The organism is Lysinibacillus pakistanensis (genome assembly GCF_030123245.1).
Taxonomy (GTDB): Bacteria; Bacillota; Bacilli; order Bacillales_A; family Planococcaceae; genus Lysinibacillus; species Lysinibacillus pakistanensis.
Window position 1 is genome coordinate 237,843 of the sequence record NZ_CP126101.1, and the last position, 461,373, is coordinate 699,215.

The 461,373-nt window shown below is 37.3% G+C and carries 424 protein-coding genes, 17 tRNA genes, 3 rRNA genes, 1 other RNA gene, 5 pseudogenes, 8 riboswitches and 2 other annotated features (1 of these 460 cut by a window edge); of the genes and pseudogenes, 340 read left to right on the forward strand and 110 right to left on the reverse strand.

The window, feature by feature from the left end; translation table 11 throughout:
• From QNH24_RS01130 to hepT, 3 genes and pseudogenes are all read left to right on the forward strand, one after another.
• Positions 1–636 carry the 3' portion of an EAL and HDOD domain-containing protein gene (locus QNH24_RS01130; RefSeq protein ID WP_283870369.1) on the forward strand. The gene continues 594 nt to the left of window position 1, outside the view, so only the last 636 of its 1,230 coding nucleotides appear in the window; its start codon lies off the left edge, out of view; the stop codon is at positions 634–636.
• Positions 637–751: 115 nt separating this feature from the next.
• Positions 752–1,156, forward strand: a complete 405-nt coding sequence (mntA, locus tag QNH24_RS01135; RefSeq protein ID WP_283870370.1) for a type VII toxin-antitoxin system MntA family adenylyltransferase antitoxin — start codon at positions 752–754, stop codon at positions 1,154–1,156.
• Positions 1,149–1,394 (forward strand): annotated as a pseudogene (hepT, locus tag QNH24_RS01140) (type VII toxin-antitoxin system HepT family RNase toxin); the annotation flags it as partial. The gene mntA and the pseudogene hepT, both read left to right, overlap by 8 nt.
• A 122-nt stretch (positions 1,395–1,516) precedes the next feature.
• Here the strand turns inward: hepT and QNH24_RS01145 are convergent.
• Both QNH24_RS01145 and QNH24_RS01150 read right to left on the reverse strand, forming a co-directional pair.
• Positions 1,517–4,213 carry a hybrid sensor histidine kinase/response regulator gene (locus QNH24_RS01145; RefSeq protein ID WP_283870371.1) on the reverse strand — a complete coding sequence of 899 codons (2,697 nt, stop codon included), beginning with the start codon at positions 4,211–4,213 and terminating at the stop codon, positions 1,517–1,519.
• A gap of 38 nt (positions 4,214–4,251) precedes the next feature.
• Positions 4,252–4,590 (reverse strand): hypothetical protein, encoded by a 339-nt coding sequence (locus QNH24_RS01150; RefSeq protein ID WP_283870372.1) that lies wholly within the window; start codon positions 4,588–4,590, stop codon positions 4,252–4,254.
• A 117-nt stretch (positions 4,591–4,707) separates the two neighbouring features.
• Between QNH24_RS01150 and QNH24_RS01155 the strand changes: the two genes are divergently transcribed.
• The gene (locus QNH24_RS01155; RefSeq protein WP_283870373.1) at positions 4,708–5,868 is read left to right on the forward strand and encodes a response regulator; all 1,161 of its coding nucleotides are present in this window, start codon (positions 4,708–4,710) and stop codon (positions 5,866–5,868) included.
• A 237-nt stretch (positions 5,869–6,105) separates the two neighbouring features.
• On the opposite strand, the gene QNH24_RS01160 is transcribed toward QNH24_RS01155, so the two are convergent.
• Positions 6,106–8,031: an S-layer protein gene (locus tag QNH24_RS01160; RefSeq protein WP_283870374.1), complete on the reverse strand. Its 1,926-nt coding sequence runs from the start codon at positions 8,029–8,031 to the stop codon at positions 6,106–6,108.
• A gap of 252 nt (positions 8,032–8,283) precedes the next feature.
• Between QNH24_RS01160 and QNH24_RS01165 the strand changes: the two genes are divergently transcribed.
• The 7 genes and pseudogenes from QNH24_RS01165 to thiC all read left to right on the forward strand — a co-directional run bounded on the left by QNH24_RS01165 (position 8,284) and on the right by thiC (position 15,050).
• Positions 8,284–10,434: a methyl-accepting chemotaxis protein gene (locus tag QNH24_RS01165; protein WP_283870375.1), complete on the forward strand. Its 2,151-nt coding sequence runs from the start codon at positions 8,284–8,286 to the stop codon at positions 10,432–10,434.
• A 105-nt stretch (positions 10,435–10,539) separates the two neighbouring features.
• Positions 10,540–10,701 (forward strand): hypothetical protein, encoded by a 162-nt coding sequence (locus QNH24_RS01170; RefSeq protein WP_283870376.1) that lies wholly within the window; start codon positions 10,540–10,542, stop codon positions 10,699–10,701.
• Between the two features lie 241 nt (positions 10,702–10,942).
• A complete protein-coding gene (locus QNH24_RS01175) occupies positions 10,943–11,875 on the forward strand; it encodes an AEC family transporter (protein ID WP_283870377.1) in 933 nt (310 codons plus the stop codon).
• A gap of 479 nt (positions 11,876–12,354) precedes the next feature.
• A complete protein-coding gene (locus QNH24_RS01180; protein WP_283870378.1) occupies positions 12,355–12,483 on the forward strand; it encodes a hypothetical protein in 129 nt (42 codons plus the stop codon).
• 11 nt (positions 12,484–12,494) lie between these two features.
• Positions 12,495–12,659, forward strand: a pseudogene (locus QNH24_RS01185) (methyl-accepting chemotaxis protein); the annotation flags it as partial.
• Between the two features lie 3 nt (positions 12,660–12,662).
• Positions 12,663–12,911 (forward strand): hypothetical protein, encoded by a 249-nt coding sequence (locus QNH24_RS01190; RefSeq protein WP_283870379.1) that lies wholly within the window; start codon positions 12,663–12,665, stop codon positions 12,909–12,911.
• A 107-nt stretch (positions 12,912–13,018) separates the two neighbouring features.
• Positions 13,019–13,133, forward strand: a riboswitch (TPP riboswitch).
• A gap of 138 nt (positions 13,134–13,271) precedes the next feature.
• Entirely contained in the window at positions 13,272–15,050 is a 1,779-nt protein-coding gene (gene thiC / locus QNH24_RS01195) for a phosphomethylpyrimidine synthase ThiC (RefSeq protein WP_283870380.1), read from the forward strand.
• A gap of 123 nt (positions 15,051–15,173) precedes the next feature.
• Here the strand turns inward: thiC and QNH24_RS01200 are convergent, their stop codons facing one another.
• On the reverse strand, positions 15,174–16,679 hold the full coding sequence (locus tag QNH24_RS01200) for a catalase (RefSeq protein ID WP_283870381.1): 1,506 nt from the start codon (positions 16,677–16,679) through the stop codon (positions 15,174–15,176).
• Between the two features lie 428 nt (positions 16,680–17,107).
• The gene (locus QNH24_RS01205) at positions 17,108–18,565 is read right to left on the reverse strand and encodes a response regulator transcription factor (protein WP_283870382.1); all 1,458 of its coding nucleotides are present in this window, start codon (positions 18,563–18,565) and stop codon (positions 17,108–17,110) included.
• A gap of 406 nt (positions 18,566–18,971) precedes the next feature.
• Between QNH24_RS01205 and hutH the strand changes: the two genes are divergently transcribed.
• From hutH to QNH24_RS01380, 35 genes are all read left to right on the forward strand, one after another.
• A complete protein-coding gene (gene hutH, locus QNH24_RS01210; RefSeq protein WP_283870383.1) occupies positions 18,972–20,486 on the forward strand; it encodes a histidine ammonia-lyase in 1,515 nt (504 codons plus the stop codon).
• A gap of 21 nt (positions 20,487–20,507) precedes the next feature.
• A complete protein-coding gene (gene hutU, locus QNH24_RS01215; protein ID WP_283870384.1) occupies positions 20,508–22,178 on the forward strand; it encodes a urocanate hydratase in 1,671 nt (556 codons plus the stop codon).
• Positions 22,175–23,446: an imidazolonepropionase gene (hutI, locus tag QNH24_RS01220; RefSeq protein WP_283870385.1), complete on the forward strand. Its 1,272-nt coding sequence runs from the start codon at positions 22,175–22,177 to the stop codon at positions 23,444–23,446. Before hutU ends, hutI begins: the two co-directional genes overlap by 4 nt.
• 195 nt (positions 23,447–23,641) lie before the next feature.
• A complete protein-coding gene (locus QNH24_RS01225; RefSeq protein ID WP_283870386.1) occupies positions 23,642–24,358 on the forward strand; it encodes a GntR family transcriptional regulator in 717 nt (238 codons plus the stop codon).
• Positions 24,359–24,506: 148 nt separating this feature from the next.
• The gene (locus QNH24_RS01230) at positions 24,507–25,286 is read left to right on the forward strand and encodes a transporter substrate-binding domain-containing protein (protein ID WP_283870387.1); all 780 of its coding nucleotides are present in this window, start codon (positions 24,507–24,509) and stop codon (positions 25,284–25,286) included.
• A 29-nt stretch (positions 25,287–25,315) separates the two neighbouring features.
• Positions 25,316–25,972: an amino acid ABC transporter permease gene (locus QNH24_RS01235; protein ID WP_054771898.1), complete on the forward strand. Its 657-nt coding sequence runs from the start codon at positions 25,316–25,318 to the stop codon at positions 25,970–25,972.
• The gene (locus tag QNH24_RS01240; protein ID WP_283870388.1) at positions 25,969–26,691 is read left to right on the forward strand and encodes an amino acid ABC transporter ATP-binding protein; all 723 of its coding nucleotides are present in this window, start codon (positions 25,969–25,971) and stop codon (positions 26,689–26,691) included. Before QNH24_RS01235 ends, QNH24_RS01240 begins: the two co-directional genes overlap by 4 nt.
• 110 nt (positions 26,692–26,801) lie before the next feature.
• On the forward strand, positions 26,802–27,788 hold the full coding sequence (locus tag QNH24_RS01245) for a hydroxyacid dehydrogenase (protein ID WP_283870389.1): 987 nt from the start codon (positions 26,802–26,804) through the stop codon (positions 27,786–27,788).
• 21 nt (positions 27,789–27,809) lie between these two features.
• The gene (gene dapA, locus QNH24_RS01250; protein WP_283870390.1) at positions 27,810–28,697 is read left to right on the forward strand and encodes a 4-hydroxy-tetrahydrodipicolinate synthase; all 888 of its coding nucleotides are present in this window, start codon (positions 27,810–27,812) and stop codon (positions 28,695–28,697) included.
• A gap of 56 nt (positions 28,698–28,753) precedes the next feature.
• Complete coding sequence (gene pruA / locus QNH24_RS01255) at positions 28,754–30,301, forward strand: L-glutamate gamma-semialdehyde dehydrogenase (protein ID WP_283870391.1); 1,548 nt, start codon at positions 28,754–28,756, stop codon at positions 30,299–30,301.
• Positions 30,302–30,482: 181 nt separating this feature from the next.
• Positions 30,483–31,283 carry an NUDIX domain-containing protein gene (locus QNH24_RS01260; RefSeq protein ID WP_283870392.1) on the forward strand — a complete coding sequence of 267 codons (801 nt, stop codon included), beginning with the start codon at positions 30,483–30,485 and terminating at the stop codon, positions 31,281–31,283.
• 81 nt (positions 31,284–31,364) lie between these two features.
• Entirely contained in the window at positions 31,365–31,919 is a 555-nt protein-coding gene (locus QNH24_RS01265) for a cysteine hydrolase family protein (RefSeq protein ID WP_283870393.1), read from the forward strand.
• Between the two features lie 23 nt (positions 31,920–31,942).
• Complete coding sequence (locus QNH24_RS01270) at positions 31,943–33,409, forward strand: nicotinate phosphoribosyltransferase (RefSeq protein WP_283870394.1); 1,467 nt, start codon at positions 31,943–31,945, stop codon at positions 33,407–33,409.
• A 22-nt stretch (positions 33,410–33,431) separates the two neighbouring features.
• On the forward strand, positions 33,432–34,046 hold the full coding sequence (gene nadD, locus QNH24_RS01275) for a nicotinate-nucleotide adenylyltransferase (protein WP_283870395.1): 615 nt from the start codon (positions 33,432–33,434) through the stop codon (positions 34,044–34,046).
• 155 nt (positions 34,047–34,201) lie between these two features.
• Positions 34,202–36,055, forward strand: a complete 1,854-nt coding sequence (locus tag QNH24_RS01280) for an SLC13 family permease (RefSeq protein WP_283870396.1) — start codon at positions 34,202–34,204, stop codon at positions 36,053–36,055.
• A 407-nt stretch (positions 36,056–36,462) separates the two neighbouring features.
• Positions 36,463–38,014 (forward strand): 16S ribosomal RNA (locus QNH24_RS01285).
• 308 nt (positions 38,015–38,322) lie between these two features.
• A 23S ribosomal RNA gene (locus QNH24_RS01290) occupies positions 38,323–41,250 on the forward strand.
• A gap of 67 nt (positions 41,251–41,317) precedes the next feature.
• A 5S ribosomal RNA gene (rrf, locus tag QNH24_RS01295) occupies positions 41,318–41,433 on the forward strand.
• Together the 16S, 23S and 5S rRNA genes with 17 tRNA genes alongside form the textbook arrangement of a ribosomal RNA operon.
• Positions 41,434–41,445: 12 nt before the next feature.
• A tRNA-Val gene (locus QNH24_RS01300) sits at positions 41,446–41,521 on the forward strand.
• Between the two features lie 4 nt (positions 41,522–41,525).
• Positions 41,526–41,601 (forward strand) — tRNA-Asp (locus QNH24_RS01305).
• Positions 41,602–41,608: 7 nt separating this feature from the next.
• A tRNA-Thr gene (locus QNH24_RS01310) sits at positions 41,609–41,684 on the forward strand.
• Positions 41,685–41,690: 6 nt separating this feature from the next.
• A tRNA-Tyr gene (locus QNH24_RS01315) sits at positions 41,691–41,774 on the forward strand.
• Between the two features lie 4 nt (positions 41,775–41,778).
• Positions 41,779–41,852: transfer RNA gene (locus QNH24_RS01320), tRNA-Trp, on the forward strand.
• A 45-nt stretch (positions 41,853–41,897) separates the two neighbouring features.
• Positions 41,898–41,973: transfer RNA gene (locus tag QNH24_RS01325), tRNA-His, on the forward strand.
• Positions 41,974–41,982: 9 nt separating this feature from the next.
• A tRNA-Gln gene (locus QNH24_RS01330) sits at positions 41,983–42,057 on the forward strand.
• Positions 42,058–42,072: 15 nt separating this feature from the next.
• A tRNA-Lys gene (locus QNH24_RS01335) sits at positions 42,073–42,145 on the forward strand.
• Between the two features lie 154 nt (positions 42,146–42,299).
• Positions 42,300–42,376: transfer RNA gene (locus tag QNH24_RS01340), tRNA-Arg, on the forward strand.
• A gap of 11 nt (positions 42,377–42,387) precedes the next feature.
• Positions 42,388–42,464: transfer RNA gene (locus QNH24_RS01345), tRNA-Pro, on the forward strand.
• Between the two features lie 14 nt (positions 42,465–42,478).
• A tRNA-Ala gene (locus QNH24_RS01350) sits at positions 42,479–42,554 on the forward strand.
• A 13-nt stretch (positions 42,555–42,567) separates the two neighbouring features.
• A tRNA-Ser gene (locus QNH24_RS01355) sits at positions 42,568–42,660 on the forward strand.
• 4 nt (positions 42,661–42,664) lie between these two features.
• Positions 42,665–42,740 (forward strand) — tRNA-Phe (locus QNH24_RS01360).
• Between the two features lie 6 nt (positions 42,741–42,746).
• Positions 42,747–42,820 (forward strand) — tRNA-Gly (locus tag QNH24_RS01365).
• 6 nt (positions 42,821–42,826) lie between these two features.
• Positions 42,827–42,900, forward strand: a tRNA-Ile gene (locus QNH24_RS01370).
• A 7-nt stretch (positions 42,901–42,907) separates the two neighbouring features.
• Positions 42,908–42,984, forward strand: a tRNA-Asn gene (locus tag QNH24_RS01375).
• 1 nt (position 42,985) lies between these two features.
• Positions 42,986–43,057: transfer RNA gene (locus QNH24_RS01380), tRNA-Glu, on the forward strand.
• 415 nt (positions 43,058–43,472) lie between these two features.
• On the opposite strand, the gene QNH24_RS01385 is transcribed toward QNH24_RS01380, so the two are convergent.
• On the reverse strand, positions 43,473–44,099 hold the full coding sequence (locus tag QNH24_RS01385) for a nitroreductase family protein (protein ID WP_283870397.1): 627 nt from the start codon (positions 44,097–44,099) through the stop codon (positions 43,473–43,475).
• Between the two features lie 129 nt (positions 44,100–44,228).
• Here QNH24_RS01385 and QNH24_RS01390 point away from each other — a divergent pair, with 129 nt between their 5' ends.
• From QNH24_RS01390 to QNH24_RS01400, 3 genes are all read left to right on the forward strand, one after another.
• The gene (locus QNH24_RS01390; RefSeq protein WP_283870398.1) at positions 44,229–44,606 is read left to right on the forward strand and encodes a winged helix-turn-helix transcriptional regulator; all 378 of its coding nucleotides are present in this window, start codon (positions 44,229–44,231) and stop codon (positions 44,604–44,606) included.
• 442 nt (positions 44,607–45,048) lie between these two features.
• Positions 45,049–46,095, forward strand: a complete 1,047-nt coding sequence (locus tag QNH24_RS01395) for a nitric oxide synthase oxygenase (RefSeq protein WP_283870399.1) — start codon at positions 45,049–45,051, stop codon at positions 46,093–46,095.
• A 248-nt stretch (positions 46,096–46,343) separates the two neighbouring features.
• Complete coding sequence (locus tag QNH24_RS01400) at positions 46,344–46,874, forward strand: hypothetical protein (protein ID WP_283870400.1); 531 nt, start codon at positions 46,344–46,346, stop codon at positions 46,872–46,874.
• Positions 46,875–46,924: 50 nt separating this feature from the next.
• On the opposite strand, the gene QNH24_RS01405 is transcribed toward QNH24_RS01400, so the two are convergent.
• Positions 46,925–48,133 (reverse strand): CynX/NimT family MFS transporter, encoded by a 1,209-nt coding sequence (locus tag QNH24_RS01405; RefSeq protein WP_283870401.1) that lies wholly within the window; start codon positions 48,131–48,133, stop codon positions 46,925–46,927.
• Between the two features lie 178 nt (positions 48,134–48,311).
• Positions 48,312–48,488, forward strand: a riboswitch (Lysine riboswitch).
• An 83-nt stretch (positions 48,489–48,571) separates the two neighbouring features.
• Between QNH24_RS01405 and QNH24_RS01410 the strand changes: the two genes are divergently transcribed.
• From QNH24_RS01410 to QNH24_RS01430, 5 genes are all read left to right on the forward strand, one after another.
• Positions 48,572–50,035 carry an amino acid permease gene (locus QNH24_RS01410; RefSeq protein ID WP_283870402.1) on the forward strand — a complete coding sequence of 488 codons (1,464 nt, stop codon included), beginning with the start codon at positions 48,572–48,574 and terminating at the stop codon, positions 50,033–50,035.
• A 191-nt stretch (positions 50,036–50,226) separates the two neighbouring features.
• Positions 50,227–50,919: a response regulator transcription factor gene (locus QNH24_RS01415; RefSeq protein WP_283870403.1), complete on the forward strand. Its 693-nt coding sequence runs from the start codon at positions 50,227–50,229 to the stop codon at positions 50,917–50,919.
• 4 nt (positions 50,920–50,923) lie between these two features.
• The gene (locus QNH24_RS01420) at positions 50,924–51,859 is read left to right on the forward strand and encodes a sensor histidine kinase (protein ID WP_283870404.1); all 936 of its coding nucleotides are present in this window, start codon (positions 50,924–50,926) and stop codon (positions 51,857–51,859) included.
• Between the two features lie 135 nt (positions 51,860–51,994).
• On the forward strand, positions 51,995–52,918 hold the full coding sequence (locus QNH24_RS01425) for an ABC transporter ATP-binding protein (protein WP_283870405.1): 924 nt from the start codon (positions 51,995–51,997) through the stop codon (positions 52,916–52,918).
• Positions 52,911–53,600, forward strand: coding sequence for an ABC transporter permease (locus QNH24_RS01430; RefSeq protein ID WP_283870406.1), 690 nt, complete (start codon positions 52,911–52,913; stop codon positions 53,598–53,600). Before QNH24_RS01425 ends, QNH24_RS01430 begins: the two co-directional genes overlap by 8 nt.
• Before the next feature lie 72 nt (positions 53,601–53,672).
• On the opposite strand, the gene QNH24_RS01435 is transcribed toward QNH24_RS01430, so the two are convergent.
• Positions 53,673–54,938, reverse strand: coding sequence for an Nramp family divalent metal transporter (locus tag QNH24_RS01435; protein ID WP_054771539.1), 1,266 nt, complete (start codon positions 54,936–54,938; stop codon positions 53,673–53,675).
• Between the two features lie 237 nt (positions 54,939–55,175).
• Here QNH24_RS01435 and QNH24_RS01440 point away from each other — a divergent pair, with 237 nt between their 5' ends.
• From QNH24_RS01440 to QNH24_RS01520, 17 genes are all read left to right on the forward strand, one after another.
• Complete coding sequence (locus QNH24_RS01440; protein WP_283870407.1) at positions 55,176–57,722, forward strand: winged helix-turn-helix domain-containing protein; 2,547 nt, start codon at positions 55,176–55,178, stop codon at positions 57,720–57,722.
• A 27-nt stretch (positions 57,723–57,749) separates the two neighbouring features.
• The gene (locus QNH24_RS01445; RefSeq protein ID WP_283870408.1) at positions 57,750–60,269 is read left to right on the forward strand and encodes a winged helix-turn-helix domain-containing protein; all 2,520 of its coding nucleotides are present in this window, start codon (positions 57,750–57,752) and stop codon (positions 60,267–60,269) included.
• A gap of 177 nt (positions 60,270–60,446) precedes the next feature.
• Positions 60,447–60,641 carry a hypothetical protein gene (locus tag QNH24_RS01450; RefSeq protein WP_283870409.1) on the forward strand — a complete coding sequence of 65 codons (195 nt, stop codon included), beginning with the start codon at positions 60,447–60,449 and terminating at the stop codon, positions 60,639–60,641.
• Positions 60,638–60,991 (forward strand): IS66 family insertion sequence element accessory protein TnpB, encoded by a 354-nt coding sequence (tnpB, locus tag QNH24_RS01455; RefSeq protein WP_283870410.1) that lies wholly within the window; start codon positions 60,638–60,640, stop codon positions 60,989–60,991. The genes QNH24_RS01450 and tnpB overlap by 4 nt, the downstream gene beginning before the upstream one ends.
• A 113-nt stretch (positions 60,992–61,104) precedes the next feature.
• Positions 61,105–62,604 (forward strand): IS66 family transposase, encoded by a 1,500-nt coding sequence (tnpC, locus tag QNH24_RS01460; protein ID WP_430675467.1) that lies wholly within the window; start codon positions 61,105–61,107, stop codon positions 62,602–62,604.
• 330 nt (positions 62,605–62,934) lie between these two features.
• On the forward strand, positions 62,935–63,354 hold the full coding sequence (locus QNH24_RS01465) for an S-layer homology domain-containing protein (protein ID WP_283870412.1): 420 nt from the start codon (positions 62,935–62,937) through the stop codon (positions 63,352–63,354).
• A 77-nt stretch (positions 63,355–63,431) separates the two neighbouring features.
• Complete coding sequence (locus tag QNH24_RS01470) at positions 63,432–66,197, forward strand: InlB B-repeat-containing protein (RefSeq protein ID WP_283870413.1); 2,766 nt, start codon at positions 63,432–63,434, stop codon at positions 66,195–66,197.
• Positions 66,198–66,343: 146 nt separating this feature from the next.
• Positions 66,344–68,683 carry an InlB B-repeat-containing protein gene (locus QNH24_RS01475; RefSeq protein ID WP_283870414.1) on the forward strand — a complete coding sequence of 780 codons (2,340 nt, stop codon included), beginning with the start codon at positions 66,344–66,346 and terminating at the stop codon, positions 68,681–68,683.
• Positions 68,684–68,890: 207 nt separating this feature from the next.
• Positions 68,891–69,214, forward strand: coding sequence for a hypothetical protein (locus QNH24_RS01480; protein ID WP_283870415.1), 324 nt, complete (start codon positions 68,891–68,893; stop codon positions 69,212–69,214).
• A 178-nt stretch (positions 69,215–69,392) separates the two neighbouring features.
• Positions 69,393–70,088, forward strand: coding sequence for a response regulator transcription factor (locus QNH24_RS01485; protein ID WP_283870416.1), 696 nt, complete (start codon positions 69,393–69,395; stop codon positions 70,086–70,088).
• Complete coding sequence (locus tag QNH24_RS01490; protein WP_283870417.1) at positions 70,078–71,373, forward strand: sensor histidine kinase; 1,296 nt, start codon at positions 70,078–70,080, stop codon at positions 71,371–71,373. The genes QNH24_RS01485 and QNH24_RS01490 overlap by 11 nt, the downstream gene beginning before the upstream one ends.
• Positions 71,370–72,041 (forward strand): PepSY domain-containing protein, encoded by a 672-nt coding sequence (locus tag QNH24_RS01495; protein WP_283870418.1) that lies wholly within the window; start codon positions 71,370–71,372, stop codon positions 72,039–72,041. The genes QNH24_RS01490 and QNH24_RS01495 overlap by 4 nt, the downstream gene beginning before the upstream one ends.
• Before the next feature lie 89 nt (positions 72,042–72,130).
• Positions 72,131–72,646, forward strand: a complete 516-nt coding sequence (locus tag QNH24_RS01500; RefSeq protein WP_283870419.1) for a PepSY domain-containing protein — start codon at positions 72,131–72,133, stop codon at positions 72,644–72,646.
• A gap of 186 nt (positions 72,647–72,832) precedes the next feature.
• A riboswitch (cyclic di-AMP (ydaO/yuaA leader) is annotated at positions 72,833–72,983 on the forward strand.
• 404 nt (positions 72,984–73,387) lie between these two features.
• A complete protein-coding gene (locus QNH24_RS01505) occupies positions 73,388–75,211 on the forward strand; it encodes an APC family permease (protein ID WP_283870420.1) in 1,824 nt (607 codons plus the stop codon).
• A 185-nt stretch (positions 75,212–75,396) separates the two neighbouring features.
• A riboswitch (purine riboswitch) is annotated at positions 75,397–75,498 on the forward strand.
• Positions 75,499–75,953: 455 nt separating this feature from the next.
• Positions 75,954–76,538: a xanthine phosphoribosyltransferase gene (locus tag QNH24_RS01510; RefSeq protein ID WP_283870421.1), complete on the forward strand. Its 585-nt coding sequence runs from the start codon at positions 75,954–75,956 to the stop codon at positions 76,536–76,538.
• Positions 76,538–77,836 carry a nucleobase:cation symporter-2 family protein gene (locus QNH24_RS01515; protein WP_283870422.1) on the forward strand — a complete coding sequence of 433 codons (1,299 nt, stop codon included), beginning with the start codon at positions 76,538–76,540 and terminating at the stop codon, positions 77,834–77,836. Before QNH24_RS01510 ends, QNH24_RS01515 begins: the two co-directional genes overlap by 1 nt.
• Positions 77,837–78,307: 471 nt before the next feature.
• On the forward strand, positions 78,308–78,829 hold the full coding sequence (locus QNH24_RS01520) for a DUF2179 domain-containing protein (RefSeq protein WP_283870423.1): 522 nt from the start codon (positions 78,308–78,310) through the stop codon (positions 78,827–78,829).
• 49 nt (positions 78,830–78,878) lie between these two features.
• Here the strand turns inward: QNH24_RS01520 and QNH24_RS01525 are convergent, their stop codons facing one another.
• Entirely contained in the window at positions 78,879–80,174 is a 1,296-nt protein-coding gene (locus tag QNH24_RS01525) for a DUF2252 domain-containing protein (protein WP_283870424.1), read from the reverse strand.
• 229 nt (positions 80,175–80,403) lie between these two features.
• Between QNH24_RS01525 and QNH24_RS01530 the strand changes: the two genes are divergently transcribed.
• Entirely contained in the window at positions 80,404–80,976 is a 573-nt protein-coding gene (locus QNH24_RS01530) for a YitT family protein (protein ID WP_283870425.1), read from the forward strand.
• Between the two features lie 39 nt (positions 80,977–81,015).
• Here the strand turns inward: QNH24_RS01530 and QNH24_RS01535 are convergent, their stop codons facing one another.
• The 4 genes from QNH24_RS01535 to QNH24_RS01550 all read right to left on the reverse strand — a co-directional run bounded on the left by QNH24_RS01535 (position 81,016) and on the right by QNH24_RS01550 (position 84,912).
• Positions 81,016–81,897, reverse strand: a complete 882-nt coding sequence (locus tag QNH24_RS01535; protein ID WP_283870426.1) for a DMT family transporter — start codon at positions 81,895–81,897, stop codon at positions 81,016–81,018.
• A gap of 106 nt (positions 81,898–82,003) precedes the next feature.
• Complete coding sequence (locus QNH24_RS01540) at positions 82,004–83,161, reverse strand: PucR family transcriptional regulator (protein WP_283870427.1); 1,158 nt, start codon at positions 83,159–83,161, stop codon at positions 82,004–82,006.
• Positions 83,162–83,318: 157 nt separating this feature from the next.
• Positions 83,319–84,737, reverse strand: coding sequence for an amidase (locus tag QNH24_RS01545; protein ID WP_283870428.1), 1,419 nt, complete (start codon positions 84,735–84,737; stop codon positions 83,319–83,321).
• Complete coding sequence (locus tag QNH24_RS01550) at positions 84,727–84,912, reverse strand: hypothetical protein (RefSeq protein ID WP_283870429.1); 186 nt, start codon at positions 84,910–84,912, stop codon at positions 84,727–84,729. The genes QNH24_RS01545 and QNH24_RS01550 overlap by 11 nt, the downstream gene beginning before the upstream one ends.
• A gap of 321 nt (positions 84,913–85,233) precedes the next feature.
• On the opposite strand from QNH24_RS01550, the gene QNH24_RS01555 reads away from it, so the two are divergent.
• The 3 genes from QNH24_RS01555 (at position 85,234) to QNH24_RS01565 (ending at position 88,955) form a co-directional block, all read left to right on the forward strand.
• Positions 85,234–86,115: an EAL domain-containing protein gene (locus QNH24_RS01555; protein ID WP_283870430.1), complete on the forward strand. Its 882-nt coding sequence runs from the start codon at positions 85,234–85,236 to the stop codon at positions 86,113–86,115.
• Positions 86,093–87,049 carry a GGDEF domain-containing protein gene (locus QNH24_RS01560; RefSeq protein ID WP_283870431.1) on the forward strand — a complete coding sequence of 319 codons (957 nt, stop codon included), beginning with the start codon at positions 86,093–86,095 and terminating at the stop codon, positions 87,047–87,049. Before QNH24_RS01555 ends, QNH24_RS01560 begins: the two co-directional genes overlap by 23 nt.
• Positions 87,050–87,560: 511 nt before the next feature.
• Positions 87,561–88,955 carry an L-cystine transporter gene (locus QNH24_RS01565; RefSeq protein ID WP_283870432.1) on the forward strand — a complete coding sequence of 465 codons (1,395 nt, stop codon included), beginning with the start codon at positions 87,561–87,563 and terminating at the stop codon, positions 88,953–88,955.
• Between the two features lie 84 nt (positions 88,956–89,039).
• Here the strand turns inward: QNH24_RS01565 and QNH24_RS01570 are convergent, their stop codons facing one another.
• From QNH24_RS01570 to QNH24_RS01580, 3 genes are all read right to left on the reverse strand, one after another.
• Positions 89,040–89,354: a hypothetical protein gene (locus tag QNH24_RS01570; protein ID WP_283870433.1), complete on the reverse strand. Its 315-nt coding sequence runs from the start codon at positions 89,352–89,354 to the stop codon at positions 89,040–89,042.
• A 121-nt stretch (positions 89,355–89,475) separates the two neighbouring features.
• Positions 89,476–90,030: an SLOG family protein gene (locus QNH24_RS01575; RefSeq protein ID WP_283870434.1), complete on the reverse strand. Its 555-nt coding sequence runs from the start codon at positions 90,028–90,030 to the stop codon at positions 89,476–89,478.
• A 178-nt stretch (positions 90,031–90,208) separates the two neighbouring features.
• Complete coding sequence (locus QNH24_RS01580; RefSeq protein WP_283870435.1) at positions 90,209–91,372, reverse strand: DUF418 domain-containing protein; 1,164 nt, start codon at positions 91,370–91,372, stop codon at positions 90,209–90,211.
• Between the two features lie 103 nt (positions 91,373–91,475).
• On the opposite strand from QNH24_RS01580, the gene QNH24_RS01585 reads away from it, so the two are divergent.
• On the forward strand, positions 91,476–92,177 hold the full coding sequence (locus QNH24_RS01585; protein ID WP_283870436.1) for a response regulator transcription factor: 702 nt from the start codon (positions 91,476–91,478) through the stop codon (positions 92,175–92,177).
• Complete coding sequence (locus QNH24_RS01590) at positions 92,174–93,823, forward strand: sensor histidine kinase (RefSeq protein WP_283870437.1); 1,650 nt, start codon at positions 92,174–92,176, stop codon at positions 93,821–93,823. The genes QNH24_RS01585 and QNH24_RS01590 overlap by 4 nt, the downstream gene beginning before the upstream one ends.
• 45 nt (positions 93,824–93,868) lie before the next feature.
• On the opposite strand, the gene QNH24_RS01595 is transcribed toward QNH24_RS01590, so the two are convergent.
• Entirely contained in the window at positions 93,869–94,774 is a 906-nt protein-coding gene (locus tag QNH24_RS01595; protein ID WP_283870438.1) for a TetR/AcrR family transcriptional regulator, read from the reverse strand.
• Between the two features lie 155 nt (positions 94,775–94,929).
• On the opposite strand from QNH24_RS01595, the gene QNH24_RS01600 reads away from it, so the two are divergent.
• Complete coding sequence (locus QNH24_RS01600) at positions 94,930–96,444, forward strand: DHA2 family efflux MFS transporter permease subunit (RefSeq protein ID WP_283870439.1); 1,515 nt, start codon at positions 94,930–94,932, stop codon at positions 96,442–96,444.
• A gap of 124 nt (positions 96,445–96,568) precedes the next feature.
• Here the strand turns inward: QNH24_RS01600 and QNH24_RS01605 are convergent, their stop codons facing one another.
• Positions 96,569–98,755 carry an MMPL family transporter gene (locus QNH24_RS01605; protein ID WP_283870440.1) on the reverse strand — a complete coding sequence of 729 codons (2,187 nt, stop codon included), beginning with the start codon at positions 98,753–98,755 and terminating at the stop codon, positions 96,569–96,571.
• Positions 98,756–98,878: 123 nt separating this feature from the next.
• On the opposite strand from QNH24_RS01605, the gene QNH24_RS01610 reads away from it, so the two are divergent.
• The 4 genes from QNH24_RS01610 to QNH24_RS01625 all read left to right on the forward strand — a co-directional run bounded on the left by QNH24_RS01610 (position 98,879) and on the right by QNH24_RS01625 (position 102,839).
• Positions 98,879–99,502: a TetR/AcrR family transcriptional regulator gene (locus QNH24_RS01610; protein ID WP_283934520.1), complete on the forward strand. Its 624-nt coding sequence runs from the start codon at positions 98,879–98,881 to the stop codon at positions 99,500–99,502.
• Between the two features lie 584 nt (positions 99,503–100,086).
• On the forward strand, positions 100,087–100,515 hold the full coding sequence (locus tag QNH24_RS01615) for a helical membrane plugin domain-containing protein (RefSeq protein ID WP_283870442.1): 429 nt from the start codon (positions 100,087–100,089) through the stop codon (positions 100,513–100,515).
• Positions 100,516–100,560: 45 nt separating this feature from the next.
• On the forward strand, positions 100,561–101,745 hold the full coding sequence (locus tag QNH24_RS01620) for an NAD(P)/FAD-dependent oxidoreductase (RefSeq protein WP_283870443.1): 1,185 nt from the start codon (positions 100,561–100,563) through the stop codon (positions 101,743–101,745).
• A gap of 137 nt (positions 101,746–101,882) precedes the next feature.
• The gene (locus QNH24_RS01625) at positions 101,883–102,839 is read left to right on the forward strand and encodes a methyl-accepting chemotaxis protein (protein ID WP_283870444.1); all 957 of its coding nucleotides are present in this window, start codon (positions 101,883–101,885) and stop codon (positions 102,837–102,839) included.
• Positions 102,840–102,964: 125 nt separating this feature from the next.
• Here QNH24_RS01625 and QNH24_RS01630 read toward each other — a convergent pair whose 3' ends face one another.
• Complete coding sequence (locus QNH24_RS01630) at positions 102,965–104,461, reverse strand: alanine/glycine:cation symporter family protein (protein ID WP_283870445.1); 1,497 nt, start codon at positions 104,459–104,461, stop codon at positions 102,965–102,967.
• An 82-nt stretch (positions 104,462–104,543) separates the two neighbouring features.
• Positions 104,544–106,148, reverse strand: a complete 1,605-nt coding sequence (locus tag QNH24_RS01635; protein WP_283870446.1) for a M20/M25/M40 family metallo-hydrolase — start codon at positions 106,146–106,148, stop codon at positions 104,544–104,546.
• A gap of 404 nt (positions 106,149–106,552) precedes the next feature.
• Between QNH24_RS01635 and QNH24_RS01640 the strand changes: the two genes are divergently transcribed.
• Positions 106,553–107,281 carry an IclR family transcriptional regulator gene (locus tag QNH24_RS01640; protein ID WP_283870447.1) on the forward strand — a complete coding sequence of 243 codons (729 nt, stop codon included), beginning with the start codon at positions 106,553–106,555 and terminating at the stop codon, positions 107,279–107,281.
• A gap of 78 nt (positions 107,282–107,359) precedes the next feature.
• Here QNH24_RS01640 and QNH24_RS01645 read toward each other — a convergent pair whose 3' ends face one another.
• The 3 genes from QNH24_RS01645 to QNH24_RS01655 form a co-directional block, all read right to left on the reverse strand.
• Positions 107,360–108,604 carry an MFS transporter gene (locus QNH24_RS01645; protein ID WP_283870448.1) on the reverse strand — a complete coding sequence of 415 codons (1,245 nt, stop codon included), beginning with the start codon at positions 108,602–108,604 and terminating at the stop codon, positions 107,360–107,362.
• Between the two features lie 68 nt (positions 108,605–108,672).
• Positions 108,673–108,938 (reverse strand) — a binding site (T-box leader).
• 17 nt (positions 108,939–108,955) lie between these two features.
• Positions 108,956–109,597 (reverse strand): hypothetical protein, encoded by a 642-nt coding sequence (locus tag QNH24_RS01650; RefSeq protein WP_283870449.1) that lies wholly within the window; start codon positions 109,595–109,597, stop codon positions 108,956–108,958.
• A complete protein-coding gene (locus QNH24_RS01655) occupies positions 109,594–111,231 on the reverse strand; it encodes an ABC transporter substrate-binding protein (RefSeq protein WP_283870450.1) in 1,638 nt (545 codons plus the stop codon). Before QNH24_RS01655 ends, QNH24_RS01650 begins: the two co-directional genes overlap by 4 nt.
• 75 nt (positions 111,232–111,306) lie before the next feature.
• Between QNH24_RS01655 and QNH24_RS01660 the strand changes: the two genes are divergently transcribed.
• Positions 111,307–112,275 (forward strand): quinone oxidoreductase family protein, encoded by a 969-nt coding sequence (locus tag QNH24_RS01660; RefSeq protein ID WP_283870451.1) that lies wholly within the window; start codon positions 111,307–111,309, stop codon positions 112,273–112,275.
• A gap of 47 nt (positions 112,276–112,322) precedes the next feature.
• Here the strand turns inward: QNH24_RS01660 and QNH24_RS01665 are convergent, their stop codons facing one another.
• From QNH24_RS01665 to pdxR, 4 genes are all read right to left on the reverse strand, one after another.
• Positions 112,323–113,588, reverse strand: coding sequence for a hypothetical protein (locus QNH24_RS01665; protein WP_283870452.1), 1,266 nt, complete (start codon positions 113,586–113,588; stop codon positions 112,323–112,325).
• A 42-nt stretch (positions 113,589–113,630) separates the two neighbouring features.
• Entirely contained in the window at positions 113,631–114,437 is an 807-nt protein-coding gene (locus QNH24_RS01670) for an EcsC family protein (protein WP_283870453.1), read from the reverse strand.
• A 492-nt stretch (positions 114,438–114,929) separates the two neighbouring features.
• Entirely contained in the window at positions 114,930–115,448 is a 519-nt protein-coding gene (locus QNH24_RS01675) for a DUF3221 domain-containing protein (RefSeq protein ID WP_283870454.1), read from the reverse strand.
• A 162-nt stretch (positions 115,449–115,610) separates the two neighbouring features.
• Entirely contained in the window at positions 115,611–116,969 is a 1,359-nt protein-coding gene (pdxR, locus tag QNH24_RS01680; protein WP_283870455.1) for a MocR-like pyridoxine biosynthesis transcription factor PdxR, read from the reverse strand.
• 95 nt (positions 116,970–117,064) lie between these two features.
• On the opposite strand from pdxR, the gene QNH24_RS01685 reads away from it, so the two are divergent.
• Positions 117,065–117,655, forward strand: coding sequence for a GNAT family N-acetyltransferase (locus QNH24_RS01685; protein ID WP_283870456.1), 591 nt, complete (start codon positions 117,065–117,067; stop codon positions 117,653–117,655).
• Between the two features lie 106 nt (positions 117,656–117,761).
• Positions 117,762–118,916 carry an L-aspartate--L-methionine ligase LdmS gene (gene ldmS / locus QNH24_RS01690; protein ID WP_283870457.1) on the forward strand — a complete coding sequence of 385 codons (1,155 nt, stop codon included), beginning with the start codon at positions 117,762–117,764 and terminating at the stop codon, positions 118,914–118,916.
• Between the two features lie 14 nt (positions 118,917–118,930).
• Here the strand turns inward: ldmS and QNH24_RS01695 are convergent, their stop codons facing one another.
• The 4 genes from QNH24_RS01695 to QNH24_RS01710 all read right to left on the reverse strand — a co-directional run bounded on the left by QNH24_RS01695 (position 118,931) and on the right by QNH24_RS01710 (position 122,178).
• Positions 118,931–119,638: an ABC transporter permease gene (locus tag QNH24_RS01695; protein WP_283870458.1), complete on the reverse strand. Its 708-nt coding sequence runs from the start codon at positions 119,636–119,638 to the stop codon at positions 118,931–118,933.
• Positions 119,635–120,483, reverse strand: coding sequence for an ABC transporter ATP-binding protein (locus tag QNH24_RS01700; RefSeq protein WP_283870459.1), 849 nt, complete (start codon positions 120,481–120,483; stop codon positions 119,635–119,637). Before QNH24_RS01700 ends, QNH24_RS01695 begins: the two co-directional genes overlap by 4 nt.
• A 146-nt stretch (positions 120,484–120,629) precedes the next feature.
• Entirely contained in the window at positions 120,630–121,586 is a 957-nt protein-coding gene (locus QNH24_RS01705) for a LytTR family transcriptional regulator DNA-binding domain-containing protein (RefSeq protein ID WP_283870460.1), read from the reverse strand.
• Complete coding sequence (locus QNH24_RS01710; RefSeq protein WP_283870461.1) at positions 121,573–122,178, reverse strand: dienelactone hydrolase family protein; 606 nt, start codon at positions 122,176–122,178, stop codon at positions 121,573–121,575. The genes QNH24_RS01705 and QNH24_RS01710 overlap by 14 nt, the downstream gene beginning before the upstream one ends.
• A 200-nt stretch (positions 122,179–122,378) precedes the next feature.
• Between QNH24_RS01710 and QNH24_RS01715 the strand changes: the two genes are divergently transcribed.
• From QNH24_RS01715 to QNH24_RS01735, 5 genes are all read left to right on the forward strand, one after another.
• The gene (locus tag QNH24_RS01715; RefSeq protein ID WP_430674728.1) at positions 122,379–123,221 is read left to right on the forward strand and encodes an alpha/beta fold hydrolase; all 843 of its coding nucleotides are present in this window, start codon (positions 122,379–122,381) and stop codon (positions 123,219–123,221) included.
• A 199-nt stretch (positions 123,222–123,420) separates the two neighbouring features.
• A complete protein-coding gene (locus QNH24_RS01720) occupies positions 123,421–124,137 on the forward strand; it encodes a carboxymuconolactone decarboxylase family protein (RefSeq protein ID WP_283870463.1) in 717 nt (238 codons plus the stop codon).
• Between the two features lie 13 nt (positions 124,138–124,150).
• Entirely contained in the window at positions 124,151–124,837 is a 687-nt protein-coding gene (locus QNH24_RS01725; RefSeq protein WP_054771586.1) for a CoA transferase subunit A, read from the forward strand.
• Positions 124,830–125,465 (forward strand): 3-oxoacid CoA-transferase subunit B, encoded by a 636-nt coding sequence (locus QNH24_RS01730; RefSeq protein WP_283870464.1) that lies wholly within the window; start codon positions 124,830–124,832, stop codon positions 125,463–125,465. Before QNH24_RS01725 ends, QNH24_RS01730 begins: the two co-directional genes overlap by 8 nt.
• An 11-nt stretch (positions 125,466–125,476) precedes the next feature.
• Positions 125,477–126,670 carry a thiolase family protein gene (locus QNH24_RS01735; protein WP_283870465.1) on the forward strand — a complete coding sequence of 398 codons (1,194 nt, stop codon included), beginning with the start codon at positions 125,477–125,479 and terminating at the stop codon, positions 126,668–126,670.
• 35 nt (positions 126,671–126,705) lie between these two features.
• Here the strand turns inward: QNH24_RS01735 and QNH24_RS01740 are convergent, their stop codons facing one another.
• Positions 126,706–127,032: a DUF3870 domain-containing protein gene (locus QNH24_RS01740; RefSeq protein WP_283870466.1), complete on the reverse strand. Its 327-nt coding sequence runs from the start codon at positions 127,030–127,032 to the stop codon at positions 126,706–126,708.
• 110 nt (positions 127,033–127,142) lie between these two features.
• Here QNH24_RS01740 and QNH24_RS01745 point away from each other — a divergent pair, with 110 nt between their 5' ends.
• The 8 genes from QNH24_RS01745 (at position 127,143) to QNH24_RS01780 (ending at position 136,592) form a co-directional block, all read left to right on the forward strand.
• Entirely contained in the window at positions 127,143–128,474 is a 1,332-nt protein-coding gene (locus QNH24_RS01745; RefSeq protein ID WP_283870467.1) for a short-chain fatty acid transporter, read from the forward strand.
• 119 nt (positions 128,475–128,593) lie between these two features.
• Complete coding sequence (locus QNH24_RS01750; protein ID WP_283870468.1) at positions 128,594–129,226, forward strand: carboxymuconolactone decarboxylase family protein; 633 nt, start codon at positions 128,594–128,596, stop codon at positions 129,224–129,226.
• A 15-nt stretch (positions 129,227–129,241) separates the two neighbouring features.
• The gene (locus tag QNH24_RS01755; RefSeq protein WP_283870469.1) at positions 129,242–130,105 is read left to right on the forward strand and encodes a 3-hydroxyacyl-CoA dehydrogenase NAD-binding domain-containing protein; all 864 of its coding nucleotides are present in this window, start codon (positions 129,242–129,244) and stop codon (positions 130,103–130,105) included.
• Between the two features lie 40 nt (positions 130,106–130,145).
• A complete protein-coding gene (locus tag QNH24_RS01760; protein ID WP_283870470.1) occupies positions 130,146–131,210 on the forward strand; it encodes a zinc-dependent alcohol dehydrogenase in 1,065 nt (354 codons plus the stop codon).
• Complete coding sequence (locus QNH24_RS01765; RefSeq protein WP_283870471.1) at positions 131,211–131,891, forward strand: cyclase family protein; 681 nt, start codon at positions 131,211–131,213, stop codon at positions 131,889–131,891.
• Positions 131,892–133,049: 1,158 nt separating this feature from the next.
• The gene (locus QNH24_RS01770; protein ID WP_283870472.1) at positions 133,050–134,102 is read left to right on the forward strand and encodes an NAD(P)/FAD-dependent oxidoreductase; all 1,053 of its coding nucleotides are present in this window, start codon (positions 133,050–133,052) and stop codon (positions 134,100–134,102) included.
• Positions 134,103–134,281: 179 nt separating this feature from the next.
• Positions 134,282–135,796, forward strand: a complete 1,515-nt coding sequence (locus QNH24_RS01775; protein ID WP_283870473.1) for a DEAD/DEAH box helicase — start codon at positions 134,282–134,284, stop codon at positions 135,794–135,796.
• A 16-nt stretch (positions 135,797–135,812) separates the two neighbouring features.
• The gene (locus tag QNH24_RS01780; RefSeq protein WP_283870474.1) at positions 135,813–136,592 is read left to right on the forward strand and encodes a YqhG family protein; all 780 of its coding nucleotides are present in this window, start codon (positions 135,813–135,815) and stop codon (positions 136,590–136,592) included.
• Positions 136,593–136,631: 39 nt separating this feature from the next.
• On the opposite strand, the gene QNH24_RS01785 is transcribed toward QNH24_RS01780, so the two are convergent.
• Together QNH24_RS01785 and QNH24_RS01790 are read right to left on the reverse strand one after the other, a co-directional pair.
• A complete protein-coding gene (locus QNH24_RS01785; RefSeq protein ID WP_283870475.1) occupies positions 136,632–136,952 on the reverse strand; it encodes an ArsR/SmtB family transcription factor in 321 nt (106 codons plus the stop codon).
• Positions 136,949–137,374 carry an SRPBCC family protein gene (locus QNH24_RS01790; RefSeq protein WP_283870476.1) on the reverse strand — a complete coding sequence of 142 codons (426 nt, stop codon included), beginning with the start codon at positions 137,372–137,374 and terminating at the stop codon, positions 136,949–136,951. The genes QNH24_RS01785 and QNH24_RS01790 overlap by 4 nt, the downstream gene beginning before the upstream one ends.
• A gap of 299 nt (positions 137,375–137,673) precedes the next feature.
• Here QNH24_RS01790 and QNH24_RS01795 point away from each other — a divergent pair, with 299 nt between their 5' ends.
• A complete protein-coding gene (locus QNH24_RS01795; RefSeq protein WP_283870477.1) occupies positions 137,674–138,312 on the forward strand; it encodes a LysE family translocator in 639 nt (212 codons plus the stop codon).
• A gap of 76 nt (positions 138,313–138,388) precedes the next feature.
• On the opposite strand, the gene QNH24_RS01800 is transcribed toward QNH24_RS01795, so the two are convergent.
• The gene (locus tag QNH24_RS01800) at positions 138,389–139,156 is read right to left on the reverse strand and encodes a MerR family transcriptional regulator (protein ID WP_283870478.1); all 768 of its coding nucleotides are present in this window, start codon (positions 139,154–139,156) and stop codon (positions 138,389–138,391) included.
• 244 nt (positions 139,157–139,400) lie between these two features.
• On the opposite strand from QNH24_RS01800, the gene QNH24_RS01805 reads away from it, so the two are divergent.
• The 5 genes from QNH24_RS01805 to ytxJ all read left to right on the forward strand — a co-directional run bounded on the left by QNH24_RS01805 (position 139,401) and on the right by ytxJ (position 143,207).
• Complete coding sequence (locus QNH24_RS01805) at positions 139,401–140,291, forward strand: LysR family transcriptional regulator (protein WP_283870479.1); 891 nt, start codon at positions 139,401–139,403, stop codon at positions 140,289–140,291.
• A gap of 108 nt (positions 140,292–140,399) precedes the next feature.
• Positions 140,400–141,107 carry a CoA transferase subunit A gene (locus QNH24_RS01810; RefSeq protein WP_283870480.1) on the forward strand — a complete coding sequence of 236 codons (708 nt, stop codon included), beginning with the start codon at positions 140,400–140,402 and terminating at the stop codon, positions 141,105–141,107.
• Entirely contained in the window at positions 141,107–141,742 is a 636-nt protein-coding gene (locus QNH24_RS01815; RefSeq protein ID WP_054771581.1) for a 3-oxoacid CoA-transferase subunit B, read from the forward strand. The genes QNH24_RS01810 and QNH24_RS01815 overlap by 1 nt, the downstream gene beginning before the upstream one ends.
• 155 nt (positions 141,743–141,897) lie before the next feature.
• Positions 141,898–142,533, forward strand: coding sequence for a nucleoside/nucleotide kinase family protein (locus QNH24_RS01820; RefSeq protein WP_283870481.1), 636 nt, complete (start codon positions 141,898–141,900; stop codon positions 142,531–142,533).
• Between the two features lie 344 nt (positions 142,534–142,877).
• Positions 142,878–143,207 carry a bacillithiol system redox-active protein YtxJ gene (gene ytxJ / locus QNH24_RS01825; RefSeq protein ID WP_283870482.1) on the forward strand — a complete coding sequence of 110 codons (330 nt, stop codon included), beginning with the start codon at positions 142,878–142,880 and terminating at the stop codon, positions 143,205–143,207.
• Between the two features lie 56 nt (positions 143,208–143,263).
• Here the strand turns inward: ytxJ and QNH24_RS01830 are convergent, their stop codons facing one another.
• The gene (locus tag QNH24_RS01830) at positions 143,264–143,725 is read right to left on the reverse strand and encodes a hypothetical protein (protein ID WP_283870483.1); all 462 of its coding nucleotides are present in this window, start codon (positions 143,723–143,725) and stop codon (positions 143,264–143,266) included.
• A gap of 464 nt (positions 143,726–144,189) precedes the next feature.
• On the opposite strand from QNH24_RS01830, the gene QNH24_RS01835 reads away from it, so the two are divergent.
• On the forward strand, positions 144,190–145,371 hold the full coding sequence (locus QNH24_RS01835) for a NupC/NupG family nucleoside CNT transporter (protein WP_283870484.1): 1,182 nt from the start codon (positions 144,190–144,192) through the stop codon (positions 145,369–145,371).
• 746 nt (positions 145,372–146,117) lie between these two features.
• Positions 146,118–146,570, forward strand: coding sequence for a hypothetical protein (locus QNH24_RS01840; RefSeq protein WP_283870485.1), 453 nt, complete (start codon positions 146,118–146,120; stop codon positions 146,568–146,570).
• 1,031 nt (positions 146,571–147,601) lie between these two features.
• Here the strand turns inward: QNH24_RS01840 and QNH24_RS01845 are convergent.
• The 4 genes and pseudogenes from QNH24_RS01845 to QNH24_RS01860 form a co-directional block, all read right to left on the reverse strand.
• A pseudogene (locus tag QNH24_RS01845) lies at positions 147,602–147,841 on the reverse strand (IS3 family transposase); the annotation flags it as partial.
• A 481-nt stretch (positions 147,842–148,322) separates the two neighbouring features.
• Positions 148,323–149,516, reverse strand: a complete 1,194-nt coding sequence (locus QNH24_RS01850) for a tyrosine-type recombinase/integrase (protein WP_283870487.1) — start codon at positions 149,514–149,516, stop codon at positions 148,323–148,325.
• Positions 149,517–149,714: 198 nt separating this feature from the next.
• Complete coding sequence (locus tag QNH24_RS01855; protein WP_283870488.1) at positions 149,715–149,933, reverse strand: helix-turn-helix transcriptional regulator; 219 nt, start codon at positions 149,931–149,933, stop codon at positions 149,715–149,717.
• Between the two features lie 139 nt (positions 149,934–150,072).
• The gene (locus tag QNH24_RS01860) at positions 150,073–150,471 is read right to left on the reverse strand and encodes a helix-turn-helix domain-containing protein (protein WP_283870489.1); all 399 of its coding nucleotides are present in this window, start codon (positions 150,469–150,471) and stop codon (positions 150,073–150,075) included.
• Positions 150,472–150,659: 188 nt separating this feature from the next.
• Between QNH24_RS01860 and QNH24_RS01865 the strand changes: the two genes are divergently transcribed.
• The 57 genes from QNH24_RS01865 (at position 150,660) to QNH24_RS02145 (ending at position 187,374) form a co-directional block, all read left to right on the forward strand.
• A complete protein-coding gene (locus tag QNH24_RS01865) occupies positions 150,660–150,884 on the forward strand; it encodes a helix-turn-helix transcriptional regulator (RefSeq protein WP_283870490.1) in 225 nt (74 codons plus the stop codon).
• Positions 150,885–150,889: 5 nt separating this feature from the next.
• Positions 150,890–151,075 carry a helix-turn-helix domain-containing protein gene (locus QNH24_RS01870; protein WP_283870491.1) on the forward strand — a complete coding sequence of 62 codons (186 nt, stop codon included), beginning with the start codon at positions 150,890–150,892 and terminating at the stop codon, positions 151,073–151,075.
• A complete protein-coding gene (locus QNH24_RS01875; protein ID WP_283870492.1) occupies positions 151,072–151,680 on the forward strand; it encodes a BRO-N domain-containing protein in 609 nt (202 codons plus the stop codon). The genes QNH24_RS01870 and QNH24_RS01875 overlap by 4 nt, the downstream gene beginning before the upstream one ends.
• A gap of 198 nt (positions 151,681–151,878) precedes the next feature.
• Positions 151,879–152,397, forward strand: coding sequence for a hypothetical protein (locus QNH24_RS01880; protein WP_283870493.1), 519 nt, complete (start codon positions 151,879–151,881; stop codon positions 152,395–152,397).
• 233 nt (positions 152,398–152,630) lie between these two features.
• Positions 152,631–153,110, forward strand: a complete 480-nt coding sequence (locus tag QNH24_RS01885; protein WP_283868976.1) for a hypothetical protein — start codon at positions 152,631–152,633, stop codon at positions 153,108–153,110.
• Positions 153,082–153,231: a hypothetical protein gene (locus QNH24_RS01890; protein ID WP_283868975.1), complete on the forward strand. Its 150-nt coding sequence runs from the start codon at positions 153,082–153,084 to the stop codon at positions 153,229–153,231. The genes QNH24_RS01885 and QNH24_RS01890 overlap by 29 nt, the downstream gene beginning before the upstream one ends.
• A gap of 17 nt (positions 153,232–153,248) precedes the next feature.
• Positions 153,249–153,641, forward strand: a complete 393-nt coding sequence (locus tag QNH24_RS01895; RefSeq protein ID WP_283868974.1) for a hypothetical protein — start codon at positions 153,249–153,251, stop codon at positions 153,639–153,641.
• Positions 153,642–153,821 (forward strand): hypothetical protein, encoded by a 180-nt coding sequence (locus tag QNH24_RS01900; RefSeq protein WP_283870494.1) that lies wholly within the window; start codon positions 153,642–153,644, stop codon positions 153,819–153,821.
• Complete coding sequence (locus QNH24_RS01905) at positions 153,821–154,915, forward strand: hypothetical protein (protein WP_283870495.1); 1,095 nt, start codon at positions 153,821–153,823, stop codon at positions 154,913–154,915. The genes QNH24_RS01900 and QNH24_RS01905 overlap by 1 nt, the downstream gene beginning before the upstream one ends.
• On the forward strand, positions 154,908–155,792 hold the full coding sequence (locus tag QNH24_RS01910) for a hypothetical protein (RefSeq protein ID WP_283870496.1): 885 nt from the start codon (positions 154,908–154,910) through the stop codon (positions 155,790–155,792). The genes QNH24_RS01905 and QNH24_RS01910 overlap by 8 nt, the downstream gene beginning before the upstream one ends.
• Positions 155,749–156,546 carry a PD-(D/E)XK nuclease-like domain-containing protein gene (locus QNH24_RS01915; RefSeq protein ID WP_283870497.1) on the forward strand — a complete coding sequence of 266 codons (798 nt, stop codon included), beginning with the start codon at positions 155,749–155,751 and terminating at the stop codon, positions 156,544–156,546. Before QNH24_RS01910 ends, QNH24_RS01915 begins: the two co-directional genes overlap by 44 nt.
• 10 nt (positions 156,547–156,556) lie before the next feature.
• Positions 156,557–157,402 (forward strand): phage replisome organizer N-terminal domain-containing protein, encoded by an 846-nt coding sequence (locus tag QNH24_RS01920; RefSeq protein ID WP_283870498.1) that lies wholly within the window; start codon positions 156,557–156,559, stop codon positions 157,400–157,402.
• On the forward strand, positions 157,402–158,634 hold the full coding sequence (locus QNH24_RS01925; protein ID WP_283870499.1) for a replicative DNA helicase: 1,233 nt from the start codon (positions 157,402–157,404) through the stop codon (positions 158,632–158,634). The genes QNH24_RS01920 and QNH24_RS01925 overlap by 1 nt, the downstream gene beginning before the upstream one ends.
• Positions 158,624–159,058: a hypothetical protein gene (locus QNH24_RS01930; RefSeq protein ID WP_283870500.1), complete on the forward strand. Its 435-nt coding sequence runs from the start codon at positions 158,624–158,626 to the stop codon at positions 159,056–159,058. The genes QNH24_RS01925 and QNH24_RS01930 overlap by 11 nt, the downstream gene beginning before the upstream one ends.
• Positions 159,059–159,065: 7 nt before the next feature.
• Positions 159,066–159,299, forward strand: a complete 234-nt coding sequence (locus tag QNH24_RS01935; protein ID WP_283870501.1) for a hypothetical protein — start codon at positions 159,066–159,068, stop codon at positions 159,297–159,299.
• Positions 159,292–159,798 (forward strand): single-stranded DNA-binding protein, encoded by a 507-nt coding sequence (ssb, locus tag QNH24_RS01940; RefSeq protein ID WP_283870502.1) that lies wholly within the window; start codon positions 159,292–159,294, stop codon positions 159,796–159,798. The genes QNH24_RS01935 and ssb overlap by 8 nt, the downstream gene beginning before the upstream one ends.
• 17 nt (positions 159,799–159,815) lie before the next feature.
• Complete coding sequence (locus tag QNH24_RS01945) at positions 159,816–160,277, forward strand: RusA family crossover junction endodeoxyribonuclease (protein WP_283870503.1); 462 nt, start codon at positions 159,816–159,818, stop codon at positions 160,275–160,277.
• A gap of 17 nt (positions 160,278–160,294) precedes the next feature.
• The gene (locus QNH24_RS01950; protein ID WP_283870504.1) at positions 160,295–160,711 is read left to right on the forward strand and encodes a hypothetical protein; all 417 of its coding nucleotides are present in this window, start codon (positions 160,295–160,297) and stop codon (positions 160,709–160,711) included.
• A gap of 71 nt (positions 160,712–160,782) precedes the next feature.
• Positions 160,783–160,998: a hypothetical protein gene (locus tag QNH24_RS01955; RefSeq protein WP_283870505.1), complete on the forward strand. Its 216-nt coding sequence runs from the start codon at positions 160,783–160,785 to the stop codon at positions 160,996–160,998.
• Entirely contained in the window at positions 160,979–161,224 is a 246-nt protein-coding gene (locus tag QNH24_RS01960; protein ID WP_283870506.1) for a hypothetical protein, read from the forward strand. Before QNH24_RS01955 ends, QNH24_RS01960 begins: the two co-directional genes overlap by 20 nt.
• Positions 161,205–161,573 carry a hypothetical protein gene (locus tag QNH24_RS01965; RefSeq protein ID WP_283870507.1) on the forward strand — a complete coding sequence of 123 codons (369 nt, stop codon included), beginning with the start codon at positions 161,205–161,207 and terminating at the stop codon, positions 161,571–161,573. The genes QNH24_RS01960 and QNH24_RS01965 overlap by 20 nt, the downstream gene beginning before the upstream one ends.
• Positions 161,570–161,797, forward strand: a complete 228-nt coding sequence (locus QNH24_RS01970; protein ID WP_283870508.1) for a hypothetical protein — start codon at positions 161,570–161,572, stop codon at positions 161,795–161,797. The genes QNH24_RS01965 and QNH24_RS01970 overlap by 4 nt, the downstream gene beginning before the upstream one ends.
• Complete coding sequence (locus QNH24_RS01975) at positions 161,784–162,059, forward strand: hypothetical protein (protein WP_283870509.1); 276 nt, start codon at positions 161,784–161,786, stop codon at positions 162,057–162,059. The genes QNH24_RS01970 and QNH24_RS01975 overlap by 14 nt, the downstream gene beginning before the upstream one ends.
• The gene (locus QNH24_RS01980) at positions 162,056–162,478 is read left to right on the forward strand and encodes a YopX family protein (protein WP_283870510.1); all 423 of its coding nucleotides are present in this window, start codon (positions 162,056–162,058) and stop codon (positions 162,476–162,478) included. The genes QNH24_RS01975 and QNH24_RS01980 overlap by 4 nt, the downstream gene beginning before the upstream one ends.
• The gene (locus QNH24_RS01985; protein ID WP_283870511.1) at positions 162,465–162,998 is read left to right on the forward strand and encodes a nucleoside triphosphate pyrophosphohydrolase family protein; all 534 of its coding nucleotides are present in this window, start codon (positions 162,465–162,467) and stop codon (positions 162,996–162,998) included. The genes QNH24_RS01980 and QNH24_RS01985 overlap by 14 nt, the downstream gene beginning before the upstream one ends.
• Complete coding sequence (locus tag QNH24_RS01990) at positions 162,995–163,189, forward strand: hypothetical protein (RefSeq protein WP_283870512.1); 195 nt, start codon at positions 162,995–162,997, stop codon at positions 163,187–163,189. The genes QNH24_RS01985 and QNH24_RS01990 overlap by 4 nt, the downstream gene beginning before the upstream one ends.
• Positions 163,190–163,225: 36 nt before the next feature.
• Positions 163,226–163,600, forward strand: a complete 375-nt coding sequence (locus tag QNH24_RS01995) for a hypothetical protein (RefSeq protein ID WP_283870513.1) — start codon at positions 163,226–163,228, stop codon at positions 163,598–163,600.
• A gap of 29 nt (positions 163,601–163,629) precedes the next feature.
• Positions 163,630–163,887 carry a hypothetical protein gene (locus tag QNH24_RS02000; RefSeq protein ID WP_283870514.1) on the forward strand — a complete coding sequence of 86 codons (258 nt, stop codon included), beginning with the start codon at positions 163,630–163,632 and terminating at the stop codon, positions 163,885–163,887.
• Positions 163,888–163,919: 32 nt separating this feature from the next.
• On the forward strand, positions 163,920–164,993 hold the full coding sequence (locus QNH24_RS02005) for a hypothetical protein (RefSeq protein ID WP_283870515.1): 1,074 nt from the start codon (positions 163,920–163,922) through the stop codon (positions 164,991–164,993).
• 34 nt (positions 164,994–165,027) lie between these two features.
• The gene (locus QNH24_RS02010) at positions 165,028–165,444 is read left to right on the forward strand and encodes a DUF722 domain-containing protein (RefSeq protein ID WP_283870516.1); all 417 of its coding nucleotides are present in this window, start codon (positions 165,028–165,030) and stop codon (positions 165,442–165,444) included.
• Entirely contained in the window at positions 165,435–165,905 is a 471-nt protein-coding gene (locus tag QNH24_RS02015) for a class I SAM-dependent methyltransferase (protein WP_283870517.1), read from the forward strand. Before QNH24_RS02010 ends, QNH24_RS02015 begins: the two co-directional genes overlap by 10 nt.
• 286 nt (positions 165,906–166,191) lie before the next feature.
• Positions 166,192–166,377 (forward strand): hypothetical protein, encoded by a 186-nt coding sequence (locus QNH24_RS02020; RefSeq protein WP_283870518.1) that lies wholly within the window; start codon positions 166,192–166,194, stop codon positions 166,375–166,377.
• Positions 166,378–166,588: 211 nt separating this feature from the next.
• Positions 166,589–166,744: a hypothetical protein gene (locus tag QNH24_RS02025; RefSeq protein ID WP_283870519.1), complete on the forward strand. Its 156-nt coding sequence runs from the start codon at positions 166,589–166,591 to the stop codon at positions 166,742–166,744.
• Between the two features lie 71 nt (positions 166,745–166,815).
• On the forward strand, positions 166,816–167,067 hold the full coding sequence (locus tag QNH24_RS02030) for a hypothetical protein (protein WP_283870520.1): 252 nt from the start codon (positions 166,816–166,818) through the stop codon (positions 167,065–167,067).
• Positions 167,068–167,084: 17 nt separating this feature from the next.
• Complete coding sequence (locus QNH24_RS02035) at positions 167,085–167,360, forward strand: hypothetical protein (protein WP_283870521.1); 276 nt, start codon at positions 167,085–167,087, stop codon at positions 167,358–167,360.
• A gap of 121 nt (positions 167,361–167,481) precedes the next feature.
• Entirely contained in the window at positions 167,482–168,342 is an 861-nt protein-coding gene (locus QNH24_RS02040; RefSeq protein WP_283870522.1) for an HNH endonuclease, read from the forward strand.
• The gene (locus QNH24_RS02045) at positions 168,339–168,680 is read left to right on the forward strand and encodes an HNH endonuclease (RefSeq protein WP_283870523.1); all 342 of its coding nucleotides are present in this window, start codon (positions 168,339–168,341) and stop codon (positions 168,678–168,680) included. Before QNH24_RS02040 ends, QNH24_RS02045 begins: the two co-directional genes overlap by 4 nt.
• A 100-nt stretch (positions 168,681–168,780) precedes the next feature.
• Positions 168,781–169,104 carry a P27 family phage terminase small subunit gene (locus QNH24_RS02050; RefSeq protein WP_283868950.1) on the forward strand — a complete coding sequence of 108 codons (324 nt, stop codon included), beginning with the start codon at positions 168,781–168,783 and terminating at the stop codon, positions 169,102–169,104.
• On the forward strand, positions 169,085–170,812 hold the full coding sequence (locus QNH24_RS02055) for a terminase large subunit (RefSeq protein ID WP_283934540.1): 1,728 nt from the start codon (positions 169,085–169,087) through the stop codon (positions 170,810–170,812). Before QNH24_RS02050 ends, QNH24_RS02055 begins: the two co-directional genes overlap by 20 nt.
• A gap of 18 nt (positions 170,813–170,830) precedes the next feature.
• Positions 170,831–172,057 (forward strand): phage portal protein, encoded by a 1,227-nt coding sequence (locus QNH24_RS02060; RefSeq protein ID WP_283870525.1) that lies wholly within the window; start codon positions 170,831–170,833, stop codon positions 172,055–172,057.
• Entirely contained in the window at positions 172,050–172,781 is a 732-nt protein-coding gene (locus QNH24_RS02065) for a head maturation protease, ClpP-related (protein ID WP_283934521.1), read from the forward strand. The genes QNH24_RS02060 and QNH24_RS02065 overlap by 8 nt, the downstream gene beginning before the upstream one ends.
• Before the next feature lie 14 nt (positions 172,782–172,795).
• Positions 172,796–173,938, forward strand: a complete 1,143-nt coding sequence (locus QNH24_RS02070; protein WP_283870527.1) for a phage major capsid protein — start codon at positions 172,796–172,798, stop codon at positions 173,936–173,938.
• 43 nt (positions 173,939–173,981) lie between these two features.
• Positions 173,982–174,215, forward strand: a complete 234-nt coding sequence (locus QNH24_RS02075) for a hypothetical protein (RefSeq protein WP_283870528.1) — start codon at positions 173,982–173,984, stop codon at positions 174,213–174,215.
• Complete coding sequence (locus QNH24_RS02080) at positions 174,215–174,541, forward strand: head-tail connector protein (protein ID WP_283870529.1); 327 nt, start codon at positions 174,215–174,217, stop codon at positions 174,539–174,541. The genes QNH24_RS02075 and QNH24_RS02080 overlap by 1 nt, the downstream gene beginning before the upstream one ends.
• Positions 174,542–174,566: 25 nt before the next feature.
• On the forward strand, positions 174,567–174,857 hold the full coding sequence (locus QNH24_RS02085) for a phage head closure protein (RefSeq protein WP_283870530.1): 291 nt from the start codon (positions 174,567–174,569) through the stop codon (positions 174,855–174,857).
• Between the two features lies 1 nt (position 174,858).
• Entirely contained in the window at positions 174,859–175,218 is a 360-nt protein-coding gene (locus QNH24_RS02090; RefSeq protein WP_283870531.1) for an HK97 gp10 family phage protein, read from the forward strand.
• A complete protein-coding gene (locus QNH24_RS02095; RefSeq protein ID WP_283870532.1) occupies positions 175,215–175,532 on the forward strand; it encodes a hypothetical protein in 318 nt (105 codons plus the stop codon). The genes QNH24_RS02090 and QNH24_RS02095 overlap by 4 nt, the downstream gene beginning before the upstream one ends.
• Positions 175,533–175,544: 12 nt before the next feature.
• Positions 175,545–176,117, forward strand: coding sequence for a major tail protein (locus QNH24_RS02100; RefSeq protein ID WP_283870533.1), 573 nt, complete (start codon positions 175,545–175,547; stop codon positions 176,115–176,117).
• A gap of 25 nt (positions 176,118–176,142) precedes the next feature.
• Positions 176,143–176,334, forward strand: a complete 192-nt coding sequence (locus tag QNH24_RS02105; RefSeq protein ID WP_283870534.1) for a hypothetical protein — start codon at positions 176,143–176,145, stop codon at positions 176,332–176,334.
• Positions 176,279–179,497, forward strand: coding sequence for a hypothetical protein (locus tag QNH24_RS02110; protein ID WP_283870535.1), 3,219 nt, complete (start codon positions 176,279–176,281; stop codon positions 179,495–179,497). Before QNH24_RS02105 ends, QNH24_RS02110 begins: the two co-directional genes overlap by 56 nt.
• Positions 179,494–181,524 carry a phage tail protein gene (locus QNH24_RS02115; RefSeq protein WP_283870536.1) on the forward strand — a complete coding sequence of 677 codons (2,031 nt, stop codon included), beginning with the start codon at positions 179,494–179,496 and terminating at the stop codon, positions 181,522–181,524. Before QNH24_RS02110 ends, QNH24_RS02115 begins: the two co-directional genes overlap by 4 nt.
• Positions 181,508–181,717, forward strand: coding sequence for a hypothetical protein (locus tag QNH24_RS02120; protein ID WP_283868935.1), 210 nt, complete (start codon positions 181,508–181,510; stop codon positions 181,715–181,717). The genes QNH24_RS02115 and QNH24_RS02120 overlap by 17 nt, the downstream gene beginning before the upstream one ends.
• The gene (locus tag QNH24_RS02125) at positions 181,714–182,529 is read left to right on the forward strand and encodes a phage tail family protein (RefSeq protein ID WP_283868934.1); all 816 of its coding nucleotides are present in this window, start codon (positions 181,714–181,716) and stop codon (positions 182,527–182,529) included. Before QNH24_RS02120 ends, QNH24_RS02125 begins: the two co-directional genes overlap by 4 nt.
• A gap of 9 nt (positions 182,530–182,538) precedes the next feature.
• Positions 182,539–184,308 (forward strand): hypothetical protein, encoded by a 1,770-nt coding sequence (locus QNH24_RS02130; protein ID WP_283870537.1) that lies wholly within the window; start codon positions 182,539–182,541, stop codon positions 184,306–184,308.
• A 96-nt stretch (positions 184,309–184,404) separates the two neighbouring features.
• The gene (locus QNH24_RS02135; RefSeq protein ID WP_283870538.1) at positions 184,405–186,207 is read left to right on the forward strand and encodes a DUF6077 domain-containing protein; all 1,803 of its coding nucleotides are present in this window, start codon (positions 184,405–184,407) and stop codon (positions 186,205–186,207) included.
• Positions 186,208–186,268: 61 nt separating this feature from the next.
• A complete protein-coding gene (locus QNH24_RS02140; RefSeq protein WP_283870539.1) occupies positions 186,269–186,685 on the forward strand; it encodes a phage holin family protein in 417 nt (138 codons plus the stop codon).
• Positions 186,682–187,374: a M15 family metallopeptidase gene (locus QNH24_RS02145; protein ID WP_283870540.1), complete on the forward strand. Its 693-nt coding sequence runs from the start codon at positions 186,682–186,684 to the stop codon at positions 187,372–187,374. Before QNH24_RS02140 ends, QNH24_RS02145 begins: the two co-directional genes overlap by 4 nt.
• Before the next feature lie 62 nt (positions 187,375–187,436).
• Here QNH24_RS02145 and QNH24_RS02150 read toward each other — a convergent pair whose 3' ends face one another.
• The 3 genes from QNH24_RS02150 to QNH24_RS02160 form a co-directional block, all read right to left on the reverse strand.
• Positions 187,437–188,705 carry an Ig-like domain-containing protein gene (locus tag QNH24_RS02150; protein ID WP_283870541.1) on the reverse strand — a complete coding sequence of 423 codons (1,269 nt, stop codon included), beginning with the start codon at positions 188,703–188,705 and terminating at the stop codon, positions 187,437–187,439.
• A gap of 177 nt (positions 188,706–188,882) precedes the next feature.
• Positions 188,883–189,371: a DUF4352 domain-containing protein gene (locus QNH24_RS02155; RefSeq protein WP_283870542.1), complete on the reverse strand. Its 489-nt coding sequence runs from the start codon at positions 189,369–189,371 to the stop codon at positions 188,883–188,885.
• A 99-nt stretch (positions 189,372–189,470) separates the two neighbouring features.
• Positions 189,471–189,674 carry a helix-turn-helix domain-containing protein gene (locus tag QNH24_RS02160; protein WP_283870543.1) on the reverse strand — a complete coding sequence of 68 codons (204 nt, stop codon included), beginning with the start codon at positions 189,672–189,674 and terminating at the stop codon, positions 189,471–189,473.
• 165 nt (positions 189,675–189,839) lie between these two features.
• Between QNH24_RS02160 and QNH24_RS02165 the strand changes: the two genes are divergently transcribed.
• The 3 genes from QNH24_RS02165 to QNH24_RS02175 all read left to right on the forward strand — a co-directional run bounded on the left by QNH24_RS02165 (position 189,840) and on the right by QNH24_RS02175 (position 191,277).
• Positions 189,840–190,085 (forward strand): hypothetical protein, encoded by a 246-nt coding sequence (locus QNH24_RS02165; protein ID WP_283870544.1) that lies wholly within the window; start codon positions 189,840–189,842, stop codon positions 190,083–190,085.
• Between the two features lie 66 nt (positions 190,086–190,151).
• Entirely contained in the window at positions 190,152–190,328 is a 177-nt protein-coding gene (locus QNH24_RS02170) for a hypothetical protein (RefSeq protein ID WP_283870545.1), read from the forward strand.
• A gap of 64 nt (positions 190,329–190,392) precedes the next feature.
• Entirely contained in the window at positions 190,393–191,277 is an 885-nt protein-coding gene (locus QNH24_RS02175; RefSeq protein WP_283870546.1) for a helix-turn-helix domain-containing protein, read from the forward strand.
• A gap of 151 nt (positions 191,278–191,428) precedes the next feature.
• Here the strand turns inward: QNH24_RS02175 and ssrS are convergent.
• Positions 191,429–191,621: non-coding RNA, 6S RNA (ssrS, locus tag QNH24_RS02180), on the reverse strand.
• Between the two features lie 246 nt (positions 191,622–191,867).
• On the opposite strand from ssrS, the gene QNH24_RS02185 reads away from it, so the two are divergent.
• The 3 genes from QNH24_RS02185 to QNH24_RS02195 all read left to right on the forward strand — a co-directional run bounded on the left by QNH24_RS02185 (position 191,868) and on the right by QNH24_RS02195 (position 193,925).
• A complete protein-coding gene (locus QNH24_RS02185; protein WP_054772394.1) occupies positions 191,868–192,206 on the forward strand; it encodes a zinc ribbon domain-containing protein YjdM in 339 nt (112 codons plus the stop codon).
• Positions 192,207–192,361: 155 nt separating this feature from the next.
• Positions 192,362–192,892 carry a sigma-70 family RNA polymerase sigma factor gene (locus QNH24_RS02190; protein ID WP_283870547.1) on the forward strand — a complete coding sequence of 177 codons (531 nt, stop codon included), beginning with the start codon at positions 192,362–192,364 and terminating at the stop codon, positions 192,890–192,892.
• Complete coding sequence (locus QNH24_RS02195; RefSeq protein ID WP_283870548.1) at positions 192,885–193,925, forward strand: anti-sigma factor; 1,041 nt, start codon at positions 192,885–192,887, stop codon at positions 193,923–193,925. The genes QNH24_RS02190 and QNH24_RS02195 overlap by 8 nt, the downstream gene beginning before the upstream one ends.
• A 46-nt stretch (positions 193,926–193,971) precedes the next feature.
• Here the strand turns inward: QNH24_RS02195 and QNH24_RS02200 are convergent, their stop codons facing one another.
• A complete protein-coding gene (locus QNH24_RS02200) occupies positions 193,972–194,493 on the reverse strand; it encodes a zf-HC2 domain-containing protein (RefSeq protein ID WP_283870549.1) in 522 nt (173 codons plus the stop codon).
• A 102-nt stretch (positions 194,494–194,595) separates the two neighbouring features.
• The gene (locus QNH24_RS02205) at positions 194,596–195,234 is read right to left on the reverse strand and encodes a YfbR-like 5'-deoxynucleotidase (protein ID WP_283870550.1); all 639 of its coding nucleotides are present in this window, start codon (positions 195,232–195,234) and stop codon (positions 194,596–194,598) included.
• Positions 195,235–195,406: 172 nt separating this feature from the next.
• On the opposite strand from QNH24_RS02205, the gene QNH24_RS02210 reads away from it, so the two are divergent.
• Positions 195,407–195,847, forward strand: a complete 441-nt coding sequence (locus QNH24_RS02210) for a hypothetical protein (protein WP_283870551.1) — start codon at positions 195,407–195,409, stop codon at positions 195,845–195,847.
• A gap of 36 nt (positions 195,848–195,883) precedes the next feature.
• Here the strand turns inward: QNH24_RS02210 and QNH24_RS02215 are convergent, their stop codons facing one another.
• The 5 genes from QNH24_RS02215 to QNH24_RS02235 all read right to left on the reverse strand — a co-directional run bounded on the left by QNH24_RS02215 (position 195,884) and on the right by QNH24_RS02235 (position 203,417).
• On the reverse strand, positions 195,884–197,728 hold the full coding sequence (locus QNH24_RS02215) for an FtsX-like permease family protein (protein ID WP_283870552.1): 1,845 nt from the start codon (positions 197,726–197,728) through the stop codon (positions 195,884–195,886).
• A complete protein-coding gene (locus QNH24_RS02220) occupies positions 197,718–198,479 on the reverse strand; it encodes an ABC transporter ATP-binding protein (protein WP_283870553.1) in 762 nt (253 codons plus the stop codon). The genes QNH24_RS02215 and QNH24_RS02220 overlap by 11 nt, the downstream gene beginning before the upstream one ends.
• 94 nt (positions 198,480–198,573) lie before the next feature.
• The gene (locus tag QNH24_RS02225; RefSeq protein WP_283870554.1) at positions 198,574–199,566 is read right to left on the reverse strand and encodes a sensor histidine kinase; all 993 of its coding nucleotides are present in this window, start codon (positions 199,564–199,566) and stop codon (positions 198,574–198,576) included.
• Positions 199,563–200,252, reverse strand: coding sequence for a response regulator transcription factor (locus QNH24_RS02230; RefSeq protein WP_283870555.1), 690 nt, complete (start codon positions 200,250–200,252; stop codon positions 199,563–199,565). Before QNH24_RS02230 ends, QNH24_RS02225 begins: the two co-directional genes overlap by 4 nt.
• Positions 200,253–200,375: 123 nt before the next feature.
• Entirely contained in the window at positions 200,376–203,417 is a 3,042-nt protein-coding gene (locus QNH24_RS02235; protein ID WP_283870556.1) for a hybrid sensor histidine kinase/response regulator, read from the reverse strand.
• Positions 203,418–203,722: 305 nt separating this feature from the next.
• Between QNH24_RS02235 and QNH24_RS02240 the strand changes: the two genes are divergently transcribed.
• A complete protein-coding gene (locus QNH24_RS02240) occupies positions 203,723–204,748 on the forward strand; it encodes a GGDEF domain-containing protein (RefSeq protein WP_283870557.1) in 1,026 nt (341 codons plus the stop codon).
• 69 nt (positions 204,749–204,817) lie between these two features.
• Here the strand turns inward: QNH24_RS02240 and QNH24_RS02245 are convergent, their stop codons facing one another.
• Positions 204,818–205,948, reverse strand: coding sequence for a response regulator (locus QNH24_RS02245; RefSeq protein WP_283870558.1), 1,131 nt, complete (start codon positions 205,946–205,948; stop codon positions 204,818–204,820).
• 52 nt (positions 205,949–206,000) lie between these two features.
• On the reverse strand, positions 206,001–206,189 hold the full coding sequence (locus QNH24_RS02250; RefSeq protein ID WP_054772405.1) for a hypothetical protein: 189 nt from the start codon (positions 206,187–206,189) through the stop codon (positions 206,001–206,003).
• Between the two features lie 293 nt (positions 206,190–206,482).
• Here QNH24_RS02250 and QNH24_RS02255 point away from each other — a divergent pair, with 293 nt between their 5' ends.
• The 8 genes from QNH24_RS02255 to nhaC all read left to right on the forward strand — a co-directional run bounded on the left by QNH24_RS02255 (position 206,483) and on the right by nhaC (position 215,303).
• Positions 206,483–207,232, forward strand: a complete 750-nt coding sequence (locus QNH24_RS02255) for a LysM peptidoglycan-binding and 3D domain-containing protein (RefSeq protein WP_283870559.1) — start codon at positions 206,483–206,485, stop codon at positions 207,230–207,232.
• Positions 207,233–207,340: 108 nt separating this feature from the next.
• The gene (locus QNH24_RS02260; RefSeq protein WP_283870560.1) at positions 207,341–207,892 is read left to right on the forward strand and encodes a superoxide dismutase family protein; all 552 of its coding nucleotides are present in this window, start codon (positions 207,341–207,343) and stop codon (positions 207,890–207,892) included.
• A gap of 307 nt (positions 207,893–208,199) precedes the next feature.
• Entirely contained in the window at positions 208,200–209,195 is a 996-nt protein-coding gene (locus QNH24_RS02265) for a TAXI family TRAP transporter solute-binding subunit (protein WP_283870561.1), read from the forward strand.
• Positions 209,196–209,336: 141 nt separating this feature from the next.
• Positions 209,337–209,852, forward strand: coding sequence for a DUF1850 domain-containing protein (locus QNH24_RS02270; protein WP_283870562.1), 516 nt, complete (start codon positions 209,337–209,339; stop codon positions 209,850–209,852).
• The gene (locus tag QNH24_RS02275) at positions 209,849–211,891 is read left to right on the forward strand and encodes a TRAP transporter permease (RefSeq protein WP_283870563.1); all 2,043 of its coding nucleotides are present in this window, start codon (positions 209,849–209,851) and stop codon (positions 211,889–211,891) included. Before QNH24_RS02270 ends, QNH24_RS02275 begins: the two co-directional genes overlap by 4 nt.
• Positions 211,892–212,149: 258 nt before the next feature.
• Positions 212,150–212,293 carry a hypothetical protein gene (locus tag QNH24_RS02280; RefSeq protein ID WP_283870564.1) on the forward strand — a complete coding sequence of 48 codons (144 nt, stop codon included), beginning with the start codon at positions 212,150–212,152 and terminating at the stop codon, positions 212,291–212,293.
• 175 nt (positions 212,294–212,468) lie between these two features.
• Positions 212,469–213,584: an amidohydrolase gene (locus tag QNH24_RS02285; protein WP_283870565.1), complete on the forward strand. Its 1,116-nt coding sequence runs from the start codon at positions 212,469–212,471 to the stop codon at positions 213,582–213,584.
• Between the two features lie 273 nt (positions 213,585–213,857).
• Positions 213,858–215,303: a Na+/H+ antiporter NhaC gene (nhaC, locus tag QNH24_RS02290; protein WP_283870566.1), complete on the forward strand. Its 1,446-nt coding sequence runs from the start codon at positions 213,858–213,860 to the stop codon at positions 215,301–215,303.
• A gap of 61 nt (positions 215,304–215,364) precedes the next feature.
• On the opposite strand, the gene QNH24_RS02295 is transcribed toward nhaC, so the two are convergent.
• Positions 215,365–216,606, reverse strand: a complete 1,242-nt coding sequence (locus QNH24_RS02295; protein ID WP_283870567.1) for a hypothetical protein — start codon at positions 216,604–216,606, stop codon at positions 215,365–215,367.
• Between the two features lie 80 nt (positions 216,607–216,686).
• Between QNH24_RS02295 and QNH24_RS02300 the strand changes: the two genes are divergently transcribed.
• Complete coding sequence (locus tag QNH24_RS02300; RefSeq protein WP_283870568.1) at positions 216,687–217,799, forward strand: mandelate racemase/muconate lactonizing enzyme family protein; 1,113 nt, start codon at positions 216,687–216,689, stop codon at positions 217,797–217,799.
• Positions 217,800–217,810: 11 nt separating this feature from the next.
• Positions 217,811–218,491, forward strand: a complete 681-nt coding sequence (locus QNH24_RS02305) for a GNAT family N-acetyltransferase (protein WP_283870569.1) — start codon at positions 217,811–217,813, stop codon at positions 218,489–218,491.
• Positions 218,492–218,552: 61 nt separating this feature from the next.
• Here QNH24_RS02305 and QNH24_RS02310 read toward each other — a convergent pair whose 3' ends face one another.
• Positions 218,553–219,263 carry a Fe-S oxidoreductase gene (locus QNH24_RS02310; protein ID WP_283870570.1) on the reverse strand — a complete coding sequence of 237 codons (711 nt, stop codon included), beginning with the start codon at positions 219,261–219,263 and terminating at the stop codon, positions 218,553–218,555.
• Between the two features lie 548 nt (positions 219,264–219,811).
• On the opposite strand from QNH24_RS02310, the gene QNH24_RS02315 reads away from it, so the two are divergent.
• The gene (locus QNH24_RS02315) at positions 219,812–221,134 is read left to right on the forward strand and encodes a hypothetical protein (RefSeq protein ID WP_283870571.1); all 1,323 of its coding nucleotides are present in this window, start codon (positions 219,812–219,814) and stop codon (positions 221,132–221,134) included.
• A 168-nt stretch (positions 221,135–221,302) separates the two neighbouring features.
• Here the strand turns inward: QNH24_RS02315 and QNH24_RS02320 are convergent, their stop codons facing one another.
• The 3 genes from QNH24_RS02320 to QNH24_RS02330 all read right to left on the reverse strand — a co-directional run bounded on the left by QNH24_RS02320 (position 221,303) and on the right by QNH24_RS02330 (position 224,626).
• Complete coding sequence (locus tag QNH24_RS02320; RefSeq protein ID WP_283870572.1) at positions 221,303–222,280, reverse strand: DMT family transporter; 978 nt, start codon at positions 222,278–222,280, stop codon at positions 221,303–221,305.
• Between the two features lie 206 nt (positions 222,281–222,486).
• Complete coding sequence (pepT, locus tag QNH24_RS02325) at positions 222,487–223,716, reverse strand: peptidase T (RefSeq protein ID WP_283870573.1); 1,230 nt, start codon at positions 223,714–223,716, stop codon at positions 222,487–222,489.
• A gap of 265 nt (positions 223,717–223,981) precedes the next feature.
• On the reverse strand, positions 223,982–224,626 hold the full coding sequence (locus QNH24_RS02330; protein WP_283870574.1) for a lysoplasmalogenase: 645 nt from the start codon (positions 224,624–224,626) through the stop codon (positions 223,982–223,984).
• Between the two features lie 175 nt (positions 224,627–224,801).
• Between QNH24_RS02330 and QNH24_RS02335 the strand changes: the two genes are divergently transcribed.
• On the forward strand, positions 224,802–226,481 hold the full coding sequence (locus QNH24_RS02335) for a hypothetical protein (protein WP_283870575.1): 1,680 nt from the start codon (positions 224,802–224,804) through the stop codon (positions 226,479–226,481).
• A gap of 53 nt (positions 226,482–226,534) precedes the next feature.
• Here QNH24_RS02335 and QNH24_RS02340 read toward each other — a convergent pair whose 3' ends face one another.
• Together QNH24_RS02340 and chrR are read right to left on the reverse strand one after the other, a co-directional pair.
• On the reverse strand, positions 226,535–226,960 hold the full coding sequence (locus QNH24_RS02340) for a hypothetical protein (protein WP_283870576.1): 426 nt from the start codon (positions 226,958–226,960) through the stop codon (positions 226,535–226,537).
• 213 nt (positions 226,961–227,173) lie between these two features.
• Positions 227,174–227,905, reverse strand: a complete 732-nt coding sequence (gene chrR, locus QNH24_RS02345; RefSeq protein ID WP_283870577.1) for a class II chromate reductase ChrR — start codon at positions 227,903–227,905, stop codon at positions 227,174–227,176.
• A 280-nt stretch (positions 227,906–228,185) separates the two neighbouring features.
• Between chrR and scpC the strand changes: the two genes are divergently transcribed.
• Positions 228,186–229,706 (forward strand): succinyl-CoA:acetate CoA-transferase ScpC, encoded by a 1,521-nt coding sequence (gene scpC, locus QNH24_RS02350; protein ID WP_283870578.1) that lies wholly within the window; start codon positions 228,186–228,188, stop codon positions 229,704–229,706.
• Between the two features lie 771 nt (positions 229,707–230,477).
• Here scpC and QNH24_RS02355 read toward each other — a convergent pair.
• Both QNH24_RS02355 and QNH24_RS02360 read right to left on the reverse strand, forming a co-directional pair.
• Positions 230,478–231,959 carry a DASS family sodium-coupled anion symporter gene (locus QNH24_RS02355; protein ID WP_283870580.1) on the reverse strand — a complete coding sequence of 494 codons (1,482 nt, stop codon included), beginning with the start codon at positions 231,957–231,959 and terminating at the stop codon, positions 230,478–230,480.
• Between the two features lie 196 nt (positions 231,960–232,155).
• Positions 232,156–232,785, reverse strand: a complete 630-nt coding sequence (locus QNH24_RS02360; protein ID WP_283870581.1) for a glycerol-3-phosphate acyltransferase — start codon at positions 232,783–232,785, stop codon at positions 232,156–232,158.
• 156 nt (positions 232,786–232,941) lie between these two features.
• Positions 232,942–233,055: riboswitch (SAM riboswitch) on the forward strand.
• Positions 233,056–233,171: 116 nt separating this feature from the next.
• Here QNH24_RS02360 and QNH24_RS02365 point away from each other — a divergent pair.
• The 3 genes from QNH24_RS02365 (at position 233,172) to QNH24_RS02375 (ending at position 237,029) form a co-directional block, all read left to right on the forward strand.
• Positions 233,172–234,473 carry an O-acetylhomoserine aminocarboxypropyltransferase/cysteine synthase family protein gene (locus QNH24_RS02365; protein ID WP_283870582.1) on the forward strand — a complete coding sequence of 434 codons (1,302 nt, stop codon included), beginning with the start codon at positions 233,172–233,174 and terminating at the stop codon, positions 234,471–234,473.
• Between the two features lie 380 nt (positions 234,474–234,853).
• Positions 234,854–235,240 carry a hypothetical protein gene (locus tag QNH24_RS02370; protein WP_283870583.1) on the forward strand — a complete coding sequence of 129 codons (387 nt, stop codon included), beginning with the start codon at positions 234,854–234,856 and terminating at the stop codon, positions 235,238–235,240.
• 802 nt (positions 235,241–236,042) lie between these two features.
• A complete protein-coding gene (locus QNH24_RS02375) occupies positions 236,043–237,029 on the forward strand; it encodes a homoserine dehydrogenase (protein WP_054772148.1) in 987 nt (328 codons plus the stop codon).
• 309 nt (positions 237,030–237,338) lie between these two features.
• Here the strand turns inward: QNH24_RS02375 and QNH24_RS02380 are convergent, their stop codons facing one another.
• Entirely contained in the window at positions 237,339–237,569 is a 231-nt protein-coding gene (locus QNH24_RS02380) for a MerR family transcriptional regulator (RefSeq protein WP_283870584.1), read from the reverse strand.
• Between the two features lie 610 nt (positions 237,570–238,179).
• Between QNH24_RS02380 and QNH24_RS02385 the strand changes: the two genes are divergently transcribed.
• The 3 genes from QNH24_RS02385 to QNH24_RS02395 are packed head-to-tail and all read left to right on the forward strand — an operon-like array spanning position 238,180 to position 241,213.
• Positions 238,180–238,872 carry a response regulator transcription factor gene (locus tag QNH24_RS02385; protein ID WP_283870585.1) on the forward strand — a complete coding sequence of 231 codons (693 nt, stop codon included), beginning with the start codon at positions 238,180–238,182 and terminating at the stop codon, positions 238,870–238,872.
• Positions 238,850–239,005, forward strand: a complete 156-nt coding sequence (locus QNH24_RS02390; protein ID WP_283870586.1) for a hypothetical protein — start codon at positions 238,850–238,852, stop codon at positions 239,003–239,005. The genes QNH24_RS02385 and QNH24_RS02390 overlap by 23 nt, the downstream gene beginning before the upstream one ends.
• Before the next feature lie 15 nt (positions 239,006–239,020).
• Positions 239,021–241,213: an MFS domain-containing histidine kinase gene (locus QNH24_RS02395; protein WP_283870587.1), complete on the forward strand. Its 2,193-nt coding sequence runs from the start codon at positions 239,021–239,023 to the stop codon at positions 241,211–241,213.
• Positions 241,214–241,247: 34 nt separating this feature from the next.
• Here QNH24_RS02395 and QNH24_RS02400 read toward each other — a convergent pair whose 3' ends face one another.
• The gene (locus tag QNH24_RS02400; RefSeq protein ID WP_283870588.1) at positions 241,248–242,396 is read right to left on the reverse strand and encodes an acyl-CoA dehydrogenase family protein; all 1,149 of its coding nucleotides are present in this window, start codon (positions 242,394–242,396) and stop codon (positions 241,248–241,250) included.
• A gap of 538 nt (positions 242,397–242,934) precedes the next feature.
• On the opposite strand from QNH24_RS02400, the gene QNH24_RS02405 reads away from it, so the two are divergent.
• From QNH24_RS02405 to QNH24_RS02420, 4 genes are all read left to right on the forward strand, one after another.
• Positions 242,935–244,014: a metallophosphoesterase gene (locus tag QNH24_RS02405; protein ID WP_283870589.1), complete on the forward strand. Its 1,080-nt coding sequence runs from the start codon at positions 242,935–242,937 to the stop codon at positions 244,012–244,014.
• Between the two features lie 72 nt (positions 244,015–244,086).
• Positions 244,087–244,920 (forward strand): undecaprenyl-diphosphate phosphatase, encoded by an 834-nt coding sequence (locus QNH24_RS02410; protein WP_283870590.1) that lies wholly within the window; start codon positions 244,087–244,089, stop codon positions 244,918–244,920.
• Positions 244,921–245,223: 303 nt separating this feature from the next.
• Complete coding sequence (locus QNH24_RS02415) at positions 245,224–246,516, forward strand: globin-coupled sensor protein (RefSeq protein ID WP_283870591.1); 1,293 nt, start codon at positions 245,224–245,226, stop codon at positions 246,514–246,516.
• 222 nt (positions 246,517–246,738) lie between these two features.
• Complete coding sequence (locus QNH24_RS02420) at positions 246,739–247,701, forward strand: 2-hydroxyacid dehydrogenase (RefSeq protein WP_283870592.1); 963 nt, start codon at positions 246,739–246,741, stop codon at positions 247,699–247,701.
• Positions 247,702–247,769: 68 nt separating this feature from the next.
• Here QNH24_RS02420 and QNH24_RS02425 read toward each other — a convergent pair whose 3' ends face one another.
• Positions 247,770–248,570: a TIGR00266 family protein gene (locus QNH24_RS02425; RefSeq protein ID WP_054772144.1), complete on the reverse strand. Its 801-nt coding sequence runs from the start codon at positions 248,568–248,570 to the stop codon at positions 247,770–247,772.
• Positions 248,571–248,997: 427 nt separating this feature from the next.
• On the opposite strand from QNH24_RS02425, the gene QNH24_RS02430 reads away from it, so the two are divergent.
• From QNH24_RS02430 to QNH24_RS02445, 4 genes are all read left to right on the forward strand, one after another.
• A complete protein-coding gene (locus QNH24_RS02430; protein WP_283870593.1) occupies positions 248,998–250,476 on the forward strand; it encodes an aldehyde dehydrogenase family protein in 1,479 nt (492 codons plus the stop codon).
• A 26-nt stretch (positions 250,477–250,502) separates the two neighbouring features.
• Positions 250,503–251,675 (forward strand): saccharopine dehydrogenase family protein, encoded by a 1,173-nt coding sequence (locus tag QNH24_RS02435; protein WP_283870594.1) that lies wholly within the window; start codon positions 250,503–250,505, stop codon positions 251,673–251,675.
• A 9-nt stretch (positions 251,676–251,684) separates the two neighbouring features.
• The gene (locus tag QNH24_RS02440; RefSeq protein ID WP_283870595.1) at positions 251,685–252,878 is read left to right on the forward strand and encodes an acyl-CoA dehydrogenase family protein; all 1,194 of its coding nucleotides are present in this window, start codon (positions 251,685–251,687) and stop codon (positions 252,876–252,878) included.
• 126 nt (positions 252,879–253,004) lie between these two features.
• Positions 253,005–255,107: a beta-propeller domain-containing protein gene (locus tag QNH24_RS02445; protein WP_283870596.1), complete on the forward strand. Its 2,103-nt coding sequence runs from the start codon at positions 253,005–253,007 to the stop codon at positions 255,105–255,107.
• A gap of 77 nt (positions 255,108–255,184) precedes the next feature.
• On the opposite strand, the gene QNH24_RS02450 is transcribed toward QNH24_RS02445, so the two are convergent.
• Entirely contained in the window at positions 255,185–256,558 is a 1,374-nt protein-coding gene (locus tag QNH24_RS02450; protein ID WP_283870597.1) for a polysaccharide deacetylase family protein, read from the reverse strand.
• A gap of 280 nt (positions 256,559–256,838) precedes the next feature.
• Here QNH24_RS02450 and QNH24_RS02455 point away from each other — a divergent pair, with 280 nt between their 5' ends.
• Both QNH24_RS02455 and QNH24_RS02460 read left to right on the forward strand, forming a co-directional pair.
• A complete protein-coding gene (locus tag QNH24_RS02455; protein WP_283870598.1) occupies positions 256,839–257,591 on the forward strand; it encodes a threonine/serine exporter family protein in 753 nt (250 codons plus the stop codon).
• 20 nt (positions 257,592–257,611) lie between these two features.
• Positions 257,612–258,079 (forward strand): threonine/serine exporter family protein, encoded by a 468-nt coding sequence (locus QNH24_RS02460; protein ID WP_283872714.1) that lies wholly within the window; start codon positions 257,612–257,614, stop codon positions 258,077–258,079.
• 46 nt (positions 258,080–258,125) lie between these two features.
• Here the strand turns inward: QNH24_RS02460 and QNH24_RS02465 are convergent, their stop codons facing one another.
• Positions 258,126–260,147, reverse strand: coding sequence for a GGDEF domain-containing phosphodiesterase (locus QNH24_RS02465; RefSeq protein ID WP_283870599.1), 2,022 nt, complete (start codon positions 260,145–260,147; stop codon positions 258,126–258,128).
• A 186-nt stretch (positions 260,148–260,333) separates the two neighbouring features.
• Here QNH24_RS02465 and QNH24_RS02470 point away from each other — a divergent pair, with 186 nt between their 5' ends.
• The 4 genes from QNH24_RS02470 (at position 260,334) to QNH24_RS02485 (ending at position 266,283) form a co-directional block, all read left to right on the forward strand.
• A complete protein-coding gene (locus QNH24_RS02470) occupies positions 260,334–261,227 on the forward strand; it encodes a DMT family transporter (protein ID WP_283870600.1) in 894 nt (297 codons plus the stop codon).
• A gap of 75 nt (positions 261,228–261,302) precedes the next feature.
• Positions 261,303–263,024: an ABC transporter ATP-binding protein gene (locus tag QNH24_RS02475; protein ID WP_283870601.1), complete on the forward strand. Its 1,722-nt coding sequence runs from the start codon at positions 261,303–261,305 to the stop codon at positions 263,022–263,024.
• Positions 263,024–264,856, forward strand: coding sequence for an ABC transporter ATP-binding protein (locus QNH24_RS02480; RefSeq protein WP_283870602.1), 1,833 nt, complete (start codon positions 263,024–263,026; stop codon positions 264,854–264,856). Before QNH24_RS02475 ends, QNH24_RS02480 begins: the two co-directional genes overlap by 1 nt.
• A 560-nt stretch (positions 264,857–265,416) precedes the next feature.
• Complete coding sequence (locus QNH24_RS02485) at positions 265,417–266,283, forward strand: GNAT family N-acetyltransferase (protein ID WP_283870603.1); 867 nt, start codon at positions 265,417–265,419, stop codon at positions 266,281–266,283.
• Between the two features lie 313 nt (positions 266,284–266,596).
• Here QNH24_RS02485 and helD read toward each other — a convergent pair whose 3' ends face one another.
• Positions 266,597–268,825: an RNA polymerase recycling motor HelD gene (helD, locus tag QNH24_RS02490; protein WP_283870604.1), complete on the reverse strand. Its 2,229-nt coding sequence runs from the start codon at positions 268,823–268,825 to the stop codon at positions 266,597–266,599.
• A gap of 186 nt (positions 268,826–269,011) precedes the next feature.
• Here helD and QNH24_RS02495 point away from each other — a divergent pair, with 186 nt between their 5' ends.
• Entirely contained in the window at positions 269,012–269,743 is a 732-nt protein-coding gene (locus QNH24_RS02495) for a glycerophosphodiester phosphodiesterase (protein ID WP_283870605.1), read from the forward strand.
• Positions 269,744–269,797: 54 nt separating this feature from the next.
• On the opposite strand, the gene QNH24_RS02500 is transcribed toward QNH24_RS02495, so the two are convergent.
• On the reverse strand, positions 269,798–270,820 hold the full coding sequence (locus tag QNH24_RS02500) for a DUF2804 domain-containing protein (RefSeq protein WP_283870606.1): 1,023 nt from the start codon (positions 270,818–270,820) through the stop codon (positions 269,798–269,800).
• 182 nt (positions 270,821–271,002) lie between these two features.
• Here QNH24_RS02500 and QNH24_RS02505 point away from each other — a divergent pair, with 182 nt between their 5' ends.
• Together QNH24_RS02505 and QNH24_RS02510 are read left to right on the forward strand one after the other, a co-directional pair.
• Entirely contained in the window at positions 271,003–271,497 is a 495-nt protein-coding gene (locus QNH24_RS02505) for an amidase domain-containing protein (protein WP_283870607.1), read from the forward strand.
• A gap of 99 nt (positions 271,498–271,596) precedes the next feature.
• Complete coding sequence (locus QNH24_RS02510; protein WP_283870608.1) at positions 271,597–272,169, forward strand: nitroreductase family protein; 573 nt, start codon at positions 271,597–271,599, stop codon at positions 272,167–272,169.
• A 53-nt stretch (positions 272,170–272,222) separates the two neighbouring features.
• On the opposite strand, the gene QNH24_RS02515 is transcribed toward QNH24_RS02510, so the two are convergent.
• On the reverse strand, positions 272,223–273,605 hold the full coding sequence (locus QNH24_RS02515) for a dipeptidase (RefSeq protein WP_283870609.1): 1,383 nt from the start codon (positions 273,603–273,605) through the stop codon (positions 272,223–272,225).
• A gap of 95 nt (positions 273,606–273,700) precedes the next feature.
• Positions 273,701–273,967: a tyrosine-type recombinase/integrase gene (locus QNH24_RS02520; protein ID WP_488259942.1), complete on the reverse strand. Its 267-nt coding sequence runs from the start codon at positions 273,965–273,967 to the stop codon at positions 273,701–273,703.
• 243 nt (positions 273,968–274,210) lie between these two features.
• Between QNH24_RS02520 and QNH24_RS02525 the strand changes: the two genes are divergently transcribed.
• Entirely contained in the window at positions 274,211–274,648 is a 438-nt protein-coding gene (locus tag QNH24_RS02525; protein WP_283870610.1) for a GNAT family N-acetyltransferase, read from the forward strand.
• A 71-nt stretch (positions 274,649–274,719) separates the two neighbouring features.
• On the opposite strand, the gene QNH24_RS02530 is transcribed toward QNH24_RS02525, so the two are convergent.
• The 3 genes from QNH24_RS02530 to QNH24_RS02540 form a co-directional block, all read right to left on the reverse strand.
• Complete coding sequence (locus QNH24_RS02530; protein ID WP_054772072.1) at positions 274,720–274,899, reverse strand: hypothetical protein; 180 nt, start codon at positions 274,897–274,899, stop codon at positions 274,720–274,722.
• Positions 274,900–275,035: 136 nt separating this feature from the next.
• Positions 275,036–275,173 (reverse strand): hypothetical protein, encoded by a 138-nt coding sequence (locus QNH24_RS02535; RefSeq protein ID WP_283870611.1) that lies wholly within the window; start codon positions 275,171–275,173, stop codon positions 275,036–275,038.
• A 295-nt stretch (positions 275,174–275,468) separates the two neighbouring features.
• Positions 275,469–276,092, reverse strand: coding sequence for a hypothetical protein (locus tag QNH24_RS02540; protein ID WP_283870612.1), 624 nt, complete (start codon positions 276,090–276,092; stop codon positions 275,469–275,471).
• Between the two features lie 268 nt (positions 276,093–276,360).
• Between QNH24_RS02540 and QNH24_RS02545 the strand changes: the two genes are divergently transcribed.
• On the forward strand, positions 276,361–276,807 hold the full coding sequence (locus QNH24_RS02545; RefSeq protein WP_283870613.1) for a GNAT family N-acetyltransferase: 447 nt from the start codon (positions 276,361–276,363) through the stop codon (positions 276,805–276,807).
• Between the two features lie 72 nt (positions 276,808–276,879).
• Here QNH24_RS02545 and QNH24_RS02550 read toward each other — a convergent pair whose 3' ends face one another.
• Positions 276,880–277,119 (reverse strand): helix-turn-helix domain-containing protein, encoded by a 240-nt coding sequence (locus QNH24_RS02550; protein WP_283870614.1) that lies wholly within the window; start codon positions 277,117–277,119, stop codon positions 276,880–276,882.
• A 413-nt stretch (positions 277,120–277,532) separates the two neighbouring features.
• Between QNH24_RS02550 and QNH24_RS02555 the strand changes: the two genes are divergently transcribed.
• Together QNH24_RS02555 and QNH24_RS02560 are read left to right on the forward strand one after the other, a co-directional pair.
• Positions 277,533–278,507, forward strand: coding sequence for a helix-turn-helix transcriptional regulator (locus tag QNH24_RS02555; protein ID WP_283870615.1), 975 nt, complete (start codon positions 277,533–277,535; stop codon positions 278,505–278,507).
• Between the two features lie 69 nt (positions 278,508–278,576).
• Positions 278,577–279,035: an SRPBCC domain-containing protein gene (locus tag QNH24_RS02560; protein WP_283870616.1), complete on the forward strand. Its 459-nt coding sequence runs from the start codon at positions 278,577–278,579 to the stop codon at positions 279,033–279,035.
• A 284-nt stretch (positions 279,036–279,319) separates the two neighbouring features.
• On the opposite strand, the gene QNH24_RS02565 is transcribed toward QNH24_RS02560, so the two are convergent.
• Together QNH24_RS02565 and QNH24_RS02570 are read right to left on the reverse strand one after the other, a co-directional pair.
• Positions 279,320–279,976 carry a DJ-1/PfpI family protein gene (locus QNH24_RS02565; RefSeq protein ID WP_283872719.1) on the reverse strand — a complete coding sequence of 219 codons (657 nt, stop codon included), beginning with the start codon at positions 279,974–279,976 and terminating at the stop codon, positions 279,320–279,322.
• Positions 279,977–280,112: 136 nt separating this feature from the next.
• Entirely contained in the window at positions 280,113–280,718 is a 606-nt protein-coding gene (locus tag QNH24_RS02570) for a TetR/AcrR family transcriptional regulator (RefSeq protein WP_430675470.1), read from the reverse strand.
• A 549-nt stretch (positions 280,719–281,267) separates the two neighbouring features.
• On the opposite strand from QNH24_RS02570, the gene QNH24_RS02575 reads away from it, so the two are divergent.
• Positions 281,268–281,816 carry an RNA polymerase sigma factor gene (locus QNH24_RS02575; RefSeq protein WP_283870618.1) on the forward strand — a complete coding sequence of 183 codons (549 nt, stop codon included), beginning with the start codon at positions 281,268–281,270 and terminating at the stop codon, positions 281,814–281,816.
• A gap of 127 nt (positions 281,817–281,943) precedes the next feature.
• Here the strand turns inward: QNH24_RS02575 and QNH24_RS02580 are convergent, their stop codons facing one another.
• The 5 genes from QNH24_RS02580 to QNH24_RS02600 form a co-directional block, all read right to left on the reverse strand.
• Positions 281,944–282,390 (reverse strand): MarR family winged helix-turn-helix transcriptional regulator, encoded by a 447-nt coding sequence (locus QNH24_RS02580; RefSeq protein WP_054772073.1) that lies wholly within the window; start codon positions 282,388–282,390, stop codon positions 281,944–281,946.
• Between the two features lie 22 nt (positions 282,391–282,412).
• The gene (gene spx, locus QNH24_RS02585; protein ID WP_004225558.1) at positions 282,413–282,817 is read right to left on the reverse strand and encodes a transcriptional regulator Spx; all 405 of its coding nucleotides are present in this window, start codon (positions 282,815–282,817) and stop codon (positions 282,413–282,415) included.
• Positions 282,818–283,528: 711 nt separating this feature from the next.
• A complete protein-coding gene (locus tag QNH24_RS02590) occupies positions 283,529–285,094 on the reverse strand; it encodes an ABC-F family ATP-binding cassette domain-containing protein (RefSeq protein ID WP_283870619.1) in 1,566 nt (521 codons plus the stop codon).
• A 34-nt stretch (positions 285,095–285,128) separates the two neighbouring features.
• Positions 285,129–285,314, reverse strand: a complete 186-nt coding sequence (locus tag QNH24_RS02595) for an SE1832 family protein (RefSeq protein ID WP_054772075.1) — start codon at positions 285,312–285,314, stop codon at positions 285,129–285,131.
• Positions 285,315–285,513: 199 nt separating this feature from the next.
• Positions 285,514–286,560 carry a PseG/SpsG family protein gene (locus QNH24_RS02600; protein WP_283870620.1) on the reverse strand — a complete coding sequence of 349 codons (1,047 nt, stop codon included), beginning with the start codon at positions 286,558–286,560 and terminating at the stop codon, positions 285,514–285,516.
• A 234-nt stretch (positions 286,561–286,794) separates the two neighbouring features.
• Between QNH24_RS02600 and QNH24_RS02605 the strand changes: the two genes are divergently transcribed.
• From QNH24_RS02605 to QNH24_RS02730, 26 genes and pseudogenes are all read left to right on the forward strand, one after another.
• Positions 286,795–287,640 carry an NAD(P)H-binding protein gene (locus tag QNH24_RS02605; RefSeq protein ID WP_283870621.1) on the forward strand — a complete coding sequence of 282 codons (846 nt, stop codon included), beginning with the start codon at positions 286,795–286,797 and terminating at the stop codon, positions 287,638–287,640.
• 141 nt (positions 287,641–287,781) lie between these two features.
• Positions 287,782–288,336 carry an NADPH-dependent FMN reductase gene (locus tag QNH24_RS02610; RefSeq protein ID WP_283870622.1) on the forward strand — a complete coding sequence of 185 codons (555 nt, stop codon included), beginning with the start codon at positions 287,782–287,784 and terminating at the stop codon, positions 288,334–288,336.
• A 310-nt stretch (positions 288,337–288,646) separates the two neighbouring features.
• Positions 288,647–292,429: a DEAD/DEAH box helicase gene (locus QNH24_RS02615; RefSeq protein ID WP_283870623.1), complete on the forward strand. Its 3,783-nt coding sequence runs from the start codon at positions 288,647–288,649 to the stop codon at positions 292,427–292,429.
• Positions 292,430–292,431: 2 nt separating this feature from the next.
• Positions 292,432–293,184 carry a hypothetical protein gene (locus tag QNH24_RS02620; protein ID WP_283870624.1) on the forward strand — a complete coding sequence of 251 codons (753 nt, stop codon included), beginning with the start codon at positions 292,432–292,434 and terminating at the stop codon, positions 293,182–293,184.
• 141 nt (positions 293,185–293,325) lie between these two features.
• Positions 293,326–294,396: a glycosyltransferase family 2 protein gene (locus QNH24_RS02625; RefSeq protein WP_283870625.1), complete on the forward strand. Its 1,071-nt coding sequence runs from the start codon at positions 293,326–293,328 to the stop codon at positions 294,394–294,396.
• 302 nt (positions 294,397–294,698) lie between these two features.
• Positions 294,699–296,891, forward strand: a complete 2,193-nt coding sequence (locus QNH24_RS02630; protein ID WP_283870626.1) for a DNA topoisomerase III — start codon at positions 294,699–294,701, stop codon at positions 296,889–296,891.
• Positions 296,892–297,082: 191 nt separating this feature from the next.
• A pseudogene (locus QNH24_RS02635) lies at positions 297,083–297,848 on the forward strand (SDR family oxidoreductase).
• Between the two features lie 257 nt (positions 297,849–298,105).
• Entirely contained in the window at positions 298,106–298,975 is an 870-nt protein-coding gene (locus QNH24_RS02640; protein WP_283870627.1) for a MurR/RpiR family transcriptional regulator, read from the forward strand.
• A 5-nt stretch (positions 298,976–298,980) separates the two neighbouring features.
• Positions 298,981–300,096, forward strand: a complete 1,116-nt coding sequence (locus QNH24_RS02645; protein WP_283870628.1) for a M20 peptidase aminoacylase family protein — start codon at positions 298,981–298,983, stop codon at positions 300,094–300,096.
• A 52-nt stretch (positions 300,097–300,148) separates the two neighbouring features.
• Complete coding sequence (locus QNH24_RS02650) at positions 300,149–300,961, forward strand: GNAT family N-acetyltransferase (RefSeq protein ID WP_283870629.1); 813 nt, start codon at positions 300,149–300,151, stop codon at positions 300,959–300,961.
• Between the two features lies 1 nt (position 300,962).
• Positions 300,963–302,069, forward strand: coding sequence for an o-succinylbenzoate synthase (gene menC / locus QNH24_RS02655; protein ID WP_283870630.1), 1,107 nt, complete (start codon positions 300,963–300,965; stop codon positions 302,067–302,069).
• Positions 302,070–302,102: 33 nt separating this feature from the next.
• Positions 302,103–303,155 (forward strand): YkvI family membrane protein, encoded by a 1,053-nt coding sequence (locus QNH24_RS02660; protein WP_283870631.1) that lies wholly within the window; start codon positions 302,103–302,105, stop codon positions 303,153–303,155.
• 396 nt (positions 303,156–303,551) lie between these two features.
• The gene (locus tag QNH24_RS02665; RefSeq protein WP_283872721.1) at positions 303,552–304,169 is read left to right on the forward strand and encodes a TetR/AcrR family transcriptional regulator; all 618 of its coding nucleotides are present in this window, start codon (positions 303,552–303,554) and stop codon (positions 304,167–304,169) included.
• A gap of 294 nt (positions 304,170–304,463) precedes the next feature.
• Positions 304,464–305,606 carry an acyl-CoA dehydrogenase gene (locus tag QNH24_RS02670; RefSeq protein ID WP_283870632.1) on the forward strand — a complete coding sequence of 381 codons (1,143 nt, stop codon included), beginning with the start codon at positions 304,464–304,466 and terminating at the stop codon, positions 305,604–305,606.
• A 48-nt stretch (positions 305,607–305,654) separates the two neighbouring features.
• A complete protein-coding gene (locus QNH24_RS02675; RefSeq protein WP_283870633.1) occupies positions 305,655–307,289 on the forward strand; it encodes an AMP-binding protein in 1,635 nt (544 codons plus the stop codon).
• Between the two features lie 15 nt (positions 307,290–307,304).
• Complete coding sequence (locus QNH24_RS02680) at positions 307,305–308,663, forward strand: acetyl-CoA carboxylase biotin carboxylase subunit (RefSeq protein ID WP_283870634.1); 1,359 nt, start codon at positions 307,305–307,307, stop codon at positions 308,661–308,663.
• A 69-nt stretch (positions 308,664–308,732) separates the two neighbouring features.
• Positions 308,733–308,945, forward strand: coding sequence for an acetyl-CoA carboxylase biotin carboxyl carrier protein subunit (locus tag QNH24_RS02685; protein WP_031418413.1), 213 nt, complete (start codon positions 308,733–308,735; stop codon positions 308,943–308,945).
• 15 nt (positions 308,946–308,960) lie between these two features.
• Positions 308,961–309,875, forward strand: coding sequence for a hydroxymethylglutaryl-CoA lyase (locus QNH24_RS02690; protein ID WP_283870635.1), 915 nt, complete (start codon positions 308,961–308,963; stop codon positions 309,873–309,875).
• Positions 309,875–310,657: an enoyl-CoA hydratase gene (locus QNH24_RS02695; protein WP_283870636.1), complete on the forward strand. Its 783-nt coding sequence runs from the start codon at positions 309,875–309,877 to the stop codon at positions 310,655–310,657. The genes QNH24_RS02690 and QNH24_RS02695 overlap by 1 nt, the downstream gene beginning before the upstream one ends.
• Positions 310,658–310,913: 256 nt before the next feature.
• A complete protein-coding gene (locus QNH24_RS02700) occupies positions 310,914–312,449 on the forward strand; it encodes an acyl-CoA carboxylase subunit beta (RefSeq protein ID WP_283870637.1) in 1,536 nt (511 codons plus the stop codon).
• Positions 312,450–312,654: 205 nt separating this feature from the next.
• Positions 312,655–313,227 (forward strand): VanZ family protein, encoded by a 573-nt coding sequence (locus tag QNH24_RS02705; protein ID WP_283870638.1) that lies wholly within the window; start codon positions 312,655–312,657, stop codon positions 313,225–313,227.
• A gap of 314 nt (positions 313,228–313,541) precedes the next feature.
• Positions 313,542–314,300, forward strand: coding sequence for a hypothetical protein (locus QNH24_RS02710; protein ID WP_283870639.1), 759 nt, complete (start codon positions 313,542–313,544; stop codon positions 314,298–314,300).
• A 22-nt stretch (positions 314,301–314,322) separates the two neighbouring features.
• Entirely contained in the window at positions 314,323–314,817 is a 495-nt protein-coding gene (gene ybaK / locus QNH24_RS02715; RefSeq protein WP_283870640.1) for a Cys-tRNA(Pro) deacylase, read from the forward strand.
• Between the two features lie 163 nt (positions 314,818–314,980).
• Entirely contained in the window at positions 314,981–315,616 is a 636-nt protein-coding gene (locus QNH24_RS02720; protein ID WP_283870641.1) for a YczE/YyaS/YitT family protein, read from the forward strand.
• A 98-nt stretch (positions 315,617–315,714) separates the two neighbouring features.
• Positions 315,715–316,791, forward strand: coding sequence for a nucleotide kinase (locus QNH24_RS02725; protein ID WP_283870642.1), 1,077 nt, complete (start codon positions 315,715–315,717; stop codon positions 316,789–316,791).
• A 58-nt stretch (positions 316,792–316,849) separates the two neighbouring features.
• Positions 316,850–318,049, forward strand: coding sequence for a glycine C-acetyltransferase (locus QNH24_RS02730; protein WP_283870643.1), 1,200 nt, complete (start codon positions 316,850–316,852; stop codon positions 318,047–318,049).
• A gap of 156 nt (positions 318,050–318,205) precedes the next feature.
• On the opposite strand, the gene QNH24_RS02735 is transcribed toward QNH24_RS02730, so the two are convergent.
• The 6 genes from QNH24_RS02735 to QNH24_RS02760 all read right to left on the reverse strand — a co-directional run bounded on the left by QNH24_RS02735 (position 318,206) and on the right by QNH24_RS02760 (position 324,094).
• A complete protein-coding gene (locus QNH24_RS02735) occupies positions 318,206–319,402 on the reverse strand; it encodes a CaiB/BaiF CoA transferase family protein (RefSeq protein WP_283870644.1) in 1,197 nt (398 codons plus the stop codon).
• On the reverse strand, positions 319,399–320,559 hold the full coding sequence (locus QNH24_RS02740) for an alpha-hydroxy acid oxidase (protein WP_283870645.1): 1,161 nt from the start codon (positions 320,557–320,559) through the stop codon (positions 319,399–319,401). The genes QNH24_RS02735 and QNH24_RS02740 overlap by 4 nt, the downstream gene beginning before the upstream one ends.
• Before the next feature lie 14 nt (positions 320,560–320,573).
• Positions 320,574–321,353 (reverse strand): enoyl-CoA hydratase/isomerase family protein, encoded by a 780-nt coding sequence (locus tag QNH24_RS02745; protein ID WP_283870646.1) that lies wholly within the window; start codon positions 321,351–321,353, stop codon positions 320,574–320,576.
• 11 nt (positions 321,354–321,364) lie between these two features.
• Positions 321,365–322,036, reverse strand: a complete 672-nt coding sequence (locus QNH24_RS02750) for a methionine ABC transporter permease (protein ID WP_283870647.1) — start codon at positions 322,034–322,036, stop codon at positions 321,365–321,367.
• Complete coding sequence (locus QNH24_RS02755) at positions 322,029–323,054, reverse strand: methionine ABC transporter ATP-binding protein (RefSeq protein ID WP_283870648.1); 1,026 nt, start codon at positions 323,052–323,054, stop codon at positions 322,029–322,031. The genes QNH24_RS02750 and QNH24_RS02755 overlap by 8 nt, the downstream gene beginning before the upstream one ends.
• A gap of 206 nt (positions 323,055–323,260) precedes the next feature.
• The gene (locus tag QNH24_RS02760) at positions 323,261–324,094 is read right to left on the reverse strand and encodes a MetQ/NlpA family ABC transporter substrate-binding protein (RefSeq protein ID WP_283870649.1); all 834 of its coding nucleotides are present in this window, start codon (positions 324,092–324,094) and stop codon (positions 323,261–323,263) included.
• Between the two features lie 88 nt (positions 324,095–324,182).
• Positions 324,183–324,287, reverse strand: a riboswitch (SAM riboswitch).
• 156 nt (positions 324,288–324,443) lie between these two features.
• Here QNH24_RS02760 and QNH24_RS02765 point away from each other — a divergent pair.
• Entirely contained in the window at positions 324,444–324,947 is a 504-nt protein-coding gene (locus QNH24_RS02765; RefSeq protein WP_283870650.1) for a PPC domain-containing DNA-binding protein, read from the forward strand.
• A gap of 48 nt (positions 324,948–324,995) precedes the next feature.
• On the opposite strand, the gene QNH24_RS02770 is transcribed toward QNH24_RS02765, so the two are convergent.
• Positions 324,996–326,162, reverse strand: coding sequence for a pyridoxal phosphate-dependent aminotransferase (locus QNH24_RS02770; RefSeq protein ID WP_283870651.1), 1,167 nt, complete (start codon positions 326,160–326,162; stop codon positions 324,996–324,998).
• Between the two features lie 400 nt (positions 326,163–326,562).
• Between QNH24_RS02770 and QNH24_RS02775 the strand changes: the two genes are divergently transcribed.
• On the forward strand, positions 326,563–327,357 hold the full coding sequence (locus tag QNH24_RS02775; protein WP_283870652.1) for a carbon-nitrogen family hydrolase: 795 nt from the start codon (positions 326,563–326,565) through the stop codon (positions 327,355–327,357).
• Positions 327,358–328,182: 825 nt separating this feature from the next.
• Here QNH24_RS02775 and QNH24_RS02780 read toward each other — a convergent pair.
• Positions 328,183–329,751, reverse strand: a complete 1,569-nt coding sequence (locus tag QNH24_RS02780) for a PucR family transcriptional regulator (protein ID WP_283870654.1) — start codon at positions 329,749–329,751, stop codon at positions 328,183–328,185.
• 193 nt (positions 329,752–329,944) lie between these two features.
• Here QNH24_RS02780 and QNH24_RS02785 point away from each other — a divergent pair, with 193 nt between their 5' ends.
• Genes QNH24_RS02785 through QNH24_RS02795 form a run of 3 tightly spaced genes read left to right on the forward strand, consistent with a single transcriptional unit; the run spans position 329,945 to position 334,284 of the window.
• Positions 329,945–331,354, forward strand: coding sequence for an amino acid permease (locus QNH24_RS02785; protein WP_283870655.1), 1,410 nt, complete (start codon positions 329,945–329,947; stop codon positions 331,352–331,354).
• 17 nt (positions 331,355–331,371) lie between these two features.
• The gene (locus QNH24_RS02790; protein WP_283870656.1) at positions 331,372–332,901 is read left to right on the forward strand and encodes a CoA-acylating methylmalonate-semialdehyde dehydrogenase; all 1,530 of its coding nucleotides are present in this window, start codon (positions 331,372–331,374) and stop codon (positions 332,899–332,901) included.
• 30 nt (positions 332,902–332,931) lie between these two features.
• A complete protein-coding gene (locus QNH24_RS02795; RefSeq protein WP_283870657.1) occupies positions 332,932–334,284 on the forward strand; it encodes an aspartate aminotransferase family protein in 1,353 nt (450 codons plus the stop codon).
• A 165-nt stretch (positions 334,285–334,449) separates the two neighbouring features.
• Here QNH24_RS02795 and QNH24_RS02800 read toward each other — a convergent pair whose 3' ends face one another.
• On the reverse strand, positions 334,450–335,616 hold the full coding sequence (locus QNH24_RS02800) for an FtsW/RodA/SpoVE family cell cycle protein (protein WP_283870658.1): 1,167 nt from the start codon (positions 335,614–335,616) through the stop codon (positions 334,450–334,452).
• 241 nt (positions 335,617–335,857) lie between these two features.
• On the opposite strand from QNH24_RS02800, the gene QNH24_RS02805 reads away from it, so the two are divergent.
• The 3 genes from QNH24_RS02805 to QNH24_RS02815 all read left to right on the forward strand — a co-directional run bounded on the left by QNH24_RS02805 (position 335,858) and on the right by QNH24_RS02815 (position 340,675).
• Positions 335,858–337,528 (forward strand): methyl-accepting chemotaxis protein, encoded by a 1,671-nt coding sequence (locus QNH24_RS02805; RefSeq protein ID WP_283870659.1) that lies wholly within the window; start codon positions 335,858–335,860, stop codon positions 337,526–337,528.
• 331 nt (positions 337,529–337,859) lie between these two features.
• A complete protein-coding gene (locus QNH24_RS02810; protein ID WP_283870660.1) occupies positions 337,860–338,813 on the forward strand; it encodes an L-threonine 3-dehydrogenase in 954 nt (317 codons plus the stop codon).
• 236 nt (positions 338,814–339,049) lie between these two features.
• Positions 339,050–340,675 (forward strand): long-chain fatty acid--CoA ligase, encoded by a 1,626-nt coding sequence (locus QNH24_RS02815; protein WP_283872722.1) that lies wholly within the window; start codon positions 339,050–339,052, stop codon positions 340,673–340,675.
• Between the two features lie 45 nt (positions 340,676–340,720).
• Here the strand turns inward: QNH24_RS02815 and trpB are convergent, their stop codons facing one another.
• Positions 340,721–341,884, reverse strand: coding sequence for a tryptophan synthase subunit beta (gene trpB, locus QNH24_RS02820; protein WP_283870661.1), 1,164 nt, complete (start codon positions 341,882–341,884; stop codon positions 340,721–340,723).
• A gap of 57 nt (positions 341,885–341,941) precedes the next feature.
• Positions 341,942–342,143: a binding site (T-box leader), on the reverse strand.
• A 76-nt stretch (positions 342,144–342,219) separates the two neighbouring features.
• A complete protein-coding gene (locus QNH24_RS02825) occupies positions 342,220–342,702 on the reverse strand; it encodes a QueT transporter family protein (RefSeq protein ID WP_283870662.1) in 483 nt (160 codons plus the stop codon).
• Between the two features lie 6 nt (positions 342,703–342,708).
• Positions 342,709–342,753: riboswitch (PreQ1 riboswitch) on the reverse strand.
• Between the two features lie 147 nt (positions 342,754–342,900).
• Here QNH24_RS02825 and QNH24_RS02830 point away from each other — a divergent pair.
• The 7 genes from QNH24_RS02830 (at position 342,901) to QNH24_RS02860 (ending at position 350,985) form a co-directional block, all read left to right on the forward strand.
• Entirely contained in the window at positions 342,901–343,593 is a 693-nt protein-coding gene (locus QNH24_RS02830; RefSeq protein WP_283870663.1) for an ABC transporter ATP-binding protein, read from the forward strand.
• A 16-nt stretch (positions 343,594–343,609) separates the two neighbouring features.
• On the forward strand, positions 343,610–345,814 hold the full coding sequence (locus QNH24_RS02835; RefSeq protein WP_283870664.1) for an FtsX-like permease family protein: 2,205 nt from the start codon (positions 343,610–343,612) through the stop codon (positions 345,812–345,814).
• Complete coding sequence (locus QNH24_RS02840; RefSeq protein ID WP_283870665.1) at positions 345,811–346,389, forward strand: TetR/AcrR family transcriptional regulator; 579 nt, start codon at positions 345,811–345,813, stop codon at positions 346,387–346,389. The genes QNH24_RS02835 and QNH24_RS02840 overlap by 4 nt, the downstream gene beginning before the upstream one ends.
• A gap of 363 nt (positions 346,390–346,752) precedes the next feature.
• On the forward strand, positions 346,753–347,775 hold the full coding sequence (locus QNH24_RS02845; RefSeq protein ID WP_283870666.1) for an ABC transporter substrate-binding protein: 1,023 nt from the start codon (positions 346,753–346,755) through the stop codon (positions 347,773–347,775).
• A gap of 348 nt (positions 347,776–348,123) precedes the next feature.
• Positions 348,124–349,152 carry an ABC transporter permease gene (locus tag QNH24_RS02850; RefSeq protein ID WP_283870667.1) on the forward strand — a complete coding sequence of 343 codons (1,029 nt, stop codon included), beginning with the start codon at positions 348,124–348,126 and terminating at the stop codon, positions 349,150–349,152.
• Positions 349,145–349,939, forward strand: coding sequence for an ABC transporter ATP-binding protein (locus QNH24_RS02855; protein ID WP_283870668.1), 795 nt, complete (start codon positions 349,145–349,147; stop codon positions 349,937–349,939). The genes QNH24_RS02850 and QNH24_RS02855 overlap by 8 nt, the downstream gene beginning before the upstream one ends.
• A 92-nt stretch (positions 349,940–350,031) precedes the next feature.
• Positions 350,032–350,985, forward strand: a complete 954-nt coding sequence (locus QNH24_RS02860) for a nuclease-related domain-containing protein (protein WP_283870669.1) — start codon at positions 350,032–350,034, stop codon at positions 350,983–350,985.
• Between the two features lie 176 nt (positions 350,986–351,161).
• Here the strand turns inward: QNH24_RS02860 and ilvA are convergent, their stop codons facing one another.
• Positions 351,162–352,424: a threonine ammonia-lyase IlvA gene (gene ilvA, locus QNH24_RS02865; protein WP_283870670.1), complete on the reverse strand. Its 1,263-nt coding sequence runs from the start codon at positions 352,422–352,424 to the stop codon at positions 351,162–351,164.
• Positions 352,425–352,678: 254 nt separating this feature from the next.
• Between ilvA and QNH24_RS02870 the strand changes: the two genes are divergently transcribed.
• Entirely contained in the window at positions 352,679–353,422 is a 744-nt protein-coding gene (locus QNH24_RS02870; RefSeq protein WP_283870671.1) for a TerC family protein, read from the forward strand.
• 44 nt (positions 353,423–353,466) lie between these two features.
• Here the strand turns inward: QNH24_RS02870 and bshB2 are convergent, their stop codons facing one another.
• From bshB2 to QNH24_RS02885, 3 genes are all read right to left on the reverse strand, one after another.
• The gene (gene bshB2 / locus QNH24_RS02875; protein WP_283870672.1) at positions 353,467–354,156 is read right to left on the reverse strand and encodes a bacillithiol biosynthesis deacetylase BshB2; all 690 of its coding nucleotides are present in this window, start codon (positions 354,154–354,156) and stop codon (positions 353,467–353,469) included.
• Positions 354,157–354,169: 13 nt separating this feature from the next.
• On the reverse strand, positions 354,170–354,520 hold the full coding sequence (locus QNH24_RS02880) for a YojF family protein (protein WP_283870673.1): 351 nt from the start codon (positions 354,518–354,520) through the stop codon (positions 354,170–354,172).
• Between the two features lie 499 nt (positions 354,521–355,019).
• The gene (locus QNH24_RS02885) at positions 355,020–355,301 is read right to left on the reverse strand and encodes a hypothetical protein (protein WP_283870674.1); all 282 of its coding nucleotides are present in this window, start codon (positions 355,299–355,301) and stop codon (positions 355,020–355,022) included.
• A gap of 187 nt (positions 355,302–355,488) precedes the next feature.
• On the opposite strand from QNH24_RS02885, the gene QNH24_RS02890 reads away from it, so the two are divergent.
• A complete protein-coding gene (locus QNH24_RS02890; RefSeq protein ID WP_054770280.1) occupies positions 355,489–356,040 on the forward strand; it encodes an acyl-CoA thioesterase in 552 nt (183 codons plus the stop codon).
• 46 nt (positions 356,041–356,086) lie between these two features.
• Here QNH24_RS02890 and thiD read toward each other — a convergent pair whose 3' ends face one another.
• Positions 356,087–356,917 (reverse strand): bifunctional hydroxymethylpyrimidine kinase/phosphomethylpyrimidine kinase, encoded by an 831-nt coding sequence (gene thiD, locus QNH24_RS02895; protein ID WP_283870675.1) that lies wholly within the window; start codon positions 356,915–356,917, stop codon positions 356,087–356,089.
• A gap of 173 nt (positions 356,918–357,090) precedes the next feature.
• Between thiD and QNH24_RS02900 the strand changes: the two genes are divergently transcribed.
• From QNH24_RS02900 to QNH24_RS02920, 5 genes are all read left to right on the forward strand, one after another.
• A complete protein-coding gene (locus QNH24_RS02900; RefSeq protein ID WP_283870676.1) occupies positions 357,091–357,768 on the forward strand; it encodes a uracil-DNA glycosylase in 678 nt (225 codons plus the stop codon).
• A gap of 254 nt (positions 357,769–358,022) precedes the next feature.
• Positions 358,023–358,202, forward strand: a complete 180-nt coding sequence (locus QNH24_RS02905; RefSeq protein ID WP_054770279.1) for a hypothetical protein — start codon at positions 358,023–358,025, stop codon at positions 358,200–358,202.
• Positions 358,199–358,465: a YwdI family protein gene (locus QNH24_RS02910; RefSeq protein WP_283870677.1), complete on the forward strand. Its 267-nt coding sequence runs from the start codon at positions 358,199–358,201 to the stop codon at positions 358,463–358,465. The genes QNH24_RS02905 and QNH24_RS02910 overlap by 4 nt, the downstream gene beginning before the upstream one ends.
• Before the next feature lie 26 nt (positions 358,466–358,491).
• Entirely contained in the window at positions 358,492–358,872 is a 381-nt protein-coding gene (locus QNH24_RS02915; protein WP_283870678.1) for a DUF423 domain-containing protein, read from the forward strand.
• 221 nt (positions 358,873–359,093) lie between these two features.
• A complete protein-coding gene (locus QNH24_RS02920) occupies positions 359,094–360,272 on the forward strand; it encodes a M20 family metallopeptidase (RefSeq protein WP_283870679.1) in 1,179 nt (392 codons plus the stop codon).
• A 91-nt stretch (positions 360,273–360,363) separates the two neighbouring features.
• On the opposite strand, the gene gerQ is transcribed toward QNH24_RS02920, so the two are convergent.
• Positions 360,364–360,696, reverse strand: coding sequence for a spore coat protein GerQ (gerQ, locus tag QNH24_RS02925; protein WP_054770276.1), 333 nt, complete (start codon positions 360,694–360,696; stop codon positions 360,364–360,366).
• 21 nt (positions 360,697–360,717) lie between these two features.
• Positions 360,718–361,101: a cell wall hydrolase gene (locus QNH24_RS02930; RefSeq protein ID WP_376781208.1), complete on the reverse strand. Its 384-nt coding sequence runs from the start codon at positions 361,099–361,101 to the stop codon at positions 360,718–360,720.
• Positions 361,102–361,514: 413 nt separating this feature from the next.
• Here QNH24_RS02930 and QNH24_RS02935 point away from each other — a divergent pair, with 413 nt between their 5' ends.
• Both QNH24_RS02935 and QNH24_RS02940 read left to right on the forward strand, forming a co-directional pair.
• The gene (locus QNH24_RS02935; RefSeq protein ID WP_283870680.1) at positions 361,515–361,685 is read left to right on the forward strand and encodes a hypothetical protein; all 171 of its coding nucleotides are present in this window, start codon (positions 361,515–361,517) and stop codon (positions 361,683–361,685) included.
• Between the two features lie 169 nt (positions 361,686–361,854).
• Positions 361,855–362,037 carry a hypothetical protein gene (locus tag QNH24_RS02940; RefSeq protein WP_283870681.1) on the forward strand — a complete coding sequence of 61 codons (183 nt, stop codon included), beginning with the start codon at positions 361,855–361,857 and terminating at the stop codon, positions 362,035–362,037.
• Between the two features lie 41 nt (positions 362,038–362,078).
• On the opposite strand, the gene hemQ is transcribed toward QNH24_RS02940, so the two are convergent.
• A complete protein-coding gene (gene hemQ, locus QNH24_RS02945) occupies positions 362,079–362,828 on the reverse strand; it encodes a hydrogen peroxide-dependent heme synthase (RefSeq protein ID WP_283870682.1) in 750 nt (249 codons plus the stop codon).
• A 157-nt stretch (positions 362,829–362,985) separates the two neighbouring features.
• Here hemQ and lipL point away from each other — a divergent pair, with 157 nt between their 5' ends.
• Positions 362,986–363,819 carry an octanoyl-[GcvH]:protein N-octanoyltransferase gene (lipL, locus tag QNH24_RS02950; protein WP_283870683.1) on the forward strand — a complete coding sequence of 278 codons (834 nt, stop codon included), beginning with the start codon at positions 362,986–362,988 and terminating at the stop codon, positions 363,817–363,819.
• Between the two features lie 29 nt (positions 363,820–363,848).
• On the opposite strand, the gene QNH24_RS02955 is transcribed toward lipL, so the two are convergent.
• A complete protein-coding gene (locus tag QNH24_RS02955) occupies positions 363,849–364,499 on the reverse strand; it encodes an RsfA family transcriptional regulator (protein ID WP_283870684.1) in 651 nt (216 codons plus the stop codon).
• 238 nt (positions 364,500–364,737) lie between these two features.
• Between QNH24_RS02955 and QNH24_RS02960 the strand changes: the two genes are divergently transcribed.
• From QNH24_RS02960 to QNH24_RS02970, 3 genes are all read left to right on the forward strand, one after another.
• Positions 364,738–364,962, forward strand: a complete 225-nt coding sequence (locus QNH24_RS02960) for a YuzB family protein (RefSeq protein ID WP_049667962.1) — start codon at positions 364,738–364,740, stop codon at positions 364,960–364,962.
• A 230-nt stretch (positions 364,963–365,192) separates the two neighbouring features.
• Entirely contained in the window at positions 365,193–366,506 is a 1,314-nt protein-coding gene (locus tag QNH24_RS02965) for an HD domain-containing protein (protein ID WP_283870685.1), read from the forward strand.
• A gap of 485 nt (positions 366,507–366,991) precedes the next feature.
• The gene (locus QNH24_RS02970; RefSeq protein ID WP_283870686.1) at positions 366,992–372,859 is read left to right on the forward strand and encodes a collagen binding domain-containing protein; all 5,868 of its coding nucleotides are present in this window, start codon (positions 366,992–366,994) and stop codon (positions 372,857–372,859) included.
• A gap of 50 nt (positions 372,860–372,909) precedes the next feature.
• Here QNH24_RS02970 and QNH24_RS02975 read toward each other — a convergent pair whose 3' ends face one another.
• Both QNH24_RS02975 and thmT read right to left on the reverse strand, forming a co-directional pair.
• Positions 372,910–373,578 carry a class A sortase gene (locus QNH24_RS02975; protein ID WP_283870687.1) on the reverse strand — a complete coding sequence of 223 codons (669 nt, stop codon included), beginning with the start codon at positions 373,576–373,578 and terminating at the stop codon, positions 372,910–372,912.
• A gap of 98 nt (positions 373,579–373,676) precedes the next feature.
• Positions 373,677–373,862, reverse strand: coding sequence for a 2-hydroxymuconate tautomerase (gene thmT / locus QNH24_RS02980; RefSeq protein WP_004231516.1), 186 nt, complete (start codon positions 373,860–373,862; stop codon positions 373,677–373,679).
• A 465-nt stretch (positions 373,863–374,327) separates the two neighbouring features.
• On the opposite strand from thmT, the gene QNH24_RS02985 reads away from it, so the two are divergent.
• Positions 374,328–374,843: a YwhD family protein gene (locus QNH24_RS02985; protein WP_283870688.1), complete on the forward strand. Its 516-nt coding sequence runs from the start codon at positions 374,328–374,330 to the stop codon at positions 374,841–374,843.
• Positions 374,844–375,197: 354 nt separating this feature from the next.
• Here QNH24_RS02985 and QNH24_RS02990 read toward each other — a convergent pair whose 3' ends face one another.
• Positions 375,198–377,252, reverse strand: a complete 2,055-nt coding sequence (locus tag QNH24_RS02990; protein ID WP_283870689.1) for a transglycosylase domain-containing protein — start codon at positions 377,250–377,252, stop codon at positions 375,198–375,200.
• 480 nt (positions 377,253–377,732) lie between these two features.
• Here QNH24_RS02990 and speB point away from each other — a divergent pair, with 480 nt between their 5' ends.
• Positions 377,733–378,605, forward strand: coding sequence for an agmatinase (speB, locus tag QNH24_RS02995; protein ID WP_283870690.1), 873 nt, complete (start codon positions 377,733–377,735; stop codon positions 378,603–378,605).
• 317 nt (positions 378,606–378,922) lie between these two features.
• Here speB and QNH24_RS03000 read toward each other — a convergent pair whose 3' ends face one another.
• Positions 378,923–379,639 carry a 3-ketoacyl-ACP reductase gene (locus QNH24_RS03000; RefSeq protein ID WP_054770265.1) on the reverse strand — a complete coding sequence of 239 codons (717 nt, stop codon included), beginning with the start codon at positions 379,637–379,639 and terminating at the stop codon, positions 378,923–378,925.
• 165 nt (positions 379,640–379,804) lie between these two features.
• On the opposite strand from QNH24_RS03000, the pseudogene QNH24_RS03005 reads away from it, so the two are divergent.
• From QNH24_RS03005 to pyrG, 22 genes and pseudogenes are all read left to right on the forward strand, one after another.
• Positions 379,805–380,189 (forward strand): annotated as a pseudogene (locus QNH24_RS03005) (winged helix-turn-helix transcriptional regulator).
• 139 nt (positions 380,190–380,328) lie between these two features.
• Positions 380,329–380,523, forward strand: coding sequence for a hypothetical protein (locus QNH24_RS03010; protein ID WP_054770263.1), 195 nt, complete (start codon positions 380,329–380,331; stop codon positions 380,521–380,523).
• Positions 380,524–380,780: 257 nt separating this feature from the next.
• Entirely contained in the window at positions 380,781–381,350 is a 570-nt protein-coding gene (locus QNH24_RS03015) for a TetR/AcrR family transcriptional regulator (RefSeq protein ID WP_283870691.1), read from the forward strand.
• Positions 381,351–381,396: 46 nt separating this feature from the next.
• Positions 381,397–381,879 carry a CcdC family protein gene (locus tag QNH24_RS03020; protein ID WP_283870692.1) on the forward strand — a complete coding sequence of 161 codons (483 nt, stop codon included), beginning with the start codon at positions 381,397–381,399 and terminating at the stop codon, positions 381,877–381,879.
• A 559-nt stretch (positions 381,880–382,438) separates the two neighbouring features.
• Complete coding sequence (locus QNH24_RS03025; protein WP_283870693.1) at positions 382,439–382,870, forward strand: YwiB family protein; 432 nt, start codon at positions 382,439–382,441, stop codon at positions 382,868–382,870.
• A complete protein-coding gene (gene argS / locus QNH24_RS03030; RefSeq protein ID WP_283870694.1) occupies positions 382,870–384,537 on the forward strand; it encodes an arginine--tRNA ligase in 1,668 nt (555 codons plus the stop codon). Before QNH24_RS03025 ends, argS begins: the two co-directional genes overlap by 1 nt.
• Positions 384,538–384,782: 245 nt before the next feature.
• Positions 384,783–385,172 (forward strand): MerR family transcriptional regulator, encoded by a 390-nt coding sequence (locus tag QNH24_RS03035; protein ID WP_283870695.1) that lies wholly within the window; start codon positions 384,783–384,785, stop codon positions 385,170–385,172.
• Positions 385,165–386,667, forward strand: coding sequence for a class I adenylate-forming enzyme family protein (locus QNH24_RS03040; RefSeq protein WP_283870696.1), 1,503 nt, complete (start codon positions 385,165–385,167; stop codon positions 386,665–386,667). The genes QNH24_RS03035 and QNH24_RS03040 overlap by 8 nt, the downstream gene beginning before the upstream one ends.
• Positions 386,668–386,669: 2 nt before the next feature.
• Positions 386,670–388,337: an acyl-CoA dehydrogenase family protein gene (locus tag QNH24_RS03045; protein WP_283870697.1), complete on the forward strand. Its 1,668-nt coding sequence runs from the start codon at positions 386,670–386,672 to the stop codon at positions 388,335–388,337.
• A 310-nt stretch (positions 388,338–388,647) separates the two neighbouring features.
• A riboswitch (cobalamin riboswitch) is annotated at positions 388,648–388,832 on the forward strand.
• A 202-nt stretch (positions 388,833–389,034) separates the two neighbouring features.
• On the forward strand, positions 389,035–389,997 hold the full coding sequence (locus QNH24_RS03050) for an ABC transporter substrate-binding protein (RefSeq protein ID WP_283870698.1): 963 nt from the start codon (positions 389,035–389,037) through the stop codon (positions 389,995–389,997).
• Positions 389,994–390,995 carry a FecCD family ABC transporter permease gene (locus QNH24_RS03055; RefSeq protein WP_283870699.1) on the forward strand — a complete coding sequence of 334 codons (1,002 nt, stop codon included), beginning with the start codon at positions 389,994–389,996 and terminating at the stop codon, positions 390,993–390,995. The genes QNH24_RS03050 and QNH24_RS03055 overlap by 4 nt, the downstream gene beginning before the upstream one ends.
• On the forward strand, positions 390,992–392,449 hold the full coding sequence (locus QNH24_RS03060) for an adenosylcobinamide amidohydrolase (protein ID WP_283870700.1): 1,458 nt from the start codon (positions 390,992–390,994) through the stop codon (positions 392,447–392,449). Before QNH24_RS03055 ends, QNH24_RS03060 begins: the two co-directional genes overlap by 4 nt.
• 18 nt (positions 392,450–392,467) lie before the next feature.
• Positions 392,468–393,031, forward strand: a complete 564-nt coding sequence (locus QNH24_RS03065; protein WP_054770258.1) for a cob(I)yrinic acid a,c-diamide adenosyltransferase — start codon at positions 392,468–392,470, stop codon at positions 393,029–393,031.
• 225 nt (positions 393,032–393,256) lie between these two features.
• Positions 393,257–395,491 (forward strand): (Fe-S)-binding protein, encoded by a 2,235-nt coding sequence (locus QNH24_RS03070; RefSeq protein ID WP_283870701.1) that lies wholly within the window; start codon positions 393,257–393,259, stop codon positions 395,489–395,491.
• A 198-nt stretch (positions 395,492–395,689) separates the two neighbouring features.
• Entirely contained in the window at positions 395,690–396,895 is a 1,206-nt protein-coding gene (locus tag QNH24_RS03075; RefSeq protein ID WP_283870702.1) for an acetyl-CoA C-acetyltransferase, read from the forward strand.
• Positions 396,895–397,746 carry a 3-hydroxybutyryl-CoA dehydrogenase gene (locus tag QNH24_RS03080; RefSeq protein WP_283872724.1) on the forward strand — a complete coding sequence of 284 codons (852 nt, stop codon included), beginning with the start codon at positions 396,895–396,897 and terminating at the stop codon, positions 397,744–397,746. The genes QNH24_RS03075 and QNH24_RS03080 overlap by 1 nt, the downstream gene beginning before the upstream one ends.
• 69 nt (positions 397,747–397,815) lie before the next feature.
• Positions 397,816–398,952 (forward strand): acyl-CoA dehydrogenase, encoded by a 1,137-nt coding sequence (locus QNH24_RS03085; protein ID WP_283870703.1) that lies wholly within the window; start codon positions 397,816–397,818, stop codon positions 398,950–398,952.
• A 340-nt stretch (positions 398,953–399,292) separates the two neighbouring features.
• The gene (locus QNH24_RS03090; protein ID WP_283870704.1) at positions 399,293–400,429 is read left to right on the forward strand and encodes an acyl-CoA dehydrogenase; all 1,137 of its coding nucleotides are present in this window, start codon (positions 399,293–399,295) and stop codon (positions 400,427–400,429) included.
• 3 nt (positions 400,430–400,432) lie between these two features.
• A complete protein-coding gene (locus tag QNH24_RS03095) occupies positions 400,433–401,068 on the forward strand; it encodes a TetR/AcrR family transcriptional regulator (RefSeq protein WP_054770255.1) in 636 nt (211 codons plus the stop codon).
• 109 nt (positions 401,069–401,177) lie between these two features.
• Positions 401,178–404,426 (forward strand): fused isobutyryl-CoA mutase/GTPase IcmF, encoded by a 3,249-nt coding sequence (icmF, locus tag QNH24_RS03100; RefSeq protein WP_283870705.1) that lies wholly within the window; start codon positions 401,178–401,180, stop codon positions 404,424–404,426.
• A gap of 447 nt (positions 404,427–404,873) precedes the next feature.
• On the forward strand, positions 404,874–405,413 hold the full coding sequence (rpoE, locus tag QNH24_RS03105; RefSeq protein WP_283870706.1) for a DNA-directed RNA polymerase subunit delta: 540 nt from the start codon (positions 404,874–404,876) through the stop codon (positions 405,411–405,413).
• A gap of 692 nt (positions 405,414–406,105) precedes the next feature.
• A complete protein-coding gene (gene pyrG, locus QNH24_RS03110; RefSeq protein WP_283870707.1) occupies positions 406,106–407,698 on the forward strand; it encodes a CTP synthase in 1,593 nt (530 codons plus the stop codon).
• 66 nt (positions 407,699–407,764) lie between these two features.
• Here the strand turns inward: pyrG and QNH24_RS03115 are convergent, their stop codons facing one another.
• Complete coding sequence (locus tag QNH24_RS03115; protein ID WP_283870708.1) at positions 407,765–408,295, reverse strand: DUF2529 family protein; 531 nt, start codon at positions 408,293–408,295, stop codon at positions 407,765–407,767.
• A gap of 156 nt (positions 408,296–408,451) precedes the next feature.
• Here QNH24_RS03115 and QNH24_RS03120 point away from each other — a divergent pair, with 156 nt between their 5' ends.
• From QNH24_RS03120 to QNH24_RS03355, 48 genes are all read left to right on the forward strand, one after another.
• Entirely contained in the window at positions 408,452–408,808 is a 357-nt protein-coding gene (locus QNH24_RS03120; RefSeq protein ID WP_283870709.1) for a response regulator, read from the forward strand.
• 618 nt (positions 408,809–409,426) lie between these two features.
• The gene (locus tag QNH24_RS03125) at positions 409,427–410,281 is read left to right on the forward strand and encodes a class II fructose-bisphosphate aldolase (protein ID WP_054770253.1); all 855 of its coding nucleotides are present in this window, start codon (positions 409,427–409,429) and stop codon (positions 410,279–410,281) included.
• Between the two features lie 202 nt (positions 410,282–410,483).
• On the forward strand, positions 410,484–411,134 hold the full coding sequence (fsa, locus tag QNH24_RS03130) for a fructose-6-phosphate aldolase (protein ID WP_283870710.1): 651 nt from the start codon (positions 410,484–410,486) through the stop codon (positions 411,132–411,134).
• A 60-nt stretch (positions 411,135–411,194) separates the two neighbouring features.
• Positions 411,195–412,481 (forward strand): UDP-N-acetylglucosamine 1-carboxyvinyltransferase, encoded by a 1,287-nt coding sequence (gene murA / locus QNH24_RS03135; protein ID WP_283870711.1) that lies wholly within the window; start codon positions 411,195–411,197, stop codon positions 412,479–412,481.
• A gap of 95 nt (positions 412,482–412,576) precedes the next feature.
• Positions 412,577–413,536: a class II fructose-bisphosphatase gene (gene glpX / locus QNH24_RS03140; protein ID WP_283870712.1), complete on the forward strand. Its 960-nt coding sequence runs from the start codon at positions 412,577–412,579 to the stop codon at positions 413,534–413,536.
• 257 nt (positions 413,537–413,793) lie between these two features.
• Positions 413,794–415,077 (forward strand): transcription termination factor Rho, encoded by a 1,284-nt coding sequence (gene rho, locus QNH24_RS03145; protein WP_283870713.1) that lies wholly within the window; start codon positions 413,794–413,796, stop codon positions 415,075–415,077.
• A 187-nt stretch (positions 415,078–415,264) separates the two neighbouring features.
• Positions 415,265–417,145: an AraC family transcriptional regulator gene (locus QNH24_RS03150; protein ID WP_283870714.1), complete on the forward strand. Its 1,881-nt coding sequence runs from the start codon at positions 415,265–415,267 to the stop codon at positions 417,143–417,145.
• 200 nt (positions 417,146–417,345) lie between these two features.
• Entirely contained in the window at positions 417,346–419,070 is a 1,725-nt protein-coding gene (locus QNH24_RS03155) for an ABC transporter ATP-binding protein (RefSeq protein ID WP_283870715.1), read from the forward strand.
• Between the two features lie 92 nt (positions 419,071–419,162).
• Complete coding sequence (locus QNH24_RS03160) at positions 419,163–419,957, forward strand: ABC transporter ATP-binding protein (RefSeq protein ID WP_054770251.1); 795 nt, start codon at positions 419,163–419,165, stop codon at positions 419,955–419,957.
• Between the two features lie 238 nt (positions 419,958–420,195).
• A complete protein-coding gene (locus QNH24_RS03165) occupies positions 420,196–421,251 on the forward strand; it encodes a FecCD family ABC transporter permease (protein WP_054770250.1) in 1,056 nt (351 codons plus the stop codon).
• On the forward strand, positions 421,248–422,285 hold the full coding sequence (locus QNH24_RS03170) for a FecCD family ABC transporter permease (protein ID WP_283870716.1): 1,038 nt from the start codon (positions 421,248–421,250) through the stop codon (positions 422,283–422,285). The genes QNH24_RS03165 and QNH24_RS03170 overlap by 4 nt, the downstream gene beginning before the upstream one ends.
• Positions 422,286–422,333: 48 nt before the next feature.
• The gene (locus QNH24_RS03175; RefSeq protein WP_283870717.1) at positions 422,334–423,383 is read left to right on the forward strand and encodes an NAD(P)/FAD-dependent oxidoreductase; all 1,050 of its coding nucleotides are present in this window, start codon (positions 422,334–422,336) and stop codon (positions 423,381–423,383) included.
• A 171-nt stretch (positions 423,384–423,554) separates the two neighbouring features.
• Positions 423,555–423,758: a 50S ribosomal protein L31 gene (gene rpmE / locus QNH24_RS03180; RefSeq protein WP_004269457.1), complete on the forward strand. Its 204-nt coding sequence runs from the start codon at positions 423,555–423,557 to the stop codon at positions 423,756–423,758.
• Positions 423,759–423,878: 120 nt separating this feature from the next.
• Positions 423,879–424,451 carry a thymidine kinase gene (locus QNH24_RS03185; protein ID WP_054770248.1) on the forward strand — a complete coding sequence of 191 codons (573 nt, stop codon included), beginning with the start codon at positions 423,879–423,881 and terminating at the stop codon, positions 424,449–424,451.
• 290 nt (positions 424,452–424,741) lie between these two features.
• Complete coding sequence (gene prfA / locus QNH24_RS03190) at positions 424,742–425,818, forward strand: peptide chain release factor 1 (RefSeq protein WP_283870718.1); 1,077 nt, start codon at positions 424,742–424,744, stop codon at positions 425,816–425,818.
• Complete coding sequence (gene prmC, locus QNH24_RS03195) at positions 425,805–426,665, forward strand: peptide chain release factor N(5)-glutamine methyltransferase (RefSeq protein WP_283870719.1); 861 nt, start codon at positions 425,805–425,807, stop codon at positions 426,663–426,665. Before prfA ends, prmC begins: the two co-directional genes overlap by 14 nt.
• Positions 426,666–426,709: 44 nt before the next feature.
• Entirely contained in the window at positions 426,710–427,291 is a 582-nt protein-coding gene (locus QNH24_RS03200; RefSeq protein WP_283870720.1) for a stage II sporulation protein R, read from the forward strand.
• A 100-nt stretch (positions 427,292–427,391) separates the two neighbouring features.
• Complete coding sequence (locus QNH24_RS03205) at positions 427,392–428,426, forward strand: L-threonylcarbamoyladenylate synthase (RefSeq protein WP_283870721.1); 1,035 nt, start codon at positions 427,392–427,394, stop codon at positions 428,424–428,426.
• Positions 428,427–428,595: 169 nt separating this feature from the next.
• The gene (locus QNH24_RS03210) at positions 428,596–429,093 is read left to right on the forward strand and encodes a manganese efflux pump MntP (RefSeq protein ID WP_054770247.1); all 498 of its coding nucleotides are present in this window, start codon (positions 428,596–428,598) and stop codon (positions 429,091–429,093) included.
• A gap of 26 nt (positions 429,094–429,119) precedes the next feature.
• Positions 429,120–429,560, forward strand: coding sequence for a low molecular weight protein arginine phosphatase (locus tag QNH24_RS03215; RefSeq protein WP_283870722.1), 441 nt, complete (start codon positions 429,120–429,122; stop codon positions 429,558–429,560).
• 8 nt (positions 429,561–429,568) lie between these two features.
• Positions 429,569–430,852 carry a methyl-accepting chemotaxis protein gene (locus QNH24_RS03220; protein WP_283870723.1) on the forward strand — a complete coding sequence of 428 codons (1,284 nt, stop codon included), beginning with the start codon at positions 429,569–429,571 and terminating at the stop codon, positions 430,850–430,852.
• A gap of 462 nt (positions 430,853–431,314) precedes the next feature.
• Positions 431,315–431,752 carry a ribose 5-phosphate isomerase B gene (rpiB, locus tag QNH24_RS03225; protein WP_283870724.1) on the forward strand — a complete coding sequence of 146 codons (438 nt, stop codon included), beginning with the start codon at positions 431,315–431,317 and terminating at the stop codon, positions 431,750–431,752.
• Positions 431,753–431,832: 80 nt separating this feature from the next.
• A complete protein-coding gene (locus tag QNH24_RS03230; RefSeq protein WP_283870725.1) occupies positions 431,833–432,375 on the forward strand; it encodes a TIGR01440 family protein in 543 nt (180 codons plus the stop codon).
• Positions 432,376–432,436: 61 nt separating this feature from the next.
• Complete coding sequence (gene glyA / locus QNH24_RS03235; protein ID WP_283870726.1) at positions 432,437–433,678, forward strand: serine hydroxymethyltransferase; 1,242 nt, start codon at positions 432,437–432,439, stop codon at positions 433,676–433,678.
• Between the two features lie 287 nt (positions 433,679–433,965).
• Positions 433,966–436,125: an EAL domain-containing protein gene (locus QNH24_RS03240; RefSeq protein WP_283870727.1), complete on the forward strand. Its 2,160-nt coding sequence runs from the start codon at positions 433,966–433,968 to the stop codon at positions 436,123–436,125.
• A 126-nt stretch (positions 436,126–436,251) separates the two neighbouring features.
• Positions 436,252–436,881, forward strand: a complete 630-nt coding sequence (gene upp, locus QNH24_RS03245) for a uracil phosphoribosyltransferase (RefSeq protein WP_283870728.1) — start codon at positions 436,252–436,254, stop codon at positions 436,879–436,881.
• Between the two features lie 246 nt (positions 436,882–437,127).
• Positions 437,128–438,249, forward strand: a complete 1,122-nt coding sequence (wecB, locus tag QNH24_RS03250) for a non-hydrolyzing UDP-N-acetylglucosamine 2-epimerase (protein ID WP_283870729.1) — start codon at positions 437,128–437,130, stop codon at positions 438,247–438,249.
• Positions 438,250–438,785: 536 nt separating this feature from the next.
• Positions 438,786–439,157 carry an ATP synthase subunit I gene (locus QNH24_RS03255; RefSeq protein WP_283870730.1) on the forward strand — a complete coding sequence of 124 codons (372 nt, stop codon included), beginning with the start codon at positions 438,786–438,788 and terminating at the stop codon, positions 439,155–439,157.
• A gap of 37 nt (positions 439,158–439,194) precedes the next feature.
• Positions 439,195–439,917: a F0F1 ATP synthase subunit A gene (gene atpB / locus QNH24_RS03260; RefSeq protein WP_283870731.1), complete on the forward strand. Its 723-nt coding sequence runs from the start codon at positions 439,195–439,197 to the stop codon at positions 439,915–439,917.
• A 63-nt stretch (positions 439,918–439,980) separates the two neighbouring features.
• Positions 439,981–440,205 (forward strand): F0F1 ATP synthase subunit C, encoded by a 225-nt coding sequence (gene atpE, locus QNH24_RS03265; RefSeq protein WP_132360362.1) that lies wholly within the window; start codon positions 439,981–439,983, stop codon positions 440,203–440,205.
• Positions 440,206–440,375: 170 nt separating this feature from the next.
• A complete protein-coding gene (atpF, locus tag QNH24_RS03270) occupies positions 440,376–440,900 on the forward strand; it encodes a F0F1 ATP synthase subunit B (protein WP_054770242.1) in 525 nt (174 codons plus the stop codon).
• Positions 440,897–441,433 (forward strand): F0F1 ATP synthase subunit delta, encoded by a 537-nt coding sequence (locus QNH24_RS03275; RefSeq protein ID WP_283870732.1) that lies wholly within the window; start codon positions 440,897–440,899, stop codon positions 441,431–441,433. Before atpF ends, QNH24_RS03275 begins: the two co-directional genes overlap by 4 nt.
• A gap of 28 nt (positions 441,434–441,461) precedes the next feature.
• On the forward strand, positions 441,462–442,970 hold the full coding sequence (gene atpA, locus QNH24_RS03280; protein ID WP_283870733.1) for a F0F1 ATP synthase subunit alpha: 1,509 nt from the start codon (positions 441,462–441,464) through the stop codon (positions 442,968–442,970).
• A 47-nt stretch (positions 442,971–443,017) separates the two neighbouring features.
• On the forward strand, positions 443,018–443,875 hold the full coding sequence (gene atpG / locus QNH24_RS03285) for an ATP synthase F1 subunit gamma (protein WP_283870734.1): 858 nt from the start codon (positions 443,018–443,020) through the stop codon (positions 443,873–443,875).
• Positions 443,876–443,923: 48 nt separating this feature from the next.
• On the forward strand, positions 443,924–445,339 hold the full coding sequence (gene atpD, locus QNH24_RS03290) for a F0F1 ATP synthase subunit beta (protein ID WP_054770241.1): 1,416 nt from the start codon (positions 443,924–443,926) through the stop codon (positions 445,337–445,339).
• 24 nt (positions 445,340–445,363) lie between these two features.
• Complete coding sequence (locus QNH24_RS03295; RefSeq protein WP_283870735.1) at positions 445,364–445,771, forward strand: F0F1 ATP synthase subunit epsilon; 408 nt, start codon at positions 445,364–445,366, stop codon at positions 445,769–445,771.
• A 105-nt stretch (positions 445,772–445,876) separates the two neighbouring features.
• Positions 445,877–446,116 carry a DUF1146 family protein gene (locus QNH24_RS03300; RefSeq protein WP_283870736.1) on the forward strand — a complete coding sequence of 80 codons (240 nt, stop codon included), beginning with the start codon at positions 445,877–445,879 and terminating at the stop codon, positions 446,114–446,116.
• A 615-nt stretch (positions 446,117–446,731) separates the two neighbouring features.
• Complete coding sequence (gene murA / locus QNH24_RS03305; protein WP_054770240.1) at positions 446,732–448,045, forward strand: UDP-N-acetylglucosamine 1-carboxyvinyltransferase; 1,314 nt, start codon at positions 446,732–446,734, stop codon at positions 448,043–448,045.
• 179 nt (positions 448,046–448,224) lie between these two features.
• The gene (spoIID, locus tag QNH24_RS03310; RefSeq protein ID WP_283870737.1) at positions 448,225–449,160 is read left to right on the forward strand and encodes a stage II sporulation protein D; all 936 of its coding nucleotides are present in this window, start codon (positions 448,225–448,227) and stop codon (positions 449,158–449,160) included.
• A 37-nt stretch (positions 449,161–449,197) separates the two neighbouring features.
• The gene (locus QNH24_RS03315; RefSeq protein ID WP_283870738.1) at positions 449,198–449,863 is read left to right on the forward strand and encodes a M23 family metallopeptidase; all 666 of its coding nucleotides are present in this window, start codon (positions 449,198–449,200) and stop codon (positions 449,861–449,863) included.
• Positions 449,864–450,079: 216 nt separating this feature from the next.
• Positions 450,080–450,340, forward strand: coding sequence for a sporulation transcriptional regulator SpoIIID (locus QNH24_RS03320; RefSeq protein ID WP_010858004.1), 261 nt, complete (start codon positions 450,080–450,082; stop codon positions 450,338–450,340).
• 380 nt (positions 450,341–450,720) lie between these two features.
• Positions 450,721–451,716 carry a rod shape-determining protein gene (mreB, locus tag QNH24_RS03325; protein ID WP_283870739.1) on the forward strand — a complete coding sequence of 332 codons (996 nt, stop codon included), beginning with the start codon at positions 450,721–450,723 and terminating at the stop codon, positions 451,714–451,716.
• Between the two features lie 21 nt (positions 451,717–451,737).
• Positions 451,738–452,571 (forward strand): flagellar hook-basal body protein, encoded by an 834-nt coding sequence (locus QNH24_RS03330; RefSeq protein WP_283870740.1) that lies wholly within the window; start codon positions 451,738–451,740, stop codon positions 452,569–452,571.
• Between the two features lie 24 nt (positions 452,572–452,595).
• Positions 452,596–453,435, forward strand: a complete 840-nt coding sequence (locus QNH24_RS03335) for a flagellar hook-basal body protein (RefSeq protein ID WP_054770238.1) — start codon at positions 452,596–452,598, stop codon at positions 453,433–453,435.
• A gap of 46 nt (positions 453,436–453,481) precedes the next feature.
• On the forward strand, positions 453,482–453,766 hold the full coding sequence (locus QNH24_RS03340; RefSeq protein WP_054770237.1) for a DNA-directed RNA polymerase subunit beta: 285 nt from the start codon (positions 453,482–453,484) through the stop codon (positions 453,764–453,766).
• A 60-nt stretch (positions 453,767–453,826) separates the two neighbouring features.
• Complete coding sequence (fabZ, locus tag QNH24_RS03345) at positions 453,827–454,264, forward strand: 3-hydroxyacyl-ACP dehydratase FabZ (RefSeq protein WP_283870741.1); 438 nt, start codon at positions 453,827–453,829, stop codon at positions 454,262–454,264.
• Positions 454,265–454,437: 173 nt separating this feature from the next.
• Entirely contained in the window at positions 454,438–454,821 is a 384-nt protein-coding gene (locus tag QNH24_RS03350; RefSeq protein WP_283870742.1) for a hypothetical protein, read from the forward strand.
• A 108-nt stretch (positions 454,822–454,929) separates the two neighbouring features.
• Positions 454,930–455,301, forward strand: a complete 372-nt coding sequence (locus QNH24_RS03355; RefSeq protein WP_283870743.1) for a hypothetical protein — start codon at positions 454,930–454,932, stop codon at positions 455,299–455,301.
• 105 nt (positions 455,302–455,406) lie between these two features.
• Here QNH24_RS03355 and QNH24_RS03360 read toward each other — a convergent pair whose 3' ends face one another.
• Positions 455,407–455,832: a YwpF family protein gene (locus QNH24_RS03360; RefSeq protein WP_283870744.1), complete on the reverse strand. Its 426-nt coding sequence runs from the start codon at positions 455,830–455,832 to the stop codon at positions 455,407–455,409.
• A 317-nt stretch (positions 455,833–456,149) separates the two neighbouring features.
• Here QNH24_RS03360 and QNH24_RS03365 point away from each other — a divergent pair, with 317 nt between their 5' ends.
• Positions 456,150–456,572, forward strand: a complete 423-nt coding sequence (locus tag QNH24_RS03365) for a single-stranded DNA-binding protein (protein WP_283870745.1) — start codon at positions 456,150–456,152, stop codon at positions 456,570–456,572.
• Between the two features lie 271 nt (positions 456,573–456,843).
• Here QNH24_RS03365 and QNH24_RS03370 read toward each other — a convergent pair whose 3' ends face one another.
• Together QNH24_RS03370 and QNH24_RS03375 are read right to left on the reverse strand one after the other, a co-directional pair.
• The gene (locus tag QNH24_RS03370; RefSeq protein WP_283870746.1) at positions 456,844–459,603 is read right to left on the reverse strand and encodes a DEAD/DEAH box helicase; all 2,760 of its coding nucleotides are present in this window, start codon (positions 459,601–459,603) and stop codon (positions 456,844–456,846) included.
• Positions 459,600–461,174: a hypothetical protein gene (locus QNH24_RS03375; RefSeq protein ID WP_283870747.1), complete on the reverse strand. Its 1,575-nt coding sequence runs from the start codon at positions 461,172–461,174 to the stop codon at positions 459,600–459,602. Before QNH24_RS03375 ends, QNH24_RS03370 begins: the two co-directional genes overlap by 4 nt.
• Between the last annotated feature and the right edge of the window lie 199 nt (positions 461,175–461,373).

Here is a 461,373-nt window from a genome sequence, read left to right on the forward strand (position 1 = left end):
AAAGCTACAGATATACCAGCGAATACCCTTCAATATTTCTACATTATTACTCTATTAAAGGAAGAGGAACCTAATATACAGTTACTTGCCGATAATATTGAACGTGATCTTTCATTAACGTATAAATTATTGCAAATGATTGATAATGCTTCTAGACGTTCTAAATCCAAAGTACGCTCTATAAAACAAGCGATAGTACTGCTTGGGATATCTAATTTACGTAAGTGGATTTACTTATTAGCCATGCGGGAAATTGATATAAATACTGATTCAGATCTTTTTAAAGAGGTAATGCGGACATCATTATTCCGTGCAAAGGTTTGTGAAAAATTGGCTAAACACTCGAATAAGCATAACTTCTCTGAATACTTCTTGGTGGGCATGTTTTCATTAATAGATACTTTACTACAAAGACCAATCAACGTAATTTTACAACAGCTACCATTTTCAGAAGACATAACGGACACAATTTTTGGTCATCAAACTGAGATGACACCATATCTTGAATTCAGTATTGCCTTGGGGAAATTAGATTGGCCAAGCTTAGAGGAATTAGCTCCACAAGTAAATATTGATCTGACAACCATTGATCTTTTATACCATGAAGCAATGGAATGGGCGGAAAAGTCATTTTAATAGTCGTCTTCGATGATGAACCTCATGTGTTTGTGCGCGGCCCATTAATGGCGTAACAATACTCAAACAAAGGGGAGAGTTTGTTATACTAATTCTAACGAATGGAGGTGTTTATTTGCAACAAAACTGGCAGAAAGTAGTTGTGGAAAAGCTAGCATCCGCTGTTAATCCGGCTTTTGTTATTGTTTTTGGTTCGTATGCGCAAGGTTCGGCACGGGAAGATAGTGATTTAGATATTGCGTATTTTGCAGAAAGACAGCTTTCGGCTTATGAACGTTTTCTATTAGCAGGAGAGATTGCGCAGTCTTGTAATGTAGATGTTGATTTAGTTGATATTCTAACAGTTGATACAGTGTTTGCAGCACAAATTTTTTCAAGTGGTATGGTCATTGATTGCAAAGACGAAAACACCTTTGTTAAAGAACGTATGAAGGCATTATCAATGTATGTGACGTTAAATGAACAACGTGCGGAAATTCTAAAGGCAATTGAAGAAAGAGGTAGTGTCTATGGTGAATAATGATGTTGTTTTAAATAAGGTTGCAACAATCGAACGATGTATGAATCGAGTCCGGGAAGTGTATAACGATAATCCTGAAAATTTAATGGATTTTATCAAGCAGGATAGTATTATTTTAAATATTCAACGAGCATGTGAGGCTAGTATTGATTTGGCCATGCATATAGTTAGTGATTTAAAGCTTGGTTTGCCTAAAACAAGTCGAGAAGCATTCAAGTTGCTCGAGGACAATAACTTATATAACGTAAAACGGATAGAATGGTCGAACTGGTGGATAGCACCTTAAAAGTGACGGATAGAACCACTAAACTGAAGGATAGCCCTTCAAAACCGAAGGATAGAGCAGACTTCGCTCTATCCTTATTTTTTAGGAATTGGGAATGAGATGGTGGTGCCTTGTCCAACTACACTTTTTATAGCTAGTTCTGCATTGAATAATTGTTTTAGGCGTTGCTGTGTATTGACTAGACCAACGCTTGTTTTCTTTTGCGGTGTGGTATTATCAAAGCCAACGCCATCATCAGAAATGGCTATAGAAAAATAGTGCTCTGCCTCAGTAATGCGAATGGTCAAGTTTCCACCTTCGCGTTTTGGTAAAATGCCATGCTGGATGGCGTTTTCCACAAGCGTTTGAATGGATAGTGGAGGAACGGACAGCTCCATATTCACTGGGATATCCCAGTGAACTTGAATTCTATCACCAAAGCGAATTTGCTCAATGGCTAGATAGGAGCGCACAAGCTTTAATTCATAGTCGATCGGTACGGCCAAATCGACATTTTGGAAATCGAAGCTCATTTGTAAATAGTCACTAAATGCTAATAATAGCTTCTCCATTTGCTCATTATCCACGCCATGCAAGGATATAATCGAGCTCAGTGTATTAAAGAAAAAGTGGGGCTGAATTTGTGCCTGTAGCCAAGCTGCTTCGATTCTTAGGCGTTCCTCACTTGACTGCTTTACGCGAACAAGTGCATGGACCCTTGACTTAAGCTCCACATATTCCATTGGTTTTTTAACATAGTCATTTGCGCCACTTAAAAAGGCAAGCTGTATATCCACTCTTTGCTGACGTGCTGTTAGGAACAAGATTGGTAATTCAGAAATGGAGAATTGTTCACGAATTTTCTTCGCCAATTCATAGCCGGACATATGTGGCATCATAATATCGGAAATGACCAAATCAAAGCTATTATTTTGTAGCATTACCAGCGCTTCGGACCCGCTTAATGCAGTTTCAATATCATAAGCCTCCGTAGAAAGCGCATTGGCAAGAACTTGCAGGTTTACTGCATCATCATCAACAATTAAAATTCTCGAATGACTAGTCACTAGCGTTTCTTTTTCAGTAACGGCAGCTATTTCGTCTTCAAATTTTGAGAGACTATTTAGTAATGAGACATATTTAGAAAGTGAAGCATCGTTGTCAATGTTTATTTTCGTATCATTGTCCGCTTGTTCATTCGTTATTGGTAATGAAAAAGTAAAGGTAGAGCCTTTGCCAACAGTGGACGCCAATGATATTTTTCCTCCATGAAGGGCAACTAGCTCATGGCAAATACTTAAGCCTAGTCCAAGTCCACCACCAATAGATGTCATACTTGAATCTGCTTGCTCATATGGTTCAAATATTCTTTCCTGTATGTCTTTCTCAATACCGATTCCCGTATCTGTAACGGAAATATACACTTTTTTACCGATCAATTCAGCATCTATAGTAATAGTTCCTTTTTCTGTAAATTTAATAGCATTGTGAATTAAATTAGTGAAAATCTGAATAAGACGAGTTTCGTCCGCTAAGACAGGCGGTAAATCTTTTGGTATTTTAATAATAAGCTCTATAGGCCTTCCTTTTAGCATGAAAAGGAATATATTACTTACGCCACTTGCTAGATTATGCACATTGATGGCCTTTGGATGAAGACGGAGTGTTTTCTCTTTTAATTGCACTAAGTCGAGTAAATCATCCAACATGTAGGTCATATGATTGCCGATTGTTAGCAGTAGCTTTATATCATCATTATTTTTTTCGGGAAGATCAAAATTTTGCTTCGCCAATAGTGTTTGGGCAATACTCATCATGCCATGAAGCGGATTGCGAAGCTCATGTGAAGTATTTGCCAGAAAATCATCCTTTGTATCGATTTCTTTTTGGAGCTTAACAGAAAGCTTTTCGGTTTGCAATGTTGATTGGAAGTAACGTGTAAACCAATATGCTGATAATGCTGTGATAGCAATCAAGAGATCGAAGGGATAATGGCTGTAAGGTAATGTAGAATTCTGCCTTAATGAAAAAAATAGTGAATTACCAGCAACAGCGGTACCTGTTAGTAATAAAAATACAATTCCTTTTTGCCCTTTTATTACTATATAAAGTATGAAAACAGTTATAATAATGGGAGAAACAATAAAGATTGTTGTGAAAATAATTTTTGTTTTAAAGATATACTCGATTGGAGATAGTATGATAAATACTAAATAAGCTATACATAGCATTATAACAACATTTAATATTTTTGGCGGTTTTGAATATTCCTTCACTAATTCTCGTAGAAATAACACGAAAAATAACATATTAATAATATAAGAAAAATAAAATAGTTTATTTGCCCAAACCCAATTAATGGGTAAATACATATAAATAATTTTATTGCTTGAAACGAGTACAGTTATACAAGTGAAAATAATCATCATGGCAAAATATATAAGTGATTTACTTCGAACACCAATTCCAACAAGTAAAACAACAAAGAGAAGATAAAATAAAAAAACTAGACATACAGCTATTTGAGTAGCGATAGAAAAGAACTTTGATTTTTCCATCGAGTGCAAATCACCAAAAATAACTTCTTTTGTAAATCCACCCTGTGAATAACGATTCGTTTGAACGCCCTGTATAATAATCTCACTTTCATTCGAGTCTAGGGTAAAATAATAGGTAATCGGTCTACTAATCGGGGCAGTTCGTTCATTGTCTGATTTCAGATTTCCCAGTCCACCAATTAGTTGCCCATTTACATACAGTTCGTAAGGTGCTAATCCTTCAGGTATTGTCATACCATACATTTGAGGTGCAGTGTGTTGTTTTAGAATTGTTAAGCGATAAGAACCATATTGTCCATTGCTAAGCTCTTTAAAGTATTTATTCCAGGACTCAGGTTGGTTGGAATATACTTTTTTTCATCTTGTACAGATGACTTTTCTGATGCGAGTAAAGTATCTGGATATAACGCCCATTCTCCTTGTAGTTTAGTTTTAAAATCATAGCTTGTATCTACAGCTCTTAAATCAACTGTTCCTTGTTTTGCAGAGATTCCTTCTGGAACATTTGTTAAATCCAACCAAGCAAAACGGAGTAATGTAAGCAAGCAAAAAAATATACCAGCAATTAGAAAAATCGTGATATTTTTTGAGAGTATTTTCTTCTTCATCATAAAGAATTAATTTCGACAATATGTTTAAAACTCCTTCAAAAGTAACGGCTTTTCTATCAATTCTTTCATAAATATAACGATATTAATACTATGACTAGTTTTTAAGGAGGAGATGTTATGAAAATGGTGTTAGTAGATGATGAACATTTACCATTAATGAGACTGAAAACCTTACTTGAAAAGAGTAAAGTCCCGGAAGTTGACATAGTTGGAGAATATACTGAATCCCTAACTGTCATTGCCCAAATACAAGCGCTGCAACCTGATGTTGTATTTTTAGATATTGTCATGCCGGATATGGATGGACTTGCATTAGGAGAAAAGATTCAAGAGCTTTTGCCGAATGTTGAGATTGTTTTTACTACTGGTTATGACAAATATGCTATAGATGCTTTTAATTTGCATGCAATAGATTATCTATTAAAGCCTGTGCAAGAGGTGCGCTTACAAAAAACATTGGAACGGCTCCAGTCAGTAATCGAAAATAATCAGCAAATGGCAGCGAAGCAAACAATGGTTCAACTGCTGGGGGGTATTAAAGTCATAACACCTGAGGGTAAGGTGCAATTAATGAAATGGCGGACCTCGAAAGCGAAAGAGCTATTCGCCTATATGCTAACTAATCGCAATGAAATCATTTATCGTGATACCATATTAGAGTTATTTTGGCCAGAATCAGATATAGAAAAAGCATCCAAGCAGCTTTATACAGCTATCTATACTATCCGTCAAACATTAAAAAATTATGGGTTAGAGGGCATTCAAATCTCTAGTCCATTGTTAAATTCGGGTTATAAATTAATAGTGGAAAATGTATTAATTGATGTAGAACAATGGTTGGATCAATTAAAATCTTTACCCCCTTTACAAGAAGATACAGCAGATAAACATGAGCGGGTGTCCCAAGCCTATACAGGAGATTATTTAGGGGATAGCGATTATCTATGGTCTGAAGGAGAAAGAGAACGGCTCAGACGATTATGGTTGCGCCACGCACAGCAATTAAGTGAATTTTATATAAGAAGCCAACAATACGCTGCTGCTGTGAGAGTACAGGAGAGGATTCAAATAATCTCCCCAGATGAAGAGGATAGCTATTTTTCCTTAATGAAGCTATATGATCTGCTCAATAATGCCGCTGCCGTAGAAGAGCAATATGGGCAACTTAAAAAAATGCTGCAAGAGCAATTAGCAGTAGAGCCAAGTGTAGAAATTGAAGGATGGTATAGAAGTTGGAGAAAAAATAGTACGGTTTCACAGGTTGATGTGTTGAATTGAAGTTGAAAGAGGATGGGGTATAAGTAAAATTTAGATTAAAATTAAAAAGTTTCACATCAGAAAAGTGCGAGAAATCAATGTTATTGATTTCTCGCGCTTTTTAAGATTTTGCTAGTCTTTCAGCTTTTCAATAATATATTTTCCTTTAATGAGTAAAATATGTTATTACACTCATTTAATAATAAATAATATTGGTAACTCCACATAGCAGAATTGATTAGTGCTCATATTGATATTTTACTGCCAATAATTTCCATTATTAATACCGTTTCTTTGAGCATTTTTGTAAGTCGTAATAGCAGTATTTAAATTATAGACGGCATTAGAAATATCGTTTTGAGTAGCGTAATAATTATTTACCACTGCTTGTGCAGATGAAACGGCTGACTCCATTGCAGATCTCTCAGTAGGAGTTGTCCAAAGCGTGTTATATGATAAGTTGTAACCGTCCCAAGAAGTTGTCACATATTGAACAGAATTAATTAGATTTTGTAATGATGTTTTATCTCCATAATATCCATTCGTACTATTTCTTTGAGCATTTTTGTAATTCGTTATAGCGTTATTTAAATTATTAATTGCATTGGAAATATCGTTTTGAGTAGCGTAATAATTATTTACCACTGCTTGTGCAGATGAAACTGCTGACTCCATTGCAGATTTCTCAGTAGGAGTTGTCCAAGGCGTGTTATATGACAAGTTATAACCGTCCCAAGAAGTTGTAACATACTGAACAGAATTGATTAGTGCTTGTAATGATGTTTTATCTGTACCGTATCCAGCAGTCCTATTTCTTTGAGCATTTTTGTAAGTCGTAATAGCATTATTTAAATTATAGATGGCATTAGAAATATCGTTTTGAGTAGCGTAGTAATTATTCACCACTGCTTGTGCAGATGAAACTGCTGACTCCATTGCAGATCTCTCAGTAGGAGTTGTCCAAGGCGTGGTATTTGATAAGTTATAGCCATCCCAAGAAGTTGTCACATATTGAACAGAATTGATTAGATTTTGTAATGATGTTTTATCACCATTTCCATACCCATACTTCGTTCCATTTTTCTGCACAGCTTGATAGTTTGCTAATGCAGTTTTGTATTGTGTAATAGCATTGTTCACTTGCTCCTGTGAAGCACTCGCATTATTAGCTACTGCTTTCGCATTTGTAACGGCTGCTTCAAATGCGTTACGATCCGTTTGTGTTGTCCATTTTTCAGTTGATAAAACGTCATTTCCATAAACAGAGACCGGAACATATGGAGGGGAAGTTAGTAATTTATTTAATTCAGTTTTATTTGCCACAGGTAGTGTTACAGAAGCTTTGCTATCATCTACCTGTACTTTAGTAACAATATGTCCTGAATCTAAAGCTACCTTTGCACCACCACTAACAGTAATTTGCTCAATTTTACCTTCCCCATAAAGGCTAAAATCTTTGTCAACATCGATGATTAGTTTATCAACATTTGATGAAACCTCAAATGCAGCCACTTTATCAACGACTTTGATAGTTGAAATTGTTTGGTTAGAGGATACATCCACTTTTGTACGTTCTACGTTAAGCGTAGCCGATTTTACATCATTTAGAGAAACATTAAGCCAATTAATTTTTCTTGCCGTAAGAGGTTTAAAGGTAATTCCATCCCCAATTGTTACTTTATCAAGTGAGAATGATTTTTTTACACGACTTGTAACAATGAGCTCATCCTCGATAGCTACATTTTCAACTTTTACATAATCTGCATCGACAGTTAGGCTTCCTTCAATCTTCGCGTCTCCGCCATCGAAATACACTGTCTTTTTGTTAGTGCCAGCTTTTTTCAATGTTAGTGATGTGACGCTAGTAATTTCACCCTTTTTAACGACAATTGTAGCTTGCGCATTCGTTAAGGCCGTGCTATTTGCAGTTTTAAAGAGTGATTTAAGAGAATCACTAATATTATATTGTCCGTTAGAAGTACGCACCTTATCCTTTGTAATATTAGTAATAGTAACTGCATCTCCTGCTGGAACCTTCGTTTTTGTAGCAGCCAATCGTTCACCAATTTGAATTGACTGGTTTACAGATGAATCACTAGAAGCAGCGTTTACAGGTGCCACTGGCAATACTAAGGTTGCTGTAAGAGCAGTTGCCATAAAAGTTGATAACGCTTTATTTTTCATTTTGGTCACTCCAATCATCGTATTTAGTAGCTAATATATCATATATTTCAATAATTTAGTATCCAAAGGGCATGTTTTACTAGGTTTGATTAAATAAATAAACCAATAGTCCCTTTTTTATCTTTCTTGTTTTTTGTGATAAAATCCTAATATTTCTCTATAAATATGTAAAATTCTACTTAATTCGCTAAATCTATTGTTGTGATACAATGTTCCATCCATTATTATTATGTATAAAAGAGGGGTGTTGTCATGAAAAAATCTAGAAGTATTGCTTTGAAGCTATCTTCTCTAATAATAGGAATATTTTTACTATTATTTTTTGCTTATACGATAATAACAGGCATTATTTTGAAAAATCAAAGTGTTGATGATGCAGAAAGTGCAACGCTTGAAACTGCTGAATTTTCTGCGGCAAAAATGAGTGAGCGCTTTAAGAAAGCAAATACTACTTTACTAACAACAAAACGTATTGTTGAAACTATGGAGAAGAAAGGTGAGGTTTCCGCGCAAGCTATTTTGGATATCATGGAAACCAATTTAGTGAATAATGATGATTTGCTTGGCGTAGGGGTTATTTTAGAGCAAAATATTGCAAACGTAAAACCGATAGCTCTTACGACTTTATTAGAACAGAATACTATGAAAATAGATTCAGCTACATATGCGGCATTAACTGATTCAAAAAATCGCTTTATACCTTATTTAAGTAAGGATGGTGGTGGTATTACTGCTGCTGCTATTGAAGGCATAGATGATAAAAGTGTGTCCGAATGGTATTGGGTACCTAAGGACGAGGGACGATCAGTTCTAACAGAGCCCTATGATTATAATGTCAATGGAAAGACAGTCCTAATGACAACTATTTCTGTTCCATTAGTAAATGCTTCAGGGTCATTTTTCGGCATATTAACGGCAGATTTATCCATCGATTATCTTAATGGATTGACAGAGTCAGTCAAGCCAGATGGCGGTTATGCTGCGATTATTACAAATAAAGGAATTTTAACAGCGAATAGCCTTGGTGCTACATTAGATGGATTGAATATGCAGGATCATATGGATTGGACAAGCATTAAACAAACGATGGATAGTGGCGAAGTAAAAAGCATGTACATGGACTCTGACGAATTGAAAGAAAATTCATTCAATGTCTTTTCACCAATGGTATTAGAGGGAATTGGTGAAACATGGACTGTCCAAATGGTACTACCTAAATCAAAAATTCTAGAGACTTATAATCAGGTGTTTATTTTTACAATTGTTGCTTCTATTATTATAGTGGTTTTAATGTCTGCTGCTAGTGCCCTATTCATTTATAGACAATTGAAACCATTAAAGTTTTTACGTGCATCTATTGAAATGGCGGCTGATGGTGATTTAACACAAAAAGTGGATGAGAAATATATTAAAGCTGATGAGATTGGGGCTGTTGCATTGGCTTATAATAATATGCTAGATCAAACGAATAGTGCCATAAAAACAGTGCTGAATTCTACGACACTACTGAATCAATCATCCAATCATGTTCATGAGACATTTAATGAAATAGTGGCTTCAAGTCAGGAGGTTTCTGTAGCAATTAATGAAATTGCTCAAGGTGCATCTAAGCAATCTGAGGATACTGAGGAGACAAACTATCGAATGATTGATTTATCCGATCAAATTGATGCTATTACAGCTTTATCGAATGAAATGGATGAGCTGTCAAATAAAACAAAAGCTACTACTGATAAAGGCATGCAAGAGGTTGAAAGCTTACGTGACCGTAATGCGGAGACAAATGCCATGAATCGCCGTATTCAACAGCAAATGGAGTCTCTGGCATCTAATATTGCTAATATTAACCAAATAATCACATCTATTCAAGGCATTACGGAGCAAACGAATTTATTAGCCTTAAATGCAAGTATAGAAGCAGCACGTGCTGGCGAGCATGGCAAAGGCTTTGCAGTTGTTGCAGAGGAAGTGCGAAAGCTAGCAGAGCAATCAAAAAACGAAACAGATATAATTAAGCAAACAGTGGATAGTATACTTGCAAATTCCAAGCAAACCGTTGCTGTTATTACTTCAAATGCGGAGCTTATGCAGTCACAAAATGAGTCTGTACAAAGCACAGAGGTAGCATTTAAAGACAACAGTGAGCTATCAAACTCTATCGCTTCCTCGATAAATGAGCTAATGGCTAAGCTATCGGATATGTTGGAGCATAAAAATCAAGCAATTATGGCAATCCAAAGTATTTCTGCTATTTCAGAGGAGACAGCTGCATCTGCAGAACAGGTAAGTGCCTCTGCTATCGACCAACAAGCAGAGCTACAAAAGGTGGGGGAATCCATCAATACTATGAATGAGATTTCAAAGGAATTACAAGAGGTTGTTAATCGGTTTAAGCTAGCTTAATAATGAAGAACTGTCTAAGAGGTATTGAAGGTTACCTAAGGCAGTTCTTTTTTATCTTCATTCAGCAAATGTTTTTTGTATCGAAAGTAAAGCGGTAGATGTTTTATGCGCGTAAGCAAAGCGGCAGCGGCAGATACAGAAGATTCACACCTCAACAGTTGGAGAGATGAATGGGATTTTGGCTCCTTTTCAGTGGGTGTCCAAACACTTACTGAAATTGGGGAACTCAGGCTAAGAACTTCACTTCCTGTAGAAACGCCTGAGTGACCAACATCATGTTTGCCCAAAGCCCCTGGCGGATGTCACGGATTTTCAAAGGAATGAATTGTGCTGGCACAATTCAAAATCCGGGCGCATTGATTATCTGTGCGAAAGCGAAGCGACAGCAACAATTACGCCAAGGCGAAATTGATTGAAGAAGGCTAGCTCAATACTATTCTCTTTTTTAGACAGATTGACCTAGTGGAAAAACAGCACTACTATAAGAAAGGAGAGGAGGACAAATGCTATGATGTATCTCGGTATGATTTTCTTCCAGATTGTTGCTCCTATTTTAGTGCTTCTTGTGCTTGGCGCGATATTGCAAAAGAAATTTTGCTTCAATTTAAAAGCGCTCTCTCAGCTTATAACCTATTGCTTCATGCCAGCCGCTGTTTTTGTTAATTTATATGAAACAAGCGTGGAGCTCTCTGTGCTTGGAGAAGTTGCGATATTTATTGTACTTTTTATCGGCAGTCAAATGGTGCTAAGTCATTTTTTAGCGAAAGGACTTGGTTTAGTTAAAGCAGAGGCTGCAGTATTTAAAAATAGTGTTGTCCTTATTAATTCAGGAAACTATGGAATTCCTGTTGCACAAATGATATTTGTGACACAGCCAATCGGCGTAGCGATACAGGTTATTCTGGTGATATTCCAAAATATGACTACCTATACATATGGCTTATACAACTTAATTTCCTCAACAAAATCAGGTATATCCATTGTAAAGAATTTTCTTAAGATGCCTATCATTCATGCCCTTATTATAGGGGTGGCAATGAACTATTTTAATCTTGCAGTGCCACAGTTTATTAAAATTCCAATAGATCATGTGGCAGACGGTTTTATTGCTGTGGCATTAATCACGTTAGGTGCCCAATTATCACAGCTTGAAATAAAATCCATGTTTAATAAAACCGTCATTATTAGCTGTTTTACACGACTAATTTTGGGACCAGCAGTTGCTTTACTCATTATTTATTTACTCGGCCTAGATGGGGTAGTGGCACAATCATTATTTATTGCTAGCGCTTTTCCAACATCCCGAAATAGCTCTAGTTTAGCATTAGAGTATGATATCGAATCAGCAACAGCCGCACAAACTGTTTTATTTTCAACAATAGTGAGCTGTATTACAGTAACAATCGTTATTTATCTAGCAGAATTATTATTTCTTTCATAACATATGACGTAAAAAAGGAATAGGCTTATGGCTTATTGCTTTTTTTTATGCTCCAAAAGTAAAAAAAATAAGAAAATAAAAGTGTTTTTTGTTAGTTATTGTAATTTTCAATATATACATAGAGTAAATAGGTACTAAATAATAATATTTAAAGGGGTGTTCATAGCTTTGCGTAAAGGTATGGAGTTATGGAAAAAATTTATCATCTTATTAGTAGCTATTATGATTGTTTTTAGCGTTTCTCTAGGTCTTATTGTCTATAAAAGTGCAAAAAGATAGTGGAGTTGACGTTAAAGGAAAATAGTATGATTCTAGCAGGAAATGTCGTGAACCAGCTTGATTCAGAGAGGTATGAGCAGCCAGTTAAAAACCTGATAACCACTCACTGTATCTTGATTTACAGAAGGAGCTTACGACAATACTGAAAACCAATTATGTAACGTATATCAACGTATTCAAGGGAACATCTGGAACAATCGATGGTACTGGTGGATGCAGGAGATTTAAATAGTAAGGAAACCTATCAAATTGGAGATATTATAGAGGATATACCGTATGAAAGTGTTGTAAAAACAATTTCTAATAATGAGGATGGCTTTAGTGAGTAGGTGAGCATGGCAAAGGCTTTTCAATTGTCGCAGAAGAAGTGAAAAAGCTGGCAGAGATGACAAAGCTGTCGGCAGAAGATATTCGTCAGCATATATATGAATTTAAAATCGTGACAGAAACGGTTTTAAAAGAAATGGACCATAGTACTGTTGAAGTTAAAGTGGGGGTCCATTAGGTAATGGCCATTAGTGAAGAGTTAGATCATTTGTTTGAAGCAGTAAAAGTAGTTGAGGAAGATGTACAAAATGTTTTTGAGGTTACAAACACAATGTCTAAAAACACGAACATTGTCTTAACAGCATTAGAGCAAACGAATGAGGTCACTGAGGCTGTTCTGTTAGAAACAAAGGAAGTAGCCGATGCATCAAAGTTACAAGAATCAACATTGAGCCAGCTAAGTAGTACGATTCATGAATTAACGGAGTAGGTAAAGCGTTTAGAGTTTATGAAGCAAAAATATAAACTCTGAAGGAAAAAATAGTGATGAAGCTTCCATCTCTTAGCAATATCTGTTACACTAGCATCAAACTTAATAGCATTGACTAGGGGAGTCTGATGAGTCAGGCTGAGAGGGAAACGCATAGAGGTTTCTTGACCCTTTGGACCTGATCTGGCTCATACCAGCGTGGGAAAGTTAAGAAATTATTGCGTGCTCTTTACAATGCGATAATTATACCTTTTACAATCATAGCCGGATCCAAAATTTTTTGGATTCGGTTTTTATTTTTATTGGGGTGAGCTAGATTCGGTCCTTGTATGAATTTTCTATAAGGGAGAGAAGTAGGTCATGACAACAGTTAGCGAAAAGAACATTACGATTATGTCGAGCTTTGAGGGTAGTAAAAAGGTTTATGTAGAGGGTTCGAGACCGGATATTTTGGTGCCGATGCGTGAAATTGCATTAAGTCCAACGACTGGAAGCTTTGGAGAAGAGAAAAATGCTCCAGTTCGTGTGTATGATACGAGCGGTCCATATACTGACCCTGCCTATAAGGTAGATATTACTAGGGGCTTACCAGCGTTGCGAAGTGAATGGATTAGAGAGCGAGGGGATGTTGAGGAGTATATAGGGCGAACTATTAAACCGGAGGATAATGGCTTCCGTAATGCTGATGATCCACGTATTCAAGAAAACGTTTTTCCTGAGCTATCTAGGAAACCTATACGTGCGAAAAAGGGGAGAAATATCACACAGCTTCATTATGCACGAAAGGGAATTATAACACCGGAAATGGAGTTTGTAGCGATTCGTGAAAATATGGAACCTGAATTTGTTCGCTCTGAAATTGCAGCGGGGCGTGCGATTATGCCTTCTAATATTAATCATCCTGAGGCTGAGCCAATGATTATAGGACGTAGCTTCCATGTGAAAATTAATGCTAATATTGGGAATTCAGCAGTATCATCTTCTATTGCAGAAGAGGTGGAGAAAATGACTTGGGCAACACGCTGGGGTGCTGATAATATTATGGATTTATCGACTGGTAAGCACATTCATACGACGCGTGAATGGATTATCCGTAATGCTGCGGTGCCAGTTGGAACAGTGCCAATTTACCAAGCACTTGAAAAGGTAAACGGTGTAGCTGAGGATTTAACATGGGAGGTGTATCGTGATACGTTAATCGAGCAGGCAGAGCAAGGCGTTGACTACTTCACGATTCATGCAGGCGTACTGTTGCGTTATGTGCCACTTACAGCAAATCGTGTGACAGGCATTGTGTCACGCGGAGGTTCAATTATGGCGCAATGGTGCTTATATCATCATCAAGAGAACTTTTTATATACACATTTTGAAGAAATCTGTGAAATCATGAAAACATATGATGTTGCCTTCTCGTTAGGGGATGGCTTACGTCCTGGATCGATTGCAGATGCTAATGACGAGGCACAGTTTGCAGAGCTTGAAACGTTAGGAGAATTAACACAGATTGCCTGGAAGCATGATGTACAGGTGATGGTGGAGGGGCCAGGCCACGTGCCGATGCATTTGATTAAAGAAAATATGGACAAGCAATTAGAGGTGTGCAAGGAGGCTCCGTTCTATACTTTAGGACCACTGACAACAGATATTGCCCCTGGCTATGATCATATTACATCTGCTATTGGTGCGGCAATGATAGGTTGGTTTGGTACGGCAATGCTATGCTACGTGACACCAAAAGAGCATCTAGGCTTACCAAATCGAGAGGATGTTCGTGTAGGGGTGATTACGTATAAAATTGCTGCACACGCGGCTGATTTAGCGAAGGGGCATCCGGGAGCACAGCAGCGAGATGATGCACTTTCAAAGGCACGTTTTGAATTCCGTTGGCGCGATCAATTCAACCTGTCTTTAGATCCAGAGCGTGCAGTTGAATACCATGATGAAACATTACCAGCAGAGGGGGCAAAAACTGCGCACTTCTGTTCAATGTGTGGGCCTAAGTTCTGTAGTATGAGAATCTCACAGGATATTCGTAATTATGCAAAAGAAAAGGATTTAAATACGACAGAGGCAATTCATCAAGGGATGCAGGAAAAGGCTGAGGAATTTAAGAAAGCAGGCAGTCAGATTTATCAATAATATTGTAATGAAGGTTTGTGTCTATTTAGGCACAAACCTTTTTCGTTGAATAAAAAACTCCATGTGAAGTGTTGCTCACATGGAGTTAAAGTTGGATTTGGATATCAATAATAGGTGGAAAAATTAAACGTTAGATGGTTGTTTCACGTATGGATTAGAAAGATCCATACCTTCTAAAGAAAGACCCATTGCTTTTGCTACACCCTCACCATATGCTGGATCAGCTAAATAGCAGTGAAGAATATGGCGACGTTTGATGAACTCTTCAACAGGTGCCATATCATTTGCTGTATTTTCGAATAGGCGTTGTTGTTCTTCTGCAGTCATAAGACGGAATAGTTTACCTGGTTGCTCGAAGTAGTTGTTATCATCTTCACGGAAGTCATGGATACCTGCGTTACCATCAATGCGTAATTCAGGCTCTTTATAGTCTAAGTTATGCTCCCATTCGCCGTAGCTATTTGGTTCATAGCCTAAAGTTGAACCAAGGTTGCCGTCAAAACGTATAGCGCCATCACGATGGAAAGTACGGAATGGACATTTTGGAGCGTTTACTGGAAGCATATAATGATTTACACCTAGGCGGTAGCGTTGTGCATCTGCATAAGCAAAGATTCGTCCTTGCAACATTTTATCTGGTGAGAAGCTAATACCAGGAACAATGTTTGATGGAGCGAATGCAGCTTGCTCAACCTCAGCGAAATAGTTGTCTGGGTTTTTATTTAATTCGAATTCACCGACAGGAATTAATGGGAAATCTTTTTTATACCATACTTTCGTTAAATCAAATGGGTTATATGGTAGTTCACGAGCTTGTTCTTCAGTCATTACCTGAATGTACATTTTCCATTTAGGGAAATCACCTTGCTCAATAGCACCGTATAAATCACGTTGTGAAGATTCACGGTCTTTACCGACTACTTCCTCTGCTTCAGCACCTGTTAAATTTTTAATGCCTTGCTCTGTGCGGAAGTGGAATTTTACCCATACACGCTCATTTTCAGCATTGATAAAGCTATACGTGTGAGAACCAAAACCATGCATATTTCGGTAACCAGCTGGAATACCACGGTCAGACATTACTATTGTGACTTGGTGAAGTGCCTCTGGTAGTGAAGTCCAGAAATCCCAGTTCGAGTTTAAGTTTTTCATATTTGTACGTGGGTCACGTTTTACCACGTGATTTAAATCTGTAAAGTGTAATGGATCACGGAAGAAGAATACAGGCGTATTGTTCCCAACTAAATCCCAGTTACCTTCTTCTGTATAAAATTTAAGGGCAAAGCCACGAATATCTCGCTCAGCATCTGCTGCACCACGCTCACCTGCAACTGTAGAGAAGCGTGCAAACATTTCTGTTTTCTTCCCAATCTCTGAGAAAATTTTTGCTTTTGTATATTGAGAAATATCATGCGTTACAGTGAAGGTACCAAATGCACCTGAACCTTTTGCGTGCATACGACGCTCTGGAATAACTTCACGGTTGAAGTTCGCTAATTTTTCAACTAGCCATACATCTTGAAGTAACAGAGGACCTCTTGGACCTGCTGACATGGAGTCGTGGTTGCTTACTACTGGAGCACCACCTGCTGTTGTAAAACGACGGCTACGATCATTTGCGTTTGTCATATTAGTTTACCTCCTGAAAAAATTGTGAGTCAAACTCTTCATCAATAACTATAACAAATATAAAATAGAATTTCTAGTACATTGTAATAATTATCGTTAAAGAATTTTTATTTTGAGATATAAACTATTATTATATGTGTGAAGTAGTAGAATTATGCATATTTTCACTACCCAAAACAAAGCTTTTCAAAACAATATTAGAAGAAAGAGAGGAAGATGAAATGCTTTTTCATTGGTTTTTTTCTCTATTATGCATATTTAAAGTAGCCTGTAATCTAAAATTGCCCCTAACAAACACATTCTATTGATCTATCAATCCTGAAATTTAGTGATGATATTAAAATGCTTATATATTATATATATATATGAAATAAATCACTGTTTTCTTTGTCAGAATTGAAAATAGAGTATGCTAAATGAAAATTCATTTAATAGGATTTCCGATAGCGATTGGGTGTCATGCCTATCTGCTGTTTAAAAATTTTTATAAAATAATTGGAATCTTCAAATCCATTTAAATGTGCAATTTCGCTAATGGAAAAATCTGTTTCCGCAAGCATTTTCATGGCACTATGAATTCGAGCCTGCTGTAGGTAGCGTTTAAAGGGCAAGCCTTGCTTCTTTGAAAAAATCGTACTTAAATAATTGGGGCTAATCCCTAATTTATGGGCTACAAAGGGTAAAGATAACCGACTATCCTGAAATTGTTGATCGATAATTTCTATTGCTAGCTCTACATAATCGGCCCTTTTCTCCAATCTTGCCTCACGAGCCAGTTCAATAAGTCTTTGTGTAAATAAAATGATGCCGTTTAGAATGGTATAAAAAATAGGATGTTCGATAATTAAATGAAAAAGCTGTCGGTAATTTTGCTCAATAGCAGCTTTCTCATGCAATTTATACTTCAGCATGAATCGGCGAATTTGCGCTAGGACACTAGTTAGATGAATACGTAAGTCATCTTGCTCGTAATAAATTCCTTCATTGGATAAACGATATAAAAATGTTTTAACGGCTTCAAGATTGCCTTCTTCTAAACTACTGATTAGTAATTGCTGCTCCTCTGGTGTTAACAAAGGATCAAATGGCTGTGCTTCAAATTGTTTACTTGCATAAAAAATGTGCCCGAATCCTTCGTAAAAGCTTTGATGAAGGGCGCGCTTTGTGAAGATATACATATTCTTAAGAGTTGTAGGTTCCCCATCATATATCCCAATATTTAAAGAGCTATTGCTTGTTAAACGCCATTCCTTTATTAGCGTACGAACATCCTTTTCCACGATCTTTATATCATTTGTTAGGAATAAGCAGACGATACTATCAGATAATGGGTAGACTTGCATATGATAGTGAATTGCTGTTTGCTGTAGCCAATTAAATAGCTTGTTTAATGTTTCTGAATGTTCAGGCTCAATCATTGTAAAATGCCTAGCTGTCTCTATGGAGCTAGGCTTACTATCTATAAATAATCGATAGTAAAAGGATTCGTCTGTCGCCGTCTCAACAGCATTGTTGATCTGGGGTACACGAAGAGAGATAGTCGTAAGCTTTTGCTTTAATACTTCTAAATCAATGGGTTTTACAAAAAGATGCTGTACCTGTAAATCAATGGCCTTTAACGCATTTTTAAATAAGGGCTCTGTTGTCATTGCTAAAATAGCCCCAGAATATTTCTGAAAAACATGATTTAGAGCAGTTAAACGATTATTTGGGAATAAATCAATATTCAATAGGATTGCATCAGGCTCGAATTGCTGAATGCTTTGATGTGCCTCAGACATACTCGTACACATTTCAATCGTTACATCTCCAGGAAAATACGTATGTAAAAACCAGCGAATACCAGAAAGCTCTGCAGGGTCTCGATCCATTAATAATAGCCTCATCACAACCAACCTTTCTTAAAATAATCTTATTTCGTAAAAAAGTACGATTATATTCATAAAAATAACATAAAAATCTGAAAAAAATCATGTTTCTTGCATTAAAATTCTCTATTTTCTGAAAAAAGTAGTTAGTACAATGTAAATAGAGTAATCCATCCTCTCAAGGAAATGGATTTAACTTCTTTCAGCAGAAGTTTTTTGTGCACGTAAGCGTAGCGGCAGGATACAGACGTCTCCCACTTCTATAGATGGTGAGATGAATGAGAATTTAAACTACTTTTCAGAGGGTGTCTAATCACCCGCTGAAAGAAGTTAAAGCTTCCAGCGGATATCACGGCCGCAATTATGCCGAGGCATAATTGATAAATATTTTTACACAGCCATAAAGGGAATAGGGGGATGTCATATGAAGTCAGTCATCGAGCTTGATGGCAATACATTAACTAGAAAGCAAATAGAGAAAATTGTTAAAGGTGACGCAACGGTAACGCTATCTATAGAAAGTGTGGAGCGAATCCGTTTAAGTAGAGAGCGTATTGAAAAACGTTTAGCTGAAGGGCAAACGATTTATGGTGTAAATACAGGATTTGGGAAATTGAGTAATATAAAAATTGAAGAGGAAGATATTGAGCTTTTACAGCTAAATCTATTGCGCTCAGATGCAACAGGTGTTGGTACACCGTTTCCGACAGACGTTGTACGTGCAATGATGGTTTTGCGTGCCAATGCCTTAGCACGTGGTTTTTCGGGTATTCGTCAGGAAACAGTCCAGCTATTAGTAGATTTTATTAATAAGGGTGTGCATCCAATTGTACCGTCTCAGGGTTCTGTGGGAGCTAGTGGAGATTTAGCACCATTATCGCATCTAGCTTTAGTGCTTGTAGGTGAGGGGAAGGCTGAATTTAATGGAGAAGTGTTGAGTGGCAGTAAGGCATTAGAAAAAGCGGGATTAACACCTGTTCTACTACAAGCGAAAGAAGGGCTAGCGCTTGTGAATGGCACTCAAGCAATGACAGGTATTGGTGTGTTAACTGTTAATGAAGCTGAGCGCATAGGGCTAGCAGCTGATATGGCAGCAAGTTTAACACTTGAGGCCTTAAAGGGGATTACATCAGCGTTCGATCCAGCGCTTTTAGCAGTAAGACCACATCCAGAGTTAGAGCTGGTAGGTGGAAGAATACGTAAGTGGTTAGATGGAAGTAAACGGGTAACGAAGCAGGGTGAGATACGTATGCAGGATGCTTATTCACTACGCTGTATCCCACAGGTACACGGTGCATCTTGGCAATCATTCTTCTATGCCCAGGATCGTGTACAAACAGAAATGAATGCAACGACTGATAATCCAATTGTATTAGAGAATGGAGAGGTACTATCAGGGGGGCATTTCCATGGTCAACCAATTGCCTTAGCAATGGATTTCTTAAAAATTGGTGTGTGTGAGTGGGCTAATATTTCTGAACGCCGAACAGAACGTATGGTAAATCCTCAATTGAATGAAGGCCTGCCACCATTTTTAGCGACAAACCCTGGTATTGAGTGTGGTTTAATGATTGCTCAATATACAGCGGCTTCGATTGTATCTGAAAATAAAGTATTGGCACACCCTTCAAGTGTGGATTCTATTCCAACGTCTGGTAACCAAGAGGATCATGTAAGCATGGGAACAACGTCAGCTCGTCAAGTTCGACAAATTGTCCATAATGCTGCTCGAGTAATTGCAATAGAAATGATTTGTGCGTCACAGGCTATTCATTTAGATCAAGCAGAGGAGCAATTATCTCCAACAACCCGAAAGTACTTAGAAAAAGTGCGTGAATTTTGTCCACCGCTACTAGCGGATCAACCAATTGGTGATGAAATTGAGGCGTTAGCGAAATATTTATTAGATAGCGATGATTTAGTGGAATTATCTAAATAAAATCTAAGGGGATGGTTCGTTATGAAAACAACAACAAATATTCGTGCACCGCGGGGAACGACTTTATCGTGTAAAGGCTGGACACAAGAAGCGGCAATGCGCATGCTAATGAATAATCTTGATCCAGAGGTAGCAGAGAATCCGGATGAACTGATTGTTTATGGTGGGATTGGGAAGGCTGCTCGCAATTGGGAAAGCTATGAACAAATTATTGCTTCTTTAAAAGAATTAGAGAATGATGAAACACTTCTGATTCAATCTGGGAAGCCGGTAGCTGTGTTCCGTACACATGAGCATTCTCCACGTGTGTTAATTGCCAATTCGAATCTAGTACCTGCTTGGGCAAATTGGGATCATTTTTATGAATTAGAAGATAGAGATTTAATGATGTATGGTCAAATGACTGCGGGTAGCTGGATTTATATTGGTGCCCAAGGAATTCTGCAAGGCACTTATTTATCATTCGTAGAAGCAGGGAAAAAAGTATTTGGCACTGCGGATTTACGTGGTAAGTTCATCCTTACAGGTGGTATGGGTGGTATGAGTGGTGCACAGCCTTTAGCCGGAAAAATGGCAGGCGCTGTTATTCTAGTTGTAGAAGTAGAACGTGCCCGCATTGAACGTAAAATTAAAGAAGGTTATTGTGATTACATCGTGGAAACTGTGGACGAAGCGATTGCATTAGTCAATAAATTACGTGACCAAAAAGAGCCAGCTTCGATTGGCCTTGTTGGTAACTGTGCAGACATCAATCGTGAACTGTTAGATCGGGGAATTATTCCAGACCTTGTAACAGATCAAACCTCTGCACATGACCCGATTAATGGCTATGTACCGAATGGCATGACATTTGAGGAAGCACTGGAGCTTCGTAAAACAGATGTAAAAACATATGAGAAAAAAGCGAAGGAAACGATGGCAGAGCATGTTCGTACAATGCTAGAGTTTCAGGAGGCTGGTGCAGAAGTATTTGATTATGGCAATAATATTCGAGCATATGCCAAAGAGATGGGTGTAACAAATGCCTTTGATTTCCCGGGCTTTGTACCAGCGTATATTCGTCCGTTATTCTGTGAAGGAAAAGGGCCATTCCGCTGGGCAGCGCTTTCAGGAGACCCAGAGGATATTTATAAAACAGACGCACTGGCAAAAGAGATGTTTGCTGAGGATGAAAGTCTTGTCAATTGGATTAATATGGCTCAAAAAATGGTGAAATGGCAAGGGCTACCGGCACGTATTTGCTGGCTAGGCTATGGAGATCGTCACCGTTTTGCATTAAAAGTAAATGAAATGGTTGCGAATGGTGAATTATCAGCGCCGATTGTCTTTGGTCGCGATCACTTAGATTCAGGATCGGTAGCATCACCAAATCGAGAAACAGAGGGAATGTTGGACGGTTCGGATGCTGTGTCAGATTGGCCGATTTTAAACGCTCTTGTTAATACAGCGAGCGGTGCAAGCTGGGTAAGTGTTCATCATGGTGGTGGAGTAGGAATGGGTTATTCGCAGCATGCAGGTCAAGTGCTAGTAGCAGATGGAACAGAGCTCGCTGCAGAAAAAATTGCGCGAGTGTTAATCTCCGACCCAGGGCTGGGTGTTGCCCGTCATGCGGATGCAGGTTATGACATAGCGATTCGAACAGCGAAAAACAAAGGTGTGCATATACCAGTGTTAAAGGATGATGTGAAGTGACCATTTTAATTAAAAATGCCAATGAAGTCATTACATTAAAAAGTAATGCCCAAGGACCGCGGACGAGGGAACAAATGCGAGAAATTGCGGTTATTGAAAATGGTAGTGTTCTTATTGAGGAAGATCGTATTATAGCTGTTGGGGTTTTTGAACAGCTGGCAGTAGATTTCCCTGATTTAGTCAAGAAAGCAGATACTATTGATGCCTCTGGTAAGATTGTGATGCCAGGCTTGGTGGATTGTCATACACATTTAGTACATGGTGGGACACGCGAGCAAGAGTTTAATATGCGACTCAATGGTTCTACCTACATGGAAATTATGAATGCAGGTGGTGGGATTCACGCAACAACAAAGCGTACACGAGAAACTAGCTTTGAAGATTTATATGCAAAGACGATGCAGCACTTAGATGTATTTTTAAAGCATGGTGTGACAACAGTTGAAGCAAAATCAGGCTACGGCTTGGATTGGGAAACGGAAAAAAAACAGCTAGAGGTAGCAAAAAAATTACAAGCAACTCATGATGTTGATGTCGTTAGTACTTTTATGGGAGCACATGCAGTACCGCGAGACTATAAGGGACGTGAGGATGAATTCGTTGATATTGTGATTCATGACATGCTACCAAAAGTAGCAGAGCTAAACCTGGCTGAATTTAATGATGTATTTTGTGAAAAAGGTGTCTTTACACCAGCGCAATCACAGCGTATTTTAGAGGCTGGAAAAGCACTGGGGTTAACGCCAAAAATTCATGCTGATGAAATTGAGCCGTATAAGGGAGCAGAGCTTGCTGCAAAGGTAGGAGCAATTTCAGCCGAGCATTTGTTGGTTGCCTCTGATGAGGGAATTCAACGAATGGCTGAAGCGGGTACGATTGCTGTATTGTTGCCTGGAACTGCATTCTTCTTACGTGCTCCATTTGCAAGGGGGCGTCTAATGATCGATAAAGGAGTACCTGTAGCGATATCTACTGATTTTAATCCTGGATCATCACCAACATTGAGTCTACCATTTATTATGAATTTAGCTTGTATGCATATGGGAATGACGCTGGAGGAAGTTCTAACAGCGACAACGATTAATGCCGCATATGCACTTAATCGAGGCGAACAAATTGGTTCACTTGAAGCAGAAAAACAAGCTGATGTTGTTATTTTGGATGTTGCTAACTACAAACAACTTCAATATTTCTATGGCATGAACCATACAAATACTGTTATTAAAAATGGGCGAATTGTTGTGCGAGATGGTATTCTTTTAAATTAACTTTTTTACAATAAGATAATATTTTAATCCCTTCAGTTATCTAATGAGGGGATTTTTTTATGATTATAATTAAACTATAATTATTTACTATACCATGTTCAGAATACTAAGTACCTTTTAAATATACTTAGTATTATAAGTATTTGTAAAAATAATGAATTATAGGGTATTATATTCTAAAAAGAAAAGGGGTAGATGACTATTCAAACGAAACCAGCATATCAAAAAATTTATGACACAATTAAGCAAGAAATAGGAGAGGGCAAATATCTTGTTGGTGATATTTTACCTTCAGAGGCAGAGTTAGAAAAGATATTCAAGGTAAGCCGTACGCCAGTAAGAAATGCGCTGAAGCAGCTTGAAAATGACAAAATAATTCATAGAGTACAAGGGAAGGGATCTTTTGTCAGCAACCAACAACCAAAACAAACTTGGACTAGCATGTCAGGCTTTAGAAACCATTATTCAAACGATTGGGAAAAAATATCTGTTCGAACAATTGAGATTAAAGAGGTGGTCAATCCACACTTTGCAAAGCTATTAAAATTAGAAGAGGATACAGAAATCATATATTTAAAAAGAATTCGATATTTAAACAATCAACCAATGTTTTTCTTAGAACACTATATCCGACCTGTAATATCCTCAGAGGTTTACCAAGAAAATACAGCAATTTCTTCTGTCCAGCAACTATTAAAAGAGCAATCAAATATCGATATTGTTGAGGTAGAGGATGAAATAGAAGCGGTTATTGCAACTCCTTATATTGCAGGTGCATTGCAAATACCCGACACAACTGCAGTGTTAAAAGGGACGAGAATATCTTATGCAGAAAATAAGGTTCCTATGGATTTAAATATCTTCTATATAAATACGGATAATTGGAAGTACTATTCTTATTTTAGATACTAATAAGCATCCGGTTTGATATTGATAAAATAAGAATTTTTATAATACTTAGTATCATAAGTTATTGACATCCTTAGTGCTATGATTTAATATTTAATTATTCGCTATTATCAGAATTTACAAAATAAATGCGAGCAAAGGGGATGAAGTAATGTATAAGATGAAAAGGTTGTTATTTTTATTGGGGACTATTGGGTTGTTGTCTTTAATTCTCGTGGGGTGTAGTAATAGCAACTCTGACGCGGGTACCAGTGGTGGAAGAGAAAAAGTAAGCGTAGCTGCTTTAAATAACTATCCACCTCTTATTTTTAAACAGGATGGTAAATTAACTGGCTTTGAATATGATTTATTGCAAGCGATTGCAGAAGAAGAAAATTTAGAGCTAGAATTTAAAGAGATGAAATTTGATGGTTTTATTCCAGGCTTACAATCTAATCAGGTAGATATCGCTTCCTCGCTATTAATACGTGAAGAACGAAAGGAAGTTGTGGATTTCTCAGATATCTTTTTAAACTCTGGATTAGTGCTTGCTGTAGCAAATAATAGCTCCATCCAATCCTTTGAGGATTTAAAAGGAAAAACAATTGTTGCTACACAAGGTTCTACAACATTTGAAAAGGCAAAGGAATTAGCAGATCAATATGGTGGAAAAGCGAAGCCTCTAAAAGAAACAGATGCGCTGTATTTAGATGTAGAAAATGGAAATGCAGATGCGCTTGTGCTTAACTCTCCTACAGTTGAGTATCGTTTAGCGGTAGATGGTGACAATGTGAAGTTCCGAATTGTAGGAGAGCATATGACAGTCGATGAACATGCTTTTGCTGTTAAAAAAGGGAACAAAGAATTAGCAGATAAGATTAATGCTGGTTTAAAAACAGTTAAGGAAAATGGGGAATACAATAAAATCCATGAAAAATGGTTTGGTAAATAAACATAGTTAATGTGAAGTGAGGTGTTTTTATGGAAACAACATTCAAAGTTATGACAGATGCACTGCCTTATCTTCTGCAAGGGTTATATATGACGCTATTAATATCCGTTTTATCAATAATTTTCTCACTTATAATTGGGCTAATTGCGTGTTTTATGAGGATGTCGAAGTATGCAATTTTACGATATCCTGCAGCAATCTATGTTAATCTTATTCGCGGAACACCAATACTAATTCAAATATTATTTATTTACTTTGGTGCACCAACAGCTTTGGATATACATCTTTCGGCTTTTACAGCAGGGCTGATTGCCATAAGCTTTAATATTGGAGCTTATAATACAGAGATTTTCCGTGGAGGAATCGAATCAATTGGTAAGGGGCAAATGGAAGCAGGAAGATCCTTAGGTTTCTCTTATGCTCAAACTATGGCTTTAATCATTTTACCACAGGCAGTACGACGTATGATTCCGTCATTTGTGAACCAATTAACGCACGCAATTAAGGATACATCGATGCTATCAGTTATCGGAATAGCTGAATTAACAATGGTTGGACAATCCATCTATGCGATGAATTTTAGATCCTTTGAAATCTTAACGATGGTAGGATTATTCTACTTTATCACCATTTATACTGTTTCCCTTATTTCTACTAAGATGGAACGGAGGTTTGTTATTACATGATAAAGGTTAATAATCTTTCTAAATCCTTTGGAGATTTACAAGTTTTAAAAGGTATTAGCACAGAGATTGCAGCTAAAGAGGTTGTTTGTATTATAGGCTCATCTGGTTCAGGTAAAAGTACCTTTTTAAGATGCTTGAACCTTTTAGAAGAACCGAGTGGTGGCGAAATTATTATAGAAGGCGAAAATATTTTAGATAAAACCGTTGATATTAATAAGCTTCGCCAAAAAATGGGGATGGTTTTCCAGCAATTTAATCTGTTTCCACAAAAAACAGTTATTGAAAATATTACATTAGCACCAATCAGACTCAAAAAGAAAACAAAAGAAGATGCTGAAAAACAAGCGATGGAGCTGTTAAAAAAAGTAGGCTTAGCAGAGAAAGCAACTGCTTATCCCTCTAATTTATCGGGTGGACAACAGCAGCGAGTTGCTATTGCAAGAGCCTTAGCAATGGAGCCACATGTAATGCTATTTGATGAGCCAACGTCTGCACTGGACCCTGAAATGGTAGGAGAGGTTTTACGGGTTATGAAACAATTAGCACAGGAAGGGATGACAATGGTCATTGTCACACATGAAATGGGATTTGCCCGTGAAGTAGCTGATCGAGTTATTTATATTGATGGTGGTAATATAGTAGAAGAAGGAGATCCAAGAGATATATTCACAAACCCATCCCATGAAAGAACAAAATCATTTTTGTCAAAAGTATTATAAAAAACTAATGGAGTCTTTCTGTTATTCAACAAAGGCTCCCATTAACAAAATTTTTTTACATTAACTTAGTATACTAAGTATTATAACTATATTTTCGAAGGAGAAATTATATGACAAAAACAGTTCTATTAATTGAACCAACGATCCGACCGAATGGTGTTGAGTACTTAACCAATCATTTTAATGTAGTGTTGGCACCAAATGGTTCAGAGGCGAACATTATAGCCTTTATAAACAAACATCAGGCCCGTGCAGTCATTGTAAGAACAGAAAAAATTACAAGAAATATTTTAGAAAGCTGCCCCTCCCTTGAAGTCGTAGGAATGCATGGAGTCGGGCTAGATAATATAGATGTTCCAAGCGCAACAGAAAATGGCGTAGTCGTGTTGAATGCCCCATCTAGTAACTATACTTCTGTAGCAGAGCATGCAATGATGTCCATTTTAGCTTTAAGTAGAAGCTTAAATATTAGTGATTCTAAAGTTAGAAACAATGAATGGCATTATAGAGAATCGTATTTTCCTATGGAAGTGAACGGGAAGACACTTTTAATCGTAGGAATGGGAAGGGTTGGACAGGATTTAGCTAAAAAAGCAAGGGCATTTAATATGAATGTTTTAGGATTTGACCCATTTGTTACAGAATCAGAAATGCAGCTACATGGTGTTGTTAAAATCGATGACTTAAATATGTGTCTTCCAATATGTGATTTTATCTCTTTACATGCCCCATTAACGAAAAACACCTATCATTTATTTTCTGCTAAGCAATTTGAGTTAATGAAAGATTCAGCATTTGTTATTAATTTAGGGAGAGGCTCATTGATAAATGAACAAGCACTATATAGCGCACTAGTTACTAAAAAAATAGCTGGTGCAGCGTTAGATGTATTAGAGCAAGAGCCCCCAAATAGTGATAACCCTCTTTTTACATTGGAGAATGTAATTTTCACACCGCATTTTGGTGGCGATACATTAGAGGCAAAAGATAGATGCTCTGAATCTATAACACACGAAGTTGGTGTTGTGTTAAATGGGAAAATATCGAGAAATGTAGTAAATCCACAAGTATTAGGCAACGCAAAGGCTTATAAATAACATTTAAAGGAGATTATTAAAATGAAATTTAATGGAATTATGACTGCATTAGTCACACCTTTACACCTTGATGGGTCTGTTGATAAACAAAGCTTCGCAAATCTAATCGAGGATCAACTAAATAATCATATTCATTCTTTGCTTGTATTAGGTGGAACAGGAGAATATGCTGCTCTTAATATGGAGCAACGAAAAATTGCTATTGATGTTGCATTAAGTACTGTCAATGGTCGTGTGCCAGTAGTAGTAGGCTTGCTTTCTCCAGGATTAGGCGACAATGTAGAATTAGGTAGCTATGCAAAACAAGCTGGTGCTGACGCTGTTATGATTGTGACACCATATTATGTAAGTCCAACAAAACAAGGATTTATCGAATACTATGAAGCGATTGATAAATGTTTAGAGATGCCAATTATCCTCTATAACATTCCTTATAAAACAGGCATTCATTTGGCTAATGATACAGTAAAAGAGATTGTTGAAAATGTGCCAAATGTAGTTGGAATGAAAGTTTGCTCAGATAATATAGGTGATGTCCTTGAGCTACTTCAAATTGTTGGTGATAAAATTTCCGTTCTTTGTGGAGAGGACTTCCGAGCGGTGTCTTCATTTATTGCAGGGGCGCCAGGGGCCATAACAGCTAGCTCAAATCTTATTCCTGAAGTATGGGTGAAGATTTATGACTTAGTTCAAGAAAAAAACTATGACGAGGCAATAGAACTGCATAAAAAGTATTTCCCATTAATGAAGACGCTATATAAAGAAGGAAACCCAGGACCTTTAAAAGCCGCATTAAACTTTGTCGGTATACCTGTTGGTTCAGTTTCAGTTCCGTTAGTAGATGCTTCATCTACTGTTGAAGCAGAGCTTAAAAATAAATTAACAGAGCTGGTTGTACCTGTAAGATAGGGTAACGATTTTTACTAGCTCAATATGTTGAGTGGATAACAATATTGGAGGTATATATGGTAGTAGCATATAAGCATGAGCCGTTTACTGATTTTAGTGTTGAAGCTAATCGATTAGATTATTTAAATGCTTTACAAGCCGTTGAAGGGTACTTAGGGCAAGATTACGATTTAGTAATTGGTGGAGAGCGAATTACCACAGAGGATAAGATTGTTTCCTACAATCCTTCCAATAAAAGAGAAGTGATAGGACATGTATCGAAGGCAAACAAAGAGCTAGCCGAAAAAGCTATGCAAGCAGCTGTTCAAGCATTTAAAACGTGGAAAAAAGTGAAACCTGAGTCTCGCGCAGATATTTTATTTAAGGCTGCGGCAATTATTCGCCGTCGAAAGCATGAATTTTCAGCATTGTTAACAAAGGAAGCGGGTAAGCCATGGAAGGAGGCAGATGCAGATACAGCAGAAGCCATTGATTTCTTGGAGTATTATGGTCGTCAAATGCTTTTAATTAAAGACGGCTCACCTGTTCAAAGTCGTCCAAATGAATTTAATCGTTATGACTATATTCCATTAGGGGTAGGTATTATTATCTCTCCATGGAACTTTCCATTTGCGATAATGGCTGGAACAACAGTAGCGGCAATTGTGACAGGTAATACAGTATTATTAAAGCCAGCTTCCACTACTCCAGTGATTGCTGCAAAATTTGTTGAAGTAATGGAGGAAGCAGGTCTTCCTAAAGGTGTTCTTAATTTTGTGCCAGGAAATGGCTCAGAAGTGGGAGATTATCTGGTCGATCATAAAGACACACGATTTATCAGCTTTACAGGTTCGCGTGATGTTGGTCTCCGTATTTTTGACCGTGCTTCGAAAGTTCGTAACGGGCAAATTTGGATAAAGCGTGTGATTGCAGAAATGGGAGGAAAGGACACAATTGTTGTTGATAAAGAAGCAGACCTAGAATTAGCAGCGACTTCGATAGTATCCTCCGCGTTTGGCTTCTCTGGTCAAAAATGTTCTGCATGTTCTCGTGCAGTTATTGTAGAAGATGTTTATGATCAAGTTCTTGAACGTGTGGTAGCATTAACCAATGAATTGACTCAAGGTGATCCAACGGACTATACAAACTACATGGCAACTGTAATTGATCAAAATGCCTATAATAAAATCATGGATTATATTGAGATTGGTAAGCAGGAAGGAAGGCTGTTAACAGGTGGAAAAGGGGACGATTCTATCGGTTACTTTATTCAGCCAACTGTATTTGCTGACCTTTCTCCAGAGGCAAGGATTATGAAGGAAGAGATTTTTGGACCAGTAGTCGGCTTTACGAAGGCTAAGGATTTTGATCATGCAATTAAAATCGCTAACAATACAGAATATGGCTTAACGGGTGCAGTGATTACAAATAACCGTGGGCATATAGAAAAGGCTCGTGAAGAATTCCATGTCGGAAACCTTTACTTCAACCGAGGTTGTACAGGCGCTATTGTTGGTTATCAACCGTTTGGTGGATTTAATATGTCTGGAACAGACTCCAAAGCTGGTGGGCCAGATTATTTACTTCTTCATATGCAAGCAAAAACAAGCTCAGAAATGCTTTAAGAGCTAGGCTTTATAATAACATTGCATAAACCAACCAATTGTCGATAATGCTATAGGCAACTGGTTGGTTAATTTTAGTTAAAAAAGAGTTGCATTTATAAGTTTTAACAAGTATTATTTAATTAAATAGTAATTATATAATTACAAATTACTTAAGTTTTTTAATAAAGGAGTTTTTTCAATGACAAAATTCCAGAGCGAAGAAGACGTGCTTGCAAACTATGATTCCTCAAAATATCAAACACCTGATGGCTATACAGCGGATATTGCTATTTTTACAATTGTCTCAGAAAAAAAAGAAGAAAAAGCACCGCCGAACATGACGCTAAAGATTATGCTCATTAAACGTGCAGCAAAGGATGCAGAAGGAAATCCCAATATTGAAGGAGGCAAATGGGCACTTCCGGGAGGATTTATAGATGCCAGTCAAAAGGAAACAGCCTATATCGCTGCGAAAAGGGAGTTAAAAGAAGAAACAAATGTAGAGGGTCTACATATACAACATTTTGGTGTATACGATGGAATTGATCGAGACCCACGCGGTTGGATGATTTCAAATGCTTTTTATGCCATTGTTCCAGAAACATTTATTGAGCAACGACAGGCAAGTGATGATGCCGCTGAGGTGGAGCTATTTGATATAGAAGAGGTATTTACCCTTCAACTAGCATTTGATCATCGTCAAATTATTAACGATGCTTTGGCATTTATTAAAAGAGATATGATACAAACAACAGTTGCTAAAAATTTTCTACCCCCGGAATTTACTTTGTCTGAATTACAGCGAGTGCTACTGACAGTCGGAGAGGATTCCCGAATTTCAAATGATTCCGTATTCTTTACAAAGGCACCCAAACTACCTTTTATCGAAAGGGTATTGGATGAGGAAGGGAAGCCGAAGAAGACAAAACGTAATTCTTTTAGACCTTCACAACTATATACATTTAACGACTTTGAAATTATTGAGTCTATTTACCATTAGGAAAGATTCGTCTTTCCTGTTTATTTTAATGAATGTAATTTGTAATTTGAGTATTAGTAATTAATAAAATGGAGTGATGAAATGATGAAAAAGCGAGCATTAATTAATATTGATTACACAGTGGATTTTGTTGCATCAGATGGAGCTTTAACTTGTGGAGAGCCTGGACAGCTGCTTGAGCAGAAAAATGTAGACTTAACAAAGGAATTTATTAGGAATGGAGAGTTTACTGTATTTGCTATAGATGTTCATGAAGAAGGGGATGTTTATCATCCAGAAACAAAGCTATTCCCACCACATAATATTCGAAATACTAAAGGCAGAGATTTATATGGTGCATTAAAACCATTATATGAAGAAAATAAAGAGCAAGATCACGTCAATTACATGGATAAAACGCGTTACTCTGCTTTTGCAGGAACAGATTTAGAATTGAAATTACGTGAAAGAGGGATTACTGAGCTTCATTTAATCGGCGTTTGTACAGATATCTGCGTTCTCCATACAGCAGTAGATGCTTATAATAAAGGGTTCGATATCGTCATTCATAAAAATGCTGTCGCCTCCTTTAATCAAACAGGACATGAGTGGGCGTTGAGACATTTTGAACACACGCTTGGTGCCACTATTATTTGACAATCAGGGATGGAGGAAAATACATGAAATATGCAGACGATAGCTTCATGTTACACACGGATTTATATCAAATTAATATGGTTCAAACCTATTGGCAAGATGGTGTTCATCAACGTAAAGCTGTGTTTGAGCTATATTTTAGAAAACTTCCATTTGGTAATGGTTATGCGGTATTTGCTGGCTTAAAAAAAATTACCGATTTTATCAATAACTTTGGATTCTCTCAAAGTGACATTCAATATTTACGAGAAGAGGGGAATTATCCCGAAGATTTTCTTCAATATCTTCAGGAGCTTAAGTTTACAGGAAGCATTAAAGGGATGAGAGAAGGAGAACTCGTTTTTGCCAACGAGCCTATCCTAAGAATTGAAGCGCCATTAGCAGAGGCCCAATTAATTGAAACCCCTTTGTTAAATATCGTGAATTACCAAACACTAATTGCAACAAAGGCCTCACGTATCAAACAAGTGACAGGTGAGGATGTCGTAATGGAGTTCGGCACTCGACGTGCACACGAATTTGATGCTGCTATTTGGGGTGCCCGTGCAGCTTATATAGGCGGATTCTCTGCAACAAGTAATGTAAGGGCAGGGAAATTGTTCGGTATTCCCGTGTCAGGAACTCATGCCCATGCGATGATTCAAACCTATCAAGATGAGTATACTGCATTTAAAAAATATGCAGTTGCACATAAAGATTGTGTTTTTTTAGTAGATACCTATGATACGTTACATTCAGGCGTTCCAAATGCAATTCGTGTAGCAAAGGAATTAGGAGATCAGATTAATTTTATTGGTATCCGTTTAGACAGTGGCGATCTAGCCTACCTTTCAAAAAGAGCAAGAAAAATGCTAGATGATGCGGGGTTTACAGACGCAAAAATTATGGCCTCGAATGATTTGGACGAATATACAATTATGCATTTAAAATCGCAAGGAGCGCGAATCGATGCTTGGGGAATTGGAACAAAGCTGATTACAGCCTACGATCAAGCTGCTCTTGGTGGAGTATACAAATTAGTTTCTATTGAAAATGAAAGTGGAGAAATGGTCGATACGATTAAAATTTCAGCAAATCCCGAAAAAGTGACTACTCCTGGGTGTAAGCGTGTTTATCGTATTGTTAATAATGAGAATGGTCATGCTGAAGGTGACTATATTGCCCTTGATGATGAAAACATCCAGCAAATAGAAAGATTAAAAATGTTCCACCCTGTTCATACGTATATAAGTAAATTTGTTACGAATTTTACAGCGATAGAGTTACATGAAAGCATTGTAGAAAAAGGGGAAGTTGTGTTTGAGGAACCTACTATTCAAGAAACACAAGCATATGCGAAGCAAAATTTAAAATTGTTATGGTGTGAGTACAAACGAACAATGAACCCAGAAGAGTATCCAGTCGATTTAAGTCAAACTTGCTGGGATAACAAGATATCCAGCATTCGGGCCATAAAAGAAAAAATTTCGAAAACGATGAATACTAGATAGAAAACGATAGGAGGAAGATACGATGGCGAGGATAGGTATTTATGGTTCATCCTTTGATCCAATTACCAATGTTCATCTTTGGACAGCTAGTACAGTCGCACACCGTTGTAAATTAGATAAGGTTATTTTTTTACCTTGCTCAAACAAACGGAAGGATAAAACAATAAAAACAGAGGATACTCATCGCTGGAATATGCTACAGCTAGCGATTTCCAAAGATGATCGTTTTATTGCAGATTCTTATGAAATGAATCAAGAAGGTTGGAATATTTACACATATGACACCATGAAGTATTTTAGAGAAAAGCACCCAGAGGATGAAGTTCATTTTATTATGGGCGCTGATTTATTAGTGGATATTGGTGCGGGGTTATGGAAAAAAGGTGACGCATTAGTAGCTGAAAATAAATTTATTGTAATGGCAAGGCATGGTATTGATATGCTATCAACAATTAGTCGTTCTCCAATTTTAAGAAATAATGATGATGGGAGATTCCATCTTATAGATAAGGGATTAGCAATGGAAATTAGTTCTACCTATATTCGTGAAGAATTTGCGATGGGTGGTGAGCCAAGGTATCTCTTGCCAAATTCGTGTTACGATTATATTAAAGAGCATCATCTTTATCGTAAATAAACTAATAAGTGTGGTTAAGTGCCACACTTTTTTAAATTTTGAAAAGATGGTGAATTTTATCATATATGTTCTCTCGTAAGCTATAATAAAAATAGCAATGAAATATAATTTTTTTGCTGGCAATCATTATAATGATTAATGTTAGAAAGGAATTCATGGATGTGCAGCTTACATTAACATTTCTTATTTTAGGAGCAACAATTTTCGCATTTGTGACCAATAAAATACGAGCAGATCTTGTAGCGATTGTGTCACTATTGGCTTTTGTCATTACGGATATTTTAACACCCGCGGAGGCATTATCTGGTTTTTCAAACTCTGTAGTTTTAATGATTGCAGGGCTATTTGTCGTGGGTGCAGGAATTTTACGTACGGGTCTTGCAGGGATGGCAGGCCAGTTATTGCTCAAATGGTCTGGCAATAGTGAGCTGAAATTATTTGTATTACTGCTCATTATTGTAGGATCAGTTGGTGCCTTTATGAGTAATACAGGTACTGTAGCATTAATGATGCCAATAGTTGTAAGTATAGCGATCAGTATGAAAGTCAGCCCTTCAAAGTTTCTACTACCACTTTCATACGTAGCAAGTCTTTCTGGTCTTATGACACTAATTGCATCACCGACCAATTTAATTGTTAGTCAGTTATTAGTGGATAGAGGCTATAACAAACTTGGCTTCTTTGAAATAACACCTATTGGTATTGTTGGAATGATTGCAGGTATCACTTATTTAGTGCTTGTACGTAATATCCTATTACCTAAGGAACAAAATCGTACCCAGACAAATGAAGGCTATAAACTTTCGCCGAAGAAAATTATTAAACAGTATGATTTAAATAATCGTCTATTTAAAATATCTGTTCCAGAAGAATCTCCTATAATTGAAACATCATTAGCAGAATTAAAACTACCAGCTAAGTATATGCTCTGCATGATGAAAATTCATCGTAAATCACAGGAGGGCATTAATTTACTGCCGATGACTTATCAAGAAATGGCAGGTCCAACAAGTGTCATTCATGCTAAGGATGAGCTATATGTTCAAGGAGAAGAAGAGGACATCAGCCGTTTCGTTGAAGATTATCATCTTGAGATGCAAGGGTTAGTTGAAGGAGAGGCCGATGAATTGGTATCAAAGCATCTCGGTATTGCAGAGGTATTGCTCACACCAAATTCAAGCTTTATCAATGAAACGGTTAGCTCTCTTGGCTTCCGAGAAAAATACAACCTAAACATTATTGGTATTAACCGAAAAGGTGGATATAAGCTTCAAGATATGATTTCGCACAAGTTAAAATTTGGAGATGCTATTTTAGTACAAGGCGCATGGGATGAAATTCTTTTGTTAGCAAGAGAGACCCAGGATGTCGTAGTTGTTGGCCAACCAAAGGAGCATGCAAGTGTAGCAGCAGCTACAGGTAAAGCTGGTCTTGCGGGTATTATTATGCTATTCATGATTATTTTAATGGCATTCGAAATTTTTCCAGCTGTTATTTCTGTAATGATTGGTGCAGTTCTGATGATATTAACCGGTTGTTTAAGAAATATGGAAGATGCCTATAGCAATATGAATTTTGAAAGCATTGTGTTAGTGGCTGCAATGCTTCCAATGGCGACAGCATTAGAAAAAACAGGTGGTATGGCTATTTTATCTGATGGTATCATCAATGCCCTCGGCGATTTTGGACCCTATGGAGTGCTCATTGGTGTTTATATTTTGACAGCAGTTTTTGGTCAATTTATTAGTAATACGGCAACTGCTGTATTGTTTGCACCTATTGCCATGAGTGCTGCGATTGCAATGGATGTTAGCCCAACAACCTTTATGATTGCAGTAGCAGTAGCAGCAAGCATGGCCTTTGCTACACCGATTGCATCCCCTACCAATGCGCTGGTAATGACAGCGGGAGGCTACAAATTTATGGATTTTGTAAGAATAGGAATTCCATTACAGATTGTTATGTTTATTGTAATGATGATAGCCATCCCGTTCTTTTTCCCATTTTAAAAACTCGGTTTTTATTACCGAGTTTTTTTGTTCGTTCTTCCTAAAAAACTATTAATTTTTTATCAAGAAATATGATAAAATTATATTTTAGTTAGCGGTATTACATTAAGATAATTCGAGTGAAACCAAAAATAATATGTAGTTATTAATATAGGAAGTTTTTCTACTTTAATAAAAAAGCTAAATTTTTTTCTGTAAAAGTGTTGACCTTTTTAAAAAAGGGGTGTAATATTATACAAGTCGCCACGGTGACACGCTGAAATAAAGCAAAACATGAACCTTGAAAACTGAACAAGCAAAACGTAATCAATATAGTTTTTAGTAGCTAGCTTTTGCTAGTGAACAAAACAAAAATTTTGGACATCAAAATTGATGCCAGCAAAACAATTTGAGCTAATCAAATTTCTTTTATGGAGAGTTTGATCCTGGCTCAGGACGAACGCTGGCGGCGTGCCTAATACATGCAAGTCGAGCGAACAGAGAAGGAGCTTGCTCCTTTGACGTTAGCGGCGGACGGGTGAGTAACACGTGGGCAACCTACCCTATAGTTTGGGATAACTCCGGGAAACCGGGGCTAATACCGAATAATCTATGTCACCTCATGGTGACATACTGAAAGACGGTTTCGGCTGTCGCTATAGGATGGGCCCGCGGCGCATTAGCTAGTTGGTGAGGTAATGGCTCACCAAGGCGACGATGCGTAGCCGACCTGAGAGGGTGATCGGCCACACTGGGACTGAGACACGGCCCAGACTCCTACGGGAGGCAGCAGTAGGGAATCTTCCACAATGGGCGAAAGCCTGATGGAGCAACGCCGCGTGAGTGAAGAAGGTTTTCGGATCGTAAAACTCTGTTGTAAGGGAAGAACAAGTACAGTAGTAACTGGCTGTACCTTGACGGTACCTTATTAGAAAGCCACGGCTAACTACGTGCCAGCAGCCGCGGTAATACGTAGGTGGCAAGCGTTGTCCGGAATTATTGGGCGTAAAGCGCGCGCAGGCGGTCCTTTAAGTCTGATGTGAAAGCCCACGGCTCAACCGTGGAGGGTCATTGGAAACTGGGGGACTTGAGTGCAGAAGAGGAAAGTGGAATTCCAAGTGTAGCGGTGAAATGCGTAGAGATTTGGAGGAACACCAGTGGCGAAGGCGACTTTCTGGTCTGTAACTGACGCTGAGGCGCGAAAGCGTGGGGAGCAAACAGGATTAGATACCCTGGTAGTCCACGCCGTAAACGATGAGTGCTAAGTGTTAGGGGGTTTCCGCCCCTTAGTGCTGCAGCTAACGCATTAAGCACTCCGCCTGGGGAGTACGGTCGCAAGACTGAAACTCAAAGGAATTGACGGGGGCCCGCACAAGCGGTGGAGCATGTGGTTTAATTCGAAGCAACGCGAAGAACCTTACCAGGTCTTGACATCCCGTTGACCACTGTAGAGATATAGTTTCCCCTTCGGGGGCAACGGTGACAGGTGGTGCATGGTTGTCGTCAGCTCGTGTCGTGAGATGTTGGGTTAAGTCCCGCAACGAGCGCAACCCTTGATCTTAGTTGCCATCATTTAGTTGGGCACTCTAAGGTGACTGCCGGTGATAAACCGGAGGAAGGTGGGGATGACGTCAAATCATCATGCCCCTTATGACCTGGGCTACACACGTGCTACAATGGACGATACAAACGGTTGCCAACTCGCGAGAGGGAGCTAATCCGATAAAGTCGTTCTCAGTTCGGATTGTAGGCTGCAACTCGCCTACATGAAGCCGGAATCGCTAGTAATCGCGGATCAGCATGCCGCGGTGAATACGTTCCCGGGCCTTGTACACACCGCCCGTCACACCACGAGAGTTTGTAACACCCGAAGTCGGTGAGGTAACCTTTTGGAGCCAGCCGCCGAAGGTGGGATAGATGATTGGGGTGAAGTCGTAACAAGGTAGCCGTATCGGAAGGTGCGGCTGGATCACCTCCTTTCTAAGGATTATTTCGGAATACAAACCTTGGGTTTGTAAGATTACGTTTTGTGTTCAGTTTTGAAGGTTCATTCTTTTTCGAATGAAATACTTCAAAACTTGTTCTTTGAAAACTGGATAAAACGACATTGAAATTGTAACAAACACATTTATTTTTTAAGTTTTTTTATAGGCTTAATAACATAATAAAGGTTTCAAGACACGAGCAGTTCTAGGAAGCAATCGAGTGAGTGAAGGAGCGTACTTAAGTACGTGACTGATTGAACGAGTGAAGCTGACAACGAAATGCGATGTGTATTGAAAGCTGTAGGTTAAGTTATTAAGGGCGCACGGCGAATGCCTTGGCACTAGGAGCCGAAGAAGGACGGCACTAACACCGATATGCTTCGGGGAGCTGTAAGTGAGCTTTGATCCGGAGATTTCCGAATGGGGGAACCCACTACGTTTAATCGCGTAGTATCTTGACGTGAATACATAGCGTCTTGAAGGCAGACCCAGGGAACTGAAACATCTAAGTACCTGGAGGAAGAGAAAGAAAAATCGATTCCCTGAGTAGCGGCGAGCGAAACGGGAAGAGCCCAAACCAAGAGGCTTGCCTCTTGGGGTTGTAGGACACTCTATACGGAGTTACAAAAGAGCGAGTTAGATGAAGCGACTTGGAAAGGTCCGCCAGAGCAGGTAAAAGCCCTGTAGTCGAAAGTTCGTTCTCTCCAGAGTGGATCCTGAGTACGGCGGAACACGTGAAATTCCGTCGGAATCCGGGAGGACCATCTCCCAAGGCTAAATACTACCTAGTGACCGATAGTGAACCAGTACCGTGAGGGAAAGGTGAAAAGCACCCCGGGAGGGGAGTGAAAGAGATCCTGAAACCGTGTGCCTACAAGTAGTTAGAGCCCGTTAATGGGTGATAGCGTGCCTTTTGTAGAATGAACCGGCGAGTTACGATTACGTGCGAGGTTAAGCTTTAGAAGGCGGAGCCGCAGCGAAAGCGAGTCTGAATAGGGCGAAATAGTACGTGGTCGTAGACCCGAAACCAGGTGATCTACCCATGTCCAGGGTGAAGGTAAGGTAACACTTACTGGAGGCCCGAACCCACGCACGTTGAAAAGTGCGGGGATGAGGTGTGGGTAGCGGAGAAATTCCAATCGAACTTGGAGATAGCTGGTTCTCTCCGAAATAGCTTTAGGGCTAGCCTCGTGATGAGAATACTGGAGGTAGAGCACTGTTTGGACTAGGGGGCCATCCCGGTTTACCGAATTCAGACAAACTCCGAATGCCAGATATTTATACACGGGAGTCAGACTGCGAGTGATAAGATCCGTAGTCAAAAGGGAAACAGCCCAGACCACCAGCTAAGGTCCCAAAGTAATCGTTAAGTGGAAAAGGATGTGGCGTTGCACAGACAACCAGGATGTTGGCTTAGAAGCAGCCATCATTTAAAGAGTGCGTAATAGCTCACTGGTCGAGTGACGCTGCGCCGAAAATGTATCGGGGCTAAACGATTCACCGAAGCTGTGGATTGACATCTACGATGTCAGTGGTAGGAGAGCGTTCTAAGTGCGTTGAAGTCAGACCGGAAGGACTGGTGGAGCGCTTAGAAGTGAGAATGCCGGTATGAGTAGCGAAAGACGGGTGAGAATCCCGTCCACCGTATGACTAAGGTTTCCTGAGGAAGGCTCGTCCGCTCAGGGTTAGTCGGGACCTAAGCCGAGGCCGATAGGCGTAGGCGATGGACAACAGGTTGATATTCCTGTACCACCTCCTCACCGTTTGAGAAATGGGGGGACGCAGTAGGATAGGGTAAGCGCGCCGTTGGTTGTGCGCGTCCAAGCAGTAAGGCGTGTGTGTAGGCAAATCCGCACACTGTAACGTTGAGCTGTGATGGCGAGTCCGTATGGACGAAGTTCCTGATTTCACACTGCCAAGAAAAGCCTCTATCGAGGTGAGAGGTGCCCGTACCGCAAACCGACACAGGTAGTCGAGGAGAGAATCCTAAGGTGTGCGAGAGAACTCTCGTTAAGGAACTCGGCAAAATGACCCCGTAACTTCGGGAGAAGGGGTGCTCTTGAGCGTGCAAGCGCATGAGAGCCGCAGTGAATAGGCCCAGGCGACTGTTTAGCAAAAACACAGGTCTCTGCAAAACCGTAAGGTGACGTATAGGGGCTGACGCCTGCCCGGTGCTGGAAGGTTAAGAGGAGTGGTTAGCGCAAGCGAAGCTGCGAATTGAAGCCCCAGTAAACGGCGGCCGTAACTATAACGGTCCTAAGGTAGCGAAATTCCTTGTCGGGTAAGTTCCGACCCGCACGAAAGGCGTAACGATCTGGGCACTGTCTCAACGAGAGACTCGGTGAAATTATAGTACCTGTGAAGATGCAGGTTACCCGCGACAGGACGGAAAGACCCCGTGGAGCTTTACTGTAGCCTGATATTGAATTTTGGTACAACTTGTACAGGATAGGTAGGAGCCAGAGATCTCGGAGCGCCAGCTTCGAAGGAGGCGTCGGTGGGATACTACCCTGGTTGTATTGAAATTCTAACCCATGCCCCTTAGCGGGGCAGGAGACAGTGTCAGGCGGACAGTTTGACTGGGGCGGTCGCCTCCTAAAAGGTAACGGAGGCGCCCAAAGGTTCCCTCAGAATGGTTGGAAATCATTCGTAGAGTGTAAAGGCACAAGGGAGCTTGACTGCGAGACCTACAAGTCGAGCAGGGTCGAAAGACGGGCTTAGTGATCCGGTGGTTCCGCATGGAAGGGCCATCGCTCAACGGATAAAAGCTACCCCGGGGATAACAGGCTTATCTCCCCCAAGAGTCCACATCGACGGGGAGGTTTGGCACCTCGATGTCGGCTCATCGCATCCTGGGGCTGTAGTCGGTCCCAAGGGTTGGGCTGTTCGCCCATTAAAGCGGTACGCGAGCTGGGTTCAGAACGTCGTGAGACAGTTCGGTCCCTATCCGTCGTGGGCGTAGGAAATTTGAGAGGAGCTGTCCTTAGTACGAGAGGACCGGGATGGACACACCGCTGGTGTACCAGTTGTCTTGCCAAAGGCATCGCTGGGTAGCTATGTGTGGACGGGATAAGTGCTGAAAGCATCTAAGCATGAAGCCCCCCTCAAGATGAGATTTCCCATTACGCAAGTAAGTAAGATCCCTCAAAGACGATGAGGTAGATAGGTTCGAGGTGGAAGTGTGGTGACACATGGAGCTGACGAATACTAATCGATCGAGGACTTAACCAAAAAGTTTGAAGCATTCAATGCGCCGTTTATCCAGTTTTGAGAGAATAAATTCTTTCAATTGAATAAGTGAAGTGATGATGGCAAAGAGGTCACACCCGTTCCCATACCGAACACGGAAGTTAAGCTCTTTAGCGCCGATGGTAGTTGGGGGCTTCCCCCTGCGAGAGTAGGACATCGCTTCGCTTATTTTTTCATGGAGGATTAGCTCAGCTGGGAGAGCATCTGCCTTACAAGCAGAGGGTCGGCGGTTCGAGCCCGTCATCCTCCACCATTATGGTCCCGTGGTGTAGCGGTTAACATGCCTGCCTGTCACGCAGGAGATCGCCGGTTCGATCCCGGTCGGGACCGCCATTATTTTGCCGGTGTAGCTCAGTTGGTAGAGCAACTGACTTGTAATCAGTAGGTCGTGGGTTCGACTCCTATCGCCGGCACCATTCCTTGGAGGGGTAGCGAAGTGGCTAAACGCGGCGGACTGTAAATCCGCTCCTTAGGGTTCGGCGGTTCGAATCCGTCCCCCTCCACCATTTTAGGGGCATAGTTCAACGGTAGAATAGAGGTCTCCAAAACCTTTGGTGTGGGTTCGATTCCTACTGCCCCTGCCAGGTATTGAGGTACTCGTTCATATACAGCTGTTATCATATATAGTGGCGATTGTGGCGAAGTGGTTAACGCATCGGATTGTGGTTCCGACATTCGTGGGTTCGATTCCCATCAGTCGCCCCATTTTAAAATTGGGGTATAGCCAAGCGGTAAGGCAACGGATTTTGATTCCGTCATGCCTAGGTTCGAATCCTAGTACCCCAGCCATTCATTTTTTAGTTTGAGCCATTAGCTCAGTTGGTAGAGCATCTGACTTTTAATCAGAGGGTCGAAGGTTCGAGTCCTTCATGGCTCATCATTTTTATCTTCATTCTTTCAGTGGTTGTCCAAACACCTACTGAATGAAGATAAAGCCTCCGGCGGTCACGGATTTTCAAAGGAATGAATTGTGCATGCACAATTCAAAATCCGGACGCAATTACACCAAGGCGAAATTGATAGATACATATGCGCCCGTAGCTCAATTGGATAGAGCGTCTGACTACGGATCAGAAGGTTATGGGTTCGACTCCTGTCGGGCGCGCCATAGTATTTTTTCGGAATGTAGCTCAGCTTGGTAGAGCACTTGGTTTGGGACCAAGGGGTCGTAGGTTCGAATCCTGTCATTCCGACCATCTTTATTTTATTTGGGGCCTTAGCTCAGCTGGGAGAGCGCCTGCCTTGCACGCAGGAGGTCAGCGGTTCGATCCCGCTAGGCTCCACCATTTCAATATTTTTGGAGGTATACCCAAGTCTGGCTGAAGGGATCGGTCTTGAAAACCGACAGGCGGGTAACACCGCGCGGGGGTTCGAATCCCTCTACCTCCTCCATTTCGGGTCAGTAGCTCAGTTGGTAGAGCATTAGATTGAAGCTCTAAGTGTCGGCGGTTCGATTCCGTCCTGACCCACCATTATTTGCGGGTGTAGTTTAATGGTAAAACCTCAGCCTTCCAAGCTGATGTCGTGAGTTCGATTCTCATCACCCGCTCCAAAATGGGGGCCTATAGCTCAGCTGGTTAGAGCGCACGCCTGATAAGCGTGAGGTCGATGGTTCGAGTCCATTTAGGCCCATCATTATTCCGAAGTAGCTCAGTTGGTAGTAGCACCTGACTGTTAATCAGGTTGTCGCAGGTTCGAGTCCTGCCTTCGGAGCCACGGCCCGTTGGTCAAGTGGTTAAGACACCGCCCTTTCACGGCGGTAACACGGGTTCGAATCCCGTACGGGTCATCAAGCATGTAGCACAGTTGTGTGTTACATGCTTTTTTATATGTCAATTGATTACCTTATCAAACAAATTGCTATAGTACCTTTCTAAACGACCATTGCCAATTTTAAAGCAGCTGAGAGGAATAATCATAGTGCATCAAAAAAGTCCTCACTATGACTAAATGGAACAATGTAACAAATATACGGATTTGTAGATAGCTTATAGTCAGAGTAAATTAGTTTTGTAATTCATGGGGGTAGTATAACTAAGTACAACACAGAATGTTAATTAAGCCTTAAAACAGAAGATGAAATTTTACATATAATAAACGACCAGAACCCATTTTGAATGAGTAACTGGTCAATTTAAGATCATTGATTAAAAAAACATATTTCTTTGCCTATCTAATTTACTTAGTCGGTTGCTATTAGAACACTAAATTATTTGATTTCGATACATTACCTTATTTACATTATGCCTTACGGTCTTATGACCTGCTTTAGTACCTTTACCAATAGCTATAAGCATAACATCTAAATACCTTTCAGATATATTTAAGATATCTTTTAACTTTTTAGAATCATATCCTGACATTGTGATTGTCTCAAAACCAGCTTCATTTGCTAACAAAATTAATGACATTGAAGCAAGACTTACATCTCTAGTTAACTCTAGCTTTAGATCTTCCTTAGATTTATTTTCATAATAATTTATTGCAGCATTCGCTAGATAATCTCTTAGTGATTCATCAAAATAACCAGCTTGAAAGCCTTCTTCATGTATCTTAATAATATTTTCTTTATCGAATGCCTGATAATCTCCCAACATAACAATTAATGTTGAAGCCTCTATCACTTGTTGCTGATTAAAAGCTATAGGTAGTAATAAATTTCTTAAGTCTGGCTCATCAATAATTAAGTAACGAGTAGATTGTATATTATTACCATTAGGTGACTTACTTGCACTTTCAACTAATGAGGTTAGAATTTCTGAACTAATTTTATAACTTGGATCATAATGTCTAACTGAACGTCTTTTTTCTAAAATATTTTTTACACTCATTTTATCAACTCCGAAATTTTTATTATGTTGCAGCTTTAATTATAGTAAGCAATAATAAATAAGAAAATAACGCACTTTAAAGTGGTATAGCCACTTTAAAGTGCCTTTTTAGGAGTTAGGAGGAAACAGATGGTTAACTATAATACTGGAATCAACATTTTCATGAACATTGCAGGTGGGAAATGGAAATGCTTAATACTCTTTTTCTTGAGCCAAAAATCAGTAAGGACAAAGGAGTTTTATGAATTAATACCTGGAATTACACAAAAGGTCTTAACAGATCAATTGAAACAGTTAGAAAGAGATGGACTTGTACAAAGAGAAGTATTTAAAGAAGTACCTCCAAAAGTGGAATATAGCTTAACTGATCTAGGAAGATCATTTGTACCAGTATTAAACACAATGTGTGAATTCGGTAATAAGTATGCACGTATAAAAGGTATAGAGAAAGATCAACAAATTTATTGTGATACGTTCCTCAGTTCCCAAAACGAAAAGAAATTGTAATAGTCATTGCCACTTGTTCCTTATTTGACTTGTCTTCTATTGTTTCAAACCATACAGGAATGCTGAGGATAACATATTTTCGGAGATAGTTTTTTTACATATTGTCTCTATTTTTAATGATTATATGTAGTGAATTATTTCAGACTATGAAAAGCTTAAATGGTCCGCTCAATGATTGGAGGTAGTGTTGGGAGGAATGTCACTATTGTTTCTCGTTATATTTTAAATAAAAATGGCTACCATTATTGTTTATAAAAATTGAATTATTCCTTTCGGTATGTTTGATACATATAGTTTTTGATATCCTATAAAATTACATGAAAGCCATCATTAAATTTGAACAAACTATTTCATATATGCAATATGTATGTTTTTTCTAAAGATATTTTCGTGGTGCTTCCTGTTTTGTTCCTCTAATATGAGGGTAGGTGGAGGAATCGACATGAATATACAGGAGATACAACAGTTCTTAAATTTATATCAGGTAGAGCAAAATGAATCTGAACTTTGGTTAGAAAATAGATTACAACAGATTAGAAGTGCAGGAGACTACAGTCCAACAACAGACGAACTAATTTTTGGTGCACGGGTTGCATGGCGTAATAGCAACAAATGTATTGGTCGCCTGTTCTGGCAGTCATTACATGTATTTGATGCACGTGATGTTTTAGAGGAACAGGACATTTTTCAAAAGCTACTAGAGCATATTGATTATGCAACAAATAGTGGGAAAATTCGTCCAACCATAACCGTGTTTGCTTCAGATCGAGTACGTATATGGAATCATCAGTTAATTCGTTATGCAGGCTATGAAACGGAAGCAGGAGTTATTGGTGATTCAAGTTCCATTGCGTTTACAAAAGTATGTGAATCATTAGGCTGGAAAGGTCAGCGAACACCATTTGACGTGTTACCACTTGTCGTACAGGTAGATGGGCGTGCTCCACAGCTGTTTACAATCCCAACAGAATATATTTTAGAGGTACCAATTCGTCATCCCGAGGCAGTGGATGTGGAGAAATTACAGTTGAAATGGTATGCCGTACCCATTATTTCAAGCATGCGTTTTCAAATGGCGGGTATTGATTTTCAAGCAGCTCCGTTTAACGGCTGGTACATGGGGACAGAAATCGGTGCACGTAATTTAGCAGATCATGATCGCTATAATATGCTACCAGCTATTGCAGAGATATTTAATCTTGATACGAGTAAACAAGCCTCTCTTTGGCGAGACCGTGCATTAGTGGAGCTCAATATTGCTGTCCTTCATTCATTTAAAGAAGATGGAGTGAGCATTGTGGATCATCATACAGCAGCACAACAGTTTAAACTGTTTGAAGAAGCAGAGGAATCGGTAGGGCGAAAACTGACAGGCAACTGGACATGGTTAATACCGCCGCTTTCGCCTGCAACGACTCATATATTTCATAAACCTTATATAAATATTTATCATACACCAAATTACTTCTATCAAAAGCCATGCTATTAACTGTAAAGGAGCTGTTAAATATCCCAACAGCTCCTGAAGGGTTTTACGGAGATCTCCATTAATTCCACTATCCACAACTATTGCCTCTTTTAGTTTCCCATATTATTCATGCAGTCAGAAGTATCAGCAATAATGCATATTCATCAACAAAATATTGTTCTAGATTGCCTCTCTTAGTACCTATATACAATCGCAATAATCCCATTTACACTTAAGCTATCTTGTTTTTTAGGAGAGGAGCAATCCAAATGTTGAACCAGCCTATCCCGAATATCCCATGGCAACAATTGACGACACCTTACGGTAGAGGAACAGCTATCCCTCAGCTGCTTGAACAGGAGCATTATCAGCAGCTTGCTGAATTAATTGAGCATCAAGGCACATTATGGCAGGTGACACCATGGGTTTTGCTTATCCTTTTAAAAAAGCTTGCCAACAAAAACATGGAAGACGTTTCATTACAAGAAATAGAGCTTTATTTAGCTGTGGCGCAAGTGATTACAGAGGATTATCTAGACCCAGCACATACGGTTCAAACTATGCAGGAGCTACTAGATGCCAAATATCTATGGATAGAAGATGAGGAGGATGATGAACTGGAATGGGAGGAGGAAACGCCAAAGGGCTATGAGCAGCAGGCTTTTTTGGGCTATTATTATTTTAGTCATTTACTCTTACAAGAGGCTCTTCCAATTTTTACTGCTATAAATGCCCATAACAAAGAAGCAGCAAAAGATCTTGATGAACTGATAACCATATTAAAACAGCATGATAAATAAAAAAGTATAAGCAGATGGAGAACAAGACTGGTTTTCCCATCTGCTTTAATTTAATGGACATATTCATCTTTAGAGGCTCTAAATGAACATAAAAAGAGTATTACAGCTACAACGACAAAGAGCCAGCCAGCAATATTCCAGCCACCAAATAAGTCATGCAGGTAGCCAAAAAGAATAGGACCAATTGCAGCAAACAAATAGCCTAATGATTGCGCAAAGCCTGATAAATCAGCAGCTTCAAAGGCTGTGCGAGTGCGGAGTGTGAAGAACATCATGGCTAAGGCAAAGGAAGCCCCACCTGCTAGGCCTAATAGAATCATCCAAAGTACCCCAAGGCTAGTCCACTCCATGACAACGCCAACAAAGCCTATTAAGTAAAACGCTGTAAACATTAAGACAAGAGGTCGCTGAGACGTCATTTTACTAGCAATGATTGGCACAGCTAAAGCCATTGGAACTTGCGAAAATTGCATGATGGAGAACATCCAACCTGCACGATCAGCAGCTAACCCTTGTGATATGTATATTTCAGGAATCCATGCTGCAGTTGTATAAAATAATAATGATTGTAATCCCATAGCACCTGTTACTGCCCAGGTAACTGGGGATTTCCATAAAGGTGAACGTTCTTTCGTTTTCTTAATAGTGGGCTCAGGCTTATTAAACTTTAATTGTGGAATCCAAATTAAAATGGTTAACACAACTAAAATAAGTGCAATAGCCAGTGCTCCTTGCCAACCTAGAGATGATTGGGCAATAGGGTAGCTAATCCCAGCACCGAGTCCTGCTGTTAAATTCATGGACATTGTAAAAAATGCCATAAGTAAGCCTACATGATAAGGAAATTTTAACTTGAGTAATCCCGGAATAAGTACATTTCCAAATGCAATAGCAACACCTATTAGCATAGTTCCAAACACAAGTAGACTTGTTGTTCCTAATGAGCGTAATACAATACCTAATGCTAAAAGGATAGTGGATAAAAATAATGTTAGCTCAAGTCCCAATTTACGTGCAACAACTGGTGCAAAAGGCGATATAATCGCAAAAGCCAGAAGAGGTATAGTGGTTAGAAATCCAGCTAATACATTTGATATACCTAAATCTTCTCGTATAAAAGAAATAATAGGTCCCACAACTGTTAATGGCATTCGTAATGTCGAGGCAATACAAATAACCCCTATGACTAATAATAAGGTAGCACCCCTCCAGCTAATTTTCCTGCTAGGATAACTAGTTGAATCTTCATTTGTTGTCAAAATAAATCCCCCCTGTTTGCATTCAATTATAATTAAACCACTATACTACTTTATCACATTATTAAAAATAGTAGAATATTCACAAAATACAGAAATTTACTCATTGTATTGAAATGTAAAATGTCTTATGTTAAACTAATACACATCATAAATTTAATATTTATATGCCTCATGTTAGTATTGAGGTAGAGGTCGCGGTATTTATGAGTATGCTAATGGAAATGACAAGCATTGGTGAGATTAGCTGAAAGGAAATACTGCCGAAGTGTGAGGGGACTTGAAAACCTCATGCTGGGGCTGTCTCCGAAAGGAACAGAACTGTCACGTTTGAACAACGTGTTGTGCTATCATTTAGAAAAAACTGAGGATTAACTTAGCCATCACAGTGTTCATGTGATGGTATTTTTTTGCCTCTTATATTAGGAAGGAAGCTATATCGTGAGTGAGATAAAAGTGAATCAGCTCGGTCATAAAGCGCCAAAGCTGAAAAAAGAATTGAAAAGCCGTCATATTACAATGATTTCTTTAGGCGGTACAATTGGTACGGGGCTTTTTTTAGCCAGTGGTGGTGCCATTGCACAGGCAGGTCCTGGCGGTGCATTACTAGCCTATGCCCTAATTGGTATAATGGTGTACTTTTTAATGACAAGCCTAGGTGAGATGGCAGCCTATATGCCATCCTCAGGCTCATTTAGTACGTATGCTACGAAATTTGTAGATCCAGCTTTAGGCTTTGCACTGGGCTGGAACTATTGGTATAACTGGGCAATCACAATTGCGGCAGAAATCGCAGCTGTATCATTAATTATGAAATATTGGTTCCCAGATAGTTCATCTGCAATTTGGACAGTATTATTTATTGCTGTTGTTTTAACCTTTAATTTATTATCTGTAAAAAGCTATGGAGAAAGTGAATATTGGTTTGCTATGATTAAGGTGGCAACTGTGATTGTGTTCATTATTATCAGCATATTAATGATTTTTGGTATTTTAGGTGGACAGGCACCTGTAGGCTTTACAAATTTCTTTATTAGTGACGGACCGTTTCATGGTGGTTTCCTTGCTACATTCGGTATTTTCCTAGCAGCGGGATTTTCATTTCAAGGTACAGAGCTTCTTGGGATTACAGCTGGTGAAACGGATGACCCTGGAAAAAGTATTCCGAAAGCTGTAAAATCTGTATTCTGGCGTATTCTTTTATTTTATATTTTAGCAATTGGTGCGATTGGGATGTTGATTCCATTCACAGATGAACGTTTATTATCAGAAGATATTGCTGTATCGCCATTTACACTAGTGTTTGATCGCTTAGGCATTGCCTTTGCTGCTTCCCTAATGAATGCCATTATTTTAACGGCCATGCTATCAGCTGGAAATTCAGGGCTATATGCATCATCTCGTATGCTATGGCAATTAGCTGTGGATGGACATGCACCAAAATTTTTCACAAAATTAAGCCGTCGCGGTATTCCAATCTATGCATTAATGGTGACATTAGCTGTAGGGTGCCTTGCATTTTTAGCATCATTCTTTGGTGATGGAGTAGTTTATATTTGGCTTTTAAATGCCTCAGGAATGTCTGGCTTCATTGCTTGGCTTGGAATAGCATTTAGTCATTATCGATTCCGCCGAGCTTTCGAAGCGCAAGGCTTAGATCCACAGTTGCTACCATATAAAGCAAAGCTATATCCATTTGGCCCGCTTTTCGCCTTTACGGTTTGTATGATTGTTGTCATTGGACAAAACTATTCAGCTTTTATGGGAGACAAAATTGACTGGTATGGAATTCTCGTTTCTTATATTGGTATCCCACTGTTTTTACTGCTATGGTTTGGATACAAAATCAAACATAAAACAAAAATGCTTCCGCTAAAAGAATGTGATTTAAGAGTGGAGGATTAAATAATAGAGCTGTTCTGTAAGCCATTGAATGATGGCTATAGGACAGCTTTTTTAATTTTTTAAAATGATGAAACGAAAAAATGATATATGGTAAATTATATATAATTGCTTCCATATTGATATCGTGTATTTTTAAGCAGTGACAGTAATATCATAGGATCAAATCAAGTTTATGGGGAGGAACAAGAAAAGTGCAAAAACGTATTTTACTAGTAGAAGATGATGAAACCATTAGGGAAATGGTAGAAAGTTATTTAACGATGGAAGGATTCCTTGTTACTTCAGCAGTGAATGGAGAAGAGGCATTACAAAATTGTTTAAATAAACCCTTTGATTTAGTGATTTTAGACATTATGATACCGAAACTAAATGGATTAGAAGTTTTAAAGATAATACGAGAGCAGGCATCACTGCCGATTATCATTATGTCTGCGAAGGATAGCGATGTAGATAAAGCCTTAGGGCTAGGATTAGGCGCAGATGATTATATTGCAAAGCCATTTTCAATGTTGGAATTTTCAGCACGTGTCAAGGCTGCTATTAGAAGGGCAACCAAATACGCCAATCAAATAGAGGAGAAGAAAGATTTAATAGAGATAGATAACCTATCAATCGACATTATTAATTTTTCAGTAGAGAGGAGCGGACAACAAGTAAAGCTCACTTCAAAGGAGTTTGCCATCTTAAAATTATTCGTGACAAATCGTAATCGCGTTTTCACAAAACAGCAAATTTATCAATTAATTTGGAATGACGCTTACTATGGAGATGAAAATATTATTAATGTACATATAAGAAGACTGCGTGAAAAAATGGAAGATGATCCGTCCAACCCTCAATATATTAAAACGCTTTGGGGAATTGGCTATAAATTTGAAGGATAAACAGATGATTATATTTCTATTATTGATTATTGTGTTACTCGTAGGAATTATTATGTTTCAAGTGAAAGTAAAAAAACAACAAAGCGCTACTATTCGGTACATGCATAGAAAACTGCAAGCAATCATTAACGAAGAAACAAGTGAAAAAATCTTAGTACCGACAGCTAATCAAGAAATACAGCAGCTACTTATTGTGTTGAATGCATTGCTAGATCACAATCAAAAAGTGCTGGCAACACATCGGAAAATGGAAAGCTCTATGAAAAAGATGCTGGCAAATATTTCGCATGATCTTAAAACACCATTAACAGTTGTCCTAGGCTATACTGAAATGCTACAGCTTAATCACTCGATTAGTGCGGAGGAGCGGCAGCGGTTATTAACTGGCATCCATTCGAAAACATTGGAAGTATTAAAAATCATCCATACATTTTTTGACCTAGCGAAGTTGGAAGCTGGAGATACCAATTATCCATTGACAAAAATCAATATAAGTGAAATTTGCCGGAAAAATATTTTATCATTTTACGATATGGTTACATCTATGGGGTTAGAGATAGAGATTGTAATACCAGAGACATCAATATATGCGCTAGGTAATGAAGAGGCATTAGATAGGGCTTTGAACAATTTATTGTCAAATGCAATTGCCTATGGGGCAGGTGGCAATGTAATTGGACTGTCCGTAAGAAATGATGATACAAGCATTTATATTGATGTTTGGGATCGAGGCAAGGGAATAGATGAATATCATATAGATAATGTCTTTGAAAGAATGTATACGCTTGAGGATTCCAGAAATAAATCCTTCCAAGGTAGCGGTCTTGGCTTAACGATCACTAAACGTCTTGTAGAACTAATGGATGGCTCTGTTCAGCTCTCCAGTATTCCCTATGAAAAGACTATTTTTACAATAACGTTAAAAAGAATGGTGTACTAAAACAGAAGGCTTGTAGAGCTTTAAACGCTTTACAGGCCTTTCTTCTGTACTTAAGAAATTTGTAAGAATCCATTAATAAATTAGAGAGCTTCATTTTCTATAATAAATTTAGCTACATTTGAGGGAGAGATTGACATGACATATATTGTGAAAACAAATCAACTTACCAAAGTGTTTGACGGAAAAGAAGTGGTTTCTGCTGTCAATATGCATGTGAAGAAGGGAGAGATTTATGGCTTCTTAGGTCCCAATGGTGCCGGAAAAACGACGGTGATGAAAATGCTAACGAACCTAACAAAGCCAACAAGTGGGGATATTGAAATCTTTGGTCAAAAATTGACAGACCAATCATACGAGGTGCTAAAAAGATTGGGCACGATTATTGAATATCCAATTTTCTATGAAGATTTGACAGCAAAGGAAACTCTAGAATTACACTGCGAATACATGGGCTATTATGATAAGAAAGAAATTAGCCATGTTCTCGATCTAGTGAAATTAACAAATACAGAGGAGAAGCGTGTTAAAGACTTTTCTTTAGGAATGAAACAGCGGTTAGGCATTGCACGAGCTATTATTACGAAGCCAGAATTGCTTATTTTAGACGAGCCGATTAATGGACTAGATCCAGTGGGTATTAAAGAAATACGAGAGTTATTCAAAATGCTTTGTAAAGAGTATGGCATTACACTTATTGTTTCTAGCCACATCTTAGGGGAAATTGAACAACTAGCTGATACAATTGGCGTTATTAAGAATGGAAGATTGATCACGGAAGTTTCAATGGAAGCTGTTAATCGTAGTCAGGTAGATTATATTGAAGTGATTGTGAATGATGGGAAAAAGGCTGCCTTAATTTTAGAAAGTACATTAAATATTACTAATTTTAAACTAATAGATGACAATTGTATTCGTATATATGAATCGACAGCTTCACAAAAGGTACTATCAAAAACATTAATTGAACATGATATTGAAATCGAGGGGATTAGTAAAAAATCAAGCTCATTAGAGGATTATTTCTTAAAGTTAATCAATGGGGGTGTAGTTAATGCTTAACTTAATGCGTCTAGAGATGAAAAAATTTCATATAGGTTCCTATATAAAACGTGCTATCTTCGCAAATTTTGTGATATTAGCTATTATGTTTATGCTTTTATTCATCACAAAAATAGAAGGAGATGCTGTCTTTGAAAATTATCAGACTGTTCTTAGTCTAATAGATTCTACTGTAAGGGCTGTATTTATTATCTTTGCTAGTGCATTAATCGCCAAACTTATTATTAGCGAATTTAAATACAAAACAATCACTTTAGCATTTATGTACCCAATAAATAGAAAGAAATTAATGGCTTCAAAATTGGCTATTATTGTTCTTTTTACCTTTAGTGCAATAATCGTATCAAACGTTTTTGTGTCAGTAGTTTTTTGTACCATTATTAGTAATCTTCATTTGTTTTCAGATACACTAACAATTTCTTTAATCATTCAACGAATCCCTATTGTTATAATGAATGCAATTGCAGCATCCTGCATCGCATTAATACCATTGTATTTTGGAATGAGAAAATACTCCATTCCAGTAACCATTATCTCATCCATTTTCATTGTATCAGTTGTATCATCTAATACAGGGAACTTCTCATTAAATGATATTATTTTTATACCAATTGTTTTAGCTATTATCGGTATAAGCGTGGCCTATGCATCGTTTCGAAAAATTGAGAAGATGGATATTTAAAAATTGCTTTGAAAGTTTAGGAATACCCATAAAGTAAAGCCAGACGCAAAGATAATTGTGTCTGGTATTTTTTTAACCAAATATCGTTTCCCATAATAAATAAATATTTAAAACAACGACAATGACAACTACAAACCAACCTAAAATGGTTGTTATACGATGGTTGACAAGGCTCCCCATGATGTCCCGTTTACTTGTAAACATAACAAGAGGGACAAGAGCGAATGCAATACCAAAGGATAGAACAACCTGACTAAGAACCAGAGCATAGGTTGCATTGACACCAGAGGCTATGATTACTAGCGGAGGTAACATGGTAATTGCCCTACGTAAATAAAGTGGTATCTTTCTTCGAATGAATCCTTGCATGACTACATCACCCGCTAATGTCCCTACAGAGGAACTGGCTAGCCCTGCAATAAGTAATCCAAGACCAAAGGATACAGCTGCCATTGGACCAAGAGCATCCTTTAATCCGTTGTAAGCTACATCTAAATCTTCCACTATCACGCCTTGTGTGTGAAATACTGCTGCGGCAATAATGAGCATACTCATATTGATCGCTCCAGCAATAATCATGGCGATGATAATATCAATAAATTCAAAGCGGAAAATACGTCTTTTTTCATTTTCATTACGACCAATAATACGACTTTGTGTTAATGAAGAATGTAAGTAAATAGCATGAGGCATAACGGTTGCTCCTAAAATACCTGTAGCTAGTATTAAGGAGTCTACCCCATCAAAATGTGGCGTGAACATGCCGAGTGTTACCTCGCCCCAATCTGGCTGTGCTAAAAATGTCTGGAAGGCAAATGCCAATACGACGATTAAAACCATGCCAGAAATACCTGCCTCAAAGGCTCTAAATCCTCTTCTTTGAAGTTCTAAGATTGCAAATGAACCAACTGCTGTAATTAATGCTGCTGGGAGCATAGGAATATTAAATAGCAAATAAAGACCTAATGCTGCACCGATAAATTCGGCAAGGTCAGTCGCAATGATGACTAATTCTGCCTGTATCCATAAAAAAATAGATGTTTTTTTAGAAAAATGCTCACGCGCCACCTCGGGTAGATTTTTCCCAGTTGCAATCCCAAGCTTTGCAGATAAGGATTGAATTAACACAGCCATTAAATTAGAGAAGGCAATAACCCAAAGCAGTAAGTAACCATATTGAGAGCCAGCTGTAATATTAGTGGCAAAATTGCCAGGATCAATATAGGCGACGGCTGCAATAAAAGCAGGTCCAAGAAACGGTAAAAAGCGTCGCCAACCTTTTATATCTCCATCTAAAACCGCCTCGGCAGACGATTTTGTGACTTGTTTGTAAACCATATTGTTCCCTCGTTTCAAAAAATATCATAAGTGAAATAAAGTTTCCTATAGGAAAATAAGATATTAGTATTCTAACGCTAGGCTTAAAAAATGTGAAGTGGTTTGCCTCAACTTTTATAATATAAGTATGCGCTATTTAAAGGAAGTGATAACGAAGTAAATAAATGGAAAAAATAACTGGCAGGAAAATTCAAAAATATATCGAACTAAAGAATAAGAAGAAGGGAGGGTAAAAGGATGGACATGGTATGGGTAAAATCTAAAGTAACAATCCCACGTACAGTACCAAATGCTATCGAGAGAAAGAAATTGTTTACGATTCTCGCTAACAACAGAATGAAGAAATTAACCATTATTCAAGCACCCGCGGGATATGGAAAGACAACCCTCCTATGTCATTGGCTGAGGCATATTGATGAATCTGTGGCATGGTTCACGATTGATCGAAATGATAATGAGCCTAGACGATTTTTTAAATATTTAATACATACTTTATCTGTAAGCACATTAAATGATTTAGAACAAAAATTAAGCAATTTACTTGATGAAATACCCTCCTTAGAGACTATAGTAGATACACTGTTAAATGAACTGGATACATATAAAGAAAAAATTCATATTGTATTTGATAATTTTCAAGTAATCCAACATCCTCAAATTCATCAGATCTTCATCCGATTAATCGAGTATTTACCAGCCAATGTACGAATATATATCACGACTCGAACTAATTTAGAACTACCGCTAGCAAATTGGCGTGTGAAAGGCTGGATGCTAGAAGTAGGAATTGGTCAATTATGTTTTGATTTAGAGGAGCTGCAATATTTGTACTACAATACTTTTTCGAATGATGAGAAAGTTGGAGCATTAAAGCCTTTGTTAAAGATAACTGAAGGCTGGGTAGCTGGCATTCAGCTTATCAAAATATCAACAGGAAATGTAGATAATCTAAACAGCAAAGAAATATTATTGAAAGCTGGTCCATATATCCATGAATTTTTCATACAAGAGATTCTTAGTTCATTGCCCTCATCAATACAGGATTTTCTAATTCGAACGTCCATATTAAATCATTTAGAGCCGGATGTTTGCATAACTATAACAAATAAAGTAGCTAGTTTAGCTACCCTTGTGGATTTAAATCAAAAGGGTTTGTTTATTGAATGTATGCAGATACATCCTCCTGTTTATCGTTACCATACTTTATTTAAGTATGCGTTACAAGCTGAGCTTAAAAGGCAGTATTCATACGAGATGATTAATTCTATTTATTGCGAAGCAGCCACGAATTTATGTGATAGAGGAGATTATGTAGCTGCAATTGAGCTTGCCCTAAATGGGGAACTATATGAACTTGCGCATGAGTGGATTCAAAAGTATTTGGTGGAAATATTTGCTGAAGGACATACATTATCATTTGGACAATGGATACAGATCTTAAGAAATGTACAGTACTCTGTAGACATTAACATGCTTGTGCTATATATCACTACGTTGTTTTCTATGCATGAAATAGAGAAGGCTTATGAAATTATTGAGGAACTGCTTTTTAAACAAGATGCATCTAAATGGATGGATGGATTTAAGTTTATTGCTGTATCAAAAATCTTCGAGATTATTAATGCCTATGTTACCTATATGAAGGATGGAGATCTTGAAAAAGCTAAAGTAGGTCTACAAACGCAAGTAAATGTAAGAAAGGAAAAATCATCCCTATATCATATTTCATTAAAATATAATCAATTTGAGCCAAGAATTTTGCGTACTATTGCAGGCTCAAAGGGTAAATTTTTACCTATTGAAAAGATAGATGCCCTTATTCATGTGCTGTGTGAAAGTGAAATAAAGGATCGAAATATTACTGGGGTTACCTATGGGCTATTGGCAGAGGTATTGTATGAAGTAAATGATTTAGCTCGAGCTAGCAAGGAGTTGGAAACAGCCTTGCAATATGGGTTGCGTTTTCAAGATCCAGGATTATTTATACCCATGTATCTTTTAAAGGCTCGTATTTGTTTAACTAGAAAACAATTTGAAGAGGCACATTTATTGCTGATTAAAGCAATGAAGGAGACGGATAAGCCTTATTGGATTGGTGTACTGCATATTATGAAAGCACAGGCTTATTTATTGGAAGGGAATATTTCATATGCACAGCAAGAGTTTTTTAGGGTCACTGATTTTATCAATTATCGAATTGCATCTAAAAATCCATTTTATTTATTAGTTCAGGGCAGAATACTCTATGCTAAAAATCAAATAGAGGAAGCGTTGCAAATTGCTATTCGGTTGAAAGAGGGGGCAATTCAAGAAAAGCAAGTTGTTACGTTTATTGAAGCAGGTTTACTAGAAGCTACTTGCCATTTTGAGCTAGAAAAAGAGGAGTCTGCTTTAACCGTTTTACATGATACCCTTGAACAGGGGGCTTTGTATGGTTATTGTCGTACATTTTTGGAAGAAAAGTACGTATTACCATTGCTTCATAAATACTGGCGTATACGTCAGCATAATAAACGACATAAATTTAATTCAGTGCCATCAGCTTATGTAAATAAACTATTACAAAAAAACTATTTAGTGGATGAATTTTTAGATAGCTTTACATCTAGAGAAAAGGATGTTTTACAATTACTCGCGGAAGGTGCATCCAATTATGAGATTGCTCAGCAACTACAACTTACAGAGGGAACCATTCGTGTCTATTTGACAGAGATATACGGTAAGATAGGTGTAAAATCACGTATGAAGGCAATTCTTTGGGCTAAACAATGGTTAGGCTATTAAAGCAGTAAAGCGGAGGGAGGTTAAAAGATGCCAAATATTTTATTAGCCTCAAAAACGACTGTACCAAAAATGAACGAGCAAATTATTGCACGAAATCGTTTAACAGCCATTTTTCAACAGACTGCTGCAAAGTTAATCGTAGTACAGGCGCCAGCAGGATATGGAAAAACAACCTTGTTAAGTAGCTGGTTTCATCAACTTGATAAAAAAGTTGCTTGGTATACAGTTGACCAAACTGATAATGATCCGATTCGCTATTGGAAATATTTAATTCATTCTATTGGCCATTCCTTACAGCCAGAAGCAGCAGCTCGGATTAATGCCATACTACATGCTCAGCCACAGCTACCACTTGAATATTTAGTAGACGCCCTATTAAATGAAATATCATTATCTACTGAACAAATTCACATTATGATTGATGATTATCATCATATTTATAATGCAGCTATTCATCAAATGATGACTCGTCTTATTGATTTCTTACCAGAACAGTGCTTTATTTACGTGGCAAGTAGATCGACTATTTCATTACCTTTTGCAAAATGGAGGTTAAATCATTACTTGCTTGAAATTGGTGTAGAGGATTTACTTTTTACGTATGAAGAAGCGAGAGAATTTTATAAAAAGGTAAATATACAATTGGATGCTAAGGAGCTACAAAAAGTTTTTAATGTAACAGAGGGCTGGGCTACAGGTTTGCAATTAACTAATTTAGCAAGATTTCAAAATGTTGGTGACGAACCATTTAGAGAAAGTCATTCTAATGCAGCGCAATATTTAATGAAAGAGGTTGTTACCAAACTTGCTCCATCTCTCCAAACATTTCTTCTGTATACCTCACTTTTGGAACAACTAACTCCTGAGACATGTAATGTTCTAACGAATCAAACTAATGCTCAACAAGTTTTGTTAGAGCTTGAGAAACAAGGATTATTTATTAGTAGAGTTGAAACGGAAGATCAGGTTTATCGATACCATAATTTGTTAAGAGAAACATTACGTCAAGAATTGAATCATCGTTTTTCTCAGAATGATATTTTGGATTTATATAAAAAAGCTGCTGTTGCGTTATATCATAATAGGAATTTTTTATCAGCCATAGAGCTTGCGTTAAGTGGTGGGTTATTTACCTATGCTGAGCAATGGATTCATGAACATATTGTCATGTTTCTTTCCTGTGGGCATTCAACATCCTATATAAATTGGATTAATATTTTATTGACGAATGGTTATGAGGTACATCCAGAATTGATGGTCATGTACGCCTATACACTTGCTGCATTACACAATCTAGATGATGCATCTCATATACTACTTGAGCTAGAACAAAAACATGAGGTAAATCAGTGGATGGATAAAGCCGAATATGCATCTGCTGTAGATGATTTTTTAGGTGTGAAAGCCTATATTTTTGTCATGAAAAACGGAAATCTTGCAAAAGGGGCAGAATACATTCGGCAAAGGTTGGAGAGAAAACCTGTAGGATCAAAGTGGGACGCTATTTTTATTCAATACAATCAAAAAGAGCATATTCTGTTTCGGACGAATATTGGCTCCAAAGGAAAACTGCTTTCAGATGAACAAGCTATGTCCTTTTTTGCAAGGTTTAGAACAGGTGAATTTAAGAATTTAAGCATGACTGGCTATAGCTATGGAATGCGCGCGGAAAAATTATATGAGTGGAATCGCTTTGATGAGCTATCAACAGAATTAGAGGAGGCTTTACGTTCTGGTCATCAATTCCGAGATGCAGGATTATTAGTGCCGATGTACATTCTAAAAAGTAAAGTTGCTGCTTTAGAAAATCAGTATATAGTGGCTCAGGCCTTGTTAGATCATGCAATGGAGAATGTAAGTGAACGTCATTGGATGAATGCAATAAGAGTAATGAAGGTACTATTATTTTTACGTGATCATAATATTGTCCAAGCAGAACAGGAGCTAGCTAAGATCAAAGTAAACGCTGATATGGATTCTCCATTTTATTCACTAGTAAAAGCTCGTTATTTACTTATAAAGGGGCACCTTCAAGAAGCACAGCAACTTATCATACAGGTGCAATTACAGGCAGAACAACAAGGGCAGCTATCCACTCGAATTGAAGCAACAATTTTATTAGCTATATGCTTGGCAGAGCTAGGACAAACAGATGAGGCACTGTTGGCATTCCATCAAGCCTTAAAATTCGCTGAACCTTATAACTATACACGAACCTTTTTGGATGAGTGCAATATTTGTGCTCTATTAGAAAACTACGTTGATGTTCGACAGAAAGCTTCTAAAGGTGAATGGGATGAGGTCTCCATTAACTATGCTTATCAATTGCTAGAGTGTGCTCATGAACATAAACAAGTACCAGCATTAGAGATTCTTACTGCGCGTGAACAAGAAATATTTTCACTACTTACAGCAGGTGCCTCTAATAAGGAAATAGCAGAGCAACTATTTTTATCTGAGGGTACCATACGTGTCTATCTTTCAGCCATCTATAGTAAGCTAGGCGTTAAAAATAGAGCGCAGGCATTATTATTAAAACAGCCTTAATAAAACGATCCGCTATCCTTTTTGATAGCGGATTTTTTCTTGGTTAGCAATCTATTAACATTCCTCAATAATGAAAGTAAATTATTATCTTTAGGTAAGCCCGTATTCAAATAACGCATATAAATAACCAGGCACCTCCGGTACGATAGACGTATCAATTAAAGGGGGTGCTTCTTTATGTCAACTACTAAACTAACAATCGTCCCTGTGACACTGGATCCCATCACGGACAAGTATTCTTTTATCAATTCAACGCAAGTTTCCTCTGAACCAAGCTGTATCATTAAAACAATTGATATTGAAATCTCCTTCTTCAATGGCGTAGATGAGCGCATCATCCAAATGATCATGAAGGAGCTGAATAAACAATGAAGCATGATTTTACGAGTGTGCAAAACATCTATATCATCTGTGGCAAGACGGATATGCGAAAAGGCATTGATGGTCTCGCTACACTTATTCAGGATTCTTTTGAACTGGACCCCTATAGCGATTCCATTTTCTTATTTTCTGGAACGAGCAAAGACCGTTATAAATGTTTGTACTTTGATGGAGATGGCTTCGCTATGCTTTATAAACGATTAGATAATGGGAAACTGCAATGGCCAAAAGATGAAAAGGAAGTGCGTAACCTTTCTCAACAGGAGCTTCGCTGGCTCTTAGAAGGATTATCGCTTCAGCAGCCAAAGGCAATTTCGAAATCTGCAACAGGTGTCTTTTAAATCGATTCACCTAAGTGGTATAATCATCCATAACTTATACTAAACGAAATGTGGTGAATGATTTGACTAATGCTTCTCCTAAGCAAGAAAACCAAAATGAACGATTAATTCGAATGCTTGAGCAACAATTAGCTCAGTCAAATCGACAAATCGAAGCATTGACTGAACAAGTTCGCCAATTAACCAAGGCTTTATATGGTTCAAAATCGGAAAAATCAAAGTATCAAGCACCAGACGGACAAGGCTCTTTATTCGATGACGATCCGTCTTTTAGCGAATCTGAGCAGACAGAAGAACAAAGCACGCCAACTGTTACGTATATCGTTGAGCGTAAACTACATAAGAAAAAACGGAATGATTCTTTTCATGATGGGATTGAAATAGAAAAAATTCACCATCATCCCACCAATACACAATGCGACTGTTGCCTTGGCCAAATGACTGAAGCCGGTACAACTATAGCGCGTGAAGAAGCAAAATTCATTCCAGCAATAATGATGCGCATCCAGCATATTGAACATGCCTACGAGTGCAAGCACTGTAAAATGGATGCCACACAAAAAGCACAAATGAAACGTGGAAAAGCCCCACAAGCTGCCATTCAGCGAAGCATTGCGGGACCTACCGTTCTAGCAAAACTCATCTATGATAAGTTCATCCAATACTTGCCTCTTTACCGTCAGGTAAAGGAGTGGGAACGATACGGCCTGCTTACGAATGATAAGAACTTATCAAACTGGGTGATCCGTTCAGCTGAAGATTGGCTTCTACCGGTTTATGAACAGATGAAGCAGACATTAACAGCAAAATCTGTTCTACATGTGGATGAAACCTATGCGCAAATAATCAAACGTTCAGACGGAAAATCCGGTCAATCGAATGCCTACAATTGGGTGTTCCGCAGCGTGCCAAGCCAAGGACCGATTATCGTTCTTTTTCATAGTGCATTATCGAGAAGTCGTTCTATACTAATAGAATTTACAAAAGGCTTTAAAGGAACGGTGATTTGTGATGGCTACTCGGCATACGGCAATCTTCCTGATGTCACGTTCGCTAACTGTTGGGCGCATGTGCGACGATATTGGCTAAAAGCCGATAGCAAAAACGGGCAAATTGGCGTGGATTTCTGTGACCAACTGTATCGCCTAGAACGTCAATTTAAGCATCTTCCACCAGGTAAACGCCGAAAATCACGGCAAAAATATTCAAAGCCGATTGTAGAGAAATTCTTAAAATGGGTGGATGAATCGCCTTTCTTCGGAAAAAATGCCTTAGCTAAAGCTGCCGAATACACATTAAATCGAATACATGGATTAAAAGCTTTTCTGTTCGATGGCCGAATTGAGATGGATAATAATCCAGCTGAAAATGCGATTCGCCCAAATGTGATTGGTCGCAAGAACTGGCTATTTTCTGTTAGTGAAGCTGGTGCTAAAGCAAATGCCATCTGTTTGAGTTTAGCAGAAACAGCCAAAACAAACGGCATTGATTTTTATCAGTACCTTGTGAAGCTATTAACGGAGCTACCAAATTTACCGATTCAACAACAGCCAGAGATCTTACAAGATTACATGCCTTGGTCAAAAAATATCCAAGCCACATGTTCAAAATAGCCAGCTATCTGAAAAAAACTCAGATAGCTGGCCATTCGTCGTGCGTACCGAGAAGGTGCGCTTATTTTTGTATTTCGGGCTTACATCTTTAGAATAAAAAAGAGTTATGTCATTACAAGAAAGCCTGTTAACATGCTCGTAATATGGCTATGCAAATTCACAATGAGCTGTATACCTCTTACCCTTTAAAATCCGCAAACGACAATAAATTATTTAAAAAGCTATAGGAGGAGTGAGGAATAATGAAAAAAATCTTAAGCATCGTTATCATATTCATACTATTTCTTTTCCAATGGGGACAACTCCCGACCTTTTATGCTAATGAGCTTCATGAAACAGAGGATAGAAGCGGAAGTATTCAACGATATTCCTGGAAATCATCTATACTTTGAGGAAATCGGTAAAGTGCAACAAGCAGGACTGTTTGTGGGAATTGATGGAAACTTCCAACCAAAAGCTTACATGACCCGTGCTCAAATGGCGAAAGTATTAGTATTGGCTTTGAATTTGACTTCAACTTCAACAAAAAAGGCCACATTTTATGATGTACCAATGACACATTGGGCACATGACTATATTTCCATTCTAGCAGCCAATGGTATTACAACAGGAGATAATGGTAGCTTTAGACCGAATAATCCTGTAACACGAGCAGAGTTTGCAGTATTTTTACACCGAGCTTTAAAAAATTTAAAAACTCATCAATGGCTAAAAATCGTTGATGAGTTTCTTCGTATAGCAAACTATTAACATTGCTCAATAGTTTTAAAAAAAGTAACTCTTTATCATGGAGATATATCTTTTGTTATATGAAAAGGAGGATTTAAATGAAAGGACTGCAGGTTGGATTACTTTTCACAGTTATCTATTTTATTTTTATAGTGAATCCCTTATCTGCTCATGCGAATGAAGCAGATTATGTCTGGACAAATAATAAGGATGGGACAGTGAAAATTAAAGATTACATTGGTACGGATACGTCAATAATCATACCTAATGAGCTAGGGGGAAAAGTAGTTACAGAAATAGGTATGGCAGCATTTGGTGAAAAAAATCTTACGCAGGTTGTTATACCAGACAGCGTCATACAGATTGGGGATCTTGCATTTGCAGAGAATCAATTAACGTATGTGGAACTATCCAATAATCTCACAAGTATAGGTGAAGGTGTATTCTTTATGAACAAGCTTACCAATATAGAAATACCGGATAATGTGACACAAATTGGCCTATATGCATTTTTAGACAATGAGCTTTCTACTGTAAAGTTACCAAATGGGCTTAAGATAATGGGTGATTTCGCATTTACAGGAAATCAATTAACAAGCATAGAGCTACCAGAAACTTTGAAGACAATAGGAGAAATGGCGTTTTCGGAAAATCAGCTTACCTCTTTAGAGATTCCTCCTAGTGTCACAAGCATAGGACCATATGCATTTGCCACGAACCAACTTCTAAATGTGACAATTCCATTAAGCATAACAAACTTAGCAGAGGGTGTATTTCATGATAATCAACTCACTAGTATAGAAATACCGAGTAGTGTCACGAATATTGGTAGATGGGCATTTGGTGAAAATAGGCTTAGTAGTTTGGAAATCCCTAAGAATGTCATTACTGTTGAAGATAATGCTTTTAATGATAACCAGCTTATAAAAGTAAGAGTATTATCAGACTCTACCGTTCTTTTAGAAGACACTTTTAAGGCTAATCCAGTAGATTTAACTATATACGGTCATGATGCATCTACGGCTCAAGCATATGCAAATCAATACAATCATTTATTTGAACTGCTTGCCTATAAGGTAATCTATAATGACAATGGCTCAGTACAAGGAAATATTCCAGTGGATGAGAATATGTACCAAAGAAATACAAAAGTAACTGTTCTGGATAATGTAGGTGCATTAGAGAAGACTGGCTATTTATTTAATGGCTGGAACAGCACTGCTAATGGGGATGGTGTAGATTATGCAGTAAATAGCATAATTGATATTGGGGAATCAGATCTTACGTTGTATGCGAAATGGACACCGAATGTATATACCGTGACATTTAATACAGATGGTGGCACAACAATAGACCCGGTTACAGTTATGTATGATAAGGAGCTTACCCAACCAGCAGACCCAACAAAAGTGGGCCATACATTTGTGGGATGGTATGTCGATGATACATTAAATACGCCATGGGATTTTGCAGCAGATCGGATAACAGGGGATCTAACATTATATGCAAAATGGACAGCTATAGGATATACTGTTTTCTTTGAAACAAATGGAGGAACAGCTATTTCTCCTGTTACAGTAATGTATAATGAGCAAATGAGTGAGCCAACAGCCCCGAAGAAAGCAGACCATACATTTGCGGGATGGTATAAGGATGAAACACTGACTAAGCCGTGGAGCTTTGATACAGATATAGTGTCGGAGGATCTAACTTTGTATGCCAAGTGGGAAGTAGCACAGTCAGAATATACGCTAGATTTTGATACAAATGGTGGAAGTGCAGTACAGTCCCAACGTATTGCAGGCAATGCAACAGCAACTAAGCCGATAAATCCGACAAAAGCAGGATATCTATTTGCGGGGTGGTATAAGGATAAAGCACTGACTAAGCCGTGGAGCTTTGATACAGATAAAGTCGTAGAGAATATGACTTTGTATGCAAAATGGCAAGTAGAGCAATCACAATATACAGTGGACTTTTATACAAATGGTGGAAGTGCAGTTCCATCCCAACGTATTGCAGGCAATGCAACAGCAACTGAACCGATGGACCCGATAAAAGCAGGGTTTACATTTGCAGGTTGGTATAAGGATGCTAATTTTACTTTACCGTGGAATTTTAACAAAGATAAAGTAACTACCAATATCACTTTGTACGCTAAATGGCTAGTAAACGGTTCATCAGGTGATGGAGGAAGTGTAATTCCAATACCAATACCAATACCAACACCAGAAGAACCAACACAAAAACCAACTCCAGAGCAACCCAAGCCTGAGAAACCAGATTCTGTGCCAGTAGAGCCGGTTGAGCCACAACCACCTAAGCCAACACCTCAACCTGAAGAAGACATTACTTTCTCAGATGTTCCTAAGGATCACTGGGCATGGACAATGATTCAGGCAATGGCTAAACAAGGCGTAATTACAGGGTATCCAGATGGCACATTTAAGCCTAATGCTCCTGTTCAGCGTCAGCACGTTGCCCTGATGCTAGCAAGGGCAATGGAGCTAGAGCCGAAAAAAGAAGCGTTGGCATTTAATGATATCTCTGCGACTCATCCATACGCTGAGGTAATCCAGCGAGTACAGCAGGCAGGGCTATTTGACGGAGTGAATGGAAACTTTAATCCTACAGCCAATATGACACGCGCTCAAATGGCAAAAGTATTGGTGCTAGCGTTTCATTTAACGTCAACGGAAAAAGAGACATTTCATGATGTTCCAGCAACACATTGGGCATATGATTATATTGCAATTCTTGCAGCGAACGGTATTGCGCTAGGAGATAATGGCTATTTTAGACCAGAAGATTCTGTGACACGTGCACAGTTTGCAGCATTTTTATATAGAGCTCTCTATGAATAAAGAAAACTTCCATTGATGGTAATTAAACTATCGATGGAAGTTTTTTGTATTTGAAAAAAATATTAACATTCCTCAATGGTAGAAGTAAATTATTATCTTTAAGATGAGGAAGAGTTAGTCCATTGCTTATAGAAAGGAGAGTTTATATGAAAACTAAAAGTATAAAATATGGGATACTTTTTACGTTATTTTTCATCATGATGATAATAAAAATACCCTTTACTTATGCTAATGAAGGGGAATATGATTTTGATGATAATCCTGATGGATCAGTAACAATAAAGGCTTATACTGGTACTGGCGGAACTGTCGTGATTCCTGATCAATTGAGTGGTAAAGTGGTAACAGGAATAGATTCTTGGGTGTTTAATAATAAGAAATTGACAAGTATAACAATACCAGAAACAATAACAACTATTGGAGCTTACGCCTTTTATCAAAATCAACTAACAAGTGTAACACTCCCAAGTAGTATAACAAGTATTAGTGATGGGGCATTCTCTTTAAATCAACTAACAAATGTGACGCTCCCTAATAATCTAATAAGTATAGGTTCCTATGCATTTTCTGGAAATTTACTAGAACACATAGGTATCCCTAATAGTGTTATCAATATAGGAAATCATGCTTTTTCTAATAATGATATTGTGAGCGTGAAAATCCCAAATGGTATGGAAATAATAGGGGAAAGTGCATTTGCAGGGAACGATATAGAAAGTATAGATATACCAGAAAGTATGAAAATAATAGGAGCTGCAGCATTTTCTAATAACTATTTAAAAGTTATTCGTATACATTCTAAAGATATAGATATAGGAGATGATGTTTTTATAGGACATCATCCTGATATGATTATTTATGCTCCAAATTCTTCTACTGCAAAAGAGTATGCAGAAAAGTCGAATATAAAGTTCCAAGTGCTCAAATATACTGTACTGTTTGAAACAAATGGTGGGACAAGTATTGATTCTCAGGACATTGAATTAAATAAAAAGGTGAATCAACCAAATAATTCTATAAAACTGGGTTATGCGTTTGAAGGCTGGTACAAAGACACATCATTTATTGAACTTTGGCAATTTCATTCTGACTTTGTTACTGCCGATACAACGCTATATGCCAAATGGACGAGTAAACCAGATGTTGAGGTATTATTTGAGTCAAACGATGGATCAGTTGTGGCACCAGAACATATGAGATATAACGACAAGTTACCTGAACCAAGCAATCCGACAAAGGCGAATTTTATTTTTGAAGGCTGGTATAAGGATGCTGACCTTACAGAGAAATGGAATTTTGCCACGGATAGAGTTCAAGCTAACATCATTTTATATGCTAAATGGGCGATAAATGAACACACGTTGTCCTTTGTATCCAATGGTGGAACAGCAGTCCCCCCACAGACAATCGCATATAATGAAAAAGCTATAAAACCTCAAAATCCTATTAGAATTGGTTATGTATTTGAAGGCTGGTATAAGGATTCCGACCATACAGAGAAATGGGATTTCGCCATGGATAGGGTTCAAGCAAACATCATTTTATACGCTAAATGGGCGATAAAAGAACACACGTTGTCCTTTGAATCTAATGATGGAACAGCAGTCTCCCCACAGACAATCGCATATAATGAAAAAGCTATAAAACCTCAAAATCCTATTAGAATTGGTTATGTATTTGAAGGCTGGTATAAAGACCAAAATTTTACAACGCAATGGTATTTTGATACTAATGTAGTAACAGAGGATACAAAGCTTTATGCAAAGTGGAGAGCAGATAGCTCAACAGGTGGCGGAGGGTATAGTCCAAATCCTACACCTAACCCAACTCCAATCCCTAAAGAGCCAACACCAGTACCAGAATATCCAAAACCGACTCCAGAGCAGCCCAAGCCTGAGAAACCAGATTCTGTGCCAGTAGAGCCGGTTGAGCCACAATCACCTAAGCCAACACCTCAACCTGAAGAAGACATCACTTTCTCAGATGTTCCTAAGGATCACTGGGCATGGACAATGATTCAGGCAATGGCTAAACAAGGCGTAATTACAGGGTATCCAGATGGCACATTTAAGCCTAATGCTCCTGTTCAGCGTCAGCACGTTGCCCTGATGCTAGCAAGGGCAATGGAGCTAGAGCCGAAAAAAGAAGCGTTGGCATTTAATGATATCTCTGCGACTCATCCATACGCTGAGGTTATCCAGCAAGTACAACAGGCAGGGCTATTTGACGGAGTGAATGGAAACTTTAATCCTACAGCCAATATGACACGCGCTCAAATGGCAAAAGTATTGGTGCTAGCGTTTCATTTAACGTCAACGGAAAAAGAGACATTTCATGATGTTCCAGCAACACATTGGGCATATGATTATATTGCAATTCTTGCAGCGAACGGTATTGCGCTAGGAGATAATGGTAACTTTAAACCAGAAGATTATATTACACGTGCACAGTTTGCAGCATTTTTACACAGAGCCCTTCAACAATAACTAAAAATCCCATCAATAACTTTTTCAAATTGTTATTGATGGGATTTTTATTTTTAGCAAACGATTAACATTGCTCAATAGTGCTTGAAATTTAAAGTCCCTATCATAAGAGTTATAACCGGAATTTCATCAGTCTCGCTTTGACCAATTGGGGCTTTAAGCGTAGATTTTTGCTACATAAACATCCTGAAATGGAAGTCTTATTACTTGTTTAGGTGGCGAATTTTCCCTGATCAAAAAGGAGTGATTCAAATAAAGCTTATTCAATTTATATTTTTTGTTTTGTTTGTTGTTTTTGCCGTAGTGTCTATTAATCTTTCCATAAAGGAAGCTGAAAGAAATTATGATTGGAGAAATAACCCTGATGGTACTGTTACCGTAATTCATTATAATGGGGAAACCAATGCATTTTCTATACCAGATGAGCTGAATGGTAGAAAGGTAGCTAAAATAAGTGCTGATATATTTACAAAACGTTACATGGATCGTTTTTCGCTGATAACGAATGTTGAAGGTGAAAGAAGTAAGTAAATCAAAAGAGAGATTCTATTCATGGTATAACATTTAAAGATCAATAAGAAATTACTTAAGGAAATTATTTAATAAATTTCCTGTTATAAAAGATTAAAAAAGTTCTCATCATTTTCTAATTAGACTTTTACATCCTGCTTAGTTTACGATGAAAAGAAAAGATGAGGACTGATTCGACATGACCAATCGAATTTTAATAATAGAGGATGAGGAAAAGATTGCAAGGGTGCTACAACTGGAGTTGCAATTTGAAGGCTATGAGGCTGAGATGGCACATACAGGAACAGAAGGCTTACTGAAATACCGTGAGCAGCAATGGGATTTAATTTTATTGGATATTATGTTACCTGAAATGAGTGGCATGGATGTACTAAAGCGTATACGTGCTACTGAATCAAAGACACCTGTTATCATGCTGACAGCTAAGAATGAGGTGGAGGATAAGGTAAAGGGTTTAGACCTGGGGGCAAATGACTATGTGACAAAACCATTTGAAATTGAGGAATTACTTGCACGGATTCGAAGTTCTTTAAGATTTTCACAAAAAAGTTCCACCCAGCAAGAACAAGTTACATTTGGTCTGTTATCCATTAATGAGCAAACACGAGAGGTAATCTATTATGGAACAAGTATTGACTTAACACCTCGTGAATATGATCTTCTCCTATATTTACTTAAGCATTCAAAGCAGGTATTAACACGAGAGCAAATATTACAGGCTGTTTGGGGCTATGATTATTATGGAGATACCAATGTTGTGGATGTTTATATTCGTTATGTTCGACAAAAATTGGAGGCAGCTAACGATACACCTATAATTCATACAGTACGTGGTATTGGCTATGTGCTGAAGGAGCACAAGCATGCGACTTAAAACAAAAATTCATTTACTGACAACACTGTTAATGCTCGTAATTTTAGTGGCAACGAACAGTGGGATTTATTTTTTGTATGAGCAGCTTGCCTATAACACTGAATATAAGCAGCTTCAAGCACGTGCTAACGAGCTTAGTTCAGCACTAAGTCAATTGAATGAGCAGACCAATTTGCAGCAAGTATTAAGAGCGTATATGCCAACGGATGGAGCTGTTTATATTTATGAAGGAGAGCAGTTAAAAACAAAGGTTCAGGCTACTTTTGAAATGTCAAAGACTCCTTCTATTAGCTACTCAATGCCTGCCATCTGGATAGATGGTACAGTTATACAAATTCAATTAAAGCAATCAATGGAAGAGGTAGCGGCAACTTTGAGTTTACTTAAGGTCATTTTAATCATCGTCTCTATTGTTGCATCTATTCCTATCTTCTTAGCAAGTTTAGCACTAGGTCGTTTAATTTTACAGCCGTTGGAACGTTTAAATCAAACCATGCTCAAAAGTGCAGCTACTGGAAGCTATGAAAAAATTGTTCTCACTGATAAAGGTGGAGATGAGTTAGCAAAAATTAATCATACCTTTAATATGATGATGGAAAAACTTGAACAGCATTACCAAAAGCAACAGCAATTTGTATCCAATGCTTCACATGAGTTAAAGACACCCATTACTGTTATTGAAAGCTATGCAAAATTATTATTACGCAGAGGCTTTGATAATAAAGAGGTGGCTCAAGAATCATTACAGGCAATTGTCAATGAATCCTCTCGTATGCATGAAATGGTCTTGCAGTTACTTGAATTAGCAAAAAATAAGGAGCACCTTGCTATACAATTCACACAGCTTGAGCTTTCTCCTTTGTTAAGGAAGGTTTCTTCCCAAATGCAGCAGGCCTATCATCGATCCTTCATAGTTGATGCTGAAGTACCTCGTTATATGTATAGTGATGAAAAATTGGTAAAGCAGCTGCTCTTCATCCTACTTGATAACGCACGTAAATATAGTGAGGGCGATGTCTATATACATGCAACAGAATCTGCGGACTGTGTGATAATTACAATACAGGATAAAGGAATAGGAATACCTGCTGAGCATATTCCTCATTTATTTGAACGCTTTTACCGTGTTACTGAGGATCGTAATCGAAAAACTGGCGGCTCGGGATTAGGTCTTGCTATCGCACAAGAACTTGCGTTGCAATTAGGAATTATAATAGAGGTTGAAAGCAAACTTGGTCAGGGTTCAAGCTTTATTTTACGTGTGCCAAAGGAGGGACTGCAATGAAAAGATGGCTTATCATTGGTATCGTTTCCCTCATAATGGCAAGTATCATTTTACTGTTTATTCAAAATCGTTTTTTTCAAGCAGAGCCCTTTAATGAAGCAGAAGCCATTCAGCATATCGAAACTATCTATAATGGCCAAGTAAAGGAAACTGAAAAGCGAGGAAATGATTATAGAATGGTATTTGTCCGTGACAGAGCCATTTATACAGTACTACTTGATGCTGCTTCAGGACAGGTCAGAGAATTAAGACTAAAGGAAGCTGAAAGGAAATTGTTATTATCAGAAAAACAAATTAAGCAGCTTATGGAGAGTACTTATGGGGAAGTCGAAAAAATCAAACTAAATCAAACTATTTATACAGTACAGGTAGAAAATAAAGATACTCAAAAGGAGCTAACCATAGACGCTTATACTGGTAAGGTTTTAACAGAAAAAGATATGCAGCCTGTCAACCAACCAGAAGGTGGAGGAATGCTTTCAGAGCAACAGGCAATTAAGATTGCCTTACAGCAATTAAATGGTGAGGTAGATTCCGTTGATTATGAGGAGGCAGAGGATGGTGGCTACTATTTAGTAGAAATTGAAACGAAGGATGAGGAAGCCGTTTTTCAAATACATGCAATTTCAGGACAAGTGATGTCTGTTACATGGGATAAAGATCATTAAATGTTCTCATGAAATTCTAATGTTTCTCTTATTGTCCTATCATCTTAACTTGTTATGCTAAGGTCAGTTAAGACAAAGGAGAGAGGATTATGAAGAAAATAATTTTAATTCCAGCATTTGTAGGTGTACTTGGTGTCGGAGCGGTGATTGGTTCTACAACATTACTAACAGGTGATGCAGAAGAAAAAAAGGTATTAACAATGCAGGAGATTGAGAAAAAGGCATTAGCAGTTGTAAACGGTACAGTTGCGGATATTGAGTTCGATCAAAACCGTAATCGTTCTATCTATGAGGTTGAGGTGCAAACAGAGACGGAAGAATATGATTTAAAATTTGATGCTTTCACAGGGAAACTGTTAAAGCAAAAGAAAGAGCTTCGTGATATGGATGATCACTATGTAACTTCTACTAACAAAACAACGAAAATTACCAAAGAGCAGGCTATTGAAAAGGCACTAACAAAAGTAAAGGGAACAGTTACAAAAATAAAACTTGATGATGGCTTGTATGAAATAGAAATTAAAAACGGACAATATGAATACGAAATTGATGTTGATTCCTCAACTGGGGACATAATTAGCTTTGAGCAGGATATTGAAGATTAATGTGCTTTAGCTATCTTAAAAGTGGGAATATACTTTTAAGATAGCTTTTTTCGTATAATTCCATAATCAATTTTTGTTATTTACATGGCTAAAGAAGCTTATGTTTTTCACACGTTTTAATGAAAAATTTTCTTCTTTACTTTTTTAATCGACAGGCGTAATATGACATCATTATAAAAGTTTCAAATTTCTAAATCGCTGAAGCAACTAAACGCGGGGGACCCGATTTTTACGGATGACTTAGGTAATCCTTGGGGTGAATCTCTTCAATTATGGAGGGTAGGGCTACTCAGGCCCGAATCCGACAGCTAACCTCGTAAGCGTTAAGAGCAGAAAAGTGGAGCTTGGCAGACGAATGAACGTCTACAAGTCTTATTTCGTGATGACTTGTGGACTTTTTTTATCCCATGTATCTTCATTCAGTAGAAGACTCCCCTCTACAGGTGGAGAGATGAATGCAGTTTTGGTTCCTTTTCAGTGGATGTCCCAACACCTACTGAATGAAGATAATGCCTCCGGCGGATGTCACGGATTTTAAAAGGAACGAATTGTGCGGGCACAATTCAAAATCCGGACGCAATGTTTATCTGTAGCGAAAGCAAAGCGGCAGCTACAATTACGCCAAGGCGAAATTGATCGTTCTAGGGATAAAAAGAAAGCCCCAGTGTATAACCGATTATGCGAAGGCGTAATCGATTTAGAAATGCGAAACACACTCTATGAAACTAGAAGGTGTTTATTATGAAATCTTCCTTAAAACGTTATGTTATTGGTAAACCATTAAGATCCGACGCGTTAGGGGAACAAAAGCTAAGTAAAACAAAGGCACTTGCCATTTTATCATCTGATGCTTTGTCATCGGTGGCATATGGGCCTGAGCAAATATTAATTGTACTTATGACTATAAGTACAGTTGCCTTTTGGTATTCACTACCGATTGCTGCTGGAGTAATTGTGCTACTAACAGCACTCATTTTTTCGTATCGTCAGGTGATTTTTGCTTATCCGCATGGTGGAGGGGCATATGTTGTGTCTCGGGAAAATTTAGGCGTCAATGCTGGTCTTGTTGCAGGAGGGTCATTACTTGTTGATTACATTTTAACAGTTGCTGTTAGTGTATCAGCGGGGACCGATGCGATTACTTCAGCATTCCCAAGTCTGCATTCGTATAATGTTATAATTGCTGTGTTTTTTGTTATTTGTCTAACGATTTTAAACTTACGCGGTGTAACGGAATCAGCATCTGTTCTAGCATATCCGGTTTATTTGTTTGTAGTAGTGATGCTGGTGCTGATTGGAGTAGGGATTTACAACGTCATTACTGGTCAGGTTCCTGCAGAACTGCATCCAAAGGTTGGGACACCAGTAGCTGGAATTAGTTTATTTATATTATTAAAGGCATTTGCATCAGGAAGCTCTGCTTTGACTGGTGTTGAGGCTATTTCAAATGCCATACCTAATTTTAGAGATCCGGCACCAAGAAATGCCTCAAAAACTTTATTAGCAATGGGGGCAATTTTAGCTGTACTATTTATAGGTATTGTCAGCCTAGCTTATTTTTATGGAGTTGCCCCAAATGCAAAAGCAACAGTAGTTTCACAAATTGCAGAGGCAAGCGTTGGTAGAAATATTTTTTACTATATTGTTCAGGGAACGACGGCAATGATACTAGTACTTGCTGCGAATACAGGATATTCGGCCTTTCCTTTACTTGCTGTTAATTTATCAAAGGATGGTTTTATTCCTCGAATCTTTCAAATTCGTGGAGATCGCCTCGGCTATTCGAATGGTATTATGATGCTGGGCCTAGCAGCCATTGTATTAATCATTTTATTTGATGGGATGACAGAACATTTAATTCCGCTCTATGCGGTTGGGGTGTTTATTCCGTTTACTTTAGCACAGTCAGGGATGATGCGAAAATGGTGGCGTGAAAAACCTAAAGGCTGGATACCTAAATTTACAATTAACACAATCGGAGCAATTATCTCATTTGTTGTTGCTATGATGTTTTTTGTGACGAAATTACCTCAGGTATGGCCGGTGTTTATCTTTTTACCAATCATAATTCTAATGTTCCATCGCATCAAGCATCATTATCAGGCAGTAGGTGAACAGCTTAGATTAGTGGATCAGGAGCTTCCAATTATTGAGGGAAATGTTTTCATTGTACCTGTGGCTGGGGTTACAAAGGTAGTGGAAAACACTTTACATTATGCACAGTCATTAAACGTAGATAAAATTATTGCCTTTTATGTAGCTTTTGATCAGGCTGATGCGAAGGCTTTTGAGGAGAAATGGAAAGCCTGGCAGCCAACTATACGGCTTGTAACATACTACTCTCCATATAGAAGTATTACACAGCCGTTAATGAAGTTTATAGATAAGGTAGAACATCAATGTCTGAAAACAGGGCATCAAGTAACTGTTGTGATTCCACAGTTTTTACCGAAAAAAGGATGGCATCATATATTGCACAATCAATCGAGTCTATTAATTCGTGCTTCTCTGTTATTTCACAAAAATGTCGTCATTATGACAGTACCTTTTCATTTATCAAAATAATGACTAGCAAGGTTGAAAATTGTCTGATATAATCAGTACGTTGATTGTAAAACACGAACGTTTACAATTAAAAATTAATAGAATACCAGTAAATTCCGAAAAATCAAACTTTATTCAAGGTGCCATATAAGCGCATACCGAATGAAGTGTGGATTGAAAAACGGAATAGCCATAAGGAAGTTTTTACAGTTTCATACCGTTTCACTCATATAATAGCGAGAATAGGGCTCGCGAGTTTCTACCGATTTACCGTAAATAAATCGACTATGGGTAGCAATGCTTTAGGAAACCTCATACAAGGTAATGATGTTTTCTATTCGTTTCGACGTTTTACGCTGAATGCTTTGCTCCACTCGTAGATGAATGGAATCAAGGTATTCAGCGTTTTTTTATCTTCATTCAGCAAATGTTTTTTGTATCGAAAGCATAGCGGCAGATGTTTTTTGCTCGTAAGTGTAGCGGCAGCGGCAGATATAGAAGACTCCCACCTCACAGGTGAAAAGATTAATGCGGTTTTGGTTCCTTTCAGTGGTTGTCCAAACACATACTGAATGAAGATAAAGCCTCCGGCGGATGTCACGGATTTTCAAAGGAATGAATTGTGTAGGCACAATTCAAAATCCGGACGCAATTACGCCAAGGCGAAATTGATCACTTGGAATGAGCGTTTTTAGATTTTCCTATAATGGGTGTTATCAGCTCATAATAAGTTATTACTATAAGAAAGAAGGATATAAAGGAAATGAAGTTACTACACGACAAAATTACGCAAGAGGGAAAAGTTTTATCTTCATCAGTATTAAAGGTAGATTCTTTTTTAAATCACCAAATCGACCCAATGCTAATGAAAGAAATTGGCCATGAATTTGCCAACCGCTTTTCGGACCAAGTTATTACAAAAATATTAACGATTGAATCTTCAGGAATTGCACCATCCGTTATGTTAGGGCTTGAAATCGGTGCTCCTGTAGTGTTTGCACGTAAACGTAAATCATTAACATTATCAGATAATCTTTTTTCTTCAAAAGTACATTCATTCACAAAAAATGAAACAAATGATATTTCTGTATCACGTAATTTCTTAAATGCAGAGGATAATGTACTAATCGTCGACGATTTCCTAGCGAATGGGGAAGCAGTAAAGGGATTACTTGACATTGCAGCTCAAGCAGGTGCCAATGTGGTTGGTGTTGGTATCGTTATCGAAAAAGGCTTCCAAGATGGAGGGAAATTATTACGTCAACAAGGAGTTCGTGTAGAATCATTAGCCATTATCGACTCCCTAGAGGATGGCAACGTAACATTTGCTGCGGAGGCTCGCGCGTAATGAGTACCTTCAAGTCGACAACGCTAGCGATTCAACATTTACTTGCGATGTATGCTGGAGCCATCTTAGTACCACTCATTATCGGTGGGGCTATTGGCTTTAATTCAGCACAAATGACATATTTAGTGGCGATTGACATTATGATGTGTGGGATCGCAACGCTATTACAAGTGTATTCAGGTAAGTTTATCGGTATTGGCTTACCAGTAGTGCTAGGCTGTACGTTTACTGCGGTTAGTCCAATTATTGCGATTGGGACAAATCCTGAGCAGGGGATTACAGATATTTACGGTTCTATTATTGCTTCAGGAGTCATTGTTGTTATTATTGCTGGCTTTTTCGGAAAGCTAGTAAAGTTCTTCCCACCGGTTGTGACAGGTTCTGTAGTATCAATTATTGGTATTTCTTTATTACCAGTAGCATTGAACAATATGGCTGGGGGACAAGGGGCAGAGGATTTTGCATCAGGCGCTAATGTCGCTTTAGCATTCATTACATTAGTTATTATTCTAGTGGTTTATCGTTTTTCTACAGGCTTTGTGCGTGCGATTTCTATTTTAATCGGTCTAGTTGCTGGGACAATCCTAGGAGCGATTATGGGAATGGTCGACTTTAGTCCAGTTTCAGACGCAGATGTGTTACACATGGTTCAACCTTTCTACTTCGGTATGCCAACATTTAATGCATCTGCAATTGTCACTATGACACTTGTTGCGATGGTTTCTCTAGTAGAATCATCAGGTGTTTATTTTGCACTAAGCGATATTTGTAATAAAAAATTAGATTCAAAGGATTTAGCACGCGGCTATCGCTCAGAAGGTCTTGCCTCTGTGATCGGAGGTATTTTCAATGCCTTCCCTTATACGACTTTTTCACAAAACGTGGGACTAACGCGTATGTCTGGTGTAAAAGACCGTAAAGTCATTTATATCACAGGTGGCCTCCTTGTAGCACTTGGCTTCCTACCAAAAATCGCAGCATTAACAACGATTATTCCAACACCAGTACTTGGTGCGGCAATGCTTGCAATGTTCGGTATGGTGATTACGCAAGGTATGGGTATGCTTGTACCAGTTATGAACGAGTCAGCAGAAAATGCGATGATTGCTGCGATTGCAGTAAGCCTTGGTGTCGGTGTATCAGTTGTTCCAGGAATTTTTGATGCACTACCAGCAAAAGTCTCAATCTTAACTTCAAATGGTATCGTTTGTGGTTCCGTAACAGCGATTATCCTTAATATTTTATTCAACATGATTGGGCCAAAGCATAAGAAAGACCCAATGCATGGAGAGATATGACCTTAATATAAAATACCGCCTGCTTCTAGATATTACTAATAAGCAGGCGGTATTTTTATATTATTTATTCAGAAACATTACTAGCATCACTTAAAGACAATGCTTTAGTTTCTTGAGCCCAAGCAATCGACGCTAGAGTACCAAGAGCATTGTATTTTGTAGCCATACTCATTGGAAACAGGAACGTACTAGCAAAAGCCTCATCTGAGGGAACGAATATCTGTTGGGAAATTTTCCGCTGGGAATATACCTAACAGCAGATAAAATTAATGTAACAACGATCATAAGAACCATTAGATGACTTGGTAATACGGAAAAGGGAATCCAATGAACTTTTAGTCCATGTAGATGTTTGAAATAAAATGAATGGGGAATTGCTAAGTAAACGATATGCTAGTTTTTTATAGAATGTAACTACTTATTTAAACATATATAGAGTATATCCATTACTTTTTGAAAGGTCTCTGACAAATGCAAAGTATAGTTCTGATTTTAATACTTCAATTGGTTTATGTGCCTTTTCTAACATTACGAACAATATTTTTGGTAAAAAATATTACTTTTCTTGCTGCTTTATTCGGTATGATGGAGATGTTAGTGTATGTATTTGGCCTTTCACTAGTTTTTAGTGGAAAACAAAGTATGTTAGCCATGGTCGTTTATGCCATTGGTTTCGGTCTAGGTATTTTTTTAGGTGCAAAAATCGAACGAAAACTAGCGATTGGCTACGTTTATACGACTATCAATACTCAGAATAAAAACGATGAGCTCATAAATTACCTGCGGAATGAAGGCTTTGCTGTAACCATCTATGTTGGTGAAGGACGAGATAGTAATCGCTATAAATATGAAATATTAACAAAGAGAAATCGCGAGGTGGAGCTTTTTCAAATCGTGGAGCAATTTGAACCAAATGCGTTTATTATTTCATATGAGCCTAAGTCATTTAAAGGTGGATTTTTGCTAAATCGAATGAAGGTAAAGCAAAAATGATGGAATTTACAACAAAATAGACCTCTGCTTTTCAGGCAGAGGACTATTTTTAACTTTTATGATACTTCCTGTTAACCCATTCTTTAAATAATTCAAAATCAGTATAAACGACTTCCTTGTAACGCATTGCTTGTAAAATACTACTTTCCACAAATACACGGCGCTCTTGTCCAATGGCATTTAAAATTTCCTCTTCACTATGGTAGGTGAAAACCTGTGAGTAATCAACATCGGCACGAGCATGAATTTTAGCGGCAATTTGGCCCATAGTTGCAGCAGTTGTAAAATAATCCTCTAAATCCCGATAGTTTTTCGGCTTTACCTTTTTCTTATAAGGAGAGCGCTCTCGAATGTAGTATTCTTGACCATCCATTGTAACATAATCAAGATGTGGGTCCTCTAGATGATGCATTGCTTTTTGAGTGCTGACTACACGGGCCCCTTGATGCTTATAATTCTCCCAAAAAATCTCATTATATGGCAAAAAGTAAGCTGGAATGGCTATGCGAATCTCCTTCATTTCAAGCACTAAATCATCTACTCCTAACGCATCTGTTTGACCCTCAACTAAAATATAATAACGTTTCAGGCCTATAGATGCTGTTCCCGAGCCGTATTTGATGGCAATATCTTTAATTTTATAGCTCGGTAATACAGTGGTAATAGCAGCATATTCCTCAGCAGAGACGGGCTGTACTTCATCATTCCATTGGAAAACACGCTGACCAGCATCGTTAATATATGTTATATCCTGTAAAAAATGTGAACGTTGCCGTTTTTCCAGCTTTTTCAGCACTCGTTTAATCGGCCCCTTTGTATTATGTTTAGTGAATGTTAGTGTCAGTGGATCGTCCTGCTTACGTTGGAATCGTTTTAATTGATGAATATAACTATGTAAAAAATGATGAATAGCTGTTTCCTGGGCAGCCTGATGTAAGCCCTGCTCCTCAAGATATAGTGCAATACTAACACTCATGCGAATAATATCATAGAGGTAAGAGCCAACATAGCCTTCATCGAAATCATTAACATCAAACACAATGTCGCCTGTTTCATTTTGAAAGGCGCCAAAGTTGTCCATATGCATATCACCCTGTATCCATGCAGGTTTAACATCAGAGGTATGGAAGATAGAGGGGGATTTTGTCACATCAAAATAAAATAAGTAGGCACTTCCGCGGAAGAAGCGGAAGGGACTTTCTAGCATCGTATCATACTTTTCTTTTCGTTGCTTTTCGCTTAATTTCATTCTCTGTACATCAAACTCTTCAAAAATAGTAGTTAGCAAAGATTTTCTTAAATGTAAGCGTGTATTCTTTACACGCTCTAATAGTGCATGTTCCATATTTATACCCCTTTTCATTTATTTACAACTATATACTGAGAATAAAGGAATAAGTTTCGATTGTTAAGTAGAAGAATGAAGTTTTTTAAGTGTACCTATTATTAAGAATTTTATCGAGCGGACTCGATAAAAAAATTGAGAGTATTCTTGTACAAAGACGTATTTGATAACATGTTCATTTTAAAATTTTCATACTATATTTACATGCTAAGTCCCGGAGGGGGGTTGTATGTATTTTTTTACGAAAGGCCTGGTTATCCTTATAGGAAGTACTGCTGTATCGTTAGGAATTAATTTATTCTTAACGCCCTATCAAATTTTAGATGGGGGCGTTGTAGGAATAGCACTTATTTTATACTATTTGTACAAGTTAAAAATCGGATTAATGATTATCATCATTAGTATTCCGATTTTTATAATAGCTTGGTATAAATATAGAGCGTATTTTTACAATAGTATACATGGATTAATTGCCTCTTCACTTATTATTGATTTATTGAAGCCTGTTCGCAATCTAATTCAAATAGAAGCCATCTATAGTGCCATATTAGGTGGGATTCTTATGGGGTTTGGGATAGGTTTAATGCTTAGATTTCAGACAAGCACTGGCGGTACAGATTTAATTGCGCAGTTCATATGCGATAAAACTGGCATTAATGTAGGGATTCTTATATTTATGATTGATTCCATTGTTATCGTTGTAGGAGGGTTCCTTTTATCATCTAGTACACTGATGCTGTCCATTATCACAGTATTTGTTGTCGGCATTACTACCAGCTTAATGACTAGTCAGCCAAAATAAAAAAATAGCTTCAGTAAGACTGAAACTATTTTAAAGTTCTCAGCGAGAGCTTTTCATCATTCTTTTTTTTGGATGAGCGGGTTTGACCTCCGCAATTAATATAGCAAGCAAAATTAGTATCGCACCTACAACCATGCGACCTGTTAATACCTCATGTAAAAATATGACTGACAATACCATACCGAAAAAGGATTCTGTCGACAAGATAATTGCAGCCTTTGTAGCAGAAGTATATTGATTTGCCACATTTTGAAATAGATAGGCAAGGGTAGTTGAAAAAATAGCTAAGTATATAATGGAATAAATAGCTTCTTTTTCAAGTGTAGTAGGGATGTCACCTTGACTGGCTACAACCAGAATACCTAATAATGATGCTGTGATAAATTGAATAATTGTCAGGGCAATGGCATCTTCCTTTTGGACAAAGAGGTTTGTACAGAAAATATCAAAGGCAAATGCAACAGCACATGCTAAGGAAAGTGCGTCTCCTATATTCATTGTCAATGAGCCCTGTAGTGATAAAAAACCGATTCCGACAATAGCCATAATTGAACCAATAATTTCATAGCCATCTATACGACGTTTGTAAACGGCATATGCGATTAATGGAACAACAATAACATTGACTGCTGTTAAAAAGGCATTTTTAGATGGGGTTGTATATTGTAAACCAACAGTCTGAAGTGCAAAGGCAATGTACAATATGGTGCCTAATATAATCCCTTTCCAAATTACTGATTTTGAAGCTTTTTTTAATCTGTAGCCAAATATTGTTGTTAGTATAATGGCAGCTAATATAAATCTCCCTGCCATTACTTGATAAGCTGTTAAATATTCTAAAGCGATAGCTGTTATAACAAATCCGCTACCCCAAACGATAGCTGTAACTAAAAGCATACCGTCAGCCATATATTGTTTCATCTTTCTTCCTCCTAACTTTACTAGAATAGCATGAGAGGGAGAAAATTATTTTGATTTTAATTCTAAATTTTCAGGCGTTTCTTTGTACTTATTCCAAAGCTGCTAATTAATCATTCATTTTGCTATGTAATAAGTACAATTTAACGGCTGCTGCCAGACGTTCATAGAAAACATACTCATTCTCCATAGGTGCTAATAGCTGACGAATTTTTGCCATTCGATAGCGAATAGTGTTTGGGTGGCAAAAATGAGCAACCGCCACTTCTTTGATATTCCCTTTTTTTCTAATATAGGTAATGGCGGTTTTAATTAAATCTGGATCAGCCTTTTCCTCAAGTATGGGGCCAAGATAGCTATTCACATAGTCCATAGCAAATTTAGCGTCCTTACGGTGTAATTCAATTAACAAACAGTCTGATGCAAGGGTTTGGTACTGACGATGAGGAATTGCTTCGATTTCAGCCATGATGCGTGCGTAGTAAGCCTCACGAACAGCAATGGCTAGTTCCTGTTGAGCTACATGACAACTGCTATAGCCAAAGGTCAATGGTTTAGTTGAAATGGCATACATCCCTAACCATTCATTTAGAAATTTTTCAAATTGAAACTGCTCAGATGAATGAGTAAATAAAATAAAGAGACTCTGTTTATAAGAGCAAATCATTCCAGATTTCATTAGGGGCTCTAATTGAAATAGGGGTTGCATCCATTGATTATCAACATAATCTTTTACTTGAATATTGGCGACAAATACATATTTATCAAAGGGTTTATTGATTTGCTGTAAGAAGGATTTGATTTGTTCATCGGGGACATCCTCCTCGATAAGACGTCTCATCATCGTCTCTAAAAAAAATGAATAATCCTGTGTTTTTGCATAGGCCATCGTCTCTAAAATGATTTTTTCGAAAAATTCATCTCCCCCAAATCGTAATATTGGGAAATTGTTTTTATCTGCATACATTAAAACTTCCTCTGGTAAATCTTCATAGATTACAGGCTTATAAGCTAAAGCACTTGCCCCGAGCTCAATAAGATTTTTCACTGCATTCAATAAATATTCCGGCTGTTGCTTAGCAAATAATAAGCTGCTTAACACAACACTATTTGGTGTAAAAATCGTGTCACGCACAGTTTGAATATCAGGTGAAAATTCAAAGTCTAGAATTTCAACATTTTGAACTGATTTATGTAATCCATTGCGACCAGCAACGACTGTAAAATCTTTTGTAATAGGTAGTTGTAAAAAGTTCTCCACGTTCATAAGGATATCAAGCAACCTTTCTTGAGATTGAGCTTCTACTACTTATTATAAAAGTAATTGTCAATAAAATTCTATTAGTATTGATGAATCACAGATTTCAACGAAAAAAATCTGCTGACGATTACAATCAGCAGATTTCTATTAAAATATTTAATGCTTAAAGGTTTGCAAAAATATTAGGCTTTCTATTTTTCAGTGGATTTGTTTGCTCAATTGCATAGCCAACATTCAGAATAAGACCTTCTTTAAAGGCAGGTCCTATGATTTGTAGGCCTACTGGTAAATTGTCTTTAAAGCCACAAGGGACGGAAAGGGCAGGTAATCCTGTTAAGTTACTTGGGCCTGTAAAACGAATGATATTGTCAATTAAATCAACCTTTTCACCATTTAAAGTGGCAAAATTATCACCGATAGTACTAGCCACTACAGGCAATGTAGGTGATATTAATACATCTACCTGATTAAATATTTGTGAAAACTCTTGTTTAATTTGTCGACGCACTTGCTGAGCCTGCAAGTAATCCACTGCAGATGGTAATTCACCTAGCTCAAATAACAGACGGATATCATCACCAAAATCCTGTGGTCTGCTTTGTAAATCTGAATGATGGATGGCTGCAGCCTCTGAAAGGGAAGTAACCAGCTCAGCCCATTCAGCATATTGCAGGGAAGGGATACGAACAGTTTCAACTTTTGCACCCTGATCCACTAAGCTTTGAATACTTGCTCGCACAGCCTTTTCTACATCTGAATCAACGCGATTAAAGAAATAATCTTCGTTGATTCCAATAACTAAACCTTTTACATCGCCTGTGATTTGCTGGCTGTAATTCTCAGTTTTGACATCTACACAAGTAGGGTCTCTATGGTCAAAACCGGCGATAATTTCTAGCATACCTGCCGCATCTTTGACTGTCTTAGTCATAGGTCCAATATGATCTAAGCTCCAGGCAAGCGGGTAGCAGCCATACTTACTTACACGTCCATGGGTAGGCTTTAAGCCAACAATTCCACAGGCTGATGAAGGAATTCGAATAGAGCCAGCAGTATCAGTACCTAATGAGGCAACACTAGCTCCTGCTGCTACTGCTGCACCAGAGCCACCACTAGAGCCTCCTGGAATCTTCTCTAAGTTCCAAGGGTTGCGAACAGGTCCATAATGGGGGTTATTATTAGTAATCCCCCAAGCATATTCATGCATGCTTAATTTTCCTGTAAAAATCACACCAGCATCACGAAGCTTTTCTACGACAGTCGCGTCATAGCCAGATACGAAATCTTTATGAATCTTGGAAGACATCGTTGTAATTTTATCTTTAAAATACAGATTATCTTTTAAAGCCATTGGAATCCCGTGGTACATTCCACGGTACTGTCCGTTTAAAATCTCTTTTTCTACAATTTGTGCCTGTGCTAAGGCCTCTTCACGGTAAAATGCCATATATGCGTTAATCTTTGGCTGACTTTCTTCTGCAAAATCTAAGATTGATTTCGTCAATTCCACGGGAGAAAGTTTTTTAGCCTCCAGTAAAGGTGCCAGCTCTTCAACAGACTTTAAATGTAAATCAGTTGTCAATATGATCACCTCCAGGGAGATTACGGATAGCAATATCAGCGTCATCGATAGCGATTCCCTCTAAATTACCTCGAAGCGACTGCATGCCTTCCCACCGTATTTTTAATTGTTCAAGGTGTTCAGATTTTGGTGTAATTCCTTTGTTCTCCAATATTTGTTGAATAGACAAGCTCATTAACAGGATCCTCCCTTGGAAAAAAGTTTTTATCTAAATAGGTTTCCCTACTAAGAACAAATTTTTATAAAAGTTAATAAAATACTATTATTACAAGCATACACTAATTATGAAATATATCAAAATTATATTTGAATAGTTTGTATATTGCGAAAAATGTACTATGGTTAAAAATAATTAAAAAAGCTTACTTTTAAGAGAGCAATGAGTTTGTTTGATAGAAATCTAGTGCTTGGGCTACCTCTTTTTACATCCTGTTCACAGTACATTTACAATAAAGGGGTACAATAGATCATAATAACCAATTTAAGAGGTGCAAGAATGGAGTCTGTTGTGAGACAAAGCATAAAAACTAGTAATGTATTTTCTTATTTGAAGCATCTATACGAGCAGCATCAAAACAATACATTGTTTATAAAACGTTTAAAGGCATTAAAGCAAATTATTCAAGAAAATGCTTTACATACTTATTTTCAACCAATTGTTGATATTCAGACTATGCAGACATTGGGGTTTGAAGCGCTAAATCGTCCAGAGCCTTCTCAACTGTTTTCAAATGTCGATCAGTTTTATGAATTCGTTGGACAGACTGACTGTGTTTTTTTATTTGAATGCTTTTGTCGTAACCTTTCATTGCAACGTTTTAAAGAGAGATTACCCGAAGATTTGATAAATAGAGATTTTTTAGTTTTTCTAAATATACACCCGAATGTACTACTAGATAAGAAATATCATAGTGGTGAAACCTTGCAATTGTTAAAGGAGTTGGGAATTAAACCGCAGCAGGTTGTATTTGAGCTTACAGAGCGTAGTGCAGTGGTAGATTTTGTAGAGTTTGAACGTGTGTTATCACATTATCGATCACAGGGCTATAGAATTGCAGTGGATGATATGGGTTCAGGCTATAACAGCCTAAAAACACTTATTTATTTAAAGCCCGAATTTATTAAGCTAGACCGCTCATTAATTCAATTTATCGATCAAAATAGTGAACAGCAGCAGCTTGTGACATTGTTGATGGGATATGCAGAGCAGGTAGAAACAAAAATTATTGCAGAGGGTATAGAGCGGCAAGAGGAGCTTGAATATTTGCATAAAATAGGTATTCATTATGCCCAAGGATATGCGATAGGAAAGCCCGCAAAGGAAATACATTTGGGGGAAATAAGGATGGGTGACCATGAAGATAGGGGAAGTCATTGAAACTGTTCCTTGTATTGATGAATTTGTGAAAAACAGAGAGGTGGATTTACTGTTTACAAGTAATCTATCGTTGCGAAGTGTTGTTGTTGTCAGAGATGAGAGACCAATTGGGCATATTACACGCACACATTTCTATCAAAAAATTGGTACACGTTATGGCTATAATTTATTTATGGGACGTCAAAACCAACTTGTTATTAAGGACAATCCTTTAATGGTAGAACATCATGCACCTATTACTGAAGTTAGCACAGTCGCAATGAGTAGACCTCCAGAAGATTTATATGATGATGTTATAGTTACACGAAATGGTATATATGTTGGGGTAGTTAGCATTCGCGAACTATTACTAAAGCTTGTAGATACCCAAGTAGCTATTGCAAGCTTCTTAAATCCATTAAGTAGCCTTCCAGGTAATAAATTAATTGATGAAAAACTAGAAGAAGCGTTGTTATTACCACAATATAGCTTAATCTATTTCGATTTAGACCATTTTAAAACCTATAATGACACGTACGGTTTTAATAAAGGAGATAAAATTCTACTATATTTAACAGATATTTTGAAAAGAAATATCGTTGGTGTAGAAGATTTTTTAGGGCATATTGGAGGAGATGATTTTGTCGCAATTCTCCCTCATTTTGATACTCTTCCTATTTGCGAAAAAATTATAAATGAGTTTGATGCTAAAATTTTAAACTTCTATAACCCAGAGGATTTAGCTACATTACAGTTTCATAATAGAATGGGGAAGCTAGAGCCCTTTAGATGTACATCTCTATCAATCGCGGTGATTACCAATCAAAATCAACAATTCACCTCTGTCGAGCAATTGTCAGATGCTGTGACACGTGTAAAAAAACAATGCAAAAAGATTTCTGGAAGCTGTTATTTAATTAATGAATACAAAAAAGAAACCTACCTCATTCATTAATTGGTCCGCACCCAAAAGTTAGAGCTAACAAACTAACTTTTGGAGTGTTTTTGTATGGCAAAATATAGCGAAGAAATTAAAGATGATAAAAGAGTATCTTGAGGTTAATCTAGGATACCACTTACTTACTCAAAAATATCCTCTGTCCGTGCGAAGCTGGGTTCGTAACTATAAAGAATTAGGCATGAAGGACTTTCTGTAAAAACGACATTTATTCTGTTCAATTCAATTTGAATGTATTACATTTTATATTTCTTTCCTATTATTACTCCACTACCAGTCATAACCACTACTTTATCTTGTATTCTCTATATAAAGAACTTTTTCCCAAAGCAAAAAGATTTAACGTTAAACTAAATTTATTATATTTCGTGTTTGGGGCATAATCAAAGACAAGGAATCGCTTTCATTTTAGGAAATTATTAATCTGAATAAAACATACTTGAATTATAGGGATTATGGGTATATAATTCGATTTACATCATAATTAAGCATCTTAGGAGGATTTCCATTGTCTACATTACAAATAATTCTTAACGTAGCCGTTTTGCTCGTGTTCGTTGGAATTTTATATTTTATGAACAAAAAACACGTTAAGTTTTCAAATCGTGTTTTTACAGGTTTAGGTCTAGGAATTGCACTTGGTCTTGGACTTCACTTAATTTATGGTATCGATTCTGAGATATTGGCTAAAACGACTTCTTGGTACAATATTATCGGTACGGGTTATGTGAAATTACTACAAATGGTTGCTATGCCATTAGTATTTATTTCAATTTTAATCGCCTTTACAAAAATGAAGGTGGGTAAAAATTTTGGTAAAATGGCTGCACTCATTTTAGCCATTTTAATTGGTACGACGGCTGTATCAGCAGCAGTAGGTATTTTATCAGCAACTGTATTTGATTTAGATGCATCACAAATTATGCAAGGTGATGCTGAAACTGAGCGTGGCGCATATATCGAAGAAAAAACTTCCGGATTAGCTGCACCAGATTTACCAACGCAAATTATTGAGCTGTTCCCAGCAAACCCATTCCTTGATTTAACAGGAGCTCGTTCAACATCTACGATTGCCGTCGTAATTTTTTCAGCTTTCTTAGGCTTTGCCTATTTACGTGTAGCACGTAAGGATGAAGCGATGGGTGCAACGATTAAGAAGGGTCTAGATGCCATCTATGCATTAGTAATGGGTGTTGTAACAATCGTTTTACGTTTAACACCATACGGTATCCTTGCCATTATGGCACGTACAGTAGCAACATCTGATTTTGGGGCAATTTATAATTTGGGTAAATTTGTCATTGCATCCTATGCAGCACTATTTATTGTGTTAATAGTACACTTATTAATCTTAACATTAAGTGGTTTAAATCCCTTTACGTATTTAAAAAAATCTGCGGAAACACTATTATTTGCCTTTACATCGCGTTCAAGTGCTGGTACTTTGCCAATGAACATTAAAACGCAAACTGGCCGTCTAGGTGTACCAGAGGGAATTGCGAACTTCTCAGGTTCATTTGGTTTATCGATTGGTCAAAATGGCTGTGCTGGTGTCTATCCTGCGATGCTAGCCATCATGATTGCGCCTACTGTTGGCATTAATCCACTTGATCCAGTGTTCATCATTACTGTGATTGCAGTAGTGGCAATTAGTTCATTTGGTGTAGCTGGTGTTGGTGGAGGTGCAACATTTGCAGCAATTCTAGTCTTATCAGCACTTGATTTACCAGTTGCGCTTGCAGGTATTTTAATCTCTGTTGAGCCATTAATCGACATGGGTCGTACTGCGCTAAATGTAAGTGGTTCTATGACAGCGGGTGTAACAACTGCACGTGTAACCAAAGAATTGGACACAGACATGTACAATAATAAAGAATTAGGTGCCCAAGTATCAGACCTATAAAAAATTAAGAAGGAGCTATTCTCTATTGAGAGTAGCTCCTTTTTAACTGCTTTTGAATAGCCATTGTTTTTAATAATTGGGCATTTAAATTATTTTGACATAAAAATCCTTACCATTAATTAGTTCGCTAAGTTCAATGGCATAATTGGTTTTATAGTAATCGTATATATTGCGTGCTAACCCGGAGTGACCATTTAAATATGTTCCCTTTATAATTTCCTTACGTGGATTATGAAAATCAAAATACAAGCGTGAATCGTGGCACATTGTATCCAAAATAGCTTTAAATTCTTGCTCTTCAATATGAATTCCACGCGTATATTTGCATTCTCTGCGGTACGTATCATGAGAAACATTGACTGGGGAAGGCTCAAGAATCATTTCGATTTTTTTATTCAAATGTCAACAGCTCCTTTTAGGATATTAGCAACATGACTAGATGAAATTCAAAGATGGTTATTTTAATGAGTTAACCTTATAATTAAGTATATAATTGTCAGAAAATTATATCAATATTTTTCTACCAATCTTGTTGCGCTATTTCCTCAGCTATTACTTGTAAGTCGTAGGCATTAATTGTTAAAAGTGTGTAGTCGTGAGTGTCCATATATTTTTCTGCTAGACGCTTCATATATTTTGGGGAGCCCTCGTTTTCTTCATCATAAATAAGTAGCAGACCATCTGTGTTTTGAATGATAAATTTATCCTTCTCGATAAATTGCCAGGGAGCCTCATATGGCTTTTTCGTAACACTCGTCACAAAATCTGCTTGAGCTAATAAGGCTTGATATTTTTCCTTTTTATGGTCCTGCCAATTTTTCTCCTGCTCAAGGAAGGGAGTAATAACTGCATATTTTAAATGAGGGAATTCTTTTTTTAATAGCAAGACAATTTCAGCTCCCCAAGTTTCTACACCGGGCTGTCCACTAATGATAATCCACTCTAAGCCTTCATCCATTAGTATACGTAGATGGGTTTCAAGCGCTTTTTTGATAATGGCTATACCTGGATGCTTGTCATTGAAAATTCCGAGTTCATGAGGCTTATAGCCAGTGATAATGAGTCGTTGTAACAATAAAATGCCCCCTAATCTGTATAGTAGTAATAGTATACAGTAGGAGGCAATAGAAAACGAATTCCTTTATGCTTTACAGTCGTTAAAAAGTTAAAATGCAAATAGTGTTAGGACTACAGCTACAGCAGCACAGATGCCTAAAAACCACCATGTGTCTGTAAAGTCCTCTTTGGTGTCACTATTCATGTGTTATCTGTCCTTTCTTTTTAATCTGTCCATTCCATGACCAATTTGTCCATGCTCGTAGTACAGCTTCGAATGGTCCGCGCTTAAATTTCTTTAAATAGGCAATGCTAAACGCGCATTGCAAGCTATAAACTATAATACCGAATACAATGCCGCCAAGAACTCCCAGCTTGCTATATAATCCTAGGCCATATCCGTAAAAGATTGTTGTACAAATAATGGTTTGCATTAGATAATTAGTAAGTGATAATTTACCAACACTTTCAAAGGCAGGGGAGAGCAATTGAACAGGACGTGATTTAAATAATAGTGCTGCTAGGCAGACATAGCCAATTGCTAAAAGCTGTGAGCCTCCCATTACTAAAAGATTCGAAAAATTATTTTCTATAAAACTAAAACTTTTACAAGCTAGCCCAATCGGAACAAGTAATGCACCTAGTTTATACCATTTTTTCTCGTCCTCCATATTCACAAATGCTTGCTTTTTAGCGAATCCCATACCAAGTAGGAACAAAGGAGCGTAGAAGATAGGTGCAAATATAAGGATGATGAAAATATAGGAAGGATCATCCATTCCAGGAGGTAAAGTATTTGCTCGAAAATCATAAATATCTAAATAACTTCCATTTGCATACAAATTATCAGCTTGCTCGATGTAAGTCTCTAATTCTTTTTGTTCCTTTTTAGTTGGATCCATGTGACCGAATGTTAAAGCGGTTGTCAGTACAAAAAGAATCCCAGCCCAAATAAAAAGTGTTTTTGGCTTACGGTTAATAAAAGGGAGTAAAAATAGAGTCATGCAGCCATAGGATAGAAGTATATCTCCCTCCCATAACAGTGTTGAATGAAGCCAGCCAAGTGCAATAAGCCCAGTGGCACGACGTAAAATGGACCAGCGACTTTTATTTTTTCTTTTACGAATGGATTCAATCATTTTAATAAGAGAGAAGCCAAATAAAATTGTAAAAATAGGCATGAATGATCCTTCGATGAAGATTTTAACGAAATATAAAGCACCATTATCGATGGTTGAAAGATGTTGAAGCTCATCTTTACCATACATGCCAAATTGGAAAATCAGTAAATTCGCCATTAAGATGCCAAATAAACTAAAGCCACGCATTGTATCAATGAAGGTTACACGGTTTGTTGTCATTGCGTTTTATCTCCTTAATTGGTTATCTTATACATAGTGTACTTAGTAAAGCTTATGGCTAAATAATGACAGCCTTAAAGTAATCTTAAAAGTAGGTGGTAGAATGCAAGATGCATCAATTTTAGTGTTAGAGGATGAACGTGCTATTGCGGAAATGATTGAAATTATATTGGGGAAAGATGGATTTTCAAACATTACATTATGTAGCACTGTAGAAGAAGCGAAAAAGAACTTAGAGATGAAAGCCTTTGATTTTTATTTATTAGATATAATGCTACCAGATGGAAATGGGATAGAAATGGCGAATCTAATTCGTGAGCGTAGCGATGCGCCTGTATTCTTTTTAACTGCCAAGGGTAGTGATGCTGATAAGCTTCGGGGGTTTATGAATGGAGCAGATGATTATATTACAAAACCATTTAATCCACTTGAGCTGGTAGCGAGGGTGAAGGTACAGCTTGGACGCTATCTTAAAAAGAAGGATGTATCACAAAACCATCTTTTTGTATGTAGTCGATTTACATTTAATATCGATGCAGCAGAGATAATCGTAGATGGGACAAAGGAAATTATTAGTGGGCGTTTATTTCATTTATTAAAATATTTATGTGAAAATACTGGGCAGGTATTATCAAAGGAGCAAATTTATGAGCGTGTATGGGGCGATTGCTTATTTGATGATAATACTGTAATGGTGCATATTCGAAAACTGCGAGAAAAAATAGAAAAGAATCCAGGTAAACCAACTTGCATTATAACTGTAAGAGGCATTGGTTATAAACTTGTCGGAGATGCTCTTTCATGAAGCCAGCCAGAAAATTAACACTTCGTTTTGTATCTTATTTCATTGTTTTTTATTTGTTAATTATCTCAGGCTTTGTCATTAGTTTGGTGTCCTTCGGGATCTTTATCAATAAACGAGTGGGCGATAATATTCATGTAATGACCTCCTACGAAATTAAAGATGATGCTGTTGTAGAAAAGGGAGCCTCTATTAAAATTGCTGATTATTTAGTGAAGAGAGCGAATGAGAATGCAGGACAATTATACTTATTTGATCAATCCATGAACATTGTTGATTACACAGGAGACATATGTGAGCTATGTGGAATGACGGATAGTGAGGTATTGAATCTTAAGAGACTAGGTATGCATACATGGGAGATTCCTGGCTATTATTTATTATTTCTGCCAATATCACCTGTTCAGTCAATTATTGAGGATTCACTTCAAAGTTGGGAAGAAAAGGGAGAGATACCGTCAGAGCTACTTCAACGTATTCAGGATAAAAAGGCATCTATTGAAATCTATAATGAGCAATGGGACCGTGTAGAAGTCATTGGAGAGCGTTATAAAAAACTCCATAAGCCACAGTTGCTAGAAGAAAAATACGATATTTTTGAGCATGAAGAGTTAATACAGAGTGCAGCTTTAGAAAATGGTTCAACACTGGTTGTGCGCATGCCAAATCCATCGTATAAGCCATTTGAGGAGCCATTTAATAAAGCAATGCTGTTATTTATCTCCACCTTTTTTGGAGGGCACATTATCTTGTTAATTGGTGTAATATTTTTATCTATAAGCATTTCTCGTCAATTTGTACGACCACTTGTTTATGTATTATCTCGAATCGACCGACTTACTCAGTTTGATTATAGTGAGGTAAGTGACAAGAATATTCATCATCAGAAGACAGGGAAGCTAAAAAAGAAATTTAAATTATTTCAACCTGTGGATGAATCTCTCAACCATTTATCAGAACGACTTTCTTTTAATGAACGGCAAATTAAACAAGCAGAGCAATTACGCGAAGAGTGGATTACAGGGCTATCACATGATTTAAAAACACCTCTTAGCTCAATTTATGGTTACTCCACTATGCTTGCTTCAGAAGACTATAATTGGTCAATGGAGGAAATGCGTATTTTTGCAAGTACAATGCAGGAAAAAGCAACGTATATGGATGCACTTATTCAGGATTTAACCTATACGTATCAATTAAAAAATAAAGCCATTCAACTTGAAAAAGTATTGATACCACTTGCTTCGTGGCTACCAAAGTTCGTGGATGAGCAAGTATCTGTAAATGTATATGGAGATGTTATGTTGGAAGCTGATGAGCTTTTGTTAAAACGAATTTTAGATAATTTGATTACCAATGCGAAAAAATATACACCTAAAGGCACCAAAGTAATGGTAGATGCACAGCAAATCAATAAATCTGTAGTAATGACAATCACTGATCAAGGACCTGGCATACCACAGGAAGAGTTAGATAATTTATTTGAACGATATTATAGAGGTACTAATACTACGGATGATACTACTGGTACAGGATTGGGACTAGCTATTACGAAACAATTAATTGATCTGCATAATGGATCGATCAGCGTTCGAACAGACTCGGATGGCACAGTTTTTGTTTTAACATTTCAATGTCAATCATTATAAAGAAGGGTAGTACAGGTGATGAATCACTTTGTACTACCCTTTGCTTTATTTTTTGCATCTCTCAGATGGCTGTTCAACTTTTACGTATCGCCAAAGGCTATTGGCAATATCCCGTGCTTCTGCTACGTGCTCCGTTCCAACGAAAGCCTTACGGAAAGGTGTAAGAAGTGATTCAATGATAAAAAGCTTTGGTTTTTCACGCTGTAGTTCCTCTAATAAAAATTCCACGTATTCTAGGCCTTCCACTGTTTCATTCTTAGATAAACCCTTTTTAAAGCCTCTTAATTGCTCAATAACTGTGTCTTTATTAACTGCTTTATAATTCACAACATTTTGGATGGTGTTAATCATTTCAATACTGACAATGATTTCTTTTGATTCAAGCATAGCAGGTATAATTACGCTAATATTGCGTAATGCTACACGTACAATTGCTTCGCGATTTATATATTTATAATCAGCAATTAAAACAGCTCGCAATGTCAGATTAATCATACCAAGTGTTTGCACGGCACATTCATAGCTAATTGGACTAATTTCTTCTCCAAATACTTGAACAAGTCGATTTGCAAGCCACTCCAGCTCTTGTAAGTGATAGTTTATAATGATTTTTTTAAGTTCATTATCCCGAGAATGGAATATAGACTCAAAAATTTGGATTAAATTATGCTCACGATTGACATACATAAGTACTGCTACTTGCTGAGTTAAGACTTCCAGGTCGGTAGGATCTTTGCCGTATAGAAGCTCGTGACGACGATTACTAGCTTCCTCACGCCCCTCATCTAATATGGCGATTAGGCATTCATTTTTAGAAGAAAAATGATTATAAAATGTTCCCTTTGAAATTTTAGCTGCACCAATGATGTCGTTAATGGATGTATCAACGAATCCTTTTTCAATAAATAAGTCTCTTGCAGCAGAAATAATTTGCCTTTTTCTTTTATTCATAACCTCACCTTTTTATCAATATTATACTCTTATTCTATAGCTAAAATGCTTATTTATCAACGTTTAAAATTTTTATAGACTTAATTCTTGAAAAAAGTAGACTGCGAGTATAAAATAAGTTTTATCGAAAAACAAGAAAGAATTGAGGGATTTATATGGAAAGTGAGCAAACAATGAAAAAGCCCCCGTATGGAATGATTTCGATTTTATTTGTGGGGGCATTTGTTGCTTTTCTAAATAACACATTGTTAAATGTTGCTTTACCAACAATCATGAAAGATTTTGGTATAACATATTCAAAGGTACAATGGCTTGCAACAGGTTATATGCTAGTAAGTGGTATTCTAGTGCCAGCTTCAGCGTTCTTCGTTACACGCTTTAAAAATAGACATTTGTTTATTGCAGCGATGTCAGTCTTTACAATTGGTACAATTATGGCCGGCTTTGCACCTAACTTCGAAGTATTATTAGCAGGTCGTATGGTGCAAGCAGCTGGTGCTTCAAGTATGTCCCCGCTTTTAATGAATGTAATGCTGATTAGTTTCCCGAAAGAAAAACGCGGTGCAGCAATGGGAATCTTCGGTCTAGTAATGATTTCTGCCCCAGCAATAGGTCCTACATTATCAGGATATATTGTTGAGCACCATGATTGGCGCATGCTATTCCAAATGATTATTCCGTTTGCTGTTATTAGTTTGTTGTTTGGTATTTGGAAATTAGAGAACGTGATGGAGACACGTAAGGTTCATTTAGATCTACTTTCAGTCCTATTATCAACAATCGCATTCGGTGGTATTCTATATGGTTTCAGTACTGCAGGGGATAAGGGCTGGTCAAGTCCTTGGGTATATGGCCCAATTTCAATTGGATCTATTGCTTTACTGATATTTATCTTTAAACAGCTACGCATGGATCAACCTTTGCTAAATTTACGTATTTATAAATATCCAATGTTTGCATTGGGTTCAGCTATCTCAATTATCGTGTCAATGGCTATGTTCTCTGGTATGATTTTAACTCCTGCTTATGTACAATCCATTCGTGGAATTGATCCATTTAAAGCAGGCCTAATGATGCTTCCAGGAGCACTTGTAATGGGGATTATGTCGCCGATTACAGGGAAACTTTTTGATAAATTTGGGCCGCGTATTCTAGCAATTATCGGGTTAGCTATTACAACAGCTGCAACATTCGGGTTAACAAAATTAGAATTAGATTCAAGCTATACATTTATCGTGTCTATGTACACAATTCGTATGTTCGGTATGTCAATGGTTATGATGCCAATTATGACAAATGGTTTAAATCAATTACCACAAATGATGAACCCGCATGGTACAGCCATTAATAATACTGTACAGCAAGTGGCAGGAGCAATTGGTAGTGCTGTAATGGTTACATTTATGAATAACCGTAAAAAAGCTACAGCCCAGGATTTAATTGCAGAAGCTAAAGCGAATGCAGCGCAATCAGGAGCTGCTCCAACACCTGAACAAATGCAGCAAATGCAGGACCAAATTATGCAAACTGCCTTATTGGATGGAATTACACACTCATTCTTTATAGCAGCTTGCGTTACAGTAATTGCCTTTGTACTTGCATTCTTCTTAAAACGTGTGAAAATTGAAAGTGTAGCTGCACATATGGATTTGAAAAAACCAACTAAATAATTTATAACCTGCCAGAAGCAACTCTCAACTGGCAGGTTTTTTCTTTGTAGTAGGAATAAAAATAAACCCGTTTTTGTAGACACAATAGTGAATACAAAACGGGTTCTTGCTTTGTATGATGATATTAAATATCTTTTTTAAATAATGCCCCTGGCCAAAAAGCATATTTACCCAAAATGGTAGTGATCGCTGGAACTAGTAAAGGACGCACAATGAATGTATCTAGAAGTACGCCAATAGCTGTAACGACACCAAACTGCACTAATACTTGAATTGGTAATGTCGCAAGTACTGCAAATGTTCCAGCCAAGATTAGCCCAGCAGATGTAATGACACTGCCTGTTCTAACAACACCTTCTTCTACTGCAGTTAAATGATCTGAAGTCTTACGTTTTTTCCATATCTCTGAAATCATAAAGATATTATAATCTTCTCCAAGTGCTACTAAAAAGACAAAGGCATATAGTGGAATAGCTCCTGAAATGGCTTCAGCTCCCATAACATGATGTAAAATAAGCCAGCCAGCCCCAAGTGCACCGAAATAGGAAATAATAACAGTGGCTAATAAATAAACTGTGGCTGTAAGGGAACGAAGATAGATAAATAATAATAGAGCAATCAAGGCAATCATCGTTGGCATAATAACTGTTTCATCCCTTACAGTAATTTGCTGCGTATTATATTGACTAGCTGTCTCGCCGCCAATCCATAGATGCTGATCTGCCTCCTTAATGCCTTCAGTTTCAAGCATTTTTCCAACTTCTGCTTTCAGCTCTGGAATATGTGCTAATGCCTCCTTAGCATAAGGGTTAATATTTAAGGTTAGTTCATACAATTGTATATGATTATTCTTTTCTCCAATTTGAACATCTGTAACACTATCAATATAAGAGATAGATGCTAATTGCTGTTGTAAGTTAATATCGTTTCCCTTAGTGTCAATGACGAGCTGTATAGGTGCTAATTCACCAGGGGAGAAATTTTCTTCTATTAAAGTAAAGCCTTCACGTGACGGCATATCCTCTGGGAAGGAAGATAATAAATCAAATGTATATTGAATGCGTGGCACAAATACGGTTAAACCACCTAACAATAATAAAGTTGCTACAATCACAATCCATGGTTTATGTGTCACGAAATGCCCGATTTTATGACTTGTTTTATGGGAAGGCTTGTTTTGTTTTTTACCTTTCCTTTGAGCCATGCCCTCTGTTCTTGGTACGAATGGGAAAAAGGCTACACGGCCGATTAAGACAAGAATTGCTGGAAGGACAACAAGTGCCGCAATTCCCATTACAAATACACCAAAGCTAAATGGAACTGCAAAGCGTTGAAATGCACCGTAATGGGCAAGACTAAGAGTAGCTAGACCAATCACAACAGTTAAGGCACTCATCAAGATTGCGCCGCCAGATTCTCTTACAGCAAGCTTCATAGCGGTTGTTTTATCCTCAACCTCAAAAAGAATTTCTCGGTACTTTGAGATTAAAAATAGACAATAGTCTGTACCTGCACCAAAGAGTAATACGGTCATAATAGAAACAGCCTGTGAATCCTTAGCAATCCATCCTTTATCAGCAAAGAAGCCAAGCGTTGGACTGATAATACCATAAGCAAGACCCACAACGATTAAAGGGATGACAGCTAATAGTGGTGAACGATAGATAATAATTAATAGCACTAAAACAAGGAGTACAGTTGCCATTAATAATTTTGTATCAGCTTTTGAGAAAAGGCTGACTGCATCTGTTGCAATGCCAACTGGTCCAGAATAACGGACATGAAGTGCATCACTGGCCAAGTCCTTTTTCGTTTGGACATTATATTCATCCATTGTTTTCGTTAATGCATTTAAACTCTCTTGTAAAACATCAGTTGCTAGCCCTTTTTCAAAGAAAACAGGAGTAACAATGGTTGTACTGTTTTCAGATGCGGATGCAGCAATGGCTTGTGTAGGCATTTGATCATAAGGTGGAATCAGTGTTTGATGAGCTAAAGGTTTATCTGTTAGCTCTCCATAAATCTTTTGGATAACACCAAAATCATCAGTAGTTAGACCATTTTCTCGGTGCCAAACAAGTAATAAAGGTGTGCCTGCTTCATTAGGAAATTGTTCTGCAATAATAGTAGCGGCTTGTTCTGACATTTCTGTACTAGGTAGATTTTTACCTGATTCACTTTCAATGCTATTGATTTGTGGCCAAGCAAAGGATAGTGCAGTAACAAGTAAAACCCAAAAGACAAGAGTTAAAATGCGTCCCTTTTTACTTGCTACCATCGAGCCCCATTGCTCGAGTGGATGTTTTTTCACGAGAAGACCTCCATTCCATATGAGTATTATTAATTATATATACTAGTAGGTTAATTAATCAATTACGAAATACTAATATGTTATACTATGTTTAAAAATAATGCTTTAAAAGGAGGCGATATGATGAAACAATCGCCGCGTGTTCTCGGAAGACCTCGCCATAATGAAAATGCAAAACCAACAAAAGATATTGTCCTTGAAACGGCCACAAGACTTTTTATAAAAGAGGGCTACAAAAATATTTCGATGGATGATGTAGCAAAAGCTTGTAACGTGACAAAGGCAACAGTCTATTATTACTTCCCAACTAAAGGCGATCTATATACATCTGCATTAATTGCAATGATGGATAGGATTAGACTAGCTATTCTACATATTTTAGAGCAGCCAAGCCCCTTTAAAGAACGACTAGAACAACTTGTTGAAGTTCACTTATCTGCTACTGTAGATATTGATATGAAAAACTTTATGAGAGAGGCATCCATTAATTTATCAGAATCTCAATTAAAGGAAGTACATATCTCGGAAAATAAAATATATCAAACAATTGAACAAGCCATGCAGCTAGAGATGGAGAAGGGGACAATACGTAAAGGAAATGCTACCTTCTTTGCACATACGTTTATGGCGATGATGTCCATTGGATATTTCAAAGACGGGGAAGGAAAGCGGTTGTTTAACACAGTACAAGAAACAGCCAAAGAAGTGACCACTTTCTTTTGGCAATCTGTTCATAACAATGAATAAGCCCCTTTAAACTCCTTTCAAAAGGTATTATCTGGTAATGGCCTAAATAATCAAAAGTCAAAATGAAGGAGATTTCCGTTCCAGACTGTCGCTTTGTCGCTAACGCTTCGCTTTCACGCAGAGCAAGACTCCAATAGGCGAATGACGACCTTAATAAGGAACATCAAGTCGCTGTTTATTTGCTTCCAAAAAGAGGGGGGCAAAAGGATGAACGACAAAAAACGACGATTCTTAATTTTGCTGCTTTGGAAAATTTATTATAGTCAAACAGTTAATAGTTGACTAAAACAATGAATTTTGAAAAGATTGTCGAAATTGTGATTTAGCTCATTGAAATAATGGACAAACAGTCTTATAATGAAGGTTGTAATGTCACCAAGATAAGATAAGGATGGAATTATGATGCGCTTTTTGCGGATTGAAGTTAACACTGTAATAACAAGTCATACGAATTGCTATCCAGCCCTTGTGACTGGTGAATGTGGAAGATATATGCTGTAACGACTGTTAAGTTTTACCTTAATGGTCTTTTTTACATGTAAGTAATAAAAAATAGTATTAGTGATGGCAAAGGAGAGTTCAACATGTCAGAAACGAATAACCAAACACAGGCTGAGCAAGTAACTGTGAGTAAAGAACAATTAGATGTCCTAGATCAATTATTAAAGCCTGAAGTTCAAGAATCTCTTACAACTTTAGTTGAGCAATTACCAAAGTTAACTGAAATGATGACATTATTAACGAAATCATACGAGTTTGCTCAAGCTGTTGCAACAGACGAAGTGCTTAAAAACGATACAGTTGGAGCAGTAACAGAAATGGCTGGTCCTGTAGTAGGCTCTGCAAAAAACCTTGCAGCAACTGCAATTGAAGCAAAAGACCGTGCATCTGAAAGCCATGAAGTAATTGGTTTATTCGGTCTTGTGAAAATGTTAAAAGACCCTCAAGTTCAAAATGTTTTCCGTTTTGTTAATGCTTTCTTACAAGTAAGCGCAGAACGCAAAGCTAAATAAGACTCAAGGTAAATTCAATTCGTAAGGACGGAGGATTAATTAATCATGTCAAAAGAAATCGTCATCTTAGGTGCTGGTTACGCTGGCGTTCTAACTGCATTAACAGCACGTAAGTATCTATCAGCTGATGAAGCTAAAATTACTGTAGTAAACCAATTCCCAACACACCAAATTATCACTGAACTTCACCGTTTAGCTGGTGGTACAATTGCTGAAGGTGCTGTTGCATTACCACTGAAAAAAATCTTTAAAGGGTTAGACATTGATCTACAAATTGCGAAAGTAACAAAATTCAATGTAGACACTAAAAAAGTAGACCTAGATACGGGTTATACATTAACTTACGATACACTTGTGGTATCTTTAGGTAGCCAAACTGGATTCTTCGGTATCCCTGGATTAGAAGAAAATTCAATGGTCCTTAAATCAGTAAATGATGCCAATAAAATTAACAGACATATTGAAGACCGCATTAAAGCATATGCACAATCTAAAGATGAAGCAGATGCAACAATCGTTATCGGTGGAGGTGGTTTAACAGGTGTTGAGCTTGTTGGTGAAATCGTGGACAACTTCCCGAAAATCGCTGCAAAACACGGTGTTAACTTTGCTGATCTTAAAATTAAACTTGTTGAAGCTGGTCCAAAAATCTTACCAGTACTTCCAGATACACTTATCCAACGCGCTACTGAAAGCTTAACAAAACGCGGAGTAGAATTTATTACGGGTACGCCTGTAACAGGTGTAGATGGTAATGTTATTTCTCTTAAAGACCGTGAACCAATCGTTGCAAACACGCTTGTTTGGACTGGTGGGGTAGCACCACTTCCAATCGTAGGAGAATCAGGTCTTGCAGCAGATCGCGGTAAAGCAACAATCAATGAATTCTTACAATCTACATCTCACGAAGATGTATTTGTTATTGGGGATGCATCTGTTGCATTACCAGCTGATGGTGGTCGTCCACTGTATGCTCCAACTGCTCAAGTTGCATGGCAAATGGGTGAATGCGCTGGCTACAACGTATTCGCACAATACAAAAACCAAGAAATGAAATCATTCTCAGCTGTAAACTCTGGTACACTTGCAAGCTTAGGTCGTAAAGATGCTGTTGCTACGATTGGTGCTAGCAATACAGAACTTAAAGGCCTTCCAGCAACATTAATGAAAGAAGCTTCTAACATTCGTTATTTAACTCATATTAAAGCTTTATTCGGTTTAGCATATTAAAATAGGGAATCTCCTTAAATGCAATTTTGTGTTTAAGGGGATTTTTTTGTGTGTAAAATACTGGTACATCATTGATTAATCATAAGAAAATGGATAAAATCAAGGAGATAGGAAATTTTGCATGGGGTGATAGGACGATGTTCACGATATTTCGATCAAAAGTAGAGGATGTTGAGCAATTTAAAAAGAAAATTGATGAATTGAATGCGACGCTGGATAAAAAAGATAATGAATTTCAACTATTTTTAAATCTATTACATAAAGATATCATTGAAACCATTGAACAACATAATAAGGTAAATAATCAGCATACCATTTTAGGAGAAATGGTTACTGATATTGTTGGAGAGTTTAATAAAGTTGAGGTTAGCACAATTCAATCAAATAAAATTTCTGAAAACGCGCTAGATAAGGGTAATTTGTTAATTTCCTCCTCCAACCAAATGATGACATTATCAGTAGAAAGTAAGCAGGCTGTCCATGAAGTAGAACAGCTTATTGATGCATTAGGAGAGCAATCTCAAAAAACATCTTTAAGCATGACTAATTTAAGTGAGCGATCAAAACAAATTGCAGAAATTGTAAATGTTATTGGGGAAATTTCAAATCAAACAAATTTACTAGCTCTGAATGCATCTATTGAGGCAGCAAGAGCAGGAGAGCATGGTAAAGGCTTTTCAGTTGTTGCTGAGGAAGTTCGCAAATTAGCTGAAAGCACGAAAACTAGCACAGAGGATATTGCAAATTTAACAAAGAAAATTGAGGAGCAAATTGGACTTGCTTACGAGGATAATAAAAATAATATGCAGCTAGTAACGGAAGGAATTGATAAAAGCACTAAAACCTCAGTAAAAATTGATCAATTACTACAAATTATGACCAATGTTCAAACTGGGATTAATGAGCTGCTAGGCTCCATTAAAGATCAAAAACTATCAAACGAAGATGTTATGCATAAATTTAAGACGACAACTGCCTTATTCGATGAAACAAATCGTGTTCTAATAAGCCATATTGATGAGTCCGAAATCGTGACGAAAAAATTATTAGAGGCAGTAGAGCAAGTGAAACATTTCCCAACCGAAAGTAAATAATAAAACTTCGTAAATGAAGATATGTTTAACTCTTGAAATCACTCTAAAATTTTTAAGGAGATTTAAAAAAGAAAGTACCCTGCAGAGCTCCTTCTAAAGTGTCTACTACAGGGTTCATTATTTAATTATTTAAAATCGCCAACTTTTTCTTTTAATGCTGCTAATTGATCTGGATAGTTCTTTTCAGTAATTTCAGTCCATAATTCTGCATCTTTAATGCCGCATCTTTCTGGAATAAAGACTGGATCAAGGCCCATCTTCTTTTGTTCTTCATAATCTCTTAACGTAGCAATACCTGGCTTTGTTAAGAGGATAATAGCAATTAGGTTTAACCAAGCAAGAGTACCTACACCAATATCCGCAAGATTCCAAGCAGTTGAGGATGAACGAATAGTTCCAAAAAAGATGGAAATAACCAATAATACTTTTACAACAATTGCAATAGTCGGAAAGTTTTTATTGTTTTTAAATAAGTAAGCAACATTACTTTCTGTATATACCCCAAAAGCAAGCATAGTAGTAATCGCAAAGAAAAATACAGCGATAGCTACAAACGGGCTTCCTAAGCCAGGGATAAATGAGTTGATTGCCTCTTGAGCGAAAGCAGTACCAGCTTCAACTCCTGGAAGATTCTCGATTATAAATCCACCATTAGGATGGGCAATATTGTAACTACCTGTGGAGATAATCATAATGGCTGTTGCTGTACAAACAAGTAATGTATCTACATAGACAGAGAATGCTTGAACAAGCCCTTGTTTGGCAGGATGAGATACCTCTGCGGTGCCGGCTGCTTGTGCTCCTGTACCTTGACCCGCCTCATTTGAATAAGCACCTCTTTTTACTCCCCACATAATTGCATTCCCAAACACAGCCCCGAATGCAGCATTTAAATTAAAGGCCGAGCTAAAAATTAAAGCAAATATAGCAGGTACTTCTTTGATATTGATAAATAAAATGACGAATGCAAGAAGGATGTAAGCCGTTGCCATAAACGGTACAGCATACTCAGCAACTTTACCAACTCTTTTAATACCGCCAAAAATAGCAAATCCAAATATTGCAGAAACAATAATACCTGTGATTATTGGTGAAATACCGAATGCATTTTTTGTAGAATCTGCAATGTTAAAGGCTTGGACACCAGAGCCAGTGAAACCAGTTGCTAAAATAGTAGCGATGGCAAAAAGTATAGCAAATGGCTTGTTTTTTAGCCCCTTTTCGATATAGTAGGCTGGTCCTCCACGATATTCTCCCGCAATTTCTTGTTTCCAAACTTGTGCTAAAGCTGATTCAATATAGGCAGCACCAGCTCCTAAAAAGGCAATGACCCACATCCAAAATATAGCTCCAGGTCCTCCGAAATAAATAGCTGTAGCTACCCCTGCGATATTCCCAATACCAACACGTCCACCTAATGCCATAGCAAAGCTTTGAAAAGATGAAACGCCATTAGCTGAATTTTTTCTATCAAACAATTGTGTAATCATATCTTTAAAAAGACGTAGCTGGGGAAACTTCATAAGAAGCGAGAAGTAAACGCCAGCTCCTAAACAAAGATAAACTAAAGCATTACTCCATAAGATCCCTGCTATTTTCCCTGTTAAAGTGGCAAAATCCATATAATAACCTCATTTCTACTCAGATAAATAGGTAACAATTCAAATTGGAGAAAGTGGAAACCATTTTTGTATGAAATTCCTCTTAAAATAAACTTTTAATTAACGTATCAATCATTATAGGCATTTCTTTAAAAGCACTATCTACATGCAATCTTTCTGTTTTTTGGTGTGCATCCTTGCCAAATGGACCGACATTTAACACAGGACCTTGTAGGGCTGTCATTTCTTTAAATGGAATACTATACGTATCGCCCCATACTGGTGTGTTCCGTTCAAATGCTAGCCACTCATTGGAATCATCTGTATAGTTCACATAGCTTAAATCACAAATACCATTAAAATAGTGAATTTGCTCCACTTCAACGTCGAAAGTTTGTGCCGTCTTTTTCATCAATTCAATCGACTGTATCACTAATGGATGATTGGATGAATTAATGGCAGGGTAGTAGGGTGGTGCATATAACAGTACCGTCGCTGGTGCTAATTCCTGACAGCGAATCATGAGCTGATCTACGATGCGAATCGATTTTTCACGATCATCCCATTCACTATGCTGCAGAACTTGCTGTTTAATGGTATGAACTTCTTCAGCCCCTAATTTATGAGTAGCGTGCTCCAATAGTGCCTCGTAACGTAATACCTTTACGTCGCCCACACCCTGGACTTTTTCTCGTGTACAAATTTCCTGATAGTGCTCATTACAAGCAGCCATAGCCTGTAACGCCACTTGCTCAAAAATAGCCATGACTTCCGCAGCTGTCCGCTTTAACAAAAAGACATTGTAAAGTGCTGCCGCACGGTATGGTGTTTGTGTAGAATACTCCATTTTCAAATCTTTTAATTGTAAAGAGACTGGTAATGGTGTGCTTTCACCCAAATCTGTTTCACGAAAAAGTGGATTCCACTCCATATGCTGTGTCATATAGGAAGCAATAAAGTTAGCTGTCATCCCTTTTAATGGTTCACCTACATGGGTTTCCTTACCATAAAACAGTGCAGCAGGCATGATCTTACCAATTGTCCCTGAATAGATATATTCATTTGTATCGGATGGCCCTTGTGAAAAGGACGGTTCACTATTTAAAAATAATTTATAAGTTAAACCATGTTGTTCTCGTAGTCTCACAAGCTCTACAACTGCTGCTCTCATTCCAGCAGAGTTGACTTCCTCATCGGGAACAGCTGTTAAAATCAGATTAATGGGCCATTGCTCAAAGCTTGCTTTTTCAATCAACTGCATGTGTAATGCCAGTCCCATTTTCATATCCATTGTGCCACGTCCAAACAAATAATTGCCTGACTCCAAATCAATTCTAGCTGCCTCTGGCAAATCTTTTTTATATTTAGGTTCCATCAACTTTTTAGTTAATTCTTCTGGATAAAAAGCTAATGGCTCTAGCTCTCCATATTCCTCCGTATGCACTGTATCAAAGTGACTTATTAACACAACTGTTTCTGTTGCCGTTGGATGCTTATATAAGGCCGTAACAGCATTTCTTCCAAGTCCTGCATCGTGTAGCTCAATGAACTCAGGATGTTTTTTATAGTATGGAAGCGTTAACAATTTATCTTTTAATTTATAGGCGAATTCATTTTCTCCCTTTGTTAAAGTTCTGCTTTCCCAGCTAACAATTTCACAAAGTAGGGCACGTAGTTTTTCAGGTGTATTCCACATATAAGTATTCATTATATTGCTCCTTTTATAGTAGACTGTGAGTTTTTTAGATATTAATCATTAAGCAAGATTTTTGATTACTAAATATTCCACTATACGAAATTTAATCTGTATAATGGAATATAAATTATCGTAAAGGGAAAATATAAAATTGTCAATTTTAATTTTTATGAATACTTGTAATTTTCCGTACTAATTAGGTGGATTCCTATATACATATTTCATCTAGTATCTATTTAAATATTTAAAAATTAGTTAAAATTAAATGAAACTACATTCAAAAGCAGGGGCTTTATTTTTAAAGTACATCAAAGGCATGTATTGTAATTTCTTAATTATTCCCCTAACAGCTATTTTGGATCTGTAAAAGCATTAGAATAGAGGTCAATACAGGATAATGGAAGGGAGAAAATGTAATGATTCAATCAATAGAAAGAGCAATGTTAGTCATAAATATGCTGGCAAGACATCCAAAACGTTTTTTTTCTGTGCAGGAAATTTTTAACGAAACAGAATTACCAACTAGCACAATTTACAGAATATTATATACATTAGAAAGCTTTGATTTAGTTGAGAGGAATGACAATAAAAAGGAATTTAGATTAGGCTATACTTGGTTGCAGCTTGGCATGAAAATGTATCACGAAACAGATCTCAGGGAAAAAGCGCATCCTCTCTTAGAAAACCTTGCCTATAATGTTCGTGAAACTATCTACTTAAGTATTGCGAAACAGTTTGCATCCATTATTATTGATCGAATTGATAGTCCTAAAAATGTTCGTATTATTGATATGATTGGCGAGAAAATCCCATATCCTATTGGAGCTCCTAATAAAGTGTTGCTTGCATTCTCTAGAAGTGATCTACAGCAGCAATTTTTGAAACAGCTTGAGGAGCAAGAGAAAGAAGAATTGATTGAGAATCTTAAAGGTGTGAAGGATAAAGGCTTTGCCATAAGCTTTGGGGAAAAAACAAAGGGGACAGTATCAATAGCAGCACCTATTTTTGATTCAAATAAACAACCCATTGCAGCAATTAGTGCAGAGTGTTTTGAATACGATACAGATGCTGAAAAATTAGAGAGTATAACACAGGAGGTCATGAAAACGGCACAGCAGCTATCACATGAATTAGGATATATATAAAAACCTTTTAATAACCATCTAGTGTCAATATTAAGCCGACATTAGATGGTTAATATTTTTATCTACTTCCTTTTTGAATTACTGTTTCCTACTACTCACAATACCTTGATAATAGCTTCTTTTTGAACGTTGTATTGTTAACAATAGTAGTATAACAGCGATAAACAACATCATATAGGAAGCACTAATGACAACTACACGGATTGTCATCCATTCAGCAACTAAACCAAATATAGCAGTAAATACAATAATAAAAAGAGCTTCAAAGAATCCATAAATACTTCCAATTCGGCCCATGATCTTAGAAGGAATGTTATTTTGATAAAATGTATAAAACCCTGTATTCGCAAAAGCCGTTGCAAATGACAATAGAAAGCATCCCAAAGCTGCAATAAGAAAAGTAAAGGATGAAGTAAACACTAAATAGCCTAATGCTGTTATAAGAGACCCCATACCGATTAGCCATGGAGTAGGAATTTTTTCAACAAAAGCTGAATTGGTTAAAGAGCCAATTAAAACACCTACTCCTGCGAGACTGACTAACATTCCATATTGCCCCTCTGATAAAGCTAGTACTTGTGTTGCAAAAGCTGCCTCTAAAGAATCAGTTGCTGTCATCAAGACGACGGTAGCACTAAACAACATATAGATTAGCATTACGTAGCGATTTTTTAAGCTAAAGCGTATGACCATTTGCCAATCATGCAGTAATACACGATAAAGTGATGCTTTTTCTGTAACACTATCAAATTTTTCATGGGCTTCAACATTTGGCATTTTAAAGGTTATACAGGCTGATAGAGATAAAGCAATTGCATTTAAGTATATTGCCATATTGGGTGTCCCAAGTGTAAAAAGCAAACCAGCAATAGCAGGCCCAGTTAGAAATGCCCCAGAATCGAGAAGGCTACGCAATGAATTAAAACGTTTTCGTTGTGCTATAGGTATCAATTTAGTGATATAAGTCATAGAAGTTGGATGATACATAGAGCTAGCTGCTGTAATGATAAACACTAAGGCATAAATCGATACTAAGCTAGAAAAGAAAGGGAGTAAAACGATTAGTATAGATTGAAAAAGGTTTAAAATAATCATTAAATTTTTCTTATTAAAACGATCTATTAGGCTTCCTGACCAAAAGTTTGTGAGCAAGGATGAGCATGCTCTTACAATATACAAGCCAGAGACAGCAAGAGCTGATTCTGTAAGCTTTAAAACAATGAGATTTAAGGCGATAAAATAGATCCATCCACCAATACTAGAGATACCAATACTACACAATAGGATGACAGGATAGCGCCATGTCTCTAAAGATTTTTTCATATAAATTCCTCCTTAAGCAAAGTCATAATTTGCAAAATAAAAAAAATCCCACCCCCAAGACGATTTGTCTTAGGGACGAGATTGTGGAATTTATATTCACGTGGTGCCACCCTAGTTCGCCATTATGTCACCATAATAGCCTTTTCAGTACGGCATAACGACTTATGCTTATACTGTTCCTCTGTAACGGGAGCTCCCGTCGCACCATCATTCTATGCAGAAATCCAATGCGCTACTCCGAGACTTGTTTCAATAATTCGTTCTTACTCGTTTTCAGCATTCCGAGCTCTCTGGGAAGAACAACCTTATTTACTCTTCTCTTCATTGTATTTTGCATATTGTAGCATAAATCTATAATTTTGGTAAAGCACTAGTTTTCTTTAGGTATTTTTTTAGCTCTGCTAATAATGTCTGACATATAATTATGGATTCTACGGTGTTATTTGTTATTTCAAGAGAATGATCCGCACTTTCGATAATAGAAAGATGATGGGAAGAAAGTTGCTCGACTATTTCCTTCGAATAATGAGGATCAGCCGTTCCAATTGCTAGAAATGTATTTTTGTCTATAAGGTTTTGTCCAATATGCTCAAATAACAGCAGTGGGGTGAGAATAACATATCGGGAAAATATAGCTGGACACTGCTGCATATAAAAATCAATAATCGGTAATGTTCCAAGTGATTTGCCTATGTATACAGCTTCCTGATAAGGTTTTGTGCGTAAAATATATTCTACGATAGTGTTTGCTTTTTGATAAACCATATCTGATATAGCTTTTGGATCCTGTTCAAACTGCTGTTGCTCAAATGCATAGCACACCTGTACAACATCATAGCCCAGCTCTAGCATTAACTGAGTAGAGTAATAAAGAAGCGGTCTGTCATAGGTATAGCCTGTGCCAGAGAACATAAAGCAAACTTTGTTACTCGTATTATCAAAAAAATTGTATGGGATATTATTGTATTGAGCTTTTCTTTGTTTAACTTTCATAAAGATTCCTCCTTATCATACCAAATGGTTGAAAAATCAATATACCCTAAGTAATTAAAGTTTAATTCTAAAATATCATGAGCAAAAGGTATTTCATCAATATTTGTAAATAATGGTATCAAAATTGCTTCTTCCATTAAATAGTCGTTTAGAGCATCATACAGTAATGGCCATTCTGTTTTTGAAGCACATTTGAATTGGTTAAGTATATTGCTAAAATATAAATCATCTTTGCAGACTTTATAAATAGGAGAGTCTGGGCTGAACATAGCCTGTAATTTATGAAAGGCTGTTGGAATAGATACAACATTCGTATACACAAATACATCATGATTAAGCTGTTGTAGACTATATTTAATATATTGAGATAGGGTTAATGTATCCACTTGTGGTTGAAAACCATATCGTTTAAAAGATGAAACTAATAGTTGGTTCAATTTGCTCTTTTTTTTAGAAACAGCAATTTTTAAATTTTCATTTCTACATAGTGGTGGAATACTACTACTAAAATAGCTTAAATGATTTTTTAAGGATGAATCCTTTTGAAGCAATGTAAATAAATGCTTATGTATGATGTTTTTTAAGTGCTGTCTTTGAGCTTTAGTTGAACAAACCTCTGTATTTTTATTTAATATAATGGCACAAATCCCATTTTGGATATTCATCTTTTTATGATGAATAGAAGTAGAGAAATTTGTTTGAAAAAATGAATTTAAGGTTTTGGGTAGTAAGTTTAATTCCACTGTTTGCAATAAAGCCTTCATACCAAAATAATTATCATAAGCTTTTAATATAATTTGATCGTCTGTATATGTAGAAATTGCAAATGAACCTGTTCCGTAAACGACATTATCTTCAATTTTATAAATACTTGATTGAATATCGGTCAGTAAGTCTAGCACGTATGTGCAAGATTCCGAAAGAATAATATCTATTGTCCACGTATCCACGATTGTGATTTCTTGAATAGGCTTCCATAGAGGAAGGTGAAGTAATTGGCATAAACACCATGCGACGTCTTTTGCTGTTAGTAAATCACCATTGTGGAAAGTAACATTTTTTCGCAGATAAAGACGCAATTTTTGACCATTCATTTTCCAGTGATGAGCGAGAGACGGAATAATAGCACCATTAGTATCTGCTTCGACCAGACGATTTGTAATATTGGATAAAAGTGCGGCACTATAAGCATCATTCACTTGATTGGGTTGAAGATTATAAATAGGGTGATAGATTGGCACTATCAATCGTTCATTATATAGGATGTTATTTGTAATATTTTGTTGATATAGTTGCTTTAAGCTTATAGCTAGAGAATCTGTTAAATGGGGAAATGCAAATAACTCTTCCCAATCCATCATCGTCATTACTGAAATATGAGGTTTCATAGCATCTACAATCATTTTTTCAATATCCTGGTGCCATTGAATTTTGGATAAGTGTCCGCGTCCATTTCCTGCTTGATAAGTTAGCCAATTGTGTTGCTGAAATAATTTAAGATAACGATTTAATTGCTTCGTACTAATATGTAGTAAAGCTGCTAATTGCTGTTGATTGAAAGTGCTACCTTTTTGATGGCAATAAAGTGAAAGTAAATAGAAAAGTGTTTTATTTTTTGAAAGAAAGGTGGACATTTACTATCTCCTTTTGTCTCTTTTTATAAAAAATATTCTCTTTTATAATGTTACCATAACAAGGAGGGGACATTTATGAAGGCTGTGATTTTGAATGAGTTTGGCTCTGCTGATGTTTTGCAATATGTAGAATGCCCAATACCTAGTATAAGTTCTGGGGAGGTATTAATACGTACAACCTACACAAGTGTAAATTTTGCTGATATTAAAAACAGAACAGGGAATAAGGCTAAAGCCAATTTTCCAATGATTTTAGGCTTAGATGTAGCAGGGGTAGTTGAAAAGGTTTTTGATGAGAGAAGTATGTTTAAAAAAGGAGATCTTGTTATTGCATTTCCGAAAAATGGAACCTATGCAGAATTTGTAGTGGCAAAGGAGCGGCTAGTATTTCGTATTCCTAATGGTGTGCCAGTGGAGAAGGCAGCCGCAGCTCCAACAGTTTTATTTTTATCCTATCTGTTGACACATCAAATTGCGCCAATTCAAAAAAGTGATGCTGTTTTAATTCATGCAGCTTCTGGCGGAGTAGGGACAATGCTTATTCAAATGGCCAAAAATCTAGGGGCAAGAAAGATTATTGGAACGGTTAGTAAAATGGATAAAGCAAGTATTGTTTATGAGCTTGGTGCACATCAGGTGTTAACCTATGAGAATTTTAGTGAGCAAGTCAATGACTATACAGATGGACTTGGTGTAAATATCATTTTTGATTCTATTGCGGGCAATATAACGGAAGAAAGCTTAAGCTGTTTAGCTCCATATGGTACCCTTGTGCAATTTGGGAATAGCGGTGGTAGAGCTGGGCAAGTCATGACCTCAGATTTACATAATAGCTGCCGGAATATCAAGGGCTTTAGTCTAGGAACTACCCGAAAGCTTAAGCCTGAGTTATTGCAGCAGGTTGCCCAAAATATTTTTACTATATTAAAGAATGAGGACTTCCAAGTACCAGTTGCTAAAGTTTTCGCATTAGAGGATATGCAGGAAGCGCATAAGTTAATGGAAAGTCGTCAGCATCAAGGAAAGATTTTAATAAAAATATAAAATATGTCAGCCCTCTGTAGGATGATTGTACAGAGGGCTGGTTGTTTTTATTTTCCATCAGTGACGGTCAAGATGCCACGTTGAAGCATACCGGCAAATCCAGCCATAGCCCTATGTGCAGCAGCTTCGCCTACGCGTGCATACGCGACAATTACGGATGAGCCGTCATTGACCTCATTTGCTAAAAACACAGTTTCGCCTGAAGTTCTAACAGCCTTGTCCAAAGCTATTAAAAAAGCCACATCGCCATTCCAAGAGAGGGTATATAAATAACCGGTAGAGCTATCAAGATGAGCAGAGCGCAATTGATCAATCTCTGTTCTAGTGTACCCTTGCTCTACAACTGCAAGAATAGTTTCCTCTTTTAATTGCTCACCTGTAAAATCTGCCGGCTCACTTATTTCATAAGCCTTCATGTCAGGCTGAGAATCAAAAGTATTTCTATAAAAATTATTTATTTTTTGTGAATCATTGATTAAGCGACAATCGGGTATGACTCCAGTAGAGCCAGTATAAGCAATCCCATGAGCTAACCAAGCTAAGCCCATTCCAACATATGCATTATATCCTGATGAAGGGAAAAACTTGCGACCTGAATTTATAGTTACTAAGCCACCTATAGCTAGAGAGGCCATTGTTTCTGAAGGGTCCAGGGTAGACCATCTGTCCATCACATATGTTCCATATTTATATAAAACATCATATTTTGGATAATCGGTAGCGGAAGCATGACTTGACAAAACATCTAAATATAAACCAAGACCTCCAACATGCAAAATAGGGCCATTGATGGCGAAATTGGCAAATTTTTGATTCCTCCAGCAATCAACAGTGTCCTCTAAAGCATTGAAACTTGGATTTGCTGTGCTATCCATCCAAGAGGCGATTTGATTGGCCAAAGATTCTGTTGCATGTAGTAGACGGTTTTGATCGATAGTATCCAAATCATTGTAAACATGCTCGTAAGCTATTACTAAGCCTGCTAACACTATACCACCAGATGGAGAGCCTCCTAAAGTAGCATTGCTAAATAAAAGTGATTCACCGGAGGCATTCTGTAATTCTTCCATAGCAGTTAAGGTAGCTAAAATGGCTATTTTCACCTGTTCCTGTATGGCAGGGGCTTTATCGTATAAGCTTGCTAAAAATTGTAATTGATTGCCCAAACGCTGAAAGCGAAGATTAACTTCTTGACCATTACTTCCAGAACGAATGGCGGCTACTTGTGAATAATTTTCATTATAGGAACAGCCCTCAGGGAAATGCTCATTAAAAAATCGGATAGCTTCATCTGATGTCAATTTTGTTGTCATGATTTCACTCCTCGATAGTATTTTGAAGGAAAAAGAGTCTTTCTATTGATTCAACGTATTAAGTTTTTCAACGATTCTTCGTTTTCGATAGAGCATAATTCCTGTTTCAGATACATCTTGCATCATCCCCTTATTTGCATAGGAACCGAAAATCATTCCAGCAATAGGAATCATCTGAAATAGCTTCTTCCAGCCTAGCTGATCTCGATACGTAAAGAATACTTCCTGCCAGCCCTGAAGCTGTGAAACCATGTTTTCCGATGCATGATTTGTATCATGCATAGAAGAAAGCTCCTTTAATATAGCCTCCTTGCCCACGATATCAGCAGAAGTAAATTGTAGGCATTTAACAATAAAAATACGCTCCATTTTATCATTTGGATCATAGCCATGAATAATGGCGATTTCTTGTAAGGTTTTTAAAGCCATTCCTAAAATAAACGGGATATCAATGGCTAATGTAAAGATACCACCAATGCCAGTAGAAGCACCTTGCACAGTTGCTAATTTCACACGTTCTTCCTGTAGTTTGTCACTAAGAGCAATCATATCCTCTAAAGGCATTTGTCCAATATCGGAAATATCAAAAATATGCTGCAACGAAGAAGTGCTACGAATTTTTTGCATCATGGCCTGTTCATTAATTAAATATTTACCGCCAGATTGAACGTAGCTCCCTAATTCATCGACAAGTAAGGCTATCTTATTTTGAAGAAAAGAAGGAGTCATCTTGTCTAAAATTTTAAATGGAATACGTCCAAGTTTCTCCCAAAACCATAGATCCTTATGATCCTTTTCCCAAGCTTGAATTTCTTGCAAATGCTTTTCTAATTGCTCTTGATTCTCCATTTTGTTGATTCCCCTTTGTTATGCATTATCCTGCATAAAACGGACAGTATGACCACCACTACAAAAAATTAAGAGATGAACTGCCAGTGATAGCTCGATTTGTTTAACTACCATTCAGTAGAGATGAGGAAAATCTTTACTGAATGAAGTCTTCTTTATTTACAATACGAGGAAATCTGGTAAAAGGTTTCGATAGTTTAGTGAAATTTTAACTAGCTTTACGTTTGATGTGTTGTGCCAAATTAAACAGTTACGTTTAAGTTTTGCTTAATCCAACGAAAAAAAGATTAAATGCTTCGTAACTAACATTATACAAGAGAATATCTCTTTTTTAGCATTACTGGTAGAAATTAGATAATAAACACACGTGGTTATCTTATAATTGAAGAAAGGAAGAAGTTATCTTGTCTAAAATTTTAAATGGAATACGTCCTAGTTTTTCCTAAAATCATAAATCCTTTTGACGCTTTTCCCAAGCTTGAATTTCTTATTCTACTTAGAATCTTTAATATGTATAGTTAGATGAGGTTTGTTTAGATTAATATTTTCAAAGCTAATATTCCAACTATCTTTTTGTTTTTCATACTGTATTTTTGTTAAAATTGGGGAGAAATAATGTTCTTCAGTAAGTTTGTCAAGCTCAATAATAGCTTTTTGAATAACTTCTTTTTTTGTTAAATTTGTTCTTTGTCTTTCTTGCTCTTCTATAACAAACTTTGTGGCAGTAGCCTGTTCTGGATACGATAAAAAGGAAGCACCACTCCAAACATGCAAATAATCTCCGATTTCAACATCTTCACTTTCCTCTGATGAAAACCAAATGGCATCAAAGATTTCATTGTTGTGTCCATCCTTAGATTTTGGGGATTCACTCACTACTAAAAACTTTCCTTCTTGTAGAGCTGTTACATAGCCAGAAATGGAGGAAGAGGAGTAATCCTCAATTGTTGCTTTTGGATTGGAGCATCCGCTTATGACAAGTAGTATTATCAATACAAAGTATTTTTTCATACAGACACCTCTTTTGTTTTTGGTAAAATTGTATTGAATTGGAATTTAGATAAAAGGTCATTTTCTAATACTTTCATTGGATATAATAATATTTTAAAGATTGTCTAGTTCAATAAATAATCAATTTCTATAAAGCATAACGCTTCATGAACTATGAATCGCTTACCAGACAGACGCAAGTAAAGCGATACCTTCTTGAATCTGTTCAAGTGTTAACCCACCATAGCCTATAATGACCATTGCCTCGTGAGAACCTTGTTGATAAGAGGTTGAGCATGGATAGACAGCAATTCCTACTTGCATGGCTAGCTGTATGGCATTTTGCTCGGAAAGCCTTGATGGTAATCTCACAACAATATGAAGCCCTGACTTTTCACCAATCACCTTAAACTCTTCTGAAAAATGAGCATGAATAGCTGCAAGTAAGACCTGTTGCTTTTTACGATAAATCGTACGCATTTTAGCTAAATGCTTATCGTATAAACCCTGTGCCATAAACTCGGCTAAAACAAGCTGATCGATTTTTGACACAACCGATTTTTGATCTTGATGAAAAAGCTGATAATCTTCTACTAATGAATGAGGTAAAATCATATAGCTTATACGCAGAGATGGGATTAGCGTTTTAGAAAACGTGCCAAAATAAATTACACGCTGAAGCTGATCCATTTTCGCTAATGAGGGAATGGGAAGCCCCTTAAAGCGAAATTCCGAATCATAATCATCCTCAATAATAAAGGCCTCTTTAGATGTAGCCCATTGCAAAATAGCAGCGCGGCGCTCAATAGGCATGACCATTCCAAGTGGGAACTGATGTGCAGGCGTAGTGTATAACAAGTGTAGAGTTTCATTCGGGATTGTAATACCTGATTGATCAACAGGAATAGCGTGGGTGAGCAATCCACATTGCTGGACTGTTGAACATACCCGTTTAAAGCCAGGGTTCTCTATGCCCACATGTGATTTTGAGCCAAAGAAATGGCATAATGCTTGAAGCTGATTTTGCGTACCACTATAAACAAACACCTGTGATGCCTCACATTGCACACCTCTTGAACGTGCCACATAGCGTGCAATCTCTTCACGCAATGTCCATTCACCTTGCCACGGACTAATCGTTAAATTTTCTATATTCAAGTGTTTTTTCAACAACTTATGCCAGCTTGCAATAGGGAAAGCAGTTTTATCCACATGCCCGTTGTGAAAGTCATATTTGATCGTATGAGAGATAGCTGTTGATGCTGAGGGGAAGTGATCTTGTAAATGCTGATTCCATTCAAATTCAAAGGGAGCTATAAAATAGCCTAAGCGTTCCTTACTATAGATATAGCCTTCAGCTAGTAATTGTTCATAGGCCTCCTGTACTGTATGGATACTAACATTCAATGTTTTAGCAAGAGCTCGTTTGGAAGGAAGCTTATCCTGGGCACAAAGTTTTTTGTTGATGATAGCTACTTTGATTTCTTCATAAATTTGAACATATTTTGCTGTATCTTTAGTAAATGAAATGGAAAGTTCCATTATGCACCTCGCCTGGTATGGTGTGTTTTTTTACTTTTGGTTCTATCTATCATATCAAAATTACCGTTTAATAGTTAAAAAAGGAGTGAAGTCACATGAATTTTATTGCATTAGAAAATGAAACAGTATTATTAAGACCACTGGATAAAGGGGATGTACAGGGTATTTTAGAGGCTGTCAATTTTCCAGAAATATGGCTGCACATGTCTACTACTATGGAAAATATAGAGGATGTCAATGGCTTTGTGGATAATGCCTTAGCAACGAAAGAGAAGAAAACAGAATTTCCATTCGTCATTATAGATAAGGTATCTGGACAAATTATCGGTTCAACTAGATTTATGGATATAGATGATAAACATAAACGGCTCGAAATAGGGACAACATGGCTGATACCAGCTTATTGGAGGACCGCTATCAATACAAATTGTAAATATTTATTATTACAATATTGTTTTGAAATCTTAAAATTGCAACGTGTACAAATTAAAACCGACCATGAAAATTACCGTTCTCAAAAGGCAATTGAACGTATTGGAGCAATAAAAGAGGGTGTTTTACGTAATCATATGATTCGTAAAGACGGTACGATTCGCCATACAGTTATGTACAGTATCACAAATGAGGATTGGCCAGAGATTAAAACGCATTTACAGAAATTATTGGTTTATTCTCCTGTTAATTAGGAAGAATATAGTATTTAATTACGCTATATATCTATTTTTATCTGAAAAAGTGTTGAAAATAAAGTAGAAGGGTAGAATACCTAAAACTTGAAAGAGGGTAATCTACTTGAAACCAAAATTGACACTAAGGCAAGTTTACGGTAATCATGCTGTGTATACACCAAGAACGCCATACAGTGATAATCCCTGGATGATGGATGATCCACATAAACTAGACGCCTTAACATCTAGGGAAGTGGCAATAGCAGATATACCTGTGTTAGTACATCGTGCTACGCAAACAGCAAAAGCACAAGAGCTTCATCAATTGGCAGGGATACCCTGGGTGGAACAGCCTTATAGTTATGAAACACAAGAAGAGTATATTGCACAAGTTCAAGCTTGGTGTGAGGAGGGGAAAACCATTGTCTGCCAATATATTCATGATATAGAACATATGAGTCGGGATTGTTATTGGATGGACGCAGAGAAGTTTAATGAGCTAAATACAAAAGCATATATTGACCATTTAATTGATAGTAAATTTGTTCCTAGTCGTTTAAATGTGGAAACATATAGACTGTCAGATGCTATTAAAAATTGGCAGCCACCCGTCGTATTGAAGCCTGGTGATGATTCCCCCACTTCTGGAGGGTATGGGGTCATTATTTGCCAAAACAAAAATGAGCTAACAGATGGGTTACGACAGTTTCGTATGACTGGTACGGAGAGCGTTATTATTGAGGAGCTATTACAGACAAAGGATAACTATAGCTGTCAGTTTGTATATTCGGAAGAGCTAGGTATTCAATTTTTAGGAGCCTCTCAGCAAATAACGGATGATAATGGTATCTATGAAGGAAATATCATCATTGATAAAGTACCGAAAAAGGTTATCGAGGTGGGGCGACATATTATGGAAAGAGGAGTAGCGGAAGGCTTTGTAGGAGTAGCAGGCTTTGATTTAATTGTTACCGAGGCTGGAGACGTTCAGGCAATAGATTTGAATTTCAGACAGAATGGCTCAACCTCTATGCTAATGTTTCATGATGCACTGGGTAAGCCCATAAATAAATTCGCCTCCTATGTAGCTCAAAGTCCTCAGCAAAATGAATCCTTTTATCAAACAATCAAAAAATTCATAACACAGGGAGTCCTATTTCCATTATCCTTTTATGATGGTGACTATTTTCCTGAGTCTGTTGAATCGAGATTTGTGGGAATTTGGTATGCTGATACTTTAGAGAAAATTGAAACATATGAACGTGAATTGTTATATTAGAAAAAGAATGGTCATTAGTCGACCATTCTTTTTTTATAGATAAATGCTGTGATTATCCAAGCAAAAATTGACCATACAATGATTGTAACAATCGGGATGATCACATCTGTTGCTGAATAGCTTCCCTCTAAAGCCTCTGCTAATAGGACCAACTGGGAGCTTGGTAACCACTCCATAAATTTCAAAGCTGGGTAAACTGTTGATAATGGTGAAGCATAAGAGCCTAATGGGAAAATTAGAATAACGGGTAGGATGATTATAGATCCTTCCATAATAGACTTCGCAAATAATCCACACAATGTTCCAAGTGCAATATAGAACACAGATGAAAGCATTAAAGCAATGGCTATGATGAATATGTTGGCAGGATTATAGCCCACAAGAAAAATAGTGATTCCCACTACAATCATTGTCATAATAAAGACAAACAAGCTTTTACCAATTAAAATATCTCCAAGTGAAGCAGGGGAAAGCATTAAATTACGAAGCGTATTTTTTTCTTTCTCCTCAGCAATTAAACAGCATTGTACATAGGCAGTTACCATAGAAAAACCTATATTAATTGGTAGAAAATACTCGCTGATAGAAGAGATTCCAGTTTTATTGTAAAAAAACGCTAAAACAAATGGTACAAATATCATAAGAGATACTGCATAGTTCCGTGAAAACTCCTTATAATCCTTCATAAAAATAGCCTGAATACGTGTCATTGAAATGTTCATACTAAATCACTCCCTGTTATTTGCATAAAAATATCACCCAGTGTAGGTTCGTTTGTATAAATACGAGAAACTTCGTTAGATTGCATCCATTCATACAATTTTGATGCATCTTCTGAGCCATTTTGAATAACGGCAACCTCACCATTTTTTAATTCGACTGTGATGGATTCATCGCCAAATTTCTTTTTCAATTCTTTTGGTGAGCCCATTGCCCGAATTTTTCCTTTGTGTAAGAAGGCTACACGATCACAAAGTATTTCTGCTTCACTCATATCATGAGTTGTTAAAAAGATGGTAGTTCCCATTTCATTTAATTTACGTAAACCATTATAAATATGCTGTGTATTAACAGGGTCGAGTGCGGAAGTTGGTTCATCTAAAAATAATAAATCGGGTTTATGCATGATTGCTCGTGCAAGTGTTACTCGTTGAATCATGCCCTTAGAAAGCTGACTAACCTTCTTTTTACGCTCAGTATATAAGTTAACAAAATCCAAAGCCTCTTTTACGGCTGTTTTAGATAATTGGTATAAATCACTATATAGAAGTAAGTTTTCCTCGATTGATAATCTAGTATACAAACCGCTATTATCTGTTAAAATGCCAAATCGTTTACGATTTTGGCTTTTTTTCATTTCATTTGCTGGACGACCAAATAATAATACATCCCCATCTGTTTTGTCTGTTTGTGCAGTTAGTATTTTAATAGTGGTTGTTTTTCCAGAGCCACTCGGTCCTAAGAATCCGAATATTTCCCCTTTTTGAATTTTAAAGGAAACATCCTGTAAAGCTGTTTCCTTTTGAAAGATCTTTTTTAAATGTTGAACTTCAATCACTGTGTTCATGTGTTAACCTCCTGTGTGTTGTTGATATCTAAACTATAAACAACAATCAAAAACACAACAGTAAATTAAAGGTGAAAGGCAGAAAAATGATCTTTAGTGGAGAGATACTTCATCTGACAGGAGTCGTTTATTTCCTGGGAAATCTTCTAAATTCCGAGTATTTCCTTTAAATCTGCTAGTTTATTTTTCGACAAAGGTACTACTGTTTTTTCAGTGCTGTGAAGGGAAAGACTGTAGCTATTACGCGTCCATGTAATGATTTCACGCACCTTTTGTAAATTGACAATATATGAACGATGACTTCTGAAGAAGCCGAATGGTGTCAATTTTTGCTCAAGCTCATTTAAGGATAATGTACATGGATAGGCTTCACCTGCAACATATACAGAAACAGACCCTTCAACACTTTCTATGTAATCAATTTCTGGAGGATTAAATAAAATGATCTTATCATTCTTTTTTGTTGGAATTTTATCAAGTCGAATTGGTGTATTTTCAATTGAAGGAACAATCGTTTCAGATTCATCATCTTTTACATCTAATGCATGTAATCCATTTGTATCTAATCTATATATTTCTGTACTCGAAGTAATTAAATTTTCCATGTTATTTGATAGCAAAATAATTTTTTTCTGCTGTTTTTGAAGAACTTCCAATAATTGCTGAACATTTTGCTTAGAAAATTCATCAAGATTTTGAAATGGCTCTTCTAACACTTGTATTCGTGCTGGATGGAGATATGTATGAATAAGCTTTAAACGCTGCTTTTCTCCATTTGAAAGCTTGTCAATTCTTTTGTTTTTTTGCTCCACTAAAGCAAACAACCCTAATAAATCCTCTGTTTTTTCAGAAGGAGCATTAAAAAGCTTTATGCAAAATCGGATGTATTCTTGAACTGTAAGTCGCTCATACAAAGCACATTCACGAAAATGTGTAAAAGCTTCATTGTGTTTCATAAACCAATTCATTAAAGTATGTATTTTAGAAACATCTGTATAAATACCTATAATACTATCTGATTGTAGGGAGAGCTGGAAACTTGGATAGATGACATTGCCTCCTTCAATATAAGGGTCAATCATTATTTCCTCATTTTGCTTCATTTTGTTGTCCCCCTTGATATTGTTGGTTTTCTAAAAATTGGATGATATCGAAATGCGCTTGCAAATAGCTTTCATGACAATAGTTCGGATTATGACAGTCCATAAAACCGTGTAGACCAATAAATTGCTTCGTTTCAACTGTTGAATATTGATCAAGGGCTTCCTTTATTTCGTGTATATTAAAGCCGATCTCAGTACTAGGAAAAATAACGAGTGTTGGACAAGCAGGAATGACATCAAGATATTGACGAATACGTGATCCATACACACAAACGACTCTATGTATTGGGAGAGAGGATAGCCTCCAAGCTAATGTTGCTCCGACGCTATATCCTACTAACATAACCTCATCATATTGCTTCTTTGCTTCTAGCAATTTGTGAGTAAGTAGTTTAAGTGGGGCATCAAACCCAACATTATTGATGAAATGCAAATATGCCTCTTGTTCTTGTTCATAGGTAAATATTTTATTTTCTGGATATAAGGAAATACATTCAACCTTAGTGTTAGTATTTTCATATGCTGTAGCTTGCATTTTTATAAAATTATTAATGCCATATATTTCATGTAGAATAAATACTTTTCTCTTCATTTTGACCTCATTTTGACTTTTTATAATAGTGTACCAAAAAGAAATTATAGTGTATATTTTAGAAAATTTTAGGCTTGTATTTATTATTGTAGAAAAACTATTTAGGGGTAAAAATTCTATATACAAGTTCTTAAAAAATAAAAATTTTTTGACTTTTTTTATTTTGGGTGGTAAAACTAGCTTTATCTTTTACAAGGAGGATGAGTGGAGTGAAATATCAAGCAATAAATGTGAATGGTAGTGAGTTACACTTTGCTGATTACCCAGGAGAGAAAGGTACAATTATCGCAGTACATGGCCTCACAGGTAATCACATGCAAATGCATTATTATGCAGAACTGCTAAAAGGTGAATATCGTTTTATATCCGTTGATTTAAAGGGACGTGGCAAAAGTGCTCCTGCCGGGATAAATACAGGAATAGAGTTACATACACAGGATATTTTGGCTTTAATAGACGCATTGAAAATTAAGCAACCCATTCTAATGGGCTATTCAATGGGAGCATTTATCATGGCGAATGTTGCTAGTAAACGTACCGATGTCAAAGGGGTAGTTTTACTTGATGGGGCAGCAACCTGTACGGATCACCAGCGTAAAATTGTTGAACCTTCACTTGGTCGTATTAGTAAGCATTATGAAAATGCCAATGCCTATATTCAAGAAATTAAAGAAATCTATGGTCGACTTGGTGTTGAGTGGACTGATCATTTAGAAAATGTAGGTCGTTATGAGATTGCAGAAAAAGATGGTCATTGGGAAAATAAATCTGATGAAGAGAAAATACGTCAAGATTTTCAAAGTTTTTATGCCTATAAACCAGAGGAAGTTTTCAAAAATATAATGTGCCCAGTTCTTTTAATACATTCTACAGGTGAAATTGGCACTATGCCGGCATTATTTTTAGCAGAATCCTATACTGAAACATTGAAAAATGCAAAAAATATTTGGAAATACACATCTAGCAGCAATCATTACACATTAGTCTTTGAAGAAAGAAAAGATGTTAATCCAGTTATTCAATGTTTTTTAGAGAATTTATAAAAAACTATTGCAGATTTTTAAATTTTGTGCAAATAATTAAATAACTAAAATAAATGCCTATCGAGCAGCTATAGAAAAATGACCTTTTTTTATTTTCCCTGCTTGACTGTTGGCTACACTTTTTCTAAATGTCCGGGTAAGTCCGTGCTTTAGGTAAGTGTGGCCTTTTTTTATTCAACCTTAAAAGGAGAGTTACTAGATGACAACAGGCTTAGCGTATTTTAAAAAAGTTTATGGTGCTGTACCAGGATGGGTACAAAAAATGCACGATTATAATCCAGCAATGCTTGATCATTATACTGCGCTTCGAGGTGCAGCGATGGCACCAGGAGCTCTTTCAGTGAAAGAGAAGGATATTCTGCTAGTTGGTATAAATGCCGCAAGATATTATGCACGGAGCATGGTATATCACACAAAGGGGGCTGTAGATGGTGGAGCTACATTAGAAGAGCTAATTGAGTATTTACTTGTAGCCTTTAACTATGGTGGAGAAAGAGCATTACAACTTGGCTTGCAATCCTTTGAATATGCCTTAGAGCTAACAAATACGGATGCAGACAAAATTTCCCATGAAGCATCAGCTATTGATATTGTACGTTACTACAGTACATTCGCTTCAACAGAGAAAAGTGAAGCATATTTTGAAAAATTACTGTCTTTCTTGACAGCAAATGATGAAAACGCTTTAAAGCAAGAGCTTCTTAACAGTAATGTGGTATCAACTCAAATGAAATTCATCCTAATGACAGGGATTTATACAGCTACACTACAAAATAAAGAAACAGATGATTGGGCTAAAAAATCGAGGGATGTAGGTGTAGTGGAAGCTGAATTAGCAGAGCTAGGCTATATTTGCCTACTGACAGCGGGCATACCTTCTTGGTTTGAGCTAAGTGATGCCCTTATTCAAAAATAACGGAGTGAGTACAATGAAAATTTATGATTCTGTAGAGCAAGCATTAACATGCGTAAAGAGTGGGCAAACGATTATGGTTGGTGGATTTGGTCTAGTTGGAGGTCCCCTAACGTTAATTGATGCTCTTGTGGAACTGGATGTAAACAATTTAACTATTATCAGCAATAATCTAGGAGAAAAAGGAAAGGGTCTAGGTAAATTATTAGAGCAAAAGAAGGTTAAAAAGGCTATTGGCTCTTATTTTACTGGGAATCGTGATGTCGGTGAGGCATTCCAACGAGGTGAAATTGAAATTGATTTACTACCTCAAGGCACTTTAGCTGAATCAATCCGAGCTGGTGGTGCAGGGATTGGTGGTTACTATACCAAAACTTCCGTAGGGACTGACTTAGCAAAGGGCAAAGAAACAAAAATCATTGATGGTGAGGAATATGTGTTGGAAAAAGCACTGAAGGCTGATGTAGCTATTATTCGTGCTCATAAGGCAGATAAGTTAGGAAACTTAGTATACTACAAAACTGCACGAAACTTTAATCCTTTAATGGCGACGGCAGCTAGCACTGTAATTGTTGAAGTGGATGAGTTAGTAGAGCCTGGTGAATTAAATAGCGATGAAATTATCACTCCACATTTATTTGTAGATCGCATTATTTTAGCGAAAAAGATTTTAACGAGGGAGGGTGTAGTAGAAAATGATTAACCCAATTCAAGAGCAAATAGCAAAAAGAGCAGCAGAAGAAGTGCAGGATGGACAAATTATAAATCTAGGAATTGGTATTCCTACATTGGTAGCTAAGTACGTTGACAATAACAATGTCTTCTTCCATACGGAAAATGGAATGCTTGGCGTAGTAGGGGTCGATGAGGAGGATGTTGATCCCAATGTTGTGAATGCAGGAAAAATGCCAGTTGGAGAGGCAATTGGCTCTTCCTTTTTCAATAGTGCAGAATCATTTGGCATGATCCGTGGAGGTCATGTTGATGTCGCGATATTAGGAGTGCTTCAGGTAGATGAACAGGCACGTATCGCTAACTGGGCAGTCCCGGGCAAAAATATTATCGGTGTTGGTGGTGCAATGGATTTATTAATCGGAGCTAAAAAGGTCATTGTCACGATGTCTCATACTTCAAAGGATGGGAAAAGTAAAATCTTAAAGAATTGCACATTCCCAATCACATCAACAAGAAGCGTAGATACGATTATTACTGAGCTAGCTGTCTTTAAGTCTGTTAAAGGGCAATTACATTTAGTCGAATTAATGCCAGGAGTTACATTAGAACAAGTGCAAAAAAGTACAGAAGCAAGTTTTGTGAATGCTTTGAAATAGGGGGAGGAAACATGAGAGAAGTTGTTATTGTAGATGGCGTTCGTACAGCTATTGGTAAATTAGGTGGTTCATTAGTCAATGAAACAGCAGATCATCTTGCTGAAAAAGTGATTCGTGGTCTACTAGAACGAACAAAATTAGATTCAGCCATTATTGATGAGGTAATTTTGGGACAAGCCAAGCAAAGTGCCGATCAATCGAATGTGGCACGTGTGGCTTCATTAAGAGCAGATTTACCAATCTCTGTACCAGGGTATACAGTACATCGTCAATGTGGATCTGGGTTACAGTCCATTAATAATGCAGCCCAACAGATTGCTCTTGGCTACAGCGACATCATTATTGCTGGAGGGACAGAATCAATGAGTACGGCGCCATATTATTTGCGTAATGCTCGCTATGGATATGGTGTAGGAAATGCTTCGATTCTAGATCCGAATACAGAAAGTCAGCCAGGGTCTCAGCCCTTTGAAGTATATGGTATTACTACAATGGGCGAAACAGCAGAAAATTTAGCCGAGAAATATGCTATTACTCGTAATGAACAGGATGCATTTGCTCATCGAAGTCAGGAGCGAACAGCTAATGCTCAGCAAGAAGGGTATTTTATAGAACAAATTGTTTCATATGAAGTGAAAAAGAGAAAAACAGTTGAGATTTTTAACAAAGATGAGCATCCATTTTTATCAAGTGAAGAGAAGTTGAGTACACTAAAACCTGTTTTCCGTAAAGGTGGATCTGTTACTGCTGGAAATAGTAGTGGACGGAATGATGGTGCGTCTGCATTGTTACTAATGTCCAAAGAAAAAGCATTAGAGCTAGGATATCGACCAAAAGTAAAAATTCTTGCTCAAGCATCTGCTGGCGTAGACCCTACAATCATGGGAATTGGTCCAGTACCATCAACAATCAAAGCTTTAAAGCAAGCGAACCTAACGATACAGGATATAGATGTCATTGAATTAAATGAAGCCTTTGCTGCCCAATCAATCGCAGTAATCAGAGAGCTTGGATTAGATATCAATCGTGTTAACCCCAATGGAGGGGCTATTGCAATGGGACACCCAATTGGTGCAACAGGTGCTATTCTAATGACAAAGCTCATTCATGAGCTAGAACGAACTGGTAAGCGATATGGGCTAGTCACTTTATGTATAGCTGGAGGTCTAGGTATAACAACTATCGTTGAAAATTGCCAGCTATAAATAAACACCGAGTATTTTGACTCGGTGCTAGATATTTAGTAATCCTTTTGAATTTTTTCTAGGTATCGCTTTTGCGCAGATTTTAGTGCCACTACAACAGAGCCGCTTGATGGAGCATAATAGTGGTCATCTACACGAGCAATTAACTCGTCAATATTGGCTGTAAGATCAAAGCCAATCAGCATACGTTTAAAGAAATCTTGGGCAAGTCCAGTGATAAATGTAAATTCTGCATTAATAATTTGATGAGTTTCTTTATCAATTTCTAACACAATGCCAGCATGCTTGTACATTTCATACATGGATGTGCCTTGGGGAGCTTTTGCATAAGCAGTCACTAAAATACTAGTAAGTTTTTGCAAGGAAATGACCTCCAAAATGGGTAGATTGTGATTATAGTTTATCATTTTTTATCGTTGAAGAGCCACTTCCCAAAAATTACTTGGTCATACACAACAAGGGGGAGAATAGTATGGAAAAGTTAACGAATTTTTTCACAAATATTATGAAGAAATATTTGCCAGATCCTTTTGTATTTGCAATTGGGTTAACATTAGTAACATTTGTTTTAGCATTAGTTGTTGAGGATATTAGCTTTGTAGATTTAACGACAGCCTGGGGTGGCGGATTTTGGGATTTACTAGCATTCACAACACAAATGGCCGTTATTCTTGCTATGGGTTATGTACTAGCTACAGCTCCTATCACTGATAAATTTTTAAATAAAATTGCCAGTATGGTTCATACACCTAAGACTGCAATTATAGTGGCAACACTTGTAGGCGGTATTGGTAGTTATTTAAACTGGGGTTTTGGTTTAGTAATTGGTGGGATTATTGCGAAAAAATTAGCATTACAAGTTAAGGGAGTTCATTATCCATTAATTATTGCTGCAGCATACTCTGGCTTTACTTTTTATGGATTAGGTTTATCAGCCTCTATCCCAATCCTCATTTCAACACCTGGGCATTTTTTAGAGGAGTCAATGGGCCTAGTTACACTTTCTGAGACAATTTTCAGTGTACCAATGATTTTAACAACAATCGTCCTTTTAATTACATTACCTTTATTTAATGCGATGCTACATCCTAAAGATCCAAGTAATGTGATTGAAATTGATCCTGCATTATATGCGGATCAGCCTAAGGCAAAGTTAAATCTATTAGAAGAGAATACACTGGCTAATAAATTAAATAATAGCCGTATTTTAGCATATGCAATAGGTATTCTTGGACTAATTTACATTGTTATTTATTTTACAAATGGCAGTTCGCTAAATTTAAATATATTAAACTTCATTATTTTATTCGTGGGAATTATTTTACTAGGTACACCTGCAAAATATGCTGAGCATTTAGCAGATGGTATTAAAACAATTTCAGGGATTGTACTACAATTCCCGTTTTACGCAGGTATCATGGCTATTATGGCTGCATCTGGTTTAGTAGATACGATTGCCAAAGTATTCGTTGATTTATCAAATGAACAAACATTACCGTTTTGGGGCTTAATTAGTTCCTTCTTTATAAATTTCTTTGCACCATCTGCGGGTGGTCACTGGGCGGTTCAAGGACCATTTATGATTGATGCAGCAAAAGAATTAGGGACATCTTTAGCGGAAACATCTATGTCTGTTATGTTAGGGAATGCTTGGAACGATCTAGTACAGCCATTCTGGATATTACCAGCATTAGCACTTTCACGTTTAAAGCTAAAAGATATTATGGGCTTCCTTGTTATGATTATGTTCTTTGTTGGGATTATCTATATTATTGCTACTTTAGCTTGGTCATACTTATTTTAGTAGACAGAGAGCCTTTATCTTCATTTAGCAAATGTTTTCTGAAGCGAAAGCAAAGCGGCAGCTACAATTACGCCAACGCGAAATTGATTTGAAGGCTCTCCAAACAAGGGGGAGTATGAATGTCTATCATGTATCAAGCCCTCTTAGTAGAAGGGGCTTTAACAAAAAAGAATAAAGCATTACTAATGGTTGGGTTATTCGCGGCTAGACGTGAAGAAAAGGAAATGATGTATTGTGTAGAGTTAGCAGTTGAAGCAGGCAATAGCGTTGTTGAAATTGCGGAGCTTATTGCATCAGCAATTATTTCAAGGGGTATTCCAACTTGGTTGTCTGGTATAGAGGCAATTGCATATGCAATTAGTCTTTCAGGTGAAAGCACAATCCCTCTAGTAAGTAAAGATGATGTAGCTACATTTTCTTCACAGAAGGAATGTATTAACTACTATCAAACAGAGTTCGAGGTTGTGCCGAACTGGATTCAATATTTAATTGAATATGCGCCAGATATATTGTTGAAGTATAGCAATCTTCGTACGACTTCTCTACGTGATGGGGCAGTATCACGTTTGCTAAAGGAATTATTATTATATGCCATTAATGTTTGTGATGCATATGACAAGGGGATTTCAATCCATAAATCAAATGCCTTAGCACTTGGAGCAAATGTTGCTATGTTTGACGAGATCAAAGCACTATGTATTTATGCAGTTGGTTTAAAAGCCATTTGGAATGATACCGATAGAAAAGCTTAAAAAGGGGATTTAACCATGAAACGAGTTCTAATCATTGGTGGTGGCTTTATGGGCTCTGCAGTAGCAAAATATTTAGAACAAAATAATGTAAGCGTATTCCTATATGAGCCAGATGTAGAAAGACTGCAACAGTTAAAGGAACAGCCTGAATTACAAAACATTACTTTTCTGCATCAACTTGAAAAAATAGATGGCTTAAATTATGTCATAGAAGCCATTATTGAAAATTTACAGGTCAAACAAAGTTTATTTGAACAATTAGATTTATTCTTTTCAAAAGATATAACGTTTTGTACCAATACATCGAGCTTTCTTATTAGTGATGTGGCTGAAAAAATGGTGCATAAAGAGCGCTTGATAGGAACACATTTTTTTTCGCCAGCTCATATCACACCTTTAGTAGAGGTCATTCCAAGCCCTTATACAGCAAAGGAAATAGCAAACGATATAATGCTGTTTTTACAAGATACTAAGAAAAAACCTGTACTACTAAAACGAGAAATTGAAGGTTTTGTAGCAAACCGCTTACAAAGTGCACTTGCACGTGAGGCAATGTCATTAGTTGAGAGGGGAATCGTTTCTGCGCAGGAGTTAGATTTTATCGCTAAAATGAGCTTAGGTGTTCGCCTAGCAGACACAGGACCACTCGAACAACGAGACATTAACGGATTAGATACACATTATGCTATTGCCAATTACGTTTACCCAACATTGGAGAATGGGACTAAACCTTTGACAATCCATCAAGATAAAATCAATACGAAGCAATTAGGTATGAAAACAGAGCAAGGCTTTTATAATTGGTCATCCATTGATAAACAACAGTACTTAGCAACAAAGGAAAAGACATTGAGGGATATAATTAAGCTAATTCAATAGCAGTAGCTGTTAAAAGTTGAATAGGAGTTGTCCTAAAAGTATGGAATATCAAGCATTAGTAAAATGTACATCAAAGAAAAAAGATGTTCAATTTAAAACATATAAAGTCCCTGAATTAAAGCACAATGAGTGTTTATTAAAGGTAAATGCAGTTGGAGTATGCGGTAGTGACCTTCATATGTATGATGGCCATGGTGGATATGACTGGGTCAATTATCCATTAGTATTAGGACATGAAGTCACAGGGGTGGTTATGAAACTAGGTGATGATGTTCATCCTTCTTTCTTAAATAAAAGAGTAGTTGTTAATCCTTATAAAAGCTGTGGTATTTGTGATTTTTGTAGGAACGGTGACACGAATTGTTGTGATTTTAATGACTATAAATTTGTAAAAACACCCTCCGAGGCATTGCGCTACGGATTCCGTGAAGATGGCGGTATGGCAGAATATATGGTAGTAGATAGCCGTAACATTATTGTTATAGATGATGCAGTATCCGATCAGGTGGCGGCAATCTCAGAAGCATTAGCAGTAAGTTATACCGCAGTGCTAAAGATTCCAGAGTTTGAGAAGAAATCCATACTGGTAGTTGGACCAGGACCGATAGGATTAGGTGTAGCAGCTATATTAGTGGGGTCAGGAAATAAAGAAGTTCATATGCTAGGCGTATTAAAGGATCAAAGTCGCCTACAATTAGCGAAAAATATAGGCGTACAAGCAACATTCACCTCTTCAAATGAATTAGTTGATGATATGTTTTTTGGTTACGATGCGATTATTGATTGTTCAGGTCACCCAACTATCCCTACTGAGGCAATCCGTTTACTCAAGCGAGGTGGGCAACTTGTACTTGTAGGTATTAATTCAGTTGAGTTTTCTGTGCCCATGGATCAAATTGTACGTGGTGAGATTATGATTAAAGGAAGCTATGGCATTACACAGGAGAATTACGAAGCTATATTGCAGATGGCAGCAAATCCGAACTTCCCTTTCCGACAATTGATCGCTTGTACAGTACCATTTAAAGACAGCATACAGGGCTTTGAAAGTGCGTTAAATAAAGTAAGTGGCAAGGTCGTTATTGAGTTTAAGGAGGAGATATAGATGAAGATTGTTGATTTAACTTTAGAAATTTATGATGGCTTAGTTTCATACACATCTCACCCACCAATTGCTATTCAAGAGGAATCTACCTTTGAAAACTCTGGTCACCGTTATATTGAACCATGTGAGGGCTTTGAATCACGCTTTTTACGTATGTCAGACCATAGTGGAACACATATTGATGCACCAATCCACTTTATTAGAAACGGTGAATCGACTGCTGAAATGGACTTAACTAAGACATTCGGTGAAGCAGTCCTATTAGATGTATCTCCTATTAAAAATCCATATGAGCCAGTAACAGCAGAGTTGTTGAAACATGCAGAAGAGACACAGGGGGTTTCTGTGAATCCTGGTGATATTGTTATTGTGCGTACTCGAACTGAAAAATGGGGAGAGGGAGACTTTTTTGCAGAGCATGCATTCGCAACCTGTGCTGGTGATTGGTTGTTGGAGAAGCAGGTAAAATGTATTGGTCTAGATTTAGCCAATATTGATGTACATGACAATATGAAACGTGAGGTACATTTAAAGCTGTTAAGTGCACCTATATATATAGTAGAAAACCTAGTAAATCTTGAACAACTACCTTTGCATGAACATTTTACTTTTATGGCATTACCACTGAAATTAAAAAATGCAACAGCCTCACCAGTTAGAGCTGTTGCCTTTCTTAAATAATTAGCATTGCGATGTTTAATGATTTACAAAAAAAGATAAATAAAACAAAGTAGTATGCTGATTATTAGCATACTATTTTCATAGTGTTGAAAAACTAAATGGTCAAGGATACCTTTGTGAATATTTAGTCAAAATGAAGATGATTTCCGTTCCAGGCTACTCGCTTTGTTGCTGACGCTTCGCTTTCGCACAGAGCAAAGCTTCCTGTGGGCGAGCGACGAGCCGCTTCCTGCGCTGGAGGAACGAAGGCTAAGTGCGTCACTTCCTGTGACAACGCCTTCGTGACTAACATCGTGTTGGCCTCAGTTTCTCGTCTGTCTCGCTATCCCACGGGAGTCGAGTAGCCTTGCACTCCAATCAGCAATAGTGTAGAACTTTAAATATTTTCTTCCCTCAAAAGTAAAATAAAAACATGTTACTCACCATCATTAAATGGATAGAATAGTGGTACAATTCTATAGCTGTCAACCTACATTCTATGCATAAAACTACTTTTTCACATTACATAAAAAGCCACTTATTACTGTCGCTCTGCATTCACATAGAAAAATGTTATCAAAGCTCCATTTTTGCACAATATAGTGATGGCTAAGACTTCAAATTTATCACTATTAATTTGTGTGAAATGCCAGAAGAAAATACTATGAGCAGTGGTTGATTGGAGTGTAGACTGAATGATTCCTCAGGGATTCAGCGTCACAGATGAGACCCTGGAGCGCGAGTGAAGCGGCTCATCGGACGCCCCCAGGAAAGCACTCAGTCGGAACGGAGATCAACCCCTCGTTTTGAAAAAGGACTATACTTTTAATTTGTCACCTTGATTTCATTGACATAATAGTATTTCAACAACATGAAAGTAGTATGCTGATTATTAGCATACTATTTTTTTATTTAATTATGGATGTTTTATGACTGATGAACAAAAATATAAAAAGATTAGCAAAAATACATGTACTCTAACATAAAGATTTGTTATCATTTTATTTGATAATGATTATCATTATCGTATAATGTGTAATATAGAGGATATATAGCATCTTTAGAGAATTTGGCAAGGGGATGCTTGTGTTCCCTTTAAGAAATTGAAAAAAGAAAGTAAGGATAAATTTATTTTATTTAAAGAAATATGTTGTGACACAGAGGAAAGGGTGTATGTAATTGTTAGAACAAGAATTATTTGATGTAACTATAATTGGCGGTGGTCCAGCAGGTTTATATTCAGCATTTTACAGTGGCTTACGTGAGATGAAAACTAAGCTTATCGAATCACAGCCTCAGCTTGGTGGAAAAATTCATGTCTATCCGGAAAAAATGATTTGGGACGTTGGTGGTGTAACACCAATTACAGGAGGACAGTTAATTGAACAATTAATCGAACAGGGAATGACCTTCAATCCTTCTGTGTACACAAATGAGAAAGTAACTACTATTTCAAAAAATGAAGAAGGAATTTTCATTATTACTGCTGAATCTGGAAATATTCATTATTCAAAGACAGTAATAGTTGCTATCGGTGGTGGGATTTTAAATCCTCAACGAATAGAGATTGAGGGTGCAGAGCGATTTGAGGTATCCAATTTAAATTATACGATTAAATCCTATGAAAAATTTAAGGATAAGGCTGTTATTATTTCAGGTGGTGGCAATACGGCAGTAGATTGGGCACTGGAATTAATGGAAGTTGCCTCTAAAGTATATTTAACGTATCGTAAGGACACTCTTTCTGCTCATGAGGCTCAAATTACTGAGCTATTAAATAGTACAATTGAATGTCATTTTAATTCTGAAATTACAAAGCTTATTGCAGACGATGAAGAAGGTGTGATTAAAGCTGTTTCCCTAACAAATTATGAAACAGGGCAAGTAAATGAAATTCCAATTGATGAAGTTGTTATTAGTCATGGCTATGTTAGAGATAAGGAGCTATTAGATAATAGTCCATTAGACATTGAGCGAAAAAATGATTATTTTATTGCTGGAACGATTCATAGTGAATCCTCTATTCCTGGTCTTTATGGGGCTGGAGATATTTTACAGCATAACGGGAAAATTCATTTAATTGCAGCAACTTTTCATGACGCCCTTCATGCGGTAAATAGTGCGAAAAAATTCATTCAACCAGATGCATCAGAGGGTGGTATTGTTTCCTCGCATAATGATATTTTCAAACAACGCAATCGTTTGCTCTTAAAGGAAAGCTTAAAACGATAACTGTTTTAAATTAGTCATGTTTTTAAAAAGGTTATGGGTTTATCACCTACTGAATTTCGTATGCATAAGAAATAACAAACATCTGACGAAAAATAATTTTCGTCAGATGTTTTTTGCATAAAAAAACATAGCTTTCACTTTTTTGGACAACCTAAGTTAGAAAAAATGGTATAGAGGTGATGGTTATGAATATCGAGAGGTCATCTGAATGGGAAGAGGGCTTCATCAATCGATTAAATCATCTTGAGAAATGGGATAGCTGGACATTATATAAGATGAATTATGACATTGTAAAAATGAAATTGATTCCTGAATTTACGGGATTACAGGCAACAAAATATTTACCCAATTTAAAGCCACTGACACATCAACTAGAGGCGGCTAAAACAGTGATTGAACGCATGAATGGAAAAGCAATTTTAGGTGATGAGGTGGGACTTGGTAAAACAATCGAAGCAGGTTTGATTTTAAAGGAATATCTTATTCGGGGACTTGTCAAAAGAGCACTTATACTAGCGCCAGCCTCTCTTATTAATCAATGGGTGGAAGAATTAAATAGTAAGTTTCATATTCCAGCCATCGCTTATAAAAAAAATTGTCCAATAGAGCGCTACGATGTACTTATTATGAGTATGGATACGGCGAAAAAAAGCCCACACAGAGAGCGTATATATGAGCAGGATTATGACATGATTATTATTGACGAGGCACATAAATTAAAAAATCATAAAACGAAAATATATGAATTTGTACAAAGCTTAAAGAAAAAGTTTTGTCTATTATTAACGGCTACACCTATTCAAAATGATGTTTTTGAATTATATTATCTTATTTCGTTATTAAAGCCTGGTCATCTAGGTAGCTATGAAACATTCCAATCTGCCTTCTCAGCTAGTAAGCATGATTTAGAGCATGATGATTATTTAAAAGAATTAGTGAATCAGGTGATGGTGAGAAATAGGAGGGAAGATACTGGCATCGAATGGACGCAACGTCAAGTTCAAATTGTGCCCATCCAATTTACGAAAGAAGAGAAGGAAGTTTATGATTTACTCGGAACGCTTCAAAATACGGGTTCGTTCACTTTAATTACATTGCAGAAAGAAATGTGTAGTAGCAAAGAGGCAACAGCTTTAACATTATCGAAAATGCTTGAAGAGCACTCGGAGTCATCAAAAATTAAAGATATTCTGGCAAAATTAATGGCTTTAGAAGTAAATACTAAGGCAGAAAAAACGCTAGAAATTATTGAAAAAGCACAGGGGAAAGTGATTATCTTTACAGAATATAGAGCATCTCAATTGTATTTGCAGTGGTATTTACATTCTAAGGGAATCACAAGCGTACTATTTAACGGGAAATTTAATAAAAGTAAACGTGATTATATGAAGCATTTATTTAAAGAGAGAGCGCAGGTTCTTATAGCGACAGAGGCAGGTGGCGAGGGAATAAACCTACAATTTTGTCATCATGTCATTAACTATGATTTGCCATGGAATCCTATGAAATTAGAGCAACGGATAGGCCGGGTCCATCGTTTGGGTCAGGAGCATGATGTGCATATTTATAATCTTGCTATCGAAAATACGATTGAAGAAAATATCTTAGCATTATTGCATACGAAAATTGATGTTTTTGAAAAGGTAGTGGGGGACTTAGATGCCATTTTAACAAACTTTAAAGAATCTGTCTGATGTAGGAGGAAAAGTTATGTATCCACAGCAAGTTCATAGTTACTTACGAGAGTTTTTTTCCGAAAATGATTGCACTATTTTGAGTGAAGATCGTCATTATCTTACTGTCCAATTAACAGTAGATATTGATAAAAAAATTATGAACAGACCTTTCTATTGGCAATATATAGAGGCGACAAATAGTGAGCCAAACCCTGCGCAAATTACATTTATTACAAATCAAACAACATCTTCTGCAAACTTATACGGTGAGGCCATTCATTTCGGTTCTCCAAGACTCAATCAGGTTTTTCAAGCGACAAGAGAGCTAGGAGCCTACGTGGAGATGTATGAGGTGGTAGATCCGACAATCGGGCAGGCTATCTTAACACCTTGGTTAGGAATAAATTATAAAGTATCTTATTGCTGTGATCGTACAAAGGAAATGCTCTACTCCTTTGGCATAAATCTCTTAACAGGGGTTATTAAAAAGAATTTCCAAGAAACCTTATGTAAAACGTCACTAGAAACAGCCCCGGGAGAAAATGTATTTCATGTTCAACATATTATTAAGCCAATTCGAGCATTGCAAAGACTAGAGGCAGCTATTAATGCCATCATTGAACAAGATGACCATTCATGGGCCTTAGAAGCAAAAAAAAGATGGCAGCGTGATCAACGTGTTCTAGATTACTTTTACGAGGATATAGATGACAAGCCAGAATGCTATGATATTGAAAAAAAAGCGTTAGAGGAACAATATGAGACAAAGATTAAAATAGACATTATTAATGGTGGGTTGTTTTATCTATACTAAGCAGGAGCTGTTCAAATAGAAAAGACAGCTCCTTGCTTTTTATTGTTCTTCCACCATGTTTTGTAGCTGTGCTAATTTATTATCCCAGAATAAATCAAAGTATTGTAACCAATCCTCAAGTTCCTTCAGCTTTTCAACATGCAATGTATAAATTTTTTCCCTGCCCTTTTTCTGTGCAGATACTAGCTCAGCTTGCTCTAAAATAGTTAAATGCTTAACAACAGCAGTACGACTGATCGCAAAATTTTCAGCAATTAATGAGATCGGTTTATTACGTAAGGCTAGCAGTTGTAGGATATGACGTCTTGTTGGATCAGCAATTGCTTGAAATACATCATATTTTACTGCAGGCTGCGTCATTGTGATTCCACAGTTTCCTTTAATTTTTGAGTAACAATCATTGTCCAACCACCATCCATAGTTTTACGAACAGCTTCAGCTGGTATATTCGCTTTCGGAATAATGTGTGATGCTTCCTTCCAGCCACCGTGTGTTAACGTAAATTCTGTTTGTTCACCGAGCTCTTTTAGCTCAAATGTTACAAACCAGCCATCTGTATCCCAAGCGAAACGTACAAAATTGGGAGCATTCACTTGCTCCACCTTACATGGCGAAGGACCAAAAGGAGATTGAATCGTAAATGGATGTCCTTCAATTGGCTTAAAATCATTTGGCATCAGCCACGTAGCTATCTTTTCAGCATCTGTAACTGACTCCCACACCTTTTCAATTGGTGCATTAAGTTTTATTACCTTCACAATATTGTCTAGCTTTTCAGTCATTTTCTCATAACTCCTTTTCAAAAATATAACCATAAGGTGTTATGAATATATAACACCTTATGGTTATATGTCAATTATTTTTAATATGATTCGCATTTTTCAAAAATAGATACTAGGTTAAATCAATTTTTCTTACTATTATGTAGATGATGTTTACGGTTTTCAAAGTTAACCTTACTTGCAAGTGTACTTTAGAGTGAAATGGGCGAAAACGGATTTAAATTCCTAAATGACCTTTTCTACAATATCGTCCTTATGGTAAAATTATTTTTATAATTTTCAGAAAAGGGTGGCTTGAAATGGTGAACATATCGGTCTTTTTGATAATGTGTATTTTACTAATTATTTTACCAGGTCCAGATACGGCAATTGCCACGAAAAATACACTTACCGTAAGTAGGAAGGGTGGCTTACAAACTTTACTTGGTTCCTGTTGTGGGCTGTTAATTCATACTTTTGCAGCGGTGATTGGACTGTCTGCCATTATTGTGAAGTCCGCCTATGTATTTGCCATTTTGAAGTATGTCGGAGCGGTGTATTTATGTTATTTAGGTGTCAAGACATTATGGACTTTACGGACAATCCGCACGCAATCTCCTGTAGTTCAAGATGAAACACAAATTGATCATAAATTTTCACAGCACTCTTGCTTTAAGCAAGGCTTTCTAACAAATGTTACCAACCCTAAGGTAGCCGTATTTTTCCTAACATTTTTACCTCAATTTGTAGATGGCACGAGCGGTACATTCATGCCGTTTCTTATAATGGGGCTAATATACACTGCTTTAACAGGGATTTGGTTTGTGTTCTATGTTTACTTGTTAGATAAAATTAGTGCATTTATGAAAAAGCCAACTACAAAGGCTGTTATCGAAGGTTTAACAGGCATTGTGTTAATTGGCTTTGGGATTAAACTAGCTTTGGAAAAAGCCCATTGATTATAATAAAAAGTCGATTTGCCACAAAAAAATGTGATGCAAATCGACTTTTTTAGTATTTCAGTAAAAAAGACTTTTAATCATCTACCTGGAGATTAATACCCTTGTTGTTCCAATAAATTTGCATAGCCTGACCAAGCCATATCTCTTCCTCAGGCGATAGGGGCGAGGGGAAGAGTTGTGTATCCTGCTCAAATTCAATATTTTCATCCTTTACATTTTCCACAAGCTCAATTGCATTAGGGTATAACTCTAGAGATAAATCAAAATACTGTTCCAAAAGCGCCTGAACATTCGGATTAGCCGGATCCTGACCATATGCTGCCTTCAATTGACTAAAAAGCTCAGCCATTTCCAGATTTAGCTCTTTAAGCTTTTCATCAGGGACTTTAAACATGTTTTCAACCATTTCTTTTGGAAAATAATTGGACATCCATTCTTTCTGTTCCTCTTCTTTATGCATATTATGAATAAGCATCATAAAGATATTTGCGTTCATAGTGCCTTGCTCGTCCATTATATATAAGGCATGATCTAGGGCACGAATGACTTGTTGAAGTTGTTCCTTTTTTTGGAGCATTTCTTGTTTTTGAAATTCAAGTGACTCTTTTAAATCCCATTCTTTTAAATGGATTAATGCATGGATTTTTTCCAATGGATAGCCTAAGAATTTCAAGGATACAATTTTTTGCAGTTGTATAATATTTTCATCTGAATAAAATCTTCTGCCAGTTGGAGAAATAAAGGATGGTTTTAATAAATCAATTTCATCGTAATAATGCAAAGTTCGAATGGTCATGCCTGTTTTTTTGGCAAATTCTCCAATTGAATATTGAGTGTACATTATTTTACCTCCCTATTACATGTTATGTTTATTGTAAAAGCTAACGTAACGTGAGAAGCAAACTATTTTTAGGATTTCCTTTTTAACGTTTATTCCAAATGGCTTCTTCCGTTTGCAATACTTCTCCTCCTTCGTATAAGGAAGCCTTATATAAAGGATTTGTGAAGTAAAGAGAGAATGTATTATTAAAAAGGGGAAATAGCTATATTTTTATAATAAATTGGAATAAATAGGGGGCTTAAATATGGAATTAAGAGATTTAAAAGCATTTATGGCAGTTGTTGAACATGGGAGTTTTACAAAGGCCGCAAGTGAATCCTTTGTTTCACAGCCTTCTTTAAGCAAAAGCATTAAAAAATTGGAGGAAACCCTGCGAGTAGAATTGTTAAATCGCTCTACACGCCATGTCGAATTAACTGACGCAGGAAGTATTGTTTATAAACAGGGTCAAAAAATAATGGGCTCTGTAATGGAATTACATATTTTATTGGACGATTTATTGAACATTCAGACGGGTGCAATTAAATTAGGTATCCCGCCATTAATTGGCACTCTATTTTTCCCAGACATCGCAAGAAATTTTCATATGCAATATCCAAAGGTGCGTCTAGAGCTTGTGGAACGTGGCGCTAAAATGATCGGAACACTCGTTGAAAATGGTGAAGTCGATATTGGAATTGTTGTATTGCCTACAGACGAACGGAAATTTTCCGTCCAACCCTTTGTAGAGGATCAATTTTTTGTATTTATTAATGATTCCCATCCATTAGCACTGAAGAAATATATTCAATTAGAGGATTTAAAAAATGAGACCTTCATTATCTTTACGGAGGAATTTACACTACATGATTATGTCATTAATACATGTAATACTGCTGGATTTACACCAATCATTGGCTATAAAAGCTCACAATGGGATTTAATTGTAGAGCTTGTATCCTCAAATTTAGGTATTACACTATTACCCTATTCAATTGCAGCTAAGCAAACAAATAACAACGTAAAAATTATACCTTTAAAAGATTTTGATATGCCATGGCGTTTAGGCGTTATTACAAAGAAGAATACATATCAATCTTTTGCATTAAAGCAATTACTGAATAGTATTAGTAGAGAAGTGGCAAGTAAAAAATGATTTATGCATTTTAGGAATAAGTAATATTCTAATTAATTCCTTTACTTATAAAATAGCAATAGGGTAGAATTTTTCTTAATAAACGAGCAATTTAAGGGGGTTTCGATTATGGGGAACGGGAAAGTGTGGAGTTCGTTTGAGGAAGCCGTTGCAGATATAAAAGATGGAGATACATTAGCAGTAGGAGGCTTTGGGTTATGTGGTATTCCTGAAAAATCTATAGCTGCTTTAGTGCAAAAGGGCATAAAGGACTTAACAGTTGTCAGCAATAACTGTGGCGTTGATAATTGGGGATTGGGGCTTTTACTAGCGAATAAACAAATAAATAAAATGATTGCATCCTATGTAGGCGAAAATAAAATTTTTGAACAGCAATTTTTAAGTGGTGAACTCGAAGTAGAATTAACACCACAAGGAACATTGGCGGAACGTTTGCGAGCTGGTGGGGCTGGAATTCCTGGCTTTTACACGGCTACCGGAGTGGGGACACCCATTGCTGAAGGAAAAGAAGTAAAAGTTTTTGATGGCAGGGAGTATATTTTAGAAAAAGGAATTACTGCTGATTTTGCACTTGTCAAAGCATGGAAGGCAGACAAGCTAGGGAATTTAGTGTTCAGGAAAACATCCCGTAATTTTAATCCACTAGCTGCAATGGCAGGGAAAATTACAATAGCAGAGGTAGAGGAAATCGTTGAAGTGGGAGAATTAGATCCGGATCATATTCATACACCTGGTGTGTTTGTACAACGCGTTTTATTAGGGGAAAATTATGAGAAGCGTATTGAGCGTTTGACGGTGAAAAAGGGGGAAGCTTAATGGCTGATACAAGACAAAGAATCGTCAATAGAGCTGTGAAAGAAATACAAAATGGGATGAATGTTAATTTAGGTATTGGTATGCCAACATTAGTTGCAAATGCTATTCCTGCTGATTATGATGTGCTTTTACAATCAGAAAACGGTTTACTTGGAATTGGTCCTTATCCAACGGAGGAAGCGGTTGATCCTGATTTAATAAATGCTGGGAAGGAAACAGTAACAGCTGTACCAGGTGCCTCTTTCTTTGATAGTGCGGAATCTTTTGCGATGATTCGAGGAGGGCATATTGATCTTGCTATTTTAGGCGGTATGGAAGTATCTGAGACAGGCGACCTTGCAAACTGGATGATTCCAGGGAAAATGGTCAAGGGCATGGGAGGTGCCATGGACCTTGTTGTCGGTGCGAAAAGGGTTATCGTGATCATGGAGCATGTTAATAAAAATGGAGAATCTAAAATTAAAAAGCAATGTGAGCTTCCGTTGACAGGTAAGGGGGTAGTACATCGATTAATTACAGATCTCGCTGTTTTCGACTTTACAACGGATGGCATGCAGCTTATCGAATTGGCTGAGGGTGTCACTATAGAGGAAGTAAAGGAAAAAACAGCTGCTTCATTCAGTATTGCATTATAATCAGTGTAACCAGTTCTTTTTAGGGCTGGTTATTTTAGTTTGATTTAGAAGAAGTACTAAAGCCCCGGGGGACATCACGGATTTTGAAGAGGAGCTTTTTGCGCGAACTCGAAAAACCCTGAAACGTAATCGATTATCCAAGGAGTGTTTTATTGATGGATGTCCTAGATGTAAAAGAGGAAATTATTCAGCGTTTTAAATGGAGAACTGCTACAGATAGACCTTTTATTGTAGCAATTGATGGATTAGGTGGGGCTGGCAAGTCTACTATAGCACATCACCTTGTAGAGGAGCTTCAATCTATATGTACTGTGACACTTATTCATATTGATAATCATATCGTAGAAAGATGTAAACGTTATGATACGGGCCATGAGGAATGGTTTGAATATTATTATTTACAATGGGATATTGAAAGCTTAATAAATAATCTATTTTTACCCTTACATAATCGTGCTTTACACCTTTCTCTTCCATTTTATAATCAGCATACAGATACAATTTGCGAAAGAGATATGAACATAGAAGCTAATAGTATTTTTATAATTGAAGGGATATTTCTTATGCGTCATGAGTGGAGGAGCTTTTATGATTATCGCTTGTATATAGACTGTCCCTCAACTATTAGAGAGGAAAGAGTATTACAACGAGATGTGTATATAGGTGATTTTATAACACGTCTGCATAAATATAAAAAAAGATATTGGCCGGCAGAGAAGTATTATTTAACGAAAGAAAATCCATTAGCTGTAGTAGATTCAGTTTATGAAGTTAAATCCACTATTTACTGAATTGAGCATGAATATGGGAATTTATAGAGTTTACGGAGCATTTAGAGGGAAGTCCATGTCTAGCACCAACCAAGGATAATCTACATGTACCTATATACAAGTATTGAAACAATACAGCAAATAGGAAATCATTTAATGCAAATGGGAGGAGTCGTAGGATGGAAAAAGAATCATGAATAAAGCTCCAATAGCTAGCGCCTAGTTTTATTGAACAGAAGGAATCTAATTAAATTATTAATGGCACGAGCTTATACATTCAGTGTAGGCTCGTTTTTCTTATGGAAATGCTACGAATACCCATTACGGTATATAATACAGTAAGACAATAATATGGAGGTTTCAGCATGAAGCGAATAATGACCAAAGAAGAGTGGAAAGATGTTTTACAGCTATCGAGCCATACGCCGTGCCTAGTGTTAAAATATAGCATGACTTGCTTTAGTAGCATATCGGCATTAAAAGAATTTAAAGCACTGGAAACTATGCTGCCGAAGTATGTAGTTATCGTACAAAAGGATAGGGAGGTATCAAAAATGATCGAGAAGGAACTTGAGGTGAGGCATGAATCCCCCCAGTTTTTAATTTTACAGGGAGGGAAGGGAGTTTGGCAGGCAACCCACTATAAGATAAAGCAATTACTTCTTTCTGAAGCCATTAGTATGTATGTTAAATAAATAAAGAAGATACTCTTCATTATACATAATAGGGTATCTTCTTTACTGAAAGCTATTTATTGCCCTAAGGCTTCATTTTGGTGATAGTGAGAGGCAATCGATTCTAAATTAAGTTGGGAATAGTTCGCCCAATTGACCTTTCTAAAATCTTCCTCGCTAAAATATATATTTAATACTTCGGTCATATCTTCAGCGCCGCCTGGTTCTGTTAACGGAGCAGACCAAATAATGGAAGGTGTTTTAACACTTTTTAATTTTGATAGCTCAGCAAATATTTTCGCAGAATCCTTTAACATTTGACTTTTTGAGCCCTGTTTTACATCATCATCTTGAATGGAAATTGTAACAATTCCCTTTGTATCTTCCACTGTAAATTTACTTTTGACAGTCGCACTCACTATATCTTCAATTGAAGTATTGCTATCAACCGCTGCTTCCTTAGGTGCCGTATTTTTTCCACACGCTGACAATAATAGTGTAGCAAGTAAAAACATATAAAATAACCTTTTCAATATCATAACCTCCCTTGTTACTACCATATATGCACAAAATGAAGGTTAATTATACAAGATGAAGGAAGTTTTTCTGCTTTTAGTTGAAGTAGTTGGACAAGTTTTTATACCTAAAAAGAGATGATAATTTTATTTCAAACGAATGCCCAAATTTGCCGCGTTATTATATCACACATTACAATTAACAGAGAACTATAAGCAGAGACGATGACAGGAATAACTTGTCATCGTTTTTTTAGGTTTTTGAAGAAAAACAAAGTTATATTGAGTTAAAAAATCAAAACCAGGCAGCATTTATTTTTCCTAAAAACTATTGAAATAGTAGTGGAAAAACTGTTATAGTGAAATTATTTGTCTGACGTCTGACTATTTCGTGTTAAGTTTGGTTGTTCTTAAATTTTCATATTTGGACATAATGAATGAAAGAATGACTTTGTAGTCGAACGCTCAAAATTAATATGGGGGAATTTATGAGATACTTAATGTCTTTTTGCGGTTTGCTGCTTGTTTTTGGTTTAGCTCTGTTAATGAGTAAAAACAAAAAGGAAATAAAATATAAAAATATATTGATGATGCTAATCATCCAATTTCTATTGGCAGCATTCCTTCTAAATACAAAATTTGGTTATATTTTAATAAAAGGAATAACAAAAGTATTTGATCATTTATTATCTTACGCAAATACAGGCATATCCTTTGTTTTTGGAGGTTTAGCGAATAAAGGAGAAACTCCATTCTTTCTTAGTGTTTTATTACCGATTATCTTTGTATCTGTATTGATAGGGATTTTACAACATTTTAAAATTCTACCTTTCTTCATGAAATGGATAGGGTTATTTTTAAGTAAATTAAATGGAATGGGGAAATTAGAATCTTATAATGCTGTTGCTTCTGCAATGGTTGGTCAATCTGAAGTGTTTATTACTGTAAAAAAACAATTAGATAAGCTGACCCCACAGCGAATGTATACATTGTGTGCATCAGCTATGTCGACCGTTTCTATGGCAGTTGTTGGAGCCTATATGACGATGATTGAACCTAAATATGTTGTAACAGCGATTGTGTTAAACTTGTTTGGCGGATTTATTATTGTTTCCATTATTAATCCATATAGTGTAAAGGAAAGCGAAGATATTTTAACGATTGAAGATGAACATAAACAATCTTTCTTTCAAATGCTTGGAGAATATATTATGGATGGATTTAAAGTAGCTATTATTGTTGGAGCTATGCTAATCGGCTTCGTAGCATTAATGGATATGATCAATTCACTATTTGATATCGTATTCGGTATATCTTTCCAAGGGATTTTAGGTTATATCTTTGCACCAATAGCCTTTCTCATGGGTGTACCATGGGCAGATGCCATTTCTGCTGGAGGAATTATGGCTACCAAATTAGTAACAAATGAATTTGTGGCCATGATAAGCCTTGGAGAAGTAGCCAAGTCTATGAGTGCGCATACAGTAGGTATTATTTCAGTTTTTCTTGTATCCTTTGCAAACTTTTCATCCATCGGTATTATTGCTGGAGCAGTTAAGGGCTTGAGTGAAAAGCAAGGCAATATCGTCGCTCGTTTTGGCTTAAAGCTGTTGTATGGAGCCACACTAGTTAGTATCTTAACAGCTACAATTGTTGGTTTTGTTATTTAGCTATTTGAACTGCACTCCATTTGATGATTTGGAGTGCAGTTTTTTTATGAATATAGGGTGTATTTTTGCAATTCGTGACGGCTGGGTAGAACAATATTTTCTTTTCGAAATTTTTTCTAAAATGATTAATGATAAAGTAATGTTACGGGGATATTGGTAAATTTCCCAGAAGTAAAAAGAGCATTCTTTAATAAATAACTAAAAAATAGTAGTTACCCATCCGATATCCACATAGACATAAATAGAATGGCAGTTTGAGAGGCTGACTGAGAAAGAAATTAAAAAGTCTTATATCAATGGGTGATGAACTTAATTTTTATTATCAAAATGATGAATATTGGATAGTCATATTCAAGATAAATCTTTTCTATCCAGAACAAAAGATTCTTATACTCAAGAGTTTTGTGGACACAAAGAGCTTTTTGAACATGCAACAATAGAGAGTAAAAAATCTCAGAAGTATATCCAGAATTGAGACAACTTAAATAAAAATTTAATCTACTTTGGAGAAGATCGAGTTTAACAAGCTTGGTCTTTTGTTGTGCTTGTAATTAGATGTGGGAGGATAAAGCACTTAAAGAAGTTCTGTGTCTAACTGGTTAAATGAAAAGGTTAGCCTTCCACAATCCAAAGTGTATGGTGAGTCATCGTTAGATAATTGGTTGGAATTTATAAACGGAAATGGTTATCCAAAGTGGTATAAGGTATGATTAAATGACAAGGTAGGCTTATTGAGGAGGAGTATAATGCGTTTTCTTTTTTGGCTAAGTGTTGTTATCTCAGGAATTGTAAGTATTGCTGGTTTTGCACTCACTAAAATAACTACTACTTCATTCGACCCCACAGGTGATAATTTTGTTGGAGGAAATGGAAACCCAGGCTTAATGTTTGTTATGCTTCCAATGTTAATTATTCTTTATTTTTTCTTCGCAATGATGTTTGTTTTTGAAAAGATACATGAACGTTTTTCAGTAAAAAGGAACCTATTTCAAGCCTTCTATTCAGGGGTGTTTGTGGTCATTTTAGGAATAACGATTTACCAAATTGTTTCGTTTCGAAATGAAATCAATCCATATTTTGAATATGAAATATCCTATTTAAATCCTTTTTCTAATCATTTATTTTTTAACTTCTGGACGTTTATGGCCTGCCTTTGTGTTTCAGGATTTTGCTCATTTTATTTAAAGAAAAGAATATGAAGAAATGCATTTAAACTAAAGACTACTCTTTGATGGGTGATTTTCTGTGCTCTTGATATGATCGACCTGAGCAGATTACGGGCTATCCCGAGCGAATATCAATTCGACCTGAGCGGATTATGGGCTATCCCGAGCGAATATCAATTCGACCTGAGCAGATTACGGGCTATCCCGAGCGAATATCAATTCGACCTGAGCAGATTACGGGCTATCCCGAGCGAATATCAATTCGACCTGAGCGGATTATGGGCTATCCCGAGCGAATATCAATTCGACCTGAGCAGATTACGGGCTATCCCGAGCGAATATCAATTCGACCTGAGCGGATTACGGGCTATCCCGAGCGAATATCCTTTTCACCCTGAGCAGTTTTCGGGTCATAAGATCATTAAATATTAGGATCTAAATATTTTTTGGGGTATTTACACAATCGCATGCATAAAAAGCACAGATTCATTATGTATGTTGTTATGGTACATCTAAAGTGCGGATTTATTTATATAGAAAATGGTGAGGAAAAGTGTCAGCAACATACATTTCACCTAAGTCCAATTAAAACTTGGTAGGCGTATTGACTGGCCACATTTCGAGATTATAACATCTTGGAAGATGCCTACAGGTTATAAGCTAGAGGGCAAATTAAATATACCTACTAATAGTAAAGGACAAGTACAATTAATTGTAAGACAGACCAAAGGGGAAGTAAAAGCAGTAAGTTGTTCTACTAAGATGGACAAACAATTCCCTGGAGATTCAAATTGTGAATAAGGAAAAATAAAATTATGAAATTAATAAGGAACTCTCTAATTTATTTTCTAATCGGAGCGATAATTATAAATATTTCTAAGTTTCTTTATAATAAAGACGATTATTATTTTGATAGTAAAGAAACTTTAATGTACAGTATTATTACAATGATGGTATTTTTAATAATGGATTACGTGAGAAATATAAGTAAGTCTCAAAGTAAATAATTTTGTTATATCTAAAAAAAGCCCAGATACGGTAGTGACCCCGTAAAGTTAGAGTTTTCATTGTGTAGCTAATTGGCTGGCTTGAGTTCGGTATTTTACCGAGCTCATGCCGGCCAATTTTTGTTTAATTCGCTCATTATTATAGTAATCGATATACTTCTCTATTATCTTCTTTAACGCTTCATAAGAGATTAATTCTTCTCCGTTATACATTTCTTGTTTAAGTAAGCCAAAAAAGTTCTCCATGGTCGCATTGTCTGCACAGGTTGCTTTACGAGACATACTTTGGAAAATCTTGAGAAGGGCTATTAAATCAATGGAGTGTTATTTATTTGGTGGAGTCCAGTACCTTTGGTTATATGAAAAGGATAGTCATTCAGAAATAAGTAGTAGACCAAAAATAGAAAACTGGCTTGAATGGTAGCGAAAGAGGAGATAATTAAATGGGGTAATTATTGAAATGAGTTAAATGATATTAAGGATTATTATGAATTTTAATCCCAACGCTTATTTTGACATAAAAAAATCACCCTTCAATAATGAAAGGTGATTCGCTCAAAAGCCTTGTGGCTGTAAGATTAAATTAAAAAGCCGCGTATGCCGTAGTTATTATAGAAAGTTTTAAACCACCACTCCTCAAATCTGATAATCACATAAACAAATATTATAAAATGTTGCCCAAATTGTTGTTATATTAAGGTTTATAAATTTTGAATAAATGTGGTTTGAAATATTTTAACTAATATTTGCAACAAATTTTGCAACAGTTTTGCAACAATTACTTTGATTTGGATTGAGGGGAGAAAAGCATTTCTAATTTATCAGCAGCTGCTCGATCAGCTGATTTGAAAGCATGTCCATAAGTATTCATAGTAATGGATATATCAGAATGACCTAATCGTTCAGAAATAATCTTAGCATGTACACCTTGAGCAATTAATATACTTGCAGAGGTATGCCTTAAATCGTGAAGCCTAATATATTTAAATTCATTTGCTATTAGAAATTTTCTCCACTTATTTGATGGACTAGAAGGGTGAAGATGGTGTCCTTTTTCATTACAAAAAACCCACTCATGTTCTTCTTCCTCCCAAATATCTGCATATTTTAATTTTTCTTTTACCCATTTTTTACGATAAACTTTTAGCTCATTCATCATACTGATTGGTAGTGTAACTACACGCTTAGATGATTTTGTTTTGGTTCTTTTAATATGTGGACCAGCTTTTGTTAATACAATTGTCTGTTTAATTTCAATTTGATTATTAACAAAATCAATGTTCTTCCATTCTAATCCTAACAATTCACCTCTACGTAAGCCAGCTGCAAGTGCTAACGTAAATATAATTCTCCAATGATCTGGTTCATTTTGAACTAGCTCCATCAATTGAGATATTTCCTCTTCGTCATAAACTTGCAACTCTTTTTGATCATATTCGGTATCTGCAGCTTTTGGCTTATCGACATTTTCCATAGGATTATCAGTAATGACTTTCCACTTCACAGCATATTTAAAAATACTTTGCAATGTTCGATAAATATCTTGTTTTGAATGAAATGATAATTCACCTGTTTTTCCATCTTTACGTTGTAAGTTATCTAATAGGTCTAGAATTATTAATTCATTTATTTTTATCATTTCCATATGTCCAATTACTGGAGTGATGTGATCGGTTAGTTTTCTCTGATGATTACCATAAGTAGTGCCAGCCAGTTTAGAGGCATATTTCTTTTCCCATTCACTTACAAAATCAGTAAAGTTCATTTTACTAGGGCGTACATAATTACCAGACAACACTTGATTTTTAAATTTTAAATATTCGCCTTTTAGATGTTCTTCCAACTGTTTAGGTGTGAATTTACCTTCTACAATATATGTCATTGTTTCCCTAGGATATTTTCCTCTAGCATCTTTTCCAAGGCTTACTGTAAAAAGATATGAATTTTCTCCTCGTTTCACGATATTTGCCATAATAACAACTCCTGTATTTTATTTTTTAAATCATAGAACATTTGTTCTTATTTAAAAAAATTATCAAATAAAAAATTCTAAATTTATATATATTTGCTTATTTTCAAAATAAATGTGCTTTTAGTAAAAGAAATTTGGTATAGTCTTAATAAGTCAGATGACTTATTTTAGGTCAGGTAGAGTAGAAAAAATCTACTCTTAAAAGCCATCTTCGATCCATTCATACAAATCATCCATTGTGCAATTAAGGATTGCAGAGATGTTTTTTGCTACTTTTAATGACATGACTCGATTATCTTGAATATAGTGTTGTATCTGTTGAGGCATTACATTTAATTTTTCAGCTAATTCTACCTGTGTCATATCATTTTTTAAGAGCAATTCTCGAAGATGGCATCTACCGACCTGATAAGTCAATTGATACCCTCATTTCTTACATAATTTTAATATTACAGAAAAGGTGGAACGCGGCATGAACAAAAAAGAGATAAAATTACTAATTGAGTTTATTAATTTGAAAAATAAAGCAATCAAGAAAGATGATAAAACCAGTAAATTAATGCTGCTTTTTGAAAAGCTCAACCGCAATTTCAATATTCCCTAATAATTGTTTGCGGCTATTCTCATCAAGTGTTTCAATATATTCCATCAACTGTTTTAAAAATAACATGTCGTTTATAGCAAGATTATCTTTTGAATCTAACAACGCATGATGTAAAGATTCAGAATTATCTCTTTCTGGAAACAAATCATCAACTTTAATATCCAATGCCTCAGCTAAAGCAAATAGAGCATCTTGAGATGGAGCGATAATGCCTTTTTCGTAATTTGAAATGGTATTATCGCTTTTACTGATTTTTACACCTAATTCTTTTTGAGTCATCTTTTTTTGTTTCCTAAAAAATTTAATTTTTTCTCCTACATATATAGCTAAATCTTTTTCTATTTTATCCATCATAATCCTCCGTTTTATATTAACAATATTTATCAAATTTTATTTTTAATACCTTTAATTTATCTTTATTTATAAAGAGTATACCATTAATATATTGTACTCAAAACAAAAAAATTCGTTATAAGTGAATTTTTTTGTTGACAATATTCGGTGATACCGAATAGAATTGGTGCAAGGGAGGTGAATACATGCAATGGAATTTGCTGATGCTCCGTAAAAAAAACAAACTTTATCAAGAACATGTAGCAAAAGTATTGGGTATTAGCGTTGGTTCATATGGGATGAAGGAAAGAGGGGAAGTTGAATTTACAGCTGACGAAATGTTTAAGCTTAGAGACTATTTTAATATGTCAATTGAACAAATTTTTTTACCTAGAAATCTCGGTGATACCGAATTTTATGATGCGAGGTGATAATTGTGGAAAAAATAACACTAACAGTTAAAGAAGCAGCTAAATTTATAGGTGTCAGTGCAACAACAGTTTATACAATGGTTCGTCAAAATGAGATTCCATACAAAAAAGTGAGAGGATCTATTTTATTTCATAGACCTACAATCGAACATTGGTTAACTACTGATACAAACGGTGGTGAAACTAAATGAACATCAAAAAAGAAACATGGCTAGAACATGAAATTCGTTTTGTGGAAATTGAAGGTGAGTGGTGGGGGATTGCTAAAGATATTGCAGATGCTCTTTGTTACAGCAGCACTCCTGCTATGACAAGACACTTAAAAAGTAAATTTCTTACACATGTCAAATTGGCAGGTATGAACCAGAAGTTTACAGCAATATCCGAACAAGGCATTTACAAAGCAATAACTCGTTCGCAAAGACCTGAAGCAGAAGCATTTGAGGATTGGCTATTTGAAGTAGTTAAAACACTTCGCCAGTCGAGTGGATTAGAAGGCTTTCAGATTTTCAGAATGCTAGATAAAGAGCATCAAAAGGAAGCAATGACTAAGTTACGAGATTCATTGCAAAATCCTACAAGGGTCAATTTTATCAAAGCTAATACTATTGCTAACAAAGCTGTTTCTAGTCGTCACGGACACAAGAAGATGCTTAAGAAAAATCAAATGTCTCCTGAAATGCTGATAGAACGTGAGCCGATTTTAACAGATGCAGTTGATCTAATGATTGCAAATGAAAAATTCAACCTCGGCTTGTCAGTAAGTGAAAAGGTGTATGAAAAATATGTGCATTAAACTTTTGAAAAAATAATAGAAGCGCTGAGCTGGTAGCCAATGAACTAGCATATTCGGACTAATAGCCAAAATATAACGGTGGCAACGTTAAATACCTGGAAGCGAGGTAACCAAATGAACACAACCAACCTAGAGTGGCTGGCTATGTCGGATGATGAAAAACAAGCTGCTTTAAAGCAAGTGAGGGGAGGTAATTAGGTGAATCAAGAACAGTTGAATGCCATTAAGCAGCGTGTTGAAAAAACTACACCTGGACCATGGAATATTGAACCGTTAGCAGGAATTTCAACTAATGAAACAACAATTTGGATGGATACAGATGATTACATCCAAGTGCATGGATGTTCAATTATTCAATCAACTAATGACGCGTTATTTATTCTTCGTGCTATAGAGGATGTGCCAGCGCTTATTACAGAGGTTGAGAGGTTACGGAAAGAATTAGCACAATCGAAAATCGATCAAATGGATTTAGTGGTTGATAAAGCTGATGAAAAATCGCAGAAGCGTGAGTATATCAAAACAGTGCATTTAGTAAATGAGGAAAATAAGCGATTACGTAAAGCACTCTCATATTACGCTGATGAAAAACATTACGAGCCTTATGGAGCGTTAAATACTGGTTCATGTGACATAACAGAAGATGAAGGATATATTGCACGTCAAGCATTGGCAGGTGAATCAGATGTCCAACGGAAACAAGATCATCACACGTAGTAATAGCAAAATTATGATTCGGTATGGAGAATTGACACGGATATTAAATGCTACTGAAATACAACAATGGCACCATATCATCGTAAAGATTGAGCAGTTTCAAGCCAATGAGTTGGAAAGGAGAGTCCAATGAAAATTAATCCGGTTCCTGTGACACTAGTTAGTGAAGCAATTAACAAAGCTGTATCAGCACGTCAAAAGTAAATCTATCAATCTATTTGGAGGTTATGAGAATGCAAGCAGTATTAAACGTAAAAGGTACGGATTTGTCAGTGTTATCAATTCATTATAGTGACACGGGAAAAGTTCAATCAGTATATGCAATCAATGAAGATAAGTCTAATACTTGCTTTGTTGATAAGGCAGATAGTCAATACGAAACACGCCCACATGTAGCTATTGAAAATTTGGAAGGAGCACTCAAACATCCTGAATTTGAATCCAGGATTGAAGAGGAAAGGAACAAACTCTTTCATCATTTGGAGCAAATACAACGAGAAGAACATAACAAACTGAATGACATTTTAATCGAAATGGGAGAGATGGAAGAAGAATATCCATTCGAAAAGCTAGAGGAAAAATTAGTTTCTAAGCAAAGAGAATACAAGCTTGCACAACAACGAGTATTCGGCATCATTGACGCGATTGAGGAAGTTAAGGCATTTCATGAGGGGTGTTTAATAGATGTCGATGATGAAGCAATTGAAGCGTAAATCAGTCATTTCTAAGTTAAACAAACTTGGCATCCACAGTATTGAAGGACAACCGTTGGAGGATGTGTTGTATACAACATTACTTAAAACATTGGCGCTTAAACGTGCTGCTGATAATTGAATAGGAGGTTTTGAGCAGTGAATTTAAATCGCATTAAGCAAATCGATGAAAAAATCGATGAAACTCATCAAACGCTAGGTGATTCACCTAATGCAATGGTTAATTTTCAAGCTATGTACAACGATATGAAATATCTAATCATGATGGCTTTAGATGGTCAAAAAGAAGCGAATAAGCTACGTACAAAAATCGGTCGAATGAAAATTACTATCAAGAAAAAAGACCATGTTATTCGTACAATCGACCATCATAACAATCGTTTAGGTAATGATAATCGGGCGAAAACAGCAGTACTAGAAAAATTTCGCGAAGAAAACAAACGTCTACGTGAAGCACTGGAAGATATAAGCTGTCATGTAGATACTCGCTTACAAGTCGTTATCAGTAATGCTTTAGAAGGAGGTGATTGATTGCGTATAGGCTACACACACGCTGATGTATACGACCGAGAATCAGATTACTGGCAAGACATCGAAGACGCACAGAATGCTCAAATTGAGGCACAAAAAAACTCGTCAAAGGGTGCAACCAATGGCGAGCGTGAAAATTTTAAAAATGACACTGGTATTTTACCACAGGAGGAATTGTAATGGCAAAGTTTAATGTTGGGGATAAGGTAATTTGCATTAAAGATTATACTCATTTTACTCAAGGTAAAGTATACAAAATTCAAAACATCGTTGGGAAAATCATAACTTTGCTTGATAACGATATCGAACAGAATGATTGGTATGTTGAAGATTTTAATAAACATTTTGAAATTGTTCCAACTAAAAATCAACGAATCACAGCATTAGAAAATGAAGTAGCTGAACTACGTCCATTAAAGCAAGAAGTAGCTGATTTAAAGCTAATCGTCCATGAATTACGTGGTCGTCAAGATATAGATTTTTCACCACTTACTGAGCCTTCCACAATTAATACTGTGGAGGACATCATCGAATTTGAAGGACAACAATATCGCAAGGTTGAACGTGAAGCACATGATGGTGATGTAATTGTTTTCTATGAAAGTAGCCATCCTCAAATTACAGATGGAAAACCGTACAAAGTTTTTAAAGGTGAAAATATAGAAGAAAATAAGTTGAGTCATATAGCAGATTCAGGCACTGAATATCCTGTAGATGGACAATATGTCGGAGGGTATTATGTCTACGAACTAATCAAACCTAAACCACTAACACCAAATCAACAACGTGCTGCAATTATTGAGAAGGCGAAGAAGTTTGTTGAAACCAATACTTTCTATAACGGTCGTGCAATGGCTGGAATTGGGGTAAAACTCAAAGGCGATATGGTTTGTATTCCAGAATTTATCGTAAATGATACAAAACGTACAGTAGTTGTATTGTTCAAATGGGTTAGTAATGCCCGTAGAATTCAATCTCGTGGAATCGCCAAGTGTGATCCATCTGACGTATTCAACGAACACATTGGAAAAGCTATCGCATTAGGACGAGCGCTAGGTTTAGATGTTAGTGAGTTTGAACAGGCGGTGCAGCCAACATTTGCGATTGGACAGATTGTTTATGAAACAGAAGATAAAACATATAGAACAATTGCAGAATCAGGGATTTACTCTGAAGAAAGTATGTTAACTGCTATCGATTCGCGTTCAGCAAAAGAACTTAGTGTAATTATCAACGACACTAACGCTATTTACGAGGTGAGCAGCAATGAATGATTTAACAGCACAATTTAATGGCGTTCAATCACAACAAACTATGGATCAACAAAGTGTTTTAGCTCAATCAAGTGCTTCTCGCGAAATGGAAGAAGTTAAAGGTGCGATTTTCTTAGCAAAGCAATTCCCGAGAAACTATTTTGAATCTGAAAAACGTATTCAAGATGCTTGTAAACGTCCTTCATTAGCTACTACAGCAACTTATGCATATAAGAGAGGTTCTTCCAAAGTAGAAGGGCCGTCCATCCGATTAGCTGAGGTATTGGCTCAAAACTGGGGAAACCTATCTTACGGTATCCAGGAGTTAGAACAGCGAGACGGTGAATCAGTTGCAAAGGCTTATTGTTGGGATCTTGAAACGAATGTGCGTCAGGAGAAAATATTCACAGTTAAGCATGTTCGAAGTGCGCGAGGCAACTTAACTAAATTAACGGATCCGAGAGATATTTATGAGCGAGTAGCTAGTGATGGGGCTAGAAGATTAAGAGCTTGTATTTTGGGTGTTATCCCTGGTGATGTGGTTGAAATGGCTGTAGAGCAATGCCGTTTAACATTAGCTGGCCAATCAGAGAAACCGTTGAAAGATCGAATTAGTGGTGCTTTAAGTCACTTTAAAGAAAATTATGGTGTAACACAAGAAATGATTGAAGAACACTTTGGATATAACGCTAGTTCGTTTAGTGAGTTCGATCTTGCACAACTTACAAGTATTCGAAATTCATTAAAGGACAATGTTTCTAAGGTTGAAGATTGGTTCAATAAGGAGATTGGCAAACAACAAACAAGTGGACTAGCTGCAGACTTCAATAAAGAACAGGGTGAGGTGAAGTCAGATGCAAATGTTCCAGCTGAACAGCCAGAATTACCACTCGAATGAAGCTAACCAACATTACATGTCAGTCTCGCAATTTAAGAGTGCGATAGAGTGTGAGGCTAGTGTAATTGCTGAGTTAAAGGGCGAGCATGAACGCCCTTCCTCTCTTGCTTTAACAGTCGGTTCTTATACTCATTCAGCCTTTGAAAGTGAACAGGTTTTTGACGAGTTTGTGGAAGAAAACAGAGGCATTATTTTCAATACGCGAGGTGGGAAATACGCTGATTTTAAGCAAGCTGATTCCATGATAGAAACGATAAAAAATGACCGTTTTGCAATGTTCGCCCTGGAAGGTGAAAAAGAGGTTATTTATACAGGTGAATTGTTCGGTGTCCAGTGGAAAATCAAAGTTGACGCAATCAATCATGATCGAAAAACGTTCACGGATTTAAAGACCACTCAGAGCCTTAGCAAGCGCTATTGGAGCGATAAGTACAGCAAGTATGTTTCGTTCGTTGAAGCCTATGATTACGTGCTACAGATGGCAATTTATCGTGAAATAATTTATCAAAACACTGGCGCTTATTATGTTCCGTACATTGTGGCAGTCACAAAGGAAACACCGCCAGATAAAGCTATATTGCATTTTGACGAAAGCCGATTTGAATTTGAATTGGAATATACAAAAGAGCGTTTGCCTAGCATTATTTCCGCAAAATTAGGCAACAAGGATCCAAAACGGTGTGAAGTATGTGAATACTGTAGAGCTACAAAGCAATTAAACAACACATTTGAAATAGAGTTTCTTTTGAAGTAGGTGAACCAAAATGGCAGACATCACTTGGATAAAAATTAAAACAGACATGTTTGATAACGAGAAAATCAAACTTATTGAACGGATGCCCGAAGGTGACACGATCTTAATCATTTGGATAAAGCTACTCACTTATGCAGGTAAGGCGAACTACAACGGTTATATCATGCTAAGCGAAAATATCCCGATGAACATTGAAGAAATGGCGATCATTTTTAACAGACCATTAGAAAAAGTTAGGTATGCCATTCAAATACTGCAGCGTTACAAAATGTTAGAAGTAAACGAGCATGAAGTAGTTCTAATTAGCAACTGGGAGAAGCACCAAAATATTGATGGGTTGCAACGAGTAAGGGCATTAAACGCTAAGCGTAACAAGGAATACAGGGAAAGAAAGAAGCAATTAGCTTTAGAAATGCCAACCGAAAATAGTGACGCTGTCGTGACGTCACGTGACGCAACAGATATAGATAAAGATATAGATAAAGAATATATATTGTCGGGCAACAAACCCGACTCAATTCCTTACAAAGAAATTATCGAATACCTCAACCAAAAAGCTAATAAGAAATTCAAACATACATCACAGAAAACACAGACGTTAATTAAAGCTAGGTTTAAAGAGAAATTCACTTTAGAAGATTTCAAACAAGTGATTGATATTAAAACGGCTCAATGGTTAGCTGATCCTAAAATGTCCGTGTATCTACGACCTGAAACATTATTTGGAACTAAATTTGAAGGATACCTAAATGAGCAAAACAATTTTGTTCAATCGACACCATTACAAAATCAAAGCCCTGTGCAGACAACAATGTACAAGCCAATCAATTCCGACATGACGAGAGGTGAAGGTTAATGCTTACAGAAGAAGCCGTATTAGGAACATTGTTAAAGTTCCCTCACTTACTGACAGATATAGATTTAAAGCCAAGCTACTTCCAGTACGCTGAGAATCGCAATGTATTGCAGACCATGAAAGAGTTAAACGCTAAAGGCCAAGTTGTTGACTTAATCACTATGTTGACACAAGGCAAGCCCGAAGAATTTGGTGGAGCTGGAAAGCTTAATAAAATTCAAAATCTCGCAAACGAAGAAAAGTTTGATAGTTACGTTGAGATTTTACTAGATAAATGGCGTGAGCGTGAAAAGCTTAACATCTTAGAGGTAGCCAAACATGAAAATTGGAATCTTGAAAAAATTACTAATGAATTAAACAGCTTAGTATCGAACAACACAGATGATCACAAAAGCATTAATGAATTGGTGATGCAGGTTGCAGAAGATCCCTGGAAGCCAACAAAAGGTACAAAGGGAATTCACACAGGCTTAGAGGCATTGCAGACCGCAACAAACGGCTGGCAGAATACAGATTTAATTATCGTAGCTGCAAGGCCATCAATGGGGAAAACGGATTTCATGTTGCATTGTGTGAAGCAAGCAGGTTGGCAAGGCTGTTTACCAATTGTCTTTAGTTTAGAAATGTCTGCAGTGAAATTAAGAGATCGCATGATTGCATCTACAGGTAACTACAACCGTAACAAAATGAAAAACTTGTATGAGCGATTAACAGAGGGTCAAAAAGAATCTTGGATGAAGGTAATTGCACAGGTTGCTAAAACAAATGTTGAAATATTTGATAAGAGTGGCCAAACGATTTCAGAGATGCGAATGAAGATCAGGAAAGTTCGCAATCAGAATCCTGATAAGCAGCTAATTATTTTCATCGATTACCTAACACTTATTAAGCCATCGGATGAATCGAAAAGTATGCACTTATCAATTTCAGAAATATCAAAGTCATTAAAAGCGATAGCAAAAGAATTTAATTGTCCTGTAATCTCATTGGCTCAATTATCGCGAAGTGTAGAAAAACGTCCTGACAAGCGCCCAATGCTTTCAGATTTACGTGAATCAGGAAGTATAGAGGAAGACGCTGACGTTGTGGTATTTCTATACCGCGATGCCTATTACACGAAAAATGATGAAGATGATTCACTCGAAATCATCATAGCTAAAAATCGTGAAGGAGAAGTCGGCACAGTAAATTCTAAATTCAACAGATGGACAGGTGTAGTAAGTGACGTTTAATGAGTTACTACTCGAAGCAATCAAGTGTGATGATGAACTACTGGCTTACTCAATTTACTGGCTCATAAAAAACAATGTCGTAAAGGGAACTGACTTTGCCAACAATATCAACTGGAATCTAGTAAACCATGAAGATGTAAAGCAAATGAGAGAACGCAATGAACTGAATTTGCAAATTATCAAAGTATATACAGTTCCACTTGGCAACAAGCAACACATGATCATCTTTGCCCAAAGTGAAGAATCAGCAAAAGGTCATGTCTATACAGAGGTTGGTAGAATCCCCACAAAGATATTTGACATATCAAACAAGATGGATATGAGCTTTTGGTTTCCTGAACAACAAAAAAATAAATCTCTACGCCAGGTGAAGGATGAAACATTAATTTTTCCAGCAACTGTGATGATATTTGAGAAAGGGTGAGTAAAACATGCTAGAACATATAAAGCAGAAGATAACAAGTTTAGAGGATTTAGTAGATAGTGGTTCAGTGAACATAAGTCTGTTAAATGACTTTAATTGGTTGATTCAACAAGTCGAGGAAAAACAAGAAGGGCTTAAAGAAATCGAAAACATCACAGAAGGATTAACGCTATTCAATCCGACATACGAAAAAATTTACAACATAGCAATAAATGCAATTGGAGGAAATGAAGATGATTAACCGCACCGTATTAGTTGGCCGTCTTACTAAAGATCCTGAGTTGCGATATACACCAAATGGCATTGCATCGTGTCGCTTCACATTAGCCGTAAATCGTGCTTTCAAAAATGAAGGTGAGCAGCAGGCAGATTTCATTCTTTGTGTTGCTTGGAGAAAGCAAGCTGAGAATCTAGCAAACTTTCAGCGAAAAGGTAATTTAATAGGCGTTGAGGGGCGTATTCAAACAGGAAGTTATGAGGGCCAGGATGGCAAGCGTGTATACACAACAGACGTTATTACCGACAGCATTCAATTCTTAGAGCATAAAAACGGTCCAGAAAGCTCACAGAATGGTTCGAACGTGCGTTCTGATACAAATAGAGGGGCAAGTCCTCAAAACGGCTCAGTGGGCTATAAACAGCCTCAAAACACACAACCAAATTACACAAGGGTAGACGAAGATCCATTTGCAAATAGTAAAGGCCCGATTGAAGTAGATGATGATGATCTTCCATTTTGATTTTGGGAGGAGATACTATGAACAAACTAACATTTGAAATTCCAGGAAATGTACAACCACAGCAAAGGCCAAAAGCAGCGACTAGAGGAAAAATAGTAACAATCTACGATCCTAAAGAATCAAAAGAATACAAGAAATACGTTGCGGCTGTAGCTGAAAAATATGCGCTTGATAGTTTGATAACACAAGAGATTAAATTGACTATCGATGTATACAGACCATTAACCCAAGAAATTATCAAAAGTCACAAAAAGCTTACAGCGGCTATAAACGGCACATTGCGTCCAACAAAGAAACCTGATATTGACAATCTAGTCAAAGGGATTAAAGACGGAATAACGAATGTGATTTGGAAAGATGATAGCCAAGTTACGGAATTACTAGCTCGCAAATGGTACGGAGAAAGTCCTAAAGCTGTAGTCACAATAGAATGGGAATCTGACAACAGCGTGCAAACGGAACTTTTCCAAAACAACTAACAAAGGGGATATTCAAAATGACAAACATTCAACTAAACGTTTTATTCAAAAATATGCAAAAGGACGACAAAAAAGAGGTCTTAATGTTCCATGTCCTTAGTGATGAACTACCACATGCGGACGAGCTTCTTAAACTACCAGGTACGATTGCTATATTAAAAGTTCAAGATCAAGAAGGGGTAGGAGCAGAGTTCGTATCCATCCAACGTGATGATAAAAAGACGGTACTTAAATTTAACGTAAAACGTGATTCCAAAAAGGTTTATGAGCTTTATAAATTCGCTGGAAATAACGTCAAATTAGAGATTCAACAATCGCAAATGTCCATTGATGAATTCTATGAGGCAGAGGAAGACGAGGAAGAGGAAGAAGAAACTTCAAACGATCAAATAAGTATGGATGAAGTAAATCAACAGTCGAGCGATACTGAATAAAAAATTTAATAGAGGGCCTATTTTTTCAGGCTCTCTTTTTTATACCCAAAAACAGCAAATGAGGTGGGGAAATGGCAAATTCATGGAGCTCCAAAGGGGATGAGTTAGTGAGATGTCCAGTTGATGGTTGTCATCACGTTGGGCTGATTATCACAAAGGCTCATTGTAGATTAGAACATAATATGACCAGGGATGAAGTTGAGAAAAAGTATGGTTATCCAAAACGAGTGATTGTATTAAAACGAAGTCAGGTTATTGGAGGCTTAAGTGGCAATGAACGTGCGTAATGGGATTCCTATTGTTCAGTCGGTGACTAAAGCTAAAAAACCACAGGGTAGATTGTGGATGGCAATACCAAATCCATATACACGCTATATCGAAATGTTTATGACGGTCGATGGATGCGAAGTAAGTGTCATTATGCCATATAAAAAAGAATGGGTGCAGCAGTATACAGAAGAAGGCTGGCACACAAAGAAAGTGTGGGATGTAGATGAACGCAGAAATGCTTGAGAAGCGTAGGGAAATATTGAAACAAATAGATGCTCTTTTGCCGAAATGTGATTGTGTAACAGCTGTGGAATCTGAATCGTGTTCAAATTGCAAAAAGATTGCAAAGTACGGTCAAAAGTTGCTCCGTTTAATAAATAAACGAACTAAATTGAATTCATCTATTGATATAGCACGTGTAAAAAGTTCAGAACTTCCTTTAACTAAAGCAAAATATCTTGGCTTGAAAAAGGAAGGAAAAATAGATGAAAAAATAGCAGAAATGTTAAATGTGTCATCAGGGGCACTACAGAATTGGAAACGTTCAAACGGTATTGCGATACGTACGAATAGAAAGAGGTTAAAAGCATGACAATCGAAGATCAAATCTTAGCAAATCCAGTGTTACGTGAGGTAAATGAACTGTTGCAAAATCAAACAGCTAAAGGTTTAGAAAAGTACGGAACGACAGTAAATCCAATGGATTATACAACTATTGAATGGATTGAACATGCAATACAAGAGTCGATGGACAAAATTGTTTATTTGACAGTACTAAAACAGAAACTGGAGGAAATGCAGAATGAGAGATATTAAGTTTCGTAAAGGTGACATCATACACAATCGCTATGCAGGTCATCCATCAATCAAATATTTTATCTACTTAGGTATTACAGGTAGGTATGTAAACGGTCTTGAACTACGAGAAGGTAAAGGCATTAAAAAGTGTCAGTATTACAAAAGTGATATGACTAAAATGTTAGATGGTGAGCCAGCATTTCAAATTGTTGGACGTACAAATGCTTTCGATGTGATGAAACAAGATTTATTGAAATTTATTCAGGAGGTGACAGTATGAGGGAGATTAAGTTTCGTGCTTGGGATGAAATAGGCAAATGGATGGGTAACGTGACATCATTTGATTTCGATGAAGGAGCAGTATTTATCAAAACGAAGCATTCAGATGATGAAAATAAATTTGATATAAACAATGTTCCAGTTATGCAATACACAGGCTTAAAGGACAAGGATGGCAGGGAGATATTTGAAGGCGATTTATACAAATACACGATTTCTCATGATATGTACAACCCAGAGTCAGGTCATACAACTTTTGAAGTAGTACATGTAAAAGCAGTAACTTTTGAAGATGGTGCATTTTATCATGGTACGCATTTACTTTCAGAAATCATTGAATTTGACGACTCGTTTACGTATGTAGGTAACATTTACGAAAACCATGAACTATTGGAGGAATCACAAAATGGAACTAAATAAATTTCAAGAGTTATCAAAGCGTACAATGCCTTTCAAAGGTGAGCCAAAAAACAATGTTGAGTATGAAAACGGCTTAACAAATTATGCTATGGGCTTAATTGGCGAATGTACAGAGGTATTGAGAGCTACCAATGATCATGAAGCGATTCTTAAAGAAATTGGTGATGTATCCCATTACGCATTTGGGATTTTAACCTTCTTAAATGAAACATACGAGCCATTAGCTAATTACTTTGTGGAAGGCACAAAAGAACAATTAATAAATAAAATCATTATCTTATCTGGTGAGATTTCTGAACAAGTTAAAAAGTTTGTGTTTCATCGTCATGAATTAAATTCAACTAAAGTGATATTAGCATTAAAAATGTTAATTAAAAATTTAATCGAATTAGCTAAATTCTACGATTCGACACTAGAACAAATTTGCGAAATGAACATCGATAAATTGAAAAAGCGTTATCCAGAGACATTCAATGTTGAGGATAGTAAAAAGCGTGTAGACCTTGAGGTAACGTCATGAAAATACCTTGGCACAAAAGGATTTACGCATTGTATAAAGGTGAACAGTTTATTGCAGAAGGGACAATACGAGAAATCAGTAGAGAAACAGGGAAAACAATCGATTTTCTTAAATATATGACTTATCCAATATATGAAAAGAGACATGGAAGTAGTATGAATCGATTAAAAATGATTTCTCTTGATGATTAATTGAACAAAAATGTTCATTAATTGAGGTGAAGGAAAATGGACAAGAAAGAGCGCTTAGAAGTAGTCAATAATCTGATCAAATTCATTTCAGAACGTGGTCACCGTTTCTTCTATTCTGGTTCAAATAATCGAACAGCTTCAATGATTTTGAAAAATAATCGCGTTTATATAGTGGACGATAGAACGGGTGAAGAAGTTTATGCATACGAAGGGTTCTCGCATAAAGGCTTTTCACACGGTGGCACATTGTGGGCGCTGGTATGCGACTTTTCTTTCTTCATTCGCACAGGTAAAAGTGCTAATGGTAAACATGGTTACGGCGGCTTATATAGCGGTGATTGGGGACACAGCGATGAAATTCAGCAAGAAATTATCAACTACGCTAAAGAAATTAGCTATTTGAAAAGGTGAAAGAAATTGCGAAATAAGGAGGTAATGCAATGGAGTTATTACAAGTTGGCGAAGTAGTTGAAGCTAATGAAGGTTTTTTCTTCTACGATGCTTATTTTCCAAAGGGTTATAAATTTGAGATTGAACCACAACATGTTGGCCATGCTTTTGAAAAATGGGTAACTAAGGTTAAATGTGTGATGTGTAAGCAAGTATTGTATTCTAATAGATTTGAGTATTTTGAAGGTGAAGTTTGGTGTAAAAGTTGTTTTGAACAAGAGTCCGATACAGGGGATTTATTAGGTTAATAGAACAAAATTGTGCAGCAGGGGGTGATGGTATGAAAAACAGAATCATTAAATTTAGTGGTGGAAATTCATCTTTTGCAGTAGCAGCATGGGTTAAAGAAAACTATCCAGATGACAATATTGTTCTCTATTTTAATGATGTGATGTGGGAGGATGCAGACCTATATCGTTTCAACTTAGACGTAAGCAAACAATTACAACTGCCGTTACTTGTACAAGGAAGAGGTATCAATCCTCCACAATTAATGGTCCTAAAAGCATTTCTTGCTAACAATCGAGCTGGGTTTTGTTCACAGGAATTAAAAATTAAAGTGGCTCAACGTTTTTTAAAAAAAGGAATTGTTCCTGAACTTGAATATTGGGTGAATGGTAAGTATTTAAAGCAATCAATACACGTTGAACGTAATGACGAATTTTTCGCCAATACAACATTGTATTTCGGTATTGGTTGGGAAGAAATGCACCGCGAGAAATCTATATATGAGAATTGGCAACCATTCGATGTACAGTTTCCATTGATTATGGAAATTGACGATAGAAAACAATATTTCGATCGCTATAACGTTACAGAAGGTCGTCTATATAAAGAAGGGTTTGCTCATAACAATTGTGGAGGGCGGTGTGTAAAAGCAGGGCAAGGACACTTCCATAACCTATCTATTAAGCGCGAACAAGATTTTATAAAACTCATGGAACAAGAAATAATTATTGGTTGGTACGCTCGTTATGTACGTCAGCCAACATTTAAAAAAATATATAAGCGTTATACATTCGATGAACTATTGGCTCATGTACGCAATCCAGAAGATTTCCCACTCGAAGTAGACCCAATGTTTAAAGATGTATACCAATTCGCTACAGACGGCACGAAAACAGCTAAATTACAGCATATTATCGACACGCACCGATTCACAAAAAATAATATATTCGGTCAACTTAAACAGTCTAAAAAAGATATAAAAGAACCGTTAAGTTTTATGAAGAATTTAACACTTGAAGAATATTGGCGCTCGATGAAAGCACAGTTAAGTATATTTGATTTTGATATGCAAGATATTGGCGGATGCGGCTGTTCGGTGGATTATGGAACATGTACTATTGATTAAATAATGAAATAAACAAACAAGGTAGGTGCTGCACATGCCTACGTTATCGCGTAGTGAAATACAGAACATCGAGAAATATTGGATTGAATACGAACAATATAAGAAGAAATTAAAATACCGTGAGTGGGAGTTGTTGCATCCACATAATGCAGGCGGTGAAATAGTTGGTGGTCGTAGTAATACGATTTCTGATACTACAGCCAAGAAAGCTACAGTACTTGCTAACGATGCCTATTATCAAAATTTAAAGCGCATCATCAAGACTGTGGAAGACCTATACAGAGAGTTAGACGAGGATATGCGAACAATCGTAGATATGCGCTATTGGGACAAGGATGGCTGTTACGAATGGGAGGATATAGCCGACAAGCTGTATATTTCACGCCATAAAGTATTGCGTAAACGTAACATTCTTATTGATAAAACAGCAGAAAGGATAGGATGGGTGTGATTGCTGAAAAGAAAATATTAGATGCTTGCTGTGGTAGCAAAATGTTTTGGTTTGATAAAGAAAATGGCGACACGATATTCATGGATGAGCGTGAATTAGAAACCGAATTATGTGATGGTCGCAAATTAATTGTTAAACCTGACGTTCTTGCTGATTTTAAAAATATGCCTTTTGAGGATGAATCATTTTATTTGGTTGCATTTGATCTACCACATTTATTAAAGGCTGGTGATAATTCATGGTTGGCCAAGAAATACGGAAAGTTAAATGAGGATACATGGCAATCTGATATTGCCGAAGGCTTCAAAGAATGCATGCGAGTTTTAAAGACCAATGGCACATTAATATTTAAGTGGAATGAAGACCAAATAGCTTTAAAAGATGTACTGAAATGTTTCGATAGAAAACCACTGTTTGGCAATAAACGAAGCAAGACACATTGGTTAGTGTTCATGAAATAACTCGAATTCAAAAGTGAACTTGTTAACACCAGGGAAGTTCGCAAAAATCTGTAGTAAATTGATATTGTGAAGTAATAACAAAAGCGTACGGAAATACGCAAAATAAACACCTTACAGCAATAAGCACGTTCGCTTGTACGTGTTTGTCGGAAACAAGCATATAGACGTTCGCTTGTACGTCTTGTGAAGAATCAAGCATGAGAGGCTACTAAATTGGTAGTCTCTTTTTATAATGACAATACGTTCCATTTATCCTATCATTGTAGGTAGATGGGAGGTGAGGTAGTTGGGACATTTTGTAGACAAAAAAGATCATGATGAATATATAGAAATACAAAATAATTTGACTGAATTGTTAAAGAAACAAATGAGCTCAAATTCAAGTGAGGAAATTGAATCGCTAAAAAAAGAAATCAGAATACTAAAAACAGAATTAGCGAAGTATGAGGAAATTTTAAAGTTGAAGAATTAATACATAGAAAGTCACATCTAACAAGGTGTGGCTTTTTATTATGCTCTAGTACATTGTGTACCAGACCTATGACGGTGGTTCATATTGAACTATCATCTTTTATTATGCCTTGAAGACTGTATATCCTATCAACCATTAATTAATCGTAGGCGTTAATCGTGGGGTTATGAATAGGGTGTGCAGTCTTGGAGATGTAAGAAAGGATGATTGGATGGATAAAGAAGTAGTTTTAAAACCATTAGAACGATTAATCACTTTACTAGCTAATACTGAATATGAATCAGAAGCATTGAAAGTTAAAAAAGAAATAGAAACTATCTGGGATGAAGAAGAGTTTCAATTTTACGCTAACTATGTTTGGGATTAATATAAGTCGAAAGCTAAACAGACTATAAAAGCTAATGAGCAAACCATTATGAGTTGTGGAGGGTAAAGTATATGCCATTAACAAAACAAAACTTAATTAAAACGTTTAACGGTGCGCGTGAATATGAAGCTCCTTTTGTATTTGTAGGTATTGAAGCAGAAGGAATTAGAGAAGTAATTACAGTGCCAGCTATTTCATTCGATGCGAAAGAACAGTTCTACACCAATGCATATAGCGATGATTTAGTACACGTAATGAATAGCAAGGTGAGAGTGTTTGGCTTAACATACGGCAATGCCGATGCAGTACATGACCTAGTCTAATTGTGGAGGGATGAACAATGGCAAACGTAAAAGGAATCACAATTGAATTAGGATTAGATAGTAAATCTAAATTAAAGTTACGAGCAATTGCAAAGCATGTAGGAGCATTGGCTGATGAGTTGGATAGGATTGATAACCTTAAAGAATGTCCTGAGTGCAGTAAACTAATGATTTCTTGCGAAATGTATTTGGATAACGAATTAAAAAGTATAAATAGAGAATGCGAATGTGGTTATGTAATGGGTTGTGACTTTGGAAATGAACTACCAACACATCCAGAAGGCAGCGAGTAATTAAATAACATTCTACAAGTCATGCGAATTATCGTATAGCTATTTTTTATGCAAAAAAATAATCCTTTGATGCGCGAACATCAAGGATTGGACCAACAAACTATACAGGAGTTGTTGATATATGAATAGTAACATCGTTGAACAAATTTTGCAATTACGTAGAAATAATATGGGAATGCGTACTATCTCAAAGGAATTAAATATTTCGTATAACAAAGTCAAATACCATTGTCAAAAGCATAACTTAGGTGGATTTATCGCTAATAACCCGACTGTAGATAATGCATTCGAAATGTTCTTAGTTAACATCAAAAAGAATCATAATAAAGAAGTGGAATATGTGTCTGGATATATTGATAGCGAACAGCCAGTCCTAGTTAGATGTTTAAAATGTGGTGACGAATTCAACAGAGCTGCACAATTCGCTAGAAAGAAAAGGAAAGTTAAATGCTTAAATTGTGAGAGTATCAAACGTATTGAACGTGATCAACGTAATAAAGAAATGAATAAGTTGAGAAAGTTAATTCTATCTAATGTAGTAAAAGTCACATCATCATTAAGAGAACTTAAATCAAATCGATGTGTTGAATGCGATAAACATTTTTATTCACAAAGGAAAGTTTTGTACTGTTCAAAGAGATGTAGCAAACGAAAAGAAAACAGAAGAAAAGAAATAAAGAAACGCAAAGCAAGAATGAATGGTCAAGTTGACTATTCAATAACAATTGAAAAGCTAATCCAAAAAGAAAAGAACGTCTGTTATTTATGTGGAGGTCAATGTGATGTTAATGACTTCAACACAAATGATAGAGGTTCTTTTATTGTTGGCCACAACTATCCATCAATAGAACATGTGGTACCAATTGCTAAAGGTGGTACTCATACATGGGATAACGTAAAGCTTGCTCATCATTACTGCAACTCGATCAAGAGAGACAAGAAGATTATAGAAGATACAGGACAGATGGTGTTGATATTATGAGTGAAAGCAATCGTTATTACAACAAACATAAACGTAATCGAGAACGACAATTATTTTATCAATCAACAGCATGGGCAAATGCCAGAGAATTAGCACTTAAACGTGACAATTACTTATGTGTTGAGTGCTTAAAAGAAAAGAAAATACGCAAAGCAGATGTCGTTCATCATCACATTGAAGTGAAAGACGACTTCACAAAAGCATTAGAGCTTGATAATCTTTCGAGCATTTGCCATATGCATCACAATAAAATTCATGGTCAATCGAAGAAAGAACAACCAAAGATTTCTTCAAAGATTGATGTTGTGGTAAACAAACAAAATAAAGAAATGTTTTAGGGCATAGCCCCCCTACCAATAAAACTTTAGGGGTACCAACTTGGAATCGGCGATGGCCCTTCGCTTGCAACGCGGATGACTTATGAAAGGGGGGTAACTGATGGAAGAAGTTACAAAGGAATTGTTGCGGAGCTATTTAGGTGATAGTTATCAACCATCTGATGAACAATTGATTACGCTATATGTTGAAACTTACGAGTTTTATAAACGAATGCAAACTGAATTGAAAAACATGCCATTGATGATGGAACACACCAATAAAGCGAACGCAACAAACTTCATTAAGAATCCTCTTTCGATTGAATTAACTAAAACAGTGCAAACTTTGAACAATCTGCTGAAATCTTTAGGTTTGACGCCTGCTCAACGAAAGGAATTTAAGTTGGGTGGTGGTCATGTTGACGATGGCTTCGACAGTTTCTAAAATTGATGGTTTACTAATCGTTGTAAAGCCTTCTCCAGTCCTGTTAACAACCTGGTATGCCAAGCAAGTTGTGGAGGGCAATATCATAGCTTGTAAAAAGGTTATACAAGCATGTGAAAGGCATTTAAACGATTTAGAAAGACAAGGTACAGAAGATTTCCCTTGGATTTTTAATGAAGAAATAGCTCATAGACCGATTGAATTTATTGAGAAGTTTTGTAAACCTTCCAAAGGCGCTTTCAAACAACTTACTATGCAAGCTTGGCAGCATTTTAGTTTAGGTTCTATTTTTGGTTGGGTTCATAAAGATACACAGATAAGGCGCTTCAAAGAGGCGCTTATTTTTGTTGCACGAAAGCAAGGGAAAACTACTAAAATCGCTGGAGTGACGATTTACGGAGCTTCTAAAGATGGAGAAAACGGTGCTGATGTGGTTCTTTTAGCAAATAGTATGAAACAAGCAAGATTACTATTCGATGAAGCGAAAGCAATGGTTAAATCTTCTCCAGCATTAGCAAGACGTTTCAGACCGTTACGGGATGCGATTCATTTTGATGCTACATTTAGTAAGATCGAGCCACAAGCAAGCGACAGCGAAAAGTTAGACGGTTTAAACACACATATTGGGGTGTTTGATGAAATCCACGAATACAAGGATTACAAGTTAATTAACGTTATTAAGAATAGTCGTCAAAGTCGTACACAGCCACTATTAATTTACATTACAACAGCGGGTTATCAATTAGATGGTCCACTTGTGAACTATTACGAACAAGGTGCAGATGTATTAAATGGTGACATAGTTGATGAACGAACGTTTTATTACCTTGCTGAATTAGATAGTGTAGATGAATTTGATAAACCTGAAATGTGGATTAAAGCCAATCCTAATATGGGTGTATCTATCAAACTTGCTGACATGATTGAAGATTGGGAGAAAGCTAAACGGACTCCATCAGAACGTAACGACTTTATCACAAAACGTTTTAATAAATTTGTAAGCAACAACGAGGCTTCTTTCCTTGATTATGAGGTATTAAAACGTAATGATAAAACAATAACGTTAGAGTCTGCTACTGCTTCCTCATCAGCTGTGGGGGGCTTCGACCTTTCCGACAGTGAGGACCATACAAGTGCTTATCTTGAATGGGCAATCCCTTCAACAGGCGAGGTTGTTCTTCATGGTCATACATGGGTTCCACAAGCAAAAGTGGATTCAGATAACGAAAAAATCGACTATTACAGCCTACAAGAAGAGGGACTGTTAACTATTGTACCTGGTGAATATGTGAAAAAAGAATATGTTTATGATTGGTTTGTTGAACAGTCAAAAAAATATCCAATAGAAAAAATTATGTATGATCCAGCAAAAGCGTTTGGTTTAGTTGAAATGTTACAAGCTTATGGTTTTATAACAGAAGTTGTTCGACAAGGATTTATAACACTTGGTCCAGCTTTAGATGATGCAAAAGAACGCTTCATTGATGGAAATGTAATCTTTAATAATAACCGTTTATTCCGTTGGTACACTAATAATGTTGTACTTGTTGAAGACAGAAACAAAAATAAAATGCCTACTAAACAAAGTCGCTACCGTAAAATTGACGGATTTGCGGCTTTTTTAAATGCTCATGTTGAGGTAATGAAGAAATTCGTAACTGTACAAGGCGAAGGCAATATCAAGTTTATTTCATTAAATGATTTGTGATTGGAGGGAGGTGAACAAATGAATATATGGAGCAAAGTTAAAGCCTCTCTCTACACAGCTTATGCTACGTGGAAAGGGCAAGGTTATGATTTTTCATTATGGCAAGGGAGAACGTTTTGGGGTGTTGATAATTCTCAATTAGCAACAAATGAGACGATTTTTAGTGTCATTACTCGATTATCTAATACGATTTCAAGTTTACCAATTAAATTATATAAACATTATGACGTAGAAAATAACAATTTGAGTGATTTGCTAGTAAATCCAAATCCAAATATGTGTGGTTGGGAATTTATTAATAAACTAGAAGTATCCCGTAATGAACATGGTAATGGTTATTCAATTATTTTACGTAATTACTTAATGCAACCTGAATCACTTGTTGTACTTGATAATGTACAAGTTAAACCATTGATAGATGATGCAACAGGTGAATTGTGGTATGAAGTGCGAGGAAATAATAAAACAAGTTATATCCACAACATGAATATGATTCATGTAAAACATATTACTGGATCCAATCGTATAGAAGGTATCTCACCATTAGATGTATTAAAAAATACTCTTCAATATGATAAAGCGGTTCAGGAATTCTCTCTTTCTGAGATGGAAAAGAAAGAATCATTCATTTTGAAATATGGAGCAAATGTATCAGAAGATAAACAGAAGCAAGTAATAGCGAATTTTAAACGTTTTTATAATGAAAATGGCGGTGTTTTATTCCAAGAACCAGGTGTTGAAATTGATAAAATGCCAAAAACGTATACACCAGGTGAAACCATTTCATCTGAAAAAGTAACACGAACTCGAGTTGCAAATGTATTTAACATTCCACTTTCTTTTTTGAATGAACAGGGTGGAGGATTTGCAAACAATGAGCAGATGATGATTCAGTTCGTTCAAATGACACTTACACCAATTATTCGTCAATATGAACAGGAATTTAATCGAAAATTACTTACACAAGATCAAAGAATAGCTGGATTTTACTTTAAATTTACTGTTAATTCACTTTTACGAGGTGATACGACTACACGTTCAGCATTCTATCAGCAAGGCATTCGAAATGGTTGGTTTACTCAAAATGAAGTTAGAGGTTGGGAAGACTTGCCACCGGATAAAGCAGACCAAGCAAATCAATTATGGATTAGTGGTGATCTTTATCCAATTGATATGCCAATTGAAGAACGGAAAGGTACTTCTGCTGCTACCTCAACTGTGGAAGGGGGTGAAAAAGATGAATAAAAAGAAAACATTCTTTGATGTCAAAGCATCGGTTGATGGTAAATCAGCAGATGTTTTTATTTTGGGCGAAATTACTCCGTGGGCATGGGAGGAGTATGGCGAAATGTCATCTGTAGTTTTTAAAGAAAAACTTGATGCAATCGGAGATGTGAGCACCATTAATTTATACGTAAATAGTGGTGGTGGTTCAGTATTTGAAGGAATTGCTATCGCAAATATGTTGAAACGTCATAAAGCGCGAGTAATCGGGTATGTGGAAGCTTTAGCTGCATCTATTGCGAGTAATATCATAGCTAGTTGCGATGAAGTGCATATGCCATCTAACTCCATGTTAATGATTCATAATGCGATGAACAGTGCATTTGGTAATGCAACTGATTTACGGAAAGTCGCAGATGATTTAGATCGTATTAATGAGGTTCAAATTGAAACATATATGGCGAAAATCGGAAGCAAAACATCTGAAGAAGAACTTCGCCGCATGATGGATGAAGAAACTTGGATATCAGCACAACAAGCTTACGAAATCGGGCTCTGTGATGTTGTGGAAGGCGCTAATAAATCTGTAGCTTGTTTATCAAATGAGCATTCAAAACAGTTTAAAAACCTTCCAAAAGCGTTATTACATCCGAAAGATGATGTTCTGACGGAAGAAGAAAGACAAAACATTATTGCGGATTCTAAGGCGAATCTTACTTACTTACAATCATTAAATTTAATCTAAAGGAGGGCATTTAAATGCCAACATTATTTGAATTAAAACAAAACATGGCTACAATTGGTCAACAAGTAGCGAAAATCGATACAGATTTAACAGCGAAAGCTATCGATCCACAAACAACACGTGAGGAAATCCAAGCATTACAAGAACAAAAAACAGATATGCAGGCTCGTTTCGAAGTAATCAAAGCTCAACATGACCAAATGGAGGCTGAACAAAAAGCGAAGTTTGCTCAAAATCCATTAGCTCAGATTGACGACCCGAAACAAAAACGTGCAGAAGCATTTGCTTCTTTAGTGCGCTCAACTGTGCGTAATCAGCCTGTTGAACAAGAGATTTATGCTGCGTTAGGTGATAACACAAATCCAACAACTGGCGGAGAAAAATTCTTACCTAAAACAGTTGCACAAGAGATTATTACTGAGCCAATGGTTAAAAATCCAATGCGTGATTTAATTACAGTTACAAACATTATCAATCTCGAGATTCCAAAATTGTCATACACGATTGATGATGATAATTTCATTGCAGATACAGAAACGGCTAAAGAATTGAAATTAGAAGGTTCTACAGTGACATTTGGACGCTTTAAATCAAAAGTATTTGCTGGTGTTTCAGAAACAGTACTTGCGGGTACACATACAAATTTAGTATCACATGTAGAAAATTCATTACGTTCTGGTCTTGCTGCTAAAGAAAAGAAAGTACAATTTGCAACAACTCCAAAAGCTGGTGAAGAGCACATGAGTTTCTACTCTACGCAAAATGCGATTAAGAAAGTAGAGGGTGCTGATCTTTACAAGGCAATCAAAGCAGCTATTGCCGATTTACATGAAGATTACCGAGAAAACGCAAAAATCGTCATGACGTTTGCTGATTACTCAACGATTATTGAAACATTAGCAAATGGTAACGCAACACTTTACGCAGCTCAACCTGAACAAATTTTAGGTAAGCCAGTGGTGTTTGTGGACGCTGCAACAAAACCTATTATTGGTGACTTCTCTTATGCTCACTTAAACTATGATTTAAATGTCCTATACGAGACTGATAAGGATGTAAAAACTGGTGTTAATGCATTTGTATTAACTGCATGGTTTGATCACCGTATTAAATTAAAATCTGCCTTCCGTATTGCTGATGTAGTCGCTACTCCTTAATTGGAGATAGCGGTTTTTAATTTCTTGAAAGAAGGTGAACTAAGTGTACAAAGTAATTAATCGTTTCAAAGAGAAATACCATGACGATCATATTTATGAGGTAGGTGACCCCTATCCTGCAGATGGCAAAAAGCTCGTTAAAACTCGTGCTGAAGCTTTAACGAAGGTCCATGAAGAATATAACGTGGCTTTTCTAAAAGCTGTTGAGGAGCCTAAAAAAGCTTCTACAAGGCCAGTATCGAAAGAGCTGCCCACAGATGAAGAGAGTGATGAATAATGAGCTCATTACTTGAAGAATTTAAAGAATATTTACGTGTTGATGGGAATTATGAAGATTCAACATTAAATTTGTTTCTTGCCAGCGCAAGTAAAACATTAGAAAATTCAGGGGTTCGTCTTCCACAAGATTTATATGAAGTTAACGAAAATGGAATTGAATTATATTCATTACACCGTTTAGCTATCCTTACTCTTGCATCTCATTATTATGAAAATCGTCAAGTTGCTTCACAAAATGCACAAAATATTGTTCCGTTTTCTGTTCAACACATGATTTTACAGTTGAAAGTCGGTGATTCTAGTGAATCCGGCTCAATTCAATAAGCGAATATTAATAAGAAAACGCACTTTGACTACAGATGAATTGCTACAAGAAATCGAAACGTTTGAGGACTACGGAAGCTATTGGGCCATGATCAAAACGCTAAAAGGTAGCGAAATAATGGGGGCCGGAAGAGAGCAGACAAAAGTCGAGAAACGTTATGTGTTAAGGTACTCTAAATCATTAGATGAATTTATCAACAGTGAACATACAACTTTCGAAGTGGTGCAAAAGGGCGTTGTATATGATGTTAAAAGTGCTATCAATGATGATGATATGAACATTACTGTCACAATCGTTGTTGAAGGGCGGTCATGATATGGCAACAAATATAAATAACCTTGCTGCTGAAATTAACCGTACTCTAGCAAACTATGCTCATGGTGTGGGAGAAGATATAGAAAAGGTTGCTGAAAAAGTCGCTAAAGAAGGTGCACGACAATTAAAAATTCGTTCTCCTATTGGTGTAAGACATCGATATGCAAAAGGGTGGCGAGCAAAAAAAGTAGGCAATCAATGGGTCGTCCACAATACTGAATATCAACTTACTCATTTACTTGAAAAAGGCCATGCACTTGTTGGTGGTGGTCGTGTGGCTGCACAGGTTCACATTAGACCTGTCGAAGAAGAAATGATTGACGAGTTTATCCAAGGTGTTGAGGAGGCGATAATAAGATGAATTTACCTGAATTAGCCCAAAATTTAAAAGCGCTTGGCTATCCAGTAGCTTACTCACATTTTAAATCAGCACAAGCGCCTCCCTTCATCTGCTACTTAGTTGTGGATGGCGACACATTTAGCGCTGATAATAAAGTATTATCAAAAATCAACTATGTTGATATTGAACTGTATGTAATCAATAAAGATTTATCAGCAGAAAAGAAAATCGAAGATATGTTAAATGAAAATGAACTCCCTTGGTCTTACGATGAAATATTCATCAGAGACGAGGGAGTTTTTAAATGCACATATTCAATTACTTTAATTAATTAGGAGGTCATTTAGATGGCAGAAAACAAAGTACAATTTGGTATTAAAAATGTTCACTATGCAGTTGCTACAGAAGGTGCGGATGACACTATAACTTATGCTACACCTGTACCATTTCCAGGTGCAACAGCATTAAATTTAGATCCTAAAGGTGAGCAATCAGACTTTTATGCAGATGACCGAGTTTACTACACGTCTTCCACAAACTCTGGTTACGAAGGAACACTTACGGTGGCAGCATTGCTTCAACAATTCCGTGTGGATGTTTTAGGAGATCAATTAGGCACAGATAAAGTACTAACAGAAAATGCTGATGCAAAACCAAAGAAAATTGCTTTATTATTCGAATTTGATGGTGATGTAAAAGCTACTCGTCATGCTTTATACAACGTTACAGTTTCACGCCCTGGTATGGCTGGTGAAACAAAAACTGAAACGACTGAACCAGGTACACAAGAATTATCATTTACAGCTGCTCCTACTGTCACAGGAATTGTTAAACGATCAACTACCGCTGAAACTGAAGCAGCAATTTATGATGCTTGGTACACTAAAGTATTTGAACCAACGGAAGTACCAACACCTTAATAAATAAACTGTGGAGGGCAAATAGATGGAAATTACATTAACGATTGATGGAAAACAAATACCTTTTAAATCAAATGGAGCTGTTGCAAAACGTTATATGATGCAATTCCAACGTGATCTATTAAAAGATATTTTAAGCATGGGCGTTGCGGAAAAAAGTTTTGATAAAATGTCGGAAGGCGAAAAAGTTACTTGGAGAGTTTGGTCAAGGACTTGACAAAGCAACTCGAGAAGCAATTGACGGAACTGGAATTGCTATTGATCAAATGGAAACTTGGGGGCAAGCAGTTGCAGAAGGTGGAGACAAGGGTAAGCAAGCAATTATTGAAATGAATACTGCATTAATGGGTATTAAAGATGAAACAAAGCGTAATGAGATAGGCGTATTGATGTACGGAACGCTATGGGAAGAACAAGGAGATAAAATCTCTCAAACGCTTCAAAACGCTGAAAATCATATGAAATCTACCGATGATATGCAAAACAAGTTAACTGGTGATATAGCTAAAATGGATGCTGACCCTGCATATCGTTTAACAGAAGCAATGGGAAGTATCAAAGAAACTCTAGCACCTTTATTAGCAGGAATTGCAGAGTTTGTTGCCAAAATAGCTGAATGGGTCAGTAATAATGCAGAATTAACAGCAGCAATTGTCGCGATAGTTTCTACGATAGGTATTCTTGTAGGTTTATTCGCTGCATTAATGCCAGCCATTGGTGGACTCGTCACCGCATGGCCTGCATTGGCTGCTGCAGTAGGAGCAATTATATCACCTGTAGGCTTGGTTGTTGCCGCCATTGCTGGGATAGGTATTGCTTTAGTGGCTGCTTATCAAAACTCTGAGACATTTCGGGAAAATGTTCAAGTGGTTTTTTCTAAAATAAAGGAAATTGCAGTCGCAGTCTTTGAAACTGTGGCTTCTTTTATTGGAGAAAAAATTGCACAAATTAAGCAGTTTTGGGACCAAAATGGCCAACAAATATTAAAGGCAGTAGAGAATGTTTTTAATGGTATTAAAACTGTCATTGAGTTTGTTATGCCTGCTGTAAAACTTGTGATAGAAACTGTGTGGAATGCCATTAAACAGGTTATTGATGGCGCTTTAAATGTCATTATGGGAGCTATTAAAACATTCAGTGGTCTTTTCACAGGTGACTTTTCAAAAATGTGGGAAGGCGTAAAACAAATCTTTAAAGGAGCCATTGATTTAGTTGTCGGTTGGATGACTCTATCATTCTTTGGTGGCATTAAAACGATTGTTACAAATCTCGCTAAAACAGGTGTAAGTCTATTAAAAGGCATGTGGGACGACATAGTAAAATTCTTTACCTCTATGGGTTCCAAAGCGTCCTCCACTGTTTCTAGCTTTTCAACTTCTGTACTTAATTTCTTTAAAAACTTAGCTACAAATACCACTAGTACGATTTCTAATATGGTCACATCTGTAGTAAATTTTGTTAAAACATTAGCTACTAATTTTGTAAATACAGTTTCTACGATGAAGACAAACGTAGTCAATAAAATGACTGAAATTAAGGATGGAATGATAGAAAAAATCAAATCGTTACCTGAAAAATTTGTAGGAATCGGTAAAGATATTATCAACGGTCTAATAAAAGGTATATCAGCTATGACAGCAAATGTGCTTGAGTCTATTACTGGTGTTGTGGATGGCGTAGTAAATAAAGCAAAAAATTTATTAGGTATCAAATCTCCATCTCGTGTATTTGCTCAAATTGGTGCATGGGTTAGTGAAGGTTGGGCAATCGGCATCGAAGAAAAAGGCAGCATGGTAAAAAATGCAGTGAGCGATATTGCTCTTACGGCACAAGATATTGCCGAACACTATGTAAATGAAGAGAAGAAATTACGTAGTGGTGCCAATTCAGAGATTGCAAAAATTGAAAAAGACAAGGCTACTGAAATTGCTAAAATCGAAAAACGTATGCATGAAGATGTTACGAAAATTCAACGTGCAGCATCTAGCAAAAAGAAAAAAACTACACAAGATGATGCGCTTAAAATCCAACGTATACGTGAAGATGCAGCAGCTAAAATATTAAAATTAGAAACTACATCCGATGAAAAAATTAAGAGCCTAAAATCAAAGTCAACAAAAGAAATCATCGACCTTGAAAGTAAAATGAATAAAGATTTGTTGGAAGAAACAAAGCGTTATATTGACGATAAAAAGTCACTAGATCAATTGTCTTTAATAGAGGAAGCTCAAATTTGGGAACAATCAATGAAGCTATTTGCAGAAGGTACTCAAGAACGTGTCAAAGCTCAACAAGAGTACAAAAAAGCAACAGAGACTGTTAGTAAAGAAATCACAGCAATAAATACGGATTTCTCAAACCAAATCCAAAAAATTAATGATGATTTAATTAAGCAAGAAGAAACTCTAACAAAAGCATATACAGACGCAGTTGATAAGCGTGCTCAGTCTCTTGTATCCTTCAAGGGACTTTTTGACGAGTTTAAAGTAGAAATGGATGTAACTGGAGAGCAATTAATAGCTAATCTATTTTCACAAGTAGATGGTTTCAAATTGTGGCAAAAAGAAATTGAAAAAATCTCAGGAAGAGCGATTGACAAAGGTTTACTTGAAGAATTACGTCAAATGGGTCCAAATGCTTTGCCAGAATTAGTTGCTCTTAATCAGCTTACTGATTCACAATTGCAGCAATACAGTAATTTGTACAAAGAGAAATCAAAGTTAGCTAGAACACAAGCTGAAACCGAATTAAAAGGTATGAAAGATGATGCAGACAAACGAATTTCAGAACTAAGAAAGGCAGCTAATGACCAACTTGATACGTTGAAAAAAGAATGGAATGACAAGATTAAATCATTAACAAATGCAACATCTACAGAGTTATCCACTCTAGAACAAATCGGAGTAGATGCTGGTAATGGTTTATTAAATGGTCTTTCTTCTACATCTGAATCTATTAGAAAAAAAGCTTTAGAAATTGCTGAATCAGTAAGTAAAACAATTTCTGGGGCACTTAAAATTAAGTCTCCTAGCCGGGTTACAATGGGCTTTGGTGTAAATATCAACGAGGGTTTAATTAAAGGTATAGAACAGTCTCAAAACAAACTACAAGGTGCTATGAATAATGTGTACGGATCATTAGCAAGTAGTGCAAATAAATCTCAAGCAAATCAAATAGCGCAACAGCAACAGATTATTAACCAATCAAGTAATATCGATTTATCAACTTTAGTAGCTGCTATTACACAATTAGCATCACGTCCAGTAGAAACGATAATCAATATGGAAGGTCAGCAAGTAGCTAGGGCTGTCACTCCGTTTGTGACTAACATTATGGGTAATAATTATAATTCCGAATTACGCAGAAGTGGGGTGAAATGATGATTGTCACAAATTTAGCCAATGAAACCGAATTACTCGTTGATTACAACGGTTTAAAAAGAATTCGGAAGGTAAATGGCGATTATTCATTATCCTTTGTAATTTTAAAAACTGAAAAAAATCAATATGCTTATCCACTTGTTGAAGAAGAAAGCATAATTAATTATGATGGACAACAATATCGAATAAAAGATGTGACGGAAGTGCTTGCTGGTAAAACACCGATAAAAACAGTACAAGCCTCTCACATCTTTTTTGATTTAGTTGATACGCATAAATATGACTATCTAGAAAATACACAACACCTACAGTCGTGCTTGACATTTGCTCTTGATGGCACAGGCTACACGTTTGAAGTTATCGACTCATTTGCAAGTGCTATTTTTGAAAAGTTTGGTGAAGATAACTCGTTGTCACTAGTACAAAAAGCATTAAACGTATTCGGTGCCGAAGTGCAAATTAACAACAAACATTTAAAATTTTATCGCCAAATTGGTACAGATACAGAAACACAAATACGGTATGGCTACAACGTTAAAACACTTGAAAGATATGTAAATACAAATAATCTTTCCACTCGTATTCGAGGATTCGGTAAGAAAAATGAGAATGACAGTTACGTTGTAACAGCCGAGTATTTATCTCCTAACCACACTATATATGGCATACGTGATGCAAAGCCAGTATATGACGAGCGATATACCGTCCACAGTGAATTATTAGACAGAATTAAATCAGAGCTAATAGATGAACCACAAGTAAGTTTTAAAGTGGATGCCTTGGAGCTTAAAAAGTTAGGTGTATTAACGGAGCAATTAAATGAAGGTGACAGAGTATTTGTTATCTATGAACCTCTTGGTATTGATTTAATTGCTAGAGTGCTTGAAATAGTAGATTATCCTGAATCATCGAAGCCAGCCGAATACGTATTTGGAAACTTCCAGAATAATTTCGTAAGTGAAATGGCTGGTTTTCAGAAAACGAAAGATAATGTGGATGCCATTTTAAACGGTAATCAAAAATTGCCTTATAACGTACTAGATGATGCTGTATTGCGAGCTACAGAAGCTTTAACATCAGCTATGACCGAGTTGGTTTTCGATAATGGTATTATTGCTCGAGATCCTTCAAATCCTAATCGTTTGGTACTGATTAATTCTAAGGGTATCGGTATTAGTGATAATGGAGGCGCAACCTTTAAAGAAGCAATAACAGCCGATGGATTTGTGTTGAGTGCTGGTGCCGTTGGACAATTAAAAGCCAATAACATTGATGTAACAGGACTTATCCGAGGCATTAATGATGAGGGCGAAACAACAATTGATGGTGGCCGTATCACAACAAATAGTATTGATGTACAAAAACTTATGGCTGGTATATTAACAGGTTTTATTATTCAAACAAATGAAAATCCATATCTTCCCCGCATTTACATGGGTGGTTCGAAGTTTGAAGCTACAAACGGTGATTCAACAATCATAATAGACACTATGGATTGGGATGGTTATGCAGGTTTTATTGTAAAGTCTGGCGCTGTAGATATGCGGCTCCAAGCATATAATGATCGTACAATGTTATCATCAAATGGCGCTCCACTTGAAATATGGGCACTTAATAGTGGTGTTAAAATTAATGGCGATTTTGAGGTAAGTGGTAGCAAAAATGCAACTGTACCAACAAGTATTGGTCACGTAAATGTATCAGCATATGAAACAGCAGAGTACTTCTTTGGTGATATTGGTAGAGGTAAAGTTGTGGAGGGCCAATGCATTGTAGAAATAGAACCGCTGTTTAAAGAAACAGTAAACACAGAAATCACTTACGAAGTATTTTTAACTCCGTATGGTAAAGGTGTTATTTATGCTGATCCAGATGAAATGACAGCGGACCAATTCATTGTCCGAGGTGATGACATTCCGTTTGCTTATGAAATCAAAGCAAAACGTAAGGGCTATGAGGACGTGCGATTGGAATTATCACAAGAAAGCGAGGTAGAGGACATTGTACAAAATGCTTCGCAAAACTGATGAAGGTATTGAGGTATTTTATACTGATAATTTACAAGCAAAAAAAATACTAGATACTGAGCGTAAGAAATCTAGAAACTTAAAATCTATGGTTATCACAGAAGCAAATAAAAAGAATGACCTTCGCCAGCGACAAAAAATGGCTAGTGATTTACGAAAAATTAAAATAGCTAAAAAAGAGGTGCTGCTATGATTGTTCAATTTTCGGATGGCACCACAAAGGATATTCAAGAATATAACCTAAAGCGATTGTTCCATCGAATACCATCATTAGGAATGGATCATATGTTTGAACCTGTGGAGGGCAGAGGGGATTTAGTAGCAGGCACTCAATATAAACAACGAGTTATAACCGTAACACTTTTGTATATCGTTCAAGACATCTGTGGTTATGACCTTCTACGAGACGAATTAAACGCACTTTTTACTAGAGATGAAGCATTCTATATCACATTTAAGCGTGAACACTGGAAACGTTATAAGGTGAGGTTAGCACAGCAACTAGAGATAGATCCAAATCGACACATGAATAGTTTTGATATTACATTTCGTATGGACGATTTATTCGCTGAATCGTTTGGTACCTCATTAGATTTGCAAAACCGTGGTGAATGGGATGAAGATATTTGGGGATTTGGTTCAGGGATTAATTACGATACTCAATATAGTTATACATTCAATACAAATAGCTTTGTTGTAAAAAATATCGGTAATCAAACTATTGATCCACGTAAATCCAGTTTAGAAATCACATTAAAAGGTACGTTCAATAGCTTTGTACAAATTAAAAATAATACGACTGGTGATGTATACAGATTCAACAATGCTTTGTCCTCCACAGATACTTTGAAATTATCGGGAATAAGGACTTTGAAAAATAGTTTGAGTGCCTTTAAGCACACTAATCATAAACTGTTAACCTTGGCACCAGGAGATAATAACATAACTGTGGAAGGCGGCACTGTAAATAGTGTCGTTTTTGATTTCAGATTTTTATACAAATGAGGTGATAGAATGGCAAGTTTAAATAGATTAGCTTCGAATTGGTCACGTGTAGAACGTGAAAAGTTAAATACTAACTGGAGCATAATTGAGAACTATTTATCCAATTTACAAGGGCAAATAAACTTACTTACTGGTGGCGTAGATGTTCAGGAACTCATTAACCAAATTAATGATATTTTGAATCAAGGTAATGTCATAATTGGTGATTTAGAAACAGCTTTACAAGAGGCAACTACAGTTATCGCCAATGCTCAAAATGCTACTACTGATGCTCAAAATGCAGCACAAGAAGCATTGAATGCCATTAATGATATGCAAGCATTTATCAATCAATTTGGTAATGCTGAAACGTATGATAATGGCAAGCTTTATAAGGCAAATAATATTGTTGAATTTAATGGAAGTGGATTTATTTGCGTACAAGATACACAAGGTAATACACCTCCAACACTTCCAATTAAACGTAATGATTGGTGGCAGTTAATCGCTCAAAGAGGTGTAGATGGAACAGGTTCAGTTTCGAAGGTTGCAGGGAAGTCTCCTGAATTAGATGGAAATGTACCTTTAACAGCACAAGATGTAGGAGCTGCAAGTAGCGTAGATTTTGATAAACTTTTTAGTCTGAGTCCATCTGTATTAAAAATACCTTTAGCCTCTAAATATAGAGGGTGGCAAGGCGTTACTGTTTACAACGATTTGATCTATGTTGTAACTGACAGAAACGATAATTTTGCTTTAGAAAATATCATTTCTGTTTATACACTAGATGGGAAGCTAGTTTCAGAGAAACGAAACGCCTATACTGGATTAGATCCTCAAGGTAAGTTTATGTCATTTGGTGATATAAATGAAATTGACGGGGTGTTTTATGCTACTGTTTATAACTTAAATGATGGAGGTAGCCCACTTGTAAGTAGAATAATTAAATTTGATCCAGACACTTTGGATGTGTTAAGTGAGCATGAAATCGGTGGAAATGCAGCAGAATCAGTAACTAAACATGATAACGCTTTTTGGGTAGCTTATCATGATATCTATACGGTCAGGAAGTTTGATTTAAACTTTAACTTTTTACAAGAATACAGCCTTGTTATGGAACCAGGTTACAACCAAGGCGGACCACAAGGGTCGTTGTGGGAAGGTAATTATTTTTATGTTAACCTACACGGAACTAACTTCATTTTTGAAGAACCTTTTGCCGAATTACGTAAATACCAATTCGATGGTATTGGTTTTAATTTTGTTGAAAAAATTAATCCACCTACAGAAGGATGCGGACAAGGTCTATCAAAATATGGTGAGTATTATTTTTGGAATGATAGAATAAGAAATCATATAGTTGTATCAAAAAAAATAAGAAACGGTAAAGTGTTTCCAGTAACGTGTCATGAAGGAATTTCATTTAAACCTACACTATTAAGTGGGTGGCAAGGTATCGGCGGAGATAATAATAGATCACTAAGAGTAACAGAGGTTAATAGTATTATTTATTTAAATGGAACATTAAATAACGTGAACACTGGTGACTGGGTTTATAACGGAGATGGTACAAACCCTATTTGTAAAATCCCTCCACATTTATCTCCAGCTTACGGTTTTAACTTTGGTGCACTGACTAATAAGGGTATTGTACGTATTTCTATCGTAGGACCTAAAACGGAATATGGAATACTACATCCTGATAAAGTTGGTAACATTATCCCTCAAGATATATCTGGATTAAATCAAGGAGGGCTTATTGAATGGGTGTCTTTGGATGGTATTAGTTATCCTATATAGTACCATTTAAAATTAAAAATTAATCAAACCTTCCAATTTTGGTATTGTAATAGGTATAATATTTTGTGAATTAATATCAAAATTTGGAGGATTTGAATGCTATTTAAAACTATTGTATTGATATGTATATTTTCATTGATTGTATGGAGTATATCTTACTACTTGAATAAAACAGTAAATAAAAATTTATTTGGACTCGTAGATGGATTTGTAATTGTTTTAGTAGTCAATGCTCTAATTGCAACACCGATCTTGATTTTTAAAAAATCGTTTATGATTTATTTATTCTCAATATTAATCGTTTCGATTGTATTAGTAGTGTATTTTCTTAAAAAATACGGAATACCTAGACTAACTAACATAAAAATAGATTTTTCTTTATTTAATGTTATTGCGACAATATTTGTCATTACTCAGATAATAACAACTATTTTTTTATACAAACTTGACTATGATGATTCATTTTACTTACCATTAGCAAATCAAAGTATGGTTGATGAAAGTCTATATTCATATGATTCTTCTACCGGAAATAAAGATTTTCCTATGATGGCATTCTATGAATTAGAATCGTGGGAACTTTTCTTGGGCTTGATTGGATATGTCTTTCAAATACCAATTCCAGTTTTAGCACACACAATAATACCCATTATCTTGATACTTTTATCATATTTAGCATATGCAAAGTTTTTTAGCCTTTTTGTAGAAAAAAAGTATATTTCATTAATGATAATATTTATTTCTATTTTTCATTTGATGGGAGCGTACTCCAGTTTTTCTCAGGGTAATTTTTTACTTGCTAGAATGTGGCACGGTAAAGCTATTTACTTAAATATAATGTTACCTTTACTTCAATATTATTGTATTAGGTATTTAGATAACAAAGAACTTAAGAACATTATATTTGCTTGTTGCATTATAGTGGCTTCTATAAGTCTTAATCCATCCTCAATTTATTTGAGTACATTCTTTATTGTAGCTATTATCGTAGCAGGAAGTATTAATGAATTTAAGAATATTAAATCGATACTGAAACTTTTAATTACTTTCATTCCAATCGGTTGTTATGTTTTGTTACTTTATAATGGTTCCCGTAAGTATTTAAACAATTGGATGATAGAAGAACTTCAACCTCTAAATTTCTTTGGTGATTTAACAAATTATATAGGTAAAGGGTTTTACTTTTATTTCTTGTTGATAATACCTATACTTTTATTGAAAAATAAACAGAAAAACATTAGAGTGTTATCTATTTATACAATTGTTTTATTCATACTATTTATTAATCCTTTTTCTGCAAAAGTTCTGGCAGAATACTTCACTTCTGCACAAACATATTGGAGAATATTCTGGTTGATTCCATTAGGGACAATTATAAGTTTGGCAGGCGTGCTTATTTATACTCAAATCAACAAAAATAAAATACTTAAATATACTAGTGTACTTTTATTTTCGCTTTTATTAATTCTTTCAGGAAGTTTTATATATTCTAAAGAAAATAAATTTATCGCTGAGTGGAATCCTTATAAAATTCCTTTAGAAGTGGTAGAGGTAAGTAACTACTTAAAAAGCGAAGAAAAAATAAAAATAGTAGCAAGTGAAGAAGTATCAATGTATATTCGTAGTATAGCTAGTAATGTAGAGTTATTATATACAAGGTATGCTTATATGATAGGATTTTTAGGTGAGTCTCCAGAGTTTAATGATCGTGTAGTTTTGTATGAAATAATTAATGGAAATATAATGGACTATACTAATTTTTTTGCTTTAATAGAAAACTATGATATTAATAAAGCAGTCATAAAAAAAGAAAATAAAGATTTAATAGAGTTTCTATCAAAGAATAATACAACTATTGAGTACCAAACAGATAAATATATAATGTACAAATTTAAATAAACCATAAGCCTTCCACAATAATCTGTGGAGGGCTTTTATATTGGAAAAAGGAAGGTGTTTTATGAAAACAGACACACTCTATACATCACTTGTAGGCGGCTCCATGGCATGGGTCGCTTATTTTGTTGGTGGCGTTGACCATCTAATAAAAGCGTTAGCTATATTTATGACTATCGACTACACACTAGGATTTCTGGTGAGTTTAGTCTTTAAGAAAACAGAAAGTAAAAAGATGTTTAAAGGCTTAATCAAAAAAACAGCTATGGTATTAATGGTCATTGCTGCAGTACAACTAGACCTAGCAACAGAGAGCGGAAATTTCATGCGTAATGCTATGATTCTATTTTTAATTGGGATGGAAGGTATTAGTATGATTGAAAACTTAGGTAAGCTTGGCATTCGTGTTCCAAAATTCTTAGCGAATGCCTTTTCGCAATTACAAATTGATAATGATGATAAAAAGGGTGATAAACAATGACTAGTGTAACAACAACGTGCCGAGATTTAGCTGAACTATTACCAGCTGCACAAACTGCCTGCCGATTGCTATTTCAGGAGTGCTATAAAGCCGGAATTAAAAATATCTTCATCACTGAAACATATCGCCCTCAGGAACGACAAAATTACTTATACGCTCAGGGGCGTACTAGACCAGGGCAGATTGTTACTTGGAGATTAGACAGTAATCATACATCACGTTTAGCTTGGGACATTGCTGTTGGTCCTCCACAATCTTTATATGATGTAACGACACTTACTCGAGTAGGTACCATTGCAAGAAAGCTAGGTATTACGTGGGGTGGTGATTGGGTTGGTAGTATTGACCGACCGCATTTCGAGGTTAAAACATCTTGGAAGATGCCTGCAGGTTATAAGCTAGAAGGTAAATTGAACGTGCCTACTAATAGCAAAGGACAAGTACAACTAATCGTAGAGGATAAAAAGGAGGAAATCAAAATGACTCAAAGATGGAACCCTGGTTCACCAGCTATGAAAACTGAAACGGAAAATTTTATGGCACAGGCGGTTAAAGACGGCATCATTCAGGAATCACATTTAAAAGATTTACAGAATGGTACTATGACAACTGATCGATTAATTGGTTTGTACATTACGATTCAGCAGAGACGTAGTGAAGCAATGTCAAAAGCAATATCAAATTTATAGGTTATAAAAATAGTAAAGCCCTGGTACTCAATAATTATTTTTGAGCCAGGGCTTTTTATGGTTTAGTATTCTCTTACTTCAAATGAAGCAATTTTATCGTGTACTACATACTCAGTTACCTTTTTGTAAGGTGAAATTGTTTTTGAGAATTTGAATGTAGAAGTACCTTGTGCGGTATCAAACCAATTTAAGTAATTGTTTAAAACTGCATTAGTCACGTCATATTCTTTTGTAATACCATTCACCAAAGTAATACTTAGAATCGCACTTGAGAAGTCATTGTTTGGTTTCTTAACAATAACCGTACTTGTTGCTGAAATATCTGTGTTTTCTATTGTTGCTGTAATGATTGCTGTACCTTCACGAATTGCAGTTACATTACCATTCTGATCAACAGTGGCAATTGATTCGTCACTGCTTGTCCAAATTATTTTTGCTGTATCTGGAGAAACTGTAGCCGTTAACTTATCTTGGCTGCCTTCTAGTAGTTCTAGTGAAGCCTTATCCAATGTGATGGATTCAAGTTCTGTACTTCCTTGCTTCTTAACAGTAACTACACAATCGGCACTTAGATTTGTATTTTCTACTTTTGCTGTTACAGTAACTACTCCTTCTTTGATGGCAGTGACATTACCGTTTTGATCAACAGTTGCAATACTTTCATCACTACTCGTCCAAATTACATTTGCGCTATTTGGTGTCACAGTGGCAGTTAGTTTTTCTGTGTTACCTTCAAATAACTCTATATTATTTTTGTCTAATGAAATAGACTCTTCATTTGGATTTATTAAAAATCCATCAACATCAATTGCATCAATATATAATTGAGCGTTTTCAAATCCAATTTCTACGGTATGGATAGTATCTTCTAGATCTGTTTTTTCGTATATTAACATTTGAGGTAATACATTTCTTTTCTCATTAAAATATTCAATTGAACCATCGATTTCAACTTTACCTTTTGTAGTCTTATTAGTAAATCCAAAACCAATTAATCGGATACTTTTTCCCTTAAAAGAAAATTTCACTGTACTCTTTAAGTCATAAGTTAAAGATGCTGAATCAAGATATAAATCTGTTCTAGAATCATTTATCCAGTTACCTGTATACTTTAATGCGGGGTTTTTATCATCGTATCTTTTCCAACCAATTTCTGGTTTTTTAAGACTACTTCCGACTACCGCACTATTTTCAGGAGTATTATTTAAATTAGACACTCCTTCCTCATAATCCACAGCTTCTGCAGCTGAAGCACTTTCCACACTAACGCTAATTAGTACTAACAGCATTAACGTTAGATAAATAAAACCTTTTTTAAACAAATTAACCACTTATGTTTCCTCCTTAAAAATTGTCTAGGGTTATTTCTTTTAATAACCTACAATAACAACTTTAACCATACCTATACTTATTTACCATAATAAAAATCGTCTAATTCTAATAAAAAAAGCCACTCATTTGAGTGACTTGTGATAAGCTTTCTACAATTATCTGTGGATAAAAATATACTATTTAACTTCTACTTCAAATACTGCTGCATCATCAAACGAAATAATAGGTGCATAATGAATTTCGATTTTTCCACCTTCCATGATACCAAAGTGTTGAACTCCTTGAACCTTCTTGCCACTAGCAACGGCTCCCATACTGTTATCTAAAGCATATGACTCCATTTTATTTCCTGCGCCATCATATACAGTTAAATCCATACCATAAGATAATTCATCTTTAGCTAAATTTTCTAATTCATATTCAATTTTAATTACCTGATTCGGTTTTGTTTCATCAAATTCATTTCGAGCATCTGTTGTACTTACAGCTTTTAATGTGAATTTAGCATCTTTAAACTCAGCAGTATCACCAACAGTTAAAGTTTTTGATTTTTCAGCCTCTGCTTGTACTGATTGTGTAGTATCTTTTTCTTTAGGTGCAGCCTCTTCCCCACATGCAGCTAATAACAAAGTTGACAATGCTCCTATGTAAAATAATTTTTTCATAGTTAAAAATCCCCCTAAAATGTAATATGGTTCCTATTTTAGTTTAAATATAGGTGTTTGTACATAATAAAAAAACAGACAACTAATATTAGCTATCTGTTACTTAATCTCAAATATTTCGTTCATGTCAGTTATCCCAAGAGCTTGAATAACTTTTGTTATATGTTCACGATTTACAGAAGTTCGTCTATTTGTTGCCAGTTCACTAATAACTGTACGTGTAAGTCCTGTTTTTTCTGCTAATTCCACTTGAGACATTTCACGATCATTTAACACTTCTTTTAATTTGACTGTTAACTCCATGATTTCACCTCTTTTATTAATTCTCCTTAAATCTCATTATACACAAATCATTAGATTTAATAAATAATTTAATAAGAAATACTTGAATTATTAAATTTAATAATTTATACTCAAATCAATAAATAAATAAATTATTATATTTAATAACGAAATGAGGAATGTAAAATGCAAAACGAAAACTTACAAGAATTAATCTACAAATTAGAGGTGTGCTTAAAAACAGCAAGAACCCTTCAAGATGAAATGTTAAATCAATACTTTTTACGATATGAACCAAAAGAAAATAAGCAAGACAAAGCATTTGTTATTTTCGACTTTGAACGTATGGGCATATTTGCAAGTCTTGTACATCAACAAATTACATTGACAGAAAAACGTGTGAACAAAATTAAAATGGAAGAATTGGTTTAAAAACTGAACAGGGAGCATTCAATGAGTGCTCTCGATTGAGTTTTTAAATAAAGCGAGGTGAACGATTTGAGATCACTTGAACAACGCCGAAAATATATTCAAATGAAGATGATACAACATGAATCAATTACAGATGTCCACAAGTATCAACGAAGATTAAAACGCCTTATGAGGTATCATAAGCTGTTGACGAATTTAGAAGTAAAACAGGCACGAGAAAATTTACGTAAGGCACTTAAATAAACACGAACAATATTCATCCAATGGATCCTAGAAAGTTCGTAATTAGAAAGCGAGGTGAAAAACGATGGCATTTGAATACTTAGCGCAATATACAACATTTGAATCAATAGCTGATATGGATAAGAGTGTGGAGGACCATATCGCGGTACATTACTATGATTTGACTGAATCAGAGCGTGCCATCGTTTTCAAGCTTGCTTCTCATGCATTAGAGTATCCCGGGGCTTGTCATTTAAAAGCTGCTACTATTGCTGTAGCATTGGAGATCAGTACGAAGACAGTTTATCGAGCAATTTCAAAATTGGAATCACTAGGAATCATCAAAAAAGAAACGACTGTAAAAAGCAAAGGTGGACAAGGTGCAAGTATTTATATCATTTTGCCTTACAATGTCTCACCGTCAATGTCCGACCGTCAAAACGCTGAAAAGCCTTGTGAGAGTAGCGTTTGCCCTCCACAATCTCAAGAGCTACCATCTAGTTCTTTTAATCTTTTAACAAGCAATTTACAGGAAGTATATGAATCAGCACACGCTGAAAAAGAAGCTCATAAAGAATACATGAACAAGTACCAAGTGATGCTGTTCGATTTCATGCACTCGTTACCATTAGCAGATAATTTGAAAGATGAATTACACAAGGTTGTATTAGCTGCTCAGGTTCAAAATGCATCTGACTTCATTAGAGCTAAGAACGTAATATTCAAAATTGCTATGGATATTAAAGAAGGCGTACTGACAGTTACTAGTACATTAAGAGCTGTATTTGTAGGGGTGTATAGTAAGGCTGTAGAGCGTTCTAGTGTGAAGCCTAATAAATCATCAACTGTGGAGGGCAAAGTAAAAAGGGAACGACCAGTGCCTTTCTATAACTGGCTGAATGAGCGAGATGGTCTTTCGCAATCAATAGTGCATGATGAACCATCGATAGATAATTGGTTGGAATGGTGAAAGAGAAATTGCAGAACATGTAAATTTATATAACTAATTATCATTATTTTTTGCAACAATTTTGCAACAACACTAATTTTGACATAAAAAAATCACCCTTCAATAATGGAAGGGTGATTCGCTTAAAAGCCTTGTGGCTGTAAGAACAAATTAAAAAGCCGCGTATGCCGTAGTTATTATAGAAAGTTTTAAACCACCACTCCTCAAAGTGGGTGTTCGCAGAAGCTTTCCTGCTTATCCTCATTCACCTTGGTGTGAGGCCCGTCATTCCAACTCCAATAATAAAACTCCCTTTTACAGCTTAAAGGTTAAAACTTAATATTATACGAACAATGCAGCCTTTAAAGATATAATAAGGCATGATAAACAAACTTGCAAGTAAGATGGTTTATGAAAAAAAGTCAATGGGCAAGCATGCCAAATCGTCTTGCTTTAAATAAAAAATAGCCATACGCCCATCTAATTGTTTCATACATTATTCACAAATGCGAACAAAAAAGGCGAACAACCTTTACTTAATAGGGCGAATTATGTAAAGATAGGAGAATATATAGGATTAACCTAGCAAAAAAGTAAAGGAGGAAGCGGAAATGGCAGCTTATCCAAATTGTCCGAAATGTAATTCGGAATATACGTATGAGGATGGTGCGAATTTTGTATGTCCAGAATGTGCACATGAATGGAGTGCAGATGTAGCAGAGCAAGAAGCAGATACACTTATTGTAAAGGATGCAAACGGCAACCTACTTGCGGACGGTGATTCTGTTACAATCATTAAGGACTTAAAGGTCAAGGGCAGTTCTTCAACATTAAAAATTGGTACAAAGGTGAAAAGTATTCGTCTAGTTGAAGGAGATCATAATATTGACTGTAAAATTGATGGCTTTGGTGCCATGAAATTAAAGTCAGAGTTTGTTAAAAAAGCATAGGTATTAAAAGAGTCGAGTAAAAAAGAGCTCCATTTTCGGATAATGGATTGCGCTTCTAATCGACTCTTTTTTATTTTTAAATAAAATTTGTAAGTACTGTAACATTTAGAAACGACAGACGTTTTACTTGTGAAATCATGAAGCGAGGGGGATGCATGGACAGGCAACGGAAGAATAAGCTTGAGCAACTTTATCAGGAATATGCGAAATCGTTATATTACTTTCTGCTGAAAATGTCTGGGTCCGTACATATAGCAGAAGATTTAGTACAAGAAACCTTTGTACGAGCTACGGTATCGCTGTCATTTTATAAAGAGGAGGATGTGAGAGCATGGTTGTTTAAAGTAGCACGGAATACGTATTTAGATGAATGGCGCAAGCAAAAAAGAAGAAGGACTATCCCATTTGCCCAATTATTTTGGAAGGATGACATACTTAGTCCTTATGGTCTGCCTGAAGTTGATATTCTCAAGCAAGAAGTAACGGAGGATATCCAGTCATTATTAAAGTTTTTGCCTGAAAATTACCGCACAATTTTATATTTAAGAGAGTATGAACAATTTACATATCAGGAGCTACAAGAGGCATTGGAGCTAACAGAGGGGCAGGTGAAAATACTGTTACATCGAGCACGTAAACGTTTAGCAGAAATAATCAAGAAGAATGGAGGATTTCAAGATGACTGAATGGTCGCAGGAAAAAGAGAAAAAAATATTGCAGAAGTACCGTTTTACGTTAACCTCTCGGATATTACGTATATTGCTACTATGTGCTGTTATCTATGGTTTATATATTTTAAGCGTATCAATCATTTTTGAAAAAACACGCCCAGGTCGTAAACATATTTATAATTCATTAATAGCTTTAGAATGGCAGCAGCCAAATATAAAAGGACAATATTCAGGTTCATCTGCTGAATTAACACCACTTTTGACACAAAAATTTAGCTATCCTCTTGTGAAGCAAGTAGGGAAAGAGAACGTAATGGTAGGTGAGGTGAGTTTGGATAAAAAAATATTCAATACATCTTCATCGATGAAAATGAACTTAACTTCAAAAAGTTCTTCTTCATCTTCGAGCCTGAAATTGACAAATGAATTTGATAAATTCAGCTTCAATTTACCTGAGGATCCTCGTACAGGGAAATCGACATCATCCCAAATTAACAATGGTGTATGGAAAACGTTAGAAAAATTACCCGAAGGAACAGTTGCAGAACTAGCGTTTTCTACCACAACATTTATGAAGCCTAAAATGTTGACAAAAATGCTTGAACCATACGATGTGGAAGTTGTTTGGATGCCTATATATACAGGCGAATTCAAATCCTTTGATCCATTTCCAACTGGTGAAGGTAGTGTTAATCTTACCATTTATGATAGTTTCGGGCTAACAGGAGGATTGAAGGTTAGTGATGATTATTCAAAAATTTGGGTAGGTCAAAATTTAACGCAAGTTAGTGTTATAGATAGTCAGCGTTTAATGCTAGAAAATATGGAAAAGCTACTAGACAATGAAAAGAAAAGCTATATCGAGGATTTTCTTGGTTTGTCACATTTACAAGAACGTCATGATTATTTAAAAAAGAATGGTTTTCAGGCTTATGGTGCTGTGGTGACAGGACCAACAAAGAATTTATTAATGCTGAAAGATATAGAAGGCATATCTAATCAAAAGCTTGGTGATATTGAGCTTTGGAATTGGTATAATGACTGGTAATAGAGGGAGTTGTCTCTGGCTTTTTTGAGGCAGCTCCCAATTTTCGCTAAAAACTAATTTTCGTAAACCTACGCAAAAGAATCGCAAATGCAGCACCAATTAGTGCAAAAATGGTATGTAAAAGGGCAATATAGCCTGCACCGATCAACAGGGCCCCAATCTCCGTAAACGAGTAGTTAGTGATATAAAGCGGATTATTGATATTATTAATAATAGCCCATACGAAAACTGGTACAGAACTGATGGTAAAAACGATCCAAATATTTTTATAAAAAAAATAAGTTAGACAGCCGAAAATTGCATAGGAAACAACAAAGCTTTTTTGATTACCTAATAAGGATGAATTAATCGCAAACATAAAGGATAGAACGATAAAAATAATATGGAAAAAGCTGATTGTTCTTTTCATCGGTAAATGATAACTTGTTAACTGCTTTGAAGTGGCTAGCTGACGGCAATGCTCACAATTAGCTAAATGTTGTTCGACAAACTGTATAGTAGCTGCCTGGAGCGCTCGCTTATTATACAAAGGTAATAAATCCTCAACTATTGAACATTCCTGTGACAAAGACTTCCCTCCAATCCTCTTCTTTCATTATAGACTTTTTGAGGAAAATAAAAAAAGCCTTCCGTGAGTTTATTCATTCGGAAAACTTGTACATGCATCTTATTAAGTTGAGGTTAATACTTCATTAGTGAGAGCTTGAATATCAATATGTGTCTTTTCCTTCACAGCATCCTTCAAAATTTCAGTGCGGAAATAGTGTACGGTTGCATCTAGAGGAATGGCTAAAAGCTTGGAAAGGGCTGATTGATACATATAAACAAATTCTTTGTCAGTGTTTCCTCTCTTTAATTCAGCAAAGGCCTCATAAAATTGATCTAGCTTATCGGCAAATTCAAGTAAACGACCCTCCAACGTGCTATCCTTACCCTCTTTCATACGCTCAAAGAAGACGGCTTGAAATTCCTGAGGGATTTCATTAATAATGAATTTTTCCATCATTTTTTCTTCCACATGTGCAAGCATTTGTTTGAGCTCAGGGCTAGCATGTTTTACTGGTGTTTTAATATCGCCTATAAATACTTCAGCAAAATCATGATTAATGGTCTTTTCGTAAAGTGCCTTCCAGTTTACTGTGGCGCCATTCATTTCCTCTAATGTGGCAAAAAACATAGCGTATTGTGAAACCTTCCAAGAGTGAGCAGCTACGTTATGCTCTTCAAATTTGAAGCGGCCAGGGCAACGAATAATACGTTCTAGATCATTTAGACTTGTAAAAAATTGATGAATTCCTATAAAAATCACTCCTTTTTGTTCTATAAGTGCATGTTACTATAAACCTTACCCTCTTTGTAAAGATTTCAAACAATTTAACAATGATTCAAATGGCGTTTACAAAGGATTCACAAATGCTTCTAAAGTCGGGACAAGTTGAATGCTATAATGAAGGGGACTGCTAATAAGGAGAGTTTGCACCATGATTTCTATTTATACACTTCTTCTTTATATACATATTGTAAGCGCCATTCTTTCAATTGGGCCATTGTTTGTAGTTTTACCAATTGTTAAGAAAATGAACACTGCGGCTCATATTGAAATGCCGCCATATATCGAAGCCTTTAAGGGGGCTATTACCATTGTCAAGCATTCTGGGCATGTTCTTGTTGCGTCTGGCATTTTATTAATGTGGCATGCGGGCTATCATTGGAGTACATCGTGGATAGTCCTAACATTTCTTGTTATGTTGGCTTCTATTGTTTTTTTGGCAAGAGCATTCAAACCAACCTTAAGGACATTTAATACATCCGCCTATGACCAGAAAAAGTTTGCTTTATTGTTACGGCGAAAGGCATGGATGTATATTTGTTTATTGCTAATTATGTTATGGCTGATGGTCGCAAAGCCTGTTCTTTGGTAAAGAAATACGCACCCATGGGGGAGTGCGTATTTTTTATTATATGGTAAGCAATCTCTTGAAATAACTCTTACGAATAAATAAGTAACTAATCATGAATAGGGCTAAGAAACAAAGAGAGCTTATCATGGAAACTTGTAAAAATGTGATTGAAATCATCGTTCGCAGGGCAAACAAAGTAATAAATAACATCGTAATGGCTAGAGCAAATGGTACAAATATAAGGATTGCCAGCTCTTTTGAAACAACAGTGAATAATTCCTTTTGAGAAAGACCGAGCTTCCGTATACTTGTGTATTTTTCTCTTTCCTGTATAAGGGTTGTTTGTAAATAAAAGTAGAGAATACTCATAGCTGCACTTAAGAAAATAAGACTCAACATAGAACCGATAAAAAACATCACACTTTTCACAAACATTTCCGAATCATACAATGCTATTTTGGAAGTGACATAACGATTATCAGGTAAAGATGGTATATGCTCCATAATTTTATCAGCTAGCTCCATATATGCTGTCCAATTTGCTAACTCAAAGATATATACTTGATAAATAGGGAAATGAATACTTTCATAAAGCTGGTCAGGTACAATAAAATAGGTGTTCTGGAAGCCAGTGGATAACAAGTTTTTTTCATCTATAGATGCAAGCTTTAGATTTTTAAGAATCTGATCTTTATGCTTATTTGATATTGGTTCTAAATCACGATTTCCAGCAACAGCTATAAATTCATCATCATGTAAGCTAACCGATTTATTTTTTAACAAATTATAAGTAGAAACAGACATATAGCCGAGTCGTTCCTCTTCATTGGATTTAAATTCAATAAAATATTTCTGGGAATCAATTGTGGATAGTTCCTTTTCTAGATAATCAATATCGTCTTTTACCATATTTGAATCTGCTTTAGGATCAGCTATATATTGAAAGCTATATGGATAGTTTGCTTCACTATCCTTTGCAACATTGTAGTAGGAGCTAAATAAAATACTGGTACATAAAAATACACCACTTAATAAAATTGTGATTAAAAACAGCATATTTGCATGAGATTTCATTTTTGCATTTAAATTAGAAACTAGTAGCATATTTGTTTTTCGCACATAGGCTGGCGATTTCTCAAAAATTTTTAGAAGGAAGTGCATTCCCTGCGATATGATGAGATAAATCGAGCAAAGAAAACTTATAAAAAATATTAAATAGTAAAGAACACCGAGGCTTTCAACAAAATGATGATTTATTTTTAATAAATAAGCCAGTGTAGCTGAACATATGATACTAATACCAAATAAGTAAGGATGCTTTGGTATAGATTTTTCAACGATAGTGTCACCCTTTAAAAGCTGAATGGAGGCTTCTTTATTAATAAATCGTGTGACAATTTTTGAAATCACTACAAATAATCCAATGAATAGCAAAATTGTAAGTACCATTGCTTTTAGAGGAAAATACATACCAAAAGTTTCAGCCTTTAAAACGACTTTGGCCCCCATTAAAAGAAGAGGGGTAATAACAAGACCAAAAACAATTGCTGTTATTATTGCCAAAGCACCTATTAAGATATTTTCACGAAAGATGAGTGTGCGAATTTGCTTCATAGATGCCCCAGTTATCATAAAAATCCCAAGTGTTTTTGTTTTTTTCTTTAAAAATGCCATGATAGAGTAAGTGATATAGATAAATGAAAACAAATAGACGAGCATACTCGCCAAAAGTAGTGATATACCAAGTGTTGAATCTGGATCTAAGCTATTTAAACTTGGATGAAATGCAATGATTGTAAAGAGAAAGAAAATTATGATCGAAAATACGCTACTAAGAAAATAGGAAATATATGTCCACTTATCACGCAAAATATTTTGCACAACAATATGATTAAAGCTCATGCTGTCCACCACCTAGAAATGCGAGTGTATCCATAATTTCCTGATAAAACTGCTTGCGATTATGACCACGATGAATTTCGTTATATAATTTACCATCCTTAATGAAAATAATCCGACTGGCGAAGCTTGCAACATATGGATCGTGTGTCACCATTAGAATGGCTGTATTTAATGCTGTATGAATAGAACTAAATAAGTTCATCACATCGTTTACAGCTTTGGAGTCAAGATTGCCTGTAGGCTCATCTGCCAATAATAAAGTTGGTTCATGAATAACTGCTCGTGCAATGGCTACTCGCTGTTTTTGCCCACCAGAAATTTCATAAATCCTTTTTGATAGTAGCTCTTCAATGCCAAGAAACTGAGATACATTTTTTAGGCGTTGGTTCATTTTATCGGCAGGTAAACTATCCAATGTTAATGGTAATAATATATTTTCCTTCACGGTTAATGTGTGGACAAGATTAAAATCCTGAAATACAAAGCCTAATTCTTTACGGCGAAATTTAGCAAGCTCATCGTCATTTAATGTATATGGATTTCTACTATTTATAAGGATTTCTCCAGCAGTAGGGCGATCAATTGTGGACACACTATTTAAAAATGTTGTTTTTCCGCTTCCTGAAGGCCCCATAACTGCTACGAATTCATTTTCTCCAAGCTGAAAATTGATACCATTCAATGCTCTATAGGTGATTTCTCCGATATATTCTTTTTGTAGATTGGACACTTGTAGGATACTGTTTCCCATCTTCAACAACTCCTTACTTTAATTGATAGCTCTATTATAAAAAAGGAGCCGTCATATACCTATTTAGCTATATGACGTCAATATGACAAAGTTGTCATATTACTTTTTTCCGCTTATTTGAAAAATCTATGGTAAAGGTTGTGGTATTGTTTAGAGATAGTAAAGTGAAAGGGTGCTCTAACGAAGTTAGTATCTTCTTCACCAAATAGAGGCCAATCCCTGTTGCTGCACCACCCATTCGTCCTTTTGTACCTGTATAAAATAAATCAAAGACTCGGGAAATCTCGCTCTCAGGAATGGTCTCTCCCTCGTTTTTAATTTGTAAAATAGCATCGTCATACATGATTTGAATGGAGCTTTCAGAATCCCCGTATTTAATAGCGTTATTGAGAATTTGATAGAGCGTAATTTTTAACCATTTCTGGTCTGAGTAAATAATAGGGTTGTCAGTGAATACTATTTTGGGGAAAATTTCCTTAGCGATGAAATAATCCTTTAAATTGTTGATTACCTCCTGAACCAGTTCCTTTAATAGGAGTGCTTCAATTTTTAAATCCGCAGCAAGATGGGAAGTACGTTCATAACTGAGTAGTTGGTTGAGGGTAAATGTCATCTTGTCACATTCATTCTTAATAATTTGCCACTCGGATGGATTACTTGCAGCAGCATTAGGATTAGATTGAATAATCAATTGAATCACTGATAGGGGTGTTTTCATCTGATGGGCAAAATGAGATAACACAAGCTGTCTTTCATTTCCTTGTTCTTCAAGTAGTTGCTGCTGAGTTAAATATAAATACTGCATTTGACGTAGCTTTGAGCTATAGGCTTGTTCAATCCAAGCTTGAGGTTCAAATAAGTGTAAATCATTATGTGTGAGGGTGTTGTTTTGTAAATGGGCATACAATTTCCTTCTACGAAAATAACGACCAACTAGCCAAATCGTAAATAAGAAGCTAACGAGAAAAATAAAATAGAAATAGTGCGATGATAAATCATCCAATACTTGTATGAGCCAAGGAAGAAACAGAAAGCTTATAGCGTAAAGGATAATGACACTTGCATGATCTCGAAAAAAAAGTTTCATTCTTCTACCTCCACTAATTGGTAGCCGAGTCCGCGAATGGTTTTAATTTCTAGTAAAGATTGAATGACTTCAAATTTTTTACGTAGACGGCCAATGTTCACGGATAAGGTGTTTTCCTCAACAAAGGTTTCATCATCCCAAATGGCACTTAACAGCTCTTGACGAGTAACAACATTCGGATATGAATCAAATAGTAATTTGCAAAGCTGCATTTCTTTTAATGTTAATAAGCTCTCCTGTTTTGCTGTTTGAAGACGAACAGTATCAGTATTTAAAGTTGTATTTGCAATGGTGATGATAGAAGAGTCAGAAGAAGCATATTCTCCATATGTACGACGGATAAGACCATTCACTTTTGCCATAAACACATCAAGTGAAAAGGGCTTAGTCATAAAATCATCTGCACCATTTTCTATACCGTAAACCTGATCAATATCGTTAATACGCGCTGATACAATGATGATCGGACATGTGGAAAGCTGGCGGATTTTCCTTGACCAAAAATAGCCATCATAGGTTGGTAGGTTAATATCCATAACCACAAGATGGGGTTGAATAGTCTGAAATTCTTCTACAATATGATGGAATTGCTGGACAGTATAGCATTGAAATTGATATTTTGTTAATTGCTCTGTGATTAGCCTTGAAATATTAGCATCATCTTCGATTATGTAAATTTTGTACATAGTATCGACCTTTCTTTAGTTACCTTCTTATATTGTACCCTGATTTTTTAAAATCTATGTAACTCTACATTATAAAGAAGAGCCACCACAAATCCAATTGAGAGTGTGATGGCCCTTTTAAAATTAATTTTTGGGAATGCGGAAAGATATAGTTGTTCCTTTATTAAGTGTGCTTTCAATGTGCAATCTTTGTCCATAAATCCTTTTTAGGCGTAAATCAGTATTACGGATACCTATGCCAGAGTTAGTACTTTTATTATCGTTACCTGATTGTAATTCATGTAATATGGTCGGATCTATACCAACACCATTATCAATAACACTTATTGCTACAAAATCAGGACCATCTTTAATACGAATACAGACTGTACCGCCCTTTTCCTGTTTTAATACGCCATGACGTATTGCATTTTCTACTAAATTTTGAATGGAGATAGGGGGAATATCAATATTTATATGATTATCAATATCCCATTCGATATGTAGTAGTTGCCCAAAGCGCTGTTGTTCAATATAGAGATACGAGTTTACTAGCTCTAATTCTTCCTTAAGCGGAACAACTCGCTGCAGATTTCGCACATCAAAGCTTGCATGGAGATATTCACCAAAATGATGCAATAAGTTAATCATACGATCCGTATCGATGGTACTAAGTGATGCAATTGTATTTAAAGTATTAAATAAAAAATGTGGTTGTATTTGGGCTTGTAGCCAAGCAGTCTCTAATTGCAATTGTTGATGGATGCTATATTTGAGATCGATCAAAGCGCGGCTTCGAACCTTTAATTCAAGAGCATTAATTGGCTTTGTCACATAATCATTTGCCCCATGTGCAAAGCCAATGTAAACATCTTCCGGATATTTTCGAGCTGTTAATAATAATATTGGTAATTCGAGTAAGGAATAATGCTCTCGCATCATCTCAATTAATGCATAGCCAGAGATATAGGGCATCATGGCATCAATTATAACTAAATCCCAATCATTGTCCTTTAAAGCAGCTAAAGCCATTTCACTGCTAGTTACAGTTTTAACAGCATACTCGGTTGGTGCAAATAAACTACGCATTATTGTTAAATTTACCAGATCATCATCAACCATTAAGATTTTGAATTGTTTTTCTGTTATAGAGGCCAGGATTTTTTCTTCTGCTGGAACTGCTGTAATCTCATGCTTTAAATAGTTATGCTGATCCTTTACGTTTTCCATTGCTAAAGGCAAAGTAAAATAAACATCAGATCCTTTGTTAGGAATAGAATGTATTTTCAATGTGCCTCCATGTAATTCAATAAGCTTTTTAGAAATCAATAAACCAAGCCCAATTCCATCATCATTTTCGCTTCCCTGCTCGTATGGGGAAAATAACCGACTTTGAATCGAATCATCCATGCCTAAACCAGTGTCATGGATAAGGATAACAGCCATATTCTTTTCTATATGTGCACTAATTTCAATAGATCCAGCATCTGTATATTTAATAGCATTATGTAAAAGATTAAAAAGAATTTGGATTAAGCGCTTTTCATCAGCAAGTATATTAGGAAATGATTGAGAAATAGTAGAATTCATGTGAATTTGTTTTCCATTTGTAATAAACCTTAGCATATCAAAAACCCCATATACAGCGCCTTGGATGCTAATAACTTTTTTATGAAGATGTAGATTTCCTTCTTTTAAGCGAGTGTAATCCAATATGTCATTTAATGTGAAGGACATACTTCTCCCAATATCAATGAGATACTTAAGATTTTCATGATCCTCAGCCACTAGCTTATTATTAGGATTATCATAAATGGACTGTCCTAAAGTAATCATCTTATTCATAGGATCCCACAGCTTCTGTGAACTACTTGATAAAAACTCATCCTTTAATTCATCATCCTTTTGTAATTTAGCCACTAAAACTTTAATTTGCTCTGTATTTTCAAAAAAGCGTTTAAACCAGTAACTCGAAAACCCAAGCATGATAAATAAATAGTCAAGTGGATAAACCGGTATATCAAAAACATAAATAGATTTAATAAGCCCCCAGATAACTCCATTTGTTGTACTAAGAGCTGTAAGAGCAATAAAAACAGAGCTCTGTGTTTGATTTTCAATGTACTCTCTTAACGCAAAGGCGACTACAAATAAAAATGAAGCAGCATAAAGAATAAAGAACAGCAAATTTGATATATACAGCCATTTAATAGGTAAAAGTACAATCAATAGAGCTCCTAAAGCATATAAATGAAAGAACAGCTGAAAACATTTTGCATAACGATATTTGACTAGTAAAACACGCATAAATTGGACAAAGAAAAAAGAAGCCCCTAGATAAATGACTGACGATAGTTTAAATGACCAAGCATACTCTAAATGTAACCAATCTAATATAGAGCGATCAAAGGTTATTAACTCATCGGCTAAAGGCAATAGAAAGCCAACGGTGAACAGTAATACAATAGGTTTTCGATAAATAAATAAAAACACTAAAATGCTGAAGAGTGCGAATATGATGAGCATAATTGAAATAGTCGCAAGTGATAGCTTGGTAACCTGTTGATGATGTATCATAGCTGTTGCTGAGCTAAATAAAACTCTTTTACTAATAGTAGGACTTTCTGAAGTATCAAAATTAGATACGTGTAGTACTAAGTCCATTTCAGATTGCTCATTTGTAAAATAAACAGTATAAGGGGCAGCTTGACCTCTATGGCTTTGTGGGTTAGAAGCAACTTTGCCTGATTGCCCAACTAATTTACCATTAATATATAATGCTGAAGCTGTAGATACAGCTGGAATTCGAATAGCGTAATGGTTATCTTTAGCTGCATTAGTATTAAGTTGAATTTTTAAACGATATGTACCGTAGCTTTGTGCTTTTTTCCCTGCATCTTTTATAGGAATCGTTTGCCTATTAACGCTGGAAGAATAAGTGAGTGTACGATCGTTAATGGTTAGGGGGTCTACTAAATCTGGATAATAGAGCCATTCACCATTGAGATGAAGAACTTCATCTTCAGGTAACTGCTGATGTCGAATATCAAATATTCCTTCATGGGCGACAGGCTGATTACTGGAAGGAAGAAAATATGATAGCCATAGTAGGCGAAGAATGGTCAGAGCAATAAATATTAAAACAATAGTAAGTACACGACTAGCGGTATTTTTAAACAGCGACATAAGGACCTCCTAAATGGTCTTCTGAATAAGAAAAAGGACTATATTTACCATGCCATGAAAATCAGAAAATGGAAATAAGTAATTCTCTTAAAGAATACTTTAAGATATAAAGATGTTCACAATGTCTTAAATATAGTTCTTTTTGAGTTTCATTATATTTCTAAAGTCGGTTAAATTTAATCAATTGTTAAGTATTTTTTAAGAACTATGTCGTATGATGATGGAATAAATATATCAATTTTTATGAGTAAAAACATAGATAAGATTTAACGAAAAAATCATCTCAATGGGAGAAATGATCTATTGTGGGTAAATACAAGTTAAAGTTATCGTTTGTTATTGTGAGTATGATAATCATCGTTGTACTTGCGACATCTGGTGTTAGTATTTGGAGCAGCTATCGAAATTTTAACGACATTCTTACGCAAAATAAAAACATGATGCAAGAGAATTATGTAAGGGAACTTTCGGCCATGTCCGAAAACTATATACAGGAACGATTAAATGACCCTAATCAAGCACAGTCCATAGAACTTAATATGGAGCAACTGGTTGGTAAAATACATGATGAAAATACCATTTCATTTAGCACCTTTTTCAAAAGTATGATTGTTCCTTTATTCATTTTGTTTGTAATTATTTTGATAGTAGCAATATGGATTGCTTTAAAAATTGTACGACCTCTCCAAAAACTTTCTACTAGTGTAGAAAGAGCGGAAGGGGTTCAAGAGCTTGAAGTGATTAATGATTGGTATGATGAAGTGCGATCGTTAAAAGAAGTAGTGGAGAACGTTGTAATTCTTTCAGAAAGTAAAATATCTGACTTAACAAATCAGCTAAATTTAGACTCTTTAACAGGAATTCCTAACCGTAGAAGGATGGATCAAATTTTAAATGAGTTAATTTTTAATAGAGTACCCCATGCAATAGTCTTAATAGATTTAGATGACTTTAAAAGTATAAACGATACATACGGTCATACTATGGGGGATGAGGTTTTAAAATCCTTTGCTAATCATATGCAGAACAACATTGGTAAACAGGGGATGTGCTTTCGCTATGGTGGGGAAGAGTTTATGGTCATATTACCGTCCGCTACAGTTGATATCGCTATTGAAATAGCTGAAAATCTACGAATAAAGCAGGCTTTACTAGATACCGCATGTGGACGGCCGGTAACATTGTCTGCAGGTATTACGGCTTTTACAACAAACATTATGAATCCGAATCAATTAATCTCCATTGCAGATCAGGCATTATATAAAGCGAAACAATCAGGCAGAAACTGTACCTGTGTCGTTGATGAGCTATCAGAAAAAATAATCAAATAAAAAAAGCGCAAAAAATAAAAGTATGCTATAAGTTACATCTAGCATACTTTTTTGTATGAATAATAGTTGTTATAATTCCTGTGATAACGCATTAAAAAGCTCCGTTGTTTCTTGATTTGGTAAAATCTCAAGATCATTTAACAAGGTATCTCTAAATTTATTGTAAATTTTCACAGCACTTGCTCGATTATCTATTTCGATATAGTGTTGCATTAGTTGTTGAATAGTTTTATCAGAATATGGATTATGTTCAAAGGCTAAGAGTAAGATATGTTCTCGCTTTTTTACGTCATTTATGGCTGTATAATGGGCTTCAAGATCATGCAGCAAAAGCGTAAATTGGTTATTCATATAATTGGCTTTACTAATAATCCACGGATAATCTAGTGTAGCCATGTATTCGCCTTGATACTTTTGTATAAGTGCCTCTGCCTTCTCAATATTGAGCCTTCCACTCTCCATTTTCTCATTTAAGATCTGCTCTAAGTCATAAGCATCACATTGGAAATCTTCAAGCTGTAAAATATAACAGCCATTTGCATACTGAATCACATCTAAATAGCCTAATGTAGAAAGTGTTGTACGGAGATATGAAACGGTTGTATGCAATTGCACCCTAGCTTTCTTATAGTCTGTCTCAGTCCATAAAGCGTCAATAATAGTATCCCGGGGAATGAGGCTATTAAGATTAGAAAAAAGAAAGGCAAATAACTCCTTTGTTTTTACCGTTCTCCAAAGTACGGTTTTATCATCATATGAGACAACGAAACCTCCAAAACATTGAATAGTCAATAAGGATTTTTGTTGATCTACTACAGGAAGTGACTTCTTTTCTTGGTGGAAGAGTGCTTGGATTCTATTTATGGTTGTCTCTAAGCGAGCTTTTGAAATAGGCTTTAATAAATAATCAAGTGAGTGAATTTCAAATGCTTGAATTGCATAATCACGATATGCTGTAACGAAAACGATATAGATGTTTGGATTCCATTCTTGGAGAAGATGTGCAACTTCTAAACCGTTCATGCCAGGCATTTCAATATCTAAAAATGCTACTTGAAAGGACAGGTTTGGTCCTTCAGCCATCAATTCTTTTACAGTTGTAAAAGTTTTAATAACCTCTATTGAATCAAACTCCTCTAACTTTTTCTCCATGTTTATAAGAGCTAATGGCTCATCGTCCATAACAATTACTCGAATCAAAAAGGGCACCAACTTTCAGATGTTTTTAACCTAAATCGAAAATGAGGATAGGTTAATATGAAATTTCTATCACGGTTCCTTTGTACATTCGATTGTTAGCAAGTTGTTGAGATTTATTGACAATCAATTTGACAATGATTAACAAGGTCATATTTAAATGGAGTGCGTCTCGCATTGCGTGTGGTAGTCTATCTTTTTGCAGCTTTAGCTCCTTAGAAACCAATATCGAATAAGTCTCCATCCTACATTCCTCCTTTCCTCTATTATCGGATGAAAACATTGTTTTTCCAACATTTAAAAGATGTGAATCATTAACATTTGATTTAGTTTTTATCCCATAAAATTGTGTTATTTGCTAAATATATGATTGGTATTGTATATTTTTCTGTTTTTATAGTAATAATTTGTAATATCAGGTCCATTGTCCTGAGTTATTAAACGCATTCTCTAGCATCGATTGCATAGAAGAGCCTATCTCTAGCGTGCTAGCACCAGATTGCAAAAAAATAATAAAATATGGAGGTAATATGAAATATGAAAAAACAAGCATTTGCATTAGCTGTGGCATTGACCTTTAGTCTAAGTGTATTTACGGGTTCTTCCTCTGCTGAGGAAATAGACAGGGTTCAAATTGGCAACACACTTTGGGGAATCTCAAAAGTTTTTAATTTATCTATAGAAGAATTACAGCAAATAAGTGAAATAGATTCAACCTGGATATATCCAGAGCAAACTTTAAGCATAGTTAAGGGTGATGAGAAGCCTAAGGATCAACATCTTATTGAAAAAGGTGATACTTTATTTAATATTGCACTCACAAATAATGTAACGATTGCAGAATTAAAGGAATGGAATAATCTCTCATCTGACTTAATTTTTGTAGGGGAGCAATTAGCCATTAAGGCGTCAGCGGCAAAGCCAAAACCAACCGTAAATAAAGTACAAAAGCCAGCAACAACTACAAAAGGGGCAAGTGCCGCAACAAAGGGGACAGGTAAAACATTAACGATGCGTGCAACTGCTTATACTGCATATTGTGAAGGCTGTTCAGGTATTACAGCAAATGGGACAGATATTCGATCTAATCCAAATTTAAAGGTAATTGCTGTAGATCCAAGGGTTATTCCTCTAGGCACAAAGGTTTGGGTTGAAGGTTATGGGGAGGCAATAGCGGCGGATACTGGCGGCGCCATTAAAGGCAATAAAATTGATGTCTTTATCCCTTCAGAGGGACAAGCCCGGAAGTGGGGCGTCAAGCAGGTAACAGTGAAGGTTTTAAATTGATGTCAGGAAAAGGGATATCTCATAGGAGATGTCTCTTTTATTTTTTTAGATAAATCGAATAAGTGTGAGGATTGTTGGGAACTATCAGAAATAGAGGAGGTATTTATTATGAAAAAAATAAGCTTGGTATTTATGTCTCTATTGGTGTTTGTCGGAGGCTGTGGTTTTTTTGAAAAGAAAGAAGAGAAAGTGGCGGTTAATGCTAAATCCCCGCTGACAGCAACCGCAAAAGTAATCGGTAAAGATAATGAAAGCTATGGAAATGCGTATTTTCAAGAAGAGGATAATGGGGTTATGATGACGCTAGCGTTATCGGGATTGCCACCAGGGACGCATGGAATTCATATACATGCAGTTGGAAAATGCGAACCGCCAACCTTTGAATCTGCTGGACCACATTTTAATCCAACATCTAAAGAGCACGGGAAGCTCAATCCAAAAGGCTATCATCTAGGAGATCTTCCGAATTTAGAAGTTGGTGAGGATGGCAATGTGGATTTGAATTTTTTAGCTGAAGGGCTGACACTAGAAAAAAATGCGGCAAATTCGTTACTAAACGGGGAAGGTACAGCCTTAGTTATCCATGAATCCGAAGACGACTATAAAACAGATCCTGCTGGTAATTCTGGTGCAAGAATTGCATGTGGAGTCATTCAATAATAGTGAGTACTGTATCTGAAGGCAATTACTTTAGGTACAGTATTTTTTTGAAATGGTAAATAAATAGTTGCCATTTCTGCATTTTTATACATATACATTTCGTTTTATTTAAGAGGGGAATTTATTAAGAGAGGAATTTGTTGTTTAATAGAGAATATTTCGGGGTAATAGAGATATGATTGGAATTGGTTTAAAAATCGGTGTATTTTTCAAAAATACTGAATTTACCGTAAATAGATTGACATTATTATACTAAATTTGATAATTTTAAATAGATTCTTAAATATAACCAAGGGGGAAGGTTACTATGAAGAAAAAGCGCTTTAATCTATTTCTGCTCTTAACAGCAATTGCACTCTTAATTCTGGCTGCATGCGGGGCCGATGGCGGAACAGGTACCAAGGGTAAGGATAATTCGGCATCTTCTGACAAGCCAGCATCCGACATTAAATTAATGAGCTTACTTACAGGTGGAACACAGGGAACTTACTATGCATTAGGTGGAACATTTGCTGATTTTATTACTACAGAAACAGGTATTAAAACTACTGCTGAGGTATCACAAGCCTCTGCTGCAAACATGAATGCATTGGAAGCAGGCAAAGGTGAGATTGCATTTGTTCAAACAGATATTGCTTATTATGCTACTGAAGGAAAGTTAATGTTCAAAAAGAAAATTGATACAATTGCGGCTTTGGGTGCTCTTTATCCAGAGACGGTACAACTAGTTACAACTGAGGCATCTGGAATAAAGTCATATGCAGATTTAAAAGGAAAAAAGGTATCTGTAGGTGCACCAGGGTCTGGAACTTATGCAAATGCTGAACAATTACTTGAAGTTCATGGACTAACAATGACTGATATTAAAGCTCAAAACCTCGATTTTGGGGAATCCACAGATGGTCTTCAATCAGGTCAAATTGATGCAGCATTTATAACAGCTGGTACACCCACAGCGGCAGTTGAGGCATTAAATGCAACGACGAAAGTAAATATTATTGGTGTAGATCCTGGTAAAGCAGATGCATTAATTGAGAAATATCCATACTATGCAAAAGATACAGTAAAGGCTGGAACTTATGGTATTGCTAATGATACTGAAACAGTGTCAGTTCTTGCGATGCTTGCAGTGAGAAAGGATCTTCCAGATGATGTTGTTTATTCAATGACAAAGGCTATCTATGATAATAAAGATAAAATTTCCCATCCAAAAGGAGCGTTCATCAAAGCAGAAACTGGTTTAGCTGGTATAAGTATTGATGTTCACCCAGGTGCACAAAAGTACTTTGACGAAAAGAAATAATGTAATAGCTAACAATTATCGCTTATAGTGAGTGAAAAGTAATTAATAAAGAGGCTCGGGTTGCGTAAAGCTTCGGGTCTCTTTTCTTACTTTAAATCCTGGTGAAAAGTCAATAGCTTTTTAAGTGGAGGAACAAATGTTGTGCGACAGAGGAAAGCGCTTATAGTTTTTGCTATTTTATGTAGTATCTTATGCCTAGTTATTTTTCTTCCTTTCCAAAAGGTATTCGCATTTACGGAAACGCGCACTGTGCATCCGATACTGCATTATATACCACTAACAACTGAGGAGACCTTTCAAATTAGATACACTCATTCTATTCATAAATCGGATGTGCTAGAACATTATCAATACATAGGTGGGAAGCGTATTCAAATGGTAGGAATGGAGTATGAAGATTTAGCAATTGGTATGCCGAGCAATGCTGAGGAGAATCAAATATTTACAGAGCGTAATGGTAAATATTATTTACAGTTTAACAACGAAATTATCGACAATTTTACAATATTTATTGGTGATTTAGATTTAGCTCTTGTGTTGATATACGAGCACTATGAATATGATTTAAAAAAAGATTTACAAAGGGGTAGTTCTTATTTATTTGAGGTGAAGCGTTTATCACTTTATGAACAATGGAAAGGAGTAAGGATGAGATGACAAAACAGCAAAAATTAGAAGACAAAGAAAAAGTAGAAGAATTCGAACAAATATCTGCTGAGGAGCAGCAAGCAATCCTTGAGAAATACGATATAGAATCGAATGTACGAACAATTACTGGCATCATGAAGCATGTCATTTTCTTTGGACTATTAGCATTTTCATTGTTTCAATTATACACAGCAATCTTTGGCCAATTTCCAGCTCAAATACAGCGTACAATTCATTTAGGATTTGGTTTAACACTTATTTTCTTGCTGTTCCCTGTTCGGAAAAAAGCTGCAAAGCATAAAATTGCATGGTTTGATTATATTTTAGCAATCCTATCCATTGTAGTAGGTTCGTATTGGACTATTAATTACACGAATCTTGTAAATAGTAATGGAACGATTACACAATTGGATTTTATAGTTGGAATAATTGCTGTTGTATTGGTTCTTGAGGCAGCTCGTCGTGCAGTTGGATTACCAATTACAATCATTGCAGTTGTGTTTTTGATATATGCGTACTTTGGTCCATATTTTCCTTCATTTATGGCACACCGCGGTCAGGATATAGAGAGTATCGTTAATCTTATGTATTATACGACTGATGGTATTTTTGGTACGCCAATTAGTGTTTCTGCTACATTCATCTTTGTATTCTTACTTTTTGGTGCTTTTCTGGTAAAGACAGGAGTAGGGCAATATTTTAATGATTTAGCCGTAGCTCTTGCAGGTAAATTAATTGGGGGTCCTGCTAAGGTAGCGGTGTTTTCCAGTGCGTTACAGGGGACAATTTCGGGAAGCTCTGTTGCGAATGTTGTAACATCAGGCTCATATACGATTCCTATGATGAAAAAGCTTGGGTATCGAAGAGAGTTCGCGGGTGCAGTTGAAGCAGCGGCCTCTACTGGTGGTCAGTTAATGCCACCAATTATGGGTGCAGCAGCATTTTTAATGGTTGAATTTATTGGACGTAACATAACATATTGGGATATTGCGAAGGCAGCTGCAATACCTGCGCTGTTGTATTTTACAGGTATTTGGATTATGACGCATTTTGAGGCAAAGCGTGTAGGATTAAAGGGTTTACGTGATGATCAAATGCCAAATCGACGAGAGGTATTTAAGAAAATTTATTTGCTGTTACCAATTATCGCTATCATCATATTAATGCTAACAGGTACACCAGTGATGCGTGCTGCTCTCTACGGCATTATTATTTCTATAGGTGTAGCAATGTTTAATAAAGAAACACGATTAAAGCCAAAAGATATTATTGATGCACTAGTTGAAGGAGCACGTACAGCTCTTGGTGTAGTAGCTGCAACTGCCTGTGCAGGTATTATCGTTGGTGTTGTAGTAAAAACAGGCTTAGGCTTAAGTCTCGCAAATAGTTTAGTATCATTAGCCGGTGGTAGCATTATTTTAACACTAATTTTTGTTATGATTGCCTCATTAATACTAGGAATGGGGGCTCCTACAACTGCAAACTATGTCATAACATCAACAATTGCTGCTCCCGCAATCGTAGCTTTATTATCACCGAACACACCACAGGAATTGGTGCCAGTAGTTGTCTTATTATCAGCTCATTTCTTTGTGTTCTATTTCGGCATTATTGCTGATATAACACCACCAGTAGCACTCGCTGCCTTTGCGGCTTCAGGTATTTCTGGAGGAGATCCTATTAAAACAGGTGTAAACTCAGCCAAACTTGCCATTGCTGCGTTTATTATTCCTTACATGATTGTCTTTTCACCTTCTTTACTAATGATTGATACTACGATACCACAAATTTTATGGGTCGTATTTACTGCAATTACCGGTATGGTAGCGATTGGGGCAGGGGTAATCGGTTACTGGTATCGTAAAATGCTTTGGGTTGAACGTTTGATAGCAATTGCTGCAGGTCTATTACTAATCTATCCAGAGAAATTCTCGGATTGGGCAGGGCTAGCAATTTTTATCATATTGTTTATCATTCAGTTTATAACACAGCATAAAGACATTCCTGGAAAAAGGGACAAGAATGATACTAGTGTAACAGCGTCTTAAATACTTAATGAAATTTAACAGGAATCTGCTGATTATTATAGGGATTAAACCATTGTATAAGGTTTATTTTCCCTATAGTTTTCATGTAGATTCTTTTTACTTTCTGAAAAGTCTTTATCCATATTATGGTTTACATTAATCTAATTAAGTGATTGGTTTTATATTTATTATGCATATGTAGCATTATTTGTTGCTTTTTTATAAAAAGGCAATGTATAATTCTATTATCAGAAAATTCTATTAAATAGGGGTGATAAAATGAAAAAGCTGTTCAATTCGAAGTTTGAAACGTATTTAATGGATCAAGAGCCTGAATTAGCGATGGAAGAAGAAAAAAATGAAGAGCAGGCAACAATCATTCACTATGATGAATATCCACAAGGTTTTTTTACAAGTTTATAATATGTATTTGATGGACTGTGTGAAAGAGACTAAACTTTCAGCACAGTCCTTTTGTTTCGTATATACGAAATATGAAATTTGTATAAAATATTTGAATATGGGTCGAATTACATATGTACTTTTCTGAAATTATTTCATGTATAATGGGAAACAAAAATGAGTATGAGGTGTAATGATGTCAGATATTGTAACGTTAGAAGAATCAATATTTCAATGGTTTGATCATTTTCATAAATTTCCTGAGGTAAGCTGGAAGGAATTTGAGACAACTAAAAAAATTGCGTCCATACTAGACGAATTAAATGTGTCATATCGTTTATTAGGCGATGTGCCTGGATTAATTGCTGAAATTGGGACAGGGGATGAGATCGTTGCTGTTAGAGCAGATATTGATGCTTTGTGGCAAGAGGTAGATGGGAAATGGCAGGCGAATCACTCTTGTGGTCATGATGCAAATATGACAATGGTTCTTGGTGCATTATTACTACTTAAAGATCTGCCCTTGCAACATCGTGTTCGGTTTATTTTTCAACCTGCTGAAGAACTAGGAAATGGAGCCTGTGCAGCCTATGATCGTGGAGCAGTTGAAGGGGTATCGCATTTATTCGGTGTACATTTAAGACCGATTGAAGAATTGCCACTTGGAAAGGTTTCTCCAGCCATCCATCATGGTGCAGCTTATTTTTTAGAGGGAACAATTCATGGTATAGATGCACATGGTGCAAGACCACATCAAGGTAAGAATGCTATTGATGTGATTATGGCTGTTCAACAAATGCTGAACAGTATTCATCTATCACCGTTTGAACCACATTCTGCAAAACTAACAAAAATTATTGCAGATGGCGGTAGTACAAATATTATTCCGGGTAATGCTAGCTTTTCGATGGATATTCGCGCACAGCAAAATCAACAGCTCGAATTACTCCGAAGTCGTATTGAGTCTGGTTTAAAAGCTATACAGTTACAGTTTGAAATTGATATGGACTGGAAGTGGATTGATTACACGCCAGGTGCTGAAGTTTCACCAATTGCAGCAAGAATGGCGAAAGAGGCAATCATTGAAACGTTAGGTGAGGAGCATTTGGCGGATGAAATCACTACACCAGGTAGCGATGATTTCCATTTCTACACGGTGAAAAAACCAGAACTAAAAGCGGCGATGATTGGTATTGGGGCTAATTTGACACCAGGATTACATCATCCTAAGATGACCTTTGAGCGTAGTGCGCTGATCGATGCTGCAAAAGTACTTGCTTGTGTATTAGAAAAAAAACCAAAATCTGAATAAAAAATAAAGCTATATTAAAAGATTATATTTTCTTTTAATATAGCTTTTTTGTATGAACATTTTACAAAATGTATGGATATACAAGGGTTTGCATTGTTTTTAATAGCTACTTGAAAGCGTTTTATTACGCTAAAATAGTGAGATTTGCTTGAGAGGCATAAATTTTTTGCGTTGACTTTTAATTTTTTGAATATTAAGCTAAAAAACGTAAAAAATTATTTGCGCCTTAAAAATTCGACAAAGGAATCAGGTGCAAAAAAAGGGGATGGGACCATGAAAAAAGAAATTAATGCTCTTTGGGCACTTTTAACTTTTGCAATTATGATTATTACGATGCTTATTACAGTAGTTGTATTAGAGCAAAGTCCTCACGTACCTCTTCTTGTTGGCACAACAGTAGCAGCAATTGTTGCCAAATTACATGGATTTAAGTGGATGGAAATTGAGGAAATGATGTATAAGGGCATACGTCTAGCTTTACCAGCAATTGTCATTATTATTTTAGTAGGTTTGACAATCGGTGCATGGATTGGTGGCGGTGTCGTAGCAACAATGATTTATTATGGCTTAAAATTAATTTCTCCAGCATGGTTCTTAGTAACAATTATGCTGTTATGTTCAATCGTTTCATTGGCGATTGGTAGCTCATGGTCTACAATGGCAACAATCGGTGTTGCTGGAATGGGGATTGGCTTAAGTATGGGAATTCCGGCAGCAATGATTGCTGGAGCTGTTATTTCAGGTGCATATTTTGGCGATAAGATGTCGCCTTTATCCGATACGACCAATCTTGCAGCAGGTTTAACCGGGACAGACCTTTTTGATCATATTAAGCACATGCTTTACACAACAATTCCGGCTCTTGTCATTGCGCTTGTTGTCTTTGGCATTATGGGAAGAAAATTTGCAGATGTCTCTATGAAGTCAGAAGAAATTTTAACAACTTTAAAAGTAATGGAGGAAAGCTTTGTTATTTCTCCTTTACTATTACTTGTTCCAGTTGGTGTTATTGTATTAGTTGCAAAAAAAGTGCCAGCAATTCCTGCTTTAATTATTGGGATTGTTTCAGGTTTCTTACTACAAATTTTTGTACAAGGTGGTTCAGCAGCAAGTGCTGTACAAGCATTACAGGCTGGATTTGAAATTTCTACAGGTAATCACATGGTGGATGATTTATTTAACCGTGGTGGCTTAGACTCAATGATGAATACGGTTTCAATGACAATCGTAGCGATGACGTTTGGTGGTATTTTAGAATACTCCGGCATGTTAAAAGCGCTTATGAACGTTATTGTGAAATTTGCTAAATCTACAGGTAGTCTAGTTGCTTCAACGATAGCAGCTTGTATCACAACGAATGCTACATGTTCTGAGCAATATATTTCGATTGTAGTACCTTCACGTATGTTTGCAGGTGTTTATCAACAACGTGGTTTACATTCTAAAAACCTATCTCGTGCGTTAGAGGATGGGGGAACATTAACGTCCGTATTCTTCCCTTGGAATACTTGTGGTGTGTTTATTTTAGCAACATTAGGCGTAAGTGCTATGGAATATGCACCATATGCGATTCTTAACTTCACTGTACCTATTATTTCAATTATCTATGCTTATATCGGGTTTGCAATAGTAAAACTAACTCCTGAAGAAATTGCAGAGGCAGAGAAGCGTAAAAAGGAGCAAGAAATAAACGATGCGAATATGGCGGTAGTGGAATAATTCCATCCCATCTACTAGCTAACCGTAGTCTCGCAGATGCCAAAAGTATCTGCGAGAATTTTTAATAAATAGCAAAGTTCAATTCATAGATTGTGCGTGGGCGACCTTGCTGATGGGTCATTTCTTCTCCTACAACTTTAGCATAGCCATTGTCTACTAATTTTTTTATAATACGCTCTGTTGTACGTCTTGTCACTTGAAGGTATTCTGAAAGATTGTAAGCAGTAAATTGAGCTGATTGACGCTCTCGGCTAAAGTCGATGATTTTAGAAATATTTAAAGGACTTAGGCTTGTTAGCTTTGCCATTTGTAAAACGTAAGGATTATCCGTTTTTAAAGCAAGCTTTATTTCCGATTTGGGGAACGGACCTAACAAATTTTTATGTTCATCTAGTATAAATATTTCACAAGGTTTAGCAAAGGTTAATGCGTTATTTGCATTTTGGCTCGCCTCAAGAATGGAGTGACCAAAACCAAAAGCAAGCTTAAAGGGTATTTCAATTTGTTGCATTAAACTTTGCAAATTTTCTTTTGCAAGGGTATTTTGCAAATATCCTGCTGTTGTATAAAGTTCAAAAGAATTTGCCGTAATTTGTTTATAGGTTGAATGTGTAGCTGCAGTGATTTTTGATAAAATATAGGTGTCAAATGAATTGTTCTCTGGCATTTCTAATATCCCTACAACAGCTTTCACAGATTCAGATTTAGTTAAAAGTGATTGAGACCTTGTTTCTTCCAAGTATTGAACAATAGAGTTTGTAGCGTCTATCATGCGCATAGCAGGTATTTGACGCTTTTGCAATTCATCAAAAACACTATGAATACTTGTAATAACAAAATCAATGCTTTGGGCATTCCATAAAGCAATATGATGCTGAAGTATTGCTTGAGTAGGTCTCGTAACAGCGATTTGCTGAATAAAGGGTCTTGGACCAGAATACTCAATATCTTTTAAAACATTTTCAACAAAAATTGGATTCATCACATCGATAGAAATTCTTCTTAAAGATATTGCATGATTGGCCATTACTGATAGCAATGTTGTAGAAATAGCAGTCTCGTCTTGTTTTATATAATTCCAAGGGATTGGTATTTCTGATAAAGACGATTGGGCATGTAGATAAGGCAATGTTCCGCCAAGCAATAGCGCGTCACATGGTCTAATTTGCTTTAATAAAATAGGTGCTTCTTCAGGATGGCTGTAAGGATAAAATTCTAATTGAATATTCTTAATGTTTTGTGCGATACTAGTAATACGTTTCATAAATGCTTTAGAGCAAATAACTGCTATTTTAGTAGACATAGGTAACATTCCTTCTCTAAATTTTTTCAACAATTAGCGACATATTAACGACAACTAAATTATATAGGAGATTGATAAAAATGAAAATCCAACAAGTAGAAATTTTTGCAATTCATTTACCATTAATTGAACCATTCGTTATTAGCTATGCTACATATGACTCAATGCCTTCTATTATTTTAAAGGTTACGACAGATACCGGTATTATAGGCTATGGCGAAGCAGTGCCAGATGAGCATGTAACAGGGGAAACATGGGAAAGCACATATGCTGTTTTAAAAAATCAGCTAGTTCCTGCGATTATTGGAGCGAATCCACTTGAATTTGAAAAAATCCACGATAAAATGAATAAAATTGTCAAGGATGTACCTGCCGCAAAAGCTGCGATTGATATAGCTTGTTTTGATATTGCTGGGAAAGCACTGCAGGTTCCAGTATATCAGCTGTTAGGTGGACGTTATCATGAGAAATTCCCAATCACACATGTGTTGAGCATTGGAACGCCAGAAGCTATGGCAGATGAGGCAGCAGATCGAGTAGAAATGGGCTATCGTTCATTTAAAATGAAGGTAGGAACAGAAGTTGTACGTGATGTTGCCCGTATTAAAGCGGTGCGTGAACGGGTAGGAGATAACATTGCCATTCGAGTAGATGTTAATCAAGGATGGGGGAATGCATCTACTACATTACAAGGTTTACGTGCAATGAAAGACTTAAATATAGATTGGTTAGAGCAGCCAGTAGATAGTGAGGATATTGACGGAATGGTTGAGATTAAGTCAAAATCCGATGTTACACTAATGATTGATGAAGGACTTCGTGGCGTACGTGAGATGCGTGAAATTATTGCAAAGCGTGCAGCAGACAAAGTAAATATAAAACTAATGAAATGTGGTGGCATTTATCCTGCTATGAAGCTAGCGGTAATGGCTGAAATGGCAGGCATTGAGTGCCAGGTTGGTTCAATGGTAGAATCATCTGTTGGCTCAGCAGCAGGCTTCCATGTGGCATTCTCTAAAAAAATTATGACAAGTGTAGAATTAACAGGTCCATTAAAATTCTCTAAGGATGTTGGAAACCTACATTATGATGTTCCATTCATCTGTTTAAAGGAGAAATCAGGTTTAGGTATAGATGTAGATGAAGAGATTCTTAAAGAATTATGTAAATTTTCAACGGTTGTAACGGCCTAAGGAGATACATTATGGAAAAAATCTATGAAGGAATGCTTGGAGAAACACCGTTTTATGTAACAACCCTAGATCTTCACCATTTACAAGAAATTGAGAATTTACAAGTTGAGGTTTATGAATCGTTAGTTGACCAAAGTATTTTACAGCCACTTACTTCTGAAGAATTTGAATATATTTTAAAAGGCAATGGCATGATGATAGGTGCTTATGTTGGGCAGGACCTAATAGCCTTCCGTGCGCTCTTAAATCCTCCTATAGATAATGAGCATCTTGGCTATGATTGTGGGATTACGGAGGATGCATTCAATCGTGTTTTATATCAAGAAATCTCGAATGTTTCTCCTAAATACCGCGGCTTTGGCTTACAAAAAATATTAGCCAATATTATAATGAGGCAGATTGATTTATCGAAATATGATTACGTTTGCTCTACTGTTAAGCCGTATAATATTCCTAGCTTAAAGGATAAATTCGCGCAAGGTTTAGTGGTGAAAGGATTAAAGATTAAGTACGTTGATAAATTACGCTATATTTTCTTTAAAGATTTACGACAGGAGCTACCAATTTTTAAAGAAAAGAAAACAATATCGATGGATGATACGGTTGGTCAACAGCAACTTTTAAAACAGGGTTATACTGGTACTTCCATGTATGAAGACCAAAATGATTGGCTTGTTGTTTATGAAAAGTAAATAAAATATAAGCCCTGTTCTTCACAGTTTGCGAAGAGCAGGGCCTTTTTGCAAAGGTTTGTTATTTTTTTATTGGGCAAAAGCCACAAGCCATTAAACCAGGTATGTCCTTGGAAAAACAACATGATTTTCGGACAGGGACATTTACTAAATTTGATGGACTTTGACCGCCTGTATATTGTGTCCACCAAGACTTGTTTGAGAAACGTGCCCAAGTTTTAGGATCCTCTAATATTTCAATATCATCCATCGCTTGGTCTGCTAAGCCAGGATTCGATAACAACATATGATAATGCCACAGAAGATAGCCAAAGAAATTTTCCCAAATTGTCAAAGGCGAAACAGATGTCACTTTACGAAGCTGTTGCACAATAACATGCCCATCATATAAGATTTTCTCGATAACTGACTGACGTTCATTCTCATCCACGTAACGCCAATCATTTGGGTTGATAAACATTGCGACTGTATAGCTGTTAAATTCCTTTGCTGCATCAAAGCGAAGCTCAATTGGCTTTCCATCCCACACCTCATCATAGGCAGCTAGCATGTAAAACTGCATTGCGAAAAACATTCCATAGCGGCGTCCAAAATGGGAGATGGCTGCTGCTTCTGTGGCTGCGTCCGTAATACCCATCATCAGATTTAAAAAGTCAGGATGGTAAAAGTCCTTATGTATATCGGCTAATGTAAATAATGTTCGTTTCGGCTCTGTCGTATAAATGCTGTAGGAATTTAATTGCCGAACCTGATCCATCGTTAATGCTGGCATTGTTATCACCTATTCTTTCAATCGTCTGCTATTTCAATTATAAATTATTCAATTTTGCTTCACAAATGGAAAGCAATATAGTAAAATCTATTAAACATATCAGAATGATAGGTTTTTTGATGTTATAGCCACGTTTACAGGTATGATAGGCATTGCTTCTTCAACAGCATAATCGGCTTTTGTGTAGGAGGCTTTTTGCATTATCGCTCGTTGAAGAAGGCATTATAAAAAAATTAATAATTAATTTTCAGATTACTGTTGACATTTTAATTGATAATGATTATCATTATCGTATAAAGATTATTCCTCCTCTACAATACAGTGTAGAGAGGATGAACTTTAGCTACTTTTCTCCAGAAGTTTGCTAGTTCATGATAACGCTCCTAAAACCCCCCTCATTTTTTGGGAACGTAAAATCTCAGAGCAACTTATGCCTTTATGGATAAGTTGCTCTTTTTTTGATTGTCTTTAAATAGGGGAAATAAGTAACAGAATGGATATGGTATGATAAAAATGGGAACTTAATTAGAAATAATGGAGGGAAATGAATGAAGAAATATATGATTACTTTGCTCATCGTGTTAGCCTTTTTTACAAACCCATCATCATCTAAAGCGGCGGAAGCACAGTGGGATGGGGCACCTGTTGTGAAGGGGCAAACTGGTAAAATGACCTTTACAAAAGATGTGAAAGTATATAAGAAGAATAATGCAACAGGAACATATAGCTCGATGACAGTCAAGCGCAATAACTATTTCCGAGTTTATGATATCGAAAAATATGACAACAAAACATTTTATTGGATGAGTTCGGGTTACCGTGTTCAAGCGACGGATTTAGTTGTTTTTAAGAAAGTACCTCTGAACATACGCGCTTCGCTTTATGATAATCCCGGTTATATCAACATCAATGGTCAAGCCTCAAACTTAAACTATGGAACACATTATTTAAAAGGATTTGAATATGGGTCCCCTAGCTATGATATTGTTATTGGTGAAAATCTATATTACGATTATACGTACCCTTCTGAGGGAAATACTAGAGGGGGCTATATTGATGCCACAGATATTCGCATTGCCGAAACAATAAAAAGAGATGAAGGACTCTATAAGCTAACAGCTGATACACGGCACTTAAGAGGTCCAATGGCTGGAGGAAATGCGGGAGGAAAATATTCAAAAGGAACTGTTTTTCAATCGTTAGGAATTGAAATAAATGGATATATTAGAATGCAAGAGCTAGGGACATGGGGAGAAGATTTTATTTTCACATATATTCCTGTAACATTACTCCAACCTGTGCAAGCTCAAGAGAAACGCTATATTCGATATGGTGTTATTGGTAAAGGTAAAAAGTCAAGAGAACTAAAGCGTTTTGATGAAGTAATGTTATTGACTGAAAAAAATATGACAGCTTGGATTGAGATAGATGGGGAAACATATTATGTACCAAAAAAAGTCCTAGCTACCATAAAACCGAACGAATCACCGGTTATTACAACATCTTTCTTACCAAATGATACGCTTCAACAACTAGTGTATACGAATGGTGTATACAAGAAAACGGCTAATAATCGTTTTGAAGCGCAGAGCAACAATCAGTTCATTGATTATCTTGAAACAGAACAAACCTTTAATTATGAAAAGGATGGTATCAAATATCTATTTGATAAGCCGGTTATAGAAGGTTCAAAAGTGACTAGAATGGAGAACGGAATGAAAAATGAAGGATTTGTTCGTGCCATTCATTACACATTCACAAACTCAACAGGTACATTTAACAATGTTGTGGAAACATCCTATGGCGAATTTTTTGCACCAGGCTATGGTTATATTAATGGATATAGCAGCGAACTAAGGTCCTATGAATAACAATTCCTTTACTTTGTTTGAAGGGTGAAAATCTTAATAATAGAAAAACAGGTGAGGAAAAAGAATTGTTTTTCCTCACCTGTTTGATTTTAGGGCTTTTATTGCCTTCAACAAAAGATAAAATACATGGCTATAGGGATTGAAATTTTTCAACAGTATGAATGTACATCACAGAGTGGAGCTGTTATGAGAGGTAGATTGTTGATTAGCACCTTTTTTCCCTAGCACCATTGTGTAGTAGCTGTGTAAAAGCATACCCACAATAATGACACCTAGACCTGCTACAGCTATTGGGTTCGGGAAGGCGATGCCGAGTAATAATATTTCACCAATAATAACAAAAAGAATTTCAGTCGATTGTGTTGCTTCAACTGCTGCAAGTTTACCTTGATGGTCTCGTACTCGGTCGGTCGCAATGAAGAATAAGATTGTGGCAATAACGCCTGAGCTGATACCAACAAGCAAAGATTGCAGCATTTGATTTATTGAAGGTAGCCCAACTGTTGCCAGGGCATAGATAGCCATAATAATCCATGCTGGCATAGAAGCTATTGTCATACCGAGAACTCGCTGAAATGTATCAATACGACCTCCACATATTTCCATCATTTTGCGATTGCCAAGAGGGTAAGCAAACGATGCGACTACAACAGGCAGGATGCCAAGCATTAGGCTTTTCATTGGAACAGATTGTGCCTGGGGTATTTGAATAAGCAAAATACCAGCTAAAATAACACATGAAATCAGTAATGAAATAAGTGGTATTTTTTGACGCACTGTTTTTCCCGCTACGATCGAAACAAAGAGGGGAGCAAGTAATACACCAGCAACGATTGTAAACTGCCAAGTTCCAGAAACGAGCCAACCTGGACCGAAGGCTGCTGCGAATGTAAGAGGTGCATAAAATAATACGAACCCAACAAAGCTCCATAGTAGCCATGGGATAGGCTGTGCTTTCATTTCGCCAGATAATTGGGGAAAGCCCTTTCTGTAGAAGACAATTACGAGTAAAAACGGAAGCATGAAGAAATAACGAAGAGATGCGCTCCATAACCAGCTACCACCCTGCATTTCCATTGCATGATTTAAAATAAAGGTCACGGCAAAGAAAAGTGATGCAAAAATGCCTAATGCAATTTCTTTCATAAAATCACCTCAGTTTGAGTTTTAGTTCAATTCTTTTATGTAATTAGAAAATTCAGTAATTAATGCTGAAAAAATTACGAAGAAAGGAAAAAACCTTTCTTCGTAACTATAACATTATCAATTATGTCCCATCGAGTCCAGATTTTTTTGACTTTATTCAATCTGTGACATTTTTACAGGTGAGTGGATCACCTAATAAATACCTATTATTTTGCTTGTTGTTCAAATAGCTGAACAATTTCAATAATAACCTGTGTCGCCTTTTCCATTGTTTCAGCAGATACATATTCAAATTTCCCATGCATATTTTCGCCACCAGCGAAAATATTTGGTGTTGGTAAGCCCATATAAGATAATTGTGAGCCATCTGTACCACCACGAATCGGCAAAGTATTAGGTGTAATATCTAATTTTTCCATCGCAGCACGTGCAATATCAACAATTTCTTTTACAGGCTCAATTTTTTCGCCCATATTATAGTATTGATCTTCAATTGTAATGCTTAATGCATGTTCTCCAAATTGTGCTTGAATTTTAGCTGCAACATCGCGCATTAATTGTTTTTTCTCTTCGAATTTTTGGCGATCATGGTCACGCACGATATAGGAAAGCTCTGTATGTTCAAGAGCTCCTTTAAAGCCCATTAAATGAATGAAACCTTCATAACCTTCTGTCTTTTCAGGAACTGCATCAGCAGGCATTTCATTTTGGAAGGCGATAGCCATTGTGATGGCATTGACCATTTTGTTTTTTGCAGAACCAGGGTGTACGCTAGTACCTTTTGTCACAATCTTAACACCTGCGGCATTAAAGCTCTCATATTGTAACTCGCCAAGTGGTCCGCCATCCATCGTATAAGCATAATCGGCTCCAAAAGCAGCTACATCAAATTTATGTGGACCACGGCCAATTTCTTCATCTGGTGTAAAGGCTACACGTAATTTACCATGCTTAATAGAAGGGGTGTTTTTAAGGTATTCCATAGCCGTCATAATTTCTGCAATACCAGCTTTATCATCTGCGCCTAATAATGTAGTTCCATCTGTTGTGATTAATGTCTGTCCTACATAATTTTTAAGCTCTGGAAAATCTGTTGGTGACATTACTAAATTTTCATTTAACTGAATATTTCCGCCGTCATAATTGTCAATACGCTGTGGATTGACATTTGTACCCGTATAATCAGTAGCTGTATCGACATGAGCTAAGAAGCCGATAGTCGGTACTTCTTTATCTGTATTTGCCTCTAAAGTAGCAAATAAATAACCATTTTCATCTAATGTAATATCCGTTAAGCCTATTGCAGCTAGTTCGTCTTTAAGAATGTACAATAAATCAAATTGCTTTTGTGTAGAAGGAGTTGTTTCGCTTGTAAAGTCGGATTGTGTATCAATTTTTGCATAACGAATTAATCGCTCGATTACTTGTTCTTTCATAAAGTATGGCCTCCTAATGTGTATGTTTAATTTCTATAAGCGGGTGTCCAAAGTCTAAGAACGTCACGCCCTGTGGCAATTTATCTGTGCGAAAGCTAAGGAACAACAACACACGACTGAGTGACCTACATCAAGTTAGCCCAAAGCCCACAGCAGATTGCACGGGATCGGACGCTTTGTTAGCACTGCGCTTTCGCACAAAAAACATCTGCGGACCTAAGCACAAAGCGATTCCAGACGCAATTATGCCGAGGCATAATTGATATTATTGTAACACTTTACTTCGGATTTCGGAATATTGAAGGATGCTTAAAGCAATAAGTAATTGAGCACTGTAATAGGTCAGCATAATTATCTCATGTGAAAAGGATAGGGGCATTACAAATTTATTAATAGCTAAATAGGAATCCGATGCGATAAATAATAGCGCCCCGATTATCGCAAAGGTGGAACCTGTGCGAATGGCAGTCCAACCCATCAACAAGATAATGGATATATATGCGATTACTGCAATACCTAGGACAATATCCCCGGAGGAAAGCACCGTTCCAGCAATCCACACAGCCATACTTGCCCCATAAACAAGTAAAATTACTTTTGCCCATGCTGGTACTTGGCGTTCATTAGTAGACGAAAAGGCAAAGATATAAAAAATATGACCGATTAAGAAACTTGTTAATCCAATGAGGAACCACTGTAATGTATAATCACCCACCATACAAAAAGCAAGACCAACAACAATTAGTAGCTGGTACTTTTTAAAGCCTTTTTGAGGAGCAGCTAAAATAATAATTAATAGCATAGGGATAACTTTAAAGATTAGCTTTAGATTTTCTTCTATATGGGAGTAGAAAAAAATATAATAAAAACCAAACACAGCGATGACAGGAATTAAAAATTTTTTAAACAAATATTTCATCTCCTTTTCATTGAAATTCTTTATCTATGTTAAAATTTCCTTTATAAAGTCCTCTTTTTTAATAAAAATCATTAATTAAGAAGGCATGTTCCTCAGGCAATGTATGAAACTTTTTACGAATGCAGCCGTAAATAAGTAGATAGTTACCTAAGAAAGGGTGAATAAAATGACCAAGCTATTAATAGCTTCAGCAGTCATTGCACTAATTGCGAGTATTTTATTAACACCGCTTATTACGAAGAAGCGAGAAGATGGAAAATCAAAAAAAGTAATTGGATACTTTTTTATAGGTGTCTTTGTACTAGGATTTCTAGCTACGGGCATCACAGTATATGTCACAAAGATGGATGTAAACTGGCTTGCATTTTGGCCAGCTATTATTCTATTAACATTAGGCGGGGCGTTCCTTGCAAGTGGTATTGAAAGAAAGATAAAAGGTGTATTATTTTTAGCTAGTTTAGGGGTCGCCATATATGTATTATCAGCTCCTTTATGGAATGCTACCGACAAATTTACATCAGCTGAGATGAAGGAAGAGGTAGAGATAAAGCCGTTTGATGAAACACAAACACCAGCCAGTGTACCTCCAAAATTTGCACGTAATAAGATGAAGAAAGCATTTGGTCAAGTGCCGAATACGAGCTATTATGAATTAGGGCGCTTACAAATTCAAAAAGTAAATGGTGAGTATGTGTATATTGCACCAGTTGAATTTTCTGGCTTTTTTAAATGGATGAATGGTGGCTCTACTCCAGGTTATTTTATGATGAGTGCCACAGATTCAGCAGATAATCCAAAATTTGTAGAGCAAGCAATGAAGTATGTGCCTTCAGCTTACTTAAATTCAAATTTAGAGCGTCATATTCGTCTTCAGCATCCACTCCTTATTTTCTATGGAGATGTACAACTTGAAGTAGATGATGATGGTAAGCCCTATTACATTCGTTCCTATGGTGAATTTGTTTCAGCACGTAATGGCTTTGATGTAAAAGGGATTGTATTGGTGGATGCGTTAACAGGAAAATCCGAAGTAGTGAAGTTAGAGGATGTTCCAGAATTTATTGATGGAGCTGTTTCACCTGAGACCGTGAGCTTACAAAACAGCTACTTTGGAAATTATGTTCATGGATTTTGGAACAGTAAATTTGGTAAAAAGGATGTAAAGCTTCCTTCAGATGAAGGAACAGAATCAAATGTTAGCCCGGTTTTTGATGAAAAAGGTGATATGTATTATTTCACAGACTTTACGAGTCCTAAAGAGGGTGTCGATTCGATGCTTGGTTATTCTTTAACAAATGCTCGAACAGGTCAAGCAACTTACTATACTGGAAATTTAGATTCATCTTATATGGATTCACAAGGGACTTTACAAATTATCGAGAAAAAATTTATCGAGAAAAAATGGTCTGGTGAAATGCCTGTATTATATAACTTTTACGGGGAAGCTAGCTGGTTAACTGCAGTGCTTGATTCAAATGGTTTTTTACAAAACTATTTCATTGTCTCTGCAGCAAATCCTGAAATTTCAGTTTATGCAACAACTCCTAAAGAGGCACTAAAACTATATAAAACAGCACTGAGCCGTGGAGGAAATACGGTAGATGGCAGTTCAAATGCAACTGAAAAAAATGCTAGTGGAAAAGTATTACGCGTATATAAAGAGCGTTTAGGTGACTTTACCATTGTCTCGTTTTTATTAAGTAATGGGGAGAATTATTTAGTGAGTGCGGAGACGGAACCACTTTCAATTTATTTACAAGAAGGTGATGAAGTCATTCTTACTTATGGCGATACAGGCGAGCAGTTCCTACCTGTCCGAACACTTATCATTAAAGGTCTACAATAAAAATATGCTCAAAAAAGACGATCTAGTTGCAAATATGTTGCGAGATCGTCTTTTTATGTTGGTTGGGATTGAATATAGTAAAGCATCTTTTCCTGATGATTAATAAAAAGTGTTTTTGCATGCTCGTTTAAGTCGAAAATTTCCTGAATATATTCATGAAGTAGCTTTTGTTCATATTCAAAAGAACGCGGATCTTCATTTTCTAATACATATGATAATAAAAGTGTATGTAATACTAATACTTCTAAGTTTTGTGTATTGGTAATAAATTTTAAATTGAGGATAGTGGTATGCGAAATAAATTCATTAACATAATCAATAGCATTCTGATAAACAGTCATATCTATATGAGGTTCTAGCCTCTTTCTTAATAACGTACATTTATTGTTTAAGTCTTGAATTTTTAAAAATAAACCTCTAACACTTCGTTTATGCTGTTGTTCTAAGGTACGAGCAAGGTGTTTATTGACATGGGACATTTGAACAAAGCTCCTTTCCACGTAAAGTCATCCTCTATTAATATGAATGGAAATGTTGGAAAAGGAAAGAGTCTTTTCGTTTAATTTGTACCTTAATTTAACATAATAAGAGAGACAAAAATACTAATTGCAACATGATGAGGTATTTTACATAAAAAAAGTAGAGTTAATATCATACGATAGTAACCCCACTAATGTAATCTAGATTGAATGCTATTTCCAATTAAAACCTTTTTTAGCTAAGAACTCATTAATATGTGGACGACGTTGTTCAATTAAAAAATCAGCCATTTGCTTTGTCCAGTTGTCAATTTTTCTATTGGAAGAACGGCTATTATAATAAGCTTCTAGTGTTTCGTTATAAATTGGTAAAAGTTCCTCATATTGTTGTACATTGTATTCATTTTCATGTAGGATAGCAGCGACTGGTAATCGAGGCTTTACCTCATTACGGCGAGCCGGAACCCCAATTGTTAAGCCGAAAAGTGGGAAAACATAATCAGGTAAATTCAATAACTCACTTATTTCCGCTGGTTTGTTACGAACACCACCAATATAGCAAATACCGTATCCCATTGATTCTGCGGCAATGACAAAGTTTTGAGCAAATAATGCTACATCTGCAACCCCAACAAGCACGTTTTCGGCTGTATCTGCTACAATTTCCACACCTTCTAGTTTACCAGCCATTTGTAGACGTTTAAAATCCACACAAAAGACAAATGCAGCCCCAGAGGTTTCATATTGACGAGGGTTACCGGAGAGCAAGCCGAGCTGTTCCTTTTTCTCCTCATCTGTTACCCAAATAACGCTATAAGCTTGTACAAAATGAGATGTAGCAGCCATTTGCGCAGTAGTAATTAACTCCTCTATGATATCCTTCGAAATTGGATTACCATCATAAATACGAACTGAAGAGTGGTTGCGTAATAAATCTTTAACCATTTAATATTCTCCTTTTCCCCTTATATATGAAAAGCATATCACGCTTTTTCTTCAAAATCGAATGTATTGGGCGTTTAAATTATTTTCGGATAATTTATAAATACATAAAATTTCTCGAAAAACGAAATATTTTCTTGGATATAGATTAAATATTCTAAATAGTATAATATTATTTATGCGACGGTTTATTTGGTTAAAATTCTAATGTTTGGAAATAGCAACGAGGTATCTACCAAGTAATCTAGTTAAACAAAAATAAAGTGGGATGGAGGAATAAGGAATGGAAGAAAAGTTAGCGAAAAAGCTTCGTAATGAACAGCTGCGAAGCAAGGTTGTCACAGCAGAAGAAGCAGCATCTTGGATTAAGGATGGTATGGTACTTGGGATGAGTGGTTTTACACGTGCTGGAGATGTTAAAGTTGTGCCACTTGCACTTGTTGAAAAAGCTAAAAAAGAGAGCTTTCAGGTAGATGTATATACAGGTGCATCATTAGGCCCAGAAGTTGACCAATACTTAGCTGAAGCTGGCGTTATTCGTAAACGTGGCCCTTTCCAGGCGGATGCGGGAATTCGTAATAAAATCAACAGCGGTGATATTATGTTTGTCGATGCGCATCTTTCACATAATGCAGAATTGGTACGTCAGGGCATTATAGGTCCTATTGATTTTGTGATTATCGAAGCGGCTGCTATTACAGAAGATGGCTTACTAATTCCTACAACTTCAGTTGGTAATTCTCCGATTTTTGTGCAAGAGGCCGATCAAGTTATTATCGAGCTGAATGTGGCTCAGCTAGATGCATTAGAGGGAGTACATGATATTTTTGTTCCAGGACCACAAGGAAAACGTGATCCAATTCTATTACAAAAGGCTTCAGATAGACTCGGAACAATTGGTATTTCACTAGATTTAGAGAAAGTAAAGGGTATAGTAATTTCAGACATTTTAGATGCGCCATCAACAATTGTTCCAGCTGATGAGGAAACAGATATTATGGCCAATCATTTATTAAACTTCCTTCGTGATGAAATTAAAGTAGGCCGTTTAACGACGAGTTTACGTCCAATCCAGTCAGGAGTAGGCTCCGTGGCAAATGCTGTATTATTGGGCTTCAAAGACTCCGAGTTTGAAAATTTAGAGGTCTATTCAGAGGTGCTACAGGATGCTGTATTCGAATTAATTGATGCTGGAAAAGTAAGCTTTGCATCTGCTACTTCTATTACCCTGTCAGAGGAAGTTGGAAACCGAGTTTACGGTAATTTTGATAAATATGCTGATAAACTAGTATTACGCCCACAGGAAATTTCCAATCAGCCAGAAATTATTCGCCGACTCGGGCTAATTTCAGTGAATACAGCGCTGGAAGTTGATATTTACGGTAATGTGAATTCAACCCATGTTTCAGGCACAAAAATGATGAATGGTATCGGCGGTTCTGGTGATTTTGCACGTAATGCACGATTAGGTATTTTTGTTACAAAATCTTATGCAAAAGGTGGAAATATCTCAAGTATCGTTCCGATGGTATCACATGTGGATCATACAGAGCATGATGTAGATGTAATCGTGACAGAGCAGGGGGTTGCTGATTTACGTGGACTGGCTCCAAAAGAGCGGGTTGCACTAATTATTGATAACTGTGCACATCCTGAATACCGTGAGCAATTATGGAAGTATTTTAATGATGCTAATGAAGCAACAGGCGGACACCATACTCCACACGACCTAGAGAAAGCGCTTTCATGGCATGTGAATTATGCAAAAAGTGGTACTATGAAGGAAGCAGCATTATCAAAATAATAGAATAGGTATAATAAAAGCCTTGTAGGACAGTTAATGATTCCTTCAAGGCTTTTGTGTTAATTATGGTACCCAAAAGAACTGTATGGGTTGCCAGAGAACTGATAAGTGCCCTCCAGAATTGCTCGGGTCCCCCGGAGGACTGCTCAGGCGCCCCCCAGAATTGCTCGGGTCCCTCGAAGAACTGCTCGGGTCCCTGGGAGAACTGCTCGGGTCCCTGGGAGAACTGCTCGGGTCCCTGGGAGAACTGCTCGGGTCCCTTGAAGAACTGCTCGGGTCCCTCGGAGAATTGCTCGGGTCCCTCGGAGAATTGCTCGGGCCCCTCGTAGAACTGCTCGGGTCCCTCGTAGAACTGCTCGGGTCCCTCGTAGAACTGCTCGGGTCCCTCGTAGGAACTGCTCAGGTCCCTCGTAGAACTGCTCGGGTCCCTCGTAGAACTGCTCGGGTCCCTCGTAGAACTGCTCGGGTCCCTCGTAGAACTGCTCGGGTCCCTCGTAGAACTGCTCGGGTCCCTCGTAGAACTGCTCGGGTCCCTCGTAGAACTGCTCGGGTCCCTCGTAGAACTGCTCGGGTCCCTCGTAGAACTGCTCGGGTCCCTCGTAGAACTGCTCGGGTCCCTCGTAGAACTGCTCGGGTCCCTCGTAGAACTGCTCAGGTCCCTCGTAGAACTGCTCGGGTCCCTCGTAGAACTGCTCAGGTCGCTCAAAGAACCGCTCAGTTATCTCAAAGACTTACCCAGATACCTATTAAAATACTTAGGGCTCTATCTATTTACAATAATCCAATCCATTTCCAATAAGTTGCGGAGAATAGAAGTACTAGGATGAAACCAATAATGGTTAATGGAATACCAGATTTCAAGAAATCCTTTGTTGTAAACGCTCCTGTACCATAAGCAAGCATATTTTGCGGTGCGCTTATTGGTAAAAGAAAGCCAAAGCTAATCACAAATTGCTGTACGATAACGAAACCAACTTGGTCAACGTTAGCCGTTAATGTGGAGGCCAAAACGATAAACACAGGTACAAGCGCTGATGCTAAGCTTGTCGCACTGGCAAAACCTAGGTGAATAAGAATATTAAATAGTGTAACCAATGCAATTGTTGCTAGAATCGGCATAGTATCTAGACCAAGTGAACCAAACACTTTGTCAGATAACCATGATGCACCTTTCGTATTCAATAAAACTGTACCTAGCATAATACCTACCGCAAAAACGATAATGGTTCCCCAAGGAATATGAGGCTCCACTTCCTTCCATGTATAAACACCGATTTTCGGCATTAATAGAATAGCGATAGCAATAATTGTGACTGTTGTTGTGTCAAATGGGTGTAGCTTGCCTTCAGTTGCCCAGAAAAATAATAAAATCATTGACGTGATGATTAAACGGATCTCGGGAGCTTTTAATGGGCCTAGTTCTGCAAGCTGCTTTTTGATTACCTCTTTACCGCCTTCTATGTTACTAGTCTCAGGCTTAATCAGAGAAATCATAATGAAAAATAAAGCTATAGACATGATAATCGAGAAGGGGGCAGCGTAGAGTAACCAGGCACCCCATGAAATATCCACATTAAATTGTTCTTGAATAAAATTTAAAGCGACCATATTTTGAGCAGCAGCTGTCTTAATCCCAATATTCCAAATGGAGACGGCCTGTACGGAGGTAATGACAAGTAACGCAGCAAGTCGGCTATCACGCGGCAAACCAAATGCAGCAACCATTCCAAGTAGTATTGGGACTACTGCGCCAGCACGTGCTGTAGCAGAAGGAACAAAAAATGCGAGTGCTATAGATACTAAAATGGCACCAAAAACAATTGCTTTTGTTTTAGTCCCTACAAGTGAAAGTATCCATAGGGCGAGTCGTTTATGTAAGTTGGTGATTTGCATTGCTGCTGCTAAAAATAGAGCTGCGGCTACTAGGGCGACTGCAGAATTACTAAACCCACTTAATGCTAATTTTAGAGCACCTGCTGTTCCTAATTCTGCTGTTGGATCGTCTATTGACGGAGCCAGTCCTAGTAAAACGGTTACCAGTGCAATAATCATGGCAGAGCTGACGGGATATGAAACTGCCTCTGTTACCCAAAGGATGACTGCGAAAGCTAAGATGGCTAAGGCCCGTTGACCCGCAACAGGTAAATCGCCGTTATTAGGTAAAAAAATAATGATGATTAATGAAGCAAAGGCTAAAGCAATCCAAAGTGGCTTTAAATTACGTTTTTCGCCTGCTTGTTGAAGTGTAGACATATTTTCTCATCCTTTCTACGATAAATATGACGATTATTATCTATAACATCGGTCAGTAAAATGTTTTATTAAGAAAATAATTTGTCTATTTATTGGAGAAAAAATTAGTATGTGAAATACTCTGTTTTTACAGCATTAATAGTAAATAAAGAGAAAATATATGGTCATAGAAAAGACAAAAACATCCAAAAAATTATTATTTCTTTTTGAAAGCTGAAGTTACTTTAGGCTCTGTTCCTTTGACTAATCGTTTAATATTTTCAATATGCAAAATGACAGCTATTCCAAAAAGTAGCAAAGCAATGATCGTTGGACCCATCCCAGGAATCCATAAAAAAGTTGCTGTACAAAAAACAAGATAAAACTCTAAAACGCCGACGATTAAATAGTTCGTTGCAAAAGATAAAATGACAAATAAAATAAGTGCAAATAAACCAATTTTCCAATCAACAGCAAGCAATATCCCTATGATGGAGGCTGTACCTTTCCCCCCGTTAAAGCCCATATGGAATGGGAAATTATGACCTAGAATGACACCAGCTGCTATGAGATAGGTGAAGAGCCAAACTTGTACCTCTGTGTATTGTGCTGCATCTGCAAGAAAGAAATGTGCACCGATAATTGCTAATACACCTTTACCAATATCAATAAGCGCTACTAGTACCCCGTATTTCCATCCAAGGGAAAGGGTTGCATTGGATGCACCTGCATTCCCATGGCCAGTCTTTTTTAAATCTACCCCAGATAAAAACTGTGCCACTTTAGAGCCATGAAGACAGCCGATAATATAACCAACGATAATAAATAAAATGATGGTTTTAATCACAAAAATCCTCCTTTCTAAATAAATATTAAAATAGTGTATGCGTTCATATTACGTAAAGAAGCAGACTGAAGTTTCGGAAAAAATAAAATTTTAGTGTTGACAGAAAAAATGTCTATGTTTATACTGTGTAACAACGATGGAAATTGAATCTCAATACTCTTATCAAGAGCGGCGGAGGGATAGGCCCTATGATGCCCGGCAACCAGTAAGTGACGAACTTGCTAAGGTGCTAATTCCTACAGATTCTTACTTGGATCTGGCAGATAAGGGGAGGAAAACTTGCAACCGCAACCCTCTTCTTAGCTGAAGGGGGTTTTTGTTTTCTACTAAAAAATCCTCCTCATCTCCGGTACCATCGTAAAAAAATAACCATTTGGAGGTACAAAATGACAAATTTTAAACCAGAAACATTGCTGTTACATGGTGGCCAAGAGCCCGACCCAGTAACAGGATCTCGCACCGTACCTGTATATCGCTCAACGGCTTTTGTTTTTAAAGACACTGCTCATGCGCAACGTCTTTTTGCCTTAGAGGAAGCCGGCAATATTTACACACGTATTACGAACCCAACTGTAGATGTTTTTGAAAAACGCGTCGCTTTATTAGAAGGCGGTACAGCAGCAGTAGCACTTTCATCTGGTGCAGCAGCTATCGCATTTTCAATTTTAAATCTTGCAGGAGCGGGGGATGAAATTGTTGCCGCTAGCTCTTTATATGGTGGTACTTATAACTTATTTGCCAACACATTACCAAACTACGGTATTAAAACGATTTTCGTAGATGAAACAAATCCTGAGAACTTCAAAGCAGCAATCACAGATAAAACAAAAGCGGTATTCGCTGAAATTTACGGTAACCCAAGTTTAAAAGTACTAGACATTGAAGCAGTGGCTAACATTGCACATGAAAGCGGCTTACCATTAATTATTGATAGCACTTTTGCTTCACCTTATGGCTCTACACCAATTGATTTCGGTGCCGATATTGTCATTCACTCCGCAACAAAATGGATTGGTGGACATGGAACGACTTTAGGTGGCGTTGTAGTTGATGCGGGAAAATTTGATTGGACTCGTGGTCGTTTCCCAGGATTCACTGAGCCAGATGCTTCTTATCACGGTTTACGATATGGCATTGACACAGCAGCTGCTGCATTTGCTACAAAACTGCGTGTACAATTACTACGTGACTTTGGACCAACACTAAGTGCTGATGCAGCCTTTAATTTTTTACAAGGTTTAGAAACGCTTCATTTGCGTATCCCTAAACATAATGAAAATGCTTTAGCAGTAGCCGAATATTTACAAAACCACCCATCTGTGGAATATGTAAATTATAATGGCTTAGAAGATTTCCCTACACATGATTTGGCTAAAAAATATTTAAGAAATGGCTTCGGTTCTGTGCTTACATTTGGCATTAAAGGTGGACGTGAAGCAGGGCGTAAATTAATTGATAGTGTGAAATTATTCTCCCATGTAGCTAATGTAGGGGATGCTAAATCATTAATAATTCACCCAGCTTCTACTACACATCAGCAACTATCAGCTGAAGAGCTAATTCAAACTGGTGTAACCGAGTCGCTCATTCGCTTATCAATCGGTTTAGAGGCAGTAGAGGATATTATTGCAGATTTAGAACAAGCAATTGAGCAAGTAACAGCTTCACAACAAAAGGTTGAAGCATAAAACATAGGCTAGTGTTGTGGCGTTTACGTATTTTCTCATTCGATAAGCCTCATTTGGTAATGCGTAAAACGTTGCTACATCCAGCGCTTATCTCATTCGATAAGTTATCAGAAATTTTTCGTAAATAATACCTAGTAATTTTATAAGTATTATTGACTTAAGTAAAACCATGCTATATACTAGGGTATAAGTTAAACGTTCGAAAGGCTACCAACCTAGAACTAATTTTCGGCATCGATTTTTGCCTGATTCGGTGCTCCAAATGATACTTTGATTCCATTTGTTTTCATAAGTGCTCCCCCACTTTTGAAATATTTATGAGTAGCTGCCAGCCAGCAGCTACTTTCACTAAAAAAACTGATGTTAAAGGAGTGTTTTAAATGGGAAATGTTTATAGTGCACAAAACATTGCATCTTATCTTATTTATGAACTAAATGAAGGTCATGTGTTTGTGAACAACATGTCCATTCAAAACATACTGGCATCAGTTGAACGTAAATGGCGACAAATTTTTGGACATTCTGCTTTTGAGGAAAACGTTTATGCAAAAGAGGAAGGCTATACAGTAAAAGAAGTTTTTGAGGCATATGAAAAATATGGAGCAAGTCATATTCCTCTACCTGCCACAGAGTTCTATTTAAAATATGGCACATTTCAACTAGTTGAACGTACGTATGCTATACCAAATTTTACACCAGATGAGATAGGACTTGTTCAGCAAGCAATCACACAATATCGTTATCAATTGTTAATAAAAGCTAGTTAATTCTCCCTCATATATTTGAGCTCATTCTCTGCTGCTACAGGGAATGAGCTTTTTAATTAACAAAAAAAGGGAGTAAGTTATTTTTGTAAATAATTTTATAATTATCTATCAAAAGAACAATTTTTATAGATGTTGTAACATACATATATAATAGAAGAAAGACAATCCTTTTATCAATTTCGCCTTGGCGTAATTGTAGCTGCCGCTTTGCTTTCGCTACAGATAAACAATGCGTCCGGATTTTGAATTGTGCCTGCACAATTCATTCCTTCTAAAAATCCGTGACATTCGCCGGAGGCTTTATCTTCATTCAGTAAGTGTTTGGACACCCACTAAAAAGGAACCAAAACCGCATTTATCTCACCATCTGTAGAGGTAGGAGTCTCCTGTATCTGCCGCTGTCGCTATGCTTTCGATACAAAAAAACATCTGCCGAATGAAGATAAAAAATCGTCAATAATTGTTCATAGATTATAGAACATCTTAAAAAACGTATAATAAAGGGAATGAAACCGATTTCTTCTGCACGTCTAGGGAAAACAAATGTCCTTCCTAGAAAGATTTTTCTTGTGCAATGTATGTATTTGCGTTACAATTTTCTTTAAGTTAAATTTTGAATTATTTGAATTTGTGTGCTTGTCAGTTTATCTCCATAAGACAAATTTATTCATGACTGAGAGTGAAATATCAAATATTTATACAAGTTACTTTACGGGTTGTGCACAATTCAGAATTAGTACGGATGAAGCTAACGCTTAAATATAATGAAACTGCGGAATGTAAGTTGGAGGGAATAACAGGAATGGCAACTATAAAGGCAGCGATTTTAGGATTTGGAACGGTAGGTCAAGGGATTTACCATATATTAAACGAAAAGCGAGAAGAGCTTAGACATAAATTAGGCATTGAGTTAGAAGTAGCAAAAATTTTAGTGACAGATGCTAGCCGTGAACGTGTACCAGGCACGGCACATTTGATGACAACTAGTATGGATGATGTATTAGCTGAACCGGGCATGCAGGTTGTATTTGAGGCAATCGTGAATGAAGAGCCAGCATTTACGTATTTAAAGCGTGCAGTTGAACATAAATGTCATGTCATCACTGCTAACAAGGTAATGTTCGCTAAAAAAGGCTTAGAGCTACAGGATCTTGCGAAAGCAAATGGCGTTTTTGTAGGCTACGAGGCGACAACGGCAGGCGGAGTACCTGTCATTAAAACAATGAAAAATATTTTACTTGTCAATGACGTAAGCCGTATTCAGGGTATTTTAAATGGAACTTGTAACTATATTTTAACGAAAATGCGTGCAGAGGGATGGTCATTTGAGACGGCACTCAAAGAAGCGCAAAATTTAGGGTACGCAGAGGCAGACCCATATAATGATATCTCAGGTCAAGATTCCTTCAAGAAATTAATGGTGTTAAGTGCATTGGCATTCGGTGAGCAACCGGATTGGGCAGATGTAGAAGTGATTGGCATTGATAGTATTTCTGCTGAACAGGTAAAGGAAGCAACTGCAAAGGGTCTGCGCTATCGTCACGTTGCAGAAGTAGAAAAACTGGCAGGTGGTAAGATTATAGCTAAAGTAGAGCCTTTATTAGTAGACGCAGAACATCCATTGTATCCTGTAGATGATGTCAATAATGCTGTTGCCTTAGACACGAACTATATCGGTACTTTGACGCTTGTCGGACCTGGTGCAGGCATGTATCCTACAGCAAGTGTTATGGTTGAGGATTATGCTGAAATTATTGGTAAGCGTGCTGGATTTCTAGTGAGTATTTAACTTCTTTCATTAAAAATCTCCCACCACGACCTCTATAGGTGGTGAGATGAATGTCAAATTAAGCTACTTTTCAGTGGGTGTCCAAACACCCGCTGAAATAAGTTAAGCCTCCGGCGGATGTCACTGAATCGAAAATGTTAGCCTAAAATCATCGCATCCATGAGATAACGGCTAACTGACCTTCGTCACGCAGGCCTAAGCACAAAGCCGATTCCAGACAAGATTATGCTGAGGCTTAATTGATATAGTAAAACGCAAAGTTACAAGGATTGTTACTTGTTAACTTTGCGTTTTTCTTGTTGAACAACGTTAATCCTCGTCCTTCACATCGATATCCTCAGGTATTGGAGTATTACGCCAAATCTCTATTTCTTCTTTGATACGCTCTAACTGATCAAAGTAGGTATTAAACTGTCCGCTATTAATTAAAATTTGGTCTCCATCATATACAGATCGAATACGTCCCTCGTAGACTAACCGTAGAATTTGATCTTCAGACATACCAAGATCTATCGCTGTTTCTTCAACTGTTTTATACATAAGTTTCGCCCCTTTTATCTTGATTCAGCAAATCTTTACTGTGCGAAAGCGAAGCGACAGCAGCATATTTTTACTGTGCGAAAGCAAAGCGTCAAGTAAAGATGCTTCCACGCCATAGTAACAGGATATTTCTATTCAGCGAGTATAAAAAAGCCCGCTGAAATAGAGGAACTCAAGCTAAGATCTTCACATCCGTGAAAACGCCTGAGTACCAACACCGTGTTGGCTTAGAGCCACTGATGGGTGTAGGAATTTTGAAGAGGAGCTTTTCGAACAAGCTCGAAAAAATCCGGACGCAATTACGCTGGGCATAATTGATCGCTTTTATTATAACTTCCTTTTCTAAGAAAAGCATAATCATCACTTAGGTAATTGTTTGATTTTGGATAAATCTGTATTATTAAAGGTGATGATGTTTTCGATGAGGGAGGAGCTATTATATGATATTTTCATTTTTTGTCCTTCTGACTACTTTATTATTGGCATGTAACGATTTGTTCTATCATTGGTGGAGGGTTATTCATTAAAAGCTTAAGAAATTCTTCATTTTTATAATAAGTGGTTTTTAAGATTTAAACGGTACAATTTAATTGAGAGCGAGGTGTATATCATGACGAAACTAACAGTTCTTGTTACAGACGATGATCAAGATATTCGTGATGGTATTGAAATCTATTTAAAAAATGAGGGCTATAATGTAATAAAAGCTGCTGATGGTTTAGAGGCGCTTGAAAAGCTAAACAACAATGAAGTACATTTAATTATTTTAGATATTATGATGCCCAATATGGATGGCATAACAGCAACATTTAAAATTAGAGAAGAGCGCAATATTCCAATTATTATGCTTAGTGCTAAGGCAGAGGATGGTGACAAAATTCATGGATTATCTGTTGGTGCAGATGATTATGTAACAAAGCCTTTTCATCCTTTAGAGCTACTGGCACGTGTAAAATCACAGCTTCGTCGTTATGTACAGCTTGGGACGTATAATGAAGGGGCAACAAAAATAGAAATTGATGGACTGGTATTAGATGAAGATGCTAAAGAAGTCATTTTAGAAGGAGAACCAGTTCGATTAACACCGATTGAATATAAAATTACGGAATTATTAATGAAAAATGTAGGGCGTGTGTTTTCAATTCGGGAAATTTATGAGCGTGTTTGGAATGAGGAAGCCTATAATGCAGAGAATATTGTGGCTGTTCATATTCGAAAAATACGTGAAAAAATTGAAGCAGATCCGAAAAATCCACGCTATTTAAAGGTGGTATGGGGCGTTGGCTATAAAATGGAAAAATAAAATTGAACAATATGTAACAATAATTGGTTTCGTAGCAGGAGTTATTGGGTTAATTTATTTTGGTATCTATGCCTATCAAATGGTAAATGCTCGCTCTTCTGAGGTACTGCAATTACTTGAAAGAATTTTTTAGAGAGGAGTGTGCAGCATGTTGAAAAAATGGAGAACCCTTCTTGCACTTTTGTGTTTAATTTGGGCTGTTTTCAGTATATTTACATTCACTAGGGTAGGGTATCAATATATTGGAAAATCTTATTTTCAATCTGAAAATTTTCAGCATGAAATTGATAATTTTCAATCACAGCTAGGACCATTAGTGTTAAATTTACCAACTGCTGACGATTTAAAAAGTAAAATAGAGGTTACGCAAGATGAAATTGAAGATCACCGCAATTATTATGGGTCATTAGGAGAACAGATCGATAATATAAAGGCTCAATATGAGAGTCGCATTCAGGAAGCTACCAATGTGAATGCAACGGATTTAAAAACAAAGCTTGAAAAAGAACGTGATGAAAAGATAAAAGATATTACAGCTAATTTTGAGGATGATGAGCATGTCCGAAAAAAAATCCTTGCTCAAAAAGAAGAAGTCATTGATCAATATGTAAAGGCAGCAAAAGATGAAGCAAAAAGTTTTGTGAAAAACTATAATTATTGGTCCTATGAATTAACAAACACAGATACAGGTAAAATATATCGTTCAGGTGATGTTTCTGAAAGCAGTACCTATAAAATAAGATATACTCCGCAGCATCCATTAACTACCTGGAACATTAGTGATAATTTAAGTCATATTTTTTATCGAACAGATACTAGTGTGGAAACAGAGACTTTAAGAGAAACGTCTGACTACACGGGTACAATTACGATTTCTAAAAAATCAGCTCAATTAGCAGGTATTATGGAAGGCTATGAGCAGTTTACACGAAATCAGTATATTTTCTTCTTTATTTGGATAACAGGTATTTTAGCAGCTGTTTTTGCATGGAAAGGGCGCAAAGAAGTGCTACAGGTGGTACAGGGTATCAAGGAAAAAGAAGCCCTTGCTAGGATGAAAATTGATTTTCAGTTAATCATTTTGTTTATATCTGGCTGTATATATTGGGCGGCATCAGAAATTACCTTTGAATCCATCGAATATCACTACCAAAATAATTATGTAAGCTATGTACTCGATTTTTTATTTAAAGTAGGGGTACTCTTTATTGTTGGTATTTTGTTCTATGTCCAGCTGATCTGGTTGTATGATCGGGTGAATACAGCCAAGAAATTAGAGGGGAATTTAAAGTCAAGCTATTTATGGGCATTAGGGGATTCGATGACTGATTTATTTATCAATCGATCCATCGCACTACATTCTATTGTCATGATTAGTGCAGCATTTTTCGGTGGTGGTAGCCTTGTTGCTTCCATTTTAATGGGTAGTAGATTCCCAGTACTAGTTCTGGGTATTTGTACAATTATAGGGGTTCCGTCCCTTGTTGTCTTCTTATCTAGAATGGGCTATTTAAACAGAATTATGAAGGATACTAAGGATATGGCAGAGGGACGCTTAAACCGTGATGTCCAGATAATAGGCAAATCGCCACTTAAGGAACATGCAGAAAATCTTAATCATTTAAGAGAAGGTGTTCGTACATCTATGCATGAACAGGCAAAAAGTGAACGTTTAAAAACAGAGCTTATTACGAATGTTAGTCATGATTTGCGAACACCACTGACATCTATTATTACCTATACCGATTTACTAAAAAATCCTGACATTACAGAGGAAGAGCGCAAACAATACATTCATATACTAGATAAAAAATCAGAGCGTTTAAAAGTTCTAATAGAGGATCTTTTTGAGGTTTCAAAAATGGCAAGTGGCAATATCGAGCTTCATCGAAGTAGAGTTGATTTAACACAGTTAATACAGCAGGCAGTAGGGGAGCATGAGGAAGATTTAGTACAGGCTCATTTAGATTTACGTATAACAAAACCTAATGAACCATTATATGCTTATGTCGATGGGCAAAAATGGTGGAGGCTAATCGATAATTTAATTGTCAATGTATTAAAATATGCATTAGAAGGTACAAGGGTTTATGTAACATTGAAACGTACAGCAGATGGTGATGCTGAATTTACGGTAAAAAATGTAGCTAAATATGAAATTAGCGAGGATGCTGAGGAGTTATTTGAACGCTTTAAACGAGCAGATGCTTCCCGACATACAGAGGGCTCAGGGCTGGGCTTAGCAATCGCTCAATCCATCGTAGATCTTCATGATGCTCGAATGAGTATAGATGTAGATGGTGATTTATTTAAGGTCATCGTTCGTATTCCAGCAGTATAGTTAAAACAGCGGCAAGTGGTTTGCCGCTGTTTTTTTATAAGCCTAAGTTTTTAGCTATAATTACTTTCATGACTTCATTGGTTCCTGCATAGATGGACATAACAGGGATATCTCGGTACCTTCGAGCAATTTTATATTCTTCCATATAACCATAGCCACCATGTAATTGCATGCATTGGATTGCAAGCTCACGTGCATTTTCGGTGATCCAGTATTTAGCCATTGATACTTTTGTGACTACATCATGTCCTGCAATATGTTCTTCAATTAAGGATTCTAAAAAGGCTTTACCTAGCTCGATTTTTGTGGCCATTTCGGCTATCTTAAATTGAGTATTTTGAAAATGACCAATGGATTTGCCAAATGCTTCTCTGGATTTTACATAATCAATTGTCAAGGCTAACATATCCTCAGCAGCCGTCTGTGCAGCAATAGCTACCGCTAAACGTTCCTGCTGTAGCTTTTCCATCATATAGATAAAGCCTTTTCCCTCTTCACCAAGAAGGTTTTCTACAGGCACTCGACAGTCCTCGAAATATAGTTCTGCTGTATCCTGTGCATGCATCCCAACCTTATCAAGTTTACGCCCTTTTATGAAACCTGCTGTGTCACCCTCGATGACTAGAAGGCTTATGCCACGATGTTTTTTTTCAGCCTGTGGATTCGTTTTCACTGCAACAACTGCTAAATTTGTATGAATGCCATTTGTGATAAATGTTTTTTGCCCATTCACAACATAATGATCACCGTCGCGAATAGCTGTTGTTTGAATATTTGCTAAATCAGACCCTGCTCCTGGTTCCGTCATTGCAATGGCAGTTATATAATCGCCTGTAACACATTTAGGCAACCAGCGTGCTTTTTGCTCTTGTGTGCCATATGCTTCGATGTAGGGCACAACAATATCATTATGCAGGCCAATGCCAATAAGACTGGAGCCTATTCTTTCCAGCTCCTCTTGAATGATGACGCCAAAGCTAAAATCCAATCCAAGACCACCGAATTGCTCTTCTACCTGTGGACAGAGATAGCCCATTTCTCCAAGCTTATGCCAAAAGCTAAGTGGTATGAGGTGATCCTTTTCCCATTGTGCATAGTTTGGCTCGGCTTCCTCTGCTAAAAACTTACGTATAGTTTTACGGAATAACTCATGCTCTGCTGATTCAAATTTATACCTTGTCATTTGAATAACACCCCTTTTAGCTAGTAAATACGTAAATATACTTTCTTGTTTGTTATAATACTGGAAAAAATGTGAAAGTGGAAGTGCTATATTATATTGAGTAATTCATGAAAGATGACGAAAATGTCACTAATTCCATGAAATTGTCATGTAAAACGTGAGAAAAAGTAGATAGACATAGGTACAATTTAATTGGCAATAGACACTCATTTTCTCTAGAAGTTTATCTTGACTTAGCAGATCTTTATTGTGCGATAGCGAACATTAGGTACAGAATACGTTACACCACTATAGGCCACGAGATGAATGTGATTTCCTTTCTTATTCAGCGTTCGTTTGTACGCCCGCTGAAATAGAGGAACTTTAAGATCTTCACATCCTGTGAAAACGCCTGAGTGACCAACATCGTGTTGGCCAAAAGACTTGGCGGATAACGTCATTACGCTGGGAGTAATTGATTATAAGTACTTATTAAAATATGAATGGTAAAGATAATGCTATAATCAGTTAAGAATAAATGAAAGTAGAGGACTAGGGCATGCCAAAAGTAATCGGTGGAATTCTTCTATTAAGTATTTATAGTGCATTAACATTTTACATAGGGTGGGGATTGAAGCAGTGGCTTGTTTCACTGGGATGGTTTCGATATCCTATACTCTATTGGCTAGTACTGTTTATTTCTGCTTTTAGCATTGTTATCGGAAGACTACACGAATCTTTAAAAACATTCTCTGTAATAGGTAATTATTGGATGTTTATTTTTGAATACGGATTATTGATTTGTTTAACGGCACATGTAGTAATTTGGTTAAGCCCCTTTAAAAATGTGCAGATAATTGGTAGTATAGCAATTGCTGTGTTGTTTGTACTAAGCATTGTTGGTTCCTATTTAGCGTATTCACCTGTAGTCCGTCATTTAGAGTTCACGATGGATAAAAAGACTAGTGAGTTAGATACGTTGAGAGTTGTTGTGGCATCGGATTTTCATTTAGGTGTTCTTTCACATAAAAGACATTTAGAGCGTTTTGTTACATTATCGAATGAGGCAAAACCAGATATTGTTTTTTTAGTTGGAGATATTGTGGATGATGATCCTAAATGGTTTGTAAATGAGGGAATGGCTGATGTGATGAAGCAGCTAACTACTACATATGGCGTGTATGGTGTACTGGGTAATCACGAATATTACGGCAAGAAAATCCCTGAGTTTGTGGAAGAGATGGAGAAAGCCCATGTGAAAATTTTACGAGATGAAACTATTCGGATCGATAATACGTTAATAGTAACTGGTCAAGAGGATTTGACTAACAAGGAAAGAAAACAACTTGATGCCTTGAAGTTAACAGATGATCTGCCATGGTTTGTAATGAATCATACACCAAATGATTTAAAAACACCTGCAGATTTTGGTGTAGACTTTCATATGTCAGGACATACACATAAAGGTCAGCTTTGGCCTAATCAGTATATAACATCTCGAGTATTTGAGCTGGATTACGGTTATAAGATGAAGGAGCAAATGCATACACTTGTTTCATCAGGTTTTGGCTTTTGGGGCCCTCCTATGAGGATAGGCAGCCGTTCAGAACTATGGGTAGTGGATATACATTTACAATAACCTATAGCAGTAGCTATTTAAGGTTCTAATCAATGATAATCAGTTATATTCAAAAAAAGGTAAGGTGACAACGTGGAAATCATAGAGTTATTAAAGGCACTTATTTTAGGCTTTGTAGAGGGTATGACAGAGTTTGCGCCTGTTTCGTCAACAGGTCATATGATTATAGTAGACGATATGTGGTTAAAAACAGAGGAATTTTTAGGGATGTATCCCGCTAATACGTTTAAAATTGTTGTACAATTAGGATCTATTTTAGCTGTCGTCGTTGTAATGTGGAAGCGAATGTTAAATCTTGTTGGACTTTATAAAATTGATGGTCAATCAACATCTGTAAAGGGACACTTCAACTTATTGCATGTAATCGTAGGGATGTTGCCAGCAGTTGTGTTAGGTTTTGCCTTTAAAGATTTTATTGATGATCATTTATTTAAAGTAGAGCATGTTATTTATGCATTAGTGGCTGGGGCACTTTTAATGATTGCTGCAGATAAGCTTGCTCCAAAAAGACCAAAAGTGGATTCGCTGGATAAAATCTCTTACGGCTTGGCATTTAAAGTAGGTCTAGTCCAATGTTTATCACTGTGGCCAGGATTCTCCCGCTCTGGTGCAACAATTTCTGGTGGTGTACTATTTGGTATGAGTCACCGTGTAGCGGCAGATTTTACTTTTATTATGGCAGTACCAATTATGGCTGGGGCTAGCCTAGTCTCTGTATTGAAAAACTGGGATACGTTATCTATGGATTATTTAGGCTTCTATGTAGTAGGCTTTGTTAGTTCATTTGTCTTTGCATTACTTTCAATTAAATTCTTTTTAGCGCTCATTTCTAAAGTGAAACTGATGCCATTTGCTATTTACCGCTTAGTATTAGCAGCTGTATTAGCCATTATTATCTTTATGTAAATTAGATAGTCACTCTTCTTTTAAAAAGATGGGTGGCTTTTTTATGTCATTTTAACCGTACTTATGTAAAAAATTTAGGATAGAATTAAAAAAGGTGACTAATACGCAGTAAAAAAGACCTCGATATTATTAAATTAAATGGGTAATTAACTCGAAAACGGACAGAATTTACCTATATATTGTAACTTTTATGGATTAGACCTTATAATAGATGCAGATGTAAACTGGATACTTGTTACTTTTAGATGATGGTTAGTAGGATAGATATAGTATGGCCAAGAACATATGCATGAGGTGGAGAGAATGTTTCATATTGGAAATAGGCCTAAGAAAAATACAATTGAAATTAGTAATGAATCAAGTATAGGGGTTATTATTCAAGATCAGGAACGTTTGTTACAAATAAATCTTATAAATCTGACTAGACAGGATTTGCGGTTGATTAGGAGTTTAAAGCCTTATATCGAACGCAATGTCGTAGAGGTAGTGGCAGCATTTTATCAAGCTGTAGAAGGTGTGCCATCCTTACTTGAGGTAATTCAAAAGCATAGCTCAAGTGAACGTTTACGCCAAACTTTACGCCATCATATTATAGAAATGTTTGAAGGGCGTATTGATGAAGCCTTTGTGGAGAAGAGAAGACGTGTGGCAAAAATGCATGTAAAGATTAATCTATACCCTAAATGGTATTTAGCTGCCTTTCAAAATCTTGAGAAATCATTAAGAAAAATAGTTTATGAGCTTCAGTTATCAAAGGGCGATGAAGAAAAATTTTGTGAAGCTATTAGTAAAATTTGTAATTTAGAGCAGCAAATAGTTTTAGAGGAATATGATAATTATGCAAATATATTGATGGAAGAGCATCGAAATAGTGTACGCGCACATGTTAAGGATATAATTGGCGGGATCTCAACACAACTAGAAACTCAATCCCAAAGCACGAACGAGACCGTTACGGAACTTATTTTTAGTGCTAAGGAAGTTAATGATTATTTGAAGGACAGTATTAAAGAAGCGAAAACAATGCAAAAAGTATCCAATGAAGGTTATTCCAAAATAGTTTTAATGAATGAGCAAACTGGAAAAATTCATCATAAGACAGTTGATATGGCAGGAATGGTAGGAGATTTAGATAAGTCTTCCTCTAAAATTAAGGATGTTGTCGAAATAGTTAAAAGTATTTCTGGTCAAACAAATTTACTTGCATTGAATTCTGCGATTGAGGCTGCGCGTGCTGGTGAGCATGGAAAAGGTTTTGCTGTTGTTGCAAATGAGGTACGAAAGCTTGCAGATCAAACCAGACATTCAGTGGAGCAAATTGCTGATCTAATAAAAATGTCTAATGGGATAACAAATCAAGTAGTCCATGCAATACAGGAGATTCAAGAGCTAGTGAATAATAGTATGGAACAAAATGCAGAATCTTTAAAAGCATTTGATGCAATATCCGGCTCAGTAGAGGGCTCTATTACCAACTTCCAAAATGTTGGACGACAAATAACAGAATTAGCTACTATTATCGAAACGATTGGTGAATCTTCTGAGGAATTAGAAAAAGTAGCCAATCGATTAGAGACAACAATAAGAGATTTTTAAATGGTAAAACTATGCATCAAGTCTTGCATAGTTTTTTATTGGTTTGGATTCGATAAAACTGCTTTTTAGAAGGATAGAACCTTTTATAGACGGATGAACATAATAGTCAGAAAGAAAGAAGACGTGAACAAATTAGCGAAGACAAGAATTGCCTAGAAAATGCGTGTACTAAGTGTTACGCTATAGGCGAATTGGGGAAATAAAAAGAGGGGTGATCGGAAAATGAAAAAGAAATTATTTATTACACGTAAGTTCCCTGTGCATATTGTGGAACCATTACAAGAATATTACGAAATCGAACAATGGGAAGAGGAAGAAGCGGTTATACCACGGGAAAAATTATTGACGGCTGTTACCGATTGCGAGGTACTGTGGGTCACTATTGAAGATCAAGTGGATGAAGAATTGTTATCGCACGCACCCAATCTTAAATTAGTAACAAACTTAGCTGTTGGCTTTAATAATATTGATGTTAAAGCAATACGCAAACGTGGCATAATGGCAACTAATACCCCTGGAGTCTTAACTAATACCACAGCAGATTTAGTATTTGGCTTATTGCTTGCAACGGCAAGAAGAATTCCGGAAAGTGAACGATATTTACGTGAGGGTAAATGGAAAAGCTGGTATCCAATGCAATTAGTAGGAAAAGACGTATCTGGCGCTACTATTGGAATTATTGGTATGGGGCGTATTGGTCAGGCGGTGGCGAGACGTGCAAAAGGCTTTGATATGAAGATTTTATATAATAATCGAAGACGTCGTCATGAGGCAGAGGAAATGTATGGATTTAAGTATGCTTCATTAGAGGAGCTATTAAAGCTATCGGATTTTGTTGTCATTATGACGCCATATAATAGTGATACTGTGGGTCTTATCGGGGCAGAGGAGCTTGCCTTAATGAAGGATGACGCAGTGTTAATCAATGCATCACGTGGGGGCATTATTGATGAAAATGCTCTCTATCATACACTGAAAAATGGTAAGCTGTGGGCAGCAGGGTTAGATGTTTTTGAGCAAGAGCCTATTGCACTAAATCATCCGTTATTAACGCTACCAAATGTTGTGGCACTTCCACATATCGGGAGTGCATCGCTCGAGACAAGAACGGCTATGTTTATGCTGAACGTGAGGGCACTTACCGCTTATGGACAGGGCAAGGCTGTTTCGAATAGAATCGATTAATGATACCTAAGTAAAATAAAAAGGAGCACATCGTAGTTAGATGTGTTCCTTTTACTTGAAAATAGGTATTATTTATTAAATAAATCAAATAAACCGCCAATTCCGCCTTCACCTTTAGATTGACCGCCACCGCCTTGTGAAATTGGGGCTGCTGCGAAGACACGACTTGCTAATCGGCTGAATGGCAATGATTGAATCCATACTTTACCGGGCCCCTTTAAAGTTGCGAAGAAGATACCTTCACCACCAAATAATGCCGTTTTTACGCCACCAACCATTTCGATATTGTAGTCCACATTAGATGTCATAGCGACTAAACATCCTGTATCTACGCGTAATACTTCACCAGGTTGTAGAGTCTTTTCATGAATAGCTCCACCTGCATGAACGAAAGCCATACCATCACCTTCGAGCTTTTGCATAATAAAGCCTTCACCACCGAAGAACCCTACACCAATTTTTTTCTGGAATTCGACACCAACTGAAACGCCTTTGGCAGCAGCTAAAAATGCATCCTTTTGACAAATAATTTTTCCGTTTAATTGACTTAAATCCATTGGGATGATTTTTCCTGGATACGGAGAAGCGAAATAAACATGACGTTTGCCTGAACCAGCATTCGTAAATGTTGTCATAAATAAGCTTTCACCAGTAATAAGTCGTTTACCTGCACCGAGTAGTTTTCCCATAATGCCACTATTTTGGCTTCCTTTTGAGCCATCACCGAAAATTGTTTCCATATGGATTGCATCATCCATCATCATTAATGCTCCTGCTTCAGCTACTACTGTTTCTTGAGGGTCAAGCTCAACTTCTACGTATTGCATGTCGTCGCCAAAAATTTGGTAGTCAATTTCATGATTATTCATAATAGGATTCCTCCAAAAGTAATTTTGTTGTTACTGTATACGATTATAAGGGACATTAGTTTCATTGCAAAATTAATTATTTTAGAAAAAAAGGGAATAACATAGAAAATGTCGAATATAAAAAACTAGAATGTGTATTATTTATTTTCATTTAGTCAAGTGCCTAAGTGATTGTTAATATAATGATTACAAAAGGTACCTTCTGTGAAAGGTTTAGCAATGTCTTTTCTACGGAAGTTAAGCTAAAGGAAAATAAGGCCTCTGGCGGTTGTCACCGATGTTGCTAAGTGGGAGAGATGTTTGGTGAAAATTCGGAATTTTGACATATTTAATATTGATTAAATAGAGTGATAGATAATACCTGCATGCGATGTAACGATTTAGCAACGTAGCCGAGGCATCTAGATTACTTCAGGGGGTGTGAGTATTGGAAATCAAAAACTTTATCGGTGGTGAATGGGTAACACATTCCCATTTACAAAGTATAGCAGTGACTAACCCTGCGAATGGAGAGGAGCTAGCAACTATTCCGCGTTCCACAGTAAATGAGGTAAATGAAGCGGTAGCGTTTGCTAAGCAGGCACAAAAAAGTTGGGCATTAGTACCCGCGCCTAAACGTGCTGATTATTTATATGCAATCGGTCAAAAAATGAAAGAGAAGAAGGAATATTTGGCGACCGTTTTAACGAAAGAGATGGGAAAGGTAATTGAAGAGGCTAGAGGTGAGGTACAAGAAGGGATAGATATGGCTTATTATATGGCTGGTGAGGGTCGAAGATTGTTTGGGGAAACAACACCGTCTGAACTTGCTAATAAATTTGCAATGAGTGTCCGGGCACCTATAGGGGTCGTCGGCTTAATTACTCCTTGGAATTTCCCGGTGGCAATAGCAACATGGAAATCATTCCCTGCCATTGTTGCGGGCAATACATTTATTTGGAAGCCCTCCAATGAGACACCGATGATGGCCTATGAAATGGGTAAAATTTTTGAAGAAATCGGTCTACCGAACGGGGTAGCAAATATTGTATTTGGCAGTGGCCCAACAGTAGGAACAGCCTTAATTGAGCATCCAGATGTTAAGGTCATTTCATTTACTGGCTCAACAACTACAGGAAGTAAAGTAGCGGAGCTGGGAGGAAGGCATCTGAAAAAGATTTCACTAGAGATGGGTGGGAAAAATGCAGTAATTGTTATGGACGATGCTGATTTACAGCTGGCTACAGAAGGGATTTTATGGAGTGCATTTGGCACAGCTGGTCAAAGATGTACAGCATGTAGTCGAGTGATTGTGCATAAAGATGTAAGAGAAGAACTAGAAAAACGTCTATTGGACGAAATGCAAAAGTTAACAATTGGGAACGGCCTAGATGAGCAGGTAAAAATAGGACCAGTAATTAATAAAGCAGCATTAGAAAAAATCAATCACTATGTGCAAATCGGTAAACAAGAAGGAGCGACATTGTTAGCAGGTGGCAGAATATTAAACGAAACACCCTATGATAAAGGATTTTATTATGAGCCAACACTGTTTACTAATGTTAAGCCAAACATGATTATTGCACAGGAGGAAATCTTTGGTCCTGTCGTTTCAATAATCGAAGTAGCAAGTTTAGAGGAAGCGATCGAAGTAAACAATAGCGTGAAATTTGGCTTATCCAGCTCAATTTTCTCACAGAATGTGAATACAATTTTCCGCGCCCAGCGAGATTTAGACACAGGGATTGTTTATGTGAATGCAGGCACAACAGGGGCAGAAATCCATTTACCATTTGGGGGCACGAAAGGTACGGGGAATGGTCACCGTGACTCAGGAGTAGCTGCCTTAGATGTTTATACCGAATGGAAAAGTATTTATGTAGACTATAGCGGTAAATTACAAAGAGCACAAATCGATACAGAGTAACAGATCAACGAAAGGGGATGTTCTTGATGAAGGTTGTTGTATTAGGTGCAGGTTTAATGGGAAAAGAGGTAGCTCGTGATTTAATTAAAAATAATAGAGTAGAACGTGTAATCTTAGGGGACATAGATGTAGAGGTGGCACAGGATTTTGTGAACACGTTAAACACAGATAAGGTTGAGGTAGTGGAGCTTCATGCAGAGAACGATGAATCTTTAATGGATGTCATATCTAAAGGCGATGTGGTCGTAAATGCTCTTTTCTATTCCTTTAATGAACGTGTAGCAAGAGCAGCAATTGAGGCTGGCGTACATTCCGTGGATTTAGGTGGACATATCGGTGGGGTAACGGAAAAAATTTTAGATCTTCATGAAGACGCAAAAGCTAAAGGCGTAACAATTATTCCTGATCTGGGCGTTGCTCCTGGAATGGTCAATATCTTAGCGGGCTATGGTGCATCAAAATTAGATGAAGTCGAATCTATTAAGCTATTTGTAGGAGGTATTCCAACAGAGCCGAAGCCACCTCTTCATTACACGCGAGTATTTTCTTTAGATGGGGTTTTTGATCATTATACAGAGCCTTCAAAAGCCATTCAAAAAGGAAAACTCAAGGAAGTTCCATCTCTATCAGGTGTTGAACCTATTTATTTTGACGATTTTGGTGTGCTAGAGGCATTTTATACATCAGGTGGAATTTCCACGCTGTATAAGACATTCCCAAATGTCCGCACATTAGAGTACAAAACAATTCGTTATAAGGGGCACGCAGAGAAATTTAAGCTGTTAGCTGATTTAGGATTCCTTGATTCTACAAATAAGGTAGAGGTAGATAATCAAGAAGTGCCTGTTCGAGCAGTTGTGCGAGAGGCACTTAAAAAGAAGCTTGAGCTTGGTACAAAACCGGATGCTGTACTGCTGCGCGTCATTGTTGCTGGGGAAAAGGCTCAGCAGCAAGTAACATACGAGTACGAGATGGTCGTTAGAAAAGATATGACAATAAATGAAACAGCTATGGCTCGTGCAACGGCTAATACAATTTCTGTAGTTGCGCAAATGATTGGTGAAGGGACAATTACAAAGCGCGGTGTATTTGCGCCTGAATCAATTGTTCCAGGAGATACGTATATAGAAGAGATGGCAAAACGGGGTGTTGTCATAAAAGAGACATCCCATAAATCTGCAATGATTGTGAAATGGTAGGTGTCAACCATGAATTTTGACTTTACCACTGAGCAGGAGCTACTACGAAAAACCGTTCGACAATTTGTAGATGATGAAATCATGCCGAATATTGCAAAGTGGGATGCAATGGGAGGCTTTGATGCAAAGATTTGGTCAGGACTTGCTGAGCTTGGCTTAATGGGCGTATGCGTTCCTGAAAAATACGGTGGTAGTGGTATGGATTATAATGCACTTGCTATTGTTTGTGAGGAACTCGAGCGAGGAGATACGGCATTCCGAACAGCAGTTTCAGTTCATACGGGCTTGAATAGTATGACCTTAATGCAATGGGGGACAGAGGAGCAGAAGCAACAATACCTTGTTCCACAGGCAAAGGGTGTTCGAATTGGGGCATTTGGTCTAACAGAGCCTGGAGCTGGTTCAGATGTAGCGGCCATGACTACGACTGCTGTACGAGATGGAGATTTTTATGTTATAAATGGGCAAAAAACATGGATCTCCTTATGTGATATAGCTGATCATTTTATTGTTTTTGCCTATACAGATAAATCGAAGAAACATCACGGTATTAGTGCATTTATTATAGAGCAATCAATTGCTGGCTTTACCTCAAAGGCTATTAAGGGGAAATACGGTATTCGTGCTGGTAATACTGGTGAGCTCTTTTTTGAAGATTTACGTGTACCAGTAGAGAATCGACTAGGAGAAGAGGGCGAGGGCTTTAAAATTGCCATGTCTGCTCTTGATAATGGTCGTTTCACCGTAGCTGCTGGTGCTGTGGGACTCATTCAAGCATGCCTTGAGGCAAGTGTGAAATATTGTCATGAACGTGAAACATTTGGCAAGCCTATTGGTGAACATCAGCTAGTAGGACAAATGATTGCCAACATGGAGGCAGGCTATCAAATGAGTCGTCTACTTGTCTATCGTGTTGGTGAACTAAAAAACAAAGGTGTTCGAAATACGAGAGAGACGTCTCTTGCAAAATGGCAGGCCTGTGATTTTGCTAACAAAGCAGCAGATGACGCAGTGCAAATTCATGGTGCCTATGGTTATTCAGATGAATATCCAGTTGCGCGTTATTTGCGTAACTCTAAAGCACCTGTTATTTATGAAGGCACACGTGAAATTCATACTATTATGCAGGCTGATTATGTATTAGGGAGACGTCAGGATAAACCTTTAGGTAAAATGCTACCACCCTGGCCTTTTAATGAATAAACGAGAGGAGAGTGTTCCTCTCGTTTTTCTTATGGAGTAATATACGATTAAAAAAATTTCTGAAAAATGTAACTTTCCAACTTTACAGCAGTCTAATTGATAAACATATGAAAGAGAGGAAAAAAGATGAAAAACAAATGGATAGCAATTATGGTTATTGCCGTACTCGCCATTTTACCTGGGATCATTACGTTGACGATGGCCCCAACCGTTGAAGCAAAAGCAGCTAATGTTAGTATGGCCACTAAAAGCTGGCAAGCAACTTTTACGAAAGCCTTGAAAGATAGCAAGATAACAGAAGAAACTGTTTACGTTACAAATAGCAAGGATCAAAAAGTAGAAGCAACTATCACACTAGGAGAAGATAAAAAGACATTAATTGTTAGTGATTTAGCACCTGGTAATTATAAATTACATGTTCAGAAGGATGCTTTTGTTCTTGGTGGACCGAAAGCAGCATCACAAGTAATTTCTTTTACCATTATTGAAAAGCTTGAAGCAGTAAAATCTGAGAGAGAGTTACAGCAATATTTTGACACTCTTTTAGCTAACCCAGATAAGGAAGTGAAATATGATTCAAGTAGAGAAATGGAAAGCAAGGCAGATAGCCCAAGTGTAAGCAGTAATTCCTCTATGACAAACAATCAAGTAGAGGGGGTTGAAGAAGGTGATTTAGTCGTTGTAAAGGATAGTTTTATTTATTCTGTAAAAGAACATAGTATTACAGTGGTAGATGCAACCAATCCAAAAAATTTAGCATTAGCAGCGACTCTAAAAATAGAAGATTCAAAATATATTTCAAAGCTTGCTTTATACGATCATTTGTTAATTGCAATTGGGGATAAATATTTAGAAAAAGCAGGCACGAGCATGTCAACAGCTACTTTGTATGATATTTCAAATCCTAAGAGCCCCAAATTCTTACGTGAAGTAGGGCAAGAGGGATATTTACAGGATATTCGTATTACCAATGACACATTATATTTAATTGGTAACATGTTTCCAAATTATTGGGCGCTTCGAGATAACAAAACAATTGATTTAAAGCCAAAAACATATGATAGTAGAGGAACGAAGGAATTCCAAAGCCTACCTCTCGAGAAAATATCTATTTTACCAAATACCCTGGATGGAACATATAGCTTAATAACAGCTCTAGATTTAAAAAATGGTGCAAAGGCAACTGCCAATACAAAAGGTTATTTGGGCGGTAGTAGCGGTCTGTATATGTCTGAGGATGCACTTTATCTTACAACACCAGTCTACGATGGCAGTGCAGTCGTTCCTGCTGAAAACCGCATTATGGATATGAGGATTTGGATGCCAAGAGTAACAAATACACAAATCTTTAAATGGAATGTTGATGGCACTACCATGAATTTTGTAGGTAACACGGAAGTAAAGGGAACTGTGTTAAATCAATATTCAATGGATGAGTACAAGGGTAATTTCCGTGTTGTAACAACTGAAGGGAATACGTGGGATGAAAAAAATATTTCACGTAATCATCTCTTTATTTTAGATAAAAATCTAAAAGAGCTTGGCACAGTTCAAGACTTAGCACCAGGAGAAAAAGTGTATTCAGCACGCTTCATGGGTGAAAAAGCGTATGTGGTGACATTTAAGCAAGTCGATCCGTTATTTGTGATTGATGTAGCAAATCCTAAAAAGCCAACTGTTCTCGGAGAATTGAAAATCCCAGGCTTTAGTAATTACTTGCATCCATTAGATGAAACACATTTAATCGGAATTGGCTATGATACAGAGCAACGCTATGATGCTTTTTCAAAAAGAAATTTTACAGTAACAACTAATATGAAAATGTCATTGTTTGATGTTTCAGATTTCAAAAATCCAAAAGAACAATCATCTGTAAAAATCGGTGGTAAAGGTTCTTATTCGGATGTTCAATATAATCCTAAGGCATTGTTCCGCAATAAGGAATACAATTATTTTGGCTTCCCGGTTGTCCTTTATGAGGCAGGAAAGGGCGATGAAATTGTTTACAAAGGTCAGGGAGCTCAAATCTATGAAATTACAGCAGATAAAGGAATCGTGCTAAAAGGCAATATCATTGAAGAAAGCACAGATGAGCCATATGAAAATTGGAATCAGCTTGTACAGCGTGTTGTATATATAGATGATGCACTCTATACAGTAGCTCACAATGAGGTGAAGAGCTATCAATTAAAAGACTTCCAACCGTTAGATAAGTTAATAATAAAATAAAAAAAAGTCCAATAAACTTAATTTTAGTTTATTGGACTTTTACTTTTGTTGGATACAAGCAGTACTTGAAGGATTATTTATTGTCGATATGGAAGAATCTCTGAGACTGTTACAAATTCATAGCCTTGCCCCTGTAAATAGGCAAGTACGGCATCCAGTCCATCCGCAGTTGATTGATGAATATCATGCATTAAAACAATGGCATTATTGTGTAGATTATTTTTCACATATGGTAATAGTTGCTGTGCATTACGATGCTTCCAGTCTAATGTGTCAATCGTCCATAGTACGACAGGAATTGGTATTTGCCCGTTAATAGCATCGTTTGTTGCGCCGTATGGAGGTCGAAATACAGTAGCATCTTGATTAATTGCTTTCTTTAGTTCTGCAGAAGTTGATGTGTACTGCTTCAATACCTGCTCTTGTGAAAGCTTTGTTAATACAGGATGATTCCATGTATGGTTACCTATTTCATGACCACGAGCAAGTACATCCTTAGCAATATCAGGATAATACTGTACACGACCACCAAGCATAAAGAAAGTAGCTTTTGCATGGTATTTATCAAGTGTATCTAATATTTGTTCAGTTACCTTTGGATGTGGACCATCGTCAAAAGTTAAGGCGATACGTTTCGTATTGGAATCACCTGTGTTAGTTGGCTTCGTAGGTTTTATAGTCTCCATAGCAATTTGAAAATCAGAGGCTAACAACGGGTTAATTAGCGAAAGAGGAAGCTTCACTATTGGTGCACCTGCTGCTCCACTAGCAATCTCGTACTCATCGAAATAGAATTGTAACGAATCCTCTACAATGGAGAAGCGATTGAAGTTAGACCATTTAGGCTCTGTTGCTTTTTCAAGCTCATCTGTAAAGAGATCATCCTTTAATTGAAGATTTTGCTGTAAATCTTTACGTACTTGAGCTGCCAATGTAGCTAAGTTGTTTTCATCGCCTTGCAGTAATGTTTTAATGGTAATTTGTTTGCCTGTTTCGTTATTGATGAAAAATGTCTTGGTTGATACCTCATGATTTGCCCCACCTAAGTACACCATTTTTGTTAGTACAAAGGAATAATAGTGCTCACGGTACGGGAATGTTTCTAAACTAATGTTAAGCTCGCCCATAGCCTCTTTGTTTTTATTTTTTTTCATTGATGACAAATAGGTTTCTTTTGAATCCGATATGTACTGTAAAACGGCTTCATTAAATGCTTTATTGTCAGTCTGTGGATAATGAATAGCAAAAGGTGTTTGTTTATCATTAGAAACGTCTGTTACAATACGTATACCTGGAAACGCAGAGCTTTCTGTGGATAAATTACTAGGTACTGATTCTGTCTCTTTTGAGGCACTAATTTTTTGAAACTTAAAGTCATCCTTCGATAGGATAATAACTAAAATAATAGTTGTTAATGTAATAATGAGGCCGATTAATAGAAAATCAATCATCGGGCCGCGTCTTCTTCTGCGTTCCGGCATTTTTATGGATACGCTCCTTTCCTAAATTATTTTTCTATACAATCAGACGTGTTAGCCATTGAAAAAGTTATACGAATCTACGAAGTTTTGCTATCAATTTATGGGCAATTTATTTTCATATAAAATCAATTTGCTTTAATCAGCATATTACAGCCAAAGTATAGAATTAATAATTGAAATTTCAGTTGAGTTTTTTTGGGCAGTTCGATACTATTGGCAAGGAACCTTTTGAAGGAGGCAGATAGCTGTAATGGTTTTACATGAAGCGGATAATGAATTTACGATTGACTGCTTATTGCTTGCAGGGCGTATTATGATTGAAAGTGGTGCAGAAACATACCGTGTGGAGGATACGATGCTACGCATGGCACATTCTCAAAATATGCTTGATGCGCAGTGTTATGCCACACCAACTGGGATCATTTTTTCGTTAGGCAAGACACAGCCAACGAGAATTACATCAATTTCCAATAGGATTACAGATTTACAAAAAATAGCCTTGGTAAATTCAGTATCTCGGAGACTCACATCTCACATGATAACATTAGAAGAGGCTTATGACGAGCTAAAGTCGATACAAAAAACAAATTATTTTTTACCAACCTATTTACAAGTCATAGCAGCAGCTCTTGCAAGTGGGTGTTTTCTTATTATGTTTAAGGGTGGATGGGCTGATTTCCCGATTGCTTGTTTAGCGGGAGGGCTAGGCTTTCTAGTGCTTGTTATGATAAATAATTTAACCAAAGTAAAGTTTTTCTCAGAATTTACAGCATCACTCGTTATCGGATTTGTTGCCTTCTTTGCAGTCAAGTATAGCTTCGGAACAGAGCTTGATAAAATTATCATTAGCTCTGTCATGCCTCTTGTACCAGGTATATTGATTACAAATGCAGTGCGTGATTTAATGGCAGGTCATTTTATGTCAGGGATGGCAAAGGGGGCAGAGGCCTTTCTAACAGCCTTTGCCATTGGTGCAGCAATTGCTGTCACTCTAGCATTTTAGGAGGCGCACAATAGCATATGATGGATATTATCATTCAATTAGTTGTTAGTTTCTTTGCCACTGCTGGGATTGCTGTTATTTTTAATGTACCTAGAAAAACACTACTTCATTGCGGTCTTGTTGGAGTTATTGGCTGGATCATCTATTATCTTTTAACAAAAAAAGGAATGGATGTCGTCAATGCTTCTTTCTTTGGATCATTTGTCATTGCGATAGTTGCTCATTTATATGCGCGGCGCTTTAAAATGCCGATGATTATTTTTATAGTAGGTGGGATTATCCCATTAGTGCCAGGTGGTATGGCCTATAATGCCATGAGGAACGTTGTAGAGGATGATTACTTACAAGGTCTACAGTATGGGTTAAAAGCATTTTTAATTACAGGAGCTATCGTTATGGGTCTTGTTTTTGCAGAGGTATTTATGCAATTAATATTCCGGTCGATTCGTTCAAGTAAAGCAAAATTACAAAAAGTCTATAAAAAATAAAATAAAAGGAGGCTACGTTTTAAACAACGGAGCCCCTTTTATTTTTCTATTTTACAAGCAATGCTTCAATTTCCTCTGGAGTAGCAGGCTTACTAATATAATAGCCTTGTATAGCGTCACAGCCATAAGTAATTAATAGGTCTGCTTGCTCTGCGGTTTCAACACCCTCTGCTACAACCTTAAGTTCCATTGATTTTCCAAGCTGCACCATGCCATGCATTAGCTTTTGTGTCTTCTCAGATTTTAGTAAGGAGCTTGTAAATGTTTTATCAATTTTTAATGTATCTATCGGTAAAATTTGCATGTATCTGAATGAGCCATACCCAGTACCGAAGTCATCTAGAATAAAGGAAATTCCCTCGTTCTCTAGCTTACGCATTTGCTGAGTAATGAAGCTAGCAGCCTCTGCCTCTAGGGCAAACTTTTCTGTAATTTCAATTTGAATGAGACTGGCAGGGCAGCCCGTTTTAGTTAGCTTTTCTAGAATTGATTTTGCCATATTTTTATCACGGAATTCGCGAACAGAAGAGTTTATAGATACCTTCATGTCTAGGCCAGCTTTTTTCCAAATTAACGCCTGCTCGCAAGCTTTTTCTAGCATAAAGGAACCAATATTGTTAATGAGACCAGTTTCCTCAGCAATTGGAATAAGCTCATCCGGTGCTACAACACCGATTACTTCATCCTCCCAACGGACTAATGCCTCTACAGCTGTGATTTTCCCAGAATAAACATCGATTTGGGGCTGATATAATACTTTCAAATTCTTTTGATCTAGAGCCTGAAGTAAACGTTTTTCAATTAAAGCTTTTCGATTTAATGCCTTATGAGTAGCTTTAGATAATGAGACAATTTTATCGCCGCCTGCCTCACGAACATTAGAAATAGTTGCAATAGATGCTTTCATTAGTTGAGAGAATGTTGTTTGATCTTCTGGGAATCTTGTAATACCACCGCTAATAGAAATTGGTACAGCAATATTGCTGCTATAAATTGGATGCTGTTGTAAATAGGACAGGAAACCTTGGATAAACCATTCACTTAAAGGTGTGATGACAACAAAATCATTTTCATTAATTCGTGCCATTGTACTATCTTGGAAATACATTTTTATACGGTTTGTAAATTCTACAATAAGGCTTTGATCGATTTGCTGATCATGTAGCTCTTTTAATGTATAAAATTTATCGATACTTAAATAGACAAAAGAAAAGTGTCTCTCATCCTCAATCATATTGGAAATGACTTTTTCAAGTCGATGTGCATTCATAAGGCCTGTTTCAGTATCAATATAAGCGATTTTTTCCAATTGATGTTGGATAGTCTTTGATTTCGTGATATCCTTCTCGATTAACATAAATTGTTGTTCATTTGTTTCTAGGCTAAACGTTGGGATAGCTGTTAGAAGTACCCAATAAGATTGACCCGTTTTCGTAATTTTTTCAACCTCACCTTGCCACGTATGACCATTGTTTAAATTACGCCAAATAGTGTTTGTAATCTTTTCACTTACCTCATTGTCAGGGAATAGCTGCCAAAACGTTTTGCCAATGACGCGCTTTGGAGTCCACTGACTTGTCTTTAGAAATTCTGCATTACATTCTAAAATAAAACCATCATGATCAAGTGTAACGGTCATAAATGAGTTGTCTAACCCTTGCTTTAAATTAATAAGAGTACCGCTATTTGACACAGAATTAATCATTAATTCCGGCAGCATAAATAACAGAAGAATATAAGGCTCCCCTTGCTCTATAAATGGTTTAGCTAGTAATGCTGTAGTAATCTTTTCATTTGTAAATGTGACTACTTGAACTTTATCAATATACGTACTTTCATCAGTGTGTAAAATAGCCTGAAACGTCTCGTATGATAACTCACGTAGTAGATTTTCGTTTATGAATGGAGTAGTATTTCCTTTAATATCAGTCGCTGAAATACCAAATAGTTGTTCAGCAGGTTTTCCAAAAATAATTGCTTGTCCATCTTGATTCACGACAATTGCAGGAAAAGGAAGTGAATTTAAATAATGTTCATCAATCGTAAATGATTTATGCATATGACTCATGATTATTCGATCTCCTTGGGTAATCAATATATACTAATATTATAGTTAATTATCGGGAATTAGTCATTATGAATATATTTGTAAATATTTGATGATGAAAAATATTAGGACTTTTCTAGTGAAATGCAAGAAAAGTTTTGAAGAAAAATAACATTTTTTAGTACGTATATAGGAAGCAGGAATTGTATGGAACGTTTAAAAGGAATAATATTTATCGTTACTGGCTCGATGTTATGGGGTGCAACTGGGCCTTTAATGGAATGGTTACTTAGCCATACACCACTAACAGTGTCTTTTATGTTAACAATTCGTTTAACAGTTGCAGGTATACTTTTGCTTACATATTTATTGTTAACAGGAAAAGATATTTTCGGTATTTGGCAGCAAAAACTGTGGAGTAGACAGCTTATTATATTTGGTATCGCCGGAATGTTGGGCGTGCAGTTTGCCTTTGTGGCAGCAATTAATGCGAGTAATGCAGTATTAGCAACCCTATTACAGTTTTTAGCACCAATTTTTGTTGTTGCTTATGTCTCCCTTAGTTTAAAGAAATGGCCCCCTAAATATCAAGTGTTAGGGATTATTGGTACACTTATAGGTCTTTTTCTCCTACTAACGAACGCTTCATTTGACGCTTTATTGGTTAGTAATAAAGCCTTATTGTGGGGAGTAGCCGTTGGTCTAACGTTTGCCTTCTACACTTTGTATCCAGCCCGTCTGATGAAAGAGTGGAATGTTCTGCTCGTTGTTGGCTGGGGGATGTTAATAGGAGGAGGAACATTGGGGATAATTGGCCGTGTATGGCTGTCAAATTTATGGCATGTCTTCACAGATATAAAGATAGTCGGGTTAATGCTAGCACTCATATTCTTTGGAACAGTAGCTTTTGTGCTGTTTTTAAGTAGTATGAGATATATTACAGCGGTTGAGACTAGCGTACTATCTAGTATAGAGCCCTTAACAGCTATGGCTATTTCAGTCATTGTGTTTGGTACAACTTTAGGTTTTTGGCAATTAGTTGGTGTGTTTGTTATGCTTGTTTGTGTAACATGGCTTTCAGTAGCCGGAGAAAAAGCATAAAAGTATTATCTAGCCAGGTGTTTATTACTATATTCAAAATTCGGAAAATTCCTATAAGTAACGAGGGGGAAGAATATGAAAGAAATTTTTTCCTATGTAAAGCCTTATAAATGGACAGCATTTATAGCGTTATGTTTAATGCTGCTAGAGTTATTTGTTGAGCTAGTACAGCCACTTATTATGGCTAAAATCATAGATGATGGAGTACGAGCTCAGAACCAGGGGATGATTTTTCAATGGGGTGCTATATTATTAGCTCTTTCCTTTGTAGCCTTTTTTGCTGGTGTCATTAACTCATATTTTTCATCACATACCGCACAAAGCTTTTCTTATGATTTACGAAATGCGATGTTTGAAAAAATTCAAGCATTTACATTAGCCACCTATCAAAAATTTTCAACAGCCTCATTAATTACTAGACTAACGAATGATGTGACACAGGTTCAAACCGTGCTCTTTATGAGCCTGCGAATTATGCTTCGGGCTCCGTTAGCTGTTATTGGTAGTATTGTAATGGCTTTTGTTGTCAATGCAAAACTTGCTTTATTTTTAGTAATTGGTGCACCCGTAATCTTTATTTTTCTTATTTTTATGGTGACAAAGGGCGTGTCTTATTTTGGGCTTGTTCAAAAGAGGATAGATCGTTTAAATCGTGTACTGCAGGAAAATCTACAGGCTATTCGGTTGGTTAAGGCTTATTTACGAGGTACCTATGAAGCCTCTCGTTTTGATAAGGTAGCTTCACGCTTAAAAATAGATACAGTTAAAGCTTTGCGTACTATGGAGTATATAATGCCTGTGCTATTATTCATCATGAATATGAGCTTACTTGCCGTTTTGTGGTTTGGGACAAAGCAAATTGCTTCAGGTACAACACCACTTGGTGATATTGTGGCGATTGTCAATTATACAATGCGTATGACAGGTTCATTTTCAATGTTTGCGTTTATTATTATTTTTTATGCTCGTGCCAAGGCCTCAGCAGAGCGTATGGCAGAAGTTCTGTCTACTGAAAATGACACTGAGCAGTCATCATCTGTAGAAAGTCCTTCTAGCGGAAGGTATTTTGGCGAACTGGCCTTTGAAAACGTTAGCTTTAAATATCCAGGTGGAGACTCTCCCGTATTAGCAAATGTAAGCTTTCATGTTAAATCAGGTGAAAAATTAGCCATAATGGGTGCTACAGGTGCAGGTAAATCAACATTATTACAGCTCATTCCTCGCTTTTATGATGTCACTGAGGGGAGAATCTTAGTAGAAGGCAAGGATATTCAGCAATGGGACTTACAAGAGCTAAGAGAGATTATTGGTTATGTCCCACAGCAATCCTTATTATTTACAGGTAACATTGCAGATAATGTTCGATGGGGTGACGCTGATGCTGAAATGGCTGCTGTGCGACAGGCAACAATGCAAGCACAAATACATGCTTCTGTAGAAGATTTTCCACAGGGATACGAAACAAGAGTTGGACAGAAGGGCGTTAATCTTTCAGGTGGTCAAAAACAAAGGCTATCTATTGCAAGAGCGTTATTACGAAAAGGCCATCTATTAATGCTAGATGATAGTACAAGTGCGCTTGATGTAAAAACGGAGCAGGCATTATGGGAGGCACTGAGCGAAGAACCAGCAACTATGCTCGTTGTCACTCAGAAAATACGTACGGCTAAAGGAGCGGATCGAATATTATTAATCGATGCAGGGGAAGTAGTGGCATATGGCACGCATAATGAGCTATTACGAACTTCTGAGCTCTATAAAAAAATCGCAGTCTCCCAGCAGGAGGTGGAAAAATAATGGCATTTTTCCAGAAACCTTTTGGCTATGAGCCGATTTTGACAACAGAGGATGTACAGCAGGTTGTCAAGAAAAAAAAGGGACCCCGTGCCACAGATTGGCGAAGTACATTGTTGCGATTATGGAAAATTGTCGATGAACAACGTGTACTCTTAATAATTGTGCTTTTACTTGTTATGGTAAGTTCTATTTTAGCTCTTCTTGGACCGTATATAATCGGAAAAATGATAGATATGTATGTAACACATGGTGAACTGGCAGGTCTAGGTAAGGGCATTATACTGTTAATCGGCATTTATGCTCTTTTAGCTGTAGCGTTATTTTTACAAAATTACTGGATGATTGGTATTGCTCAGCAAACCATTTATAGACTGCGTACAAGTGTCTTTGCACATTTTCAAAGATTGCCCATTTCATTTTTTGATCGTCGACAACATGGAGAGTTAATGAGTCGGATGACAAATGATATAGAAGCTGTAAATTCAACATTAAATAGTTCCTTTATACAAGTGTTTTCAAGTGTTTTAACGCTAACGGGTACTGTAATTATCATGCTAAGCTTAAGCCCTTTGCTAACTGTATTAACGATGACCATTATACCGATTATGTTTTGGGCAATGCGCTGGATTACACGAAGAACGGCTCCATTATTCAAACAACAGCAGGTGGCTATTGGCGCGCTTAACGGTATGATTGAAGAGACAATTTCAGGTCAACGAATTGTGAAGGCATTCTCACAAGAGGACAGAATGATGAAGGAGTTTCGTGAGAAAAGCTTGCGATTAAAAACAACAGGCTTTTGGGCACAGACATATTCGGGCTATATCCCAAAGGTCATGAATTTCTTAAACAATATGAGCTTTACAATTGTAGCTGGAATTGGGGGCGTACTTGCTCTTTATGGTCACGTGTCAATTGGGGTCATTGTTATTTTTACTGAATATGCACGTCAGTTTACTCGCCCATTAAATGATCTAGCCAATCAATTTAATACAGTTCTATCAGCAATTGCTGGTGCTGAACGTGTATTTGCACTACTGGATGAAAAGCCTGAAGTAGAAACTGCCTCAGCACAAAAGCATAAGCTATTAGGACAGGTGAGCTTCCAACATGTCTATTTTAAATATGAACTAGAAGAGGAAGCTTACACGTTAAAGGATGTTAATTTTAAAGTAGAGCCAGGCCAAACAGTAGCTCTTGTTGGAGCGACGGGTGCAGGAAAGACAACTATCTTACAGCTTATTGCTAGATTTTATGAGGTAACAAAGGGTGAGGTTTTATTTGATGGTGTAAACGTCAAACAAATAGAACGACAAGCATTGCGTTCTCAAATGGCCTTTGTGCTACAGGACCCATTTTTGTTTGAAGCGTCTGTACGAGAGAATATTCGCTATGGTCGATTAGATGCAAGCGATGAAGAAATAGTAGAGGCGGCAAAACGCGCAAATGCTCACGACTTTATCATTAAGCTAAAAAATGGCTATGATACTATTCTTGCAGCAGATGGTCGAGAAATTTCACAGGGACAAAAGCAGCTGCTCTCAATAGCTCGAGCATTAATTGCCGATCCTAAGATATTATTGCTTGATGAGGCTACAAGCAGTATTGATACTGTTACTGAGCTTGCCATTCAAGAGGCCCTAGACACGCTAATGCTAGGGCGCACGAGCTTTGTTATTGCTCATCGCTTAAATACTGTACACAATGCCGATATTGTACTCGTAATGCACAGGGGCGAATTAGTGGAAGCAGGTCCTCAACAACAGTTAATTGAATCTGGTGGCATTTATGCACAAATGTTACAATCTTCTTCATATCATCTTGAAGAATAGCGCTATTTTATCTTGATTCTGCAAATTTTTGCTGTGCGAAAGAAAAAATGTTTTTGTAAACCGTCCGCTGAATAAAGATAAGGCCCTCTTGGGCAGATGCCACAGATTTTGGAGAAGAGCTTTTCGAGCGCACTTGAAAAAATTCAGACGCATTACACTTGCCGTGATTGATTCATAGGAAGGAGTGATCTCTTTTTGGGATTGCTCCTTTCTTAGGTTGAACATAAGTTAGAAAAATAGAAAAAGAGTCGTTTATCAGGCGAAAAAATCAAATTGAAATAAAGAAATTTTCTAATTCAGAAATGTAATTTATTTGTATAAATGGTATAATTATTAGGAGGGTTGAAATACTGAATAAGAGCGCTTAGTATGAATTTATATCTATAAATTATAGTAGTTTTCAGTTATTATAGTCATTAATGATTGTATAAATCCATTTATTTTCTTTATATTAATAGAAAAATAGTTGATTATTAGAAGTTACTATTATATTTTGTTGCAAGCTGATTTTCTTTCTTGCTACAATAGGGCAATAGTCTGATTCAAGAACGGAGTAAACGATGAATATTTCAGTGATGACGGTGTCTTTTCCGTTAGATGGGGAAACATTAAAAGAAGTAGCTTTATTATGTGAAGAAGCAACCGTACATGATTATCGTGTATATGAAACTGCGCTGGGAGTTCCGATGGCGGGATCTTTTGAAACAAAGGGCTTTATGGTCCTTGCTTATGAAGATGATAAGGATGTGTTAGTAGGAGTAGCAAGTGCTGTAGACTTAATGGGACTACATACATATGAATGGTCCCTGGTAGTAACGCCTACGTATCGTCAAAAAGGAATCGGAACCACTTTAGTGGAAGCTTTACAGGCTGGTCTTCAAGAGCGTGGAGCAGAGGGGCAATTGGCTGTAGTAATAGATGGATCACCCTTTGGTCATACGTTTATTGAGAATAAAGGCTTTATATATAGCTTTTCAGAGGCAACTTTAGAAACAAGAGCAGAATCAGTAAAGTTAAGCAAGGATGTTGAAATTACTCCGTATGCAGGTGAGCAGGCAGAGTTGATTGCCATTTATAGTGAAGCATTTGGAGATTTACCAGAAGAGTCTGAAGAACTAATAGCCTTTAATACATCTACAAATGGCAGAAAGCTATGGCTAGCCCGCAAGGACGGTGAAGTTGTTGGAACAGTGACAACTGCTCAGGAAAATGAAATTCAATGGGTCACAGCATTGGCCGTACATCCAAATTGTGAAGGGCAGGGCATTGGTACAGCAATGTTATCCTTTTCCAAGGACTATGCAAGTAAAATAGGAGCAAAATTTGTGATGCTTGATGTAGAAATTGATAATGGAAAAGCCCTTTCTGTTTATGAAAAGGCTGGCTTTATGAAGGCACAGCAAATCGATTATTATGTAAAGCATTAGAAAGAATGGTAAGGAGCAAAAGTAAAAAAACTCCTTACTTTTTTTATATGAAAGAATTTAACACTGCTTTTTTATCATAAATACCTACTATCCTCATATAGTATTAATAACCCTATGAAAGGAGTCGTTACTCGTGCGCATGCCAGCATTGCCTAAAAAGAAGTCTCCTCCAAAGGAAGCACCTAGCTCATGGTGGAAAGTTATTAAAGCGTATTTAGCCCGAGGGAAGTTTTACCGTTTACCACCTCGGAATTAATAAAGGAGCATTTTAAAAAGTCGCCCAAATAGCGACTTTTTATTACGAATGGGAATTTTAGCTTTCTAAAAGAAACGCTTCTTTTGCTGGACCGATTAAATAGAGTTCATGCATTGCTCGTGTAAGTGCCACATATAGTAGCTTTCTGTCAAGTTTTGTATCATAGAAAGGTGTATCGAACGCTGCGATGATGACTGCATCAAATTCAAGACCCTTTGCTAAATGGCTTGGCACTACAAGTAATAATTCCTGATCAATGGAATCGTTTTCTGTTAGCAGTTGGGCATTTATCTTATGGTCAGTTAAAGTTTTCTGCATTTTGAGCGCCTCTATTGACGTTTTACAAATTAACGCAATGGATCGATGTCCTTTCGTTCGTATTGATTCAAAAATTGATTTAATTTTCAGAGCATCGAATGTATTTGCTTGTATGAAGGTTGGCGCATTGCCATGACGAACTACAGGCTCCACAAGGGGTAGCTGTTCTTCCATTTGGGCTAAAACCTTATTTGCGACCTCCATGATTTCAATGGTTGTACGGTAACTTTTTTGAAGTGTCCTAAAGCTTGCACGAGGAAATAACTGTTGGACAGGCTCCCAGGCAGTTAGTGAACGATAACTATGAATACCTTGGGCTAAATCACCTACCATTGTAAACATATCTGTCTCAAGTCCAGATTTTAAAGCAGCAAGCTGGAATAAACTATAGTCCTGTACTTCATCAATAAAAACCACCCGCATTTTCCATTCATCTGAAATACCCTTTAAGCGAGCCTGTAAATAATACAATGCGGCTAAATCTTCAAGAACCCATTGTTCCTTTAGATGAGCCTGTAAAAACTGCTGTTGTTCAAGGTAATGCCACTCCGGTGCAAGCTCTGCTAAAAGCTCAGGTTTTGTAAGTAGGGTGCGATATAGTGTTTTTATATTATGTTTAGAGAAACGACGCATATAAACAGTTGCTGTGGATTTAGCCTCTTTTTCGATGGCGGGTATTCGTTCATCCCGCTCATCAATAAATTTTGTTACGACACGACGACGTTTGTCATCATCTCGAATTCCATTCAAAGCTTTGCCAAGAGCTTCATCATATTTCTTATGCAACATATTTAAGACGGCTTGCTTCTTTTGGCGCACATGGCTAGCTAAAATCTTTTTAATATGATCAAGCCGTTTTTCAATAGGCATATAAGAAAATTCATATAAGAATAGCTTCTTTAGATGGGAAGCGCGCATAATACAATATTTTTCGATGAATACATCCTCAAATTGCTCAGCGATTCCCTGCTCCAGCTTTTGAACATAACGCTCTATAACATCACGATAATAAAGTGAGCCCTTCATCTCAGATATCCAAGCAGTGGACTGCTGAGATTCACCCGCAACAAGCGTTTCTAACTGCTCATTAGGGTTTTGAAGTTTTAGCTTAAGCTTAGTGGCAGCAAGGACATAATCCGAAAAGGTTGTTTGGCAAATTTTATCAACGCCAAGTTCTGGCAATACGTCACCAATATAATCGATAAATAGCTTATTTGGTGCTAATATCATGAGCTGTTCAGGGTTAAAATGCTCGCCCATAGTATAGAGGAAGTAAGAGATTCGATGGAGAGCTATCGTTGTTTTTCCGCTACCAGCAGCACCCTGTACGATAATAGGCTGACGAAGATGTGCTCGAATAATTTCATTCTGTTCTTTTTGAATAGTTGAGACGATTTCCGTTAAACGTACATCTGCCTTACCAGCTAATGCTTCTTGGAGTAATTCATCATTGGTCGTTAAATCAATATCCCGAATATCAAGCAATTCACCATTTTCGATTTTATATTGACGCTTGGCAAATAGGTGACCTTTATGGATTTCCCCTCGAACATCATACTCCATATCACCAAGTCGCCCATCGTAATAGACGTTAGCAACTGGTGAACGCCAATCTACAATAATTGGCTCGTGTGTCTCTCGATGGAATAATGAGGTTTTGCCGATATAAAGAAACTCCTCTGGATCACCAGTCTTTTGAAAATGGATTCTGGCAAAATACGGTTTCTTTTGAACAGCCTCTAAGCCTTCTTTCTGGTTTCGAGCCATTTCAAAAAATCGGGCGTTGGCAAGGATATTTAAATAACTCAAACTAGAGTCTAAGTAATCAAGATCTGCCATTGATTTCCGGATATTTTCCTGCGCTGATTGCAAATCTCTTCGCGATTCACTTAAAATTTGTTGCATATAATTTTTAGTAAAGGTCAGCCATTCCACCTCAGCCTGAAAATCTGGATGTTGTGCAGTCATTTTTAGCACCTCCTAAGTACTTACAATTTCAAAGTAGATTATCATACTACTATATATAATATTTACCATCAAGTGAAAGCGAAATAGGCTAATTATGTTACTATTAGATTTAGAGGCAAGAAAAATTGTTCGAACATATAATTGGCAATTTTATCAAATAAAAAGATATCAAAGGGGGGTATAGCTTTGGATATTTTCGCACATAGAGGCGTTTCTGCACATTACCCTGAAAATACGGCTGCTGCATTTCGCGCAGCATCGAGGCTTCCCATTGCAGGTATCGAGTTAGATGTCCATGTAACAGCTGATGGCGAGCTAGTGGTCATTCATGATGAAACAATTGATCGGACATCCAATGGCTGTGGCTATGTTAAAGATTATACCTTACAGCAGTTGCGCGGATTTGATTTTGGTTCATGGTTTTCTGTGGAATTTGAAGGTGAAAGTATTCCAACTTTGAGTGAAATACTTGAACTATTTGCAGGTACAAATCATCGTATTAATATTGAGCTTAAGACAGATGTGATACCATATAACGGGATTGAAGCTCTTGTAATGAAGGTAGTCGCTGCACATCAAATGACAGAAAGAGTGATCATTTCCTCCTTTAATCATGAATCGATACAAATTATCTCACTGATGGCACCCTATATTGAAACTGCAGCTTTATTTGCTGAAGTTTTAGTTGATTTTAACGGCTATGCTGCTCAAATTCCAGCAAATGCAATCCATGTTAGCTTACCAGCAGCATATTTTAAATCTGTTGATAAGGCTTTGCAGGAAGGAGCACTTGTACGGGTGTATACAGTGAATGATGTCGTGCAAGCTGAGCATTTACAGGGACTTGGTATAGGAGCAATATTTACAGATGATCCAGAGAAGATTATGACTGGATTAAGTGGGCAGAAAAAGGCATGAATGTAGGAGAGAGCGCTGATACATTTTAATATCAGCACTCTAAATCCTAGCAAATTACCATTTCGCACGATGCTCTTCGATACAGCCGAGCATCTGTCGAATGATAAGTGTTTCTCCGTTGTCTAGTAAAACCGAACCGTCGTAATAGCCAAACATTTGATGTACCTCAGATTTTACAAGTCCCGCATTTGTTGTAGAAACTCGCTCGAAAAATGGGGAGAACGTTAGTGAAACTTGATCGGAAAATTTAGTTTTGATTTTCCAACGTTGCATATAATCCTCTTGATCATAATGGAACAATAAATCTTCATGAATTTTAGTCATTTTACCATCGACGAAAACGGCATTCTCTGTCATGCCAGTTCCATCGGTCCATTTTCCGCCTAAATTTAGACCAATACGTCTACCGCGAACTCGTTGTGAAGCCATTCCCCAATTCCAAGTAGCCTCACGCGGCCAAATTCCTCGACCATAATCTAAAACCGCAAAGTTTTCCTCTGGAGAAAATGTATAACGGCGAGTACCGATTGTCACAACACCTGAAGTAGGAAGTGTATGATGCTTTCCTGTAAATTGAAAGGTTTTACGGTTCCAAGGGATGACTACATTTAAGGTTTCATCTGTAGGTGGATGCTGAATGATAAGCTTTGCACGTAAAACGTCTCCATCAAAGTTTGGGATTGAAACAGATAGATGCGTTTCATTTTGGATATAGGTCATATCAATCATCATTTCACTATTTTTGAATGTTACTGATTCTAGCACTTGAGTAGGCATTTTTAGCTTTCCGCCCAATGGTATCGTTATCGTTTTTTCAAAGTAGCGCTGAGTTTCATATTCAAGGAAATAGACGAAGCAGACCGCTGCGTAGTCTAGATGACTGATAGTCGCAGAGAATAATATTTCATCACCGTAGACACACCAATAGTTCCATTTCTTTTTGCGCATGATATGGCCACTTAAATTGCTGTTTATAAGAGGCTTTCGTGCAAATCCAATGGCTGCTGGATTTAAATTACCCTTTTTATCGCATAAAAGAGTGGTTTGTAAAATCTCCTTTTCAGCATGCTGCTTCACATTCAACATCCCTTCTGGTCATAAAATAAAAGTCTATACTTCGTTACCCTTATTGTAGCAAAAACTATCTTAAAATTGGAAAAGATAGTGTTAAATCAGACCTCTTTCATCAATTATGCGAATAAGGACCTAATTAATAGAAATCCCACTGTCTACATATCATGAACAGAAGGAGGGAAGGCGTGGCGAACATGTATAACAGGCAGGCTGCTGTACAGTACGCAAATTTATGGTGGAACAGACGAAATCCGGCATTTCCAAACTTTACGGTTGATTGTACGAATTATATATCCCAATGCTTACTTGCTGGTGGAGCGCCTATGCGAGGAGCACCGAGTAGGGATAGAGGCTGGTGGATTCAACAGGGCAATTGGAGCTTTAGCTGGTCTGTTGCACATTCCTTGAGATGGTATTTGGAAGGTTCAAAAACCGGACTGAAGGGAAGGAGGGTTCAATCCGCTGAAGAATTGGATCTTGGTGATGTGATTTTTTATGATTTCCAGGGGGATGGGAGAATTGACCATTCTGTTATTGTGACAAGTATTCAGGATGGTGTTCCTTACGTGAATGCTCATACTTCAGATAGTATTAATCGATCATATCTTTATGAGGATTCTACAGCCTATACACCAAGCATGGCTTATTATTTCTACCATATTGATGATAGTTTTGCTTAAAAAGATAGCTGTTTTAAAGCTCATCATTTTGTGATAATGTGGAAGATAGAAGAGATCCATTATAATACGATGTAATGTTATAGAAGGAGATAGTATACTATGAGCGAACAATTTTTGTCTGTTAGGGATGCCATTATTCAGCGTCGTTCCATTAAAAAATTTAATGGGCAGCCAGTAGATCGTGAAGACCTATTGGAGGTTATTGATGATGCAGTATGGGCACCCAATCATGGGAATCGAGAGCCATGGCGTTTAGTTGTTGCATGTGGTAAGGAGTTATATGCGCTTCACGATTTATTGCGTGATTTAACGGTACCCAAATGGCAAGAGCTTTCTAATGAGGACTTAACAAAGCAAATGACAAAATTCACATTAGCAGGTGGCTATGCTTTTATCATCGTTCCAGAGGATGCTCGTCAAAAAGAGCGTTTAGAAGATTACGCTGCAGCGAGTATCTTTATTCAAAATATTCAATTGCTAGCATGGGATAGAGGGATTGGTTCTTGCTGGAAAACACCTGCTTTCTTAGATCAACCAAAATTCCGTGAGGCTTTAAAAGTGCAGCCTGGTGAACGTGTCATTGCAATGCTGCAAGTTGGCTATTTTGATGAAGTTCCAAAAGGAAAAGAACGAAAAAAATCACAAGATATTGTGACGATTTTTGGCCAATAAAATCATAAAATCCCCTCGCTTATAGTGATGAGGGGATTTTGATTTTCTTAAAGTTATTTTTGTAATGCAGCCACTTCAAATAAATAATCGCTTAAAACGCGCAGTCCTTTATCGAAGTTTTCTAAATGGAAATGTTCATTTGGTGCATGGAAGTTTTCACTAGACAAACCAAAGCCCATTAATACGACTGGTAATTCTAAAATTTCATCAAAGGCAGCCACGATAGGGATTGATCCACCGCCACGCGTATAGGCAGTTGGGACATTATAAACTTTTTCATATGATCGACCAGCAGCTTGGATGAATGGGTGGTCAAATGGTGTTAAGAATGGACGCCCTTTATCGAATTCAGAGATTGCCACTTCAACACCAGTTGGCTTATGTTTTTCAACATGCGCCTTTAACAGTGCTACAATTTCTTCGGGTTCTTGATTTGGCACAAGACGGCATGTGATTTTAGCGCCAGCCTCAGCAGGAAGGACTGTTTTAATGCCTTCGCCAGAGAACCCACCAAATACACCATTTACCTCTAATGTCGGACGTGCCCAAGTACGCTCTAAATAGGAATAACCAGCCTCACCGAATAATTCCTTGACGCCAACCTCATCCTTCACTGACTCCTCATCGAAACCAAGCGCACGATATGCTTCACGTTCTTCTTCAGTTAATGGTAATACTTTATCGTAGAAGCCTTCAACTTGAATGGTGCCATGCTCATCACGGAAGGATGCCAAAATTTCTGCTAATGCATGGATAGCATTTTGTACGCCTCCACCATAAAGACCAGAATGCAAATCACCTTTAGCTCCACGAACGTTAATTTGAATACCTGTTAAACCACGTAAACCATAGCATACTGCAGGCTTACCAGGACCATAAAGTCCAGTATCAGAAATTAAAATTAAGTCTGCTGCTAATTTTTCTTTATGCTCTTCTACAAAGGCAGGTAGATTAGGACTTCCGATTTCTTCTTCGCCCTCATAAATAAATTTAACATTGACGGGTAAAGTCCCTGTAGTCGCAAATAATGCTTCAATCATTTTTAGATGCATAAACACTTGCCCTTTATCATCACTGGCACCACGAGCAAATAGCTTATTGTCTCGAATTGTAGGGTCGAAAGGGTTACTATCCCATAAATTTAATGGATCAACAGGCTGTACATCATAATGACCATAAAACAGAATAGTCGGTTTGCCTTCAGCATGAAGCCAATCAGCATAAACAACAGGGTGTCCAGCAGTTTGAGTGATGGAGATATTTTCTAGATTTAGCTTGTCAAACGCATTAGCCAGCCATTGTGCGGCATTTTGAATATCACCTTTATGCTCAGATAAAGAGCTAATACTAGGAATACGTAAAAATTCCTTTAATTCATTCAAATGCTCCTCACGATGTTCTGCGAAGTAAGCATCTAGTTGCTGTAAATTTGTCATCTAACATCCCTCTTTCTAATTATTTCGATAATAGAAATAGTATAGCATAATGTGGCTGGGGAATCTTGTTATAGCAATGGTTTCCGCCATATACTTTAATGATTAGTCCCGATTTTAGCCCCACTAGCCTGTAAAGTTTGACTAAAGAATGATACAGATTCAGCTTCTAATTCCTTTAGAACATGGCCGTATACATCCATTATCATTTTGGGTGTATTGCCTAATCGTTCAGTAATAACCTTCACATTGAGTCCACGATTTAACAAGATGGTGCAATGTGTATGACGTAAACCATGTATTGTTGTTTTTGGCAGTCCAGTTCGATCTAAAATTTTATTGAAAGGAAAAATAGGACCATAAATAGGACTTGTTGGAGCAACGGACTAAGGGTGAATGTGAAATTCCTTGATAATGGTAGGCGTTTAATTATTTTTGCTGTGGACTTAGATGTAGAAGTTTAATGATTCCATCGTTAATACCGATAAGACCACTCCATGATAGATGGCAATAAATAGGCATTATCAAAACACTTACTTTGATAGGTGTTTTTTCTATTACTGGAATTTGATATATAATATTTGTAAGTGAATTGGGAGGTATTATATATGGAAATTAGAAAACCTAGCAACACAGAACTAGAAGAAATTATAGCTCTTTCACCACAAGCTTTATTTGATGGTACACTGGGTGGAGTAAGCGCAAGTAATGAAAAAGTTTTAAACCTTATAGAACCTCTTCTAAAAAAAGGGTGCTATTATTTGATAGCAACAGAGAATAATGAATTAATGGGATGGATCCTGATTGGGGAAAATAAAGACCAATTTACGGAACAATTAAACGGGTTTATCTATGAGCTATTCGTAAAAGAGTCATTTAGAGGTAGAGGTATTTCCAAAGAATTAATGAATGTTGCCATTGAACAATTGAGACAGGCAGGATATTCAGAAGTCAGACTTAGTGCTTACGTAGGGAATAATGCTATTAAACTATATGAAAAAATGGGATTTAGTTTAAGAACAGTAAGTATGAAATTACAGTTGTAGAAGTCCTTATTTAAACTAAAAATGACAAATGACCAGGACTCACTTGGATGATGAGTGCCTGGTCTTTTAGATTAGTAAATATAAGGATTTTCTCTATGAAGTTGCCAATAAAGTTGAACTAATTGGGTTTCATACTTAAAATGCTTTTCGTAAAAGTACATATGCTTTTCAGGATCAATATGTTCATAGTAATTTGCTAAAGTTCCATATAAACTTACCTTTTGAAGTAATTGTGCTAAACGTGGATCCATAAAATTCCACCTTTCTTTGTCATGTAGTCATAACATATGCCATTGAAATAATTACTGTATAGGCAAATAGGGGAATTACATTAACACCAATGAGTGCCTAGTCATTTTTTTATTTGTACATACAAAAAACAGACAACTAATATAAGTTATCTGTCTCACGATCTGTATTGGACTGTTTAGCTTGCTCAATTACTTCCTCAAAGGCTGCTTTAATTTTCTCAATTGTATAACCAGCTTCCAGTAATTCTTGAGTTGTTTGTTCTAGTCTGTTCATTTAATTATCCTCATTATATATTTTGGATTATCTCCAACATAAATAAGATTGAAGTTTGCTAGAAATATCAAAAGAGCCGTATTTGTAGGAGCGTATAGTAAGATTGTAGAGCGTTCTAATATGAAGTCGAATAAATCATCATCTGTGGATGGCAAAGAGCACAGGGAACGTCCAGTGCCTTTCTATAATTGGTTAGAGGAAAGGAATATTCATAAACAATAAATAAGCGCATGACGCAATTTAACCTTTTTTAAATCATACACCTATTTATTGTATTAATAGTAGAGGGAATTCTTTATACAATATTAATACCCGCACTTGCAGTACCTTCAACTGAGAAATTTAATGCAGGAGGATTTATTATTGATGAAATGTAAAACACCATTAATAAACGATCCCCAACCGATACTGGTACAGGCTCAACATTTGCTGAACCAAAAGTTATTCCTGCTGGAACACCAGCGACAGGTGGAGCTAAATCAACACGTACATTTGTAGCAGTGAAGATGTTACTTCCTACAGGCGCACGATAGATTTGAGCTGTTATAGTAGTAAGGCCTCCTCGGTTAAGATCTAAAAAGTAATTAAATGCTGCGGAAATAGCAGTAATATTACCATTGCGTGGAACTGAGAAGGCTTCGCTTAAAAGTCCAGATAAATTTATAGTATTGTTTAAGATAGGCACACCATTAATAGCAGTACCGAATCCTATAAGACTAGACGTTAATCCAAAGTCAGGTCCTATAGTAACTACAGAAGTTGAAATTCCCGAGGAAAAAGGGATTATTGAACCGCTGTCGTTTTCTTCGCCACTTTCATTAAAGTTTATACAGTTAATATTTTTTGCCACAAAAGGTCCAAAATTTTCGCATTCTATTTGTGGTGATAAACAATTACAACTTTCATTATTTATGCGCACAATTTTCCCTCTTTTCATCGTATGCTATGTGGAAGAAAGTAAGTGAGGAGGGCTATTAACTCAATGGAGTTTTATTTATCTGGTGGAGTCCAGTGCCTTTTTATAACTGGCTATAGGAACGTGATAGCCTTCCACAATCAATAGTGCATGATGAAAACTATCGTTAGAAAATTTGCTGGAATGGTAAATGGAGATAGTTATCCAAATGAAAGTGGTATGAGGTATTATTAAAATTCCTGAGAGTTTAATGAAAGAAAGGACGTATTTTATGAAAGAAATTAAATCGATATCTATTGAACCTAATGTAAGAGAACTTTTATCCTTTGCGACCTCAGAAAAGAATGTCGAGAAAGAATATGAATTATATATGAATTCTCCAATAAGAGAATTATATGGATATGACCTTGAAGATGAGATTGTTGGCTGTATTGGAATAGAATTTTTAAGTCCAAACCGGTGTGAAATAAAACATATTGCAGTATCTCAAACTCATAGAGGAGTAAGTATTGGGAGTAAAATGATTAGCTTTATTTGGGAAAAATATTCTTTATCCTTTATGTTTGCTGAAACTGATAAAGACGCTGTGAATTTTTATAAAAATTATGGATTTAAGATTACAAGTTTGGGCGAAAAGTATCCTGGTGTGGAAAGATTTCAATGCATTTTAAAAAGTTGTAAAGTCATAAAAAGACCACTCCGTGATGGGTGGCAATAATAGTAAAATTCGAATCTTAAGCATTTTTTCTTTTAATCTTTTAAAACATGCTCAAAATAATTAATATATATATCAAGCAGCTGCAGAAATGTGGTTGCTTTTTATTATGGCCAATATGATTTCTAACAAATCAGCTATTTCGCAATTCAATGCTTTACAAATTTTTTCTAAAGTCTCGAATTTAATACCATCAGTATTTTCGTTGTAAAGCTTGCTTAATCCATTTCTATGTAAGCCAGTAGCATTTACAAGATCAGAAATTTTCATTTTACGTTCCCCAAGCAGTTTTGATAAATGAACTTTAAAAGACACTTAAACCTTGATACATAAGGTATTATAGCTTGTTTCATGTATCACTTTACAACCTGAAAATAATAGTATAGCATAATTTTCTTACAGGAATGATAATATTGGATTAGTAAAACGTGATAAAGTGGGAGGCACATCAGGTTTTGGCAATATCATTTACAATTGAAGACGTCCTCAAGAAAGCACACAGTCGGAATGGAGATTAATCCCTCGTTGTGCAGAAGAGCTCAACCTATTTTAAAATTTGAATGTTTATGAGGTACTCGTTTTTATCAAGCTTTATTTAAAGGCTGAAGTGGGATATTTTATAATAAAGTAGAATGTTCATTAGAGCAAGCTGTAAATTATTAACATTGGTTTCACTAACAATTTAATTTTTTTACGCCTATCGAAAACTCAGAAAGGGGTCACTTTACATGTCTAAAATGGTTAATATGCTTTCTATATTATGGCTCCTCAAAACAAGGAAACAATTAACTGCTAAGGAGCTAGCAGAGGAATTAGAAATCAGTATTCGTACGGTGTATCGTTATATTGATGCATTGTGCGCAAGTGGAGTACCAATCATTGCAGATGCAGGACATAATGGTGGGTACAGCTTATTGAATGAGTTTACAAAGGCACCTTTATTTTTTAACTTGGATGAGCAGAAGGCGCTTGCTCATGCTGCAAAATTTGCAATAGATGCAGGGTATCCCTTTAGTGAAACGTTAGATGAAGCCATTTCTAAGTTAAAAATGTATACAAACGAGGAACAATTAAATCATATCAATCGCCATTTAAGGGGATTTGAAGTCATCCATCCTACTATTGAATCGGCTTTAAAATTAATTCTTCAAGAATTAGAAATCGCTGTTGCAGAGAGTTATCGATTAGTTATTGTTTATCACAAGGATAGGGGAATTGAACCACAATCACGCCACATTGATCCTTATGGTCTTATTTATTGGAAAGGGAAGTGGTATACGGTTGCTTACTGCCATCTACGTGAAGAAATTCGAAGTTTTCGAATCGACCGTATTCAATCATTATCCAGAACAGATAAAAAATTTGACCGGCCTTTGGAATTTTCAGCACGTTCTTTCTTTTTAAAAGGCCTTTTACCTGATTCAAACCAACAAGAAAAACTTATTTCTATACGTATCAAAGGGAATGTACATGCGCTTGATGATTTATGCCAGCATTGGTTATTTAATCATGGTTTGATAGAACGGAAAAACGACCAAGCTCTTTTTAAGGTTGATAAAGAGTCTATTCATAGCTTTGTACCTCACTTCCTTCTCTCCTTTGGTAAATCTATTACCATACTAGAGCCAACTTTATTACAAGAAAAATTGGCAACCATCAGCTTTGAATTATTCAATCATTATCAAAATACTTCACTTTACTGACCGTACTTGTCAGTAAAGCTTTTTATAATGTACATGTTCAGAACTAATTTTTTAGGAGGCATATAAATTATGAAGGATTTGAAATATCAATTTTATATTGCAGGTACACCAGAGGAAGTATGGAAAGCACTTATCTCTCCTGAGGGTACAAAACAAATTTATTATGGGTCCGTCATTAAATCTACGTTTCAAGTGGGTGATCTCTTGGAGTATGTTGGTCCTGGAGTAGATGGGGATGAAACGGTGCATGTTTACGGAAAAGTATTAGAATATAAACCAAGTCAGCTACTTCGATTTACTCATTATCCTGGAAAGTCCTATGTAAAAGATAATAATTCATTTGAGTCAAGAATTACTTATATTTTAGAACCTAGTGGATCATGCACGAAATTGACACTTATTCATGACCAATGGAAAGAAGGCGATTCCACTTATGAGAACAGTGACAAGGCTTGGTGGATGATTTTAAGTAATACAAAGACCTTGGTAGAAACAGGGAGTACCCTAGACTTTGGTGAAGGTTCATAGTTGTCACAAATGAGTTAACAGAAAGGGAGTAGTAGAGCATACCTCCTTCATTAATTTATATTTTAATTAAATGTGAGAAAAACATAATCACTGTGCACAATTTTGGGAAATAAGGTGTATAAAACCATAACTTAAAGCTACTAGAGAATAATCCACTTTGATTTTCAAAATGGATTATTCTTAAATCTTGTACTTTGCTTTGCAATCTAAGCATTTATTTATGAAAGATATACTGGATTCGTAACACATATAAATGTTTTAAAGTAAACTTCACACTTAAAATTTTACATATTAGGCTCTTTCTCAGAAAGCTCTTGAAGAAGCATTTTAATATTTTCAATTAAAGGTGCTGGGGCTTTTTTTATTGATCCTGTGTCAAACGGTGGCTGGGGATCATATTCCAAAATTAATTGAACCCCTTTACTAAGATCCTCTCCAAATTCCCAGGCAACTAATTGAAGAGCCATATCAATACCTGAAGAGATTCCTGCTGCAGTTACTATTTTGCCCTGACGAACAACTCTTTCTTCTGTTGGAATTGCACCAAGCGATAGAAGGATGTCAAAAGAGCCCCAATGACTAGTTGCCTCAACATCATTTAATAACCCAGCTGCACCTAAAATCAGAGAACCATTACATACAGATGTAGTCCATTTAGAAGTCTCGTGCATTTTACGAATCCAGTTTAATGTTTCTTCGTCATTCATTGGATTTTTGTAGTTAGGGGGGCTACAGCCAGGAACGACAAGAATATCAGCAGATGTAATTTCCGAAAAACTATAATCTGCATGTAAATAGCCCATTTTAGAGTCAAGCTTTATAATTCCTTTTTCTTTAGCAACAAATTTCACATTACATTGCTGTGTACCCGCAAATACCTCATAAGGTCCAATGGCATCTAATGCTGTAATTCCATCGTATAGCATAATTGTAACTTCCATCATTTATCTCTCCTCAAAGATTAATTCAGACCGGACCGTCCGGTCTGAATTAATCTTATATGTTCTTACTAATATTATCAATCTAATAATTGTTACATTTCCGTGAAGAATAAAAAAAACCAAAAGGAATTGAGTTTTAGACCTCTTGATTCTTAATTGAGTAGTATTGTAGAAGGATTTTTATTTGTCGGATACTATGAAGCATATGTTCATTATTTAAAGATAAACGACTTGCCATTATAGCACCCTCTAAAGTAGAAAATAAAAAAGAGGCTAAAGAATAGGAATCTATATCTTGGCAAAATTCCTGTGAGCTAATTCCTTCCTCAATAATAGATTGTATAAAAAGTAATGTTTGGTTATGGGCTTTTGCAGCCAACTCATGAAGTTCTTGGAAGCCATCATCACTTTCAATAGCCGTATTAAGAAGGGGACATCCACCATCTACCGGGGGATTATAAACAGCGTCTTGATAAATTTCAAACATAGCTATTAATTTATCTGTCGCCGAAGCTTTAAATTGCGTTGCTTTAAAATAATGCTCCCATATAATTTCCATAGAATGATTAAAAGAAGCAATAGCAATTTCATTTTTGTTTTCAAAACGTCTATATATAGCTCCCTTTGGTAATCCAGTTGCATTCATAATATCTTGTATAGAAGTTAGATTGTAGCCTTGTTTATTAAACAATTTAAGTGAGGTTTGGATAATCAAATCGCGAGTTGTATCTTCCTTCATTATTCATTTTCCCTCCGTTACACATTAATAATAAAACAGTATATCATAATGTAATCGGAGAAACTGATACTTCATAAGAACCGTACGCAGGTTGTAGCCTCTTTTTTTCGCTTGGGTCTGTTAAATTAGTTAGAGGTTCATAAAATGATGTTCTTTTCGGCTTATCCCCTAGCTTAGCTGTTAGAAGGGAAGGATCTTATATTAAAGGTAACAAAAACAAGACAAAGCATAAAAAAGTTCCTCTTTTTTAAAGAGGCACCAAACATAAATGAAACTACACACGGGCTAATACAATAAAATAACTGAAAAATAAAAATACGGATTTACACGAATACTATTGAAACTAAAGTAAAAAATAGGGAAGAATGGCATGATAAAACGTTTATTTAGGGATAAGAAATATAGTAGTAAAACAATTTTTACGAATATTACAAGTGATAGTATCTAAGCTTACATGATTGTAATGAAATTGAAAGCCAATACGATAGAGTGTAATACATTATTTTGCGAGAATGTGTATAGAAGCAAGAACAAGAAGCGGAGGAATACACAATGAATGAAAAATTAGAAGGCGTATATGAGGAATTTAATCGTTACATATACCATTTATGTTTAAAACTTACTCGCAATAATGTAGAAGCTGAAGATTTAATGCAAGAAGTTTGGGTAAAGGTTGTTCGCTATGAGGATAGCGTGGCCGAAGTGGAACATATTAAAGCTTGGCTGACAACAATTACGATGAATACATTTAGAGATCGCTACCGCAAAAAAGTACGACGTAGTAAATATATGATGAACCAACCTGAAACATTAGACGTTCCGATTTTAGATTTGGTTCCCAACAATGATATTTCAACTGAAGAAAAAATTGAAAAAGATATCGTTACAAAATTAGTACAGGATAAAATGGAGCAATTAGATGCAATCTATCGAAAAACGTTATGGTATTTCTACATAGACCAATATTCACTTGCTGAAATCTCTACGATTATGAAAGTTTCCATTGGAACTGTAAAATCTCGTTTATTCCGTGCTAAAGCTCGTTTAAAAGAAATGCTAATGTCTGATGTATCAATTGTAGAAGCTGTGCTGCCAGCATAATAGTATGAATTGGCCGCAAAGCGCAATTACTTAGACGGAAGTATTCGAACGGCTAAATCAAAAAGGGATGCATTGCAAAAATGATTTTGCGATGCATCCTTTTTATATTTCATAAACTTGATAAAGGTCATTCCTGTCGATTTGGATCAAACTCAAGTAAGCATTTAGCAAAAATATCACGTAGCGTTTGAACCTCCTCAGCTGAGAGCATACCGAACATATTGTTGATAATTTCACTTACTTGTTGGCGGGATTCCTTTAAAATATTTTCGCCTTCTGTAGTAATCACTAATTGTGAGGCTCGTCTATCTGTAGCGTGCTGTGTTTTTTCAATAAAGCCAGCATTTATTAGCTTACTTGTTAAAACAGTGACACCACCTGTTGTCACTTTTAAGCGATCAGCAATGGCAGAAGGGCGTTTTGGACCCTCCTGCGATAAATAGTCTAAAATTAAAATATGGGATTTTGAAAAGCCGAGTACATTATGATTATTCCACTCGTTCGCCCACTTACGCTCAATGGAAAATACAACTTCAAACAACGAGGTAATGGCTTTCTGTTTTTCTTGATCCATATAGGTCATCTCCAAAACTGTTTTAACTTTCTTGTGCTAATCTTGTCATCGCATTTAATTCGTAAGCACGTACTTTACGTGGAATAAAACGGCGGATGTCCATTTCATTGTACCCAACTTGAATACGTTTTTCATCAATTATGATTGGGCTACGCAGCATTCTTGGATGAGCTTGGATAATAGCAAATAGCTCTTGAATTGAAAGTTGATCAATATCAATATTTAAATTTTTAAAATCATTTGAATTTGTTGCAATAATTTCGTCTGTTCCATCTTCTGTCATACTTAAAATTTCTTTGAACTCTGCAAGTGTCAGTGGATGTGAAGTGATACGTTTTTCTTTATATTCAATATTGTGATCTTTTAACCATTTAAGTGCTTTTCTGGATGAAGAACAGCTCGCTTGTGAGTAAATTGTAACTGTCATTCTTCATTCCTCGCTTTCTTTTTTAGATTATATTTTATAAATATCTTATTAGTAAGTTAAATAGGTTATACATATATCTTACTAGTAAGCTATATATAAATCAATAGTTAATTAAAAAAAACTTCATAGAAAAATGCTATTTTTTTCAACTATATTAAAGTATACGCAGAAAAGAACGAAAAGTTTCGTAAATTCAGCTTACAATGATGTAAGTTTATCCAATACTCATGTATGAAGTTCATAGGATGTAAAAAGTAAATCTAATAGATAGCACGATAGTCTGATTTAAAGGAAGTGCTATAGTTGTTATTCCACTGATTATATTATGATGAAATATTGGCGTTTATGCATAAAAAATATATCAATTTAGAATTTTAGGGTATTGAGACGTTGTGGATAATGGGGAAGTGCTCGGGTAGCCGAAGAAACTGCTCAGGTATGGGAGGGAGTCGCTCAGGTAGCTAAGTGAACCGCTCAGGTAGCTAAGTGAACCGCTCGGGTAGCCGAAGAAAGCGCTCAGGTAAGCAGAAGATTTGCTCAGGTATGGGAGAAAGTCGCTCAGGTGAATAGAGAAACTGCTCAGGCGGCGGAATGAATCGATTCTGGCAGGCTGAGGTACCGCTCAAGTTAGCCGCTCAACAATTCTCAATAGAATAAAAGAGGCAGTCCCAAGTGATAGGTACATCACACTGGAATTGCCCCAATTTTAAGCTAGCTTTGTTGTCCTGAAGTAAACCAATCTTGGACGTTCCATACTTTAGTTGCGAGACCTTCATAAAAATCAGGCTCATGGCTAACGAGTACGATTGTCCCTTTAAAGTCTTTCATGGCACGTTTTAATTCGTCTTTTGCATCAACATCTAAGTGGTTTGTTGGTTCGTCAAATACTAGCCAGTTTGCTTCTTCCATCATTAGCTTACATAAGCGTACTTTGGCTTGCTCACCACCGGATAAAGAGTTCAGTGGGCGCGTAATATGCTCCGTTTTTAGTCCAGCGCGTGCTAATGCTGCTCGCACCTGGGCTTGCTCCATGGAAGGGAAGGCATTCCAAACATCATCGATTGGCGTAATTTTATCAGCCTTTACCTCCTGTTCAAAGTAGGAAGGATAAAGGTAATCCCCACGAACAACCTTTCCATCAAGTGGATTGATTTTACCAAGCATTGTTTTTAACAATGTAGATTTCCCTACGCCATTCATCCCCACAAGCGCGATTTTTTCACCGCGCTCAATATTGAAAGTCAATGGGGGAAGTAATGGCTTTTCCTTGTCATAGCCAATTACTAGGTTTTCAGCCTCTACCACATAGCGACTTGAAGAACGTGCCTCTTTAAAGCCGAATTCAGGTTTTACTGCAGTTTCAGGACGATCAATACGTTCTAAACGATCGAGCTGTTTTGCACGAGATTTTGCACGACCTGTCGTTGAATAGCGTGCTTTATTTTTTGCAATGAAATCCTCTTGCTTTTTAATGAACTCTTGCTGCTTTTCATAAGCCTCAATATGCTGACGTTTATTAATTTCAGCAAGCTCTAGAAATTTTTCGTAGGTTGCTGTATAGCGAGTTAATTTTGAAAATTCTAGCTGAAAAATTACATCAACCGTTTCATTCATAAACTCAGTATCGTGCGAAATTAATAAGAATGCATGGGGATAATTCTTTAAATAGATTTTCAACCATGAAATATGCTCTTCATCCAGATAGTTCGTCGGCTCGTCTAATAGTAAAACTTTGGGCTTTTCTAATAAAAGCTTTGCTAGTAAAACCTTTGTACGTTGTCCACCAGAAAGAGCCGCCACATCACGCTCTAATCCGATGGCGTCAAGACCTAGGCCTCGTGCAACCTCTTCAATTTTCATATCAAGCGTATAAAAATCACCTGCGTCAAGAGCATCCTGTACCTCAGCCATTTGCTCTAATAACACCTCTAATTCTTCCGGTGTTGCGTCAGCCATTTTTCCTGTAATGTCATTTAGTTCTTCTTCTTTTTTATATAAAGGAAGAAAGGCATCGCGTAATGCATCGCGCATAGTACGACCAGCCGTCAGAACAGTATGCTGATCTAAATAACCATAATGGGTTCCTGGTAGCCATTCTACCTTGCCAGTATCGTGAATTGTTTGGCCCGTAATGATACCCATTAATGTAGACTTACCAACACCATTTGCTCCTACAAGTCCAATATGATCCCCTTCTACTAAGCGAAAGGATACATCCTTAAAGAGAGTACGGTCACCGAATGAATGACCTAAATTTTCAACTGTTAATATTGCCATATATGTTCCTCCAACTATTTATCCTGTTTATCTCTTAAAGTTCTGCTAATTGTTTATTTAACTCTGCTAGTTTTGCTTCCATATTCGCAAGGCGTTGCTCTGCTTTTGCCACCTGATCATTATGACCAGTGGATTCAAGCTTTTCAATGTCACCCTGTAAATTTATATAGTCCATTTTCAGCTCTTTAATTTGGTATTCAATATCGCTTTTTGTTGGCATGATGATTGCTCCTTTTACATATTTGTATTGCGAATGCGTATAAAAGCGATGGAGGCTTTTCCCATCCCCCACCGCTTATTCGTTAAAATCAATCGGGTACGTATCATGTTTGACATCACAAATGCTATACCAGTAAGTAGGGGATAAACATAAGTGAAAAATTCTAATATATTGTATCATATTCACCTTCAAAGTAGCACTAAGTTGAAGCGATATTATGTCGATCGTAGGCGAAGTCTAATAGCATGGAATGCAGTGTTTCATTGTTACTGACTAGGTTGAGCTGTCGTTGTTTTTTGACAGCTCTTTCACTGCGAGCTTCATGTAATAAGAACTCCATGACAGCATTTTGAATTTGTGATTGTTTCATTTTGCGGCCAAGGCCAAGATGAATAAAGCCGTTCTGTTCGCGAGGAAATGCATGTAGAAGCTCGGCCTCTGTCTGTGCAAGGGTAATACAAGGAACGCCATACGAGGCAATTTTATAAGGTGTGTAATTGGCATTACAAATAATAACGTCAGCCTTTGGTAGTAGTTTTAGGAGTGCATTTTTATCACGAAGGATAGCTGTGTTGCGACGACTGAGCACCATCATTTGCAAATCCTCGATTGCATGTCGATAGCTATCATCAATCATTACGGTAATTTGTAGTGGAATTTGTAGCTGTGTTAAGTGTCGAAGAGTGCGATAGGTAAGGTTATGCTCGTCCCCATCCTCAAAGGCAACAACGATATGAGGTGGGTTTTCAGGCGTTTTACTTTCTGGAATATCGTTGAAATTCTGATATGCTTCAGGAACTGCATAAACAAAGCTGCCACCTATATAATGTGATGGTAAGTAATCTCTTACTTCTTGATAGAGTGCTAGTAAAACACAGTCGCAGGCTTGACCACCATCACCAAAATCATCAAAGTGAATTATAGTTTTGCAGTATGGACGTAAATTCTCTACTTGCCAGCTTTCGGAGTTACGACCATCCCTTACAATTAAATCTGGTTGTAGCTCCTTTATTTGCTTAGATAGTTCATCGAAATGATCGAATAGCATTGGAGAAAGGTTTTCATGCATTAAAATTTGAATCCCATCATTTGAAGGGGTTTTTACAAATATGAGAACTTTTTCATTTGTAAATAACTTGGCTAACGTTGCAACCCGTTCAAAAGGATACAGCCCTTTATCAATACAGCTTTCAATAATGAAAACAATTGTCTTTTTCAGTTCTGTTGCTTGAGTTTCGTTTTGCAAATGTATCCCATCCTTTCATCTGTCTATTTAAATTATGGCGAGTGAAGGGCAAGTATGTGTAAAAATTAGGATTAGATTATGTGGAATATGAATTCTTTCAATCTAATAGCCTTAGTTAGAGCTTTCTCATCTAAAAAAGTTTGTGATAAAAAACGCTTCATTTACCGATAAATAAAGTAGGAAGCTTAATAGAATTGTTTTGTTAGAGTTACTAATGTGAAGGGGGTACATCCAATGGGAATGCGTGCTGCAATTGTCGTAGGGGCTACAGGTTTAACAGGTACCTCACTTGTGGAACAATTATGTGAAAATGATGAGTATGTTTCAGTTTTAGTAATTGCACGAAGAAAGCCCGAGTTTAAACATCCAAAGCTTGAAGTGAAAATCCGTGATTTCGATACTTTAGAGGAAAAGGATATAGAATTTGCACATGAATTGTATTGTTGTCTTGGGACAACGATAAAAAAAGCAGGTTCTCGTGAAATGTTCGAAAAAGTTGATTTTGAATACCCACTGGCTATCGCCTCATTAGCAAAAAAACGGGGCATCCCTCATATGCTTGTAATTACAGCGATGGGGGCAAATGAGGGCTCTCCATTTTACTATAATCGTGTAAAAGGTAAGCTAGAGCATGATTTGATAGAGCTAGGCTTACAGAGACTTTCAATTATACGCCCGTCATTATTAGTGGGTGAGCGAGAGGAATTTCGTTTGGGTGAAAAAGCCGGTGAGAAAGTGTTAAAGGTGGCCAAACCTCTATTAGTGGGACCGCTTAAACGTTCCAGGGCAATTGATGCCTCACAAGTTGCAAAGGCGATGCTTGTTATTGCACTGCATGGTAAGAAACAGCCTGTAGCTATTTATCAATCTCAAGAGTTAGCGACGCTAGATTTCCCAGAAATAAAGGAAGAGGATGTTTCGCGAGAAAATTTATTTAATTGGGAAAAACACAAACTATCTTCTGAAATTGATGAAGGCAATAAAGTAAACCGAGAAGTCATCATAAATCGGGATAAATATAAAATTGAGGAAACTGTTATAGATAGGGAAGTAAATTTTCATCATAGAGAGGATGAATAAAAATGCCCCATCAACAAATCGAGGGTATTTGCGTTCCGCCTAAAGACTGAATTTGCGGTTTTCGCTATTGCTCTGCTTTTCGTGCTTTTATTCATTTGTTACAATATTATTGTAGAAGATGACTGTGGAGGCAAAAAGAAAATGAAAATTTTACTCGTTGATGGCACAATGTTTGGTCATAAAACAGGTGCTATTTTAGAGCAGGTGGAGCAGTATATTAAGGAATTAAATGCTAATTTCGATTTAGAAATTATGCATTTTAGTCAATATAAGCATCAAATTGTTGACGGTTCACCGTTAAATGATGATATGAAGGAAATGATTCAAAAGTTTGAGGAAGCGGATGCATATATTATCGCTACACCGATTTTCCAAGCATCGATTCCAGGTGTTTTGAAAAATGCCTTTGATTTCTTACATCCGAAAACAATGCGCTATAAGCCAGTGTCAATCGTAGCAAATGGTGGTACTTATCAACATCATTTAGTAGTAGAAAATCAATTAAAGCCAATTTTAGACTACTTCCGTGCACTTGTTACACCTAACTATGTATACACTCATACATCTCATTTTGATGCAGACAATCATATTATAGATGAGGATGTTCATAATCGTTTACGTGAGCTAGCTCGTGTGTTTGTTCAGTATTGTGAAATGAGCAAAACATTGCCAAAGGAAACAATTGACCAACATTAAGAGTAAAGCTTTATCTTCATCCAGCAGAAGACTCCTACCTCTACAGGTTGTGAGATGAATGCGGTATTGGTTCCTTTTCAGTGGGTGTCCAAACACCTACTGAATGAAGATAAAGCCCCCGGCGGATGTCACGGATTTTAAAAGGAATGAATTGTGCGGGCACAATTCAAAATCCGGACGCAATTACGCCAAGGCGAAATTGATCCCTTGCATGGTGGAAGAAAATCACTATGCAGGGGATTTTTCTTTTTAAGTATCCTTTTTCATTGTGATAAAATAGGATTTTAGCAATCGGAAAGGAGGGCTGCTCATGCAGGACATCGCTTTACTAGAAAAGCAACGCTGTAATCTTATTTTGACGAATAAGGCCAAGGAAGCGGTAGAGGAATGCTCGGCAAATGAGCATGCCTTTTTTGCGTTACAAAAATCTTTTACCGTGTACATAGAAAAGCGTAAAGCTAAAACGATAGGCGAAACGTTTTTATCTGTTTATTTTAATGCTGAGCATAATGAAAAACTAAACGAAATTCTAGCAAAAAAAACAGCCATTATGGATTGTGTGTTAAAGGTGGAGGGCCTGTTAGCTACAAATATTCGTTTTGTCCATATGCATGGCTCGATTAATACCAATCGACGTTTGCCAGCAGCATTACAATTTATCACAAAGCCCAATAATGGTGCAGGCATTCCACTTGAGCTTCATACAAAGATTAGAGAGCTACCAATCGCTGAGGAACGCACAGAATATGTGAAAAAGCGTATTTCGAGCTGGGAAGGCTATTTAAAAATTCAAGAACGAGATGCAACGATTGATGATATTCATACAGAATTTAAACAAAGCTATTTTAATGAAGATTTTACAAGGCTTACGATTGTGTGCCCCTATATAAAATCTAAAGAATGGAAGCAGCTTGAAGGTTTAAGTGTTAGCATTCAAGGAGTTCGTGGTGAAATTGGACAAGTATTAAAAACAAATGCAGGGAAACAAACAGTAGAAATTGACCTAAAGCCTTTTGTACAGGATTTAGCTCGTAAAAATCAGCTTCATTTACGTTCTAAGCAGGCAAGCTTTAGTAATTTTGCTACATTGAGTCAAATAAGACGATTACGCAATGGTTTTACAAAGCTTGAAAAGGGCGAGGCGGTTAATCTTCATCTAGAAACAATCCTATTTGAAAGACGTCCAACTGTACGAGCAGCAAAGCTACGCGAGGATATCGCTTTTCATAACCATTTAAATGAATATCAGCAACGAGCTGTCTTAGGGGCATTGTCTGTTGAAGATTTGTACGTAATTCAGGGGCCTCCTGGAACGGGAAAGACTACTGTTATATCTGAAATTTGTCAGCAAAATGTCAAGGCTGGCTTAAAAACACTTGTTGCTTCTCAATCGAATTTAGCGGTTGATAATGCACTAGGCCGCCTTCTTTCCAATCAGGAAATTCGAATTTTACGCTATGGTAGAACAGAAAGCATTGAAGAAGAAGGTAAAAAATTTATAGAGGAAAATGTTGCACTCCATTGGCGGGAGCAAACTCTCGCAGCGGTTAAAGAGGAAATTTTAGCCTTTACAGAGCGTGAACAGGAGCTAAAGGCAAGCATAATCAAGGCTCGTGAAGAACAGGACAAATTGAAGGCATGGCTTGAGGAACTGACAAAAGAGATTGCGGCAAAAGAGCAGGCTGCAATAGATGAGCCCATTTTACAGCAGGAAATTCAAGCATTAAAAAAGGAGTTAAAGGCAACAAAAGCAGATCAGCAGGAATGTGAGGCGCAAAAAGGGCATTACGAAAAACAACTGGCGCAAATTGAGCTTACTGTAAAGTCGCTTGAACAGGTTCTTACTGAAAATCCATCGGCTGAGCAGCTACAGAATATGATAAAAGAGGTTACTCAAAAGATTGAGAAACTAGAAGCTGCTGCCCAATATAAGGAGCTACAGGAACAAAAGCAACAATTAGCTTACCAGTTTAAGGATATTCAAGTGAAATATGAGGAAGAAAGCAATCGATTGCATTTAATGAAGGAAGCTCAAAAATATATTGGTACTCTACTTTCCTATGAGCTAATTCAGCGTTTTTTACAGCATTATCAAATACGACCCTCCTATATACTATCACAACAAATAGAAAGGATTCGTCATTTAGAGGATGCTAAAGATTTAAATGCATGGGCAACGATTAATACACGACTACAAAAGGCCATTGCGAAGCTTGAGTCATTAGTTGCAGATGATGCTAGAGATCGCGCACTTGCTAAAAGTAGAGTACAGCCAGTTCAGTCGTTTTCATTGCAAAATTTAACAGGCGTCTTTGCACAGCTTAATCAAGCCTTTCAAGATGGGCAATCACCATCAGCTGAGCTGCTTGAAAGCTATTTGCTGGGACTGTATATGCGTCGTGACTTTGTCTGGCAAAAAGGTGTTGCCCTCAAACAGCAACAGCAGCATAAGGATCAAGAATTTGAATTGCTGCGTAAAAGTATTAGCTCTTTAATTCATCAAGAATGTGCCATTACGAGCTTTGATGTTCAAAGTTTACAGAGACAATTGCAGCCATTTTTGCAGCATACAGAACGACTTCAGCAGCTAGCTGAGACATTCCAAATTGATGGTGAACCAGAGGAATCTGTAGAGCAGTTGAAATTACTTATATCGCAATCAAAGTCCTCCCTTCAAACCGCGCAACAGCAGCTAGAAGCAGTTGAGCAGGCTAATTTACAGCTCCTACCAAAGAAGGCGGTACTTCAAACAGCACAAACTAGCTTACAAGAAGTTGAACAGCAGCTTTTACAAATAGACGAAGGCATAAAGGAAATAAATATTGCTGGATTAAAGAAGGAAAAGCAACTCACTGCTTGCACTAAGCTCCTTCAATCAACACCAGAGCGTACTTATGAGGAAGTAGAGGAAGCAATAAGATCATCTCAAGCAGCTTTAGAGGAAATGCAACGTAAGGAACAGCAGCTACCTCTTCGGAAAAAATTACAGGAGCAATGGAGAGATAAGCTACAAAACGCTACTGAATATGATTTAGATGAAATTCGTAAATTATATGTACGTCATGCTAATGTTATTGGTACAACATGCGTAGCTTCGGCAAGTAAGGAGTTTATGGAAAACTATCCTACATTTGATGTGGTTATAATCGATGAAGTATCCAAGGCAACACCACCAGAACTTTTATTACCAATGCTAAAGGGGAAGAAGATTATCTTAGTGGGTGATCATCATCAGCTACCACCATTACTTGGAGATGATACGTTAGAGGAAACCTTAAAGACAATGCTGGATGAAAATCCAAACTTTGAAGGTGCACAGGAATTAAAGAACTTGCTACGTGAATCCTTATTTGAGCGTTTATTTAATAATCTGCCTCATACTCATAAGCAAATGCTTGCATTGCAGTATCGTATGCATGAAAAAATTATGCATAGTATCACACCGTTTTATGCAAAGGAAGAGAATGGCTTACAATGTGGTTTACCAGATTCCGATGCTGCACGCGACCATTGCTTAGAAGGTCAATTTGTTAGTCGAGATGACCATTTGTTGTGGATTGATATACCTACTGAGAAACCTTATCTAGAGGAGCAGGTAAAGGGTGGGACGAGTCGCTTCAATGAGGGGGAAATACAAACTATCCGACGTATTTTAATAGATTTAAATGATGCTGTTATTGCAGCAAAAGAGGCTGGTCGAATGCCACAAGATGCACAAAAAAGCGTTGGTGTCATTAGTTTCTATGGTGAGCAGGTTAAGAAAATAAATCGTCTTCTTCAGCAGGAATTACAGTTATCTCATCTTCAATTTAGAACAGGTACTGTCGATAAGTTCCAAGGGATGGAGATGGACGTCATATTAGTGAGTATGGTCCGTAATACACCTAAAGGAGGAGACATTGGCTTTGCAAGAGATTATCGCCGTTTAAACGTCGCCTTATCTCGTGCGCGAGAGCTATTATTACTTGTTGGAAGTGCTGATATGTTTGCGAAACGTGCCAAGCATCAAGATACACGAGAAATGTATAGCAATCTCTTAAATACAGTAAAATCCTATAATGGCTTGCGTAATCATGAAGGACAGGTGATGTAGATTTGTCAAAATTACAGCAACGCTTATTGCGTGAACTTCAACAAAATCGAATGATTAAAATTGTTAAAACGGATGAATGGTGTATTCCAATCCGAACAGTAGAAGTGACGTATGAACCTGTTCGTCGCTCGACAATGGATGTTTTAATGACCATGCTATTAACTAGCATACGGGAAGCGAATTTTAGTAGTGCACAGGAGCTAAGTGAGCTATTACTTGTTGACCCATTATTCATAGCGGATTTAGTGTCATTAATGTCTAGAGTCAATTTAATTGACATGCAGGAAGGCTTTTATCAACTAACCTCTAAAGGACAGCAGCAACTGGAGCGTGGCATTTTTGAGGAGGAGCTAGAGCTAGAGACAGCTACCTTATATTATAGTCCATGCCATCTTGCATTTCTTGCTGTTGACGTAGATCGTATGGAGGAGTACGAAGAGTTACCAGAGCTATATCGCTATGTGGATAAAGAGGCAGAACAGCAGGAGCATTTTGAAGAAGCTACTTTAATAGTAGCACTTCAGCAAGAGGATGGCGAAGAAGCTGGTATCTCTCAAAAAATAATCTCAAAAATTGTTCAAGCAGATGCGAAGCAAATTAATGATATTCCATGTCTTGAATTTGTTCTTTATGATAAAGAGCAGGATATTCTGTTTGCGCGTGTTTGGAACACCCTATTGCATCAATGGGATCAGGACCTTGAGCAACAGCTTACAGAAAAAGAACAGCTACGGTGGCGTGAACAATATTTATAAGCAAAAACGAACGTGATTAGCGTTCGTTTTTTTGCTTTGAGAGAAAGGTGATAAAAGAAAAAAATAGGGTGATAAATTGAAAAAATGTCTCGATAAATTGATAAGCCTGCATATATTACTACAAATAAAAGGAGGGGACAGATGTTTACGATTAGTTTATGTATGATTGTTAAAAACGAGGAATGTATTATTGAAAGATGCCTAGATTCTGTTCAGCGTGTAGTGGATGAAATCAATATTATTGATACGGGATCGACTGATCGTACAAAAGATATCGTCCAAAACTATACCTCACGTATTTATGATTTTATATGGTGTGATGATTTTGCGAGGGCACGAAACTTTTCCTTTCAGCAGGCTACGAAAGATTATATCCTGTGGCTTGATGCAGATGATGTGATAACAAGTGAGCATCAACAAAAGCTACTGCAGCTTAAACATTCTTTGTATCCTAATGTCGATGCTGTTTCTATGGATTATGATATAGCGCTGGATGCTGATGGCAGTGTAGAGGCACGTGAAAAAAGATATCGTCTAGTAAAGCGGCAATGTCATTTTCAATGGTATGGTGCTGTTCACGAATATTTAGAAGTATCGGGCCAGCTTTATCATAGTGATATAGCGGTGACACATTTACCTTTAAAAAGAGATGTTCATCGTAATATTCGTATTTATGAACGTTTAAAGAAAGAAGGGTATTCATTTTCAGCTAGAGATACGTTTCATTATGCCAATGAGTTAAAAAACCATCAGCGTTTTTTAGAAGCGATTAATCAATATCATAGTTTCCTAGATTCTTTAACAGGCTCTGCTGACGATAAAATTCAGGCTTGCTTAAGTTTAGCAGATTGCTATCAGGAGCTGCATGATGTCAAACAAGCGAATCAAGTTATTGTGCAATCATTACTGTATGATCGACCAAGATCAGAAACATGCTGTCGAATGGGTCAATTTTTTATGGAGCAATTTAAAAATAAAGAGGCCATTTATTGGTACTCACAAGCCTTACAGCAGCCTTCCGAACAGTTATTTAGTATTCATAAGCCTGCTTTTTCTACATGGCTTCCTCATTTACAGCTAAGCCTGTTGTACAATCGCTTGCATCTTTATGAAAATGCACATCAACATAATGAGTTAGCCCGTCAATTCAAACCGAATGACCCTCGTATACTCGACAATCAAAAGTACTTGCTTAAGCAATTAAAAAAATAATGAACTTAAGGGAAAGGAACATCAATAAAATGAATATAAATACCATGACCAATTAACACGGCAATAAAAACAACAACAGTCATAAAAATGACATTTCGAGGTCTAAAATTTCGTGCTTCCATCTAACCATCTCCTTTTTTGAATTAAAGAATATTCTGTCAATTCAACATATGTTTGAAGAGTTAGAGTATGCAATATTTTTTGATGAACACATTCATATGCCTGAATGTGTTCTTAAATCACAAAATATAAAGCTCTTGTGCTATATTAAACACAATGATTGACGAAAGGATGTTTACAATTTGGCTAAAAGTTTAGTACTAGCAGAAAAACCTTCAGTAGCCCGCGATATAGCAAATGTATTGAAGTGTCATAAAAAAGGAAACGGATTTTTAGAGGGAGATAAATATATTGTAACTTGGGCACTTGGACATTTAGTAACACTAGCAGACCCTGAAAGCTACGATGTGAAATATAAAACATGGAATTTGGAAGACTTACCAATGCTGCCAGAACGTCTTCGCTTAACAGTTATTAAGCAATCAGGAAAGCAATATAATGCTGTAAAGTCACAATTAAATCGTAATGATGTAAAAGAAATTATTATTGCAACAGATGCTGGACGTGAAGGTGAATTAGTAGCCCGCTGGATTATTGCAAAAGCAAATGTGAAAAAACCAATGAAACGACTATGGATTTCATCTGTCACAGATAAAGCTATCAAAGAGGGATTTGCCAATTTAAAGCCGGGTAACAACTATGATAATTTATACGCTGCTGCTGTTGCCCGTTCGGAAGCTGATTGGTACATTGGTTTAAATGCAACTCGTGCATTAACTACAAGATTCAATGCACAGTTGAACTGTGGTCGCGTACAAACTCCAACAGTGGCAATTATTGCTGCACGTGAAGATGAAATTAAAAACTTCAAACCACAAACCTATTATGGTATTGAAGCACAAACAGATTCCTTAAAGCTTACTTGGCAAGATGCAAACGGCAATTCGCGTAGCTTTACTAAAGAAAAAACGGACGTTATTGTCAAAGCATTAGGCAGCCAGGATGCAAAGATTGTTGCACTTGACCGCAAGCCTAAAAAATCATATGCCCCAGGTCTTTATGATTTAACAGAATTACAGCGTGATGCCAATAAATTATTTGGCTATTCGGCAAAAGAAACATTAAATATTATGCAAAAGCTCTATGAATCTCATAAGGTACTGACATATCCTCGTACAGATTCACGTTATTTATCATCTGATCTTGTAGGCACATTGCCAGAGCGTCTCAAAGCATGTGGCATTGGTGAATATCGTTCATTAACTAATAAAATTTTAACAAAGCCAATTAAAGCGAATAAATCGTTTGTAGATGATAGTAAAGTTTCGGATCACCATGCCATTATTCCAACTGAAGGCTATGTAAATTTATCTGCATTCAATGATAAAGAGCGTAAAATTTATGATTTAGTAGTAAAGAGATTCTTAGCTGTTTTATTCCCAGCACATGAATATGAGCAGTTAACGGTACAAGCCCAAATCGGTAATGAAAAATTTATAGCTAGAGGAAAAACAGTAATAAATGCTGGTTGGAAAGAGGTTTATCAAAATCGATTTGATGATGATGAATCCACTGATGATGTAAAGGAGCAGCTGCTTCCTCGTTTAGCGCAAGGACAGGTATTAAAAACAAAGCTAATTGCCCAAACATCAGGTCAAACAAAACCACCTGCACGCTTTACAGAGGCAACATTATTATCAGCAATGGAAAATCCTACGAAGTATATGGACACCCATGATAAGAAGCTAGCGGATACGTTAAAATCTACAGGTGGGCTAGGAACGGTTGCTACACGCGCAGATATAATTGACAAGCTTTTCAACTCTTTTTTAATTGAAAAGCGTGGAGGGAAAGAAATTTATATCACCTCTAAGGGTCGTCAGCTCCTAGACTTAGTGCCAGAAGAATTGCGTTCTCCTGCTACGACAGCGGAGTGGGAACAAAAGCTTGAGTTGATTGCCAAAGGGAAATTAAAAAAAGATGCGTTCATTCATGAAATGAAAGAGCATACAAAAGAGATTGTAGCTGAAATAAAAGGTAGTGCTAAAAAATATAAGCACGACAATATTTCAACAAAGTCCTGTCCCGATTGTGGTAAGCCAATGCTTGAGGTTAATGGTAAAAAGGGCAAGATGCTTGTATGCCAAGATCGAGAGTGTGGCCACCGTAAAAATGTATCCCGTGTCACAAACGCACGATGCCCACAATGTAAGAAAAAGCTAGAGCTTCGTGGTGAAGGAGAAGGACAAATCTTTGTGTGTAAATGTGGATATCGTGAAAAATTATCAGCTTTTGAAGCCCGTCGAAAAAAAGAAGGTGGCGGTAAAGTAGATAAGCGTAGTGTGCAGAAATTCTTGAAGCAGCAAGAGAAAGAGGCTGAGCCACTTAATAATGCATTCGCAGATTTATTAAAGGGTTTAAAATTAGACGAATAACTCTAGAAAGCAGCGGTTTGTGTTAAACTGCTGCTTTTTCTATTTCCTTATTTCACACCTTTGAAAAATAAGAAAGCAACATTTTAAACATTGTTCCGTGTTAAGATTCTGTCTGTACTAGAGGACCATCAAAATGAGCCAATTTAAAAATTGTAAACCTCTACTACTATTTTAAACTGGGAGATGAGTGTATGGGTAAATTAGTTGGCAAAATTGCTCTTGTGACTGGAGCGAGTCGAGGAATAGGACAATAGTATTGCATTGCGTTTGGCTCAAGAGGGTGCATTTGTAGCAGTGCATTATGGAAAAGGGCAAATGGAGGCGGGAGCAGTTGTTCGTCAGATTGAGCAAGTTGGTGGAAGGGCCTGTGCCATTGGTGCAGATTTGAGTACACTTGAGGGTATTCATGATTTATTTACGAAGTTAGATAATCGTGTTTTAGAGCATTCTGGCAGTAATCAAATTGATATTCTAGTTAACAATGCCGGAATTGGACAAATTGTCACTTTAGAGGAGACAACAGAAGAATCCTTTGAAGAGGTTATGAAAATAAACGTAAAGGCACCACTTTTTGTTACGAAGCAAGCTTTACCACGCTTAAAAGATGGGGGAAGTATTATTAATATCTCTTCCTTTGTAACCCGTGTAGCTTCACCAAGTGTATTCGCCTATAGTATGTCTAAAGGAGCCATTGACACATTGACTCGTCTTTTAGCTAAGCAATTGGGTAGCCGTCATATTACCGTCAATGCCATTCAGCCTGGGATTATTAACACAGAGATGAATGCTGAAACTTTGCAACATCCTGATGGACAAAAATATGCGGCTGATCTTTCAATTTTCAAGAGATGGGGAGAGCCTGAAGATGTGGCAGATATTGCAGCATTTTTAGCATCATCGGACAGCCGTTGGATAACTGGTCAATTACTTGATGCCAGTGGTGGATCTCATTTATAGAATAAATTATGTTGAAGCAATTTAATAAGAGCAGCCCTGTAAAAGTTCGTAGTTACAGGGCTTTTTAACTTTGTGTAAGCACAAAGCCGATTCCAGACACAATTATGCCGAGGTATAATTAATTTTAAGCTTAAAATTAATTGTAAAAACAGAAATTTCAGAAAACATATTGAATTACAAAAAAAACTATGATAGTCTATGTAACATATAAAATGAAGTTTAAACTTCAAAAATAAATAAAAAAAGGATGTACTTCTTTGAGAGATGATCGAACAATTCAACAAGTCATTCAAGATAAATTTCAAGAGCTTTCTAAAAGCCAACAAAAAGTAGCAACTTTTATTCTGAAAAATTTGCAGACAGTTGGCGTTCATTCGGCTGCATATGTTGGTGAAAAAGCCGGTGTCAGTGAAACAACGGTCATACGCTTTTGCTATGCGATAGGGCTTTCTGGTTATGCTCAGTTACAGCGAGAAATAACCTTGCATTTATTCAATGAAGGGAAAACAAGCAGTTTGCAAAATTATTTGCATTCAAAGCAGGTCCTTTTTGAAAATCCACGTTTTTATGAGAAAACAATGGAAAAGGATGCATCGCATATTTTACAGGTGGCAAAGGGCATTAATGAGAAAGATTTTAATAAAGCTACGAAGCTGTTGCATACAAGGAAAAAAATATATATTGCTGGTAATGGCTCCTCCTATTTAGCTGCACAATGGCTACACTTTACTTTAAATCTTTTGAGGCCAAATGTTGTTCTATTAAACTTTGAAACGAGTGAGGTCATTCGTGCAATACAAGATATTGATGAGGAAAGTGTTGTCATCATTTTATCGTTTCATCGTTATTTTAAAGAACCGATTCAATTTGCAGCTGAACTTCAAGAAAAAAATTGTGAGATTATCGGTATTACGGATGCTCAAATTGCACCAATTACACAATATTCGACGATTACCTTTGTTAACGAACAGCAAGAGATGTCAACAATTGATGCTATGCCTGCACTAGTATCATTCTTGAATACATTAATTGCAGGGATGACGGCACATGATCATGACTATTATGAAAATCAGCGCGTAAAATATGATGATTTCCAAAATAGCTTTTTAGCAAATCGATGGAGTTGAACAACATGAATCAAGTTTTACAAAACCTACAGCCGCGATTGGCTGATATATTTACACATCTTCATAAACATCCAGAAATAAGCTGGCAAGAGCATGAAACGACACAATATATTGCCGCTTTATTAAGAGAGGCACAGATGGAGCCTCATTTATTCGATGATATGACAGGACTTTATGTGGATATTGGGAAAGGAGAACCCAAAGTAGGCTTTCGTACCGACATAGATGCGCTTTGGCAGGAGGTGGACGGTGTCTTTAAGGCTAATCATTCTTGTGGACATGATGGTCATATGACGATGGCTATTGGGACAGCGCTTCTTTTAAAGGATATGGAGCATTTACTTTCCGGGGCGGTTCGTATTTTATTTCAGCCTGCTGAAGAAAAAGCGCAAGGGGCAAGTGCATTGGTCGAGAAGGGGCTTGTGGATAATCTAGAATATTTATTTGGTGTTCATGTTCGTCCGTTAAAGGAGCTAGAGGATGGGACATATGCACCTGCACTATACCACGGTGCAGCCAAACTCTTTACAGGAACCATTATCGGGGAGGAGGCTCACGGTGCACGACCAGAGCTAGGAATAAATGCAATTGAGGTTGGTGCAGCAATTTTAGAGGGTTTACAAAAAATTTGGACGGACCCGAATGTCTCAGCTTCTGTCAAAATGACGCAATTTAATGCTGGAGGCTCTTCCACTAATATTATTCCTGGAAAAGCAACCTTTAGCATTGATGCCCGAGCTCAAACGAATGAGGTAATGCAAGTTATTACAGAGGGAGTAGAACGAGTAAGGACATTAGTAGAGGCAATGTATGGTGCTAAAATTGACATTAAAGTTGATGCACATATTGTTGCAGCATTAGTTCATGATGCAGCATTACAGCTTATGAATGCCGCTATAATCGATGTGGTCGGTGAAAAGGCTTGTGCACCACCTGTTGTGACACCTGGTGGGGAAGATTTTCATTTTTATACGTTCGAGCGGCCTCATCTAAAAGCTACAATGCTGGGGTTAGGTTGTGGTGTAACACCAGGTCTTCATCATCCCAAAATGACCTTTAATCAAGATAGACTACTTACTGGTGTAAACATTATTACAAGAGCGATTTTACGTGCGCTTTAGCAGAATTATTACCCAATAAATTTGGGATACAAGAGAGAAAGAAGAGAGAGCCATGATTGATATAAAAGAAATAAACACAATCGATCAATTGGAGCATGTTCAGCAACTAGAATATGAGGTATGGGGAATGCCTTCCATACCTCTCCATCAAACTTTAACAGCAGTGAAGAATGGAGGGATTGTTGTTGGTGCTTATGATGGGGAGCGTTTAGTTGGATTTAGCTATGGTTTTTCAGGATTTCGAGAGGGAAAAAGCTTTTTATGCTCACATATGTTGGGGATTGATAAAAATTATCGTTCACAGGGGATAGGTGAAAAATTAAAGCTGGCACAAAGAGAGATTGCGATTAATCGGGGCTATGATTTAATGGTATGGACCTTTGATCCTTTAGAAACGCGTAATGCCTATTTAAATCTTTCGAAATTAAAGGGTATTTGTTATACGTATATAGAAAATTGCTACGGTGAAATGCAGGATGGTTTAAATAAAGGGCTGCCCTCTGATCGTTTTGAGGTAAGTTGGCATTTAACATCTGACTATGTGATACAGGATATCGTAATTGATGTGACAAATCCAGTTCCTGTGGCAAGCTGTAGCCTAAATGAGCAAGGCCTTCTATGCTTAAAAATGACTGAAAATTCCAAATATAACAAAGACTTTTATGTGTTGCCAGTACCGAAGGATTTTCAAGCATTGAAAGTGCAAAATCCAGATTTGGCATTAGATTGGCGTTTTAAAACACGCCATATTTTACAGCAGCTATTTGCACAAGGATATGCTGTTGTGAAATTACAGCAACAAGAAAAATACAATGAATATGTGCTGGCGAAAAAAACAGCCTTACCACTGGAAGGGGAAAAATAAGATGAAAATTACAGAAATCACAATTCGACAACTCAAAATGAAATTAAAGGCACCATTTACAACAAGCTTTGGCACATTTCATGATAGAGATTTTTTAGTGTTAGAGGCGAAAGATGAATCTGGAATCATTGGCTGGGGTGAATCTGTTGCCTTTCACTCTCCTTGGTACAATGAAGAAACGCTACAAACTAACTGGCATATGTTAGAAGACTTCCTAATACCTCTTTTGTTGAATAAAGAGATTCAGCATCCAGATGAAGTAAATGAACTATTTAAGCCTATCCGCAAAAATAATATGGCGAAATCAACAATTGAAGGAGCAATTTGGGATATCTATGCACAGCAGACGAAGCAAACATTGGCAGCAGCGCTAGGGGGCAAAAAGGACAAAATTGAAGTAGGGATCAGTATTGGCATTCAGAATTCAATTGACGATTTGGTAATGCTAGTGGATGGATATGTACGGGAAGGCTATAAGCGCATGAAAATTAAAATAAAGCCTGGTTGGGACGTAGAGGTAATGCGTACATTACGTGAAATGTTTCCCGATACAGCATTTATGGCAGATGCAAATTCAGCCTATAATCTTGAGGATGCTGCAACACTCAAGCAACTCGATGCCTTTCATTTAACAATGATTGAACAGCCATTAGCATCAGATGACATTATTGATCATGCTACATTACAAAAATTAATCGATACACCCATTTGTTTGGATGAAAGTATTCATTCATTAGAGGATGCTCGTAAGGCTGTAGAATTGGGCAGTACAAAAATTATAAATATTAAAATTGGCCGTGTGGGTGGCTTGACAGAAGCAAAGAAAATTCACGATTATTGTGAGGCCAATAATATTCCAGTTTGGTGTGGTGGTATGTTAGAGTCTGGCATTGGTCGTGCTCATAACGTCGCATTAACAACACTATCCAATTTCATTTTACCAGGTGATACTGCTGGTTCAAATCGCTATTGGGAAAAAGACATCATCGATCCTGAAGTTATCGTGAAGGATGGTTATATAGAAGTACCTCAGCAACCAGGAATTGGCTATGAAATTAATAGAGAAACGATTGAATCATTTACAGTTGCAAAAAAAACATATCAATAAGTTGACAAGGAAATCGAGACTAGTAGGTGTTCTATGAAAAAAAGTTGGCAAATTGGAGGCGCATTTGTAGGATTAATCGTTGGGGCTGGCTTTGCATCAGGCCAAGAAATTATGCAATATTTCACGAGCTTTGGCTTGTATGGTATTGTAGGAGGAATTGTTGCAACCATTGCTTTTGCATTTTTGGGTATGAGTCTAGCACAATTAGGGACAGATCTACAAACGACATCTCATAAAGAGGTTATTTATCACATTGGTGGGCGTTATATTGGGGTTATTTTAGATATTGTTATTACGTTTTTCTTATTTGGCGTTGCAGTCGTTATGTTTGCAGGGGCAGGGTCAACATTTCAGCAAATGTTCGGTATTAACCCAATGATTGGTAGTATCTTTATGATGCTTATAACGATTTTAACACTACTGTTAAATGTTAAAAATATTATTAATATAATAGCATTAGTAACACCGTATTTAATGGGGATTATTTTTATTATTTTAATTTACTCCATATTCACAATGGACTTAACGATTGCAGAGCAAAATGCTTTAGCAAAAGAGCAAACGTCTGCAGCTTCAAATTGGCTAATGGGTGCTTTACTTTATGTATCTTATAATATTGCGGCTGGTGCAGCGATGTTAATTGTTATGGGTGGGACTGTAAAAGAACGGAAAGTTGCTGGTATTGGCGGCATGCTAGGCGGACTAATGCTAGGTGTCTTAATAATATTAATTAATATTGCCATGTTCGTAAAAATGGATGTAGTTGGTGGGGTAGCGATGCCAACATTAGAGCTTGCTAAGCAAATCCATCCTGTAGTAGGGGTGTTAATGTCCATCGCTTTATTAGGAATGATGTATAATACAGCTGTTGGTATGTTTTATGCATTTACAGTGCGTTTTATAGCGCCTGAGCATAAATATTTTAAACTAGGTATTGTGGTCATTGGTTTACTAGGCTTTGCAGCAAGCTTAGTCGGGTTTACAACTTTGGTTGGTAAGGTATATTCAACAATGGGCTATTTAGGCTTTGCTCTAATTATAGCGGTTGTCATGTCATGGCTACGAAAACCGAAAGATTTATCTTGATTCAAAGGTAGTAAGATAAATGCGTTTTCTAATTCAGCGGACATACCCTTTTTTGAGTGAGATAAAAAATTCTTCTTCCCTATTGCCAATGCATTGGCAATAGGGATTTTTTTATGAAATCAGTGATGAAAGCTAAAGAGCAATCATACAGTAAGTATGTATTTGTTGATTTTAAATTTCTACTTAATGTATGATAAATTCTCGTAATTTTGAATAAAATCTATATTGTTTGCTAGACACCTTTTTTTATGAATGCTATATTAAAGTTGTCATAGTATTTTTATAATTAGGAAAAAAAGTTAATCAACATGACTTTCTGAGCTAAATTGAGTCTATGTTTTTTCTAATTATAAGGAGTAATAGAGTAAAGAGCTAGATGAAGGATGATAGATGCCTATGGTAAAGAAAACGTTAAAACAAAGAATTGTAGACGCTTCAGTCGTGCTGTTTCAGCAAGATGGCTATCACAATGTAACTGTTGATCGCATTGTCGAATATATTGGGGCATCAAAGGGTGGATTTTATCATAATTTTAAATCGAAAGATGAATTGTTATATGAAATTCACGATGTATTTATTTCGTATGTTATTAAGCAGTCACAGGATGCCTATGACAAGTACGATACACCGATTACACGCTTATGTGCCATGCTGCAAACACTGACACAAGTATTTGATATGTATCAGGCACATATTACTGTTTTTTATGAGGAAAGCCGTTCACTTCCAGAGGAATATAGTGAAATTATTCATAAAAAAAGGGATCAATATCGGGATATTTTACAAAAAGTAATAGGAGAGGGCCAACAAACAAAAGATTTTCGTACGGAATTACCGTGTACAATTGTCACAATGGCCATTGTTGGAATGATTAACTGGACATATAAATGGTATAAACAAACGGGTCCATTGACAATGGAGGAAATTACAGAGGTCTTCACTGATATGGTATTACGTGCGATTGTGACGGAACAAGCAATGGAGGAAGCAAAACAATTTATGGTAAAGGGGTAGCCAGTAATATCACTGGTTTTATTAATTGTTTATACAAACCGACTAGTCGGTATTTATCTTCGTTCAGAAAAAGACTTCCGCCTTTGAAAATGGTGAAATAAATAGGGTGTGGTTCTTTTACAGTGGGTGTAGAGGACTTAGTCTAAGAATGCCACTTCCTGTAAATGACCGACATCGTTTTGGCCCTCGTGCAGGCCCAATCTGGACGAATTACGCCAAGGCGATATTGATTAATGCATGCAACTGTCATCTGAGCAATCTGCTATGGCAAATTAGAAATTAGGGGGACTAGGGATGAACTTTGAATTAACGAAAGAACAAGTGATGATTCGAGACATGGTACGTGATTTTGCGGAAAAAGAAATTAAACCGTATGCTCGTGAGGTTGATGAGACGTCAACAATGAGAATAGAGAGCTTTAAAAAAATGGCTGAGCTAGGCTTATTGGGTATTCCGTTTCCTGAAGAATATGGTGGTTCAGGTGGGGATACAGTGTCTTACGCTTTAGCAGTCGAAGAAATTGGGCGTGCATGTGGAGGTACTGGATTAAGCTATGCTGCGGCTGTTAGCTTAGGGGCATCACCAATCTATAATTTCGGCACAGAGGAGCAAAAGCAGGAATGGCTTGTTCCGTTAGCAAAAGGTGAGACATTAGGATCATTCGGTTTAACAGAGCCTAATGCAGGTTCAGATGCTGGTGGTACGCGAACAACAGCTGTTATTGATGGTGATGATTACGTCATTAATGGGGAAAAATGCTGGATCACAAATGCAGGCTATGCACGTCAAATTATAGTAACAGCAGTAACAGGTAAGCGTGAAGATGGTAAAAAAATTATTTCATCTATTATTGTTCCAACGAATACACCTGGTGTAACGATAAATTGCAATTACGACAAAATGGGTGTTCGTGGCTCCAATACATGTGAAATTGTTTTACAGAATGTTCGTGTTCCAAGAGCTAATCTTTTAGGGGATGAAAAACGAGGATTTAGTCAGTTTTTAAATACGCTGGATGGTGGACGAATTTCAATTGCGGCTTTATCAGTAGGAATTGCACAGGCTGCTTATGAAAAGGCATTAAAATTCGCTAAAGAACGGGAGCAATTTGGTGCACCAATATCAAAGCTACAGGCTATCCAGTTTAAACTAGCTGATATGGCGATGGAGATAGAGCTTGCGCGTACATTAGTACATAAGGCGGCATGGCTTAAGGATCAAAAGAAACCATTCGGAAAGGAAGCTGCAATGGCAAAATTATTTGCTTCAGAAATGGGCTTCCGTACTTGTAATCAAGCAATTCAAATTCATGGCGGTTCAGGCTATATGAAAGAATACGACGTTGAGCGCCATCTACGTGACATTAAATTAATGGAAATCGGTGAGGGAACATCAGAAATTCAACGTCTCGTTATTTCTCGTCTAATTGGCTGTTAAAAAACCTTTGCTGAAAAGAGTTAAATAGCATAATAAAGGAGGATTCTCATGGCAGAACTTGTGTATCAAACTATTGGTCAATTGCTAGATGAACAATCTGAGAAGTATCCACAGCACGAAGCATTAGTATATACAGATAGGGATTTACGAATGACCTATGAGCAGTTAAATCGTCAAAGTCGTTTAGTTGCAAGAGGGCTAATGGCTCTCGGTATAGAAAAGGGCGAGCATATCGCAGTATGGACAACAAATGTTCCAGAATGGGTACAGTTACAATTTGGTACAGGCAAAATGGGCGCCCCAATCGTCACAGTAAATACAAATTATCGTGCAAGTGAGTTGGAATATTTATTAAAGCAATCCGATGCAAAGACAATTTTTTTAATTGAAAACTATCGCGACCATTCCTTTATCAATACACTACAAGAGTTATGTCCAGAGCTTGAGCATTGTGAACCTGGTAATTTACAAGCTAAGCGACTGCCTTTATTGAAGAATGTTATTTTAATCGGTGAGACGAAATTCCCTGGAGTACTTAATTGGTCTGAGGTTTTAGCTGCTGCTGAGCAAGTAACAGAGGAGCAATTAGATCAAAGACAGCAATCGCTTCATTACGATGATGTTATTAATATTCAATATACTTCTGGTACAACAGGCTTTCCAAAGGGCGTGATGTTGACGCATTATAACCTAGTGAATAATGCTATAAATATTGCAGAATGCATGCAATTAACCTCTAAGGATCGTTTATGTATTCCCGTACCGTTCTTCCATTGCTTCGGGTGCGTCATTGGAACACTGGCTATCACAACAACTGGTGGGACGATGGTGCCAGTACAGGAATTTTCACCTGCTGAGGTACTGAGAACAGTTGAAAAAGAAAAATGCACAGCGTTGCATGGTGTACCAACAATGTTTATTAGTGAGCTCAATTTACCGAATTTTGAGTCATTTGATCTATCCACATTACGTACGGGTGTTATGGCTGGCTCTAACTGCCCTATTGAGGTGATGAAGGCTGTTATCGAAAAAATGGGGATGAAGGATATTACCATCTGTTACGGTCAAACAGAATCATCGCCAGTAATTACACAAACAAGAACAGATGACCCACTCGCATTAAAGGTAGAAACAGTTGGCCGTGCCCTACCGAATCTAGAAGTTAAAATTGTCGTTCCTGGTACGGATGAAGAAGCTGCACCACTTGAGCAAGGTGAGCTTTGCACAAGAGGCTATCACGTGATGAAAGGTTATTATAAAAATCCAGAAGAAACGGATCTTGCCATCGATCAGCAAGGCTGGCTGCATACGGGAGATTTAGCAACGATGGATGAAGCGGGCTATATTCGAGTAACAGGGCGTTTAAAGGATATGATTATTCGTGGTGGTGAAAATTTATATCCAAGAGAAATTGAGGAGTTCCTATACAAACATCCAAAAATTTCTGATGTACAGGTGGCTGGTGTCCCTGATCCAGTTTATGGGGAGGAAGCGGCTGCTTGGATTATCCTAAAAGAGGGAGAACAAGCAACAGAAGAAGAGATTCGGGATTTTTGCAGAGATAAAATTTCTAGACATAAAATTCCGCGACATATTTTCTTTATTGATCATTATCCAATGACTGCATCAGGGAAGGTTCAAAAGTATAAATTACGTGAGAATTTTGTTGCGACAGTAATGTAGGAAGGGGGCGGTAATATGTTCAAGAAGGTTTTAATTGCCAATCGTGGGGAGATCGCTAGGCGGATTATAAGAACATGTAAGCGACTAAATGTTCAAACAGTTGCAGTGTATTCAGAGGCCGATGCTGCCAGTCTTCATGTTAAAGATGCAGATGAAGCATATTGTGTAGGAAAGCCGCCTGTTGCACAGAGCTATTTAAATATTGATCGTATTCTTGAAATTGCACAGGAAAGCGGTGCGGATGCTGTTCATCCAGGCTATGGCTTATTATCGGAGAACGCCGATTTTGCTAAACGTTGTACAGAGGCAGGCCTTACATTTATTGGACCGAGTGCAGAGGTTATTGCCTCGATGGGAAGTAAATTAGAGGCAAGAAAAACGATGAAGGCAGCGGGTGTCCCAATTGTAGAAGGTGTAGAAACACCTATTGCAAATGTAGAAGAGGCAGTTGCAATAGCTGCACGTCTTGGCTATCCAGTTATGTTAAAGGCTTCTGCTGGTGGTGGCGGTATCGGTATGCAGCTTGTTGAAAATTCTGAGGAGCTAGCAAAGGCATTTGAGGGAAATCAAAAGCGAGCACAGTCATTTTTCGGAGACGGAACAATGTATATGGAGCGATTTATTGCCAATCCACACCATGTTGAGGTTCAAATAATTGCAGACCATCATGGCAATGTTGTACCACTCTTCGAACGTGAGTGTTCAATCCAGAGGAGAAACCAAAAAGTAGTGGAGGAGGCACCATCTCCCTTCATTTCAGATGAAACAAGAGAGCGTATGCTAGAAGCGTCCGTCAAGGCAGCAAAGCATATTGGATATGTGAATGCTGGTACGATTGAGTATCTAGTAGATGCGAATCAACAATTTTACTTTTTAGAGATGAATACACGTCTACAGGTGGAGCATCCCGTAACAGAGGAAATTACAAAGCTGGATCTGGTGGAGGAGCAATTAAAGATTGCAGCAAAACAGCCTTTAACGTTTACACGGGAGAGCATTGAAAAAGAAGGGCATGCAATTGAAGTACGCATATATGCTGAAAATCCTTCCACGTTTTTCCCTTCGCCAGGTATTATCACAGCGCTAGAGCTACCTCAGGGAGAAGGTATTCGACATGAATGTGGTGTAGAGGCAGATTCAACGGTAACACCTTTCTATGATCCAATGATAAGCAAGTTAATTGTGTGGGGAAATACACGCGCAATTGCATGTGAAAGACTTATTCAAGCACTTCGAGCTTATAAAGTGGAAGGAATTCAAACAAATATTCCAATGCTCTTGAAGACAGTTACACATGAACAATTTTTAAAAGGCAATACAACGACTAAATTTGTGGATGAATATTATTTACCGCAATTAGCACAGTCAAAATAAAAAAAATTCAAAGCATTCGCACCCTCTTACACGTGCGAATGCCCTACTTAAAATTAGGAGTGATGGACAATGGCAACAGTAAAAGCAAGCATGGCGGGAACAGTATGGAAAATCGTGGTGGCAGAAGGAGAAAAAGTGACAGCTGGTCAAGATGTAGCAATATTAGAGTCCATGAAAATGGAGATTCCAATTGCGGCAGAAGAGGATGGCGTGGTAACAAAAATCATTGCCAATGAAGGAGATTTCATTAATGTTGATGATGATATTTTAGAAATTGAATAAGAGGGGGGCTTTTGGATGCAACTACCAACACATGTAACGATAAAGGAAGTAGGCCCTCGTGATGGCTTGCAAAATGAGAAGACTCATCTTTCAACTACTGACAAGGTACAGCTAGTAAATTTACTTAGTCATACAGGTTTGAATTATATAGAGGTCACATCCTTTGTGCATCCAAAATGGATACCGCAATTGGCAGATGCAGTAGAAGTGCTTCAGGCCATTAAACGGCAAAAAAATATTACGTATGCAGCACTCGTACCGAATATGCGCGGCTTAGAGCGGGCATTGCAGGCGGAAGTAGATGAAGTGAGCGTTTTTATGTCAGCCAGTGAAAGCCATAATCAAAGCAATATAAATAAAACGATTAAAGACACATTTCCGATAATAGAGGAAGTAGTTACAGGAGCCAAGGCAGCTCATAAAAATGTGCGTGGATATATTTCAACAGTGATAGGCTGCCCCTATGAAGGTTACATACAACCGGAAAAGGTTTTGAGAGTGACTGAAAAATTATTAGAAATGGGTATTGATGAAATTTCACTTGGTGACACGATTGGCGTTGGCGTGCCGACTCAGGTTGAAAGCTTATTAAACGAATTGCTAAAAAGGTACCCTGTAGAGCATTTTGCTATGCATTTTCATGATACACGAGGTACGGCACTCGCTAACATCTTAAAATCCATAGAAATGGGCATAACAAAATTTGATAGTGCACTTGGTGGGCTAGGGGGATGTCCATATGCTAAGGGAGCTTCAGGCAATGTGGCCACGGAGGATTTATTATATTTATTAGATGGAATGGGTATTAAAACAGGTGTAGAGATGAATAAAGTGCTAGAGGCGGCATTTTTTATAGAAAAGAAACTTGGAAAGACTGTTGCATCTAAACAGATGGCAATTGTCCGTAATGAAAGGAGTGCGATTCAATAATGACGCAACTCGTTCGTTTTGAAATAGTAGAAGGAAGCATTGGGCTTATAACATTAACAAGACCTGACGCTGCAAATGCGATGTCTGTCCAACTACTAAAAGAGTTAGGTGCAACACTTGATCACATCAACGGAGATTCAGCAGTACGAGTAGTGCTATTAACAGGTGCTGGGGAAAAGGCATTTTGCGCAGGTGCTGATTTAAAAGAGCGTAAGGGTATGTCTGATCAACAGGTTAGGCAGATTGTCCAGTTAATTGGTGCAACTGTAACGAAAGTAGAAGCACTTTCCCAACCTATCATTGCTGTATTAAATGGTGTCGCCTTTGGAGGTGGTCTAGAATTAGCATTAGCATGCGATTTACGTATTGCTGCTAAACATGTAAAAGTCGGACTTACTGAGACTTCTCTTGGCATTATTCCAGGAGCAGGTGGCACGCAGCGTCTTCCACGTTTAATCGGCATAGGAAAAGCAAAGGAATTAATCTATACAGCGCGTCGATTAAGTGCTGAGGAAGCTAAGGACTATGGCATTGTGGAGTACGTTTACGAGGGCCGTGAGGTACATGCTAAGGCAATAGAGCTTGCACAAGAAATGGCTAAAAATGCTCCGCTTTCCTTAATTCAGGCAAAAATAGCGATGAATCAGGGGGTTGAGGTGGATTTAGCGAGTGGCTTAAAAATCGAATCGCTCGCATATAGTGCTCTGATCCCTACAGAAGATCGATTAGAGGGTTTACTTGCTTTCCAAGAAAAGCGCACACCACAATACTCAGGGAAATAAAATTTTCTTCTATATGAATATGGAGCTGTAATTCTGTTGCTGCTGTTTAAGGCGGGAATAAACAGATGCAGCAAGGATGGGTGTTGTGGATTGTAGGAGATAGTTTATCTGCATTCAGCAAATGTCTTTTGTATCGAAAGCAAAGCGGCAGCTACAATTACGCCAAAGCGAAATTGATTTTTTTTGTAAGAAACCAAAAGGCCACTAAGTGCCAGGATATTATGGCATAACTGATTGGGCAAAGGGAGGAATTAACATGGGCAATATTTCGACAGATAATTCAACTACACTAAAGGATAAAATTTTAGCAGGTGGTTTACCGAAATATCATGATAAAAATGCACAACAAGGAAAGCTCTTTGTACGGGAACGACTGGAATTATTACTAGACGATGGATTACAATCAGAGGATGGTCTCTATGCGAACTGTTTAGCAGGTGATTTGCCAGCCGATGGTGTGGTAACAGGAATCGGTAAAATACATGGTCGTACTGTCTGTGTATTAGCGAATGATTCAACAATTAAGGCGGGCTCTTGGGGTAAACGTACAGTGGAAAAAATGATTCGTATTCAAGAAACAGCTGAAAAGTTAAACTGTCCATTACTTTATTTAGTTGATTCAGCAGGTGCTCGTATTACAGACCAATTAGAGATGTTCCCTGGTCGAAGAGGCGCTGGGCGTATTTTCTATAATCAAGTAAAACTTTCTGGGAAAGTACCACAAATATGCCTATTGTTCGGACCATCCGCAGCTGGTGGCGCTTATATTCCTGCCTTTTGCGATATTGTTGTTATGGTAGAGGGCAATGCATCTATGTATTTAGGTTCTCCACGTATGGCAGAAATGGTTATTGGGGAAAAGGTAGATTTAGAAACAATGGGTGGTGCAAAAATGCATTGTTCGGTTTCTGGCTGTGGAGATGTACTCGTTAAAACAGAGCAGGAAGCCATTGCATATGCTAGAAAATATTTAGGCTATTTCCCAAATAACTATGCAGAACGTAGCAGGGTCGAAGAGGCAAAACCACCAGCATCATTTGATAAGTCCATTGAAGAATTAATTCCTGAAAATCAAAATGTTCCTTTCGATATGTATAAATTAATCGATCGAATTATTGATGAAGATTCATTTTGTGAAGTTAAAAAATTATTTGCTCCCGAATTAATAACTGGGCTTGGTCGTATTAAAGGACAATCGGTTGGCATCATTGCAAACCAGCCTCGTGTAAAAGGAGGCGTATTATTCCACGATTCGGCTGATAAAGCTGCAAAATTTATTTCCCTTTGTGATGCGTTCAATATACCGCTCCTTTTCCTTGCAGATGTACCAGGCTTTATGATTGGAACGCAGGTTGAGAAGGCTGGCATTATCCGCCATGGTGCAAAGATGATATTTGCTATGAGTGAAGCAACGGTTCCAAAGCTGACGGTCATTGTTCGTAAGGCATATGGGGCAGGATTGTATGCAATGGCAGGCCCAGCATTCGAGCCGGATTGCTGTATTGCACTAACCAATGCTCAAATAGCCGTAATGGGACCTGAGGCCGCAGTGAACGCTGTATATGCCAATAAAATTGCAGAGCTTCCGAAAGAGGAGCAAGCAAGCTTTATTGCGGAAAAACGCAAAGAATATCAGGAGGAAATTGATGTTTATCGTTTAGCATCAGAGCTAATCATTGACGATGTAATTGCGCCGAATGATTTAAGAACAGTACTTGAATCACGTTTAGAGCTATATATGTCAAAATACTTATTATTCTCGGAACGTAAACATGGAGTAAATCCCGTTTAAAAGTATTGGAGAGACTTTTCCCTAAAGCTTGGTTTGTGTGGAAATCCCGTAGATAAACGACAAGGCCGGCTCAATGGTATGAGTCGGCTTTTTGAATATGTCTAAACATGCCTAAATAGAAACCTAACTTAATATATCTCTTGCATGGGAATGGGAGGCATATTAAAATATGGGAAGAATCTAAAGGAAGTAGGGTTGTTTAGGCATGCAAAAAAATAATATTTCTAATATGCAAGGTGATGCCAAACTCCCATTGCCTTATCGTTCATGGATTGATACATATTATTTTCCCATAAAGATAATAGGGTGGATAATTTTTTGTATCTACTCATTTATTGCTTTTTATAAATTAGTCATTGATCGTCTAGTAGATGTCATCCTAGTTTTATGGAAGGACGAATACTCACTCGTTGAATTAGGTCTGTTTGATTATAGTGACTGGCGATTAACCACAAATTTTGTACCCTTTGAAACTATTCTACGCTATATAAACTACTCTCAGTATTTTAATTTGGAAATCATTATTATTAATTTACTCGGCAATTTATTAATATTTACACCAATGGGTTTTTTGTTGCCTTTGTTGTCCAAAAGGTTTCGTAAAGCTTGGGCAGTGATTTGTGTAGGTTTTTTATCCAGTTTAGCAGTAGAAACGATACAATTTATTTTTACGGTTGGCTCCGCAGATATTGATGATTTACTTTTAAATACGCTAGGCGCATGGTTGGGTTATCTAGCCTATAAAAGTATCCTTATTAAACCTAAAAAAAAATGTTAGAAACAGTCTATGCCAAAAGACTGTTTTTTTATATGGAATTAACACTATTTGGAAAGTGGAAAAAGTATTAAGTTTCGTAGAAATATTATAATTAAAAGAAAATATAGGATTTTATAAAGGTATTTATACCTATATTAGTGAAAATTGATTATTTCTTTAGGAGGTTAGTAGTAATTTATACTTGAATTTAATATAGAAAATTCCGATAATGAGTGTACAGAAATTGTTCAGGTGGTAGAGATATAGTTAATAGAGGGTTATTATCATATCTAATATTTAACTTGCATATTAAATAAGAAAGCAGAGGTGATTATATGAAAATATCAAGTTTAATAGAACATGAAAGAATTTCACCTTCAAATCGCAAGAAAGTATTACAGCGAAAAGAAGCAGGAGATGCCTATCGAAAAAATGCTTTGTATTTTCAGCCAAAGAAAAATCCAATATTACAAGAGCTTGAGAATTTATTATTAGGACAAAAGGATTTAGACCTCTACGAGCAACAAAAAGAGGAATCACAGGAAGTCACGCCCCACCAACAAGCCATTTTTCAAGAGATGGAACAAACTAAAAAGAATGTGTTGGCTCATGAACAAGCAAATAAGATGGTCAGCAGTGAGGGGGTTGAATCAATTTCCTCCTCCCAGCTATCAGATGATGAAGATGTAGTTGGAATAAATCCCGAAAATACTTTGCGGATTTTAGAGCAGGTACGGAATGCAGCTTTAACACCAGCACAGCCTTCCACCCAAGATTTACGTATAGCGGCAAGTGCAAATGCGCAAATTCAACAAATTCAGGCACAATTACAGGGGCAGGAATTCAATCAAAATGTAATAACTGACAACGAGCCTGCTTATTTTAATGAAGGCATTGAGGTCAAAGTACCAGAACGTTTTTCGAAGGAATTGATATTAAATCCATTTGCAGATACAATTTTCGGTAAGAGCTATGGGGAGGCATTCAAGGCACTGACATTTAAACATGCTTCTGAAAAATATGCTACCCATATCCAAATGGCGAAAAACGGCTATCGACTAGGGAATGAAGCTACGTTCTCGATGATAGCTTAATGTTGCAGATGGGAGTTTTATTATGGCAAAGCCAAAACATGCTAAGACGAATGCTATACGATTGTTAGAGCAACAAAAAATACAATTCGAAGTAATTGAATATGAAACCGGTGATGGTCAAGTAGATGGTATTTCGGTCGCTGAAAAAATTGGCCATCCAGCTTCTCGCGTTTTTAAAACATTAGTGGCAAAGGCAAGCGCGCAAAAGCTTTTTGTATTTGTTATTCCTGTTGCTCAAGAGCTTGATTTAAAAGCTGCTGCTAAGGTTGTAGGAGAGAAAAAAATTGAAATGCTTCCTGTCAAGGAGTTACTGAGCTATACAGGTTATGTCCGTGGTGGCTGCTCACCTGTAGGCATGAAAAAGCTTTATCCAACAGTCATTGACGTATCGGCACAAGAGCAAGGCGATATTATTGTTAGCGCTGGTAAAATTGGAATGCAAATCCATGTACAATTAGCTGATTTAATTGCTATCACGAAAGCAAAGCTGGAAGCGATTACAACTACCCATGAATGAAAGGTGGGTAGTTTTTTATTTGGATTTAAATCTTTGTTAAAGTGAACCGCTTAGGTAACCAAAACATTTTTATAAGAGAAGGCAAAACACATCTCCTCGTTTTTTATAGAAACTATGGTACAGTTAGAGCAATCATACATACATAGATAGAGAGGGTTATGAAATGCAAAAAGTTATGGGGTGGCGTTGGGCATTTTTTATAGGCGGCTTAATAGTTATGTCCCTTGGGATTACTATGTCTATTAAGGGCAAGATTGTAGGGACAAGCCCATGGGATGTGTTGCATGTGGGTTTATTCCAAAATTTTGGTTTATCGATTGGGACGTGGTCTATTTTAACAGGCCTTTTTATTGTTGCTTCGACCTCAATTGTTTTACGACAATGGCCAAAGATAGGAACATGGCTTAATATGCTACTAATTGGATCATTTATAGATGTTTTTAATTGGCTATTGCCATCAACGAATATATATAGCTTACAGGTTACTTATTTTGTGATAGGTTTATTTGTTTTAAGTTTTGGCTGTGGCATGTATATTGCACCTAATATGGGAGCTGGACCACGTGATACATTGATGATGATTCTGGTTGAAAAATTTGGTGGTACCATTAAAACGGCGAGAATGGGTATAGAGGTGCTAGTGACAATTTTCGGCTGGTTGCTTGGAGGACCTGTGGGTGTTGGGACAGTGGTGATTGCTTTAACATCAGGCTATATTGTGCAATATTCATTACCTTATTGTCGAAAGCTTTTAATGAAGTGTATTGGCAATATTGAGGATATGAAGCCTTTCTATTAAATAGGAAGCTACTTTTATCATAAAGGATAGAAGTAGCTTCTCATTTTTTTTGCGGTTGTTTCATATAATGCAGGGCATAGGGTAAAGGAGGAGCGGTATTGAACGGAAATGTGACCTATTATTTTGGACACGCATTGACAGGGCAGGGAATTAAACAATTATATAAAGAAATGATGGATGAGGCGGAATTGGTTTATCTTTTGCAGGGTGCTCCAACAATGAAGGGGTCGGAGCTTTTAAAAGAGCTTGGTTATTTTTATGTCAAGCAAGGCTTTGCTGTAGAATGGTTCAAGGACGCGCTGTTGGAGGATGTTGTAGAGGCGGTATTTGTTCGAGGGTGTAATCGACTCTATATTTGGTCATCTGAATGGGGGATTGAACCGACTTTCCTTGGAACAAAGCATCGTGTGCTATCATTTTATGATTGTTTAGAGGACCTCCAGCTCGAGAAAGTTGGCGAACAGCTTGCTGAGGCAATGAAGGAACGAGAGTTATGGCGTGATAAATGTATCGCTATGCTAAGTAAAGCTATTAAGATTCATGACGATTGGGAGATTGTCACACAAAGCTGTATGAATTGGCAAGCATTAAATGATCAAGTGGAAATGTTAAAAACAAACGTTTTTCAATCAATCATTTTAAATAAACCTGGACTACGCACACATCGCTTACTAGGAACATTAACACCAAGAGGCGCTGAAAATACAGTAGAGAGTATTACTAAAAATTTAGCTCGCCGATTAATGATAAAAGGTAAGCCGGGAACCGGTAAATCTTCCTTGATGAAGGACTTAGCTGATGAAGCCAATAAGAGAGGGCTAGATACACAAATTATTTGGTGCGGTTTAGATGCAGGCTCTGTTGATATGGTCATTATCCCGGAATTAAATTTTTGTATATTTGATAGTACAGAACCACATGTCTTTGATCCACAGGATGGCAGACTGGGAGATGAAATTTTTGATATAGGGAAACATTGTGCATTATCACAGGATGCAGAAGTTCTAATCGAAGATATCCGTGCAAAGTATAAAGAGGCTATACAGGATGCGATGGGCTACTCCAAGCGATATGCAGAAGCGGAGTATACTGTTCGGCGTTTATTGGACCATTGTTTATCTACTTCACTTTGGCGAGAAAAAACTGCTCCACTTTTCGAAAGATTAACAAAGTAATTTTTCAATTGGCATGCTTATGCTACACTAGGAGCTAGAACAGTTTTCCTAGGAAAGGATGATACGCTTGTCAAAAGTATTAAATGCATTTTTAGACGAAAACCTACAAGACTTAAGAGACCAAGGCTTATACAACGAGATTGATCCAGTAGAGGGAGCCAATGGACCTGTTATTCAGGTGCGCGGCAAAAATCTTATTAACTTGTCCTCAAACAACTATCTTGGCTTAGCAACAAATGAAGAATTGAAGCGTATTGCCAAAGAGACAATTGATAAATATGGTGTCGGAGCAGGTGCTGTTCGTACTATAAATGGTACGCTTGATCTACACGTTAAACTGGAGGAAAAGCTTGCTGAATTTAAAGGAACAGAAGCAGCTATTTCCTATCAATCAGGCTTTAATTGTAATATGGCAGCGATTTCAGCTGTAATGGATAAAAATGATGCGATTCTTTCAGATCAATTGAATCATGCTTCTATTATCGATGGTTGTCGTTTATCAAAGGCGAAAATCATTGCGTTTAATCACTCTGATATGGATGATTTACGTGCGAAGGCAAAAGCAGCAAAAGAATCTGGGTTATACAATAAAATTATGGTCATTACTGATGGTGTTTTCTCCATGGATGGCGATATTGCTAAACTGCCGGAAATTGTGGAGATTGCAAAGGAATTTGATTTAATTACGTATGTAGATGATGCGCATGGCTCAGGTGTTACAGGTAAAGGAAAGGGTACAGTGAAGCATTTCGGCTTAGAAAAAGAAATCGACTTCCAAATTGGTACACTTTCTAAGGCGATTGGCGTTGTTGGCGGATATGTCGCAGGTAAGAAAAACTTAATTGACTGGCTTAAAGTACGCTCTCGTCCATTTTTATTCTCAACAGCATTACCGCCTGGCGATGTGGCAGCGATTACGGCAGCAGTACAAATGTTAATTGATTCCACTGAGCTTCATGATAAACTTTGGGAAAATGGCGATTATTTAAAATCAGGGCTTGCTAAGCTAGGCTTTAATATTGGGGAATCCGAAACGCCAATAACTCCATGTATTATTGGCGATGAAAAGCTGACGCAGGATTTCTCTCGACGCTTATTTGAAGAGGGCGTTTATGCGAAATCAATCGTTTTCCCAACGGTTCCAAAGGGTACAGGTCGTGTTCGTAATATGCCTACAGCGGCTCATACAAAAGAAATGCTGGATAATGCACTCGCAATTTATGAAAAAGTAGGTCGCGAACTAGGCGTTATTCAATAAAAAAGGGTCTCCTCTTCGTGAGGCACCCTTTTTTATATTTAGATGGATAGAACATTTAAAGTGACGGATAGGTAAACTGAATCAACGGATAGAACCCTCAAAGTGATGGATAGCTAGAGTGAATCAATATATTAAAACGTTAAAAATGGATAAGCTCTATTTTGAATGAAAGATATTTGCGGTGTTTAACTGTTTGATGCGTTCATCTGTCACATGCAATGATTTTAAAATTTCCTCATTATGCTGCCCTAATGTTGGAGCGGCTTTTGTTAGCTGTCCAGGGGTCTGAGAAAATTTCGCTGGGAAGCCTAGTGTACGCATTGGCCCAGCCGTTGGATGCTCATAGGACAGGACCATGCCACGCTCCAAAATATGAGGATCATTCAATGTTTGATCGTAGGAATAGATTGGGCTAGATGGTACACCATATTCATCTAAAAGCTGAAGCCAATATGCAGCTTTATGCTTTACTAATTCACTTTCGATTTCTTCCTCCAATGCTTTAACATTTTGAGCCCGCAAGTAGTTTGACGCGAATAGTGGATTACTCAGCCAATCTGGACGGTGGACGACTTTGGTGGCAAAAATCTCCCATAGCTTTTGATTACCTGCACCAACTAAAATATAATCATCCTGTGTTTTAAAACCCTGATAAGGTGCAGAGACACGATGCGCAGTACCTGTTCGCTCAGGGAGCTGGCCTTGCCCAAAGTAGGCTGCAGCCTCCCAAACCGTCCATGCCAGTCCAGACTCTACTAAGGAAACATCAATATATTGTCCTTCACCACTACGCAGCTTGTAAATATAGGCCATTAAAATAGACTGCAATGCTGTTTGAGCAGCCGCAATATCGTTTACAGCAAAGCCAACCTTTACTGGTCTGCCATCTGCTTCACCAGTCATATGCATTAAGCCGCTAAGTCCTTGCGCCATAATATCGTAGCCGCCTTTTTGACTATAAGGACCTGTTTGACCATAACCTGAAATAGAGCAATAAATAAGGCCAGGATTCATATCTTTTAATGTTGCATAATCTATCCCTAATTTTTTTGTGACGCCAGGCCGATAATTTTCCACAAGCACATCTACCGATTGGATAAGCTCTTTAAATAGTTCTAATCCCTCAGGTGTTTTTAAATTCAAGCAAACACCTTTTTTATTACGATTAACCATCATATACATATGGCTTTCTTCATTAATAAAGGGACCCATTGTACGTGTGTCGTCTCCACTGGGATACTTCTCAATTTTAATGACTTCAGCCCCCATATCTGCTAATACCATTGTGCAGTATGGACCAGCAAGCACCTGTGATAGATCAACAACTTTTAAACCTTGCAATGCTTGATTCATTTTTCATCGACTCCATCTTTTTTCACTAGAGTAATATTTCGTAGGGCTGGAAGGGAGGTTGCGCCTGCTAAAGCAATGGAAACTTTCAATTCATCGTATAGATTCGTCATGACTTTTTCCACTCCATGCTGTCCATCTAACGCCAGCCCATAGACAAAAGGCCGACCAATCGCTACTGCATCTGCCCCTAAAGAAAGTGCTTTTAGGGCATCCATACCACGATACACGCCACTGTCTAAAATGATTGGAATTTGTCCATTTACCGCTTTGACAATCGCAGGAAGCGCATCAAGTGATCCTACTACACCATCCAGTTGGCGACCCCCATGATTTGAAACAATAATACCATCGATACCATTTTCTATAGCTAGCTTTGCGTCTTCAGGATGTAAAATACCTTTTAATAAAATAGGGAGATTAGATCGGCGCTTTAATTCACGTACATTTTCCCAACTTAAGGTAGGATGGAAAACATTTTGCAACACACCCTGGACGTAGGATTCAAATGATTCATCTGGCAGGGAAGCCATAAAAACAGGATCATTGATATAGTTTCCTCTTGCATAGCCTAGCTTTAAAGGCGAAAATTGGTTGCGTACATCCTCTTCACGCCAGCCAAGCATAACTGTGTCGACTGTAAGAACGATTGCTTCAAAGCCAGCAGTCTCTGCTCGAGCGGCCATACTATAAGCAATTTCCTCGTTGGTAGACCAATATAACTGAAACCATTTTGTAGCCGTAGGTGCAGCTTGTGCAACCTCTTCAAGGGCATAGCTAGAAACTGTACTTTGTATATAGGGTATTTTTAATTGTTGAGCAGCGCGAACAACTGCAAGCTCTCCATCATCATGCGCCATTTTATTCATGCCAACAGGTGCAAATAAAAAGGGTGTTGGATATGTTTTTCCGAAAAGCTTTATCGAAGTGTCAACATTGGAAACATCATTTAAAAAGCGGGGCACAATGGAATACTTTTCAAAAGCAACACGATTATTGCGCAATGTTTGTTCGCCTCCTGCACCAGAGCGTATATAGCCAAAAGGTCCAGCTTCCATTTTTTCCGCTACAGCCTTCTCTAAATCGGCAAAACAAATAGGGAAGGGAGCTTGGGCAGTTATATTTTTTAATAGAAGGTCTCCATTAGTTGTATTTGTCATCGTCACTACCTCACTTATTTATTAAAAATGGGCTTTCTTTTGTTTAAAAATGCCTGTATGCCTTCGTTATAATCTTCTGAGCTAAAGGAGTCGAGAATGATTTGAGCTAACACATCATTTTCTTCATTTTCTCCATCTACAATAGCTTGAATAATTTTTTTTATGCCTGCATTGGCAATAGATGATTTACTTAAGAGATGCTCAGCGAATTGCAGTGTGGCATTTTCAATATCCCCTGGCTCATGTAGGGCAGTAATCAAGCCAATGCGCTTTCCTTCTTCAGCAGTAAAAATGTTTGCTGTGTATAAAATTTCCTTTGCCTTAGCAACTCCAACAATATTGATAAGACGTTTGGTACTTTCAAGATTATAGACAATTCCAATGTTTGCTGCAGTGATACCTAATTTACTTTTGGGTGTAGCAATTCTAAAATCGCAGGCGTTTGCTAACTCTAAGCCACCGCCAATCGCTAAGCCCTGTATCATAGCTATGGTTGGGTGCGGAAATTTATAGAGTGCATCAATTGCCTTTAATGCTAAATCATTATATGCTTTCGCGTTGTCAGCAGCATAACGAATATCTAAAAACTCACTAATATCAGCCCCCGAAGAAAAAGCAACTTCATTCACACCACGGACAATTAAAAGTTTAATCGAAGGGTCAGAGCTTAAATAATAAAGCTCATTCAAAATAGCCTGAAACATTGCCCTTGATAAAGAGTTACGTTTCTCAGGACGATTAATCACTAAAGTTGCTATATAACCATTTTTCTCTATATAAATTTCCTTTGTCACAGTGCTCCTCCTTAATCCTTCTTAAGTTTTGCTGCAAATCGATTGCCAATAGATTGAATACTCTGAACAAGGATGATTAAAATAAATACAGTCGCATACATAACATCGACCTCATAGCGTAAATGACCATAACGATATGCAAGATCACCTAAACCACCGGCACCAACCATACCTGCCATTGCCGTTGCTCCAATAAGACCAATTGTGGCAATGGTTAAGCCTAAAATAATAGAAGGGCGAGCCTCGCGTAATAAAACATTCCAGATGATATGACGGCGTTTAATGCCCATTGCTGTATAAGCCTCTACAACACCTGGGTCCACTTCTAAAAGTGCTGTCTCCATCAGTCGTGCGATGTAAGGTGCTGTATAAACAACAAGTGGTACAATGACACCTTTCACACCAATCGTTGTCCCAACAATTAGCTTTGTAAACGGTAAAATAAAGAAGAGTAAAATGATAAATGGAACGGAGCGAATTATATTAATGAATAAATTGAAAAATTGATAAAGAAATTTATTTTCGAAAGATTGACCAGGACGTGTTAAAACAATTAAGAGCCCTAACGGAATCCCAATGATAACGGAAAAGAATAAAGAAATTCCGACCATTTGGAAGGTTTCGATAATTGATTTCCCAATAACATCGGACCAATCTGTAAAGAAGCTTTGAATACTATTCATTTTGTTCGCCTCCTAATTCTTCTACGGCTACTCCATTTTCGGTGAAATACGTTAATGCCTTTTGTACAATTTGTGCTTCACCATTTAAATGAACGACAATATTTCCGACAATGCCGTTTTTTAATTCAATAATATTGGCAGTTAAAATATTTGGCTGAACATCGTAAACTTTGCTGACCTCTGCCAATAATGGTTTTCCAGTACTTTCACCGAGAAATGTTAGACGAATAACACTCCCTGAAACATTGAGCTGCTGAATAAGGGAAGGGGATAGATTACGCTGTGAAATCGTGCTTAAGAACTTTCTCGTTGTTGGATGCTGCGGCTTCGCAAAAAGATCAATAGCTGAACCATATTCCACAACTTTCCCTGCTTCAAGAACAGATACATCATCGCAGATTTTTTGTATGACATTCATTTCATGTGTAATGAGTAAAATAGTAATGCCTAGCTCACGATTAATTTTCAATAAAAGCTCGAGAATGGCTTCTGTTGTTTCTGGATCAAGTGCACTAGTCGCTTCATCACTTAGTAAGATTTCAGGTTCTTGTGCCAACGCACGTGCAATAGCAACACGTTGTTTTTGACCACCTGAAAGCTGACTTGGAAAGCTCTCTAATTTTTCTGTTAAGCCAACAATTTCAGCATATTTCGCCACACGATTTTTCACTTCGGTATCGTTATAGCCAAGTAGCTTTAATGGGATAGCAATATTGTTATAAACGGTCGCAGTTTTTAAGAGATTAAAATGCTGGAAAATCATCCCGATTTTTTGACGGGTTTTACGAAGATCATTAAGGGAAAGGGAAGTAATATCCACATTGTTGATCCAGACTTTTCCTGCAGTTGGACGTTCCAATAGGTTAACACAGCGAATAAGTGTGCTTTTACCTGCGCCACTATAGCCAATAACCCCATGAATTTCACCTTTTTTAACATGAAGGTTAATCCCATCAACTGCTCTGACAATACCTTTCTTTGTTTTAAATTCTTTAGATATATTTTCTAATCGAATCATCTGGATGTCTCCTTTCTAAAAAGCAAGAATCTGCTCGCTTTCCCAAAGGAGTCTCGCAGATTCTTATTTTATCCTGCTTAATGGGCTGGAAAATTCCCTCTTCAAGAACAAATAATGCTGAGTAGGAATCTAACAGCGGTATAGGCCCGATTTTTTCAACGATTAATCAGTGGAAGATGGGAAAACCCGTTTTATTTTTAAGCAACCTACCAGCTTGCAATTACAGAACCCTTAAATTCATCTTCAATAAATTTACGTACTTCATCAGATTGATAAGCTTCAACAAATTTTTTAATCGTTGGATCATTCTCATTTTCAGCACGTACTACAATATAGTTTACATAAGGGGATTCAGTAGATTCTAAAAGGATAGAATCTTTTTTAGGATTAATGCCAGCCTCCAGCGCAAAGTTTGTGTTAATAGCTGCTACATCAACCTCACTAAGTTGTTTTGGAATTTGTGCAGCCTCTAACTCTATGAATTTTAAATTTTTCTTGTTTTCCTCAACATCACGGATAGACGCTGTTAGCCCAGCACCTTCTTTTAATTTAATATAGCCAGCCTCTTGCAGAACAAATAGTGCACGGGCACCGTTTGTCGGATCGTTTGGTAAACCAAATGTTGCTCCATCTGGTATTTCATCAAAAGATTTATATTTTTCAGAGTAAACACCCATTGGATTCAGAATAGTTTTTCCAACTGGTACTAAGTCTGTATCGTGATCTTTATTAAAAGTATCTAAGAAAGGCTCGTGCTGATAGCTGTTTGCATCAAGATCACCTTCAGCTAATGAAGTATTAGGTAAAACATAGTCAGAGAAGGATTTAAGCTCTACTTCTAAACCTTTTTCTTTTGCCACTTTTGCCGCAGCCTCTGCAATTTGTTCATGTGGACCAGAAGTAACACCTACTACGATCTTATTTTCATCAATAGCCTTACCTTGGTCTTCTTTACTATCTTCTTTTGAACCGCAACCTACTAACGCTGCTGCTAATGTAAGACCTGCTAAGCCTAATAAAAATTTGTTTCGTTTCTTCATGAAAATGACCTCCAAAGTTTGTATTATCGATTTTTAAAAATAAAAAAACTCTCTTATAAACTAAGAGAGGCTCATGAAAAAACGTCCTCTCTTATCTATCAAACGATGATCGTTTGCAGGATTTAGCACCTTCCTTTAAAAAGGAGGTTGCCGAGCTTCATAGGGCCAGTCCCTCAGCTACTCTTGATAAGAGATATATAGTATTTTTATAAATCCGATAGAACTAATATAAATTATAGGTTATTATTAGTCAATAAATATTTTGATTTTTTATTTTATTTAGCGGGTTTATTGTCCACTAAATCAAGATAAAGCCACAGAAAATATAGTAGCAAAAAGAGGTGTAGAGATGTCTATAAGAGTAAATTATGGAGTTGGAGCATTTGGAAAAGTCATTAGTGCTCGTATTTTAATGGGGACTGATATTATCGAGGGAATAGAGGCTATCTGTCAAGAGAACGATATTGAGTCAGCGACCATTGTTAGTTGTATTGGTAGTTTGCAAAATAGTAGTTTTGTTTATTTAATACCAGATGAGATCTCTAAAATCAATGTCCGTTTCAGTGAAGTGATAAAAAAACAGGGACCACTTGAATTTATTCAAGGTGCTGGTGTTGTGTGTAAACGTGATGGAGACTATGAGACGCATCTTCATGGATCAATGAGTGATCAATGGGGTCAAGTAGCGGGAGGACATTTGATAAAGGGCGGAAATATTGTGATTACGGCCGATATCGTTTTGGCAGAGGTACAGGACATTCAGCATATACGCAAATTTGATGATGAAACAGGACATATTCAATTTTATCCCTTAGAAAAAGACTTACAGAGTCCAAGAAAGATTGAGAAATGAAAAAACTGTTCTATGGCATTGCTGTAGAACAGTTTTTATTGAATTTGTTTATATAAATAAATTTAATTGTTCGATTCGATTTATAGCTTCACGTAAACGTTCTTCGCTTACAAGTAAGCCAACACGGACATAGCCCTCGCCATATTGCCCAAAGCCATTTCCTGCTGCTACAGCAATATCTGCTTTGTCGAGTAAGAGGTCTGCAAATTGTTCACTTGTATAGCCTACTGGAACAGGGAGCCATGCAAAAAAGGAGCCCTTAGGAGCAGTTACGTGCCAGCCAATACGCTGAGCCTCCTCAATTAAGACATTGCGTCGACGTTCATAAGTAGCTGTGAGCTCATTTGCACATTCCTGTGATGATGAGAGTGCAATCGCAGCTGCTTGTTGAACAGCAGGGAATTGACTACAAAATAGATGGTCTTGTATTAAATTGATAGCAGCAATAATATCAGCATTCCCAACTGCAAAGCCAATGCGCCAGCCTGCCATATTGTATGTTTTGGATAGAGTATACATTTCTATTCCAACATCTTTAGCACCATCTGCCTGTAGGAAGCTAACAGGTTTTTTTCCATCAAATCCAATTGCCCCATAGGCAAAATCATGTGAAACGCTGATATTATGCTCTTTTGCAAAGCGAACGGTTTCCTCGAAAAATTCAATTGTTGCTGTACCACCAGTCGGGTTATTAGGGTAATTCAAATACAGAAGTTTCGCCTTTTCTTTTATATTATCAGGTAAAGCTGCGTAATCAGGGAGGAAGCTATTTTCTGCAAAAAGTGGCAGTACCTCAAAATTTACATCCCCTAATACGACGCCTGATAAGTAATCGGGATAGCCAGGGTCGGGTAATAGCATTGTATCTCCAGGATTTAATATAGCTAAAGGTAGTTCAACAAGACCGATTTTTGTACCACCAAGAATAGCCACCTCTGTTTCAGGATTAATGTCTACATTGTATTCACGTTTGTAGAAATCTGCCGCAGCTTGGCGTAATTCAGCAATGCCACGAAATGGTGGATATTTATGATTAAGAGGATTTTCGGCTGCCTCCTGTAGAGCCTTAATAATATGTGGAGGAGTAGGTTGATCAGGATTTCCCTGTCCAAGATTGATTACATCGCGCCCCTCAGCCAAGGCAGCATTTACTTTTTGCACAAGTGCTGCAAAAAACTGTGTTGGGAGTTGCTGTAGTTTTTTTGAGAATTCCATGCACATTCACCTTTTTCAGAATATAATAATTATTATTAAAGAATATGATGCAAATACTATTACTTTTTTTACTAATTGTCTAGACCCTTTATTTATAAAAGGTTTGAAAGTCTCTGAAAACTACAGGCGACCAAATCATAAGTTACGATGGTACGATACGAGATACGGCACCAATTGAAGTTACTACACTTACAGTAGAATTGGTTGAGTAAGTTGTAGCTCTTTGTATAAAAGATCGTTCTGAAATGAATAATCTTTTTTTGCTGTAAATAATAGACAAAGCGGCAACGTCGAATGACCAACTAACTGGATAAATTTAAATTAGTCTAGAATTAAATATTGTATAATGAAATGTGTAAAAGCGAAAACAAACTTAAAAATGTCTAAAGGAGGAAATGAGATGAAAATTGGCTGTATTCAATTGAATGTAGGCTTTGGCAAAGTAGATGAAAATTTTGCCCGAGCTGAGGAGAAGATTCGAGAAACGGCAAATCGAGGTGCGGAAATTATTGTACTACCAGAAATGTGGAATACAGGCTATGCACTTGAGCGTTTACCAGAGCTAGCGGATGAAGATGGGGTGCGTACGAAAGCCTTTTTAGCAAGTTTGGCAAAGGAACTGAGTTTACATATTGTGGGCGGCTCTGTTGCAACAAAAAAGGGCGATAAATTTTACAATACAATGTATACGTTTAATAAAAATGGTGAGCTAGTAGGTGAATATAGCAAGGCGCATCTCTTCCGTTTAATGGACGAGCATTTATATTTAGAGGCAGGCGATGAGATGAATCGCTTTACGCTCGGAGATATAGAGGCAGCAGGAGTAATTTGCTATGATATCCGCTTCCCTGAATGGCTTCGTGCCCACGCTTTAGAGGGAGCAAAGGTTTTATTTGTACCAGCACAATGGCCAACACCTCGTATCGACCATTGGAAAACTTTGCTTCAAGCGCGTGCCATCGAAAATCAATGCTTTGTTATTGCGGTAAACCGTATTTCCAAAAAGGTAGAAAACTTCAATGGCCAGTCTATGATTATTCAGCCATGGGGAGAGGTTCTTTGGGTTGGTGCTGATGATGAAGAAGTGGCTGTTATTGATGTAGACTTTTCTATTGTTGATGAAGTCCGAGGTAGAATTCCAGTTTATGATGACCGCAGACCTGGGCTATATAGTGGCGTAACTGTGAACAACTAATGATTGGTAGCAAGCTCAAGAAGCAGAGCGACTTGAGCTTACTAGCCCCGAGCGAAACAGCGGAGACCCCGAGCGAAACAGCGGAGACCCCGAGCGAAACAGCGGAGACCCAGGCGAAACGGAACCCTGAGCGAAACAGCGGAGACCCCGAGCGAAACAGCGGAGACCCCGAGCGAAACAGCGGAACCCTGAGCGAAACAGCGGAGACCCCGAGCGAAACAGCGGAGACCCCGAGCGAAACAGCGGAGACCCCGAGCGAAACAGCGGAGACCGAGCGAGCAGCGGAGACCCCGAGCGAAACAGCGGAGACCCCGAGCGAAACAGCGGAGACCCCAGGAAACAGCGGAACCCCGAGCGAAACAGCGGAGACCCGAGCGAAACAGCGGAGACCCGAGCGAAACAGCGGAGACCCCGAGCGAAACAGCGGAGACCCCGAGCGAAACAGCGGAGACCCCGAGCGAAACAGCGGAGACCCCGAGCGAACAGCGGAGACCCCGAGCGAAACAGCGGAGACCCCGAGCGAAACAGCGGAGACCCCGAGGAAACAGCGGAGCGAAACAGCGGAACCCAGGCAGCGGAGACCCCGAGCGAACAGCGGGACCCCGAGCGAAACAGCGGAGACCCCCGAGCGAAACAGCGGAGACCCCGAGCGAAACAGCGGAGACCCCAGCGAAACAGCGGAGACCCCGAGCGAAACAGCGGAGACCCCGAGCGAAACAGCGGAGACCCCGAGCGAAACAGCAGAGACCCCGAGCGAAACAGCAGAGACCCCGAGCGAAACAGCAGAGACCCCGAGCGAAATGCTTGACTCCAAAACTAGGGGATTTAATTTTTATCCTCAATCAAAGAATTTGCAAGTAGCATAAATTCAAGTGTAATACGATTATGCCCCTTCATAAAATTTTCACCTAATAGACTTTCCAGTTTTTTTAAGCGGTGGTAGAGTGTCTGCCGTACAATAAACAATTGTTTGGCTGTCTGCTGCTTGGAGCCATTTGTTTGTAAATAGACCTGCAACGTTTCTAGTAGCTTACTATTATATTTCCGATCGTATTCAATAACGGGCTGTAAATAATCTTGAATCACTTCCTGCAAATTCACCTGCATCTGAAGCTTGTAGATAAGATGATATAAATGTAAATCATCATAAAAAAAAGAAGTTGTTGGCACTTTACTGCAAATATATAATGTATCAAGCGCAGTTTGATAGCTTTTGGGAATTTCTACAACATCTGAAACTACTTTTCCAATGGCTACTTGATATCCCTGAGATATTTGTTTTTTGTAAAACTCTGCCTTCTGAAGTGAAGAGCATAACGAATTCAATAATTCACGACCCGATTTACTATCTTTGGTATGAAGAAGAATAAAGATAATATAGCTCTTTCTCTCGAATAAAAAGGGAATAAATCCATGTTGTTCAAAGAGGTTTCGGTAATATAGCTTACTATAGACAATATCTTCTTGCACTTTAGGAACTGTATGTGGAGATGCTAAAATAAAGACAGCCCCACTTGATATTTTGAAGTTAGAATGATGCGTGACAATAAATTTGTAAATTTCCTCTTTCGATAATTTCTGATCTATCCAATCTACTAGAATTGTGGCATCCTCCATATTCTTTTTTTCCTCTATATAAAACTCTCGCATTAGAAGCTGTGCTAACGCTGTAGCTGTACGATCTAAAATGAGTAGTTCGAATTCTGAAAATTGACCATCTGCCCTAAAAAGAGTCAAATCAGCATAGTGCTGATCAAAAATAAAGATAGGCTCATGTTTAAATTCGGAGGCTTTTTCCTTCATCCCTAGTAATTGCTGACGCTTATGAGGCACCGCATTTGGGAAAAAGATAGGCTCTCGGCTTTTAATAGAAAATACAATTTGTGTTTTCAATTCATTATACATATTTTGTAAAATATCCTCAGTTGTTTGTCCTAATAGGGCGTTTTTATTTAATGTTTGAGAGTAGGATTCTAACGTGGAAATCATTAAATATTGTTGATTTAATATTTGACTATGTAAATCCTGGGTAATGCGAACGAAGGGAACAGTTTCATGAAAAACGATTATAGGGAAGCTATGACGGTTGGCAAGGGATACAATGATTGCTGGAATGGTTTGTAGATAATCACCATACTCAATACATAATGCAGCGCAACTTTTGTGAATTAAAGACTCTACAAAAAAGATAAAATCGTCTATGCTATGCTGCAGGCTTATGCCAGTTGTCAAGACCAATTCATCACCAGCCAAGAAATTATCTATTTGGACAATTTCTATGACATGCGCCCATTTGACAATCCGTAATAATCCATCTTCTCCAGCTACTACTTCTGCACTTTTAAAATGTTTATTCTCTAATACATCCTTCACCTTTAATTTAAATTGATTCATCTGTATGCCCCTTTCATTTTTCTCTTACTATTGTTTCAGAAAATAAAAATTTTATTTTAAGAATATTTAGTCTATTTTACATTATGTTTAAAACAAAAGTATAGAATTTTACAGTTTGTCTATTACTTCCAAAGTGTGGAACATGTAAGATTTTTCTAAGCGATAATCCAATCTAAAAAAAGAGGTGACAGATATGGAGCAACAAACGCATTTACAGAGAGGGTTAAAGAAAAGGCACATGACAATGATTGCGATTGCAGGAGTTATAGGGGCAGGTCTGTTTATGGGAAGTGGCTCGGTTATTAACTTAGCCGGCCCTGGTGCCATACTATCTTATATTTTTGCTGGTATCATCGTCATTCTTGTCATGCGAATGCTTGGGGAAATGGCAGCGGTCAATCCAACAAGTGGATCTTTTGCGCATTATGCACATGAATCAATTGGTCCTTGGGCTGGTTTTATGATTGGTTGGTTATATTGGTTTTTCTGGGTCATAGCCATAGCTTTAGAAGCAACGGCTGCGGCCGCGATTATTCAATATTGGTATGATGGAATTCCTTTATGGTTGCTTAGTCTTTTACTGACAGTAGCGCTAACTTTAACAAATGTACTTTCGGTAAAAGCTTTTGGTGAATTTGAATATTGGTTCTCTCTTATTAAGGTTGCAAGTATTGTAGTGTTCTTAGGACTTGGTGCATTTATAATATTTGGCATTGCACCAAATTTTAATGCGATTGGAACAGCTAATTTAATTGAGCAGGGCGGCTTTTTACCAAATGGTTTTGGAGCAGTTCTAATGGGTGTAGTTATTGTTATCTTTTCCTTTATGGGAACAGAAATTGTAGCGATTGCGGCAGGGGAATCCGATGAACCTTTAGCGGCAGTAACGAAGGCTACAAATTCTATCACATGGCGAATTTTAATCTTCTATGTTGGATCCATTACAGTGGTTGTTACATTATTGCCATGGCATTCCTCGGATATTCTAACAAGCCCATATGTTGCGGTACTGGATCATATCGGAATTCCTGCTGCTGCACAAATTATGAACTTTGTAGTCTTAACGGCTGTGTTATCATGCTTAAATTCTGCACTTTATGCGACATCAAGAATGGTATTTTCTTTAGCAGAGAAGGGGGAGGCCCCGAAAGCCTTTTTGAAATTAAATAAAAAGGGTGCACCTGTGAATGCCATCCTAGCTGCGACATTTTTCTCCTATATTGCTGTTATTATGAACTATGTTTCGCCAGATAAAGTCTTTATGTTTTTACTTAGCTCATGTAGTGCAATCACCTTAATTCTTTATTTGATTATTGCCTTTTCACAATTAAGAATGCGAAGAAAAATTGAACAGGAAAATCCGGAACTCTTAAAAGTGAAAATGTGGTTATTTCCATATTTAACGTATTTTACTATATTGGCTACAACTGCATTGCTTGTTTCTATGTTCTTTATTGACTCAATGCGTTCTCAAATATTTTTTACATGTATTATAGTGGCAATCGTCATGATATTCTACATGGTCACTCAAAAGAAAAAGCTCTCTAATCCTGAACATGAAGTGATTTTCCAAAAGGAAGAGTTAGATTTTGAACAACAATAACAAGGAGTGGTGAAAAGATGACAGTTCAGCAAAAAATGAAAACGCTAACACATTTTATTAACGGGGTGGAGGTAGCTGGCACAAGTGGACGATTTTCAGAGGTTTATAATCCATCTACAGGAGAGGTCATTGCACAGGCTCCTTTAGCAACTAAAGAAGAGGTTAAGCAGGCGATCCAGCTAGCAAAGGCAGCATTCCCCGGATGGAAAAAAACAGCGATTGGTAAACGAGTAGAGGTTTTACATCATTTCCGTCAATTATTGATTGAAAAACAGGATGAATTGATTGCCTTGATCTGTGAGGAAAGTGGAAAAACTAGAGAAGATGCAAAGGGAGAAATTGTACGTGGTATTGAGTCTGTAGATATGGCGATAAGTGCTCCGCAAATGCTTAAGGGGGAATACTCGGTCAATGTAGGTGGTAATATTAATGCATTTTCTGCAAAGAGTCCGCTTGGGGTTGTTGCAACAATTGCTCCATTTAATTTCCCTGTAATGGTTCCACTTGCTATTACAAGTATGGCAGTTGCAGTAGGGAATGCCGTTATTTTAAAGCCATCGGAGAGGGTACCGATTTCAGCACTGTTTATAAGCAAGTTATGGAAAGAGGCAGGCCTTCCAGATGGAATTTGGACAGTCGTCAATGGCGACAAGGAAGCGGTAAATGAACTTCTTGAAAATAAGGAGATACAAGCAATTTCATTTGTTGGTTCAACACCTGTTGCTGAATATATTTATCAAACAGGTACTAAGCATAATAAACGTGTAGCTGCATTTGGTGGCGGGAAGAACTTTATGATTGTAATGCCAGATGCCAACCTAGAACAAACAGCGAATGCATTTTTAGGGGCAGCCTATGGAGCGGCTTCTCAGCGCTGTATGGCTATTTCAGGCGCACTTGTTGTTGGAAAAGATACAGAGCAACGTTTTACTGATATATTAAAAGAAAAAATTGCCCAATTGAAAATAGGGCCTTATACAGATCCTGAGGTGGATTTTGGTCCAGTAATTACACAGCAATCAAAAGATGTCATTATTCGCTATATTGATGGTGCCATTGCTGAAGGTGCAAATCTAGTGATAGATGGTCGAAATCCTAAAATATGTGAAACATCAAAAGGCTTTTACCTTGGCCCGACACTGCTAAATAATGTAACACCAGATATGACAATCTTTAAGGAAGAGGTTTTTGGTCCTGCGCGTATTGTAGTAGGTGTTCAAACATTAAAGGAAGCCATTGATGTAATCAATTATCAAGAACTGGGGAATGGAGTCACAATGTTTACGAATAGTGGTGCAGCAGCCCGTAAATTCCAAGAAGAAATTGAGGTAGGGATGGTAGGGGTTAATGTACCAATTCCAATTCCAGTAGGCTATCATAATTTTGGTGGATGGAAGCGTTCAAAATTTGGTGAAGGGCATATGTTTGGACCAGACCAAGCTCGTTTCTTTACAAAGGCAAAAACAATTTCTGAACGCTGGCCAGACGAAACGGAGAATACAACAAGTTCCTTTGCGTTTCCTAGTAATAACGATGTGAAGAGTTAAGCAAATCACAATCATAGAAGGGGTGTTAATATGGCTGACGTGAATCTTAAAAGTGATGTTTTAAAAAAGGATGAACAATATGTTTGGCATTCTATGAAACCCTATAATCCACAGGCTACTTATATAGTGGAAAAATCAGAAGGTGCAAGAATCAAGGATACAGATGGTGTTGAATATATTGATGCGATGGCAGGGCTTTGGTGTGTGAATGTTGGCTACGGGCGAAAGGAATTAGCGGATGCTGCACATGAGCAGATGATGAAAAATCCATATGCACCTTTATCGCAAGGCCATTTACCAGCAGTGGAGCTAGCTGAAAAGATTAATGAATTACTGGGCGGAGATTATGTCATCTTCTTCTCCAACAGTGGCTCAGAGGCAAATGAAACTGCTTTTAAAATTGCACGCCAGTATCATCAGCAAAAAGGGCAAAGCTCTCGTTATAAAATTATTTCTCGCTATCGTGCTTATCATGGAAATTCCTTTGGTGCATTAGCTGCAACTGGGCAAGCAGAGCGAAAATATAAATATGAGCCATTATCACCTGGATTTGTACATGTAGCTCCTCCAGATCAATATCGTGAGTATGAATGCGACACTGTTGCTCCAACAGATTTGGCAAGTGTTAGGGCTGTTGATAAAACAATGACATGGGAGCTTAGTGATACGATTGCTGCCATGATTTTAGAGCCAATCATTACAGGGGGCGGGGTTATTATGCCTCCAGAAAATTATTTAATGGGCATTGAGGAAGTTTGTAAAAAGCATGGAGCTTTAATGATTGTAGATGAAGTAATCTGTGGTTTTGGCCGAACAGGCAAGCCATTTGGATTTATGAATTATGGAGTAAAACCAGATATCATTACAATGGCAAAAGGAATAACAAGTGCTTATTTGCCCTTATCAGCAACAGCAGTAAAACGGGAAATTTATGAGGCATTTACCGGTTCTAACGCATATGATTACTTCCGTCACGTTAATACATTTGGCGGTTCACCTGTAGCCTGTGCTGTAGCATTAAAGAATATTGAAATTCTTCAGCGGGAAATGTTGTTTGAGAGATCTAGTAAGATAGGAGCGGCAACCCTCCAAGCACTTCAACAGGCATTAAATAATCATCCAAATATTGGGGATATTCGCGGCAAAGGTCTATTAATTGGAATCGAATTAGTGGCAGATAAAGCAACTAAGGAGCCATTACCAGTGAGTCAAGTAAATGCAGTGATAGCTGCATGTAAAGAGCAGGGTGTTATTATTGGTAAAAATGGAGCCACTGTTGCTGGGTTTAATAATGTTTTAACGTTATCCCCGCCACTGAATATTGCTCAAGAAGATTTAACGAAAATAATTGAAGTGGTCATAGAAAATATTCATAAAATTTAATAGAAAAGCTGTCTTTTAAGTCTTTACCAAACTTATAAGACAGCTTATTGATTTTTTACAGCATCAGAAAAGCAAGACGAATGATAAGTATGAACAAAAAGAATCCAGTCAAAACTAGTAACAGTATAATTCTCTTTTTTAAAGTAGTATTCATAAAGTCATCACCTACTCCTCCGCTTTAAACATGTAACCGCTATAAGATTTATAGATAATCATTACAATACCCATTAGCATGAAATTTGATAGGAGTGAGCTTCCTCCATAGCTTAAAAATGGCAAAGTCATACCTGTTACGGGTAAAAGTCCAATTGTCATACCAATGTTTTGCGTAATTTGGAAGGCCAATAAACTAGCAATGCCCGCTCCCATTAGCGTCATAAAAGGATCCTTTGCCTCTACTGTAACGAGGACAATGCGATAAATCAAAAAGAATAAAAGAGCAATGACGAATGAAGCTCCAAGGAAACCTATTTCCTCAGCGATATTTGCAAAAATGAAATCTGTATGCTTTTCTACGACATAAACATTGTTTTGCAAGTACCCCTTTCCTGTAAATTCTCCTGAGCCTATTGCTAAAAAGCCCTGTCTAGTTTGAAAAGATGAATCTGGATATTCATAAGGTTGCAGCCAGCCATAAATGCGTGAAATCTGATGCCCAGATAATTTACTTAGGACCGTTTCTGTAAAAAAATCATTAAATTTTACATAAAGAATAACCACAACGGCCATAATCGATACTGGTATAGCAGCAAAGATTATGAGCAATTTTTTTTGAATACCTGAAAAGAAAAGCATTGGTATAATCATTGCCATATAAAGCATTGTCATGCCTGTGTCAGGCTCCTTATAAACAGCAAGTGTAGGCGGAATTGTAATGACAGCAATTATAAATAGGAGCCGCATATCTGTTAAAAAGGAAGGATGCTTATATTTTTCCTGATGCGCAACAATAACTTTGCTGACAACGATTAAAAACGCAAACTTTAAAAACTCTGATGGCTGAAATGAACCTAATATTGGAATCTGATACCAGCGTTTTGCCTCGTTGACCGTTCTAGCTATACTCTCGGGTGCAATAAATAATCCGAATGTCAATAACACCATGATGATATAAAAGGGCCAGCCAATCTTCTTTAGTTGTTCTATATCAAGTGTAGCTACCACAAACATCGTTACAAATCCGATAAGGTAGTAGAGTGATTGCTTGATGATAAAAGAGCTAGAATATTGTTCAAATACCGAACTGCTAGAGTGGACGAAGAGACAACTTATCACACCAAGTAACAGCAAGCAAATGACTAAACTTCTATCTAGTTTTTTGACCTGTAACACGCAAACACCCCCCTATTTCCAAAACGCTACTATTAATACCAAACGTTAGGAAGGGATAGAAGGTTGCAAATGGAAATACAAGGAGCATTAAATAGGATGTCTTTAATAAAATAATTTAATATTTTTTTTACAAATTATAGATACTTCACAACTCTTCGAACAATATTTACAAAAACATAACACTAGCTTTATATCTGGATACTATGATTATTGGTAAGAGCTGGAGAAGGAGCCAAGGATCATGCAATTTTTTCGTTACATAATGGTGAAGGACAAGCTACTTGTACTAATGATCGTTTGTGTGCTTTCAAATGTACTGCTAGGAATTTTTAGTGTGGATTATCTAAGGAAAATGTCCTGGCAAGCAAGTGAGAGCTATACACAAGGACTAGTACCGATGGGTTGGTTAAACGAGCTAGAGGAATCACAACGACAATTAGATTATTTAGTGGATGCAGCAGAACCGTATCAAGAAATGATTACCATACTCAATAGCATGGAGCAGCCTTTAAATCATTTAGTGAGTCTAGAAGTCGATAAAAAGATGGATCATCAAATGAAGAAATACAAGACCTTACTTGCACAGCAGATGGAATTGATTGAAAGCTATAAGCAATTGAACCCAAAGGAACAACAGCAGTTTTATACATTGTCCTTTTTATCTGTAAGCCAGCAAAGCCATACACTATTAGAAGAAACTCAAAGCTATTTGGTGCAACGTGCTAAGGAACAGCAATTGGCCTACCAAAAGGATGTGCAATTTGGGTACTGGCTGCTTGGCGGGGTATGTTTATTTGTTGTATTGTTAGTTATTTTTATTGGCTTTATAGCTACAAAAGCTGTAAATGTACCAACTCGTCAATTGAAATCTTTATTAAAGCGTGCAGAGCAAGGCGATTTCACAGCAAATGCTAGCTATGTCGCACATGATGAACTAGGTGAGGTAGTGTTATCTTACAACCAAATGGTAAATGAGGTAAAAACGCTGCTTCATACCGTAACAAATAGCGCACATGAGGTGGAAGAAATGACTGGGAAACTCCAAGAATCGTCGGAACAGTCATCTACTACAACGCATAAAATAGCAAAGGATGTGCAGTCTATTTCAGCTTCAACAGCTGCCTCAAGTACAAAGTTGGCTTCCAATACAGCATCACTCGAAGAAGTACTGAATGGTGTACAAATTATTTTAGAAAAAGTACAGGTGGTAGAAAATTTTGCTCATAAAACTGCGCGTGATGCAGAAAGCGGCACAGAAATTGTACAAGCTAATTTAACGCAAATACAGAACATTAAGCAGGCGGTTGAAAAATCAAATACAGCCATCTTTAATTTAGTTGAAAGAGCCTCTACTATTGACCAAATGGTGGAAGTGATTGAAAGGATTACTGCACAAACAAATCTTCTAGCTCTAAATGCGTCAATTGAAGCTGCACGAGCAGGAGAGCATGGCAAAGGGTTTGCAGTAGTGGCAAATGAAGTTCGTAAGCTTGCAGAGCAGACGGTTCAATCAACACAAACGATTACATCCATTGTGCAGAATATCCATCTAGATTCAAGCTACGCTGTGCAAATGATGGAGGGTGTATTAGCTGCAACAGAGAAGGGTGTTCATGTAACGGGAAAAACGGCTACAAGCTTCAATCAAATCTTAGAAAAAGTACATACCATTAAGCCATATATTATGGAAGTATCGGCTACCGTTCAAGAGATTGCTAATCATACGAAAAAGGTTAGTGAGGATGCTGTGATGTTAACAACATTTTCTGATACAAATGCTGCCTCGACCAAGCATGTAGCTACACTAACTTCAGATCAATTAACCGCTCAGCAGCAATTCCATAATTATATAAAAGAGTTGCGGAAAGTATCAAAAGTTTTACAAATTGCCGTGAAGCGATTTTCAATATAATAAGCAAGTGAACCTTTCTTTGTTTAAATACAAAGTGAGGTTCTTTTTTTATGGGAAAAGCTTAATTCAATTATGAAATAAATGGATAATTGTCCTTCTTAAATGTACATATGTATTTTATGTATTTTTTCATCACTATATTTTTAAGGTCTCATATACTGAAAATAAGGACTCGTGTGTAGCGTTTTGCAAAAATGTAAATATAAATGTTGTGTTTTTTATATGAACACATTATAATGAAATTCATTGAAAGTGTTATTAAATCAATGTTTATATACGTTTAATTGTACTTTCTATAAGTACAATTGTTCATAGGTGGAGGTTTGGAGAAATGAAAAAGATAATTGTTACTGGAGCACTTGGTCAAATAGGTTCTGAGCTTGTAGAAAAACTTCGGAGTATTTATGGAGAGGACAATATCCTTGCTACAGATATTAGAAAGCTAGAACATACTAAGGGCCCATTTGAAATATTGGACGTGACAGATGGACAAAGAATGCACGATTTAGCAAAAGATTTTGGTGCAGACACAATGATGCATTTAGCAGCATTATTATCTGCAACTGCTGAAAGAAATCCATTGCTAGCATGGAATTTAAATATGGGTGGCTTAATGAATGCATTAGAGGTTTCACGCGAGTTAAATTTACAATTTTTTACACCGAGCTCAATAGGTGCATTTGGTCCATCAACACCGAAGGACAATACGCCACAGGATACGTTACAGCGACCTACAACGATGTATGGTGTGAACAAAGTAGCTGGTGAACTTCTATGTGATTATTATTACAATCGCTTTGGTGTAGATACACGTGGTGTGCGATTCCCGGGATTAATTTCGTATGTAACGCCTCCAGGAGGTGGTACAACAGACTATGCTGTTGAGATTTTCTATGAAGCGATTGAACAAGGCAAGTACACTTCCTATATTCAAAAAGGCACCTATATGGATATGATGTATATGCCAGATGCTTTACAGGCAATTATTGATTTAATGGAAGCTGATAGCAAAAGCTTGATTCATCGCAATGCCTTTAATATTACAGCAATGAGCTTTGAGCCAGCCCAACTTGCAACTGAAATTAAGAAGCATTTACCGCATTTCCGTATGGATTATAATGTAGATCCAGTACGTCAAGCGATTGCAGATAGCTGGCCAAATTCTTTAAATATAGAAGCTGCACAGAAAGAATGGAGCTTTAAAGCGGAGTATGACTTAGCAAAAATGACAGTTGATATGCTAGAAAAATTAAAAATCAAGTTGCAAACAAAAGCAATCTCGTAAATAAATACAGCTCAAATGAAACAGATGACGATAATTTCGTTATCTGTTTTTAATATGCCTCAATATACCTGTTTTTAGAAAAAGTTAACAATAAAAAGAAAATTATTGGAATATATAGCGTAATTTATAAATTTAAAATATAATAAAATTCAGAATATTAATAGTATTCTATTAAATATAGACTAATAATATTCTATAAGGGGAAAAGTTTACGAGATGAAGGGATGGATGGTTTTATGATGCAAACGCCATTAGTGTTAACAAATTTTTTTAAGCGAGCAGAAAGTTATTTTGCTAGAAAGATGATAGTTTCTCGGACAGGTCCAGAAAAAATTCACCGCTTAACATACGGAGAGTGGGCTAAAAGAACACGCCGTTTAGCAGATGCACTAACAAAGCTGGGAATGAAAAGAGGAATGAAAATTGGGTCCTTTGCATGGAATCAGCATCGCCATTTAGAGGCATATTTTGCAGTACCATGTTCAGGTGCGGTTTTACATATGGTGAATATTCGACTCTCAGAAGAGCATTTAATTTATATTATTAATCATGCAGAAGATGAGATTTTAATGATTGATCAGGATCTTGTACCAATCATTGAAAACATTGCGCCAGAGCTTAAGACAGTGAAACATTTTATTATTATGACAGATGAGGACGTTTTACCTGAAACGACATTACCAAATGCATTATCCTATGAGGAGCTATTAGCAGCCGCCGATGAAAATTACCAATTCCCAGAGGATTTAGCTGAGGATTCGCCTGCTGGTATGTGCTATACAAGTGCGACAACTGGAAATCCAAAGGGGGTTGTTTATTCCCATAGGGGTTTAGTATTACACAGTATAATGTTGAGTATGTCTGATTCCATGGGGATTGCCGAGCGAGATGTTGTAATGCCTATAGTACCGATGTTTCATGCAAATGCATGGGGTCTACCTTTTGCAAGTGTTAATGTCGGCGCAACACAAGTATTACCAGGTCCGCATTTTACATCAGCCTTAATTTTAGATTTAGTGGAGCAGGAAAAAGTCACACTAACAGCTGGTGTTCCAACCATTTGGATTGGGGCATTACAGGAGCAGGAGAAGCGCGAACGGAATATTCGTTCATTACGTGCAATCTGTTGTGGTGGCTCAGCTTCACCAACTCGACTAATTCGTACTTTTGAAGAAACCTATGGTATACCATATATTGTTGTGTATGGCATGACAGAAACAACACCAATCGTAGCATTATCGAATTATATGTCTTGGATGGAAGAATGGCCAATTGACAAGCGAATTGAATCACGAGCTATGCAGGGAATGACAATGGCAGGCATTGAATCCAGTATCGTGAATGACAATGGAGAGGTACCATGGGATGGAGAGACGATGGGTGAGCTCCGCTTACGTGGTCCATGGATTTCCCATGAATATTATCGTGATGAACGTACGGCTGATGCCTATCGAGACGGCTGGCTATACACAGGAGACATTGCTGTACGAACAGAAGATGGCTTTATTAAAATAACAGATCGTACAAAGGATTTAATCAAATCGGGTGGGGAATGGATTTCCTCAGTGGATTTAGAAAACGCGTTAATGACTCATGATGCCATTTTAGAGGCGGCAGTTATAGCAATTCCGCATGCCAAGTGGCAAGAACGACCTTTAGCTTGTGTTGTGTTGAAGGAAGGAAAGTCTGCAACAGAAGAGGAGCTACTGGCATTTTTAGAAAGCCATTTTGCAAAATGGTGGGTTCCAGATGACGTTGTATTTTTAGAGGAAATTCCAAAGACGTCTGTTGGGAAATTCCTAAAAGCCAAACTAAGGGATAATGTAGCAGAAATTTATCCGAAATTAAGTACACTTGTATAATAAGAAGAGCGATTTCCGGCATTGGGAGTCGCTCTTTTACTTCCATTATTTATTCAGCATTTGGAATACTTGCTCTACGTCCTTATCGCCACGACCTGAGATATTAATAATAATACTTTCGTCAGGTGCTAGAGTTGGTGCTAATTTTAGGGCATGTGCCACAGCATGAGAGCTTTCAAGTGCTGGAATAATCCCCTCAACCTTAGATAGCACCTGAAATGCTTCAAGCACTTCCTCGTTTGTCACAGTAACATATTCACCACGGCCAATTGTTTTTAAGTAGCTATGCTCAGGGCCTACTCCAGGATAATCTAATCCAGCGGCAATCGAATATGTTGGCAGTGGATTACCTTCTGCATCCTGCAATACTAAACATCTAAAACCGTGCAAATCCCCTGGAGTCCCTTCAGTCAATGTGGCAGCCTTATCGGGCTCAATACCAATGAGACGCACATCCTCATCTGAAATATACTCTGCAAACGCACCAATGGCATTACTACCACCACCTACACAGGCAAGTACAGCTGTTGGTAGCTTTCCTTCTTTTTCTAAAATTTGTTCACGGCTTTCACGACTAATAACCGATTGAAAATGTTTCACCATGGATGGGAATGGATGTGGTCCTACTGCCGAACCTAGTAAGTAGAAAGTAGTTTCATAGTTTTCTACTAAGTCAGCGAATGCCTCATCAACTGCATCTTTTAGTCGTCCTTGTCCCTTATCAACAGCGACAACCTTTGCACCAAGAAGCTCCATACGAAACACATTCAATGCTTGGCGTTTGGTATCCTCTAAGCCCATATAGATTGTGCAATCCATACCAAACATTGCACAAGCAGTCGCTGTTGCTACGCCATGTTGTCCAGCACCCGTTTCAGCAATAACGCGATTAGCACCCATACGTTTTGCTAGTAAAATCTGTCCTAAAACGTTATTAATTTTATGTGAACCTGTATGGTTGAGATCCTCGCGCTTTAAATAAATTTTTGCGCCACCTAATTGCTTTGTTAAATTTTCTGCAAAATAAAGTGGAGATTTACGCCCAACATATTCACGGAAATAATAATCTAGCTCATTTTTAAAGTCTTCATCGTCTTTGAATTTCTGGAAGTTTTCATCTAAAATATTCAATACATTTTGAAGTTCTTCAGGAACAAAGCTACCGCCAAATTCACCGAAATACCCATTTTTCTCTGCTACTTTACCCATCTCTCTCGACTCCTCTTTCTAATTTTTCCATAAAAAAAGTCACTTCAATCCTTCTGGTAAAAGGACGAGTAACCGTGGTGCCACCTTTATTCGCAAAAACTGCGCGCTTTCGTACTCCGGTAACGGGGAGTAAATTCGACCTCACATTTTAATGAGGCTGCTCCAAAGCCCATTCACAAGTATGTACTACTGATTTGCACCAGCCATCAGCTCTCTTTAAGTACTACTGCTTGCTACTACTCTTTTTCTTTGCAGTTATTATTGAAAAGAATTGTAGAATATTTTCAGAAAACTGTCAAGAGCATAAAAAAAGACGAATCTACAAGACTCGTCTGTTAAATTAAATGATTAAAGTTTAAACGTTTATTCAATATATACATAATCGGTGCACCAACTGCTAAAACAACAAATTCACCAGCAGCAACAGTTAACCATGTCCAGAAGAACGGTAATTCTAAAGCTAAGTTCAATTCAAAGGCGATGATGAACATTGTGCATGTAAATAAAAATGTATTGATGATTAAACGTGCCCAAATATTTTTAACCAATTTACAGATTAAAATAAACAGTCCCAGAGTAATCATGGAGTGCCCTACACCAAATAATAAATCATATATGCCTAATGGTGAAAAAAGATTGGAGATAAATACCCCAAGAATAATCCCAACGGCAAAGCGTGGATTAAAGGCCACAAGATGATTAAAAATTTCCGATACGCGGAACTGGACCTCTGTAAAGCCGAATGGTGCGACTAGTAATGTAACAGCAATATAAAGTGCTGCAATAATACCACTTGCCGCTAAAAACTTTATTTTCATATTCATTTCTCCTTAGTTTTTTTGCGTGGGATGGTTACGAACCACGGTGTTTTTCACACAGTTAAATATTTTAGTATAGAAGGCTGAATGAAGTCAAATGTCAGAAACAGCCATTCTCTTATTGACAAATTAATTAATCAATAATATTGTTTTATTAATTGATTAATTAATCAATTAATAAAAATTTGGAGGTTGTGCATGTTAAGAGTAGAAAATTTGGTTAAATGTTATCAAAATGGGGATGAATTGCTTTATGCGCTAAATTCAGTTTCGTTATCTATTGAAGAGGGAGAATTCGTAGTAATTTTAGGCCCCTCTGGATCCGGTAAATCTACACTTCTAAATGTAATTTCTGGGCTAGAGACACCTGATTCAGGAAGCGTAATATATGGTGATTACGAGATTTGTGGATTAAATCAAAAGGAACTGACCATGTTTAGGCGAGACAAGACAGCTTTTATTTTTCAAGCATATCACTTACTCCCATTTTTAAATGTGGAAGCTAACATAAAGATGGGTGCTGATTTAAAAGGAAATCAAAATATTACAGAAATAATTGATGGTGTAGGACTACGTGGATTAGAACATCGTCTTCCTTATGAACTTTCAGGAGGACAACAGCAACGAGTATCAATTGCACGTGCATTAGCAAAGAAACCTGATTTTTTATTCTGTGATGAACCAACTGGAGCATTGGATGAAGAAACAAGCAAACAAATCTTAACTTACTTGAAAGAGCTTCAAAACCAACTGAAATTTACAATTATTATGGTAACCCACAATGCTAGTATTGCTCAAATTGCATCGAAAGTAATTAAGATGACTAGCGGAAGAATAGTAGAAATAATTAACAATGCTCATCCATGTAATGTGAACGAGATAAAATGGTAAAAGGGTTGGTGCACTTATGAAATTGAATAAACAATATCCGTTAGTATTAGTTGTTGTGTTTTCTATGTTTATTTGTTCATTACTAGTTTTTTATCTTCAAAACATAAGTTCTGTAAAAAATGTTCTAGCAGGGCAAAATCAACAGGATTTTACGCTTATTCTACAGAAAGAAGAAATAATAGAAGACCTTTCAAACGAGTATTCTTTTACATATGAACCGCTAACATACAAAGTTATTTATGAAGAGAATAATATATTTCGTATAATGAAAAATACACGTAGCATAGATATTCCGATGTATTCTAAAGGTGTAGCACCTAACGAAATGAGTGAAATTGCGATAGATCAAAACTTTTCTAAGCAGAATGGTCTGACAGTAGGCGATTCAGTTGACATCGGCAATACATCCTATTTCATTAGTGGCGTTTTTACTTTACCAGACGCAGTCACACCAGTAGTAGCGGATAATGGAATAACTTATAAATCAACTAATCAGGCATTTATACTATGTAGTGAAGATCTGTACACAATTTGGGATGAACAAGAAAGAATAAGTTATTCTGGCCGATTTTCTGAGCATTTGTCAGAGAAGCAAAAGCAAATTTTTCTAGAAAAAATGCTTATGAACCCAAGTGTAAAGTCAATAGTTAATAAAGAGGATAACCCTCAAATACTTTCTTCATTAATTGCAAAAGAAAAAATGTTTAAAGTCTGTCTTATAAGCGCCCTATGCTTCCTGATAGTAACCATAGTAATACTACTTACTACAACCATAATCCAAAATATAAATGAAACAAAATCTGATATGGGTGTTTTCAAAGCACTTGGCTATACTACTGTACAGATTGCTAAAAGATATCTTATAGTAGGCGTATTTGTATTGATAGGTGGAATAATAGGATATTTAACTTCCTATATAATCAGCCCACTATTTATTAATCGAATGAATTCTACATTCCTTGTACCTAATGTTTTACAAAAATTCGATACTGTACAGTTCATACTATTTACAATAATACCAGCGCTGTTTTTCTCTATACTAGCGTTTGGAATTGCCGTATTTACCTTACGGAAGCCACCATTAGAAATGATTCATAATGCAGAGTCAGTAAAACTAAATGTTTTTGTTAAGCGAAGGCAAAAAATTAGAAAAACATTACCTTTTAAAAAAATAGTATTTAAATCAATTATTGCTAATAACATTTTATTAGTTTTATTGGCTCTGCTCACAGGCTTTATGGCTAGTGCAAATTTACAAATTGCTTTTTCTTTGCAAGCAATGTCTGATAAGGTATCTTCATTAACACTTAAGGGAGTTGAGTATGAAAGTAATGTTCGGTATAAAGAGGCTAGGATAATGGAATCTTTGGACTCAGGAATACCTTATTATGCGATAGATTGTAAATTGGAATTTCCGAACGGTAATGTATTGAACAATGGACAATTTATGACATTATCTAATAGTTCGTCTCTTTTCAAGCTCTATAGTATTCAAAAACAGGACAACATAGATATTTCAAAGCAAGAAGGAATTGTTGTCAATGATTGGATGCGTAAGAAATATGATTTGTCGATTGGGGATACAGTAAAGATATATATAAATAATGATGCTTATCAACTACCTATTGCAGCTATTGAGCAATCCGTGTATGGAGAAATAGTTTATAGTAATTTTGAAATTGCGAACAAGTTTGGCATCTTAGAAAAAGAAGATTATAATGGTGTATTTACGGATGACAATGTAGAGTTTGACAACAAACAGCATATATTTGTTTCAAAATATGAAGATATAATCGATTCAAGCTCTCAGCAAAAGGGAACGTATGTGGTTCTATCATTTTTATTTATCATAATTGGTTTAGCTTTAAGTATTTTAACAATTAGTATTGTTGTAAAGGTTATTATATCTTCCAATAGAAAATATTTATCATTGATGAAAGCTTTTGGCTATACGTATTCTGAATGCAATCGAATAGTCTTATCAGGATTTCGTATAATCGCATACATTGGATTTATTATTGGAACAATTTATGCGATTATTTTGTCTAAATTTTTGTTTGATGCACTTGCTAAATCTTCTACAATGGCAATACCGATGTCACCAGATATTAAGGTGATAGTACTTTCCCTTGCAATCTTTGCTGTTTCATATGAAGTCATTATGTTACTCTATAAAAAAAGCTTCAATGCTGTATCAGTGCAGGAGGTTATGATGAAATGAATAAACGCCGCGAACAGAAGGAAGTTAGACGAGAGCAAATTCTAAACGCGGGCTTGGATTTGTTTATAAGAAATGGTTACCATGGAACTACAACGAAAGAGATTGCAGACATATTTGGAATTAGCCAAGGATTGCTGTTTCATTATTTCGACTCTAAAGAAGAGGTGTACCTTGAACTATTAGAACGAGCTAAAGCAAGTATGTCTGATATTCATATTTCTGAAGAGGAATTAGAGCATCCTTTAGAGCATTTGAATACGATGGTTACTTTGATACTGGATTCTTTTAAAACTTATCCGTTATCAGCAAAATTATTTATGTTAGTTGGACAAGCACAGATTGCAAGTAACTTACCAGAGGCAGTTCAACAAGTGTCAAAAGATATCGCTGCCTCTAAGGAATTTGAAAGTTTAGTTAATGTAGGCCAAGCTAAAGGGGTAATACGAGAGGGAGACCCAAAAGCGCTCGCAGGTTGTTTTTATTCTGCAATTCAAGGTGTTGCGCAAACTTATGTTTGTTTCCCTGATATTCCTTTACCACAAAGTAGCTGGTTAGTAGATATTTTGAAAAAGTAAAACGATAAAATAAGCCTGACATTTCTATTGAAAATTGTCAGGCTTTTTAATGTATAATTTGAAATCAAATGTCAGAAAAATAAAAGTTTTTTATTTTGGTAATGTCCATTAAATAACTTCGCAAAATTGTCATAAAAAATTTTATTATGTTAGAAAAAGAAATCACTTTAGTAAAACAGCGTAGTTTAGCGGTTTAAAGCGACAAATTGAATGAAAAACTAAAATATTTCGTCAAATATAAAAGTCAGAACATTCATAATGTTGTTGACGAACCCTAATAATCGCGATAATATAGCGATACGTTCACACTTTGTTTGAGTGAAGTGTGATAAATATGAGAGAAAATAGTCGGGGGGATTATTTGTGAAGGGCAATTTAAAAAAGCTTTCGTTCCTATTATTTGGGTTAGTATTGATACTTGCTGCTTGTGGTAGCGGTGGCTCCAGTTCATCTGATTCAAAGGGAGACAAGAAAAATAATGCAAGCGAGAGCAGCAAGGAAGCAGAAAAAACATATAAAATTGGGATTACTCAAATAGTGGAGCATCCATCTTTAAATGCTGCAACTGACGGCTTTAAAAAAGCAATTGATGACGCGGGTTTAAAAGTGGAATATGATTCACAAATCGCACAAGGTGATAACAGCCTAAACACAACAATAGCTAACAATCTAGTGAGCGCAAACGTAGATTTAATCTTCGCTAACTCAACACCGTCTGCACAAGCTGCAGCAACAGCAACTAGCGATATTCCTATTATCTTTACTTCTGTTACAGACGCAATCGGTGCCCAATTAATCGAATCAATGGAGAAACCGGGGAAAAATATTACAGGTACGATTGATTTACATCCTGAAACGATTTCTAAAACTGTAGCATTCTTAAAAGAGCTTGGTGCTAAAAACGTTGGTATGGTCTACAATGCAGGAGAGCAAAACTCGGTAGCACAAGTAAAAGAAGTGAAAAAGGTTATGGGCGAGCAGGGCTTAAAAGTAGTTGAGGCATCTGCGGCAACTTCTGCAGAGGTTAAACAAGCAACGGAATCATTAATTGGTAAAGCAGATGCTTTCTATATTATTACTGATAATACAGTAGTTTCTGCATTAGAATCTGTGATTGACGTAGCGAATGCAAATAAATTACCACTTGTTGTAGGGGAGCTTGATTCTGTGGCGCGTGGCGGCTTAGCAGCATATGGATTTGAGTATTTCGATATTGGTTATGAGGCTGGGCAAATGGCTGTGAAAATTCTAAAAGGCGAAGCAACGCCGGCTGATACACCAGCACAATACCCACAAAACTTAAAATTACTAATCAATAAAAAAGTGGCAGATGATTTAGGAATTGACATTAAAGATTCCTGGGGTGCAGAACTTTTAGACAAGTAACACCCTAACAATCATTATTAGAGCAAAGCGGGGGAGAACTATCCCCGCTTTATCTTCATTTATCTTCATTCAGCTGAAGACTCCCACCTCTACAGGTGGTGAGATGAATATGGTTTTGGTTTCCTTTTCAATGGGTATCCAAACACCTACTGAAATAGAGGAACTCAGTCTAAGAACGCCACGTCCTGTGGCAACGACTGAGTGACCAACATCATGTCGGCCCAAAGCCTCCGGCGGATGTCATGGATTTTCAAAGGAATGAATTGTACAGGTACAATTCAAAATCCAGACGCAATTACGCCAAGACGAAATTGATTTTAATTATGAAATTTAGGAGATGATTCAACAATGTTTTCAGCATTATTTGGCTCAGTGGAGCAAGGAATCATCTATGCAATTATGGCACTTGGTGTGTACTTAACATTCCGTGTGTTAGATTTTCCGGATTTAACGGTTGATGGAAGCTTTGTAACAGGGGCGGCTACAGCAGCAACGATGATACTGCTTGGTTATCACCCAATGTTAGCGACTATAGTGGCAATTGTTGCTGGATTTATTGCAGGATGTATGACTGGAATTCTTCACACAAAGGGGAAAATTAACCCGTTATTATCGGGTATTTTGATGATGATTGCTTTATATTCTATTAACCTACGTATTATGGGGTTAACTGCAGAAAATACGATAGGTCGTCCGAATATTCCATTATTGAACTCAGAAACGTTATTTTCAAAGTTTCAGGCATTTTGGAGTAACTTAGGCATCGATGCTGCATTAAATAACCTATTAAAAGGCATGGGCATTCAGCAAGTTCCAGCAACATGGGGTACGCTAATTGTCGTTTTAATCATCACGATTTTAATTAAGTTAATTGCAGACTGGTTCTTAAAGACAGAAGTCGGACTGGCTATCCGAGCAACTGGTGATAATAAGCGAATGATTCGTAGCTTCTCAGCAAATACAGATACACTTATTATTCTAGGACTAGGGCTTTCTAATGCACTTGTCGCATTTTCTGGAGCTTTAATCGCACAGTATTCGAAGTTCTCAGATGTAAGTATGGGAATTGGTATGATTGTGATTGGTCTGGCATCCGTTATTATTGGTGAGGCCATCTTTGGTACTAAAACAATTATGCGTACAACATTTGCTGTTATCGCAGGGGCAATTATTTATCGTATTATTTTAGCTCTAGCATTACGCGTTGATTTCTTAGATTCAGGAGATATGAAATTAATCACAGCCATCATCGTTATTCTAGCACTAATCTTACCTCAATTTATCAATAAGAGTAAGGAGCGCAAGCGTAAGGTTAAACGGGCAGCAGAGCGTTCACAAGTAAAGACTGTTGAGCAGGGAGGGAAAGGCCTTGCTTAAGCTAAACGGTATCAATAAAATTTTTAATGAAGGTACACCTGATGAAAAAATTGCGCTTGCTGAAATTAATTTGCATTTAAAGCCAGGTGATTTCGTGACAATTATCGGTAGTAATGGTGCTGGTAAGTCAACGATGATGAATATGATTTCTGGAGCTTTAACACCTGATTTTGGCTCGGTGTTAATTGATGGAAATGAGGTAACGACTTTACCTGAATATAAACGCTCTCACTATATCGGCCGCGTATTCCAGGATCCAATGGCAGGCACAGCGCCAACGATGACGATTGAAGAAAACTTAGCATTGGCTTATTCACGAAATAAAGGTAGAGGGATACGCATCGGTGTTGATAAAAAGCGTCGAGAGTTTTTTAAAGAGTCTTTAGAGATGCTTGGGTTAAATCTTGAAAACCGTCTATCAGCGAAGGTTGGCTTATTGTCAGGAGGGGAACGTCAAGCTCTGTCACTTTTAATGGCAACATTTACAAAGCCATCTATTTTATTGCTTGATGAGCATACGGCAGCACTTGACCCTTCTCGTGCAGAGTTAATCACTCGCATTACAAAGTATTTAGTTGAAAAGGATAACTTAACAACATTAATGGTTACTCACAATATGCAGCAAGCATTAGATTTAGGAAACCGTCTAATTATGATGGATAAGGGCCAAATTATTTTAGAGGTTGGCGAGGATCGCAAGCACGAATTGACGATTCCAGATTTAATGGCAGAATTCGAACGTATCCGCGGAGAGAAAATGAATTCAGATCGTGCTTTATTAGGGTAATCAAAACGCTCATACATAGGTATGGGCGTTTTTTAAGTTGGGAGATAAATTTCAGAAGGTTTACATTATAATCTAGCTAAAGAGGTGAAAAAATGCTACTAAAAAAGAGAGAAGTTTCAACAAAGCAACGAGTATTAGAAATGCTTGAAAGAAGACTACCGAAAGCTCACACAAAGTATATTTATTATCAATACATGTTAAATAGAACAAAGGCAGGGTATGCAGGTGAAAGAAGAGTTGATCAGGAATGGAGGGAGATCTATTTACAGCAAGCGTATTATTTATTACATGATTTGGAGTTTAAAGGGAAGGGTGGATTAACCTATCAAATTGATACATTATTAATGACACAGTATTTTATCTTAGTATTGGAGATCAAAAATATTTCCGGTCGTGTTGATTTCATGGCTGAAAACCACCAGTTCATAAGAGTTACTTCTGATGGAAGAGTAGATGGGTTTCGCAATCCGTTAGATCAGGTAAAGCGACATGCTAGATTTATGTCTAGAATGCTTCACATGAGAGGGCATCATATACCAATAGAGTTTTTTGTTATTTCTGCAAATCCAAATATGATTATGTCGCCTCGTTTTGCGACTCAGCCAATTCTCCATGTAAGTGGCTTGGCTGAGAGGATTGAGCAATTATACAGGAAGCATCAACAAGTTTGTATAAGTGAAGCAGATTTAACTGAGCTTTCGGAACATCTGCTGCAAATGCATAAGCCAACCCAATGGATTCCAGATATTCAGCTAGATGAACTAAAGAAAGGGGCATTGTGTTTACAATGTAATCATACTTTATGCTATACACATGGGAAATGGCGTTGTAGTAATTGCGATATAATCGATAATCAATCGATGCTTGTTGCATTGCACGATTTTCGATTAATGATGGGTAACCATATTTCAAATGCTCAATTTCGTGATTTTTTTGATATTAACTCAGAGAAAGCAGTTTATTATTTGTTGAAGAAATTAAAATTTGAAGCATTTGGTGAAAATAAGAGTAGAAAATATATAATTCCTTCAACATTGTTAGATTAAAATGTTAGCGACAAAACTATTGAGCGGTCAGATAGTGTCGCTTAAGTTGGGAGATAATGCGCTGAAAAGTCTCGATAAACACCAGAAAAGTTTCGATAAACCTCAAACTTGTTTCGATAAACCTTCTTTCATCCTACAAAAAAGCCACACTTTCATAAGAAGTGTGACTCATTGTATTAGACGAGTAAGCCGAAGAGCTGAATGTCGTTATTTACCTCTTTATATTTAAAGCCAAACTCATTCATTCGTGCTAATAAACCTTCATATTCGTCACGATTGCCAAGTTCGATACCGACTAAGGCAGGACCACTCTCTTTGTTGTTTTTCTTTGTATATTCAAATGTCGTAATATCATCATTTGGTCCTAATACACTTGTAAGGAACTGGCGAAGTGCCCCTGCACGTTGAGGGAAGCTTACAATGAAGTAATAAAGTAAGCCCTCGTGAATTAAAGATTTTTCTTTAATCTCCTGCATGCGTCCAATGTCATTGTTGCCACCGCTAATGATGACAACCACTGATTTCCCTTTAATTTCTTCCTTATAAGAATCAAGTGCAGCAACAGATAATGCACCAGCAGGCTCTGCAATAATGGCATGCTTATTATAAAGGTCTAGAATTGTTGTACATACTTTACCTTCAGGCACTAGGACAATGTCATCTAAATAGCGGCGACAAACATCATAGGTATGGTGACCAACGCATTTGACTGCAGCACCATCAACAAACTTATCGATCCAGTCAAGTGACACTGCACCGCCCTCTGCAAATGCAGCTTTCATACTGCCCGCACCAGCAGGCTCTACACCGATGATTTTACTTGTTGGGGAAAGGTTTTTAATATAGGCAGAAACACCAGACATTAATCCTCCGCCACCAACACTACCAAACACGTAGTCAATAGGTTCCTCTATATCATTCATAATTTCAACAGCAACAGTTCCTTGACCAGCGATTACATCAAAATCATCAAATGGGTGAATGAAAATCTTACCATGCTCTTCACAGTAGGCTAATGCACTTTCAGCAGAATCATCAAAAGTATCACCAGCTAAAATAATTTCCACATATTCTCGACCAAACATACGCACTTGGTCAATCTTTTGCTTAGGAGTTGTTTGAGGCATAAAGATACTTGCATGAATTTTTAATTGAGCACAGGCATAAGCGACACCTTGTGCATGATTACCTGCACTTGCGCAAACAACTCCAGCTGTGCGAGCCTCTTCTTCAATCTTTTTAATTTTATAATAGGCACCACGAAGCTTAAATGAGCGTACATGCTGTAAATCTTCGCGTTTGAAATAAATATTAGCTCCGTATTTCTCAGATAAATAGTCGTTTTTCTGTAGCGGTGTGTGCACGACTACATCTTTTAAAAAATGATGTGCAATTAAGATATTTTCAACTTGCACAGTTCTAGTATCAGCAACTTCCATAATGTTCATCCTCCGTTTTACGTATAAAACATTTATCTATGATAGCATATTTTATTAGAAATTTGCTATTAATTTTTAGTAAATTCTAAATTTTCGGTGTCTATTTTGTGTTTATAAGAATAATGAAACGTATTCGAGAAAAAACAATGTTTATCGAGCTTCAAGTAACCACCAATATTCAAAAAATTTTTCCTCATAACCAAAATGGTCAAGCATATACTAGACTAGCTTAGGACTAGTAGGAGGGTATGTAATTGGAAATCATTCAAGGGATTCTATCTACATACATTCAATTTTTCGATTGGGACATGTGGAGGGAAGTTTTAAAAGACCCAGTGTCTTGGGGATTAATATCAACACTAATTGTTATCGAGGGTTTACTATCAGCGGATAATGCACTTGTATTGGCAGTACTAGTAAAGCATTTACCAAACAAGCAACGAAAACGAGCGCTAATGTATGGTATGTTGGGTGCCTACTTTTTTCGATTCCTGTTTATAGGCATCGGTGTATACTTAGTAGAATTTTGGTTTATAAAATTACTAGGTGCCTTGTATTTAGGATGGCTGTGTGTCGCGCATTTCTTACAAATAGGGGAAGAAGATAGTGTCAAGGAAGTTAAAAAAACAGGCTTGATGGTTCGACTGTTTGGGACGTTTTGGGCAACTGTTATCTCAGTAGAATTAATGGATATTGCCTTTTCGGTTGATGCCATATTTGCTGCATTTGCGATATCCAATCAAATATGGATATTACTGGTCGGTGGAATGCTAGGTATTTTAATGATGAGAACAATTGCAGGCCTATTTCTAATCATTATTGAAAAAATACCTGAACTTGAGACGACAGCCTTTATCATCATTGGCATTATTGCGCTGAAAATGCTAGTAAGCATTGTTGGTGTTCATGTTCCGCATTATATGTTTTTTGTTGTTCTCATTATTGTGTTTACATTTACTTTCATTATTCATTTTTTGAAAAAATTAAGAGTTGCTTAACAAAAAGGTTCTGTTCTCAAAAAGAGAGCAGAACCTTTGTTTAATCACTTAGCATAATGATCAGGATTTACAATATAGAATTTTTCAATATTTAGCCAGCTTTCGCTCATTGGCTCCCCGTCATCAATGCGTTTTTCCGTTTCCTGCATCATCCAAGCGGTTTGAGAGGCATGTGCCTGTAATGCTTTTACTTTGTCCATCTTCATTTCACGAATATCATAGACAACATGAGGCTCTCCATTTTTCTCAATTGTATCATTCGCAAATGCGCAGCCAAACACTTGGGGACGCTCCGCTTTAGGCATACGACGAACAGCCTCAACTACTGCACGAGCAGTGGCCTCATGATCAGGATGCACAGCAAAGCCAGGAAGGAACGTAATGATGAGCGAAGGTGTTAACTCTTCGATTAAATCTTCCACCAGCTTTACCATTTTTTCATCGTCTTCAAACTCAATTGTTTTATCACGTAAACCAAGCATACGTAGATCCTGAATACCCATAGCCTCCGCAGCAGCAATAAGCTCTTTACGGCGAATTTCAGGTAAGGATTCACGTGTAGCAAAAGGTGGATTTCCTAAATTACGCCCCATTTCACCTAATGTTAGACATGCATATGTAACAGGTGTATTCATCTTCTTTGTATAGTAGGCGATAGTCCCAGCAACTGAAAAAGCCTCATCATCTGGGTGAGGGTAAACAATTAAAATATGACGTTGTGGTTGTAAATTCAAATAGTCGTCCCCCTTAATAAGAAAATGGCGTTTCACTAATTTCAAGCGCAATCGCCAATTTTCCAGAGTAGTCTAGTCCAGCCATTAATAAACGGCCTAAATCATCTAATTCATAATGTGTGATGCCTTGTGCATAGACCCAGCCATGTGCCATTTTTAAGCCAACACGATGGGGTGAATCATCTACTACTTTCGCTAGCTCGTAATTAATTCTTGCATTGCGAATAAAGGCGCCTGCATTAAAAAATTTTTCATCAAAGTGTGCTGCATAAGAACCGTTCGTTGTCTCAAGATGAATATAAACGTCTTTGTTGGCGAAAGAATTCAATAATTCTTGCAACGTCTCTACATGTACTTCTTGCATCTTAACACTCCTCTCGATTATTTCTAATTTAAGTATAGTAAAAAAAATTCACAAAGGGAAATTGAATGCCCTTTAGATGATAAATTAATCATTTGGTTAAAATAAACCGATATCTATAAATCTATGACACATCCATAAGCAATATTCTTGAAAAAATTATAGTAATGTATCAATATAAGAGTGTGAAAGCAATTTTGTACAAAATGTGTCGTTTTGTATAGTAAATGATTTCACAACTAATAAGATATTGCAACCATGGCTTCTTTCTGTTAAAGAGTATAGATAACCATATATATTGAAGGGAGAAATTACTAGGAACTATAACGAATTCTATCTTGGTACAATAGATGACGTTCCTTCAATGTGGACTGGCTATGGACTTGAAAAGGAAAGAAGACTGAAAGCTAATTATCATAGTATAGTAAAAAAGCCGCGATTCTCATTTTAATAGAGAATCGCGGCTTTTTAAAAGTAGCTGAAGAATTCGAAATATGTATCTTTAATATCTGTTAAGCTTTCGTTCAATCGAATCTAAGCGATTATTAACATTCTGTAATTGTTTGCACATTTGCCTAAACTGTAAATTTTGATCCTGTGCCCTTGATGTATTTTCTTGAGCTAATTCCTCTTCCTCCTGCAATGCTAATATATCTGCGAGGGTTGATAATGAATAACCGAGTGTTAATACAATGGAAGCAATTACTTCAATTTTAGAGGAGGTTATTTCTCCAGCTAATAAACCAGATTGTTCATTCGTTCCATTATGTTTATGCTTTTTCATTTTTCTCCCTCCCGTATACAGCTAATATATGGTGAAGAAAGAAGTAGCGTATCTTGTCCATCATTTTTCACATTGAGAGCAAAAAAGTCCCTTATTAAGAATTTGTAATTTTCTAATAATTATATTGATTTTTCTAGAAGAATAGAGCATTATAGTAGGAATAAACCTGTTTTGAGGGGGAATTGTTGTGAATAAGGGCTATAAATATTGTAAAGAATCTAGAGTTATGCGTACAAGTCGAGTGTTTCCAAACGACGTCAACAATCATAATACTCTATTTGGTGGTCGTTTAATGAGTGATATTGACCAAGTGGCCTCCATTTCTGCTGCAAAGCATAGTCGTAGAGACTGTGTAACAGCCTCAACGGATTCGGTTGACTTCCTTCATCCAATTCGCCCAACGGATTCTGTCTATTTTGAATCCTATGTAACATGGACAGGAACGTCTTCTATGGAGGTTTTCGTAAAGGTTATTTCTGAAAATTTAAAAACGGGCGAACGGAAGGTTGCAGCGACAGCATTATTAACATTTGTAGCGTTAGATGAAAATAATAAGCCTGCACCAGTGCCTCGCGTTATTCCTGAAACGGTAGAGGAGACAAAGCTACATGAAACAGCTGCAGAACGAGCAAAGGCACGCGCAGAGCGGAAAAAGGAAAGTAAGGCGTTGGCTCAGTTTATTTCAATGAATGACCCATGGGATTATCGTCTCGAAATGATGGAAAACTATTATATGTGAAAAAAAGGCATCAGATTAGTAATGCTAATCTGATGCCCTTTCATTTTTATAGCTCTGTCACTGTTACTTCAGGCGCACCAAAACGTGATTTTGCACCGTGCATTACTGGTCCAACGTAATCATTTAAAGCCCATCCATGAGCAATTGCAGCAGATACAAACTCTTTTGCTTCTATAACTGCTTCTTTCACTGAAAGACGATTTGCAAGATTTGCGGTTACTGAGGCTGCAAATGTACAGCCTGCCCCATGGTTATAAGTAGAAGCTACTTTTTCAGATTCTAGTAAATAGAACTTCTCACCATCAAAGAATAAATCTGTTGCTTTTTCTGTTGCTAGCGCTTTTCCACCTTTTATGACAACAGCCTTAGCACCAAGCTCATGAATTTTACGAGCTGCTGCTTTCATTTCTTCTATCGTTTTTGGTGTACCTGTTCCAGCTAATTGTCCTGCCTCAAATAGATTTGGTGTTGTGACGGCAGCTAGTGGCAATAGATATTGAATCATGGCGTCTGTGTTGCCAGGGTTCAATACCTCATCCTCGCCTTTACAGACCATTACAGGATCAATGACAACATTGGACGTACCCGATTTTGCGATAGCATCTCCTGCAACCTGAATAATTTCCTCAGTTGAAAGCATCCCTGTTTTGATGGCATCAATGCCTGTTGAAAGAGCTGTATCAATTTGTTTTTGCAGAAGCTCTGTTGGTAATGTTGTGACATTATGTGTCCAACCATTTGGATCCATCGTAACAATTACCGTTAGTGCCACCATCCCATATGTTCCATGTTCCTGAAATGTTTTCAAATCGGCTTGCATTCCTGCGCCACCTGAAGTATCTGAACCAGCAATCGTTAAAGTTTTTTTAAGAGTCATGTGAAAGATCTCCTTTATAGTTGAGAGTATTAAAATTACCATCTAGTATAGTCTGATTCTGATTCTATAAAAATAGCCAGAATGCTATATTTTTACAAGGTCAGTTTGAATTGATACTTGAATTCAACATTATTTTTTTGTACCGTGAAAGAAGAGAAAGGGGCTTTTAGACGATGAAACAAGTATTCCCGAATGATTGGCAAGCAATACTAGCAGAAGAAATGGAAAAAACATACTATAAAAAGTTACGACAATTTGTAGCACATGAATATTCAACACAAACAATTTATCCACCTATGAATGATGTCATGAATGCCTTTACTACAACAGCTTATTGTGATGTGAAGGTAGTCATCTTAGGTCAAGATCCCTATCATGGTCCGAATCAAGCACATGGGTTGAGTTTCTCAGTAAAGCCAGGAGTTCCACATCCACCAAGTCTACGTAATATGCTACAAGAATTACAGGATGATGTGGGTTGTCCGATTCCCCAACATGGCACATTAACGAAATGGGCTCAGCAGGGTGTCATGCTATTGAACACAGTTTTAACTGTGCGTGCAGGTCAAGCAAACTCTCATAAAGAACAAGGGTGGGAGCAATTTACTGATACTGTAATCGATAAATTGGCAGCAAGAAATGAGCCTATTATTTTTGTATTATGGGGCAAGCCAGCACAACGGAAAAAACCATTAATCCGTAAATATTCAACACCACATGTCATTTTAGAGGCACCTCATCCAAGTCCACTTAGTGCCTATAGAGGCTTTTTTGGTAGTAAACCCTATTCTAAAATTAATGCACAGTTACTAGAATGGGGAGAGCAGCCTATTGATTGGTGTCTAGGATAAGATTGGCACAAATCATCTATCTTCATTCAGCAGACTCCCACCTCTTCAAGTGGTGAAATAAATGTCGTTTTGGTTCCTTTTCATGTGGGTGTCCAAACCTGAATGAAGATAAGCCTCCGGCGGATGTCACGGATTTTCAAAGGAATGAATTGTGCAGGCACAATTCAAAATCCGGACGCAATTACGCCAAGGCGAAATTGATACACTATTAGATTCGTGATACATTTACTAATGGAAGAAAGTGAGGGGCAACGATGAAGGTTAATTGTTTCAAATGTCAACATTTTAAAGTAACATGGGACCCGCAGACGCCACGTGCATGTGCAGCATATGGCTTTAAAACAAAGCAAATACCATCCGTTGTCGTAAAACAATCCTCTGGTATGGACTGTTTAAAATTCGTACCGAAAGCAGAAAGTGGGAGAATGCAATGATTCCTTATCAAGCCGTTATTCAACAACTTGAAAAACAATTATCAGGTGTGAAGAATGCTGGAAATGAACAACAAATTCGTGAAGCCTTAACTGCGATTCGAGCATTATGTGATGTAGTTTTAGCCTCTCCTGATGGAATATCAAAAGCACAGTCGAAGCATATACCACAAATGCTAGTTTCAGAGCCAAAGCCAACAAGTTTATACACAGCAAAAATTGAAGAAGAAGACGGAGCAAATGGTGATTCAATTTTTGACTTTTAATCATTATTAAAGGTAGGGAGAATGACATGAAAAAATTTATCGTGACAGGTGCACTTCATGGCTTTTTAGCGGTGGCATTCGGTGCATTTGGTGCACATGCGTTAAAGGATGTTTTAGATGATTATGGTCGTGGTATTTGGGAAACAGCCGTACAATATCAAATGTTTCATGCAACAGGCTTGCTTGTTATTGGCCTATTAATGAGCTCTAAATTATTAGGAGAAGTAAAGCAATTAAATTTAGCTGGTATTTTCTTTAACCTCGGTATTGTTTTCTTTTCAGGTAGTTTATATATATTAGCCATCAGCGGCATTAAAGTATTAGGTGCCATTACCCCAATTGGCGGTGTCCTATTTTTAGCAGGCTGGGTGCTGATTATCCTATCTGCTCTTAAGCATGCTCGATAAAGGCAATAATTATTAACTTCACAATTATAAACTAAATAATTTTACTCCTTCGCATTTTTTGTGGAGGGGTTTTTATCTTTAAGGAAGTTATAGTAACTATTGAAAGCTCAAAAAATAATTCTATCAATCTTCATTTTAATTCCTATTGTTTTTGTAAGAATTTATAGTACACTGTTATTACCAAAAGAGTTCGAGTTTGAGAAAGTGAGGTTTTGTAAAATATGGAGAAACTATTTACTTTACTAGATCATAATTTTGATGAAATAGTGGCCATTCGTCGACATTTACATGAATATCCGGAATTATCCTTTGAAGAGGTGGAAACACCAGCATATATAGCAGCCTTTCATCGTGCATTAGGACATGATGTTCGGGAGCAGGTAGGAGAACGCGGTGTTGTTGCAACATTACGTGGGGGAAAGCCTGGTAAGACGGTGGCATTACGAGCTGATTTCGATGCATTGGCTATCCAAGAAGAAAATGAGATTCCTTATAAATCGAAAATAGATGGTAAAATGCATGCCTGTGGTCATGATGGTCATACAGCAACATTATTAGGTCTTGCTAAGGCACTAAATGCGATTAAAGATGAGATTACAGGGAGTGTAGTCTTTATTCATCAGCATGCAGAAGAGATTGCCCCAGGTGGAGCAAAGCCTATGATAGAGGATGGCTGCCTAGATGGAGTAGATGTTATTTTCGGTACACATTTATGGGCACCCACACCAATAGGAGATTTGTTGGTGAGAGATGGAGCAATTATGGCTGCGGCTGATAAAGTGGAAATTACGATTCAAGGTAAAGGTGGTCATGGGGCAGAACCACATCATTCGATTGATGCAGTTGTGCTTGGTTCACAATTTGTTGTAAACGCGCAGCAGCTTATTTCCCGTCGAATCGATCCATTAAAATCGGCTGTGTTAACGCTTGGTCATTTTGAGGCAATAAATCCTTTCAATGTGATTGCTGACCGAGTGGTGCTTGCAGGAACAGTCCGTACATTTGATGAGCAGGTGCGTCAGCAGATGGAGGATGAGCTTGAGTCTGTATTAAAGGCAACTTGCCAACCTTTTGGGGCAAGCTATAACTATCGCTATACAAGAGGTTATCCACCTGTTTATAATCATGTAGAGGACACAGCATTTATTGCACAGCTTGCGAATGATGTACCAGGAGTAGAAAATGTTATAACATGTCCACCGTTTATGATTGGTGAAGATTTTGGCTATTACCTAGAAAAGGTGCCAGGTACATTTTTCTTTACAGGTGCTAAAAAGCCCGAGTGGGAAGAAGCATATCCACATCATCATGCACGCTTTGATTTTGATGAACGTGCGATGCTAATTGCTGCAAAAACTTTAGGAAAAGCAACTCTACAATACTTACAGAAAAATAAATAGTCAAATGGCATGATAGGAATGTTCCTACCATGCCATTTTTAATAAGTATCAATAATAACAACTGACGATTACTAGCTACATAAGCAATGAATTATGGATTCTGATTGAAATAGGACATCTCTTCATCATATTCAGCAAAATCAAAGTAAATCATAGGGAAGAGGAAGCGATGATTCGATTTAAGTTCACGGATAATAACATGATCTCGACCAGCAGCTTCTACCACACCACGCACAGTTTTAGTGTTTTTCCCTGCCTCGACTGCATGCTCAAAAGAGAAATGGAATGTAGCAGGCTTACCACGATTCAAACGCAAAATATTTTCAATATAGGACTCTTCACGTCCAGGTGGTCGTCCGCTACTTGGAATTGTTACTTGTGGGGGCATTTGTTGCGTTGTCGGTGTCCAATAATATGGCATCATCGATTATCAACCTTCTTTCTTTTAGATTTGAGGACAGTCTTCCTCAGATGGTGAGAAAAAGCAATGAGATTTATATCTTCCTGTGTTCCATTGACCATACCATTGTGCTGGACAATCTCCTTCAGGTCTAAAAAACCAGAGGGAGCGGGTTGCTGGATGGAACCGTTCACCTTGAATCACTCGTTTTGCTAAACGAATATCTTGATCACGTGCTCGTTGATAAAAGTAACCCTTTTGTGTCGCCTCGAAACCTCCTGGACGTTGAAAAACCATTTGTTCAATTGTTCGAATATTCCCGAAATCTAGGCAATCTCCTCGTACGCGATTGACGCCTACGTTGCCAACCATCAGCATACCTAATTCTCCTTCACCTTCTGCCTCGGCTCGCATTAGCCTTGCGAGCATTGCTGTTTGTGCATCATTGGTCTTTATAACAGCTATTTACATTCCTCCTCGCAGACAGTATATGCATGAAGCCATTGTAGACATGTTTATTTTCATGACAAAGTTCATCACATTTTAAAATTAGTAAGCATATATTAGTTATAACGAGTAGTCTGTAAAAATAGTTAAAAGTTCGATATTTTTTTAACAAAGTGGGTAAAAAAAGAATAGCTACTATTTCGGGGAACATGAGATTTATTACCCCCATCGTAATTGAATCCGGGTTTTTGGGGGCTTTATCTTGATTCAGTAGGGGTTGTACACCACCGAGAAGGAGAAAATCGCATTATCCAAACACTTATAGATGTGGGAGTCTTGTGGTAAATCAAGATACAGGTTGCATGTGTATTGAATACATGTGAGGTGACAGGAAAATGGAGATTGGTGTTTGGTTTGGTATTTTATTGAGTGCTGTGCTGGCATTTTTACTAGGTGATTTTTACGGACAGCCACTCCATTGGTATCTATTTATTTTAATCATCGTTATTGGCTTTTTTATCAATACGATCATTTTAATATTAAGGGTGAAGGATGAAAACTCCTGAGAGATGAAAGTAATATGAAAACAAGAAAGTGTCATCGTAAGTTAAGGTGATACTTTCTTATTTTTGTTATTGAAAGGATAAAAACTTTTTGTCTTGCTAGTATATTGAAAATAAACAGAGACATACTAAAGTGGAAAAATATTTTTTGCTTTCATGAAGGAGTGTTACAATGCGTATTTTTGGTATGTTTGTAGCAATTATCGTAAGTGCATTTACAGCTGTAGGTATAGCAGAACTCTACCATCAACCATATAACTGGTATTTGGTTTTCCTAATGATTCTAACTGGCTTTTTTATCCATACCATTATTTTAATATTGGAATCAGAAGCAAGTGAAGAAAATGAATTTTAAAAAATGCGAGTCCATTTTTAGGGCTCGCATTTTTTATAGGATTAGACTGTTAAGAATTTCACTAGTTTTTCGTTATCAAGAAGGTTACCAACGAAGAATGCACCGAATTCCCCGTATCGAGCAGAAACTTCATCGAAGCGCATTTCATATACTAATTTTTTAAATTGTAATACGTCATCTGCGAACAATGTTACGCCCCATTCATGATCATCAAAGCCAACAGAACCAGTGATAATTTGTTTTACTTTACCAGCATAGCCACGACCAATCATACCATGAGAACGCATTAATGTTTTACGCTCATCCATTGAAAGCATGTACCAGTTATCATTGCCCTGACGGCGTTTATCCATTGGATAGAAGCATACATATTTAGAGCGTGGAAGCTCAGGATAAAGACGTGCACGTACATGTGGATTTTGGTATGGATCTTCGTTTGATTCACCAGCTAAATAGTTGGAAAGCTCTACAACAGATACATAAGAATATGTAGGAATTGTAAAATCAGCAATTGCTAATTTATTAAAATCAGCTTCAAGCTCTTGTAGCTCATCCATTGTTTCACGCAATGTCATAATCATAAAATCAGCTTTTTGGCCAACGATTGCATAAAAGGCATGAGCACCAGTTTTAGCGATATCTGCTTCGTTTAATTTTTCTAAATACGCGACGAATTCTTCGACTGCCGCTTGGCGTTCTTCAGCAGAAACGAGTTTCCATGAAGCCCAATCGATTGAGCGAAAATCATGTAGAGCATACCAACCATCTAAAGTAATAGCTGCTTCATTCATTATTGAAAACACTCCTTTATAAGTGAATAACATTCAAAATTTAGTTTATCATAGTTTGTACAAAATCCCTAAATTCATGATTGTATTTCACGAATTTGACACCTTCCGCAGATTATGTATGCTTAAGAGAAGAGATGTAAATAGAGGAGCCCTAAGCATGAATAGTATTTTACAACAGCCAATTTGGCGTTTTTACGATCAATCCATTAGCGCGAAGCAAAGATCGCCACTTGAATCCTTTGCAACAGATGATACTTTATGTCAGTTAGTGGGACAATTAGCCTCTCCGCCAACTATTCGTACATGGGTTCATAATGCATCAGTTGTCCTTGGTATTCAGGATCATCGCTTACCTTATGTACAGCAAGGGATGGAGTTACTCCAAGCACGTGCCTATCAACCTATTGTCCGTAATTCGGGAGGTTTAGCAGTGGTACTAGATGCAGGAGTATTAAATATTTCAATTGTTTTATCTGAACAAACAGAAGCATTAAGCATTAATGATGGTTATGATGTAATGGTTGCTCTCATCAAAGGATTATTTCCTGAGGTGGCAGATAGAATTGAAGCCTATGAAATTGTAGGTTCCTATTGTCCGGGTTCCTATGATTTAAGTATTGATGGGAAGAAATTTGCAGGTATTTCACAAAGGCGTTTACGTCAAGGAGTGGCCGTGCAAATTTATCTATGTATTGAGGGAAGCGGTTCCGAACGAGCAGCGCTTATTCGAGACTTTTATGAGGTAAGTTTACAGGGAGAGGCAACAAAATTTACGTATCCTAGCATTGACCCTAGTGTGATGGCTTCACTGTCAGAGCTTGTTGATGCAACTTTAACCGTGGAAGCAGTGATCATTCGATTACAACGCCTTATTCATAAAATGGCCGGAGAAATACGATTTGAATCTTTTCATGATGAGGAGCTTACGTTATATGCTTTCTATTTAAAGCGTGTATTAGAGCGCAATACGAAAATGCTTGCACCTAAATAATAGTAACAACAAAGGAAAAAGCGATGCTGCTAACTAAGCGCATCGCCATTTTCCGGTTGAAAAGTAGAGCTACTGACAACAAGATTTCCGTTTTTCTCCATTTTGAAAACAGGTGCAATTCGTTCTTCCTCTTCATCTAGTGTTACAAGTCGTCTAGCACGGTTCATAATTTGTACAAATTGCTCGTAATCTTTGCGAATTGCTCTATTCTCTTCCTCTAGCTGTGTAATGGTTTTTTCTAGTTTTTTATTTTTCTCGGATGTTACGTGTACTAGCTGTCTCCATTTTGTAGACTCATTACCTAGCTCACCAGAATGCTGTAAACGTAGTAAGTAGGCTATGACAATATCAAGAGATAATGCAGATAATGGAATGGATTTACCCTCTGCGGCACTACTATTGACTGTAAACATACTAGAGGCACGTCGTCTAGCTGGTGCACCCAACACTCGCATTCTCTCTTTTCTTTCCTTTTTCGCTTCAGCTAATTGCTCCTCATATTCCTTACGAACAACAGCATTCCAACGAAAACCACAGGCAGCAGCTGTACGATTTAACGCATCACCAGCTTCTTCAAAGGCATTAAGCTGTGTACTACCCTCTGTTACATGGCGAATAACCGCCTCTGCTAATAATTCATCATTTTCTTGTAACCAAGCATCTTGTCTTACTTTACTCATATAAAATCCTCCCACCTTTATTTGGAACTTCTTTATTTAAGACTAGCATGACCAATCTTTTAACCTTTTATTCACCTATGTGGAAGGAATTATGCTTGAATACAAGGTAAAAAGTGCGATACAATACCCGTTGTAGGTTTGTACGCATGCTGCATACTTAAATATGCGAAGGTCGTGCGTTCAATAAAAGTGATGTTTTTGAATGAAAAAATACTATATAGAAAGGGTTGTCGACAAAATGGCAAACGAATTTAAAGTTTGCGATGAATGTCAGGCCGTTAACTTAAAAACGTTAATTCCAAAATTAAAGGAAATTGATCCTGATGCAACCATCGAAATCGGCTGTCATTCCTATTGTGGCCCAGGACGTAAAAAAACATTTACATTTGTAAATAGCCGCCCTGTTGCAGCCTTAACGGAAGAAGAGCTTATGGAAAAAGTGTTAGCAAAATTAAAAAAATAAGAAAAACAAACATGCTATCTTCACTCGCTGAGGATAGTTTTTGTTTTCTTTAAGATGTTTAGGTATTTACAATCTTGAAAGAGCGTTTTTATTTGGTCCATAGAAATCTGATTTTGGTGAATATCCAATCATTTAGGTTGATAGTCTCTATAATGGAAGAGAAATATGTATGCTAGCCCAATATTTATCGCATATAATAGAACAAATAACGAAACGGGGGTGCTGAACAAATGACACATTATGCAGAAGCTAAATTACAGGAGGAGAAAGTATTTAAGGACCCAGTGCATCGCTATGTGCATGTACGGGATCAGGTAATTTGGGACTTAGTGGGGACGAAAGAATTTCAACGATTACGTAGAATTCGTCAGCTCGGTACAACATTTTTGGTATTCCATGGGGCGGAGCACAGCCGTTTTAGTCATTCACTTGGCGTTTATGAGATTGTACGCCGTATAGTAGATGATATATTTGCTGGCCGTCCAGAATGGGACGAAGATGAACGACTACTTGTGCTTTGTGCAGCCCTATTACATGATTTAGGACATGGTCCATTTTCACATGCTTTCGAAAATGTCTTTGAGCTGGACCATGAATTTTATACAACACAAATTTTACTTGGTAATACGGAAGTTAATGCAGTCTTAAAGAAAGTTGCTGTTGATTTCCCAGAGAAGGTATCTCAAGTCATTGAAAAAACCTATCCAAATAAGCAAGTAGTCAGCTTAATATCCAGTCAAATCGATGCTGACCGTATGGATTACCTACAGCGTGATGCCTATTTTACAGGGGTCAGCTACGGTCATTTTGATATGGAACGAATCTTAAGAGTTATGCGTCCGCGAAAAAATCAAGTGGTGATTAAGGCAACTGGCATGCATGCAGTGGAAGATTATATTATGAGCCGCTACCAAATGTATCTGCAAATTTATTTTCATCCAGTTTCTCGTAGTGCAGAGGTGATTTTAAATAATATTTTAAAACGAGCAAAGCAATTAAGCTTAGAAGGCTATCATTTTAAGCATGAGCCTACTCATTTTAAAGCATTTTTCCGCAACTCTATTACGCTTGAGGATTATCTTGCATTAGATGAAAGCATTCTTTTTACATATTTTCAACTTTGGATGCAAGAAGAAGATGCTATCTTAAGCGATTTAAGTCGCAGATTTGTGAATCGTAAGCTATTCCAGTACATCGATTTAGATCCAGGGGTAGAGCTAGACAAATATCAAAAACTTCAATCACTTTTCAAGCAAGCGGAGTTAAATCCAGATTATTACCTTGTCCACGATACAACTGCAGATTTACCATACGATTTTTATCGACCAGGTGAGGAAGAAGTAAGGGTACCGATTTTTTTAGAAATGAAAAACGGAGAGTTGCGGGAGCTGTCACGGGAATCAATTATTGTTGATTCCATTTCTGGTCGCATGAAACGAGATCATAAAGTATATTTCCCTTTAGATTTTTTAGAGGATGATCAGACACATGCTAAGGTAAAGAAAGAAATCTTAACATTGTTAAAAGAAAAAGGGAAAAAATAAATCCTAGAATAAATTTAAAATGTATAAATTTTGTATATCGATTTTTCCTTTTACCGGTATTTGTAAGTAGGGCAGTAAACAAACTCAACTCGAGTGATTGTTTACTGTTTTTATTTTTGCATAAAAATCAATGTAATTGGGAAAATATAGACTTTTTTGGAATTTTGTTAATGAAAAATGTGAAATTGTTTAGAATTTGTTCAGTAGTGCTTTTTATAATGAGACTAAAACCCTAAAGGGGGTGAGGCCCATTTTAAAAGGCGTCACAGTATTAGTAAAATGGATACAAGTATCAGTACAACACACTACAATCAGTCAGCATGATTACTAACGTGTAGGATGTATTCACCTTTGACGACAAGTTAAATGAAGGAAAGAGAGACCAGCCTAATGTTTGTGGCATTCCTTTCCGACATAATGAAAGGATGCAACGTCGTCAGCAAACACCAACAGGTATCTCTCTGAACTTAGAAAAGGAGAGAAACATGAAGAAATTAAATTTAGCAATAATTATATTGCTGCTAGTCTTTCAAACAGTGCTTTCACCAATTTCAGTGTTTGCAGACGAGGGGGAGCCTCCTGTGACACCTCCAACTGAATCTACCGAAGATGCTGGAACTGGTTCTGATGGCGAGGGAGATGACCCAAATGTAACAAGTGGAGATACCGCTGAAGTGACAACTCCTGAGGATAAAACAAAGCCTGAAGAAAAGCCACAGCTAATGATGCCATTAGGAGCTCCAGTAGGGTATCCTGCTGAAAATATGCAAGCTGACGTAACGATGTCATTTAGTGGTTTAAAGCTCTTTTCACAAGGAGGCACACTAATTACAAATGCTACTGATTTAGCAAATTATTCCGGAGCAAAACCAAAAAAGGGTGATGTGGTTTATCTAAATTACACATTCCCTGTAAATCCAACAATCGATTATGGAATAGGCTCTACATTTACATTCCAATTGCCTGCAAATATGATTGAAGAGTACACACCGGGTTCTTTTAATCAATCAAGAACATTGACAGAGACTGGTGATTGGTTAGCCTATTCTTCAAGCTATAACAGTGCTACAAAAACAGTAACAGTGACACTTGATAGTGAGCTAGAACAAGGGCAAGTGGGAAGTATGAATTTTGAGTTTATGGCAAAATTCGGTAACTTCGCTGACGAAAGTGAACTTGAACAATCATTAATAATCCCAGTGCTTGGAGGAGCAAATGTTCAATTAGATTTTGAATTTGCACCTGCAGGTAACGGCCAATTATTATCTAAAGAAGCTGGCTCTATTACACGTAACGCAAGTGGAGAAGTAACGATTCCATGGACTGTTTGGGTGAATACAGGTGGGCAAAAACTTGAAAGTGCAAGTTTGAATGATGTACCAGATGCAAAGCATGAATTGACAGGGGATATTACAGTTGAGCGCTATAAAATTGGCTTGAATGGCTTTGATCCGAATAACCCAGGTGTCGTAAACGATATAAGCACTGGAACTGCATTTCCAATTGCATTAGCAGATGGTTACTATGCATACAAAATAACGTATAACACTGTTGTAACTGCAGATCCAACTGCATCAAGTATGCAATATACAAACGTAGCTACTTTGACAGGGACAAATATTCCTGCCAATACAACAGCCAATGGATCACAAAATGTACAGTATGGACCTAGCTTAGATAAAGCAAGAAGTGGCGATAAATATAATTCGACATGGACAATTAAGTATAACTGGCTAGGACAAAAAATTCCTGCTGATAAAGCGAAATTAACAGATACACTGACAGGCTCATCGCCAACTACTGGTAAGCATAAAATAAATTACAGTAGTTTTAAAGTGTACCGTGTAACATTATCGAATGATGGTCAAACGGAACAATCTTCTACTCTTTTAAGTGAAGGTCAAGACTATAGCTTTGATTCACAAAATAATGATGATTTTACAATTAACTTTGACCATTCAACAAATACTATAGGTCCAGCTGGTGAAGTGACATCGGCGTTTAAAATTGTCTATGATACTGAGCTGGAAGATGAATTTGTTACAGATGCAAATACAGGTACGATTACAAATACTGTAACAAGAGGAGATAGTGGTTCAGACACAGCTACTATAGACCTTACACCAAACATTTTCAATAAAGCACGTGGGGCAATTGACTATGTAAACAAAACAATTATATGGACTTTAACCATCAATGCTGAGAAAGATTTAAAAGACTTTGTAATAGAAGATGACTTTACAACAACAAATAAAGCTGGAGAAACGTTAAAACATACATTGACATCTTGGAGCGGTACTGATTTCTTTGAGGTTACTGGTGCAAATGGTTTAGCGTACACGATTACAGATAAAACTGGTAATGCTCCAGCAGTAGGTAATGAAGGTTTTAAGGTGGAATTTTCAAGTGACATTCCAAAAGACCGCACAGTTACTATTCGATATAAAACAAAGTATGATATTAAGCCAAATGGAGGTGTAGCAACAGCCTATATTAATACAGCTGATGCAAACTGGGATGGAGCTAAAAGTTCTAATAATCAGGCTTTAGATAGAACTGCTAATTATACACCAGATTCAACTTCTCCAACAAACAATAATGGTTATAAAAAAGTTACGGTAGATAATCATGCACAAGAGTTTTCTTGGCGTATTGGGGTTAACATCAATAAACAAGATATTAATAATGCTACTTTGAAAGATACGTTAGGTGCTGGCCACTATATCCCAGTCCCAGATGATCAAACTCTAAAGGATCAAATTACCATTTCTAAGTTAAAATTAACAACAGAAGAGGGAACAAAAGATGGTGTTTTAGACCCTTCTAAATGGAATGTTACAGCAACATTAACAGATAGCAAGGTTACAGGCTTTGAAATTACATTTGTTAACCTAGATCCAATTGCTGACAACAACGAAGCGTATTTAATTGAATACAAAACGAAAGATGCTGACGATATTTATGGTCAAAACTCAAGCAATCCACGAAATTATACGAATGCTGCAACATTAGATACACCACATAATGGAAGCTATAATTATAATGCAACAGCAACAATTAGTAATCTTGCAAATCAGTTAATTTCAAAGGTAGCAAAAACTGATCCAGCGAAAGATATTATTGATTGGACAGTTACAGTAAATGCTTCTAATTCTAACTTAGGAAATATTACATTAACAGACACACCATCAAGTAACCAAAAGATATTAACAAATACGTTTAAGAAGCAAGAGATTAAGATGAATACAAATGGGACTTCTCAAAATGTAGGAACTCCTATTACTGTTGATGCTAGTGAAATTGTTTTAAAGCCAGATGGTAGTTTTAGTCTTGATTTAGGAGAATTAAATGGTAAAGGCTATGTTGTTACGTATTCCACATTCTTTATGGGGGATGGTAACGCGGGAGAAACAATTTCTAATAATGCCTCTATTGGCTATGCTGGAGCAACAGCTGCAGGTACAAGTGACCAAGGTGGCGATAGTAAATTATTTAAATATAGCTCATCAGATACAAGTGCATCAGGTGTTAAGGGTACATTGCAATTGAAAAAATTCAAAGTAAATCCTTTAACAGGTACACGTGAAGAGTTTCCGGGCGTTAAGTTTGAATTATGGAATAAAAATAACACAGTCAAGCTTGAAGAAAAAACAACAGGTGCAGATGGTACATTGACATTTGAACAAGTTCGTTACGGTAAATATACGTTAAGAGAAACTACACCGGCTGGCTACGTTTCAATTGCCCCCATCACGATTACAATGGGAGCGACTATAGATATTACTTCAGGTGTGGATGGTAAAGCGTATGTTATTGAAAATATTGAGGATGTTAGCTTAACAAATGCCTGTCCAGCATTCACATTAACAGTGAAGGATATTGATGGAAAGGCTGTTGCTAATAAAAATATCAAATTAGTAGATAGCAATGGTGCTACTAAATATACAGGTACAACAAATGCTTCGGGGCAAGTATCTGATATTAAGCGACCAGGTACAGGTGGCAAAGCCGTGCAAGCAGGTAAGTATAATGTAATGGACGAAAATGACAACCTATTAGGAACTGTAATCGTGAAATATGGCCAAAATGAGTGTCATGGTGAAGTCCAGCCTGTAAATTCATGTCCAATATTCACAATTACGGTAAATGATGAACAAAATAATCCACGTCCAAATGTAACAGTAACATTAAAAAATGCAAGTAATACAGTTATTACGACTGCAACAACAGATGGCAACGGTAAAATTACTATTCCATCTACAACACCGTCAGGAACGTATAAACTTTATGAAGGTACTGTTTTCTTAGGAAATGTAGAGGTAAGCTATCAAAATGGTAAGTGTGAGGCTACAATCACACAGGCACCTACCTGCGAGGTATTTACATTAACTGTCAATGATGTGGACGGTAAACCACGTCAAGGTGTCACGGTAGAAATTAAGGATAAAAACAATCCAAATGCTATAGTTCCACAACCTTCAAGTGCAACTGATGCTAATGGTAAGGTGACTATTCAAAACATTAAGCCAGGTGAATATGAAGTATATGAAAATGGTACAAAAATAGGAGAATTTACAGTTGATACTGACTGTAAAGAAACTATTCAACCATTACCAGCATGTCCAGTATTCACGCTAACAGTGAAAGATGAGGATGGTACTTTAGCAGAGGGCACAGAAGTAACAATTACAAACACAGCTACGAAAGATTCGTTTACAGCCATAGTTGGCAAAAACGGTAAGGTAACATTCCAAACAGCAACAACGCCTTCTGGCAAATATGAAGTGAGTATTACAGCATCAGGGAAAGTACTTGATGAATTTGATGTAACGTATTCAGGCAACTGTGAGGATACTGCTGAGAAACCTCGTGCATGTGATATTTTCACAATTACAGTAAAAGATACAGATGGTAGCTTGAAAGGAAATACGAAAGTTATCGTTGAAGATAGCAATGGCAATGTTGTGACAACTGGTCATACAGATGCTAACGGTGAAATTCAATTACCACAAAATCAATCACCAGGTATGTACACAGTCTACGAGGAAACAGATAGCGGTGCAAAAGGTGATGAAATTGGAAAAGTAAAAGTCACTTATACAGACGGCTGTAAAGGTGTAGTTCAGAAAAACGCTTGTCCAGTATTTACACTAACAGTTAATGATAAAAACCTTAAGCCTGTTGGTGCAAATGTTTTAATCGTCATTAAAAATCAAGCTGGAGATGTAGTGACATCTGGTAAAACTGATGCATCTGGTAAAATTGTATTTGAAGATAAGACAAAGCTACAGCAAGGACAGAATTACGTCGTATTTAATGAAGCTGGAATTAAATTGGGTGATATTACCGTAAGCTATGCGGATAATATTTGTGGAGCAATCGTGCAAGTTCCAAATAATGCGTGTCCAATTTTCACATTAACAGTTCAAGATTTATATGGGTATGGTCGTCCAAATGTAGCATTCACAATTAAAGATTTATATCATAACACAATTGCTTCTGGTAAGACGAATGAACAAGGTGTAGGAACAATCCCTTATACAGTTCAACCGGGAATTTACAATGTTTATGAAGGCAATGTGTTATTAGGTACAATTACGGTAACTGATGGATGCTCAGGATTGGTAAAACCATCTTATACGGGTGGTGGTGGTTGGATACCGCCAAATCCAGATCCAGGCAAGCCAGTTGATCCAAAACCGAACCCAGGTGAACCAACAGATCCAACAACAAACCCAGGTAAACCAACGGATCCAACAACAAACCCAGGCAAACCGGGTAAACCAACAGATCCAACAATAAACCCAGGCAAACCGGGTGAACCAACAGATCCAACAACAAACCCAGGCAAACCGGGTGAACCAACGGATCCAACAACAAATCCAGGCAAACCGGGTGAACCAACGGATCCAACAACAAATCCAGGCAAACCGGGTGAACCAACGGATCCAACAACAAACCCAGGAAAACCAGGTGAACCAACAAATTCAAATAATTCAGCAACTCCAGGAAAAACAGAAGCATCTAAACCTTCTGTTCAAAATGTCATTGATCAAGGTAAAAAGTTACCGCCATATAATCCAACTAAAGCAACAAAAGACACGCTAGATGCGTATAATGATTTCCTCAATAAATATAGTTTGTTAACAAAAGAGGAACAGAAAGATGTTGCGGAATCTCTGGATATTGACAAAATTAAAACGGATGCAAAACGACTAGAAAATCAGTTAAAAGCACAAGGTAAACTACCACAGACAGATGGTGCAGATCAAACGGCACTTACACTGATTGGTGTAGCACTTGTACTTGGTGCATTATTCTTCCTACGTCGACGTAAAGCTGAAATCAAATAATGACTTTAAAAGAAGCCCCCAAGATTAAATAGTCTTGGGGGCTTCTCCTATTAAAATTCTTGTGATAGCTTTTCAGGTGCTTCATCATATGGATATTGCTGAATAAAATCGGCTTGAATAGCAAGGCGCTTTGTTCCATTATCAGCGCATGTAATAAGTGTTAAAACGGTTTTATCTGGAATATCATCAATTACATAAACATCTGTCGCAGCAATAACCTTCTTTGTTGTTAATTGATATTCATAAATGTTGGTTAAATCTGTTATATAGACTGAATCACCTATGCTTGCTTTATATAGAGGGCTAAATAAAATATCCTTTTCCTCAAAATAATGTCCTGCTAAGGCATAATTTCCTTGCCCAAGGTTTTGATTTGGCTTCATGGTACCTGCTCCAACAGCAAGGGCAGCATTTCCAACTCCTTTGACGATAGGAAGCTGCATATCAACGCTTGGTACAGCAATACTACCGATTACAGGCATTTTATTTGCCTTTGTTTGAGCCTTTAACACCTCTGCTATGGATAGCGATTGTACGTCCTCGAATATATAGTCGGCATCAGTCTGATTGTTCTTTTCAATCTCTTCTGCACTGATTTCGGTAGTATTTAATTGATGGCTTAAATGAGCAATAATTGCATTTTGAATGGGGTTGATAAAAATAAGTAAAAGGCCAACGATGAGTATAGAGATGATTAATGGTAGTTTCAGTTTATTCATTTCATATATCACATCCTTGTCTTGAAGATGAAGGTATTGTTCTAGCTAAGGTTTTAAAAACTGGCTAGAGCGCTAGGTTGCTCTACCCAGTCTATTTTTTATTTATCACTGAAACGAACGCCTGCAACGCCGTAATGGTTTTTAGACATTTCTTCAATAAAAACAGTTACGTTTTCTGCTGGCGCATTTACAGTACGAGAAACAGCTTCAGTTACTTCTTTAACTAGGGCGCGCTTTTGCTCCTCTGTACGACCTTCTAGCATTTTCACTGTTACGTATGGCATAATATTGCCTCCTTTATAGAATAATGTTGTATAGTTAGATTATCTCCATTCAGTAGAAGACTTCAACCTCTGAAAGATGGTAAGATGAATGCGGGCATGGTTTCCCTTTTTCGCGAGTGCCCAAACGCCTACTGAAATAGAGGAACTCAGTCTAAGAACGCCACGTCCTGTGGCAACGACTGAGTGACCAACGTCATGTTGCTGCCGCTACGTTAGCACTATGCTTTCGCACAAAAAACATCTGTTGGCCCAAAGCCTCCGGCGGATGTCACGGATTTTGAAAGGAATGAATTGTGAGGGCACAATTCAAAATCCGGACGCAATTTTGCCAAGGCAAAATTGATAAGAAAGTTATAACTTCTTACTTAAATTTAGGCATTTGCGCTGCACCAATGTTGCTTTCACTAAAACATTATGCGCATAATATGCTTTACTTTATAATAGCAGAATGGAGGGGATTAAAGTATGGCAAATGAAGAAAAAGCAAAACAAAAAATGGGTTTTACAATTATCAAAAATGATCCAACAGATGGACATAAAGGATTTGGCATTGGCTCGCTTTCGCTAGAAAACGTATCGCCAGTTATTCTTGACATAGAAGAGGGGACAGCATCCGTTGAAATCGGGGCTATGCATGCACGTAGTGATGTGGAGCGAGGTATTAAATTTACAACAGATCGTGCTGATTCCGAAGGTGGTAAACCGTATTGGCTAGTATGGGTAACGATTGATCATAAAGAGGACGGACCTTACTATGCAGGTGTAACTGCATGTGAAATGGTGGTTAACCGTGAAAAACGCCGTGGCTATAAAATATTAGCTGATCATGTTAATAAAATGGATAAATCAATGAAGCGCCATATTATTGTGAATCATATGGATGCACCTTCCAAAAAAGTGTTAGCTTCCTTCTTAGAAGTGCTTAATCCGGACCTTTGGGCACGTAGTGAGGAGCAACTGCGTCAAGACTTATTTGCATAATAGACCTACAATGATTGAACAATCTGTGACATTTTGCAATCGCTTTCGATATAAGGTTGAAAGTGGGTTTGAAACAAAGTAAACTTGATGCAGAGCTTACATTTTAGTAAGCTAGGACACTTGGTTCCGCGAATAGTGATGAGCGCTATGCGGCATTTGAACAACCCAAACCCAAGCCAAATGCCCCATGATGCTCATCCATTTCGCGAACCATAAATAAGAAAAGCTTTCTGTTCCCACGGACACGTCTCCGGGGAAGAGAAAGCTTTTCTTTTTCGTATATGTCTAAATTACTTTGTCGAGAGCCTTCATTGATTAGAACGTCTAGGAACATAGAAGGTTCCCGATGATCCGCTAATTTTTAAAAATGGAGAACGGGAGCATATTCCAGAATTCCCCCCATGTATTAGTATCGAGAATATCGAAATTTGTGCATTTTTCGGTAGGTACATCCTTTGCATCTAAATATACGAGCCGTTGTTTAGGACAGGCATCAGTAGCAAGCTTACCAGTTTCAATATCGACTACTACACCTTTCACATTTTTAGGTTTTACGAAATCTTCGTTCTTTGTGCCTTTATTAACATTCTCCATAAAATCAATCCATATTTTCTTTGTAGCAGCAGTATCTTCTTTTGTTGTTAGGTTTTTGCCTTGATCATAGCCATTCCAGACACCAGCAGTTAAGCTAGGTGTAAATCCAATGAGCCATTGATCGCTATTTGTAGAGCCTGATTTTGCAGCATACGTATGTGTCATACGAGAGCGAATACTTATTCCAGTAGCAGGAGAGTAGTCGCTAAAGACAGGATCGAATATACCTGTCATCATTTCTGTTAAAATATACGTATTTTCTTTTGAGAGCACTGTTTCAGACTTAGCATTTACCTCTTTATTTTCATAGATGACGTCACCATGAGCATTTTTAATTGAAACAATAGTAGTTGGTAATGTTTTTTGTCCCTGCGATGCCAGAATATTATAGGCATTTGTCATTTCATATAAAGTGGTTTCCGCCGTTCCGAGTGCAATCGATAAATTGTCCTTTGCACCGATGTTGACGTTGAAGCGTTTAGCCATATCGTGAAATGGTTTAAATCCTATTTCCTCTAATGTTTTTACGGCATAGATATTATCAGAGATTGCGATAGCCTGTGCCATCGACATATCATGAGTTGCAAACTCACCATTTACATTTTTAGGAGAATAGGTTCCTCGTCCATTATCATAAGTAAAGGTTGTTTCACCTACATCCAAAAATGTTAATGGATTATAGCCATTCTCTAAGGCAGCTGCATATAAAATAGGCTTAATAGTTGAACCTGGCTGACGTTTTGCCTGTGTAACCCTATTAAATGAGCTAGCTGCATAATCACGACCTCCAACTAGTGCCGTAACAGCTCCAGTTTTGGATTCCATGCTGACAAATGAGGCTTGCAGATCATTTGCTGGCAGATTCTTAGCTACAGCTTCCTCTGCGGCCTTTTGGTGTCCAGGATCCAAAGTTGTTTGAATCGTCCAGCCACCTTCGCTAATATCAAGATTTTTGGACTTCAGAATATCGCTAGCCTCTTGCCATGCTACGTCAAGAAAATATGGTGCAACAGATTTTGTTGCTACCCAGCTATCGTTTTTTAAAACAAGCTGTTCACTTTCTGCACGTGTTTTTTCATCTTGTGTAATAGCGCCTTGATCTGCCATTAGTTTTAAAATAACATGCTGGCGATTTGTTGCTTTTTCTAAATTAGCAATAGGAGAATAGATGCTTGGCCCTTTAGGTACTCCCGTTAACATTGCTGCCTCTGCTAATGTTAAATCACTTGCAGATTTACCAAAATAAAAGCGACTAGCTGCTTCTACGCCGTACATTCCGTGTCCGTAATAGACAGTATTTAAGTAGCCCTCCAATATTTCATCCTTATCATAAAAAACTTCTAATCTATAAGCATACAGTGCCTCGTTTAATTTTCGCGTCCAAGACTTTTCATGTGAAAGATATAGATTGCGAGCATATTGTTGTGTAATTGTACTAGCTCCTTGAACCTTACTGCCAGCTTTAAGATCGATTAACACTGCACCAGCGATTCGGGAAAAATCAAAACCGCTATGCTTATAGAAATCTTTATCCTCAACAGAAACGACTGCTGTTTTTAAGTACGGTGACATTTCATCAAGACTAACCCAATAGCGTCGTTCATTCGTAAAGTGATCCCCAATTTGGTTCTCATTTTCATCTAAGAAAATAGAGGCCTTTGGTACGGTTAAAGGGGGAGCTCCAGCTACTTGTACATAAACGCGTAGAGCTATGAATGCTACTACAATTGCAGATGTAAAGGCGATAAAAAGGGTCAATGTTTTACGTGTACGCTTCGCACGTTTTTGTTTACGTTGATAGCTTTTTCTCTTCATCCGACTTCACCTCGTTTTCTCACACTTAGCTATAGTATGTGTCTGAACATTTATCTTTAATCGAAATTCTAGGTAAAAACTATTGCACTTTATTCAAAAACATCTATACTTTTTTTGTACTGTTTGAAATGCTAGCATTCGACAAGAGAAGTACACTTTGTAGATTTTAATCGAATTTTGCTAGACGTTCCAATAAAGTATACGAGGATTGCGGGATAGAGGTTTCATTACAATCCTGTAAGCCCTTTAGAGCAGTGACAAATCAATTTCTCCATGGCGTAATTGTAGCTGTCACGCAGATAAACAATGTTTTGGATTTTGAATGGTGTCTAGATCTGTTCAAGGGTTGACACGGTGCTGATCCTAGAGGCATATCTTCATTCCGTTGGTGTGAGGCACCCGTGAAAGGGGATCCTTTCTAAATGAAGATAGAAATGAATGAAATTGAGATAATATCTAAAAAAAGTGGAGGGTAAGTAGATGAGATTTGATGAGGCTTATTCAGGAAATGTTTTTATAAAAAGTCATCCTACCTATGAGGATGCACAGGCAGTCATTTATGGGATGCCAATGGATTGGACTGTAAGTTATCGTCCAGGGTCACGTTTTGGTCCACAGCGTATTCGCGAAGTATCGATTGGTTTAGAGGAATACAGCCCATATTTAGACCGTGAGTTAGATGAGGTAAAATATTTTGATGCAGGTGATATTCCGCTTCCATTCGGCAATGCGCAGCGTTCATTAGATGAAATTGAAAAGTTTATTGAAAAGCTATTAGCAGACGGTAAGATTCCGGTTGGCATGGGGGGAGAGCATTTAGTGTCTTGGCCTGTGATGAAGGCTGTTTCTGCAAAATATGATGACCTAGCTATTATCCATTTCGATGCACACACAGATTTACGTGTAGAATATGAAGGAGAGCCTCTTTCTCACTCAACGCCTATTCGTAAAATTGCTGAGCATATAGGTCCAAAAAATGTCTATTCATTTGGAATTCGTTCTGGTATGAAGGAAGAGTTTGAATGGGCAAAGGAAAACGGTATGCATATTTCAAAATTTGAAGTACTAGAGCCATTAAAAGAGGTATTACCTTCTTTAGTAGGTCGTAATGTTTACGTAACGATTGATATTGATGTTCTAGATCCAGCACATGCACCAGGCACTGGCACTGTAGATTGCGGGGGGATTACTTCAAAAGAATTACTAGCCTCAATTCATGCAATTGCAGCAAGTGGTGTAAAGGTAGTGGGCTTTGACCTTGTAGAAGTTGCACCTATATATGATCCATCAGAAATGACAGCAAATACAGCTTCTAAATTGCTAAGAGAAATGATTCTAGGCTGGGTAAAATAAGACCAGAAACACTAAATAATACATTCTGCGACGAAAGTGAAACGTCAGTCGCAAACACAGCTTCTAAATTGCTAAGAGAAATGATTCTGGGCTGGGTAAAATAATACGGGCTTTGTATATGTTGATATAAAGCGGTTGGAGTGGGGTTTAGCAATGAGCTAGCCCCACTTTTTCGCTTTGTTCTATCTTAGGGGGGAGGAAGCTCGTCAATGCTCTTTTCAAGCTTCTGCAAGTTCATTTGATAGATACTTATTATTCTAAAAGGAAGATGCTATCCTAATACATTGGACAGCATTTCGATATTTTGTAAAGTTCTATTAAGGGTTCGTCGACCAAAGTCCAGCATGTTTTAATACAACGCGTGGATGAAGTTTTAGCTGTGCAACCATTAAATCTGCTAAATCTTCTGCTTGCATCACTTTTTCGGGATTACCGTCTGTTAAGTTAAGCTCAACCGCCATATCCGTAGCAACTGTACTTGGCGTTAATGTTGTAACGCGAATGTTTTTCTTACGTACTTCAAGCATTAATGATTCACTTAGTCCGATAACCGCAGCTTTTGAAGCCGAGTATGCGCTTGTAATCGGTGCACCTTTTTGACCAGCTGTTGATGAGATATTAATGATGTCGCCAGTGTTGCGCTCTAACATTTCCGGTAAGACAGCGCGTGTTGTGTAGTACACACCTTTTACGTTAACATCGATAATATTTGTCCATTCTTCAGGCGTTAAGTCCATGAAGTTACCGAATTTTGAAATGCCGGCGTTGTTTACTAAAATGTCGATAGCGCCAAGCTCTTCGCGAATAGATTCAACGGCTGCGGTGATAGAGTCTAAATCCGCTACATTTGCCGCGGCGATTGCTACCTTCACATCATACTGTTTAAGTTCCTCCGCTACTTGTTGTAAATTTTCAAGAGTACGTCCAACAAGACCTACGTGAATACCTTCTTGTGCAAAAGCTACTGCTGTTGCACGTCCGATTCCACGTCCAGCTCCTGTAATTAACGCCACTTTTCCTGCGATTGTTTGCATGTTTTTCGCTCCTTCGGTTGAGATAATTTTATTTAGACGAAAAAATAGATTAAGATTTGTCTTTAAGACTATCCTCATTTTACTACGGTTTTATACATTGGGAAGAGTGCACTTTTTGGTGCGGAGGTTACTAAAAGTTACTTATATGAAAAGGGAGTTAGCTCTATGTCAGATAAATTAAGAGAAGAGATAAAAGGAAGAATAGTAAATAACGATTACCATTGTGAAAAAGAACTTACCTTATCAATTATTAGTGGGAAATGGAAAGTTGTTATTTTGTGGCATTTAGGTGTAGAAGGACCTCATCGCTTCAGCGAGCTTCAAAGACTTTTTCCGAAAATATCTCATAAGATATTAACAAACCAATTACGTGAACTGATGGAAGATGGGATTGTTCATCGAGAAGTGTTTCCAGAAGTTCCTCCAAAAGTCGAATATTCCATGACTGAACTTAGGGATGACGTTATTACCGATCGTTGAGATGATGTATGAATGGGGAAAAAAGAGAATTGATCAAATTAAACAAGAAAGCAATAATGGGGTCATTTAGGATAATTTAAATTATCAGTGCTGTTTTTAAACAATTTTATTATAGCTGATAGATGGGTGCTTTATTTCTATACACAAGCCGATTAAGATGGTAGAACTTTCCGTAACTTTTATCGTCTTTTGGTAAAAGGGGTGAGCTTATGGGAGTTTGGTATTTCTTAATCTTATTTGTAGGGCTGTTTTTCGTATTTAAAGGACTATTTATGAAAAAGCAATCTTTGTTAATAAAGAAAATTAGTATTGTATTTGTAGGATTATTATGTATTTCATTCTCAATATTTATGTTTTCAACAGGAAGTGCAGAAATAATTTCTGATTTGCTAAATTTGGAATAAAGAATTATGTTAATAGAACCAATGTGGGGCTAAAAGTGGGGAAGTGTAGTGAGCTTACTTTTAGCCCCACTTGCTTTTTCATTCTAGGCATCCATAGCTATTGGGAGTTTACGGACTTTCTTGGGAAAACAAGGCTCATTTACAAAGTGAGCTTTTTTATTTATTTGGAAATTTTTGAATACCTTATTGACATTGGAAGGAAAATATTGTTACATTATAGGTAACTGATGTTACCTATTAAGAGGGGGCAAATTTTTTTGGCACCAAAAGAGCGGTTTACAGAGGAAATTTTAATGGATTGTGCTTTTGAAATGGCTAGGAAGAGTGGGATTGATAGTGTTAATGCAAGAGATTTAGCGAAAGAGTTAGGTTGTTCGACAAAGCCCATATTTCGATTATTCTCGAGTATGGACGATTTGAAGTATGCAATATATGAAAGGGCTGGCAATCTTTATAATGAAAGAATGGCTCAGGGTTTGCAAGAAAGTTCTTTTTTAGGAATGGGGTTAGCTTATATTAACTTTGCTCGCGACGAAAAAAAGTTATTTGAGCTGTTATTCCTATCCAATAAATATAAAATCTCAAGCTTTTCAGAGTTAATAAATGACGTAGAAAACCAAGGGATTGTAGCGCTAATTTCTAAATTAACGGGATTAACTCAAACCGCTGCTAGATCTCTATTTATAGATATATGGTTAACTACGCATGGTATTGCGACTATGTGTGCGACGAATACTTGCGATTTAGATGGCTCGGAAATTGAGGGTATTTTAAAAGATGTTTATGAAGGTGTTAAACAAAAATTGTTCGATGGAGAGAATAAATGAAAATGAAAAATTATTTTTTATACAATAATATTTCAGGGAGGTTTTTATGCAAACTGTAATACCAGCTACATCTATGTTTATAATTATTGGGTTGTTCATTTTAATTCGTAGAATCCGTTCTATGTACAAACCAACCAAAGGGAGAGGAGGGCGAATAATTCTTCCTCTTCTATTTTTAACACCTGGATTATCATTTTTTCTAAACGCTTCTGGGCACGTCACATACCTTCAATTATCTATAGCAATTTTTTTAGGAGTGGGTTTTTCTATTCCTCTTATTTTATGGTCAGATTATGAAATACGAAATGATGGTTTAATTTATGCGAAGAAAAGTCCTGCTTTTATAATTACTTTTGCCATTATGATTGCTTTACGTTATTATTTTCGACAACATATTTCGACTATCGAACCAGGTACACTCAATATGCTAATTTTCTTACTTGTTATTTGTTATTTAATTCCTTGGAGAATAGCTTGCTATATAAAATATAAAAAGGTTCTTAAACTTAAAAATACAGTCAGCTTGTAGAACTTCGTATATCTACACCCTAAAAACATAAGTTTGAAGGTAATGATGGGTTAATTACAGGGAATATTGGAGATATGGTTGGTACTGTCAATAATGAAACATATAAAGAGATGAATATAAAATTAAAATAAAATTCAATGATGAACAAGATGTTATAAGATTGCAGTTATTGAAATAACGAGTACTTTAATTAAATATTCGATTTACGAAATACCAAACATAAAAACAGGGTTGATTCTACACATTTGTAGATTAACTTTGTTTTTATGTTTTAACAGCAACAATATTTTAGAAAACAGCCTTAACAAAAGAGGAAGACACCACCTTAGATTTTTATTACGAATAACATCAAAAGCGGCTACTCATTAATTTGAGTGGATGTTTTTTTAGTTCTCATATAAAGATGAACTACCTTATGTTTTTCAGCATGAATTGAATTGTAATAATTTGTGGAAATGGGAATCTGATTGGATATACTTGACTTCTATCTTGAAAAAACATGAGGATTCATCCTATAATAAATAGGTTATAGGAAAAACAATAAAAGGGAGCGTCCATAATGGCGAACGAAGTAAGATCGCAGGTGAACATTAAGCTCATTTCTACGATTCGGCCTATTGATGGGGAGTCTGAAAGTTATGAAATGTGGCTGACAGGGCAGCTACTTGAAAAAGCAGGAAGCATCTATTTGAAATATGAAGAGGTGCAGGAGGATAAAACCATCCGCACAACTATGAAGCTAGGTAATGAACAGGCATTAATTATGCGTACTGGAGCAGTAAAAATGCGACTACCACTTAACATAATTGAACAACAAATAGGTCATTATGAAAGTGAATTTGGTTCAATGCCACTCGTCATCCACACGAAAAAAATGACGTATATAAAACAGGCAGTAAGCGGAGAATTCCATGTACAGTATGATCTACTAATGGGTGGGCAATCCGTTGGCAACTATACATTAGATATTACATTTACGGAGGTACAGTGATGAACGCAGTAGAACAAGTACAACAGGCCATTAAGACGGCAATTGCGCAGGCTGTTGAAAAAGCTGGCTTAGTTGAGGCTGGGACAGATTTAAGTATTCACCTTGAAACACCGAAGGATAAGTCAAATGGGGATTATGCTACTAATATTGCAATGCAATTAACGAAATTGGCAAAAAAACCACCCCGTGCAATTGCTGAAGCTATTTTAGAAAATCTTGAAACTGCTGGAACAGATATCGAGAAAATTGATATTGCTGGTCCAGGCTTTATTAATATCACAGTGCGTAAGGATTTCTTAACGGGTGTTGTGAAGGCAGTGCTTGAGCAAGGGGCTGATTATGGTCGTTCAAATGCTGGCACAGGAGAAAAAATCCAGGTTGAGTTTGTATCTGCAAATCCAACTGGTGACCTTCATTTAGGACATGCACGTGGAGCTTCTGTAGGAGACTCTTTATGTAATGTATTAGATATGGCAGGCTATAATGTATCTCGTGAGTATTATATTAATGATGCAGGTAACCAAATTAATAATTTAGCCTATTCACTAGAAGCTCGTTATAAGCAAGCTTTAGGTCTAGAAGCAGAGATGCCTGAGGATGGCTACCATGGTGCAGATATCATTGAAATCGCTGGTAAACTTGCTGGTGAGCATGGTAATACTATTTTATCCAAATCAGACGAGGAACGATTTGCTTTCTTCCGCCAGCATGGTTTAGCTTTAGAATTAGATAAACTGAAAACAGACCTTGCCAACTTCCGTGTAAACTTTGATGTTTGGTATTCTGAAACTTCGTTATATGAAAACGGTAAAATTGAAGTTGCGTTAGATAAATTAAAGGCTAATGGTCATGTATTTGAAGAAGACGGTGCTACATGGTTCCGCTCTACAACATTTGGTGATGATAAGGACCGTGTATTAATTAAAAATGATGGCTCGTTCACATATTTAACGCCAGATATTGCCTACCATGAGGACAAAATTGTTCGTGGCTTCGATAAATTAATCAATATTTGGGGAGCTGACCACCACGGCTATATTCCACGTATGAAAGCAGCTATTCAAGCACTTGGCTATGACCGTGATACGCTTGAGGTTGAAGTTATCCAGATGGTACAGCTTTATAAAAATGGCGAAAAATTTAAAATGTCAAAACGTACAGGGAACGCTGTGACAATGCGTGAACTAGTTGAAGAGGTTGGCTTAGATGCAGTTCGTTATTTCTTCGTTAAAACTGCAGGCGATTCTCATATGGACTTTGACCTTGACCTAGCTGTTTCTCAATCAAATGAAAACCCAGTGTATTATGCACAATACGCGCATGCACGTATTTCATCGATTTTACGTTCAGCTAATGAGCAAGGCTTTGCTGCAACAACAGATCATTTAACGCTGTTAACGGCTGAAAAAGAGATTGATTTATTGAAAAAAGTGGGCGATTTCCCGAAAGTGGTAGCTGAAGCAGCGAAGCACCGCACCCCACATCGCATCGCAAACTATATTCAAGAAACAGCAGCAGCTTTCCATAGCTTCTATAACGCTGAAAAAGTGTTAGATGCTTCAAATAAAGAACAAACAGAAGCACGTTTGGCCCTTATTACTGCTGTGCGCACAACAATTGCAAACGCATTACGCTTAATCGGAGTATCGGCTCCAGAAAAAATGTAATAAAGTTTTTCCCCCTAGCATGATATTGTGCTGGGGGGTTTTTTTGTGGCTCGGATGGATGGAAGGGTCAAAGTGATGGATAGAAAGTAGAAACAGGCGGATAGAAGCAGCGAAGTGACAGATAGACTCTGTAAATGGTTTTATTCAACTGCTTTAAGTGTTGTTTTTTCTGTTAATTACGAAAATTCTGTTGAAGTTTACGTTAACGTCAATGGTATACTGATGGAAATTGAGAGGGGGAGAAGATGAAGACGATTCAAGAAGTGGCAAAGGAGTTTAATGTCTCTACACGAACCATACGCTATTATGAGGAGCTTGGGCTTCTTCATCCTAGTCGTTCATCTACTAATCAGCGAACCTTTTCAAAAAAAGAGTTAGCCAAGCTTAAACTTATTTTTCGAGGAAAGCGTTATGGATTTTCCCTTGAGGAAATCAAGGAGATGGTTCTGCTATTTGATTTTGATCGTACGGGGATTCAGCAATTAGAGCGAACAGTCGAATATGGAGAACAAAAAATACAAGAAATTGATAGTAAAATAACAGAGCTTGTACAAATGAAGATGGAATTACAGCAATTACATGACAAGTTTAGTGAAAAATTAGCGATTTTAAAGGGAGAGATGCACGGTGAATAGTTCAAATTTATTAGCACGGAATGCCCGAAAGTATCCAACAGCTGAAGCGGTGATTTGTCATGGTCGACGAGTGACCTATCGCGATTTAGATGAGCAAGTGACAAGACTTAGTCATGCTTTGCTTGAGAGGGGTGTTCAGCAAGGAGATAAGGTCATCATTTTTATGCCAAATGTTGTAGAGTTTGTTGTTAGCTATTTTGCGATTCAACGTATTGGGGCAATTGTTGTTCCAGTCAATGCGAAATTTACCTTACAAGAGGTAGAGTATGTGGCACAGCATGCAGAGGCTACAGCAATTCTTGTACATGAAGCTATTTTTCATGCAGTCGAAAATATTTCGATCATACCAATGAAAATTAAAACGGGTCAAGAGATATCTGGTTGGTTAAGCTTTGAAGCATTAATTCAAAGTGCCAGCTCACAAACAATTGATTGTCAGCTCAATGAGGATGACGCTTCGACAATTTTATATACCTCAGGGACAACAGGAAAACCAAAAGGCGTGTTATTTAGCTATCGTAATATTTTAACCGTAGCACAAATGATTGCTGTCGAGATGGAGGTAAAGCCCGAAAGCCGCATCCTTCTAATGATGCCGTTAACGCATTCAGCTCCATTGCATTTATTTTTAATGGCGGGAATGCTTGTTGGCTCGACACATGTATTAACCCCAACATTTACACCTGATTTGTTCTTGGATTCAATTGAACAGGAGAAGACAACGCATTTCTTTGGTGCGCCAGTTGCCTATTTGTTAACAGCTCAAATGCCGGGATTGCAAACTGCTGATTTATCCTCTATGAAGTGGTGGGTATATGGTGGTGCACCATTATCACAAAATGAAATCAGTTATATACAAAAAGCTTTCCGTACAAATCATCTAACATGTGTTTATGGATTAACGGAGGCTGGTCCAAGCGGCTCATTATTATTTGGTGAGGAACATAAGACAAAGGCAGGAAGTATAGGACAACGTGCACCTCTTGGAACGGAGCTACGTATTATTAATGAGGATGGAGAGGATGTACGTGCTGGTGAGGTAGGTGAAATTGTGCTATTTGGAGAAGGCAATATGCTAGGCTACTATAAGGACGACATTGCGACGAAGGCTGCATTTATAAATGGCTGGTTAAAAACTGGTGATTTAGCTCGTGTGGATGAAGACGGGTATATATGGATTGTTGATCGCAAGAAGGATGTGATTATATCTGGTGGTGTCAATATTTATCCAAAGGAAATTGAAGATTGTATTGTAAGCTTTGAGGGGATTTTTGAGGTAGCGGTTATCGGTGTACCTCATCCGCAGTGGGGTGAAACAGTAAAGGCTGTTTATGCTGCCAAAACAGAAATTGATGACAAGGCTCTTCAACATTATTTGGAGCAGCATCTCGCTAAATTTAAAATTCCGCGAATTTTTGAGCAAGTGGAAGCGCTTCCGCGGAATGCATCGGGCAAAATATTAAAACAATCCTTGAAGGGACAAGAGGTGAGATAATTATGAAGGTGTTACAGCAGGAAGAAATGAAAACAACGAACTTTTTTAAAGATAATGATACGCTCCATAGTATTTTAGAAATAATGCTTGATAAAGAATTTGCGGAATATGCAACACGTGAGCTAACAGATTTTGGAGAGCTTTGTGCTGGAGATATTGATAGGAGAGCGAAGCATACAGATAGAGAGGGCGAGCCTCGATTAGAACGTTATAATGCTTACGGTGAAGAAATATCAGAAATTTGGGTCAATGATGGCTACAAAAAAACAATAGAAGAGACGTATAATACAGGGATTGTGGGCTATGTGCATAAGAATATTCCGCAACTAGGAAGAAAGGGTAATTATGTATATAGCTTTGCCCAAGGGTATTTACTATCCCATGCTGAGCCGGGCTTTTATTGTCCTGTTACATTAACAATGGCTACAGCTTATTTACTCGATCACTATGCGAATGATGAGGTAAAGGAACGGTTTTTACCACATGTTTGTGCAACAGGTGATACTGAGCTCTATGAGGGAGCAACCTTTTTAACAGAACGACAAGGTGGCTCGGATGTTGGGGCAAATGCTGTAGAGGCAAGACAGGAAGGCGAGCAGTTCCGTTTATATGGTGAAAAATATTTTGCATCCAATGTAGGCATGTGCGGTGTAGCAATGGTACTGGCTCGACTCCAAGGGGCTTCTGCCGGCTCTAAAGGGCTAACATTATTTGCAGTTCCATGGCGAGCGGAGGATGGTACTATGAATAACCTTCGTATTCGTCGCTTAAAGGATAAGCTTGGCGTGAAGGCAGTTCCCTCTGGTGAGGTAGAATTTGATGGTGCACTTTCCTATATTGTAGGTGAGCCGAATAAAGGAATTTATTATATGCTAGAGGCACTTAATCTATCAAGAATTTGCAATGCCGTAGCTTCTTTAGGTATTATGCGACGTGGCTTTTTAGAGGCAAAGCATTATGTGACAAACCGTTATGCCTTTGGTAAGCCTTTAACGCAATATCCAATGATTCAGGATACACTAGGAAAATTTGCGGCAAAGCTTCATGTAGAAGTAGCAACAGTTTTTGATCTTATTCAGCTGTATGATAAGGTGACAAGTGGTCAGGGCAATCATGAGGATATGATTATGAATCGTTTAAATATAGCCATTATGAAAAAGGAAACAGCCGAGCGAGCGGTAAAATATGCAAGTGAAGCGATTGAATTACATGGTGGAAATGGCTATATTGAAGACTTTGTGACACCTCGCTTACTAAGAGATGCACAGGTGCTTACGGTGTGGGAAGGAACTGCCAATATACTGGCATTAGAGCTGATTCGTTTAGTAGATAAGTTCCAAGCTCATAAGTTGTTTGTACGTATTATGGAGGAACGCTTAGCTAAGGTAGCTAACAGCACCCTAAGCCAATTAGTAGTGGAACAATTAGTGCAATTGAAATCGACATTGCATACGTTTAGCTCTTTGGATGAAGCAACGAAAACTTTAGAGGCAAAAGCGGTAGCAGAAAAAATGGCGCATATGTATGAAAGTGTTGTAGCTGTGGAATGGGCTCACAGAGTCGGTGGTAAATATGAAAAGCTGGCAGATATTTATTTAGAGCATACATGGGCATTAAGAGAACTAGGGGCGCCGATGAAAACAGTTCAGTATTTTGCAGATATCCTTTAACTTCTTTCAGCAGAAGTTTCCCACCTCTATAGGTGGTGAGATGAATCCGAATTTAAGCTACTTTTCAGAGGATGTCCAAACACCCGCTGAAATAGAGGAACTCAGGCTAAGATCTTCACATCCTGTGAAAACGCCTGAGTGACCAACATCGTGTTGGCCCAAAGCCTCTGGCGGATGTCACGGAATCGAAAAGGAGTTCTTTGTGTAAGCACAAAGCCGATTCCGAACGCAATTATGCCGAGGCATAATTGATTAAAGGAGAAGTCGTCTAGATGGTAGGCGACTTTTTTTGTTTTCATGTATAATAAAATCAACTGAATATTATAAAGGTTCTTTACTTATGTAAAGTGAAAAGGGAAATCGGTGATATTCCGATGCGGTCCCGCCACTGTATGTGCTAGTTTTTTCAATGTACGCCACTGAAAGTTTTTCGGGAAGGCTTGAAAAAATGTATGGAGCACGAGCCAGGAGACCTGCCTTTATAGAGACACGTTACAACCTACGAGGATAGGGTGGAGGATTTTGCGTATTTTTGTGCATTATTACCCCTCACTTTGGATGAGGGGTATTTGTTTTGTATGGAAGATGTCGATAAATTTGAAAAAATGGGCGATAAACTTATAAATTTCGTCGATTACTAATCTATCAGCAAAATAATTCGTAAAAATTTACGCACTTATATACTAGGAGGATTCATATGATGAAATTTTGGAAATTAGGACTTTCCGCATTTTTAGCAATTGGCTTACTTGCTGCCTGTGGAGAAGGAGCGAAAAATGAAAAGCCGGCATCTTCTGAGCAGCAAGAAACTACACAAGTAGACAAAGCAACATTCCCAATGACGATAACAGATGCTGTTGGCAAGGAAATTACGCTGGAGTCACCTCCTGAAAAAATAGTTTCTCTTATTCCAAGTAATACAGAGATTTTATTTGCTCTTGGCTTAAACAATGAAATTGTGGGTGTTACCGATAATGATGATTATCCTGCAGAGGCAACTGAAAAACAAAAAGTTGGTGGCATGGAATATAATATTGAGCAAATTATTGCTTTAAAACCAGATATCGTGTTTGCTCATAATTCGAGTATGACATTTTCTGCAGGGGCCATTGAACAGCTTGAATCTGCCGGTTTAAAGGTTTTTGTGGTAACAAATGCAAAGGACTTTAATGAAATTTACACAACAATTGAACAGCTAGGTCGTGCAACTGGGAAATTACCTGAGGCCGAGAAAATAATTAAAGATATGAAGACAAAAGTAGAAGAGGTTCTAGCAAAAATTAAGGATGTGAAGCCAAAGAAAGTCTTTGTAGAAACATCTGATGAGCCACATATATTTACAGCTGGTAAAGATACATTTATGAATGAAATGTTAAATATGATTCATGCTGAAAATGTTGCAGCAGATACAGCAGATTGGTATGAAATCAGTTCCGAACAAATTATTGCAAAAAATCCAGATGTCATCGTGGTGACATATCATTATGTACCTGATATTTTAACAAAGCTACCACAGCGTGCTGGCTTTGACACAATTAATGCAGTAAAAAATAAAGCCATTGTTCAGGTAGATGAGAATACAACAAGTCGTCAAGGACCACGTTTAGGTGAGGGTCTTGAAGAGTTAGCGAAAGCCATCTACCCAGAGGCGTTTAAGTGAGTAAAATAGTCACAGCCTATGTAACAGCCATTACGCTCCTTATCATTAGCATCTGGTGTGGCGCTGCTATAGGCTCTGTTCATATTCCGCTAGAAGTATTGTGGAATAAAGCAGCTGATGAAACGGCTGCCAATATTTTTTGGAAAATTCGTCTGCCGCGAGTTTTCCTAGCAGGGCTTGTAGGAGCTTCACTAGCCATTGCAGGAGCTGCTTTTCAGGGCTTGCTAAAAAATCCTTTAGCAGATCCATATACTTTAGGTGTTTCTTCTGGTGCATCAGTTGGAGCAGTAATGACGATATTCTTTGGTCTTTCAATTCCAGTAGTTGGTCTTTATGCATTGCCAACCTTCAGTATGCTTGGGGCAGTATTAACAATGGTTGCAGTCATGAGCTTTGCAAGAGTAGTAGATCGTTCACTGAAAATGGAAACGTTAATTTTAACAGGAGTCATCTTTAGTTCATTTTTAGGCTCACTTATTTCTCTAATGATTGCCCTATCAGGCGAGGAGCTGCGGCAAGTGATGGGGTGGCTACTTGGTTCTGTATCAATGCGGGGCTGGCCTTTTGTGCAAATGATTATCCCATTTGTTGTTGTAGGTTCATTGATGCTGTGGACACAAAGAAGGGAATTAAATGTGCTGTTATATGGGGAGGAACGTGCAAAGCACTTAGGTGTTAATGTGAAACGAAGTAAGTATTTAATTTTAGTAGGTGGATCCATGCTGACAGGAGCAGCAGTAGCTGTTTCGGGAACAATTGGATTCGTTGGATTAGTCGTACCGCATATGACAAGGATGATTTGGGGCTCAGACCACCGTCATTTATTACCATTGTCCTTTTTAAATGGTGCGACATTGCTTATTATTTGTGATTTAATCGCACGAACAATTATTATGCCGAGGGAGCTACCGATTGGTGTTATTACTGCATTTATTGGGGCACCTGTCTTTTCCTATATTTTTTATAAGCAGCGCAGAAGTAAGGGGGTACGGGCATGATCGTTGTTGAACATCTATCAGGTGGCTATGATGGCGTACCAATCGTCAAAGATATTAGTTTTTCAGTGGAAAAGGGGAAAATATTAGGGATATTAGGTCCAAATGGTAGCGGAAAATCCACACTATTAAAAGTGATTAGTGGCATTTTACCAGCAACAGCAGGAACTATAAAAGTAGATGGCAAAAATATTAGTTCTTACAATGCTCGTGCTTTGGCAAAAAAAATGGCCGTTCTTCCACAATTACATGCGAATTCCTTTTCAAACAGTGTGCGAGACGCAGTGTCACTTGGACGCTATCCACATCAATCGGGTTTTTTTTCCAGTTGGTCAGACTTTGATGAACAAGCAGTCCAACACGCTATGGCCCAAACAGGTGTGACACGCTACGAGGGGACACCAATGGAATTCTTATCGGGTGGTGAGCAGCAACGAGTTTTTGTTGCCCAGGCTTTAGCGCAGACAGCAGAAATATTATTGCTGGATGAACCGACCAATCATTTAGATATTGCACATCAACGGCAAATTTTAGATATGGTGCGGAAAGAAGCAGTAGAATGCGGATTAACTGTTATTATGGTGTTACATGATATGAACTTGGCTTCTCTTTATTGTGACGAATTATTATTAATGGAGTCGGGGCAAATGCGTGCATTTGGGGTACCCCATGAAGTATTAATGGCTTCACAAATTGAAGAGGTCTATCAGGCAAGGGTAGCGACCTATGCACATCCTGAAATTCCAAAGCCACAAATAACGATGATGCCTGCATCGGGTGAGCATCTGCAACGTGCGTATATTAACAAAGATAATTTTAAGGTTACTGAACATTTTATTCAGTTAAAATCTGAGTTCCCTTTAAAAACAGTTTCTTCTGCTGTTCATAACCCAGGGATTGGCTGGTATGATTGCCTCTTAAATCGCTCAGTTCCAGGGGATTATGTCATAAATGATGTCAAGCGAGAGGTTGCAGCATTTTTACAAAAGGAGAGTTTTTCCTCAACGAGTACAGTTGTTATGCTAACGGCAGTTCCAACAAGGCTAGTAGCGATTAATGAATATGCAGCAACTTTTGGCAGTGTGCTCGTTGCTGTTACTGCTGGTGTTGGCAATGCTGTAGATGTTTCTCGTGTACATGAACGACAGATTGAACCATATATTGGTACTATAAATACATGGGTTATTATCAATGGTAGTCTGTCAGAAGAGGCATTTTTCCAAGCAATGATGACAGCAAATGAAGCAAAAACGAAGGCATTACAGTCAGAAGATGTTCGCGATGAATTAAGTGGAACCATTGCAACAGGTACTGCTACAGATAGTTTGCTGATTGCTGCAACACAAAAAGGTGAGGAAATGTTGTATGGAGGCCCTATTACAGAGGTGGGGAAGATCATTGGTAAGGGTGTTTTTGCGACAACTGTGCAAGCCATTAAAAATTATAAAAATGGATGATGATAGGAGATGAGAGAGATGAAGCTTTACACGAAAACAGGGGATACAGGCAAAACAAGTCTTATTGGTGGACGTGTTGACAAGGATAGCTTACGAGTGGAAACTTACGGGGCTATTGATGAATTAAATTCATTTATTGGCAAGGCTGTAAGTGAATTAGATCGGGAGCTTTTTAAGGATATTCTTATTGATTTAGAAACGATTCAGCATGAGCTTTTTGATGCAGGTGGGGACCTAGCAAATGTTATGAAGGAGCGTCATTATAAGCTTACGGAGCAGCCGATTGAAGTGTTGGAATCCCGAATTGATGCTTTATCAGATGAAGCACCACCTTTACAGCGTTTTATTTTACCAGGTGGCGCCCCAGCCGCTGCAACCTTACACATTGCCCGTACAGTTGCACGTCGAGCAGAACGTCAAATGGTAACGCTCATGAAGGAAATTCAGGATGTACCGACAATTGTCCAAAAATATTTAAACCGACTATCAGATTATTTATTTGCCGCTGCACGGGTTGTGAACTGTAGAATGAAGGTCTCTGATATTGAATATATTCGAAGCGGTAATGTTTTTAAAAAGTAATATTCTTGTAAAGAAAAAGAAAAACGGCTACTTTGGAAAAATTCAGGGTGGCTTTTTTTCTTGGAAAATGTAAGAATATAAAATTATCAGAAATATTTCCGTTTTATGTTGACTGAATGCTCACTCATTTATTAGAATAGGAATATAATGATGTACATTTACGTATGAGCTAGCAAATTTACCACAAAGAGAGAAAATTACGACAAACTAAAGGGGGGACCAACCATGAGTCCATTATTAATTGCAAACATTGTTTTAACAGTCGTGGTTGTGCTTTATGCAGTAGGATTGTTCTTCTATCTGTTAAAAACACGCTATAAGTTTGTGCAATTGGGGAAAAAGGTTGAATTTGATGAAAGTGTAAAAGAACGAATTCGTTATATTATGGTCAATGTATTTGGCCAAAATAAACTTCTGAAAGATCCAAAGAGTGGGTTAATTCACGTGATGTTCTTCTATGGATTTTTAATGGTGCAGCTAGGAGCCATTGATTTAATTTGGAAGGGATTAGTACCTGAATCACATTTACCACTAGGCATTTTCTATGGACTCTTTACTTTCTTCCAAGAGCTTGTGGTCTTAATGATTTTAGTAGCAGTTGTTTGGGCGTTTTATCGTCGCTATGTAGAAAAGCTAGTACGTCTAAAAAGAGGCTGGAAAAACGGTCTTGTATTAATTTTCATTGGTGGCTTAATGGTTTCCACATTAATTGCTAATGGTATGGGGTTAATTTGGCATGGCGAAGAATTAACATATACAGAGCCAGTTGCATCGAGCATTGCTGCTATTTTTAGTTTCCTACCAACATCTGCAGCAGCAGCCGTATTCTATGTAATGTGGTGGGCACACTTATTAATTTTACTAACATTCCTAGTGTATGTACCACAATCTAAGCACTTCCACTTAATTGTTAGTCCAATTAATGTTTATATGAATCGTCTAGATCGTGTAGGAACACTAACGCCAATCGACTTTGAAGCATTAGAGGAAGCTGGAGAAAATGCTGAAAGTGAAGATGAAATGCCATCCATTGGGGTTGGACGCATTCAAGACTTTACACAAAAGCAAATGCTAGATTTATATTCCTGTGTAGAATGTGGACGCTGTACAAATATGTGTCCTGCAACAGGAACTGGTAAAATGCTATCACCGATGGATTTAATCGTGAAGCTTCGTGACCATCTAACATTTACAGGTGCAGTGGTAACAAAGCAAAAGCCGTGGGTACCTTATCAATTCTTTGCTAATACAAAGGGGAATCAGTTAGCTATGGCGGCTGGTGCTGAGGGTGCGGTCATTGAGGATATCTATAGTCCATCTTTAATTGGTGAAGTGATAACGGAAGAAGAGATTTGGGCATGTACGACTTGTCGTAACTGTGAAGATCAATGTCCAGTTATGAATGAACATGTCGATAAAATAATTGACCTTCGTCGTTATTTAACAATGACAGAAGGAAAAGTAAATCCAGATGCACAACGCGCGATGACAAATATCGAGCGTCAAGGAAATCCTTGGGGCTTAAATCGTAAAGAGAAAGAAAATTGGCGTGACCTTGATCCAACAATCCATATTCCAACAGTCAAAGAGCTGAAAAAATCTGGTGAGGAAATGGACTATTTATTATGGGTAGGCTCAATGGGCGCATTTGATAATCGCTCACAAAAAATTGCCTTAGCCTTCTGTCGCCTATTAAATGAGGCAGGCGTGAAATTTGCGATTTTAGGAAATAAAGAGAAAAATTCAGGGGATACACCTCGTCGTTTAGGAAATGAATTTTTATTCCAAGAGCTTGCGACAGCGAATATTGATGAATTTGAGAAAAACGATGTGAAGAAAATTGTAACAATCGATCCTCATGCTTACAATATCTTCAAAAATGAATATCAAGACTTTGGCTGGAAGGGTGAAGTTTATCACCACACAGAGCTGTTGAATCAGCTAATTGATGAAAATCGACTTGCCTTGAATTATGAAGTGGATGAAACAATTGTATTCCATGATTCTTGTTACTTAGGTCGTTATAACGATGTTTATGATGCACCACGTGAGATACTGCGAGGTATTCCAGGCGTGAAACTTGTAGAAATGGAGCGTAATCGTGAAACGGCTATGTGCTGTGGTGCAGGTGGTGGCTTAATGTGGATGGAAGAACATGTTGGTAACCGTATTAATGTTGCACGTACAGAGCAGGCTCTAGCAACGAATGCATCAGTTATTTCATCAGGCTGTCCATACTGCTTAACGATGCTAGAGGATGGTACAAAGGCAAAAGAAGTTGAGGATACAATTGGAACATTCGACGTTGCAGAGCTATTAGAGCGATCTGTGTTTGGTGAAAAAGGGAAAGCACTTGTAAACCCTGCTGAAGAAGCTGTAGATGAGATGCTTGAAGAGGTAGTGGCTTCTGTAGACAATGTCGAACAAGACAAGAATGTAGAAATTAACGCAGAGAATTGATAACTATTGTAGAAATATTTTAGTTATCTGAAAAATATAAATTGCACAATAAATAATTGTTTTGTAGAATAAGATTAAATGGAAATGGGAGTGAGACTTTAAACTCCCATTTTTCATAGAGTGAAATCGAGCGAGCGTTCAGTCAACAACGGTGCTCTGATAATTCATAGAGTACGTAAAACAAAAGGGGTGTTTTACTTGAATAGAGCTGTTATTTTAGCAGGAGCAAGAACGGCATTTGGGAAGTTTGGAGGTTCACTTTCAGCATTAAGTGCAAGTGATTTAGGTGCTATCGCCATAAGGGGGGCAATAGAGAAAGCCAATATTTTACCAGATGACGTGAATGAAGTGATTTTAGGCTCCGTATTACAAGGGGGACAGGGCCAAATTCCTTCTAGACAGGCTGCAATTAAAGCAGATTTACCGAAAGCTGTAAAAACAGAAACGATTAACAAAGTTTGTGCATCAGGAATGCGTGCTGTCACATTAGCAGATCAGCTTATTCGTTTAGGGGACGAAGAGGTGATTATCGCTGGTGGTATGGAATCAATGTCCAATGCACCGTACTATTTACAAAATGGTCGAACAGGCTTACGGATGGGTGATTCTACAATAGTAGATGGCATGCTATATGATGGCTTAACATGTGCTTTTGATAAGGCAAGACCACATATGGGGAGCTACGGTAATTCAACAGCCAAAGAGTTTTCATTAAGCCGTGAGGAGCAGGATGCTTGGTCTGTTCGCAGTCATGAGCGAGCACTGTCGGCAATTGAAAAAGGTTACTTTGCTGAAGAAATCGTGCCTGTGGAAATTCCACAACGTAAGGGTGAACCGCTTCTAGTTGATACAGATGAGGCACCAAGAGCTGGTACATCCATGGAGGTACTTGCGAAGCTTAAACCAGCCTTTGATAAGGATGGAACAATTACAGCAGGTAATGCACCCGGGGTAAATGATGGTGCATGTGCACTAGTAGTCATGAGCGAGGAACGTGCAGCTCGTGAAGGCAGGGAGCCACTAGCAGTAATTATCGGCCATGAAGAACTTGCCATTGAGCCAGAGAATTTCCCGCAAACACCTGGCTTAGTAATTAACAAATTACTGAAAAAGACAGGGAAGTCATTAGCAGATATTGATTTATTCGAAATCAATGAGGCCTTTGCCGCAGTAGCACTAGTCAGCAAACAACTAGCCGATTTAGATGCTGAAAAGGTCAATGTGAACGGCGGAGCAGTTGCGCTAGGACATCCAATCGGTGCATCTGGAGCACGTATTATTTTAACACTTGCGCAGGAATTAAAGCGCCGTGGTGGTGGCATAGGAATTGCAGCGATTTGTTCAGGTGGTGGGCAAGGAGATGCGATTATGATTGAAGTACCAAAAACAGGGGGACATGAATGATGGGAATTCAAAAGGTAATGGTCATTGGTGCAGGGCAAATGGGCTCTGGCATTGCACAAGTTTGCGCACAGGCAGGCTATGAGGTCAAATTGAATGACATGAAGCAAGAATTTTTCGAACGTGGTCTAGGGGTTATTACGAAAAATTTATCACGTGATGTAGAAAAGGGTCGTAAAACAGAAGAAGAAAAAGCGGCTATATTAAGTCGAATCATGATGTCATTAGATTTACAGGATGCTAGTGATGTAGATATTATCATTGAGGCTGCAGTAGAAAATATGGAAGTGAAGCAATCTATTTTTAAGCAAATTGATCAAATTGCACCAGCACATGCTATTTTAGCGACAAATACATCTTCACTTCCTATTACTGAAATTGCAGCAGTTACTAATCGTCCAGAGCAAGTAATTGGAATGCATTTTATGAATCCTGTACCTGTTATGAAACTAGTGGAAATTATTCGAGGTTTAGCAACTAGTGATGAAGTCTATAAAGCAGTAGAAGACATGACAGTGAAATTATCCAAAACACCAGTAGAGGTAAATGATTTCCCTGGTTTTATTTCAAATCGAATTTTACTTCCTATGATTAACGAAGCAATTTATGCATTGTATGAGGGTGTAGCTACAAAGGAAGCAATCGACGATGTAATGAAGCTTGGTATGAATCATCCGATGGGTCCATTAACACTGGCAGATTTTATTGGTCTTGATACATGTCTCTACATTATGGAGATTTTACATGAGGGCTTAGGTGATAGTAAGTATAGACCTTGTCCACTGCTTCGAAAATATGTGGCAGCTGGCTGGCTAGGAAAGAAATCAGGAAGAGGCTTTTACGTTTATGAATAATCCTATGGGGATGGGACAATTTCAAGGAAATGTAATACTGCAGGACAACTTAGAGGGGTGACAATATAGATGCATTTACAGTTTACAGATGAACAAGTGATGATGCGTGATATGGTTCGAGATTTTGCACAGGAAAAAATTGAACCATGGATAGCGCGTATGGAAGCAGGAGAGTTTCCACGTGAGCTTCTTGCACAAATGGGTGAACTTGGATTGATGGGGATCACAACACCCGAAGAGTTAGGCGGGGCTGCGATGGATTTTACATCGTACATAATTGCTATTAACGAACTATCGAAGGTGAGTGCTGTAATGGGCGTTATTTTATCCGTTCATACTTCAGTAGGCACCAATCCAATTATTTATTTTGGAAATGAAGAGCAAAAGAAACGCTATGTTCCAAAGCTTGCAGCAGGTGTATATTTAGGAGCATTTTGTTTAACAGAACCAAGTGCCGGCTCAGACGCTGGCTCGTTACAATCAAAGGCAGTGCGAGATGGCGATGAATATGTCATTAACGGCTCCAAAGTATTTATAACAAATGGTGGAGAGGCTGATGTGTATATTGTATTCGCATCGACGAACCCTGCTGAAAAAACACGCGGCATTTCTGCGTTTATAGTTGAGAAAGGAACGCCAGGCTTAATTATCGGTAAAGATGAACAGAAAATGGGCTTACATGGCTCACGTACAGTTCAGCTCACATTCGATAATTGCCGTATACCAGCCAAAAACCTTCTTGGGAAAGAGGGGGAAGGCTTTAAAATTGCAATGGCTAACTTAGATGTTGGAAGAATTGGGATTGCAGCACAAGCTTTAGGGATTGCAGAAGCAGCTCTTGAAGCAGCTACAGCATATGCAAAAGAGCGTATTCAATTTGGTAAACCGATTCTTGCACAACAAGGAGTTAGCTTTAAGCTGGCAGATATGGCCACTGCTGTAGAATCCGCAAAATTATTAGTCTATCGAGCTGCTGATTTACGTGCAAAAGGTTTACCATGTGGAGCAGAAGCGTCCATGGCAAAACTATTTGCCTCACGCACAGCTGTCCAAACCGCAATAGAGGCTGTTCAAATTTTTGGTGGCTACGGCTACACTGAAGATTATCCAGTAGAGCGTTATTTCCGCGATGCAAAGGTAACAGAAATCTATGAAGGCACAAGTGAAATTCAACGGTTAGTTATTAGTAAACATTTACTGAAATAAAATCCTATGTTGCATAGTTGATATTGTTCAGATGAGGTGAGGAATTACTCAGGTAGGGCGAAGAACTGCTCGGGTAGCCGTGGAAACTGCTCAGGTGAGTCATAGAATCGCTCGGGTAGCCGTGGAAACTGCTCAGATGAGTCATAGAATCGCTCGGGTATCCAGAGAAACTGCTCAGGTGAACCTTAAAACTGCTCATCCAGTAAATTAATGTCGCACCGAGATTCAAAATCGATAATAGAATGCACTAAATAAAAAGAGCAATCATCAAAGAAGCGTAATCACCTAGAAATAAATAGTTTAGCATTAACAAAGTCTAACTAAAAAGGGGAAATGGACAATGAACTTTCAATTAACAGAAGAGCATGAACAATTACGTGAAATGATTCGAGATTTTGCTATTAATGAAGTGGCGCCAACAGCAGCGGAGCGTGACGAGAACGAAGAGTTTGATCGTGCAATTTTTGATAAAATGGCGGAGCTTGGTTTAACAGGTATTCCATGGCCAGAGGAATATGGTGGGGCAGGCTTTGATTATCTTGCGTATGTTATTGCTGTAGAAGAATTATCCCGTGTCTGCGCTTCAACAGGGGTAACTTTATCGGCCCATACGTCACTGGCAGGCTGGCCGATTTATAAGTTTGGTAATGAAGAACAAAAGCAAAAATATCTTCGTCCAATGGCAGAAGGTAAACATATTGGGGCATATGGTTTAACAGAGCCAGGGTCCGGTTCAGATGCTGGTGGTATGAAAACCTACGCAAAACGTGATGGTGATGATTATATTTTAAATGGCTCGAAAATTTTCATTACAAATGGTGGAGTAGCAGATACATATGTTGTATTTGCTGTAACAGATCCAGAGGCTAAAAATGGCACATCCGCTTTTATCGTAGAGGCCGGATTTGAAGGTTTCTCAGTAGGTAAAAAGGAGAAAAAATTAGGGATTCGTTCATCTCCTACAACTGAAATTATTTTTGATAACTGTCGAGTTCCAAAAGAAAACTTGCTAGGGGCTGAGGGAGAAGGTTTTAAAATTGCAATGACAACACTTGATGGTGGACGTAACGGTATTGCAGCTCAGGCTGTAGGGATTGCACAAGGAGCACTGGATGCAGCAGTAGAGTATGCAAAAGAGCGTGTGCAATTTGGTAAACCGATTACAGCCAATCAAGGTGTTTCTTTCAAACTAGCAGACATGGCTACACAAATTGAAGCATCTCGACTGCTTACATACCAGGCGGCTTGGTTAGAGTCGAGTAGTCTACCATATGGTAAAGCATCTGCAATGGCGAAATTAATGGCTGGCGATACGGCGATGAGTGTAACGACTGAGGCTGTTCAAATTTTTGGCGGCTATGGTTATACAAAAGATTATCCAGTTGAACGCTTTATGCGTGATGCTAAAATCACGCAAATCTATGAAGGTACGCAAGAGATTCAACGTCTTGTTATCTCTCGTATGGTAACAAGATAATACATGACAGAAAAAGAGAAAAGGCCCCAGGTACAGTCAACAGTTAAAGATGAAAATCTCATCGCCATTCGTCGGGAACAAATGATACAGGGAGCCATAAAATTATTTAAAGAAAAAGGTTTTCATCGTGCCACGACGAGAGAAATCGCAAAAGCTGCTGGCTTTAGTATCGGTACTTTATATGAGTATATCCGAACTAAAGAGGATGTCCTTTATCTAGTATGTGATAGCATTTATCATCATGCAATGGAGCGACTTTCAAGTTATGAGATAAAAGCAGGGACGATAGAAGAATTAAAAGAAATGATCCGAGAGTATTTCTTGCAAATTGATCACATGGTTGATGAACTGACTATCATGTATCAGGAAACAAAATCTTTATCAAAAGAAGCGCAGCGCTATGTATTTAGTAAGGAGTTTGAAATGGTTGCCACGTTTGAACGACTGCTAAAGCGGTGTGTGCAGTCAGGTGAAATTACAATGACCGATAAGCAAATCCATTTGGCAGCCAATAATTTAGTTGTCTCAGGGCAAAGCTGGGCGTTCCGAAAATGGGCGCTACATCGTCAGCATTCGATTGATGAATTTATTGACATGCAAATAACATTGTTTATTTCAGGTATAAAGGGGTTCTGTTAAGGGGTTGTCGGTAATTGCATAAAGCGACATTGCAATTACCGACTTTTTTTGAACTACAAATGATAACGCAAAGGTGAAATTGATTAAGGGGAGAAAGTGGGGATTTCATATGACAAAGGTAGAAGTATATCGTCCAAAAAATCACGTACGTTTTGTTACAGCATCGAGTCTATTTGATGGACATGATGCTTCGGTCAACATTATGCGACGTATTTTACAATCTAGTGGGGTAGAGGTTATTCATTTAGGACATAATCGCTCTGTAGAAGAAGTTGTGAATGCTGCGATTCAAGAAGATGCGCAAGGCGTAGCCATCTCATCTTATCAAGGCGGCCATATGGAATACTTTAAATATATGTATGATTTACTGCGTGAAAAAGGTGCTCCACATATAAAGATATATGGTGGTGGTGGTGGTGTTATTTTGCCACGAGAAATTAAGGAGCTACATGCTTATGGGATCGCAGGGATTTTTTCGCCAGAGGATGGACGTGTTTTAGGTTTGCAAGGGATGATCAATGAACAAATTAAAGGTACTGATTTTCCTACAGCAACAGGTAACTATCTAGAAAAGCTAGATATGTTAACGACAGAGACACCAGAGATTTTGGCGAATTTAATCACTGCTGCGGAGTCGAATGACGATGAGGAAACGAAAAAAATGATAGAAGAAGCTCGAAAGCGCACGAAAGAGACACCTGTTCTAGGTATTACTGGTACTGGTGGTGCTGGGAAATCGTCTCTAACAGATGAGTTAATCCGTCGATTCTTAAAGGAATTCCCAGATAAACGTGTAGCAATACTTTCAGTCGATCCAACTAAGCAAAAAACAGGTGGTGCATTGCTAGGGGACCGAATACGGATGAATGCTATCTTCAACAATCGAGTATACATGCGTAGTTTAGCAACTCGAGGATCTCGTACAGAGCTTACTGCTTCCATTGGAGATGTGCTAGATGTTGTTCGTGTAGCAGGCTATGATTTAATCATTGTAGAAACAAGTGGTATCGGTCAAGGGGATGCTGAAATTACAAAATATACAGACCTATCCATGTATGTGATGACCAGCGAGTTTGGTGCTCCAACGCAGCTTGAGAAAATTGATATGATTGATTTTGCTGATGTTATCGCTATCAATAAGTTTGAACGTAAGGGCTCTGAGGATGCGCTTAGACAGGTACAGAAGCAATATCAACGTTCTCGAGAGCTTTGGCATGAATCACTAGACGCAATGCCAGTTTATGGTACGATTGCAAGCCAATTCAATGATAAAGGCACGAATGCTTTATTTGCCGCACTTGTTAACATTATTAATGAAAAGACAGGCTACAATTGGGAAACAGGATATGAGCAATTTGCAAAAACTCAAAAGCAGGATATCATTATTCCAAATGACCGTCGCTATTATTTGCGCGAAATTACAGATACCGTGCGAGGCTATCATAAAAAATCAGAGCAACAGGTAGCATTTGCACGTCAACTATTCCAACTAGAGGGTGCAATTGCTGCAGTGAAAGAAAAGGCTCCTGATGATGCACTTGTCGCATCTCTTACCTCTTTAGCAGAAGGTGTCAGAGATGAATTAACAGCAGAATCCAAACGTATTTTAGATAATTGGCAGGCTCTAAAGGAAGCATACTCAGGAGATGAATTTGTCACAAAGGTTCGCGATAAGGAAATTCGCACAATTTTAAAGACAACAAGTCTTTCTGGAACAAAAATTCCAAAGGTTTCCTTACCGAAATTTGAGGACTATGGTGAAATTCTACGCTGGGTTTATAAAGAAAATGTACCTGGTGAATTCCCATATACAGCAGGTGTATTCCAATTTAAACGTGAAGGGGAAGATCCAAAGCGACAATTCGCTGGTGAGGGAACTCCAGAGCGAACAAATAAACGATTCCATTATCTATCAAAGGATGATGATGCAAAACGTTTATCTACAGCATTTGATTCGGTAACACTCTATGGCGAAGATCCAGATTATCGACCAGATATTTATGGAAAGGTTGGGGAATCAGGTGTTTCTATATGTACGTTAGAGGATATGAAGAAGCTTTATGCGGGCTTTGATTTATGTGCTCCATCAACATCAGTATCAATGACAATTAATGGTCCAGCACCAATTATTTTAGCAATGTTTATGAATACGGCTATTGATCAACAAGTGAAACTACGTGAGAAAGAACTTAGTCGACCTTTGACATTTGAAGAATTTACAGAGACACGAGAGAAAACATTGCAGGTTGTGCGAGGAACAGTGCAAGCGGATATTTTAAAAGAAGATCAAGGGCAAAATACCTGTATTTTTTCAACAGAGTTTGCCTTACGTATGATGGGAGATATTCAACAATACTTCATTGACCATAAGGTTCGTAATTATTACTCAGTATCCATTTCTGGCTATCATATTGCCGAAGCTGGTGCAAATCCAATTTCACAATTGGCCTTTACATTGGCGAATGGCTTTACGTATGTAGAATATTATTTAAGTCGCGGTATGAACATTAATGACTTTGCACCAAATCTGTCATTCTTCTTCTCGAATGGACTTGACCCAGAGTACACGGTTATTGGACGTGTTGCTCGTAGAATTTGGGCAGTGGTAATGCGTGATAAGTACAACGCTAATGAACGTGCACAAAAATTAAAGTACCATATTCAAACATCTGGACGCAGCTTGCATGCACAGGAGATTGATTTTAATGATATTCGTACAACATTACAGGCACTTATGGCATTGCAGGATAACTGTAATTCATTGCATACAAATGCCTATGATGAAGCCATTACAACACCTACTGAAGAGTCAGTTCGTCGAGCGATGGCTATTCAGATGATCATTACAAAAGAGCATGGTTTAGCGAAAAATGAAAACCCACTGCAAGGGGCATTTATCGTGGAAGAGTTAACAGATCTTGTAGAAGAAGCCGTTCTGGAAGAATTTGATCGCATAAATGATCGTGGTGGCGTGCTAGGTGCAATGGAAACACAATATCAACGTGGTAAAATCCAAGAGGAATCCATGTACTATGAAATGTTGAAACATTCTGGTGAGCTACCGATTATCGGTGTCAACACATATTTGAATCCGAATCCACCTTCCGATGCGGATATAGATAATATGGAAATTGCACGTGCGTCCACAGAAGAAAAAGAGACGCAAATCCATAATTTACAGGAATTCTGGAAGCAACATGAAAGTGAATCAGAAGCAGCTATTACTCGCTTACAGGAAGTAGCTGTTAACAACGGTAATATTTTTGCAGAGCTAATGGAAACAGTAAAAGTAGCAAGTTTAGGACAAATTACGAAAGCTTTATATGAGGTAGGGGGACAATATCGTCGTAATATGTAATTTGCAAAGTGCATATCCTCTTACTTATTAGCATTTATTCTATAAAATGCTTCTGTAGTTTTAAGTGTCTAGTCTTAGGATTAGGCACTTCTTTTTATTTTCGTTATAATAGAACTGTAAAAAAAGGGGAGGCGCAGTAGAGGATGAAATCAGCTTTTCACTTCATTATTATTTTAGCTTTAGTGTTAGGAGTTATTTTCCTGTATAATAAGCAAATTGGCGCTGTTCCTTTACTAATTCTATCTATATATTTATTTTACCTTGGGATAAAAAAAATACATGATATAAAAAACAGTAATTGAAGCTAGCAAAGAGGATAAAACTTTGTATATAATGGGTATTATGCTTATGATATGGAAAGTTACTTTTGTGCGGTCTTTTTTTGCTGCGCTCCGAAAATAAAGCAATAAAAACGTCCATTGTGATGAGAGAAAGGAAGTGCACGAATTGAATTTTCGTGAAATGACAAAGGAACAATTAGCGGAAGAATCGTTAATTAACTTAGCTTATGTAATTTTAAATGAAAAACGTGCCTCAGTGTCTTTTAATGACTTACTAACAATCATTCAGGAGCTTGTAGGCTATAGTAATGAAGAAATCAAAGCACGCCTACTACAATTTTACACAGATATGAATGTAGATGGTCGCTTCTTATACAATCAAGAGACAGGTTGGGGTTTACGCGAATGGTTTAAAGTTGAGCAAATTGAGGAAGAGACAGCTCCTTCTGTGAAAACGCATAAGAAAAAATCTAAAGCTGCCCTTGACGAGGATGATTTGGATGAGGATCTGGATCTAGATGAAGAAGATATTGACTTTGATGAAGATTATGAAGAATTTGTTGAAGAAGACGAAGTTGAGGAAGAAGATAAAGCAGACATTGATTTTGACGATGAGGAACTAGAGGACATTGATGAAGAAATCGATGAAGACTTTATCGAAGAAGATGACGATGAGGAATTCGACGAAGAAGAGGAAGAAATTTAATTTTTCTTTCTTTTATGCCAGTGGTAATAATTCTTGACTTCTATCTCGGTTACGTTTAATCTTTTACTTGGGCTCCTTAAAAAAGGAGAAAGACCGTGTATGTAATACGCTCCCCCTGCAAACCTATGCAGGAGGGGCGTTTTTTTTGTTGTTAACTTTATCTTCATTCAGCAAATATTTTGGTATCGAAAGCATAGCGGCAGATACAGAAGACTCCCACCTCTACAGGTGGTGAGATAAATGCGGTATTGGTTCCTTTTCAGTGAGTGTCCAAACACCTACTGAATGAAGATAAAGCCTCTGGCGGATGTCACGGATTTTCAAAGGAATGAATTGTGCGGGCACAATTCAAAATCCGGACGCAATTACGCCAAGGCGAAATTGATTCAGTTAAACACTCCCAAATTACTACTGACATGAATATAAATGTTCCAAATACTTCATGATGTATAGTAATCGGTGACTGAATAAATGTTAGCAATCAATTTTTAAAAGGAAAGTAGAAAAGAGATAGAAACGATTAAGCTTCGAATCGACTACACTTTTTTGTAGACGTTCTCGGCTTTTCTTATTTTTAAGGTATAAGTATTTCTTTACCGAGACATTTACGCTAAGATACTTAGTTATTAACACAGCGTATATGCACTTTTCTTACTTGCAATTTTTAGAACATCATAAGGAGGAATTTTTTCATGACAAAGTATATTTTTGTAACAGGCGGGGTTGTGTCATCGCTTGGAAAAGGGATTGTAGCGGCATCTTTAGGTCGTTTATTAAAAAATCGTGGGTTAGAAGTAACCATTCAAAAATTTGATCCTTATATCAATATTGACCCTGGTACAATGAGTCCTTATCAACACGGTGAGGTTTTCGTAACAGATGATGGCGCAGAGGCTGACCTTGACTTAGGTCACTATGAACGATTCATTGATATTAACCTTGGCAAACATTCTACTGTAACGTCAGGTCGTGTTTACCAGTCTGTTTTACAAAAAGAACGCCGCGGAGATTACAATGGTGGTACAGTACAAGTAATTCCTCATATAACAAATGAAATCAAAGATCGTATTCAACGAGCTGGTCGCGAAACTAACGCAGACGTAGTTATTACAGAAGTAGGCGGAACAGTAGGGGATATTGAATCATTACCATTCCTTGAAGCAATTCGCCAAATGAAAACGAACTTAGGCCATAACAACGTAATGTACGTTCATTGTACGCTTATTCCTTACATTAAAGCTGCAGGTGAGCTTAAAACAAAGCCAACTCAGCACTCTGTAAAAGAATTACGTTCTTTAGGTATTCAACCAAATATTATCGTTGTCCGCACAGAGCAAGAAGTGCCACAAGATATGAAAGAAAAACTAGCTTTATTCTGTGATGTACAGCCACACGAAATTATTGAATCTCGTGATGCAGAGCATTTATATGAAGTACCATTAAACCTACATGCACAAGATATTGATGATATCGTACTTGACCATTTTGGCATTGAAGCACCAGAAGCGGATATGGAAGAATGGCGCGAGCTTGTAGCAAAAGTGAAGAGCTTACCAAATAAACGAAAAGTAGCATTAGTAGGTAAATATGTAGAACTACAAGATGCTTACATTTCTGTTGTAGAAGCATTAAAACATGCAGGCTATGCATTTAATTCAGATATTGAAATTGACTGGATTAATGCTGAGCATGTTGATACTGACAATGTTGCTTCACTTTTAAACGGCGCGGACGCTATTTTAGTGCCTGGTGGCTTTGGTGATCGTGGAGTAGAAGGTAAAATTTTAGCGACACAATATGCTCGTGAAAATAATGTTCCGTTCTTAGGTATTTGCTTAGGTATGCAACTGGCAACAGTGGAATTTGCTCGTAACGTACTTGGCTTAAAGGGTGCACATTCTACAGAGCTTGATGCAAAAACAGATTACCCTATTATTGATTTCTTACCAGATCAAAATGATAATGTTGATATTGGTGGTACATTGCGTTTAGGCTTATATCCATGTAAGTTAAAAGATGGCTCAAAATCAAAGAATGCATATGGGAAAGAACTTGTTTATGAACGTCACCGTCATCGCTATGAATTTAACAATGAGTATCGTGAAGCTATGGAAGCGGCAGGTCTTGTCTTCTCAGGTACAAGTCCTGATGGTAAGTTAGTGGAAATAATTGAATTACCGGATAATAATTTCTTCGTAGCTTGTCAATTCCATCCTGAATTTGTTTCACGTCCAAATCGTCCACAACCATTGTTCCGAGATTTTATCGGTGCAACATTTAAATAATGCAAAAAGAGTTGTCTCAAATGCTGAGGCAACTCTTTTTTTGAAGGCTATTTCATAATTGCTTCTTTACAATTCTTCGTCATTCATACCAAGCATTTCATCATAAGCCATTTTTACAGCTTCATAAATAAAAAGGGCAGCAATAGCATGTGGAATTACGATACGCTCACCTAAATCATTTGGTAATAAACCACCTCGTACGCGTGTTGAAATATACGTATAGGCTAATTCCGCCAGTGAATTTTGAGAATCTGCTACTTCACAAGCAACAGCTGCGAATGGAATAAATTGATCATTGAGTTGCTGTGCTAAAGCAATGGCTTCTTTATCTTCTGCACTACGGGTAAAAATGCATACTCGATCAGCCTCTGTAAGCACAGTTTCCTTTGTCCAAGGTGCTAGCTTAGTAAAACGTTCTACAGCGTGGCATGCATTTAGTTCAACTACTTGCATTTCACCAAAGCATGCGAAATAGACATTACCTTCTCCAATCCCTGCTTGTGCTAGTAAACGCGCTGTTTCTTCAATAGAATCCTCTTCACTTTGAATTATTCTTTGTAATAATCCACTTAGTTGTGTTGTTAGTATTTTTGACATAATCCCACCTCAATCAATATTATATGTTTGAAGGGACCATAAATCAAAAGCAGATAATTTATAATACTAGAAGGTATTAAGATAATAAAGGAGAATAATACATACTAAGGGAAGTTTTTGTGCAAGAATAATAACTCAAAAAGGGCGGAATGGAATGTGAAACGATTACTAATTGTCGATGATCAACAAGGAATTCGTTTGCTTTTGAATGAAGTATTAAAAAAGGAAGGCTATGTTACATATTTGGCTGCTAACGGCATGGAGGCACTAAAATATGCTGAAGAGGAAATGGATTGTGTCCTATTAGATATGAAAATACCAGGGATGGACGGCATAGAAATTTTAAAGTGCTTAAAAGAGAAATGGCCACATCTTCCTGTATTTATGATGACTGCCTATGGTGAACTGGACGTCGTTCAAGAAGCATTAGATTTAGGGGCTATTCGATATTTCACAAAACCTTTTGATATTTTTGAAGTGCGCGATGAGGTAAATAAAATATTAAAATCTTAGAAGCAGGCAGTGGTTAACACGGCCTGTTTTTAGTAGTGATATTCTAGAGTTTCTTATTCTCATTACTTCCTAAAATATTTAATTTTCAATCTGTTTTAAAGAGAGAGTTTGTAAAGAAAAGGTTACAGAAACCGTTTTTTTGTTGTAGTACGTTTTGTTTAGAAAACAGACGCTGCCGCTACGTTGGACTTCGCTTTCGTGCAGAAAATAACAGCCCCTGCTTTTCAGGGGCAACCCTTCGTTGCGTTGCACTACACTGCGGTGGCACTGTCGTTACGTTGCACTCCGCTTTCGTGCAGAAAATAACAGCCCCTGCTTTTCAGGGGCAACCCTTCGTTTCGTTGTACTACACTGCGGTGGCACTGCCGCTACGTTGCACTGCGCTTTCGTGCAGAAAATAAAAGCCCCTGCTTTTCAGGGGGAACCCTTCGTTTCGTTGTACTACACTGCGGTGGCACTGCCGCTTCGCTTTCGTGCAGAAAAGAGACGCTGTCGCTACGTTGCACTGCACTTTCGCGTAGAAAATAAAAGCCCCTGCTTTTCAGGGGCTTTTATTTTTGCTATGATTAAATAGCATATTTATGTAGAAAGAATAGTCCTAAGAGGAGGATTTTTAGTATGGCATTAGTATCTATGAAAGAGATGTTAATTAAAGCAAAAGCAGAAGGTTATGCGGTTGGTCAATTCAACATCAACAACCTTGAGTGGACTCAAGCAATTTTACAAGCAGCGGAAGAAGAAAAATCTCCAGTTATTCTTGGCGTTTCTGAAGGCGCAGGTAAATATATGGGTGGATTTATCTCAGTTGTTCACATGGTAAAGGGATTAATGGAATCTTATGGTACAACAGTTCCTGTAGCAATTCACCTAGACCATGGTTCAAGCTTTGAAAAGTGTAAGGAAGCTATTGATGCTGGCTTTACTTCTGTTATGATCGATGCTTCTCATCATCCATTTGAAGAAAATATTGAGATTACTTCAAAAGTGGTTGAATATGCACATTCAAAAGGAGTTTCTGTTGAAGCAGAGCTTGGAACAGTTGGTGGTGATGAGGATGGTGTCATCGGTGGTATCATGTATGCTGATCCAGAGGAATGCCGCAAAATGGTTGAATTAACTGATATCGATTGTCTAGCACCAGCACTTGGCTCTGTGCATGGTCCTTACAAAGGTGAACCCAACTTAGGCTTTAAGGAAATGGAAGAAATCTCAAAATTAGCTGACCTTCCATTAGTTTTACATGGAGGTACAGGTATCCCTACAAAAGATATTCAACGCTCCATTTCATTAGGTACAGCAAAAATTAACGTCAATACTGAAAATCAAATTGCTGCAACAAAAGTAATCCGTGAAATTCTTGATAACGATAAAGTTGTTTATGACCCTCGTAAATTCCTTGGGCCAGCTCGTGAAGCGATTAAAGCAACGGTTATTGGAAAAATCCGTGAATTTGGCAGTGCAAAAAAAGCATAATTTTTGCATCTAATATGTTACGAAAGCATAGATGAATACACATAATATAAGAGAAGTGTTGATGCAACTATCGACCTTCTCTTGTTTTTGAAATAATGGTATTTTGGTAAAAATTCAATTATATGGCTCACGATAACAATACACCTTTATAAATCAATACATTTTGATGTCGAGCCTTAACAGTAATCAGGAGGAAATAATTATGAAGTTTTTCATTGATACAGCAAACTTTGAAGAGATTAAAGAAGCACATGCATGGGGGATTTTATCTGGTGTTACAACAAATCCGTCATTAGTAGCTAAAGAAGAGAATGTTTCTTTCCATGATCGTCTTCGTGAAATTGCAGAGCTTGTAGATGGCTCGGTAAGTGGGGAAGTCATTGCACTAGATGCAGAAGGTATGATCAAAGAAGGATTAGAATTGGCTGCTATTGCTCCAAACATAACAGTTAAACTACCAATGACGCCCGCTGGATTAGAAGCATGTCGCTATTTTGCTGATAAAGGTATTAAAACGAACGTAACATTAATTTTTAGTGCAAATCAAGCATTAATGGCTGCTCGTGCAGGTGCTACATATGTATCACCATTCATCGGTCGCCTTGATGATATTGGACAAAATGGTGTAGAACTAATTGAAACAATTGCAGATATATTCACTATTCACAATATCGAAACACAAATTATTGCTGCATCTGTTCGTCATCCTCAGCATGTAACAGCAGCAGCACTTGCAGGTGCACATATTTCCACCACTCCTTATAAAGTATTAAAGCAACTTTTTAACCATCCATTAACGGAAAAAGGAATTGAAGGATTTTTAGCGGATTGGAATAAGAGAAAAGGCGAATAATAAGATTATAGAGTGAGCAATCCGCAAAAATTACTTTCCAATCATGAGGGAGAACGCAAAATGGATGTTTATAAAATTACAGGCGAAAATCGTCTAAAAGGTACAATTAAAGTTAGTGGTGCAAAAAATAGTGCAGTCGCCTTAATTCCAGCATCAATTTTGGCGAACTCTCCAGTGACAATTGGAGGGATACCAGAAATTTCAGATGCATGGACATTAAAGGCTTTATTAGAGGAAATTGGTGGGGAAGTTACATTTGAGGATGGTAAAATGACCATTGATCCAACTGATATGATCGCCCTTCCATTACCAAATGGCAATGTGAAAAAGCTTCGTGCTTCTTATTATTTAATGGGAGCGATGCTTGGACGCTTTAAAAAAGCTGTTATTGGGTTACCTGGTGGTTGCTTCTTAGGACCCCGCCCTATAGACCAACATATAAAAGGTTTTGAGGCATTAGGAGCAAGGATTACAAATGAGCATGGAGCTATTTATTTACGTGCAGAAGAATTAATTGGCGCAAAAATTTATCTAGATGTTGCAAGTGTTGGTGCTACGATAAATATTATGCTGGCCGCTGTCCTTGCAAAAGGGCGTACAGTTATTGAAAATGCAGCAAAAGAACCTGAAATTATTGATGTGGCGACACTGCTAACGAATATGGGTGCTAATATTAAAGGTGCAGGTACAAGTGTTATTCGGATTGATGGTGTTGAGGAGCTTCATGGTACGGAACATACAATTATTCCAGATCGAATTGAAGCAGCTACTTTTATGATTATGGCCGCAGCTGTCGGTGAGGGCATTACTATTGATAATGTAATTCCATTGCATTTAGAGGCAATCATTGCCAAGCTGCGTGAAATGGGTATCAAGATTGATATTGGAGAGGAAAGTATTTTTGTCCCTAAAACTGACCTCAATACGTTACAAGCTGTTGATGTAAAAACATTAGTGTATCCTGGATTCCCAACAGATATTCAGCAGCCACTTGCTGTTTTAATGTCTCAGGCGTTCGGCTCTTCAAAGGTGACAGATACAATCTATACAGCTCGATTTAAGCATATCGATGAACTTCGACGTATGAATGCCAATGCCCGTGTAGAGGGAAATACAGCTATTATTACAGGTCCTAGTAAATTACATGGCTCAACTGTAACTGCCACAGATCTTCGAGCAGGTGCTGCGCTCGTATTAGCGGGTCTTTTAGCTGAAGGTGAAACGGAAATTCAAGAGATCTATCATATTGAACGTGGTTATAGCTCACTTATTGAAAAATTACGTGATTTAGGCGCTGATATTCGACGTGAAACAAATGTAGCACGCGTAGCAGAAGCAAAGGAATAATGAGAGCTAAAAGTTTCGAACCAAATATGTTACAATAGAGATAATTTGAATGTTTCGGCGAAAGATCTATGCCGATAACGGGAGGCAAAACAATCATGGAACGTAGTTTATCGATGGAAGTAGTACGAGTAACAGAGGCAGCAGCAATAGCATCTGGTAAATGGATGGGTCGCGGTTTGAAAATTGAGGCAGATGATGCAGCAACAACTGCGATGCGCGCCATGTTCGATACAATTCCAATGCATGCTACAGTAGTAATAGGTGAAGGCGAAATGGACGAAGCACCAATGCTTTATATTGGTGAGGAACTTGGCTTACGTAATGGAGGTCCTCAAGTAGATATTGCGGTTGACCCATTAGAAGGGACAAATATTGTGGCAAAAGGTACAAATGGTGCTATGACAGTACTGGCGATTGCTGATAAAGGTAATTTGTTAAATGCACCTGATATGTATATGGAGAAAATTGCTGTAGGACCAGAAGCAGCGGGTAAAGTCGATATTAACGCTTCTGTTACTTATAATTTATTACAAGTAGCTAAAGCTAAAAATAAAGATATTTCAGATGTGGTAGCTACACTTTTAGATCGACCACGCCACCAAGCAATAGTAGATGAGATTAGAGAAGCTGGTGCACGTATTAAATTTATTCAAGATGGTGATGTTGGCGCTGCAATTAATACTGCTTTTGATGAAACTGGCATTGATATTATGTTTGGTACAGGCGGTGCCCCTGAGGGTGTTATTGCGGCTGTAGCATTAAAATGTCTAGGCGGAGACTTCCAAGCGAAGCTAGTACCAGAGGACGAAGAACAGTTAGAGCGTTGCAAAAAAATGGGTGTTGACGTAGAAAAAGTGCTATACTTAGATGACCTAGTTAAAGGCGATGATGCTATTTTTGCAGCAACAGCAGTAACAGATTGTGAGCTGTTAAAGGGTGTTCAATATAAAGGTGCCTACGCTTTAACGCATTCAGTTGTTATGCGAGCTAAATCGGGAACTGTGCGTTTTGTAGAAGGTCGTCACGCACTTGATAAAAAACCTAGCTATAAATAAAGATTTCTTCTAAAATATACCTAGTGCATCTTTTGCGCTAGGTACCTTCTTCTAAATTTTAAACCATCCCTTAGTTTCATAAGGCTATGTTATGCTTCATTGTTTTACAATTGAAGTAATATCCGTAGTTTTGATTTTAGTAAAAAACGCTGATAGCTATGGAAAATAATAACTTGAAAACAAAGCCTTTCGTAAAAATAACTTCCATGATAACCCCATTAAAGTATTATATTTTGAAAAAGACTGGAGTTGTGCATATGTCTGCATTGACAATCGCTCAATTAGAAAACATGACGTTAAAAGAGCTTTACGCCCTTGCACGCCAATATAAAATTTCATATTATAGCAAGCTAACGAAAAAGGAATTGATATTTGCTATTTTGAAAACGCGTTCAGAGCAAGAGGGCTATTTCTTTATGGAAGGCGTACTTGAAATTGTTTCGCAAGAAGGCTTTGGCTTCCTTCGACCAATTAACTACTCTCCTAGTAAAGAGGATATTTATATTTCGGCATCACAAATTCGCCGCTTTGACCTACGTAATGGGGACAAGGTGTCAGGTAAGGTACGTCCACCTAAAGAAAATGAACGCTATTACGGGCTATTACAAGTGGATGCGGTGAATGGTGAAGATCCTGAAGTAGCAAAAGAACGTGTGCATTTCCCTGCTCTCACACCACTATATCCAGATCGACAAATTAAGCTTGAGACAACACAACGTAATTTATCGACGCGTATTATGGATTTAGTAGCACCAGTAGGCTTTGGTCAGCGTGGATTAATCGTTGCACCACCAAAAGCAGGGAAAACATCATTATTAAAAGAAATAGCTAATGCCATTACAACCAATTATCCAGAGGCTGAGTTAATTGTTTTACTTATTGATGAACGTCCTGAGGAAGTGACAGATATTGAACGTTCTGTGAATGCAGATGTCGTAAGCTCTACTTTTGATGAGGTTCCTGAAAATCATGTGAAAGTTGCAGAGATAGTATTAGAACGAGCACGTCGTTTAGTTGAACATAAACGTGATGTGATTATTTTAATGGACTCTATTACTCGTTTAGCCCGAGCTTATAACTTAGTTATTCCGCCAAGTGGTCGTACGTTATCAGGGGGGATTGATCCTGCTGCCTTCCATAGACCAAAACGTTTCTTTGGTTCCGCGCGTAATATTGAAGAAGGCGGCAGCTTAACGATTTTAGCAACAGCTTTAGTGGATACTGGATCTCGAATGGATGAAGTAATCTACGAGGAATTTAAAGGGACAGGCAATCTAGAGCTTCATTTAGATCGTCAATTAGCGGAGCGACGCATTTTCCCTGCGTTAGATATACGTCGTTCAGGTACACGAAAAGAGGAGCTTCTTCTTGAGCCTGAGCAGCTTGAAAAACTATGGGCAATTCGTAAAACATTCTCAGACGCACCTGATTTTGCAGAGCGTTTCTTAAAGAAATTACGAACAACCAAATCAAATGAAGAATTCTTTGAAAAATTAAACGAAGATATGAAAAAGGCTACTAAAGGTAAAGGGTTGCTATAAAGGGAAACCTTCATAGATTGTTAGTTATACCATTAGTTCAGATATAAATCATCATTAACTAAAAAATAGTTGATGGTGATTTTTTTTTGCAATCAGTCAGGAATCATGATGTATGATATAGGTATTGAAATTGATAATCGTTATCAATATAATGATAGCATATAATTCTGAATTTGAGGAGAGAGATATGAATTATGAGGCCTATATGCTGCTATGGCAAAATGCATATATCAAGTTAAAGCAAATTGACTATGTACAGAATATTCCTGTGCGAATGACAAAAGTAATGAAATATAGCACATTATTAATAATTACTGAAGGTGCTGCAGAAATAATGATTGATGACCAACCTTATTTTGTACAGCGCTTTACTATTTTTCATATTGGAAAATCCCAATCCTTACATATTACAGCTCAAGATAAATTGAGTTATTATCTCATCTACTATAGAGGGGATATTGTTTACACAGATGCATTTATTCAGCACTTACAGATGCAATATCAACCATTCCAAACATCTTTTTCATGTATATCAGCAAATCCTATCGCTATTCATTCTTTGCTGCAAGATATGTATATCAAATGGCAGTCCGGTTCTATTCAAGAGCATTTATCAGTAAAGGCTTCTTTTTATGAGCTTATTTATCGTGTTTTTCAAGAACTTGTGGAGGGATATGGAGAGCCTCACGAAATTGATAAAGCTGAAGTAGCCCGCCTATATATTGAGCAACACATTAATGAATCTTTATCCATTCAAAAACTTGCGGATTTACTCAACATTAGTACACGGCATTTATTACGAATTTTTAAGGCTCGTTTTGAAGTTGGTCCACAAGTTTACTTACAGCAATTGAGAATAGAACACGCAAAAAAATATCTTCTTGCCAATCAATTTAGTATTAAAGAAATCGCTGTTTCATTGGGATTTGAGGATGAATACTATTTTAGTCGAGCCTTTAAAAAGGTGATGAAAATGGCCCCAAGTAATTATAGGCTGAATTATCCATCCAATATGTCTGAAATCACCATTACAATTGAGAACAGTTTTCAATACAATGAGAATCAGCTAGCGCAAGCAAATCGATTCAAAAATGAAGAAATGATAACAAATAGAATCCAACATCTAAAGCTACCTTTTTTACTTAAATTATTGGTTTTACTTTCGGCATATGGTGAAGAAAGTAAACACCATTCCCGTAGACTTCCAACAAATGAAGCGATGACAAAAACGGTCATAGATGATAGTGGACGTGAGGTAGTTATACCCATGAAAGCAGAACGTATTGTAACAGACTGGTACCTTGGACAAATGCTAGCGTTAGATGTAGTACCAGTAGGAGCTGTAACAGCAAATTTAGACTTTGCAGCATTCTTAAAACCATATTACAAAAATGAAGATATTTTAAATGTTGGAACAGATGGTAATGTGTCGATAGAAAAAACGGCAAAATTAAAGCCTGATTTAATTGTTACGTGGAATCCAGAAGATGTAGGGAAGTATGAAAAAATTGCACCAACTATTGTATTCTCTGATACAGCCTATAAAACAGCTACTGATGAAATTAAGGCAATGGGAGAATATTTAGGAAGACAGCAGGAAGCGGATGCCTTTATCAACGATTTCGAGAGTCGGATAGCCAAGGCACAAGAGAAAGTAAATGCTGTTGTATCAGAAGATTCCACATTTACTATATTTGATTTATTCGCAAAGAAAGCCACAGTTGTGGGGAATAAAAGCGTGTCGGGTGGAAGGGCATTATATCAAATTCTTGGCGTAAAACCTCAGGAAATGGTGCAAAATCTTTTCGATACAAAAGATCCTAGTCTTGGGCGTTATGAAATTCCCTATGAAGTCGTGGGAGACTATGTTGGGGATTATGTTTTTGTGATAAATTTCTTCAATAAAGAAGGAGAGTTTCCATCAACCTGGACCAATCTAGATGTTGTAAAGAAAAGGAAGACGCTTCAGTTAGCATCAGAATTTTATTTTGCCTCTGATCCACTTTCTGGATTACATCAAGCTGAAGATTTAGCTGACAAAATTATAGAATTTACACTAGCTAAATAATCATTAGGTAGTTCCTTGTAAGGATACTCATTGCGAAGCTGACAAAAAATTAGGGAGGTAAGCTACCTGTTGTAATCAGGTAGCTTATTTACTAGATTTCTTAATAAATGAAATTGATAATCATTATCATTTGAGTTACAATTATCTTTAATTAATGATCCTTTAGAGCTTGCGGACATTAAAAATAGGAGGATGCATCCATGTTATTACAGCGTTTCTTTTCTTATTACAAACCATACAAGGGATTATTTATACTGGACTTTTCCTGCGCAATTTTGGTGGCGCTCATAGAATTGGCTTTTCCAATTGTGCTAAACAAGGTAATTGATGATGTTCTTCCAGATGGAGAATTAAAGTGGATTATAATGGCAAGCTCATTGCTATTTGGGCTCTATATTTTAAACTCTATTCTGCACTTTATTGTTTCTTATTGGGGACATATGTTAGGCATTAATATTGAAACTGACATGCGAAAGGAAGCTTTCACCCATGTACAGAAGCTGTCATTCCGATATTTTGATAATAACAAAACAGGGCATCTTGTTTCACGTCTAACAAATGATTTAATGGATATCGGAGAGCTAGCCCATCACGGACCAGAAGATATATTCATTGCTATTATGACAATTATTGGGACGTTTGGCGTTATGTTTTATATTGATCCGACCTTTACAATTCTTATATTCCTGCTTGTGCCAATTATTTTAATCCTAACGATTATTTTTGGAAAGCTTATGTCAAAGGCATTTCGTCAAATGTTTGGAGATATTGCTGACTTTAATGCACGGGTTGAAAATAATGTTAGCGGTATTCGTGTTGTACAAGCCTTTACAAATGAAGAGCATGAAATTAATCGCTTTAAGGTAAATAATGAAAGATTCCGCATGACGAAGCTATTTTCTTATAAAGTGATGGCTTGGAATGAAGCCATCTCAGGAATTTTAACAAAGGTTTTATCATTGTTTACATTATTTATAGGTGCGTATTTTGTGTTAAACGGTTATTTAACAAATGGTGAATTTATCGCATTTATATTGTTATCTAATATTCTATTAGGCCCTATTAATAAAATTAATATGTTTATTGAAAGCTATCCTAAAGGCATGGCAGGATTTAAGCGCTATGTTGATTTTCTTGAAACAGAGCCTGAAATTGCTGATCGTCCACAAGCGATGGCAATTAAGGACATTGAAGGGGAAATTACATTTAACAATGTATCTTTTGGCTATACCGAGGACAAGAGAGCACTAAACCAAATTAATTTAAAGGTTCGTCCTGGCGAAACGGTTGCACTCGTTGGACCATCAGGCGCTGGAAAATCAACAATATGTAGTTTGCTCCCACGTTTTTATGAGGTGAATGAAGGGTCTATTACAGTTGATGGAATAGATATAAGAGATTTCAAGCTCCACTCTCTACGCTCTCATATTGGGATTGTACAACAGGATGTATTTTTATTTGATGGCACAATAAGAGAAAACATTGCTTATGGTGATTTAAATGCAAGTGAAGAAGACATATGGTATGCAGCGCGACGAGCACAACTAGAAGATGTTATCAAAGCTTTACCAGAAGGAATGGATACATTGATAGGTGAGCGTGGTGTGAAATTATCAGGTGGACAGAAACAAAGATTATCAATTGCAAGGATCTTCTTAAAAAATCCTAAAATATTAATTTTAGATGAGGCGACATCAGCCTTGGATACAGAAACAGAGCAAGCAATCCAACAAGCATTAAACGAGCTTTCAGTAGGACGTACAACCCTAGTGATTGCCCATCGTTTAGCAACTATTAAGGATGCTGATCGTATTGTTGTTGTGTCGAAGAAGGGCATTATTGAAGAAGGCACACACGATGAATTGATGAATAGCAAAAAAGCATACTATGGATTGTATACAGCACAATTCGGTCTACAAATATAGGATTCATATTGAAGAAATGACTTATCTATCATCATGAAAAAACAGTATGCTTTGAATTTATAACTTCATACCTAAAGGAGAGAAAATTTTATATGGCAGTCCTTGAAATAGAACATGTTGCTATTGGTTATTCTTCTACTTTAATTGTAGATGATTTAAGTGTAGAGATTCCAAAAGGGCAAATTTCAACAATTATAGGTCCAAACGGATGTGGGAAATCTACTTTATTAAAGGCTGTGGCACGTATGCTAAGAACGCAAAACGGCGCAGTTTATTTGGATGGGAAGGCAATTCATCAGTTAAAAACTAAGGAGGTTGCGAAAAGAATGGCGATATTGCCTCAAACAGCAACAGCACCAGGAGGTTTAACTGTTTTTGAATTAATATCCTATGGCCGTTTCCCACATCAAACAGGTTTTGGCACTCTACGCAAAGAGGATTATGAATATATTCATTGGGCAATAGATGTTACTGGTTTACGTGAATTTAGTGATCGCCCTATTGAAGCCTTGTCTGGAGGACAGCGTCAGCGTGTCTGGATTGCTATGGCATTGGCACAAGGGACAGATATCCTAGTATTGGATGAGCCTACTACTTATTTAGATTTAGCCCATCAACTTGATATTCTGCTGTTATTACAAAAGCTGAATAAAGAAGAGGGACGTACAATTGTGATGGTATTACACGATTTAAACCATGCTTCCCGTTTTTCTCATTTTATGATTGCGATGAGAAATGGACAATTAATTGTAAATGGAAGCCCTGACGAGGTTATGACTAAAGAAAATCTACAAAAAGTATTTAGTATCGATGCAGAAATGGCTACTTGTCCTTTTAGCGAGAATCCGATTTGTTTATCTTACCAATTATATGGAAGAGAAGTGTAGTGGTCAATAATTCCAGTAGGAAGAAATAGTAGGATTTATCTTGATTCAGCAGAATACTCCCACCTTTATAGGTGGCGAGATAAATGCATTTTTTCTATTTAGCGGGCGTACAAACATCCGCTGAATCAAGATAAAGCCCCCGGCGGATGTCAACGGATTTTGAAGAGGAGCTTTTCAAGCGAGCTCGAAAAAATCCGGACGCAATTACGCTGGGGCATAATTGATAAGGAGGAAACACATGGCTACGTCAGCAGAAGGACTAGAAGGACTTGAAAAATTAGAGGAGCTACAAAAACGTTCTCATCCAATACGTGCTGTAGTGGCACTTGTTTTAGGGCTTGTTGGACTAGTATTTGCAATAGCTTTATCAATCTCTTTTGGGGCGGCAGATATTTCGCTAAGTACTGTATGGAAGGCAGTCTTTAATTTTTCATCTGATTTAACTGAACATCAGATTATTCATGAGATACGTTTACCGCGAGTATTAGGTGCTGCATTAGTAGGTTCGTGCTTTGCAGTATCTGGTGCTATTATGCAAGGAATGACTCGCAACCCATTAGCGGATTCAGGTTTGTTAGGGTTAAACGCTGGTGCAGCATTTATGCTTGCAGTCTGCTTTGCATTTTTTCCAGGTTTATCATATATGTATATCATTATGTGGTCATTTTTAGGTGCAGGATTAGGGGTAGCTATTGTTTATGGAGTTGGCTCCATTGCTAAAGGTGGCTTAACACCGATGAGATTAGTACTTGCAGGGGCTGCAGTAAGTGCACTTTTAGGTGCATTGGGTGAAGGGATTGCTCTTTATTTTCGTATTGGACAAGATTTGGCCTTTTGGTATGCAGGTGGGGTTTCAGGGACTAAGTGGAGTCATCTACAAATCATGGGGCCTTGGATACTTGTAGCTATGATTGGGGCACTTATTCTGTCACGTTCAATTACGTTATTAAGTTTAGGAGAGGAAATTGCAATCGGCTTGGGACAGCGAACAGGTATCATTAAGGTATGGGGTATGCTTATCGTGCTTGTTTTAGCGGGTGCGGCTGTTTCTGTTGTCGGTGCAGTTGGCTTTGTAGGACTAATTGTTCCGCATTTAACAAGATACATAGTAGGACATGATTATCGTTGGATTATTTCCTGTTCAGTAGTGTATGGTGCACTACTTGTTGTACTGGCTGATTTTATTGCCCGTATCATCAATCCTCCATATGAGTCACCGATTGGAGCATTAATTGCCTTTATTGGCGTACCATTCTTCCTATACTTAGCACGTAAAGGAGGAAAAGAGCTATGAGTCATAATAGTTATTTAACAACTAGTCAGCAAAAGACGAGGAAAAAGAATCTTTTTATTTTAAGCATCTTAACGATATTAATTATTGTTACTTTTATCATTAGTATGAATACAGGGGTTATTAAATTAACACCTATGGAGGTTCTAAGTACTTTATTTGGTCAGGGCGACGCACAACAGCAGCTTATTTTATTTGAATTTAGGCTTCCACGTATCATAGTTGCTGTGTTAGTAGGGATGGGATTAGCAATCTCTGGTGCTATTTTACAAGGGATTTCAAGGAATGCCTTGGCGGATCCTGGTATTCTTGGTATCAATGCCGGTGCTGGTCTTATGGTAATGTTATTTATTTCCTTCTTTCCAGCTACAGCAGCAGCTCCTGTTTTCCTGCTCCCAGTATTAGCCTTTATTGGATCAGGTATGACTGCAATTCTTATTTATGCACTTTCCTATAAACGTCATGAGGGAATCACACCGATGCGCTTGCTTCTTACCGGGATAGCTGTAGCAGCGGGGATTAGTTCAGCAATGATTGTGCTAACGCTCCGCCTTTCACCTGAAAATTATCAATTTGTGGCAACTTGGCTTGCAGGTAGTATTTGGGGCTCGAATTGGAAATTTGTTTTAGCATTATTGCCATGGCTTGTAGTACTGCTTCCTTTTGTTTATTCAAAATCACGTGTATTAAATGTCTTAAATTTAGGTGAATTAACGGCAGTTGGTTTAGGTGCTTCGATTGAAAAGGAACGTCGCTGGCTATTAGCAGCATCTGTCGGTTTAGCAGGAGCAAGTGTTTCAGTCAGCGGAGGAATTGGCTTTGTTGGATTGATTGCTCCACATTTAGCACGGCAACTAGTAGGAGCAAAACATCAAATTTTACTTCCTGCTTCAGCATTAGTTGGTGGTTTACTTGTACTAATGGCAGATACCATTGGTCGTTCCTTGCTAGAGCCTTCTGAAATACCTGCAGGGATAGTTGTTGCTGTTTTAGGAGCCCCATACTTCTTATACTTATTAGCTCGATTAAAACAATAAATAATAGAAAAAAACATAAGAGTAGATTGGAATGGAGGAATATATAAAATGAAGGAAGAACTGTATGATGTGACGATTGTTGGTGGTGGTCCAGCGGGGCTCTATACGGCTTTTTATAGTGGAATGCGGGATTTAAAGACGAAAATTATTGAATATAGCTCTCAGCTTGGGGGTCGTATGTTAATCTATCCTGAGAAAATGATATGGGACGTCGGTGGCGTACCACCAATTTTAGGTGGTCAGCTAATTGAGCATTTAATAGAGCAGGCGAAAACGTTTGATCCAACAATTGTGTTCAATCAGAAAGTCGAGCATGTAGAAAAACAAAGTGATGGTACATTTATTTTGACGTCATCCACAGGTGAAAAACATTATTCGAAAACAGTTATTTTGGCTGTTGGATATGGTGTCCTTTCCATGCAAAAGCTTGAAATAGAGGGTGCTGATAAATATGAAGTAACGAACTTGCATTATACTGTGCAGGATTTAGAGATATTCCGTGATAAGCATGTTTTAATTTCTGGCGGTGGTAATTCTGCCGTGGATTGGGCAAATGAATTAGAGCCAATTGCTGCTAGTGTAACAGTTGTTCATCGACGAGATGAATTTGGCGGACATGAAAAAAGTGTCTTAAAAATGCGGGAATCCTCAGTATATTTAAAAACACCCTATGAAATAGTTCAGCTACATGGGGATGGTGAATTAATACAATCTGTTTCAATAGAAAACAAGGAAACTGGCGTAATTGAACGTATTGAATTAGATGCGATCATTGTGAATCATGGCTTAAAATGTGATTATGGTGCACTTGAAAAATGGGGATTAAACATTGAGGATGGCGTTGCAATTGTCAATGAAAAACGTGAAACGAACATTGAAGGGATTTATGGAGCAGGCGATTTTGTAGATCATCCTAGTAAGGTTCGATATATAGCAGGTGCATTTACGGATGGTATATTAGCGTTAAATAGTGCAAAATTGTATTTAGAACCTGATGCACCAAAAGTCGCGTATGTTTCATCTCACAATATTCGTTTTAAAGAACGTAATAAAAAAATAGGTTTAGTAGATAATGATTATCGGGAAGTACAAGGATAATTAGAATAAGATAAATTTTTTACTTGAAAGAATTTTAAAGAATATGCTATACTTCAAAAGTATGCAACGTGTACATATATAGCTGATGGTTTCACTCATATTCGGGCTATGTAAGGTACAGTTCGATAATACTCTGTTCCAGATGGTTCAGGGCGAGAGGAGAAAACGAATATGAAACAAGGAATTCATCCAGACTACAAAGAAGCAACAGTAACTTGCTCTTGTGGGAACACTTTCAAAACTGGTTCAGTAAAAGAAAACATCGTTGTCGAGTTCTGCAACGAATGTCACCCATTCTATACTGGCCGTCAAAAATTCGCGTCTGCTGATGGTCGCGTGGATCGTTTCAACAAAAAATACGGTCTTAAAAACTAATGTTAGTTTAATACCTGCCAAGCATGTGCTTGGCAGGTATTTTTTTCAGTATATGAATGAACACGTTGATGCAAGTCTTTTCAACAATCCAGATCGACTAGTAGAAAGGGAGAAGACAACATGGCACAGCTATATTTTAAGCATGGCGCAATGAATAGTGGAAAATCCATTGAAATTTTGAAAGTTGCGCATAACTATGAAGAACAACAAAAACCTGTCATGATATTTACATCAGGCTTAGATACACGAGATGAAGTAGGCTTTGTTTCAAGTAGAGTAGGCTTACGTCAAGAAGCTATACCAGTTTATGATGATACAAATATATTTGATCTCGTGGAAAAAAATGCAGTTAAACCATACTGTGTTCTTGTTGATGAAGTACAATTTTTAAAAAAGGCACATGTTTTACAGCTAGCAAACATTGTGGATGAATTGGATATTCCTGTTATGGGCTTTGGTTTGAAAAATGATTTTCAAAATGAGTTATTTGAAGGCAGTCAGTATATGCTTACATATGCAGATAAAATTGAAGAAATGAAGACTATTTGCTGGTTCTGCCATAAAAAGGCGACGATGAATTTACGTGTTGATGAAAGTGGAAAGCCTGTGTATACAGGTGATCAAATTCAAATTGGTGGAAATGATTCCTACTATCCCGTTTGCAGAAAGTGTCACGCCCACCCACCGCTATAACACAATCAAGCTTAGAGCTAAGAAAAAGTAGCATACATGTGAAAATTTCCTTATACTAAGTAGTGGAAATCAATTACGTTCCAGCATAATTGTGCCCGGATTTTTTCGAGCTGACAATCGCTGAATAGGGAAATCGCATTCAGCTCACAACATACAGATGTGTAAGTATTCTGAACCTGACGCTTTGCTATCGGGGGACAAAACAAGATAAAGAATGTTAATTACGCTAAGTTTCTTTTTGACTTGAGAAAAGAAGAAACTTCTTAAAAAACTAAATAGAGGTGAAATCCATGTTTGATCGATTGCAGGCAGTAGAGGATCGTTATGAAAGGCTAACAGAGCTTTTAAGTGATCCTGATATTGTGAATGATAGTAAAAAATTACGAGAATATTCCAAAGAGCAATCAGATATCCAGGAAACTGTAGATACTTATCGTGAATATAAAAATGTAAAAGAGCAGTTAGCTGATGCACGTGAAATGCTAGACAGCGAAAAAGATCCTGATATGCATGAAATGGTGAAAGAGGAATTTAATCTATTAAAAGCACAGCAGGAAGAATTTGAAGAACGTTTACGCATTTTACTAATTCCAAAAGACCCGAACGATAATAAAAACGTTATTATGGAAATTCGTGGTGCAGCAGGTGGCGATGAGGCGAATATTTTTGCGGGAGATTTATTCCGTATGTATTCTCGCTATGCGGAGACACAGGGCTGGAAAATTGAGATTATGGAGGCTACTCCAAACCCAATGGGCGGTTATAAAGAAGTGATTTTTATGATTAATGGACAAGGTGCCTATTCTAAATTCAAATTTGAAAATGGCGCGCACCGTGTACAACGTGTTCCTGCTACAGAATCGCAGGGCCGTATCCATACATCAACTGCAACAGTAGCATGTTTACCTGAGGTAGAAGAAGTAGATGTTGAAATTCATGAAAAAGATATTCGCGTAGATACATTCGCATCTTCTGGTGCGGGTGGTCAATCTGTTAATACAACAATGTCTGCCGTTCGTATGACCCATTTACCAACAGGTGTTGTAGTATCGATGCAGGATGAGCGTTCCCAAATCAAAAACCGTGAAAAGGCAATGAAAATTCTTCGTGCTCGTGTTGCTGATATGTATATGCAAGAAGCGCAAAAGGAAATCGATGCCACACGTAAATCAGCTGTAGGTTCAGGAGATCGCTCTGAGCGTATTCGTACTTACAATTATCCACAAAACCGTGTAACAGACCACCGTATTGGATTAACGATTCAAAAGCTAGATCAAATCGTCGAAGGTAGACTTGACGAAATTATTGATGCCCTTATTTTAGAGGAGCAAGCATCAAAGTTAGAGCGTTTAAATGATGATTTATAAAAATGTGATGGAGGCCCTTGCATGGGCTTCTTCTTTTTTAGTGGATAATGGTCGGGAGGAAACTGCTGCACGAATTGTTATGCAGCATATATTAGGGACTAGCTACTCAGGAGTAATGCTACATCTTCAGGATGTGCTAACGATAGAACAACAAATGAAATTTAAGGAACTTATTATGGAGCATGCAAGTGGTCGCCCTGTACAGTATTGTGTGGGTAGTGAGGAATTTTATGGTCGTTCATTTATTGTAGATGAATCAGTGTTAATTCCTAGACCAGAAACAGAGGAGTTAGTACTTGGAACAATTAATCGCTTAGACAAACTGTTTAATAAGCAAACATTAAAGCTAGCTGATATTGGAACAGGGAGTGGAGCAATTGCTATATCTATGAAGCTAGAATGTCCAGAGCTTTCAGTTGTTGCTACTGATTTATCCGAGAAGGCGCTAATGACTGCCCAAAAGAATGCAGAAAAACTAGCAGCTACTATCGATTTCAGACTGGGCGATTTAACGTCACCACTTGTAGGCGAGCGATTTGATATCATTTTATCCAATCCTCCTTATATTGCCTTTGATGAAGCAAAGGAGATGTCGAGCATTGTGCTTGAACATGAACCACATAGTGCACTTTTTGCGGAGGAAGAGGGACTTATTTTATATAGAAAGTTGGCTGAACAGCTGCCAGCCATTGTGAATAAACCCGCACTTATTGGACTAGAGATTGGTTATACACAGGGAGAGCAGGTTGCAAAGTTCTTTAAAAATAGTTTTCCACAGTCTACAATTTCGATAGAAAAAGATATTAATGGTAGGCCTCGAATGATTTTTTGTGAAATACATGTATAAAGTATCTCCTTCTTGCCAACAATGTTGAGCAAGGAGGGATTTTTATGTTAAATGAATACAAGATTATAAGATTACCAAAACAGAATATCTTACTAGCTTTTGCTAGACTAGTATTAATAGCTATTGCTTTACAACTATGTATTTTATATATTCCTACATTAGTAGGATTGGCTAAGGAAAATACGAATCAACAGCAAGAACAAGATTTTCGTATAAGAGTAATTGCGAATAGTAACACGGCACAGGATCAGCTTGAAAAGGAGCTTCTTGTTAAAGATTTAAAGCCATATTTTATGCAAGTATCTGCTGCTACAATTGTGGATAATGAGCAAATACAGTTATTAAAGCGGGAAATTGAAGCACAAATAAATGAAAATTATCCACAGCTTGATACACAGGTTCAGCTTGGGGATCATTTATTTCCACCTAAGAGACAGAATGCTGTTCTTTATCCACAAAGCATGTATCATTCAATTGTTGTAAAGATTGGTAATGCGCGTGGTGATAACTGGTGGTGTAGCATATTCCCATCAATTTGTGAACCAGACAAAGACGGAGAGCCAGAAGAAGAAAAGGACGAGGTTACATTTTTTATTTGGGAATGGATAAAAGGTTTTTTTGAATGAATTGTGCACAAATTCAGATAACTTATACACAATTTTTATAAAGTTATTAACAATATGTGGATAATTCAGTGAAAATGATAATTGAAGGAAGGTTTTAATCATGGAAACCGTTTACAAAGTTGTGGACAGTAATGTGAATAATCAGTTAAATTATGCGCAGGCTGTGGATATCTTAAATGCAGGAGAGGTGGTAGCTTTTCCAACAGAAACGGTTTATGGCTTGGGTGCAGTTGCAACAAATGACGAGGCAGTTAAAAAAATATTTGAAGCAAAAGGTCGCCCATCAGATAATCCATTAATCGTCCACATCGGTACGAAAGAGGAAGTTGGGCTTTATATTAAACATATTCCGGAAGTAGCCAAAACATGTATGGAGCTATTCTGGCCTGGTCCACTGACACTTGTTATGCAAGTAAAGCCAAATATTTTGGCAAGAAGTGTGACAGCTGGGCTTGATACAGTGGGCATTCGTATGCCAGATCATCCAGTTGCACTCTCGTTACTTCAACAATTAAAAAAACCACTCGCTGCACCTAGCGCTAATCGTAGTGGAAAGCCAAGTCCTACGGAAGCAATACATGTTCAGGATGATTTGGGTGGGTACATACCTTATATATTAGATGGTGGTTCTACAGGAATTGGACTAGAATCCACAGTGTTGGATGTTACACATGAGCCACCAGTTATTTTACGTCCAGGTGGAATTACAAAGGAAATGCTAGAGCTTGAGATTGGACCTGTTATTCAGCCAACCAAAAATGAGCAAAACTTAGTATCTACACCAAAAGCGCCTGGTATGAAATATACACACTATGCTCCAAATGCCCCTGTGTTATTAATAGACTGTGATGTGGAGAAAGTTAAGAAGGCTGTACAACAATTACAAGCACAAGGGCAAAAGGTTGCACTACTTGCTCCTGATAATTTTAGGGACATAAAGGCAGATTTTTATTTCTCAATTGGAGTGGCACATCGGAAAGAAGAGATGGGTGCTACATTATACCATGCATTAAGAGCATGCGATAAAACATTGGCTACCATTATATTAGCAACTACTACTTCATCTGAAGGAATGGGTGCCGCAATTATGAATCGATTAGAAAAGGCTGCTGGTGGGAAATGGTATACACCGTAAAATTGAATGAATAAGCATACTAGTTATTATTACTGGCATGCTTATTTTTTTATGAAGAAGAATAGTAAAAAACGTATCTTTATACAAGGAAATGTCTATTGAATAATGATGATAATAATGTATTTTCGAGCATAAAATGATAAAATATTAGTGAAGAAGGAGTGCTTTCTTGCAGGTCATACTTGCAGGTATCTTAACGTCTATTGATGTAATAGGTCTATATGTCTTAATTCCAAATGTCCGATACAAATTCTTTTTATCAGTGTGGACGGCTGCTTTGCATATGCTTTTCCCGTTACTAGGCTTTGAATTAGGAAGCTATTTAGCTCATTTCCTGTTAGAATGGGGACAATGGATTTCAAGTATTTTATTATTCGGGATTGGAATGCATTTACTCCTGTTCTCACAAAAGAATGAAAAAGTAACAATTTCACCGGTACTTTTAGCTGTGACTGCAAGCCTAGATACCTTTTCAGTAAGTGTCTCTTTTGGTATGCTAAACTTAGAAGAAACAATATTTATTGTCAGTGCAGGTGCAAGTGCCCTTATTTGCTCTTATGGGTCTTTGGTCATTGCTAATAAAAGTCAGTTGTTATTAGGTAGTAAAATTCAAATGATTGCAGGTATTATTTTTATCATAATGAGTATTTTAGCTATTCAACAATAGAAGAAAGAGAATGGAAGGTGATAAGTGTGAAAATACTATTTGTTTGTACTGGGAATACTTGTCGCAGTCCAATGGCAGAGGCTATTTTAAAACATCAACAGCTGGCTAATGTTGAAGTTCAATCAGCGGGTATTTTTGCAATGCCTTATGCTGAAATGTCCGCACATGCGCAACAAGTAGTAAATGAAGCGAATATGAGACATCAACATTCAGCTACACAACTATCTATTACTGAAATAGAATGGGCAGATTTAATTTTAACAATGACAACAGCTCATAAAGATACAATCATTGCTCAATACCCAAATACAGAACACAAGGTTTTTACTTTTAAAGAATATATAATTGAAGGTAGTGTGGAAAATGTTGTAGATCCTTATGGTGGTAGTAAAGAAATATATGAAGCAACATTTGCAGAATTAAAAGAATTGGTAGAACGATTAGTAAAAAAACTTGAAAAGAATTGAGGGTCGCTATGAAAAAACAGTTTGGCTTACGACTTAAACTAGCATTATTTGTCGGTATTCTTGCACTAATCACCTACAGCATTAGCTTTATATTTATCGAATTTTTACAACCTACCTTCTTTCCAGAGATTAATCGTAAACTGTTTGAAATAGTTACCTATCTATTAGGTATAGTGTGGTCAGGCATTTTAGCTTGGGGATTCTGCGGAGTCTTAATCAAACCACTACAGCAGCTAGAATTATCAGCATCACGTGTTGCAGAAGGAAAGATAGGACAAGATGTAGATTTGCCGAAAACAAATGATGAGATTCGTTCTGTTGCAGAGGCATTCCAGCAAATGGTATTAAACTTGCGACAAATGGTTGAAAGTATAGACCATAATTTCCAACAAACAAATCAATCGATTATTCAATTATCGGATGAGGCAGCTATTGCTACGAAAAAAGCAGAGGGTATTGCTTCTACAGTCAAGCACATTTCTACGGGGGCAGAGGCCTCTGCTATAGCAGTACAAGATACAGCTGAAGCTATTGAAGATGTACGAGGGCTTGCCACAGAAGTAAATAGTAGAGCTGAAGCATCGGCAACGCAAACGAAAGAGATTTTACATAATCTCACGAACACGACAATGGCTATTGAAACATTAGTTAATAGTATTCAACAAATCGCTACTGGTAACAATGAAGCGTTAGAGAGCATTCGTGCACTAGAGGATAATGCTGAACAAGTGGAGCGCATCATTAGTTTAGTAGGAGATATTGCTGCACAGACAAATTTACTAGCATTAAATGCTTCCATTGAGGCAGCTCGTGCTGGGGAGCATGGTAAGGGCTTTGCTGTTGTTGCTGAAGAGGTTCGTGGTTTGGCTGATGAAAGCGCCAAAGCGGTACAAGGCATTACAACCTTAATACAATCCATGCAACAAAACGTGGAGATTGTTGTTAGACAAATGAATCAACAAGTAGCTTTTGCCACGAAGGAAGCAGCCCGTGTGTCAGAAACAACAACGGCTGTGGAGGGAATGTCTTCAAGTGTACATGAAATGGCGACAGCGATTGTAGAAATATCTTCATTGATAGAGCAACAAATGCACAATATTGAAACAACTGCTCGCCAATCTCAAGAAGTTGCTGCTATTGCACAAGAAACATCAGCTGGTGCCGAAGAGGTACGCGGGGCAGCAGAAGAACAAGCTTATGCTATGGAACAGGTAGAGCAATTAGCACAGGGATTAAAGAAGCAATCGGAAGAGCTGCATAAAATGATTCAACAATTTGATAGACAAGCATAAGATTTTTGACTGTAGTTCAACTCGGATGATTCGGGTTTGCTACAGTTTTTTTATTGATGGATAGAACAGCAAAAGTAAAGGATAGATTCTTTAAAGTGACGGATAGAACCTCGAAAGCAATGGATAAATTACTAAAGTGGCGAAGAGAACATCAAACCGAGAGGCTTCACAATACCGTGTTCATATTTGATGTACTGATAAAGTATGTCCACTGTGATTAAAAAGGTAAAAAAACTATAGAAGATAGAATATTACAACAAAGGACTGTTATCCGAATTTAGAAGAATAAAATTCTATTTATCTTTAAAAAATTAACTTTAAAAGTGAATGATTTTATAGTAGTTTACAACAAATGTTCGTCTTTCAGGAGAAATCAGCATAAAAATGCAAGAAAAATCATGTTATTCTTGAGATAGAAGTGGTACACTAGTGTTGACTATAAATTCGAAATGAGGGAACCCAGTGAGAATAGCAATTTCTTCTGATCACGGAGGCAATAACTTACGTCGTGAGATTATGCAGCTGTTAGATGAGCTAAATATTAGCTACGAAGATTTTGGTCCACAATCTGCGGATTCAGTAGACTATCCTGATTATGCAAAACCAGTTTCTGAAGGTGTTGCTAGCGGGGAATTTGATAAAGGTATTTTAATTTGTGGCACAGGTATTGGTATGTCCATTGCTGCAAATAAAGTGAAGGGAATCCGTTGTGCTTTAGTGCATGATGTATTTAGCGCAAAGGCAACTCGTTGTCATAATGACTCAAATGTTTTGTCTATGGGAGAACGCGTGATCGGACCTGGTCTTGCTCGTGAAATTGTCCAAACATGGCTTGGAACAGAATTTGAGGGTGGACGTCATACTCGTCGCATTGAAAAAATTACTGAACTTGAACAATAATGAAAGCTAATTATTACACACATGGTTATTTCTTGTTCGTGTGTGGTTTCTAATTAGTTATATAAAGGAGCTGAGGCATAGTGGTTACACAACAAATACGGACACATTTGACTCAGTTGCTCAGTGAATTTGAAGAGCAGGTAACCTTACGACCAAATACTATTTTTGTCGTAGGCTGCTCGACATCTGAGGTGATTGGTCAGAAAATTGGCACAGCGGGTGCGCTTGAAATTGCTGAGGCGATATTCGAGCCTCTTCAAGCATTTGCAAAGAAACATCAGCTGTATCTTGCATTCCAAGGCTGTGAACATATAAATCGCGCTATTACAATGGAGGCAACAATTGCAGACCGTTTTGGCTATGAACCCGTATCTGTAGTTCCTGTTCGAACAGCAGGTGGCTCAATGTCTGCTTATGCCTATACACAATTTGACAATCCAGTTGTTGTTGAAACAGTGAAGGCTAGCGCAGGAATTGATATAGGCCAAACATTAATTGGCATGCATTTAAAGGCAGTAGCTGTCCCAGTTCGTACATCGGTTCGGATGGTAGGGGAAGCAGTTGTAACTATTGCTACAACACGTCCAAAGCTAATTGGTGGAGAACGTGCAGTATATAAATAATATTACCTTTCTTTTAAAGGGGTAAATATAAATAATAATCATACTAGGAGGCTTTTCAAACATGGCATACGAAAAATTAGCAGTACAAGACAAAGCAGTTTTAGAGGGGATCCTTGCAGAAAAAAAACGTCAACAAGCAAATATTGAGTTAATCGCATCAGAGAACTTTGTTTCTGAAGCTGTAATGGAAGCACAGGGCTCTGTTCTAACAAATAAATATGCTGAGGGTTATCCAGGTAAACGTTATTATGGTGGCTGTGAACATGTAGACGTGGTAGAGGATATTGCACGTGACCGTGTAAAAGAAATCTTTGGTGCGGAATATGCAAACGTGCAACCGCATTCTGGTGCACAAGCTAACATGGCAGTTTACCACACAATTTTAGAGCCAGGTGATACAGTTCTTGGTATGAACCTTTCTCATGGCGGTCACTTAACACATGGATCGCCAGTAAACTTCTCAGGCATTCTCTATAATTTCGTAGAATATGGTGTAACAAAAGATACTCAAGTAATTGATTATGAAGATGTACGTCAAAAAGCGTTAGAACATAAACCAAAATTGATTGTTGCAGGTGCATCAGCTTACCCACGTGAAATCGATTTTTCTAAGTTCCGTGAAATCGCAAACGAGGTAGGAGCATACTTTATGGTTGATATGGCACATATCGCTGGCCTAGTAGCTGCTGGAGAACATCAATCACCAGTGCCATATGCTGATTTTGTGACATCTACAACACATAAAACATTACGTGGTCCGCGTGGTGGTTTAATCCTTGCTTCGAAAGAATGGGAGCAAAAGCTAAACAAATCTGTATTCCCAGGTATTCAAGGCGGTCCTTTAATGCACGTTATCGCTGCAAAAGCAGTAGCATTCGGCGAAGCGTTACAGCCAGAGTTTAAAGAATATGCAAAACAAATTAAAGCAAATGCCAAAGTATTAGGTGAAGTATTAGTGGCTGAGGGCGTTGAAATTGTATCTGGTGGTACAGATAACCATCTATTGCTTCTTAATGTGAAGTCTCTTGGCTTAACAGGTAAAGTAGCAGAGCATGCACTAGATGAAGTAGGGATTACAACAAATAAAAATACAATCCCTTATGATACAGAATCTCCATTTGTTACTTCTGGTATCCGTATTGGTACACCTGCAGTTACATCACGTGGTTTCAAAGAGGAAGATATGAAAGAAGTCGGTGCAATTATTGCAGCAGTTCTAAAAAATCCAGAGGATGAAGCTGTGAAAGCAGAGGCAAAAGCTCGCGTTAAAGCTCTAACAGACAAACATCCTTTATACGCATAATTATTAATCGGGGTTGTGTTTAAAGTGCGATAGGTCACTTTAAACATAGCCCCTTTTGTTTTGTAAAATAAGACTAAAACTGTAAGAAGTATCTTTTTTTCTAACATAAAAATAAAATCCTCTTATTTTTGAATTAATTTACATAAACTGATTAGAAAAAGATATAGTATAGTGGGTCGAGGACAGATACTGTCCTACTAAAGAAGATTTTTTTATAAAAGTGACAATTTATTGAATTTTTATGTACAATGTAAGAAAGAAGAAGTGATAGAGACGGGAGGGGTTGGATGATTACTAAATCGATGGACATACAAAATGAAATGTTATTAAACACAATTCGTAAATTAGGGGATAATTCAAAAGAAAGCTACGTTATTTTTGACGTAAAAAATAATCATAAAATATTGGAATGTAATGATTCTTTTTGTGCGCTAACGAATACTACACATACACAAATTCTAGAAAATGATTATTTTTCATTGCTATTAAATGAGGAGCAGAAGGCGACTATTGAAATGATTAAGCAGAAAATACATAGTGGGGTCATGGTACAAGCAAAATTACATCATAAATGCTTGGACAAACCCCCTTTTTGGGCTGAAATACAAGCGCTGCCATTTCAAAATAGTAAAAATGAAACATTATATGTACTATTACTTGTAAAGGATGTCACTTATTACCACGCCGAAGATTTTTTATTGCGCCTTGAAAAAGCTATGTATGAAGCAATCGAAAAGGACAATCCATTTGATAAAAAGATGAGCATTATTTGTAGTGGCTTAGATGAATTTTTTATGCCGAACATTGTAAGTATGGTGCTAGTTAAAGCAGAGTCAAATCAATTTCAAGTTTTTACAGGGAAGAGTAAAGTAAAAGGGATGTCTGAACGCTGTGAAAGCAAAAATTTTTATGACCAAGTTATACAAGAGAGAAAATCTATTTTTATCACAAATTTGGATGATATTGATATTCCATTAGAACATAAAAACTTTGCCAATGCCTCTAAAAAGACAGCTGGATGGTTTGTACCGATACGAAATCAGCAACAGCAATCAATAGGGTTGTTTGCAATATTTTTAAAGCCTTATCCTAATGACAAAGAGTTTTTTGAAAACATGTTTAGTAAAATTGGTTCATTGGTGGCGCTAGCATATTCTTATGCAAAAACACAAAAAATGATATGGGATTTGGCCTATATGGATATTACCACTGGGCTACCTAATCGACACAGCTTCTTAAATAAGGTAGAGAAAGATAAAGAGCGGGGTCAATGTGGTTATATTAAAATCTTAAAACCTAGTGAATTTCATCAAATAGTTGAGCTATATGGTCGAGAAGCAGGAGACGAGCTTTTAAGACAAATTGCAAAACGACTAAATGAAGAGAAAGATGAGTATAATGAATATATTGCTAGATTCACAAGCTCTAGTTTGATTCTTTCAAGTGTGACATCCCATGTTACTTTTCAAAATTACGAGAAACGAATTAAAGAAATTATTCGTCAGCCTTTTATCATTGGTGGAAAACAAATTTATATTACATTGAAAACAGGGATTGCGTTTTATAATGATGATATAAAAATTGCTGATGCAATTCGCTTTGCAGACAATGCCTTATCCTTTGCGGCTAATAAACCAGGTACCCATATGGAAATTTTCACCCAGGAAAGAAATGATGTCCTTGAACAGCAAATGACGGTGTTGAATCATTTGTCACAGGCATTAAAAAACAAGGAGATTTCTGTTAACTTACAGCCAAAGGTTGATTTACGTACCGGGGAAATCCAAAGTATTGAAGCGCTTGCCCGCTGGATTTCTCCAAAGCTTGGTTTTGTGTCACCAGCAGTTTTTATTCCTGTTGCAGAAAGTGCGGGGAAAGTGCGAGAAATTGATGTTCAAATATTAGAGATTGTTCTTTCATGGTTAGCCGAACGCAAGAAAATGGGTAAAAATTTAGTAAGGGTTGCAGTAAATATTTCACCAGATCATTTTTATTATGTTCACTTTGTTCAAGATATTGTAAATTTAGTTCGGAAATTTGATATTGATCCAGAATATATCATATTAGAGGTCACTGAAAATATTGGCTTGGTCGATTTTCAATCAGCCTTCACCATCATTCAGGAATTGAAGAGCTACGGGTTTAAAACATCAGTAGATGATTTTGGAACAGGTTTTTCATCACTAAGCTATTTACAAAGGCTACCGTTTACAGAATTAAAAATTGATCGAAGTTTTATCAATGCTATTAATGATGCTGCTACGCTTGCAATTGTCCGTTCTATTATACAATTAGCATTAAATCTAGGAATGACTTCAGTGGCTGAAGGTATTGAAAACGAGGAGCAGGTTGAAATATTACGTGCACTTGGTTGTACTGTCGGACAAGGCTATTTTTATTACAAACCTATGCCCATTGAGCAATTAGATAAAATACTAGATGAATAATCGCTCTTATATGTAGGTAACATTCTAGAAAAGGAGTTGTCCCAAATTTAATTTTGAGACGACTCCTTTTTTCTGTTATACTAGGTGAGATAAAAATGAAATCCGAACGGTTAGGAGAGAATCTCTTTGAGCAAAGTATATGTATTTGATCATCCACTAATCCAACACAAGTTAACTTATATTCGTGATAAGAATACGGGAACAAAAGAATTTCGTGAGCTAGTTGATGAGGTCGCTACACTTATGGCATTTGAAATTACACGTGATATGCCAGTGGAAGAAATCGAAATTGAAACACCTGTCACTATAGCGAAAACAAAAGTTCTATCTGGAAAAAAACTTGCAATTGTCCCGATTTTACGTGCAGGAATTGGTATGGTAGATGGTGTATTAAAGCTAATTCCAGCGGCAAAAGTAGGTCATATTGGTCTTTATCGTGACCCAGAAACATTAAAGCCAGTTGAATATTACGCAAAGCTTCCAGCAGATGTAGAAGAACGTGATTTCATCATCGTAGACCCGATGCTTGCAACTGGTGGCTCAGCAGTGGAGGCTATACACTCATTGAAAAAACGTGGAGCGAAAAATATTAAATTTATGTGTTTAATCGCTGCTCCAGAGGGAGTAAAAGCAATTCAAGAAGAACATTCAGATGTGGATATTTATATTGCTGCTCTTGACGAAAAATTAGATGACCATGGCTATATTGTGCCAGGTCTAGGAGATGCAGGAGATCGCCTATTCGGTACGAAATAAGGTAGATCTCTAGTATATGACTTTTTTTAGGCAACTTATAAAACTTCAAAGCGTCCTTCAATATTGAAGGACGTTTCATCGTATGTTTAGGTGACTCCCACTTGAAGTTCCGCTATTTCAGGAGGTGTTTGGACACCCACGGAAAAGTAACCAAATCCACTCCATCATTTGCTGAATGAAGACAAATGCATTTCAACGGGGAAAAACACTTTTCATACAATAAAATAAAGGACGGTGCAAATCGTTTTGACGAAAAAATGGAAAGTAATGACGATTTTTGGTACAAGACCAGAGGCAATTAAGATGGCTCCTCTTGTATTAGAATTACAAAAACATCCTGAGCAAATAGAATCGATTGTGACTGTAACTGCTCAACATCGCCAAATGCTAGATCAAGTCTTAGAAACATTTAAAATCGTACCTGACTACGACTTAAATATTATGAAGGATCGTCAAACCTTGATCGACGTAACAACGAATGCATTACATGGTTTGGATCAAGTCATGAAAGAGGCTAAGCCAGATATTGTTTTAGTACATGGCGATACAACAACTACTTTTGTTGCAAGTCTTGCAGCATTCTATAACCAAATTGCAATTGGTCATGTGGAGGCAGGGCTGCGTACGTGGAATAAGTATTCACCTTATCCAGAGGAAATGAATCGACAATTAACAGGAGTCATGGCTGATCTTCATTTTGCACCGACTGAAGTATCGAAGAAAAATCTATTAGATGAAAATAAAAAATTAGAAACTATTTTTGTCACAGGTAATACTGCGATTGATGCATTAGCTACGACTGTCAGTGAACAGTACACACACCCTGTATTAGAGAAAATTGGTAAGGATCGCATGATTTTATTAACAGCGCATCGTCGTGAAAATCTGGGTGAACCAATGCGTCATATGTTCCGAGCAATTACGAGAATCTTATCAGAGCACGAAGATGTACAAGTGGTGTATCCGGTGCATATGAACCCGGCCGTACGTGAAATTGCCAATGACATTTTAGGGGATCATAAGCGCGTGCATTTAATTGAGCCGCTTGAAGTATTCGATTTCCATAATTTCGCGGCTAACTCTTATATGATACTTACAGATTCAGGTGGTATTCAGGAGGAGGCACCTTCATTAGGGAAACCAGTTCTTGTGCTAAGAGATACTACAGAGCGTCCAGAAGGAATTGCGGCGGGCACTTTAAAGCTAGCAGGGACAGAAGAAGAAACAATCTACGCTCTTGCAAAGGAATTATTAGAAGATACAAATGCCTATGAAACCATGGCAAAAGCATCAAATCCGTATGGTGATGGGCATGCCTCTGAGCGAATTGTAAAAGCCCTCTTAGATTTTTTGTATAAAAGCAATTAATGTACTATTTTTATAAATAAAAATGAGTCTATTTTACCTAGTTTGATGGGTAGGCTAATTTACGAGCGAAATCCTGTCGTAAATTAGCTTTTTTTTGCATAATTCCAAAAATAAATTTTGAATCTATGAAATTTCATACACAAATTTGTCAACAATTTGACAAGAGTATAGTGGCTGTGAAGTTTTTCTCCTTTACTAATTGACTTCAAATACCTCCTATTGTATGCTTACAAAGGGTAAGAATGATAAGGGTTTCTATTCGTTGAAAGGCGTTGAAACACTTGTTATATCAAGTTTCTACTAAATTGACAGTTCAAAATAAAAGCTGTCGATTTGCAACGTTTTGTGCGTTTCGGTTTTTTACCGAAGTAGGTAAGGGGTGTAAGGCATTTTTAGGGATTTACACCTGTAATTGAAATGACTCTCCCATTACTATTCCGCTGTGAGTAGTGTTTTTCACTGCTCTTTTCTGATTTCACATGGTGGTCAGCAAACGTTTTCATTACTCGAAAAAATGATTCAGGAGATTACAACCAATGCTAGATTTGCATCACATTTTTGCTATGCAGAAGAGAGCGTTATTTTTTTTGCTCGCACTCTGCGCACTAGGCTGGGGCTTTACGCCTTATCAAACGGTTTTTGCGGGCATCGCAATCGGTGCATTCTTTGGTACGTATAATTTTTGGATTTTAGTTCGTCGTATGGAGAAGTTTGACAGGTCCATTAGTGAAGGGAAGAAAATAGGCTCACTTGGTACAGCTCTTCGATTTGCATCAGGTGTGGCGGCAGTCGCTATAGCCATCTCGTTGCCAAACTATTTTCACTTAATTAGCACGGTCATAGGGCTAATGATTCCGTACGTTTTTCTCTTTGTCGAGAGAATTGTGTCTCATGTAAGGAACCGCTAATGTGCTTAAAATTAGAAAGAGAGGTGAAAAAATAACAATGAATCACAAAGCTCCGTTATACTCTGTAGATTTAGGTTTTACAACATTAACATTTAACTTATCTACAGTGATGATGTTACTAGTTGCAGCAATTATCGTATTTCTAATTGCGTTCATTTCAACTAGAAGTTTAAAACTAAAGCCAACTGGGATGCAAAACTTTATGGAATGGATTATGGATTTCGTAAAGAATATCATCAAAAGCAACATGGACTGGAAAACTGGTGGACGATTCCATATTTTAGGTATCACACTTATTATGTTTATCGCAGTATCTAACTTACTAGGTCTTCCATTTTCTATCGCCTATGATCACACACTATGGTGGAAATCTCCGACAGCTGACCCAACAGTTACTATGACTCTTGCGACAATGATTTTAGTAATGACGCACTACTATGGTATTAAAATGAAGGGTACAGGCCATTATGTTGGGTCATACTTCAAACCAATGGCATTCATGCTCCCATTAAAGCTTGTGGAGGAGTTTTCCAATACGCTAACTCTTGGTCTACGTCTTTACGGTAACATTTATGCAGGTGAGATTTTACTTGGCTTACTTGCTGGTTTAGCAATAACAGGTCCTATGGGCTTCATTGGAGCAATTGTTCCTATGATGGCATGGCAAGGTTTCTCAATTTTCATCGGCTTTATCCAAGCCTTTATCTTCACAATGTTAACAATGGTTTACATTGCTCATAAAGTGAGCGATGACCATTAATATAAAGCATATATCCTATGCTTGAACCACAAAAACAAACAATTCCAAGGAGGAAATTTTCAAATGACAGGTTCATTAGGTTTATTAGCAGCAGCAATTGCAATCGGTTTAGGTGCACTTGGTGCAGGTATCGGTAACGGTCTTATCGTTTCAAAAACAGTAGAAGGTATCGCTCGTCAACCAGAAGCACGTGGCGTTCTTCAAACTACAATGTTCATCGGGGTAGCATTAGTTGAAGCCCTACCAATCATCGCAGTAGTAATCGCATTCATCGTAATGAACAAATAATTCAGTTGTATACTGAATTCTAGTGGCGAAGCAGGAATCTTCAGATGAAACTTCGCCCTTCATTTTGGAACAGATAAAAGCTATGTGAAAATATAGCTTTTTAAAATAGGTAGATTTTCAAGTTATTAAATAATGTTGAAGTCAAAGCTCTTGAAGGGAGTGAAACAATCGTGTTTTTAGATTATCTTGTACTAGGTGCCAGCGCTGGTGAAGGATTTAACAATGGTGACATCATCTCAACATTGGTTATCTTCTTATTATTAATGTTTTTACTGAAAAAGTTCGCTTGGGGTCCTCTTATGGGTATCATGCAACAACGTGAAGAATTAGTAGCTAGTGAAATCGAAGCAGCTGAAAAAGCGCGTAAAGATTCGCACCAATATTTAGAAGAACAAAAGAGCCTTCTTAAGGAAGCTCGTACGGAAGCACAATCGATTGTTGAAAGCGCTAAGAAGCAAGGCGAACTACAAAAAGAAGAAATTCTTACTGCAGCACGCAATGAAGCGAACCGCTTAAAAGAATCGGCTTTACGTGAAATTGAGTCTGAAAAAGAAAAAGCTATTGCAGCTGTACGTGATGAAGTCGTTTCATTATCTGTACTTGCAGCATCTAAAGTCCTTAGCAAAGAGATTTCTGAGGCAGACAACCGTGCTCTAATTGAAGAGACGATTGCGAAGGCAGGGGAAGCTCAATGAGTAATTCAACTGTAGCAAAACGTTATGCTCAAGCACTATTTGAATTAGCGCAACAAAAAAACATTCTTGCTGAAGTTGGGGCAGACTTAAACGAGCTTACAAAGGTTGTCAAAGAATCTCCTGATTTTTTAACACTTTTAAATGCTCCTAAGTTCTCTATCGAACGTAAAAAACAAATGCTTACAGACATCTTTGCTGGTTCAACACCAGAGGTTTTACACACAATTCAATTACTTGTTGAGAAAAAGCGTGTAAACGAAATCAAGCTAATTGCAAAAGAATATGCTGAGCTAGCTGCACAAGCACAAGGTACGGCAGATGCAACGGTATTCTCTACTCGTGAACTTTCTGCTGAAGAAAGCGCAAAAATTTCTGCAGTATTCGCGAAACTTGTTGGTAAACAATCATTAAACATTACAAACGAAATTGATCCATCACTTCTTGGTGGAATTCGTGTTCAAATCGGTAATCATATTTATGATAGCTCAGTAGCAAACAAACTTGAGCGCTTAAAACGTGAATTAATCGGTTAATAATTTAGAAATGTGAGAGGTGACATACATGGGCATCAAGGCTGAAGAAATCAGCAGTCTGATTAAACAACAGATTGAGAATTATGAATCTGAACTTAAAGTAAGCGAAGTTGGTACAGTTATCCGTATTGGTGACGGTATTGCTCTTGCTCATGGCCTCGACAACGCCATGGCTGGAGAGCTTTTAGAGTTCTCTAACGGTGTTATGGGTATGGCTCAAAACCTAGAAGAAGGTAACGTTGGTATCGTAATCTTAGGTCCATACACTGACATCAAAGAAGGCGATGAAGTTCGTCGTACAGGTCGTATCATGGAAGTACCAGTTGGTGAAGAACTAATTGGCCGTGTTGTAAACCCACTTGGTCAACCAGTGGATGGACAAGGTCCTATCAACACTACAAAATCTCGTCCAATCGAAAGTCCTGCTTTCGGTGTAATGGCTCGTAAATCAGTACACGAACCACTACAAACTGGTATTAAAGCGATTGACGCATTAGTACCAATCGGTCGTGGTCAACGTGAGTTAATCATCGGTGACCGTCAAACTGGTAAAACATCAGTAGCTATCGATACAATTCTTAACCAAAATGACCAAAACATGATTTGTATCTATGTAGCAATCGGTCAAAAAGAATCTACTGTACGTGGTGTAGTAGAAACGCTTCGTAAAAATGGTGCTTTAGACTATACAATCGTTGTGACAGCTTCTGCTTCTCAACCAGCTCCATTACTTTTCCTAGCACCTTTAGCTGGTGTATCTATGGCAGAAGAATTCATGTTACAAGGTAAACACGTGTTAATCGTGTATGATGATCTTTCTAAACAAGCATCAGCTTACCGTGAACTTTCACTTCTTCTACGTCGTCCTCCAGGTCGTGAAGCTTACCCTGGTGACGTTTTCTACTTACACAGCCGCTTACTTGAACGTGCTGCGAAGTTAAATGAAACATATAAAAATGGTTCGATTACAGCTCTTCCATTCGTTGAGACACAAGCTGGGGATATTTCTGCATACATCCCAACAAACGTAATCTCAATCACTGATGGACAAATTTTCTTACAATCTGACTTATTCAACTCAGGTGTACGTCCTGCGATTAACGCTGGTCTTTCTGTATCACGTGTAGGTGGATCTGCTCAAATTAAAGCGATGAAAAAAGTTGCGGGTACGCTACGTCTTGACTTAGCAGCATTCCGTGAGCTTGAATCATTCGCTCAATTCGGTTCAGATTTAGATAAAGCAACACTTGCTAAACTTGAGCGTGGTAAACGTACGGTTGAAGTTCTTAAACAAGACCTTAACAAACCACTTAAAGTTGAAAAACAAGTTGCGATCCTTTATGCATTAACTAAAGGTCATTTAGATGATATTCCAGTACAAGATATCGTTCGTTTTGAATCTGAATTCTTAAGCTGGTTAGATACAAACCACACAAACGTTTTAGATCATGTTCGTACTACAAAAGAACTTGCTCCTGATGCGGATTACGTAGCAGCTTTAACTGAGTTCAAAAAAACTTTCGCTAAATCAGAATAAGTTCGAGCTAGTCACTTGATTAAAAAACAAAAGGTGGTGAAATACCAGTGGTAAACTTACGCGAAATAAAAGGTCGTATTACTTCTACAAAGAGCACGAAGCAAATTACGAAAGCGATGCAGATGGTTTCTTCTTCAAAGTTACGTCGTGCAGAGCAAAACGCTAAAGCTTACGTTCCTTACATGGAAAAAATCCAGGATGTAGTAGGCGCGATTGCTTCCGGGACAAAAGACAGTGGACATCCAATGTTAACTGCTCGTCCTGTTAAGAAAACAGCTTACTTAGTCATTGGTTCTGACCGTGGACTTGCAGGTGCTTACAACTCAAGTATTCTGCGTCAAGTACAGCGTACAATTAACGAACGTCATAGATCAAAAGACGAGTACGTTATTTTAGCTGTAGGACGTGTTGTTCGTGACTACTTTGTAAAACGTGATCATAATGTTATCAGCGATGTTGTCGGTCTTCCGGACCAGCCAACCTTTGCTGATATTAAAGAAATCGCTCGTAATGCTGTTGGTATGTTCATTGATGGTACATATGATGAACTTTATATGTACTACAATCACTTTGTCAGCGCTATTGCCAGCGAAGTGACGGAGAAAAAACTTCTTCCATTAACAGATATTGCACCTGCAAGCGGTACAGCTTCTTATGAATTTGAGCCATCTGGCGAAGCAATTCTTGAAGTATTACTGCCACAATATGCGGAAAGCTTAGTGTATGGGGCATTATTAGATGGAAAAGCAAGTGAACATGCTTCTCGTATGACGGCTATGAAAAATGCAACAGATAATGCATCTGATCTTATTTCAGATCTATCATTGCAATACAACCGTGCGCGTCAAGCGGCGATTACACAAGAAATTACAGAAATCGTTGGTGGAGCTGCAGCCTTAGAATAGGCCAGCTTCCCAATGTCGTATAAGAATACGATAGGAGGGTACACAGTAATGAATAAAGGACATGTTATTCAAGTAATGGGTCCAGTTGTTGACGTAAAATTCAGCAATGGTCAATTACCAGCAATCTATAACGCATTATCAGTTAAGATTGAACGTCCTAATGAAGAACCAACAATTCTTGCATTAGAAGTTGCGCTTCATTTAGGTGATGATTCTGTTCGTACAATTGCGATGTCATCTACTGATGGCTTACAACGTGGAGCAGAAGTTACAGACTCAGGAAAAGCAATCTCAGTACCAGTTGGTGAAGTTACGCTAGGTCGTGTATTCAACGTACTTGGAGAAGTAATTGACTTAGGTGAAGAGATTCCAGCTGATGCACGTCGTGATTCAATTCACCGTGAAGCACCATCTTTCGAGAATCTTTCAACTTCAGTTGAAATTCTTGAAACAGGTATTAAAGTAGTAGATTTACTTGCACCATATATCAAAGGTGGTAAAATCGGTCTGTTCGGTGGTGCCGGTGTAGGTAAAACAGTATTAATCCAAGAATTAATTAATAACATCGCACAAGAGCACTCAGGTATCTCTGTATTCGCTGGTGTAGGTGAGCGTACTCGTGAAGGGAACGACTTATTCTTCGAGATGAGCGATTCAGGCGTTATTAAGCAAACAGCGATGGTATTCGGTCAAATGAACGAACCACCTGGTGCACGTATGCGTGTAGCGTTAACTGGTCTTACAATGGCGGAATACTTCCGTGATGAACAAGGCCAAGACGTACTTTTATTCATCGACAACATCTTCCGTTTCACACAAGCAGGTTCTGAGGTTTCTGCCCTGTTAGGTCGTATGCCTTCTGCGGTAGGTTACCAACCAACACTTGCAACTGAAATGGGTAAATTACAAGAGCGTATCACATCTACGAACAAAGGATCTGTAACTTCTATCCAAGCGATTTACGTACCAGCCGATGACTATACTGACCCGGCTCCAGCAACAACTTTCGCCCACTTAGATGCAACTACTAACCTTGAGCGTAAATTATCTGAAATGGGTATCTACCCAGCGGTTGACCCACTAGCTTCGACTTCACGTGCATTATCACCTGAAATCGTTGGTGCTGAGCATTATGCTGTAGCTACTGGCGTACAACGTACAATCCAACGTTACCGTGAATTACAAGATATCATTGCTATCTTAGGTATGGATGAATTATCTGATGAAGATAAACAAACAGTAGAACGTGCTCGTCGTATTCAATTCTTCTTATCTCAAAACTTCCACGTTGCGGAACAATTTACTGGTCAAAAAGGTTCTTATGTACCTGTTAAAGAAACTGTTCGCTCATTCAAGGAAATCCTTGATGGCAAATGGGATCACCTACCAGAAGATGCTTTCCGTCTAGTTGGTTCTATTGATGAAGTAGTTGAAAAAGCGAAGAGCATGGGCGTAGAGGTTTAATACTAGGGACGAGGAGGAAAAAATATGAAGACAGTTCAAGTCAATATTGTCACTCCCGACGGCCCAGTATACGATTCTGAAGTATCAATGGTAATCGCTAAAACAACTTCTGGAGAAATCGGTGTTCTTGCTGGCCATATTCCTATGGTTGCTCCACTAGCAATTGGTGCTGTGAAGCTTAAAAAAGAAAACGGTTCTACTGATATTGTAGCTGTAAGCGGTGGTTTCATTGAAGTTCGTCCAGAAAAGATTTCAATTTTAGCTCCTTCTGCTGAAGTTGCTGAAAACATCGATGTTCAACGTGCAAAAGAAGCCGTTAAACGTGCTGAAGGACGTCTTCAAAGTAAACAAGACAACATTGATTTCAAACGTGCTGACCTAGCATTAAAACGTGCGTTGAATCGTATCAACGTTCATGAGGGTAATATCTAATTCAAATTTTAACGGGCAGATTCAACATCTGCCCGTTTTTTAACATTATTCAGTGCTTTAAGCAAGTGAGATAAATGGAGCTTAATGAATTATGGAGGGATTACAATGGAATTATATGAATCGATAGGACAAGAAGCTTTGTTAGGTATTTTGTCTCACATTTTTTTTATCGCTATTACTTTTTATGCACTACAAGCTTTTATGCTTGAGAAAATATTTAAGAAAAATAAAGTATTTCAAATTCAGCTAATCTATATATTATTGAGTATTGCGATTGGAACAACTGTTTCGAATTTTTTCCTCCAAGTGTCAAATTGGTCAGGTAAGCTCCCTTATTTATTTTAATATATTATATAGCCCCTTATTACTAACCTAAAATGAAGAAAATGAATATACATATTTCACAGGGCTTTATAACAAAAATGTAATCCCTGCATAAAACCGGCAGTAATTTATCTGTACAGAAAGCTTCGTCAGGTAGATTCCATCTCAAGATTTAAGTGAATTGGGGGATCAACAGCCTGTAAAGCCCGATTGAGGCCAACAGATGTTGGTCACACAAGCGTTCCTTGCAGGATGAGAGTATTTAGCTCGTGCATTCAAGGGGATTAGGGAAACCTCTACTAATTGTAGTTTCACTTTATGTGGCCCTTTGAAATATGTAAAAAATATGGATTATTAAATTCAATAGATGTTGTTTTTTGTTCATAAATCTTTGGGTATGTATTAGAAAATAACGCTTTCGTTCTATGTTATTGGTCATTCACAAAATAAAATTTCATGCGTACAATAAATAAATAGCAAAATATTAATGAATGGCTTAAAATAGTGATTTTGATGCTTGAATGAGCGTTAGAAAAGTTGTACTATAGAGTTGTTTGTTTACTGATTATGACATTATACTTCTTTTTTAAAATAAAATTTTAATAGCTTAATAGATTAAATTCGGAGGGACATAGGGTGGAAAAAATAATAGTGACTGGTGGCCAAAAGCTACAAGGAAAAGTACGTGTAGAGGGTGCAAAAAATGCAGTGTTACCAATCCTAGCGGCGGCTTTACTTGCTTCTGAAGGAGAAAATGTAATTAAGGAAGTCCCTAACTTAGCAGATGTCTTTACAATAAATGAAGTACTTAAAAGTTTAAATGCAGCAGTTACATATATACCAGAAGACAACGCAGTATATATAGATGCAACAAAAGAACTTTCTGGTGAGGCCCAATTTGAATATGTAAGTAAAATGCGTGCATCTATTTTAGTAATGGGTTCCTTACTTGCTCGCAATGGCTATGCTCGAGTTGCTTTACCAGGAGGCTGTGCAATTGGTTCTCGCCCAATCGAATTGCATTTAAAGGGCTTTGAAGCAATGGGTGCAAAAATATCATTTGGTCACGGATATGTAGAGGCAAAAGTAAATGGCCGTTTAAAAGGAGCAAATGTGTATTTGGACTTCCCTAGTGTTGGAGCTACAGAAAATATTATGACAGCTGCATCATTGGCACAGGGAACAACTGTAATTGAAAATGCAGCGAAAGAGCCTGAAATTGTAGATCTGGCAAACTTTATTAACAGTATGGGTGGTCGCGTTATTGGCGCAGGTACCAATACCATCCGTATTGAAGGTGTCGAAACATTATATGGAACAGAGCATCATATTATTCCTGATCGTATTGAAGCTGGTACATTTATGGTTGCAGCAGCCATTACCAAAGGGGATGTGACGATTGAAAACGCAGTCCCTGAGCATATGACAGCATTAATTGCTAAAATGCGTGAAATGGGCGTTGAAATTATCGAATTAGATGAAGGCATACGTGTACGAGTTCCTGATAAATTAAAGGCTGTGGATATAAAAACAATGCCACATCCAGGATTCCCTACAGACATGCAATCACAGATGATGGCTTTAATGCTAACTGCCGAAGGTACGAGTATTATTACGGAAACTGTCTTTGAAAATCGTTTTATGCACGTTGAGGAGTTCCGTCGCATGAATGCGGGTGCTAAAATCGAAGGGCGCTCTGTCTTTATTGAGGGACCTGTAAATCTTCAAGGTGCTGAGGTCATGGCAACGGATTTACGAGCTGCAGCTGCACTTATTTTAGCTGGCCTTGTATCTGAAGGCGTGACACGTGTGACAAAACTTCATCACTTAGATCGTGGTTATGTAGATTTCCATGAAAAATTGGCTGCACTTGGTGCTCATATCGAACGTGTACCAGTTGAAGATGTTGTAATGAAAGAGAAATCTACGGTGGAATTACCAACAAACTAAATAGCTGATTGATACCCTATGACTATAAGCGTAGGGTTCTTTTTATTGAAGCGATCAGGTGACCATTCAGAAGATAAAATAGCTCATTTTGAATTTAAAAATAGTAATTTTCAATACCCTACTCAATATTGTTTTGCTAAGGTTCACATATTTAGAAGAATTCTAGCATATTATTCCTTATGAAAAAATGGATAATGAGTGTTGGTATCATTTGTTTGATTGGGTTATTATATGTGCTTCCTGTGGCATTTAGTGAAAAACGTGCAACTGAGGAATCAGTCCAAACCACGGACAATGCTTGTGAAATATTTATAGAAGTGGAGGGACAACAGGAGAAAATCCCTTTAGAAACATATGTTACGGGTGTAGTAGCTGCTGAAATGCCTGTTTCATTTAAAAAAGAGGCGTTAAAGGCGCAGGCTATTGCAGCAAGAACTTATGCATTAAAATCGACAAATTACGGTAGAGAAGCAATTGCTCCTACAGTTGCTAGACAAGTCTTTTATAACAAAGAGCAAAGAAAAGCGAATTGGACTAGCAATTTCCCAGGAAATGAAAAGAAAATTGTCGAGGCGATTAATGAAACGAAAGGACAAGTTCTTCTTTATAATAATCAATTAATCACAGCTATGTTCCATTCTACTAGTAACGGTAAAACGGAGAGTGCCTATGGTTATAGCGGTAATGATCTTCCATATTTGCAAAGCGTAGCAAGTATGTCCGATCAATCCTCTCCAAAATACTCTGCGGTAAAGGAATGGACATTAGCAGAGTGGAATACAATCTGGCCTGATAAATGGCAGGTAAGTGATTTCTCTCGCATCCAGTATTTTTTTAATGATTCAGGACGAGTTGAACGTTTACAGCTAGGTAAAAATGTATGGTCAGGACGAGAGGTTCGAACACTTTTGCAAATACCATCTACTGATTTTAAAATTTCCTATGATACTAATACAGGAAAAGTACAAGTAAGTACGAAAGGATACGGTCATGGTGTTGGGATGAGTCAATATGGAGCTGAGGCAATGGCAAGTGAAGGTAAAACTGCTAACGAAATTTTACACTATTATTATCAGGATATTGAGATAAAAAAGATAGATGCATGTTTAAAATAACTTCTAGTTGTTCACACTGCAACTAGAGGTGATGAAAATGAGAGAGGATAAAAATAGTAAAACTTCTCAAAAACAAAATGAAAAAGGTCAATTACAGAAGAAACCTTGGTTTTGGCCAGCAGTTTATGCTGGTGGTGCACTTATGCTAGCAGGTATGTTATTTGGTTACAATAGTCTCGTATCAAAGGTAGAAGAGGCTCCATTACCAGATTTGGCAGAAGTAGATCCAGGCCCTGTAGTTGAAACAAATGCTCGTGCAGAAACAATGAAGTACCCATTCAAAGAAGCAAATCTTAGTAAAGTACAAGTTTTACAAGAATTTTATGAAGTAGAGGCAAATGCAGAGGCACGTGAAAATGCACTAATGGTATTTAATCAAACATTTACAACGTCATCTGGTATTTCTCTTGCTATGAATGGTGAAGAATTTGAAGTACTAGCTGCTCTAAGTGGTAAAGTACTAGAAGTAAAACTAGATGCATTTACAGGCAATAAAATTGTTATTGAGCATGCAGATGGTAAGCAAACACATTATAGCTCAGTAAAAGATATTGCTGTAAAAGAAGGCGATGAAGTAACACAGGGTCAGGTATTAGGAAAAGCGACTGACAATGAGTGGAATCAAGCAGCAGGCATTCACTTACATTTCGAAGTACTTGAAAACGGAAAATATGTGAATCCGAAAAAATCACTAGCCTTTTAAAATAGGAAAAATCGGCTGCCACAATAACAGTTAAAGATATCTATGATATATATGGAACCTTACTGTTAATTGATGCAGCATAAATCATCAGCAATTTATCGAGAAAGTGTAAAACGTGTTCTGAATAGCTTTGTCCTTACATAAGGTGAAGAAATGCGCATACGTGCATCTGATGCCAAAGCCATTTTGTGAAATTGTGTGGAAAGGACGAAGAACGTGCACGAGCACATTCGGAAGCGCTGCATACGCCTCGGTGAATTATTGATTGAGACGCGTGAGACTGTGCGTGTCCTCGCGAAAATGACAGGTTATTCAAAAAGTACGGTGCACAAAGACTTAACAGAGCGATTGCCAACAATTCATGAAGGATTAGCAGAGCAGGTGAAGGAAATTCTCGCCTACCATAAGGCCGTACGTCATATTCGCGGAGGAGAGGCAACGAAAAACAAGTGGAAAGAAAGAGCGAGTCAAGAATGATTCGTTCTTTTTTTGTGGTTAAAGATAGGCTTAAAAGAATGAATGGAACAATTAAAAGATTATTTTAAACGTATTATTGTTTTCTAGAATTGTTCATATAATTTAAAGAAAACAACCACATTCACTAAATTTAGGTGAAATTACCAATAGTGTATGATAAAATATTCTAGATAAAGAGATAAAGTGAAGCTTCAATCAGTGTGGATTATCCTCATCTTACACTGATTCTTAGGTGAACGAACCGAACTATTACGGGCAGTTGATTTCCCAATTATAGGATTTACTTGACTTACGTCTGGAAGTGGGAGTCTACTGTCCGTTTATGCGGGATAAAAATGAACGTTATGTAGTGGGAACTGGCGGGAAGGAGAAATTATAGAATGTTTTCGAAAGATATTGGCATTGACTTAGGAACTGCAAATGTATTAATCCACGTTAAAGGTAAAGGAATTGTTTTAAATGAACCATCTGTAGTGGCAATTGATAAAAAAACAAATAAAGTATTAGCAGTAGGGGAAGAAGCCCGCCAAATGGTAGGGCGCACGCCAGGTAATATTACTGCAATTCGACCATTACGCGATGGTGTTATTGCAGACTTTGATGTTACTGAAGCGATGCTAAGACATTTTATCAATAAATTAAACTTAAAGGGATTCTTAACGAAACCACGTATTTTAATTTGTTGTCCAACTAATATTACTAGTGTCGAGCAAAAAGCTATCCGTGAGGCAGCAGAAAAATCTGGTGGTAAAAAAGTATATTTAGAGGAAGAGCCAAAAGTTGCTGCTATTGGAGCAGGGATGGATATTTTTCAACCGAGTGGCAATATGGTAGTGGATATTGGTGGTGGAACAACAGATATAGCAGTTCTTTCAATGGGAGATATCGTAACAAGTGAATCCATTAAAGTTGCAGGAGACGTTTTTGATAATGATATATTACAATATATTAAAAAAGAATATAAATTACTAATTGGTGAACGTACTGCTGAGGCAATAAAAATGACAATTGGTACAGTGTTTAAGGGCGGTAGAAATGATTCCATGGATATCCGTGGTCGTGACATGGTGACAGGTCTCCCACGCACAATAACGATTCAATCAGAGGAAATTGAACATGCTTTACATGAATCAGTAGCTATGATTGTTCAATCTGCAAAAAATGTTCTAGAAAAAACGCCTCCAGAGCTATCAGCTGATATAATTGATCGTGGAGTTATTATTACTGGCGGTGGTGCATTACTACATGGTATGGACCAGCTATTAATTGAAGAGTTAAAGGTACCTGTTTTCATTGCAGAGCAACCAATGGATTGTGTAGCAATTGGTACAGGCATTATGCTTGAAAATATTGATCGAGTGCCTGCATCCTTATAAAAATAAAATGAGGTGATTCCTTTGTTTAAAGGGTTCTATACAGTTGCAACGGGTATGATTGCACAACAAAGACGAACAGAATTATTAACAAATAATTTATCAAATGCGAATACACCAGGATTTAAAGCGGATCAATCAACAATTCGTTCATTCCCAGATATGCTAATGTCAAGTGTCGGAAATACGAACGCAACTGCCAAGCAACAAATGGGCTCTCAATATATGAGTCAAGTGGGAGCATTAAATACTGGGATTTATATGCAAGAAACATTGCCAAACTACATACAGGGTCAAATCTATAATACAGATTTTTCAACAGATATGGCCTTGATCGATGGATACTTACCGCAAAATGAAGAGGGCATCACTGGGGCTATTTTCTTCCGTTTAGCACATCCAGATGGTGGCGAGGCATATACACGAAATGGGAATTTTACGTTGGATGGTCAAGGCAATTTAGTCAATGCACAAGGACTGTATGTTTTATCTGATACTGGCCAACGCATCCAGCTTCCAAATGATGATTTTCGTCTAGATGAGACCGGAGCGATTTACGTCAATGATCAGCAAGTAGCACGTGTTGGCGTATCATTTGCGGCTAATCCGAACATGCTACGTAAACAGGATAATGGCTTAGTTCGAACAGAGAATGGAGAAAACTTGCCTACTGCTTATGGTGCTAACGGTGTCGCATTTACACTTCGTCAAAATTATCTTGAGCGCTCAAACGTAGATTCTGGTCGCACGATGACAGATTTAATGACAGCATATCGCGCATTTGAAGCCAATCAAAAAGTGCTACAGGCTTATGATCGAAGCATGGAAAAGGCTGTCAATGAAATCGGAAAAGTATAATATGCGAACTGGAGGCGTTAGAGAATGCTACGTACAATGATTACAGCAACAAATACAATGGGACAATTACAAAATAAATTAGATACGATTAGTAATAACATTGCTAATAGCAACACACATGGCTATAAGACAAAAGAGGCTTCTTTCAACGAGCTTCTTTATCAGCAGTTTAATAATGACAAGCAAGATCGTGCAGAGCGTCAATCTCCGCTAGGTATTCGATACGGTTCAGGTGCAATGCTTGGACAAATTCAATCAAATGAAAAGCAAGGCTCATTACAAACAACAAACCGAGATTTAGATATAGCTTTCAATAAAGCAAAACAATATTTCAATATTTTAATGCCAGATGGTGAAAATGGTACAAAAACAGTGTATACTCGTCAGGGTGACTTTTATTTATCACCATTAAATAATGGAACAGTAATGGTTGTGAATGCAGATGGGTATCCATTAGCTAATGCAACAGGACAAGCTATTACATTACCAGATAATGTGAAAAGCTTTGCTGTACGAAATGGAGGCGTCTTAGAGGCTTCCTATCCAAATGGAGATATTATCCGTACAGATTTAGCCGTGACAGAATTTCAAAAGCCACAGCTAATGGAGCACATTTCAGGCCAATACGTTGGATTGCCAGATAATCTCGCTCAACTGGGATATACGCAAGCTGAGGTCGTTACAGAATTACAGGGTGCAAATCGCCAGCAGATTGGCATGCAAAGTGGCACGTTAGAAATGTCGAATGTAAATCTTTCAAAGGAAATGACGGATTTAATTCAAACACAGCGCTCTTATCAATTCAATGCACGAGCTGTAACATTAGCTGACCAAATGCTTGGGCTTATTAATGGTATTCGCTAGTAAATCCATGATTACTGTTTAGTAGGAATGAAGAGGAGTACAATCTATGACAAACGATTCACGTCGACGTTCTGTGCCGACAAAAGAAACCGATACGCCACCAGAAGAGAAGGAACGCCGCTCAAATGGAGAGCAACGAGAGGTTCGATGGGTGCAAATACGGCTGATTCCGATTTGGCTACGCGTTGTACTTGTTCTCGTATTAGTCGTTGTTGCCGCAGTTTTAGGTGCAATATTTGGCTACAGTGTTATTGGACAAGGACAAGCTACGGATGTATTTAAAACAGAAACATGGCAGCATATATTTGATATTATGAATGGTAAAGAATAATTTTATTCTTTACCATCCTTTATGTTTACATACTTTATTAATAATTGAGGGGGAATACAAATGTTATCAGCAGAGCAAATTCAAGCAATTTTACCACATCGTTATCCTTTTTTATTTGTTGATCGTATTGTTGAATTAGAAGAGGGAAAACGTGCAGTAGGTTTAAAAAATGTATCTATCAATGAGGATTTTTTCAATGGACACTTCCCAGGCTATCCTGTAATGCCTGGTGTTTTAATCGTTGAGGCACTAGCACAAGTTGGTGGTGTTGCATTATTAAACGCGGAAGAATTCAAAGGTCGCTTAGCCTTCTTAACAGGTGTGGATAATTGCCGTTTCAAACGTCAGGTAGTACCAGGGGATCAGCTTCGACTGGAAGTAGAGTTTGTTAAACTAAGAGGTGCAATGGGCAAAGGTCATGGTATAGCAACAGTTGATGGAGAGCTGGTTTGTGAAGCAGATATTCTATTTGCTATAGGACCTGAACAGCCAAAATAGGCTTAATTTGCATTTATAGGCTAAAAGTTATAAAATAATTATGTCGAATCATGTCCTTGCTGTTAATTTTTTTAGCAGTTTATTTATGTTCTAAAATGCGATGGCGTATTAGCGATTGTAAATTGAAATACATGTAATTTTAGGTTTTTTTAAAACGTAGGAGGATTATATAGATGTATAAGGATCTGTCTTCAGGTGTTAAAATTAGCATTACGCGTTCGATTTCAACATCTTTTGAATCATACTTAGCAAGTATTGGTTGGGATGAAAAGCGTTTCTCTATGGAAGACTTCATTGCTAGCTGGCAGACTTATTTTCAAGAGAATGCCGCATGGATTGAAAAAATTCCAGCAAATGTTTTGCTGAGCACTGAATTTCATGAAGAAATGGCGCAAAAAATCGATGAAGTAATTGCGAAAATTTTAAATGAAGAGCCCACAGCTAAGCAAATCGAAACAATCGAGACATTGCAAAAAGAGCTAGGTACAAAATATACGTATGACTGTAAAGCAGAAGCAGCTTACATTGAACAATTGTTAAAAGAAAAACAAAAATAGTTTTTACGAAAATCGGATAGTTCCCTCCTTTCCCGGGCAATCTATGTAGGATCACAAATGCACTCGTTGTATTTGCTGACATAGCACCTAAGAAAGGAGGTTTTTAATATGTGGAAAATGTCATTTATAACTATTCTATTTGCTACACTATTCCTTGGAGGATGTAACTGGGGAGACAGAGCGGTTGAAAATAGACCTGTGGAGAATGCTGAAAATGATGTTCGCCGAGGCGTTGACAGAGTAGAAGATGCATTAGATCCAAATGACCGCGATGATGCTTATGATCGAGATGCGATAGGTAATGACCGTGGTACTGTAAATGAAAACCGTACAATACCTGAAGCTACAACACCTGGAACAAACGCTGATTTAAACGGTACAAATGGCTATGACAACGTACCAAATGCAAATGGCGTTGAACGAAATGACAATGTCAATGAAGAAAATATGGTTGAAGAAAAAGTAAATAGACGTTCGTAGGCGTAACAACATGAATACGCGATAATAATAAAAAGAGTGTATCCAGAAATGGAACGCTCTTTTTTTACAGTTAAAAATAACGATGCTAAAGACAGCAACGTTAATTTAATCATTTTTAAGTTTTGGACGTTCTTTCATATCATGGGAGAAGCGATCAAGTAAATTATCTAAAGAAACGCCTTCTGCTAGAAGTTCAGCTAATAATTGCTCTGCATATTTTGAACGTTTTGTTTTAAGTTTACCCTTTAAGAGCACAGAAATATGTTCTCCGATTTCTTGAACAGTATGTACAGCAACCTGAAAAGGAGCAGGTTCATTATCTGGAAATGAAATAACAGCACGCACATTAAAGACTGCAGCTTTTTCTAATAGATGTTGAAAAGTTGAACGATATTGTCTATCCATAAACAGTTCAAGAATCCATGATTGATGGCTGTTTTCCTGATTAATAATAATGCCATCGACTAAAGGAAATGTTTGTATGCCATCTTTTGTGACAAGGTCAAAGGAAAGCATTTTAAATGTTTTCATTATGTATAATCCTCCTAAGTCTGTCATCTTTATTAGTATAACACATTCAATTCGGTCATGTGATGAAGAGACCTTTGCTTTGTTTCTAGCCGATTTAAAAAAAGAAAAAACTATGAAATTTCATATTTCATGAAATAGCATTTGCTATTACAGAGCCAAAGCATTCAGCCTATAAATTAATTTAATTTTTGAAAAGGAAAACGGCTAATATAACCAATTTATGATTAAAAACAAAAGGAAATGATAAAAAACGACTTTTGCCAATTCAGTATTAGTCCTTGTAAGATGAGAACATCAAAAGCAAAGGAGGTGAATTGATGAATCAAGTCGGACTGGTTGGAAGATTAACAAAAGATCCTGTGTTACGACATTTATCCGAGAATCGCGTGCAAACACATTTTTCTTTAGCCATTAATCGCAATTACAAAAACAATCGTGGGGAAGTAGATGCTGACTTTATCCTTTGTACAGTATGGGGAAGACTTGCAGAGCATATCGTCAAATATTGCGGGAAAGGCTCATTAATCGGAGCAAATGGCCGTATCCAATCAAGGTCATTTGTAAATGAACAAAGTACGAAGATTTTTATAACAGAGGTAGTCGTTGAAGAGGTCCGATTTTATCACCTTAAGCCAAGAAACAGTGACGAGGCTATTGTGCCCACAAAGCTGTCTGATGAGCAGGAAGGCTTGAAGGATTTTGTGTTACCAGAGGCAAAGGCTGTATTACCAGTAGTTTAGCAGTATGCCAAGTGTTACATACGGGGCAAGAGATAATGTTGTCTGATCCGCCATTCTCCTATATTTGCTTGCACCGTAATGCATGAAGAAAAGAAAGGAATGATGTATACCTATTATTGAAGTTCATTGCTGAAGACCGCACAGCGATGATGATTTTACAACTTAATAAGTGTATGAAGTAAGCAGGAAAAGAAGTAATCAAATTGTCCACTGATATTCTCAAAACTAAAAGAGCGCCAAGAACATTTTTGCTCTTGGCGCATCTAAACAATTAAAAGTCAAGTGTCATTAATGCTCGAAGCTCATCATCTTCTAGCTCAGTTAACCACTGACTTGATTGTATTAATTCTTCTGATAATGCAGATTTCTGCGCCAGCATTTTATCAATTTTTTCTTCAATTGTTCCAATCGTCACAAACTTATGCACTTGCACAAATTGTGTTTGGCCAATTCGATATGCACGATCTGTCGCTTGATTTTCCACAGCTGGGTTCCACCAGCGATCTGCATGTAAAACATGATTTGCAGCAGTTAAATTCAGCCCTGTTCCACCTGCTTTTAAGGAGAGGATAAATATAGGGAAATCTCCTGCCTGAAAAGCCTCAACTAAGCGATCTCTCTGTTGCTTAGGCATTGCGCCAGTTAAAAATGGTGCATCAACGTTATATAGCTCGCTAAAGCAATGCTGGAGTAATTGACCCATTCCTATATATTGAGTAAAAATGAGACACTGCTCCCCATTGTCCACGATTTCTGCTGCCATTTGCACGATACGTTCTAATTTGGTAGAGCGTGTTAGCATTGTTTCAGCATCCTCGAAAGGTTCTTTTAAATACAAGGCAGGATGATTACATAATTGCTTTAATTTACTGAGCATCTTTAAAACGCGCCCTTTTTTCTGAAAGCCTGTTAATTGCTCAAGCTGGTCGAGCGTTTCTAAAATATATCCTTCATATAGAGACGCTTGCTCAGTTGTTAACGGGCAATAGGCATGAGATTCTTGTTTATCTGGTAAATTAAGCTGTAAATTCGGGTCCCGTTTTGTACGACGCAGTAAGAAAGGCTGTATTTTCGCACGTAGCTTTTGTTTATGAGGCTCTGATTCATCTCTTTCTATCGGCAAAATAAATTCTTCATTAAATCGACCAAAGCTTCCTAGGTATCCCTTATGAATAAAGTCAAATATTGCCCAGAGCTCAGATAAACGGTTTTCAACTGGTGTTCCTGTTAATGCAATATGATGAGCTCCATGTAATTTCCGGATCGATTTTGACTGTAATGTCTGCATATTTTTAATATTTTGCGCTTCATCAAGAACAACTGCTGCCCAACTCATCTCTTGCAAAAAGTTTGCATCCTGTGAAACGGTGCCATAAGTTGATAAAATCACATGTGGTTTATCTCTTTCCACTAGCTGTTTAAATACATCCTCCTTTGCTCGATTGGCCTGATAATGTGTATGCACAATTAACGAAGGCGCAAAGCGGGCAATCTCCTTTTGCCAGTTACCCAGTACTGACGTAGGACAAATGATAATAGAGGGCTTTGTAAGATCTGCTGTTTCATAAAGATAAAGCAAATAAGAAATAAGCTGAACTGTTTTACCAAGACCCATATCATCAGCTAAGCATGCACCAAAACCCTGTTCACGCATAAAGACAAGCCATTCAAAGCCTTCCTGTTGATAGGGTCGTAATTCAGCCTGTAATGTTAAAGGAACTGGTACTGTTGGAAGACCCTTTTTCTCCTGAAGCTGCTCCATATAGGATTTAAGGGATTGCTGTAACTCGAATGCGAAAATTGGATCATCTCGCATTTCATCATCAGCTTCTTCTTCGGGGGGAGAAGATAAGTTTTCTGGCAACTCTCGGAATAGTAATTCACGAACTGTCCAGCTCTCATCCTCTGCTTGCTGCATCAGTGCTCGCATTTCTTGCATCCAGTTCGCATCCACTCGAAACCATTCGGTACCAATGCGGATAAATTCACGTTTTTCATCTACAAGCTTTTTAAATTGTTCAGGTGAAATCGATTGTCCATTCATTGAAAATTGCCATTTAAATGTTAATATATCATCTAACCCAGCTACCCTTTTGGTTGCTACATTACCAGTACTCACACGAACACGGATTTTGGATTGCTTTAAATCCTTAAGCCAAGCGGGAAGTACTACCTCAAAGCCCAGTGCCTGTAATCTAGCGAGATCCTCACGTAAAAAAGTTCGTACTTGTAAATCTTCTAACATCACACGGATAAAAATATCACTCCGTAACTCTTCCAAAGAAAGAAGATCAGCAATTTGAGCTTGCTGCTGTTCAATGTCCTCAGCGAATATCTGCCATTTTACAGGTAGGGCTTCAACTATTGGATGCGACTGCTTACGAATGGCAGGTGTCCAATAGTTTTTAGTAGTAGCAGTGCTAAGGACCGTTTCTAAAAGCCAAACATCTGCATCCTCCTCCGGTTCACTCAAGCGTAAGGAGACTGTAATTGCACCAGCCTGACGATTTTGTTCTAATGGCCAGCCACCACGTTGGAAAAATGGCATCAGCTTTGGTACATCAGCTAATACAAGGCCAGCTTGATTGAGCTTTTGCTGAACAGCTATTTCTAATAATGCTGTATCTATACCTGCAATAGAGAAAGTCAGTGCGGAAAAGTCATCAGCTATATCGGCGTATGACCAAAGTTTTGGTTCTTGCCAATACGCTTGCAAAATTGAGATTTTTTCTAGCCAATTGTTACTCTCAGTATTTTTCCCATGCCATTCTATAAATGGATGCTGATAGCGTGGTGAAACTATATCAAGAAGCTCTGACGAGGAAACCTCAACAGTAGAATCTGTCCGATTACTTAACAAACCATAGACATTTTCCTCATAGTTAAAAAATAATGAAGAAATAAGTGCATCTGCTTCTAGTGCCACGCCATCAGCTGTAAAGCCTTGTAATGTAAAATAACCTTCCTGAGCGACTTCAATCTGAAGTTGTAGTTTTTTTGAAAATGGGGAAGGAGCATTGATAGTCATCATCCTAAGTTTCCTTTCTCAATTTCTTCCTGTAATGCACGAAGTCGTTTAAATTCACTACGAATTGTTTGCATATAGGTTTCAAAATAAGCCACTTTGCCAGCCCGTTTTGCAGCGCTGCGCATACTTTTCCAAATTCGAACTGCTTGTTTGTAGTTCATGCGAGATTTTTGCGATATTTCAGCCATGGCATATAGATGGTATAAGGGCATTACAGTCGCTGGGGCAACTTGTAGAACGTCCTTTAATCCACACATTTCTAAATAAGATAGAGATGAAGGATTTAATTGGTGAAGGGCAGCCCAATCCTGATAACGTCCTTTTTTAATTAGAAAGAATGAAAATGGCTGAAGCCCATAAACACCAAAGGCACTATACAAGAGGGCTTCCTCTTCGTCTGTGAGCTGTATATCTTCATACAAAAGCTGGAATTGCCGTACATATTGCGCTCTCTGAACAACAGGCACAATTTGCTGTAGAAACACTTCAGTAAATGGTAGCATGGCTCGCAGTATAATCGTTTGTGCAGGTAACTCACCAGCTCTTTTTGCAAACGTAGCAAGCTCAACTAAATCTGCCATTTGCTGCAACTGAATATGTGAAATACCCTCTTGCAATAAATCTTCTTTTTGTAACAGCACATAAAATAGCATTTTTAATGACTGTAAAGAGATCTCTGAGGAAGGCTCATCAAGTTTATTTAAAAGTGCTAATTCCTGTTCACGCCTTGGCTTCTCATAAAATAATACTGCCCACAGAAGCATATATATTTGTAATCGATTAGCAAATAATCCTTGACGCTCCAATAAAATTTCTCTCACTAAATGCTGGAGTGCATCATAAAATGGATCAGTGGCAAAAAGTCGTGATCGCCCAGTTAGCTCTGTCAATATACTTTCCAATGATTGAACACTTTGATCAATAAAATATTTCATATATGGAGAATCGATTGAATGTCCTTGTGTTTCATTGACATGACGCCAAATGGTATTAAAGATCGAAAGCTCTACAAAAAGCTTATAAAGCGGCTGCCATTCACGTTCAAAGGGCATATGACGTTGAAGTCGTTCTAATACATCTGTTCGTATTGCAGAGATACCGTAGCCCTCTAAAATACGACCTGATGGTAATAGGCGACGCATCACTTCATAGACCATTCGCTGCCAACTTTCCGGACTACGTTCATCTGCTAAAAATTTGAGCTGAACTGTTTTTTGGGAGCGCCAAACACTGGACCAATTTTGAACTGAATCAAAATATTGATAAAGGGCGAGCAATGCACCTACCTGATGACGACACCATTTTAGCTGAGGACAGTTACAACTTAGATGCTCATTCGCAAAATCAATTTCTACTGAGGCAGGTCTGACATCCTGTACGCTTGCATATAATATAGAACTCGCTCCATTAAATCGTTCAAATATCACTGATTTGTTCCGTACTGAAAAAACAGCACGACGCACTAGCTCTTCGTCTTCAGAAGAGGAAGGGTGTAACGCCTGTTCAGCTTCCTTCAATTTGGTAAGGACAAATTCTTGATGCTCCTTAGCTATTTGATAAATAGACAATGCCATAACCTCACTCCTTTCAAAAATATAGCTAGTGGCTTATGCTTTTTTAGCATCTACGTATGGAAGAAAAAAGACTGTCCTTCCATTATACGATTAAAATCCGTACATGATAAGCTGAATGATTAGAAAGAAAAAAATCATGGTTTAGATAGTTAACAAGCTAATTGATTTGTGTTAAAATCTGAATAATCAGATAAATAGG

Bases quoted from the DNA above. Each gene is read 5' to 3' on its own strand.
- QNH24_RS01145 (WP_283870371.1), bottom strand. From the start codon at position 4,213: ATGACAATACCTGAAGGATTAGCACCTTACGAACTGTATGTAAATGGG.
- QNH24_RS01150 (WP_283870372.1), bottom strand. From the start codon at position 4,590: ATGATGAAGAAGAAAATACTCTCAAAAAATATCACGATTTTTCTAATT.
- QNH24_RS01155 (WP_283870373.1), top strand. From the start codon at position 4,708: ATGAAAATGGTGTTAGTAGATGATGAACATTTACCATTAATGAGACTG.
- QNH24_RS01160 (WP_283870374.1), bottom strand. From the start codon at position 8,031: ATGAAAAATAAAGCGTTATCAACTTTTATGGCAACTGCTCTTACAGCA.
- QNH24_RS01165 (WP_283870375.1), top strand. From the start codon at position 8,284: ATGAAAAAATCTAGAAGTATTGCTTTGAAGCTATCTTCTCTAATAATA.
- QNH24_RS01170 (WP_283870376.1), top strand. From the start codon at position 10,540: ATGCGCGTAAGCAAAGCGGCAGCGGCAGATACAGAAGATTCACACCTC.
- QNH24_RS01175 (WP_283870377.1), top strand. From the start codon at position 10,943: ATGATGTATCTCGGTATGATTTTCTTCCAGATTGTTGCTCCTATTTTA.
- QNH24_RS01180 (WP_283870378.1), top strand. From the start codon at position 12,355: ATGGTACTGGTGGATGCAGGAGATTTAAATAGTAAGGAAACCTATCAA.
- QNH24_RS01190 (WP_283870379.1), top strand. From the start codon at position 12,663: ATGGCCATTAGTGAAGAGTTAGATCATTTGTTTGAAGCAGTAAAAGTA.
- thiC (WP_283870380.1), top strand. From the start codon at position 13,272: ATGACAACAGTTAGCGAAAAGAACATTACGATTATGTCGAGCTTTGAG.
- QNH24_RS01200 (WP_283870381.1), bottom strand. From the start codon at position 16,679: ATGACAAACGCAAATGATCGTAGCCGTCGTTTTACAACAGCAGGTGGT.
- QNH24_RS01205 (WP_283870382.1), bottom strand. From the start codon at position 18,565: ATGAGGCTATTATTAATGGATCGAGACCCTGCAGAGCTTTCTGGTATT.
- hutH (WP_283870383.1), top strand. From the start codon at position 18,972: ATGAAGTCAGTCATCGAGCTTGATGGCAATACATTAACTAGAAAGCAA.
- hutU (WP_283870384.1), top strand. From the start codon at position 20,508: ATGAAAACAACAACAAATATTCGTGCACCGCGGGGAACGACTTTATCG.
- QNH24_RS01225 (WP_283870386.1), top strand. From the start codon at position 23,642: ATGACTATTCAAACGAAACCAGCATATCAAAAAATTTATGACACAATT.
- QNH24_RS01230 (WP_283870387.1), top strand. From the start codon at position 24,507: ATGTATAAGATGAAAAGGTTGTTATTTTTATTGGGGACTATTGGGTTG.
- QNH24_RS01235 (WP_054771898.1), top strand. From the start codon at position 25,316: ATGGAAACAACATTCAAAGTTATGACAGATGCACTGCCTTATCTTCTG.
- QNH24_RS01240 (WP_283870388.1), top strand. From the start codon at position 25,969: ATGATAAAGGTTAATAATCTTTCTAAATCCTTTGGAGATTTACAAGTT.
- QNH24_RS01245 (WP_283870389.1), top strand. From the start codon at position 26,802: ATGACAAAAACAGTTCTATTAATTGAACCAACGATCCGACCGAATGGT.
- dapA (WP_283870390.1), top strand. From the start codon at position 27,810: ATGAAATTTAATGGAATTATGACTGCATTAGTCACACCTTTACACCTT.
- pruA (WP_283870391.1), top strand. From the start codon at position 28,754: ATGGTAGTAGCATATAAGCATGAGCCGTTTACTGATTTTAGTGTTGAA.
- QNH24_RS01260 (WP_283870392.1), top strand. From the start codon at position 30,483: ATGACAAAATTCCAGAGCGAAGAAGACGTGCTTGCAAACTATGATTCC.
- QNH24_RS01265 (WP_283870393.1), top strand. From the start codon at position 31,365: ATGATGAAAAAGCGAGCATTAATTAATATTGATTACACAGTGGATTTT.
- QNH24_RS01270 (WP_283870394.1), top strand. From the start codon at position 31,943: ATGAAATATGCAGACGATAGCTTCATGTTACACACGGATTTATATCAA.
- nadD (WP_283870395.1), top strand. From the start codon at position 33,432: ATGGCGAGGATAGGTATTTATGGTTCATCCTTTGATCCAATTACCAAT.
- QNH24_RS01280 (WP_283870396.1), top strand. From the start codon at position 34,202: ATGGATGTGCAGCTTACATTAACATTTCTTATTTTAGGAGCAACAATT.
- QNH24_RS01385 (WP_283870397.1), bottom strand. From the start codon at position 44,099: ATGAGTGTAAAAAATATTTTAGAAAAAAGACGTTCAGTTAGACATTAT.
- QNH24_RS01390 (WP_283870398.1), top strand. From the start codon at position 44,229: ATGGTTAACTATAATACTGGAATCAACATTTTCATGAACATTGCAGGT.
- QNH24_RS01395 (WP_283870399.1), top strand. From the start codon at position 45,049: ATGAATATACAGGAGATACAACAGTTCTTAAATTTATATCAGGTAGAG.
- QNH24_RS01400 (WP_283870400.1), top strand. From the start codon at position 46,344: ATGTTGAACCAGCCTATCCCGAATATCCCATGGCAACAATTGACGACA.
- QNH24_RS01420 (WP_283870404.1), top strand. From the start codon at position 50,924: ATGATTATATTTCTATTATTGATTATTGTGTTACTCGTAGGAATTATT.
- QNH24_RS01425 (WP_283870405.1), top strand. From the start codon at position 51,995: ATGACATATATTGTGAAAACAAATCAACTTACCAAAGTGTTTGACGGA.
- QNH24_RS01430 (WP_283870406.1), top strand. From the start codon at position 52,911: ATGCTTAACTTAATGCGTCTAGAGATGAAAAAATTTCATATAGGTTCC.
- QNH24_RS01435 (WP_054771539.1), bottom strand. From the start codon at position 54,938: ATGGTTTACAAACAAGTCACAAAATCGTCTGCCGAGGCGGTTTTAGAT.
- QNH24_RS01440 (WP_283870407.1), top strand. From the start codon at position 55,176: ATGGACATGGTATGGGTAAAATCTAAAGTAACAATCCCACGTACAGTA.
- QNH24_RS01445 (WP_283870408.1), top strand. From the start codon at position 57,750: ATGCCAAATATTTTATTAGCCTCAAAAACGACTGTACCAAAAATGAAC.
- QNH24_RS01450 (WP_283870409.1), top strand. From the start codon at position 60,447: ATGTCAACTACTAAACTAACAATCGTCCCTGTGACACTGGATCCCATC.
- tnpB (WP_283870410.1), top strand. From the start codon at position 60,638: ATGAAGCATGATTTTACGAGTGTGCAAAACATCTATATCATCTGTGGC.
- tnpC (WP_430675467.1), top strand. From the start codon at position 61,105: ATGCTTGAGCAACAATTAGCTCAGTCAAATCGACAAATCGAAGCATTG.
- QNH24_RS01465 (WP_283870412.1), top strand. From the start codon at position 62,935: ATGAAACAGAGGATAGAAGCGGAAGTATTCAACGATATTCCTGGAAAT.
- QNH24_RS01470 (WP_283870413.1), top strand. From the start codon at position 63,432: ATGAAAGGACTGCAGGTTGGATTACTTTTCACAGTTATCTATTTTATT.
- QNH24_RS01475 (WP_283870414.1), top strand. From the start codon at position 66,344: ATGAAAACTAAAAGTATAAAATATGGGATACTTTTTACGTTATTTTTC.
- QNH24_RS01485 (WP_283870416.1), top strand. From the start codon at position 69,393: ATGACCAATCGAATTTTAATAATAGAGGATGAGGAAAAGATTGCAAGG.
- QNH24_RS01490 (WP_283870417.1), top strand. From the start codon at position 70,078: ATGCGACTTAAAACAAAAATTCATTTACTGACAACACTGTTAATGCTC.
- QNH24_RS01495 (WP_283870418.1), top strand. From the start codon at position 71,370: ATGAAAAGATGGCTTATCATTGGTATCGTTTCCCTCATAATGGCAAGT.
- QNH24_RS01500 (WP_283870419.1), top strand. From the start codon at position 72,131: ATGAAGAAAATAATTTTAATTCCAGCATTTGTAGGTGTACTTGGTGTC.
- QNH24_RS01505 (WP_283870420.1), top strand. From the start codon at position 73,388: ATGAAATCTTCCTTAAAACGTTATGTTATTGGTAAACCATTAAGATCC.
- QNH24_RS01510 (WP_283870421.1), top strand. From the start codon at position 75,954: ATGAAGTTACTACACGACAAAATTACGCAAGAGGGAAAAGTTTTATCT.
- QNH24_RS01515 (WP_283870422.1), top strand. From the start codon at position 76,538: ATGAGTACCTTCAAGTCGACAACGCTAGCGATTCAACATTTACTTGCG.
- QNH24_RS01520 (WP_283870423.1), top strand. From the start codon at position 78,308: ATGCAAAGTATAGTTCTGATTTTAATACTTCAATTGGTTTATGTGCCT.
- QNH24_RS01525 (WP_283870424.1), bottom strand. From the start codon at position 80,174: ATGGAACATGCACTATTAGAGCGTGTAAAGAATACACGCTTACATTTA.
- QNH24_RS01530 (WP_283870425.1), top strand. From the start codon at position 80,404: ATGTATTTTTTTACGAAAGGCCTGGTTATCCTTATAGGAAGTACTGCT.
- QNH24_RS01535 (WP_283870426.1), bottom strand. From the start codon at position 81,897: ATGAAACAATATATGGCTGACGGTATGCTTTTAGTTACAGCTATCGTT.
- QNH24_RS01540 (WP_283870427.1), bottom strand. From the start codon at position 83,161: ATGAACGTGGAGAACTTTTTACAACTACCTATTACAAAAGATTTTACA.
- QNH24_RS01550 (WP_283870429.1), bottom strand. From the start codon at position 84,912: ATGAGCTTGTCTATTCAACAAATATTGGAGAACAAAGGAATTACACCA.
- QNH24_RS01555 (WP_283870430.1), top strand. From the start codon at position 85,234: ATGGAGTCTGTTGTGAGACAAAGCATAAAAACTAGTAATGTATTTTCT.
- QNH24_RS01560 (WP_283870431.1), top strand. From the start codon at position 86,093: ATGAAGATAGGGGAAGTCATTGAAACTGTTCCTTGTATTGATGAATTT.
- QNH24_RS01580 (WP_283870435.1), bottom strand. From the start codon at position 91,372: ATGACAACAAACCGTGTAACCTTCATTGATACAATGCGTGGCTTTAGT.
- QNH24_RS01585 (WP_283870436.1), top strand. From the start codon at position 91,476: ATGCAAGATGCATCAATTTTAGTGTTAGAGGATGAACGTGCTATTGCG.
- QNH24_RS01590 (WP_283870437.1), top strand. From the start codon at position 92,174: ATGAAGCCAGCCAGAAAATTAACACTTCGTTTTGTATCTTATTTCATT.
- QNH24_RS01595 (WP_283870438.1), bottom strand. From the start codon at position 94,774: ATGAATAAAAGAAAAAGGCAAATTATTTCTGCTGCAAGAGACTTATTT.
- QNH24_RS01600 (WP_283870439.1), top strand. From the start codon at position 94,930: ATGGAAAGTGAGCAAACAATGAAAAAGCCCCCGTATGGAATGATTTCG.
- QNH24_RS01610 (WP_283934520.1), top strand. From the start codon at position 98,879: ATGAAACAATCGCCGCGTGTTCTCGGAAGACCTCGCCATAATGAAAAT.
- QNH24_RS01615 (WP_283870442.1), top strand. From the start codon at position 100,087: ATGTCAGAAACGAATAACCAAACACAGGCTGAGCAAGTAACTGTGAGT.
- QNH24_RS01620 (WP_283870443.1), top strand. From the start codon at position 100,561: ATGTCAAAAGAAATCGTCATCTTAGGTGCTGGTTACGCTGGCGTTCTA.
- QNH24_RS01625 (WP_283870444.1), top strand. From the start codon at position 101,883: ATGTTCACGATATTTCGATCAAAAGTAGAGGATGTTGAGCAATTTAAA.
- QNH24_RS01630 (WP_283870445.1), bottom strand. From the start codon at position 104,461: ATGGATTTTGCCACTTTAACAGGGAAAATAGCAGGGATCTTATGGAGT.
- QNH24_RS01635 (WP_283870446.1), bottom strand. From the start codon at position 106,148: ATGAATACTTATATGTGGAATACACCTGAAAAACTACGTGCCCTACTT.
- QNH24_RS01640 (WP_283870447.1), top strand. From the start codon at position 106,553: ATGATTCAATCAATAGAAAGAGCAATGTTAGTCATAAATATGCTGGCA.
- QNH24_RS01645 (WP_283870448.1), bottom strand. From the start codon at position 108,604: ATGAAAAAATCTTTAGAGACATGGCGCTATCCTGTCATCCTATTGTGT.
- QNH24_RS01650 (WP_283870449.1), bottom strand. From the start codon at position 109,597: ATGAAAGTTAAACAAAGAAAAGCTCAATACAATAATATCCCATACAAT.
- QNH24_RS01655 (WP_283870450.1), bottom strand. From the start codon at position 111,231: ATGTCCACCTTTCTTTCAAAAAATAAAACACTTTTCTATTTACTTTCA.
- QNH24_RS01660 (WP_283870451.1), top strand. From the start codon at position 111,307: ATGAAGGCTGTGATTTTGAATGAGTTTGGCTCTGCTGATGTTTTGCAA.
- QNH24_RS01665 (WP_283870452.1), bottom strand. From the start codon at position 113,588: ATGACAACAAAATTGACATCAGATGAAGCTATCCGATTTTTTAATGAG.
- QNH24_RS01670 (WP_283870453.1), bottom strand. From the start codon at position 114,437: ATGGAGAATCAAGAGCAATTAGAAAAGCATTTGCAAGAAATTCAAGCT.
- QNH24_RS01675 (WP_283870454.1), bottom strand. From the start codon at position 115,448: ATGAAAAAATACTTTGTATTGATAATACTACTTGTCATAAGCGGATGC.
- pdxR (WP_283870455.1), bottom strand. From the start codon at position 116,969: ATGGAACTTTCCATTTCATTTACTAAAGATACAGCAAAATATGTTCAA.
- QNH24_RS01685 (WP_283870456.1), top strand. From the start codon at position 117,065: ATGAATTTTATTGCATTAGAAAATGAAACAGTATTATTAAGACCACTG.
- QNH24_RS01695 (WP_283870458.1), bottom strand. From the start codon at position 119,638: ATGAACATTTCAATGACACGTATTCAGGCTATTTTTATGAAGGATTAT.
- QNH24_RS01700 (WP_283870459.1), bottom strand. From the start codon at position 120,483: ATGAACACAGTGATTGAAGTTCAACATTTAAAAAAGATCTTTCAAAAG.
- QNH24_RS01705 (WP_283870460.1), bottom strand. From the start codon at position 121,586: ATGAAGCAAAATGAGGAAATAATGATTGACCCTTATATTGAAGGAGGC.
- QNH24_RS01710 (WP_283870461.1), bottom strand. From the start codon at position 122,178: ATGAAGAGAAAAGTATTTATTCTACATGAAATATATGGCATTAATAAT.
- QNH24_RS01715 (WP_430674728.1), top strand. From the start codon at position 122,379: ATGAGTGGAGTGAAATATCAAGCAATAAATGTGAATGGTAGTGAGTTA.
- QNH24_RS01720 (WP_283870463.1), top strand. From the start codon at position 123,421: ATGACAACAGGCTTAGCGTATTTTAAAAAAGTTTATGGTGCTGTACCA.
- QNH24_RS01725 (WP_054771586.1), top strand. From the start codon at position 124,151: ATGAAAATTTATGATTCTGTAGAGCAAGCATTAACATGCGTAAAGAGT.
- QNH24_RS01730 (WP_283870464.1), top strand. From the start codon at position 124,830: ATGATTAACCCAATTCAAGAGCAAATAGCAAAAAGAGCAGCAGAAGAA.
- QNH24_RS01735 (WP_283870465.1), top strand. From the start codon at position 125,477: ATGAGAGAAGTTGTTATTGTAGATGGCGTTCGTACAGCTATTGGTAAA.
- QNH24_RS01745 (WP_283870467.1), top strand. From the start codon at position 127,143: ATGGAAAAGTTAACGAATTTTTTCACAAATATTATGAAGAAATATTTG.
- QNH24_RS01750 (WP_283870468.1), top strand. From the start codon at position 128,594: ATGTCTATCATGTATCAAGCCCTCTTAGTAGAAGGGGCTTTAACAAAA.
- QNH24_RS01755 (WP_283870469.1), top strand. From the start codon at position 129,242: ATGAAACGAGTTCTAATCATTGGTGGTGGCTTTATGGGCTCTGCAGTA.
- QNH24_RS01760 (WP_283870470.1), top strand. From the start codon at position 130,146: ATGGAATATCAAGCATTAGTAAAATGTACATCAAAGAAAAAAGATGTT.
- QNH24_RS01765 (WP_283870471.1), top strand. From the start codon at position 131,211: ATGAAGATTGTTGATTTAACTTTAGAAATTTATGATGGCTTAGTTTCA.
- QNH24_RS01775 (WP_283870473.1), top strand. From the start codon at position 134,282: ATGGTTATGAATATCGAGAGGTCATCTGAATGGGAAGAGGGCTTCATC.
- QNH24_RS01780 (WP_283870474.1), top strand. From the start codon at position 135,813: ATGTATCCACAGCAAGTTCATAGTTACTTACGAGAGTTTTTTTCCGAA.
- QNH24_RS01785 (WP_283870475.1), bottom strand. From the start codon at position 136,952: ATGACGCAGCCTGCAGTAAAATATGATGTATTTCAAGCAATTGCTGAT.
- QNH24_RS01790 (WP_283870476.1), bottom strand. From the start codon at position 137,374: ATGACTGAAAAGCTAGACAATATTGTGAAGGTAATAAAACTTAATGCA.
- QNH24_RS01795 (WP_283870477.1), top strand. From the start codon at position 137,674: ATGGTGAACATATCGGTCTTTTTGATAATGTGTATTTTACTAATTATT.
- QNH24_RS01800 (WP_283870478.1), bottom strand. From the start codon at position 139,156: ATGTACACTCAATATTCAATTGGAGAATTTGCCAAAAAAACAGGCATG.
- QNH24_RS01805 (WP_283870479.1), top strand. From the start codon at position 139,401: ATGGAATTAAGAGATTTAAAAGCATTTATGGCAGTTGTTGAACATGGG.
- QNH24_RS01810 (WP_283870480.1), top strand. From the start codon at position 140,400: ATGGGGAACGGGAAAGTGTGGAGTTCGTTTGAGGAAGCCGTTGCAGAT.
- QNH24_RS01815 (WP_054771581.1), top strand. From the start codon at position 141,107: ATGGCTGATACAAGACAAAGAATCGTCAATAGAGCTGTGAAAGAAATA.
- QNH24_RS01820 (WP_283870481.1), top strand. From the start codon at position 141,898: ATGGATGTCCTAGATGTAAAAGAGGAAATTATTCAGCGTTTTAAATGG.
- ytxJ (WP_283870482.1), top strand. From the start codon at position 142,878: ATGAAGCGAATAATGACCAAAGAAGAGTGGAAAGATGTTTTACAGCTA.
- QNH24_RS01830 (WP_283870483.1), bottom strand. From the start codon at position 143,725: ATGATATTGAAAAGGTTATTTTATATGTTTTTACTTGCTACACTATTA.
- QNH24_RS01835 (WP_283870484.1), top strand. From the start codon at position 144,190: ATGAGATACTTAATGTCTTTTTGCGGTTTGCTGCTTGTTTTTGGTTTA.
- QNH24_RS01840 (WP_283870485.1), top strand. From the start codon at position 146,118: ATGCGTTTTCTTTTTTGGCTAAGTGTTGTTATCTCAGGAATTGTAAGT.
- QNH24_RS01850 (WP_283870487.1), bottom strand. From the start codon at position 149,516: ATGGCAAATATCGTGAAACGAGGAGAAAATTCATATCTTTTTACAGTA.
- QNH24_RS01860 (WP_283870489.1), bottom strand. From the start codon at position 150,471: ATGGATAAAATAGAAAAAGATTTAGCTATATATGTAGGAGAAAAAATT.
- QNH24_RS01865 (WP_283870490.1), top strand. From the start codon at position 150,660: ATGCAATGGAATTTGCTGATGCTCCGTAAAAAAAACAAACTTTATCAA.
- QNH24_RS01875 (WP_283870492.1), top strand. From the start codon at position 151,072: ATGAACATCAAAAAAGAAACATGGCTAGAACATGAAATTCGTTTTGTG.
- QNH24_RS01885 (WP_283868976.1), top strand. From the start codon at position 152,631: ATGCAAGCAGTATTAAACGTAAAAGGTACGGATTTGTCAGTGTTATCA.
- QNH24_RS01890 (WP_283868975.1), top strand. From the start codon at position 153,082: ATGTCGATGATGAAGCAATTGAAGCGTAAATCAGTCATTTCTAAGTTA.
- QNH24_RS01905 (WP_283870495.1), top strand. From the start codon at position 153,821: ATGGCAAAGTTTAATGTTGGGGATAAGGTAATTTGCATTAAAGATTAT.
- QNH24_RS01910 (WP_283870496.1), top strand. From the start codon at position 154,908: ATGAATGATTTAACAGCACAATTTAATGGCGTTCAATCACAACAAACT.
- QNH24_RS01915 (WP_283870497.1), top strand. From the start codon at position 155,749: ATGCAAATGTTCCAGCTGAACAGCCAGAATTACCACTCGAATGAAGCT.
- QNH24_RS01920 (WP_283870498.1), top strand. From the start codon at position 156,557: ATGGCAGACATCACTTGGATAAAAATTAAAACAGACATGTTTGATAAC.
- QNH24_RS01925 (WP_283870499.1), top strand. From the start codon at position 157,402: ATGCTTACAGAAGAAGCCGTATTAGGAACATTGTTAAAGTTCCCTCAC.
- QNH24_RS01935 (WP_283870501.1), top strand. From the start codon at position 159,066: ATGCTAGAACATATAAAGCAGAAGATAACAAGTTTAGAGGATTTAGTA.
- ssb (WP_283870502.1), top strand. From the start codon at position 159,292: ATGATTAACCGCACCGTATTAGTTGGCCGTCTTACTAAAGATCCTGAG.
- QNH24_RS01945 (WP_283870503.1), top strand. From the start codon at position 159,816: ATGAACAAACTAACATTTGAAATTCCAGGAAATGTACAACCACAGCAA.
- QNH24_RS01950 (WP_283870504.1), top strand. From the start codon at position 160,295: ATGACAAACATTCAACTAAACGTTTTATTCAAAAATATGCAAAAGGAC.
- QNH24_RS01955 (WP_283870505.1), top strand. From the start codon at position 160,783: ATGGCAAATTCATGGAGCTCCAAAGGGGATGAGTTAGTGAGATGTCCA.
- QNH24_RS01965 (WP_283870507.1), top strand. From the start codon at position 161,205: ATGAACGCAGAAATGCTTGAGAAGCGTAGGGAAATATTGAAACAAATA.
- QNH24_RS01970 (WP_283870508.1), top strand. From the start codon at position 161,570: ATGACAATCGAAGATCAAATCTTAGCAAATCCAGTGTTACGTGAGGTA.
- QNH24_RS01975 (WP_283870509.1), top strand. From the start codon at position 161,784: ATGAGAGATATTAAGTTTCGTAAAGGTGACATCATACACAATCGCTAT.
- QNH24_RS01980 (WP_283870510.1), top strand. From the start codon at position 162,056: ATGAGGGAGATTAAGTTTCGTGCTTGGGATGAAATAGGCAAATGGATG.
- QNH24_RS01985 (WP_283870511.1), top strand. From the start codon at position 162,465: ATGGAACTAAATAAATTTCAAGAGTTATCAAAGCGTACAATGCCTTTC.
- QNH24_RS01990 (WP_283870512.1), top strand. From the start codon at position 162,995: ATGAAAATACCTTGGCACAAAAGGATTTACGCATTGTATAAAGGTGAA.
- QNH24_RS01995 (WP_283870513.1), top strand. From the start codon at position 163,226: ATGGACAAGAAAGAGCGCTTAGAAGTAGTCAATAATCTGATCAAATTC.
- QNH24_RS02000 (WP_283870514.1), top strand. From the start codon at position 163,630: ATGGAGTTATTACAAGTTGGCGAAGTAGTTGAAGCTAATGAAGGTTTT.
- QNH24_RS02005 (WP_283870515.1), top strand. From the start codon at position 163,920: ATGAAAAACAGAATCATTAAATTTAGTGGTGGAAATTCATCTTTTGCA.
- QNH24_RS02010 (WP_283870516.1), top strand. From the start codon at position 165,028: ATGCCTACGTTATCGCGTAGTGAAATACAGAACATCGAGAAATATTGG.
- QNH24_RS02015 (WP_283870517.1), top strand. From the start codon at position 165,435: ATGGGTGTGATTGCTGAAAAGAAAATATTAGATGCTTGCTGTGGTAGC.
- QNH24_RS02025 (WP_283870519.1), top strand. From the start codon at position 166,589: ATGGATAAAGAAGTAGTTTTAAAACCATTAGAACGATTAATCACTTTA.
- QNH24_RS02030 (WP_283870520.1), top strand. From the start codon at position 166,816: ATGCCATTAACAAAACAAAACTTAATTAAAACGTTTAACGGTGCGCGT.
- QNH24_RS02035 (WP_283870521.1), top strand. From the start codon at position 167,085: ATGGCAAACGTAAAAGGAATCACAATTGAATTAGGATTAGATAGTAAA.
- QNH24_RS02040 (WP_283870522.1), top strand. From the start codon at position 167,482: ATGAATAGTAACATCGTTGAACAAATTTTGCAATTACGTAGAAATAAT.
- QNH24_RS02045 (WP_283870523.1), top strand. From the start codon at position 168,339: ATGAGTGAAAGCAATCGTTATTACAACAAACATAAACGTAATCGAGAA.
- QNH24_RS02050 (WP_283868950.1), top strand. From the start codon at position 168,781: ATGGAAGAAGTTACAAAGGAATTGTTGCGGAGCTATTTAGGTGATAGT.
- QNH24_RS02055 (WP_283934540.1), top strand. From the start codon at position 169,085: ATGGCTTCGACAGTTTCTAAAATTGATGGTTTACTAATCGTTGTAAAG.
- QNH24_RS02060 (WP_283870525.1), top strand. From the start codon at position 170,831: ATGAATATATGGAGCAAAGTTAAAGCCTCTCTCTACACAGCTTATGCT.
- QNH24_RS02065 (WP_283934521.1), top strand. From the start codon at position 172,050: ATGAATAAAAAGAAAACATTCTTTGATGTCAAAGCATCGGTTGATGGT.
- QNH24_RS02070 (WP_283870527.1), top strand. From the start codon at position 172,796: ATGCCAACATTATTTGAATTAAAACAAAACATGGCTACAATTGGTCAA.
- QNH24_RS02080 (WP_283870529.1), top strand. From the start codon at position 174,215: ATGAGCTCATTACTTGAAGAATTTAAAGAATATTTACGTGTTGATGGG.
- QNH24_RS02090 (WP_283870531.1), top strand. From the start codon at position 174,859: ATGGCAACAAATATAAATAACCTTGCTGCTGAAATTAACCGTACTCTA.
- QNH24_RS02095 (WP_283870532.1), top strand. From the start codon at position 175,215: ATGAATTTACCTGAATTAGCCCAAAATTTAAAAGCGCTTGGCTATCCA.
- QNH24_RS02100 (WP_283870533.1), top strand. From the start codon at position 175,545: ATGGCAGAAAACAAAGTACAATTTGGTATTAAAAATGTTCACTATGCA.
- QNH24_RS02105 (WP_283870534.1), top strand. From the start codon at position 176,143: ATGGAAATTACATTAACGATTGATGGAAAACAAATACCTTTTAAATCA.
- QNH24_RS02115 (WP_283870536.1), top strand. From the start codon at position 179,494: ATGATGATTGTCACAAATTTAGCCAATGAAACCGAATTACTCGTTGAT.
- QNH24_RS02120 (WP_283868935.1), top strand. From the start codon at position 181,508: ATGCTTCGCAAAACTGATGAAGGTATTGAGGTATTTTATACTGATAAT.
- QNH24_RS02125 (WP_283868934.1), top strand. From the start codon at position 181,714: ATGATTGTTCAATTTTCGGATGGCACCACAAAGGATATTCAAGAATAT.
- QNH24_RS02130 (WP_283870537.1), top strand. From the start codon at position 182,539: ATGGCAAGTTTAAATAGATTAGCTTCGAATTGGTCACGTGTAGAACGT.
- QNH24_RS02135 (WP_283870538.1), top strand. From the start codon at position 184,405: ATGCTATTTAAAACTATTGTATTGATATGTATATTTTCATTGATTGTA.
- QNH24_RS02140 (WP_283870539.1), top strand. From the start codon at position 186,269: ATGAAAACAGACACACTCTATACATCACTTGTAGGCGGCTCCATGGCA.
- QNH24_RS02145 (WP_283870540.1), top strand. From the start codon at position 186,682: ATGACTAGTGTAACAACAACGTGCCGAGATTTAGCTGAACTATTACCA.
- QNH24_RS02155 (WP_283870542.1), bottom strand. From the start codon at position 189,371: ATGAAAAAATTATTTTACATAGGAGCATTGTCAACTTTGTTATTAGCT.
- QNH24_RS02160 (WP_283870543.1), bottom strand. From the start codon at position 189,674: ATGGAGTTAACAGTCAAATTAAAAGAAGTGTTAAATGATCGTGAAATG.
- QNH24_RS02165 (WP_283870544.1), top strand. From the start codon at position 189,840: ATGCAAAACGAAAACTTACAAGAATTAATCTACAAATTAGAGGTGTGC.
- QNH24_RS02175 (WP_283870546.1), top strand. From the start codon at position 190,393: ATGGCATTTGAATACTTAGCGCAATATACAACATTTGAATCAATAGCT.
- QNH24_RS02185 (WP_054772394.1), top strand. From the start codon at position 191,868: ATGGCAGCTTATCCAAATTGTCCGAAATGTAATTCGGAATATACGTAT.
- QNH24_RS02190 (WP_283870547.1), top strand. From the start codon at position 192,362: ATGGACAGGCAACGGAAGAATAAGCTTGAGCAACTTTATCAGGAATAT.
- QNH24_RS02195 (WP_283870548.1), top strand. From the start codon at position 192,885: ATGACTGAATGGTCGCAGGAAAAAGAGAAAAAAATATTGCAGAAGTAC.
- QNH24_RS02210 (WP_283870551.1), top strand. From the start codon at position 195,407: ATGATTTCTATTTATACACTTCTTCTTTATATACATATTGTAAGCGCC.
- QNH24_RS02215 (WP_283870552.1), bottom strand. From the start codon at position 197,728: ATGAGCTTTAATCATATTGTTGTGCAAAATATTTTGCGTGATAAGTGG.
- QNH24_RS02220 (WP_283870553.1), bottom strand. From the start codon at position 198,479: ATGGGAAACAGTATCCTACAAGTGTCCAATCTACAAAAAGAATATATC.
- QNH24_RS02225 (WP_283870554.1), bottom strand. From the start codon at position 199,566: ATGAAACTTTTTTTTCGAGATCATGCAAGTGTCATTATCCTTTACGCT.
- QNH24_RS02230 (WP_283870555.1), bottom strand. From the start codon at position 200,252: ATGTACAAAATTTACATAATCGAAGATGATGCTAATATTTCAAGGCTA.
- QNH24_RS02235 (WP_283870556.1), bottom strand. From the start codon at position 203,417: ATGTCGCTGTTTAAAAATACCGCTAGTCGTGTACTTACTATTGTTTTA.
- QNH24_RS02250 (WP_054772405.1), bottom strand. From the start codon at position 206,189: ATGGAGACTTATTCGATATTGGTTTCTAAGGAGCTAAAGCTGCAAAAA.
- QNH24_RS02255 (WP_283870559.1), top strand. From the start codon at position 206,483: ATGAAAAAACAAGCATTTGCATTAGCTGTGGCATTGACCTTTAGTCTA.
- QNH24_RS02260 (WP_283870560.1), top strand. From the start codon at position 207,341: ATGAAAAAAATAAGCTTGGTATTTATGTCTCTATTGGTGTTTGTCGGA.
- QNH24_RS02265 (WP_283870561.1), top strand. From the start codon at position 208,200: ATGAAGAAAAAGCGCTTTAATCTATTTCTGCTCTTAACAGCAATTGCA.
- QNH24_RS02275 (WP_283870563.1), top strand. From the start codon at position 209,849: ATGACAAAACAGCAAAAATTAGAAGACAAAGAAAAAGTAGAAGAATTC.
- QNH24_RS02280 (WP_283870564.1), top strand. From the start codon at position 212,150: ATGAAAAAGCTGTTCAATTCGAAGTTTGAAACGTATTTAATGGATCAA.
- QNH24_RS02285 (WP_283870565.1), top strand. From the start codon at position 212,469: ATGTCAGATATTGTAACGTTAGAAGAATCAATATTTCAATGGTTTGAT.
- nhaC (WP_283870566.1), top strand. From the start codon at position 213,858: ATGAAAAAAGAAATTAATGCTCTTTGGGCACTTTTAACTTTTGCAATT.
- QNH24_RS02295 (WP_283870567.1), bottom strand. From the start codon at position 216,606: ATGTCTACTAAAATAGCAGTTATTTGCTCTAAAGCATTTATGAAACGT.
- QNH24_RS02300 (WP_283870568.1), top strand. From the start codon at position 216,687: ATGAAAATCCAACAAGTAGAAATTTTTGCAATTCATTTACCATTAATT.
- QNH24_RS02305 (WP_283870569.1), top strand. From the start codon at position 217,811: ATGGAAAAAATCTATGAAGGAATGCTTGGAGAAACACCGTTTTATGTA.
- QNH24_RS02310 (WP_283870570.1), bottom strand. From the start codon at position 219,263: ATGCCAGCATTAACGATGGATCAGGTTCGGCAATTAAATTCCTACAGC.
- QNH24_RS02315 (WP_283870571.1), top strand. From the start codon at position 219,812: ATGAAGAAATATATGATTACTTTGCTCATCGTGTTAGCCTTTTTTACA.
- QNH24_RS02320 (WP_283870572.1), bottom strand. From the start codon at position 222,280: ATGAAAGAAATTGCATTAGGCATTTTTGCATCACTTTTCTTTGCCGTG.
- pepT (WP_283870573.1), bottom strand. From the start codon at position 223,716: ATGAAAGAACAAGTAATCGAGCGATTAATTCGTTATGCAAAAATTGAT.
- QNH24_RS02335 (WP_283870575.1), top strand. From the start codon at position 224,802: ATGACCAAGCTATTAATAGCTTCAGCAGTCATTGCACTAATTGCGAGT.
- QNH24_RS02340 (WP_283870576.1), bottom strand. From the start codon at position 226,960: ATGTCCCATGTCAATAAACACCTTGCTCGTACCTTAGAACAACAGCAT.
- chrR (WP_283870577.1), bottom strand. From the start codon at position 227,905: ATGGTTAAAGATTTATTACGCAACCACTCTTCAGTTCGTATTTATGAT.
- scpC (WP_283870578.1), top strand. From the start codon at position 228,186: ATGGAAGAAAAGTTAGCGAAAAAGCTTCGTAATGAACAGCTGCGAAGC.
- QNH24_RS02355 (WP_283870580.1), bottom strand. From the start codon at position 231,959: ATGTCTACACTTCAACAAGCAGGCGAAAAACGTAATTTAAAGCCACTT.
- QNH24_RS02365 (WP_283870582.1), top strand. From the start codon at position 233,172: ATGACAAATTTTAAACCAGAAACATTGCTGTTACATGGTGGCCAAGAG.
- QNH24_RS02370 (WP_283870583.1), top strand. From the start codon at position 234,854: ATGGGAAATGTTTATAGTGCACAAAACATTGCATCTTATCTTATTTAT.
- QNH24_RS02375 (WP_054772148.1), top strand. From the start codon at position 236,043: ATGGCAACTATAAAGGCAGCGATTTTAGGATTTGGAACGGTAGGTCAA.
- QNH24_RS02380 (WP_283870584.1), bottom strand. From the start codon at position 237,569: ATGTATAAAACAGTTGAAGAAACAGCGATAGATCTTGGTATGTCTGAA.
- QNH24_RS02385 (WP_283870585.1), top strand. From the start codon at position 238,180: ATGACGAAACTAACAGTTCTTGTTACAGACGATGATCAAGATATTCGT.
- QNH24_RS02395 (WP_283870587.1), top strand. From the start codon at position 239,021: ATGTTGAAAAAATGGAGAACCCTTCTTGCACTTTTGTGTTTAATTTGG.
- QNH24_RS02400 (WP_283870588.1), bottom strand. From the start codon at position 242,396: ATGACAAGGTATAAATTTGAATCAGCAGAGCATGAGTTATTCCGTAAA.
- QNH24_RS02405 (WP_283870589.1), top strand. From the start codon at position 242,935: ATGCCAAAAGTAATCGGTGGAATTCTTCTATTAAGTATTTATAGTGCA.
- QNH24_RS02415 (WP_283870591.1), top strand. From the start codon at position 245,224: ATGTTTCATATTGGAAATAGGCCTAAGAAAAATACAATTGAAATTAGT.
- QNH24_RS02420 (WP_283870592.1), top strand. From the start codon at position 246,739: ATGAAAAAGAAATTATTTATTACACGTAAGTTCCCTGTGCATATTGTG.
- QNH24_RS02425 (WP_054772144.1), bottom strand. From the start codon at position 248,570: ATGAATAATCATGAAATTGACTACCAAATTTTTGGCGACGACATGCAA.
- QNH24_RS02435 (WP_283870594.1), top strand. From the start codon at position 250,503: ATGAAGGTTGTTGTATTAGGTGCAGGTTTAATGGGAAAAGAGGTAGCT.
- QNH24_RS02440 (WP_283870595.1), top strand. From the start codon at position 251,685: ATGAATTTTGACTTTACCACTGAGCAGGAGCTACTACGAAAAACCGTT.
- QNH24_RS02445 (WP_283870596.1), top strand. From the start codon at position 253,005: ATGAAAAACAAATGGATAGCAATTATGGTTATTGCCGTACTCGCCATT.
- QNH24_RS02450 (WP_283870597.1), bottom strand. From the start codon at position 256,558: ATGATTGATTTTCTATTAATCGGCCTCATTATTACATTAACAACTATT.
- QNH24_RS02455 (WP_283870598.1), top strand. From the start codon at position 256,839: ATGGTTTTACATGAAGCGGATAATGAATTTACGATTGACTGCTTATTG.
- QNH24_RS02460 (WP_283872714.1), top strand. From the start codon at position 257,612: ATGGATATTATCATTCAATTAGTTGTTAGTTTCTTTGCCACTGCTGGG.
- QNH24_RS02465 (WP_283870599.1), bottom strand. From the start codon at position 260,147: ATGAGTCATATGCATAAATCATTTACGATTGATGAACATTATTTAAAT.
- QNH24_RS02470 (WP_283870600.1), top strand. From the start codon at position 260,334: ATGGAACGTTTAAAAGGAATAATATTTATCGTTACTGGCTCGATGTTA.
- QNH24_RS02475 (WP_283870601.1), top strand. From the start codon at position 261,303: ATGAAAGAAATTTTTTCCTATGTAAAGCCTTATAAATGGACAGCATTT.
- QNH24_RS02480 (WP_283870602.1), top strand. From the start codon at position 263,024: ATGGCATTTTTCCAGAAACCTTTTGGCTATGAGCCGATTTTGACAACA.
- QNH24_RS02485 (WP_283870603.1), top strand. From the start codon at position 265,417: ATGAATATTTCAGTGATGACGGTGTCTTTTCCGTTAGATGGGGAAACA.
- helD (WP_283870604.1), bottom strand. From the start codon at position 268,825: ATGACTGCACAACATCCAGATTTTCAGGCTGAGGTGGAATGGCTGACC.
- QNH24_RS02510 (WP_283870608.1), top strand. From the start codon at position 271,597: ATGAGCGAACAATTTTTGTCTGTTAGGGATGCCATTATTCAGCGTCGT.
- QNH24_RS02515 (WP_283870609.1), bottom strand. From the start codon at position 273,605: ATGACAAATTTACAGCAACTAGATGCTTACTTCGCAGAACATCGTGAG.
- QNH24_RS02525 (WP_283870610.1), top strand. From the start codon at position 274,211: ATGGAAATTAGAAAACCTAGCAACACAGAACTAGAAGAAATTATAGCT.
- QNH24_RS02530 (WP_054772072.1), bottom strand. From the start codon at position 274,899: ATGGATCCACGTTTAGCACAATTACTTCAAAAGGTAAGTTTATATGGA.
- QNH24_RS02535 (WP_283870611.1), bottom strand. From the start codon at position 275,173: ATGAACAGACTAGAACAAACAACTCAAGAATTACTGGAAGCTGGTTAT.
- QNH24_RS02545 (WP_283870613.1), top strand. From the start codon at position 276,361: ATGAAAGAAATTAAATCGATATCTATTGAACCTAATGTAAGAGAACTT.
- QNH24_RS02555 (WP_283870615.1), top strand. From the start codon at position 277,533: ATGTCTAAAATGGTTAATATGCTTTCTATATTATGGCTCCTCAAAACA.
- QNH24_RS02560 (WP_283870616.1), top strand. From the start codon at position 278,577: ATGAAGGATTTGAAATATCAATTTTATATTGCAGGTACACCAGAGGAA.
- QNH24_RS02565 (WP_283872719.1), bottom strand. From the start codon at position 279,976: ATGGAAGTTACAATTATGCTATACGATGGAATTACAGCATTAGATGCC.
- QNH24_RS02575 (WP_283870618.1), top strand. From the start codon at position 281,268: ATGAATGAAAAATTAGAAGGCGTATATGAGGAATTTAATCGTTACATA.
- QNH24_RS02580 (WP_054772073.1), bottom strand. From the start codon at position 282,390: ATGGATCAAGAAAAACAGAAAGCCATTACCTCGTTGTTTGAAGTTGTA.
- spx (WP_004225558.1), bottom strand. From the start codon at position 282,817: ATGACAGTTACAATTTACTCACAAGCGAGCTGTTCTTCATCCAGAAAA.
- QNH24_RS02590 (WP_283870619.1), bottom strand. From the start codon at position 285,094: ATGGCAATATTAACAGTTGAAAATTTAGGTCATTCATTCGGTGACCGT.
- QNH24_RS02595 (WP_054772075.1), bottom strand. From the start codon at position 285,314: ATGCCAACAAAAAGCGATATTGAATACCAAATTAAAGAGCTGAAAATG.
- QNH24_RS02605 (WP_283870621.1), top strand. From the start codon at position 286,795: ATGGGAATGCGTGCTGCAATTGTCGTAGGGGCTACAGGTTTAACAGGT.
- QNH24_RS02610 (WP_283870622.1), top strand. From the start codon at position 287,782: ATGAAAATTTTACTCGTTGATGGCACAATGTTTGGTCATAAAACAGGT.
- QNH24_RS02615 (WP_283870623.1), top strand. From the start codon at position 288,647: ATGCAGGACATCGCTTTACTAGAAAAGCAACGCTGTAATCTTATTTTG.
- QNH24_RS02625 (WP_283870625.1), top strand. From the start codon at position 293,326: ATGTTTACGATTAGTTTATGTATGATTGTTAAAAACGAGGAATGTATT.
- QNH24_RS02645 (WP_283870628.1), top strand. From the start codon at position 298,981: ATGAATCAAGTTTTACAAAACCTACAGCCGCGATTGGCTGATATATTT.
- QNH24_RS02650 (WP_283870629.1), top strand. From the start codon at position 300,149: ATGATTGATATAAAAGAAATAAACACAATCGATCAATTGGAGCATGTT.
- menC (WP_283870630.1), top strand. From the start codon at position 300,963: ATGAAAATTACAGAAATCACAATTCGACAACTCAAAATGAAATTAAAG.
- QNH24_RS02660 (WP_283870631.1), top strand. From the start codon at position 302,103: ATGAAAAAAAGTTGGCAAATTGGAGGCGCATTTGTAGGATTAATCGTT.
- QNH24_RS02665 (WP_283872721.1), top strand. From the start codon at position 303,552: ATGGTAAAGAAAACGTTAAAACAAAGAATTGTAGACGCTTCAGTCGTG.
- QNH24_RS02670 (WP_283870632.1), top strand. From the start codon at position 304,464: ATGAACTTTGAATTAACGAAAGAACAAGTGATGATTCGAGACATGGTA.
- QNH24_RS02675 (WP_283870633.1), top strand. From the start codon at position 305,655: ATGGCAGAACTTGTGTATCAAACTATTGGTCAATTGCTAGATGAACAA.
- QNH24_RS02680 (WP_283870634.1), top strand. From the start codon at position 307,305: ATGTTCAAGAAGGTTTTAATTGCCAATCGTGGGGAGATCGCTAGGCGG.
- QNH24_RS02685 (WP_031418413.1), top strand. From the start codon at position 308,733: ATGGCAACAGTAAAAGCAAGCATGGCGGGAACAGTATGGAAAATCGTG.
- QNH24_RS02690 (WP_283870635.1), top strand. From the start codon at position 308,961: ATGCAACTACCAACACATGTAACGATAAAGGAAGTAGGCCCTCGTGAT.
- QNH24_RS02695 (WP_283870636.1), top strand. From the start codon at position 309,875: ATGACGCAACTCGTTCGTTTTGAAATAGTAGAAGGAAGCATTGGGCTT.
- QNH24_RS02700 (WP_283870637.1), top strand. From the start codon at position 310,914: ATGGGCAATATTTCGACAGATAATTCAACTACACTAAAGGATAAAATT.
- QNH24_RS02705 (WP_283870638.1), top strand. From the start codon at position 312,655: ATGCAAAAAAATAATATTTCTAATATGCAAGGTGATGCCAAACTCCCA.
- QNH24_RS02710 (WP_283870639.1), top strand. From the start codon at position 313,542: ATGAAAATATCAAGTTTAATAGAACATGAAAGAATTTCACCTTCAAAT.
- ybaK (WP_283870640.1), top strand. From the start codon at position 314,323: ATGGCAAAGCCAAAACATGCTAAGACGAATGCTATACGATTGTTAGAG.
- QNH24_RS02720 (WP_283870641.1), top strand. From the start codon at position 314,981: ATGCAAAAAGTTATGGGGTGGCGTTGGGCATTTTTTATAGGCGGCTTA.
- QNH24_RS02730 (WP_283870643.1), top strand. From the start codon at position 316,850: ATGATACGCTTGTCAAAAGTATTAAATGCATTTTTAGACGAAAACCTA.
- QNH24_RS02735 (WP_283870644.1), bottom strand. From the start codon at position 319,402: ATGAATCAAGCATTGCAAGGTTTAAAAGTTGTTGATCTATCACAGGTG.
- QNH24_RS02740 (WP_283870645.1), bottom strand. From the start codon at position 320,559: ATGACAAATACAACTAATGGAGACCTTCTATTAAAAAATATAACTGCC.
- QNH24_RS02750 (WP_283870647.1), bottom strand. From the start codon at position 322,036: ATGAATAGTATTCAAAGCTTCTTTACAGATTGGTCCGATGTTATTGGG.
- QNH24_RS02755 (WP_283870648.1), bottom strand. From the start codon at position 323,054: ATGATTCGATTAGAAAATATATCTAAAGAATTTAAAACAAAGAAAGGT.
- QNH24_RS02760 (WP_283870649.1), bottom strand. From the start codon at position 324,094: ATGAAGAAACGAAACAAATTTTTATTAGGCTTAGCAGGTCTTACATTA.
- QNH24_RS02765 (WP_283870650.1), top strand. From the start codon at position 324,444: ATGTCTATAAGAGTAAATTATGGAGTTGGAGCATTTGGAAAAGTCATT.
- QNH24_RS02770 (WP_283870651.1), bottom strand. From the start codon at position 326,162: ATGGAATTCTCAAAAAAACTACAGCAACTCCCAACACAGTTTTTTGCA.
- QNH24_RS02775 (WP_283870652.1), top strand. From the start codon at position 326,563: ATGAAAATTGGCTGTATTCAATTGAATGTAGGCTTTGGCAAAGTAGAT.
- QNH24_RS02780 (WP_283870654.1), bottom strand. From the start codon at position 329,751: ATGAATCAATTTAAATTAAAGGTGAAGGATGTATTAGAGAATAAACAT.
- QNH24_RS02785 (WP_283870655.1), top strand. From the start codon at position 329,945: ATGGAGCAACAAACGCATTTACAGAGAGGGTTAAAGAAAAGGCACATG.
- QNH24_RS02790 (WP_283870656.1), top strand. From the start codon at position 331,372: ATGACAGTTCAGCAAAAAATGAAAACGCTAACACATTTTATTAACGGG.
- QNH24_RS02795 (WP_283870657.1), top strand. From the start codon at position 332,932: ATGGCTGACGTGAATCTTAAAAGTGATGTTTTAAAAAAGGATGAACAA.
- QNH24_RS02805 (WP_283870659.1), top strand. From the start codon at position 335,858: ATGCAATTTTTTCGTTACATAATGGTGAAGGACAAGCTACTTGTACTA.
- QNH24_RS02810 (WP_283870660.1), top strand. From the start codon at position 337,860: ATGAAAAAGATAATTGTTACTGGAGCACTTGGTCAAATAGGTTCTGAG.
- QNH24_RS02815 (WP_283872722.1), top strand. From the start codon at position 339,050: ATGATGCAAACGCCATTAGTGTTAACAAATTTTTTTAAGCGAGCAGAA.
- trpB (WP_283870661.1), bottom strand. From the start codon at position 341,884: ATGGGTAAAGTAGCAGAGAAAAATGGGTATTTCGGTGAATTTGGCGGT.
- QNH24_RS02825 (WP_283870662.1), bottom strand. From the start codon at position 342,702: ATGAAAATAAAGTTTTTAGCGGCAAGTGGTATTATTGCAGCACTTTAT.
- QNH24_RS02830 (WP_283870663.1), top strand. From the start codon at position 342,901: ATGTTAAGAGTAGAAAATTTGGTTAAATGTTATCAAAATGGGGATGAA.
- QNH24_RS02835 (WP_283870664.1), top strand. From the start codon at position 343,610: ATGAAATTGAATAAACAATATCCGTTAGTATTAGTTGTTGTGTTTTCT.
- QNH24_RS02840 (WP_283870665.1), top strand. From the start codon at position 345,811: ATGAATAAACGCCGCGAACAGAAGGAAGTTAGACGAGAGCAAATTCTA.
- QNH24_RS02850 (WP_283870667.1), top strand. From the start codon at position 348,124: ATGTTTTCAGCATTATTTGGCTCAGTGGAGCAAGGAATCATCTATGCA.
- QNH24_RS02860 (WP_283870669.1), top strand. From the start codon at position 350,032: ATGCTACTAAAAAAGAGAGAAGTTTCAACAAAGCAACGAGTATTAGAA.
- ilvA (WP_283870670.1), bottom strand. From the start codon at position 352,424: ATGGAAGTTGCTGATACTAGAACTGTGCAAGTTGAAAATATCTTAATT.
- QNH24_RS02880 (WP_283870673.1), bottom strand. From the start codon at position 354,520: ATGCAAGAAGTACATGTAGAGACGTTGCAAGAATTATTGAATTCTTTC.
- QNH24_RS02885 (WP_283870674.1), bottom strand. From the start codon at position 355,301: ATGAAAAAGCATAAACATAATGGAACGAATGAACAATCTGGTTTATTA.
- thiD (WP_283870675.1), bottom strand. From the start codon at position 356,917: ATGACTCTTAAAAAAACTTTAACGATTGCTGGTTCAGATACTTCAGGT.
- QNH24_RS02900 (WP_283870676.1), top strand. From the start codon at position 357,091: ATGAAACAAGTATTCCCGAATGATTGGCAAGCAATACTAGCAGAAGAA.
- QNH24_RS02905 (WP_054770279.1), top strand. From the start codon at position 358,023: ATGAAGGTTAATTGTTTCAAATGTCAACATTTTAAAGTAACATGGGAC.
- QNH24_RS02910 (WP_283870677.1), top strand. From the start codon at position 358,199: ATGATTCCTTATCAAGCCGTTATTCAACAACTTGAAAAACAATTATCA.
- QNH24_RS02915 (WP_283870678.1), top strand. From the start codon at position 358,492: ATGAAAAAATTTATCGTGACAGGTGCACTTCATGGCTTTTTAGCGGTG.
- QNH24_RS02920 (WP_283870679.1), top strand. From the start codon at position 359,094: ATGGAGAAACTATTTACTTTACTAGATCATAATTTTGATGAAATAGTG.
- gerQ (WP_054770276.1), bottom strand. From the start codon at position 360,696: ATGATGCCATATTATTGGACACCGACAACGCAACAAATGCCCCCACAA.
- QNH24_RS02930 (WP_376781208.1), bottom strand. From the start codon at position 361,101: ATGCTCGCAAGGCTAATGCGAGCCGAGGCAGAAGGTGAAGGAGAATTA.
- QNH24_RS02935 (WP_283870680.1), top strand. From the start codon at position 361,515: ATGGAGATTGGTGTTTGGTTTGGTATTTTATTGAGTGCTGTGCTGGCA.
- QNH24_RS02940 (WP_283870681.1), top strand. From the start codon at position 361,855: ATGCGTATTTTTGGTATGTTTGTAGCAATTATCGTAAGTGCATTTACA.
- hemQ (WP_283870682.1), bottom strand. From the start codon at position 362,828: ATGAATGAAGCAGCTATTACTTTAGATGGTTGGTATGCTCTACATGAT.
- lipL (WP_283870683.1), top strand. From the start codon at position 362,986: ATGAATAGTATTTTACAACAGCCAATTTGGCGTTTTTACGATCAATCC.
- QNH24_RS02955 (WP_283870684.1), bottom strand. From the start codon at position 364,499: ATGAGTAAAGTAAGACAAGATGCTTGGTTACAAGAAAATGATGAATTA.
- QNH24_RS02960 (WP_049667962.1), top strand. From the start codon at position 364,738: ATGGCAAACGAATTTAAAGTTTGCGATGAATGTCAGGCCGTTAACTTA.
- QNH24_RS02965 (WP_283870685.1), top strand. From the start codon at position 365,193: ATGACACATTATGCAGAAGCTAAATTACAGGAGGAGAAAGTATTTAAG.
- QNH24_RS02970 (WP_283870686.1), top strand. From the start codon at position 366,992: ATGAAGAAATTAAATTTAGCAATAATTATATTGCTGCTAGTCTTTCAA.
- QNH24_RS02975 (WP_283870687.1), bottom strand. From the start codon at position 373,578: ATGAATAAACTGAAACTACCATTAATCATCTCTATACTCATCGTTGGC.
- thmT (WP_004231516.1), bottom strand. From the start codon at position 373,862: ATGCCATACGTAACAGTGAAAATGCTAGAAGGTCGTACAGAGGAGCAA.
- QNH24_RS02985 (WP_283870688.1), top strand. From the start codon at position 374,328: ATGGCAAATGAAGAAAAAGCAAAACAAAAAATGGGTTTTACAATTATC.
- QNH24_RS02990 (WP_283870689.1), bottom strand. From the start codon at position 377,252: ATGAAGAGAAAAAGCTATCAACGTAAACAAAAACGTGCGAAGCGTACA.
- speB (WP_283870690.1), top strand. From the start codon at position 377,733: ATGAGATTTGATGAGGCTTATTCAGGAAATGTTTTTATAAAAAGTCAT.
- QNH24_RS03000 (WP_054770265.1), bottom strand. From the start codon at position 379,639: ATGCAAACAATCGCAGGAAAAGTGGCGTTAATTACAGGAGCTGGACGT.
- QNH24_RS03010 (WP_054770263.1), top strand. From the start codon at position 380,329: ATGGGAGTTTGGTATTTCTTAATCTTATTTGTAGGGCTGTTTTTCGTA.
- QNH24_RS03020 (WP_283870692.1), top strand. From the start codon at position 381,397: ATGCAAACTGTAATACCAGCTACATCTATGTTTATAATTATTGGGTTG.
- QNH24_RS03025 (WP_283870693.1), top strand. From the start codon at position 382,439: ATGGCGAACGAAGTAAGATCGCAGGTGAACATTAAGCTCATTTCTACG.
- argS (WP_283870694.1), top strand. From the start codon at position 382,870: ATGAACGCAGTAGAACAAGTACAACAGGCCATTAAGACGGCAATTGCG.
- QNH24_RS03035 (WP_283870695.1), top strand. From the start codon at position 384,783: ATGAAGACGATTCAAGAAGTGGCAAAGGAGTTTAATGTCTCTACACGA.
- QNH24_RS03045 (WP_283870697.1), top strand. From the start codon at position 386,670: ATGAAGGTGTTACAGCAGGAAGAAATGAAAACAACGAACTTTTTTAAA.
- QNH24_RS03050 (WP_283870698.1), top strand. From the start codon at position 389,035: ATGATGAAATTTTGGAAATTAGGACTTTCCGCATTTTTAGCAATTGGC.
- QNH24_RS03060 (WP_283870700.1), top strand. From the start codon at position 390,992: ATGATCGTTGTTGAACATCTATCAGGTGGCTATGATGGCGTACCAATC.
- QNH24_RS03065 (WP_054770258.1), top strand. From the start codon at position 392,468: ATGAAGCTTTACACGAAAACAGGGGATACAGGCAAAACAAGTCTTATT.
- QNH24_RS03070 (WP_283870701.1), top strand. From the start codon at position 393,257: ATGAGTCCATTATTAATTGCAAACATTGTTTTAACAGTCGTGGTTGTG.
- QNH24_RS03080 (WP_283872724.1), top strand. From the start codon at position 396,895: ATGGGAATTCAAAAGGTAATGGTCATTGGTGCAGGGCAAATGGGCTCT.
- QNH24_RS03085 (WP_283870703.1), top strand. From the start codon at position 397,816: ATGCATTTACAGTTTACAGATGAACAAGTGATGATGCGTGATATGGTT.
- QNH24_RS03090 (WP_283870704.1), top strand. From the start codon at position 399,293: ATGAACTTTCAATTAACAGAAGAGCATGAACAATTACGTGAAATGATT.
- QNH24_RS03095 (WP_054770255.1), top strand. From the start codon at position 400,433: ATGACAGAAAAAGAGAAAAGGCCCCAGGTACAGTCAACAGTTAAAGAT.
- icmF (WP_283870705.1), top strand. From the start codon at position 401,178: ATGACAAAGGTAGAAGTATATCGTCCAAAAAATCACGTACGTTTTGTT.
- pyrG (WP_283870707.1), top strand. From the start codon at position 406,106: ATGACAAAGTATATTTTTGTAACAGGCGGGGTTGTGTCATCGCTTGGA.
- QNH24_RS03115 (WP_283870708.1), bottom strand. From the start codon at position 408,295: ATGTCAAAAATACTAACAACACAACTAAGTGGATTATTACAAAGAATA.
- QNH24_RS03125 (WP_054770253.1), top strand. From the start codon at position 409,427: ATGGCATTAGTATCTATGAAAGAGATGTTAATTAAAGCAAAAGCAGAA.
- fsa (WP_283870710.1), top strand. From the start codon at position 410,484: ATGAAGTTTTTCATTGATACAGCAAACTTTGAAGAGATTAAAGAAGCA.
- murA (WP_283870711.1), top strand. From the start codon at position 411,195: ATGGATGTTTATAAAATTACAGGCGAAAATCGTCTAAAAGGTACAATT.
- glpX (WP_283870712.1), top strand. From the start codon at position 412,577: ATGGAACGTAGTTTATCGATGGAAGTAGTACGAGTAACAGAGGCAGCA.
- rho (WP_283870713.1), top strand. From the start codon at position 413,794: ATGTCTGCATTGACAATCGCTCAATTAGAAAACATGACGTTAAAAGAG.
- QNH24_RS03150 (WP_283870714.1), top strand. From the start codon at position 415,265: ATGAATTATGAGGCCTATATGCTGCTATGGCAAAATGCATATATCAAG.
- QNH24_RS03155 (WP_283870715.1), top strand. From the start codon at position 417,346: ATGTTATTACAGCGTTTCTTTTCTTATTACAAACCATACAAGGGATTA.
- QNH24_RS03160 (WP_054770251.1), top strand. From the start codon at position 419,163: ATGGCAGTCCTTGAAATAGAACATGTTGCTATTGGTTATTCTTCTACT.
- QNH24_RS03165 (WP_054770250.1), top strand. From the start codon at position 420,196: ATGGCTACGTCAGCAGAAGGACTAGAAGGACTTGAAAAATTAGAGGAG.
- QNH24_RS03170 (WP_283870716.1), top strand. From the start codon at position 421,248: ATGAGTCATAATAGTTATTTAACAACTAGTCAGCAAAAGACGAGGAAA.
- QNH24_RS03175 (WP_283870717.1), top strand. From the start codon at position 422,334: ATGAAGGAAGAACTGTATGATGTGACGATTGTTGGTGGTGGTCCAGCG.
- rpmE (WP_004269457.1), top strand. From the start codon at position 423,555: ATGAAACAAGGAATTCATCCAGACTACAAAGAAGCAACAGTAACTTGC.
- QNH24_RS03185 (WP_054770248.1), top strand. From the start codon at position 423,879: ATGGCACAGCTATATTTTAAGCATGGCGCAATGAATAGTGGAAAATCC.
- prfA (WP_283870718.1), top strand. From the start codon at position 424,742: ATGTTTGATCGATTGCAGGCAGTAGAGGATCGTTATGAAAGGCTAACA.
- prmC (WP_283870719.1), top strand. From the start codon at position 425,805: ATGATGATTTATAAAAATGTGATGGAGGCCCTTGCATGGGCTTCTTCT.
- QNH24_RS03200 (WP_283870720.1), top strand. From the start codon at position 426,710: ATGTTAAATGAATACAAGATTATAAGATTACCAAAACAGAATATCTTA.
- QNH24_RS03205 (WP_283870721.1), top strand. From the start codon at position 427,392: ATGGAAACCGTTTACAAAGTTGTGGACAGTAATGTGAATAATCAGTTA.
- QNH24_RS03220 (WP_283870723.1), top strand. From the start codon at position 429,569: ATGAAAAAACAGTTTGGCTTACGACTTAAACTAGCATTATTTGTCGGT.
- glyA (WP_283870726.1), top strand. From the start codon at position 432,437: ATGGCATACGAAAAATTAGCAGTACAAGACAAAGCAGTTTTAGAGGGG.
- QNH24_RS03240 (WP_283870727.1), top strand. From the start codon at position 433,966: ATGATTACTAAATCGATGGACATACAAAATGAAATGTTATTAAACACA.
- QNH24_RS03255 (WP_283870730.1), top strand. From the start codon at position 438,786: ATGCTAGATTTGCATCACATTTTTGCTATGCAGAAGAGAGCGTTATTT.
- atpB (WP_283870731.1), top strand. From the start codon at position 439,195: ATGAATCACAAAGCTCCGTTATACTCTGTAGATTTAGGTTTTACAACA.
- atpE (WP_132360362.1), top strand. From the start codon at position 439,981: ATGACAGGTTCATTAGGTTTATTAGCAGCAGCAATTGCAATCGGTTTA.
- QNH24_RS03275 (WP_283870732.1), top strand. From the start codon at position 440,897: ATGAGTAATTCAACTGTAGCAAAACGTTATGCTCAAGCACTATTTGAA.
- atpA (WP_283870733.1), top strand. From the start codon at position 441,462: ATGGGCATCAAGGCTGAAGAAATCAGCAGTCTGATTAAACAACAGATT.
- atpD (WP_054770241.1), top strand. From the start codon at position 443,924: ATGAATAAAGGACATGTTATTCAAGTAATGGGTCCAGTTGTTGACGTA.
- QNH24_RS03295 (WP_283870735.1), top strand. From the start codon at position 445,364: ATGAAGACAGTTCAAGTCAATATTGTCACTCCCGACGGCCCAGTATAC.
- QNH24_RS03300 (WP_283870736.1), top strand. From the start codon at position 445,877: ATGGAATTATATGAATCGATAGGACAAGAAGCTTTGTTAGGTATTTTG.
- spoIID (WP_283870737.1), top strand. From the start codon at position 448,225: ATGAAAAAATGGATAATGAGTGTTGGTATCATTTGTTTGATTGGGTTA.
- QNH24_RS03315 (WP_283870738.1), top strand. From the start codon at position 449,198: ATGAGAGAGGATAAAAATAGTAAAACTTCTCAAAAACAAAATGAAAAA.
- mreB (WP_283870739.1), top strand. From the start codon at position 450,721: ATGTTTTCGAAAGATATTGGCATTGACTTAGGAACTGCAAATGTATTA.
- QNH24_RS03335 (WP_054770238.1), top strand. From the start codon at position 452,596: ATGCTACGTACAATGATTACAGCAACAAATACAATGGGACAATTACAA.
- QNH24_RS03340 (WP_054770237.1), top strand. From the start codon at position 453,482: ATGACAAACGATTCACGTCGACGTTCTGTGCCGACAAAAGAAACCGAT.
- fabZ (WP_283870741.1), top strand. From the start codon at position 453,827: ATGTTATCAGCAGAGCAAATTCAAGCAATTTTACCACATCGTTATCCT.
- QNH24_RS03350 (WP_283870742.1), top strand. From the start codon at position 454,438: ATGTATAAGGATCTGTCTTCAGGTGTTAAAATTAGCATTACGCGTTCG.
- QNH24_RS03355 (WP_283870743.1), top strand. From the start codon at position 454,930: ATGTGGAAAATGTCATTTATAACTATTCTATTTGCTACACTATTCCTT.
- QNH24_RS03360 (WP_283870744.1), bottom strand. From the start codon at position 455,832: ATGAAAACATTTAAAATGCTTTCCTTTGACCTTGTCACAAAAGATGGC.
- QNH24_RS03365 (WP_283870745.1), top strand. From the start codon at position 456,150: ATGAATCAAGTCGGACTGGTTGGAAGATTAACAAAAGATCCTGTGTTA.
- QNH24_RS03370 (WP_283870746.1), bottom strand. From the start codon at position 459,603: ATGATGACTATCAATGCTCCTTCCCCATTTTCAAAAAAACTACAACTT.
- QNH24_RS03375 (WP_283870747.1), bottom strand. From the start codon at position 461,174: ATGGCATTGTCTATTTATCAAATAGCTAAGGAGCATCAAGAATTTGTC.